This window comes from Aquimarina brevivitae (assembly GCF_004216895.1).
Classification (GTDB): domain Bacteria; phylum Bacteroidota; class Bacteroidia; order Flavobacteriales; family Flavobacteriaceae; genus Aquimarina; species Aquimarina brevivitae.
In genome coordinates, this window is sequence record NZ_SGXE01000001.1 from 115,344 (window position 1) to 576,716 (window position 461,373).

390 protein-coding genes, 3 tRNA genes and 1 pseudogene (2 of these 394 running past the window's edge) are annotated in these 461,373 nt (G+C 36.1%); 181 read left to right on the forward strand and 213 right to left on the reverse strand.

The features are described 5' to 3' along the window. The 3 genes from EV197_RS00480 to EV197_RS00490 form a co-directional block, all read left to right on the forward strand. Nucleotides 1-22, forward strand: the final stretch of a protein-coding gene (locus EV197_RS00480; protein WP_130284772.1) for an efflux RND transporter permease subunit. It extends 2,390 nt beyond the left edge of the window; the window shows 22 of its 2,412 coding nt (coding positions 2,391-2,412); its start codon lies beyond the left edge, outside the window; the stop codon is at nucleotides 20-22. Nucleotides 23-606: 584 nt separating this feature from the next. Further along, nucleotides 607-2,049, forward strand: coding sequence for an asparagine--tRNA ligase (gene asnS / locus EV197_RS00485; protein ID WP_130284773.1), 1,443 nt, complete (start codon nucleotides 607-609; stop codon nucleotides 2,047-2,049). A 69-nt stretch (nucleotides 2,050-2,118) separates the two neighbouring features. Continuing rightward, complete coding sequence (locus EV197_RS00490) at nucleotides 2,119-4,668, forward strand: DUF3857 domain-containing protein (RefSeq protein WP_130284774.1); 2,550 nt, start codon at nucleotides 2,119-2,121, stop codon at nucleotides 4,666-4,668. Here EV197_RS00490 and EV197_RS00495 read toward each other — a convergent pair. The 4 genes from EV197_RS00495 to EV197_RS00510 form a co-directional block, all read right to left on the reverse strand. Beyond that, entirely contained in the window at nucleotides 4,665-5,168 is a 504-nt protein-coding gene (locus EV197_RS00495; RefSeq protein ID WP_130284775.1) for a hypothetical protein, read from the reverse strand. The genes EV197_RS00490 and EV197_RS00495 overlap by 4 nt on opposite strands. Nucleotides 5,169-5,229: 61 nt before the next feature. Continuing rightward, nucleotides 5,230-5,703 (reverse strand): ankyrin repeat domain-containing protein, encoded by a 474-nt coding sequence (locus tag EV197_RS00500; protein WP_130284776.1) that lies wholly within the window; start codon nucleotides 5,701-5,703, stop codon nucleotides 5,230-5,232. Between the two features lie 90 nt (nucleotides 5,704-5,793). Then, complete coding sequence (gene katG / locus EV197_RS00505) at nucleotides 5,794-8,049, reverse strand: catalase/peroxidase HPI (protein WP_130284777.1); 2,256 nt, start codon at nucleotides 8,047-8,049, stop codon at nucleotides 5,794-5,796. Between the two features lie 245 nt (nucleotides 8,050-8,294). Beyond that, nucleotides 8,295-9,056, reverse strand: coding sequence for a helix-turn-helix domain-containing protein (locus EV197_RS00510; protein ID WP_130284778.1), 762 nt, complete (start codon nucleotides 9,054-9,056; stop codon nucleotides 8,295-8,297). A 304-nt stretch (nucleotides 9,057-9,360) separates the two neighbouring features. Between EV197_RS00510 and EV197_RS00515 the strand changes: the two genes are divergently transcribed. From EV197_RS00515 to EV197_RS00605, 19 genes are all read left to right on the forward strand, one after another. Further along, complete coding sequence (locus tag EV197_RS00515) at nucleotides 9,361-9,756, forward strand: type III secretion system chaperone family protein (RefSeq protein ID WP_130284779.1); 396 nt, start codon at nucleotides 9,361-9,363, stop codon at nucleotides 9,754-9,756. Between the two features lie 5 nt (nucleotides 9,757-9,761). Then, entirely contained in the window at nucleotides 9,762-10,478 is a 717-nt protein-coding gene (locus tag EV197_RS00520) for a PspA/IM30 family protein (RefSeq protein ID WP_130284780.1), read from the forward strand. 46 nt (nucleotides 10,479-10,524) lie between these two features. Further along, nucleotides 10,525-10,923, forward strand: coding sequence for a glycine-rich domain-containing protein (locus EV197_RS00525; protein WP_130284781.1), 399 nt, complete (start codon nucleotides 10,525-10,527; stop codon nucleotides 10,921-10,923). 9 nt (nucleotides 10,924-10,932) lie between these two features. Next, the gene (locus tag EV197_RS00530) at nucleotides 10,933-11,976 is read left to right on the forward strand and encodes a hypothetical protein (protein WP_130284782.1); all 1,044 of its coding nucleotides are present in this window, start codon (nucleotides 10,933-10,935) and stop codon (nucleotides 11,974-11,976) included. Nucleotides 11,977-12,002: 26 nt separating this feature from the next. Then, on the forward strand, nucleotides 12,003-12,707 hold the full coding sequence (locus tag EV197_RS00535; RefSeq protein WP_130284783.1) for an OB-fold-containig protein: 705 nt from the start codon (nucleotides 12,003-12,005) through the stop codon (nucleotides 12,705-12,707). A 105-nt stretch (nucleotides 12,708-12,812) separates the two neighbouring features. Then, a complete protein-coding gene (locus tag EV197_RS00540) occupies nucleotides 12,813-14,792 on the forward strand; it encodes a flotillin family protein (protein ID WP_242610669.1) in 1,980 nt (659 codons plus the stop codon). A gap of 128 nt (nucleotides 14,793-14,920) precedes the next feature. After that, nucleotides 14,921-15,181 carry a hypothetical protein gene (locus tag EV197_RS00545; RefSeq protein ID WP_130284785.1) on the forward strand — a complete coding sequence of 87 codons (261 nt, stop codon included), beginning with the start codon at nucleotides 14,921-14,923 and terminating at the stop codon, nucleotides 15,179-15,181. A gap of 4 nt (nucleotides 15,182-15,185) precedes the next feature. Beyond that, nucleotides 15,186-15,452 carry a hypothetical protein gene (locus EV197_RS00550; protein WP_130284786.1) on the forward strand — a complete coding sequence of 89 codons (267 nt, stop codon included), beginning with the start codon at nucleotides 15,186-15,188 and terminating at the stop codon, nucleotides 15,450-15,452. A gap of 159 nt (nucleotides 15,453-15,611) precedes the next feature. Beyond that, nucleotides 15,612-20,567: a DNA repair ATPase gene (locus EV197_RS00555; RefSeq protein ID WP_130284787.1), complete on the forward strand. Its 4,956-nt coding sequence runs from the start codon at nucleotides 15,612-15,614 to the stop codon at nucleotides 20,565-20,567. A 226-nt stretch (nucleotides 20,568-20,793) separates the two neighbouring features. Next, entirely contained in the window at nucleotides 20,794-21,300 is a 507-nt protein-coding gene (locus tag EV197_RS00560; RefSeq protein ID WP_130284788.1) for a MarR family winged helix-turn-helix transcriptional regulator, read from the forward strand. Beyond that, a complete protein-coding gene (locus EV197_RS00565; RefSeq protein ID WP_130284789.1) occupies nucleotides 21,287-21,754 on the forward strand; it encodes a GNAT family N-acetyltransferase in 468 nt (155 codons plus the stop codon). Before EV197_RS00560 ends, EV197_RS00565 begins: the two co-directional genes overlap by 14 nt. A 395-nt stretch (nucleotides 21,755-22,149) precedes the next feature. Beyond that, complete coding sequence (locus EV197_RS00570; protein ID WP_130284790.1) at nucleotides 22,150-22,473, forward strand: hypothetical protein; 324 nt, start codon at nucleotides 22,150-22,152, stop codon at nucleotides 22,471-22,473. A 65-nt stretch (nucleotides 22,474-22,538) separates the two neighbouring features. Beyond that, complete coding sequence (locus tag EV197_RS00575) at nucleotides 22,539-23,093, forward strand: hypothetical protein (RefSeq protein WP_130284791.1); 555 nt, start codon at nucleotides 22,539-22,541, stop codon at nucleotides 23,091-23,093. A 213-nt stretch (nucleotides 23,094-23,306) separates the two neighbouring features. Further along, nucleotides 23,307-23,672: an endonuclease domain-containing protein gene (locus EV197_RS00580; RefSeq protein ID WP_278041749.1), complete on the forward strand. Its 366-nt coding sequence runs from the start codon at nucleotides 23,307-23,309 to the stop codon at nucleotides 23,670-23,672. Between the two features lie 512 nt (nucleotides 23,673-24,184). Then, nucleotides 24,185-24,895, forward strand: a complete 711-nt coding sequence (locus EV197_RS00585; RefSeq protein ID WP_130284793.1) for a hypothetical protein — start codon at nucleotides 24,185-24,187, stop codon at nucleotides 24,893-24,895. Between the two features lie 627 nt (nucleotides 24,896-25,522). Then, nucleotides 25,523-26,323: a sensor histidine kinase gene (locus tag EV197_RS00590; protein ID WP_130284794.1), complete on the forward strand. Its 801-nt coding sequence runs from the start codon at nucleotides 25,523-25,525 to the stop codon at nucleotides 26,321-26,323. A gap of 146 nt (nucleotides 26,324-26,469) precedes the next feature. Beyond that, on the forward strand, nucleotides 26,470-27,111 hold the full coding sequence (locus tag EV197_RS00595) for a response regulator transcription factor (RefSeq protein ID WP_130284795.1): 642 nt from the start codon (nucleotides 26,470-26,472) through the stop codon (nucleotides 27,109-27,111). Nucleotides 27,112-27,300: 189 nt separating this feature from the next. Continuing rightward, nucleotides 27,301-28,764: an RNA polymerase factor sigma-54 gene (gene rpoN / locus EV197_RS00600; protein ID WP_130284796.1), complete on the forward strand. Its 1,464-nt coding sequence runs from the start codon at nucleotides 27,301-27,303 to the stop codon at nucleotides 28,762-28,764. Further along, nucleotides 28,764-29,369, forward strand: coding sequence for a hypothetical protein (locus EV197_RS00605; protein WP_130284797.1), 606 nt, complete (start codon nucleotides 28,764-28,766; stop codon nucleotides 29,367-29,369). The genes rpoN and EV197_RS00605 overlap by 1 nt, the downstream gene beginning before the upstream one ends. Here the strand turns inward: EV197_RS00605 and EV197_RS00610 are convergent. The 10 genes from EV197_RS00610 to EV197_RS00655 all read right to left on the reverse strand — a co-directional run bounded on the left by EV197_RS00610 (nucleotide 29,364) and on the right by EV197_RS00655 (nucleotide 36,379). Continuing rightward, complete coding sequence (locus tag EV197_RS00610) at nucleotides 29,364-30,080, reverse strand: porin family protein (RefSeq protein ID WP_242610670.1); 717 nt, start codon at nucleotides 30,078-30,080, stop codon at nucleotides 29,364-29,366. The two genes, EV197_RS00605 and EV197_RS00610, sit on opposite strands and share 6 nt — an antisense overlap. A 170-nt stretch (nucleotides 30,081-30,250) precedes the next feature. Beyond that, entirely contained in the window at nucleotides 30,251-30,733 is a 483-nt protein-coding gene (locus tag EV197_RS00615; protein ID WP_130284798.1) for an ExbD/TolR family protein, read from the reverse strand. Between the two features lie 23 nt (nucleotides 30,734-30,756). Further along, nucleotides 30,757-31,365 (reverse strand): ExbD/TolR family protein, encoded by a 609-nt coding sequence (locus EV197_RS00620; RefSeq protein ID WP_130284799.1) that lies wholly within the window; start codon nucleotides 31,363-31,365, stop codon nucleotides 30,757-30,759. Between the two features lies 1 nt (nucleotide 31,366). Continuing rightward, on the reverse strand, nucleotides 31,367-31,840 hold the full coding sequence (locus tag EV197_RS00625) for a hypothetical protein (protein ID WP_207224183.1): 474 nt from the start codon (nucleotides 31,838-31,840) through the stop codon (nucleotides 31,367-31,369). A 103-nt stretch (nucleotides 31,841-31,943) separates the two neighbouring features. After that, nucleotides 31,944-32,747, reverse strand: coding sequence for a MotA/TolQ/ExbB proton channel family protein (locus EV197_RS00630; RefSeq protein ID WP_130284800.1), 804 nt, complete (start codon nucleotides 32,745-32,747; stop codon nucleotides 31,944-31,946). Between the two features lie 199 nt (nucleotides 32,748-32,946). Beyond that, nucleotides 32,947-33,034 (reverse strand) — tRNA-Ser (locus EV197_RS00635). Nucleotides 33,035-33,096: 62 nt separating this feature from the next. Then, on the reverse strand, nucleotides 33,097-34,134 hold the full coding sequence (locus tag EV197_RS00640; protein ID WP_130284801.1) for an asparaginase: 1,038 nt from the start codon (nucleotides 34,132-34,134) through the stop codon (nucleotides 33,097-33,099). 50 nt (nucleotides 34,135-34,184) lie between these two features. After that, nucleotides 34,185-34,973: a TatD family hydrolase gene (locus EV197_RS00645; protein WP_130284802.1), complete on the reverse strand. Its 789-nt coding sequence runs from the start codon at nucleotides 34,971-34,973 to the stop codon at nucleotides 34,185-34,187. Between the two features lie 84 nt (nucleotides 34,974-35,057). Continuing rightward, entirely contained in the window at nucleotides 35,058-35,795 is a 738-nt protein-coding gene (locus EV197_RS00650; protein WP_130284803.1) for a tetratricopeptide repeat protein, read from the reverse strand. Continuing rightward, nucleotides 35,792-36,379 carry an RNA polymerase sigma factor gene (locus tag EV197_RS00655; protein WP_130284804.1) on the reverse strand — a complete coding sequence of 196 codons (588 nt, stop codon included), beginning with the start codon at nucleotides 36,377-36,379 and terminating at the stop codon, nucleotides 35,792-35,794. Before EV197_RS00655 ends, EV197_RS00650 begins: the two co-directional genes overlap by 4 nt. A 103-nt stretch (nucleotides 36,380-36,482) precedes the next feature. Here EV197_RS00655 and EV197_RS00660 point away from each other — a divergent pair, with 103 nt between their 5' ends. The 12 genes from EV197_RS00660 to EV197_RS00715 all read left to right on the forward strand — a co-directional run bounded on the left by EV197_RS00660 (nucleotide 36,483) and on the right by EV197_RS00715 (nucleotide 56,842). Next, nucleotides 36,483-37,520: a hypothetical protein gene (locus tag EV197_RS00660; protein ID WP_130284805.1), complete on the forward strand. Its 1,038-nt coding sequence runs from the start codon at nucleotides 36,483-36,485 to the stop codon at nucleotides 37,518-37,520. Between the two features lie 143 nt (nucleotides 37,521-37,663). Continuing rightward, nucleotides 37,664-38,893 carry a serine hydrolase domain-containing protein gene (locus EV197_RS00665; RefSeq protein WP_130284806.1) on the forward strand — a complete coding sequence of 410 codons (1,230 nt, stop codon included), beginning with the start codon at nucleotides 37,664-37,666 and terminating at the stop codon, nucleotides 38,891-38,893. Nucleotides 38,894-38,989: 96 nt separating this feature from the next. Then, on the forward strand, nucleotides 38,990-40,972 hold the full coding sequence (locus EV197_RS00670; RefSeq protein WP_242610671.1) for a PKD domain-containing protein: 1,983 nt from the start codon (nucleotides 38,990-38,992) through the stop codon (nucleotides 40,970-40,972). Next, entirely contained in the window at nucleotides 40,953-43,559 is a 2,607-nt protein-coding gene (locus EV197_RS00675) for a CHAT domain-containing protein (RefSeq protein WP_130284807.1), read from the forward strand. Before EV197_RS00670 ends, EV197_RS00675 begins: the two co-directional genes overlap by 20 nt. Continuing rightward, nucleotides 43,560-43,997 carry a retropepsin-like aspartic protease gene (locus tag EV197_RS00680; protein WP_130284808.1) on the forward strand — a complete coding sequence of 146 codons (438 nt, stop codon included), beginning with the start codon at nucleotides 43,560-43,562 and terminating at the stop codon, nucleotides 43,995-43,997. Between the two features lie 124 nt (nucleotides 43,998-44,121). Continuing rightward, nucleotides 44,122-44,694 carry a hypothetical protein gene (locus tag EV197_RS00685; protein WP_130284809.1) on the forward strand — a complete coding sequence of 191 codons (573 nt, stop codon included), beginning with the start codon at nucleotides 44,122-44,124 and terminating at the stop codon, nucleotides 44,692-44,694. A 45-nt stretch (nucleotides 44,695-44,739) separates the two neighbouring features. Then, nucleotides 44,740-45,744 (forward strand): methionyl-tRNA formyltransferase, encoded by a 1,005-nt coding sequence (locus EV197_RS00690; protein WP_278042536.1) that lies wholly within the window; start codon nucleotides 44,740-44,742, stop codon nucleotides 45,742-45,744. 17 nt (nucleotides 45,745-45,761) lie between these two features. Then, nucleotides 45,762-46,316: a phage tail protein gene (locus EV197_RS00695; protein WP_130284811.1), complete on the forward strand. Its 555-nt coding sequence runs from the start codon at nucleotides 45,762-45,764 to the stop codon at nucleotides 46,314-46,316. A gap of 18 nt (nucleotides 46,317-46,334) precedes the next feature. After that, the gene (locus EV197_RS00700; RefSeq protein WP_130284812.1) at nucleotides 46,335-46,889 is read left to right on the forward strand and encodes a phage tail protein; all 555 of its coding nucleotides are present in this window, start codon (nucleotides 46,335-46,337) and stop codon (nucleotides 46,887-46,889) included. A 53-nt stretch (nucleotides 46,890-46,942) separates the two neighbouring features. Next, nucleotides 46,943-48,001, forward strand: a complete 1,059-nt coding sequence (locus EV197_RS00705; RefSeq protein WP_130284813.1) for an SAM-dependent methyltransferase — start codon at nucleotides 46,943-46,945, stop codon at nucleotides 47,999-48,001. After that, complete coding sequence (locus EV197_RS00710; RefSeq protein WP_165388967.1) at nucleotides 47,982-51,659, forward strand: beta strand repeat-containing protein; 3,678 nt, start codon at nucleotides 47,982-47,984, stop codon at nucleotides 51,657-51,659. Before EV197_RS00705 ends, EV197_RS00710 begins: the two co-directional genes overlap by 20 nt. A 221-nt stretch (nucleotides 51,660-51,880) precedes the next feature. Next, nucleotides 51,881-56,842, forward strand: a complete 4,962-nt coding sequence (locus EV197_RS00715) for a T9SS type A sorting domain-containing protein (protein ID WP_130284815.1) — start codon at nucleotides 51,881-51,883, stop codon at nucleotides 56,840-56,842. 270 nt (nucleotides 56,843-57,112) lie between these two features. On the opposite strand, the gene EV197_RS00720 is transcribed toward EV197_RS00715, so the two are convergent. Next, the gene (locus EV197_RS00720; RefSeq protein ID WP_130284816.1) at nucleotides 57,113-58,366 is read right to left on the reverse strand and encodes an ABC transporter permease; all 1,254 of its coding nucleotides are present in this window, start codon (nucleotides 58,364-58,366) and stop codon (nucleotides 57,113-57,115) included. 139 nt (nucleotides 58,367-58,505) lie between these two features. Between EV197_RS00720 and purH the strand changes: the two genes are divergently transcribed. The 6 genes from purH (at nucleotide 58,506) to rodA (ending at nucleotide 65,650) form a co-directional block, all read left to right on the forward strand. After that, nucleotides 58,506-60,038, forward strand: coding sequence for a bifunctional phosphoribosylaminoimidazolecarboxamide formyltransferase/IMP cyclohydrolase (gene purH, locus EV197_RS00725; protein ID WP_130284817.1), 1,533 nt, complete (start codon nucleotides 58,506-58,508; stop codon nucleotides 60,036-60,038). A 41-nt stretch (nucleotides 60,039-60,079) separates the two neighbouring features. Beyond that, a complete protein-coding gene (locus EV197_RS00730; protein ID WP_130284818.1) occupies nucleotides 60,080-61,108 on the forward strand; it encodes a rod shape-determining protein in 1,029 nt (342 codons plus the stop codon). Between the two features lie 93 nt (nucleotides 61,109-61,201). Continuing rightward, on the forward strand, nucleotides 61,202-62,029 hold the full coding sequence (gene mreC, locus EV197_RS00735; protein ID WP_130284819.1) for a rod shape-determining protein MreC: 828 nt from the start codon (nucleotides 61,202-61,204) through the stop codon (nucleotides 62,027-62,029). Beyond that, nucleotides 62,019-62,525, forward strand: coding sequence for a rod shape-determining protein MreD (mreD, locus tag EV197_RS00740; protein ID WP_130284820.1), 507 nt, complete (start codon nucleotides 62,019-62,021; stop codon nucleotides 62,523-62,525). Before mreC ends, mreD begins: the two co-directional genes overlap by 11 nt. Next, the gene (gene mrdA / locus EV197_RS00745; protein ID WP_130284821.1) at nucleotides 62,522-64,393 is read left to right on the forward strand and encodes a penicillin-binding protein 2; all 1,872 of its coding nucleotides are present in this window, start codon (nucleotides 62,522-62,524) and stop codon (nucleotides 64,391-64,393) included. The genes mreD and mrdA overlap by 4 nt, the downstream gene beginning before the upstream one ends. Beyond that, nucleotides 64,394-65,650: a rod shape-determining protein RodA gene (rodA, locus tag EV197_RS00750; protein ID WP_130284822.1), complete on the forward strand. Its 1,257-nt coding sequence runs from the start codon at nucleotides 64,394-64,396 to the stop codon at nucleotides 65,648-65,650. A 2-nt stretch (nucleotides 65,651-65,652) separates the two neighbouring features. Here the strand turns inward: rodA and EV197_RS00755 are convergent, their stop codons facing one another. Continuing rightward, on the reverse strand, nucleotides 65,653-66,447 hold the full coding sequence (locus EV197_RS00755) for a DNA/RNA non-specific endonuclease (RefSeq protein WP_130284823.1): 795 nt from the start codon (nucleotides 66,445-66,447) through the stop codon (nucleotides 65,653-65,655). Between the two features lie 197 nt (nucleotides 66,448-66,644). Between EV197_RS00755 and EV197_RS00760 the strand changes: the two genes are divergently transcribed. Further along, nucleotides 66,645-68,243 (forward strand): vitamin K epoxide reductase family protein, encoded by a 1,599-nt coding sequence (locus EV197_RS00760; RefSeq protein WP_130284824.1) that lies wholly within the window; start codon nucleotides 66,645-66,647, stop codon nucleotides 68,241-68,243. A gap of 91 nt (nucleotides 68,244-68,334) precedes the next feature. On the opposite strand, the gene EV197_RS00765 is transcribed toward EV197_RS00760, so the two are convergent. The 4 genes from EV197_RS00765 to EV197_RS00780 form a co-directional block, all read right to left on the reverse strand. After that, nucleotides 68,335-70,782: a TonB-dependent receptor plug domain-containing protein gene (locus EV197_RS00765; RefSeq protein ID WP_130284825.1), complete on the reverse strand. Its 2,448-nt coding sequence runs from the start codon at nucleotides 70,780-70,782 to the stop codon at nucleotides 68,335-68,337. Between the two features lie 91 nt (nucleotides 70,783-70,873). Beyond that, the gene (locus EV197_RS00770) at nucleotides 70,874-71,353 is read right to left on the reverse strand and encodes a hypothetical protein (protein ID WP_130284826.1); all 480 of its coding nucleotides are present in this window, start codon (nucleotides 71,351-71,353) and stop codon (nucleotides 70,874-70,876) included. A gap of 218 nt (nucleotides 71,354-71,571) precedes the next feature. Next, complete coding sequence (locus EV197_RS00775; RefSeq protein ID WP_130284827.1) at nucleotides 71,572-72,690, reverse strand: ABC transporter permease; 1,119 nt, start codon at nucleotides 72,688-72,690, stop codon at nucleotides 71,572-71,574. Between the two features lie 13 nt (nucleotides 72,691-72,703). Further along, nucleotides 72,704-74,842 (reverse strand): carboxy terminal-processing peptidase, encoded by a 2,139-nt coding sequence (locus EV197_RS00780; protein WP_130284828.1) that lies wholly within the window; start codon nucleotides 74,840-74,842, stop codon nucleotides 72,704-72,706. Between the two features lie 254 nt (nucleotides 74,843-75,096). On the opposite strand from EV197_RS00780, the gene surE reads away from it, so the two are divergent. The 6 genes from surE (at nucleotide 75,097) to EV197_RS00810 (ending at nucleotide 80,951) form a co-directional block, all read left to right on the forward strand. Beyond that, nucleotides 75,097-75,879: a 5'/3'-nucleotidase SurE gene (surE, locus tag EV197_RS00785; RefSeq protein WP_130284829.1), complete on the forward strand. Its 783-nt coding sequence runs from the start codon at nucleotides 75,097-75,099 to the stop codon at nucleotides 75,877-75,879. Next, a complete protein-coding gene (locus tag EV197_RS00790) occupies nucleotides 75,872-76,168 on the forward strand; it encodes a hypothetical protein (RefSeq protein ID WP_130284830.1) in 297 nt (98 codons plus the stop codon). Before surE ends, EV197_RS00790 begins: the two co-directional genes overlap by 8 nt. A 12-nt stretch (nucleotides 76,169-76,180) precedes the next feature. Beyond that, on the forward strand, nucleotides 76,181-77,293 hold the full coding sequence (lpxB, locus tag EV197_RS00795; protein WP_130284831.1) for a lipid-A-disaccharide synthase: 1,113 nt from the start codon (nucleotides 76,181-76,183) through the stop codon (nucleotides 77,291-77,293). Nucleotides 77,294-77,311: 18 nt separating this feature from the next. Beyond that, nucleotides 77,312-77,812 (forward strand): C40 family peptidase, encoded by a 501-nt coding sequence (locus EV197_RS00800; RefSeq protein ID WP_130284832.1) that lies wholly within the window; start codon nucleotides 77,312-77,314, stop codon nucleotides 77,810-77,812. Then, nucleotides 77,809-79,866, forward strand: a complete 2,058-nt coding sequence (locus EV197_RS00805; RefSeq protein ID WP_130284833.1) for a ComEC/Rec2 family competence protein — start codon at nucleotides 77,809-77,811, stop codon at nucleotides 79,864-79,866. The genes EV197_RS00800 and EV197_RS00805 overlap by 4 nt, the downstream gene beginning before the upstream one ends. Before the next feature lie 230 nt (nucleotides 79,867-80,096). Next, nucleotides 80,097-80,951, forward strand: a complete 855-nt coding sequence (locus EV197_RS00810) for a M57 family metalloprotease (protein WP_130284834.1) — start codon at nucleotides 80,097-80,099, stop codon at nucleotides 80,949-80,951. 66 nt (nucleotides 80,952-81,017) lie between these two features. Here EV197_RS00810 and EV197_RS00815 read toward each other — a convergent pair whose 3' ends face one another. From EV197_RS00815 to EV197_RS00835, 5 genes are all read right to left on the reverse strand, one after another. Next, nucleotides 81,018-82,337, reverse strand: a complete 1,320-nt coding sequence (locus EV197_RS00815; RefSeq protein WP_130284835.1) for a serine hydrolase domain-containing protein — start codon at nucleotides 82,335-82,337, stop codon at nucleotides 81,018-81,020. 240 nt (nucleotides 82,338-82,577) lie between these two features. Then, on the reverse strand, nucleotides 82,578-83,123 hold the full coding sequence (locus tag EV197_RS00820; RefSeq protein ID WP_130284836.1) for a thioredoxin family protein: 546 nt from the start codon (nucleotides 83,121-83,123) through the stop codon (nucleotides 82,578-82,580). 89 nt (nucleotides 83,124-83,212) lie between these two features. Continuing rightward, nucleotides 83,213-84,799: a peptide MFS transporter gene (locus EV197_RS00825; RefSeq protein ID WP_130284837.1), complete on the reverse strand. Its 1,587-nt coding sequence runs from the start codon at nucleotides 84,797-84,799 to the stop codon at nucleotides 83,213-83,215. Between the two features lie 11 nt (nucleotides 84,800-84,810). Next, entirely contained in the window at nucleotides 84,811-86,385 is a 1,575-nt protein-coding gene (locus tag EV197_RS00830) for a peptide MFS transporter (RefSeq protein WP_130284838.1), read from the reverse strand. A gap of 23 nt (nucleotides 86,386-86,408) precedes the next feature. Continuing rightward, nucleotides 86,409-88,577 (reverse strand): S9 family peptidase, encoded by a 2,169-nt coding sequence (locus tag EV197_RS00835; RefSeq protein ID WP_130284839.1) that lies wholly within the window; start codon nucleotides 88,575-88,577, stop codon nucleotides 86,409-86,411. Nucleotides 88,578-88,824: 247 nt separating this feature from the next. Between EV197_RS00835 and EV197_RS00840 the strand changes: the two genes are divergently transcribed. After that, nucleotides 88,825-90,141, forward strand: a complete 1,317-nt coding sequence (locus tag EV197_RS00840; RefSeq protein ID WP_130284840.1) for a hydroxymethylglutaryl-CoA reductase, degradative — start codon at nucleotides 88,825-88,827, stop codon at nucleotides 90,139-90,141. Nucleotides 90,142-90,334: 193 nt separating this feature from the next. Continuing rightward, nucleotides 90,335-91,264 (forward strand): GYDIA family GHMP kinase, encoded by a 930-nt coding sequence (locus tag EV197_RS00845; RefSeq protein WP_130284841.1) that lies wholly within the window; start codon nucleotides 90,335-90,337, stop codon nucleotides 91,262-91,264. Between the two features lie 56 nt (nucleotides 91,265-91,320). Here EV197_RS00845 and odhB read toward each other — a convergent pair whose 3' ends face one another. The 3 genes from odhB to EV197_RS00860 form a co-directional block, all read right to left on the reverse strand. Further along, nucleotides 91,321-92,610: a 2-oxoglutarate dehydrogenase complex dihydrolipoyllysine-residue succinyltransferase gene (odhB, locus tag EV197_RS00850; protein WP_130284842.1), complete on the reverse strand. Its 1,290-nt coding sequence runs from the start codon at nucleotides 92,608-92,610 to the stop codon at nucleotides 91,321-91,323. Between the two features lie 66 nt (nucleotides 92,611-92,676). Then, nucleotides 92,677-95,454, reverse strand: a complete 2,778-nt coding sequence (locus EV197_RS00855; RefSeq protein WP_130284843.1) for a 2-oxoglutarate dehydrogenase E1 component — start codon at nucleotides 95,452-95,454, stop codon at nucleotides 92,677-92,679. A gap of 186 nt (nucleotides 95,455-95,640) precedes the next feature. Next, the gene (locus EV197_RS00860) at nucleotides 95,641-95,988 is read right to left on the reverse strand and encodes a hypothetical protein (protein WP_130284844.1); all 348 of its coding nucleotides are present in this window, start codon (nucleotides 95,986-95,988) and stop codon (nucleotides 95,641-95,643) included. Nucleotides 95,989-96,159: 171 nt separating this feature from the next. Here EV197_RS00860 and EV197_RS00865 point away from each other — a divergent pair, with 171 nt between their 5' ends. Further along, nucleotides 96,160-96,528 carry a hypothetical protein gene (locus EV197_RS00865; protein WP_130284845.1) on the forward strand — a complete coding sequence of 123 codons (369 nt, stop codon included), beginning with the start codon at nucleotides 96,160-96,162 and terminating at the stop codon, nucleotides 96,526-96,528. 79 nt (nucleotides 96,529-96,607) lie between these two features. Here EV197_RS00865 and EV197_RS00870 read toward each other — a convergent pair whose 3' ends face one another. Beyond that, the gene (locus tag EV197_RS00870) at nucleotides 96,608-97,582 is read right to left on the reverse strand and encodes a polyprenyl synthetase family protein (protein WP_130284846.1); all 975 of its coding nucleotides are present in this window, start codon (nucleotides 97,580-97,582) and stop codon (nucleotides 96,608-96,610) included. A gap of 223 nt (nucleotides 97,583-97,805) precedes the next feature. Between EV197_RS00870 and EV197_RS00875 the strand changes: the two genes are divergently transcribed. The 10 genes from EV197_RS00875 to EV197_RS00920 all read left to right on the forward strand — a co-directional run bounded on the left by EV197_RS00875 (nucleotide 97,806) and on the right by EV197_RS00920 (nucleotide 128,431). Continuing rightward, on the forward strand, nucleotides 97,806-98,402 hold the full coding sequence (locus tag EV197_RS00875) for a TetR/AcrR family transcriptional regulator (protein ID WP_130284847.1): 597 nt from the start codon (nucleotides 97,806-97,808) through the stop codon (nucleotides 98,400-98,402). A 6-nt stretch (nucleotides 98,403-98,408) separates the two neighbouring features. Then, nucleotides 98,409-99,782 (forward strand): TolC family protein, encoded by a 1,374-nt coding sequence (locus EV197_RS00880; RefSeq protein WP_130284848.1) that lies wholly within the window; start codon nucleotides 98,409-98,411, stop codon nucleotides 99,780-99,782. A 31-nt stretch (nucleotides 99,783-99,813) separates the two neighbouring features. Then, nucleotides 99,814-100,977 carry an efflux RND transporter periplasmic adaptor subunit gene (locus EV197_RS00885; RefSeq protein WP_130284849.1) on the forward strand — a complete coding sequence of 388 codons (1,164 nt, stop codon included), beginning with the start codon at nucleotides 99,814-99,816 and terminating at the stop codon, nucleotides 100,975-100,977. A 17-nt stretch (nucleotides 100,978-100,994) separates the two neighbouring features. Further along, nucleotides 100,995-104,489: an efflux RND transporter permease subunit gene (locus tag EV197_RS00890; protein WP_130284850.1), complete on the forward strand. Its 3,495-nt coding sequence runs from the start codon at nucleotides 100,995-100,997 to the stop codon at nucleotides 104,487-104,489. Between the two features lie 159 nt (nucleotides 104,490-104,648). Then, on the forward strand, nucleotides 104,649-107,126 hold the full coding sequence (locus EV197_RS00895; RefSeq protein WP_130284851.1) for a hypothetical protein: 2,478 nt from the start codon (nucleotides 104,649-104,651) through the stop codon (nucleotides 107,124-107,126). A 31-nt stretch (nucleotides 107,127-107,157) separates the two neighbouring features. Next, the gene (locus tag EV197_RS00900) at nucleotides 107,158-112,965 is read left to right on the forward strand and encodes a DNA/RNA non-specific endonuclease (protein ID WP_130284852.1); all 5,808 of its coding nucleotides are present in this window, start codon (nucleotides 107,158-107,160) and stop codon (nucleotides 112,963-112,965) included. Nucleotides 112,966-112,977: 12 nt separating this feature from the next. Beyond that, nucleotides 112,978-113,694: a hypothetical protein gene (locus EV197_RS00905; protein ID WP_130284853.1), complete on the forward strand. Its 717-nt coding sequence runs from the start codon at nucleotides 112,978-112,980 to the stop codon at nucleotides 113,692-113,694. A gap of 33 nt (nucleotides 113,695-113,727) precedes the next feature. Further along, nucleotides 113,728-118,518, forward strand: coding sequence for a hypothetical protein (locus tag EV197_RS00910; protein ID WP_130284854.1), 4,791 nt, complete (start codon nucleotides 113,728-113,730; stop codon nucleotides 118,516-118,518). Nucleotides 118,519-118,560: 42 nt separating this feature from the next. Further along, nucleotides 118,561-120,867, forward strand: coding sequence for a fibronectin type III domain-containing protein (locus tag EV197_RS00915; protein WP_130284855.1), 2,307 nt, complete (start codon nucleotides 118,561-118,563; stop codon nucleotides 120,865-120,867). A 1-nt stretch (nucleotide 120,868) separates the two neighbouring features. After that, the gene (locus EV197_RS00920; protein ID WP_130284856.1) at nucleotides 120,869-128,431 is read left to right on the forward strand and encodes a T9SS type A sorting domain-containing protein; all 7,563 of its coding nucleotides are present in this window, start codon (nucleotides 120,869-120,871) and stop codon (nucleotides 128,429-128,431) included. 59 nt (nucleotides 128,432-128,490) lie between these two features. Here EV197_RS00920 and EV197_RS00925 read toward each other — a convergent pair whose 3' ends face one another. Continuing rightward, on the reverse strand, nucleotides 128,491-129,822 hold the full coding sequence (locus EV197_RS00925) for a RagB/SusD family nutrient uptake outer membrane protein (RefSeq protein WP_130284857.1): 1,332 nt from the start codon (nucleotides 129,820-129,822) through the stop codon (nucleotides 128,491-128,493). 14 nt (nucleotides 129,823-129,836) lie between these two features. Next, nucleotides 129,837-132,770, reverse strand: coding sequence for a SusC/RagA family TonB-linked outer membrane protein (locus EV197_RS00930; RefSeq protein WP_130284858.1), 2,934 nt, complete (start codon nucleotides 132,768-132,770; stop codon nucleotides 129,837-129,839). A gap of 247 nt (nucleotides 132,771-133,017) precedes the next feature. Between EV197_RS00930 and aspS the strand changes: the two genes are divergently transcribed. From aspS to EV197_RS00950, 4 genes are all read left to right on the forward strand, one after another. Beyond that, nucleotides 133,018-134,766 carry an aspartate--tRNA ligase gene (gene aspS, locus EV197_RS00935; RefSeq protein ID WP_130284859.1) on the forward strand — a complete coding sequence of 583 codons (1,749 nt, stop codon included), beginning with the start codon at nucleotides 133,018-133,020 and terminating at the stop codon, nucleotides 134,764-134,766. A gap of 63 nt (nucleotides 134,767-134,829) precedes the next feature. Continuing rightward, the gene (locus EV197_RS00940) at nucleotides 134,830-136,614 is read left to right on the forward strand and encodes a chloride channel protein (RefSeq protein ID WP_130284860.1); all 1,785 of its coding nucleotides are present in this window, start codon (nucleotides 134,830-134,832) and stop codon (nucleotides 136,612-136,614) included. Between the two features lie 15 nt (nucleotides 136,615-136,629). Next, on the forward strand, nucleotides 136,630-136,887 hold the full coding sequence (locus EV197_RS00945; protein ID WP_130284861.1) for a hypothetical protein: 258 nt from the start codon (nucleotides 136,630-136,632) through the stop codon (nucleotides 136,885-136,887). Between the two features lie 96 nt (nucleotides 136,888-136,983). Continuing rightward, complete coding sequence (locus tag EV197_RS00950) at nucleotides 136,984-137,181, forward strand: cold-shock protein (protein WP_130284862.1); 198 nt, start codon at nucleotides 136,984-136,986, stop codon at nucleotides 137,179-137,181. A gap of 45 nt (nucleotides 137,182-137,226) precedes the next feature. On the opposite strand, the gene EV197_RS00955 is transcribed toward EV197_RS00950, so the two are convergent. Further along, nucleotides 137,227-138,009, reverse strand: a complete 783-nt coding sequence (locus EV197_RS00955; RefSeq protein ID WP_130284863.1) for a carboxypeptidase-like regulatory domain-containing protein — start codon at nucleotides 138,007-138,009, stop codon at nucleotides 137,227-137,229. Nucleotides 138,010-138,078: 69 nt separating this feature from the next. Next, on the reverse strand, nucleotides 138,079-138,528 hold the full coding sequence (locus tag EV197_RS00960; protein WP_130284864.1) for a nucleoside deaminase: 450 nt from the start codon (nucleotides 138,526-138,528) through the stop codon (nucleotides 138,079-138,081). An 83-nt stretch (nucleotides 138,529-138,611) separates the two neighbouring features. Between EV197_RS00960 and EV197_RS00965 the strand changes: the two genes are divergently transcribed. Next, nucleotides 138,612-140,378, forward strand: coding sequence for a 1-deoxy-D-xylulose-5-phosphate synthase (locus EV197_RS00965; protein ID WP_130284865.1), 1,767 nt, complete (start codon nucleotides 138,612-138,614; stop codon nucleotides 140,376-140,378). A 51-nt stretch (nucleotides 140,379-140,429) separates the two neighbouring features. Here the strand turns inward: EV197_RS00965 and EV197_RS00970 are convergent, their stop codons facing one another. From EV197_RS00970 to EV197_RS00985, 4 genes are all read right to left on the reverse strand, one after another. After that, a complete protein-coding gene (locus EV197_RS00970; RefSeq protein WP_130284866.1) occupies nucleotides 140,430-143,051 on the reverse strand; it encodes a T9SS-dependent M36 family metallopeptidase in 2,622 nt (873 codons plus the stop codon). A gap of 147 nt (nucleotides 143,052-143,198) precedes the next feature. After that, the gene (locus EV197_RS00975) at nucleotides 143,199-144,539 is read right to left on the reverse strand and encodes a deoxyguanosinetriphosphate triphosphohydrolase (RefSeq protein ID WP_130286167.1); all 1,341 of its coding nucleotides are present in this window, start codon (nucleotides 144,537-144,539) and stop codon (nucleotides 143,199-143,201) included. A 79-nt stretch (nucleotides 144,540-144,618) separates the two neighbouring features. Then, nucleotides 144,619-147,081, reverse strand: a complete 2,463-nt coding sequence (locus EV197_RS00980; protein ID WP_130284867.1) for a ribonucleoside-diphosphate reductase subunit alpha — start codon at nucleotides 147,079-147,081, stop codon at nucleotides 144,619-144,621. Between the two features lie 295 nt (nucleotides 147,082-147,376). Continuing rightward, nucleotides 147,377-148,354: a ribonucleotide-diphosphate reductase subunit beta gene (locus EV197_RS00985; RefSeq protein ID WP_130284868.1), complete on the reverse strand. Its 978-nt coding sequence runs from the start codon at nucleotides 148,352-148,354 to the stop codon at nucleotides 147,377-147,379. Between the two features lie 513 nt (nucleotides 148,355-148,867). Here EV197_RS00985 and EV197_RS00990 point away from each other — a divergent pair. Continuing rightward, nucleotides 148,868-149,410: an RNA polymerase sigma factor gene (locus tag EV197_RS00990; RefSeq protein ID WP_130284869.1), complete on the forward strand. Its 543-nt coding sequence runs from the start codon at nucleotides 148,868-148,870 to the stop codon at nucleotides 149,408-149,410. A gap of 2 nt (nucleotides 149,411-149,412) precedes the next feature. Continuing rightward, on the forward strand, nucleotides 149,413-150,150 hold the full coding sequence (locus EV197_RS00995) for a tetratricopeptide repeat protein (RefSeq protein ID WP_130284870.1): 738 nt from the start codon (nucleotides 149,413-149,415) through the stop codon (nucleotides 150,148-150,150). Here EV197_RS00995 and EV197_RS01000 read toward each other — a convergent pair. The 3 genes from EV197_RS01000 to EV197_RS01010 all read right to left on the reverse strand — a co-directional run bounded on the left by EV197_RS01000 (nucleotide 150,147) and on the right by EV197_RS01010 (nucleotide 154,362). Next, nucleotides 150,147-153,032: a CHAT domain-containing protein gene (locus EV197_RS01000; protein ID WP_130284871.1), complete on the reverse strand. Its 2,886-nt coding sequence runs from the start codon at nucleotides 153,030-153,032 to the stop codon at nucleotides 150,147-150,149. The genes EV197_RS00995 and EV197_RS01000 overlap by 4 nt on opposite strands. A gap of 57 nt (nucleotides 153,033-153,089) precedes the next feature. Next, nucleotides 153,090-153,719, reverse strand: coding sequence for a hypothetical protein (locus EV197_RS01005; RefSeq protein WP_130284872.1), 630 nt, complete (start codon nucleotides 153,717-153,719; stop codon nucleotides 153,090-153,092). A gap of 70 nt (nucleotides 153,720-153,789) precedes the next feature. Beyond that, nucleotides 153,790-154,362 carry a DUF3109 family protein gene (locus EV197_RS01010; protein ID WP_130284873.1) on the reverse strand — a complete coding sequence of 191 codons (573 nt, stop codon included), beginning with the start codon at nucleotides 154,360-154,362 and terminating at the stop codon, nucleotides 153,790-153,792. A gap of 122 nt (nucleotides 154,363-154,484) precedes the next feature. On the opposite strand from EV197_RS01010, the gene EV197_RS01015 reads away from it, so the two are divergent. Both EV197_RS01015 and EV197_RS01020 read left to right on the forward strand, forming a co-directional pair. Then, a complete protein-coding gene (locus EV197_RS01015) occupies nucleotides 154,485-155,057 on the forward strand; it encodes a MarC family protein (RefSeq protein ID WP_130284874.1) in 573 nt (190 codons plus the stop codon). Between the two features lie 24 nt (nucleotides 155,058-155,081). After that, nucleotides 155,082-155,294, forward strand: a complete 213-nt coding sequence (locus tag EV197_RS01020; protein ID WP_130284875.1) for a hypothetical protein — start codon at nucleotides 155,082-155,084, stop codon at nucleotides 155,292-155,294. Between the two features lie 311 nt (nucleotides 155,295-155,605). Here the strand turns inward: EV197_RS01020 and EV197_RS01025 are convergent, their stop codons facing one another. The 4 genes from EV197_RS01025 to EV197_RS01040 form a co-directional block, all read right to left on the reverse strand. Beyond that, nucleotides 155,606-157,198, reverse strand: coding sequence for a S41 family peptidase (locus EV197_RS01025; protein WP_130284876.1), 1,593 nt, complete (start codon nucleotides 157,196-157,198; stop codon nucleotides 155,606-155,608). After that, nucleotides 157,198-157,629: a deoxycytidylate deaminase gene (locus EV197_RS01030; protein WP_130284877.1), complete on the reverse strand. Its 432-nt coding sequence runs from the start codon at nucleotides 157,627-157,629 to the stop codon at nucleotides 157,198-157,200. The genes EV197_RS01025 and EV197_RS01030 overlap by 1 nt, the downstream gene beginning before the upstream one ends. A gap of 82 nt (nucleotides 157,630-157,711) precedes the next feature. Continuing rightward, nucleotides 157,712-158,293 carry a HupE/UreJ family protein gene (locus tag EV197_RS01035; protein ID WP_130284878.1) on the reverse strand — a complete coding sequence of 194 codons (582 nt, stop codon included), beginning with the start codon at nucleotides 158,291-158,293 and terminating at the stop codon, nucleotides 157,712-157,714. A 345-nt stretch (nucleotides 158,294-158,638) separates the two neighbouring features. Then, a tRNA-Leu gene (locus EV197_RS01040) sits at nucleotides 158,639-158,720 on the reverse strand. A gap of 155 nt (nucleotides 158,721-158,875) precedes the next feature. Here EV197_RS01040 and EV197_RS01045 point away from each other — a divergent pair. The 5 genes from EV197_RS01045 to EV197_RS01065 all read left to right on the forward strand — a co-directional run bounded on the left by EV197_RS01045 (nucleotide 158,876) and on the right by EV197_RS01065 (nucleotide 163,597). After that, nucleotides 158,876-159,817, forward strand: coding sequence for a ribose-phosphate pyrophosphokinase (locus EV197_RS01045; RefSeq protein ID WP_130284879.1), 942 nt, complete (start codon nucleotides 158,876-158,878; stop codon nucleotides 159,815-159,817). Between the two features lie 26 nt (nucleotides 159,818-159,843). Further along, the gene (locus EV197_RS01050; RefSeq protein WP_130284880.1) at nucleotides 159,844-160,482 is read left to right on the forward strand and encodes a 50S ribosomal protein L25/general stress protein Ctc; all 639 of its coding nucleotides are present in this window, start codon (nucleotides 159,844-159,846) and stop codon (nucleotides 160,480-160,482) included. Nucleotides 160,483-160,624: 142 nt separating this feature from the next. After that, complete coding sequence (gene pth / locus EV197_RS01055; RefSeq protein WP_130284881.1) at nucleotides 160,625-161,251, forward strand: aminoacyl-tRNA hydrolase; 627 nt, start codon at nucleotides 160,625-160,627, stop codon at nucleotides 161,249-161,251. A gap of 97 nt (nucleotides 161,252-161,348) precedes the next feature. Next, a complete protein-coding gene (locus tag EV197_RS01060) occupies nucleotides 161,349-162,281 on the forward strand; it encodes a bifunctional riboflavin kinase/FAD synthetase (RefSeq protein WP_130284882.1) in 933 nt (310 codons plus the stop codon). Further along, nucleotides 162,278-163,597: an HTTM domain-containing protein gene (locus tag EV197_RS01065; RefSeq protein ID WP_130284883.1), complete on the forward strand. Its 1,320-nt coding sequence runs from the start codon at nucleotides 162,278-162,280 to the stop codon at nucleotides 163,595-163,597. The genes EV197_RS01060 and EV197_RS01065 overlap by 4 nt, the downstream gene beginning before the upstream one ends. A 72-nt stretch (nucleotides 163,598-163,669) precedes the next feature. Here EV197_RS01065 and EV197_RS01070 read toward each other — a convergent pair whose 3' ends face one another. Then, nucleotides 163,670-163,906 carry a hypothetical protein gene (locus EV197_RS01070; protein WP_130284884.1) on the reverse strand — a complete coding sequence of 79 codons (237 nt, stop codon included), beginning with the start codon at nucleotides 163,904-163,906 and terminating at the stop codon, nucleotides 163,670-163,672. A 313-nt stretch (nucleotides 163,907-164,219) separates the two neighbouring features. Between EV197_RS01070 and EV197_RS01075 the strand changes: the two genes are divergently transcribed. The 3 genes from EV197_RS01075 (at nucleotide 164,220) to EV197_RS01085 (ending at nucleotide 168,721) form a co-directional block, all read left to right on the forward strand. Further along, a complete protein-coding gene (locus tag EV197_RS01075) occupies nucleotides 164,220-165,365 on the forward strand; it encodes an AraC family transcriptional regulator (protein WP_130284885.1) in 1,146 nt (381 codons plus the stop codon). A gap of 237 nt (nucleotides 165,366-165,602) precedes the next feature. Beyond that, nucleotides 165,603-166,874, forward strand: coding sequence for a serine--tRNA ligase (gene serS, locus EV197_RS01080; RefSeq protein ID WP_130284886.1), 1,272 nt, complete (start codon nucleotides 165,603-165,605; stop codon nucleotides 166,872-166,874). 59 nt (nucleotides 166,875-166,933) lie between these two features. Beyond that, the gene (locus tag EV197_RS01085) at nucleotides 166,934-168,721 is read left to right on the forward strand and encodes a tetratricopeptide repeat protein (protein ID WP_130284887.1); all 1,788 of its coding nucleotides are present in this window, start codon (nucleotides 166,934-166,936) and stop codon (nucleotides 168,719-168,721) included. Between the two features lie 107 nt (nucleotides 168,722-168,828). Here EV197_RS01085 and EV197_RS01090 read toward each other — a convergent pair whose 3' ends face one another. Continuing rightward, the gene (locus tag EV197_RS01090; RefSeq protein ID WP_130284888.1) at nucleotides 168,829-170,034 is read right to left on the reverse strand and encodes a sensor histidine kinase; all 1,206 of its coding nucleotides are present in this window, start codon (nucleotides 170,032-170,034) and stop codon (nucleotides 168,829-168,831) included. A gap of 409 nt (nucleotides 170,035-170,443) precedes the next feature. Here EV197_RS01090 and EV197_RS01095 point away from each other — a divergent pair, with 409 nt between their 5' ends. The 4 genes from EV197_RS01095 to mgtE all read left to right on the forward strand — a co-directional run bounded on the left by EV197_RS01095 (nucleotide 170,444) and on the right by mgtE (nucleotide 173,693). Beyond that, the gene (locus EV197_RS01095) at nucleotides 170,444-171,004 is read left to right on the forward strand and encodes a WD40 repeat domain-containing protein (protein WP_165388968.1); all 561 of its coding nucleotides are present in this window, start codon (nucleotides 170,444-170,446) and stop codon (nucleotides 171,002-171,004) included. Between the two features lie 66 nt (nucleotides 171,005-171,070). Then, complete coding sequence (locus tag EV197_RS01100; protein WP_130284890.1) at nucleotides 171,071-171,382, forward strand: DUF4286 family protein; 312 nt, start codon at nucleotides 171,071-171,073, stop codon at nucleotides 171,380-171,382. 8 nt (nucleotides 171,383-171,390) lie between these two features. Next, nucleotides 171,391-172,242, forward strand: coding sequence for a 16S rRNA (adenine(1518)-N(6)/adenine(1519)-N(6))-dimethyltransferase RsmA (gene rsmA, locus EV197_RS01105; protein ID WP_130284891.1), 852 nt, complete (start codon nucleotides 171,391-171,393; stop codon nucleotides 172,240-172,242). A 95-nt stretch (nucleotides 172,243-172,337) separates the two neighbouring features. Then, nucleotides 172,338-173,693, forward strand: a complete 1,356-nt coding sequence (gene mgtE / locus EV197_RS01110; RefSeq protein WP_130284892.1) for a magnesium transporter — start codon at nucleotides 172,338-172,340, stop codon at nucleotides 173,691-173,693. Between the two features lie 50 nt (nucleotides 173,694-173,743). Here mgtE and EV197_RS01115 read toward each other — a convergent pair whose 3' ends face one another. Together EV197_RS01115 and EV197_RS01120 are read right to left on the reverse strand one after the other, a co-directional pair. Then, nucleotides 173,744-173,938: a hypothetical protein gene (locus EV197_RS01115; RefSeq protein WP_130284893.1), complete on the reverse strand. Its 195-nt coding sequence runs from the start codon at nucleotides 173,936-173,938 to the stop codon at nucleotides 173,744-173,746. Nucleotides 173,939-174,213: 275 nt separating this feature from the next. Beyond that, nucleotides 174,214-174,405, reverse strand: a complete 192-nt coding sequence (locus EV197_RS01120) for a hypothetical protein (RefSeq protein ID WP_130284894.1) — start codon at nucleotides 174,403-174,405, stop codon at nucleotides 174,214-174,216. Nucleotides 174,406-174,527: 122 nt separating this feature from the next. Here EV197_RS01120 and EV197_RS01125 point away from each other — a divergent pair, with 122 nt between their 5' ends. After that, a complete protein-coding gene (locus tag EV197_RS01125; RefSeq protein ID WP_130284895.1) occupies nucleotides 174,528-174,923 on the forward strand; it encodes an acyl-CoA thioesterase in 396 nt (131 codons plus the stop codon). Nucleotides 174,924-175,028: 105 nt separating this feature from the next. Here EV197_RS01125 and EV197_RS01130 read toward each other — a convergent pair whose 3' ends face one another. The 3 genes from EV197_RS01130 to EV197_RS01140 form a co-directional block, all read right to left on the reverse strand. After that, the gene (locus EV197_RS01130) at nucleotides 175,029-175,463 is read right to left on the reverse strand and encodes a hypothetical protein (protein WP_130284896.1); all 435 of its coding nucleotides are present in this window, start codon (nucleotides 175,461-175,463) and stop codon (nucleotides 175,029-175,031) included. Nucleotides 175,464-175,703: 240 nt separating this feature from the next. After that, the gene (locus EV197_RS01135; protein WP_130284897.1) at nucleotides 175,704-176,405 is read right to left on the reverse strand and encodes a glycoside hydrolase family 25 protein; all 702 of its coding nucleotides are present in this window, start codon (nucleotides 176,403-176,405) and stop codon (nucleotides 175,704-175,706) included. An 18-nt stretch (nucleotides 176,406-176,423) separates the two neighbouring features. After that, entirely contained in the window at nucleotides 176,424-177,329 is a 906-nt protein-coding gene (locus tag EV197_RS01140) for a hypothetical protein (protein ID WP_130284898.1), read from the reverse strand. A 142-nt stretch (nucleotides 177,330-177,471) separates the two neighbouring features. On the opposite strand from EV197_RS01140, the gene EV197_RS01145 reads away from it, so the two are divergent. Then, the gene (locus EV197_RS01145; protein ID WP_130284899.1) at nucleotides 177,472-178,413 is read left to right on the forward strand and encodes a 2-hydroxyacid dehydrogenase; all 942 of its coding nucleotides are present in this window, start codon (nucleotides 177,472-177,474) and stop codon (nucleotides 178,411-178,413) included. 95 nt (nucleotides 178,414-178,508) lie between these two features. On the opposite strand, the gene EV197_RS01150 is transcribed toward EV197_RS01145, so the two are convergent. After that, entirely contained in the window at nucleotides 178,509-180,572 is a 2,064-nt protein-coding gene (locus tag EV197_RS01150; RefSeq protein WP_130284900.1) for a T9SS type A sorting domain-containing protein, read from the reverse strand. A 343-nt stretch (nucleotides 180,573-180,915) separates the two neighbouring features. Here EV197_RS01150 and EV197_RS01155 point away from each other — a divergent pair, with 343 nt between their 5' ends. Together EV197_RS01155 and EV197_RS01160 are read left to right on the forward strand one after the other, a co-directional pair. Beyond that, nucleotides 180,916-181,371 (forward strand): DUF1801 domain-containing protein, encoded by a 456-nt coding sequence (locus tag EV197_RS01155; RefSeq protein ID WP_130284901.1) that lies wholly within the window; start codon nucleotides 180,916-180,918, stop codon nucleotides 181,369-181,371. Nucleotides 181,372-181,394: 23 nt separating this feature from the next. Further along, nucleotides 181,395-181,772, forward strand: a complete 378-nt coding sequence (locus EV197_RS01160; protein WP_130284902.1) for a VOC family protein — start codon at nucleotides 181,395-181,397, stop codon at nucleotides 181,770-181,772. A 90-nt stretch (nucleotides 181,773-181,862) separates the two neighbouring features. Here the strand turns inward: EV197_RS01160 and EV197_RS01165 are convergent, their stop codons facing one another. After that, nucleotides 181,863-182,246 carry a DUF805 domain-containing protein gene (locus tag EV197_RS01165; protein WP_130284903.1) on the reverse strand — a complete coding sequence of 128 codons (384 nt, stop codon included), beginning with the start codon at nucleotides 182,244-182,246 and terminating at the stop codon, nucleotides 181,863-181,865. A 244-nt stretch (nucleotides 182,247-182,490) separates the two neighbouring features. Here EV197_RS01165 and EV197_RS01170 point away from each other — a divergent pair, with 244 nt between their 5' ends. From EV197_RS01170 to EV197_RS01195, 6 genes are all read left to right on the forward strand, one after another. Continuing rightward, nucleotides 182,491-182,826: an NINE protein gene (locus EV197_RS01170; protein WP_130284904.1), complete on the forward strand. Its 336-nt coding sequence runs from the start codon at nucleotides 182,491-182,493 to the stop codon at nucleotides 182,824-182,826. An 88-nt stretch (nucleotides 182,827-182,914) separates the two neighbouring features. Then, complete coding sequence (locus tag EV197_RS01175) at nucleotides 182,915-184,354, forward strand: pyridoxal phosphate-dependent decarboxylase family protein (protein ID WP_130284905.1); 1,440 nt, start codon at nucleotides 182,915-182,917, stop codon at nucleotides 184,352-184,354. Between the two features lie 4 nt (nucleotides 184,355-184,358). Continuing rightward, a complete protein-coding gene (locus EV197_RS01180) occupies nucleotides 184,359-184,685 on the forward strand; it encodes an ArsR/SmtB family transcription factor (RefSeq protein WP_130284906.1) in 327 nt (108 codons plus the stop codon). Nucleotides 184,686-184,698: 13 nt separating this feature from the next. Further along, a complete protein-coding gene (locus EV197_RS01185) occupies nucleotides 184,699-185,187 on the forward strand; it encodes a DUF6428 family protein (protein ID WP_130284907.1) in 489 nt (162 codons plus the stop codon). Nucleotides 185,188-185,202: 15 nt separating this feature from the next. Then, nucleotides 185,203-185,700, forward strand: coding sequence for a GNAT family N-acetyltransferase (locus EV197_RS01190; protein WP_130284908.1), 498 nt, complete (start codon nucleotides 185,203-185,205; stop codon nucleotides 185,698-185,700). Nucleotides 185,701-185,717: 17 nt separating this feature from the next. Continuing rightward, on the forward strand, nucleotides 185,718-186,128 hold the full coding sequence (locus EV197_RS01195) for an arsenate reductase ArsC (RefSeq protein WP_130284909.1): 411 nt from the start codon (nucleotides 185,718-185,720) through the stop codon (nucleotides 186,126-186,128). Between the two features lie 13 nt (nucleotides 186,129-186,141). Here the strand turns inward: EV197_RS01195 and EV197_RS01200 are convergent, their stop codons facing one another. From EV197_RS01200 to EV197_RS01210, 3 genes are read right to left on the reverse strand one after another with little or no spacing between them, the layout of a single operon-like run. Beyond that, a complete protein-coding gene (locus EV197_RS01200) occupies nucleotides 186,142-187,950 on the reverse strand; it encodes a GNAT family N-acyltransferase (RefSeq protein ID WP_130284910.1) in 1,809 nt (602 codons plus the stop codon). Nucleotides 187,951-187,993: 43 nt separating this feature from the next. Continuing rightward, the gene (locus EV197_RS01205; RefSeq protein ID WP_130284911.1) at nucleotides 187,994-189,253 is read right to left on the reverse strand and encodes an aspartate kinase; all 1,260 of its coding nucleotides are present in this window, start codon (nucleotides 189,251-189,253) and stop codon (nucleotides 187,994-187,996) included. Then, nucleotides 189,254-189,736, reverse strand: coding sequence for a GNAT family N-acetyltransferase (locus tag EV197_RS01210; RefSeq protein WP_130284912.1), 483 nt, complete (start codon nucleotides 189,734-189,736; stop codon nucleotides 189,254-189,256). A gap of 174 nt (nucleotides 189,737-189,910) precedes the next feature. On the opposite strand from EV197_RS01210, the gene fbp reads away from it, so the two are divergent. Further along, nucleotides 189,911-190,915 (forward strand): class 1 fructose-bisphosphatase, encoded by a 1,005-nt coding sequence (gene fbp / locus EV197_RS01215; protein ID WP_130284913.1) that lies wholly within the window; start codon nucleotides 189,911-189,913, stop codon nucleotides 190,913-190,915. A gap of 99 nt (nucleotides 190,916-191,014) precedes the next feature. Here fbp and EV197_RS01220 read toward each other — a convergent pair whose 3' ends face one another. Beyond that, nucleotides 191,015-191,446, reverse strand: a complete 432-nt coding sequence (locus EV197_RS01220) for a tellurite resistance TerB family protein (RefSeq protein ID WP_130284914.1) — start codon at nucleotides 191,444-191,446, stop codon at nucleotides 191,015-191,017. Nucleotides 191,447-191,704: 258 nt separating this feature from the next. Here EV197_RS01220 and EV197_RS01225 point away from each other — a divergent pair, with 258 nt between their 5' ends. The 6 genes from EV197_RS01225 to EV197_RS01250 all read left to right on the forward strand — a co-directional run bounded on the left by EV197_RS01225 (nucleotide 191,705) and on the right by EV197_RS01250 (nucleotide 199,512). Then, nucleotides 191,705-192,733 carry a ligase-associated DNA damage response exonuclease gene (locus tag EV197_RS01225; RefSeq protein WP_130284915.1) on the forward strand — a complete coding sequence of 343 codons (1,029 nt, stop codon included), beginning with the start codon at nucleotides 191,705-191,707 and terminating at the stop codon, nucleotides 192,731-192,733. Beyond that, on the forward strand, nucleotides 192,730-194,328 hold the full coding sequence (locus EV197_RS01230; RefSeq protein ID WP_130284916.1) for an ATP-dependent DNA ligase: 1,599 nt from the start codon (nucleotides 192,730-192,732) through the stop codon (nucleotides 194,326-194,328). Before EV197_RS01225 ends, EV197_RS01230 begins: the two co-directional genes overlap by 4 nt. Nucleotides 194,329-194,347: 19 nt before the next feature. Further along, entirely contained in the window at nucleotides 194,348-196,810 is a 2,463-nt protein-coding gene (locus EV197_RS01235) for a ligase-associated DNA damage response DEXH box helicase (protein WP_130284917.1), read from the forward strand. A gap of 23 nt (nucleotides 196,811-196,833) precedes the next feature. Beyond that, nucleotides 196,834-197,469 (forward strand): ligase-associated DNA damage response endonuclease PdeM, encoded by a 636-nt coding sequence (gene pdeM, locus EV197_RS01240; RefSeq protein ID WP_130284918.1) that lies wholly within the window; start codon nucleotides 196,834-196,836, stop codon nucleotides 197,467-197,469. 28 nt (nucleotides 197,470-197,497) lie between these two features. Continuing rightward, nucleotides 197,498-198,643 (forward strand): aminotransferase class V-fold PLP-dependent enzyme, encoded by a 1,146-nt coding sequence (locus EV197_RS01245; protein WP_130284919.1) that lies wholly within the window; start codon nucleotides 197,498-197,500, stop codon nucleotides 198,641-198,643. Nucleotides 198,644-198,720: 77 nt separating this feature from the next. Further along, the gene (locus tag EV197_RS01250; RefSeq protein WP_130284920.1) at nucleotides 198,721-199,512 is read left to right on the forward strand and encodes a tryptophan-rich sensory protein; all 792 of its coding nucleotides are present in this window, start codon (nucleotides 198,721-198,723) and stop codon (nucleotides 199,510-199,512) included. Here the strand turns inward: EV197_RS01250 and EV197_RS01255 are convergent. Next, on the reverse strand, nucleotides 199,509-200,852 hold the full coding sequence (locus EV197_RS01255; RefSeq protein WP_130284921.1) for a dihydrolipoyl dehydrogenase family protein: 1,344 nt from the start codon (nucleotides 200,850-200,852) through the stop codon (nucleotides 199,509-199,511). The two genes, EV197_RS01250 and EV197_RS01255, sit on opposite strands and share 4 nt — an antisense overlap. Nucleotides 200,853-200,999: 147 nt before the next feature. Between EV197_RS01255 and mfd the strand changes: the two genes are divergently transcribed. The 4 genes from mfd (at nucleotide 201,000) to EV197_RS01275 (ending at nucleotide 206,968) form a co-directional block, all read left to right on the forward strand. Next, nucleotides 201,000-204,359 (forward strand): transcription-repair coupling factor, encoded by a 3,360-nt coding sequence (gene mfd / locus EV197_RS01260; RefSeq protein ID WP_130284922.1) that lies wholly within the window; start codon nucleotides 201,000-201,002, stop codon nucleotides 204,357-204,359. 193 nt (nucleotides 204,360-204,552) lie between these two features. Continuing rightward, nucleotides 204,553-204,846: a hypothetical protein gene (locus EV197_RS01265; protein WP_130284923.1), complete on the forward strand. Its 294-nt coding sequence runs from the start codon at nucleotides 204,553-204,555 to the stop codon at nucleotides 204,844-204,846. 216 nt (nucleotides 204,847-205,062) lie between these two features. Then, on the forward strand, nucleotides 205,063-205,974 hold the full coding sequence (locus EV197_RS01270; protein ID WP_165388970.1) for a helix-turn-helix domain-containing protein: 912 nt from the start codon (nucleotides 205,063-205,065) through the stop codon (nucleotides 205,972-205,974). 91 nt (nucleotides 205,975-206,065) lie between these two features. Beyond that, nucleotides 206,066-206,968, forward strand: a complete 903-nt coding sequence (locus EV197_RS01275) for a DUF2268 domain-containing putative Zn-dependent protease (protein ID WP_130284925.1) — start codon at nucleotides 206,066-206,068, stop codon at nucleotides 206,966-206,968. 36 nt (nucleotides 206,969-207,004) lie between these two features. Here EV197_RS01275 and EV197_RS01280 read toward each other — a convergent pair whose 3' ends face one another. Genes EV197_RS01280 through EV197_RS01290 form a run of 3 tightly spaced genes read right to left on the reverse strand, consistent with a single transcriptional unit; the run spans nucleotide 207,005 to nucleotide 209,178 of the window. After that, entirely contained in the window at nucleotides 207,005-207,907 is a 903-nt protein-coding gene (locus tag EV197_RS01280; protein ID WP_130284926.1) for an aldo/keto reductase, read from the reverse strand. Between the two features lie 15 nt (nucleotides 207,908-207,922). After that, complete coding sequence (locus EV197_RS01285; protein ID WP_130284927.1) at nucleotides 207,923-208,282, reverse strand: YraN family protein; 360 nt, start codon at nucleotides 208,280-208,282, stop codon at nucleotides 207,923-207,925. A 2-nt stretch (nucleotides 208,283-208,284) separates the two neighbouring features. After that, nucleotides 208,285-209,178, reverse strand: a complete 894-nt coding sequence (locus EV197_RS01290) for a S66 peptidase family protein (protein WP_130284928.1) — start codon at nucleotides 209,176-209,178, stop codon at nucleotides 208,285-208,287. 103 nt (nucleotides 209,179-209,281) lie between these two features. On the opposite strand from EV197_RS01290, the gene EV197_RS01295 reads away from it, so the two are divergent. The 6 genes from EV197_RS01295 to EV197_RS01320 all read left to right on the forward strand — a co-directional run bounded on the left by EV197_RS01295 (nucleotide 209,282) and on the right by EV197_RS01320 (nucleotide 216,599). After that, nucleotides 209,282-210,811, forward strand: a complete 1,530-nt coding sequence (locus tag EV197_RS01295) for a DUF1800 domain-containing protein (protein WP_130284929.1) — start codon at nucleotides 209,282-209,284, stop codon at nucleotides 210,809-210,811. Between the two features lie 8 nt (nucleotides 210,812-210,819). Further along, nucleotides 210,820-212,433 carry a DUF1501 domain-containing protein gene (locus EV197_RS01300; RefSeq protein WP_130284930.1) on the forward strand — a complete coding sequence of 538 codons (1,614 nt, stop codon included), beginning with the start codon at nucleotides 210,820-210,822 and terminating at the stop codon, nucleotides 212,431-212,433. Between the two features lie 94 nt (nucleotides 212,434-212,527). Then, nucleotides 212,528-214,594, forward strand: a complete 2,067-nt coding sequence (metG, locus tag EV197_RS01305; protein ID WP_130284931.1) for a methionine--tRNA ligase — start codon at nucleotides 212,528-212,530, stop codon at nucleotides 214,592-214,594. Beyond that, nucleotides 214,595-215,497, forward strand: a complete 903-nt coding sequence (locus tag EV197_RS01310) for a histone deacetylase family protein (protein ID WP_130284932.1) — start codon at nucleotides 214,595-214,597, stop codon at nucleotides 215,495-215,497. It begins immediately after the preceding gene. Nucleotides 215,498-215,563: 66 nt separating this feature from the next. Then, a complete protein-coding gene (locus tag EV197_RS01315; protein WP_130284933.1) occupies nucleotides 215,564-215,911 on the forward strand; it encodes a hypothetical protein in 348 nt (115 codons plus the stop codon). 4 nt (nucleotides 215,912-215,915) lie between these two features. Beyond that, entirely contained in the window at nucleotides 215,916-216,599 is a 684-nt protein-coding gene (locus EV197_RS01320) for a hypothetical protein (protein WP_130284934.1), read from the forward strand. On the opposite strand, the gene EV197_RS01325 is transcribed toward EV197_RS01320, so the two are convergent. Beyond that, the gene (locus EV197_RS01325; RefSeq protein ID WP_130284935.1) at nucleotides 216,594-217,064 is read right to left on the reverse strand and encodes a CBS domain-containing protein; all 471 of its coding nucleotides are present in this window, start codon (nucleotides 217,062-217,064) and stop codon (nucleotides 216,594-216,596) included. The two genes, EV197_RS01320 and EV197_RS01325, sit on opposite strands and share 6 nt — an antisense overlap. A gap of 162 nt (nucleotides 217,065-217,226) precedes the next feature. On the opposite strand from EV197_RS01325, the gene EV197_RS01330 reads away from it, so the two are divergent. The 3 genes from EV197_RS01330 (at nucleotide 217,227) to EV197_RS01340 (ending at nucleotide 221,382) form a co-directional block, all read left to right on the forward strand. Then, a complete protein-coding gene (locus tag EV197_RS01330) occupies nucleotides 217,227-219,608 on the forward strand; it encodes a M28 family peptidase (protein WP_130284936.1) in 2,382 nt (793 codons plus the stop codon). After that, entirely contained in the window at nucleotides 219,601-220,419 is an 819-nt protein-coding gene (locus tag EV197_RS01335; protein ID WP_130284937.1) for an NAD(P)-binding domain-containing protein, read from the forward strand. Before EV197_RS01330 ends, EV197_RS01335 begins: the two co-directional genes overlap by 8 nt. 213 nt (nucleotides 220,420-220,632) lie before the next feature. Beyond that, complete coding sequence (locus tag EV197_RS01340) at nucleotides 220,633-221,382, forward strand: hypothetical protein (RefSeq protein WP_130284938.1); 750 nt, start codon at nucleotides 220,633-220,635, stop codon at nucleotides 221,380-221,382. Nucleotides 221,383-221,461: 79 nt separating this feature from the next. Here the strand turns inward: EV197_RS01340 and EV197_RS01345 are convergent, their stop codons facing one another. The 3 genes from EV197_RS01345 to EV197_RS01355 form a co-directional block, all read right to left on the reverse strand. After that, nucleotides 221,462-222,208 (reverse strand): succinate dehydrogenase/fumarate reductase iron-sulfur subunit, encoded by a 747-nt coding sequence (locus EV197_RS01345; RefSeq protein ID WP_130284939.1) that lies wholly within the window; start codon nucleotides 222,206-222,208, stop codon nucleotides 221,462-221,464. Nucleotides 222,209-222,274: 66 nt separating this feature from the next. Continuing rightward, the gene (locus tag EV197_RS01350; RefSeq protein WP_130284940.1) at nucleotides 222,275-224,290 is read right to left on the reverse strand and encodes a fumarate reductase/succinate dehydrogenase flavoprotein subunit; all 2,016 of its coding nucleotides are present in this window, start codon (nucleotides 224,288-224,290) and stop codon (nucleotides 222,275-222,277) included. Between the two features lie 12 nt (nucleotides 224,291-224,302). Then, nucleotides 224,303-224,968, reverse strand: a complete 666-nt coding sequence (locus EV197_RS01355; protein WP_130284941.1) for a succinate dehydrogenase cytochrome b subunit — start codon at nucleotides 224,966-224,968, stop codon at nucleotides 224,303-224,305. 205 nt (nucleotides 224,969-225,173) lie between these two features. Here EV197_RS01355 and EV197_RS01360 point away from each other — a divergent pair, with 205 nt between their 5' ends. Next, nucleotides 225,174-226,319: a methionine aminotransferase gene (locus EV197_RS01360; protein ID WP_130284942.1), complete on the forward strand. Its 1,146-nt coding sequence runs from the start codon at nucleotides 225,174-225,176 to the stop codon at nucleotides 226,317-226,319. Between the two features lie 2 nt (nucleotides 226,320-226,321). Here the strand turns inward: EV197_RS01360 and dinB are convergent, their stop codons facing one another. Beyond that, entirely contained in the window at nucleotides 226,322-227,431 is a 1,110-nt protein-coding gene (dinB, locus tag EV197_RS01365) for a DNA polymerase IV (RefSeq protein ID WP_130284943.1), read from the reverse strand. Nucleotides 227,432-227,498: 67 nt separating this feature from the next. Between dinB and EV197_RS01370 the strand changes: the two genes are divergently transcribed. The 4 genes from EV197_RS01370 to EV197_RS01385 all read left to right on the forward strand — a co-directional run bounded on the left by EV197_RS01370 (nucleotide 227,499) and on the right by EV197_RS01385 (nucleotide 229,754). Beyond that, nucleotides 227,499-228,158, forward strand: coding sequence for a Rossmann-fold NAD(P)-binding domain-containing protein (locus tag EV197_RS01370; protein WP_130284944.1), 660 nt, complete (start codon nucleotides 227,499-227,501; stop codon nucleotides 228,156-228,158). 58 nt (nucleotides 228,159-228,216) lie between these two features. After that, nucleotides 228,217-228,696: a hypothetical protein gene (locus EV197_RS01375; RefSeq protein WP_207224185.1), complete on the forward strand. Its 480-nt coding sequence runs from the start codon at nucleotides 228,217-228,219 to the stop codon at nucleotides 228,694-228,696. 6 nt (nucleotides 228,697-228,702) lie between these two features. Next, nucleotides 228,703-229,170: a CYTH domain-containing protein gene (locus EV197_RS01380; RefSeq protein WP_130284946.1), complete on the forward strand. Its 468-nt coding sequence runs from the start codon at nucleotides 228,703-228,705 to the stop codon at nucleotides 229,168-229,170. Nucleotides 229,171-229,250: 80 nt separating this feature from the next. Further along, nucleotides 229,251-229,754 (forward strand): YciI family protein, encoded by a 504-nt coding sequence (locus EV197_RS01385; RefSeq protein WP_130284947.1) that lies wholly within the window; start codon nucleotides 229,251-229,253, stop codon nucleotides 229,752-229,754. Nucleotides 229,755-229,763: 9 nt separating this feature from the next. On the opposite strand, the gene pbpC is transcribed toward EV197_RS01385, so the two are convergent. Continuing rightward, nucleotides 229,764-232,121 (reverse strand): penicillin-binding protein 1C, encoded by a 2,358-nt coding sequence (gene pbpC / locus EV197_RS01390; protein WP_130284948.1) that lies wholly within the window; start codon nucleotides 232,119-232,121, stop codon nucleotides 229,764-229,766. Nucleotides 232,122-232,376: 255 nt separating this feature from the next. Here pbpC and EV197_RS01395 point away from each other — a divergent pair, with 255 nt between their 5' ends. Further along, entirely contained in the window at nucleotides 232,377-234,608 is a 2,232-nt protein-coding gene (locus EV197_RS01395) for a response regulator (protein WP_130284949.1), read from the forward strand. On the opposite strand, the gene EV197_RS01400 is transcribed toward EV197_RS01395, so the two are convergent. The 4 genes from EV197_RS01400 to EV197_RS01415 all read right to left on the reverse strand — a co-directional run bounded on the left by EV197_RS01400 (nucleotide 234,609) and on the right by EV197_RS01415 (nucleotide 243,078). Beyond that, nucleotides 234,609-235,526 carry a bifunctional metallophosphatase/5'-nucleotidase gene (locus EV197_RS01400; RefSeq protein WP_130284950.1) on the reverse strand — a complete coding sequence of 306 codons (918 nt, stop codon included), beginning with the start codon at nucleotides 235,524-235,526 and terminating at the stop codon, nucleotides 234,609-234,611. It abuts the gene before it with no gap. Further along, nucleotides 235,516-236,283: a 5'-nucleotidase C-terminal domain-containing protein gene (locus tag EV197_RS01405; protein WP_242610672.1), complete on the reverse strand. Its 768-nt coding sequence runs from the start codon at nucleotides 236,281-236,283 to the stop codon at nucleotides 235,516-235,518. Before EV197_RS01405 ends, EV197_RS01400 begins: the two co-directional genes overlap by 11 nt. Before the next feature lie 59 nt (nucleotides 236,284-236,342). Next, a complete protein-coding gene (locus EV197_RS01410; RefSeq protein WP_130284951.1) occupies nucleotides 236,343-241,877 on the reverse strand; it encodes an alpha-2-macroglobulin family protein in 5,535 nt (1,844 codons plus the stop codon). Between the two features lie 124 nt (nucleotides 241,878-242,001). Next, nucleotides 242,002-243,078, reverse strand: coding sequence for an isoaspartyl peptidase/L-asparaginase family protein (locus EV197_RS01415; protein ID WP_130284952.1), 1,077 nt, complete (start codon nucleotides 243,076-243,078; stop codon nucleotides 242,002-242,004). Nucleotides 243,079-243,341: 263 nt separating this feature from the next. Here EV197_RS01415 and EV197_RS01420 point away from each other — a divergent pair, with 263 nt between their 5' ends. Continuing rightward, nucleotides 243,342-244,415, forward strand: coding sequence for a PA0069 family radical SAM protein (locus EV197_RS01420; protein ID WP_130284953.1), 1,074 nt, complete (start codon nucleotides 243,342-243,344; stop codon nucleotides 244,413-244,415). A 325-nt stretch (nucleotides 244,416-244,740) separates the two neighbouring features. Here EV197_RS01420 and EV197_RS01425 read toward each other — a convergent pair whose 3' ends face one another. The 4 genes from EV197_RS01425 to EV197_RS01440 all read right to left on the reverse strand — a co-directional run bounded on the left by EV197_RS01425 (nucleotide 244,741) and on the right by EV197_RS01440 (nucleotide 247,755). Continuing rightward, nucleotides 244,741-245,394, reverse strand: a complete 654-nt coding sequence (locus EV197_RS01425; protein WP_130284954.1) for an HD domain-containing protein — start codon at nucleotides 245,392-245,394, stop codon at nucleotides 244,741-244,743. Between the two features lie 6 nt (nucleotides 245,395-245,400). Next, nucleotides 245,401-246,396 carry an acyl-ACP desaturase gene (locus EV197_RS01430; protein ID WP_130284955.1) on the reverse strand — a complete coding sequence of 332 codons (996 nt, stop codon included), beginning with the start codon at nucleotides 246,394-246,396 and terminating at the stop codon, nucleotides 245,401-245,403. 3 nt (nucleotides 246,397-246,399) lie between these two features. After that, nucleotides 246,400-247,140, reverse strand: coding sequence for a lysophospholipid acyltransferase family protein (locus EV197_RS01435; RefSeq protein WP_130284956.1), 741 nt, complete (start codon nucleotides 247,138-247,140; stop codon nucleotides 246,400-246,402). 204 nt (nucleotides 247,141-247,344) lie between these two features. Then, nucleotides 247,345-247,755 (reverse strand): BrxA/BrxB family bacilliredoxin, encoded by a 411-nt coding sequence (locus EV197_RS01440; RefSeq protein WP_130284957.1) that lies wholly within the window; start codon nucleotides 247,753-247,755, stop codon nucleotides 247,345-247,347. 207 nt (nucleotides 247,756-247,962) lie between these two features. Here EV197_RS01440 and EV197_RS01445 point away from each other — a divergent pair, with 207 nt between their 5' ends. After that, nucleotides 247,963-248,697 carry a tellurite resistance TerB family protein gene (locus EV197_RS01445; protein ID WP_130284958.1) on the forward strand — a complete coding sequence of 245 codons (735 nt, stop codon included), beginning with the start codon at nucleotides 247,963-247,965 and terminating at the stop codon, nucleotides 248,695-248,697. A 20-nt stretch (nucleotides 248,698-248,717) separates the two neighbouring features. On the opposite strand, the gene EV197_RS01450 is transcribed toward EV197_RS01445, so the two are convergent. From EV197_RS01450 to crtD, 3 genes are read right to left on the reverse strand one after another with little or no spacing between them, the layout of a single operon-like run. Further along, the gene (locus tag EV197_RS01450; protein ID WP_130284959.1) at nucleotides 248,718-249,884 is read right to left on the reverse strand and encodes a lycopene cyclase family protein; all 1,167 of its coding nucleotides are present in this window, start codon (nucleotides 249,882-249,884) and stop codon (nucleotides 248,718-248,720) included. Beyond that, on the reverse strand, nucleotides 249,881-250,507 hold the full coding sequence (locus EV197_RS01455) for a carotenoid biosynthesis protein (RefSeq protein WP_165388971.1): 627 nt from the start codon (nucleotides 250,505-250,507) through the stop codon (nucleotides 249,881-249,883). Before EV197_RS01455 ends, EV197_RS01450 begins: the two co-directional genes overlap by 4 nt. Nucleotides 250,508-250,518: 11 nt before the next feature. After that, nucleotides 250,519-251,988, reverse strand: a complete 1,470-nt coding sequence (gene crtD, locus EV197_RS01460) for a 1-hydroxycarotenoid 3,4-desaturase CrtD (RefSeq protein WP_130284961.1) — start codon at nucleotides 251,986-251,988, stop codon at nucleotides 250,519-250,521. A gap of 98 nt (nucleotides 251,989-252,086) precedes the next feature. Between crtD and EV197_RS01465 the strand changes: the two genes are divergently transcribed. Beyond that, complete coding sequence (locus tag EV197_RS01465; RefSeq protein ID WP_130284962.1) at nucleotides 252,087-252,506, forward strand: hypothetical protein; 420 nt, start codon at nucleotides 252,087-252,089, stop codon at nucleotides 252,504-252,506. A 184-nt stretch (nucleotides 252,507-252,690) separates the two neighbouring features. Here the strand turns inward: EV197_RS01465 and feoB are convergent, their stop codons facing one another. The 3 genes from feoB to EV197_RS01480 all read right to left on the reverse strand — a co-directional run bounded on the left by feoB (nucleotide 252,691) and on the right by EV197_RS01480 (nucleotide 255,849). After that, a complete protein-coding gene (feoB, locus tag EV197_RS01470) occupies nucleotides 252,691-254,787 on the reverse strand; it encodes a ferrous iron transport protein B (RefSeq protein ID WP_130284963.1) in 2,097 nt (698 codons plus the stop codon). A 9-nt stretch (nucleotides 254,788-254,796) separates the two neighbouring features. Then, complete coding sequence (locus EV197_RS01475; RefSeq protein ID WP_130284964.1) at nucleotides 254,797-255,030, reverse strand: FeoA family protein; 234 nt, start codon at nucleotides 255,028-255,030, stop codon at nucleotides 254,797-254,799. A 147-nt stretch (nucleotides 255,031-255,177) separates the two neighbouring features. Next, nucleotides 255,178-255,849, reverse strand: a complete 672-nt coding sequence (locus EV197_RS01480) for an SCO family protein (protein WP_130284965.1) — start codon at nucleotides 255,847-255,849, stop codon at nucleotides 255,178-255,180. Between the two features lie 160 nt (nucleotides 255,850-256,009). Here EV197_RS01480 and rseP point away from each other — a divergent pair, with 160 nt between their 5' ends. The 3 genes from rseP (at nucleotide 256,010) to EV197_RS01495 (ending at nucleotide 259,096) form a co-directional block, all read left to right on the forward strand. Then, nucleotides 256,010-257,332 (forward strand): RIP metalloprotease RseP, encoded by a 1,323-nt coding sequence (gene rseP, locus EV197_RS01485; RefSeq protein WP_130284966.1) that lies wholly within the window; start codon nucleotides 256,010-256,012, stop codon nucleotides 257,330-257,332. Between the two features lie 92 nt (nucleotides 257,333-257,424). Then, nucleotides 257,425-257,498 (forward strand) — tRNA-Asn (locus EV197_RS01490). Between the two features lie 317 nt (nucleotides 257,499-257,815). Continuing rightward, nucleotides 257,816-259,096 carry a YaiO family outer membrane beta-barrel protein gene (locus EV197_RS01495; protein WP_130284967.1) on the forward strand — a complete coding sequence of 427 codons (1,281 nt, stop codon included), beginning with the start codon at nucleotides 257,816-257,818 and terminating at the stop codon, nucleotides 259,094-259,096. Between the two features lie 8 nt (nucleotides 259,097-259,104). Here EV197_RS01495 and EV197_RS01500 read toward each other — a convergent pair whose 3' ends face one another. Genes EV197_RS01500 through EV197_RS01510 form a run of 3 tightly spaced genes read right to left on the reverse strand, consistent with a single transcriptional unit; the run spans nucleotide 259,105 to nucleotide 261,782 of the window. Continuing rightward, on the reverse strand, nucleotides 259,105-260,526 hold the full coding sequence (locus tag EV197_RS01500; protein WP_130284968.1) for a glycosyltransferase family 2 protein: 1,422 nt from the start codon (nucleotides 260,524-260,526) through the stop codon (nucleotides 259,105-259,107). Between the two features lie 6 nt (nucleotides 260,527-260,532). Continuing rightward, nucleotides 260,533-261,426, reverse strand: coding sequence for a hypothetical protein (locus EV197_RS01505; RefSeq protein ID WP_130284969.1), 894 nt, complete (start codon nucleotides 261,424-261,426; stop codon nucleotides 260,533-260,535). After that, a complete protein-coding gene (locus tag EV197_RS01510; RefSeq protein ID WP_130284970.1) occupies nucleotides 261,426-261,782 on the reverse strand; it encodes a response regulator in 357 nt (118 codons plus the stop codon). Before EV197_RS01510 ends, EV197_RS01505 begins: the two co-directional genes overlap by 1 nt. A 180-nt stretch (nucleotides 261,783-261,962) precedes the next feature. Here EV197_RS01510 and EV197_RS01515 point away from each other — a divergent pair, with 180 nt between their 5' ends. Beyond that, on the forward strand, nucleotides 261,963-263,348 hold the full coding sequence (locus EV197_RS01515; RefSeq protein WP_130284971.1) for a hypothetical protein: 1,386 nt from the start codon (nucleotides 261,963-261,965) through the stop codon (nucleotides 263,346-263,348). 60 nt (nucleotides 263,349-263,408) lie between these two features. Here EV197_RS01515 and EV197_RS01520 read toward each other — a convergent pair whose 3' ends face one another. Next, entirely contained in the window at nucleotides 263,409-265,055 is a 1,647-nt protein-coding gene (locus EV197_RS01520) for a solute:sodium symporter family transporter (RefSeq protein ID WP_130284972.1), read from the reverse strand. 290 nt (nucleotides 265,056-265,345) lie between these two features. On the opposite strand from EV197_RS01520, the gene EV197_RS01525 reads away from it, so the two are divergent. Together EV197_RS01525 and EV197_RS01530 are read left to right on the forward strand one after the other, a co-directional pair. After that, nucleotides 265,346-265,912 carry a hypothetical protein gene (locus EV197_RS01525; protein WP_130284973.1) on the forward strand — a complete coding sequence of 189 codons (567 nt, stop codon included), beginning with the start codon at nucleotides 265,346-265,348 and terminating at the stop codon, nucleotides 265,910-265,912. Continuing rightward, nucleotides 265,902-266,411 (forward strand): nuclear transport factor 2 family protein, encoded by a 510-nt coding sequence (locus EV197_RS01530; protein WP_130284974.1) that lies wholly within the window; start codon nucleotides 265,902-265,904, stop codon nucleotides 266,409-266,411. The genes EV197_RS01525 and EV197_RS01530 overlap by 11 nt, the downstream gene beginning before the upstream one ends. Before the next feature lie 5 nt (nucleotides 266,412-266,416). Here EV197_RS01530 and EV197_RS01535 read toward each other — a convergent pair whose 3' ends face one another. The 7 genes from EV197_RS01535 to EV197_RS01565 form a co-directional block, all read right to left on the reverse strand. Continuing rightward, the gene (locus EV197_RS01535; RefSeq protein WP_130284975.1) at nucleotides 266,417-268,825 is read right to left on the reverse strand and encodes a TonB-dependent receptor; all 2,409 of its coding nucleotides are present in this window, start codon (nucleotides 268,823-268,825) and stop codon (nucleotides 266,417-266,419) included. A gap of 5 nt (nucleotides 268,826-268,830) precedes the next feature. Further along, nucleotides 268,831-269,550, reverse strand: coding sequence for a DNA repair protein RecO (gene recO, locus EV197_RS01540; RefSeq protein ID WP_130284976.1), 720 nt, complete (start codon nucleotides 269,548-269,550; stop codon nucleotides 268,831-268,833). Then, nucleotides 269,550-271,829 (reverse strand): type IX secretion system anionic LPS delivery protein PorZ, encoded by a 2,280-nt coding sequence (gene porZ, locus EV197_RS01545; protein WP_130284977.1) that lies wholly within the window; start codon nucleotides 271,827-271,829, stop codon nucleotides 269,550-269,552. Before porZ ends, recO begins: the two co-directional genes overlap by 1 nt. A gap of 31 nt (nucleotides 271,830-271,860) precedes the next feature. Then, nucleotides 271,861-272,355 carry a tetratricopeptide repeat protein gene (locus EV197_RS01550; protein ID WP_130284978.1) on the reverse strand — a complete coding sequence of 165 codons (495 nt, stop codon included), beginning with the start codon at nucleotides 272,353-272,355 and terminating at the stop codon, nucleotides 271,861-271,863. A gap of 22 nt (nucleotides 272,356-272,377) precedes the next feature. Then, nucleotides 272,378-272,908, reverse strand: a complete 531-nt coding sequence (locus tag EV197_RS01555) for a DUF4136 domain-containing protein (RefSeq protein ID WP_130284979.1) — start codon at nucleotides 272,906-272,908, stop codon at nucleotides 272,378-272,380. Between the two features lie 141 nt (nucleotides 272,909-273,049). Further along, entirely contained in the window at nucleotides 273,050-274,393 is a 1,344-nt protein-coding gene (gene gdhA / locus EV197_RS01560; RefSeq protein WP_130284980.1) for an NADP-specific glutamate dehydrogenase, read from the reverse strand. A 101-nt stretch (nucleotides 274,394-274,494) separates the two neighbouring features. Beyond that, nucleotides 274,495-275,634 carry a trans-sulfuration enzyme family protein gene (locus tag EV197_RS01565; RefSeq protein ID WP_130284981.1) on the reverse strand — a complete coding sequence of 380 codons (1,140 nt, stop codon included), beginning with the start codon at nucleotides 275,632-275,634 and terminating at the stop codon, nucleotides 274,495-274,497. 95 nt (nucleotides 275,635-275,729) lie between these two features. On the opposite strand from EV197_RS01565, the gene EV197_RS01570 reads away from it, so the two are divergent. Continuing rightward, complete coding sequence (locus EV197_RS01570) at nucleotides 275,730-276,506, forward strand: DUF3298 and DUF4163 domain-containing protein (RefSeq protein ID WP_130284982.1); 777 nt, start codon at nucleotides 275,730-275,732, stop codon at nucleotides 276,504-276,506. On the opposite strand, the gene EV197_RS01575 is transcribed toward EV197_RS01570, so the two are convergent. Beyond that, nucleotides 276,501-276,956, reverse strand: coding sequence for a DinB family protein (locus tag EV197_RS01575; protein WP_130284983.1), 456 nt, complete (start codon nucleotides 276,954-276,956; stop codon nucleotides 276,501-276,503). The two genes, EV197_RS01570 and EV197_RS01575, sit on opposite strands and share 6 nt — an antisense overlap. Before the next feature lie 91 nt (nucleotides 276,957-277,047). On the opposite strand from EV197_RS01575, the gene EV197_RS01580 reads away from it, so the two are divergent. Beyond that, entirely contained in the window at nucleotides 277,048-277,401 is a 354-nt protein-coding gene (locus tag EV197_RS01580; protein WP_130284984.1) for an arsenate reductase family protein, read from the forward strand. Continuing rightward, on the forward strand, nucleotides 277,394-278,287 hold the full coding sequence (locus EV197_RS01585; RefSeq protein WP_130284985.1) for a DMT family transporter: 894 nt from the start codon (nucleotides 277,394-277,396) through the stop codon (nucleotides 278,285-278,287). Before EV197_RS01580 ends, EV197_RS01585 begins: the two co-directional genes overlap by 8 nt. On the opposite strand, the gene EV197_RS01590 is transcribed toward EV197_RS01585, so the two are convergent. After that, nucleotides 278,280-278,756, reverse strand: a complete 477-nt coding sequence (locus tag EV197_RS01590) for an acyl-CoA thioesterase (RefSeq protein WP_130284986.1) — start codon at nucleotides 278,754-278,756, stop codon at nucleotides 278,280-278,282. The two genes, EV197_RS01585 and EV197_RS01590, sit on opposite strands and share 8 nt — an antisense overlap. A gap of 120 nt (nucleotides 278,757-278,876) precedes the next feature. On the opposite strand from EV197_RS01590, the gene EV197_RS01595 reads away from it, so the two are divergent. From EV197_RS01595 to EV197_RS01615, 5 genes are all read left to right on the forward strand, one after another. Beyond that, a complete protein-coding gene (locus tag EV197_RS01595; protein WP_130284987.1) occupies nucleotides 278,877-279,848 on the forward strand; it encodes a YheT family hydrolase in 972 nt (323 codons plus the stop codon). 164 nt (nucleotides 279,849-280,012) lie between these two features. Next, on the forward strand, nucleotides 280,013-283,852 hold the full coding sequence (locus EV197_RS01600; RefSeq protein WP_130284988.1) for a S8 family serine peptidase: 3,840 nt from the start codon (nucleotides 280,013-280,015) through the stop codon (nucleotides 283,850-283,852). A gap of 205 nt (nucleotides 283,853-284,057) precedes the next feature. Next, the gene (locus tag EV197_RS01605) at nucleotides 284,058-284,675 is read left to right on the forward strand and encodes a hypothetical protein (protein WP_130284989.1); all 618 of its coding nucleotides are present in this window, start codon (nucleotides 284,058-284,060) and stop codon (nucleotides 284,673-284,675) included. Between the two features lie 386 nt (nucleotides 284,676-285,061). Further along, on the forward strand, nucleotides 285,062-285,283 hold the full coding sequence (locus EV197_RS17155; RefSeq protein ID WP_242610674.1) for a hypothetical protein: 222 nt from the start codon (nucleotides 285,062-285,064) through the stop codon (nucleotides 285,281-285,283). A gap of 110 nt (nucleotides 285,284-285,393) precedes the next feature. Beyond that, complete coding sequence (locus EV197_RS01615; protein ID WP_130284990.1) at nucleotides 285,394-285,861, forward strand: hypothetical protein; 468 nt, start codon at nucleotides 285,394-285,396, stop codon at nucleotides 285,859-285,861. A gap of 62 nt (nucleotides 285,862-285,923) precedes the next feature. On the opposite strand, the pseudogene EV197_RS01620 reads toward EV197_RS01615, so the two are convergent. The 10 genes and pseudogenes from EV197_RS01620 to hemB all read right to left on the reverse strand — a co-directional run. Beyond that, nucleotides 285,924-286,055, reverse strand: a pseudogene (locus tag EV197_RS01620) (3'-5' exonuclease); the annotation flags it as partial. Between the two features lie 13 nt (nucleotides 286,056-286,068). Further along, complete coding sequence (locus EV197_RS01625) at nucleotides 286,069-288,033, reverse strand: hypothetical protein (protein WP_130284991.1); 1,965 nt, start codon at nucleotides 288,031-288,033, stop codon at nucleotides 286,069-286,071. A gap of 64 nt (nucleotides 288,034-288,097) precedes the next feature. Continuing rightward, on the reverse strand, nucleotides 288,098-288,811 hold the full coding sequence (locus EV197_RS01630; RefSeq protein WP_130284992.1) for a 3'-5' exonuclease: 714 nt from the start codon (nucleotides 288,809-288,811) through the stop codon (nucleotides 288,098-288,100). Further along, the gene (locus EV197_RS01635; protein ID WP_130284993.1) at nucleotides 288,801-289,961 is read right to left on the reverse strand and encodes a serine hydrolase domain-containing protein; all 1,161 of its coding nucleotides are present in this window, start codon (nucleotides 289,959-289,961) and stop codon (nucleotides 288,801-288,803) included. The genes EV197_RS01630 and EV197_RS01635 overlap by 11 nt, the downstream gene beginning before the upstream one ends. Before the next feature lie 66 nt (nucleotides 289,962-290,027). Next, nucleotides 290,028-290,513 carry a methylated-DNA--[protein]-cysteine S-methyltransferase gene (locus tag EV197_RS01640; RefSeq protein WP_130284994.1) on the reverse strand — a complete coding sequence of 162 codons (486 nt, stop codon included), beginning with the start codon at nucleotides 290,511-290,513 and terminating at the stop codon, nucleotides 290,028-290,030. Continuing rightward, nucleotides 290,510-291,595 (reverse strand): CNNM domain-containing protein, encoded by a 1,086-nt coding sequence (locus tag EV197_RS01645; RefSeq protein WP_130284995.1) that lies wholly within the window; start codon nucleotides 291,593-291,595, stop codon nucleotides 290,510-290,512. The genes EV197_RS01640 and EV197_RS01645 overlap by 4 nt, the downstream gene beginning before the upstream one ends. A gap of 84 nt (nucleotides 291,596-291,679) precedes the next feature. After that, nucleotides 291,680-292,201, reverse strand: a complete 522-nt coding sequence (locus EV197_RS01650; RefSeq protein WP_130284996.1) for a DinB family protein — start codon at nucleotides 292,199-292,201, stop codon at nucleotides 291,680-291,682. A 5-nt stretch (nucleotides 292,202-292,206) separates the two neighbouring features. Beyond that, nucleotides 292,207-292,599 carry a c-type cytochrome gene (locus EV197_RS01655; RefSeq protein WP_130284997.1) on the reverse strand — a complete coding sequence of 131 codons (393 nt, stop codon included), beginning with the start codon at nucleotides 292,597-292,599 and terminating at the stop codon, nucleotides 292,207-292,209. Nucleotide 292,600: 1 nt separating this feature from the next. After that, nucleotides 292,601-292,987, reverse strand: coding sequence for a TerB family tellurite resistance protein (locus EV197_RS01660; RefSeq protein ID WP_130284998.1), 387 nt, complete (start codon nucleotides 292,985-292,987; stop codon nucleotides 292,601-292,603). Between the two features lie 22 nt (nucleotides 292,988-293,009). Then, nucleotides 293,010-293,984: a porphobilinogen synthase gene (hemB, locus tag EV197_RS01665; RefSeq protein ID WP_130284999.1), complete on the reverse strand. Its 975-nt coding sequence runs from the start codon at nucleotides 293,982-293,984 to the stop codon at nucleotides 293,010-293,012. Between the two features lie 640 nt (nucleotides 293,985-294,624). Here hemB and EV197_RS01670 point away from each other — a divergent pair. Then, nucleotides 294,625-295,506 carry an ABC transporter ATP-binding protein gene (locus EV197_RS01670; protein ID WP_130285000.1) on the forward strand — a complete coding sequence of 294 codons (882 nt, stop codon included), beginning with the start codon at nucleotides 294,625-294,627 and terminating at the stop codon, nucleotides 295,504-295,506. Continuing rightward, the gene (locus tag EV197_RS01675) at nucleotides 295,503-299,102 is read left to right on the forward strand and encodes an ABC transporter permease/M1 family aminopeptidase (protein WP_130285001.1); all 3,600 of its coding nucleotides are present in this window, start codon (nucleotides 295,503-295,505) and stop codon (nucleotides 299,100-299,102) included. Before EV197_RS01670 ends, EV197_RS01675 begins: the two co-directional genes overlap by 4 nt. Before the next feature lie 795 nt (nucleotides 299,103-299,897). On the opposite strand, the gene EV197_RS01680 is transcribed toward EV197_RS01675, so the two are convergent. The 11 genes from EV197_RS01680 to EV197_RS01730 form a co-directional block, all read right to left on the reverse strand. Further along, complete coding sequence (locus EV197_RS01680) at nucleotides 299,898-300,488, reverse strand: helix-turn-helix domain-containing protein (RefSeq protein ID WP_130285002.1); 591 nt, start codon at nucleotides 300,486-300,488, stop codon at nucleotides 299,898-299,900. A gap of 120 nt (nucleotides 300,489-300,608) precedes the next feature. Continuing rightward, nucleotides 300,609-302,054, reverse strand: coding sequence for a redoxin family protein (locus tag EV197_RS01685; protein WP_165388973.1), 1,446 nt, complete (start codon nucleotides 302,052-302,054; stop codon nucleotides 300,609-300,611). A gap of 105 nt (nucleotides 302,055-302,159) precedes the next feature. Further along, nucleotides 302,160-302,561 (reverse strand): hypothetical protein, encoded by a 402-nt coding sequence (locus tag EV197_RS01690; protein WP_130285004.1) that lies wholly within the window; start codon nucleotides 302,559-302,561, stop codon nucleotides 302,160-302,162. A gap of 80 nt (nucleotides 302,562-302,641) precedes the next feature. Next, nucleotides 302,642-303,121: a hypothetical protein gene (locus EV197_RS01695; RefSeq protein ID WP_130285005.1), complete on the reverse strand. Its 480-nt coding sequence runs from the start codon at nucleotides 303,119-303,121 to the stop codon at nucleotides 302,642-302,644. 208 nt (nucleotides 303,122-303,329) lie between these two features. After that, nucleotides 303,330-305,525 (reverse strand): peptidase domain-containing ABC transporter, encoded by a 2,196-nt coding sequence (locus EV197_RS01700; protein ID WP_130285006.1) that lies wholly within the window; start codon nucleotides 305,523-305,525, stop codon nucleotides 303,330-303,332. Nucleotides 305,526-305,537: 12 nt separating this feature from the next. Then, nucleotides 305,538-306,056, reverse strand: coding sequence for a TlpA family protein disulfide reductase (locus EV197_RS01705; RefSeq protein WP_130285007.1), 519 nt, complete (start codon nucleotides 306,054-306,056; stop codon nucleotides 305,538-305,540). Nucleotides 306,057-306,261: 205 nt separating this feature from the next. After that, nucleotides 306,262-306,885, reverse strand: a complete 624-nt coding sequence (locus tag EV197_RS01710) for a hypothetical protein (protein ID WP_130285008.1) — start codon at nucleotides 306,883-306,885, stop codon at nucleotides 306,262-306,264. A gap of 5 nt (nucleotides 306,886-306,890) precedes the next feature. After that, a complete protein-coding gene (locus EV197_RS01715) occupies nucleotides 306,891-307,574 on the reverse strand; it encodes an ABC transporter ATP-binding protein (protein ID WP_130285009.1) in 684 nt (227 codons plus the stop codon). 570 nt (nucleotides 307,575-308,144) lie between these two features. After that, the gene (locus tag EV197_RS01720) at nucleotides 308,145-308,828 is read right to left on the reverse strand and encodes a hypothetical protein (RefSeq protein WP_130285010.1); all 684 of its coding nucleotides are present in this window, start codon (nucleotides 308,826-308,828) and stop codon (nucleotides 308,145-308,147) included. A 52-nt stretch (nucleotides 308,829-308,880) separates the two neighbouring features. Further along, the gene (locus EV197_RS01725) at nucleotides 308,881-309,093 is read right to left on the reverse strand and encodes a Blp family class II bacteriocin (RefSeq protein ID WP_130285011.1); all 213 of its coding nucleotides are present in this window, start codon (nucleotides 309,091-309,093) and stop codon (nucleotides 308,881-308,883) included. Nucleotides 309,094-309,238: 145 nt separating this feature from the next. After that, nucleotides 309,239-309,796 (reverse strand): RNA polymerase sigma factor, encoded by a 558-nt coding sequence (locus EV197_RS01730; protein ID WP_130285012.1) that lies wholly within the window; start codon nucleotides 309,794-309,796, stop codon nucleotides 309,239-309,241. A gap of 635 nt (nucleotides 309,797-310,431) precedes the next feature. On the opposite strand from EV197_RS01730, the gene EV197_RS01735 reads away from it, so the two are divergent. The 9 genes from EV197_RS01735 (at nucleotide 310,432) to EV197_RS01770 (ending at nucleotide 322,856) form a co-directional block, all read left to right on the forward strand. Next, nucleotides 310,432-312,168 carry a helix-turn-helix domain-containing protein gene (locus EV197_RS01735; RefSeq protein ID WP_130285013.1) on the forward strand — a complete coding sequence of 579 codons (1,737 nt, stop codon included), beginning with the start codon at nucleotides 310,432-310,434 and terminating at the stop codon, nucleotides 312,166-312,168. Nucleotides 312,169-312,279: 111 nt separating this feature from the next. Continuing rightward, entirely contained in the window at nucleotides 312,280-312,453 is a 174-nt protein-coding gene (locus EV197_RS16960) for a class I lanthipeptide (protein ID WP_165388974.1), read from the forward strand. A 41-nt stretch (nucleotides 312,454-312,494) separates the two neighbouring features. Continuing rightward, nucleotides 312,495-314,615: a prolyl oligopeptidase family serine peptidase gene (locus EV197_RS01740; RefSeq protein WP_130285014.1), complete on the forward strand. Its 2,121-nt coding sequence runs from the start codon at nucleotides 312,495-312,497 to the stop codon at nucleotides 314,613-314,615. After that, nucleotides 314,615-315,595: a DinB family protein gene (locus EV197_RS01745; RefSeq protein WP_130285015.1), complete on the forward strand. Its 981-nt coding sequence runs from the start codon at nucleotides 314,615-314,617 to the stop codon at nucleotides 315,593-315,595. Before EV197_RS01740 ends, EV197_RS01745 begins: the two co-directional genes overlap by 1 nt. Before the next feature lie 69 nt (nucleotides 315,596-315,664). Continuing rightward, nucleotides 315,665-317,809, forward strand: a complete 2,145-nt coding sequence (locus EV197_RS01750) for a S8 family serine peptidase (protein ID WP_130285016.1) — start codon at nucleotides 315,665-315,667, stop codon at nucleotides 317,807-317,809. Nucleotides 317,810-317,974: 165 nt separating this feature from the next. Then, nucleotides 317,975-319,471, forward strand: coding sequence for a peptidase associated/transthyretin-like domain-containing protein (locus EV197_RS01755; protein WP_130285017.1), 1,497 nt, complete (start codon nucleotides 317,975-317,977; stop codon nucleotides 319,469-319,471). Nucleotides 319,472-319,930: 459 nt separating this feature from the next. Continuing rightward, nucleotides 319,931-321,556: a carboxypeptidase-like regulatory domain-containing protein gene (locus tag EV197_RS01760; RefSeq protein WP_130285018.1), complete on the forward strand. Its 1,626-nt coding sequence runs from the start codon at nucleotides 319,931-319,933 to the stop codon at nucleotides 321,554-321,556. A gap of 236 nt (nucleotides 321,557-321,792) precedes the next feature. After that, complete coding sequence (locus EV197_RS01765; protein WP_242610675.1) at nucleotides 321,793-322,293, forward strand: glycosyl-4,4'-diaponeurosporenoate acyltransferase CrtO family protein; 501 nt, start codon at nucleotides 321,793-321,795, stop codon at nucleotides 322,291-322,293. Nucleotides 322,294-322,394: 101 nt separating this feature from the next. Then, entirely contained in the window at nucleotides 322,395-322,856 is a 462-nt protein-coding gene (locus EV197_RS01770; protein ID WP_130285019.1) for an HAD domain-containing protein, read from the forward strand. Between the two features lie 96 nt (nucleotides 322,857-322,952). Here EV197_RS01770 and EV197_RS01775 read toward each other — a convergent pair whose 3' ends face one another. The 9 genes from EV197_RS01775 to hemA all read right to left on the reverse strand — a co-directional run bounded on the left by EV197_RS01775 (nucleotide 322,953) and on the right by hemA (nucleotide 330,260). Further along, a complete protein-coding gene (locus EV197_RS01775; RefSeq protein WP_130285020.1) occupies nucleotides 322,953-323,291 on the reverse strand; it encodes a hypothetical protein in 339 nt (112 codons plus the stop codon). 109 nt (nucleotides 323,292-323,400) lie between these two features. Next, nucleotides 323,401-324,024 carry a hypothetical protein gene (locus EV197_RS01780; protein ID WP_130285021.1) on the reverse strand — a complete coding sequence of 208 codons (624 nt, stop codon included), beginning with the start codon at nucleotides 324,022-324,024 and terminating at the stop codon, nucleotides 323,401-323,403. A gap of 75 nt (nucleotides 324,025-324,099) precedes the next feature. Next, nucleotides 324,100-325,008, reverse strand: coding sequence for an oxygen-dependent coproporphyrinogen oxidase (hemF, locus tag EV197_RS01785; RefSeq protein WP_130286170.1), 909 nt, complete (start codon nucleotides 325,006-325,008; stop codon nucleotides 324,100-324,102). A gap of 8 nt (nucleotides 325,009-325,016) precedes the next feature. Continuing rightward, nucleotides 325,017-325,802: an EI24 domain-containing protein gene (locus EV197_RS01790; RefSeq protein WP_130285022.1), complete on the reverse strand. Its 786-nt coding sequence runs from the start codon at nucleotides 325,800-325,802 to the stop codon at nucleotides 325,017-325,019. 99 nt (nucleotides 325,803-325,901) lie between these two features. Beyond that, on the reverse strand, nucleotides 325,902-326,387 hold the full coding sequence (locus EV197_RS01795; protein ID WP_130285023.1) for a DUF6973 domain-containing protein: 486 nt from the start codon (nucleotides 326,385-326,387) through the stop codon (nucleotides 325,902-325,904). After that, nucleotides 326,387-327,412: a uroporphyrinogen decarboxylase gene (gene hemE, locus EV197_RS01800; protein ID WP_130285024.1), complete on the reverse strand. Its 1,026-nt coding sequence runs from the start codon at nucleotides 327,410-327,412 to the stop codon at nucleotides 326,387-326,389. Before hemE ends, EV197_RS01795 begins: the two co-directional genes overlap by 1 nt. Before the next feature lie 15 nt (nucleotides 327,413-327,427). After that, nucleotides 327,428-328,093 (reverse strand): uroporphyrinogen-III synthase, encoded by a 666-nt coding sequence (locus tag EV197_RS01805; RefSeq protein ID WP_130285025.1) that lies wholly within the window; start codon nucleotides 328,091-328,093, stop codon nucleotides 327,428-327,430. A gap of 1 nt (nucleotide 328,094) precedes the next feature. After that, nucleotides 328,095-329,006, reverse strand: coding sequence for a hydroxymethylbilane synthase (gene hemC, locus EV197_RS01810; RefSeq protein WP_130285026.1), 912 nt, complete (start codon nucleotides 329,004-329,006; stop codon nucleotides 328,095-328,097). Between the two features lie 3 nt (nucleotides 329,007-329,009). Beyond that, nucleotides 329,010-330,260: a glutamyl-tRNA reductase gene (gene hemA, locus EV197_RS01815; protein WP_130285027.1), complete on the reverse strand. Its 1,251-nt coding sequence runs from the start codon at nucleotides 330,258-330,260 to the stop codon at nucleotides 329,010-329,012. Between the two features lie 199 nt (nucleotides 330,261-330,459). On the opposite strand from hemA, the gene EV197_RS01820 reads away from it, so the two are divergent. Then, complete coding sequence (locus tag EV197_RS01820) at nucleotides 330,460-331,353, forward strand: helix-turn-helix transcriptional regulator (protein WP_130285028.1); 894 nt, start codon at nucleotides 330,460-330,462, stop codon at nucleotides 331,351-331,353. Between the two features lie 4 nt (nucleotides 331,354-331,357). Here the strand turns inward: EV197_RS01820 and EV197_RS16965 are convergent, their stop codons facing one another. Beyond that, nucleotides 331,358-331,531, reverse strand: coding sequence for a hypothetical protein (locus EV197_RS16965; protein WP_165388975.1), 174 nt, complete (start codon nucleotides 331,529-331,531; stop codon nucleotides 331,358-331,360). A 197-nt stretch (nucleotides 331,532-331,728) separates the two neighbouring features. Between EV197_RS16965 and hemH the strand changes: the two genes are divergently transcribed. From hemH to nadD, 7 genes are all read left to right on the forward strand, one after another. Further along, entirely contained in the window at nucleotides 331,729-332,772 is a 1,044-nt protein-coding gene (gene hemH, locus EV197_RS01825; protein ID WP_130285029.1) for a ferrochelatase, read from the forward strand. 7 nt (nucleotides 332,773-332,779) lie between these two features. After that, nucleotides 332,780-334,165 carry an MATE family efflux transporter gene (locus tag EV197_RS01830; protein ID WP_130285030.1) on the forward strand — a complete coding sequence of 462 codons (1,386 nt, stop codon included), beginning with the start codon at nucleotides 332,780-332,782 and terminating at the stop codon, nucleotides 334,163-334,165. A gap of 134 nt (nucleotides 334,166-334,299) precedes the next feature. Continuing rightward, nucleotides 334,300-337,407: a VPS10 domain-containing protein gene (locus tag EV197_RS01835; RefSeq protein WP_130285031.1), complete on the forward strand. Its 3,108-nt coding sequence runs from the start codon at nucleotides 334,300-334,302 to the stop codon at nucleotides 337,405-337,407. A 10-nt stretch (nucleotides 337,408-337,417) separates the two neighbouring features. Next, a complete protein-coding gene (locus EV197_RS01840) occupies nucleotides 337,418-337,960 on the forward strand; it encodes a CopD family protein (protein ID WP_130285032.1) in 543 nt (180 codons plus the stop codon). An 81-nt stretch (nucleotides 337,961-338,041) separates the two neighbouring features. Beyond that, complete coding sequence (locus EV197_RS01845; RefSeq protein WP_130285033.1) at nucleotides 338,042-338,899, forward strand: YicC/YloC family endoribonuclease; 858 nt, start codon at nucleotides 338,042-338,044, stop codon at nucleotides 338,897-338,899. After that, the gene (gmk, locus tag EV197_RS01850) at nucleotides 338,899-339,486 is read left to right on the forward strand and encodes a guanylate kinase (protein WP_130285034.1); all 588 of its coding nucleotides are present in this window, start codon (nucleotides 338,899-338,901) and stop codon (nucleotides 339,484-339,486) included. The genes EV197_RS01845 and gmk overlap by 1 nt, the downstream gene beginning before the upstream one ends. Before the next feature lie 42 nt (nucleotides 339,487-339,528). Further along, nucleotides 339,529-340,110: a nicotinate (nicotinamide) nucleotide adenylyltransferase gene (gene nadD, locus EV197_RS01855; RefSeq protein WP_130285035.1), complete on the forward strand. Its 582-nt coding sequence runs from the start codon at nucleotides 339,529-339,531 to the stop codon at nucleotides 340,108-340,110. 34 nt (nucleotides 340,111-340,144) lie between these two features. Here nadD and EV197_RS01860 read toward each other — a convergent pair whose 3' ends face one another. Further along, entirely contained in the window at nucleotides 340,145-340,924 is a 780-nt protein-coding gene (locus tag EV197_RS01860) for an enoyl-CoA hydratase/isomerase family protein (protein WP_130285036.1), read from the reverse strand. Nucleotides 340,925-340,933: 9 nt separating this feature from the next. After that, nucleotides 340,934-342,436 carry a sensor histidine kinase gene (locus EV197_RS01865; protein ID WP_130285037.1) on the reverse strand — a complete coding sequence of 501 codons (1,503 nt, stop codon included), beginning with the start codon at nucleotides 342,434-342,436 and terminating at the stop codon, nucleotides 340,934-340,936. 102 nt (nucleotides 342,437-342,538) lie between these two features. Here EV197_RS01865 and EV197_RS01870 point away from each other — a divergent pair, with 102 nt between their 5' ends. After that, the gene (locus EV197_RS01870; RefSeq protein ID WP_130285038.1) at nucleotides 342,539-344,233 is read left to right on the forward strand and encodes an ABC transporter ATP-binding protein; all 1,695 of its coding nucleotides are present in this window, start codon (nucleotides 342,539-342,541) and stop codon (nucleotides 344,231-344,233) included. A gap of 563 nt (nucleotides 344,234-344,796) precedes the next feature. Here the strand turns inward: EV197_RS01870 and EV197_RS01875 are convergent. The 6 genes from EV197_RS01875 to trhO form a co-directional block, all read right to left on the reverse strand. Continuing rightward, nucleotides 344,797-345,450 carry a CoA transferase subunit B gene (locus tag EV197_RS01875; RefSeq protein ID WP_130285039.1) on the reverse strand — a complete coding sequence of 218 codons (654 nt, stop codon included), beginning with the start codon at nucleotides 345,448-345,450 and terminating at the stop codon, nucleotides 344,797-344,799. Between the two features lie 35 nt (nucleotides 345,451-345,485). After that, nucleotides 345,486-346,184, reverse strand: a complete 699-nt coding sequence (locus tag EV197_RS01880) for a CoA transferase subunit A (protein ID WP_130285040.1) — start codon at nucleotides 346,182-346,184, stop codon at nucleotides 345,486-345,488. Between the two features lie 101 nt (nucleotides 346,185-346,285). Further along, nucleotides 346,286-348,616: a penicillin-binding protein 1A gene (locus EV197_RS01885; protein WP_130285041.1), complete on the reverse strand. Its 2,331-nt coding sequence runs from the start codon at nucleotides 348,614-348,616 to the stop codon at nucleotides 346,286-346,288. Next, nucleotides 348,616-349,113 (reverse strand): gliding motility lipoprotein GldH, encoded by a 498-nt coding sequence (locus EV197_RS01890; RefSeq protein ID WP_130285042.1) that lies wholly within the window; start codon nucleotides 349,111-349,113, stop codon nucleotides 348,616-348,618. Before EV197_RS01890 ends, EV197_RS01885 begins: the two co-directional genes overlap by 1 nt. After that, nucleotides 349,100-350,362 (reverse strand): PSP1 domain-containing protein, encoded by a 1,263-nt coding sequence (locus tag EV197_RS01895; RefSeq protein WP_130285043.1) that lies wholly within the window; start codon nucleotides 350,360-350,362, stop codon nucleotides 349,100-349,102. Before EV197_RS01895 ends, EV197_RS01890 begins: the two co-directional genes overlap by 14 nt. 137 nt (nucleotides 350,363-350,499) lie before the next feature. Beyond that, the gene (gene trhO / locus EV197_RS01900) at nucleotides 350,500-351,531 is read right to left on the reverse strand and encodes an oxygen-dependent tRNA uridine(34) hydroxylase TrhO (RefSeq protein ID WP_130285044.1); all 1,032 of its coding nucleotides are present in this window, start codon (nucleotides 351,529-351,531) and stop codon (nucleotides 350,500-350,502) included. 503 nt (nucleotides 351,532-352,034) lie between these two features. On the opposite strand from trhO, the gene recA reads away from it, so the two are divergent. From recA to EV197_RS01920, 4 genes are all read left to right on the forward strand, one after another. After that, nucleotides 352,035-353,042: a recombinase RecA gene (gene recA / locus EV197_RS01905; RefSeq protein ID WP_130285045.1), complete on the forward strand. Its 1,008-nt coding sequence runs from the start codon at nucleotides 352,035-352,037 to the stop codon at nucleotides 353,040-353,042. 134 nt (nucleotides 353,043-353,176) lie between these two features. Further along, nucleotides 353,177-353,599 (forward strand): hypothetical protein, encoded by a 423-nt coding sequence (locus tag EV197_RS01910; RefSeq protein WP_130285046.1) that lies wholly within the window; start codon nucleotides 353,177-353,179, stop codon nucleotides 353,597-353,599. Between the two features lie 20 nt (nucleotides 353,600-353,619). Continuing rightward, on the forward strand, nucleotides 353,620-354,171 hold the full coding sequence (locus EV197_RS01915; RefSeq protein WP_130285047.1) for an RNA polymerase sigma factor: 552 nt from the start codon (nucleotides 353,620-353,622) through the stop codon (nucleotides 354,169-354,171). Next, complete coding sequence (locus EV197_RS01920) at nucleotides 354,168-355,622, forward strand: outer membrane beta-barrel protein (protein ID WP_130285048.1); 1,455 nt, start codon at nucleotides 354,168-354,170, stop codon at nucleotides 355,620-355,622. The genes EV197_RS01915 and EV197_RS01920 overlap by 4 nt, the downstream gene beginning before the upstream one ends. Nucleotides 355,623-355,626: 4 nt before the next feature. Here the strand turns inward: EV197_RS01920 and EV197_RS01925 are convergent, their stop codons facing one another. Further along, nucleotides 355,627-356,370: a lysophospholipid acyltransferase family protein gene (locus EV197_RS01925; protein WP_130285049.1), complete on the reverse strand. Its 744-nt coding sequence runs from the start codon at nucleotides 356,368-356,370 to the stop codon at nucleotides 355,627-355,629. A 134-nt stretch (nucleotides 356,371-356,504) separates the two neighbouring features. Here EV197_RS01925 and trpS point away from each other — a divergent pair, with 134 nt between their 5' ends. Further along, nucleotides 356,505-357,473 (forward strand): tryptophan--tRNA ligase, encoded by a 969-nt coding sequence (gene trpS, locus EV197_RS01930; protein ID WP_130285050.1) that lies wholly within the window; start codon nucleotides 356,505-356,507, stop codon nucleotides 357,471-357,473. 39 nt (nucleotides 357,474-357,512) lie between these two features. Here the strand turns inward: trpS and EV197_RS01935 are convergent, their stop codons facing one another. The 10 genes from EV197_RS01935 to EV197_RS01980 all read right to left on the reverse strand — a co-directional run bounded on the left by EV197_RS01935 (nucleotide 357,513) and on the right by EV197_RS01980 (nucleotide 368,006). Beyond that, entirely contained in the window at nucleotides 357,513-358,952 is a 1,440-nt protein-coding gene (locus EV197_RS01935; protein ID WP_130285051.1) for an aKG-HExxH-type peptide beta-hydroxylase, read from the reverse strand. Next, on the reverse strand, nucleotides 358,942-359,775 hold the full coding sequence (locus tag EV197_RS01940; RefSeq protein WP_130285052.1) for a hypothetical protein: 834 nt from the start codon (nucleotides 359,773-359,775) through the stop codon (nucleotides 358,942-358,944). The genes EV197_RS01935 and EV197_RS01940 overlap by 11 nt, the downstream gene beginning before the upstream one ends. Then, complete coding sequence (locus tag EV197_RS01945; protein WP_130285053.1) at nucleotides 359,756-360,955, reverse strand: radical SAM protein; 1,200 nt, start codon at nucleotides 360,953-360,955, stop codon at nucleotides 359,756-359,758. The genes EV197_RS01940 and EV197_RS01945 overlap by 20 nt, the downstream gene beginning before the upstream one ends. A gap of 18 nt (nucleotides 360,956-360,973) precedes the next feature. Then, entirely contained in the window at nucleotides 360,974-363,667 is a 2,694-nt protein-coding gene (locus EV197_RS01950) for a hypothetical protein (protein WP_130285054.1), read from the reverse strand. Between the two features lie 195 nt (nucleotides 363,668-363,862). Next, a complete protein-coding gene (locus EV197_RS01955; RefSeq protein ID WP_130285055.1) occupies nucleotides 363,863-364,486 on the reverse strand; it encodes a hypothetical protein in 624 nt (207 codons plus the stop codon). Nucleotides 364,487-364,585: 99 nt separating this feature from the next. After that, the gene (locus EV197_RS01960; protein ID WP_130285056.1) at nucleotides 364,586-365,293 is read right to left on the reverse strand and encodes a hypothetical protein; all 708 of its coding nucleotides are present in this window, start codon (nucleotides 365,291-365,293) and stop codon (nucleotides 364,586-364,588) included. A 121-nt stretch (nucleotides 365,294-365,414) separates the two neighbouring features. Then, nucleotides 365,415-365,810, reverse strand: coding sequence for a hypothetical protein (locus tag EV197_RS01965; RefSeq protein WP_130285057.1), 396 nt, complete (start codon nucleotides 365,808-365,810; stop codon nucleotides 365,415-365,417). 20 nt (nucleotides 365,811-365,830) lie between these two features. Then, a complete protein-coding gene (pheS, locus tag EV197_RS01970; RefSeq protein ID WP_130285058.1) occupies nucleotides 365,831-366,850 on the reverse strand; it encodes a phenylalanine--tRNA ligase subunit alpha in 1,020 nt (339 codons plus the stop codon). Nucleotides 366,851-366,910: 60 nt separating this feature from the next. Further along, entirely contained in the window at nucleotides 366,911-367,615 is a 705-nt protein-coding gene (locus EV197_RS01975; RefSeq protein WP_130285059.1) for a hypothetical protein, read from the reverse strand. A gap of 34 nt (nucleotides 367,616-367,649) precedes the next feature. Further along, on the reverse strand, nucleotides 367,650-368,006 hold the full coding sequence (locus EV197_RS01980) for a hypothetical protein (RefSeq protein ID WP_130285060.1): 357 nt from the start codon (nucleotides 368,004-368,006) through the stop codon (nucleotides 367,650-367,652). Between the two features lie 447 nt (nucleotides 368,007-368,453). On the opposite strand from EV197_RS01980, the gene EV197_RS01985 reads away from it, so the two are divergent. The 4 genes from EV197_RS01985 (at nucleotide 368,454) to EV197_RS02000 (ending at nucleotide 372,465) form a co-directional block, all read left to right on the forward strand. Beyond that, complete coding sequence (locus EV197_RS01985) at nucleotides 368,454-369,818, forward strand: hypothetical protein (protein ID WP_130285061.1); 1,365 nt, start codon at nucleotides 368,454-368,456, stop codon at nucleotides 369,816-369,818. Between the two features lie 48 nt (nucleotides 369,819-369,866). Then, nucleotides 369,867-370,949, forward strand: a complete 1,083-nt coding sequence (locus EV197_RS01990; RefSeq protein ID WP_130285062.1) for a glycosyl hydrolase family 18 protein — start codon at nucleotides 369,867-369,869, stop codon at nucleotides 370,947-370,949. A gap of 105 nt (nucleotides 370,950-371,054) precedes the next feature. Continuing rightward, a complete protein-coding gene (locus EV197_RS01995; protein WP_165388976.1) occupies nucleotides 371,055-371,855 on the forward strand; it encodes a DUF4349 domain-containing protein in 801 nt (266 codons plus the stop codon). An 88-nt stretch (nucleotides 371,856-371,943) separates the two neighbouring features. Next, on the forward strand, nucleotides 371,944-372,465 hold the full coding sequence (locus EV197_RS02000) for a CvpA family protein (RefSeq protein WP_130285064.1): 522 nt from the start codon (nucleotides 371,944-371,946) through the stop codon (nucleotides 372,463-372,465). A 15-nt stretch (nucleotides 372,466-372,480) separates the two neighbouring features. Here the strand turns inward: EV197_RS02000 and EV197_RS02005 are convergent, their stop codons facing one another. The 12 genes from EV197_RS02005 to EV197_RS02060 form a co-directional block, all read right to left on the reverse strand. Continuing rightward, nucleotides 372,481-374,325, reverse strand: coding sequence for a SulP family inorganic anion transporter (locus EV197_RS02005; RefSeq protein WP_130286171.1), 1,845 nt, complete (start codon nucleotides 374,323-374,325; stop codon nucleotides 372,481-372,483). A gap of 129 nt (nucleotides 374,326-374,454) precedes the next feature. After that, entirely contained in the window at nucleotides 374,455-375,084 is a 630-nt protein-coding gene (locus tag EV197_RS02010; protein ID WP_130285065.1) for a carbonic anhydrase family protein, read from the reverse strand. A gap of 52 nt (nucleotides 375,085-375,136) precedes the next feature. Next, nucleotides 375,137-376,732, reverse strand: coding sequence for a SulP family inorganic anion transporter (locus tag EV197_RS02015; RefSeq protein ID WP_130285066.1), 1,596 nt, complete (start codon nucleotides 376,730-376,732; stop codon nucleotides 375,137-375,139). Nucleotides 376,733-376,842: 110 nt separating this feature from the next. Next, nucleotides 376,843-377,214: a hypothetical protein gene (locus EV197_RS02020; protein WP_130285067.1), complete on the reverse strand. Its 372-nt coding sequence runs from the start codon at nucleotides 377,212-377,214 to the stop codon at nucleotides 376,843-376,845. Nucleotides 377,215-377,249: 35 nt separating this feature from the next. Further along, nucleotides 377,250-377,999 (reverse strand): SH3 domain-containing protein, encoded by a 750-nt coding sequence (locus EV197_RS02025; protein ID WP_130285068.1) that lies wholly within the window; start codon nucleotides 377,997-377,999, stop codon nucleotides 377,250-377,252. 11 nt (nucleotides 378,000-378,010) lie between these two features. Next, a complete protein-coding gene (locus EV197_RS02030; RefSeq protein WP_130285069.1) occupies nucleotides 378,011-379,780 on the reverse strand; it encodes a BatD family protein in 1,770 nt (589 codons plus the stop codon). 33 nt (nucleotides 379,781-379,813) lie between these two features. Continuing rightward, entirely contained in the window at nucleotides 379,814-380,692 is an 879-nt protein-coding gene (locus tag EV197_RS02035) for a tetratricopeptide repeat protein (protein ID WP_130285070.1), read from the reverse strand. Between the two features lie 5 nt (nucleotides 380,693-380,697). Further along, nucleotides 380,698-381,732 (reverse strand): vWA domain-containing protein, encoded by a 1,035-nt coding sequence (locus tag EV197_RS02040; RefSeq protein ID WP_130285071.1) that lies wholly within the window; start codon nucleotides 381,730-381,732, stop codon nucleotides 380,698-380,700. A 59-nt stretch (nucleotides 381,733-381,791) separates the two neighbouring features. Continuing rightward, nucleotides 381,792-382,796, reverse strand: a complete 1,005-nt coding sequence (locus tag EV197_RS02045; protein ID WP_130285072.1) for a vWA domain-containing protein — start codon at nucleotides 382,794-382,796, stop codon at nucleotides 381,792-381,794. Between the two features lie 3 nt (nucleotides 382,797-382,799). Beyond that, entirely contained in the window at nucleotides 382,800-384,461 is a 1,662-nt protein-coding gene (locus EV197_RS02050; protein WP_130285073.1) for a cytochrome c-type biogenesis protein, read from the reverse strand. Between the two features lie 15 nt (nucleotides 384,462-384,476). Continuing rightward, the gene (locus tag EV197_RS02055; protein WP_130285074.1) at nucleotides 384,477-385,343 is read right to left on the reverse strand and encodes a DUF58 domain-containing protein; all 867 of its coding nucleotides are present in this window, start codon (nucleotides 385,341-385,343) and stop codon (nucleotides 384,477-384,479) included. 75 nt (nucleotides 385,344-385,418) lie between these two features. Next, complete coding sequence (locus EV197_RS02060) at nucleotides 385,419-386,420, reverse strand: AAA family ATPase (RefSeq protein ID WP_130285075.1); 1,002 nt, start codon at nucleotides 386,418-386,420, stop codon at nucleotides 385,419-385,421. Nucleotides 386,421-386,829: 409 nt separating this feature from the next. Between EV197_RS02060 and EV197_RS02065 the strand changes: the two genes are divergently transcribed. From EV197_RS02065 to EV197_RS02100, 9 genes are all read left to right on the forward strand, one after another. Further along, entirely contained in the window at nucleotides 386,830-387,582 is a 753-nt protein-coding gene (locus tag EV197_RS02065) for an SDR family NAD(P)-dependent oxidoreductase (RefSeq protein WP_130285076.1), read from the forward strand. Between the two features lie 71 nt (nucleotides 387,583-387,653). Beyond that, nucleotides 387,654-388,790 (forward strand): ATP-binding protein, encoded by a 1,137-nt coding sequence (locus tag EV197_RS02070; protein WP_130285077.1) that lies wholly within the window; start codon nucleotides 387,654-387,656, stop codon nucleotides 388,788-388,790. Between the two features lie 2 nt (nucleotides 388,791-388,792). Further along, complete coding sequence (locus EV197_RS02075; protein WP_130285078.1) at nucleotides 388,793-389,524, forward strand: metallophosphoesterase family protein; 732 nt, start codon at nucleotides 388,793-388,795, stop codon at nucleotides 389,522-389,524. Between the two features lie 63 nt (nucleotides 389,525-389,587). After that, a complete protein-coding gene (locus tag EV197_RS02080; RefSeq protein ID WP_130285079.1) occupies nucleotides 389,588-390,808 on the forward strand; it encodes a hypothetical protein in 1,221 nt (406 codons plus the stop codon). A gap of 50 nt (nucleotides 390,809-390,858) precedes the next feature. Next, on the forward strand, nucleotides 390,859-391,455 hold the full coding sequence (locus EV197_RS02085; protein ID WP_130285080.1) for a collagen-like protein: 597 nt from the start codon (nucleotides 390,859-390,861) through the stop codon (nucleotides 391,453-391,455). A gap of 120 nt (nucleotides 391,456-391,575) precedes the next feature. Beyond that, nucleotides 391,576-392,712: an SPFH domain-containing protein gene (locus EV197_RS02090; protein ID WP_130285081.1), complete on the forward strand. Its 1,137-nt coding sequence runs from the start codon at nucleotides 391,576-391,578 to the stop codon at nucleotides 392,710-392,712. A gap of 84 nt (nucleotides 392,713-392,796) precedes the next feature. Further along, entirely contained in the window at nucleotides 392,797-393,903 is a 1,107-nt protein-coding gene (locus EV197_RS02095) for a TFIIB-type zinc ribbon-containing protein (protein ID WP_130285082.1), read from the forward strand. Nucleotides 393,904-393,947: 44 nt separating this feature from the next. Then, nucleotides 393,948-394,478, forward strand: coding sequence for a hypothetical protein (locus EV197_RS16970; RefSeq protein WP_165388977.1), 531 nt, complete (start codon nucleotides 393,948-393,950; stop codon nucleotides 394,476-394,478). Further along, nucleotides 394,462-394,905: a T9SS type A sorting domain-containing protein gene (locus EV197_RS02100; protein ID WP_165388978.1), complete on the forward strand. Its 444-nt coding sequence runs from the start codon at nucleotides 394,462-394,464 to the stop codon at nucleotides 394,903-394,905. The genes EV197_RS16970 and EV197_RS02100 overlap by 17 nt, the downstream gene beginning before the upstream one ends. 3 nt (nucleotides 394,906-394,908) lie before the next feature. Here EV197_RS02100 and EV197_RS02105 read toward each other — a convergent pair whose 3' ends face one another. The 5 genes from EV197_RS02105 to EV197_RS02125 form a co-directional block, all read right to left on the reverse strand. Continuing rightward, a complete protein-coding gene (locus EV197_RS02105; protein WP_130285084.1) occupies nucleotides 394,909-395,298 on the reverse strand; it encodes a peptidase associated/transthyretin-like domain-containing protein in 390 nt (129 codons plus the stop codon). A 101-nt stretch (nucleotides 395,299-395,399) separates the two neighbouring features. Further along, nucleotides 395,400-396,953, reverse strand: coding sequence for an L-piperidine-6-carboxylate dehydrogenase (gene amaB, locus EV197_RS02110; protein ID WP_130285085.1), 1,554 nt, complete (start codon nucleotides 396,951-396,953; stop codon nucleotides 395,400-395,402). 157 nt (nucleotides 396,954-397,110) lie between these two features. Beyond that, nucleotides 397,111-397,653 carry a 3-hydroxyanthranilate 3,4-dioxygenase gene (locus EV197_RS02115; RefSeq protein ID WP_130285086.1) on the reverse strand — a complete coding sequence of 181 codons (543 nt, stop codon included), beginning with the start codon at nucleotides 397,651-397,653 and terminating at the stop codon, nucleotides 397,111-397,113. A gap of 139 nt (nucleotides 397,654-397,792) precedes the next feature. Beyond that, on the reverse strand, nucleotides 397,793-398,005 hold the full coding sequence (locus tag EV197_RS02120) for a hypothetical protein (RefSeq protein WP_130285087.1): 213 nt from the start codon (nucleotides 398,003-398,005) through the stop codon (nucleotides 397,793-397,795). 171 nt (nucleotides 398,006-398,176) lie between these two features. After that, nucleotides 398,177-399,097 carry a nicotinic acid mononucleotide adenyltransferase gene (locus tag EV197_RS02125; RefSeq protein WP_130285088.1) on the reverse strand — a complete coding sequence of 307 codons (921 nt, stop codon included), beginning with the start codon at nucleotides 399,095-399,097 and terminating at the stop codon, nucleotides 398,177-398,179. Between the two features lie 124 nt (nucleotides 399,098-399,221). Between EV197_RS02125 and EV197_RS02130 the strand changes: the two genes are divergently transcribed. From EV197_RS02130 to EV197_RS02150, 5 genes are read left to right on the forward strand one after another with little or no spacing between them, the layout of a single operon-like run. Then, nucleotides 399,222-400,217 (forward strand): NAD(P)H-dependent glycerol-3-phosphate dehydrogenase, encoded by a 996-nt coding sequence (locus EV197_RS02130; RefSeq protein ID WP_130285089.1) that lies wholly within the window; start codon nucleotides 399,222-399,224, stop codon nucleotides 400,215-400,217. 37 nt (nucleotides 400,218-400,254) lie between these two features. After that, nucleotides 400,255-400,719, forward strand: coding sequence for a nuclear transport factor 2 family protein (locus EV197_RS02135; RefSeq protein ID WP_130285090.1), 465 nt, complete (start codon nucleotides 400,255-400,257; stop codon nucleotides 400,717-400,719). Between the two features lie 3 nt (nucleotides 400,720-400,722). Then, complete coding sequence (locus EV197_RS02140; RefSeq protein ID WP_130285091.1) at nucleotides 400,723-401,568, forward strand: sulfurtransferase; 846 nt, start codon at nucleotides 400,723-400,725, stop codon at nucleotides 401,566-401,568. Between the two features lie 25 nt (nucleotides 401,569-401,593). After that, complete coding sequence (locus EV197_RS02145) at nucleotides 401,594-402,691, forward strand: glycoside hydrolase family 3 N-terminal domain-containing protein (RefSeq protein WP_130285092.1); 1,098 nt, start codon at nucleotides 401,594-401,596, stop codon at nucleotides 402,689-402,691. A 37-nt stretch (nucleotides 402,692-402,728) separates the two neighbouring features. Further along, entirely contained in the window at nucleotides 402,729-403,451 is a 723-nt protein-coding gene (locus EV197_RS02150; protein ID WP_165388979.1) for an SGNH/GDSL hydrolase family protein, read from the forward strand. Here EV197_RS02150 and dprA read toward each other — a convergent pair. Next, nucleotides 403,448-404,551, reverse strand: coding sequence for a DNA-processing protein DprA (gene dprA / locus EV197_RS02155; protein ID WP_130285094.1), 1,104 nt, complete (start codon nucleotides 404,549-404,551; stop codon nucleotides 403,448-403,450). The two genes, EV197_RS02150 and dprA, sit on opposite strands and share 4 nt — an antisense overlap. Nucleotides 404,552-404,706: 155 nt before the next feature. On the opposite strand from dprA, the gene EV197_RS02160 reads away from it, so the two are divergent. Next, complete coding sequence (locus tag EV197_RS02160; protein WP_130285095.1) at nucleotides 404,707-405,711, forward strand: HU domain-containing protein; 1,005 nt, start codon at nucleotides 404,707-404,709, stop codon at nucleotides 405,709-405,711. A gap of 176 nt (nucleotides 405,712-405,887) precedes the next feature. Next, entirely contained in the window at nucleotides 405,888-406,397 is a 510-nt protein-coding gene (locus EV197_RS02165; protein WP_130285096.1) for an acyl-CoA thioesterase, read from the forward strand. Nucleotides 406,398-406,403: 6 nt separating this feature from the next. Here EV197_RS02165 and EV197_RS02170 read toward each other — a convergent pair whose 3' ends face one another. The 20 genes from EV197_RS02170 to EV197_RS02260 all read right to left on the reverse strand — a co-directional run bounded on the left by EV197_RS02170 (nucleotide 406,404) and on the right by EV197_RS02260 (nucleotide 425,472). Beyond that, the gene (locus EV197_RS02170; protein ID WP_130285097.1) at nucleotides 406,404-407,177 is read right to left on the reverse strand and encodes a sulfite exporter TauE/SafE family protein; all 774 of its coding nucleotides are present in this window, start codon (nucleotides 407,175-407,177) and stop codon (nucleotides 406,404-406,406) included. Between the two features lie 4 nt (nucleotides 407,178-407,181). After that, complete coding sequence (locus EV197_RS02175; RefSeq protein WP_130285098.1) at nucleotides 407,182-408,408, reverse strand: murein hydrolase activator EnvC family protein; 1,227 nt, start codon at nucleotides 408,406-408,408, stop codon at nucleotides 407,182-407,184. Further along, on the reverse strand, nucleotides 408,405-409,181 hold the full coding sequence (lolB1, locus tag EV197_RS02180) for a lipoprotein insertase outer membrane protein LolB1 (RefSeq protein WP_130285099.1): 777 nt from the start codon (nucleotides 409,179-409,181) through the stop codon (nucleotides 408,405-408,407). The genes EV197_RS02175 and lolB1 overlap by 4 nt, the downstream gene beginning before the upstream one ends. A gap of 4 nt (nucleotides 409,182-409,185) precedes the next feature. Then, nucleotides 409,186-410,574 (reverse strand): tetratricopeptide repeat protein, encoded by a 1,389-nt coding sequence (locus EV197_RS02185; protein WP_130285100.1) that lies wholly within the window; start codon nucleotides 410,572-410,574, stop codon nucleotides 409,186-409,188. Nucleotides 410,575-410,597: 23 nt separating this feature from the next. Continuing rightward, the gene (locus EV197_RS02190) at nucleotides 410,598-411,614 is read right to left on the reverse strand and encodes a sugar nucleotidyltransferase (protein ID WP_130285101.1); all 1,017 of its coding nucleotides are present in this window, start codon (nucleotides 411,612-411,614) and stop codon (nucleotides 410,598-410,600) included. A gap of 30 nt (nucleotides 411,615-411,644) precedes the next feature. After that, the gene (gene dut, locus EV197_RS02195; RefSeq protein WP_130285102.1) at nucleotides 411,645-412,079 is read right to left on the reverse strand and encodes a dUTP diphosphatase; all 435 of its coding nucleotides are present in this window, start codon (nucleotides 412,077-412,079) and stop codon (nucleotides 411,645-411,647) included. A 22-nt stretch (nucleotides 412,080-412,101) separates the two neighbouring features. Continuing rightward, entirely contained in the window at nucleotides 412,102-413,553 is a 1,452-nt protein-coding gene (locus EV197_RS02200) for a lipopolysaccharide biosynthesis protein (RefSeq protein WP_130285103.1), read from the reverse strand. 32 nt (nucleotides 413,554-413,585) lie between these two features. After that, on the reverse strand, nucleotides 413,586-414,083 hold the full coding sequence (locus tag EV197_RS02205) for a hypothetical protein (RefSeq protein WP_130285104.1): 498 nt from the start codon (nucleotides 414,081-414,083) through the stop codon (nucleotides 413,586-413,588). Nucleotides 414,084-414,237: 154 nt separating this feature from the next. Next, a complete protein-coding gene (gene atpG / locus EV197_RS02210; protein ID WP_130285105.1) occupies nucleotides 414,238-415,098 on the reverse strand; it encodes an ATP synthase F1 subunit gamma in 861 nt (286 codons plus the stop codon). Between the two features lie 136 nt (nucleotides 415,099-415,234). Continuing rightward, nucleotides 415,235-416,818: a F0F1 ATP synthase subunit alpha gene (gene atpA / locus EV197_RS02215; RefSeq protein ID WP_130285106.1), complete on the reverse strand. Its 1,584-nt coding sequence runs from the start codon at nucleotides 416,816-416,818 to the stop codon at nucleotides 415,235-415,237. A 52-nt stretch (nucleotides 416,819-416,870) separates the two neighbouring features. Continuing rightward, a complete protein-coding gene (gene atpH, locus EV197_RS02220; RefSeq protein ID WP_130285107.1) occupies nucleotides 416,871-417,398 on the reverse strand; it encodes an ATP synthase F1 subunit delta in 528 nt (175 codons plus the stop codon). An 8-nt stretch (nucleotides 417,399-417,406) separates the two neighbouring features. Continuing rightward, nucleotides 417,407-417,907, reverse strand: coding sequence for a F0F1 ATP synthase subunit B (locus EV197_RS02225; RefSeq protein ID WP_130285108.1), 501 nt, complete (start codon nucleotides 417,905-417,907; stop codon nucleotides 417,407-417,409). A gap of 85 nt (nucleotides 417,908-417,992) precedes the next feature. Then, a complete protein-coding gene (atpE, locus tag EV197_RS02230) occupies nucleotides 417,993-418,184 on the reverse strand; it encodes an ATP synthase F0 subunit C (RefSeq protein WP_053970734.1) in 192 nt (63 codons plus the stop codon). A 33-nt stretch (nucleotides 418,185-418,217) separates the two neighbouring features. Beyond that, nucleotides 418,218-419,297 carry a F0F1 ATP synthase subunit A gene (atpB, locus tag EV197_RS02235; RefSeq protein ID WP_130285109.1) on the reverse strand — a complete coding sequence of 360 codons (1,080 nt, stop codon included), beginning with the start codon at nucleotides 419,295-419,297 and terminating at the stop codon, nucleotides 418,218-418,220. A 117-nt stretch (nucleotides 419,298-419,414) separates the two neighbouring features. After that, on the reverse strand, nucleotides 419,415-419,798 hold the full coding sequence (locus EV197_RS17275) for a DUF6168 family protein (protein ID WP_423190644.1): 384 nt from the start codon (nucleotides 419,796-419,798) through the stop codon (nucleotides 419,415-419,417). Between the two features lie 21 nt (nucleotides 419,799-419,819). Then, on the reverse strand, nucleotides 419,820-420,053 hold the full coding sequence (locus EV197_RS02240; RefSeq protein ID WP_130285110.1) for an AtpZ/AtpI family protein: 234 nt from the start codon (nucleotides 420,051-420,053) through the stop codon (nucleotides 419,820-419,822). Next, the gene (locus tag EV197_RS02245) at nucleotides 420,013-420,441 is read right to left on the reverse strand and encodes a bactofilin family protein (protein ID WP_130285111.1); all 429 of its coding nucleotides are present in this window, start codon (nucleotides 420,439-420,441) and stop codon (nucleotides 420,013-420,015) included. The genes EV197_RS02240 and EV197_RS02245 overlap by 41 nt, the downstream gene beginning before the upstream one ends. A 29-nt stretch (nucleotides 420,442-420,470) precedes the next feature. Then, nucleotides 420,471-423,089, reverse strand: a complete 2,619-nt coding sequence (porW, locus tag EV197_RS02250; protein ID WP_242610676.1) for a type IX secretion system periplasmic lipoprotein PorW/SprE — start codon at nucleotides 423,087-423,089, stop codon at nucleotides 420,471-420,473. A 207-nt stretch (nucleotides 423,090-423,296) separates the two neighbouring features. Next, entirely contained in the window at nucleotides 423,297-423,992 is a 696-nt protein-coding gene (locus EV197_RS02255; RefSeq protein ID WP_130285112.1) for an ABC transporter ATP-binding protein, read from the reverse strand. Nucleotides 423,993-423,996: 4 nt separating this feature from the next. Next, nucleotides 423,997-425,472, reverse strand: coding sequence for a DUF5687 family protein (locus EV197_RS02260; RefSeq protein WP_130285113.1), 1,476 nt, complete (start codon nucleotides 425,470-425,472; stop codon nucleotides 423,997-423,999). A 241-nt stretch (nucleotides 425,473-425,713) separates the two neighbouring features. On the opposite strand from EV197_RS02260, the gene EV197_RS02265 reads away from it, so the two are divergent. Then, entirely contained in the window at nucleotides 425,714-426,766 is a 1,053-nt protein-coding gene (locus tag EV197_RS02265; protein ID WP_130285114.1) for a ferredoxin--NADP reductase, read from the forward strand. 133 nt (nucleotides 426,767-426,899) lie between these two features. Here EV197_RS02265 and EV197_RS02270 read toward each other — a convergent pair whose 3' ends face one another. The 6 genes from EV197_RS02270 to EV197_RS02295 all read right to left on the reverse strand — a co-directional run bounded on the left by EV197_RS02270 (nucleotide 426,900) and on the right by EV197_RS02295 (nucleotide 432,076). Then, a complete protein-coding gene (locus EV197_RS02270) occupies nucleotides 426,900-427,670 on the reverse strand; it encodes a GLPGLI family protein (RefSeq protein WP_130285115.1) in 771 nt (256 codons plus the stop codon). A gap of 27 nt (nucleotides 427,671-427,697) precedes the next feature. Continuing rightward, nucleotides 427,698-428,753 carry a glycosyltransferase family 9 protein gene (locus EV197_RS02275; RefSeq protein ID WP_130285116.1) on the reverse strand — a complete coding sequence of 352 codons (1,056 nt, stop codon included), beginning with the start codon at nucleotides 428,751-428,753 and terminating at the stop codon, nucleotides 427,698-427,700. Nucleotides 428,754-428,896: 143 nt separating this feature from the next. Then, nucleotides 428,897-429,505: a DUF4254 domain-containing protein gene (locus EV197_RS02280; protein ID WP_130285117.1), complete on the reverse strand. Its 609-nt coding sequence runs from the start codon at nucleotides 429,503-429,505 to the stop codon at nucleotides 428,897-428,899. Between the two features lie 7 nt (nucleotides 429,506-429,512). Beyond that, nucleotides 429,513-430,508, reverse strand: coding sequence for a DNA adenine methylase (locus EV197_RS02285; protein ID WP_130285118.1), 996 nt, complete (start codon nucleotides 430,506-430,508; stop codon nucleotides 429,513-429,515). Between the two features lie 6 nt (nucleotides 430,509-430,514). Next, complete coding sequence (locus EV197_RS02290) at nucleotides 430,515-431,153, reverse strand: hypothetical protein (protein ID WP_130285119.1); 639 nt, start codon at nucleotides 431,151-431,153, stop codon at nucleotides 430,515-430,517. A gap of 2 nt (nucleotides 431,154-431,155) precedes the next feature. Next, nucleotides 431,156-432,076, reverse strand: coding sequence for a DUF6427 family protein (locus tag EV197_RS02295; protein WP_278041936.1), 921 nt, complete (start codon nucleotides 432,074-432,076; stop codon nucleotides 431,156-431,158). A 102-nt stretch (nucleotides 432,077-432,178) separates the two neighbouring features. On the opposite strand from EV197_RS02295, the gene EV197_RS02300 reads away from it, so the two are divergent. Next, entirely contained in the window at nucleotides 432,179-432,409 is a 231-nt protein-coding gene (locus tag EV197_RS02300) for a DUF6341 family protein (protein ID WP_130285121.1), read from the forward strand. Nucleotides 432,410-432,466: 57 nt separating this feature from the next. Here EV197_RS02300 and purD read toward each other — a convergent pair whose 3' ends face one another. From purD to EV197_RS02425, 25 genes are all read right to left on the reverse strand, one after another. Further along, complete coding sequence (gene purD, locus EV197_RS02305) at nucleotides 432,467-433,738, reverse strand: phosphoribosylamine--glycine ligase (RefSeq protein ID WP_130285122.1); 1,272 nt, start codon at nucleotides 433,736-433,738, stop codon at nucleotides 432,467-432,469. 89 nt (nucleotides 433,739-433,827) lie between these two features. Further along, nucleotides 433,828-434,922 (reverse strand): O-antigen ligase family protein, encoded by a 1,095-nt coding sequence (locus tag EV197_RS02310; protein WP_165388980.1) that lies wholly within the window; start codon nucleotides 434,920-434,922, stop codon nucleotides 433,828-433,830. 281 nt (nucleotides 434,923-435,203) lie between these two features. Next, on the reverse strand, nucleotides 435,204-436,556 hold the full coding sequence (locus tag EV197_RS02315; RefSeq protein WP_130285124.1) for an exopolysaccharide biosynthesis polyprenyl glycosylphosphotransferase: 1,353 nt from the start codon (nucleotides 436,554-436,556) through the stop codon (nucleotides 435,204-435,206). Next, nucleotides 436,557-437,543, reverse strand: a complete 987-nt coding sequence (locus EV197_RS02320) for a UDP-glucuronic acid decarboxylase family protein (protein WP_130285125.1) — start codon at nucleotides 437,541-437,543, stop codon at nucleotides 436,557-436,559. Nucleotides 437,544-437,545: 2 nt separating this feature from the next. Further along, complete coding sequence (locus tag EV197_RS02325) at nucleotides 437,546-438,859, reverse strand: UDP-glucose dehydrogenase family protein (protein WP_130285126.1); 1,314 nt, start codon at nucleotides 438,857-438,859, stop codon at nucleotides 437,546-437,548. Nucleotides 438,860-438,892: 33 nt separating this feature from the next. After that, complete coding sequence (locus tag EV197_RS02330) at nucleotides 438,893-440,236, reverse strand: undecaprenyl-phosphate glucose phosphotransferase (protein WP_130285127.1); 1,344 nt, start codon at nucleotides 440,234-440,236, stop codon at nucleotides 438,893-438,895. A gap of 64 nt (nucleotides 440,237-440,300) precedes the next feature. Continuing rightward, the gene (locus tag EV197_RS02335; RefSeq protein WP_130285128.1) at nucleotides 440,301-441,458 is read right to left on the reverse strand and encodes a glycosyltransferase family 4 protein; all 1,158 of its coding nucleotides are present in this window, start codon (nucleotides 441,456-441,458) and stop codon (nucleotides 440,301-440,303) included. Nucleotides 441,459-441,532: 74 nt separating this feature from the next. Then, complete coding sequence (locus tag EV197_RS02340) at nucleotides 441,533-442,783, reverse strand: O-antigen ligase family protein (protein ID WP_130285129.1); 1,251 nt, start codon at nucleotides 442,781-442,783, stop codon at nucleotides 441,533-441,535. Further along, on the reverse strand, nucleotides 442,780-443,865 hold the full coding sequence (locus tag EV197_RS02345; protein WP_130285130.1) for a glycosyltransferase family 4 protein: 1,086 nt from the start codon (nucleotides 443,863-443,865) through the stop codon (nucleotides 442,780-442,782). Before EV197_RS02345 ends, EV197_RS02340 begins: the two co-directional genes overlap by 4 nt. After that, nucleotides 443,831-445,090, reverse strand: coding sequence for an O-antigen ligase family protein (locus EV197_RS02350; RefSeq protein WP_130285131.1), 1,260 nt, complete (start codon nucleotides 445,088-445,090; stop codon nucleotides 443,831-443,833). The genes EV197_RS02345 and EV197_RS02350 overlap by 35 nt, the downstream gene beginning before the upstream one ends. Before the next feature lie 3 nt (nucleotides 445,091-445,093). Further along, entirely contained in the window at nucleotides 445,094-446,113 is a 1,020-nt protein-coding gene (locus tag EV197_RS02355) for a glycosyltransferase family protein (protein ID WP_130285132.1), read from the reverse strand. A gap of 8 nt (nucleotides 446,114-446,121) precedes the next feature. Continuing rightward, the gene (locus EV197_RS02360; RefSeq protein WP_130285133.1) at nucleotides 446,122-447,153 is read right to left on the reverse strand and encodes a hypothetical protein; all 1,032 of its coding nucleotides are present in this window, start codon (nucleotides 447,151-447,153) and stop codon (nucleotides 446,122-446,124) included. Then, entirely contained in the window at nucleotides 447,137-448,258 is a 1,122-nt protein-coding gene (gene glf / locus EV197_RS02365; protein WP_130285134.1) for a UDP-galactopyranose mutase, read from the reverse strand. Before glf ends, EV197_RS02360 begins: the two co-directional genes overlap by 17 nt. Continuing rightward, nucleotides 448,243-449,505: a flippase gene (locus tag EV197_RS02370; protein WP_165388981.1), complete on the reverse strand. Its 1,263-nt coding sequence runs from the start codon at nucleotides 449,503-449,505 to the stop codon at nucleotides 448,243-448,245. The genes glf and EV197_RS02370 overlap by 16 nt, the downstream gene beginning before the upstream one ends. A gap of 150 nt (nucleotides 449,506-449,655) precedes the next feature. Continuing rightward, nucleotides 449,656-450,717, reverse strand: a complete 1,062-nt coding sequence (locus EV197_RS02375) for an MraY family glycosyltransferase (protein WP_130285136.1) — start codon at nucleotides 450,715-450,717, stop codon at nucleotides 449,656-449,658. Nucleotides 450,718-450,885: 168 nt separating this feature from the next. After that, nucleotides 450,886-452,118 carry a glycosyltransferase family 4 protein gene (locus tag EV197_RS02380; protein ID WP_242610677.1) on the reverse strand — a complete coding sequence of 411 codons (1,233 nt, stop codon included), beginning with the start codon at nucleotides 452,116-452,118 and terminating at the stop codon, nucleotides 450,886-450,888. Next, nucleotides 452,084-453,661 carry an alginate lyase family protein gene (locus tag EV197_RS02385; protein ID WP_130285138.1) on the reverse strand — a complete coding sequence of 526 codons (1,578 nt, stop codon included), beginning with the start codon at nucleotides 453,659-453,661 and terminating at the stop codon, nucleotides 452,084-452,086. The genes EV197_RS02380 and EV197_RS02385 overlap by 35 nt, the downstream gene beginning before the upstream one ends. Then, complete coding sequence (locus EV197_RS02390; protein WP_130285139.1) at nucleotides 453,658-454,905, reverse strand: O-antigen ligase family protein; 1,248 nt, start codon at nucleotides 454,903-454,905, stop codon at nucleotides 453,658-453,660. The genes EV197_RS02385 and EV197_RS02390 overlap by 4 nt, the downstream gene beginning before the upstream one ends. Before the next feature lie 4 nt (nucleotides 454,906-454,909). Continuing rightward, nucleotides 454,910-457,027 (reverse strand): bi-domain-containing oxidoreductase, encoded by a 2,118-nt coding sequence (locus EV197_RS02395; RefSeq protein ID WP_130285140.1) that lies wholly within the window; start codon nucleotides 457,025-457,027, stop codon nucleotides 454,910-454,912. Between the two features lie 78 nt (nucleotides 457,028-457,105). Continuing rightward, a complete protein-coding gene (locus EV197_RS02400; protein ID WP_130285141.1) occupies nucleotides 457,106-457,870 on the reverse strand; it encodes an AglZ/HisF2 family acetamidino modification protein in 765 nt (254 codons plus the stop codon). A 3-nt stretch (nucleotides 457,871-457,873) separates the two neighbouring features. Further along, entirely contained in the window at nucleotides 457,874-458,488 is a 615-nt protein-coding gene (gene hisH, locus EV197_RS02405; protein ID WP_130285142.1) for an imidazole glycerol phosphate synthase subunit HisH, read from the reverse strand. Next, nucleotides 458,485-459,621, reverse strand: a complete 1,137-nt coding sequence (locus tag EV197_RS02410) for an N-acetyl sugar amidotransferase (protein ID WP_130285143.1) — start codon at nucleotides 459,619-459,621, stop codon at nucleotides 458,485-458,487. The genes hisH and EV197_RS02410 overlap by 4 nt, the downstream gene beginning before the upstream one ends. A gap of 2 nt (nucleotides 459,622-459,623) precedes the next feature. After that, complete coding sequence (locus tag EV197_RS02415; protein ID WP_130285144.1) at nucleotides 459,624-460,694, reverse strand: glycosyltransferase; 1,071 nt, start codon at nucleotides 460,692-460,694, stop codon at nucleotides 459,624-459,626. Further along, entirely contained in the window at nucleotides 460,691-461,329 is a 639-nt protein-coding gene (locus EV197_RS17280; protein WP_130285145.1) for a CatB-related O-acetyltransferase, read from the reverse strand. Before EV197_RS17280 ends, EV197_RS02415 begins: the two co-directional genes overlap by 4 nt. A 12-nt stretch (nucleotides 461,330-461,341) precedes the next feature. Next, nucleotides 461,342-461,373, reverse strand: the final stretch of a protein-coding gene (locus tag EV197_RS02425; protein WP_207224188.1) for an EpsG family protein. The gene runs 1,000 nt beyond the window's last position; only the last 32 of its 1,032 coding nucleotides appear in the window; its start codon lies beyond the right edge, outside the window; the stop codon is at nucleotides 461,342-461,344.

The following is a 461,373-nucleotide window of genomic DNA, read 5'->3' on the forward strand; positions in this document are numbered from 1 at the left end:
AGACAGCAAAAAAAAACAGTAATGCATTAAATGAAAAAGCCCCGAAAAAACTTCCGGGACTTCTGTAAGATAGATTACCCCAAAACCTATCGAACTAAACTTAACGTAAACACAATCGTCATAATTGCATATGCAAGATAAGAAGGGTCCTTTGATTAAAAAATAGCTTCAAGGGGGGAAAAATACCCTAATTTAAAATGTATAAAAATTTTAACAATTCAATCAATCGTATAAAAATTTTTGTTTCATATAATTAATTGATTTACAATATTTTAATTTCAATTACATTGCTCAACAATACGGTTTTTGTTGCATTATGCTAGTAAATTTTAACAACTATAATTACCCAATTTTGCACTTTTTATGGTAAAAACATAGGATATGAATATATGTTGCCACATCAAAGTTGTGGTTTTTTTAATGCAATAAATCCAAAAAATGACAGGTAGAAACTACAATTTTGAAAACCTATATTAGGTGACAATAATATTTACAATTATCTTTGCCAACTAAATTTTATACTTCTTACGCAATTCATCGATAAGAGGTATAGTGCTAAAATGAATTTTTCTGATTTTTAAACCTTAAGTAAAAAGTCAAACACATATGAAACATAGTAAAGTAGTAGATGTTCTTAAAAGCGATAAACTATTACAACCCGTAACCGTAAAAGGATGGGTCAGATCATTTAGAAACGATAGATTCATAGCATTAAATGATGGCTCTACGATTCATAATATTCAATGTGTTTTAGAAGATAATGCAATCGACAACAAAGTACAAGAAAAAATAACGGTAGGTGCAGCTGTAGCCATTACCGGTACTTTGGTAGAAAGTCAGGGAAAAGGACAAAAAGTAGAGATACAGATTACTGAGCTAAAAGTGGTGGGAGAATCTAACCCCGAAGAGCTTAAGTTAACCATATTATCACCTAAGCGACATTCTTTAGAAAAATTAAGAGAGCAAGCACATCTAAGAGTAAGAACGAATACCTTTGGGGCTATTATGAGGGTTCGCTCTAAACTTTCTTTCGTAATCCACGAATATTTTCAAAAAAACAACTTTTACTATGTGCATACACCAGTGATCACCAAGAGCGACGCTGAAGGCGCAGGAGAAGCTTTTAAAGTAACTAATTTCGACCTTACTAATGTACCAAAAGATGAGACTGGAGCTGTTAACTTCAAAGAAGATTTTTTTGGAGCAGAAACTAACTTAACTGTATCTGGGCAATTAGAAGCCGAAACCTATGCCATGGGATTGGGTAGCGTATATACATTTGGACCCACATTTAGAGCTGAAAACTCGAATACCTCAAGACACCTTGCTGAATTTTGGATGGTAGAACCAGAGGTTGCTTTCTGTGATCTTGATGGCAATATGGATCTGGCCGAAGACTTTATCAAGTATGTGATTCAATATGCCTTAGATAATTGCGCAGATGATTTAGAGTTCCTAGAAAATCGATTGGTACAGGAGGATAAGCAAAAACCACAGGCAGAGCGTTCGGAGATGCTATTGAGAGACAAACTTAAATTTGTGCTCGAAAATAACTTCAAAAGAGTAAGCTACACGGAAGCGATTGAAATTCTGAAGAACTCCAAACCAAATAAGAAAAAGAAATTCAAATACATAATTGAAGAATGGGGAGCTGACTTGCAAAGTGAGCACGAGCGATTTTTAGTAGAAAAGCATTTTAAATCCCCGGTGATTTTATTCGATTATCCTGCTAAAATCAAAGCCTTCTACATGAGGTTAAACGAAGATGGAAACACAGTACGGGCTATGGATATTCTATTTCCTGGTATTGGTGAAATCGTAGGAGGTTCTCAGCGTGAAGAACGACTAGAAGTCCTCAAAGAAAAAATGGCTGCTTTGGATATCCCTGAAGAAGAACTTTGGTGGTACTTGGACACACGTCGCTTCGGTACCTGCACACATAGTGGATTTGGATTAGGTTTTGAAAGGCTAGTATTATTTGTTACGGGTATGAGCAATATACGTGATGTTATTCCATATCCAAGAACACCTTTAAATGCTGAGTTTTAGCAAGCTAAACTATAATAATTTCTTTTGAAAGAGCCCCAACTTTCTTTCAGAGGTATAAAAATCAATAAAATGAACAAATTTATACTTCTTTCATTTTTCGTACTATCCTGCTATTATATATCCGGACAGGAAAAAAATATTTCAATAGGACCCCAGCCCAATTGGATTGAATCTGTAGAGAATTCAAAATCTACAATTACGAATATTGATAATATAGGCAGTGGATGTTACTATCGATTACTTGACTTTCAATCAAATATTGAAAAACAAAGCTTCTTCTCTCATTATACTGTTGAGATTTTAAATCACGAAGGTATTCAACAGGTATCTGATATTAATATTGATTTTGACCCTTCTTTTCAAGATATAACCTTTCATAAGATTAATATCATAAGGAATGGTGAATCAATTAACAAACTATCAGAAAGCGATATCAAAACCGTTCAAAGAGAAACCAATATGGAAAGGTTTCTATATGACGGTACGGTAACAGCATTTATAAATCTAACCGATGTTAGAAAAGGAGATATTATTGATTATTCTTTTACAATTAAAGGCTTAAATCCTGTATACGAGAATAAATATCATACTAAAATTTATTTTCAATATGGAATACCTATTGATAAACTTTTTTCTAAACTCATCACATCCAACACAAGGAAACTTAACCTTAAGTATTTTAATGACGCTCCAAAAGCTGATATCCAAGAGCTTAACGATACAAGAATATACAAATGGGAACTACATAAGTTAGAAGCATTAATTTACGACACCAATACACCTTCTTGGTATGACCCCTCACCAAATGTATCCATATCAGAATTCGATAGTTGGAGCCAAGTCGCAAATCAATATTCCAAACACTATCGTATTAGTGATAATAACAGAAATAAGTTAGAAAAGAAGGTAAAAAAACTTTTCAAAAATGTACCAAAAGACTCACTTTTATCTAAGATAAGAACCTTTATTCAAGACGACATCAGATATCTGGGTTTTGAAGGAGGACTTAATTCTCATATACCCACGACACCTAATAATGTTCTTGATCAAAGATATGGCGATTGTAAAGCGAAATCCTTCTTACTAGCAGAGACTTTAAAGATATTTAATATTGAAGCTTATCCTATATTGGTACACTCCTACAACGGAAAAAACATCAAAGAAGAGCTTCCATCACCAAATGCATTTAACCACTGTATTGTTCACGTTGTAAAAGACAACTCAGAGTATTTTATTGATCCTACAATTAGTCATCAGGGCGGAAGTATAGAAAACTTACATACTCCTGACTATAAAATAGGCCTTTTGCTGAATCATGAGAAAAGAGACTTAATTTCAATTAAATACAAAACAAATAACAAAACTCGCATATTAGAAGAATATGATATAGATGAAATAGGAGGCTCAGCGTACCTTTTCATTACCACAAAATACTCTGGTGCGGGCGCTGATAATCAAAGAGAATTATTTGCTCAAAGAGACAAAAATAAAATTGCGAAAGATTACCTTAATTTTTATAGTGCACTGTATCCTAGTATAAAGGAATTTTCCAAAATCGAGTTTATTGATGATAGAATTCACAGAAATGAAGTAACCATTAAGGAAGCCTATTTCATCGACTCTTTATGGACAAAATCACCAGAAGATCCAAAGATATTATATAGCGAATTTTATCCTTTAAATCTAGAATCCTACACTAACCTTAGTAAGTCACCGCAAAGGACTATGCCATATTACGTTAGCTATCCTGTTGATCTTGAACATAAAATTGTAGTTAATTTACCAGAGGATTGGAATATCTCACCAGAACATTCTACCATTGAAGGAGAAAGTTTTAGGTATACTTACGATGTGGATTATTCCTATCGGAAAATTAACCTTACGCACTCTTATAAAACTTTTCAAAGTTATATACCATCAAACTTAGCGGCTAGTTTTATTGCTAAACATGAAAAAATTCAAAACGAACTATCATATCTACTTACTTATAACACCAATTATATTGGTGACAATACTGGTATAAGTTGGATATTACTATTGATTGGTATAATTTCTATAGGCCTTTTTACATTTTTTGGTATAAAAATTTATACTTCCTACAACAAAGAATCTCAAAACCCAAGAGAAGAAAGCTTAAAAATTGGAGGATGGCTTATATTAATTGCCATTGGTATTACGATTACTCCTATTCGATCAATAATTGCTATGTATACTGAATTTGATAACTTTTTTAGTGCCGCTACTTGGGCTTACATCAGTCAAGAGCATAGTAGTTTAACTGAGCTCTCTTATTCTTTGCTAATTATTCTCGAAATAATCTACAATGCTGCTTTCCTTGTATATTCAATTTTAATTGCCATTCTGTTTTACCAAAGAAGAACGATTTTACCACAGCTTATAATTATATATTACGTAGTTACTTTTGCATTTACAGTTTTAGATACCGTTGTAGCCTTTAGTCTTAATGATACACTTTATTCTGAAACAGATAAAATCGAAGCATATAAGGATATAGCTAGGTCTCTATTCGTTATGGTGATATGGGTACCATATTTCTTAGTATCAAAAAGGGTAAAATCAACGTTTACAGAAAATTATAGTGGTGTTAGGTTGTTCTAATTATAATGACTTTTTTTTAAAATTTCGGCAATTAGATTTTGAATGAGGTCTTTATCCTTTGCCTTTGTAATATTGGATCTCGCTTTTTCGATTTTTTCTAAGTGCGGTAATTGATTTTTATGGCTCAAGCTCGTATACACCTTCTCAAAATATTCGTTTAGAATTGGTACAAGGTAAATGCTATCCGCATTCTTTTGTTGTAAATAAAGAAACTTTTTAACATACCCTAAAAATAATTGAGGGTACTGGGAAAATGAGGATAAAGCTTCTTCAAAACATTTGAATACTTCATCTTCATTTGTATTACTCCTGAACCTTAATTTTGAACTATCTAAAGAATTTATGGTGTAAATTAATAAAGTGTCTTTAATAAATTTGCTGCAGTCCTTAAAGCTATAATAATACACTTCCATACCCATATTAGAGTTCACAACCAATACTTCAGTACCAATACTTTCTCTTAAAAAAGTTTCAAAATCATCTGCTTTTGATGCGGACATCAATAGCTGACGCTTTAAACGAACAGATCTAACGTTTACCGATTTTATATAAGTATAAGCTTCAGGTTCCACTTGATATTATTCTAAATTCATCTAAATCTATCCCTTGCTGTAAAGCATAGGTCTTTGCCGAATTTCCTTCATTATCCGCGATACTAGGATCAGCGCCTTGCTCCATCAAAATTTTTATCATTTCTGGTTGATTAAATCGAATTGCATAGATCAAAGCAGTTGCACCTGCCTTATTTTGATGATTTACATTCGCTCCTTTTGCAATTAATAAGGATGCTATTTCGGTATATCCTTTAAAACTTACCCCTAATAAAGCGGTATTGCCCATAGCATCCACGGCATCAACTGAAGGATTAAAAGATAATAGAAATTGTACAACCTCCAAGTGACCATAATAGGATGCCAGTAACAATGGAGTTGAGCCACGTTCATCTACAGTGTTCACTAATGATTCGTTAGCCGTTACTAATTGCTGTATGCTGTCTAATTTATTATGCCTTATGGCATCAAATAGTAAACTCATAAAATATACTGATTTAATTTTAGTAAAGCACAGGACTACTATGAAAGTAGTGACCTGTGCCTTGTATCTACATTTTTATTCACTATTTGATTACATATCAAATCGATCCAGATGCATAACTTTAGCCCAAGCTTTAGCAAAATCGTGCACAAATTTTTCTTCTCCGTCTTGGCAACCATAAACCTCAGCAATTGCTCTTAGTTCAGAGTTAGATCCGAAAATTAAATCTACACGTGTCCCTGTCCATTTTAGATTTCCAGTTTTGCGATCTCGGCCTTCAAAAATGTCTTCCTTATCTGAAACCGCCTTCCAGGTAGTATTCAAGTCCAAGAGATTTTTAAAAAAGTCATTACTAAGAGTGTTCTTTTTCGTGGTAAAGACACCGTGAGAAGAACCATCGGTATTGGCACCTAACATTCGCATACCTCCAACCAAGACTGTCATTTCCGGTGCGGTTAGGGCTAACAAATGTGCTTTATCTAATAACAGCTCCTCAGCAGATACTTGATAATCCTCTTTAATATAATTTCTAAACCCATCAGCTCTTGGTTCCAAGGGCTCAAAAGATTCAATATCTGTCAATTCCTGCGTAGTATCTACTCTACCTGCGGTAAAGGGCACTATTATATCATAACCTGCATTTTTTGCCGCCTTTTCTACAGCCACATTACCTGCCAATACAATAAGATCTGCCAGCGACACTTGTTTATTACCGGATTGGCTATCATTAAATTCTTTTTGGATTTTTTCTAAAATTCCTAATGTCTGCTGTAATTGTTTTGGGTTATTAACTTCCCAATCCTTTTGCGGAGCTAAACGAATTCGGGCACCATTAGCACCGCCTCGCTTATCCGAATTTCTAAAGGATGAAGCTGCTCCCCAAGCAATAGAAACTAATTCAGAAATGGTAGCTTCAGATTCAGCAATTTTAGCTTCTAAACTTGCAATATCCGAGGCATCGATAGGGTCATAATCTACTTTTGGTAAGGGATCTTGCCATATCAATTCCTCCTTGGGCACGTCAGCACCTAAGTAGCGTGCTATCGGACCCATATCTCTATGCGTTAACTTATACCACGCTCTAGCAAACGCATCCGCAAACTTATCCGGGTTTTCATAAAAGTCCCTAGAAATCTTCTCGTACGCAGGATCCATTTTTAGCGATAGATCTGTTGTTAACATAAAAGGAGCATGCTTTTTATTTGGATCATGTGCATCTGGAATTAAACCCTCTCCTGCTCCATTTTTAGGTCTCCACTGATGTGCACCAGCCGGACTTTTAGTTAATTCCCAATCATATTTGAATAAATTTTCAAAGTAATTATTACTCCACTTGGTGGGTGTAGTCGTCCAGGCACCCTCTAATCCGCTGGTAATAGTATATTGTGCATTCCCGGTACCAAAAGAGTTTTTCCATCCCATGCTTTGTTCTTCGATACCCGCTCCGGCAGGTTCTCGATCTATATATTCATCTGGATTTGCAGCACCGTGTGTTTTTCCAAAAGTATGTCCTCCTGCAATTAGTGCCACAGTTTCTTCGTCATTCATGGCCATCCTACCAAAGGTTTCGCGTATATCGTGTGCAGCGGCAATAGGATCTGGATTTCCATTAGGTCCTTCTGGGTTTACATATATCAGTCCCATTTGAACAGCGGCTAAGGGATTTTCTAATTCACGATCACCTTCATACCGCTTATCGCCAAGCCACTCCGTTTCGGGACCCCAATAAATATCCTCTTCTGGCTGCCAGATATCTTCTCTACCCCCTGCAAAACCAAAAGTCTTAAAACCCATAGACTCCAATGCAACATTACCAGCTAAGATCATTAAATCCGCCCATGAGATCTTCTTACCATATTTTTGTTTAATTGGCCAAAGCAATAACCGAGCTTTATCTAAATTGGCATTATCTGGCCAACTATTAAGCGGTGCAAATCGCTGAGTACCAGATCCAGCACCACCCCTACCATCCGCTATTCTATAGGTACCTGCACTGTGCCAGGCCATTCGAATAAAAAAGGGTCCATAATGACCATAGTCTGCAGGCCACCAGTCTTGAGAATCAGTCATCAGCTGAGTTAAATCCTTTTTGACAGCTTTTAGATCCAAAGACTTAAATTCTTTTGCGTAATCAAAATCCTTGTCCATCGGGTCTACTAAAGAAGAATTTTGTCGTAGAATGTTTAATTTTAATTGATTGGGCCACCAATCCCGATTATTGGCACCACCACCAGCTACGTTTTTTAAGGATCCATTTAAGAAAGGACACATAGCTTCACTTTGATTCACATTATAAATAGTACTATGACCTTGTGAAGTATTAGCTGAACCGTTAGAATTTTCCATAGTAAAAAGAGTTTGTTTATTTTAAATAACCCAAATATAAAATAAGAATAGACTATGTTGTCAATACACTTCATAGTTAATATCTATAACGATATTTCAACCTCTTATTTGCAGTTGTTAATTTTTGAGTTATTAATTTACAAATTCTATATGAATTACTATAAAAAGTTACTGTTTTTTCAATTTTTGCTCAATGCCTATAAAAATATGATAATGATAATTTAGACTCTCTAAATTTTTAAATACTATCCTAACTTCTTCTTCATCTTTAACAATTCCTGCTCAATCATTAATAATTTATCTTCCATGATATCTGTAAAATCAGGAATTCGCCTACAAAACACATAGCGAACTCTCCACAATTCCTTGATCGACTGTATTTCAAACTCTTCGTCGGCAATACTTTTGTGATCTGCTCGTAGCACTGCCATTTTATTATTAGTAACATATAAGCGTCGAAATAGCAATTGATCATTAACTAAGGCAAATACTAAGGTGCCATTGTTGAGTTTTTTAATAATGTCATTGGGTACATACTCACCTACAACAATATCTTTAGGATAAAAACCCTTATCGTGCGAAGTCATTTCGAGATTAGAAATTGTATATGCTCTAAACTTTTTATCAGGATTCAGTGGCAATTGAATGGTAGGTAATTCATTGATAAAAGTCTCTTTATTATAATTAGAAATGTAATCCTGTAATGTTACTTCCGTAATACAAGGTATGTAAGGAAAACGTTCTCTCTTTATTTCATCTACGTTGGTAGTAAGATCCCCTTTAAACTTCAATAATTGATTTACGGTTAATTCACTAGTAAGTAGATCATCTATTTTAATGCTAAAATAATTAGCTATTTTAATTATGGTTTCAATTTTCGGCTCACTCCTTCCTTCCTCATAGGCCCCTAGAGTTCCGCGTTTCAAGTCAAAAAGTTCAGCAAATGCCTGTTGACTTAAACTCTTTATACTTCTTATTTTTTTAATATTCTTTCCAAAAAATGACATATTTTGCTAATTTAATTTGCAATAATCTAAAATTATTGTATATTTGCTCTAACAATATTAGCTAATATCTTTTAAAGCTGCTAATTTTAATAGAAAAAAATTAATATTTCACACAATTCTAATTTTTACTAAAAATTTTAGCACAATGTTTAACTTTTAAAAACTAAACTCATGATAATCGCCATTTACTATATCGCTAATTTAACTGTTGAGATCGTAGAAAAATTAGTAGAGTTTTTGTAATATTGACTTCTCTCCAAAACCGCTAGAAATCAATTTATAAAACCAATCAAAACAACCAAAGATGCAGGATCATTTCAAACAGGTTAAAACATACCTTTTGGAACTTAATTACAACATCACCCACGAAAATAAAAACGAGGGAATCTTAGTAATAAGTAAGGAAAGTGAAGGTATAAACAATATGATATTAGGAGTAGCGCCTCCCATCTTAATTATGGAACAACACATTTTCAATATTAAAAGCAATACTGAATTTGTATACAAAAGCTTACTTCAAAAAAATAGAGATATCGTTCACGGAGCTTTTGTACTGGATGAATCAGGAACTAAAGTAATTTTTAGAGATACACTACAAGTAGAAAATCTGGATCTCAACGAAATAGAAGGCTCATTAAATTCATTAGGACTATTACTTAGCGAATATTCTGAGCAAATCATAAACTTTTCAAAACACTAAACACTATGAACTTTTTTAGAAGACTATTTAAGATAGGTGAAGCAGAAGCACACTCTGCGATTGACAAAATTGAAGATCCTATCAAAATGACGGAACAAGGAATACGAGATATGAAACAAGATCTTGATAAAAGCTTAGAGGCATTGGCTCAGGTAAAAGCCCTGGCAATTAGAGCCCGTAACGATAAAGAAGAATACGAAGCTAAAGCACAAGACTATGAGCAAAAGGCAATGTTAATTCTTAAAAAAGCCCAATCTGGCAATATGGATACTGCAGAAGCGGATCGTTTAGCCAAAGAAGCTTTGATTAAAAAAGAGGAAGCCCAACAGCACGTTACTCGTACGGTTGAAGAGTCTGAAAAATTTGACAAGTCAGTAGCTCAATTAGAAAAGAATGTACAAGAAATAAAGCAAAATATTTCTAAATGGGAAAACGAACTCAAAACTTTAAAAGCGAGAGTAAAAGTTTCTAACGCAACTAAAAATCTAAACAAGCAAATGGCAGAAATTGATAGCTCCAGTACCGTTTCTATGTTAGAACGCATGAAGGACAAAGTCAATCAAGAGGAAGCGCTTGCCGAAGCTTATGGTGACATTGCTAACGCCTCTAAATCTATTGATGAAGAATTGGACAAAGCAATTGATGTTACCGAAGCAAGTGCAGATGATGATTTGGCTAAACTTAAAGCGAAATTAGGAATGGACAACAAAGATAATAACTAGGTTTCCTGATTTTTCAGGAAACCTTATCAAAGGCCTAACCCTTATAATGGATAAGACAGCGCTTATAGTAGACTCCATACCTCTATTTAAAGAAAAGCTAGATCCTATTTGTAGCAAATATCAAGTTGGTCATCAAGAGCTGATTAAAGAACTAGTTCGCTTTCTAGACTTAATTCATATTTCAAAGTCTAAACTTAGCCCATCCCTAATTGTGGATTTAGCTTGGCACGAACTAATCCTTTTTACACGATTTTATACCAAGTTTTGTACCGAACACTACGGCCGATATATACATCACACCCCTAGTAAGAACACAAAACCAGGAATTTTTAACAAAACAATTCAATTTTATATCCAGCAATTTGGGCAACCAAACCCTTTAATTTGGGGAAAACAAGCTAAAGAAGAATGGGAGCTTTCCAATTGTGGATCATGCCTAAACTAGCCAATCAATATGTATTTTGAAGGAATTATAACAATTGATCCTGCTGAATTAACCAAAATAGTACCCGTAAAACCTACTAAAGCCTTCAGAAAGTTTTTACATAGTATGACCTTTGGAGCCGTTAGTGACAAACAAGAACGGGAAACATTTACAGCTGTTTCAATTTTACAACAAATCAACGCAAGCTTCAAACAACTGGGAGTTAATAATATTATTAAAATTTCTCATGATGACATTGACTTCTACCACGATAAAGAAGGTAAAAAAAATGACCTCAAGCTAGCGCTTGATAAATATGAGATCGAAGTAAATGATGCGATGTCTGTTCACTTTTCACAATTACACCTTGTATTAGAACACCAGGATGAAAGCTTTAAGTACCTGATTGATGTTTCCATTAATAGAGAACATAAAGTGGGTATTTATCCCATAGAGATTCATGTATCCGGATTTCTAAAGGATTTTTCAACAGAAAATCCAAAGGAACAAATAGAAGCAATAATAGCTGATCAAGAAACATTTCTCAGCTATAAAAACTTAAAAAAAGAACTATTCAGAAGCTATCTCTATAAAATCAAATACGAGCTCCAAAAACAAATTAAGATAGATGACATCGAAGTGTTTTTGAAAACGAAACAAATTATCACTTCTAAAAAAGTCGTGGATAAAAAAGAATACAAGTCTCAGTATAGTGGAGGTGGTGCTTATGGAAGGTATTATGGATTTGATGATTATGTATTTTATACACTCATATGGTCTGATATAATGCACGAGCACCATTGCACTATTCAGGAAACACATTTTGAGAATGAGCTAAATGAGCCTTTAGGATATGCAGATCAAATCTCATCTGATGATGGTATTTTTAAAACTGATGCAAATCAAGAAACCATAAAAAACACACTTGCTGAAGACCCTTTGAGCGTAAATGAACCTGCACAAGAAGAATCTTCAAGCTGGTTTGATTTTGGAGATTGGGGATCTGATGACAGCTGGTCAAGCTGCTCTTCTTGTTCCTCTTGCTCTAGCTGCTCATCCTGCGGAGGAGATTAAAATAGTAAAACTAAAAAACTAAAACCTTGGAAGAACTTATAGACATAGCGTTTTCACCGGTAAATGCATTTTTTTCAATCGTATGCTTGTTTCTACTGCTATATTGGGTTTTAACCATCTTTACTGGTTTTGATCTAGATTTTTTCGATGTTGACTTTGATGCTTCAGCGGATTTTGATTTAGACGTAGACGTAGATGGTGATATCGATAATTATAATCCGGACGTTGACTTACCTAGAAAAGATATTCAAACAGAAGGCGCAACTGAAGGTGTTGGAGTTCAAATACTAAGGTATTTTAATTTTGACGAATTACCACTGATGTTTATGATCACCATTATATTCTTCTCTATGTGGTTTATTTCGGTAAATATTACACATTATCTTGGTTTGGCTGAAAACTGGATTGGTTTTGTGCTCTTGATTCCTAACCTTATAGTAAGTCTTTTTATTGCCAAAATTGTGACCAAGCCATTAGCACGAATATATCGACATATAAATCATAAAGGGGAAGAAGAAATTGACTTTTTAGGAAGAAGATGTCTTGTAAAATCACCTGTATCTGGTTCCAAAATTGGACAAGTCGAAGTTACTGTAAAGGGAGATCCTATTTTAGTGTACGCTAAAGGATTCAAAGGTGCAGAAATCCAATCTGGTGAGGAAGCCATAATTGTCAATGAATCAAAGGATAAAAAATATTACCTAATAGAAAAGTTTAATACCATTTCATAACATAATAACTAAATACATCATAATACAATGCTAGAAAAATCATCAATAATACTCATAGCTGCTATAGTAATTGTAGGCTTTGGGTTACTAGTCTGGATAATTTCAATGTATAAGAAAATTATTCAGGGTAAAGTTTTAGTAAGAACAGGTATGGGAGGAACAAAAGTTTTTTTCAATGCCGGATTAGTGGTCCCTGTACTTCACAAAATGGAAATAATGGATATTTCTGTAAAGAAGTTAGAAATAGAGAGAACAGGAATTAATGGTTTGATTTGTAAAGACAATATTCGTGCTGATATTAAAGTTGCCTTCTTTGTAAGGGTAAATAAATCTACGGCCGATATTATCAATGTTGCACAAACCATAGGATGCGAAAGAGCCTCTGAAATTGATGTCTTAAGAAATTTATTTGATGCCAAATTTTCTGAAGCGCTTAAAACAGTAGGTAAAAAATTCGAATTCGTAGAATTATACGAAGCTCGGAGGGAATTTAGAGAAGAAATTATCGACATCATAGGTACAGATTTAAATGGTTATGTTCTAGATGATTGCGCCATTGATGATCTAGAGCAAACTTCACTAAGTGTATTGAAACCAGATAACATTCTGGATTCCGAAGGTATCAAAAAAATTACCGAGTTAACTGCGGCTCAGAACGTAAAGTCTAACTTTATAAAAAGGGATGAAGAAAAGACCATCCGTAAACAAGATGTTGAAGCTAGAGAAGCCATATTAGAACTGGATAAGCAATTAGCGGAAAAAGAAGAACAACAAAAACGTGAGATTGCAAACATCAAATCACGTGAGGAGGCTGAAACGCTTAAAGTATCTGAAGAGGAACGTCTTAAATCCGAAACCGCACGTATTGCTACAGAAGAAAAAGTAAAGGTTGCTGAAGAAAATATGCAACGCCAGATTATTGTCGCCTTAAAGAATAAACAAAGAACCGAAGCCGTAGAGACCGAAAGAGTAGAAAAAGACAGAATGCTAGAGGCTACGGAGCGCGAAAGAATTGTAACCCTGGCACAGATCGAAAAGGAGAAAGTCGTTGAAGTAGAGAAGAAAAACATTCAAGATGTAATCCGCGATCGTGTGATGCTAGAGAAAGGTGTGGTTCAGGAGCAAGAAAATATGAAAGACATCGAAGCTTTTAAAACAGCGGATCGTGAAAAGCAGGTTAAGATTACCATTGCAGAAGCTGATGCTCAAGAAGCTTTAATCAAAACCACGAAAGCTGCTGAAGCACAGAAAGAAGCCGCGAAGCAGAAAGCAGAAGAAATTAATATTGAAGCGCAGGCACGTAAAGAAGCCAGTGAAAAAGAGGCCGAAGCCCGCAAAACGCTGGCAGAAGCACAAGCGAAAGAAGAGGCAACACTGGGTATGTCCGAGGCACAAGTGATGCACGCTAAAGCAGACGCCAGAGAACGCGAGGGACTAGTGGAAGCTAACGTTATCGAGAAAAAAGCCAAAGCCGAAGCTGCAGGTATTGAAGCAAAAGCAGAAGCAAAACGTCAGGATGGTATGGCAGAAGCACAAGTGATCAAAGAAAAGGCCCTTGCGGATGCTGCTGGTATCGAAGAAAAGGCTGAAGCGATGAAGAAACTTGATGGTGTTGGTAAAGAACACGAAGAGTTCAAGTTAAAGCTTGATAAGGAATTACAAGTTGATCTTGCACATATCAATGTCCAAAAAGAAATCGCTGATGCACAGGCTGCCGTAATTGGTGAAGCACTTAAAGCGGCTAATATTGATATTGTTGGTGGTGAAACTATGTTCTTCGAACAGATTATGGGGCAAATTACAAGAGCTAAAGGCTTCGATAGATTGGTACAACATTCAGAGAATATTCAGGATGTAAAGGATGCTATCCTAGGTAGTGAAGACGTACAAGGCAACCTATTACAAAAAGTAAAAGAGTTTGCTACAAAGTACGGCATATCATCAGAAGATATTAAAAATCTAACCATCGCTAATCTTTTAGTTGAGCTTAAGCAAAAAACAAGCGACCCGGAGGAGAATAACTTGTTTACCAATCTCTTCAATCTGGCGAAAGGATTAGGATTATCTGATAAAAAGTTGAAATAACGCAACGTCTGATATGCCGTTTTGATATAAATCATATGAATATCACAACAACATTTTTAAACCCATAAGAGTCTTCCCATCCGGGGAGACTCAGGATGGGAATTGTTTAACTTTAAATAGGTTTAATTATGAGTATTGCAGCAATGATTGCTTCAATCAAGTTTAATGATAGAAGAAACAAAAGGGAAGCTTTCAGCCATATAAGTGGAAGCTTAGACAATGAAAGTCCGGGAATAAAAGTTGAACCGGTTACTGATGAAGTTTTACAAGAAATAAGAGAAAAATTAAAAAAGCAAAACCGAATTTTAAGCATTAAAATGACAATAGCGATTGCTATAAGTCTTGCTTTAACCATTGCTTTACTCTTTTATTTTACTTCTAAATTTTAATGCGATGAGCGCAGGAGGAGGATCGGGACATAATTTGAGCAATCTTTTACGAAACAGTAGAAGGCAAAAAAGAGAAGCCTATGATGGATGGAGAGCGAGTGATAAAGAGAGTCAGGGCATTAAAAAAGAACCTGTTTCTGATGAGCTATTACAAGAAATACGACATAAACTAAGAAAGCAGCGAAGTACTCTATTTTTAAAAAGACTTGTTGCTTGCATTATTATTTTTTGTGCTTTTATAACATTTATAGGGTATATAAGTATGAGTTAAAAAATTCTTTTAAGCGCTCTAAAATTGTAAAAATAGACAAGAAATTGATAATAGTTGGTTGTCACACTGAGCTTGTCGAAGTGTAATAACTCAATAAAAAGTAAAGTTTTTGTTTGTGCTTCAACAAGCGCAACCAAACAACAAAATAGCATTAATAGTATGCAAGAAGATAAAACGACCCAACATACACAACAACTAGACGGTGGTACCTACGAGATCATTCAAAACCGTTTGGATAAACAAAAAAATGAACTTTTAGAGCGGCTTGCGCAGCTCAATGCAGCTCGTCAAGAAGTTTTTGGTAGTGTAGAAACCAAACTAATCGCTAATAATCGTATCAACACCGAGAATAATTGTATTGCGCGCGATATTGTAACGATTGGTCAGTATTGTATTTTTGGGTATAATGTTCATTTTGGTTTACGCACTGAGATTACACTTGCAGATGTATTTAGTATTTACACCTACAAAGAAGATCATTTTTCTACCGAGCCTTTAGAATTAATTCAGGATAACGTATTTATAAATGATTTTACCAATCTCTATAAGTACTACCGAAATACCATTTTTTCTAAATTTGCGATTGTGGGTAACTACCTGCATATGGTTTTTCAGCTTAGCGATAGTGTTTCTGACATTAAAACCTTTAAGTGGTTAATTAATGAGGGAAAACTGACCTATGTAGATAACAGAAGTGAACACGAGTTTAAATTTCCTAAACAACACGAGTTTAACTGGACAGAAGTTGGCAGAGACATGCATCGATATGGAACGCACCCTCATATATCCATTAAAGACAAGGTATTTGTAGAGACTGTTGGTGGAGATCTCACTATTAAAATTGAAGACAATACTGAAGATGGTAAGGGAATATATAACGAGGCCGTAGAACACGTCGATCAAACCCTAGATGATGGTCAGTATCGTTTTGCTGACCTGGGTAACCTTATCGCTTTAGAGATTAAACCCTTTCAAGAAAAACCACAATATTTTATCTATAATCACAAGATACAAGAGGTAAAAAAGATTCCTGCGATCAAAGATGCCTGTGTATTATTACCCGACGAACAGGGAGTCATTTATCCTAATGGATACTATTTACAGTCTGGAGAATTCAAGTTATTTGAAAATAGTGTTACTAATGTAAAATTTCAGGATAAAATAAGTTCACCCAACGGCGAAGATTTTCTTTACGTCTTTTATCAAAATGAAAAAGGGCTGTATGTGTTGATGTCTTATAATGTAATTGAACAAGAGGTAAAAACGCCCATTATCTGCAATGGATTTACCATTTTAGAGCAGGGTGAGCTATGTTATTTTAAAACTGAAGACGAGCAAACCAAACACCATGTCATTCAGATATGGCAAACGCCTTTTATGAAAGGAAATGTAATGCCCTCTGAGCATACGGACACTTTACTATACAAAATAGGCAATAAAGATATTGTAAAAGCCATGGCAGAATGCCAGGCTTTAATTACCCTGCTTAACAAAGAGGACAGTTACGATGGGCTGTATGATGATATTGCCAAATCCTCTAATGATATTATTGATAGTTACTATTGGATTAGAGAAGAAGCCACCTTTCGCCTGAATGTACCTTTATCCGAAATCAATAATGCAGCTAATGCAGCCATAGACGAGTTCGAAAAGGTTGTGCAATTACGGCGAACTGCGACTGCAATAACCAAAGAAACTCAAGATAAGGCCGATGCAATCTTTGGGAAAATTAAAAGTAGTTCGTTTCGCTCTATCGATGATTTTGTAAACGTACTTGCTCAATTAAGAACATTGAGAGGCGAAGTCATAGCGCTAAACGATATCCGATATGTAGAAAAGATATTTATTGAAAAGCTAGAAAATGAAATAGCAGAACAAACTGAAAAAATTTCACAACGCTGTGTACAATTTCTACTAGATGACAAAGCCCTTCTGCCCTATCACGATCGAATCAAAGAAAAAGAAGACGCTTTAGCGAAAATCAATAAGGTTATAGACGCCAAGAAATTAGAAGCGGAGGTAAACCAAATTGCTACTGATCTGGAAATGTTGATCGATATCGTTTCTAATCTTCAAATTGAAGACACCTCTCATTCCACCAAGATTATTGATAATATATCGCTAATTTTTGCTACCATCAATCAGCTTAAGGCGGGGATTAAAAACAAAATAAAATCACTTGGTAGTAAAGAAGCCACTGCCGAATTCGCTGCCCAGCTCAAATTGGTAGACCAAAGTATTATCAACTACTTAGATATTGCCAATACTCCTGAAAAAACAGATGAGTTATTAAATAAAGTTTCCGTTCAGCTCGAAGATTTGGAAGGACGCTTTGCAGATTTTGAAGAGTTTATTACTCAGATCATCGAAAAGCGCGAAGAAGTATACAATGCCTTCGAAGCACGAAAAAATAGCCTGATTGAGGAGCGCAATAAAAAAGCGGTTGCCCTAGAGAATGCTGCCAAGCGAATTGTAAAAGGAGTAGCAAAAAAAGCAATGGGACTAGATTCTGTCGTTGAAATTAATGGTTATTTTGCTTCAGATTTAATGATCAATAAACTTCGGGATATCATCAACCAACTGCAAAATCTTGATGATGCCGGTAAAGCTGAAGCGATTGAGACCGCTTTGAAAGTTGCTAAAGAAGATGCTACCCGTAAGCTTAAAGACAAACAAGACCTCTATGAAGATGGAGAAAACATCATCAAGCTAGGCAATCACAAATTTGGAGTTAACAAACAACCTCTTGATTTAACTATTGTTTATAAAGATGAAGGCTTAGCGTATCATCTTACAGGAACAGATTTTTATCAGCAAATCGAAAATGAAATTCTGTTACAATCTAAAAAGTATTGGAACCAGGAACTCGTTTCTGAAAATCAAGACGTGTATCGTTCTGCCTATCTGGCCTATAAGATATTTCTGCTTCATCTCACGGATGCTGTCAAAGCGCAATCAAATAAAAAGAACACTAAAGAATTCGACAGGCTCAGTCTGACAAGTATGAACGATGAGGAGCTTTTGGAATTAGTAAGATCCGAAAGCAGTAAAAACTATGCAGAAGGATATATCAAAGGGGTTCACGATATAGACGCTGCAAAAATCCTCAAGGTACTGGTTACTAAACATAACGATCTCGGCCTGTTGCAATATGATCCAAACATCAGAGCCTTTGCACAGTATTATTGGTTCAGTCTTTCAGCAGAAAAACAAGAATACTGGAACACCAAAATCAAAGAATCAGGTGATGTTTTAGCCATGTTTCCAAAGAGTAAGGCCTATTTGTCATTGCTTTCTGGTTTAACAAAAAGCATCCATCAATCCGTATCAGAGGTGCTAAACGAAGTGGATGATTTCAATGTCGAAAATGGAGATGCCATAGCGTATTATTTATTTAAGGAATTACAATCTGATGCTACCTTCAGTCATAGCCAAACCGCTCATGAAATTTATGAAGCTTTACTTTCGGCATTAAAAAAGAAAAATATACTTGCTAAACTTAAAACCTCTTTAGGTTTAGATCAAAAGAAACGAACCAATGGAGCCGTAAACTGGAATGATAAAATAAATCTTGCTAAACAGTGGGTTAGCTCTTTTATTAACTCTAATTATGCTAGTTACGAAACCTATATCAACGAGGTAGTTTGCCTTTTACTGTTCAGCGACACCTCTGCCATAGATATCATTCACGTAAATCCTTCAGAAACCATTACAGGATTAAAAGGAAGCCATTACACCATCGAAGAAGGAACGTTTCAGTTTAATTATCATAATTTTGTAACTACGGTTTCCGAATTTACTAAAAAAGAAGTGCCTGCTTATGAAGCGTATAGAGAAGCGAAGCACCAGGTTACTGAAGAATTAAAAGAACAACTAAAGCTCGAAGAGTTTAAACCCAAAGTACTTTCCTCTTTTGTGAGAAACAAATTAATTGATCAGGTATATTTACCCTTGATTGGTGATAATATGGCTAAACAATTAGGTAGTGTAGGTGATAATAAACGTACTGATCGTATGGGTATGTTATTGCTAATTTCACCTCCAGGGTATGGTAAAACGACCTTGATGGAATATATGGCCAATCGCTTAGGGTTAGTGTTTATGAAGATCAATGGCCCTGCCATTGGGCACCAGGTAACTTCGGTAGATCCTATGGCAGCAAACAATGCCGCATCCAGAGAAGAGCTTAAAAAGCTGAATCTTGCTTTAGAAATGGGTAACAATGTAATGCTCTACCTGGATGACATCCAACATTGTAATCCAGAGTTTTTACAAAAGTTCATTTCACTAGCTGATGGTACCAGAAAAATAGAAGGAGTATACAATGGTAAACCAAAAACTTATGACCTGCGCAGTAAGCGATTCTGTGTGATTATGGCGGGTAACCCCTATACCGAAAGCGGTGATAAATTTCAGATCCCTGATATGTTAGCTAACCGGGCAGATATCTATAACCTTGGAGATATCATTGGGGATACCGCAGATTTATTTAAGCTCAGCCTTATTGAAAATGCGATGACTTCTAATCCTGTTTTACATCAATTAAGTAGTAAATATTTTGAAGATGTATATAAACTCATCAAAATTGCAGAATCTGGCACGCAGGATGGTATCGAACTAAAAGGAAATCATACCAAGCAAGAAATTCAGGATTATGTAGCTGTATTAGAAAAGGTATTGACCATAAGAAACACCGTACTAAAGGTTAACGAAACCTATATACAATCTGCGGCAATGGAAGACGCCTATCGTGTAGAACCTTCATTTAAATTACAAGGATCGTATAGAGATATGAGTAAGTTGGTAGCAAAGGTAGTGCCTATTATGAACGAAAAAGAATTACAAACACTACTCCTATCCCATTATGAAAACGAATCGCAAACGCTTACCAGTTCCGCAGAGGCGAATTTGTTAAAGTACAAAGAACTTGCAGGCACCATTTCTGCCGAAGAAAAAGAACGATGGGCCGCTATTAAAGAAACCTTTGTGAAAAATAATAAGCTAAAAGGCTTTGGGGACAAAAACGAAATGGCACAGGTACTCGCACAAATGATGCAATTTAGCGAACATCTTGCTGGTATTCAATCGGTGTTGAAGAAGGGGTTGGAGAAATGATAGTCTTACATTTTTAGTGTTTGTAAACATAAATAATAAAAAATAATAGACCCTAACGTACCTTGGGATAATAAATCAGGCAATTCAATCGGCACTTGTCATTCTCGGAAAGGCAGGAATTGAAATAACGAATAATTACAAAATTAATCAACGTTAAAAAACTCAGTTCAATTTTTAAAATCTAAGGGTTTTTGATATATTTACATAAGCACTTATATAAATACTTATGCAAGATGCCTTACTAACCTATGGAGAATTAGGTCTGGGATCTCGGTTAAAAAGACTGAGTGATCTTATGATGCGCGAAATACATGTCGTATATGACACTTGCAATATTGAGTTTGACCCTTACCTCTTTCCGGTGTTTAATATAATTATAGAGCATCAACAGGTAACTACTACTACCATACAAGAAGCTTTACAATACACGCAACCCGCAATTACACAAGCCATTAAAAAACTTTCAAGTAAAAAATTGATTAGCCATAAAGTTGATAAGCAAGATAAACGCAAAAAGCTATTTCAGCTCACCAAAAAGGGCATTGCACTACACCATGAGCTCATACCGTTATGGCAAATTATTGATCAGCAAGTGAAGTGGCTAACTGAGGGTTCCGCGAATAGCCTAACGAGTCACCTAAACTTTTTTGAAAATCAACTTCAAAAAAAGTCACTAAGCAATCGGATTTTAGAGGAGTATAGTAAACTAAAAAAGCAAAATGAAAACAATTGAAATCATCCCTTTTACATCCCATTATGCAAAAGATTTTGCGCGTTTAAATGTGGAGTGGTTAGAAAAATATTTTGTGGTAGAGCCGCATGATGAAGATCTTCTGCAACGATGTGAGGAAACTATTATCAACAAAGGAGGCTATATTTTCTTTGCAAAAGTCGATAATACGATTGCAGGTACATTCTCCCTCATCAAAAGCAGTGATGGTATTTATGAATTGGGTAAAATGGCAGTATCTCCGGAGTTTCAAGGTCAAAATATTGGGCAGCAACTGTTAGTATATTGTATTGAGCTGGCTAAAAAAAACCGCTGGAAAAAAATTATACTTTACTCCAATAGAAAGCTCGAAAATGCCATTTACATATATAAAAAATACGGTTTTGTAGAAATCCCCCTCGAAGCCAACCCTCCCTATCAACGTGGTAATATTAAAATGGAATTGGCAATAGATTAAAGCACCTTTTATATTTTAGTTCGAGTTTTACAACCAACAAAAAACCTCTTTATATCTCACCTCCAGGGGAGACTTGATTCCTTTCCCTTGAGGGAAGGGTTAGAAATGGGTGTCAACATTGCTTATCTAACTCCTAATAAACCAAACTACGAGAACCATTATAAAACAAGTCGTAAAAACACCCCTCTAAATCTCCCCTCCAGGGGAGACTTGATTCCCTTCCCTTGAGGGAAGGGCCAGGGATGGGTGCTTTCAAAACCCTACAAAACTTCTTACAAATGTTAAAGTCAAAAAAATAGGGTAACAAAACCACGATTTAAGACACATGCTATAAAGTATACAAGCATAACTTTGCTTTACTTTAATAACACAATTAAATCTTAAACTTTCAGTACATGAAAAAAAACACATTTTTAAAACTCGGATTTGGGGTTTTACTTTCTGCTTCAATAGTAAGTTGCGAAAACGAAACCTCCAATGAACAAGAACTAAACAGCCAGTTAATACCTGAAAAAATTATTTCTTTAGACAAGGCTATAGCAGAGTATAATAATTTTTATCATACTCGTATTGCCCCTTTTGAAGGCAAAGCCAATACAAACCAAACAAGAGCAGTTTGGTTTGATATGAAGTCTCTAGAAAGTCACTTAAATAAAATAAATGTTGTAGCTAACCAAAACAATATAGCTGTTACAGGTATTAGTATATCCTTACTGTAGATGAAAATAACAAAAGAGATATAGTGTTAGCTCCGTTAGCTAAACATCCTGAAACAAATGCTAATATGCCTTTTTCTATTGATAATAACACAGTAGTTTTTATAGATAATAACGCATTTGATGCATATAGCAACTTAAGAAAATACAGTACATTAACTGATAAAACACAGAGCTTATTATTAGGAAAAAATGGTACTGTTTCTCTTGCCAGTATAATCAAAAACTACAATAATTATTACGATACATACGTACAACCGTTAAATAACAAAGTTAAAAACGATACTCGCTTTTGCTTTTATGAAGGCGATACCTTTAAAAAATATCTTAATTACATACAGAAACAGGCAAAAGAAAACAAAGCGGATCTTAATGGGGTAAATATTGTTTTTGGTGTTTATGACAATGATCCTGCACTGGGAGAGTATGCTAATCATCAAACGTTATTCTTTAGTCCTTCTGTGATTAATGGTAAATCTGTTTTTTCATTATCACAGCAAGATAATTTCTCATTTAATTTTGAAACAGATATCATTGAATTTTTACCTACAAAGTCTGATAATTTAGTGTCAAGTTCATTGTCCAATGAACTTTCAGGAACTCCTCCATTTGGAATTGAATAATAACTAAAAATTAGCTTATCAAAGTTCGACTTAAACAGTCGGACTTTTTTTATTGAAACATCCCTCTATATCTCCCCTCAAGGGGAGACTTTTTTCCCTTCCCTTGAGGGAAGGGCCAGGGATGGATGTTTTTCTGTCCTAAACTTTTTACATGAAAAGAGGTTTATGTAAGCAAAATTTCTTTTTCCTATCTTTCAAATTCAATATATAAGCGTGGCATTACAAAACATACTTCCATATACAACTGAAGCAAGGGAAAGAGCTAAAACTTTAAGAAAAAACATGACCCAATCTGAAAAATTATTTTGGGACAACGTAAGAAAGAATCAACTCGGCACTAAGTTTTATAGACAATTCCCTATTCTGGATTATGTAGTTGACTTTTACGTAAAGGAGATTGGACTTGCCATTGAAATCGATGGAGAGTATCACAACAGTCAGTTTTTAGAGGATAGTAAACGTCAGGAGAGGATAGAAAAACTAGGAGTTCAATTTCTTAGATTTAGTAACAATCAAATAAATAATGATCTGCCCAATGTAATCCAGGAGATTACAGAAACTATAAGCGAACTTCAATGAATTTTATTAGATGATATACCTAAAAGAGAAGGTTTTCTGTAGATTACAAATGAAGCACTATAGATAAACACCCCTCTAAATCTCACCTCAAGAGGAGACTTGATTCCCTTCCCTTGAGCGAAGGGCTAGGGATGGGTGTCAACATTGCTTATCTAACTCCTTATAAACCAAACTTAAAGAAACATTACAAAACAAGTCGTAAAAACACCTCTCTAAATCTCCCCTCCAAGGGAGAATTGACTCCCTTCCCTTGAGGGAAGGGCCAGGGATGGGTGTCATTTAAACACATAAATCCAGAGTTATTTCCCCCTTTTCTTAAAAAGGGGTTTTCCCCCCTTGAATTCCTTCTCCAACAATCGTTATTTTACACTAATCTTACAGGTAGCCTTGTTATCACAAGGTGTTACCTATGTATAAGATAACAAAACTGAGTCAATTTTTTTTAATACTGCGGAATAACACTATTTTTAGAGGTATAAATCATCTAAACTAACAAACACTTAAAACAAAAAATGAAAAAACTAACTAACCTATTCACATTAATCGTCTTTATTTTTGGAGCTACCCTTTTAGGTTCGTGTGACAATTTACAAACCGGTGACCAAAGCGCCCAACTAGCAGACTACAAGAAAAAAATTGAGGAATATGAAAAAACCATTGCTAGTTTAAAAGAACGACTTGAATCCGAGCAAGGCAGTAAACCGGATAATATTATAACCTCTCGTTTTGCCAAAAACCTTTATGATAATTACACCACAAGAGCGGAGTGGATAAGCGAAACCGTTGGTGCCGATGGAGATGGTGAACGTTTTATGGCTACTAGATCGTTATACTATGACCTTAATGAATTATATAACTACTTAGCCTATGTTCGCAAACAATCTAGCGAAGCTAAGGTAAGACCATCGGGCGTACGCTTTTACTTTGGGATCTATCCTGAGGATTATGTTAGAGACCGATCGAAAAATTACGCTAAGCGCACTACCTTTTTTATAGCTCCAACCGTAGCACGAAAGATGAATGATAAAGTCGTGCACTTAGGGTATACTCTAGATAATGATTTTAACGTACAACTGTTATCAGAAACTATAGGAGTAGATCAATTCGGTAAAGCAAGAATGCAAAAAGGAAGCTTGTTTAATTTCAACCTGTTTCAGGAGTTGGATGAAAAAAACAGTTTAATTGCTAATGAAATGGGAAGTTCACCTCCGATAGGAAAATAACTCTGAATAGCTTTTGGGAATTTTACGATATATCGGATTATTATTTGAGCTTCTAGCTCTAATCACAGCGGTAATTTATTTCTATAAATATAAGAACACTGCATTAAGGTACTTTTTGCTCTTATTAGCTTATATATTCTTAAACGACTCGCTAGGTATGTTTGTAAGAGAATATATAACTGATTACAATGCAGTACTATATAATAGCTATTATGTAATTAATTTCTCTTTCTGGTTTTTACTTTATAGATATTACCTGAAAATTACATTCAACAAAAAAATTGTTTTGAGCTTTTTTTTGATTTACATAATTTCTTTTATTATAAATGGCTTCTTCGAAAACTATCTTATCGATTATCAAAGACTACCATATATTATTGCTGCATTATTTTTAATAATTACAATTGTTATTTACTTCATAGAAGTATTAAATTCTCAAAAAGTATTACATACAAAAAACAATCTTTTATTTTGGATAAGTGTGGGTTTACTAATCTATTATGTTGGTAATCTCCCTTTCAGAATACTCAGAAATTATTATATACAGTTAGCAGATGCTACAATATTATTCTTGGTAAATTTTGTGTTAACAGTAGTACTTAATTCTTGTTTTATAATTGGATTTATATGGAGCAACAAGAAACAGCAATTTTAATCGCAAGTATTGTACTTGTGGTAATTATAATTTTATTGATTTTTTTGTTTTTGATTTTTCAAAAACGAAAGAACAGCTTGTTGCTTCAACAGCGCGAAGCAAAACGAGAATTTGAGCGAGCCATTGCGCAAACACAAATAGAAATACGAGAGGAAACCCTGCGCAACATCAGCTGGGAGTTGCACGATAATATCGGTCAACTCCTAACACTGGCAAAAATACAGATTGGTATTGCGCAGGGTCAACCCGAAAAACTACAAGAAGTTACAGACACCATAACCAAGAGCTTAACGGAATTGCGATCGTTATCAAAACTGATCAATCCTGATGCGATTAAAAGCCTATCGCTTAGCGAAGCCATCCGACTCGAGATTGAACGCTTTAATCGACTGCAATTCATTGAAGCGTCTATGACCGGTAATAGTGAGGTGCGTAAGCTAGATAGCCAGGAAGAAATCGTATTGTTTAGGATTTTACAAGAATTTTTTACCAACACTATCAAGCATTCTAAAGCAACCAAATTAACCGTACATACTACTTTTACCAAAGATAAAATAGAAATCAAAGCAGAAGATAATGGCGTTGGCTTTGATATTACCAATACCAAAACCAAACAAGGTATTGGACTGTGTAATATTCAAAACAGAGGCAAACTGATAGGTGCAGAAATTGGCTTACATTCTGAAATTGGTAAAGGAACCTCTATCAAATTGGTATATTTTTACAAACAAAAACCAGAAACAAGCCCTAAGCTTAGCATTATTGAAACTTAGCATTTTTTATAAACGTTGAACTGTTTTACTTGATATTAATAAGGAAAGCGATACACTAAAGCACTAAACCAATAACTCAGCGATGTGTTATGATCCAATAGACTAACTATAAAAACCGATCATAATCATCTTCATCAAAACACACAATCATGAATTACTCCGTAGTCATAGTAGAAGATCACATCTTATTATCCCAGGCATTATCTGGGTTAGTAGATGGTTTCGAAAAGTTTAAAGTTCTTTACATCTGTAAAAATGGAAAAGAATTGCTAACGCGATTTAAAGATCCTAAAAATATACCAGACATCGTACTTATGGATATCAATATGCCCATTATGAATGGCTTAGAAACCACGGCAGTACTCAAAGAAGAGTATCCTGATGTAAAGGTGCTGGCTCTATCTGTAGAAGAAGATGAAAAAACAATACTCAAAATGCTCAGAGCCGGTGCTAAAGGCTATCTACTAAAAGACACCGAAAAAAGTATCCTTGAAAATGCCCTTGTTGAAGTACAGGAAACCGGATTCTATCATACAAAAAACGTAACCAACCTTTTACTGGGATCTCTTAATCCTAAAGAAGAAAATAAAGTTGCGCTGAAGGAACGCGAATTGGAATTCATCAAACACGCGTGTACAGAAAAAACCTATAAAGAAATTGCTAGTGATATGTGCCTAAGTCCAAAAACCATTGAAGGTTATCGAGATTCTATTTTTGAAAAGCTAAATCTCAAAAACAGAACAGGCTTGGTGATATATGCGATTAAAAATAAAATTTTTGTGCCCTAGATAAATGATATAAATGACAATGAAAAGTAAGTTTGGCGCGTTTATTGCTTTAGGCAGGTTTATTAGCTGTAACTTTTAAGAAAAAGTTAAGACTAATAAATAACCAATTGTCAATAAACTAACCATCTATGCGCTTATAAGTACTTTGTTTTTACTTATTTTTGTAGATGTAGGAATATCATCACATTTATGTTAAAGCAACAACTTAATTTTAAACTTTCTCAAAAATTATCCCCTCAGCAGATTCAGTTAATGAAACTGATTCAGTTACCTACACAGGCTTTTGAACAAAAACTGAAGCAAGAGTTAGAGGAAAATCCAGCATTAGACAGCGGTAAAGATCAAACAGACGAATACGACTATGAGGATCCCTATGCCAATGACCAAAATGATGATGACTATGGGTCGGAAACGATAGAAACTGAAATTAATGTAGACGAATACCTTAGCGACGACGAGATACCAAGTTATCGCCTAAGTACAAACAACTATAGCGCTGACGATGATGAAAAAAGTGTACCTTATGCTTCTGGTACCACCTTTCATCAGCATTTGGTGGAGCAGTTAAATACGTATAGACTAGATGAAGAGCGAAGAGCAATTGCTGAATTCTTAGTGGGTAGTATTGACGAGAGTGGCTATATAAGGCGAAATGTTGCCGATATCTTAGATGATTTGGCATTTACACAAAATGTATACACTACCGAAGACAAGATCGAAGAGGTTTTCAAAATAGTCCATCAATTAGACCCTGCTGGCGTAGGCGCCAGAGATTTAAAAGAGTGCTTGTTAATTCAGCTAGAGCGCAAGGATAAAACGATTGCTATCAAATTGGCCACTGATATGATCAGAAACGCCTTTGATCACTTTAGTAAAAAACATTACGACAAACTGTTGTCCAAATTTGATATTGAAGAAGAACAACTCAAAGAAGCGATTGAAGAAATAGAGCATCTTAATCCCAAACCTGGTGGGTCTTATTCGGGTAATACACGTATAGTAGAACACGTAGTTCCAGATTTTACGATTCGAATCGTTGACGGAGAATTAGAATTATCACTCAATGGTAGAAACGCTCCAGAATTACACGTATCTAAAGAGTATAATAATATGCTCCAGGCGTATAAAGCAAGCAAAGAAAAATCTAAATCTCAAAAAGATGCAGTACTTTTCATCAAGCAAAAATTAGATGCCGCAAAATGGTTTATTGAAGCAGTAAGGCAACGACAACAGACTTTATTTGTTACCATGAGCGCTATTATGCACTATCAAAAGGAATATTTCTTAACGGGAGATGAAAGAAACCTAAAACCAATGATCCTTAAGGATATTGCTGATGAGATTGAGATGGATGTTAGTACGGTATCAAGAGTAGCCAATAGTAAATATGTAGACACTCCCTATGGGACAAAGCTCATAAAAGATTTCTTTTCAGAATCGATGACTAACACCGAAGGCGAAGAGGTATCCACCCGAGAAATCAAAAAAATTCTTGAAATCACTATCGGCGAAGAGGATAAGAAAAAACCGCTAACGGATGAAAAGTTAGCCAAAATTTTAAAAGAAAAAGGATACCCAATAGCGAGGAGAACCGTAGCCAAATACAGGGAGCAATTGGACCTACCCGTAGCACGATTAAGAAAAAAGATTTAATGAATTTCTTTCTAAAAAGCTTTTCATACCTATTACACCCTATTTTAATGCCTTTATTAGGTGCTATTATCTATTTTGCAGCTGCACCTAGGTTTATTCCTGATGAGATCATTAGCGCTAAAATATTTGGCCTAGTAGTGATTACCATCTTTACCCCAATTGTATTATATTTTTTTCTAAAAAGTTCAGGTGCCATTTCATCTCCGCATTTAGAAGAAGTAAAACAACGTAAAATTCCATTATTACTACAATCCATACTGCTCATTGTAGTTATTAAATTAATTATTGATATCTATCATTATCCTGAATTATATTACTTCTTTCTAGGAGCCTTATTTTCTTCTTTAAGTGCCATTTTTGTAATCTTTTTTAACATCAAAGCCAGTCTACACATGGTTGGAATTTCTGCAGTTACCATGTTTACGGTTGCCTTGAGTATTCATTTCAGTATTAACCTTACTGCACTCATCGCCATACTTATGGTGGCTAATGGTCTTGTCGCTACATCTAGGCTACATATGAAAGCACATACCAATCTCGAGTTAATCTTAGGAATTCTTATTGGTATCTTACCCCAATTAACCCTAATAAACTTATGGTTATAAAATATAAAATAAGAGACCTATCTTAAATGCATTGAGCCCAACAGCTTCACCACTTTCTAAGGTAGCATTATCATTAAATAAAGGATTGATCCCATAATGAAAATAGAAATTTACAGTATTCCATCCCAATGATAAGGTAAGGGACATACGGAGTCGCTCTAATTCATCCAGCTGCGTTTGCTTAATGGTATTAGAGCCATCTACAAATACTGAATTAAAATAATAGATATAACCTAGCTTAAACCCAGTATAAATTCGATAAAAGCGATGATCCTGAGGCGTTGATGTTCTCCATCGTAACTCTAAAGGAGCTTCAATAATATGCGTATAAAAACGATTACGATCATATGCTACACCTCTTAAATTACTAAATATACTTTCCTCAGTTCCTTCGCGCTCGCCGATAAATAGATTTTGTCCATAGGAATTAAAAGAATATCCTATTCCTAAACCAATAGCAACATTGCGTCTTTTGTTAATCGGCATATCTCTTATAAAACCGATATGTAAACCACCACTTAGTCCAGACTGGTCAATACCAGAAGGCTTATTAAGCAATAAATTAAAAGTGAAACCGAAATAAAACTGATCCTCTCTATATAAGGAATCGGCACTTTTAATAAACAAAGAATCAGAGACTCTTCTTTCTTGTCCACAAAGTGAACTTAATGAAAGTATACAAAGTAGTATGCATATAAATCTAAGCATCATATCTAAGGGTAAAGAATTTGCCCAAGCACAAATAATGTATGTTTATTCTTTTAATAAAAGTAAGTATTAAAATATAATTATAAGTTAGTAACTTTTTATTCATAGGCACATAAAAAAAGTCATTCACAAGATCTATGAATGACTTTTTTTTATAGATTAAAGAAAAGAACTTACTTTAAATTATCGGCTGCATCACCAATTCTGGTGGTATAGTTAATTTTTAAAGCCTGTACTTCTCTTAATTCTTTCTTGATATCTCCTACGAGTCCCATGTTTGTTTCACCGTCTACTTTAAGCGCAGTAATCAAAAATGGAATTTCCTCTTCTCTTTTAGATGCACGCTCAGCAAGAACGAATGGAGCAATCTCCTCAATCTCAGCAAATTTATCATTCAACTGAATTCTTGCTTGTGTACCTGCACTACTTTTATATCGAGAACTTGGTTTACCAGCATAGATATACATTACTAGATTCTTTTTATCTAGTTTTTCTACTTGATTTGCTACCGGTAATTTATTTTCGATCATCAGCGTATTTTCTCGCATTACCGTAGCCACCATAAAGAAAAATAACAACATAAAAACGATATCTGGTAAAGAAGCGGTAGATATAGCTGGTAAATCCCCACTTTTTTTCTTTTTAAACTTTGACATAATCTTACTTTTTATGTTATAAATTATTTCTTAGGTTCTGCTTCAGACAGCTTTTCAGGATATAATTCCTGAATTCTTTTAATCTGATCCTTTAATTTCTCCTTATTACCAGGATAGTTAACGTCATTAAGATCTTTCTCCATCTGAATGAAGGTCTTATTATATAACTGCATTGCTACTCGATTACGCAATTCATTATATGCCGCAACTAATTCATTTTGTACGGCAATATACGTAGCATATGAAGTCTCTCTATTATTTCTTAGAGAAATAACTGCCTTAGTTGGATTATCGGAAGAAGCTGGATCTTTAGCTCCTTGACAATAGTTGCAAGCGTCATCTCCTTTACCTCCACCGTTATCCAGAAAGGCAACTGCCGCAGCTCTAAGTTCACTTAATTCCATTGGCGCTTCTTCTACCAATAAATCATTGTTTTTATTCACTTCGACAACGAATATATTTTTCTCTTTAAGAATCGGTGGTTTCTCCTGTTCATCTACAGGAGGCGGAAGTTTACGGCTAATACCGCTATCCGTCTCAATTGTAGTTGTAACCAGGAAAAATATTAGAAGAAGAAACGCAATATCTGCCATAGATCCCGCATTAACTTCTGGTGCTGCTCTTCTTGCCATATTATTTACCTATTAATTTTCTTATTCCGGATAAAAACATCATTCCTACTGCTATCGCAGCTAAGAAATAAAACGCGTATAATCCTGCACCGACCATTTTAGATCCACCTGCAGACAATACTTCTCCGTCTTTCATTGGTGTTTCAACACCATCCGCTAGGACATATCCTATACCTACTACGATTAAAAAAGCAACAATTCCAATTAGGGTATTCTTTAACCCTCCAGGATTTTTTGCTAACGTAGAAAATACAGATACTAAAGTTGCTATAATTACTAAAATAAATATAGCCCAAGTTAGGAAGTAAAGAGGGCTAACAGCCGGCTCTACTAACTCTAAAGGTAAGTCTCTCGCGTCAGTTACGCCATTCTCAGCTTCAAGATTACCTATAGTGTTGCTCATTACAAACCAAAGAACACCACCTAGTATACCAACAGCAAGAACTACGTATGTTAATATTTTTGAGATTTTCATGTATGTTTAATTTAAAATCGAAACTTAAGTTTCCAGTTAATAATTATCAATTTGTAAACTAACTATACCTATTTAATCATAAGATATAGAGAACAAAGTATAATTATTTTCTGTTTTTGTATGCTACTAACATATCGATTAATGTTATAGAAGCATCCTCCATATCATTAACGATTCTATCAATCTTCGCTACGATGTAGTTGTAAAAGATTTGTAAGATAATAGCAACGATAAGTCCAAATACCGTTGTAAGAAGTGCTACTTTAATACCTCCTGCAACTAGTGATGGCTGCATATCTCCTGCTGCTTCAATTTTATCAAATGCTTGAATCATACCTATTACCGTACCCATAAACCCAAGCATCGGAGCAAGAGCAATAAATAAAGATACCCAAGATACATTCTTCTCTAATTGACCCATTTGAACACCTCCGTAAGCAACAACAGCTTTTTCGGCAGCGTCAATGCTTTCATCAGCACGGTCAAGACCTTGATAATAAATAGATGCCACAGGTCCTTTTGTATTTCTACAAACTTCCTTAGCTGCTTCAACTCCTCCACTATTCAAAGCATCCTCAACATTTTGCTGAAGTTTCTTTGTGTTTGTAGTAGAAAGGTTCAAAAAGATAATTCTTTCGATTGCTATCGCAAGTCCTAGAATTAAACATAAAAGTACAATCCCCATGAACCCAGGTCCACCTTCAATAAAACGCTTTTTTAATTCTTGATGAAATGATAAATCATCAGTTGCGTCTTCTGCTGCAGCATCTTGCACTGCGGTTGTAGTTAAGGGAGCAATTGCTAATTGCACATTAGTCGATAATACCTGAGCAGGTGCAGTAGCTGCTTGTACGTTTCCAAAAGCCATTACTGCTGCGATTGCCAGAATAGAAAATAGTCTTTTCATTGCGCTGATTCTTAATTTTAATTAGTTAAAGTGTTAAAGATAAAAAAATATTATAAAATCCATAAAAATTTAATAATAATGCAGAAAGAAAGAGTAACACTTCCACTCCTTTCCACATGTAAAAACAGAAAGCAAAATGTTTTAGCGTTTAAAGTTTTTTTCCAAAAACACTACTAAATTGAAACACTTTCTTTACTCGCAGAGAGGAAGGGATTCGAACCCTCGATACGCTTTTGACGTATACACACTTTCCAGGCGTGCGCCTTCGACCACTCGGCCACCTCTCTAGTTTCCCTAAAAATGGTTGGGCAAATAACAAAAAAAATATAAGCTACTAAAATTTGAGGCGTTAATTTTCTGACATTTCACCCCTAATTGGGGACTCAAAGATCGTTTTAAACACTTTTATGGGTAATTTTTCCCCTAACAAGTACATTAATTTGGTGACTGCAGCCTCAGTGGTAATATCCTTTCCGGAAATCACTCCTGCTCTTTTTAACGCTACGCTAGTGCTATATTTACCCATTTCTACACTCCCAGCGGCGCACTGTGTTACATTCACGACTGGTATTTTTTTAGCTTGTAGTTCTTTTAGAATATCCAAAAACCATTTTTTAGTCGAAGTATTACCTGCTCCATAGGTTTCTAAGATTACGCCTTGTAATTCCGTCGCTGATACCATGGCCTTCACTATTGCTTCATTAATACCTGGAAAAAGTTTAATTACAATAATATTATTATCAAAATGGGTATGGTATACCATCCTCTTTCTTCGGTTCACATTGCGCAACGCCATCTTGTTTACCTTTAAATGAACCCCAGATTCCACTAATGGTGGATAATTAAAGGATTTAAATGCCTGAAAATGCTCTGCATTTATCTTGGTAGTTCGGTTGGCTCTTAATAGCTTATATTCAAAATACAAACCTACTTCCGTGATGACAGCCTTTCCTTTTTCTTGAAGCGCAGCTATCTGTACTGCAGTGATTAAATTTTCTTTGGCGTCTGTCCTTAAATCTCCAATAGGGAGTTGAGAACCGGTAAATATGATGGGCTTGTTTAAATTTTCAAACATAAAACTAATCGCAGAAGCGGTATAAGACATCGTATCGCTACCATGCAAGACCACAAATCCATCATAATCCTCATAATGATCATTAATGATATCCCCTAACTCTACCCATCTGTCGACATCCATATCCGAAGAATCAATGGGCTGCTTAAAACTTTTGGTATCAATAGTACAGTCTAGCTGTTTTAACTCAGGAATATTTTGTAATAATTCTTTAAAATTAAAAGCAACTAAAGCCCCTGTTTCAAAATCTTTAATCATACCGATAGTACCACCGGTATAAATCAATAATATAGAAGGAGAAGAAGTATTCATATGATTAGTTGTTATGAATCACTTTATTAGTACTCGTTACACTGAAATAATTACCTACCAAAGACATCAATAGAGTTCTGCGTTGTTATTGCCGCGATTTCTTCCTGTTGAAGCCCATAGATTTCAGCTAGCTTTTTAACCACATTAGTAAGGTATAGGCTTTCATTTCGCTTTCCTCGATAAGGTACAGGAGCTAAATACGGTGCATCCGTTTCTAAAACAATATTCTTCAGATCAATCTGATCTAAAAATTGATTTATCTTACCATTCTTAAAGGTGGCCACTCCACCAATACCTAATTTCATATTGAAATCAATAGCTTTATGAGCTTGTTCTAAATTACCGGTAAAACAGTGGAATATCCCAAATAATTTCTCGTCATTTTCCTGTTCTAAAATCTCAAAGATTTCGTCAAAAGCCTCCCGACAATGGATTGCTATAGGCAATTCATATTGCTTCGCCATTTGTATTTGTCGTACAAAGGCATCTTGCTGTTGTTTTAAGAAGGACTTATCCCAATACAAATCTATGCCGATTTCTCCTACTGCGTAAAACTTCTTAGAAGTAGAGATTTGTTGTCGTTTTTCCAATTCTTCAGCTACGTGGGCGAGCTCCTCTTCATAGTTTTCTTTCACATGAGTTGGATGCAATCCCATCATTAAAAAAACATGGGCTGGATATTGCTCCTCAATAGCATACATGGCATTGGTATAACTAGAGTCAATAGCAGGGACAAAAAAACGTTGAACTCCAGCATCCAAAGCTCTTTTCATCATTTCATCACGATCCTCATCAAATGCTTCGCTATATAAATGTGTATGGGTATCCGTTAAATTCATCAGGCAAAAGTACTAAAGAATTTTTACCAAACCCACTCTTATCGGTTTCGAAACAGATCCTATCTTATAATAAAGTAAAACCCATTACAATTCATCTAACAATTGTTGCGCCTGTTCATAATCTTCTGCTTCTTTTGGAATAGCTTGTAATACAGCTTTACACGCTTCAAACTTCTTTTGTTTCAAAAGATTTAAGGCTTCAAACCACATTGCACGGTATTTAAAGATAGAACTGCCGTTTTTTAATTCCATGAAAATGTCTGAAGCTTCATTATACTTGTTTTGCTCTAACAAACTTAGTCCATAATAGAATTGCAACTCTGAATTAGCTTTGTCTGTGTGTAACAACGTACTCAATAGGATTTCTGCTGCTTTATAATTTTGTTGATTGAAAGCCTGTTCTGCTTCTTTTATTGTTCCTTGTTCGGCACTTCTTTGCGTAAGACTTAACTGAGGTATTGCAGCAAAATCTGCATAGGACGGATTGGTTGGGTAAAAGAAATAAGTTCCTAGTAATATTGCCACACAAGCCGCTGCAGCATAAGCCCAATTAGGCAATTTAATAACTTTAGTTTTGTGCTCTTGCTTGTTGGTTTTAAAATAGGTATCACTTACCCGATCTAAGGTGTTTTTTAATTCCTGTTCTTCTGTTGAGGTATTAAATGTGGCATCAAGGTAATCGTGCAATGCCGTGTATGTATCAAACTCTTCTTTAAGTTCGGCATCAGACATCAATAAGTCTGAAAACTTTTGACGCTCCTCTTGCGATAAGATGTCATTGCAATACGAATCAAACAGTAAATATTTCTCTTCCGGGGTCATAGCATTTTCTTTATGTATTCAAATCTAGGAGAGCTTCTAACCAATTCTGTTAGTTTGCCTATGCATAAGGATTTCTTTTTACGAACATATCCATAAGATTGTCCTAATTGCTTGGCTACTTCTTCCATAGATTTAACAGTAAACGTTAATTTTAATAGTTCTTTACAGGCGTTCCCTAATTGATCAAACATGGCTTTAAAAAGATCATTTTTAGCTTCAAAAAGTGCTGTTTCTTCCATCAGGTCTAAACTTCCATCATCTTTAGATACAACCTCTTCATTAATTGTTACCCCTTTATTGGAGGTTTTGTGGATTTGATTTATCCACTTGCGTTTACATAAAAGAAAAAAATAAGCATCAAAAGGACACGTTAACCCAAAACCTTTTTCCTTTGCCTGTTTATAGATTACAACTAACACTTCTTGAATAATGTCCTGAGCTCGGGCTTCATCCCCACTATTCTTTTTAATATACCCTATCACCTTTGGCGCAAACTTTTCGTAAATCTCAGTAATGAGTCGAGTGTCATTGTGTACGAGCGCGTCAATATATTTTTGATCTGAATGAAGATCCTTTTGTTTCATAAATACGGCATTATTGCATCTAATTTAAAAAAAGTTTGAGAGCAAAGGGTAACAAAAAAGCAATTGGTCTGATATAAGGGTGTAAATGAAAAATTTAAACACAATGAAAACAAAAATTGAAACACATGTAATTTTGAATAAAAGTAGAATTACTACCGCTAAAATCTTAAGTAACATTTTTATGACCCTGTTAATCGTCTTACTAGTAAGCTGTAAATCCGATGATGATACGCAGCCATTTGAAGAGTCATTTGACGGAGAAGCGTTACAACAAGCTATACAAGAGGCTAGAGCTGAAAACGTGCAAAGTTTTGCGATCACAGCAGAAACAGGTGGTGAAGTTCAAGGAGAAGAAGGTACCATATTAAGTTTTGGCCCGAATGCTTTTGAAGATCAAAATGGTAACCCTGTCACCGGATCGGTAACTATAGAACTCCTAGAAGTATATGACAAATCAAAAATGGTACTTGCTAAATTGCCTACTAACGGTAAAAGACCTGATGGTACCGTAGAAACCTTAAAATCCGGAGGAGAATTTTTCATCAATGCTACACAAGCTGGTGAAAATTTGACCCTTGCAACCAATTTTATGCTCTTTGCGCCTGCAGCTGAATTTGATGAAGGTATGCAATTATTTAATGGAGTAGCAAATGACTGCCCAGAACCTGATGTAGCCTGTGATGTTGTTTGGGAAGAAGAAGAACAAGGCGGGCTAGAACCTATGCAGCGCGAGGGTCCTGACGGTCAGGGCGTATCTGGTTATGGTGGATTTCTAAGTAATTTTGGTTGGACAAACATCGATAGATGGTTTAGTGATCCAAGACCTAAAACTACACTTTATGTTAATGTGCCAGAAGGTTTTGATGACACCAATTGTAATGTATACGTATCTTATGACGGAGAACCAACTGCATTAGCTTTATTAGATATCTACAACACCGAAACCGAATTATTCTCGGAACATTATGGTCAAATACCGATTGGGTTAGAGGTGCACATCATTTTTGTTTCTATTCAGGATGATCAATATGTATATGCAATTCAACCCACTACTATCGAGGAAGATCATACTGAAGTTATCACAGAAACTTCTACAGCAACCGAAGCCGAGTTGGTCGCATTAATTAATGACCTTCCTTAATCTAAGTTATTACCAAAGCCGTTCACAGCTACTAATTTTTAAATCCGGAAAATTTTTTCCGGATTTTTTTGTCTTCTAGGGTAACAACTTATGATGTGTTATGATATAAGAGTGTATTACAAAAACTTAATTCATTTTCAAACATGTCAACAAAAGCAAAAAATAGTACATCACCGAACAATAGTAGGTCTGTACAACATCTAATTTCTAGAATTTTAGTAAGCGGTATAATCGTTTTAAGTATCCTAGGTTGTGAACAAGACAATGCTATAACCGATTTACAAACGAACACTCCGATTTTTGACCTTGATCTTTTTGAACAAAACATCATTGACTATATCAATGCTGGAGGGGACACACCCGTTGGTTGGGCATACACCATTAGTAAAGACGGTAACTTATCGAGATCAAATGCGTTTGGTAAAGCAAGAACAGCAGCAGATGGAACTTTAAATTTTACACCACAAAAGGAAATCAATGTTGCCAGCGTATCTAAATTTTATACCGCTATTGCAGCTATGCAATTACTTGAAGCCAACAATTTGACTATAGAGGATAAAATTAATACCTGGCTGCCTGATACATGGGTCAAGGGTCCTGGTGTGTCTGAGTTAACTTTTAAAGACCTACTGAAACACGAATCGGGTTTGCAAAGCACTAATACCAATTTTGATACCACACTGGGGTATGAAGGCTTGCAAAATTGTATACAAACCGGAGTTGTCAACTCAACTACCAGAAATTACCTCAACGTTAATTTTGCATTGTTTAGGGTATTGATCCCATCCTTGTGGAGTAATCTCGAAGGAAGTCCTGCTATTGATATTGAAAATGATGCCAACACTCAGTTTATGTATTTGCTTTATATGCAGCAACATGTCTTTGATCCACTATCGTTACCATTAGTCGGGTGTGTCCCAGAAGATAGAGAAACCGCTACACTATATTATAATGTTAATAACCCAAACAATGGGGGTAATGGTCAATATTATGGCAGCTGGAATAACAAATCTGGTGGTGGAGGCTATTTTATGACAACAATGGAGATGGCCAAAGTGAATGCTTATTTTGAACACACCGAAGTATTAGTTTCTAATGAACAAAAAGCTATTATGAAACTACATCGGTTGGGTATGGATACTGCAGATCCTATTGATGAAATCCACGGTAATTATTATAGTAAAGCGGGCAGTATTGGAACTTCAAATGACCCTACAACCTCGCAAGGTGTACAAACACAAATCGTTATGTTTCCTTTCAACGGAATTGATTGCGTAGTAGTTATGAATTCACAAGGGGTTACCTTGCAAGGTACCATCAGTCTTCGGCAAATGATTTACAATGCCTACAATAATGCTTGGGTACAACCCTAATGACCTACTAATAGGATAAAGCTTTCCGAAGGAAATTGCTGCGGAAAGCTTTATTTGTAAACAAATATTTATATTTAAAGTATTCAAACACAATTCATGAGGGGCAGATTCATTTACATAGCGCTAGTAATTTTTTTTACAAAATCTATTTTTGGTCAGGATATGGAAAGGGATTCCATCCCCAGAATTGCACCGATAAGCTATGATATTGAAGGCAATCGAGTCCGATTTAACGCTACCATGCCTGCACTTCATCAAATCGCAGGTGCACCAAAAGCTTTTTACACCTATTATTGGGAATTTGGAGATGGTGATTACAGCCAAAAAGAAAAACCAGAACATCAATATACACAGCCTGGGAATTATACGGCTCAACTTTGGGCCACCAATAATTATGACAACGGACCTCCACCAGCTAGCAGACCCGTTTCAGTAAAGGTGTCAAGTACCATAGATGAAGCCTCGCTAGACACCTCATCATTATTTGAAGAAGATGAACATTTAATGATTAAAACGAATAGGGACCCAGTGCCTAATCAAGAATTAGTGTTAATTACCGCTTACAAGAATACCCAAAATTATGTAAGTAACGGTAAACTATATTTATTTTATAATGATACTAAGTTTAAAGATAACAACTTTACACTTGAAGATACTAGAATGTATCATGGAGAGAAAATAGTTCCCTTAGAAAATTTAGCAATTCAATTAGAGCCAAACCATACAAATAGTTATTTAGCCAGCACTACGGAAACGTCGAATACTATACGAAATCTTATTCTTCAGGATAGTACCAAAAGAACAAATCTACCCTTGACCTTAGAAGATTCGAAGGCACAATATCGAAATTATCAGGTGGTTGAATTTTATGATATGCAACCGGGAGAAGAACGGAATATCTTTAGAACTTTAAAAACGACCCCTGAAATGCTTAAAGATACCAGTGCGATCGTTACCCTGAGGAGTATTTATGTGCCCGATGATAATTATGATAATCATACCGTAAAAGAAACGGAGATGGAGATTGTAACCTCTCACGATCCCAATAAAATGTCATCCAACGGATGGCTTATGAATTATAGGCTTGTACGGTTTAAACGTTTAAAATTTAAAATTCGGTTTCAGAACAACGGAGAAGGACCCGCAAATACGATACGATTAGAAACGGATGTCCCTGAAATGTTTGATAAATCTACCTTAAATATTGAAGGTATCTATCCAGATTGCCCCATTTGCCCAAAAAACAAAGAAGTAAATTATAGCTGTTTGGATACTGTACTTCAAAAAGATAAAATAATTTTTAAGTTTAACAGGATTTACCTACCCGGAAGCCAACAAAAAAATGTAGCAGAAATCGACTCTACAAAAGGGTTTGTAAAGTACTCCCTAAAGTTTGGTGAGAATTTTCACAAAAAGAAAACCAAAAGCAGAACAGCCATCTATTTTGATAAAAACGAACCGATTATCACCAATTATGCAGTGACTCGCTTTATGCCAGGTATCTCTATTGGAGCTAAAGCCGGGTATAGTTGGTCCCCTGATCTTGATAATTCGCGCGAATATTTTGTGGGCACTACCCTATCCCCTTTTAAATCCTATCGAGCCTATTATCAGGCAGAACTTATGGCATCATTAGCTAATTACGACCAAACCCGTAGGTACGAAGAGCGTACCATTAATGCAGATGGTTCAGAAAATATAGTGCGATTTACGGAATCCAATAGTTATACTACCACTACATTATATGCTGTTCCTGGATCTATACGGTATAACGTTTCGAATTATTTTGCCATAGGTAGCGGCATACAGGCAAAAATTGATTTGACCAGCAAAAATGAACAACAAACCATTGGAGAAGGGTTCTTTCTGGATGTTGATGGGCAGCTGAATCCTAATCCAGACCTCAACCAATCCAGCAGTGCCACGATAGAAGAAAGTTTTATTAATTTTCAAACCGGGGTTTTTGTTGGTTTCAATGTGGGTACAATAAGAATTGGACCAAGTTTTGGAGCCCGATACATTCACTATTTTGATTCGCCGCATTCACAAATTCAACTGTATGGGATTTGGAAATTTTAAGGTATCGCTGTGGGCGTTACTTATTATGATTTGCGTCCACTATGGAAGTAGTAAAGCCGCTCAAATTGAAAAAAAATCTGCAACTCTCCTCTATCAATCCCTTGATAAATTTTTGGCAAACCCCAATCCTGATGCACTATCAAATTTAACCAGCTTTACTTATGATCTCCAAAAGCAGTTAAACACCAAAGATGATCACTTGGCCTGGGTAATAACACTGTGTAATCTCGCCTATTACCATAATCAATATCAGCATAAAAACACAGCAATTTCACTATATGAAACCGCCTGGGCAGCCTTTAACTCGCATCAACTTACGAATTACGACCTTATTGCTAACTGCCTACAACCCTTGGGAAATCTGTACATACAAACTGGGGACTTGCCCAAAGCGGAAACCACAATACTATCGTATTTACATTCAGCTCAAGAAAAACAAAATAATAGCGCTATCATCGCGGGTATCACCAACTTATCGATAGTTTATCATCAAAAAAAGCAATATGAAAAGGCTATTCGTATTATACAAGAAGGGCTGAAGATAGCACCAAATAACACTTCGCTACTTATCAATTTAGCCTCTAATGAACTAAGCTTGAAAAATTATTCAAATGCAAAAAATATAGCAGAAAAGGTGATTGAATTAGACGCTTCAAAAGTTAAAGCCTACACCATAATGGCTGCGGTATATTTATCGCAGGATGTCCATGATAAAGCTATTGAATATTTAAAAAAGGCCAAAGCCAAGATGCTTAATACTACGTTTCTTCCTAGGGAACTTGCAATGATTGAACTAGAATTTGTGGATATTTTACTTCAAAAGAACGACTATGCGTTAGCAAACTCCAGACTAAAAGAAGTTTATTCGATTTTACTAGGCACCTATGACTATAACCAGAATTTACCAGATGACGATGTATTACTTGCCGACAGAGTCCTATTAAATGCATTGGATGCTCAGGGAGCAATTTATACAGCACTCCGACAAAATAACGCTGCACTACTTGCATACGAAAAGGCTTTTAAGGTGCACGATTTAATCAACCAACACTATTTGCTTCAGGATAGTCAGCTTTTGTCACATGGGCAGAATAGAATTCGCACAGAAAACTACATAGCAATTGCCTATGAACTATACCAATCCACTTCCGACAAAAAATATATCGACAAGGCTTTTTGGGCAGTGGAGCGTACGAAGTCGCCAATAGTTACCAAATCGCTATATGATAAAAAACGCTTACTACAAATAGAAAATGACTCCTTAGTGATTAGGTACAAGACATTACAAAACTCGCTTGCCGTACTTTCTGTAAAACTTTTTAAAGAGAAATCTAAAGGAAATGCGGCTCGTGTAGCTATAATTCAAAACCTATTAGATGAGCGTCAAAAAACAAGTATAGCGCTCAAAAAAACTTATGCATTACTAGAACAAAAGTATCCCGAACTAAATGCAAAACAACCAATTGCTACAGTTGAAGAAATACAACAAGAAGTACAGAAGTTACAAACAACCTTGCTGGAATATTTTTATGGAACCAGCCACATCTATTTGTTTACCATATCTTCAAACAATATTATTTTTGAAAAAGTTGCCGAAGTGACGGCAGCGGAACTAATCATCAAAAGCTATATTTCATTCTTTAATACAACCGATAGGATAAACAATGACATCAGCGCTTTTACAAAAGCCGCCTATGAATTATATACCGTGCTTAACCTTCCTAAGCAAACAGAAAAATTGTTAATTATCCCCGATGATATTTTATATTTTGTTCCATTTGAAGCCTTACTGACTCAAAAAACAAATACACTTCAATATTCAAAAATGCCTTTTTTACTACGGTCAACAATGCTCAGCTATGAAATCTCGGCAAGTAAATATGTTGATCAAAGAAAGGGTGTTCTTCAAAAACCATCAGTTTTAGGTGTCTTTCCAGTTTTTAAAGGCAGTAGTAATGAACTGTCGTATTCTGAGTTAGAGCAAAAAGCAATTCAGCAACAATTAGATGGAATGTTTTTAAACCAAAAGGAAGCTACATTTTCTACTTTTAAAGAGCACGCCAATACTTATACTATTTTACATCTTTCCACCCATGCCACTGCAGGTTCATATCAAGAGCCAGCAAATATCTCTTTTTTTGATCAAGATATTCCCATTGATAGATTATATGGTATGAACCTAAGGGCAAATCTAGTAGTTTTAAGTGCTTGCGAAACCGGAATTGGCAAAAGAGTTAAAGGAGAAGGACCGCTTAGTGTAGGACGCGCTTTTCAATATGCTGGTATTGAAAACGTATTGTTTTCTTTATGGAAAGTAAATGATGAATCTACCTACACTCTGATGGATTACTTTTATGAGCATTTTACCGACCACGGAAAACCAGACCTGGCATTACATCAAGCCAAGCTTGACTATATTAACGATTCAACTATCTTAAACCAAAAGAAATCACCCTATCATTGGGCTTCCTTTGTATATTATGGAAAGCAGCAGAAAATAATTGAAACAACTAATTTTCTCCATTATATCTTTATAACTTTACTATTACTAATTATCTTGGGCATTATTAGTAAACTTCGTACCTAAATGATTTCACTACGCCAGTATTTATCCAAAAAAGGATACGCTCCAATCAAATTAAACTATACGATTACCAATCATTTTGAGATAGAAGCTTCTATCAATGGAGTAACCGGAAGATTTATTGTAGATACCGGAGCCTCTAACTCTTGCTTAGATTTTGAAGCGATTTCGAAATTTAAACTAATAGCAGAAGATAGTGAAGTAAAAGCCGCTGGTGCTGGATCCAATGACATGCTTACGCAATTATCCCAAAAGAACAGCATTACCATAGGAAAATGGTCCAAAAAAAATATTCCTCTAATTCTTTTTGATTTAACCCATGTTAATAGTGCCTTAATACAACATAACGCTACCCCAGTTGATGGTATCATAGGTGCAGATGTCTTACAAACAGGAAAAGCTGTTATTGATTACGAATACAGTAATCTTTACTTAAAATAACTTCCAATTGAACGTTCTAATTTGATTACTGGTTGAATTATTAATATTTTTTTAACTATCTTTAAGAAGTCCTAGTGATAAGGACAACAGTGGAAATCAATTACTAAAATAACTCAACCTAATCATGAACAGAAGAATTTTTATTCATTCTGGCGCGTTAACTATGTTTGGATGCGCTATTAGTCCAACTTTTGCTTTTAGCAAGAACAGTACTATAAATTTTGCACCAAATTTAGAAGACAGTTTGCCACTATTAAGTTACTGTAGCAAAAATGATTTATTACAACTACCAGAGAATTATCAAAAAGAACTACAAGTTTTTATAAAACAAACTAATCGAAAGCTGATTACAGACCAAGTATATAAATTAAATCAATATTATCATTTTATACCAACTAAAAATACAGGAATAGATTTTAAAGGTAAAATTGAGCTAATTCTTGCGACTTCAGAACAAGGCCAACATCAATTTATACTTTTACAAAGTGAAATTACCAATACGTTTGGAGAATTTATCACTAACCTAAAAGAGAACAAAAAATCGAATAGGGTTAATATCAATATCAAAAATATTATTACCCCAAAAAAACTAATCAAAACAAAGCAACAAAAGGACTCCTTTTCATTTCTTAATAAAGAATCTAAACAGGTTACCTTTAAGATTAAGAACGGGAAAGGGTATACAATACTTTCATAAACAGGTACTAATACCTATTTAGCATTGGGGGCTAGATTACTAGTATTGTATAGTCTTTTACTTTTAAAAACACACAAAAATAATCACACTATGAAAATCATCTTAATAGGAAGCGACCCTAGCAGTCTATTAGTTTTCAACCATCTTTCTGAAAAAGGATATCTTGTAGGTGTTTGCACTGAAAGTGAAGAGTTTAAAAACAACTATTTCAGCACTATTGAAACTGTTGACTCCTTTGCCCTAAACCGATCTAATATTCAAAGTGATTTTCCAAATTGGCTTCAAACAAAAAACCCTGATCTTATATTAGTATGTGGTTTAGGATTAAAACTTACAAAGGATATACTCTCCATTCCTAAATTGGGATGCTTTAATATTCATTTTGGCAAACTTCCAGAAAACAGGGGTCCTGATCCACTATTTTGGTCAATTAAAAATGGCGATCCCGAAACCGCAATAAGTATTCATCAGATGGATGCTGGTTGGGATACTGGTAAAATAGTAATCTCACAGACCATACCAATCATACTTGGAGAAACTGCGGGAATGTTAAACTCTAAAATGAGTTATCAACTTCCTGACTTAATGGATAAGATGTTGAGTAAAGTAAAAAATGAATTAACGTCAGTAGAACAATCCACAAAAGGAAAAATTCAGTACAACAAACGCCCTATTGAACAGGATATCACTATCGATTGGGAAAATCAAAATGCTGATGACATTGAGCGCTTAATTAATGCGTGTAATCCTAAATATGGTGGAGCAACTACCTACTATCAAGGTGCTAAAATTAAAATTTTAGAAGTCTCGCCTGTTGAGAATCAAACTCCCTTATTCGGAAGAACTCCGGGAGAAATCGTACACGCTCATCCACAAGAAGGGTTGTTCATTTGCTGCAGATATGGCCAATTATTGCGGCTCAATGTAATAAGTACAGATGCAGGAATACTATCCGGAACGAAATATGTAAACCTAGGCCTTAAGCCTGGTCAATTATTTACAACTACTAATTCAGTACAACAAAAATCAACAATTGATAACAATTATTAACACTTAAATATTATAATATGGAAGGATACATTGGAGAAGTCCGCATGTTTGGCGGAAATTTTGCCCCAAGAGCTTGGGCATTTTGTGAAGGGCAATTGCTGCCAATTTCAAATAATACTGCACTTTTTTCCATCATAGGCACCGTCTATGGAGGAGATGGTAGAACTACATTTGCACTTCCGGACTTAAGAGGTTGTGTGCCAATTGGTCCAGGAAGAGGACCAGGATTAAGCGATAGAATAATAGGCCAACGTGGTGGAAGCGAAGAAAACACCCTTAACGTAACCCAAATCCCATCTCACAATCATGCAGCTGTTACTAATGTGAGTTCTGCCGAAGCCTCTCAAAGTGCGGCAACACAAGGGTCCTCTATTGGTACGCCAGGAGCCCTGGATGGTCGATCTTTCTCACCAACATTAGGATTTAACACATCAACTCCTGATGTTTCTTTGAATGCACAATCGATCACGGTAGGAAACACAGGGGGAAATTTACCTGTGGAAAATATGCAACCGTGGTTATCTTGTTACTACATCATATGTCTACAAGGAATTTTCCCATCTAGAAATTAACAATAAAAAAACACTAATATGGAAGGAACCATAGCAGAAATCAGAATGTTTGCAGGCAACTTTGCACCCAGAAATTGGGCGTTTTGTAACGGAAGTCTAATTGCCATTTCGCAAAATCAAGCTTTATTTTCAATCTTAGGAACTACCTATGGTGGAGATGGAAGAACGACATTTGCACTCCCTGATCTTAGAGGACGAGTTCCTATAGGGCCAGGTCGAGGACCAGGCTTAACGGAAAGGCGATTAGGAGAACGGTCGGGTACTGAAACCAATATCTTAAACATTACTCAATTACCCTCGCACACACATAGCGTAACGATGAATGTAAGCTCTGGAGATGCAACACAAAGTGCAGCAACTAATGGAGCTTCAATAGCAACTCCAGGAGCATTAGACGGCAGGTCTTTTTCACCTACCTTAGGATATAATACCAGTACACCAGATATTGGATTAAATCAACAATCGGCTACTATTGGAAATACTGGTGGAAACCAGTCCGTAAACAACATGCAGCCCTGGCTTGGTATACATTTTATCATTTGCCAGTTTGGGACTTTTCCCTCAAGAAACTAAATTTTTTATAAATGAAGAGATGAATACATCATCTCTTCATTTTAGTTTAAACTATGAATCATACTGTTCAGGAATTAAAAAACATTACCAGGAAACTACTTGATACTCCAATGGAATCAGGTCAGGAAACTGTGCGCGATTTAAGTCACTTTTTTCAATTATTTCTGACTCAAGAAAACAGCTATGAAGAAATTATAGTCGATCACGGAAAAGCACTTTCAACAGCTCAAGCTGCAAGTTGCGTCTTGGATTATAAGAGAACTATTCAATTCATCAAAGGGATTTATCTCGCTATTTTAGATAAAAAAGAGAAATTACCAGAAGAAACTATTTCGATCCTTTATGCAGGATCAGGACCATTCGGAACTTTGCTAGTACCATTATTGCCTTTATTTGATCCTGAAGAACTCTCCGTTACATTTATAGATATAAATCAAGGCTCGGTTAATACGTTAAAGCAAGTCATCCAAAAATTGGATTTAGAAAACTACGTTAATAATATATTACTTGAAGATGCGATAAACTACCAACCACCTAAAGATGAATTGCCAGATATCATTATATCTGAGACTATGGCTTATGCACTGACTACAGAGCCTCAGGTTGCTATAATGAATAGTTTAGCACCGCTATTAAAAACAGAAGGGGTTCTTATCCCTGAAGCAATCGAACTAGCATTAGATTATACGTCTTACGCAAAGGAACCCATTCTTAGCGTTTGTAATAATGAGTACACTATAAAAAATACCGGATCCAGGTATTTCCTTAAAAATAAGTCAAAAATCATTTATAAAATAGATAAGAATACTCCAAAGGATATAGAAAAATCATTGCGTTTTGAGACCGATTGGTTTAAAAGACCCGACTCAATTGAAGAAGCACCAGATATTTGTATTTACACCTTTGTACAAATCTATAAAAACATCTGTTTGAACCAGGCAGATTCCTTGATTACTAACCCCTATTGTGTTGGATCCCTATACAATATTGAAAAAGGTGCTAAATTCAAATTAAAGTACTGCACCCAACCGGTACCTAAATGGAATTTGGCTACACTCAAATATGAAGAACACTTCACAAAAAATCAAAATCATGAAACAGCCAACCTATAAATTATTAATCCTAAGCATTTCCTTGATTTTAGGATTATACACTGCTCAGGCACAATTCACAGAAACCTTTGAGTCGTTAGGAAACAACATTACTAGTTTTACAAGTAATGGTCAACCTTTTGAAACTACTGGAGGTTTCAGAACCCAAACTAGTTTTTCAGGCACTGGTGCCAGTGGCTCTGACGTGTACTTAGATAATGATTCCAATACAGGTACAGGTACCATATATTCCATAAAAACTTCTGATGCAGCGAACTTTACTATCAAAGATGTTGACATTTTTTTATCCGAGGATAATGCCAATACAGTAGGAGGCAATGGCGGAATTATAATAAGAGGAAAGCAAGGTGGTGGAACAATATTTACAATTACAAAAACTACTGGTATTCCAACTGACTTTAGCACTGATAATGGCTTTTTTAATGTAGACTTTACTATAGAAGGTGGTTCCGATAACAGCTTAACAAACATAGATGAAGTAGAATTTGAACTCACCGGAAACTTTAATTATATCGCTGTAGATGAGTTTACCTTTGGCCCAGAAGAAACTGTTACAGATACGAGCCCACCTTCTGTGCTAACCATTGTGAGAAATGGTACTCCTCCAACCACCGCAGATGCTGTAGATTTTATAGTAACCTTTAATGAAAATGCCAATAATGTTACGACTGATGATTTTTCCATTGATCTTACAGGATCAGCTTCGGGCTCAATAACAGGAATTACTGGAACAGGTACAACGTATACGATAAGCACTTCTGGTATTAGTGGAGAAGGTACACTAAGTATTGATCTTAATGCTGGGACAGATATCGAAGATGATTTAGGCAATTCAGGTCCTGCTGCGTTTACTAACGGTGAAAACCACGTGGTCTCTGCGTGCTTTTTAGAATCATTCGAAGATTTTAACACAAACGACAATACTTTTGGTAGTAATGGTATTCCTTTTACAACTTCAGGAGGTTTAGCTATTGAAACTGTTGCAGGCGCTGGTGCCAGTAATTCTGATAAATATTTGGACAATGACGGAACAGGTGCCGGAACTTATGCTATAGCCTCAACGGGAGGCGAACTATTTACCATGAAAACGCTGGATATATATTTATCCTCAATTGCCGCAGGAACAACACCTACAAACGACGGTACATTAACCATCAATGGAAAGGTTACAGGTAGTACAGTATACACAATTAGCAAAAACACAGACTTCCCTAGTTCGATAGCCAACGGGGACAATGGGTTTTTCAATATCAATTTTGCTACGGATGGTGCGGCAGATTACACCACAACCAATGTAGATGAAATTGAGATCATTATTGGCGGTTCTTTTGTATATGTAGCAATAGATCATTTTGAATTTTGTGAAGAAGGCACGGCAGATACATTTCCACCAGAAGTTCTTAGTATTGAAGTGATAGGAAATCCTTCCTCGATAGCAGATGCAGTAGATTTTTTAGTAACCTTTAATGAAAATGTGAATAATGTTACTACTGATGATTTTAGTTTAGATACTTCAGGCACTACGGGTAATATCACAAGCCTCACAGGAACAGGAAACTCATATACTATTTCTGTTGAAAACATATCCGGTCAAGGAACAATTAGTATAGACCTTAATGCTTCCACTGATATAACTGACGGTTTAGGCAATGGTGGGCCTGCTGCTTTTACAGCGGGTGAAAATCATATTGTATCCGAATGCTTTATCGAAAATTATGAGTCTTTTTCGCCAGGAGCAACTACCTTTACAAGTAATGGTGTTCCTTTCACCTTAACCAACGGTCTCGATGTATTCAGTCAAAGCGGTGCTGGGACTAATGGGTCTGATATCTTTTTAGACAATGAAGGTGCAGGCACGGGAACATATGCTATTGCCACGACAGACAATTCTGTTTTCAACCCTAATACAATGTATATATATGTCTCCTCCATAGCTGCAGGTGGTTCTCCTACTGATGATGGTACTTTGACCATAAGAGGAAAGTTTAATGGTAGTGTAGTATATTCCATCGATCTAAACTCTGGGAACACCTCATTCCCTACTTCAGTTGGAGAAGGAAATAACGGGTTTTTCTTAATAGATTTTGCCACCTCAGGAGCATCTGATTATACCGATATAAATATTGATGAAATTGAAATTGAAATTTTTTCAAGTTTTGTATATGTAGCTGTAGATAGTTTTGAATTTTGTCAGGATGATACGGCTCCTACAGGGTATACAGTTGCTATCGATCAAAGCCCAATAAATAGTTCCAATGTGGGTACCGCAAGTTTTACCTTTACCAGTGCTGAAGTTGGAGCAACCTTTGACTATACCTTTAGTAGTAGTGGTGGTGGATCTAATGTTACCGGTTCTGGAACTATAGCCACAGCAACAGATCAGATCACCGGTATTGACCTTAGTGGTTTAGGCGATGGAATTATTACACTAAGTGTTACCTTAACCGATACGGCTAGCAATACCGGAAGCCCAGCTACAGATACGACAACTAAAGATACCACAGCTCCAGCTGGATATACCGTAAGCATAGATCAAAGCCCAATAAATAGTTCCAATGTTGGTGCCGCAAGTTTTACCTTTACCAGTGCTGAAGTTGGAGCAACCTTTGACTATACATTTAGTAGTAGTGGTGGTGGATCTAATGTTACCGGTTCCGGAACTATAGCCACAGCAACAGATCAGATCACCGGTATTGACCTTAGTGGTTTAGGCGATGGAATTATTACGCTAAGTGTTACCTTAACCGATACGGCTAGCAATACCGGAAGCCCAGCTACGGATACGGCAACTAAAGATACCACAGCTCCAGCTGGATATACCGTAAGCATAGATCAAAGCCCAATAAATAGTTCCAATGTGGGTGTCGCAAGTTTTACCTTTGCCAGTGCAGAAGTAGGTGCAACGTATGATTATACCTTTAGTAGTAGTGGTGGTGGATCTAATGTTACCGGTTCCGGAACTATAGCCACAGCAACAGATCAGATCACCGGTATTGACCTTAATGGTTTGGGCGACGGAACCATTACACTTAGCGTTACCTTAACCGATACAGTAGGAAATGAAGGAAATGCGGCTACGGACACTGAAACTAAAGACACCACACTGCCCTCAGTTACCATAAATTCTACTGAACCCTCACCAACGGACAATACAGCGATTGAAGTAACTGTAGTTTTTTCAGAAATCGTAACAGGTTTCGAATTATCAGATTTAGTGATAACCAATGGAGGTGCTACTAATTTAACAGGCAGTGGAAGCTCTTATTCCTTTACATTAATTCCAAGTTCAGTGGGTACAGTAAGCGTAGCTATAAATGCTGATGTCGCTACAGATACCGCTGGTAATGGAAATACATCCGCTGCTCAATTCAGTATAGAGTTTGATCCGGATTTAGGAATTGAAGACGAATTACTGGCAGAAGGGTTACGGATATACCCAAATCCTACCTCAGGGGTTTTAAATATTACTGTAGCTAATAATATAAATCTGCAGTTATTTGAAATATTTGACCTAACCGGTAAAAAGGTGTTTGAAATGAAAACTACAACGATTAATGAAGTTTATGAACTTGAAATTTCTAACTTGACAAGCGGTATTTATCTGCTAAAAGTAAATGCTACGAATGCTACAGCGGTTCAACAGATAGTAATTCGTTAACAACTCAAAAAACCATAATCCTTTTAAAAGCCGAAGTTTAAGGAATAGACTTCGGCTTTATTTGTGTATCAAATTTAGGTAATTCTACGTATTGTTGTGATTCACAAACATAACTAATTTGCAACGCTTTGGTTATGTCTTTTTAGAAAAGAGTTAACAACTTAATCTATTAAAATTCATAAAATTAAAATATCTTAGAAGAGATTTAAACCCAATAACTTATGAAAAAACACTACGTAGTAAACCTTTCAATGCTCATTTTAATCTGCTATTTGAGCAGTTGGCAACCCTTATTAGCTCAAACTACCGAGGTTTTTGAAGATGAAACTCCTGGAACGACTAGTTTTACAGACAACGGTCAGAGTTTTAGTATAATTTCAACAGATGGTTATGATATAGAAGAATTTACCAATGGTGGTTATAATGGAACCAATACTGATAACAGGTTTATAGATAATTCTGATGCTCCGGGAAACGTTAATGACAACGACGGAACATCGTTTTCTATTACTTCGGCTTCTGGTTTTACTGTTAAAGATTTATATTTATTTGTTGCGGATCCAACCGGTACCGGCTTCAACAATCCAAGTACAGGCTCTCTAACAGTGACTGGAAATTTAAGTGGTAGTCAGGTATATACCTTCACATTAAATTCAGGTTTTTCGGATGTTACCATTTTTGATCCTGATAATGGATTCACGTTTATCGATTTTTCTAGCCAAGGATCTGACTACTCAAACACCACAATTGATGAGCTTATATTTACGGGGACTAATGAAATAGAATATCTGGCTTTAGATGCGTTTAGATGGGATGTTGCTGCCACCAACAATGCCCCTGTAATTGGCGGTACAGTTGCCGGTCAAATTGTGAATGATAATGCGACGATTGCACCTTTCTCCGCTGTCACCATTACCGATGCTGACGGAGATAACGTATCTGCGACCATCACCTTAGATGATAATGCCAAGGGTGCTCTATCCGGAACAGGACTTTCAGGAACAGGACCTTACACGATTGCCAGCACTACACCAAGCAACTTACAAAGTTTACTCCGTGCTTTATCTTATAACCCTACAGATAATAGAGCTGCGACATCAGAAACAACTACTTTTACTGTAGTAGTTAATGATGGTACGGTTGACACCACTGATAACACCACAACAGTAATTTCAAATGCGGTGGCACCCGTAATATCCAATGTAATCGTACCGGCTAACGCAACCTATGCAACGGGACAAACGCTGGCTTTTACGGTAAATTTTAACGAGAATATTATTACCACAACAACGGGTGGCACGCCACAACTGGCGATCACTATTGGAGGAACTACTAGACAAGCTACGTATACAAGCGGCATTAATAATTCCGCTGTTTTTCAATATGTAGTGCAAGCTGGGGATCTTGATACGGATGGAATTGTTGTAGGTAGCTTAAGTGCTAATGGAGGTACTATTCAGGACTCAGGAGGTGCTAATGCAAATTTAACCTTAAATAATGTAGGGAGCACTTCAGCCGTATTAGTGGATGGAGTTGCCCCGACAGTAACTAGCATTTCTAGACAAAATCCTACCACCACACCTACCAATGCTGATGCGCTAACCTGGGGTGTTACTTTTAGTGAAGCTGTAGTTAATGTAGATACTAATGACTTTTCCGTTTCAGGTACAACCGCATCGATTACTAACGTTACCAACCTAGGTGGTAATATCTATGCCGTTACCGCATCAGGAGGAGATCTAGCTGCGGTCAATGGAACCGTTACCTTAAGCTTTGCCGGTGGACAAAATATAACGGATAGTCCAGGGAATGCCTTAACAAATACCACTCCAATAGGAACTAATAATAATTCGTATACACTTGACAATGCTGCTCCATCAGGTTATACGGTAACAATAGATCAATCACCAATTAACACTAGTAATGAAACTGCAACTAGTTTTACGTTTGCTGGTGCAGAAGTAGGGGTAACCTATAACTATACGTTTAGTAGTTCTGGCGGGGGAACCAATGTTACCGGATCAGGAACTGTTGCTACAGCTACCGATCAAATCACGGGCATCGACCTAAGTGGTTTAGGTGATGGAACCATTACACTTAACGTAACCCTAACAGATTCAGTAGGAAATACAGGAAGTGCAGCTACAGATACGGAAACAAAAGACACCACTGCTCCATCAGGATATACGGTAACTATTGATCAATCTCCAATTAACACGAGTAATGAAACTGCAACTAGTTTTACGTTTGCTGGTGCAGAAGTAGGGGCAACCTATAACTATACGTTTAGTAGTTCCGGAGGTGGAACCAATGTTACCGGATCAGGAACTGTTGCTACAGCTACCGATCAAATCACGGGCATCGACCTAAGTGGTTTAGGTGATGGAACCATTACACTTAGTGTAACCCTAACAGATTCAGTAGGAAATACAGGAAGTGCAGCTACAGATACGGAAACAAAAGACACCACTGCTCCATCAGGATATACGGTAACTATTGATCAATCTCCAATTAACACGAGTAATGAAACTGCAACTAGTTTTACGTTTGCTGGTGCAGAAGTAGGGGCAACTTATAACTATACTTTAAGTAGTTCTGGTGGAGGAACCAATGTAACCGGATCAGGTACTATTGCTACAGCTACAGATCAAATCACGGGCATTGACTTAAGCGGTTTAGCCGACGGAACAATTACACTTAGTGTTTCCCTAACCGATACAGCAGGAAACGAAGGAAACCCAGCAACAGACACTGAAACTAAAGATACTACTGCTCCATCAGGATATACGGTAGCCATTGATCAATCGCCAATTAACACGAGTAATGAAACTGCAACTAGTTTTACGTTTGCTGGTGCAGAAGTAGGGGCAACCTATAACTATACTTTAAGTAGTTCTGGAGGTGGAACCAATGTAACCGGATCAGGTACTATTGCTACAGCTACAGATCAAATTACAGGTATCGACCTTAGCGGTTTAGCCGACGGAACAATTACACTTAGTGTTTCCCTAACCGATACAGCAGGAAACGAAGGAAACCCAGCAACAGACACTGAAACTAAAGATACTACTGCTCCATCAGGATATACGGTAGCTATTGATCAATCGCCAATTAACACGAGTAATGAAACTGCAACTAGTTTTACGTTTGCTGGTGCAGAAGTAGGGGCAACCTATAACTATACTTTAAGTAGTTCCGGAGGTGGAACCAATGTAACCGGATCAGGTACTATTGCTGCAGCTACAGATCATATTACAGGTATCGACCTTAGTGGTTTAGCCGACGGAACGATTACACTTAGTGTAACTCTAACCGATACAGCAGGAAACGAAGGAAACCCAGCAACAGACACTGAAACTAAAGATACTACTGCTCCATCAGGATATACGGTAGCTATTGATCAATCACCAATTAACACGAGTAATGAAACTGCAACCAGTTTTACGTTTGCTGGTGCAGAAGTAGGGGCAACCTATAACTATACTTTAAGTAGTTCCGGAGGTGGAACCAATGTTACCGGATCAGGTACTGTTGCCACCGCTACCGACCAAATTACAGGTATCGACCTGAGTGGTTTAGCCGACGGAACAATTACACTTAATGTGATCCTAACGGATACCGCCAACAACACAGGTAGTGCTGCGACCGATACAGAAACTAAGGAAACAGTAGCACCAAGAATATCCAGTATAACACGCAGCAATCCTACAAGCTCCTTAACCAATAGTGATGCGCTACAATGGACCATAACATTTAACGAAGCCGTAACTGATATCGATCAGTTTGATTTTTTATCGTTAGAGTTAGGATCCTATACGGTTACTGCTACTCAGGTGAATTCAACGACCTATAATGTTACCTTTAGTGGTGGTGATGTAGTCAATTTTAACGGAACGGTATCTTTAGCTTTTGCTTCAGATATGGGTGGTAATATTGATATTTTTGATACTTCCGGTAATAGATTAGTAAACACAACTCCAACTGGAACTAATGAGGATAGTTTTGAGCTTGATAACACTGCTCCTTCTGGGTATACCGTAACCATAGATCAATCCGCTATTGTCTCTAGTAATGAAAGTGCTATTAGTTTTACGTTTGCTAGTGCAGAAGTAGGTGCAACCTATAACTATACCTTTAGTAGTGATGGCGGGGGAACCAATGTAACCGGATCAGGTACTATTGCCACCGCTACCGATCAAATTACAGGTATCGACCTTAGTGGTTTAGCCGACGGAACGATTACACTGAGCGCAACCTTAACAGACCCTGCCAATAATACTGGTAGTGCTGCGACCGATAGCATTACAAAAGATACAACAGCCCCATCTGGCTATACTGTGGCTTGGGATGATAACTTAATTAATTCAACCGAGGCTACTTCCACTAGTTTTACGGTTGCTAATGCAGAGATTGGAGCAGATCTTACCTATGTAGTTAGTAGTTCTGGTGATGGCAATACGGCAACCATAAACAACAACCTAAGTATCTCTTCAACAACCGAAGTAGTTACTTTAGACATAAGTGCTTTAGTTGATGGAATATTAACAGTAGAAGTTTTTATAACTGATTCTGCTGGAAATAACGGATCTACAGTGACAGATAACGCTGCAACCTTAGATCAAACGGCTCCTACGGTATCCATAAACTCCACAGAACCTTCACCCACAGATAACACAGCTATAGCTGTAACTGTTACTTTTTCTGAAGATGTAACTGGATTTGAATTGGCTGATTTGACTATATCCAATGGAACTGCTTCCAATTTAGCAGGAACAGGTTTAAACTATACCTTTACGCTAAATCCAACAGCTGCTGGTACGGTAAGCGTAGATATTAACGCAGACAGTGCTACAGATGATGCCGGAAACGGAAACACCGCTGCTAGTCAGTTTACGATCGAATTTGATCCAGCTCTTAGTGTTGAAGACGAATTACTAGCAGAAGGATTAAAGTTATATCCAAACCCGAATAACACTGGATTGCTATTCGTATCTGCAGATAGTTCTTTGGAGCTAACCCGTGTAGCCATATTTGATCTTACTGGTAAGCTTGTTTTAGAGCAACCTTTAGATAGTACCAATAGCTTAGAAGAAGTTCAAATATCAAATCTAGAAGCCGGAGTATATATGATTGAAATAAAATCACTAAAAGGTTCAACAGTAAAAAGAATTGTAATACAGTAACTAAGTACAATTCAAGTATAACAAAAGGACGAGATAAAATCTCGTCCTTTTTTATGGAATCAAATTCCAGTATTTGTACGTATTTCATTTATAACAGCTTAGGTGTACATTTAAAAAACTAAACTAATACCTGTTGCCAATGTGCCCTAAAAAGATTAATAGAATAAAATGTTTTATCAATACCGTCCCTTATGCAGTGGGATGCATTATCATTATCCTCTTAGCAATGAATATATACCTACTCTGCAAGTTAATTTAAAAGATATAAGCTTACATACCTGTACGTATCGCTTCTACTGGATCTAATTTTGATGCCATCCAAGCAGGAATTATACCCGCAATTAAACCAATTATTGTAGAGAAAAACATACCCCAAAACATATTCGAAGAAGATAATATGAATTCAAAATCACCGGTTAATTGAGAAGCTCCTTTAGATATTAACCAAACGAATAATAAGCCTATAAGCCCTCCTATTACAGCAAGAATAATTGCTTCAAATAAAAACTGTAATAAAATAAACTTTTTCTTAGCTCCTAAGGCTTTTTGAATTCCGATTAAATTGGTTCGCTCTTTTACACTAACAAACATAATATTTGCAATACCAAATCCACCAACCAATAATGAAAATGCTCCAATAGCAGCACCTATAGCAGACATTGTACTAGCTATACTGTCGATAGCATCCGTAAATCCTTGAAGCTGATTGACAAAAAAGTTATCAACTTCATCAGGTTTAAGACCGCGTAGTGTTCTGAATTTCTGTTTCAGTTCAGCAATAAACTTAGCATTATCAACATCATCTACTGGCTTAATGATTATTCCAGGCAGCGAAGCTTTATTATTATCCCCAAAAATTCTTCTTGCCATATTCACAGGGATAAAAACCGCGGTGTCTTTTGAATCACCAAACAAACCAGAGCCTTCCTTTTTCAAAACGCCTATCACAGTAAATTTTTGACCATATAATCGCAATCGTTGTCCAATAGGATCTTGTTGTCCATAAAGACTATTTGCAATTTCATCTCCAATAACAATAACCGGGGTACCCGCTACAGACTCTTGTTCATTAAAGAAACGACCTTTTACTACTTGCAACTCTTCTACATCATAGTAATCATCTGTTACAGGATTAACATTAACATTGCTTACCGTATTTTCACCTCCCTTTACACTTTCGGGACCTACAAATAGAATAAAACTCATAGCTTCTACCCCATTTAAGGACTTGTTGATATTCTGAAATTCATCATAGGTCACGTCAGGAAACTGCTCACGTTTCCATCTTGGTACCTGGGTAGGGCCAAAGGAACGTCTTGTTAAATAAATTGTACTATTGTCCAAAGAGCTTAAACTTCCTTTAATCTCTTTTTCTAAAGAATCAACCGCAGCCAAAACTCCTATTATTGAAAAAATCCCAATGGTTACCCCAAGTAATGAAAGAAAAGTCCTTAACTTATTGTTCCTTAAGGCATTAACCGCAAATGCAAAACTTTCTTTGAGGACTCTTAAATAGATGAGCATAGCTATATTTTTGAATCATTTAAAGATAGGACGTTTCCCTTTGATTTTTGTTACAAAATATCTAAAACAATTCATTATAATTCGTTGTCTAATTGCATACTAAATTGCTACTTTTGCGTTTTATCAACTAAATTTTCTCATGAGCAACACAAAAACCGCATCTTCAGCGTTAATTTCTGTTTTTAACAAGGAAGGGTTAGCCCCAATCGTCAAAAAATTAGATGAATTAGGAATTACCATTTACTCCACAGGTGGAACTGAAAAATTCATTAAAGATTTAGGAATCGATGTTATCCCCGTAGAGGACATTACCTCTTACCCGTCCATCCTGGGTGGAAGAGTAAAAACCCTGCACCCTAAAGTATTTGGAGGTATTCTTAATCGGCAGGAGAACGAAAGTGATGTTGCAGAATTAGCAAAGTATGAAATTCCGCAGATTGATATCGTTATCGTCGATCTTTATCCATTTGAAAAAACCGTGGCCTCTGGAGCTTCTGAGCAGGATATAATTGAAAAAATTGACATTGGTGGTATTTCTTTGATTAGAGCTGCTGCTAAGAACTTCGCTGATGTTACCTGTGTAGCTTCCGTAAATGATTACTCCGAGTTCTTAGACGTAATTACTAAAGGCAAAGGAAGCATTTCATTAGCCGACCGCAAAAGATTTGCAGCAAAAGCTTTTAATGTGTCTTCTCATTATGATACTGCTATTTTCAATTATTTTAACAGCGATCAAGAGATTCCCGCTTTAAAAATAAGTGAAACCGAAGGCAAAGTATTACGCTATGGAGAAAACCCTCATCAAAAAGGCTTCTTCTTTGGTGATTTTGATGCCATGTTCGATAAATTACACGGTAAGGAATTATCTTACAACAATCTCCTTGATGTGGATGCTGCCGTAAACCTGATGAATGAATTCAAGGCAGAAGCACCAACCTTTGCTATTTTAAAACATAATAATGCCTGCGGACTAGCGCAACGAGACACTATACTACAAGCCTACATTGATGCCTTGGCTGGGGATCCCGTTTCTGCTTTTGGAGGAATCTTAATAAGTAATACTGAAATTGATGAGGCTACCGCAGAAGAAATTCACAAATTATTTTGCGAAGTCGTAATTGCTCCTTCATTTAGCACTAGTGCGTTAGAAATCTTGAAAGGAAAGAAAAATAGAATTTTATTAATTCAAAAAGATATCGCGCTTCCAAAAACCCAAGTGCGAACGTGTCTAAACGGTAGCTTAGTGCAAGACAAAGACTTGAAAACAGATAGCGCGGCAGACCTTACAATAGTAACCAAAGTTGCTCCAACGGATGCTCAAATTGAAGATCTATTATTTGCTTCTAAAATCTGTAAGCATACCAAATCTAACACCATTGTATTTACCAAAAATAAACAACTATTAGCCAGTGGAACGGGTCAAACATCTAGGGTAGATGCATTGAAACAATCTGTTGATAAAGCGAAGGCTTTTAAGTTTGACTTGCAAGGTGCTGTAATGGCCAGTGATGCGTTTTTCCCATTTCCAGATTGCGTAGAACTCGCTGACAAAGCGGGTATCAAAGCCGTGATTCAACCGGGAGGTTCTATTAAAGATCAGTTGAGCATTGATTATTGCGATGAAAATGGTTTATCCATGGTTATGACAGGAACACGTCATTTTAAACATTAATTTTATTACATTTACCAAACTGTAACTTTTTAACATCTTTTATGGGATTTTTTGACTTCTTTACCGAAGAAATTGCAATTGATTTGGGTACAGCAAATACCCTAATTATCCATCAAGACAAAGTGGTGGTAGATAGCCCTTCTATTGTAGCCAGGGATATTTTGACCAATAAAATTATTGCTGCAGGAAAAGAAGCTGCGATGATGCAGGGAAAAACCCACGAAAATATCAAAACCATTAGGCCCTTAAAAGATGGTGTAATTGCAGACTTTGATGCGAGTGAAAAAATGATAAGTATGTTTATCAAAGACATACCTGCATTGAAGAAAAAACTTTTTACGCCTGCCCTGCGCATGGTAATTTGTATCCCCTCTGGTATCACTGAAGTTGAAATGCGTGCTGTAAGAGAAAGTGCAGAAAGAGTAAATGGAAAAGAAGTATACTTAATCCACGAACCGATGGCAGCGGCCATCGGTATCGGGGTAGATATAATGCAACCCAAAGGAAATATGATTGTTGACATAGGTGGAGGTACTACCGAGATTGCTGTTATTGCCCTTGGTGGTATCGTATGTGATAAGTCCGTAAAAATTGCGGGAGATGTATTTACTAACGATATTATTTATTATATGAGAACCCAGCATAACCTATATGTTGGGGAACGAACTGCTGAAAAAATCAAAATTCAAATTGGATCAGCTACAGAAGACTTAGAAATTCCTCCAGAGGAGATGAATGTTCAAGGTCGTGATTTGCTCACCGGTAAACCAAAGCAAGTACAGATCTCCTATAGAGAGATGGCGAAAGCATTAGACAAATCTATTTTGAGAATTGAAGATGCTGTTATGGAAACTTTATCGCAAACTCCGCCTGAGCTTGCCGCTGATATCTATAACACAGGTATATATCTTGCTGGTGGAGGCTCTATGCTTAGAGGACTAGATAAAAGATTATCACAAAAAACAGATCTTCCTGTATATATTGCAGAGGATCCTCTTAGAGCAGTAGTTAGAGGTACCGGAATAACTTTAAAAAATATTCCACGCTATAGAAGTGTACTGATTAAGTAAATTTCTCAGACTTTTAAATACCTTAAACTGCATATTATCGTTAAACTATTTTTAAAACTTAGTGTAGAGAATTTCAAAAAATAATAAAAAAGAATGCAGCAGATCATTAACTTTTTAATTAGGAATAAAAATTCCCTATTATATCTGCTACTCCTATTTTTATCTCTATTCTTCACCGTTCAATCGCATACCTATCATAAAAGTAAGTTTATTACTTCTACCAATTTTTTTATTGGTGGACTATACAATTGGCAACAAGGAGTTACCCAATATTTTGATCTAAAATCCGAAAACGAAAAACTTCTAGAAGAAAATAAAAAATTAAGAAATAGAATTTCATCATTACAAGTCCAAGATTCTTTAACTTCGTACATTGATTCTACTTCATTTGCCACGCCTTATCTGTATATCAAAGCTAATGTATACCGAAATGACTACAGTAAATTGGATAATTATATCTTACTTAACAAAGGAAGTAAGGATAGTATTCAGCCAGATATGGGTGTCATCACTGATAAAGGGATTGTAGGTATCGTTGAATCCGTTTCTAATAATTACAGCAGCGTCATTTCTATCCTTAACAGCAATTCGAGCATCAATGCTGGACTCAAAAAATCCAATCAGTATGGCTCATTAGTGTGGAATGGAAAAAATCCCAATGTAGTACAATTAGAAACCGTACCACGACAGGCATTATTGAAAATAGGCGATACAATTATTACCAATGGAAGGTCTACCATTTTTCCGAAAGGAATTGGTATTGGAACCATTTTAGATTATAAATTAGATCGAAGTCAAAACTACTATACCATTGATGTAAAGTTATTTAATGATATGACTGACCTTGGTTATGTATATACGATTCAAAGTAATCGCAAGGAAGAAATACAAGAATTAGTAAAAACACAAAATGAACAATAGTACCACGTTACATATTGCCCGTTTTTTGCTTTTAGTAGTGGTTCAAATCACAGTATTGAATCAAATTAATTTTTTGGGATTTTTAAATCCTTACCTCTATATCATCTTTATTTTATTAGCCCCTATTAATATCAATAGAAGTCTTTTTTTGGTAGTAAGTTTTCTTTTAGGACTAATCATTGATATGTCTGGTGATTCAGGAGGAATCCATGCTGCAGCCTGTGTGACCATAGCGTATATACGTCCCGTCATTTTAAGGTCTTCATTTGGTTTGAGTTACGAATTCCAAACAGTTAAATTAGGTAATGTAAGTTTTGGTGAGCGTTTGGTGTACGTAACATTAATGGTTTTAATACATCACTTAATACTTTTTTCATTAGAAATTTTTAACTTCTCTCATATACTTTTAATTGCGAAAAAAACGTTATTTTCTAGTGTGTTTACATTAGTAGTAACCATGCTTGTATTGGTATTATTTAGAAGGAGAGATTCATGAGAAAGTTACTTTTATACCTTATCATATTATCAACTGGATTTATTTTTGTTTTTAGACTTTTTTATCTTCAGGTGTATGATACGTCTTATGCGACCTTATCTGAAGATAATGCGATCAAAGTGATTTATGATTATCCGCAACGTGGAGATATTTACGATCGTAACGGCAAGTTAATGGTCACCAATCAACCGTCTTATGATGTAATGGTGATCCCCAGGGAATTGAAACCCTTTGACACCATAGAGTTTTGTAAGCTATTAAATATTGAAAAACAAAAGCTCGTCAAAAACCTTAAAAAAGCTTGGGCGTATTCTCCAAGAGTTCCTTCGGTTATAATTCCACAACTTACCAAAAATGAATACGCCTATTTACAAGAAAAAATGAGAAAGTTTAATGGTTTCTTTATTCAAAAGCGATCATTGAGAAACTATCATACGGACAATGCTGCCAACGTACTTGGTTATATAGGCGAAGTGAATAATGCCCAAATAAAAAAAGACCCTTACTATTTATCCGGCGATTTAATAGGTATAGATGGTGTAGAGAAACAATACGAAAACATCCTTAGAGGTGAAAAAGGAGTAAAAAGAATTCAAAAAGACCGATTCAATAGAGACATTGGTCCTTATAAAGGGGGACGCTATGATACTTTACCAGTCAACGGAAAAGACTTAACAATTACCTTAGATGCTGAGCTGCAAGCCTATGGTCAAAAACTTATGGCGAATAAAAGAGGAGGTATTGTAGCAATTGAACCATCTACCGGTGAGATCTTAGCTTTAGTTACCGCTCCGACTTATAAGCCAGAGTTGCTTGTTGGTCGAAAACGTTCTCCAAATTTTACCAAACTGTATTATGATACTATTGCAAAACCTCTTTTTGATCGTGGATTACAAGGAGAATACCCTCCTGGATCTCCTTTTAAAACAATAAATGCATTAATCGGGTTGCAAGAAAATGTAGTTAATACCGAAGAACGAATTTATTGTCGATTAGGATATTATTACGGAAGCAAAGGTCAAAAACTAGGCTGCCACTCCCACCCTACTCCGCTAAATATGATTCCTGGCATTGCACATTCGTGTAACGCTTATTTTGCAACGGTTTATCGCAGAGCGATAGAAAAGTATGACACTCCGCAAGAAGGTATTGATAATTGGCGAAGACATGTTACCAGTTTTGGTCTTGGCAATTATCTCGGTAATGATTTACCGGTTGGTAAAAAAGGAAATATACCAGATGCCGAAGATTATAACAGAGCCTATGAATATCCAACCTATAAGTGGTATGCAACAGCAACTATTTCTAATGCCATCGGTCAAGGAGAAGTATTAGCAACTCCCATCCAATTAGCCAATATGACAGCGGCAATTGCTAATAAAGGGTTTTATTTTACTCCTCATATATTGAAAGCTATTGATGGACAACCAATAAAAGAAGAGCAGTTTACAATACCCAAGCAGACCACTATAGATCGAGAACATTTTGACCCTGTCATTGAGGGAATGCATCAGGTTTATGTAATGGGTACCGCCTCGCATCTTAAATCTCCGGGTATCAATATTTGTGGAAAAACCGGAACTGCAGAAAACTTCACCAAAATAGATGGAAAGAAAGTACAACTTACGGATCACTCTGTTTTTATTGCCTTTGCTCCCAAAGAAAACCCACAAATAGCGCTTTGCGTATTTGTTGAAAACGGTTATTATGGAGCACGTTATGCTGGTAGAATGGCAACTTTAATGATTGAAAAACATATCAAAGGAGAAATCACCAGAAAAGATTTAGAAAATTGGGTATTATCGCATAGTTTAGAAGAGGAGTATGCAAAGCCCCTTAGTGGAAAACCATTTAAAATAAATCAATAAATGCCAAAATCTACGCTAGCGTCCATAGACTGGTTAACTGTTTTACTTTTTTTGCTTCTCGTAGGTTTTGGATGGATGAATATCTACTCTGCATCTCTAGAGGAAAGTAATTCATTTTCGATTTTCGACTTTACACAGGTGTACTCTCGCCAGGCTTTATTTATCTTACTAAGCGTGGCATTAATTGTTATTACACAGGCTATAGAGGCAAAATTTTATGAACGATTTGCCGGGTTGATCTATATCATTTCTCTATTATCACTTTTAGGTTTATTTGTTTTTGGAAAAACTATATCCGGAGCAACATCCTGGTATAGTTTCGGTTCTTTCAGCCTTCAGCCCTCTGAGTTTGCTAAAGTCGCAACGTCTTTAGCTTTAGCGAAGTTTTTAAGCGAAATGCAGACTAATATCGGCCTATTAAAAGATCAGGCCAAAGCATTTTTAATTATTGCTTTACCTGCGCTATTCATCATACCTCAACCAGATCCAGGTAGTGCGTTGGTATATGCGGCATTTTTCTTTCCCTTATATAGAGAAGGACTAGCCGCCATTTACCTGATCATTCTTTTTGCAGCTGCATTCTTATTTATCGCTACCTTAATTTTCAACCCCATAATTGTTATAACCACCATAGCTATTGTTATGATAGTTATCTTATTCAAAAAAAGAAAGCAAAAGCCCAAAATTAGATATTATTTACTCTCTCTAATTTTTGTAGCTGGATTTTGTTATTCTGTGAATTATATCTTTAATAATGTCTTTGAACAACGACATCGTGATCGTTTTAATATAGTACTGGGCAAAGAAGTAGATACCAAAGGAATTGGATACAATACCAATCAGAGCGAAATAGCTATCGGTAGTGGCGGCTGGACAGGCAAAGGCTGGAAAGAAGGTACGCAGACTAAAGGTGGTTTTGTGCCTGAACAACATACTGATTACATTTTTAGTACGGTTGGAGAAGAATGGGGATTTCTGGGAGCTTCTTTAATTGTAATTCTCTTTATTCTTCTATTGCTGCGCATTTTACAACTAGCAGAACGACAAAAAACCATTTTTAGTCGCGTCTACGGGTATAGTGTTGCAGGTATATTATTCACGCATTTTGCCATAAATATAGGAATGGTAACAGGGCTTTTACCTACTATTGGAATACCATTACCTTTTTTTAGTTACGGAGGTTCTGGGTTATGGGGCTTTACCCTCTTATTATTTATTTTTATTAAACTTGATGCCAATCGTGTTAATGAATGGTAAGGTTATAAATTCCAAAAATCTAACGTAATCGTAGATTCTAATTTCTCCTGTTTTTTACTGTCTAACTGTTTAAAAAAATCAATCCCCGTATGTGCTTCTATTGCATCAATATTTGTGATGTATTGATTTAAATCGTTTCCAAAATTTTCTTGTGGAATTAAAAATGCTATCGCTTTGTAATCTTGCTTTGGGTAAAAGATAATTTTAAAAAAATAGTGTGGCACCGAAACCCTTTCATACCCAATGCGATCTAAATCTGGCGAGAGTACCCCACCTGTGATAATAAGCAACGAATCTTTCTGCATGGCTAACTTTCGTACCTGATGTTCTAGCTGATTCCATATACCGCCATTAAATTGTGCAGATTGTGGAGTAATATTAGAGGTGTAAAATGTATCCTCATAAGCCTCTTTATCAAATTTCATATCCCCTGCCGGGCACAGATGCCCTCTTTGATAACCTGAATTCTTATAATTTCGCCAATCGGCAGAACCTGACATCACAAAAGGATCCCTTTCAAAATAAGGTCTTTTTCTAGAGGAATCAGTAAGCTTATTTTTTGCTAAATAATACATAACCCACTCCGCTTGTTCGTGTTCTTCTCTGTAAGAAAATGAAAAATGACGCCGATGTATGACTACATCACGAGTGGAACTCGGTAAATACGTCATAAAATTTTCTTTTAATACTGCAGTATCGGTTTGTGTATAATTGTAAAAATCAATTGCCTTTTCTGCATAGTAAAATATAATGACCGACAAGATCATAAGTACAGTATAGATAACTTTTTGTTTCATTGCTACAATTACAAATTATGGTTTACCCCTTTTAATTTGAAGCCAATACCTTATTGGTTATTTTAGCTAAAATAGTATTTTTAGCCTGCTAACATTGAGGCAGTGATAGTCAAATACTAAACGATCCTTAAGGATAAAAGTATGCATTTGCTTCAATACACACACAAATTAAATAATTACTTTAAAAGGCGCTTTACATGAAGGACAATATTGAAAAAATCATTCACTCCACTTTATTAAAAAATAACATAAAAGAGTATCCCAAAAAAGATTTAGGGCTTCAATTAGAAATACACCCTAACTTTCCAAGTTTTCAATCCATAACAGATACCTTAGATTATTTTAATATTGACAATATCGCTGTAGAGGTGCCAAAAGAGGCATTAGCGCAGCTACCTGAGCACTTTATATCTCTAGTAAGAAACGGGGACTATGAAGAAATTGCCGCTATAACGAAGAAAAATGGCGTTATTGAAGTAGCTCATTCTGATCTAAAGCAAAAAAAATTCAGTTTTGAAGAATTTACTGCTATTTGGGAACCAAAGGTGATCGCAGTAGAAAAAAATGAAAACGCTACGCAGTTGAAATTTTCTAAAGCACCCTTGCAATTGGTATTTGCTATTGTTACAGTCCTAGGCATTGGATACTTATTACTACAAAAGAGTTGGTCCATAGAAAATTTACTTTTCTTTCTAATTGCTGCTGGTGGAACTATACTAAGTGTTTTTGCAGTACGAGAAAGCTTAGGATTTCAATCTCAGAAGCTACATCAATTTTGTACCTCAGTTGGCAAATCGGATTGTAGCGAGGTGATCAATAGTGACAGAGGTAAGATTTTTAAAGACGTATCCCTTGCTGATAGTGGTATTTTGTTTTTTGGGTCATTAGTTGCCTTTATCACACTGTATTCTTTTACAGATAGTATTATAGTACCTGTATTGGCAGGCGTTCCTATCGTACTATATTCTTTGTATTCTCAAGCTTTTGTTCTAAAAAAGTGGTGTGCTGTATGTATCGGTATGGCAACGCTATTTATTGCATTGGCAGGTTTATCTTATACATATTTTCCATTAAACATCAAGATAAATGAATTAATAACCTTTGCTTTCTTATTCTCAGTGCTTGCTATCACCTATTTTTTTATAAAAAATAAAATAGTAGCTACGAAAGAACTTAAGTCAAATAATGTAAAACTCAACCAATTTAAAAGAGACGAACAACTATTTAACCACTTACTAAGTCTATCAGAGACTATAAAAGATACGCAAACTTTTGAGCACGAAATCATATTGGGTAACCCTAATGCTGGGTTTAAGTTAATAAGTTCTACCAATCCAATGTGTGGGTTTTGTAAAGATGCTTTTGAGGCGTATAGACGTGTATATCGCACTTTATCTGATAACTTGCAAATTGTAATACGTTTAAAAGTTAATGCTGATGATTTGGAGAACAATGCTACGATAATAAGCCTTATCTTATTAGAAATATATAATAGTCAAGGACAGGAAGCCTTTATCGAAGCCTATACAGCTTGGTTTGAAGATCGAACTTTTGCAAACTGGATTAAAAAATACGATACTGTTGCTTATAAAAACTCTCCATATATTGAAGTGTTAAAAAAACAATCCAAATGGGCTGAAGATAACCATTTAATGTACACCCCTGCAACGGTAATTAATGGTTCTTTATATCCAAAGAAGTATAGTTATGATGAATTTTTCCATTTTGTAAATATTATGGTAGAAGATTATCAGGAAAAATTCAACCAGGCACCTATGGTTGCAGAAGCGCAATAGAAAATTATAAGACTTCATTTCGTATATGCTAAAAACTAAAAAGGCTGTCTAAATTGAACTTAGACAGCCTTTTTTATTTACTAATAGGTAATTACAATGTCATACTTGCCACTGATGTATATTCATTTATGGCATTAAGATCTAAAATTTTAATTTCCTTAGTTTCATTCGGCATACCATAATTAGTATAAATAGTACACTTTATTAAACTTGGTATTGAAGAGCCTGTATTCGTTTCGCGCACCGCGTTTAAATTTTTTAGATTAATTAACCAACTTCCCTTTTTGGCATTTTCAATGTAGAACTCCTTAGTCTGATAACCTTCTTTTTCAGAATTAATAGAGGTCTCAGGATTAGAAGTTGAAGAATAAGCCCATTTAAAGTATTTGTCTTCTGGATTCACAAATTGCACTTCAAATTGATTTAAAGGATTATTCCATTCTATCAATATTCTACTATCGAGATCCATGGCTTTACTATAGTAAGAAAGATGCAGATCCCTATAATCAACATTAACTTTTTGTACAGTAACCAAATGTTTCATCTCGGTAACTGCAATCTCGTGCACATCTTTACTAAAAACAACTCCAGGAATTTTATTATCCAAGATCAACTTATACAATGAAAAAGCCTTTTTATAATGTTTATTAGCAAAATAACTCTGCGCCAAATCAACATACGTCTGTGCTCTTGTTGGTTCTAATTGCCCTATACGGTTATATAGTTTAAGTGATTTATCATTTAATTGGTCCCTTTCATAGATAAAAGCTAATGCTCTAAGTCCTTTAGGATTATTCCACATAACGCTTTCTGCTGTATGTAAAACTTGAACAGCGTAGTCCTTATCTCTGGCATCAAAAAAATCATAGGCACTCAAGAAAAAATTAAGGTTATCATAATTCTTATCTATATTCATCGCATAAATTGCTCTTGCTTCTTCCAGGGTTTGATCCGCCTTAAATGGATAACTTTTGAATGTAAAGTCATAATCATATTGCTGAGCGGTGTCCTCATAAACGTTTCCTTTTACAATAAGGTTATTTTTTACCTTATTTCGTTTGGCAAATTCCCAATTACGTTTTGCATTTATCGTTGTTACATATATGATTCCATTTCGTCCATAACTACCATACATCACATTACCAGCAGCACTTGGCACAACAGTAATACTCTCAATGATATCAGGATTAATAAAATTCGTATCTCCTGTAAAGACTACTCCATCAAGCACTACCGTTCTAAAATTAGATAACGTAATGCTTGAAGACCCTCGAACTGTAGGAAACCTTCCTCTAATTAATTGACCAAGTGTAACTGCAAATTTATTCAGTTCATTTCTTCTTCTATGAATTGCTCTAAACCCTAATGTTTCTGGATGCCGAGGACCAAATAAAGTCATCACCATTCTTTCATCACTTGGATCTTTTGTTTCGTCAGCTTGGAGAATTACTTCCTCTAAAATATCATACTTTGGCTCAAGCTTCACCTTTAGGTCTTCTGATTTTACTATAACGGTTTTAGTATGGTTTACTATGGAATTAAATTCGATTATATCTCCTAGTTCCGCTTGTACCACAAAAGAGCCATCTGCTCTGGTGTGGGTGTATCCCTTTTTACCTTTGACGTGTACTTCAACTCCTTGTACCGGTTTACCCAAAGAACTGACTTCACCTCTTACCATTGGTTCGCTGGTTTTTACTTCAGCATCCATGCTTTCCGCTGATCTTAATACATCAAGCTGTATTGCTAACGGTTGAAATGGTACTTCACTCCAGTCGTCTTGACTTGCATATTTTATAAAAGAAGTTCCGATTTGATCTGAAACAGCCAACACCACTTGTTTATTCCCATCAATAAATTCAATACCTACCACAAAATCCTGAGCAAAACTAATATCATTCGATGCTAAATCAATTACTTGTTCTTCTCTTGAAGGATCTGTTGTATACATAATTGACTCCGCTATTTTATCTTCAGGTAATCCCATGGAATTAATTCCATAAAAATTAAGTCTAAGCTTAACCTTCTCTTTTGATTTACTCAGCTCAAAAAATCGAAGTTTGTTCACTTTTATTTCTCCTTCATTGATCTTAACCAACGAAGCAACTTCGTATCCCTTTTTTACTTCTACATTAATGGTAGTAGCAAATTTGCCTCTTTGGTGACCTAAGGTATGTGCTTGAAAATTATCCGCTGTACTTAGTTCTTTTCCTTCAGCATTTCTCGGTGTTAAATACAATACTTTGGTTTTTTCAAAAACCTTTTCCAAATCCTTTCTTGGAAGTCTTAATGGGTAATATCCATCTGCTGTGATCTGTAATATATCTGAATCCTCAATTCTTTTTTCAAAAAAACTGAGTTCAAAAAATCCGGTTTCATTAGTTACCGTTCCTAATCCTCTATTTTCAAATCCTACATTAGCATAGCTAATTGGCTGCCTGGTTATTCGATCCACTGCGATCGAACTTAAATTAACTATTGTCTGGGCTGGTAAACTAACAACCCATAGTAATAAAATTATTATAATTGATTTTTTCATCTTCTAAATTTATAAGTTAGTATAATCGATTGAGCAATAATAGCCTTGGGTTTTAAGGCTATAATTATTTTCGCTTCTATTAAAATGACTACTAACCTATCCTAGGGACCTTATCTGTTGGTTTAATATAAATTTTATTAAAATTTGCTAAATCCCAATGTTTATGAAGTTTATTTTGTGGTGCAATATCTAAGCTTATATAAAATTGATAGGGTTCCTTTTCAGGCTCTTCTTCATCCTTTTCTATGGAATGTAAGAAAATAGGGGATTCATTCGAAAATCCAGTAAATAGATTACTGCTAGTTTGCTTGTCATTAACGTGATTTAGAAATGAAAAAAAATGTTGACAAGATCCGTTACGCTTTTTTATTCTATTCTTCAGAAAAATGAAAACGGTATTAGTTCTGGATTCTGGTAACAATACCATTCCCCAATGAACAGAAACAAAAGATAGATACAATACATCCTGGTGAAATCCCTCTTCCTTAGTACTTAATGTCGATGCGTTATCTGTATGTGCAATAGCACTACATGAAAATAAAAACATTATTGCTAAAAGTAAGTTTTTCATATCCCCAGGTTAATCTTTCTAGAACCAGGAATCACCAAAAGTATTTGCATTCAATAGGTGTATTAACTTTGGTGATCTCCTAAATGATCTATAAAATAAGCAACAATAATAATACCAAAAAAATTAGCACTTCATAGAACCATTCTTAAAGATAAGACTTAACTTTTTTATTTTAAGAGGATTAGGTTGTTAATTTAATCAAAAAAATGCCTATTTGATTAGCTTTTTACATCAAGGGCATCTCTTAATGCATTACCAATAAGCATAAAAGCAAGAACTAAACTCATTATAGCCAGGCCTGGAATTATAGCCAGATAGGCTTTGCCTAAAACAATATATGCATAATGATCCTTTATCATGGCGCCCCAACTGGGTGTTGGAGGCTGAGCACCGATACCTAGAAAGCTCAATCCACTTTCTATTAATATTGCAGCCGCAAAATTAGCCGCGGAGATAACAATTACAGGAGCTAAACTGTTGGGTAATACGTGCCTGGTAAGAATTCTAAAATGGGAATATCCTAAAGCCTTAGCTGCTGTAACATATTGTTGCTCCTTTATCCCCAGTACCTGGCCTCTAACAACTCTAGCAACCTCTACCCACATGGTTAATCCTACTGCAACAAAAACTTGCCAAAACCCTTTATTTAGCGCTACCGTAATTGCGATAACCATCAACAAGGTAGGTATAGACCAAGTTACATTTATCAGCCACATGATGATTTTATCAGCTAAGCCCCCAAAATAACCTGCAATAGCTCCAAGGGAAATTCCTAAAAGTAAAGATATCAAAACAGCAATAAAACCGATAGAAATTGAGACTCGAATACCAACTAGCATTCTACTTAATAAATCCCTACCGTATTTATCGGTACCTAACATAAAATGGCGATCATCGATATAGTTGTTTTCAATCTCCTTTTTAGATATATCACCATAAACAGCCAAATTAATTTTTCGAGATAGTTCTGGCAATTCACCTTCTGTATAGGGAGTAATAACAATGTCAGAATCCGTAAATTGATAAGTTGCAATGGGTATTTCTGTAGCAGTATTTTTAACACCAAAGAATAACTGCTGCCACCAAGATTGCTCTTGAACAATCGTAGTGGAAGGAACGGTTAGCATTTTAACCTCAAAACCAGGAGCTTTAGAATGAATAGAAATATGCATCTGATTTGCATTCTGAGAGTTATCTGGAGCTATCAGATAAGCAAAAATCCCTACTAAACAACTTATACTAATAAACCAAAAACTTAAAACGCCCCAGAGATTTTTTTTAAATCTCCGGAGCGCTTGATTTGTTAAAGAATTGGATTTCAATTCATAATGCTCCATTCAACTATTCAATCTAGTTTTTTACTGATAAGGAACTTTTCGTTCTTTTTTTAATATTATTGATTTTCAAATCTTCAAGAACACTCAAGGCCTCTTCTACGTACACATCCTTACTTAGCTCTTGGTGCCATCTATTACGTTTTTCTTGTAAAACGGAATCCTTAACCATCATAGATTTTTCATAAGGTAAAGACTCAAAGGTTAAATCTGTAGTATAATCTTCGATGGCATCAAAACGCTTGGCTTGCTGCTCATTTTGCATTATACTCTTTTTATATTTATCATAATTCAAAGAAAAGATATCTATCTGACGTTTTTCTCTAACCCATTTAGCATTTTCTTCAATTAATTTTAATTGCTCATTAGTTGACATTCTGGTGTTACTATTAGAGATGGTTTGATCAAAATCAATATAACCATCCCAAGGTGTGTAATCCGCAGCTGCGATTTTATCCCAAGGTAATGGATTCTCTTGATCCTTTTCTCCAATATCAATATAGCTATAACGATCCGGAACTACTACATCACTCTTCACACCTTCTAACTGGGTAGAACCGCCATTTACTCTATAAAACTTTTGAGTGGTTAGTTTCAGTGCTCCTAAGTCTCCAAAATCATTACTTCGCATCCAACGGTTTAGGTCCATTACATTTTGCACTGTTCCTTTACCATAAGTTTGCTTGCTACCTATAATGATAGCACGTTTGTAGTCCTGCATAGCAGCTGCTAAAATTTCTGAAGCGGAAGCAGATAATTCGTTTACCAAAATTACCAATGGTCCGTCCCACAGAATATTACGATCTCTATCGCTTAGCACTTCAGCAGACTCACCTTTAGTTTTCACCTGTACGATTGGGCCTTTTTCAATAAAAAGACCAGCTATATCTACTACAGTTTGTAAAGAACCACCGCCATTATCTCGGAGATCAATTACTAACCCTTGCATATCCTGCTCTTTTAAGCGAATAATTTCTTGCTTTACATCTTTTGCTGCATTTCTCTGATTGTAGTCTTGCATATTAAAGTAAAACTTAGGTAAATTGATAAACCCATAGTTTTTACCATTTTTCTTAACTAAAGAAGATTTAGCATAAGTTTCTTCTAATTCTACTACGTCTCTTACTATCTCAATATTTTCAATAGTACCATCAACCTTTTTTACAGTAAGCGTAACTTTGGTTCCTTTTGGACCTTTGATTAAGCTAACTGCATCATCCAGTCGCATACCCACAATACTTACAGGCTCATTTTCGTCCTCTTGCTTAACTTTCATTATTAAGTCCCCTACTTCAACCTTATTTCCTCTCCAAGCAGGACCTCCTGAGATGATTTCAACAATCTTTACATTGTCGTTTTTCTTTTGTAGTCTAGCTCCTATACCTTCTAGCTTGCCTGACATCGCGATATCAAATCTATCTTTGTCTTGTGGTGCAAAATAATAGGTGTGTGGATCAAACTCTTCAACAATTGAATTAATGTATATGGAGAACCAATCTTTTCTCTCTAGATCATCAGCAAATTCAAAATATTCCTTTAGTGAGGTTTTTGTTAAGCCTCTTGCTTCTTTTTCTATTTCTTCTACGCTCTTAGCTTTATAATTTTCATTAGCAGCAATAGAGTCTGCTTGCTCTTCCATCTTATCATAGTAGCTCGATAAGGCATTGAATTTAAGCTGTAATCTCCAACGATCTGTCATCTCTTCTTTGTCTTTTGCATATGGAAGAGACTCATAATCTGTATTAATTACTTCATCTTTATCAAAATCAAAAGGCTGCTCTAATATCTCTTGGTATAAAGATTTAGCCTCAGTCATTCTTTTCTGTAATCTTTGGTACGTTAAATTGAAAAAGGTAATATCCTTTTCTCGTATTTGATCATCGATCTCTTTTTTATATTTCTCAAATTCAGCGATATCGCTTGCATAAAAATATCTTTTTAGAGGATCTAATGCATCAATATAATCATCATAAACTTCCTTGGAAAAATTGTCATTAATTTCTTTTGCATCGTAATGACCTTTACTCAGCACATAGCTGATCAGATCAATAAGTAGTTTATCCTTATCGGGGTCGTTTTCAACGTTAGTTGTAAAACTACATGAAGCAGCCGAAACAATCACGGTAAGCATCAAAACCAAAAAACTCTTTTTCATACGCTTAATAAATTTAGGGATTCAGGCAAAATACATTAAAAATCGTGCCAATAAGAGGTAATAATACTAAATTTTTCTTAAAAGAACTAATATTAACAATCAGACTATTGAGGCCAGTCTAAACTTTAACGAAATGGTCTTAAATTGCTGTTATGCAATAGCTTGATCTATTGCAAACAAGCTTCAAATGCAAAAGGACTATATTCTATTCATTTTAAGCTTAAAACTTGTATTTTTACCACTAAATCCTTTGTATGGAACAAGAAAAACCTTTAATATTAGTGACCAATGACGACGGTATAACTGCGCCTGGCATTCGAGCACTCATCAAATTAATGACTACCATAGGCGAAGTATATGTAGTGGCTCCGGATAGCCCTCAAAGTGGAATGGGGCACGCGATTACTGTAAATAATACCTTATATTGTGATAAGGTAGTCATCGAAAAAGACGCTCCACAACAAGAATATAGCTGCTCAGGTACTCCGGTAGATTGTGTCAAATTGGCTACTAGAGAAATACTGCCAAAAAAGCCGGATTTATGTGTTAGTGGAATAAATCACGGATCAAACTCTGCCATAAATGTAATTTATTCGGGTACGATGAGTGCAGCAGTCGAAGCAGGAATTGAAGGCATACCCGCAATCGGTTTTTCATTATTAGATTATGCTATGGATGCCAATTTTGTACCCGGTGAGTCGTTTATTAAAAAAATTGTAGAAAATGTATTACAAAATGGATTGCCCAAAGGAGTTGTACTTAATGTTAATATTCCAAAATTGAAAAAAGATGAAATAAAGGGGATTAAAATTTGTCGACAAGCAAACGCGCATTGGTTTGAAGAATTTGACAAACGAACCAACCCAATGGGTAGAGAGTATTATTGGCTATCCGGCAAGTTTATCAACGAAGACAAGGGAGAGGATACAGACGAGTGGGCCTTAAAAAATGGATTTATTTCTGTGGTACCTACCCATTTTGATCTCACAGCACATCACTTTATTCAAGAATTAAATAATTGGTCATTACATGATTAAAAAGAATATATTTTTAGGATTAGTATTTGGAATAATTGCAAATAGTATTGGTTTTATGCTATGTGTATTCATTTTTGGTTCATTGTCAAATAAAGTAAGCTCATTTTCAGAAACAATAAGTGCATCGTTGCAGAATGATACCTTTGGTAATTTAATTATCCTTGGAGCCATATTGAATTTGTTTTTGTTTTTCTTCTTTTTGAAGAAAAATCAACCTTATCATGCACGTGGCGTGCTTCTTGCTACTATAATTGCAGCACTTTGTATCGCAATCAGTAAATTTATATAATTACCATTATCGATGAAATACTATCTCATTGCAGGAGAAGCTTCAGGTGACCTACACGGTTCCAACCTTATGAAATCCATCCTTAAACAAGATCCTAACGCGGAGTTTAGGTTTTGGGGCGGTGATCTTATGCAAGCTGTTGGAGGTACTATGGTGAAGCATTATAGAGAACTCGCTTTTATGGGATTTGTAGAGGTCCTGCTAAATCTTTTTACCATTCTGAAAAATCTAAAAAATTGTAAAAAAGATATCCTTACTTTTCAACCTGACGTTATCATATTTATAGACTATCCCGGCTTTAATCTTAGAATAGCGAGTTGGGCCAAAAAAGAGGGATTCAAAACGCATTATTATATCTCACCACAAATATGGGCCTGGAAAGAAGGAAGAATAAAAAATATTAAACAATCTATTGATGCGATGTATGTGATACTTCCTTTTGAAAAGAAATTCTACGAAGAAAAGCATAATTTTCCAGTTCATTTTGTCGGTCACCCACTTATTGATGCCATAGCGGATCATGAGCAAATATTACCCAAATCCTTTAGAACCAAAAATGGATTGGACGAAAGGCCTATCATCGCTGTTTTACCCGGAAGTAGAAAGCAAGAAATTACCAAGATGCTTTCCATAATGCTCAGTATTGTAGAGCAATTCAAGGATTACCAATTCGTAATTGCTGGTGCACCCAGCCAGGATGCGGAGTTTTATAAACCCTTCATTGGATATAAAAATGTGCATCTGGTGATGAATCAAACGTATGATTTATTAAGCTTAAGTAATGCCGCGATTGTAACCTCTGGTACAGCTACATTAGAAACCGCCTTATTTAAAGTGCCAGAAGTGGTTTGTTATAAAGGTAGCGCCATATCATATCAGATCGCTAAACGCGTTATTAATCTAGAGTACATTTCACTTGTCAATCTAATTATGGATAAACCTGTAGTTAAAGAATTGATTCAGGATGATTTTAATCCGGCTTCCTTACAAAATGAGCTAACGATAATTCTGGATGACTACAAGCGTGCCGTAATGTTTTTAGACTATTATGATTTGGAAAAAAAATTAGGTGGTCGAGGCGCTAGTGATACAACAGCAAAGCTCATAGTTGAAGCTATAACGTGATTTTTAAATTTACCCAAAATGAAAAAAATACTATTTTTATTTATGCTAAGCCTTCTATTTATAGGGTGTGGCGGTTCAAAAAAAAGTGTAGCAGCTACTAATAGTCCGATTATTAGTAAAAAGAAAAGCAAAACACCAAAAAAAGTAAAAAGCATAATTGATTACGCCAAAACATTTCAAGGAACACAGTATAAGTATGGTGGCACTACCAAAAGAGGCATGGATTGCTCAGGCTTGATATACACCTCTTTTAAGAAAGAGGCTGTAGTGTTACCCAGAACCTCTAGAGCTATGGCTACGCAAGGTAAAGCTGTTCCACTAAAAAAAGCAACAATAGGCGATTTACTATTTTTTAAAACCAATAAAAATAAAAATGTGATTAATCATGTGGGGTTAGTGGTACAAACAGATGATGGAATACAATTTATTCACGCTTCTACATCCAGAGGGGTGATCATTTCTAACCTGGACGAAAAATATTGGAACAACTGCTTCGTTGGGGCACGTAGAATATTATGAACACTAATACCCTACAACATACTCCCTTTGTATTGATTACAATATTTACCATGATTGGAGTATTACTAGGGTATTATGAACTTGTCCCTGTCACTGTCCTCTTTTTTCTATTAGGTGTTGCTGTACTTTTACTAATTACTAACCTTTTACTATTACAGAAACATCAAAAAACGGGGGTTTTAGCCTTGGTATCTATTATCCTGTTTTTTACTTGTTTTGGTAGCCTTTTAGTGTATTTCAACGCTCCAAAAAACAATCCAAATCATTATACCAATCATCTCGAAACACAACATTACGAACAAGAGCCATCACTTACCTTCGAAATAAAAGAACGATTAAAACCTACCTCAACTTATAACCGTTATATAGCTCAAATAGTTGCTGTAGATACTATCCCTACTCAAGGTAAATTACTCGTAAAAGTTAAGAAATCGGACTCCCTGGAAGTACCTAAAATAGGCACTGTTTATTTTAGTAAAAGTAATGTATTGCCAATAGAGAAACCATTAAACCCAGATCAGTTTGATTATGCCCTTTATCTTAAAAACAAAGAGATTTATCATCAAATTGCAATGAATGCTAATAATAGTATTACAATAAGACGTAATACTGGTATTTTATCCCTAACCGATGATATTAGGAGTTTAATTAATAAACGGATCGAAGCCTATGATTTTACACCTAATCAATTGAGTATTATCAATGCGCTATTATTGGGTCAACGACAGGATATCAACAAAGAACTCAACTCCAATTATCAAAAAGCAGGTCTAATCCATATTCTTGCGGTATCTGGTTTACACGTTGGATTACTATATGGCATATTATTACTGTTGTTGAACCCTTTAATTCATTTTAAAAAGGGTAAAACTTTTAAGCTCATTATAATAATCGGAGTGTTATGGTGTTTTGCAGGACTCACAGGCTTTTCACCTTCGGTACTAAGAGCAGTTACCATGTTTTCAATTCTTGGAATTACTACTGCATTTAATGGTACGAAGTCTATTTTGAATGCCGTTTTCATTTCTGCTTTTTTGATACTGCTTTTTCAACCTTTGATTATTTTTGATGTAGGTTTTCAGCTTAGTTATTGTGCGGTGATAGCAATTGTAAGTATACAACCTTTGTTACAATCGCTGTACAAACCACGGTTCATTATTAATAAAAAATTGTGGTCGATACTTACGGTAACACTGGCGGCACAATTGGGTATTTTACCACTTAGCCTTTATTATTTTCATCAATTTCCAATATTATTTTTTATTACTAACCTGTTAATTCTTCCATTTTTAGGTACCGTTGTTGCCTTCGGTATTTTAGTTATTATTTTAGCCTTATTTGATCTTTTACCTGCGATACTAGTAACACTTTTCGGGTATCTTATTGATATGATAAACTGGGTGGCTGCTACAGTGGCTAGTTATGACACTTTCACTATTACAGAGATTCCTTTTGACAAATGGATGTTGGTTTCTGCTGTTGTATTGCTCTTTGCAACGTATCGTCTTATGAAGAAGAATTCCCTTAATAGAAAATTAAGCGTGGTGACTTTTCTGAGCTTATTTTCAATTTCATGCGTATACAAGGTATATACAAACAATAACCATTCAGAGTTGATTGTCTATAATCAATACAAAAACAGTATCGTTGCTGTAAAGGATAAACAGCAATTACATATCTATCATAGGGATAGCCTATCTGTTACACAACGCGATTTTCTACTTAAAGGCTATGTAACCAATCGGGGCATATTGTCTACCAAGTTTAAAAAACTGAGTAACGTTTATAAAATCCAAAATAAAACGATTGCCGTAATAGATAGCAGTTTCGTAGATGCTTTAATCCCTTTGGATACAGATATTATTCTATTATCTAACTCTCCACAGGTTAATCTGAATAGAGTATTGACCCGTATCAAACCATCCATTGTCATTGCAGATGCAAGTAACTATTCAAGTTATATCCAACGCTGGACTAACAGTTGTAGCGCATTTAAGGTTTCGTTTTATGATACAAGAACGAATGGTGCTTTTAGAATGAAATTAACCCCATAAACACTCGATTATATATCTGAATATAAGTTATTTAACCTTTGCTTTTCAGGTAAAAGCCCCTTTACTGATCACTATTCAGTCTGTACATTTGTATACAGTTAGAAAAACTCTCGCATTTACTTATCCCCACTTAATTTAGATAGTACATCAAAGAATTACAAGACCCTACCTCGCTTGTTTGAATATACTATTGAAGTAACTAAAACATAAATCTTTAAACCATTATTATTATGAAAAAAGTTCAGTTTTTAGCCTTAAGTGCTATAATCGTGGGTTCGTTATTCTCTTGTCAGAAAAACGAAATATCAGAACCTACCTTAGAAGAAGTTCAATTGAAACCTAGTAAAGAACAACTAGAAAAACTTGACAAAATTGGAGTAAATACCGATGACGTACTTATTAAAGAAGTACCACTACCAGATGGAAGTACCGAAAGACATATTGTTTCGGGTGATATTTCTTTACCAATAGACAAACTAAATGAATACAAGGAGATGCCCACAGGCGATGATCTAAGCAAACAATACCGCTCAGATTATCTGGTCGCACCTCCGTATAGAAATATTAGAGTATTGGGATGGACCGGTGGATCGTATGCTTTAACGCCTAAAATGAGAACAGCGTTATCCTGGGCCATAGCTAATTATAATGCCTTACCTAATACACTAAATTTTACGTTGACCTTTGGCACCAATCAAACCAACGCAGATATGGTAGTTTACAAAGTTACAGGACCAGCTGGTGGGTCCGCTGGGTTTCCGACCTCTAGTGGTCGACCCAATCGATATATAAGAATTAATTCTGGTTTGGATAGTGCTACCTATAGTTATAATGTTGTGGAACATGTAATGGGACACGAAATTGGCCATAGTGTAGGGTTTAGACATCAGGATTGGTATAACAGATGGAGTTGTGGTTACACAGGGCCTTTCCCTGCAGAACCTTCTGTAAATCCTGCAGCGATTTGGATCCCTGGAACACCTTGGTCGCCTTATGCAGATTCCTTGATGCTCTCTTGTTTTAACACCTCAGAGGATGGAGAATTTACACAATCGGATAAGGATGCTTTAAATATCTTATATTAAAAAGTACAAAGTCCGGGTACTTCAACCCGGACTTTACTTATTTTATTTTATTCAATAAATGAAAACTTACAGTAACGTAGTTTGTTTATTTAGCTTCTTATTATTAGTTACAATAGACTCCTCTAAATACTCATCCTTTTGGCTTTGGCTTTTTATAGCCTTAATTATTCCTCTAATATCAGGTATCACCGTTCTTGCCAATGTAGTAGGTGTATTGAACAATACCGTTATGCCAAGATCTTCTTCAGGATATACAGCGATTTCACTGCGATAACTGTTTACGTGTCCTCCGTGATGGATGATATTTTTTAGTGCTCCAGATACTTCATCCTTAAAAGTATGATGCCTCCATCCCAGCGCATAATGTGAAGAAACATAACCTGGCCATCTTTGATAATAATTACGTCTACCACCAACCTGCACTCGTGGTTTAAAAACTTCCTCTAGACCCATTGGGCTAATTACATCAGGTTTATAGCCTAATAACATTTTCATATACTTACCCATATCTTCTGCACTGGCATTTACGCCACCTGCAGCGATAGCATTGTAATATTTTTTATTAATTTTTAAAGGTCTCCAACTACCATACATTCTTCTATGGGGTAACGCAATATTTTCATTATTAACAAAATCTTCGTAAGTAGTTGAAGCGGTCAGCATACCTAATGGCTTAAAGATGTCATTAGCAATAATAGAGGTATATGGCTTATTGGTAGATTTTTCTATAAGAGAGCCGCTTAATGCGAATACTGCATTTTGGTAATTGTACAGTTCACCTGGTTTGTTCAAGGTTTTAATAACCGAAAATCGCGCAGCTATTTCTTCTAAGGACAACCCGTCTTCAACTAAGTTTGTATAACTATGATAGGGCAAACCAGTAGTATGAGATAATACCTTTTCTAAGGTAATTTCATTGGTAAATCTTTTATTGGCCAATCTAAACTCTGGTACATAATCAATTATTTTATCATCCCAGTTTAGCAAACCTTTTTCTACCTGTATACCCGATAATATTCCGGCGAAACCTTTAGAAACTGAACCAATTCTAAAAACTGTTTTCCGATTAACGCGATCCTGTTCTTTAGTATTTCGCATACCGAATCCATCTGCATAAATAATTGAGTCACACTGCACAATAGCTACAGAGGCACCCACAATTAATTTTTGATCAATGGCTTTTTGAAAATAGGCGTTGAGCGAATCCCTAAGCTTCATTTGAAACCAATCAGGAATATTAAATTTAGTAGGTTGATACTTTTTATCCTTCGCTGCTAAGGAAGTATGGAGATCATTTTGTATATCCGGCTGATCTGCAGATGCAAACGAAAAAAGCACAGCGATCAACAACATAGATAGGGCGGCTATGATTGTCAATTTCTTCATAAGTAGTGTGGATTCTTCACTTCATTAGGGTTTAGAATCCTGGGTATAAGATTTGAGTTTATATGTTATTATGTTAATTCTGAAACAATTAACGCGAAGATAAAAATTTATAAGAAAAAACCTAACGTAAAATGGTATTTTTTTTGACAGATTGTGTTGTTCGTCGTAATTACATACCTTTTAAACGATAAAAAGCCTTTTGAATAGTCAAAAGGCTTTTTATACTTAAACTGTTTTACTTTAATTCGAAAACGTGGCGACAAATGATTTTTCATACGCCTGCCAAGCTTCTGCTGACGTCAGTGTTTTATAATCATCCTTTTTTACCATTTTAAGGTAAAGCTCCAATTGTTGCGGAGTTTTAAAACCCACCACCGGAGCAATCAGTTTACCGTTTTCATCAAAAAATACGATACTTGGATAACCTGTTATTTTTAATGCGTTAGCAAAAAAGTGTTGACTATTACGTTTACCTTTTTTACTAGCATCATAATTAGGATTTGTATACGTAAAATTGTTATAGGTAATGTCCTCATTACCTTCGGCATTAAACTTAACTGCATAAAAATGTTGGTTAACGTAGTTTACTACATCTTTATTATGAAAAGTTCTTTTATCCAATAATTTACAAGGACCACACCAATCGGTATACACATCCATAAAAATCTTTTTAGGCTCTTTTTCCTGAGCCGCTAACGCTTCATTCATCGTCATCCATTTGATTTCTTGCTGAGCCTGGGCAAAGGCCGTAACAAGAAACACAAATACAATAAGTAGGTTTCTCATGTGTTCACAATTTAATTTATTCTTGAAATGGCATACACTACCATTTTTATTACGTTTTTTTAGCAACAAAAATTGTTCCTAATTCATTCTTAATGAATGCCTCCCATCCATTTTCTAAGCAAAGGTACTAAAACTAATAAAAGTAATGCTGCACCTCCAACCACGGCAACACCCCAAATTAAATAGGTGTTCGTATAAATATCTAAAGTGACACTGGCTGCCGTATTCTCATCAACTTTTTCGCTAGTGGTTAAAGTACCAATCAAACCAGCCATTTTATTTGCTAATGCAATGGACAAAAACCAAGCGCCCATTACAAAACCAACTACTTTAGCAGGTGATAATTTAGTAACCATGGATAATCCTACCGGAGAAAGAGAAAGCTCACCAGTAGTGTGTAATAAATACATAATGGCTAAAAACGCTATAGGTACTAAGCCATCGTCAGATGCAAAAAACTTAGCGCCAATTACAATAACAGCAAAACCTAAAGCCAACTGAGTCAATCCTAAAACAAATTTCATTGGTGTACTAGGCTCCTTTTTTGCCTTATTTAAGCGAAGCCATATCCACGAAAACAAGGGAGCAAATAACATTATAAATAAAGGATTCAAACTTTGAAAAATAGATGCTGGTATTTCAGTTCCACCTACCAAACGATCTACATTTTTATCCGTAAAAATAGTAAGACTTCCACCAGCTTGTTCAAACAAAGCCCAGAAAACAGCATGAAAAAAGAATAAAACCACAACTACTAACAGTTTTCTTCCCTCTACTTTATCTTTATTATTTAAAGAAACAAAAATTAAATATCCTATGATAACCAAAGAAGTTACAATTAAAATAGCAGACATTACCTCATCCAAGTCCAAGAAAAAGGCACAAACTGGTATAGCTAAAAGAGATATGATATAAATACCTATTTCTGGCTTGAAACCTAGAAATTTTTTATTTCCTTCTAAAACCTCTTTAGGAGGTAAACCTTTACCTTCAAAACCTGATCCTTTTGAAAATAAGTAGAAAACGATTAATCCTACAACCATTCCAATTCCCGCTAGACCAAAACCATAATGCCAGTTGATTTGCTGACCAACATAACCACAAGTCAAGGTCGATAAAAAGGCTCCGATATTTACTCCCATATAGAATATAGAAAAAGCACCATCCTTTCTTGGATCATCCATTTCATAAAAAGTCCCTAAAAAAGAACTTATATTAGGTTTAAAGAAGCCATTACCTACAATGATGAACGCAAGAGCAGTAAAAAAGAATATCAAATTACCTTCTAAACCTTCTATACCTTGTAATGCTAATATAAAATGGCCTAAAGCCATTAAAAAACCACCCCAGATAATGGTTTTTTTAAATCCAAGAAGTTTGTCAGCTACCAAGCCGCCAAGCACCGGAAACAAATACACCATTGCCGTATAAGAACCGTAAATACCGTAAGCCTTTGCTTCTGCTACATTTTGTGCTAGATCAATAAACAAAACCTTAGCCATGTAGAGGGTTAGTAAAGCCCTCATTCCATAATAGGAAAATCGCTCCCACATTTCAGCAAAGAAAAGCACAAATAAGGCTCTTGGATGGGTGTTTTTATTGGTGAAAATGATGAATGGCACCCATAGTAATACAAAGATCCATCCAACAATCATGATCCACATTGTAATATCCATAGCTACAATTATTAATTAGGTTTATCTGCTAATTCAAATCCTTCAGTTTCTTCATTATAGTCTGTTGGCTTTAAATCCTCAGCTTTATGCGTTAAACGCTTTAAAGGTTTTAGAAGTAAAATCACTAAAATTCCAAAAATCACACAAAAGATCGTGATACCAGAAAATATGGTTAGTTCTCCTGCCTCTGAAGCAGACTCACCAATTAGTCCTGCTACTTTATTACCTAAGCCTGTGGCAGCAAAATAGACGCCCATCATTAGTGCTCCATAACGCATAGGCGCAAGTTTGGTTATAAAAGATAACGCTACTGGCGAAGCACATAACTCTCCTACCGTATGGAAAAGATATGCTAATACTAACCAATACATAGCTGACTCTCCTAGTTCTTCATACTGCATAGAAGCAAATACCATAAATACAAAGCCTAATCCCATGATGATAACACCGTTGGCCATTTTAAACAGCGAAGAAGCTTCTTTTCCTCTATGTTTCCACCATAACCAAAAATTAGCTACCGGAACAGCAAATAATATGATATAAAAAGGGTTGAAGAATTGAAAAACTGCTGCTGGAATTTCATACCCAAGCAACATTCTATCTGTTCTATTTTTTGCATATAAATTCATTAACCCACCGGCTTGCTCAAAAGCTCCCCAAAAAACAATAACAATTATAAATGAAAGTAGTAATACAATATATCTATCTTTTTCAACCTTTGATTTTAGATCTCTGTAGATTGTAATCATCATACCAACCACTAAAGACAAAAACAGGAAAAAAAGAATATAAGCTATTTTTTGACTGTCTATATAGATATACGCGACAGCTGAAGAAAGTATCGCTAATGCAATTGTAACCGATAATGGTACAGTAGAAGAAAATTGTTCTTTAAAAATTTGGCCTATAGATACATTATCATCTTTATCGGTTCCTATAGATTTCATCGGTTGGTTACCTACATGAACGATATATTTTTGACCTAACATATATACCGCCTGACCTAATACCATACCAATAGCTGCTAAACCAAATCCTGCGTGCCATCCATACTCGTCAGCTACTACGGCTACTACTAAACTAGCCAAAGCTGCTCCAACGTTGATACCTATATAAAAAATAGAAAACCCTTTGTCTCTTCGTTCATCACCTTGCTTGTATAAACCTCCTACTAGTGTTGAGATGTTTGGCTTCAATAAACCAACTCCAGAAATAATTAATCCCAACCCGGTATAAAATGCCCACATTTCTTCTATAGAAAGAATACCGTGACCAGCTACTAATAGTAGGCCTCCTATCATTACAGATCTTTTTTGTCCTAAAATCTTATCCGCTATAATTCCTCCTGGAATTGACGCTACATACACCAGCATGGTATACCAACCGTATAATGAAAGCGCTTCACCATCTAGCCAGCCCAATCCAGGATTATCTCCTCTGGTTTTAGCTGTTAAATAAAGAACTAAGATTCCTCGCATCCCATAATAAGAGAATCGTTCCCACATCTCGGTAAAGAAAAGTATATACAATCCCACAGGATGTCCAAAAAGCTCCTTTTGATGAGCTGCTTTAACCGTATTTGCCATTATGTTATATTAAATTGATTTGTTTATAAATTTTCTTTGATGAAGTTGGTCATTTTGGTATACAGGTGCAGTCTGGTAAAGCCGCCATAGATACCGTGGTTTTTATCTGGGTAAATTGCCCAATCAAATTGTTTATTGGCCTGGACTAATGCCTCAACCAAACGCATGGTATTTTGTACGTGTACATTATCATCGGCACTTCCGTGCACTAATAAATACTCACCTTTAAGTCCATCCACAAAATTGATTGGCGAATTTTTATCATAACCCGCTGCATTTTCTTGTGGAGTCTTTAAGTAACGTTCGGTATAAATAGTATCATAAAATCTCCAACTAGTTACCGGCGCCACGGCAATTGCCATTTTGAAGGTATCCGGCCCCTTAAATAAACAGTTGCTAGACATAAATCCTCCATAACTCCATCCCCATATTCCGATACGAGAGGCATCTATATGTGGTAAAGCACCCAATTTTTTCGCGGCGGCTATTTGATCCTGCACCTCAAGATTACCTAAGTCATTTTGTGTTGATTTTTTGAACTTGGCTCCTTTAAAACCAGTTCCCCTACCATCTACACAGGCAACAATATAGCCTTGATCGGCCAGCATCATATACCAATAATCATTAGCGCTGTTCCAAGCGTTCTTTACCGATTGCGATCCTGGACCACTATATTGATACATAAAAAGAGGGTATTTCTTGGATGGATCAAAATCTTTTGGTTTAATCGTCCACATATTTAAGGTTTCTCCATTGATATCAATCGTAGAAAACTCCTTTTTAATAAACTTATAGCCTGCTAACTTATCCTGTAATTCTTTATTGTTTTTAATCTCGCGCACCAACTCGCCATTTGATCCTTTATGAAGTGTAAACAAATAAGGAGTTTCTACATTAGAAAATGTATTTATATAATAGGTAAAGTCAGCACTAAATTCTGCATCATTGCTTCCCTCCTTTTGACTTAATCGTTTTTTATTACTCCCATCTAAGGAAATTGCATAGACATCTCTATTAATACTTCCATTTTCTACACTTTGGTAGTAAACGGTTTTACTTTTTGGATCAAAACCGTAATATGCAGTAACTTCCCAAGGTCCTTTGGTAACTTGATTGATCAATTTACCGTCTTCCGCATAATGATAGATATGATTAAATCCATCCTTTTCACTCGTCCAGATAAAACTATTGTCTTCTAAAAATGTAAGGTTATCCGTGATGTCTATATAAGCTTCATCTGTTTCGTTCATAACTACCTTTGGCGCCTTTGTACCGGCGTCAACAAAGATTAGATCGAGATTATTTTGATGCCTATTCATTACCTGTACACTAAGGATATTTGGCTTCTCTGTCCACTTAATTCGAGGAATATAGAAATCCTTATAATCACCTAGTTTTATTTCATCCAAAGCCATTGCTTTGATATCTGCAATATGCAGCGATACTACTGCATTCTTCTCACCCGCCTTTGGGTATTTAAATACATCTTGTTGTGGGTATAATTCATTAGCGTAGACATCCATAGAAAACTCAGGCACTTCGCGCTCATCAAAACGGATAAATGCAATTTTATCACTGCTTTTATTCCAGTCAAATGCGCGAACAAAGCTAAATTCCTCTTCGTACACCCAGTCGGTCAATCCATTGATGATGGCATTTTTCTTACCGTCGTTAGTTAATTGAATCTCTTTCCCGGTGGTGAAGTCTAACGTATAAATATCATTATCTAGCACATATGCTACCTTATTACCATCTGGCGATAGTAATGGTGATTGTATTTTCTTATCATGAAGCTTAAAAATAGATTGAGAAGGTACGTCGTATATATAGTATATTCCTCGGCTAGATCGCCTGTAAATCTGCTCCATTTCTGTAGCAATCAATATTCTTCTTTCATCTTTACTAAAAGTATACCCTTGAAAACTATCGAGCTCATCAATGAATGAAGTACTCAAAATCACCTTGGATTTTTGACCAGAAGCGTAATCATATACCTGAATTACGGTATTACCAGTAGGATCTCTTTCTAAAACCGAATACTGTGTTCCGTTATTTAAGGGATGTAATGACTGAAGACCTTCTGTTCGAAAAGCCCCACCCCATATCTCTTGTAAAGAAAAAGATTTATTCTGTCCAATACCGGAAACCCCAATAAATAAAAGGATTCCAAGAAATAACTTTGTGATCTTCATAGGTAAATTTTAATTTTTGATAACGCCAAGAATACTAAAAAATCTGCGAAAAATACAACAATTGCTGTTAAATACAATAAATCTGAAGCACGTGTAGGCTGAATTTTTAAGATTTTATTAAATATTTTATAAAGTCATTGGATGCAAAAACTATGAGTTGCGTATCAAAAACTAATCCAATTATCAGAAACCGCTAAAAAACAAAACAGAATAGTATCTTTGAAGCGTTTTTTTAATATATAAACCAATGGCTCCAACAATATCTGGATTTTCAAAACTTTCTAAAGACGATAAAATAAAATGGCTGGCAGCGCATCATTTTAACGATGAAGTACAAGCGATAGCTACTTTAAAAAAGTATTGGAATTCGGATGAACAACTGCAGCAACTCCACGATGAGTTTACGGAGAACACAATATCTAATTATTACCTGCCTTTTTCCGTGGCACCGAATTTTTTAATCAATGGAGAGCGTTATACCATTCCTATGACCATAGAAGAAAGTAGTGTTGTAGCTGCAGCTAGTAAAGCTGCTAAATTTTGGTTAACACGTGGCGGTTTTAAAGCCGAAGTATTAGCCACAACCAAAGTCGGCCAGGTTCACTTTATGTATCAAGGCGAAGCTACAGTTTTATCCGAGTTTTTTCAGGATATAAAGCCCACGCTATTAGCATCGGTTAAAGAATTAACTGCCAAAATGGAAAAACGCGGAGGTGGAATTAGGGACATTCAACTGGTCAATAAATCGAATGATTTAGCCCATTACTATCAATTGCATTGCACCTTTGAGACTGTGGATGCCATGGGCGCCAATTTTATCAACTCTTGCCTCGAAAAGTTTGCAGAGACCTTATTGGCGTGTGCAGAAACATCACCCAAAGATATTATCAAGCTACAGGATTTTGAAATTGTAATGAGTATTTTATCTAATTATGTGCCTGATTGTGTTGTTAGCGCATCTGTTAGTTGTCCAATTAGCGATTTTCCAAATACCCCCCAGCTATCTGCAAAACAGTATGCAGAAAAATTTGTGAGAGCCGTTCATATCGCTCAAATAGAACCCTATAGGGCGGTTACCCATAACAAAGGTATTATGAATGGGGTTGATGCAGTGGTTTTGGCTACAGGTAATGACTTTAGAGCCATAGAAGCGGGTGCTCACGCTTATGCGGCTAAAGAAGGAAGTTACAAGAGCCTTACCAAGGCAACTATTGAAAATGATCAATTTACTTTTAGTATTAAAATCCCATTAGCACTTGGAACTGTTGGCGGTCTAACTAACCTACATCCACTAGTAAAATTTGCATTACAACTACTGGGTAATCCTAATGCAAAACAATTGATGAAAATTGTTGCCGTAGCAGGTTTGGCTCAAAATTTCGCGGCGATCAACTCCTTAATCACAACAGGCATACAACAAGGCCATATGAAAATGCACTTAATGAACATCTTGAATCAGTTCAATGCTTCTGAAAATGAAAAGAACGAAGCAGTTTCGTTTTTTAAAAACAATACGGTTTCCTATAGTGCAGTGGAACAATTGCTTGAAAAGTTAAGATCATAGTATTCAAAATCATATTAATTTCATATTCAGATCAGTAATTCAATTAGTACGTTTAAAGTATTCAATTAATTATTTCATTAAAATCAAAATTACTATTTTGCAGCTCATCATAATTTGGTCCTTTGGAATTAGATGGATCTTGTTATGTTCATAAACCATCAACACAAACCCAACTAACACCGCTAAACATAGGATGAAGGAGTCTTTCTACAGCCACGGAAAATTATTGTTAACCGCAGAGTATTTAGTATTAGATGGTGCCAAAGCACTAGCACTACCTACCCAAAAAGGCCAATGGCTGACTGTAGAAGAACACCAAGAAGAAGGTATATTATGGACTAGCTTCGATGAAAATAACAATGTATGGTATAAGGATGAATTTTATCTCAATGATGGAACTGTTACTGTTAAACCAAACGATCAAAGAACCGAAGAATACCAAAAATTATCAGAAACCTTAACCACTATCCTTAATTGTGCAAAAGAACTTAACCCCAAGTTTTTAGCAAAAAATAAAGGAGTTTGGATTAAAACCAAATTGGAATTCAATCGCAATTGGGGCCTAGGATCTTCTTCTACTTTAATCAATAATATTGCACAGTGGGCAGTGATAGATGGTTTTAAATTGCTAGATGCTTGTTTTGGTGGAAGTGGTTATGATATCGCTTGTGCACAGCACGATTCGCCTTTAATATATAAGAGAGGTGGTAAACCTAATGTGCAAGAAGTAACATTTAACCCACCATTTAAAGAACAATTATTTTTTGTTCATCTGAATCAAAAACAGGATAGTAAAGAATCCATTAAGCATTACCAGTCTTTGCCTCTCAAAGAATTTGATACCGCAGAAACTTCAGTCAATCAGATCACTGAAGGTATACTTCAATGTGATAAACTCGAAGATTTTAGAGCATTAATTGATCAACACGAAGCTATAATCTCAAAAATCATCAAAACACCTACAGTAAAATCTAAATTATTTAGTGACTATCCGGGTAGTATAAAAAGCTTAGGCGGATGGGGTGGTGATTTTGTTTTAGCCACAGGCACAGCTCAAGACATGGAATATTTTAAAGCTAAGGGCTACCATACCATACTCGCTTATGAGGATATGGTGCTTTAGAAAAAAAGCCTCTGAATAAATTCAAGAGGCTTTCTAATCGCGGATTAAAAACTTTTTTATAATTCTAAGGCTTTCTTCACCTTATTATCCATCAATAATTCTTCTGGATTTTCTAGCGCTTCTTTTACAGCTACTAAGAACCCAACTGATTCCTTACCGTCAATAATTCTATGGTCATAAGATAAGGCCACATACATTATTGGAGCAACAATAATATTACCGTCCTTTACAATAGGTCTTTCTACAATATTATGCATACCTAAGATGGCACTCTGTGGAGGGTTTATAATTGGAGTAGAAAGCATACTACCGAATACTCCTCCATTAGTAATGGTAAAAGTACCACCGGTCATTTCATCAACAGTAATCTGTCCATCTCTAGCTCTGGTCGCTAAACGTTTAACCTCAGACTCCACTCCTCTAAAACTTAAATTTTCAGCATTTCTGATCACAGGTACCATTAGTCCTTTAGGTCCAGATACTGCAATACTAATATCTTGAAAATCGTATGAGATCATTTCCTTACCATCAATCATGGAATTTACAGCTGGATACATTTGTAATGCACGCACACACGCCAAAGTAAAGAATGACATAAAGCCTAATCCAACACCGTGCTTACTCTTAAACTCTTCTTTATATTGATTTCGTAAATCAAAAATAGGCTGCATGTTTACTTCGTTAAAAGTAGTCAGCATTGCCGTTTCATTCTTTACGGACACCAATCTTTCGGCTACCTTTCTGCGCAACATAGAGAGTTTCTTACGCTCTTCACCTCTACTACCTGGCCCAGGAGTTCCCATAGACGGTTTAGCATCTAAGGCATCTGCCTTAGTTATTCTACCATCTTTTCCGGTACCTTTAACTTGTGATGCATCAATATCTCGCTCCGCTAAAATCTTTTTAGCTGCCGGAGATGCAGATCCTGTTGCATAGGTATCCTGTTTTTGTGCTGGTGTTGTCGGCTTAGAAGGAGTCTCTGTTTTGGCAGCTGCTTTAGGGCTATCTGCAGATTGATCTTTTTGATCTCGTTGTTTATCAACATCCATAGCCGCATTTCCTTTACCGCCTTCGTCTCCTTCATTATCGGCATTACCATCTGGTGCTGGGGCATCGGTGTCAATTAAGCATACCACCTGTCCTACCTCAACGGTATCGCCCTCTTCCGCTTTAAGGGTAATGATTCCGCTAGCTTCCGCAGGAAGCTCTAAGGTTGCTTTATCACTATCAACTTCAGCGATTGCCTGATCTTTAGTTACATAATCTCCGTCTTCAACAAGCCATTGTGCTATTTCTACTTCGGTTATTGATTCTCCCGGAGAAGGGACTTTCATTTCTAAAGCCATAATCTTGAATTTATCTTTTTGATATCATCCCGTTTACCGGGAAAAACTAATTCTTATGTTGGTTAACTATCTTCTTTGGTTATTTTTTGACTTATCAAACACATAGTCAATTACTTCTTGATGTCTGCGTTTTGATCGTGTAGCACTACCTGCAGCAGGAGCCCCATAAGGTCTTCTACTCGCAAACCTAAAGGTAGTGGCTTTATCATAATGCATCAGTATATGACTCAGTGCCCCCATGTTTCTAGGTTCTTCTTGTGCCCAAACGATTTCCTCTGCCTTATTATACTTTTTGATTAATTTATCCATTTCCTTTGTGGGTAATGGAAATAACTGCTCTAAACGAACTAAAGCAACATCCTTTCTATCATTATTTTCTTTCTCCTCGAGTAAGTCGTAATAGAATTTACCGGTACAGAACACTAATGATTTTACTTCTTTCGCTTTGGCAGAAGGGTCATCAATTACCGTTTTGAAACTACCGTCTGTAAATTCTTCAATTTTAGAAACCACCTTAGGGTGTCTTAATAAACTCTTAGGCGTAAACACAATTAAAGGCTTTCTAAAATTCGCTTTTTGCTGTCTTCGTAATAAATGGAAAAGGTTAGCTGGTGTAGTTACATCCGCTACATACATATTATCCTTAGCACATAATTGAAGGTACCGTTCCATTCTTGCAGAAGAATGTTCTGCACCTTGACCTTCATAACCGTGAGGAAGCAACATCACAATTCCATTTTGCAATTTCCATTTATCCTCAGCTGAAGAAATATACTGATCAATCATAATCTGTGCTCCATTACTAAAATCTCCAAACTGTGCTTCCCAGATGGTTAAGGTATTTGGACTTGCCATCGCATATCCATAATCAAAACCTAGCACCCCATATTCAGAGAGTAAGGAGTTATAAATGTAAAAGTCACCTTGATCTTTGCTTAAATTATTAAGCAACATAATTTCTTCTTCGCTATCTTCAACTTTGATCACAGCATGTCGATGCGAAAAAGTTCCTCTTTCTACATCTTGTCCGCTCATCCTTACGTCAAAGCCTTCGCTTAATAAAGAGCCATATGCTAACAACTCTCCCATGGCCCAATCTAAACTGTCACTCTCGAAATACATTTTATGACGTTGCTCAATTAGCCGTTCTATTTTTCGTAAAAACTTCTTATTATCTGGCAACTTAGTAATCACCTTGGCAATCTCCGTAAGTTTATCTTTATCAAAAGAAGTGTCTACGGTATCCATCATTTCATCCTCCTGAACTCTACTGAACCCAGACCATTCATCCTGCATAAATGGCGTAATCACTGTTTTTTCAACCTTACGTGAGTCTTCCAACTCTTCTTCGAGCACCTCTTTATACTCTTTCTCTAATTTAGAAACAAAATCCTCATCAATGACACCTTCTTCAATAAGTTTAGCAGCATAAATATCTCTAGGATTCTGATGTTTGGCAATAGCTTTATATAATTTTGGCTGAGTAAAACGTGGTTCATCTCCTTCATTGTGTCCATATTTACGATACCCTAAAAGATCAATAAACACATCTCGTTTGAACTCCATTCTAAACTCTAGCGCAAAATTCATAGCATGCACCACAGCTTCAGCATCATCTGCATTAACGTGTAAAACTGGTGATAAGGTTACTTTACCCACATCGGTACAATAGGTTGAAGATCTTGCATCCAAATAGTTAGTTGTAAAACCGATTTGATTATTTACTACAATATGGATTGTTCCTCCTGTTTTGTACCCATCAAGCTGAGCCATCTGTATAATCTCATAGACTAAACCTTGTCCCGCTATTGCAGCGTCTCCGTGTACGACAATAGGTAATACACAAGAAGAATCTTCTTTATAATGACGATCTTGCTTCGCTCTTGTAATCCCTTCTACAACTGCACCTACCGTTTCTAAATGCGAAGGATTTGGCGCAATATTCATATTAATGGCTTTACCATTATCAGTTTTTCGCTTTGCGGTCCATCCCAAATGATATTTTACATCACCATCAAAAATGGCTTCTTCATAGTCCTTACCATCAAACTCACTAAAAATATCCTTCGGACTTTTTCCAAAAATATTCGTTAAGGTATTTAAACGACCACGGTGCGCCATACCCATAACAAATTCCTGAACCCCCATTTCGGCTGCTTTTTCTACTAACGCATCTAAAGCCGGAATTAAAGATTCTCCCCCTTCTAATGAAAAACGCTTTTGACCCACATATTTGGTATGTAAAAACGTTTCAAAAGATACCGCCTGATTTAGCTTCTTAAGAATATGTTTCTTTTCCTCATTAGAAAACTTGGTGCGGTTGGTATTAAAGTTTACTCTATTTTGAATCCACTCTCGTTGTTGTGGATTTCGGATATACATATACTCAATACCAATAGCATCACAATAAATTTTTTCTAAATGAACGATGATATTGCTAAGTGTATTGGGACCAATACCTATAATTTCTCCTGCATTGAAGGTAGTATTCAAATCACCCTGACTTAAACCAAAGTTTTCTAACGCAAGTGTAGGCGTATATTTTCTTCGCTCTCTTACTGGATTAGTTTTGGTAAAAAGATGCCCACGTGTTCTGTAGGCGTCAATCAAGGTAATCACCTGAAATTCCTTCTGCATATTTTGAGGAACCGCTACCTTATCTCCAGATTCTTTTTCTACATAGACAGTTTCAACACCTTCTTCAGCACTTTCAACTCCAAAGTCAAATCCTTGAAAAAAGGCTCGCCAGCTAGGTTCTACGCTATCGGGGTTTTGTAAATATTGATCGTATAATTCTGCAAAAAATGCGGTATGAGCCGCATTCAAAAATGAATATTTATCCATAAGTAAGTATTCGAGTGTCTTTATTCATGACAAAACGCCACAAAAATACAATATTTACAATTTATTGGCTATGCTATACGTGAGATTTCTTAATGTTTTTGTTAGAATTTTAACAATCTGACTATTTAGGTAACAGCTTCGTTAAAAAAATGAAGGTATACGTATTGGTTTCCTTATGATCTTAGGCTATAAATTCTCACGATACTGCACTTTTTGATATTCTCTTTTTAGAATTAAATACAACAAATGATCAACTTCAAGCACGGCTTGTTGATTAGTGATTTGTCGAATTGAAAACTCTGAGACATCAACCACGTACAAAAATGTATAGAGTACATCTGTATGATCTTCAACCAGTCTTGTTAAAATCTGACGCAATTCAGTTATTAGCGTAGCTCTTTCCAACAATTCATTAGAACAAACTACTCCTGCTCTTTCCAGATCTTTTTGGAGTTGTGCAATCACTTTATCCAACAATTTAGCTTGAATACTATTGTTTACCAAGGCTATTGATTTTTGTAATGCTTCAGACACGTTGCTATGGTATTACCTTTACTTTAAGTTGAAAATACAAAAGAAAATAGGTTAAGAGAACACAAATTATGTTTTTCATCTATAAGAAGTAACCAATCGTCTAAAAATCAAGCAACAACAATTGATATTTAAGCAAATACCATATTTTTGATACTGTAAAACCCTAAATTTATGATGAAAAAATACGTATTTATTCTGGCTGCTGGAATAGCACTTGCTTCATGTTCTAGCAAAAAACAAGCAACAGCTTCAACTTTTGATCCTAATAACAATCCGTATTACGTTAAAAAAGGAAAGTCAAAAGAAGTTACTGATCCAATTATAAAACAAAGAATAGTTGCTATTATTGAAGAGCAACTTAATATTTCTACTTCTTCTATCGCTATCTCTCCGATTACATTAACGTCCAACGGTTACCAATGGAAATTTATGAATGTAAAAAATGGAAAAAGTTTTGTAGGATCTACCGATGTAAAATTTGAATCTGTAACCATCGAAAAGATCAACAGAAATAAAGATACTCAAGTTACCGATTTTTAATACAAAAATACATTAAGCAATAGGTAACAGCTGTAATTTTTTACTGGAAAATCGCTTGTTTTAGTGCTTTTGCCAGAAACTATACACTTCTGTTCATCAACATTTCACCAAACTGCTGTAGCATCTCCTTTTTCTCTTTAGAAACTTGAAGTGATGATAGGGTTTCAAAGGCTAGTTTGGTGTATTTTTCTATTGCTGCCCGTGTAGCTGTTTTAGATTGTGTACTTTCATATAATCCCTTAACCATTTCTACCTTTTCTTCTGCATTAACTTCTTCTAGAGAAAATAATCCTTCCAATTGTTTACGCTCATCCGGCGTACCTTGTTCAAGCGCTTTCAGATATAGAAATGTCTTTTTGTTTTCTATAATATCGCCGCCGACTTGTTTGCCAAAGGTCTCTGGATCCCCAAACGCATCTAAATAATCATCCTGTAGTTGAAAAGCAATTCCCAGTAACCTGCCAAAGTCGTAAATTCTGTGCTGATCCTCTGTACTTGCATTGGCCACAATAGCCCCCATTTGTAGTGCTGCACCCACTAAAACCGCAGTTTTATACTCAATCATTTTTAAGTATTCCTCTATTGTTACATCATCTCGCTCTTCAAAATCTACGTCATATTGCTGTCCTTCACATACCTCTATCGCCGTTTTGGTGAATAATTGAGTGAGCGACTTATACATGGAGCCATCATAATTTTCGAACAATTGATAGGCATTAATAAGCATGGCATCGCCAGAAAGAATTCCGGTATTGATATCCCACTTTTTATGCACTGTTTCTTTACCTCTTCGCAAAGGGGCCTCATCCATAATATCATCGTGTATTAATGAAAAATTATGGAAGACCTCCACAGCCAAAGCTGCATCCAACGCCTTGGTATACGGCACATCAAAAACCTCAGTTGCCATCAAAACCAATACAGGTCTTAATCGTTTTCCACCTAATTGAAGAATGTACTCAATAGGCTCATATAAGTTTCTTGGTTCTTTTTGAATATTCTTTTGATCAAGATAGGCCAAAAAATGAGCCTGGTAGTCAGTAATTGCGTGCACTTTGTTAATTTTTTGTGCTAAAATACTACAAATATTTAAAGGACAAGCATAATAAAAATAGCTTATAAAAAGTGCTAAAAACACCTCCAATATCCATATTTAGTAAACCATCAGTAGTATTAGCGTAATGTAAATTGATGTTAAAAAAAAGTAAAACTTTGGAAACTTTTAATGTTTTTAAAGTTTCCTGCTTTACATTTGCCTGAAATTTATTTCCCCAAAAATGAAAGATAAAATTATAGAGACTGCTAAAGATATGTTTCTTAACCTTGGGTTTAAGAGTGTTACCATGGATGATCTCGCCTCAGAAATGGGGATATCTAAGAAAACCATTTACACGCACTTTAAAAACAAGACCAAACTTGTAGAAGCTACCACAGAGCATTTGTTCTGCACGATTTGTAATGGAATCGATGGCATACTAGATGAAAAACATGAACCCATAGCGGAATTATTTGCTATAAAGTCTTTTGTAATGCGAAACCTTAAAGATGAAAAGACCTCGCCACAATATCAGCTTCAAAAATACTACCCTAAGATACACACTACGCTAAAAGCAAAGCAATTTGAGGTGATGCAAGAATGTGTGATCGAAAATTTAAACCGTGGTATTGCAACTGGGGTATTCAGAGACACTATCGACGTAGAATTTGTATCACGCTTATATTTTACTGCAATTGCAGGAATTAAAGATCAAACCATGTTTCCATCTGATATGTTCCCCATGCCTACACTTATGGAAAACTATTTGGAATATCACATCCGAGGAATTGCAACACAAAAAGGAATAGAAATTTTAAACAACTTGATTAAAGAATAATAGACTATGAGAAACCCTATGTGGTCAATTTTAATTGGCCTACTTGTCACTAGCTTACTGCAAGCTCAGGATTCTCCTGCAAAAGCAACCTATAGCTTTTCTTTAGAAGAAGCCATAACATATGCTTTAGAAAACAGTTACGAAGCTATTAATGCCCGTAGAGATGTTGCCAAAGCATTGAAACGAAAGTGGGAAACCACAGCAGATGGATTACCGCAAATCAATGGAGCCTTAGACTATACGAATCAGTTAAAACAACCGGTTACTCCTTTACCCGGAGAAGTTGCCGGTGGAGAACCAGGAACGTTTGTCCCAGTAGTATTTGCTCCCCAACAGCAAATGCAATTAACGGCTACCCTATCACAACTTATCTTTGATGGATCTTACCTGGTTGGGCTCGAAGCGGCCAAGAGTTTTTTACAATATACTGATGATGTGGAGGAAAAAACACGCCTTGATGTCCGCCGAGGGGTCATCAATGCTTACGGAAGCGTTTTAGTTGCTCAGGAATTAGTTAGTATTCTAACGGAGAATAAAAACACCTTAGACAAAAACTATCAAGAAACGAAGTTAATTTTTGAAAATGGACTAGCGGAAGAAGAAGACGTAGAACAATTACAAATTACCCTTCTGCAAATCACCAATCAATTAGAAAATGCGCAGCGACAAGCCAAAATAGCCCTACAAATGTTTAACCTAACAGTGGGCATTGAAGTAGGTGCAGAAACTGTATTAACTGATGATCTGGATCAATTAACTATGCAGAATCTGGATAAATCAGTCACAACCAAACCATTTGTTTTAGAAAACAATGTGAATTATCGATTAGCTGAGTTGCTTACAGAACAAAGACGTTTAGAAATGAAATTGGAAAAAAGTAGAGCATTACCCAGTATTTCTGCATTTATAAACTACGGAACGACCGCTTTTAATAATGATTTTGTGTTTCTAGAAAGTGAAACACGTTGGTTTCAATCCTCCGTTTTAGGAGCATCATTAAAAGTACCCATCTTTAGTTCGCTTCGCCGTAGTGCTCGAACACAACAAGCCAAAATAGCCCTGGAACAATCGCGAACTGAGCTGCGTAAAGCAGAAGAACAAATTCAGTTACAGTATGATAAGGCAAGTAGTGATTTCAAACAAGCCATTGATAATTATGAAGCTGCCAAGAAAAATTTAGCACTAGCAGAACGAATCGAAAACAAAAATCAAATCAAATATACAGAAGGCTTGGCGTCCAGCTTTGACCTGCGACAGGCTCAACTACAATTGTATTCGTCTCAACAGCAAGTTTTACAAGCAAAACTGAGCATTATCAATAATAAAGCAGCTCTGGAAACCATATTGAACCTACCAGATGTTTCACCAACGGATAAATAACGTACTAGAATTAAAAAATTAGAACAAAACAATGAAAAGAATCGTATATATACTTGTTGCAATAGCCTTCACCGTAAGCTGTGGAAACAACGAATTTAAATCGGTAGACAAAGCACTAGAAAAAGGAGATCTTGAAGCCATTCGCGCTCAGCGCAAAGAAATTGCTGCCAAACAACAAGCCTTAAAAGAACAACTTAAAAGGATTGATGACTTTATCGCCTCTAAGGATACCCTAAAAAAGCGTCCTTTGGTAACGACTATAGTAGCCAATGACACGCTTTTTACCCACTACCTAGAATTACAAGGAAGCGTAGAAACGAAACAAAATATAGTCCTACATCCAGAAATGCCAGGAACATTAACTAGAGTCTTTGTTAAAGAGGGTGATAAAGTAGCTAAAGGTCAAACCTTAGCCAAGATTGATGATGGGGGTCTTAGTCAACAATTGGCGCAAGCCGAAGTACAAACAGAATTAGCCAAAACGACCTTTGAGCGTCAAAAACGCCTATGGGAACAGAAAATTGGTTCTGAAATTCAATACTTACAAGCTAAAACTGCCTTCGAAGCGCAACAGAATGTAGTGGCTCAACTAAAAAGTCAACTAGCTAAAACGGTTGTTAGCGCCCCTTTTGCCGGAGTGATTGATAATGTTTTTTCTGAACAAGGAAGCGTAGTGACCAATATGGATCAAATCGTGCGAATTGTCAATTTGGATAATATGTATATCGAAACCGAAGTGCCTGAAAAATACATTCCTAATATTACCAAAGGTAAAGATGTAGAAGTGTACTTTCCGGTGTTGAATGAAACGGTAACCACAAAGATCAGACAAGTGGGTAATTACATTAACCCTAACAATAGATCCTTCACCGTAGAATTTGGAATCCCTAGCAAAGATGGTAGTATCAAACCGAATCTTACGGCCAAGGTAAAGATCAATGACTATACTAAAGAAAATGCAATCTTAATTCCGCAAAGTATCATCTCCGAAAATGCTGATGGCGAGCAATATGTGTATGTCACCAAAAGTAAAAAAGGAGATAGTACCGCAGTTGCACAACGTGTAATTATCCAAACCGGTAAAACCCAGGGTGACTATATAGAAATCCTACAAGGGCTAGCCAATGGCGATGAAATCATTAGCGAAGGTGCCCGTAGTGTACAGAACAATCAAGAAGTAAAAATAATCAACTAATTCGTAACGATTTTAGGATGAAAAAGAATCAAAAAAATGTAGATAAGGAGTTTCGATTGTCCTCTTGGGCCATCGACAATCCTACTACTATATATGTAATGATCGGAATCTTCTTGGTCCTGGGCTTGATCGCTTATTTTTCTATGCCCAGAGAGAATTTTCCGGAGATCAACGAAACCAAAATTTATGTCAGTGTTCCGTATCCCGGTAATACCGCAGAAGATGTAGAGCGACTTATTATTGACCCTTTAGAAGATGAGCTGAAAAATCTGAATAATGTCGTGGAAATCACTTCCACCTCTCAGGAAAACTACGGAATCATCATCGTAGAGTTTGACGATAAGCTTGCCGTTGCCGAAGCCAAACAAAAAGTTAAGGACGAAGTAGATTCTGAAAAAGCTTCTCCTGACTGGCCGATATCCGAAGGCGCCAAAGTAGAACCTGATATTTTTGACCTCAGCATATCCGAGGAAACTCCTATCATGAATATCAACATCAAAGGTGATTATCCGGTAGAAAAACTAAAAGAATATGCCGAATACCTACAGGATGAAATCGAGGACCTGGACGAAATTAAAAAAGCGGACATCCGTGGGGCGCAAGACAAAGAGGTAGAAATTGCCGTAGATATTTATAAAATGATGGCAGCTACCGTAAGTTTTGATGATGTCATTAACGCCATCCGTGGCGGTAATGTAACCATGTCTGCCGGTAACCTAATCACCAGCGGACAGCGCAGAACCTTACGCATATTAGGCGAAATACAGAACCCTTACCAACTTGAAAATTTTGTGGTAAAATCACAAAACGGTGCGGTGTATCTCAAAGATATTGCCAGCATAAGTTTTGAAGAGGAGGATAAAACCACTTATGCCCGAGAATTTGGAGAAAGTGTGGTGATGCTTGATGTAAAAAAACGCTCCGGTAAAAATATGATCGAAGCGGTCGAAAAGATTAACAAAATTCTTGAAGACGCTCAAAAAGATGTCTTACCTAGCAATTTAGAAATCACGGTAGCCAATGACCAATCTGCAAAGACCGAAAATCAGGTAAGCGATCTGGTGAATAATATCATTTTTGGTATTATCCTGGTAGTCGGCGTACTGATGTTCTTTTTAGGGTTTAGAAATGCACTCTTCGTAGGATTTGCAATCCCTATGTCCATGTTTATGTCTTTTATGATCCTATCCGCTTTAGGCTATACCATGAATACCATGATCCTTTTTGCCTTAATTATGGGACTGGGAATGCTAGTGGATAACGGTATTGTGGTGGTCGAAAATGTATACCGCTTAATGGAAGAAGAAGGCATGTCCAGGATTGAAGCGGCTAAAAAAGGTATTGGAGAAATTGCTTTCCCTATTATCATTTCTACAGCCACTACGGTTGCTGCTTTTATTCCCCTAGGAATGTGGCCTGGAGTTATGGGAGAGTTTATGATTTACTTCCCCATCACACTATCCGTGGTACTGGGATCCTCACTCTTTGTTGCGATCTTCATCAACTCTATGTTGGTATCTCAATTTATGGAGGTTGGCGAACGAAAACTCACCCGCAAGCAATTGATTCGTTTGTCCTTAATCTTAGGCGGGATTGGACTTCCGATCCTCATATTTGGTGGTGAAGTAAGAGCTTTAGGCTCCTTAATGTTGGTTACTGCATTAATGTTTTGGTTATATCGCTATGTATTAAAAGGAGCAGCGAATTATTTTCAGCGAAACATACTAACCTGGCTCGAAAATAAATATCATACCTTTTTGAGCTACGCCCTTAAAGGATGGAGACCTTATACTTTCTCCATAGGAACCTTAATATTGTTATTTGTTGTTTTTGGTTTATTTGGTGCCTCCATTGGTAGTCAGCGAACTAAAGTAGAATTCTTTCCAGATAATAAACCGAATCAAATTGTGGTGTATATCGAATATCCACAGGGAACCGACATCGATAAAACCAACAAGATTACCAAAGAAATTGAGCAAAGGGTTTATGATGTGATCAATGCGGATATGTATACGGATGATGGTTACAACTTTTTGGTAGAATCTGCCGTATCCCAGGTAGGCGAAGGAGCCGGTAACCCACAAACGGATGGAGGTAGCGCGGCAGAAATGCCACATAAAGCCAAGATCACCGCAACAATGCGCGAGTATAAGTATCGTAGAGGCAAAGATTCTGAAGTATTGCGAAGCAAAGTGCAGGAAGCCTTAAAAGGCATCTATCCAGGAGTTGCGATTTCCGTAGAAAAAGATCCCGTTGGACCACCTGCAGGATATCCTATCAATATTGAAATTGAAGGTCCGGATTATGATCAACTGATCAATATTGCTGAGGATATGCGTGTTTTTATCAATCAAAAAAACATCGCAGGAATTGAAGAGTTAAAGATTGATGTCAATAAAGGAAAACCGTCTATGCTTATATCCGTTGATCGTGAAAAAGCGGGTGAATTGGGCGTATCAGCAGGGCAAGTAGGTAACCAGTTACGACGCTCCATTTTTGGAGAAAAAACCGGAATATACAAGCAAGATGGTGAAGATTATGATATGTATGTTCGTTTTAATGAAGATATTCGTTACAATACCAGTGCTTTATTTAACCAAAACATCACCTTTAGGGACCCTGCAACGGGTAGAATTAAAGAAATACCCGTTTCTGCAGTAGCTTCTCAGAAGAACACCTCCTCTTTTAGTGCAATTAAACACAAAGATGGCAAACGAGTGGTTACAGTATACTCTGGATTACAACCTGGCTATACCGATGCTGGTGCCATTGTATCTCAGATACAAACCGAAATGCAGGCTTTTGACGAATTACCCAAAGGCGTTAAAATTGATTATACCGGTCAGATTGAAGAACAAAATAAGCAAATGTCGTTCTTAATGGGTGCCTTTTTCTCAGGTCTTGGACTGATTATGTTAATCCTTATTTTCCAGTTTAGTTCGATATCCAAGCCAACTATTATTATGCTGGCCATATTTCTGAGCTTTATTGGTGTGTTTGGTGGTATTTTAATTACCGGAGCTTCCTTTGTGATTATGATGACGATGATGGGTATCATTTCGTTAGCCGGTATTGTAGTAAATAATGGGGTGGTACTACTCGATTATACCCAATTATTGATTGATCGAAGAAAAGCGGAGCTGGATTTGGATGATAACCAAATGTTATCAAATGAAGAAGTATTGAAATTAGTAGTTAAAGGAGGTAAAGCCAGGTTGCGACCGGTATTACTAACCGCAATTACCACGGTACTGGGGTTAATCCCATTAGCCATAGGTTTCAACTTAGATTTCTTTTCCCTGTTTTCGGAATTCGATCCTAAGATCTATTTAGGTGGGGACAACGTTATCTTTTGGGGACCGCTGGCCTGGGCTGTAATTTATGGATTGATCATCGCTACCTTCTTAACCTTGATCATTGTACCTTGTTTGTTCTTTATTGTTAATAGAGTTAAAGTACGATTTACCAAAAAAGAAATTGTAGAACGACCAGAAGCTGTAGCAACAGCTTAGATTACAGAAATAATTAAAATAATAAAACCTCGCAATAGCGGGGTTTTACTTTTTACAATCATACCATAAATTAACGACTGTTAAAATCCTGAATACTACTAATTTCACCTTGCATTTTGTTAAAAAAATACTAAATTCGCCATCCCAAAATAAGCGGCATTGAAAGTAAAATTACTCTTAACCTTTTTTTTACTGACTAGTATTGCATTTGGTCAAAACCTGGATCAAATAGGTAAAACCCCCTTGGTTAAGGTAAATGGTGGCATTTCCGCAAATACGATATATTACAATGGCTCGGCCAATAGAGATCCTTTTACTTATTTTGTAAACGGTAACCTTAATTTTAACATTAGTGGGATTTATAATATCCCGCTATCTTTTTCATATACCAATCAAGACTTTTCATACAATACCCCATTTAAGATCAATCGTCTCAGCATTCATCCTTCTTATAAGTGGGTGGCTACGCATATCGGTGATGTGGCGATGACATTTTCGCCTTACACGGTTAATGGACATCAGTTTACGGGTTTCGGAACAGATCTTACGCCAAACGGCCCTTGGAAACTAAGTGCATTTTACGGACGCCTTCTAAGAGCTACAGAATACAATGCTGAAGTTCCTGAAGCGATACCCGCCTATAGAAGAATGGGATATGGACTCAAAGCGGGATATGAGTTCAACCAATGGAATCTTGGCCTTACGGTATTTAAAGCTAAGGATGAAATCAATTCGCTGAACAATCCAATACCTTCAGAAATCAATATTGATCCCAAAGAAAACTTGGTAGTAAGCCTTGAATCTTCGGTTAATGTATTCAAAAACTTAACCTTCAACCTCGAAGTTGCGCGCAGTGCAGTAACCGAAAATATTGAAGATGAGCGCGAAGCGCAGGATGCTGTATTCGGACTGCTGATTGACGAAAAAGCCTCTACAGACTACTACACCGCTATGAACGCCAACTTTACCTACACCTATGGCCGTGGAAGTGTTGGTGTAGGGTATGAACGTATCGATCCAGAGTATCGCACATTTGGTGCCTACTTTTTTAATAATGACCTTGAAAATATAACAGTTAATGCCGCTCAGGAATTATTCAATGGTCGTGTTAATTTAGCAATTAATGCCGGATTGCAGCGAGATGATCTTAGAGACGAGAAAGAATCCCAATCTACCCGAATTGTCTCGGCTGCCAATGCCACGATAAAGGCTTCAGACCGATTGAACATTGCGGCTTCCTATTCTAACTTTCAATCCTATACCAATATCAGAACTGCTTTTGACGTGATCAATCAAGTAGATCCTTTAGAAAATTTAGATACCTTAGATTTTAGACAGGTGTCCCAAAATGCCTCTTTGAACCTTGGGTATTTGCTATCGCAAAGCAAAACAAAACAACAAAACATTGGGTTTAACCTTACTTACCAAACCACCAAAGACGAACAAGGAACAGCCGAAGCTACCAACAATACCACTAACTTTTACAATACAGCCGCCAACTACGCCCTGACCTTCCCTGAAAGAAGCTTATCATTAAACGCTGCTGTTAATGCTGCCTTCAATAAAGTCGAAGAAAATGATGCCTTAACCTATGGCCCTACTGTAGGTGTAAACAAGCAGTTTTTTGATAAAAAGCTACGCACAGGCATCTCTGCTTCCTACAATGAAAGTCTGGTCAATGGCACCTCTCAGGGTAATGTGATGAACTTTAGGGCTTCATCAGGATATATCTATAAAGAGAAGCACAATTTTAATCTAAACGCTCTGGCACTTTTTAGAAACAGTACCACTACTAAGGCCAATGATTTTACACTGACTTTTGGATATACCTACTCTTTTGATGTTAAAAAACCTGATCTGCGCTTCTTAAAGCGAAGAACCGATGAAAATGATGAAATAGGTCAAGCGAATGCACCGAAAGACAGCTTACAAAAACTAGAAATAGAGTTAGGTAAAACCAAGCAAAACTATTATCGCTTCCGATATCGGGGTACCGTCTATGAAGGTAATACCTCTTTGGTGATCAATCAAATTGAAGCACAATCGTATGACGATTACCTAAAAAACAAAGAGGCCTTTGGTCAACAACGCTTAGAAGAGCAATTGGCAACTCTTAAAACCAAAGCTGCTCAAGATGATGATTTTAGAAATGAAGCCATTGACTATTTAGATGCAGTCTATGCCAGAAAAGATTTCGTACGGGTTTATAAAGAAAGTTTAACGAGCACCTTACAAAAATTACGTCAGGAACTGCAGGGCAAAGAACAGCAGATGAAAGAAAAGTATGCACTAGCTAAAGCAGACAAAGAAAGCCATCCACTGCATAAACTATCTGTAGAAGAACGTAAGAATGCGGATGAACAGCAGCAGTTCGACTATATGAAACTGACGACCATCGAAAAAGTAGATGCCGAACGATTAGAATCGTATCTCTTTACCCGATTTGAGATTGAAAAGATATTTGCAGGAAACGGCCTCACGGATCGTTTAAAAAATCTAGAACAATTTACCGATCAGTATCAAGAGCTGGCGTTCGATCGCTATCAAAAAGATAAAAATTTAGAAAAAATTAACATATATTTAGAGGAACAAATCATCAGCTATTATGACAACTTATATAAAGAGACTATAGATTAATACCTGCTGATTGAATGCCCCCAAATCGATTATGAAACGAATATTACTTTTACTACTCCTTTGTATACAAACGGTAAGTGCTCAGAACTTTCCGATACGGGTTACGGCTCAGGCACTACCACCCTATCCTACTGCTATTTCTGGGTATGCCAACGCTAACGTGATCAATAGTCCGCTTCGGGTGCAATTAGTGCTGAGTGACATCACCGCCTCTAGTCGAGAAGTTCGGCTACGAATCGCTATCGAGGGTAATGGAATTTCAGCGACCAGTGCAGCAGTCGTTGTGGGCGCACCCACATTGATCCTTGATGGTGGGGTTCCACTGAACCTTACCCTAGCGGATCTAGCTCCGTATTATGAATTTCAAAACCTACAAGGTATTTCGCCTGTTCAATATAACAGCGCGCTACCAGATGGAACGTATCGTTTCTGTTTTGAAGTATTTGATGCGTTTAATGGCAATCGCCTATCCACGCAGCAGTGTGCAACGATCTTTTTAGTAAACAACCAACCTCCTTTTTTAAATAAGCCAGACAATCAATCGAGCATAACAGAACAAAACCCAACCAACATTATATTTCAGTGGACTCCTAGACAGGTCAACGTGCCTAATGTGAACTATGAATTCAGTTTGGTTGAAGTTTGGGATAAATACATTGATCCACAGGCTATTTTCTTGGCGTCACCGCCACTTTATCAAGAGACTACCATCAACACTTCTTTAGTATACGGGCCGCTACAACCGTTATTGATGCCCGGTAAGCGCTATGCTTGGCGAATCCGAGCCTTTGCCAATAACAATGGTGAGGAAGTTTCTGTCTTTAACAACAACGGTAATAGTGAAATCTTTTGGTTTGATTATCTGGGCAATTGCAATCAACCCTCCGGCATTACCGTAAAGGATGTTACCCGTACCCAGGCGACCATCAGCTGGACAAGTCAGCCAGATCATCTGGATTATACCGTCCATTACCGCGAGCAAGGTAGCGAGCGCTGGTACCAAAAAACAACGCCCAGAGATTATATTACTATCGACGAGTTCAAAGAAAATACCGTCTACGAATACAAGGTTGTAGGGCATTGTACCAAGGAGAGTTATAGCGAATCGCCAGTGGACAGTTTTAGAACCTTAACGGAGGAGCTAGAAGAATACACCGCCTGTGGCATACAACCCGATCCGGTAGACTTATCAAATCAAGAATTACTTGCTGAGGTATTCGTAAATGATGTATTTACTGCTGGCGACTTTCCGATATATATAAAAGAACTTTCCTCCCCTCTTGGGGGAGGTGCCGTAGGCGGAGGGGGCATTACAGGCGAAGGCTATATCAGTACCCCCTGGTTAGCCACAGTACGCATCCCCGTAAAGTTTGAAAATATCAAAGTTAATACAGATATGAAGCTGGTGGACGGCTTCGTAGTAACCACATATGATCCTAACTGGGGCAGTATTGTCGATGCCGATGAGATTATTGAGGTTGTCGTTGGGGATGACGGAGATATCGATGTGATCAATGTGGATAATGACATTGTTGATATTGAGGTTAACGATGACGGTACCATAACAATTATAACAGCAGATGGTCAGGAAATTATTCAACCTGGTGGTGAAGACGTAATCTACGTGGACAATACGGGAGAAACCTGGCAGGTAGGCGAAGATGGCACCGTTACCCAAGGTCAACAAGCAGAAGGTGGCCCGGCGAATTCCGGGAACACCAATGGTGTGGGATCCGGAGGAGTTAATGAAATAACCGCAACCGGCGTACGTGTCGACTTTATAAAATCTGGATACTATGCAGTGGATACCTATCCGCAAAATGCCGGGGGTAGTATTGCCAATAATTACGAAAGTATTCCTGTAACAGGGGGTGGTACCTACTACCCTATCTATAAAGCGGTGTCTAACTTACCGGAGCATCCCTCAGACCTCTTAACGGCTCAGGCAACCTTTAACGACAGCGATATTACTAAAGAGGATATCATCTTTAAAACCAAAGAAGGGGTCAACGTACCTGCCAACTGGAATGGTAACACGGCGACTTTATCCATCAGAAAAGCATTTGAATTTGGTAAAGAAGAGATCATTGCTGCGGTAAAGCCAAAAGATTCTACCTCGAAGTTTGATGTAGCCGGTAACGCCTATCTATGGCATTTAGCCTCACAAGAAGTTACCGACATCAATGTAACCCTTGTGCCTGTTAATGGGGCATCCGTACCTAATGATGTCGCCAATCGTATTAATGAAATTTACAATCCGGCCGGGATTAAGTTTAACGTCGAAACTGGGCCTCGTCTCAACATACCTGAAAACGTTTGGGACATAGCTGAATTAAACCAAAAGCTAGATATTGGAGATAGCAAAACGCTACAACATTATACTACAGAAGAAAAGGCTATCATTGATTATTATAAAACCAATGCCACAGTAGATAGCCAGATGTATTACCTCTTTGTTACCGATATGCCGGTGACTAAGGATGGAGTATCCGGCTTTATGCCGTTAAAGCGGCAGTATGGGTTTGTCTTTGATCAAAGTGATGTAGGTAGAACCGCAGCTCACGAGCTAGGTCACGGGGTATTTGGCTTAGAGCATCCGTTTACAGAGTACAATACCACCTCTGGTGCTACAGATCTGTTAATGGATTATGGTAATGGGGTCACCTTTAATCATATGGAGTGGGAAAAGATGCACGCTCCAGGTATCCAAATTTATTGGTTCCAGGGCGATGAGGATGGGGAAAATATAGGTTTCAATATTTCTCAACTTAATGGATTGGAGAATGAAGCGGGCGAAACATTTACTTTCATTTCTCCAAGTGGTGAGCTTATAGTTATTCCGAAAGCGAATTTAAAGCATGTAGTATTTAAAGATGGTTTACGTAGTGATTTCTCTGAATTTGATGTTGTTCAAGGGACATTACTAGGCTTTGGTATTGAAGAAGAAAAAGATTTTGTAGTTAACTATAATTACAATTTTGATGAAGATAAGTATCGAAAAGAATCAGAAGAAGGCGAGTACACAATGCCCTCAAATATCAATAATTATCTCTCAAGTGCTATAATGATGTACTCTTGTTCTGACGGTTTCTATTTATCAAAATTTAGTGTTGAAAACATTAAACCTTATGACCAAATAATAGACCCTATTAAGGATGTTATCAAATTTCCGATTAAAATGAAGAGTAACAACACTCAACATTATGCTGAGACGCAAAGAAACATTTTGGATAGTAAATTTTTCAATATGAATCCTTTGCCGTCTAGTAACAAATATGACATTGCTGTAGACCCAGATTTTTTCACTGTTCTTGAGTCAGAGATGATTCAAAGATTCGGTGGTTGTAATAATTATGCTCATTTTTCTATTCTTAGATTAATATCATTAGCGGCTTTTCAAAATGAGCTATTTGAGGAGTTTGAGATAAAGCTAACTACACATTCCTTAGGTTCAAAATATGAAGATATTTATATTAGACTTCAAGAAATGGAGGATTCTTCTGATGCTCTTTTATTCTTTAAATTATATGCAGATTCTTTCAGATTATATTTGGATGAATACAGGCAATATCAGAGCGATTTACTTAATAACTTGAGCGTTAATACACCTAAAACAGATCTTGATGCAATTTTAGTTGGATTTAATGTTACTGATTTCAACACATTAGAATACGAAAAACGATTAACTATTCTTAGGGCATATGCCAGAAATATTAAAGTTACTGCAACTAACCCAAGAGAAGACTGGATTCTTGATTTAGCGGATGATGCCATAGCTCAAAGAGAAACAGCTATAAGGTTATTAATAACGTCAATGCCAGACGATGACAAGAAAAATTTCCTATCCGACTTAATAAAAGCTTATCCTGAAAACCCAGATAGCCCCAATTTGCTCTTCTCCCTTTTATATATTTTTGATGGTCAAAATTATATAGATATTTCAACCGCAATTACTATATGGTTAATTGAAAACAAAGAACTTTTAGAAACAGTCCCATTAGCCAGAACTATTGATGATAAGCAGTTACTTTTTTCTCCAGGACTTTTCAATAATTATGGTAATGTCGAATGGTTGAGAGAGGACGGAAAAATTGTCTTAGGTAATTTTCCAATATGGTATACAACTAATGGAAACACCGTTTCCGATGAAACAATTGAGTTTGTCTATGACCCATATGAAGTTGTTAATATTTTTATCCACGATGACTATAATTTTCAAAATCAAATGTCATTTACCGAGGGGACTTCTGTTCAGCTTCCTGCTATTACCTTGTTCATGCTTTTTAATAAAGTTAGCAATGAAAGTGCTGAACAAGGCGCAATGTTTGCTTTAGATGTAGCTTTATTTGCCATTGGGGTTGGAGAAATCAAGACTGCATTAACCGTGCTAAACAATACAGAAAGAATTGTAAGAACTTCGATAGCAATTTCAGACATGGTTTTGGGTGTCGCTGACGCTTCAATTAATCGAGTTTGGTTTAATGAAATAAACAATAGTGGACCAGAAGGTCAACAGTTCCTCAAAGACTGGAACAGTCTCATGATGTATTATGGGTTTGCGAGATTGAGTTATGAATTAACCGATTTAGCCGTAAAACTATATGGTAATTTAAAAACAAACAAAGGTGTTTTAGGTTTAAACGACGAACAAGTAGAAGCTTTCCAAAGCCAAATAAAAGCCAAGTCTGGTTTGGATCCTAATAGCCCCCTTGTAGATGAGTATCTAAGAGGGGCATCCTTCTCTGATGATATACTACCTCTAGGCGATGATTTATCTAGAGTTTCATCATGGATAGAAAAGAGTGATAATTATATTGATGTTGTAATTCATTCAAACGATAGTAATACATTTTCAATTTTAATTGATGGTACTGAATATGAGCTTACAACTCAAAAATTAGCTACTCATTTAAAGGGGATGGATAGTAATAAAACTATACGTTTATTGAGTTGTAATAATACAGAAAGTGCCATTGAGATATCGCAAATAATAGAACGTGATATAATTGGCTCTTCTGGTGAAATGAAAATATATGATAATGGTTTAATAGAAACACAACAATGGTATAAAGTTGATCCTAATGGTAATATTGATGATTTGTTCGATATCTCATCTAGTTTATCAAGAACAGATAATTATGTTGTATTAAGGGCAAGAAAATATGGGGATGGAGTTATTGATTTATTAACAAGAACTTTAGGAAGTAAGTTTGATGACTTTATGGAGAGTCTAAATAAAATACCAAGTACTTGGACTATAGAAAACAGAGGCGGTATTTTAAAATTAGTCGATGGAAGTGGCAAAGAATGGGTAGAAATTACAGCAGCAAAGGTTAAAGCTATTGCTGGAGATGCTGGAAATGGTTGGAACAAGTTATTAAACATAGATCCGCCATTAATGAAAAACTATGCTTATGATGTGGATAATGGTAAATATATATACAACACTGACAATTTAGGCAGGGTTGAAACAGCGTCAATAAAAGACTTAGATATTAACCCAAGGGCAAGGAAAGAAGATTATCAACAGCACACAAAAAAAGTAAAGGACGGAAAACCTGATGATGATGGAGGCCATATATTTAGAAATCAATGGGGTGGTCCAAGCGAACAAATAAACTATTTTTCTCAAAATGCATATCAAAATCGCACTGGAGAATGGTATCAGATGGAAAAGAGTATAACAGAACTAAAGCAAGCAAATCCAAATTCCAAGATTGATGTTGACATGCAATTTATTTTTGAAGGAAATTCAAAACGCCCTAAGGAAATAAGAGTAATAGTTACTAAAGATGGAGTTCCTGCACTAGATGGACCATTCTTAATTGAGAACCCATAAACAAATTGCCATATGGATAAAAATGTTAATAAAAAGTTCCTAGAAATCCTCAAGGAGAAAAAATGGGATAGGGCCATTTTTAAAACAGAATATACTTCTAATGGTTCTTCTAGACCCAAAATAATCATTGAATCTGAGGGAAAAGAAGAGTTTTTTGGCGGTTTTGAGATTTTCGATTTAGCAGACTTAGTTAATGAAAAGTATAAATCAGTAATTAGTGATTCTTTAAAACGCTTTAATAGAGTTGAAATAAAACTTTTTCCTGATGGAAATCAAATAGAGAAATTCTGGTGGGATGACAAAAAGGAGATAGAAAATAAATTAAACAGCGCCAATGTATTTTATCAATGGATTAATGAAACCATGATGAATCGAATTTTTGATTATGAAAGAGACAACAATCTCCTGAATCCTGTTTACGACGAAGACGGCGATTTTGATTATCATGAATCTTCTTGGGATAATGGGGTATTTGAATTCAAAATACTATCTGACCAAATTAATCATTTAATAACCCTAATAAAAGATGGGAATTCCAGAATCCTAAATATGCCTCTACCAGAATATATAGAGAAAGCAATTTTAGAGCATCATGAAATAACAAACAATGAGCTAAAAAAGGAATGGGATCCTTGGAATATTTTAATTATAAAATCTCCTCATAACGATATACCATATAGTGACTGGAAACAATATGTAACATATAAGCTTGATGACTCTTTATTATAATCGATAGAACCTGGATACTCAACATAAAATACCATGAAAAACCACTACCTACTTATACTTACCCTTTTCCTATCCCTGCTTAGTTTTGCAGCTACGGATACGGAGAAGGATAAAAAAGCTACAGCTAAGGAAACGGCGACTGCTCCGATAGCACCACCGGTGGCGATTAGCCGTTCTTTTGCCAGTCTGGATACTAAGATTGAAAAAGACCTAAAGCAATTGGTCAACAAAGCAAGGCAGCAGGATTTTAAAGCAGATGAGTTGTATACCCGTTTTGGGATGAATCCCACACAAGACAGTCTGCGTGGTAAAGCCCAAGAAGTCATCCTGGAATTGGAACGCGAAAATAAATTCTTAGAAAGTCTTACAGGGTATCTTACCGGAGACACTCCGATTACCTTACCTATTGGTATTAAAAAAGAGATAGGTAGTACGCAGTTTATCATGGGGGTAAGTCAGATTAAGCTAGGTAAAGAATATTCTGAGTTAGAGATTTTTGTGCGCCTTAAATTACCGCAAATTGACGAAACCGGAAAACAAAGAGAATTATTCTTTGGGGCCAGTAGGGTAAAACTGTCCCATAAGGGCGGATTGTTTGGAGATGCAGATTTGGTATTGCTAGGCGATGTGCCAATCCCGTTTCAGGGTAAAGAGGTGTTGATGATCCTTAAAGGGGGTTTTGATCTGGATACCGGAGATTTAGATAAAAAAACCTATGTAACCATTGATTGTGATGGGTTTAAAGAATTAGGACTTGCGGTTGATGTTGAGTTTTCAAGAAACAAACTTTTACCGGTTAAAGCAGATAACACGATTGATAATTCTACCATTCCTAATACAAATATTCCTGTAAAAGTAACCACCAGTTTTCAGGTCACCGCCTCAGACTGGAATGATATTTTAGTAGAGGTTAGCTTACCACGATTTCAGGTACCCAAGCTTAAGAAGACCATTTTTGAGCTGAACACCGCCATTTTTGATTTTAGCGATATCCGTAATTCGCCAAATATGGAATGGCCCTCTCCGGATTATCAGCAAACGTATTTGATCGAAGGCGAAGAGGATTTATGGCGCGGCGTGTATGTAGAATCCTTAACTGTGGTGCTCCCAGAAGAATTTTCAAAAAAAGGGAGTAATGAACGCATCACCTTTGGTGCCGAAAAAATGTTGATCGACAACAATGGGGTCTCGGGTACATTTAAAGGCGAAAATATTTTACCCATCAATCAGGGCACCGCAGATGGATGGCAGTTTTCTGTGGATCGGTTTGAAGTGTCATTCATAGCAGGTAACCTGACAAGCGCTGGTTTTGGGGGTGCACTGGTACTACCGATCACTACAGAAACAGTTTCTGCCATACAAACGGAGACGTATCTGGATGAAGAAGGTAACGAACAAACACGTTTAGTGCCACAAGAGGGTATCACGGCTCCAAAAGTTTTGGTATATAATGCCTTGATCGACCCCGTCAATGATGAATATGTCCTCAATGCCAGTCCGGCTGATGCCATCGCCTTTGATATCTTCAAAGCGAAGGCTACGCTAACCGAAAATAGCTTTGTAGAATTCCGGGTATCCGAGGGTAAGTTTAGACCCAAAGCCATGCTGCACGGCAATATGGCCATCAAAGGCTCTAATGATGGGTCCAATTCGACAACTGCCACCGCAGATTTTGAAGGGATTACGTTTGAAAATTTTCAGCTGCAAACGGTGAGTCCAATTATACAGATTGGCAGGGCAGACTATACGGGTGATGTTAAAGTGGCCAACTTTCCGGCTACCATATCTAATATCGGCATCCGCGCACAGGATAATGTGGCTGCCTTAGATTTTACACTGGCTATAAATTTGATGGACAGCGGTGGTTTTTCCGGAGAAACGAGCTTATCAATAGAAGGCGAACTTAACAATGGCGAAGGTTACGAAAAATGGAAGTTTAAACGGATCAAACTGCGCCGTGTGGAAATCGCCGCAGATATTGGTTTTCAGATCGAAGGCTATGTAGAATTTAGAGAAGACGATCCGGTCTACGGAGATGGATTTGCCGGAGCGGTCAAAGCCACTTTTAAAGGTGGTATCGCCGTAAACCTAAGCGCTACCTTTGGTAAAACCGATTTTAGGTATTGGTATGTTGACGGTATGGTCGAAGGTCTGGATATTGCTGTTCCAACAGGTTTATCCATAACCGGATTTGGAGGAGGTGCCTATTATCGTATGAAAAAAGAAGGCTTTAGCTCCAATTTAGATAACGGAGCTTCAGGGGCTAACTATGTACCTGATCGCGATACCAATTTAGGTGTCAAGGCTATGATGCTGTTTTCTGTCACCGGTGGACAATCCATGGTTAATGGTGGATTTGGTTTTGAAATGGCCTTTAATGGTAGTGGGGGTATCAACCGCGTGAGTTTATATGGCGAAGGTCATATGATGCAGGAACCCGAATGGACGGATGCTAGTGATGAAATTTCAGCAAATTTTCAGGGTATCGTAGAAAAAGAGGCCCAGATGTCCCCTGCTGTACAAAATCAATTAAAAGAAACCAATTTGATAGAAGCGTCAAAAGCAATCTATCCGGCTACCATGCAAGGCCAAAAAGGACTAAATGCTTATGTGGCTATTGAATTTGACTTTGTCAAAGATACCTTCCACGGTACTTTTGAATTATATATAGACATCTTAGGAGGACTATTCAAAGGTGTAGGCGATGGAGGTCGTGCCGGATGGGCCGTGGTACATTTTGGTCCGGGAGAGTGGTATATCCATGTGGGGACGCCTACGGATCCCATTGGGCTAAAAATGGGTATCGGTAGTATTGCCATACAATCTGAGAGTTACTTTATGATGGGAGACTATATGCCGCCCTCTCCCCCTCCTCCTGCTCAAGTAGCAGATATTTTAGGACTGGACCTTCGAGAATTAGATTATATGCGTGATGAAAATGCGCTTAAAGGCGGACGCGGATTGGCTTTTGGATCGCATTTTAAATTTGATACCGGGGATATGACCTTTTTAGTGTTCTACGCACGATTCCAGGCGGGTTTTGGGTTTGATATTATGGTCAAAGACTATGGAGATACCATCTGTAGAGGCAGCGGTCAGATCGGTGTCAATGGATGGTATGCCAATGGACAGGCCTATGTGTACCTACAAGGAAAGCTAGGTATCCGTATTAAAATCTTCGGCAAACGAAAAAACATTCCAATCATTGAGGCAGGTGCAGCAGCATTGGTACAAGCTAAACTGCCAAATCCCGTATGGCTAAGAGGTTATTTAGGCGGTTCCTATAATCTGTTAGGAGGATTGATTAAAGGTAGATTTAGATTTGAATTACAGTTTGGTGAAGAATGCGACGTCATCAGCGGAGGGTCACCAATTGGAGGCCTTAAAATTATAGCGGATATCAAACCTAGAGATAACACCACAGATATAGATGTATTTGCGGTGCCTCAAGTAGCTTTTAATATGCAGGTAGGAGAAGTAATTCGCCTCGAAGATGATAACGGGAATGTTAAAAATTACCGCTTTCATTTAGATGAATTTTACCTTAAAGATGATACCGGCCAAAATATCCCCGGCGAAATTTCTTGGAATAGCAGTAATGATGTGTTAAGTTATACATCTTCAGAAATATTACCTCCTCAAAAAACACTGAAGTTATACGTTTCCGTGACTTTTGAAGAAAAAGTAAACGGTATTTGGGCCGCTATTAAAGAAGACGGTGAAGCTGTTAAAGAAATAGAAGAACGCACCTTTACCACAGGCACAGCCCCAGATTATATTCCTGAGACGAATATTGCCTATTGCTATCCGGTCATTGATCAACAGTATTTCTTTCCGAAAGAGTATCAAAATGCGTATATAAAGCTAAAAAGAGGACAGTCCTATTTATTTAATCTGGAAGAAGGCTGGTCACAAAAGGCATTTTTCGCAGACGACTTTGATATGGCAGTTGAGTCTTCTTTATCCTATAACGCTGGTGAAAAGAAAGTAACTATTCCGTTGCCAGTACTTAGCAATAACCAAGATTACAAGATACAGTTACTAACCCTCCCACCAGGTGCAGCAGTTAGTACCACCAGTGCATCCTACGCTGCTACGGATCTAGGGGATGGAGAAAACACCATCGAAATGAAATCGGTAAGTATTGAAGGGTTAACGACCAATCCAGAAACTATAGAAATGCTTATGTACGACTTTGCAACTAGTACGCATAACACGTTTAAAGAAAAAATGGAGAACAAGCGCTTGACCGCTCCTTTGCGAGAGATTATTTATGCAGATGTGCACAAGCTCAAAGCGGTGGTGGGACAAAGTGAAGCTTTCGACATACCCGAACTACTGGGTACGGAATACACAGCAGGTACACCGTTGATTGCAGTAGAAGCAACGCTACAAGATAATTACTATACAAACGAAATTTATCCATTGATTTATAAAAATTATCCATTGAAACCGCAGTTTACAGTAGATAGAAATGTTAGTGAGCTGGGCATACCACCAAAACGAGGTATGGATCAATTAACCTGGTACCAAACCTATCTCGAAGTGAACCCTGAGAGCGCTTATCTAAAAGAACGCTTGCCACACACCTATAATTTACCGATCTATTATAAATCAGATTTTATAGATATACAGTACAAGGTGGTTAATGCATATTTAAATAATCCTGAGGCATACCAAAACGAAATTGCACAGTACAATTACATAATCAATGGAGTATTTCCGTATATCAAATCTGGTGATTATAAGGCCAAATATACGTATCAGCTACCTGGAGGTATAACAGGTACTAGTGCTACATTTAACTATGTGAATCCTGATTAGACTAGGTAATAAGATATAATTGAGGAAATGAAAGCTACAATTGTGAAAAATATAATATTAAATATTAAGAAAAAAAATTCCCTCCTAAGGTGGATAGAGATCAGGGGTATCGCATTTAAAATTATTGATATCATTTTTATGCATAATACCCCTCCAACCTCCCCTGAAGGGGAGGCTTCTAACCCCTTCCTTCGAAGGAAGGGGTTGGGGATGGATGTTTTACAAGCAATTCTATACTTTAAATTTTTTAAATACAACTGCCTTAGACCAAGGGGGTGTAGTAATCTCAAATCAATTGTACTTTTAGTGCTAATTCTATCTTTTTATTCAAAAGCAGGTAACGCACAGTCTACAGAAGAACTCCCAGAGATCAAAGTAATTGCCCGAGCGCAGGAAGATCAAATTCTATTGCGTTGGTCACTAAACACACCCATCTCCTGGAAAAAAGGTAATCGCTACGGGTACACCTTGGAGCGCTATACCATTTCCAGAGATCGACAAACCTTAGCACAACCCGAAAAAGTCATTATAGGCCAACGCTTTATGCCGGCTCCTATGATGGAATGGGAAATGTTGGCTGAAGAAAGTGATCAGGGAGCTATCATGGCTCAAGCACTATGGGGAGAAAGTTTTGTTGTGGAAGGTGGTGGTGGTTTGGCTTCCGTTATCAATAGAGCGGAAGAACAACAACAACGTTTTGCCTTTGCTTTATATGCGGCAGATCAAAATTTTCACATTGCCCAAAAGGCTGGCTTAGGGTATGTGGATACGACTGTACAACCGAATGAAAAATATTTGTATAAAGTAGTCGCCAACATTCCTGAAACCGAACTCAAAACCAAGGAAGGAGGGGTCTATATCGGAATTATGGATTATGAACCCTTACCCGAACCTGTTGACTTTGTTGGTGTATTTCAGGATCAAAGTACCTTGTTAAGCTGGAATTCTAAAATTCTAAAAAACACTTACAATGCCTATAGTATCGAACGCTCAGAAGATGGCAGCAATTTCAGAAAGCTAAGTAGTGTTCCCTATGCGACCCTAACCCGAGCACAAGAAAAAGAAGCTGCAAGGACTTTATACATCGATTCCATTGCCAATAGTCAAAATTATTATTACAGAATTAAAGGGATCACCTCTTTTGGGGAAACTGGACCTGCTTCAGCAATAGTAACCGGAACAGGCAAATCGGTATTGAAATATGTACCACATTTGATTTCTAAAAAACTGTTATCCCAAGATGAAGTGGAATTGATTTGGGAATTCCCAGAACAGGGCACGCCAGAAATTACAGGGTTTAGCTTAAAGCGAGCCAACACTGCCCAAGGAGTTTATATGCCGGTGGTAACTAACATCCCTCCTACCGCCAGAAGGATACGATATGACAAATTACGCGCTTCGAATTATTTTAAAATCACGGCAATAGGTAAAGAAAATAACCAACGTGATTCCTTTTCGATGTTGGTACAACCGATAGATTCTATTCCGCCGAAACAACCAGAAGGTTTAACAGGAACTGTGGATAGTACTGGTGTGGTACAATTGCAATGGACACCGAATACCGAAGAGGATATTCAGGGGTATCGTATTTATCGTGGTAATCGCAAAAATGAAGAATACTCACAGTTAACCGAAGCTCCCTATACCCAAACCAAATTTACCGATACGGTGCCTATTGCCAATATGGGTAGTAAAGTATACTATCAACTCATTGCCGTAGACAGAAGGTATAATATGTCCAAGCCTTCTGCAATTTTAGAACTCACCAAACCGGATGTGGTACCCCCAACAATGCCAGTGTTTACCTCCTATGCTATAGTAAAGGGTCATGTGCAACTAGAGTGGGCCAATAGTTCAAGTGTTGATGTGGAAGGACATTATATATATCGCAAAGGAGAAAAAGATGCCAATTGGAATTTGGTACATCAAAGTCCAAAATCAAAAAACAGCAGCTATACCGACAAAAATGTAGAAGCAGGAAACTATTACAACTATACCGTCATTGCCAGAGATGAAAGCGGATTAGAGTCAGCACCCGCACCGCCAGTATCGGTTATTATTCCAAAGAGTGGTTTACGAGAAGGGGTTAAAGGATTTTATGCCAATGTGAATCAATATGAAAAAACCATTGTTTTGAGCTGGCGTTTTAAAGGCATTGATATTTCAGGATTTGAATTGTACAGAGCGGTGGATGATAAACCGTCTACCTTGTACAAAGTACTACCGCCCCAAACCCAACTATTTACCGACACCAAACTCACCATTAATACAACCTACAAATATATCATCAGAGTAGTGTATAACGACGGAAGCTATTCTGAGTATAGTAGTACTAAAGTAACCTATTGATATGAAGAAGAGAATTGTTTTAACTTTAATAATATTTTCAATTTGTAGCTTAATTATAAAAGCTCAGGTTAGATATAAAGTAGAATATGATATGACTATAGAAGTCACTCAAGGAGGAACAACTTTTGCCACTGCAGATTGGTACTTGAGACTTCAAACTCCTTCAAACATTAGTGCTACTGTTTTAGCTACTTCTACTCCCAATGGAATCCCTAGAAATTATACGAAAGATGAAGTTTTTCTTCTTCCTGAAAGAGCTGATAATTTAGAAAGTTTTATAGGTCAGGACTTTTACCCTAGTGGTTCTGGGTGTAACAATCAGGGAACTTATAATATTAATTTTGACACCTATAACTGTTTTCCCTATGAGCAGCTTTCATTTACCTGTTTTAGATTTGTTGATACCCCAAGGTTTCGCCTATATGAGTTAGAATCAGTTAAGTCCATAAACAATTATTCTACTACTAATAATTTAATACCAGTTTGTGAAGGTAAAAAAGTTAGAATGAGTAGTAATTGTGTAATTGATCCTTTTTACGCTCTAGAATATGACTTAGATGGAGATCTAATTTACGAAGGGACTTTGCTTTCTTACGGCCAACATCCCTATGAAACTCAAATTAACCTGTCTGATTTTCCCGGTTTAGTATTAGGACAAAATTTTAGGATTAGATATCGACATACCAATAATGCCAGCAACAATGAATATTCTGAGGCATTAACATACAGGTTTATCAATTGTTCTCCTGGTCTTGATGCCAATCCTCCACAAACTATTGAAACTAAATGTTTTGATAGTAATGATGGTAGTTTTATACTGGACTTTGACAGACCTCTTGATAGTGGAGAAACACTTTCTCCTGAACTATGGAAATTAGAAGCTGGAAATCAGTGGATACAGCAAACCGATGATAATGGTATTTTTCCAATATTACCAAATGATCTCAATAGTGAAGATCAATATCCATGGCCTTATGATTTATCACCTGGACAGTATCGCATAAGATATCAATCTTTCTTTGAGGGCTCTCAAGTCGGTTCTGAGGCGCCATTTTATTTCTTCGAAATCAATGCTCCTGTCCCCGTTGAGTTTACCGTTTCTAAAAACGATATCTCCTGTGCTTCGGGTCAGGGTACCAGTAACAATGGAAGCATTACCATAAATGCTGCAGGAGGTACCGGGTCGTATCAATATCATATTAATAGCGGTAGTTGGACTTCCTTTTCTGGCAACCCTACTACCTTATCCCGAGGTGCAGGTACATATACCATAGAAGTTCGAGACACCAATTTCTGTCAAGGCACATCTTCAGGCAACACAAGCGTTGCTATAGATATTACACAACCATCCCCAATCGTTATTTCAGGGACCACACAGGACGCTACCTTTGGTCCAGGGAATAATGGAAGTATAAACATCACTGCTTCAGGTGGAAATACAGGAGGCTATACCTATAATTGGACAGGGCCTTCTTCCTATACATCTACAAATCAAGATATAAACGGACTAGCACCAGGTAGTTATACTGTTACGGTAACGGATACAAAAGGATGCTCCGTTTCCAGAAGTTTTACGGTAGGGCGCTATGAGTTTACCGCGGTTAATGTAGCTAATCTCAGTTGTGGTAACAATACAACCACTGATGATGATGGAAGTATTTCAGCCAGAGTACAGGGTGGAACTGCCAATTACCGCTATGACTTGTTAAAAAGAAATACTTCCAATACATACGTCTCTACCGGAGATGCACTGACCTTAGCAAATGGCCAAACCTATACCGTCAATAATTTATCGGTGGGATTGTATCGCATCAGTGTTACAGATAATGGAGGTAGCGGTAGCACCATAATTACAGACAGAACCATAACGGCTCCAGCGGTATTTGATTTTTCAACGGTGGGTACAGATGTGAGCTGTAATGGAGGTAATAATGGTAGTATCGCATTAACTATTGCTGGAGGTACTGCTCCGTATACCACCTCCTGGACAGGACCCAATAGTTTTACATCAACTAGTGAAGATCTTAGCGAGCTCTCTGCCGGAGCATATACCCTTACACTAACCGATAGTCGAGGATGTACTCCTGTCAGTACTTCTTCTACTGTAGTTATTAACGAACCTCCAACACCTGTGAGTATTACTGTCCTTAGCTTTTTTAGCCCCTCTGCCGGTAATACTAATGGTAGTATTAGCGTGGAAGCACAGGGAGGTACAGGATCTTATTCATACTCCTGGAACACCGGACAAAATACCGCAGCCATATCAGGGCTTGCTGATGGTACCTATACGGTAACCGCAACCGATAGCCAGGGATGTACCGCTACTGAATCCATAACGCTTCAGGAACTCTCGGTAACTGTCTCTGTAAGTCCGGGTGAAGAGGTCCGTTGTAATCAAGACCTTGGAGGCCTTACAGCAAATGCAGTAGGTGGGGATGGACAGTATACTTATGCCTGGTATAATCAAAATGATCCCGCTACTATAATTGGCAATAACGCTACCATTATTGGGCTATCCGATGGTGTATATTATGTAACCCTACGAGATACTAACGGAACAGGAAATACAGTCACCTCTGCAACCTTTACCATTGCTTCGCCTCCATTGTTGAGTATCAGCAATGTCACAACTACCAATATAAATTGTTTTGGGGGTAATGACGGAACCATCGTTATTAATGCTACAGGTGGTAGCGGAACTCTGTCCTATTCTATTAATAACGGAGCTTCTTATCAAACTAATAATGCATTCAATGGCCTTGGAGAGGCTACCTATCAAATTGTTGTTAGCGATGCTAATGGGTGTACTACTAATATGCAATCAGAAACGATCACAGGACCTACTACTGCTATTGAAATTACAGGAATAACCAGTGACGTCACTATCTTTGGTCAAAATACTGGTGCTGTAGATATCACTGTTAGTGGAGGCAACGGAGGATATACCTATAGCTGGTCTGGACCTAATGGGTTTACGGCTACTACTGAAGATATAAGCAATATCCCTGCAGGTACCTATACCCTAACGGTACAGGATGGTGGTTATGGTAGTACAACGGATAATACCGGATGTACGCTTAGCCGTTCCTTTACTATTACAGAACCTGATCTTTTAACGGTTACATTGGATTATGAAACCGCTGCTACGGATTTAAAATGTAACGGTGATGACAATGCTAGACTGCTGGCTACCGTTACAGGTGGAACTACTCCCTACACTTATCAATGGTTTAAAAAAGATGAAACCGATGTTTTTGTAGCGCTGAGTGATACCTCTCAGCTACTTATCGGAGCCGATGCCGGTGAATATCGTGTCGATATTACCGATACCGCTGGGGCTACCGCCTCCGCACTCTTTGAAGTGGTGCAACCGGATCCATTAGCCATCTCTTTTACTCAAACAAATATCAACTGTTTTGGAGAAGCTACAGGAGCTATTGACATAACCATAACCGGGGGAACTGCGCCTTACACCTACCTATGGTCTAACGGATCAACTACTGAAGATATTAGTGGACTGGTTGAAGATAATTACAGCGTTACCATCACCGATGCTAATGATTGTACCCTAACCTCTGATCCTATTGAACTGACACAACCTTTTGAATCTATATCCATAGCTGATAGTATAATTACCAACCTTAGTGGTTTTGAAACAGCCAATGGCGCAATAGCCATCACTGCTGCTGGAGGTACGCCTCCATATACCTACCAATGGCGAGTAGTAGGTGATCCTACGGTAATTGGTACAACTGCCAGCATCAATAACTTACAAGCAGGTTTCTATGAACTTACCATCATTGATGACAATGGATGTAGCTACATAGATAGCTTTGAGGTCACTCAACCTGAGTTATTGGAAATAACCAACATACAACAAGACACTACGATTCTTTGTTATGGAGACCAAACTATAACCTTAAGCGGAACTGCAACCGGTGGAGTGCCACCTTATACTTATCAATGGATTAATACCAATGATACTACTACCACACTTTCTACGACAATTACGGTTTCTAATTTAGGTAGTGGCACGTACACATTTACCGTTTCAGATGTTAATGGAAATGAAGCTTCTAGTAATTATACCATTGCAGAGCCACCCTTGCTACAAGCCTCGTTTTTGTCTTCTGATGTTTCGTGCAATGCGGGTGATGATGGTAGTATTGACGTAACGGTTAGTGGTGGAGTAGCTCCGTATTCATTTTTCTGGAGTAATGGTGCTAATACAGAAGATGTATTTGGACTTTCTGCTGGAACCTACGATCTAACCATTAGAGATGGCAATCTGTGCCAAACTAATCTTACAATTAACATCACAGAACCAGCAGCTCAGTTAAGTATTGCTTCAGCTTCTATTATCGATGCTACTGGCAATGGACTCACCAATGGTAGTATAACCGTAAATGCCGAAGGAGGCACCCCTCCATACAGCTATGCTTGGACAAATGACGCTAACATTCCTATAGGCACCAATATGAATACGCTAAATAATATTGGTGCAGGAGAGTACTTCTTAACGCTTCTGGATACTAATGGTTGTGGACTTGGACCTCTTGCATATGTAATAGATCAACCGGATCCTCTGTTCGTAACAATCACTGAAAGCTCTATTCTTTGTTTCGGTGAAAATGGTGAACTCACTGCTAATGCACTGGGTGGTGTTTCCCCATATACCTATAGATGGTTTGATTCCGAAAATAACCTAATTAGCGATACCAATACTAGCGGAGCTATACCTACAGGAATATACCGGGTAGAAGTGATGGATACAAATAACAATCAAACCGACGCAAACAATATCAACCTTATTCAACCAAATCTCTTAGAGATTACCAACATCAATGTAATTGATGTTGGATGTTTTAACGGTACAGATGGTAGTATTGAAGTTACCGTAGTTGGAGGTACTGGTAATTATACCTATCAATGGAGTATCTTGGGAGCTACCACAAATACAATTTCTGGAATAACCGCAGGTGACTATGAGGTTACGGTTACTGATGAAAATAATTGCTCAGTGACCAGCGATACCATAACGGTACTACAACCTGACACTTATGAAATCAACAATGTCGCTATTGTACGTCCTTCAGCAACAGGTGCTACGGATGGTTCTATAGCCATTTCTATCTTAGGCGGCATTTCTCCATATACCTATCAGTGGACAGATGATACCGGTACCATAGTAAGCTTAGAGTCAAATAGCAATACCCAAACAAGCACATTGACCAATCAGCCAGAAGGAGCTTATAGTATTGAAGTAACAGATGCCGAAGGATGCATCATTAATGATACCTATAACCTTGCCAATCCAGGTGAATTATTAGTAGGCATTACCCAAACTCAACAAATTAGTTGTTTTGGAGGTAGCGATGGAATTTTAGAAGTCATTACTACAGGTGGAGTAGGTGGAAATACCTATCAATGGTTTGATGCAGCCACAGATATACAAATAGGAAATACTAACACTTTAAATGGAATTACGGTAGGCTCCTATTATATCATAGTAAGTAATGCTGAGGGAATCTCTGAACGCAGTGCAGTATTCACAGTAACTCAACCACTCCCAATTACTGGAGATCTTGCTGGTTATGATCCAAATTGTTTTGGAGAAACCAATGGAAGTATTATCATTAGCGCTTCAGGAGGTAGTGGAAACTACTTCTATCGATACCGATTGAGCAATGAATCATACAGCAACTGGATTCCTTTTAGTAATGGATCTACAACACAAATTACTAATCTAACTGATGGATTATATCAGGTGCAATTACAAGACACTAATGGATGCTTCTATGAAAATAATGGAAATATAGGTATTTTAGCTTTACAATTGAACCAGCCTGATCCATTGATTATAAGTTCCTCCGAAGTAAATAATCCCACAGGGTTTGAACTAACAAATGGAAGTATAATAACATCGGTAACAGGAGGAACACCACCCTATACGTATCAGTGGTCGGATAGTAATGGAAGTTTAAATGAAACCTCCGCAACCTTATCAGACATAGGCGAAGGAACCTATACCTTAGTGATTACAGATGCGCAGGCTTGTGAGATTTCGCAATCCTTTACTATAGATCAACCTGAAGAACTATTGATAACCATTAATGAAGTGAATATTGTTCTTTGTAATGCAGATACTAATGGAAGCCTTAGAGCAACTGCAACGGGTGGAATTGGAGCCTATTCCTTTTTATGGTATCAACAAGGAAATACGAACAGCATAGGAAACAGTGCTCTGCTCAATGGTGTAGGAACAGGTATCTATTATGTAATTGCTACCGATGCCAATGGCAACACAGTACAAAGTGATCCCTATACCATTACAGAGCCTGAAGCACTTACATTACAACTCACTGCGGATTACCAGCGTTGTGGAGATGGCAGCGACTGGAGTATTACCAGCCAGGTAAGCGGAGGTACTCCACCCTACATCTACCTCTGGGCAGCTGGGTATGGAACGAATCCTGAACTCACGGATGTGCCACCGGGGATTTATATTCTTACGGTACAAGACAGAAGAGGGTGTAGTATACAGCGCTCTGTTACGGCTACACCACCTGAGGCCCTACAGCTAACCGCCACCACTACGGACCCTACTTGTTATCAGGGTAATGATGGAACTATTGACATTACCCCTGTTGGAGGAACACCTCCATATACCTACAGCTGGAGCAATGGACAAAACAGCCAGTATGCATCCGGACTTGAGGCAGGAATACATACCGTAGAAATTATCGATAGCCGTGGGTGTTTGACCCTTTGGCAATATGAACTCTTTGATCCTGAACAGTTGATCATCAATCTGGGAGAAGATATCATCCTGTGTAAAGACCAATCGACAACCCTCAATGCAACCATTAACGATCCATTAGCAACTTATCAGTGGCAAAGTGATCAAGGATTTATGGCAACTACTCCAGAAGTTACACTAGCTGAGTCTGGTAATTATAGCGTTTGGGTAACTACTGCCTTAGGCTGTATCAGTAGTGACACCATAGAAGTTACAGTACTCGATACTGAAATCGGAGCCGAGTTCCTGGTATCTTCGGACTTGTTTATAGGAGAGCCTTTTGTGATCGTAGATGTCAGTAATCCACTACCTGATCTGATTCAATGGAATATACCTAATGGGCTAACCGTCATCACTTCTGATCCAGGGTACGCTGAACTGGTCACCGAAACTCCAGGTGACTACCAAATTGAAATGACTGCGAGTGTTGGGGCTTGTACCAAAACGTATACTAAAATCATTACCGTTAGAGAACCTGCCTTTGATAGAGAAGATCAACGTAAAGAAGGGCTCTTGGAGTTTTTAACCTATCCAAACCCTAATCAAGGGAACTTTACCGTCAATCTTGAATTTAATGAACCTACCAACATTGATCTCAAATTGTTTAGCCTGGCCAACAATGCCATGCTCAACAATGTAAGCAGAAATGATAGTCATAGTTACGAAATACCATTTGCTATGCAAGGAACACTACCTTCAGGAATTTACTTCCTAATGCTACAAACTCCTCAAAAAAGCTATGTCAGAAAAATTGTAGTAGAGTAGTTCTATGATACATAAAAACCCCGCATTCTGCGGGGTTTATTATATACAAAAGATTGTAATTATTGCACTTCTGCTAAAGGCAATGGAAGCACATTAAATATTTGATCTCCAGTTCTGTCTATTGGCAAAGTGTTTGATAATCCGTATCGTCTTAAATCAAACATTCTGTGATTTTCACACCATAAAGAATAACGTCTTTGTCTCAACATCTCTGTTGTTAAATCCGCTGCTGTTTGTGGACCCGCATAGTCTGCTAATCCTGCTGCATTACGAATTACATTCAAAGCATCCTCAGCATCCTGAAGATTATTAGCTAAAATACTTGCCTCCGCATACACCAAAATTAATTCTTCGTTTCGAATAATATCGATTGGCGAAACGTTAGAAGCATATAATCTAGTTTCGTGAGTTCCATTTAACCCATCCTGGGTACTTGGATCTGGTCTTACCGCTGCTTTTTCATCTACTCTAGTATCACCCGGTTCTGCATCATTGATCCAGCTGTTGTGTACAATAATTTGATCACCGTTATTCGGTTCGGCAGCAGATGTAGATGGAATTCTAAACACTGGATTTGCCTGATCACCTCCGCTTAAGCTAAAGACATGCTTTGGACCAACTTCTAAATCAACGCCTAATCCAAAATATGAATCTGTTAAATCCGTCAGTGCTCCGTTACCATCCCCAGCATATACCGCTGCTACAGCAGAAACGGCTCTATTAAATTCTCTAAAGTCGCTAGGCGTATCAAAACCTGTAAAACCACTACTTAATGCAAATAGAAATGTCGCACCTGCATTAGCAAGATTTGTATCCGCTTCGTCCAACATTAACCTAACTTCGCTTAAAGCATCAGCAAAATTTAAAACAGGTCCTAAATTATCTGGATCAGCCACATCTACTCTTGCTTGTCCATACGATTTTAAAATCTGTATCAATTCATAAGCAATCAATGTTTTTGCATAGCCTATATAACCGTTTCTTTCTTCATCAGTAATCGCATCTGTATTTGTAGCTGCTTGGATCAATAAATTCGCATTTTTGATAGATCGGTAGCTACCATTCCATTGTGCTGTACTGTAAAAAGAGTTATTATCTAAAGATATACCGTCTTTACCTAACAAGTCTCCTGTATTTCTGGGATCGGCATCAAACAAGTATAATTCTCTTGCCATCGTTCCACTAGATGTGGTTTCGATACCAATACCATTTCTTAAGGTAGCTTCAACGGCTACTGCTAAACCATTCAATTGGTCTCTGCTCGCCCCTGTTTCCACTCCTTCTACACTAGGGCCATTAGGGTCTACAGACTCGTCAAAATTACAAGCTGTAAAAAACAGTATTGAAAGGCATAATCCCGTTCTTACTGTATTTTTTAATATATTTTTCATAATCAAATTCATTATTAAAAGTTAACATTTAAATGGAAATAAAATTGGCTCGAACTCGGGAAAGGAGTAACCTCAATTCCACTTGAAAGTCCAGCACCTCCATTTACAGAAACTTCGGGATCATAACTCGAGTAATCCGTAATGGTAAAAATATTTCTACCTGAAAAACCAAGTCTCACCCCTTGAACATTATCCCCAAAAAGGCTTTTTACAACTTTGTTTTCAAAATTGTAGTAGATCGCTGCCTCTCTAAGTCTTACGTAACCCGCTGGCTCCACAAAACGAGCAGCATTAGCAGGAGAGGTTCTTCTCGCTTGTCCTTCTGGAGTTTCTAAATCAGGAGTAGTTCTTCCTAAATCTGTTAAGAATTTTGACAAGTTTAAGTTTTCTCCCCCTTCTTTCCATTGCAATAAAAAGGAAATATCAAGTTGTTTAAATAGCGTTAATTGATTGTTAAAGGCCATTTGAAAATCTGGCTCCACATTACCAACCTGAGTCAACACTCCATCAATATTACCCACTAACTGTGTTACCGGTTGTCCTTCTTCTATGAAAAAAGTTCCCAAACCAGTTCCAAATCCTGCTCCAGGTTGTGCAAATGCTGGTACATCTAGTCGAGTAATTTCTGATACGTTTTTATAGAACTGAACTCCTGTGTTCCAAAACACATTATCGGTTCTAATAACGTCAGCTCTTAAGGCTAATTCCACACCTTGGTTTGTCAAATCAGCTAAGTTCGTAGTTTCTGTAGTAAATCCAGAAGAAGCTGGTAATTGACGTGTTAAAATCAAATCATCTACAGATCTGTTATAATAGGTAGCTTCAAAAGAAACTCTATTTTGTAAAAAGCTGATATCAAAACCGGTTTCAAATTCCTTAGAGGTTTCTGGCTTAATATCTGGATCTCCTCTTAGACCGGCTACTGATGCTCCACCATTACCGCCTATGTTGGTTGCTCCTAAACTGGTAAAAGTAGCACCAAAAGTTGCTGGGCTACCGGTTTCACCATAGGCCGCTCTTAATTTGAATTGATTAATCGCTTCTATATTCCAAAAATCAAAGTTGTTTAAATTAAGGGCCAAAGAAGCTTTAGGGAACCCATAAAATTCATTAGGATCTCCGTTTCTTGTAGATTTATCCAAACGATAACCTACAGTAGCGATTACCTGGTCTTTATAATTACCTTCGACCTGCCCAAAATATCCAAAGTCTTTTTCTTTTGCTAAGAATTGATTTATAGTTTGGTTTACTGACTGATCAACGTTCGTTTGTCCAGGTAACAAATCTGCACCCTGACTGTTTACGAAATTCCGCTCAATATCAATATAAGTAATACCCGCCTGGGTGGTAAAATTTAAATCACCACTAAGGGCAGTATGATCCCAAACTCCAATGGCTTGAGTATTGAATTGGGTAATATTGTTTTTACCAACAGCAATAAAACCTTCCTGTCCTCCTACTTGAGCTTGATGGGTTTCAGGTACATATACAAAAGTTTCATTGGCTACATAATCCAAACCTCCACTGACTAAGAAACGAACACTGTTTCGATCATCAGTAAATAGTTTAGTATTTAATTTAAATCCTTGAAGAAATCTATTCGTTGAATCTTCATTTCTAGCCTGATCTCTTACAAAAATAGGGTTACCAGGATAGTTAGGGTTATTAGGATAATTACCATTTTCGTCTGGAAATAAGTTATACCACGGACGTGTAAACGCTAGCGTATATCCATAACTTAAACCTCCTTCGTTTTCGTTACCGGTAAAACTTCTACTATTATTACTTCGAACAAAGTTGGAGTTAATAGAGAAATCAAATACATCAGAAATTTTGTGATCAATATTAGCTCTTATCGATAAACGATCAAATCCAGTATTTTTTATAATACCTTCTTCATCTCTGTAAGATCCCCCAACATAGAATTTGGTTTTATCATTACCCCCTGAGGTACTTAATCTGGTTTCTGTGATCAACGCAGTTTCTCCGTATATTGCATCTTCATAATCAATTAAACCGCCGCCATTAACCGCAGCTTCATATCTAGCTCGTTCGGCAGCGCCAAAAGCAGCTTCAACAGATTCAGCCGTCCACGGTCTCAATCCTAATGGATTCATGATAAATGCAATTCCTGTATCTTGACTAAAGTTAATTTTTGTTTTTCCACCTTTACCTCTCTTGGTAGTAATAATAACCACCCCGGCATTTGCACGCTGTCCATAAATCGCCGCAGCAGAAGCACCTTTAAGGATTTCAATATTTTCAATATCATTCGGATCTAAATCGGCCAATCTATTGGAAGAGTTTTCTTCATTACCTCTATTGGCTCCTGATGCAGCTCTTAATCCTGTTGGTATTTCATCATTGTTATAGTACACCCCATCTACAATAAATAAGGGTTGGTTATTACCATTGATCGAAGATACCCCTCTTAAACGCAGGGCGAATCCTCCTCCTGGCGCACCAGATGAAGATACAATATTTACCCCTGGAACTTTACCATACAGTGCTCCATCAACAGTGGGTTGACCGGTCGTCCCCACTAATTCCTCTGAAGATACCGTGGCTACAGCATTTGCTAAGTTTTCTCTCTTAATCGAACTTGCTAATCCCGTAACTACCACTTCTTCTAAGGCTTCCATAGATTCACTTACCGTGATCGTAATATCACCTGCTTTCTCAACAGTCACAGTCTTGCCTGCAAAGCCCAGTGCAGTCACTTTTAAATTTACGGGAAGACTACTAACAGTAATACTGAAGTTTCCATCCATATCCGAAGATGTACCATTTCTGGTGCCTTCTTCAATAACATTAACAAAAGGTGCCGGCTCTCCAGTACCTTCAATCACCACTTTACCGGTGATGGTTTCCTGTGCGAATAGAAGCACAGGCATAAAAATTAAAACTAGCAAGAACCTAACCCTGCTAATGTGAGTTCGTTTTTTCATAATGATTTGTTTAAAGGTTGGTTAAAACTATTAAAAGAAATTCAAAAAATAATGTTAAACTAACATTTGTTTGTAATGATTACGGTAAAACCGTAAATTTTTCCTATTTAAATTACTATTTCATTACATATTTAACAATTCTATGATTTTTGAGTATTAAATAACAAATGTGATTTCATTTTGAGCAGAATCAAATCATATTTACGGTAAAACTTCTTACTTTTGCAGCCTTAAAACGTTACAACTTATGTACAGAAGTCACTCTTGTGGAGAATTGCGAAGCTCAGCGATCAATACCGAAGTTACCTTAGCCGGATGGGTACAAAAAACCAGAGATAAGGGATTTATGCTCTGGGTGGATCTAAGAGACCGTTATGGGGTAACCCAATTGATATTTGATGAAGAAAGGACCTCTAAAGATTTAGTTGAAAAAGCAAGAACCTTAGGAAGAGAGTTTGTGATTCAAGTAAAGGGAACTGTAATAGAGCGCGAATCTAAAAACCCAAATATCCCAACTGGAGAAATTGAAATATTAGTCACCGAACTCACTGTTCTAAATACAGCACTTGTACCTCCTTTTACCATTGAAAATGAAACCGATGGTGGTGAGGACTTACGTATGAAATACCGTTATCTGGATATTCGACGCAATCCAGTAAAGCAAAATCTTATTTTTAGACATCAAGTTACTATAGCAGTTCGTAATTACCTTTCGGATCAAGGTTTTATTGAAATAGAAACACCTTATTTAATTAAATCTACGCCTGAAGGTGCTAGAGACTTCTTGGTGCCCTCTCGCATGAATGAAGGGCAGTTCTATGCGCTTCCGCAATCCCCACAAACCTTCAAACAATTGTTGATGGTTGGGGGCATGGATAAGTATTTTCAGATTGTGAAATGTTTTAGAGATGAAGATCTAAGAGCAGATCGACAACCGGAATTTACGCAAATTGATTGCGAAATGGCTTTTGTAGAGCAAGAAGATATTCTTGATGCTTTTGAAGGACTAACCAAGCACTTACTACATAAAATCAAGGGAGTAACGGTTGATAAGTTTCCGAGATTGACCTATGACGAAGCGATGAAAAGGTTTGGTAATGACAAGCCAGACATTCGATTCGGGATGGAGTTTGGCGAACTAAATACGGTAACCCAACACAAGGATTTCAAAGTTTTTAATGAGGCTGAATTGGTAGTGGGTATCGCCGTACCTGGTGGAGCATCCTACACTCGTAAGGAAATTGATAAATTAATTGACTGGGTAAAGCGTCCGCAAATCGGAGCATTAGGTATGGTCTATGTGAAATGCAATGAAGATGGTAGTTTTAAATCTTCTGTAGACAAATTTTATGATCAGGAAGATTTAGCACAATGGGCGGAACTGACTGGTGCTAAAGCAGGTGATCTCATCTGTGTTTTATCCGGAAAAGCCAACAAAGTAAGAGCACAATTGAGTGCATTACGTATGGAATTGGCAGAACGATTAGGATTACGAAAAAAAGATGAATTTGCACCGCTATGGGTGGTAGATTTTCCGTTACTAGAATGGGATGAAGAAACAGAGCGCTATCACGCTATGCACCACCCCTTTACTTCTCCTAAACCTGAAGACATTAAATTATTAGACACAGATCCAGGTAAAGTACGTGCTAACGCTTATGACTTGGTACTTAATGGTAACGAAATCGGAGGTGGTTCAATAAGAATACACGATAAAGCAACACAGTCTTTAATGTTTGATCATTTAGGATTTACCAAAGAAGAGGCTAAAGCGCAATTTGGATTTTTAATGGATGCCTTTCAATATGGAGCACCCCCACACGGTGGAATTGCCTTTGGACTAGATCGACTGGTAGCAATTCTGGGAGGTCAAGAAACCATTCGCGATTTTATTGCATTTCCTAAAAACAACAGTGGACGAGATGTAATGATTGATGCCCCAGCCACTATTGATGAGGAGCAACTGAAAGAGCTGCATATAAAATTAAATTTATAATACGAATCCCGCTGCAGAGCGGGATTTTTTAGTATTTTTAAAAGACTTCAACCTATACGCGCTATGTCGGGAACCTCAAGAAAAACTTGGCTTTATAAAGTTCTTAAATGGAGATACCGCAATATTTCTGAAAAAAACTTTATCCTCATCTTAAGTATTCTTATTGGTTTTATTGCCGGGTTGGTTTCTTTGGTATTAAAAAACATAACCCATCTTATTCAGCGATTGGTACAGGGAGATATCATTAGCTGGCAAAACACCTTGTATTTCATTACTCCTGTAGTCGGTCTTTTGATCGTTTATCTTTTTAATAAATACATTGTTAAAAAAGAAATCAAGTCAGCTATCCCCTTAATTTTGTATGCGCTCTCCAAAAAAGGAGCAGTTATTAAATCCATTCACGGTTATTTACCGCTTATTTTAGCCCCGATTACTGTAGGTTTCGGAGGATCTGTGGGGTTACTAGGACCCGCGATAAGTTCAGGTTCGGCATTTAGCTCTTCTATAAGTACGCTTTTTCACGTCAGCCGTAAAACCAGAGTGCTTCTTATCGGATGCGCTTCAGCCGGCGCCATCTCTGCGGTGTTTAAGTCCCCCTTAGCAGGTTTAGTTTTTGCCGTTGAAGTTTTTAGCTTGGATCTTACCTTTGCGTCACTGCTTCCACTGCTTTTTGCTTCGGTTTCCTCAATTGTCACCTCCTATTTTTTTATCGGAGACGAGGTGCTTTTCAGGTTTGAAGTGTTGGAGAAGTTTAGTATTCAAGATATTCCCTTTTTTATCATTTTGGGTATAGGAACTGCTTTTGCTTCCATCTATTTTACCAAAATGTACTTTTGGATTCTTAAACTTTTTGAGCGATTTGAAAAAAAAATATATCGTTTATTAGTGGCTGGTATGACCATAGGAGTTATGCTCTACTTTATTCCTCCTCTGTATGGTGAAGGTTTAGGCTTTATCAATGATTTATTGCACGGCGATTATATGAAGGCCATAGGAAAGACCCCATTTCAAAACATTGAGTCTAACATCTGGATAATAATTGGTTTGCTTGCAGGTATAACCATATTTAAGGCAATTGCCATGACGGCAACTTTTGCTGCTGGTGGTTATGGAGGAATTTTTATCCCCACTATGGTAATGGGAAGTGCGCTAGGTAATGTAGTATCAAAAATCATAAATAATATCGGACTGGGCTTTCAGGTGTCTGAATCCAATTTTACCTTACTGGGAATGGCTGGGCTAATATCTGGTGTGCTACATGCCCCACTTACTTCTATCTTTTTAATAGCTGAGATCACTACGAGTTATGAACTTTTTGTTCCGTTAATGATCACCACAGCAATTTCATTTATTATCTCCAAAAATAAAGTCGATTACACCATTTACACCCGAGAGTTGGCAGAGCAAGGTAATTTATTGACCCATGATAAAGATCAAACCGTTCTTACTTTGCTTAATCTTAAAGATTGTATAGAAACGAATTTTATTACCGTAAATCCAGACTATACCCTGAAACAATTATTGAGTGAGGCGGTTGCCAAATCCAACCGAAATCTTTTTCCGGTAGTGAATAAAAGAGGTATGCTAATTGGGATAGTATCTTTAGATGATATTAGAGATATTATGTTTGACATTACGAAATATCATACCGTTATGGTAGAAGACTTGATGAGTCCTGTCGCATATAAGATCATTGAAGAAGAAGATGATGCGAAATCTGCTATGAAGAAGTTTCAAGATAGCAGCGCCTGGAATCTCCCGGTAGTACGGAGAAATAAATACATTGGATTCATCTCAAAGTCAAAACTTTTAACTTCATATCGAAGACAACTCATTAAATTTGCATAACAAAGAATAGTTGACATGAAATATGTAATTCGCATCCTTTTTATTGGTATCCTTATTATGATTGCCACGGGCTATTATTACAAAAACACCAATGATCATCTCACCGGTGATCGCTGGGTAGGCATCGGAATATTAGTGGCTGCCTTTGTGCTAATGCCTTTATTTATAATTCATCGCTGGAAAGGTAAAAGAGTTGAAGATTACATGCTGACCAAAGATAATTTGAAAAAAATGATGGATTATGATAAAGAAGAAAAAGAAAAAAAAGAATAGGATTTTTTTTAAGTTTTGGCATTTAAACTATTAAACCTGAAGAATAAAACTTACCTTTAGTATTCAATTATTTTTTATTTATATTTTTTAAGTACCATGGAAGGAACAGTAAAATTCTTTAATGAATCAAAAGGTTACGGATTTATTACCAACGACGAAACAGGGAAGGACATTTTTGTCCACGCCTCTGGTCTTAACGGAGAAGCCTTAAATGAAGGTGACAAAGTAGAATACCAAGAAGAAGAAGGAAGAAAGGGAATAATCGCAGCTCAGGTGCGTGTAATTCACTACTAATGATATATGTTATTCTAGAAAAGAGCTGTCCATAGACAGCTCTTTTTAGTTGGTCTCCATTCTATTTTTATATTGCAAACTTTGATTGATCAAGTAGTCCAATACTGCTAATTCATCCTGAGTAGTAATAGCTACAGCAGTCTCTGGACGCTCTTTTAGGTAGGAAATGAAATTATGATATTCTTTCTCGGGCAATAATCCTATGTTATTAAATACTTGTATTGTAAGGATTTCTGCTACATTTTTTTTAATAGTAACAGTATTCTTTTTTTTCTTGAACAATTTCCCTGTTAACCTAAAAAGCATGGAAAAGTCTATACTCATTGTAGCACCACCAATATGATCCCGTAATGCATTATTTTTAATCGTAGAGATCCTATCTTTCTCGTCCATATGTAGCGGCAATCCCATCACATCTTTTGCTTTATAAATTGGTAATTTATCTTCAAAGGTGGGAATCTGTTCTAGATCTGCGGTTAGTGATCCGGATAATGCATGTTGCCGTAAATTCACGGTTTCCAATTCGTTTATTACATCTTCAAGATAAAAAACTAGTTCTTTACAGGTAGATATATCTATAGTGCTTACTGCATATTCTTTAACCTTAAATTGTATGGACGACACAACCAAAGTATCATTCTCATTTACCTTGATCATAAACTGACCCTTTGCATCTGTTACGACACCTTTACCGGTGGTTGCGTTTAAAACGTGAATACCCTCTAAACATTCAGTTTGAAACATCACTTTACCTTTGAGTAGTTGATTACTTTGTGAATAACCAAAAAGCGGTAGAATCAATAGTATAAGATAAGACCTTAGTCGCATTAAAATCTTTAGATTTACTTCCAAAGACGTTACCCAATTCTAAAAGTTGCTAATTTTTAAGGTAACAGCTTAATTAAGATTTCTCTTTTCTATAAAAAAGCGTTTTAAAATCTCGGAACACTCTTCCGCCAAGATCCCACCAACCATTTTTGTTTTTGGATGAAGTTTGGTGCCCAGAGTAATACAACCACGTTGTTCATCTCTAGCCCCGTATACTATTTTACCAATTTGACTCCAGAACAGTGCACCACCACACATTTGACAAGGTTCTAACGTGACATAGAGTGTACATTCATTAAGATATTTACCACCTAAAAAATTTGCTGCAGCTGTTATGGCTTGCATTTCTGCGTGCGCCGTTACATCATTCAGCATTTCAGTTAGGTTATGTGTCCGGGCTATAACTTTATTTTGAACAGTAATAATTGCACCTACCGGGACTTCTCCCTTATCATAGGCAGACTGTGCTTCTTGCAAAGCCTTTTTCATAAAATAAATATCATCAAAAGGTTGAATCATTTTTTTAAGTAAAGCTAAAAAATATTTTAATTACCAGACAACATCTTTAACCTTCTACGCTAACAAAATAGTACATTTGTGAGATGCAGGGCAAGTTACTAAAAAACATAAATGATCCATCTGATCTTAGAAAGCTATCCGTTGAGCAACTCAAGGATTTAGCACAGGAGTTAAGGGATTTTATAATTACCATTGTGGCAACCAAAGAAGGCCATCTGGGTGCAAGCTTAGGAGTTATTGAACTTACTATAGCCTTGCATTATGTTTTTAATACCCCAGATGATTTATTGGTTTGGGATGTAGGCCACCAGGCATACCCGCATAAAATCTTAACGGGAAGAAAGGACAATTTTCACACCAACCGGCAATTAGATGGCATTAGCGGATTTCCTAAAAGAAGCGAAAGTGTTTATGATACTTTTGGAGTAGGCCACTCCTCTACATCAATTTCTGCTATGTTAGGAATGGCAATTGCTTCACAATTAAATGGTGAGGAATACAAACAACACATTGCTGTGATTGGGGATGCATCGATTGCCAGCGGAATGGCTTTTGAGGGGTTAAATCACGCAGGGGTAACAGATACCAATATGCTTATTGTATTAAATGACAATGCTATCGGTATTGATCCCAGCGTAGGTGCACTTAAAAATTACCTCACTAAGGCTAAAATTGGCCAAAAACCCAAAAGTGATAATATTATTGAAGCACTCAACTTTAAATACTATGGCCCCATAGATGGCCACGATCTGCCGACCTTGTTAAAAACATTAAACCAATTAAAGTCTGTATCAGGACCTAAACTATTACATATCATAACCACTAAGGGGAAAGGGCTGAAACAAGCAGAAGAGAATCAGGTAACCTACCATGCACCTGGTAAATTTGATGCCACAACCGGAGATTTAGTTCAGCAATCGGCAACTGAATTGCCACCAAAATTTCAGGACGTATTTGGTTTAACCTTAGTAGAACTTGCGCAAAGTAACCCCAAAATTGTTGGGATAACTCCAGCTATGCCTACCGGAAGTTCTCTTAAGTATATGATGGAAGCCTTTCCTGATCGTGCCATCGATGTTGGAATTGCGGAACAACATGCAGTTACTTTAGCAGCTGGTATGGCAACGCAAGGACTAATTCCGTTTTGTGCGATATATTCTACATTTTTACAACGTGCATATGATCAAGTTATTCATGATGTTGCCCTACAAAACTTACCAGTGATTTTTTGTATTGACAGAGCTGGATTGGTAGGACAGGATGGAGCTACGCATCACGGTGTATTTGATATAACCTACTTAATTTGTATCCCTAACTTAATGATTTGTGCGCCTAAAGATGAAATTGAATTAAGAAACCTATTATATACCGCTTCCTTAGGCTTAGATCAACCTATTGCTATTCGATATCCAAGAGGAAGAGGCCATATCTTAGAATGGAAAAAGCCTTTTAATACAATACCCTTAGGTAAAGGACAGTTACTTCGTAAAGGACAGTCCATTGCTGTTTTGTCTACAGGAACAATAGCGCATAATGTCAATGAAGCTATAAACGCCATTGCTAAACCCATAAGTCATTACCACTTTGGATTCATAAAACCATTAGATGAACAGTTACTTGCTACTATTTTGAACGAGTACCACACTATTATTACCGTTGAGGATGGTGCAATAAAAGGCGGTTTTGGGTCCTCTATTATTGCATACGCCAACCAAAAACAAAAAGCAGCCGAAATAATCACTCTAGGCATACCAGATCAGTTTATGCATCATGGTAGTATAAAAGAACTTCAAGAACTTGCCGGTATCTCTACCAATCAGATCATCAACATCTTGAGTAAAATAAAATAGGGAGCACTTTATGTGCTCCCTATCCTATATTTAAAAAAGAATAATCTGTATCTACTTCACAAGTATTTTACTTGTAGTGATTGCAGAACCATCCTTTGCTTCTATACGCAATAAATATAATCCTGATCTTAAGTTTGTGTGTACCTGATAAGAAGATTCTAGACTAACTTCTTTATCATATACTACTCTACCGTTCATATCGAAAATTGCAATTTTACTATCTCCAATATTTTCTGATACTCTTATATTAAATATTCCGTTTGATGGATTTGGATCAATACTAAATACTCCAGCATTAAAATCATCAACACCTAAGGTTGCACAATCCAATTCGCTTGCCGGTGGTAGGTCAAATGCTTCTGTTTGGTCACTTCTATTATTAGTTGAGCCCTCATCAGCGCTATATCCAACACCTCGTCTAGCGAAAACATCCCAAATAACACATTTATTAGCATCACTGTTAGCCGTTAATTCTGCAGCAGCTAAGATTCCATCTCTACCACTTACAAAACCTGGTGCACAAGATTGTAATTTCAACCCATCAATTACTAATTGCATCGCTAAATTGTTACCTCCTGTGCCATTATAGATATCAGGATCAAAACCATCTCTTTCTATAAAAGCCCATGTCATATCCCATAAAATAGCAGCCCAAATCGACCCAATACCGTGTGGTTGAGAAAAATTAGCAGCATCCGCAACATCCGCATAAGTAACAGGGTTAATATTCATATCGGTACTGTAAGGAAAAGGTCTAATTCCACCTCCTGTAGTTGGTTGACCAACAGCAAAAGTTCCAATTCCTCTAGCATCAGCGCCTGTATCGCCTGGTTCAATGGTCATCATTAAAGCAAACCAATCTGACCATCCCTCACCCATTTGTTCAGAATTTTGTAGGCATCCAGAAGCTGCAGGTCCTCCTGCTAAACGATTTGAAATACCGTGACCATATTCGTGAATCACAATTCCATTATCAAAAGAACCATCTTCAGCAAAGATATTCAACCCTGCATCAGAAAGGGTTACATTCACTGTATTCACTGCCATTTCAGCAATAATTGCTTCTCCATCCGCTTGATTTATACTTACCGCAGGAATCGAAATAAGTTCATTTGAACCTCCCATAGTAATATCTCCTTCGACATTGTTAACCACCAATACGGCTACTGCACCAGCTTGTTGGCATCTTGCAACTTTATCCGTAAAATTACATTCTCCTCTTCTTACAACTGCGATTTTACCATTGAGTTCTGTAGCATTTGTTAAAGCTGAGCAAATATCGTTAGGATCTGGCGTAGCATTATCATCCACTGCCAATACTAAGTCAGCAGTTATACCATCTGGGAGTGCAGGCGCAGAAACATTACCTGGACTAAAATTATTATCAACGGTAGCATATCCGCTAGCTAAATTAGCGTTGTTATTAATTTTAAAAACTTCTGCCTCGGGATCAGGCTGTGGATTCCAAAGAAACATCTGCATTCTTGGGTTAGCTCCATCCGGTGGCGTTCCAAAATTAGCATTATTAATTCCAGAGCCGTCTATGGCATCTGCAATCACTTCGTCGCCTTCATTTCCGCCTCTACCATAATTATTTACCTGGAAGTTACCGGATTCCTCATCAAAACCATATTGATACCAAACATCGTGAATCACGTTATTGGCATAAAACAAGTTTGTAATAGACGCATCTTGATAGGAAGCAACCGTACCTGCCGGATCAAAAGCAAAATCAAAAACTAAACTAGCTCCACCGTCAGGAGAATAACCAGGCTGATTGTTTCCATCATAATCTTCAGAAGCCAATACATTATTACCACGTGTAGTCGTAAATTCAGCACCAGCTACACCATCAGTATCGTGCCATCCAAAAGGAGAAGCAGTTGCATCTTCTTGTCCTGTAATCATTTGTCGATCCCCGTGATTTGGACTTTCCACAAAAGGTATTGGAAATGCATTATATACTGGATTGTTGATCATATTAGCTGTTGTCGTAGTTTTTTGTAATATCGAAAAAGCTCGAGTACTCGCTTTTTTGGTATGTTCATGAGAGTCAAAAGCACAATGAACGATCCAATCATTTTGGCTCTGTAACGATCCATCCTTAGCTCCTATTCTTACACTGAACCAATTTTGACCGTTTTTTGTATGAATACTTAAATCCCAACATAACACCAATTTGTCTTCCTTAACCTCATATACCAACTGTACTGGTATTTCATCTAAGGAAATATTGCTTTTAGAAAGTAAAAAAACACTTTCGTCTGAAGCTTTTTTACCTATCATTTTCATATTTACTGGACGATCCAAGTTTAGGTTTTGAGCTGCAGATACGACTGCTTCTTCAGGAGACAATACCGGTGTTAAGATGTTTACTTTAGCGTCTACATCATTTACGTAAACTCCCTGAAAAGAAACTACTTCACCATTTCTTAATGCAAAACTCCCGATTGCGTTTCGAATTGGAATACCATTATGCTGTTGTACTACATAAAGGTTATCCACATTCATACTTTTAGAAAAGGAACGAGATTGAACTTTAAGGTCAGCTACATCGCTGGCATTATAACCTTGTTCTACTAAGTAGTCTTTGACCACTTCAATCTCAGAGGACTGAGAAAACAAATTTATAGCAAAACCAAATGCTATAAGGGTAACATAAAATTTTTTCATAGCTTAGAATGAAATTGAGTTTGTTAATTTTGTTTAAGCATTTGATACCAAAATATGACTATTGCTAACAATTCCTTAAACAATATGAGTTTTTACCTAACAAAAATACACATAAGTTAATAAAATCCAATTTTTGACTTGTATATTTCAAATCTGCAACCCTCTAATTTTCTGATATTTCAATAACGCATTTCCATCCGTTAAACTAGCTACATATTTACAAATACTAATAAGTCTTGTGTACACGTCAACATTTTGATAATCAAAAGCATCTTTTTCTGATCGTAGAATTAATTTATCATAGTTAGTGCTGTGGTGGTGAAAGTTTTCTGTAGCCGAGACAAAAGTATCCAAAAGCGTCCCTAAAATCTTATACCCTGCAATTTCTTTTTCGGTAACTTCCTTGCTTTGGTATATGTTTTTAATACTTAGCGCTATGATATCTTCTATCTGCGCTTTATATCGACTTTTATCTATGAGCGCCTGATCAAATTTCCCTAATAGTATGTCCTCTTCATAATCAATGAAAATACTAGCTGCTTCAGTTATTAATGTATTTATCGCCAAAGCTCTGAGATAACTCAGTCGATCCGCTGTGGTGGTAAGGCTATTATATTTTGTAGTCGTAATACTTTCTTTAACAAGGCTAATTAAATATTCCAATGCATACTCCTCATCAATTAATCCCAAATTTATACCATCTTCAAAATCAATGATGGTATAGCAAATATCATCAGCCGCTTCTACTAAAAAAGTCAATGGGTGCCGTGCGTAAGTGATTTCATTTTCAAAAGTAGATGGGATAAGCCCGACCTCTTTTGCAATATCTTCAAAATAGTGTTTTTCACTCTGAAAGTAACCAAACTTTTTATGGGCTATATGCTTAGTAGGTTTTTTAGGCAAGGATTCTTTTGGGTACTTCATAAAAGCAGCCAAGGTTGCATACGACAAGCGTAATCCACCATCCATACCAGGTTTAGGCGTGGTCATAATTTTAAACCCATTGGCATTACCCTCAAAATCAATAAGATCCTGATATTGTTTTGGCGTTAACTGCTCTTTAAATCGTTGTCCATTCCCTGTCTTAAAATACTCTCCTATGGCTTTTTCTCCACTATGACCAAAAGGTGGATTACCAATATCATGAGCTAATGCTGCAGCAGCAACTATAGCCCCAAAATCATTAAAGTGATAACCATGGATGGTACTCAGATGCGGGTGCCGCTCTATAATTCGCTTGCCCACCATACGGCCTAAAGAGCGACCTACTACGGATACCTCTAAGCTGTGTGTAAGACGGGTGTGTACAAAACTCGTCTTAGATAAGGGAATTACTTGTGTCTTATCCTGAAGGCTTCTAAAGTCCGAAGAAAAAATAATACGATCATAATCGACTTCAAAGCCTAATCGGGTATCATCTTGCTCTTTGCGTAATCGTTTGTTTGTATCTCCGTATCGTTTTAAGGATAGGAGTTGCTCCCAGTTCATCATTTGTTATAAATAAGAAGTCAAAAATATAAAAAGGGAAGCATTTCTGCTTCCCTTTTTGCCCTATATAAACCGGATCTTAAGACCCGCACATTAAACAATCGTCACCTTCGCCTTCCTTAGATTGCGCGATTAACGCTCTAAGTTCTTCTGGGGTGAGAGAGGTATTTTCTGCAGCTACCGGTTCTTGTTTTGGCTGAGGCTTGGAAGACTGTGCTTCCATAACCTGTGCAGCTGCTACAGCAACCTTTTCTGCTTCAGGCTGTTCTTTTTTATCATTTTTCAGCGTAAACTTAATCGCGTCTACAGCTGATTTGGTTCGTAGGTAATACATACCCGTTTTGAGGCCACTCTTCCAAGCATAGAAATGCATAGACGTTAGTTTAGCCATGGTAGCCCCTTCCATAAATAAGTTTAAGGACTGGGACTGATCAATGAAGTACCCTCTGTGTCTTGCCATATCGATAATATCCTTCATACTTAATTCCCAAACGGTTTTGTAAAGCTCTTTTAGCTCCTGTGGTATGATATCGATATTTTGTACCGATCCGTTAGCACGCATAATAGCATCTTTAAGATCATCGTTCCATAACCCAAGTTTAACTAAGTCCTCTAGCAAGTGTTTGTTCACTACAATGAACTCACCAGATAGCACACGTCTGGTATAAATATTACTTGTATAGGGTTCAAAGGCCTCATTATTTCCTAAAATTTGAGAAGTAGAAGCTGTAGGCATTGGAGCTACTAATAACGAATTACGTACTCCGTGTTTTGCTACCTGCTTACGCAGCTTCGCCCAATCCCATCTTCCGCTAAGCTCTTCATCTTTAATCCCCCAAAGATTATGTTGAAACTCTCCATTAGATATCGGAGACCCTTCATACGATTGGTATGGACCATCAGCTTTGGCTTCTTCCATAGAAGCTGTTACGGCCGCGTAGTATAAGGTTTCAAAAATATCCTGGTTTAGCTTCTTTGCTTCGTCACTGGTAAACGGCATGCGTAGCATTATAAACGTATCTGCTAACCCTTGCACTCCTAGTCCAACAGGGCGATGACGCATATTGGAGTTTTCTGCTTCTTTAACCGGATAATAGTTTCGATCGATAACACGATTTAAGTTCTTGGTTACCCTTTTGGTAATTTTGAAAAGCTCTTTATGATCGAACTCCCCATTTTTCACAAACATAGGTAGCGCAATGGAAGCCAAATTACAAACCGCAACTTCGTCAGGGCTTGTATACTCTAAAATCTCGGTACATAAATTTGAAGATCGAATCGTACCTAGATTCTTTTGATTTGATTTTCTGTTTGCTGCATCTTTATAAAGCATATAAGGAGTTCCAGTTTCTATCTGAGATTCCAGAATTTTCTCCCATAATTCTCTTGCTTTAATCTTTCTTCGTCCTCTCCCTTCAGCTTCATACTGAAGATATCGTTCTTCAAATGCTTCACTATGTAAATCACATAAATCCGGACATTCGTTAGGACACATTAATGTCCACTCTGCATCGTCCTGTACACGCTTCATAAATAAATCAGAGATCCACATCGCATAAAATAAATCTCTGGCTCTCATTTCCTCTTTACCGTGATTTTTCTTTAGCTCAAGAAAATCAAAGATATCCGCGTGCCAAGGCTCCATATAAATAGCAAAAGATCCCTTACGCTTTCCTCCTCCCTGATCTACGTACCTCGCTGTGTCATTAAATACTCTTAGCATAGGTACAATACCGTTAGAAGTACCATTGGTACCAGCAATATACGATCCTGTTGCGCGTATATTATGTATAGATAATCCTATACCACCAGCAGATTGCGAAATCTTAGCAGTTTGTTTTAGCGTATCATAAATACCATCAATACTATCATCCTTCATAGTCAACAAGAAACAAGATGACATCTGTGGCTTTGGAGTACCTGAATTAAATAAGGTAGGCGTAGCGTGTGTAAAATACTTTTTAGACATCAACTCATAGGTCTCTATAGCAGCGTCTAAATCATCAAGGTGTATACCTAGCGAAACACGCATCAACATATGCTGCGGACGCTCAGCTATTTTACCATTGATTTTTAAAAGATAAGAGCGTTCTAAGGTTTTAAAACCAAAATAGTCGTATCCAAAATCTCTATTGTATATAATTGTGGAATCCAATTTATCCTTGTGCTCCATCACCACATCATAGACCTCATCAGAGATCAGCGGTGCTTTTTTATTGGTTCTAGGATTAACGTATTCATACAGGTCTGTTATCACCTCAGAGAACGTCTTTTTCGTATTTTTATGTAAGTTAGAAACAGAGATACGCGCAGCCAATTTAGCATAATCTGGATGCGTAATGGTCATGGTAGCTGCAATTTCTGCAGCTAAATTATCAAGTTCGCTAGTGGTTACCCCGTCATATAACCCTTCAATTACTCGCATCGCTACTTTTACTGGATCTACTAATGGGTTTAACCCATAGCACAATTTTCTTACCCTTGCGGTAATCTTGTCGAACATAATGGGTTCCTTACGCCCATCTCTTTTAATTACATACATACGCTTTTTGTTTTTTCTTGCACTTCCAAAATGAATTGAAAGTATGATTCATGTTGTTAACTTATAATTCCCCAAAGTCTATTAGACCATTCCACTTTAATCTCTTTCTAAAAAAGAAAGGAAACCCTGCTTCTTTACAAAAACATTAAAGAAGTGTAATCAAAAAAGGGACTCTGTTTTATTTATTTGGTTCTAAGAACCGAATTGGTTGGAGCTAATACGCAAATCAAATAGAAGATCTAATTTCTACTAGCTCAGTGGTTTCTGCGGTTACAAAAAAAAGTCAAACCTTCTTTTAGAAATCCGCGTCGAAACTAATTTTATTATCATCGGTATCCTTATTAAGCACACCTGCTTTTTGATATTCTGAAACTCTTTTTTCAAAAAAGTTTGTTTTTCCTTGTAAGGAAATCATATCCATAAAATCAAATGGATTAGCGGTTCCATATTCCTTTTCGCAATCTAATTCTACCAATAATCTGTCTGTTACAAATTCTAGGTACTGCGTCATTAAATTGGCGTTCATACCAATGAGACTTACTGGTAGCGATTCCGTAATAAACTCTCTTTCTATAGTAAGCGCATCAATGATGATTTCTCTAATACGCTCTTTTGGTACTTTATTAACCAAGTGTTTGTTATGCAAATGCACAGCAAAATCACAGTGTACACCTTCATCTCTTGAAATCAATTCATTTGAGAAAGTCAGTCCAGGCATTAAGCCTCGTTTCTTTAACCAAAAAATGGAACAGAAAGCTCCAGAGAAGAAGATTCCCTCAACTGCTGCAAATGCAATTAAGCGCTCAGCAAAAGAATCAGATTCAATCCATTTTAGCGCCCAATCTGCTTTTTTCTTAATTGCAGGAAAGTTTTCAATAGCTTTAAAAAGTGTATCCTTTTCTTTTTCGTCTTTAACGTAAGTGTCTATCAATAAAGAATAGGTCTCAGAGTGGATATTCTCCATCATTATTTGAAACCCATAGAAAAATTTAGCCTCACTATACTGTACTTCATTTACAAAATTCTCAGCCAAGTTTTCATTTACAATTCCATCAGATGCCGCAAAAAATGCAAGAATATGTTTGATAAAGTAGCGCTCATCATCATTCAATTTGTTATTCCAATCTGTAATATCCTGGTGCAAATCAATTTCCTCAGCTGTCCAAAAACTAGCTTCCGACTTTTTATACCACTCCCAAATGTCGTGGTGTTTTATTGGAAAAATAACAAATCTATCTTTATTCTCTTGTAATATTGGCTCTACTAAACTCATTCTTCCTTTTTTTACTGATTTTTTCTTTTTTTAGCGTCTAACAAAGATCAAAAAATGCAGAGGAAATTCTGAGTAAACTTACCAAACGTTTTCAACAAAGTTTTCAACACGGCGAAAAAGTTCGTTGCTTAACGGAGAAACTAAAAATAAAACTAAATGTCTCATTTACAGATTTTTAAAAATAATTGAGAAAGCACTAGACTACAACCAAATAACTGTTAGAAACCCTGCTATAGCTTGAATCAACGTCATAAATCAAGTCTTATAACTGGTAAAAATTAAACCCTAAAATATTATGGTTAAACCGTATATATGTTTAGCGATAAAAACTCCTAAAAATCAAGAATTAGGACACTACCGATAGTATTTTTTTAGCGTATTCGTATATCAGATATCAAACCAATGCTATTGAATATTTTTAAAAAGCGTAACTTTATACAGCAAAAAAATTAAACGTAAGGTAAATAGGTTACTGGCAATTCCTAAAAACTTTGCATAGTATTATAGGTGTATATGAAAGAAGAGCTTTTTATTTTAAAAAGAGGTAACCATTTGGCACTTTCTAAGCTATATGAAGATTACAGGAGTTACTTTATGCAATTTGCCAAAAAATTCAATCTAGATCCAGATACCTTAGCAGACATCTATCAAGATTCCTTCATCGCCTTACGAGAACACGCGCTAAAAGGAAATCTAGACCATCTTAAAAGCGCTATAAAAACCTATCTTACCAGCATTGGGAAATACATGATTTATGAACGATTAAAAACTTCTAAGTCTAAAATTGCTTATGAGAACATAGCTCCTAAACAGGACGAATCTGTCGAATATAAACTCCTGGAGGAGGATGAACTTAGTAGTGAGCAAGTTGCGCTTCGGGTCCATTTTAAAAAATTAGGAAAAAGATGCCAGGAAATGTTAACCTTGTTCTACTACAGAGGACTAACGATTGAAGAGATCACAGACAGCCTTGGCTACGAAAACAAAAACGTTGTCAAAAGCCAAAAATCAAGATGTCTCAAATCTTTGAAAGATTTAATTAAAAACCCTCTTTAATTATGGATAAAGAACAGTTACTTGACAAATATGTCAGAGGCACAATTACCGAAGAGGAGCAAATTTTATTGGATGAATTAATCCAAATTAATGCCAACCTTAAAGAAGAAATTGAATTTCGTACTGCGGTCCGTGATGTTGCAGGTCTAGAAGATCGGACTCAGCTCAAATCGGTATTGCAAGCTACAGAACAAAAACTTATTGGTCATCAAACCAAAGTAATTCCTATTTACAAAAAACGATCATTTTGGGCTGCAGCTGCATCATTATTAATTCTATTTGGAGTTAGTCTCTATATGCTACTTAATCCTTTTGCTGTTGATCCAGAAGCGTTATACGCAGCAAATTTTGAACCTTATAAAAATGTTGTCTACCCAATGGTACGCAGTGAGCAACAGTTGAGTGATGAAAAAAAGGCTTTTTCAGCGTATGAAAACGAAAATTACACAGATGCCTTACAACAGTTTGAAACCCTTTATCAAAACACCTCAGCACCTTATCTCTTATTATATCAGGCAAATTGCCATATGGCTTTAAGTGATACTAAAAAAGCTATTCCACTACTTGAAAAATTTATTACTTTGGATAGCCCACTTCTTATCAGAGGTAAATGGTATCTAGCACTTGCCTACCTAAAGGAAAATAACAAAGCGAAGTCCTCAGTCTTATTGACCGAAATCGTTGCAGATGGAAGTTATAAAAAAACTACGGCAACTAAGTTATTGGAAGCCATAGATTAAGCCTTTTTTCGCCTAATTATCATAAAACCAATCACTATCATGGCTACTAGAACAAAAACACCAAGCCACCAATAATAGGGCTGTTTTATTGGCGCCATATCCCCCGAAATGACAAATCCAGCCCAATAATAAGGATGCTTTAAGAGTTGATCGTCTGTATTTTTCAAATAGGTCAACTTAGCATTACGCAGGGCTTCATCTTTAGCCTGACCTTGACTCAAGTTATCATAAAAATATTCCATTAGCTGAGTAGTAGACTCATCGTTTACTTTCCACAAGCTGGTCACCAATGCTTGTACTCCGGCATAATCGAAACCTCTTGCAAGACTTAACATGCCTTCTCCTTTTTGAAATTTACCAATACCCGTTTCGCAAGCGCTTAGAGTTACCAATGAAGCATTTAATTCTTTTGCATAAAGGTCTTTAACATATAAAAAATTGATACTGTCCGGATGTTTATCAGAAGATAACGCTAAGTAACTATAATCAGGATATTCATCATTGGCAGAGGCGTGCGTAGCAAAATGTAATAAACCATATGCTGATGCGTGTTGGTTGAAATTAGTAAGAGAAGCTTTTCTTCCTACTAAAGGCTTCGTATCGAAATGAGCACTAATTTTTTCTACTTCGATTCCGTTATACTTTAAAGGTGCAAACTGAGATCGGTCTCCAAATTGCTCTATTGTAGTTTGCACCGTAAAGTCTGGTGCAAAAGCCAATAGATCACCGGTTACAACATTATCATTTTTTTTACGTTCTGCTAACAGGGTAGCAGAATTAGCATATGACACCTGATAATCTTCCAGCAAGTATCGTCCTCCATCAGCGGTGGCTGTTAAGGCGTCAAAGGGTAAATAACTCAGTATATCATCTGCAACTATAATTAAATTTGTAGCGTCTAAGCCTTTTAGCGCTGGCAAAACTAAAGCTTCATAAATGGCATAAGATTTAGGTGAGCCTGATTCTTTTTTGCTAAAATCAAAATGAGAAATCTCATTATAAAACTCATTTATTTCTCTTTTCAAGGCATTAGAAAAATTAAACCTGTAGAGTCTTTTTTTATTTTTTTGTACTACTACTAAAAAAATTGATTTGTCCGTTACAAAATAATTCAGCAAAGCAACGTCACCTTCTAAGTCTTTACTTAATTTTTCGAGAGATGTAACCTCACTTTTATACTTTAAATTGTAATACCGAGGATAGGTGCTTTCTATGCTTTTGATAAAATCGTAATACGCACTTCTGACCTGAAATAGTTCTTCCTTTAGACTTTGATTATCGGAAGCTATAAATATTCGCTTTTCAAGAAGGTTAATAGAGGTTCGGTATTGTCTTTCTTGATTTATCACCTTTTCAGGCACACCACCATAAGAATACGCATAAGAATTTCTTGTTGCTTCAAGTAATAATATTGCTTTACTTTTTTCTATAAAATAAAAGGCGTGTGATAGGTATACTTCGTCCTTTGAAAGTTTATAGAGCTCATAACTGATTTGTACCGCATTTTGCAACCCTGGATACATTTGTGAGATTAAAAACTCTTTATCAACTCTAGTTTCATATTCTGGTATTAAAGCATCTAATGTTTCTGTTAATAGCAAAGAGGTACGCAGCGCTGCAGTTAGATACTCCTTTTCATTGCTTATTTCATATTGTTTGACTAAAGCATTCGTCTTATCATTTAGCACTTTAATCAATATTAATTTTGAAGTAACCTCTTGTACTTTTGGATTATCCGTATACTCCAAACTAATAGTACTTTCTGTTAATTGAGCAAATGCCTTTTGGTATAAATTTAACGCCTGTAAAGGCTGATTTTTTAATACTTCCAAATTTCCCAGTTTACTGAAAATTTCAGCAACATCCGCGTGATTTTTAAAACCAAAATACTTTTGATATTGCCCTAATGCTTTTTTATAATAATGTTCGGCTTTATCATAGGCTTTTCGTTTTAACCAGATGTCTCCTGCCAGCATATTAATTTGTTTATCAAAAGGATCTTCATCGGTTACTATAGTTTTGCTTTCCTTTATATAAGACATCGCCTTTTCAAGGCTATCTTGTTGGATATAGTTTTCTATTACTATTTTATAAGTAGACTTGAGAGAGTTCTTGAACTTAGGATCTGACAATGCTAATTTCTGATAATGCGCTAAAGAATTTTTGGCAAGTTTATTAGCCTGGTTATAGTCTCCCTTTTCAACCAGAATTTTTGAAAGTTTATTATTAATCCCTTTTAATTGATTTTCCCAATTCTGATATTTATACTCGGTAAGCTCAATTTTGGTCTGAGTATAGTATTGTTCTGCAAGAGCCAATTTATTTTGTTTTTTTGCAATTTCTCCAAGAAATTCTAATGTACTCAGCCGTGTAGCCGCATCAAAATAAGTCAATGAATCTTTAGGGGTATTAGTTAATTCAAGTACTTCGTAAAAATATTCTTTAGATTGCGCAAGATTATTAGTTTTAAAATAATAGTTACCCTTGGTTGAAACCAAAAACTTGTAATATGCAGGACCATTGGTCAAGGTATCGAAACCTGGATCTTTGGTGATAAGTGAATCCATTCGATTCAAATCTCGATAAGCACTTTTTAAGTCATAAAAGTAATTATCCGATATGATCAGCTGATTTAAAATACCTAGCTGGCTGTTAAGATCATTTATACTACTTGCCAATTCATAAAACCGATTCGCATAATAGGTTGTGCTATCCAGATTGGTATAGAAAAATGGAGAAGCATGCTCTAAGATAGCCTCCATTTCTTCTTCTACATCTTCATTATTTTTACTTGCAAAAACCTCATTACTTTTATTCTCTTGACTGTAACTACTGTAAGCTAGTGCTATATAAACGAATAGAAAAAGAACATAATTTTGCATAAAAAAGCCTTTACAATGTCGTAAAGGCTAAAATAATAATTTTATAATCAAGTTTTTTTATCTAAAACTTACAAGCGTTTCATAAGATCTATCTTCTCCTCCTATTTGTTTTTGGACTTGAACTATAGCTCTATCTGGCAGTTGTCCTAAATCAATCTCTAATGGTAAAGCGATCAAGTCCTCTCGGATATCACTTTGTGCTGACGTTTGAAACTGATAGAGCACCGCATCGGTTTGTATATCGATAATTTGAGCTGAAAAATTTTCAACCACATCTGAAATTAGCAATTGTTGCAAGGCCTCTAAGCCAATAGGACAGTCTGCGGGTGGCAAGTCTGCACATGGTGGTGGAGGTGGGATTGGCCCTATTCCAAAGGAAACAAGTTCGCTTTGCACTAAATTTAAACGTGCCTGGACTATTTCTTGTTCAGCCAAATTTTCTTCTAACTGTTGTTGATTGTCTTGATTATCAGGATCTTGTTCTAACTGACTCCTTAATGCAATTTCTTCCTCGATCAGCGCAAGTAATCTGGTATTAAATGTGTGCTTTTCTAGCTGAAGGTCAAATACGATTTCTCCATTTTCTACTCCTTCCACCACTAAAATGTCAGCATCATCAGAATTGTCGCAAGAAGAAGTAATCACAAGTACTAGTAAAGCTGTAGCAATTAATTTAAGTGTTTTCATGTTACGTCTATTGGTTTTGATACTTAGTTAGGGTTTGATATATAAAGTAAACGTTTTAAAAACAAAAAACTTATTTTTTCTTTATATTTTCTGCCACATCTTCCAAATCCTTGTACCATTGTTCCCCAAATTTTCGAATCAATGCCTCCTTTACAAATTTATAAATCGGAACTTGCAATTCTTTACCTAGGCTACACGCATCGTCACAAATCTCCCATCGATGATAATTTACCGCAGAAAACTCAGAGTATTCCTGAACTCTTACTGGGTACAAATGACAAGAAATAGGCTTTTTAAAAGATATATCTCCTTGATTGTAAGCCTCTTCTATCCCACAAAGCGCTGTGTTTTTATCATCATAAATCACGTAAGCACAGTCCGCTCCATTGATTAAGGGAGTTTCCAAGTCGCCTAAATCGGTCTCTATTGAGGTACCCTCGTTTTCGATAACCTCTATACCTTCTTTTCTTAAATAAGGCTTCACTTTTGGATATATCTCTTTTAATAATTTAGTCTCTTCGGGGTCAAGTGGAGCACCAGCCTCTCCATCCACACAGCAGGCTCCCTTGCAAGCAGAAAGATTACAAACAAAATCTTTCTTGATAACTTCTTCTGATATAATGGTCTTTCCTAATTGAAACATGCTGCGAATATACAGCAATTGGCAGTTTTTAACCAGTAGAACTTTACAATTTATTCATCTATTTGCCCTACATTTACACCTTAATTAAGCTTACATTTGCGGCAATTTTATAAATTTTAGATATGAATTTTGATCTGAAAGAAGTGTTAACTGCAAGTATGATTCTATTTGCAGTTATTGATATCATTGGAAGCATTCCTATTATCATTGATTTAAGAAAAAAAGTAGGACACATTCAGAGCGAAAAAGCATCCATAGTAGCCGCAATACTGATGATCGTTTTTCTGTTTGTAGGAAAAGAGATCTTAAACCTTATTGGAATTGATGTAAATTCGTTTGCGGTTGCAGGTTCATTTATTCTATTTTTTATTGCTTTAGAGATGATATTGGGTGTGCAACTATATAGGGATGACGCACCGGAAACTGCAGCTGTAGTACCTTTAGCCTTTCCGCTAATTGCTGGTGCAGGTACGATGACTTCACTTTTATCCTTGCGTGCAGAGTATCATACGATTAATATTATTATTGCAATCGTGATCAATATTATATTTGTATATGTGGTGTTAAAGTCATCAGGTAAAATAGAACGTGTACTGGGTAAACAAGGTATTAATGTGATCCGAAAGATATTTGGGGTTATCTTGTTAGCCATAGCTGTAAAGTTGTTTACCACAAATATCCAAGGACTTTTTTAATCGTTTTAATGAAGATAAATTTATATGAAATATTTTATTTACGCCTTATTACTAATCGCCATATCTTTAATTGTATATAATGCTACATTGATAGATTTTGGAGCTCCCTTTATTGGCGACAGTAAAACGGCAGTGATTGGCGTACTTGCCTCTTTATGTGTAGTGATTTTATTAATAATTCTTTTGATTTCTAAGGCAATAGCCCTAAAAGATAAGCAACGCAAAAAGAACTCCTAGTTACTTAGAAGTAAATAATCATTGCAATAATAACAGGCGGAATCGATATTACCATTAATATCATAAAAAGGTTGTGCATTTTTCTAAAAAACAAAGCTCTTTTTAAGGACTTGCGAAGTAGGTCGTTTTCAGTTTGTTTAATATATGCCTGTATAAGATCCTCAGAAACATAAGAAGAGTCTATAGATATTTCATTGTCTAAAAATATCGATGCACTATTGTCCAGCAATCTAAATACAACCCCAATAATAAATAGAAAAATCGGAGCGCAAATCACTAGTATAATAAGATAGTCTTCCACAAAAATTGTTTTAATAAACTGTTTTCCTTTTGGATAGAGAAATAACTTTCTTTATCATTTTATCGTCTTGATTGAGGATTTTTTCAAATAAGTCAGTGCCATAGAGCTGTTGTGCCATAGCAGCTTTCAGAAATTTTCTTAATTGTTCTTCATAATTGGTCAATTCAACTTCTATATTCCGTCGTTGAAGATATGTCATAAAACCATCAACCAATTCCGTATTTACCTCAAAGGTAGTGACAAATTCATTCTTAGGCAATGCATTATAATACCCTCTTTTCTTGTCGAGTTCTTCAAATACATAACGCCCCATGACTCCTGATCGCAATAAATAGCTCAAGGTTTCTCCCACTCTTGTGGTATCTTTACTAACGAATACATCTGGTATTATACCCCCTCCTCCATACACTACTTTACCGCCGGGAGTTTTAAACTTTAACGAATCCGCTACTTGTATACTATCAGCGCTTTGCAGTTCTCCATTTTTGTATCGTTGTAAGTACTCATTAAAATAGGCTTCATTACCATTCTCATAGGGCTTTTGGATCGACCTACCGGTAGGGGTATAATACCTTGAAATAGTTAATCGTACCGCACTCCCATCCCCAAGTGCCATTTCGCGCTGTACCAATCCTTTTCCATAAGATCTTCTTCCTACTATCATACCGCGATCATTATCCTGGATGGCACCAGCAAAGATTTCACTTGCTGAAGCAGAGTTTTCATTTTGTAACACATAGATATCGCCTTGTTCAAAAATACCGGCTTTGGTAGCAAAATTATTTTCTATAGCTCCTTTTTTATTCTTGGTAAACATCATAAGGGTGTCATCTGCCAAAAATTCATCCGCCATCTTTAGCGCCGGTGCGATAAATCCACCACCATTATCTCTTAAGTCTAGAACTATAGCCGTTGCCCCTTCTTTTTTCAAGGCTTTTAGCGCTTTTTTAAATTCCTTGTAGGTGGTTTCTGCAAACCTATTGACTTTTATATACCCGATATTCTCAGCGATCATATAAGCAGCATCAACACTTTGCAAAGGCACTCTTCCTCTTCTTACTTTAACATCAAAAACACCAGTACCTCTTCGATAAACCTTCAACTTTACAACACTATTATCTACCCCTTTAAGTTTATCCGCCAGTCTATTTGTAGTTAAGTCCGCTCCAAAAAGTGTATCTGTATCGGCCATTAGTATACGATCACCCGGTAGTAATCCGGATTTTTCACTGGGACCGCCTTTGATCGTATTTATTACGGCTATCGTATCTCTGTATTGATAATAACTCACCCCAATACCTATAAAATCGCCTTGCATGCTCTCGGTAATGCCCTCTAACTCTTCTGGGGGTATATAAACGGAATGGGGATCAAGATTTTCTAGAATACGATTTACGGTTACCTCTACGATACTATCCGTATTAATTTCGTCTACATATTCATAATCAATATAATCAATTAAGCGATTTAGCTTTTCTTTCTTTGCATTATATGAAAATAATTTAGCAGAAGGATTACTAAAATTTAATTTACTGCCAAGATAAATTCCTGCACCAACCGCGACACCTAACAACAAAGGCAAGTATTTTTTTGAATATCCCATTAATCATCTAATTCTGTAATCTGCTCTATTTGCACACCAGCCTTTTCTAAAAATTGCAATCCCGAATTATCTTTATAATCATCCTTATAGACAATTCTTGTAATTCCGGTTTGGTGAATCAATTTACTACACTCCTTACAAGGAGACAATGTGATATAAAGTGTTGCGCCTTTACACGATTGTGTAGAGGAAGCTACTTTAGAAATAGCATTTGCCTCAGCGTGTAGCACATACCATTTTGTATATCCTTCATCATCTTCACATGGATTTTCGAAGCCCGTAGGAGTACCATTATACCCATCTGAAATAATCATGCGATCTTTTACAATTACAGCTCCTACTTGTTTTCTATGGCAATGAGATAATTTTCCCCACTCTCTTGCAATACGAAGATAAGCCTTGTCGTATTTAAGCTGTTTTTGTTTTGACATAGTGCAACAACCTTATATATCTTTAAAATACGAAGATATTGCTACAATGTTTCAAATACAACTTGATTTCTGTAAATAATTATCAAATCCAATTATCGACTAGCATCGGAATAGTCATTCCTATTACTATAGAAGACACTACCAAGATCCAATCTCTCTTTGAAAATCGAAAAATACTTTGTGCAATAAAGCTGATAATTAATAAGAGTAAAACTACTACGATCTGAGCGATTTCAATACCCAAGGCAAACTCTAATAAGGGTAGTATTTTAGCATTACTAGAACTACTTATCGCTTTGAAATAACTAGAAAACCCAAAACCGTGTATCAACCCAAAAAAAACAGTAGCGCCATACAAAACACCAATTTTTCCACTTCTATTCGATTGCTTAGCGGTAAACAAATTAAAGAGTGCTGTAAGTAAAATCGTAACAGGTATTAAAAACTCAATCCATTTGTAATTGACTGCTACTACATTATAGGCCGCAAGAAATAAGGACAAGGTATGGCCTAAAGTAAACAGGGTTATTAAGAGCAGTAAACGTTTCCAACTATCAAAAGTATACACAACCGATAGTACGACTAAAAAAAGGATATGATCATATGCTTTCCAGTCTAAAACGTGAAACAATCCTAATTTTAAATACAGCCAAAATTCAGACATCTTGCTTGGTTTAGGGTTAGCGCTAAAAATACAATTTAAAAACTTAATGCAAAAATTGAAATCTATGTATGATAGCAAACTACAGTCACTTCTTCGAGCTACTTCACGAATAGATCTTTATCCTTTTAATAAGCAGTTAATTCAACCAAAATTATTAAAATTTCTAAAATTCAGGTTTCATTTATTTCTCCTCAACATAAACGAAAAAACTGACAATAAATTGCGAGGTTGTTGTTCCTTGGGTGGCCCCGAAACCTTGAGGGAATACACACTCAATTATCAAATCTATACTATATTGAAAAACATAACGCATAAAAAAACCTCGCACTGATTGCGAGGTTGTTGTACCTTGGGTGGGAATCGAACCCACACTCCCGAAAGAACTGGATTTTGAATCCAGCGCGTCTACCAATTCCGCCACCAAGGCTTAACTTTTGAATTGGTTGGCAAAATTAAAAAAATAATTAGTTATTACGCCTTAAAAAACTAAAAAATCAAACTGTTAGTCAAAATAAAATTTATAAATTTGCACCTTGTTTTTCAAAACAACATTTAAACTTTTACAACACAACAATTTACCCGATGTCTAAAGCACTCACAGAAGCTAAATTTTTTACTTGCACACAAAGTAGAGATCTTGCAGAAAAAATTGTAAAATCATATGGTGCTAAGTTAGGAAATGTAATTACCTCAACCTATAGCGATGGGGAATTTCAACCTTCCTTTGAGGAGTCTGTTAGAGGGTCTCGAGTTTTTATTATAGGATCGACACATCCTAGCTCAGACCACCTTATGGAAATGCTGTTGATGTTAGATGCTGCCAAACGTGCCTCTGCAAGACATATTACTGCTGTAATGCCTTATTATGGTTGGGCAAGACAGGATCGTAAAGACAAGCCTAGAGTTCCGATTGCAGCGAAGCTAGTAGCAAAAATGTTAGAAACTGCAGGTGCAACCCGTATTATAACTATGGATTTACATGCAGATCAAATTCAAGGATTCTTCGAAAAGCCCGTTGATCATTTATTTGCTTCAACAGTGTTTTTACCGTACTTACAATCCTTAAATTTAGAAGATTTAACCATAGCCTCACCTGATATGGGAGGGTCGAAGAGAGCGTATGCATACTCTAAAGCCTTATCTAGTGATGTGGTAATTTGTTACAAGCAACGAGCTAAAGCTAATGTTATTTCTCACATGGAACTTATTGGAGATGTCACTGGTAAAAATGTGGTATTGGTCGATGATATGGTAGATACCGCTGGCACCCTGACTAAAGCTGCAGACTTAATGATGGAACGTGGAGCTAAAAGCGTGAGAGCCATCTGTACACACCCTATTTTATCTGGGGATGCGTACCAAAAATTAGAAAAATCAAAGCTTCAAGAATTAATCGTTACCGACTCTATTCCACTGAAGCAAGAAAGTAATAAAATTAGAGTGGTATCCTGTGCAGATCTTTTTGCAGATGTAATGCGAAGAGTGCAGTACAATGAATCGATCAGCTCTAAGTTTATCATGTAATTATAATTAATATTTAAATTTTAAAAATGAAATCATTAACAATCAATGCATCTCAAAGAGAAAGCGTAGGCAAGAAAGCAACAAAGGCCTTACGTAATGCTGGACAGGTACCTTGTGTTATTTACGGTGGAGACACTGTTACGCACTTTACTGCCCCAGAAATTGCGTTCAACGAATTAGTGTATACCCCAAACGTACATACCGTGGTAATAGCGTTGGATAATGGTACTAAGATAAATGCAATCCTTCAGGATATTCAGTTCCACCCAGTGACTGATAAGATCTTACATATCGACTTTATCGAAATATTTGATGATAAACCTATTACTATGGAAATTCCTTTCCACGCTACTGGTAACTCTAGGGGAGTTAAAAATGGTGGTGTTTTAAGGTACAACCTAAGACGTATTAAGGTTAAAGGATTAGCTTCTAAATTACCAGATTTTATTGAAGGTGATATTACGCACTTAAAAATCGGTAATAAATTATATGTAACTGATGTAGCAAGTGAAGATTACACTATTCTTCACCCAGACAACACTGTAATTTGTATGGTTAAAACTTCTCGTAATGTTATCGCTGATGATGAAGACGAAGAAGAAGAGACCGAAGCAGCAGAAGGAGAAGAAACAGCTGCACCAGCTGAAGATTCTAGCGCGGAATAACTATATCTCTAATAGAATTAAAAAGCATCTTGGTTTTATTCAAGATGCTTTTTTTATTTTTGAAGCAAATTTTAAGTTGATGATAGCCAAAACTTAACCATAGCTTTGTTGAGTATACACAAATAACACCTACGCATAACTAATGCTTACTTTCTTCAATAAAATATTCTCCAAAAGAACGAAAGAAACACCAGAACAACGGATGAAAAAATTCTTAATCGTAGGTCTCGGTAATATTGGGCCTAAATATGAAAATACCCGCCATAATATAGGATTCAAAGTATTAGACCAGTTCGCTCAAGAAGAAGAGCTGACTTTTGAAACTAAAAAACTGGGAGATTTAACCACTCATAAGCATAAAGGAAGAACCTTAATTTTATTAAAACCCAATACCTTTATGAATTTAAGTGGAAAAGCAGTTCGATATTGGATGGAAAAAGAAAAAATCCTTTTGGAAAATATTTTGATTATTACAGATGATATCAACATTCCGTTTGGTACCATACGATTAAAAGCGAAAGGAAGTGCTGGAGGACACAATGGCCTTAAAGATATTGAATCACAGCTAAATACTACAAAATATAGCCGATTTAGATTTGGGGTAGGATCCGAATTTAATAAAGGGCGACAAGTAGATTATGTACTTGGCGAATGGAATGAAGAGGAAGAAACAGCCCTCAAAGAAAGGCTTAAGAAGAGTACAGCACTTATTAGGTCTTTCGCTACGGCTGGATTGTCTAATACTATGAATACCTTTAACGGAAAATAGTAGATCAATTCATCACTTTTAGTTAATTTTATAATTAGAAAATCATTATCCTCATTTCTAAAGTTGTAGAAATATATAGGACACTAAACATATTTTTTTGAAACGTTTCAGCAACGCAAACAAATACAAAAGTGAGCTGCCCGCCGTGGTTACCATCGGTACATTCGATGGAGTTCATATAGGACATAAAAAGATCATAGAACGATTAGTGGCCACTGCCAAACAAAACGATTTAGAATCCGTATTACTTACCTTTTTCCCTCACCCCAGAATGGTGTTACAACACGACACCGATATTAAGCTGATCAACACGATTGATGAACGGGCTAAGATCTTGGAAGAAACTGGGTTAAACAGTTTGGTAATCCATCCTTTTACTAGAGAATTCTCTAGGATGACTGCTGGCGAATATGTACAGCAAATGTTAATCAAGTGCCTCAATGTACGACATGTTATTATTGGCTATGATCATCGTTTTGGTCGTAATCGAAATTCTAATATTATTGATTTAGCTTCTTATGGAATGCAAAATCATTTTACGGTAGAAGAGATTTCGAAACAAGACATCGATGATGTTGCTGTTAGTTCTACTAAGATTAGAGAAGCACTATTAGCGGGCGATATATCATTAGCCAATAAATATCTTGGCTATGAGTTTATGCTTACCGGTAGAGTCGTAAAAGGTAAAGCACTGGGCAGAAAACTAAGTTACCCCACAGCTAACTTACATATTGAAGAATCTTATAAGCTTATCCCAAAAAATGGTGTATACATTGTAAAATCTACCATAGATGGAAAAATTCATTTTGGGATGATGAATATTGGAACTAATCCAACCGTTGAAGGAACATCTCAAACCATTGAAACTCATTTTTTTGATGCTCAATTCAATCTTTATGACAAAAAAATTCAAATTGATTTGCTGAAGAGAATACGAGATGAAAAAAAATTCGATTCCTTAGAAGAACTTCAAGAGGCCATGCAAAAAGATGAAGATTACTCCAGAGATTATATAAACTCCTTAGTATGATAAACAAATGGCTATTTACAAGGATTGATAATAGCGCTTTATTAATCTTTAGGGTGTTTTTTGGATTTTTGATTGCAGCCGAAGCCATTGGTGCAATATTTACAGGATGGGTAAGACGAACTTTAGTAGCGCCTGATTTTACCTTCAATTTTATCGGTTTTGAGTTTTTACAACCTTTACCAGGTAATGGAATGTATTATTACTTTGCCGTTATGGGGCTATTTGGACTTCTGGTGATGGTCGGCTATAAATATCGTTGGAGTATGCTTGGCTATACTTTATTATGGGCTGGGGCCTACTTTATGCAAAAATCATCCTACAATAATCATTATTATTTACTCTTCCTGTTATGTATACTAATGACCATCCTACCTGCAGCGGCTAATTTTTCGCTTGATGCTAAACTAAGCCCAAATCAAAAAAGAAACTGGATGCCCAGATGGTGTCTTTTAATTATTATTATACAACTATGGATTGTGTATACGTATGCCTCTGTAGCCAAATGGTATCCTGACTGGTTAAGTTATGATGTACCTAAAAATTTGATGATGGCTAGAGCAAATTATCCAATTATTGGAGGTATTCTCCAAGAACATTGGGTTCATGTTTGTATTGCGTGGTTTGGAATTTTATTTGATTTATTGATCATACCCGCCCTACTCTGGCGAAAAACAAGGTTTGTTGCTTTTGTAATCAGTATCTTTTTTCATTTATTCAACTCCATAGTATTCCAAATTGGAATATTTCCCTATTTGTCGCTTGCCTTTACAGTATTTTTTTTTAGTCGAGAAAAGATTCATCATATTTTTATGAAGCATAAGCCGTTTTATGATAAAAACGAAATTGTAATACCAAGTTACAAAAAGCCTTTATTAGTTGCACTTACAATCTGGTTTTGTCTTCAGATCATTCTTCCGTTAAGGCATTGGTTTATTCCCGGAGATGTATTGTGGACAGAAGAAGGACATCGTCTTAGTTGGCGCATGATGCTTAGGGGAAGATCTGGAATTACTAATTTCTACATTGTAGACAAGAACGATCCATCCGATCGAAGAACAATTGTAAACAAACTAAAATATGTTACCCAAAAGCAGGTGAATTCTCTAAATACAAAACCTGACTTTATGTGGCAATTTGCACAACGCTTACATAAAATTTATGAAGCCGAAGGAAAAGATATTGCCGTGTATGTAAAGAGCCGCGTCTCGGTCAATGGCAAAAAACGAAAAGTCCTCATCGATCCTGATGTGGATCTGGCTTCAGTACCATGGAATCACTTTAAAACTAATCCTTGGGTAATTAAGTATACGGAATAACTTCAAAAATAAACAAGAGTTCTGAATCTCAAACAGAACTCTTGAATTACATCAATTGTATAATTTAAAAGGCTAAGGGACACAAACATCTCCTTGGCAGGTTCCGCTTGTTGGAATCCAGCCTCTCCCATCATTTGCCAAAACATTTACCATACAAGCAGCACCTTGAACACAAGGACATCCCGGTCTTATTTGACCCTCATACAAATCGCAGTACGGATCATATGTTGTAAGCTTTGCTCCTCCCATAATATTTTTTTGTTCTGCCCTGGTTAACTTTTTACCCAAATTTAATAAAGATTGTTTCATGAAAATGAATTTAATATAATGATTAAGCCCTTGAACATTTAATGACACTCAAGGTTTGTGTCACGCATTTATTTATATATGAGATCTTTGAATAATGCAGTTTGCTTATGCTAATTAAAAAGAAAGTCTCCTGATTTACGCCCCAAAAGAAGATGTGGCACCTTTTTATAAAAGAAATTATAATCTTTTTGATCAAACAAAATCAAATTAGCTTACGAAACACTATATTTTTTAATAATTAATTTCATCAATGATTAAAAAATAAAGAAATTGCAACCATCAATTTTCACACGAATAATCACTGCTTTTATTAATGGATTTCATTCTACATTTTGGAATACTTGCCAATGCGTTATTGCTTTATATTTTATGGAAAAATGGATTAAAAGAGATTCACTTTAGGATTCTATTTGTTATATTTTTATGGATATTACTGACTCAGATTTCTTTTTTTGGTTTCATAAACGAATTTGAAATTATTTTTTACTCAGCATTTTTATTTCAGGATACTATCCCTATCAGTATCGGTCCGTTTTTATATTTATATATCAAAGCGATTTTCTTTCCCAACAATAATATCGTAAAAGAGAATTATAAACATTTTATCATCCCAATACTATATTTACTTTTTGCCAGTATTCCTAAATTGGTTAGCCTGATCCAAAAACCTGATACTTTTGGACATCTTCGTGAAGGTTTAGAAAACCTTTGGGCACTAAGTAATATTTATACATTGATTTATACAATTATAGCATTACGGATCCTAGCAAAATCTAAAAAATTGGTGCAGCAATATTATGCTGACATAAACGCAAATGATTTAAATTGGTTACAAAAATTTTTATACTGTACCATATTTATCTTTGGTATTGACATAAGTATTACGATCTATGAAGTGGTATTTGGAGACATTAGCTCCGCTATTGGAATTATAGCGTTTTTTGTTGTTTTTTTGATTGTTTACTTAGCTTATCACGGTATATCACAAACCAAAGTACTTTTACCAGAATTTTTATTTCAAAAAGAAGAAATCTTATATAAAGAGGCAATAGCTCATAAAGAAACTAGTAACCCCCAAACCAAAGTACTATATAATTCAGAGGAAATGGATTTGTTAAAGTTGGCGTTAGAAAAATTAATCCTAGAAGATAAATGGTATTTAATACCAGAGTTATCATTAAAATCGCTATCTGAAGAACTTAATATCCCTGACAAAAAAATATCCTATTTATTAAATCAACATATGAACGTTAGTTTCTATGACTATATTAATTCACTGCGAGTACAAGAGGTGAAGCGAAAAATGCTAGACCCATTTTACACACAATATACGTTGTTGGCTATCGCTCTGGAATGCGGTTTTAATTCTAAAACTAGCTTTAATAGAACATTTCAAAGATTTGAAGGTATTACACCATCCAAATACAGAAGACGAAACTTAAATAAGCAACTGTCTTAAGTAAATTTAAATCTGTAAAATAGAAGATTCGAAAAGCGAGTATCCATCATAATCTGTTTACTTTAAAAATAGAACAAAAAATCAAGGTCTTAAAAGCAACTATTTAATTAAATTTGTTTCCTCATTGCGATAGGGATAGTAGCGGCATCCTTTTTTAGGATTACCTTAGGTCAATTGATAAGACGAATCCTTAAAAAGATATAGCGGATAGCCCGGTTATCGCCCAAAAAAAGAATCATGTTAGTAGTACAGAATATAATAGCACATAAAGAGGCATATACCAAGGCACTGGCTAAACGGAATTTTGATGCACAACCTGTTTTTGAAAAGGTGATTGCATTAGACGAAAACCGTAGAGCAACGCAAGCTGAATTGGACAATACATTAGCCGAATCCAATAAGTTTTCGAAAGAAATTGGCGCACTTTTTAAAAATGGTGAAGTTCAAAAAGCAAATCTACTTAAAGAAAAAACAGCCAAGTTAAAAGAGACTTCGAAAGAACTATCTGCTCGATTAACAAGCTTGCAAGAGGAGTTAAGTGAATTACTGTATACCATCCCTAATATTCCGCACGAATCCGTACCGAATGGGCAAAGTGATGAGGACAATGAAGAAGTTTTTAAAGAAGGAGAGATCCCAAGATTAGACGGAGATGCTTTACCACACTGGGAGTTGGCTAAAAAATACGATATTATCGACTTTGAACTAGGTGTTAAAATAACCGGTGCTGGTTTTCCTGTTTACAAAGGTAAAGGTGCAAGATTACAGCGGGCTTTAATTAGTTATTTCTTAGATAAAAATGCAGAAGCTGGTTATAAAGAATATCAAGTGCCGCATCTTGTCAACGAAACATCTGGCTATGGCACCGGTCAATTGCCGGATAAAGAAGGACAAATGTACCACGTAACCGGTGATGATTTATATCTTATCCCAACAGCGGAAGTTCCTGTAACTAACTTATTTAGAGATGATCTGTTAACAGGAGATGAACTCCCAATATGCTGCACAGGATACACACCTTGTTTTAGAAGAGAAGCAGGCTCCTATGGAGCGCATGTAAGAGGTTTAAACCGTCTACACCAATTCGACAAAGTAGAAATAGTCCGTATTGAGAAGCAAGAAAATTCTTATAAGGCCCTTGATGGCATGGTGGAGCACGTCAAAGATATCTTGCGAGAATTAAAATTACCTTATCGAATTCTTAGACTATGTGGTGGAGATATTGGTTTTACTTCTGCCTTGACTTATGATTTTGAAGTATTCTCAACTGCTCAGGATCGTTGGTTAGAGATTAGTTCAGTTTCTAATTTTGAATCCTATCAAGCCAACCGGCTTAAGTTACGATACAAAGATGCAAATGGAAAAAAGCAACTGGCTCACACCCTAAACGGTAGTTCATTAGCCTTACCTAGAGTATTAGCTGGTATTCTTGAAAATTATCAAACCCCAAAAGGCATCAAAATTCCTGATGTATTAGTTCCATATTGTGGGTTTGACTTTATAGATTAAGAATATCCTTAACACATCACTAAAGCGCATTTTGCTATATTTACAAAAAAACCTGCATTATGCGCTTTGGCTTTTTATATATTTTCTTACTACTGTGCTCGCTATCGTTCAGTCAATCGGAGCAATTGGCCAAAAACTATATTGAACAGGGTCAGTATGAAAAGGCCTTAACAATCTATAAGCGCTTATACGAGCGTAATCCTAATCGAATGAATTATATTCTAGGATTAGTGGAGGCACACCAGGAATTAGAACAATTTAATGAGGCTGAAAAAATCCTTAGATCCAAAATTGATAACAACAGCACTAATGCTCAGCTTATTGTAGAACTTGGTCACCATTACGAACTTCAGGGTCAGCAAGAACAAGCACAAACTTATTATCAAAGAGCCCTGGAAACCTATGACAATTTTAATTATAATCAGGCATTTTCATTAGCCCAAACTTTTGAAAAATATAATTTACTGGATGAAGCCGCTATTGTCTACGAAAAAGGGATGATGAATAACCCAGGATCTAATTTCCACTTACAATTAGCCAAGATTTATGGAGAACAAGGAAAGCTCGAAAAAATGTTCAATAGCTACATTGCCCTGGTACTACTTCAGCCAAACTATGTCAATGTAATTCAAAGAAACTTTAGCCAATATATAACAGAAGATCCTTTGAATGAAGCGAACATTATCTTTAGAAAGCTATTGATCAAAAAACTTCAACAAAATCCTGATGTAATCTTCAATAAAATGCTAAGCTGGTTATTTATACAGCAAAAAGATTTCAAAAAAGCATTTATACAAGAAAAAGCGATTTATAAAAGGCAAAATGAAGGTGTGCAAAGTATTATTGATCTTGCCCGAATTGCCATTTCTGAAAGAGATATTAAGTCCGCAACAGAAATCTTAGATTATATTCTTAGCACCGATGCTAATGAAGATATTAAACTGACGGCACATAAAATTATTCTGAAGGCTAAAGTAGATCAAGCTGAGAAAAAGGATTACGAGGAAATAAATAAACAATATTTAAACGTTTTTGAAAACTACGGCAAATCAAGAGAAACTATAAGTCTTCAAGTTGATTATGCACATTTTTTAGCCTTTAATCAAGATAAAAAGAAAGAAGGAATTGCCTTCCTTAAAGACCTGATTGATCGTGAACCACTATCCCGTTTTCAAATCTCCAGGGTAAAAATGGAAATCGCAGACATTTTAGTGTTGGATCAAAAGTTTAATGAAGCATTGATATATTACACTCAGGTGCAAAATGCATTAAAAAATAATTTCTTAGCTCAAGACGCGCGATTTAAAGTGGCCAAAACAAGTTATTACAAAGGCGATTTTGAATGGGCCCAGATTCAGCTCGATGTTTTGAAATCTTCCACTTCTCAGCTGATTGCCAATGACGCCATGGAATTAAGTCTGATCATCAGCGATAATTCCTTTGAAGATTCTACCCAGACCGCACTTAAGATTTTTGCAAAAGCTGATTTATTAGCCTATCAAAATAAAAATCAAGAAGCTATTGCAATGTATGAGCGTATTCTTACGGATCATAAGGGAGAAAAAATAGAAGATGAAGCCTTTTTGCGACAAGCAAAACTCTATGAAAAAGAACAACTATTCGACAAGGCAAAGGTAAATTACCTTAAAATTATTGAGTTTTATAACACCGATATTCTCGTAGACGATGCGTATTACTGGCTTGCAGAATTGTATGCCAACGAATTAGGAGAACCTGAAAAGGCTAAAGAGTTTTATGAAAAAATCATCTTTAATCATGCCGATAGTATTTATTTTGTCGAAGCTCGAAAAAAATATAGGGCACTCCGCGGGGATGCAATCAATTGAAATATTTGAATTATATCCTCACCTTACTCTCTTAACTAAAGCATCAAAGGCTTTATTGCTCTAACAAAGAAGAATTAAAATCAGGCACGAAATATAGACCCGTAGCCTTATTCACTTTTCTTAACGGTAAAAGTAAAGGTTGTACCTATTCCCATTTCCGAGTCAAAAGAAATAACACCTCCCATTTTTTCAAGTATTTTTTCAACAATTGATAACCCTAAACCAGTTCCTCTGTTACCAAATGAATCCTCAGACGCCAATACTTCAAAAGGTTTAAATATTTTATCCTTATAAACCGGATCAATCCCAGGGCCATTATCTTTAACATAAAATTCGTACACATCATCCTGCTCTGTCAGCCCAATAACAATTATCGTTTCAGGTTTGTCACAGTACTTAATAGCATTGGTAACCAGATTCTGCAACACTAACAGGGTACCTGTAGCATTTAGTGTTATGCTTTTTACCTCAGTATCCAAGATTATAGAACAATTAGTATCAGGAATGATCGTAGTCTTCAATTTTGCCAGTAATTCATCCGGAAGTATTTTTGATTTATCAGCTACAGACAGTTTATCGACCTTTGAGAACTCCAAAATCTCATCGATCAACTTTGTTAGGCGCTCTGAAGACTCTTTAACCATATTAAGCAAATCATTTACACTAAAGCCATCGATTGATTCTTTTCTAATGAGTATATCGATGATTTTTTTTATATTATTTAAAGGAGTTTTTAAGTCGTGTGCGGCAAAATAAGCAAACCTTTCTGTTTCTTCGTTTTTTCTCTTTAATTGTGTAGTTTTCTCTTTTAATTCGTGATTTGCTTTTCGTAATTCTATTAATTTCATCACCTGGCTCGATAAGGTCTTTAATGCACTTATTTGTTGTTCTGTTAGTTCTTTAGGACTATCATCTAACACGCACAACGTGCCCAAAGGGAATCCATTTTTCGAAACCAACGGAACACCTGCATAAAAAATTATATTAGGTTTACTAGTTACAAATGGATTATCAAAAAACCGTTTATCTTCTCGTGTATCCGGGATAATTAAAATATCATTAGGTCGTTCAATCGCATGACCACAAAAAGATAATTCCTTTGGAGTTTCAGAAGTCTCCATACCTACTTTAGATTTAAACCATTGTCTTTTGTCATCTAATAGACTTACTAATGAAATTTTGGTACCCACAATTTCAGATGCCAATTTTGTTAGATTATCAAATTCTTCCTCTATTTCAGTTTCCATAATCATGTAGGATTCCAATTCCTTTAGTCGCTCTTTTTCATTGTGGGGATCTTGTGGTGCAATCATAGTTTTTAAGATAAAATTTTTACGTATAGTTTTTGATCCTATAGCGCAGCATTAATATACAAATTGTAAGTATGATAAGTTGTAAAAAAATACTATTTATTGGGTCAGGGATTATTCTATATAATTTGATCTATCAGTAAAGAAGCTAACCTATTTCACAGATATTTTGGTCTCTGTTTAGCGCTAAATACATAATCATATCAATTAGAATCCTTTATTAGGCGGATAATTCACCTTAAGGAAACCTCTTAACCTAATTAATTATTTTACACTAACAATCTTGTTTTCAAGATTATTTTAATAAAAATTTAGTATAGCTCCACGGCTTATGGTATGGTGATTGAGTTCTAAAAAGAATCATTAGAAACACACTATTATGAAAGGCTTCTCCTGTTACTCATTACTTGTTATGGTAACGCTTACCACTTTTTCCTTTGCTCAAGACACGATCCGAACCTATAAGACCAAAATGAGAAATGATATCCCTAATGGCGTATCATTTTCAAATAATGGAAAGTATATCGCCACTGGGGTTTTTGGAGCCGTTAGGATATGGGATACTGAAACCGGTAGTCACAAAGATTATAAAACGAAGCATAGGAATGAAACCCCTAAATTTGTGAAGTTTTCTCCTGATGACAATTATATCACAGCCGGAGTTTTTGGAGCTGTACGTGTTTGGAAGGTCAGCACTGGAGATTTTAGAGATTATAAAATTAATATTAGAAATATAACTCCTAATTTTTCATGTTTTTCTCCCGATGGAAAGTATGTCGCTGCTGGAGTAAATGGAGCAGTACGTGTATGGAATCTTAAATCAGGTGTTTTCCTGGATTACCCAACACGCTATAGAAATAGAACACCTAATTTTGTTGAGTTCTCCAAAAACGGTCAGTATATCGCAGCAGGAATTTTTGGAGAAGTACGAGTGTGGAAACTTTATTATCCAACACAGGCCAAAGCAGAATAAAACGTAAGCTACGTTAGCTAAATCCCTAATGCTTACCTACCTTTGTGGTTCATTTATCAAGTTACGATGTTTATATATAACGTTACTATTAATATTGAAGAATCTGCTCACGACGAGTGGTTAGAATGGATGACCAAAGAACATATCCCCGATATGCTGTCCACTGGCAAATTCTTAAAAGCCCTAATGACTAAAGTACTGGTTGAAGAAGAAATGGGCGGTATCACCTACTCTATACAATACACTACAGATAGTAAAACAACGCTAGAGCAGTATTATAAAGAAAATGCGGATGAGCTTCGTTCTAAGTCAGAACGATTTGCAGGTAAGTTCGTAGCATTTAGAACAGAGCTTCAGATCATTACTGAACAGCAATAGGTATTAGCATGAAGCGGAAAAGAAAATCATCTTATACTAAAGAAAGTCGTAAAGGAAGTTCCAAAGGTATTCAGGCAAAAAAGCATCTGGGTCAGCATTTTCTTAAGGATGAAAATGTAGCGAAAAAAATTGGTGATACCTTAACCCTGAATGGCTATAAAAATGTCATCGAAATTGGACCAGGAACAGGCGTTTTAACCAAATATATCTTACAAAAGGAGGTACACCTTATCGCTATGGACCTAGACAGTGAGTCTATCGAATACCTTCAAAATGATTTCAAAACAGAACATACCTTTAATAGAGACTCGTCGCTTACTTTTACCATCATTGAAGGTGATTTCTTAAAAGTTAACTTATCAGATCTTTTTGATAAGGAGCCGGTAGCCATAACTGGTAATTTTCCCTATAACATTTCCTCTCAGATCATTTTTAAAACCATTGAAAACCGGGATCGAATACCAGAATTTACAGGAATGTTTCAAAAAGAAGTTGCACAGCGTATCTGCGAACAACCGGGTAGTAAAATGTATGGAATCCTATCCGTACTAACTCAGGCATTTTATCATGCCGAGTATTTATTTTCGGTTCCTCCAGGCGTATTTAGTCCTCCTCCAAAAGTAGATAGTGGTGTTTTGAGACTGATTAGAAAAGAAAACTATAGCCTGCCCTGTGATGAAAAACAGTTCTTTAGGGTGGTTAAAATGGCATTTGGTCAACGTAGAAAAACATTGCGCAACAGCCTAAAAGGTTTTGGGATAAGTGATGAAATGAAGGCTTCAGAATTGTTTGCGCTTAGACCAGAGCAGCTCGATGTCAATCAATTTATTGCACTCACCAACCTCCTTAGCAAGACCTAAAATATAATAATAGATTTACCCTAAATATTGACTGCTGTGGATTTCTTTGGCTATCTTTGTGTTCATTAAGACAAGTATCCAAACAAAATCTGCCTATGGCTTTTGAAGTAACTGAAGAACTTTTAGAAAATGTTAAATCCCTGATTGAACAGGAAAACAACCAAGAGCTCAAAAGGTTACTAAATGATTATCACTTTGCCGATATTGCTGAAATCACTTCAGAACTAGAGCTTACAGAGGCGACTTATCTTATCAAAATCTTAAATAGTGAAAAAACCTCTGAGGCCCTTATGGAGCTCGAGGATGATTTAAGAGAACGCATTTTAGAAAATCTTTCTGCCAAAGAAATCGCCGGAGAGTTAGAAGAAATGGATACTGATGATGCCGCTGATGTTATCGCAGAGTTATCCGATGAATTGGCTGAAAGTGTAATTTCTGCAATTGAAGATCCAGAACACGCCGGAAATATAGTAGAGCTGCTCTCTTATGGAGAAACCTCTGCCGGTGGATTAATGGCCAAAGAGTTGGTGAAAGTTAAAGAAACCTGGACGGTCGCAGGCTGCGTCAGAGAAATGCGTAGGCAAGCCAAAAATGTGACCAGAGTGCACTCGATATATGTAGTAGATAAAAAAGGAGTTCTGATCGGTAGGTTATCACTTAAAGATTTATTAACCGCGGATGCCAAATCACATATCAGCGATATTTTTATTCCTAAAGTAGATTATGTCAACGTAGAAACGGAAGGAGAAGAAGTGGCGCGAATCATGCAAAAATATGATCTCGAAGCTATACCTGTAATTGATAAAAATGGAATACTCGTTGGGCGGATTACTATTGATGATATTGTTGATTTTATTAAAGAAGAAGCCGAAAAGGATTATCAGATGGCTGCAGGTATCTCTCAGGATGTGGAAGCCGATGATAATGTTTGGCAGCTCACCAGAGCACGCCTGCCTTGGCTAGTATTGGGGCTTTTTGGTGGTTTAGGCAGTGTCTTTATTATGGAAGGCTATGAAGAGATAATGACAGAGCCCAATTATAAAAGTTTATTTTTCTATACTCCGCTTATTGCTGCCATGGCAGGTAATGTAGGAGTACAATCTTCCGCTATCATTGTGCAAGGTTTGGCTAATAATGCTGTAAAAGGAAGTTTACTGAATCGCTTGATTAAAGAAGTTGGACTTAGCTTAATAAACGGATCAGCGCTAGCGATTTTAATCATCATATTTGGTTTTGCTATGGGTTATGAGCTTAATTTCAGTTTTACCATTGCCATAGCATTGATGAGTGTAATTATTGTTGCAGCATTGATAGGCACTTTTGTTCCAATCATTCTTGACAAACGAGGTATCGATCCTGCTATCGCCACAGGACCTTTTATTACAACTAGTAATGATATTTTTGGTATTTTTCTATTCTTTTATATCGCCAAAGTTATTTTAGGGATATAAAAAAACAAGCCTAAAAATAGGCTTGTTCAACTTAAAATTTTTACCAAACTTTAAATGGCTTCATCGCAAGTATAAATCTGTGGACAAGCAGTAAAATAGTAGCAATAGAATGGCCCAGTAACAGAACCACTACAGCTACAACCGCAAAGAGATAGGTCTACTCCACACCCCTCACCTTTAACGGTGCTCTGACTTTTTTTTGATAATACGGTAACTCCTTTAATGTTTAATAAATTGGTTTTCATTGTGTGATATATTTAATGTTTGAGTAGCCAAATTTATAAAAAGATTGTCCCTGGTAAATACCTCTTTTTGCAATTTAAAATACATTTTACATTACCTTAAAAATTTAATAATTAGCCTTATTAAAACTACCACTAACACAGAAGTTTATGCTCTTGAATATCTTGAAGTTTTAAAAAATATTGTGATTCATTTATATTGCTAGTTCTATTTCTGAGATATAAAAAAACAAGCCAGTATTGACTTGTTTTTCTCCCCTACTTCATCGAGCGTTTAACTAAAATGTTTCTTGGCACGTATATACTTGTGGACAAGCGATATACCAGCTACAATAAATAGGTCCGGTAACAGATCCACTGCAGCTACAGTCACATAGGGATATATCCACGCCCTTTTGACCTTTAACCATTTTTTGAGTTTTCTTAGATAAAACAGTTACTCCTTGAATGTTCAATAGATTAGATTTCATTGTGTAAATTGTATTTAGGTTTAAATTCCTAAAGCGAATCACTTTAGTTCAATTTTGGTAAATTTAAAGCACTTAAATTCCACAAAACTGACAATTATTCTGATATTTATACTTTTTCATCTATGAAATCAACTCCCTTTACAGACACAATACGCGTTACCGTCTCTCATTTAGATGACATGAAACATGTGAATAATGTGGTCTATTTACAATGGGTTCAGGACATTGCAAAAAAACATTGGGAATCTAAAACGTCTGAAAATACCAGATCGACTTACGTATGGGTAGTATTAAATCACTACATTGAGTATCACTATCCCGCAGTTTACAATGATGAATTATTAATGGAAACCTGGATTGAAAACCATAAAGGTGCTAAAAGCGAAAGGCACACTAAAATCACCTTAGCAAAAACCGGACAGCTAATTTTAACCGCAAAAACTACCTGGTGTTTATTGGAAAAGAAAAGGCTTAAGCCCGTACGCATTACGGAAGAAATTAGCAATCTATTTTCATAGCTATGAGACATTAAACTTTCATGAAGTATAAAAATTATTGGACATAAAAAAAGATGCGTATTCGAATATGCATCTTTCTTTGATTTTAAATATTTTACCTACCGACTAATTATTACAATCCTTCATTACGTCATAATAACGTCTGTACTCTACTATAGTTACAATACTATCTTCTTCTCTCAGAGTGAAAGAATTCCACTTAATTGCATTTTCCTTAGAAACTACTTTTTTGGAATATCCTTGATATACAATTTCTAAAAATGACTCATCCGTCAGTTTACTAGGATCAACGAATATTTCGAATTTTCCTTTTTTATCGGTTGAAGTACTGATACATTTTTCATCATTAACGATTAACTTAACAGCGGCATAACTAATTTTTTCTCTCTTCTTATTAATTACCGTACCTCCGATAACAATATCTTCTTCAAATGAGAAGTCTTCTCCTTCTGTTATTACATCCGTATTAGAGGAGTTCTCTTGGGTTTTACAACTTAATACTAGGATTCCTGCAAGTAATAATAAAGCTATTTTTTTCATATACTAAATTTGGGTATTTCAATTACGTTTAACATAGTATTTCGTTACAAAAAAATACTACTTTTTTCCTGATCGAAAGGTACAAAAAATATTAGTTCTCTATTGTTTAAAGCCAAAAACTAATATTATCTTATTTTTTTAACGTTATTGCAGAAATTTTAATTAAATACGGTCAAAAAATCACTCAGTTATAAAAAGAACCGCAATATACTAGTATAAATAATACATCTTTTATAACCGTTACGGTCGATGGGTTAAATCTTTTAAAGAATATGTTTCATTGACAATATCATGGTCAACCTGTCCGTGTGCGCCGGTAATGGTGCCTTTCTCAGAACGTTGCCATATTGCCCATCCTTTTTGTTTCCAGGTTTTTGGTGTTCTTGGATTTTTAACTCCATACTCTGCTAACCATAAATGATATTTAGCAAACTTTGGATGGTCCAAATATTTATTCGCAAAGGGATTATTTGTATATATGATAGGTCTTGCTCCTAATTTTTCTTCTACGATCGTCAACCATTTGATCACATCTTCTTGAAATTGAGCTATAGATACTGATCCTTTCATACCCCCCATTTCTAGATCAAGCATAGGTAACATCTGTCCCTCTTCAAGATCCTGAATTGTTTTTATGTAATGCTCGGCTTGCAAAGCAGGATTTTCATTGGATATATAAAAATGATAGGATCCGTGCTTTAAGTCTGCCAGCTTGGTGTTTTTTTGATTTTCTTTAAATTTAGGATCTACAAAATGGGTGCCTTGAGTAGCCTTAGCGTAGGCAAAAGAAATATTATGATTTTTAATGGTTTTCCAGTCTACTTCACCCTGAAAGTGAGATACATCAATACCTAATATTGGTCCTTGTTCTGGTTTATAGGTGTCTTTACAGGAAGGCGTAACTATACTGAGGAGTAAGCATAAAATGACTAGGTTTTTCATAGATTTATTTATTAAGGGTTACAATATGCTGTCTACAATATCATTTAACGAAAATTGCAAGACATTTTTAAGCACTAGATTCATAATATAAAAATAAAGCAACGGAAGTAGCAGGTACAGTAATGCAATCGCCGTTATGAGATTGACAAGATGAACGAGCAGGCTTTCCGTATCTATTGTTACAATCTCCTCAGCTAACTTTACCTCTTCTTTAACCTTAGCACCAGCATCCTCTACCGTATCCAAGACTGCATCCTCAGCTTTTTTAAAAAAACTAATATGGTCTTTTCCTTTTTTTTCTGCAGCGGCCAACTGCTTAGCCTTGCGTTTATCTTGCTTATCTTTCAATTCTTGTTCCTTCTTGGTAAAATCAAGTTTAATTTCAGATAACTTTTGATGAAGGTCTACTCCTAAATTCAATTTAGTCACTGTAGCCGTTTTATGAATCAGATTAACATAGATCGATAAGCCAGGATTGATTAACAAACAAATCATCAGCAACTTAAACGCTGTTTTTTTGTGCTTTTCAAAAAATAAGCCTACTATTAACACTAAGGCTAGTATTTTAAAAAACATCATATTGGACAGTTTCAAAAGCAGCACTTGTAATTTTACCAAAATATGAGCGATGGTAAGGTAGTTAGAAACTTTTGTCAAATCCTTTTCAACATCTGTAGCATACCCATCTACTACTGGAATGTTTAACGAAGCTACATAGCTCAGCCCCTTATTAATTACGGTTATAAAATCAGAGCTTTCTGATATTCTTCCGGACACCTTAGTTAAAAAATCAGTAGCCTGCTGATGAAAATAGCCGTAAAAGGACAAGGCTATTAACCCAACTGTAATGAGTATTATGACTATCTTTGATCGGTGAAGATACCAGGGCTTTACAGCCTCTGATTTTGTTGAGTTCTGTTCCAAGAGTTAGGTTTTAATTAAGTAACACCTAAAAATAGTGAAAATGCTGGACAGTAAACAACGTAAAAACACCTGAAATTAAGGTAATCTAAAATAAAGTCAAAAGACACCTATATTTAAGTTGCTTTTTAATCACAAAAATTAAATGAAAATTCTACACCTTGATAGTAATCATCCCTTACTTGTAGCTCAGCTAGCTACTTTAGGGTTTCAAAACACTGAAGATTTTACTTCTCCAAAAGAAGAGATTGAAAAATTCATCGCTCAGTATGATGGACTGATTGTTCGCAGTAGATTTCCTATTGATGCTGCTTTTTTAGGCAAGGCTAAAAAGTTGAAATTTATCGGACGTGTAGGCGCAGGATTAGAGAATATAGATACGGACATCGCAGAACAGCTAGGAATTAAGCTATTCAATGCCCCAGAAGGTAACCGCAACGCAGTAGGTGAACACGCACTGGGAATGATCCTTTCGCTCTTCAATAAACTGAACGCCGCAAACAGTAGTGTTCGAAGCGGTAAATGGCAACGAGAAGCACATCGCGGAATTGAATTAGATGGCAGAACAGTTGGTATTATTGGCTATGGAAATATGGGCAAGGCTTTCGCTAAAAAACTACGAGGATTTGATGTAGAGGTTATCTGTTATGACATAAAGCAAAATGTAGAAAACGCGGACGCCAAGCAGGTTTCATTGCACGAACTATTTGAAAAAACGGAAATACTAAGCTTACATACGCCACAAACACCTGCAACAATAGGTATGATCAATACCGAATTTATCAATCAATTTAAAAAATCATTTTGGCTTATTAATACGGCTCGTGGAAAAAGTGTGGTGACAGCAGATTTGGTAAGTGCGCTAAAAAATGGTAAGATTTTAGGTGCAGGATTAGATGTACTCGAATACGAAAAAACATCTTTTGAAGATCTATTTCAAACCAAAGAAGAGATCCCCAAATCTTTTGCCGAACTCTTAAGCTTGCCTAATGTCTTACTCAGTCCGCATGTAGCAGGATGGACCATTGAATCTAAAGAAAAATTAGCACAAACCATTGTGGATAAAATAAAAAATGAGTTTTGTTAAGCTAGCGTAAGAGAACTAAAAACATAATTTTAAAATAAGAAAAGAGCCCTTCAAAAAAGAAGAGCTCTTTAATTTTCCCTTTTAAATTCCTTGTTTTATTTTTTGATCAATTTTTTAGTAATCATTTCATTGCCTGACTGGATCTTCAAGAAATAAACACCCTCAGTCTGTGAAGTGATATCAATTTCAACTTTATTTAAAACATCACCGCTATATTTTTTATCATATACTAATGCTCCATTTACAGCATATAATTGAATGGAAACTTCCTTAACGCGTTGATTCAAATCAAGTGTAAATAAACCATTTCCTGGATTTGGATACACGCTTACACTAAGTTTTGTTAGGTTGCTTTCACCCAGGGGTTCTTTTGCATTTTGAATTTCCTCAGAAACCATATCCTGACTTCGAACAAAACAAGTAAAAGTGGCTCTTGCGTTAGTAATAGTAGCATTAGGAGTATATAAACTTACATCTGCCATTAGAGACGTAAAAGGGTTGGTATTGCTGCTATAAATAACAACACCATTTTTCTTATAATAAATTTTGCTTCCTTTACGTTCCACACGGATTTTATCACCAACCTTATAGGTACCTCCATTTGCCTTGAAAACACCGCTTTCATAAATTTTAATGTTACCTCCTGTCATAAGGTAAAAATTATATTGTATAGAGTTCCAGGTTGCATCCGGATTAGTTTGCGATAATCCAAACATACGGTAAGTATTAGTTTCTGAGGCTGTCATTTCGATCCATCCATCCTTACCAGAAGGTAACTTACCTGTAGAAGCGGCCCCAGCATTCCACCAAGAGGTTGTATTTGTTTTCTTAAGTGAATTGCCATTGACTTGTAACCCTACTACATCCCTCCAGCAGATTGGGTAGCTATTCGTAGTTGTTTTGGGCTGAATTCTAAAGGATCTTCCACCGGGATCTCCTGTAACATTAGCTTCTGGATAGGTAGCAACGTGCTTAATCTTAGTTTTTACATCCCACTGAAGAATTACAGTACCATCAAGTCTTTTGAGTCGATACCTATCCACTAAAACATAATGTACCGCCCTCAGGGTTTCTGGAACCTCAAAAGTAGTGGATATACTTTCTTCTTTTTCATAGGTTTCTTCAAGCGAAGTAATTGTCTTTTCAGACAACTCAAAAGCTGAAGAAAGACTCCTCGTTGACTTTAAAGAAATTGGTGTTTTCGGAATATTCGCTGAGATTTCTTGTCCTGAAGTGAAGGCTACATTAATTTTTCTAAAAATCTCTGTTACTTTACTTTGCTTAACCCCTGCTTTAACCTTAATAGTCCTGGTTATTGTTTCACCAGGCCTGTAGATCTGATCTGGTTGAGTTTGAGTATCCCCTACCGCTTGAGGCAGCTGATAAAACTGTGTTCTTTCAATTTTATAATAAGGACTACGCTGTACCTGAATATTAGGCGGAAAGCCCGCGTCGTTTTTTACCAATGCATAAGGAATTAAAGTTTCAGAAATAAAGGTTTCTTGTGTTTCTAGAGCCACTGGATTATAAAAACCTGTTGGGTTTGGAGGTTTAGGTGTTTGCGTAGTTCTGGCATATCGGAGACTACTAATTCGATTTGGAATGCTAGTTCGATTTGTCAATCTAAATTGTTGATTACTCCCTCCGTGAGCATTATAAAAATAGAGATTATCTTTATGTTGATCAGGATGATTAAATGGATCTCTATTCCTAGAGCTACCCGTTCTGTCCATTAACTTGCCAATATATGCTGGACTTGCAATTTCGAAGTAATCACTAGGTCTTGAATTTAATGAAAAGACTTGATTATCTCCTCCATGAAAACTAGGATAACAATATAAGTTTTTGCTATGATGAACATCCAGTACTTTACCATTATGTTTGGAAGCAATGATATGATCCCTGCTAATTTCCACGTTGCCCTGCTTTACCTTAATATAGGTAGGCATCACTACCCATTGTTGGTTATTACCACCATGATGGTTCGCTACATAAACATTACCATCGTACTGGCCAAGCTCCTGATCTAGAACACGACCAACATCTTTAACAGTGATTCTTTGGTAGTACTTGTAGAAATCTCCCAGATTATATTGCGCCTGGATAGCATAAAATGTGTTCATCAAAAAGAGCACGCTTAAGAGTAAAATTCGATTCATTTTTTTAAGGTTTTAAGAGTAATTGATTATTTAGTTATTAATTTTATTAGAGAATAAGTAAGAGCATTAATGATTATCCTTACGGTTACCATTGATCATAATAGCATTTAGCTCTCTATTTTAATTTTTGGTAAATTTATACAGGTAGATATGGTCAAGATTGACATATACACTGTCATTTGAACCTAATACTAAGATGAATTTATAAGGGCTTATTTCGGTAATCAACACTTAAAATATTGATATTGTAAGTCTTAATAATAGCATACACTGCTATAAGCATAAAGATCATTTAAAAAACAATTTAATTTAAAAATCAATCACCATTTAACAACCAATTTTCATGCAATCCAATGCTGCAACCCCTGACGAGTATATAACACAGATTCCTGTAGAACGGCAAGCAATTATGCAACAATTGAGAGCTGTTATTAAAAATAATTTGCCGGAAGGTTTTGAAGAAACTATGAATTATGGAATGATTGGCTATGTAGTTCCCCATTCTATATATCCTTCAGGATATCATTGTAACCCAGAACTTCCACTACCCTTTATTAATATAGCTTCGCAAAAAAATTATATAGCTGTTTATCATAGTGGTATTTATGCAGATCCAATACTCATGGAGTGGTTTGTTGCGGAATATCCTAAATATGTAACTACCAAACTCGATATAGGTAAAAGTTGTATACGGTTTAAAAAACCAGAACAAATTCCGCTACAACTTATTGGAGAATTAGCTACTAAAATGACACCCAACCAATGGATTGAAATGTATGAAGCTGTTATAAAAAAATAAACATCTTAATTAATGGATATAAAATGGAAAAACGTGTAACTGGTTTTGGAGGTATCTTTTTTAAATCGAAAGACCCCAAACAAATTAAAGCATGGTATGGTAAACATCTAGGCCTGCCTGTAAATGAATATGGATGTACATTTCAATGGAAAGATAAAGAAGAAGGTAAAGATGGTAGTACCCAATGGAGTCCATTTAAGGAAGACACCACCTATTTCGCACCCAGTGAAAAAGAGTTCATGATGAACTTTAGGGTTGAAAATCTTGAAAAACTCATAGCGGTTCTCAAAGAAGAAGGGGTAATTATCGTCGGAGAAATTGAATCTTACGAATATGGTAAATTTGGATGGATACTCGATCCCGAAGGTAACAAGATCGAATTATGGGAACCGGCAAGATAATTTTTTGATATCTAAGGCTATAAAGATAAGCGTTTATACGGTCCTTATCGAGGCATAAACGCTTATCAAATAGATGTTTTTAATTCTTTTTTAATTTTGGAGTTTTGGATCAGGACCATAAGTATTTTCTCCCATATTACCTTCCGTAGCCATCAAGACTAATAGCCAAATACCTCCTATAAATGGTATAAGCACAACAAAATACATCCAACCGCTATTTCCTGTATCATGTAGCCTTCTTACAGCCACTGCTATCCCAGGAATAAACATAGCCAAAGCATATAGAAAATATACTATCATAAAAATCATGCCGATCTCTGGCATATCCATTGCCGAAAATACTCCAAACAGTATGAATAGCGCGATATAAATCAAAAAGTTGAACAACAAAAAGTACCAATACTCAGACCGTCGAGCACGTCCTTCAAAATTTGCGTAGTTGTCTCTAACAACTTTCAAGTAATATTCTAACATAGTTATCAAAATTTTCACAAATTTAATAAAATTTTTAACTTTTATTTAAGAAGGGTTTCCCCGCTGTAAAACCAATGGTATAGCCATAAACATTGAAACACCCCAGTAAATTAAAGTGAGTAGCTAGCCTTATTAAAATCGAAAGAAATAGTAAACAATTGGGACTTTTTTGATCAAGCAAACAAAACGTAATCATATTTTTTTTGTAATTTTCATCAATCAATAGTAAACAAATCAAATAACTATGAGTGAAGACAAAAACAATTTGGAAGATGATATTAAAAAAGGCGCTGAAGAAGTAAAGGAAACTGCAAAAGAGTTTTCCAATAACGCTAAAGAAACCATTGAGTCTAATGAAAATAAGAAACTGTTAGCAGGTATTTTGGGAATACTTCTTGGAGGCTTCGGAGTCCATAAATTTATTCTTGGCTATACAAAGGAAGGTATTTTCCATATCCTGTTATCTTTGCTCTGTGGCCTTGGAGGAATTATCGGATTGATTGAAGGTATTATTTACCTTACCAAATCAGATGAAGAGTTTTATCAAACGTATCAAGTAGGTCAAAAACCATGGTTCTAAATAAGATTAAAAAAAGGTTAAGATTCTCTTCTTAACCTTTTTTAATAGTATTTATTATCGTAATATTGCAATATTATAATATTTAATTATGTCAGTTTTACAACAAGCATACAACCCAAATACACTTGCCAAGAAAGGTAGTCAGCTTATTCAATTACTTACCAATCATCTTAAAGATTCACAGCTTGAAGCTCAAAAGAAAACCATAAACTGGAAAAACCCTGAAGAACAACTTGCTTTTTGGCAACAACAATCCCAATCAAATCAAGAGGCTACTGATATTTTCAAAACTATATTGTCAAACTCCATAAACCTTCATAATCCAAAATATATGGGGCATCAGGTCGCCCCTACCTTACCCTTGGCAGCACTAGCGGGTCTATTAAGCGCTTACTTAAATAATGGGATGGCGGTATACGAAATGGGTGCAACTGCCTCTGCCTTAGAAAAGTTAATTATGCAGCAAATATGTGCTCAAATTGGTTATGATGCTTCATCAGATGGCTTTATAACCTCCGGTGGTACATTAGCTAATTTAACCGCATTATTGGCGGCAAGAAGACAAATTCTAAAAGATGACGTTTGGGAACAAGGTAGCGACAAAGCGCTAGCAGTAATGGTTTCTGAAGAAGCCCATTACTGCATTGATAGAGCCGCTAGGATTATGGGACTTGGTACCAAAGGAATCATTAAAATACCAGTGGACAGTGAATATAGAATGCAGACAGAGCTATTGGAAGAAAAATACATTCAGGCTACCAATCAAGGACTCACCGTAATCGCTGTAATTGGAAGTGCTCCTACCACATCTACAGGTATTTATGATAATCTTGAAGCAATAGCTGATTTCTGTGAGTTACATAAACTATGGTTTCACGTAGATGGGGCTCATGGTGGTGCGGTGATTTATAGTAAGAAGTATAAAAATCTAGTAAAAGGCGTTAACAGAGCTGACTCTGTAGTGATTGATGGGCATAAAATGATGATGATGCCATCCATTATGACCTTCTTAGCGTTTAAAAATAAAGTACATTCCTATCAAACCTTTAACCAAAAAGCGCAGTACTTATGGGAAAGTTCCGAGGATGAAGAATGGTATAATTATGCAAAAAGAACTTTTGAATGTACAAAAAGTATGATGAGCATCCAGTTCTATATCGTCCAACAAACCTATGGTGATACCATATTTGAAGAATACGTTGATACCTTATACGACTTGGGTAAAACATTTTATCAATTGGTAGAAGAACAGGATAATCTTGAAAACTTTCTTAGACCTGATGCCAACATCGTTTGCTTTAGGTACACGCATAAAAATTTATCGCAAGAACAGCATAATCAAATCAACCTAAAAATCCGAAGAGCTATTCTTGAAGAAGGAAGGTTTTATATCGTTCAAACCTTACTAAATGCCGATAATTACCTTCGAGTTACCCTAATGAACCCCTTTACTTCTGTAAAAGAGATTAAGGAGTTACTAGAAATTATTGAGACTCTGGGGAACTCGTTTATAACCCAAAACACATAGAGCTATGGGAATCACTAAAAGCCAAATATTTACATCTCGTCAAAACGAGCTTGCCCAATTATTTAAGATATTAGGGCATCCTGCCAGAATCGCAATTTTACAATATATCAGTAAACAAGATAGCTGTATCTGTAATGACCTGGTAGAAGAAATAGGGCTGGCCCAGGCCACTATATCACAGCACCTTAAAGAACTTAAAACCATTGGTTTGCTGAAAGGCGAAATCGAAGGAAAAAAAATGTGCTATTGCCTTGATGTAGATCAATGGAATAGCATTCAAAAAGAATTAAATACCTTTTTTAATACCACCAAAATTAATTGTTGCTCCTAAAAAATATAAGAAAATGAAAACATCAGAATTTTTAAATGTATTACAAGAACACCAAAGTAAATCTCTTTTATTTGAATATGCCCCTGGAATGTTGGTAGGTGCTAATTATCACATAACAGAAGTAAAACACATAAATGTAGACGCTGTAGATTGTGGTGCTGGAACAGACTCCTGGAATGAAACGGTTATTCAACTATGGGAAAGTCCTCAAGAATTAGGAAAAACAGACTATATGAGCGCATACAAAGCGCTAGGTATCCTCAATAAAGTGGGACAAAAGAAAGCTTATGACCTCAATGCCGTTGTGCGAATCGAATATGGCAATAAAGTATTTCACACCGCTCAACTTCACGTTACTGATTACGAATTAAAAGGTTCTAATTTGATTCTTAAATTAGCTATTAACCCCACAGATTGTAAAGCAAAAGAAGCTTGCGGTGTTGTGGAAGAAACGACCACAGCAACTGCAACATCGTGTGCTCCTGGTAATGGATGCTGTTAATGTAGCTTAACTGGTATGATACCGAAGATACGAATAGAAACCTTCAGTAAACAAGACTGGACGGCTATTGCCGATATTTACCAAAAGGGAATTGATACTGGTATCGCTACTTTTGAAACTATAGCACCAAATTGGTCCAATTGGGATGCAACGCATTTTCAACATTGCAGATTTAAAGCTGTAACAGATGATAAGATCATTGGTTGGGCTGCATTATCTCCTGTTTCTAAGCGGTATGTATATCACGGGGTTGCTGAAGTTAGCGTTTATGTAGACCCCGAACAACATAGCCAAGGGATTGGTACCTGGCTGTTAACCCGACTTATAGCCCAAAGTGAGATTGAGGGCATATGGACCTTACAATCCAGTATTTTTACTGAAAATACGAGTAGCATTATGCTTCATAAAAAATTAGGATTTAGAGAAATTGGCTATCGAGAAAAAGTAGGTCAACGAAATGGTAAGTGGTACGATAATATTTTAATGGAAAAAAGAAATAAGAACATAATTTAACCAATCAAAACAATAGGATGAACATTTTAGTTTTATGCACAGGTAATTCCTGCAGAAGCCAAATGGCACACGGTTACTTAAATCATTTTGCAGGTGATAAAGCAAAAATTTATAGTGCCGGAGTAGAAACGCATGGTGTAAACCCAAAAGCAATAGCCATTATGCAAGAAGATGGTATTGACATCTCCAACCATACTTCTAACAATCTTGAAGAATATCTCGATATCTCATTTGACTATATCATTACCGTCTGTGATAATGCCAATGAGCGCTGTCCATTTTTTCCTGGCAAGGCAGAACGTTTACATTACAATTTCTTTGATCCCTCTAAGGTTGAAGGCAGTGAAGAAGAAATACACGCAGCGTTTACTAAAACTAGAAATCAAATAAAGGAATATTGCAAAGACTTCGTAGCTAAGCTATACTAAAAAAACGGGGGCATTATTGATCCCCGTTTTTAAAATATTTTTGCTCTAATTCCGCTTGAAACTCTTCCATTACTGGTTTTACGGTAGATTCTGGTAAATCTGCAATTCTGATATACATCAAACCGTCTACTGCATTATTAAAAAGTGGATCTACATTAAAAGCCACTACCTTGGCATTTTGCTTAATGTATTTTTTGATCAGCACAGGTATACGAAGACTTCCTGGCTCTACCTCATCGATAATCTTATCAAATTTATTGAGGTCACTCTTGCTCTCATCAAAAACAAAGTCTTTATCAGCATCTTTGAGTTTTACCTTAAAGTCCTTCTTAGGTCGTACATATTGGGCTACATAAGGATCGTAATAATGTGACTTCATAAATTCAATCATCAGGGATTTTGAGAAATTACTGAACTTATTACTAATACTAACCCCTCCAATCAAATACTTATGCTCCGGGAAACGTAGTGTACAATGTACAATACCTTTCCACAATAAAAATAGTGGCATTGGTCGCTGCTGATATTCTTTGATAATAAACGCTCTACCCATCTCAATGGACTCGCTCATCATTTTATGCAGCTCCGGCTCAAATCGAAACAAATCTTGCAAGTAAAATCCGTTAATGCCGTATCGACTATAAATTTGAGATCCCATACCCATACGATAGGCTCCAGCTAATTTATTAGCTTCATTATCCCATAAAAACATGTGGTGATAATAATCATCAAAACTATCTAAATCAGTTGCATTATTGGTCCCTTCTCCAATTTCTCTAAAGGTAATCTCACGTAACCTACCTATTTCATTAACTATAGTGGGGATATGCTTCCTCTTGGCTAAGAACACCTCATAGTTTTTACTAATCAGTAATCTCTTATCATATTCTCGACAAAATTCTAATTCGGATTCTATTAATGCCAAATTTCCAACACCTGCAATACGCTTAGGTGCTTTAGGTAGCTTTAAATTATGTGGTAGGGATTCTCGCAAACTTTTTTTAGCATAAGGGTTTGCGAGCATATATGTCTTTTTTCTTAAAAAATTAGTGAAATCTTCCAAGTCCTTATATTCTTCCTGATCATTAACAGAGATCGGATTCCCTATTCTTACTTTTATAGTTCTGTTATTTTGCGTAAATAATTCACTAGGTAATTTAGCCGTTCTTAAAGTATCACTAATTGAAGCCAATTGGTAAAACCATCTACTATTTCGTGCATGAAAATATATAGGAATTACGGGCACCTTTGCCTTTTTTACCAATCGCATAGCACCAGGCTCCCACGATTTATCGATATATGTATTGCCCTCTCGCTTCGTAGAAACCTCCCCAGCCGGAAAAATACCTAAAGGCTTACCTTCTTTAAGATGCTCTAATGCTTGTTTTACCCCTTGATAACTCGACTGCACTTCCTTTCGGTTTTCAAAAGGGTTTACTGGCATTACATAAGGTTTTAGCGGAACTAGCCTGTGCAATAAGAAATTAGCGATTATCTTATAATCTGTTCTATGCTCTAACATTAATTTTAAAAGTAACACCCCATCAAGCCCGCCTAATGGATGATTAGATAACGTAATAAAAGCGCCATCTTTGGGTAAACGTCTAAGATCTTCAGCAGGTATTTCAAATTTAACACCAAAATCATTAAGTACACCATTCACAAATTCAAGCCCTTCTAAGTGGCTTACTTTATCGTAATAGCGATTTACTTTTGAGAGTCGGGTAGCTTTAATTATGATCCAACCAATGAAGCTTCCTAAAAAACCAAGCTTATCTAAATTTAGCCCCTTGGCTACCTGTTTTGATGTTATTATGGGCATTATAGTTCTTTGTGCTATCTGCAAATATAGGAAAATTGTTTTTTTACACTTGGTTGTTCCTTGCTACAATCTGACAAGTCTCTCTTGTAACCTGTTTAAGCAATACTTCTTTTCCTTTTTCCAACTGCTTTATAGCTTGTTCGTTAAAGTGCCTGACAGTATATAAATCAACACCAATATTATAAGACACTTTAAATTTAGATTTTAGTAAAGGCACAATTTTATCGAAATGTGCAAATCGATCATCAATACAGACCGAAAAACTGATAGCAGAGTTTTGTATGAGGTCTACCTTAATCTGATACTGATGAAAAATTGAAAAAATTTCACTTATCGTATCTTCGACGATAAAGGAAAAGTTTAATGAAGATAACGAAAGTAATATTTGATTCTTTTTAATAATAAAGCAAGGAACATAAGGATCAAGAGCCTGCCCTTTCTTTACAGAAGTTCCTTTCTCTTCTGGATATTGAAATGATTTGACATATAAAGGTATTTCTTTTCGCTGTAAAGGCTGAATGGTTTTTGGATGAATTACAGATGCTCCGTAAAAAGCCATTTCTATAGCTTCATTATATGAAATCTGCGCAAGTAAGGTTGTATTATGAAAAACTCTTGGATCCGCATTCAATACACCAGGTACATCCTTCCATATACTAACACTCTCAGCGTTTAAGCAATAAGCAAATATACCAGCAGAATAATCACTCCCTTCTCTTCCTAAAGTTGTCGTAAAGTTATTCGCCTCTGAAGCAATAAAACCTTGTGTTATTAGTAAATTATTTTTGGGCAACCCTTTTTTAATAGTGATGCTGGTGAGTTCCCAATTCACTTTAGCATCTCGATATACGTTGTCAGTTTTTATAAAATCACGTGCATCAATAAGTACATTATCTAACCCGTTATTTTTTAAGTAGCAACTTACAATGGTTGTAGACAATAGCTCTCCATAGCTTACAATTTGATCATAAACAAAATCGTATTGCGTTGATTTATTCCGCCTTAATGTTGCTTTAAGTTCATCAAATAATAGGTCAATTTTTTCAAATACTGAGTCGCCTTTTATAAAAACAGCTTCAGCTATATCAATGTGGTATCTCTTTAAATCCTCAATGGCTAATTCTAATGCAGAACTACCTGCCATATAGTGCGCTACAATAGCTTCTAAAGCGTTGGTACTTTTACCCATTGCGGATATCACCACAAGTAAAGGTGTGTCTTTATATTCGGAAAGTATATGAAGTACATTTTTTACCCCCGCAGCATCTTTTACTGAAGCCCCTCCAAACTTAAATACTTTCATCTATACATACTTAGTAACAAATTCAGCTAAACCTTCTTCATCCATTTGAACAACTCTCCAATCCTCTAAAACGTGGGCTCCAGTATTTTCGTAGAACGCAACGGCATTGGTATTCCAATCCAATACATTCCACTCCACACGTTTAACCCCTTTTTCCTTGGCGTACTCCATAACCTTTTTATACAAGGCCATTCCAATACCTGTTCCTCTATGTGATTCACTTACGATAAGGTCTTCAAGATGTATGGTTCTTCCTTTCCAGGTTGAAAAGCGATAGTAAACCAAGGCTATTCCCACAATATGCTTATCTAATTCTGCTACAAAACAGGTAAAGATTGGAGTATCTCCAAATCCTTCCCTTTCAAGGTCCTCCACGGTAACTTCTACCGCATCTGGCTCTTTTTCAAACTCAGCAAGTTCTTGTATTAAGTCTAGTACTTGTGGCATATCTGCCTTGGTAGCCTTTCGAATTATATAACTCATCGTATAATAAATTTTATCAAAACTAAACATTTCGATTAACAACCTGAACCTCCAAAACCAGAAAGTTCATACGGAAGACTTGCTTTGTCCTTGATGGAATCGAAATTTTTTGATTCAATTCAAACGTTATAGTTCATAAAAAATAATACTTTTGCACTCGTAAAACATCGCATTATGACCAAAAAAAACCAAACCTTAGGTGAATTTATTATTGAAAATCAAACTGATTTTCCATATGCAAGTGGAGAGCTTTCTAGGCTCATCAACTCCATCAGATTAGCCGCTAAGATGGTTAATCACGAGGTGAATAAAGCAGGTTTGGTAGATATAACGGGTGCTGCCGGGGATACCAACATTCAAGGTGAAGACCAGCAGAAACTAGATGTGTTTGCGAATGAAACCTTTATCAAAACGCTTACCAATAGAGAGATCGTATGTGGGATTGCATCTGAAGAAAATGATGATTTTATTACCATCGAAGGGCAAAAAAATGATCATAAAAATAAGTACGTCGTATTAATTGATCCACTTGATGGGAGTTCAAATATTGATGTTAACGTTTCGGTTGGTACTATCTTTTCTGTGTATCGAAGAATCACTCCAGTAGGTACACCTGTCACCATTGAGGACTTTCTACAGCCAGGTAATTTACAGGTTGCAGCAGGTTATATCATTTATGGAACTTCGACTATGCTGGTATACACCACAGGGCATGGAGTTAATGGTTTTACTCTTAACCCAGCTCTAGGAACCTATTACCTTTCGCATCCTAACATGAAGTTTCCAGAAAATGGAAAAATCTACTCGGTTAATGAAGGTAACTATGTACATTTTCCGCAGGGAATTAAGAATTATATAAAGTATTGCCAGGAAGAAAAAGAAGATCGCCCATACACCTCTAGATATATAGGTTCATTAGTCAGTGATATTCATCGCAATATGATTAAAGGCGGTATTTATATTTATCCAGGTATATCTAATTATCCTAATGGAAAATTAAGATTATTATACGAATGTAATCCGATGGCATTCCTAGCAGAACAAGCAGGAGGTAAAGCCAGTGATGGATTTCAACGTATTATGGATATAAAACCTACTGAACTTCATCAAAGAATCCCTTTCGTTTGCGGAAGCAAACAAATGGTTGAGAAAGTGGAAGAGTTTATGAAAAAGGGATAGGATATACTTCTTCAATTCTGCAAAGGTTATTAAATGATGCATAAAAAAAACAAAAGCTACCAAAAAGGTAGCTTTTATGAATTTTATATATAAGGTAAATTACCTGTTCATATGCTTTATCTCCTCTGCAAATGTATCACCATCAACACCTTGATCTACTAAGCTTAGTGCTTTATCAACCACGTATTTTACATTTTCTGTACTAAAGCCAAGGCCTACACACAGTTTTTCCAAAAGTGCCACTTGATTTTCTCCTTTGATGTGGTCCGCATAAACCATACGCGCTAAATCGAATAAACGCTCTAAACGTTGATCATAACTAGTTGGCGGATTCACAGGGTGAGAAGCATAATCTTTAAGTATCTCTTTATAATCATTTTCAGAAATATCCAGATTACGTGCTAAACGGTCCAAGAAGGCTTTCTCTTCATCCGTAATTACGCCATCACTCATCGCAACTCTTACGATAGCAGCAAAGTGGTCTTGATTTCTTTTTTGAAATCCACTATCAAATAAATCAGATATTGACATGTGCTTTTTGTTTAATTTGGCGCAAATATAACTAAACTCTAAACCTTTTAAAATTTAAAATGTGTGTTTTTTAACCTTCCTCTAAGAGACCTGTAATGAGTTGTTGTGCAAGACGAATCGAAAACACTAAAGAGGTCTCAAAATTATGCCATTAATCAAGATAAAACAGTTATTAATGTTTTCAAAAATAGACTTTAAGCAAAAATCAAATTAGTAACTTACTTTTTGATCAAAAATATGTCAAAACAGTCCCATTTTATGGCAAAGAAACCCTTATTGCAATTTACATCTAAAGGCATTTACTGTCCACCAGCTAAGGTGTACTTAGATCCCTGGAAACCTGTTGACAAAGCCATAATTACCCACGGACACGCAGACCACAGCCGTTGGGGTCACAAACAGTACATTACTCACCATACCAATGTACCGATAATAAAACATCGACTTGGGGATATTACAGTAAGCGGCAAGGCTTATGGAGAAACGTTTCTCATTAATAATGTAAAATTTAGCTTGCACCCTGCTGGTCATATCGTGGGTAGTTCACAAATCCGTGTAGAACACCAGGGAGAAGTTTGGGTGTTTACCGGAGATTATAAATTAGAAGATGATGGACTCTCTGTACCCTACGAACCGGTGAAATGCAACGGATTTATTACGGAATGTACCTTTGGATTACCTGCATTTTCGTGGGTTCCACAACAGCAAGTTTTTGATGATATTAATCAATGGTGGAGCACTAACCAGGCAGAAGGTAAAACCTCAGTGCTTTTTGGTTATAGCCTGGGCAAAGCGCAACGCTTAGTTAAACATTTGGACACCGATATAGGAAAAATATATACGCACGCGGCAGTTGAAAATATGAACGAAGTGATTCGACCTCTTGCAGACCTACCGGCTACAACACGAATCACTAAAGACACTACAAAAAAAGAGTTATTAGGCAATATCGTAATAGCTCCTCCAAGTACGCACGGAAGCCCCTGGATCAAAAAAATGGTGCCTTATGTTACAGGGTCCGCCAGTGGCTGGATGGCGTTTAGAGGTGCTCGCAGAAGAAGAGCTATCGACAAAGGTTTTGTGTTATCTGATCATTGCGATTGGCACGCGTTGCTAAAAGCTATCGAAGCAACCGAAGCGACAACCATTATTAGCACACATGGCTATACTGAAATATTCACTAAGTATTTACAAGAGCTCGGGTATGATGCCCGAACTGAAAAAACACAATACGAGGGGGAACTTTCTGAATTGGAACAAAAAAAAGAAAGTGAGGTGACCGAATGAAGCGCTTTGCAACCCTTATCAAGCAACTAGATAGTACCAATAAAACCAATGCTAAGGTAGATGCATTAGCCGAGTATTTTAAAGTAGCTCCAGCTAAAGATAAAGTATGGACCATTGCTATATTATCCCATAGACGACCTCCTAGGCCTGTAAATACTACACTACTGCGAACCTGGGCTTCAGAATTGGCTAATATTCCACTTTGGCTATTTGAGGAATCCTATCATATTGTAGGTGATCTGGCAGAAACGATAGCCTTAATCATACCAAACTCAACCACCAATTCTGAAAAAAGTTTAACCACATTTTTAGAAGAAATTATTGCATTAAAGCAAAAACCAGAAGCGGAAAAAAAGGCCTATTTATTTCAAAATTGGACCAAGCTAAATTACTACGAAAGATTTGTTTTTAGCAAACTCATAACAGGTAGTTTTCGCATAGGAGTTAGCCAAAAATTAATGACCAAAGCTTTAGCCAAAGCCACAGGTATAGATCAAGACATCTTAGCATACAAACTCATGGGTAATTGGAATCCTAATGAGATTTCATTCAATGACCTGGTATTAGAAGAAAAAGCATCGGATTATATCTCTAAACCTTACCCCTTTTATCTTGCCTATGCGCTAGAAGATAAAATTGAAGCACTAGGCGATGTAAAAGATTGGTATGCGGAGCATAAATGGGATGGTATCCGAGCTCAGGTTATTGTTAGAGATAGGGAGCTATTTGTCTGGAGTCGTGGTGAGGAATTGGTAACTGACAAATACCCTGAATTTGAAGTGTTCACTGAGTTAATTCCTGATGGTACGGTACTGGATGGAGAAATCCTACCCTTTCCAAAGGGTCAAATCGGAACCTTCAATGATTTACAAACCAGGATTGGTAGAAAAACAGTATCAAAAGCGCTCTTGAAGAAAACACCGGTAATACTAAAAGCTTATGATATTTTAGAATGGCAGGGAAAAGATCAAAGAACAAAACCCTATAGCGATCGCAGAAAAAAACTAGAAGAATTATATCAACAAGTACAACAATCGGGTGATAATCCCTTACACCTGTCACAAAAAATGACTTTTAACAATTGGCAAGAAGTAGCCGAGGAACGCAGTAAATCCAGAGCACTACATTCCGAAGGGTTAATGCTCAAAAGAAAAGATTCTCCTTATTTAGTAGGAAGAAAGAAAGGTGATTGGTGGAAGTGGAAGGTAGATCCACTAACTATAGATGCTGTATTGACCTATGCTATGCGCGGTCATGGTAGACGTTCAAACCTATTTACCGATTATACCTTTGGCTTATGGAATGATGATAAAAGTGAATTGGTCACGTTTGCGAAGGCGTATTCTGGTCTTACGGATGCAGAATTTAGACAAGTCGATCGCTTTATAAAAGCGAATACAGTAGAGCGTTTTGGACCCGTACGCAGTGTGACGCCTGAATTAGTTTTTGAAATTGCTTTTGAAGGTATTGCGCATTCTAAAAGACATAAAAGTGGTGTCGCTACCCGATTTCCAAGAATTTTGCGCTGGAGAAAAGACAAAAAAATTGAAGACGCCAACAGCCTTGAAGAGCTAAAAAATCTTATCCCTGGTTAAACCTCAACGCATTCTTTATATGACAAAAAAAGAACTTTTTGAAATCGCATTGCACTGGTTTGATCAACAAGGTTGGAAAGCCTTTCCGTTTCAAAAGCAAACCTGGGAGGCTTTTATGAAGGGAAAAAACGGATTACTCAATGCACCTACAGGAAGCGGAAAAACCTATGCACTATGGGTGCCTGTAGTATTGAATTACATCAAAAACAATCCGGATTATAAAACAAAACATAAAAAAGGGCTAAAAGCAATCTGGATTACTCCGCTACGAGCACTATCGCAAGAAATTAAGCAAGCTGCCGAGCGTTTTGCTGATGATCTAGGTACTCAAATGACTGTTGGCATACGAACAGGAGATACCGATCAAAAAGAGCGAGCAAAGCAGAAAAGAAATATGCCAGATCTACTGATCACTACCCCTGAAAGTCTTCAGCTTTTGTTGGCCTCTAAAGGATATGATAAGACTTTTAAAAATTGTGAAGCTATCATCATTGATGAATGGCACGAGCTATTAGGAACCAAAAGAGGCGTGCAAATCGAATTAGCACTATCTCGATTAAAATCAATAAACTCCTCAATTAGAATTTGGGGAATTTCGGCTACAATAGGGAATTTAGAACAGGCACAACAAGTGTTGTTAGGACCCGAAAGTAAATCTTTTGTCAATTCAACCCTTATCAAAGCAAACCTCAACAAAAAAATTAAGGTTGAAAGTATTATTCCCAAAGAAATGGAAACCTTCCCCTGGAGAGGACATTTGGGGATTCACCTCTTAGATGAAGTTATACCTATTATCAAAAAAAGCAAAACGACCCTGCTTTTTACCAATACCAGAAGCCAATGCGAAATCTGGTTTCAGAAAATATTAGCCCAATACCCAGAATTTGCTGGTGAAATTGCCATGCATCACGGTAGCATCAATAAAGAAACCAGGCTTTGGGTAGAACAAGCGATTCGAAACGAAAGTCTTACTGCAGTGGTTTGTACCTCCAGTCTTGACCTGGGAGTTGACTTTGCCCCCGTAGAAACAATTATCCAAATTGGTGGCCCAAAAGGAGTTGCCCGATTTTTACAACGTGCTGGTAGAAGCGGTCATCAACCCGGCAAAACCAGTGTGATTTACTTTTTGCCAACACATGCTATTGAATTAGTCGAGGCCTCAGCTTTGCAAGAAGCGGTTAAAGAAAATACCGTGGAAGATCGCATTCCTTATCTCAATAGCTTTGATGTGTTAATTCAGTACCTCACTACTCTGGCAGTTTCAGATGGATTTCATCCTGAAGAAATTTTTCCGGAAATCAAAAGTACATTTTGTTACCAGGCCCTTACTGATGACCAATGGAACTGGATTCTAGGATTTATCACAGTAGGAAGTCAAAGCCTTCAAAACTATGATGAATACAAAAAGGTTGAAATACTAGATGATGGGCTTTTTAAAATTAACAATAGAGGAACCGCGATGCGACATCGACTTCAAATTGGCACCATTGTTAGTGATGCCGTACTTACTGTAAAATATCTCAAAGGTGGATACATTGGCAGCATTGAAGAATGGTTTATTTCTAAATTAAAACCTGGGGACGTATTTACTTTTGCCGGAAGAAATTTAGAATTAGTGCGTATCAAAGAAATGAAAGTATTGGTTAGAAAATCAACTAAAAAAACATCAAAAGTACCCAGTTGGATGGGCGGAAGATTAACCCTTACTTCGCAAATGTCAGCACTGCTTAGGCAAGAATTGTATAAAGCCTCAGCCAACCAAGCATCTTCAAACGAGTTAAAAGCACTATCGCATATCTTTAAAGAACAACAAAAGGAAAGTATTATTCCAGCAGAGGAACAATTTCTAATTGAAACCTTTAAAACTCGTGAAGGATACCACGCTATATTTTATCCTTTTGAAGGACGTTTTGTACACGAGGCTTTAGGCAGTCTCATTGCTTATCGCATCAGTTTACTATCTCCTATTTCATTTTCTATAGCATTTAACGATTATGGATTTGAACTCCTTTCGGATCAAGAAATAGATATGCAGGCTGTACTTGACAATAATCTTTTTACCATGCAAGACTTACACCAGGATCTCCAAAAAAGTTTGAATGCCACCGAAATGGCGCGTAGGAAATTTAGGGATATTGCCGTAATCTCAGGTATGGTATTTACGGGTTACCCCAATAAATTACTTAAAAGCAAACATCTTCAATCGAGTTCTCAACTGTTATTTAATGTGTTTAGAGATTTTGAAGCAGATAATTTGTTGTATCAGCAAGCATTCATTGAAACCTTTGAACATCAGCTTGAAGAAGGGCGACTAGCGGAAGCCTTACTAAGAATCGAAGGACAAACCATCATTTGGAAATCTTGTAGCAAACCCACTCCCTTTTCTTTTCCGATTATTACAGATCGATTGCGCGAAAAGTTATCTAGCGAAAAACTCGAAGATCGTATCAAAAAGATGATAACTTTGTTAACCAAAAAGTAGCGCTAGGAATAAGTACCATAAAAATGACCCAAACCATCTGCATAAAAGATCAAACCTTCCTATTGCATCCATTCGGAGTTATGTATTGGAAAGAAAAAGCGATGTTGCTCATCGCAGATGTTCATCTCGGTAAGATATCACACTTTAGAAAACACGGTAGTGCAATACCAGCAGCAGCCATATTTAAAAATTTTGAGCAATTAGATGAGGTGATAGCCTTTTTTCAACCTCAAAAGGTCTGCTTTTTAGGAGATCTTTTTCATAGTTACAAAAACACAGAATGGCAATTTTTTGAAGCTTGGATAGCCAAACAAGAATCTGATATACTTTTACTTATAGGAAATCATGATATAATTGATGAACGCAAGTATCAAGATCTTGGAATTAAAACCGGAACAGAACTAACTATAGATTCTATTTTATTAACGCATCACCCCGAAGAGCGTGCTGGTTTTTTTAATTTTTGCGGTCACATCCATCCCGGAGTACAGTTACAAGGATTAGGTAAACAACGTTTAAAACTGCCGTGCTTTTTTCAGAAACCGAATCAATTGATTCTTCCCGCGTTTGGAGTCTTTACCGGTATTTATGTACTTGAACCCGAAGAAGAAGATAAAGTATATGCAATTACTTCAAAAGAAGTAATAATAGTTTCTTAATTTCACTTCAGATGAAAATCTTGTAGTTATGAAATGTCAAAAACACCTTTTTACCTTATCCGAAGACATCACTTACCTCAATGGTGCCTATATGTCTCCCCAATTAAAATCCGTTTCTGAAATTGGGATCACTAACTTGCTTAAAAAAGAGGATCCTAGTAGTACTCCTCCACAAGATTTCTTTAGCAGTCGGGTAACATTAAAAAAGCGCTTTGCACAACTCATCGGTGCATCAGATTATACCAATACTGCGATAATTCCTTCAGTTTCTTACGGAATTGCAAATGCTGCTACTAATATCAAGCTGCAGAAAGGTGATGAAATTATTTTGGTAGAAGAGCAGTTTCCTAGCAATTATTATAGCTGGAAAAGGATTGCTGATCAAAAAGAGGCAAAAATTACCCTAATCAAGCCTCCCAAAAACTTTAGAGAACGAGGTAAGATCTGGAATGAAAGCATATTAGCGGCTATTAATAGCAAAACCGCGTGCATTGCTATGGCACAAGTCCACTGGGCAGACGGAACACTATTTGACCTCAAAGCAATTCGAGAAAAATCCTTACAGTTTGGTGCTAAATTAATCATTGATGCGACCCAAAGTTTAGGCGCCTATCCATTTTCCATTCAAGATATACCTGTTGATGCAGTAATTTGTGGGGGTTACAAGTGGCTATTGGGCCCTTATTCACTTGGTATGGCATATTATAATGACTCTTTCAATGATGGCATTCCTATTGAAGAAAACTGGATGAACCGAATGCATAGCGAAGATTTCTCAAGTCTTACACGTTATGAGAGTAATTACCAGGATAAAGCGAGTCGCTATTCTGTTGGCGAATCCAGCAACTTTATACTAACTCCAATGCTTACTCGTGCTATTGAACAATTAATCGAATGGCAACCTGCTCAGATTCAAAAGTACGCTGCTACCATAACTACGAATTGTATCGAAAGCTTGCAAGAAGCGGGTTATCTCATTGAAGATGATAAGTACCGAGCTTCACACCTTTTTGGTATATATCTTACCGAAAATCATGATATGAATACCATCAAAAGAAAACTGGCCGAGCACAAAATATATGTATCCTATCGTGGAGAAGCTATTCGCGTTTCAGCGCATATTTATAATGAGGAAAAAGATCTTGAGTTACTTAGTAATTTACTAACCGAATAATGTTTTACTTTTTTTAACTTTATACGGATTCAACACTATTTTCACATTATCTTAAAACTCTAAAAACCCTTCACATAATGAAAAAAAGACTCGCAATTCTCAATTTACTGTCAGTAATTTACCTCATAGCTATCAACTACATCGCGGAAGCTGTACGTTTTAACGATACCAATGTAGCCGCTTTAAGCAGAAAATATGATAATTTATTCACCCCGTCTAGTTATGCGTTTGCTATTTGGCTATTAATTTTTACCGGACTTATTGCCTATTCAATTAATCAGATAAGAACAGCTTATAACTCTCCAGAAAAAGGTGATTATATTGAAAAAACTTCGTATTGGTTTGTATTGGCCAATGTATTTACCGGCAGTTGGGTAGTTGTATTTGTATATGAATATACCGCAGCCTCAGTATTAGTGATGCTTGGAATTTTATTTTGTTTACTCAAAATAATCATCAATACAAACATCAACCATGGTGCGTCACCTAAATATCTATTTACTCTGAAGAAATGGCCCATCAGTTTGTATGCAGGATGGATTTCCGTAGCTTCAATCGCAAATATTTCTGTATATCTTACCAAAATAGAATGGAAAGGATTTGGACTATCTGAGGTCAGCTGGACACTAATCATACTTGCCATAGCAGTAGTACTCAATTTATTTATGATTCTGAATCGGAATATGAGAGTATTCGGGTCAGTTGGAGTTTGGGCATTAATAGCAATATATGTACGGCACCAGGGAGATTACAACAGCATTGCATATATGGCATTAGGAGGAGCCATATTACTCGCAGTAACCATCATTGGGCAGTTTTTACTCAAAAAATCTTATCATACTACTTCAAAAGAGCAGATCCTCAGTTAAAACATATAGGTTACATCACTGCCCCAGGTAGGGTAAGCGAATAGTATATCCTTGAGTGCTGTTGTAGTCATTTTTTGATGTACTACAACAGCAAATACATTAATTACTTCTGCTGCTTGTGGTCCAATAAGGTGCACGCCGAGAATTTGATCGTTTGCCGTATTCACGATAGTCTTATACGCATAAATGGACTCGTTTATGCGCTTTGCATTAAAAAAAGTAGAAGCATCGTTATAATTAACAGAAATGTTGGTGTATTGTGCTCTGGCTTCTTCTTCTAACAAACCTAACTTTGCCAAGTTGGGTAAGGTAAAAGTAATAGAAGGAAATACAGGAAAAATAGCTTTTTGCTGATTACCATTTAGGATATTATGAGCTACGATGCTACCTTCTCTTCCTGAAAAAGGAGTCAGTGGAGCCCCACGTTCCGCAACATCTCCGCAGGCATACACTCTAGGATTTGTTATACTTTGCAAATGTTCATTGACGCTAACTCCTTTATCAGTAAACGCTACACTTCCTCTATACAAGTCCAGTAGGTCAATGGCTGGTACTCTACCAGTGGTATTAAAAACAACATCTGTTATAATTTCTTTTTTATTTCCTTCGGTTTGATAGTAGACCTTTTTTTGGTTCTCATATTTTTCTATCGCCGTTACTTCGGCATTAACAATTAGCTTCACACCTAAGTGATTAGTCGCCTTAACTAGTTGTTGCACCATATCTGAATCAAAATTTTTTAAGGGCCGGTCACCGGATTGTAAAATAGTAACCTCAACTCCTAATCGTGCAGCAATATGGGCAAACTCCATCCCAATATAACCCGCCCCAATAAATAACATTCTTTTGGGTAATTTATTTAAGGCTAAAAAATCATCACTGACCAGTGTGTGTTCAGCACCTTTGATCTCTAAAGATCTTGGCTTTAAACCTGTAGCAATTACGATATGTTTGGCTTTAATTTTCTCTTCGCCTACTTGAAGCGTAGATTTATCTATAAATTGAGGAGACTCATAAAACAACTTGACACCTAAATCTTTTAATTTTTCTACTGTGTTTTCAGAAACAGGGTTAGTGAAGCTATTTTTAAAATCCTTAATTTGATGCCAGTTAACTTCAGGAATGTTCGTTATACCTTTTTGCAAAAGTTGTTTAGACCTTTGTAGTATTTCGGTAAAGCCCAGAATCACTTTTTTAGGGTCACATCCGCGATTGGCACAGGTTCCACCATAAGCCCTATTGTCTGTTATAGCCACAGTTTTTCCGGATTTTACACAGGATTCTGCCACGGTCTGCCCTGCAATACCACTGCCTATTACAAATACATCAAATTCAGTCATGTTAAGATCTCAAATCGTTTTCACCCTTAAAATAAACAGGAAACTGAGAGTTAATTAGCCCATTTACTAATATTTAGCACTTATTCACTTTTTTTTGGGTACGATAACTGTTCTAATGATACTATATTTGCATCAAAATTGTATCTCGTGAGTACATCCCTTATCTCGCAGCTCTATGCACAGTCTCTGCAACTGCAGAAACTGAAAGCTGCTATTGCACAAAATCAAGCCAATATTCACCTACAAGGACTAGTTGGTTCCTCTTTATCCTTTGTGATTGAAAATGCCTTTAAATCAGTAGAAGCTCCTATTCTATGTATTTTTAATGATAAAGAAGAAGCAGCCTATCACCTAAATGACTTAGAGCAATTACTTGGTGACAAAAATGTACTCTTTTATCCGGGGAGTTATCGCCGACCTTATCAGATAGAAGAAACCGACAATGCGAATGTATTGCTCAGGGCTGAAGTACTCAACAGAATTAACTCACGAAAAAAACCTGCCTTAATTGTTACCTATCCGGATGCGCTTTTTGAAAAAGTAGTAACCCGAAAAGAATTAGAAAAAAATACGCTAAAAATCAACCGCGGTGATACACTTTCGCTAGACTTTGTCAACGAAGTTTTATTTGAATATCAATTCAAAAGAGTAGATTTTGTTACTGAACCAGGTGAATTTTCGGTTCGCGGGGGTATCGTTGATGTGTTTTCTTTTAGTAATGATAATCCGTATCGAATTGAATTTTTTGGAGAGGAGGTTGATAGCATTCGAACGTTTGATGTAGAGACACAGCTTTCTACTGATCAAGTAAAAAAGATTATGATTATCCCCAATGTAGAAAACAAAACGCTTCAGGAAACCAGAGAAAGTTTTTTAAAATATATCGCAGCCAAGACTGTAGTGTTTGTACAAGATATTGACCTATTAAGCTCGCAGATTGATAAAAACACCGAAAAAGCAGAAGAAGCCTTTAAAACCTTGTCCAAGGACATTAAACACAGTGCTCCCGAAGAATTGTTTTGTACTTCAACCCTATTAAAAAAACAACTCCTTGAGTTTACCTTAGTAGAAATCGGAAGACGACCGATGACTAAGGCTGATTATACGGTAGTGTTTGACACCAAACCGCAACCCTCATTTAATAAACAATTTGATCTACTGATCCAAAACCTTAATGAAAATCACAGTGATGGCTATAAAAACTACATCTTCTGTGTAAGTGAGCAACAAGCCAAACGATTCCATGATATTTTTGATGATGCAGATCTGGATGTGAAGCAATATGAGACGATTGTGTTTTCAGCATTTCAGGGATTTATTGATCATAAATCAAGAGTAGTGTGTTATACGGATCATCAAATTTTTGAACGCTACCATAAATTCAGTCTCAAAAACGGCTATGCTAAAAAACAAGCCATTACACTCAAAGAACTTACCAACCTAGAGGTAGGTGATTATGTAACTCATATTGATCACGGTATTGGTAAGTTTGGTGGCCTTCAAAAAATAGAAGTTGAAGGAAAAAAGCAGGAAGCAATCAAATTAATTTATGGCGAACGTGACGTCCTTTACCTAAGCATCCATTCATTACACAAAATTTCAAAATACAATGGCAAGGACGGTAAAGCCCCTCAAATTTATAAGTTGGGGTCCAAAGCCTGGAAAAACTTAAAGCAAAAAACAAAGAAGCGGGTAAAAGAAATTGCTTTCAACCTCATTCAATTGTATGCCAAAAGAAAATTACAGAAAGGTTTTCAATATGCGCCAGACAGTTATTTGCAGCACGAGCTCGAAGCCTCTTTTATCTATGAAGACACTCCCGATCAAAGTAGCGCTACTGCAGCCGTAAAAGAAGATATGGAAAGTAAACGACCTATGGATCGATTGATCTGTGGTGATGTTGGTTTTGGTAAAACCGAAGTGGCTATCCGAGCTGCCTTTAAAGCGGTAGATAATGGAAAGCAAGTAGCGGTGTTAGTACCTACTACGATTTTAGCGTTTCAGCATGCTAAAACCTTTAGAGAACGACTAAAGGATTTTCCGGTAACAGTAGACTACCTTAACCGGTTTAGAACGGCAAAGCAAAAAAGAGAAACCCTTGAAAATTTAGCACAGGGAAAAGTCGATATCATTATTGGCACCCATCAATTGGTTAACAAAAATGTACAATTTAAAGATTTAGGGTTACTGGTCATTGACGAAGAACAGAAGTTTGGAGTTGCAGTAAAGGACAAATTAAAAACCATAAAAGAAAATGTCGATACCCTAACTCTAACCGCCACTCCAATACCCAGGACGTTACAGTTTAGTTTAATGGCTGCTAGGGATTTATCAACGATAACTACTCCACCCCCTAACCGATATCCTATAGAAACACAGGTAGTGCGATTTAATGAAGAGGTAATTAGAGATGCTGTAAGCTACGAAATTCAACGCGGAGGTCAGGTATTTTTTATTCATAATAGAATAGAAAATATCAAAGAAGTAGCTGGTATGATTCAACGTGTGGTACCTGATGCCAAAATAGGAATAGGACACGGTCAAATGGAAGGTAAAAAGTTAGAGACATTAATGCTATCCTTTATGAATGGCGAATTTGATGTTTTGGTTTCCACCACCATTGTAGAAAGTGGCCTGGATGTTCCTAATGCCAATACGATATTTATCAACAACGCCAATAACTTTGGCGTTTCGGACCTGCACCAAATGCGAGGTCGGGTTGGTAGAAGTAATAAAAAAGCATTCTGTTATTTTATTACACCGGAGTACTCAGCGATGACTGAAGATGCACGTAAACGAATCACAGCATTAGAACAGTTTTCTGAATTAGGAAGTGGATTCAATATCGCCATGAAAGATTTAGAAATTCGAGGAGCTGGTGATTTATTGGGGGGTGAACAAAGTGGATTTATTAATGAAATTGGGTTTGACACCTATCAAAAAATTCTAAACGAAGCTATCGATGAACTTAAAGAAGTAGAGTTTAAAGAACTTTATGCCGATGAAAACAAGGATAAAGTTTATCTCAAAGACACTCAGATCGACACTGATTTTGAGCTTTTATTTCCGGATCACTATATCAATAATATTTCGGAGCGTTTAAACCTATATACGGAATTAAATAACATCAAGTCCGAAAATGAACTGCAGGCCTATGAACAACGACTCATTGACCGATTTGGAGAACTCCCTGAGCCTGCTGTTGATTTACTAAACTCTGTTAGGATTAAATGGATCGCTACCTCCATTGGATTAGAAAAAGTGGTAATGAAACACAACAAAATGGTGGGCTACTTTATCAGTGATCAGCAATCCGACTTTTACCAAAGCCCAACGTTTACCAAAGTGTTACAGTATGTACAAACACATGCTTCAAGCGTAAAAATGAAAGAAAAACAAACCCGAAATGGGCTACGTTTATTACTTACTTTTGAAAAAATAAACTCCATTGATAAAGCATTACAAGTTTTACAACCTTTGAAAACCACAACTCAACATTCCGAATAACGATAAAATACTTGTAATTAATTAGTTATAAAATAATTACACTAGATTTTAAAGTACATAAAAACCGTAAAAATAATATAGATTATCGGTAAAAAGCATATTTTACAGGATAAAGTGTGTTAATTTATTCTTAATGTATCTAATTTATGCTTCTTTTATTCCTATTTTTAAATAACGATAGCTATTAACCAAGATGCATAAAGAAAGATATAGTTTTCTCCTCAACTCAAAAAAAACCACAAGGATGCGAAGCCGTCGTTCTGCATATCCGAAACTTTATGTACTTAATTATGCTAAAATTAAAGATCAATTTCGACAAGAAGTAAATAATTATCGCAACCACCCAGAACTTATTAATATCGAAGAATTCGCAATGAACTATTCCTTAGGGTATCATATCTGTCATAATATTGAAGACTTTATCAGTAAGGAATGTATGTTTTTGGAAGTAAAAAAATACCTGGAAGGAATTCATTTTTTTGCTTAATCCTCATTTACCTCTATTTTTATACTATTATCTGATTTAATTGGCTAACTTCCTAAGTCTTTATTTCATCTAGATATTTACTATATTTCGCAATAATTATATTTAAAGTACTTTGTTCTTACCCCTTATAAACGTTGGTTTGTCGGGTTAATGACGGGTCAAAGTCAAGCGGAATCATTTGAGATATTTAAGCCATCCCTTAATATTGCATCAGAAATGAAAGAGAAAACGAATACTGATAAACAAACAACAGTAAGTAGTCCGCTTTCTAAAAATGCAAGTATTATGAAACAGCCAGAATTAGGTCTTAAAATTTCTGAACTTCGAAAATCGAAAGGTTATACGCAAGAGGAGCTTGTTGAAAAATGCAACATAAGTGTACGTACCATTCAACGTATTGAAGCCGGTGAGGTTACCCCGAGAAGTTATACCATCAAAACTATACTCTCCGCCTTGGATTATAATTTAAAAGACATTAAATCCGAAAGCAATACCATTACTGACGAATTTAAACGATTCTTTCACTTAGAGATAGATGACTCAAAAGAGGCTGGTCATCTTATACAACAATTGAACTTCGCCTGGATTAGTGGTATTATTTATTTTATGCTCGGTTTTGGTGAAATCGCTGTAGATTATGCACGTTACGAAAATAACGAAATGGTTGTAAGCACAGTGTTTTATATTGTTCTTAAACTATTGGTCTTAGTCTCTTTAGTATTATTTACCAGAGGATTTGTACTTACTGGTAAACTATTCAATAATTATCTGCTTAGAATTACAGCTTTCATATTCATATTCATAGGATGTGTTTTTTACTGTTATGATATACTATCTTTATTTACCGGGACTTTTGAGTACCAATTTGTTTTAGGAGCGCAAGCCATAACCTATGGAATAATTGGCTTACTCTTTGGAATAGGCATCTTAAGACTACAAAAAATCTTAGGCACTATAGCCCTGGTGACCGGCATCTTTGAGATCATTAGTTACGGATTTATGATTACGGTCTTGCTTGCTATTGTAGGTCTCTTTTTCCTTACACCTACTATCATTTTAGAAATTATTCTTCTTTATAAAGTAAGCCAAATGATCAAAGCCAAATATAAAGAACTGACCACTCCGTAATCTCTTTCATAAATTTTAATTCCCTTACTGCTATCAAGCTTCTAAACTTGATAGCCCAAACAACTATTGTCTAATTTTAAAACAAATTATTATGAAAAAAGTAGCTCTATTTACATTGCTTCTATGCACTACTGCAACCCATTTATTTTCACAAAACAAAGTCGATGTCATTTTTTTAACGGATCACTATGAAGCCTATCTACAAAAAGCTAATAGCTCTGCAGACCAACAAGAGTTGTACACTTCAACCGTACAGCTACCGATTTATAGCACCTATTTTAAAACCAGTCAATACGCACCCTTTGTCTTCGAGGAACTAGCAAGCGAAACAGTGAATAATGAAAAACTTACCAGTCAAGTGAAACAGATCAAATCCAATAAAGCCAAGATACAGGAATTGATAGAAAAAAGTTTTGAAAAGTGTACTACTAGTATTCCTCTTGATCAACTATCGATATATGTAATCCCTCCTAAAAGTGAACTGAATTTTATGTCCGATACAATGAGTGGTGTATTTGGCTTAACTGCAGGAGAAAATGCGATATTGCTCTCCATCGACCCAACGATCAATGGCTGGGAAAAAATGCTGAGTTATGCGGTTGCACACGAGTATTACCACGCCTACTGGACCAAACAAAATTATCATAAAATAACCGGATGGAATATATTGGATTTTATGTGTTTTGAAGGTAGAGCAGACTATTTTGCCAAACAATTATTTCCGAAGGTAAGAACTCCCTGGACCGAAACCTTATCTAAACAAGAAGAAAAAGAACTTTGGGAATCACTTTTGCCTGAACTTACCAATCAAGATTTTGAATTTTTGCTGCAGGTAATGTTTGGCTCCGACAACTATCCTAAGTGGGGTGGATATGCACTCGGTTATACCATTACCAACAACGCATTGCAAAAAGAAAACACGTTAAGCATTAGCGAATGGACTACTAAACAGCCTATAGAACTTTTAGCGCTTACCGATTTTCAAACGGATTAAAAGTAAGCAAAAGATTAGGCAGAATTAGTTTTCTGCCTAATTTCTAAAATTTTTATAGATACGTTGAGGAAAATGTTGTTTTAACAAAGCATATTGATTGATATCGATTACTTCTAGTTTTCCATAATTGGCTAGTTCTTCGACCTGAATCCCAGTACTAGCACCAACCACTGCTGTGCTTATAGCTTTATGTTTTAAAACATAATCAATAGCCGTGTGAGAGCGCGGTTTGTTTTCCACAGTAGCATTTCGTAACGTGTCTGTATATTTTACTACTTCTTCTTTGGTATGCTCCAAATACGCACTCGGCTCTTTACCAGCTAACAGACCTTTTGCAAGAGTACCTCTGGTCAACACACCGATGTTATGATTTAGTAATAGCTGAAGGCATTCTTCTTCAGGTCTACGGTCTAACAAGCTGTACTGCATCATCACTGATGCTATATTGGATTTAGCTACAAACGTTTTAATTACATTTGGTCTAATAGACGATATTCCATAATATCGTATTTTACCTTGTTCTTTTAAGAGTTCGAAAGCTTCGATAGTTTCGTCAATAGGGTCTTCTATCGTTCCGCCATGTAGTTGATACAAATCAATATAATCCGTTTGTAATCGCTTCAGGCTTTGGTCTACTGCTTTTAAAATATACTCCTTTTTAGGGTTCCAAAGCCAATCTGAACCATCTGGTTTCCATTGATTACCCACCTTAGTAGCGATGATAATATCCTTGCGACAATGTTTTAGACTTTTCCCAAGAATTTCCTCATTTTTACCCTTGTCGTAAAGATCTGCAGTATCAAAAAAATTAATCCCACCATCCAATGCTGTATGAATAATTGAAGTAGCAAGCGTTGGGTCTGAAACAGGAAGTGACATGCATCCTAGAGACACCGCGCTTACGTTCAGTTTAGAGTTTCCTAAATAACGATAATACATAAGTATAAAATACGATTAAAAATGATAAAATGCGTCTTCGATATGTTCAATTCTCCGGCCCAACTTATTCTCGATAATGGCTACAATATCAAAACGTAACTCTAAATCCAAATCATTCTCGGTAATGTAGTAATCCATGGCCGCAACCAAATGTTGTATTTGTTTGGGCTTTACAAAGTCTTGTGGGTTTCCAAATTCAGGAGTGCTTCTGGTTTTGACTTCGGCTGCTACCAAGATTTCATTTTTTGTGGCGATAATATCCACTTCTGCCTTTCGGTATCTATAGTTCTTTTCGAGTATTGTATACCCTTTTTCTTCTAGCAACGCAATTGCTAGTTTCTCTCCTTTTTTGCCTAATTCGTTATGCTGTGCCATACCTAAAGGTAGTTAAGGGTTACGGTTTCACCAACTTGCACAGCCACTTCAGTTCCAAAAAGTAAGGTTTGATTATTCTTTACATGCCCAAAAGGACAATTAAAGGCCACCGGAAAATTATAATCTGAAACTATTTCCGCTATGATTTGCAAAGCATCTTTGCCAAAAGGTACTGTATTATCGTGCATTTTTGTCATTCCCCCGATTAATAAACCCGCTATATTTTCAAAAAAAGCATTACGTTTTAAATTTTGAGCCATTCGATCTACGTGGTATAAATATTCATCCAGGTCTTCAATACAAATGATTTTATTTGTGGTTTCGATGGCCGATGCTGATCCACAAAGTGAATATAACATGGATAGATTACCACCTATTAATTCTCCTTGCATATGTCCTTGCCTATTTCCAGTATATCCCTTAAAAACAAGCTTTTTTGGTGTCCCAAAAATTGAATTTTTAAACCCTTCAATCGCAGAGGGTAAACACTTATGCAAGTCGATGGGCATTGGAGCATGCATAGTAGCTACACCTAAGTTATGAATATGCGTATGCAAAACGGTAATATCAGAATATCCTATAATCCATTTGGGTTGTTGTTTAAACTTTGAAAAATCGATCTCGTCAATTACTCGCACTGTTCCGTAGCCTCCTCTGGCACACCAAACCGCTGCTATTTCATCATTGTCAATCATTGATTGAAAATCAGCCGATCGTTCATTATCTGTACCCGCAAATTGATGATATTCCTTATCAATAGTCTTGCCTAATATAGGTACTAGACCCCAAGATGCGATTAGCTTCAAGGAAGCTTTAATTTCTTTACTACTCACCTTGCGAGCCGTTGAAACAATACCAATTTTGTCTCCTTTTGTTAAAAAAGTAGGTTTTAACATTTAAAATCTGTTTTTAGTATACTAAGTAACAAATACTTTCGTTTTAATATATTATATTAGGAAGAATTTGTCCCTTAAATTTTGCTTTAAATCTAAATAACCTATGTCGCCAGATACTACTTCTTGTAATTTAGCATCCTTAGACGTTTACGTACCCACGCCAGAAAATCCCTGGAATGTCACTCGAATACATCATTTATACCGCAGGGTTGGTTTTGGAGCCTCCAAAGCTCAGGTCTTAGATGCCCTCGCCCAAAATAATCCAGAAGCACTGGTAGATTCTTTAGTAGATGAAGCCTTGGCCTTGGCGCCAACCGTGCCTCCTATTTGGTCTACCTGGAATCGCGATGATTTCGAAGCTGCTGAGGACGCCAATGAAGCTAACGATACCAGATATTATAAACTGCAAGGTAAATTGCAGATGACTACAGATATGCTTCAAAATAACTTGAGGGATCGATTAACCTTATTTTGGAGTAACCATTTTGTAACAGAAGACGATACTTATCGAAGTCCGGCCTATCAGGCACAATATTATAATTTATTACAATTACACGCCATCGGCAATTTCAGAGATTTTGTGTATGACATTGGGATTTGTAATGCGATGTTAGAATATCTCAATGGCGATGAGAATGTAAGGGATAGACCTAATGAAAACTATGCGCGTGAGTTATATGAATTATTTACGTTAGGCGTAGACAACGGATATACCGAAGAAGATATTAGAGAAACTGCGAAGGCGTTAACCGGATATGTAGATACGAATGATATCCCCTGGGGGGATATTTTATTCAATGCCAATCAATTTAGTAATGATACCAAAACCATATTTGGTCAAAGCGGTAACTGGGGCTATGATGATGTAATTAACATCTTATTTCAAGAGCGTACCAATCAAATCGCAACCTTTATTTGTGCTAAATTGTATACTTATTTTGTAAGTACCACTTGTAACGAAGACATTGTTGCACAGATGGCGCAAACTTTTATCGCTAATAACTTTGAACTTGCACCGGTGTTACGACAAGTATTTAAAAGTCAGCACTTTTTTGACATGGAAGCCATTGGATCCATCATAAAAAGTCCGTTGGACTTAACACTATGCTTTTATAATGAATTAGGATTCTCCTTGCCTGCGGACTTTGATACTATAGATTTTTTAAGAGATGCGAGTAGAACTTTAGGGCAAGATGTATTAAACCCGATCGACGTTGAAGGATGGCAAGGCGACGAGGATTGGATAAGCCCGGATTACCTTATTGGCAGATGGGAAGTTGCTCGTTTTTTTATCACAAGAGCTTGGGCTGAAAATCAACCGCAATTCAGAGATTTTGTAGTAGGACTACCTATAGGTACTGCTGCAGATGGGGTATTAGATGTTTCACTAAGTGGAGCCGATGTTGATATTGCCGTTAGAGCTTTAATCAACTACTTTTTCCCAAGAGGAATCGAAGATCAAATTTTATTTGATGAAATTTCAGGTGTTTTTAGGGATATCTTTCCTCCGACCTATTACGAACCTGATGCAACAGATCCAAATATCTGGCGATTGAGCTATAATGAAGTAGCAGATCAGTTTGTTGCGCTTCTTGATTTTATTATAGATATCCCCGAATTTCAACTTAAATAAGAATTACCATGTGTCAACATAACCACCATCAATATACTAAATCCGCTGCATCTTGTAATACTGAAGATCACAAAAAATGGAACAGAAGATCTTTCTTGCAGGCCCTCGGTCTTGTAGGAGGCGGATCTATGATGCTAGCGAATACCTCGCTTTCAGTATCTAAGCCTTCCCCTTTATCAGCTGCGTTAAGTCAGTCAGAGAATGACAACATTTTAGTCATTGTTCGATTACAAGGAGGTAACGACGGTTTTAACACCATTATTCCAGTATATGATTATGATATCTATGCTAATGCGCGTCCATTGATTAGAATACCTCCTAGTGAATTTATCAATCTCGAAAGAGATCAGTTTGCCATGCCAAAACCGATGAACAAATTAGAATCGGTTTGGGGCGAAGGTCAAATGAAAGTTGTACATGGGGTAGGCTATGAAGATTCTTCATTGTCGCATTTTACTGGATCTGATATTTGGGCACATACCAATTTGGTAGAAGAGGAAAGATCTGGCTTTATGGGGAGATATTTTCAGGAAATTTATCCAGATTATATCTTCAATCCACCGCCAAGCCCACCTTCAATCCAAATAGGAAGTATAGGAAACTTAATTTTTAGAGGACCAGAGAATGATTTTTCCTTTGCCGTTTCTAACCCAAGACGTTTAGAGCAAATTATTGAAAACGAGCGTTTTTATAACACTTCAGAATTAGGTGATTGTACCTATGAAGATCGACTAAGACACCTTAGAGAAGTTACCAACACTACCTTTACCTATGCTGAAACCATTAGTGCAGCTTATGAGCGCTCTACAGATTTTGGTGGCTATCTCGATGATAGCATGGGACGACAGTTTAATATCATTTCTAGATTGATTAAAGGTAACCTAGGTACCAAGGTTTTTCTAGTGACGTTAGGAGGTTTTGACACCCATAACGATCAGATAAGAAGACATCAAGGGTTGCTTAATTCGTTCTCCGAAGGAATAAGTAATTTTTACAAAGACCTTGCTGCTGCTGGATGGGATGACAAAGTCTTAACGATGACGATATCAGAGTTTGGACGTCGTTTTAGAGAAAATGGATCTTTAGGTACCGATCACGGAACTGCTGCTCCTATCATGTTTTTTGGAACTGGATTAAACGGTAGCGGATTTGTAGGAGAACACCCAGATTTATCAAACCTTAGTAGAGGAGGAAACGTATATAACACTACGGATTTTAGACAGGTGTATGCTACGGTGATGAAAGATTGGCTCTGTATCGATCAAAGCACCGTGGGCCGTGCATTGTTAGGTGCCGAGTTTGAATCCTTAGATTTAGGATTTAACTGTTCTGGTACAAATCCAAATATCCCTAATGATGGCGAAGGTTTAACTCATATTGTAACATATAGTGATAGTCAAACCTATATCAACATATTCAATCCACAAACTACGCACGTAGATATTGCTTTGTATAATGTTGTAGGCCAAAAGGTAGCTACGCTTCGAAACGAGATGTTATTAGAAGGACAATACGTAATTAATGTTAAAGAAGCAGCTCAAACTCGATTGAGTACTGGTCCATACGTATACCAAATCCAAACCGGTAATGGAAATTACAGCAAATCGATAATCATTTCATAACCTATTTAGATAGGATTTTATAGAATAATTAAACCCTCACCTTGTATAACTTGGTGGGGGTTTCTTACCTTTGTGCCTTATTTTAAAATTACTTATGAGCACACAAGGAAGATATACGATCACAGCAGCTTTACCTTATACCAATGGACCTATCCATATCGGACATTTAGCCGGTGTTTATGTACCGGCAGATATCTATGCTCGATATTTAAGGCTAACAGGTAACGACGTGGCCTTCATCTGCGGAAGCGATGAGCACGGTGCTGCCATACCCATGCGTGCGCGTAAAGAAGGTGTGACTCCTCAAGTAATCATCGATAAATACCATACGATGATTAAAAAATCTTTCGAAGATTTTGGGATTACGTTTGACAATTACTCCCGTACTTCCGCCAAAATCCATCATCAAACCGCCTCTGAGTTTTTTAAAAAATTATACGATGATGGTAAGTTTATTGAAGAAACAGCAGAACAACTCTACGATCCTGAAGCCAAGCAGTTTTTAGCAGATCGTTTTGTTACAGGGACTTGTCCTAAATGCGGACACGAAGAAGCCTATGGTGATCAGTGCGAAAAATGTGGGAGTTCCCTAAATGCAACAGATTTAATAAATCCAAAATCAACAATTTCTGGAGCAGAACCAATACTCAAAGAAACCAAACACTGGTATCTACCTCTTGATCAATACGAAGACTTTTTAAACGAATGGGTCATTAAAGGGCATAAAAAAGATTGGAAGCCTAATGTATACGGGCAAATAAAATCCTGGATTGATGAAGGCCTACGTGCAAGAGCAGTCACTCGCGATTTGGATTGGGGAATCCCAGTTCCTGTTGAAGGTGCAGAGGGAAAAGTACTCTATGTGTGGTTTGATGCACCCATAGGTTATATTTCTTCTACTAAAGAATGGGCAGAAAGAGAAGGAAAAGCATGGGAACCGTATTGGAAGGATAAGGATACCAAACTAATCCACTTTATCGGTAAAGATAATATCGTTTTTCACTGTATTATATTTCCGAGTATGCTCAAAGCTGAGGGTAGCTATGTCTTACCAGAAAATGTACCCGCTAATGAATTTTTAAATCTCGAAGGTAATAAACTGTCTACCTCAAAAAACTGGGCGGTTTGGTTACACGAATATTTGGAAGAGTTTCCGGATAAACAAGATGTTTTACGTTATGTGTTAACGGCCAATGCACCGGAAACAAAAGATAACGATTTTACCTGGAAAGATTTTCAGGCAAGAAACAATAACGAATTGGTTGCCATATTTGGTAATTTCATCAATCGCGTTGCGGTGCTGACGCATAAATACTATGACGGAATCATTCCAGCACCTGGAGCTCTAAACGAAGTAGATAAAAAAACACTGAAAGAGCTCAGCGCTTATCCAGCAGTTATTGCAAGCTCTATTGAGCGCTACCGTTTTAGAGAAGCCAGTCAAGAATTGATGAATGTTGCCCGCTTAGGTAACAAGTATCTAGCAGATGAAGAACCTTGGAAATTGATCAAAACCGATGAAACACGCACCAAAACAGTAATGTATGTTGCACTACAGATTGCATCTGCCTTAGCCGTCTTATCTGAGCCTTTCTTACCGTTTACAAGTAGTAAGTTAAATTCTATTTTGGGCCATTCAGAGCTTGAAACTGAATTCTCCTGGAACGATATTGCTGTGAAAGAGACCTTGCTACCTGCTGGTCACCAGATACATCAAAGTAAACTTTTATTTTCAAAAATTGAAGACACCGAAATACAAAAACAATTGGACAAGTTAGAAGCCACCAAAAAAGCAAATGAAGCTGAGAAAGCATCAGTAGAACCGCAAAAAGAGGAAGCTACATTTGAAGATTTTACCAAAATGGATCTGCGTGTAGGAACCATTATTGAAGCCGAAAAAATGCCCAAAGCAGAAAAGCTATTGGTTCTTAAAGTGGATACCGGCATTGACACGCGCACCATTGTATCGGGTATTGCAGAACATTTTGCGCCAGAGGCTATTATCGGCAAAAAAGTAACCGTATTGGTTAATTTAGCTCCACGAAAGCTTAGAGGTGTAGCAAGTGAAGGGATGATCCTCATGACCGAAACCCCAGAAGGGAAACTAGTATTTGTAAACCCGGATGAGGATGGTGTTCAACCTGGAACTATCATTAGCTAGATGCTCAAAATAGCATACCATCCTATTTATAAACACCCATTACCCGAAGGGCATCGTTTTCCTATGGAAAAATACGAGTTGTTACCCAAACAGCTCTTACATGAAGGCACTTGCACTGAAGATAACTTCTTTACCCCTACTTTCCCAAGTGACAAGGATATTCTTGCTGTGCACGACAGCGATTATTATAAACAACTTACATCGCTATCCTTAGACAAAAAAGCCATCCGTAAAATTGGCTTTCCGTTATCCGAAGAACTGATCAAAAGAGAAGTGATTATTGCTGATGGTACGATAAAAGCTTCTAGAGACGCGTTGAATCACGGCATTGCTATGAACATTGCTGGTGGCACACACCACGCCTATACCGATCGGGGTGAGGCTTTTTGCTTGCTCAACGATCAAGCTATAGGCGCAAGCTATTTGCTTAGAAATGGTTTAGCCAACAAAATTCTTATTGTGGATCTCGATGTCCATCAGGGTAATGGAACAGCTGAAATTTTTACAAATAACAATCAGGTGTTTACCTTTTCCATGCACGGAGCCAAAAATTATCCGTTTAAAAAAGAAAAATCAGACTTGGATATTGAACTCCCCAATGGAACGAAAGATGAAGCTTATCTCAACCAATTAAAAACCATTTTGCCTAAACTAATTAAGGAACAAAAGCCAGATTTTATATACTACTTATGCGGAGTAGATATTTTGGAAACAGACAAATTAGGAAAATTGTCTTGCAGCATTCAAGGATGCAAAGAGCGCGATCGATTTGTGTTACAAACCTGTAAAGACTTAGAGTTACCGGTAATGTGTTCTATGGGTGGTGGGTATTCTGCTGAAATTAAAATCATCATCGATGCCCACGCTAATACCTTTAGAGTAGCTCAGGAAATTTTCTTTTAAAAAACAAGTAGTCATTTGTAATTGGATTTTATTGTATCTTTCCTTCTGATACTTTTCAATAACAGTATGGAAAAAAAGTGTTTGGAATGTGACCAAAAAATAATTGGCCGAGCGGATAAGAAATTTTGTAGTGACTACTGCAGAAATGCCTATAACAATAATCTCAACCGCGATTCCAAAAATCTGGTTCGAAACATCAATAATAAACTTAGAAAGAATTATCGCATCTTAGAAACGCTTAATCCCGGAGATAAAACCACTACTACCCGATCGAAACTATTAGCTAAAGATTTCAATTTCGAGTATTTCACCAGTATTTACACTACCAAAACAGGAAACACCTACTATTTCGTTTACGATCAGGGCTATTTAGCCTTAGAAAATGATTTTTTTGCCTTAGTAAAAAGAAAATAATACTATGTTAGAATACCCTATATTAATCTTTATGCTGTTTGCTTTATTTGTTGCAACCATAATTTTGCTCATCAACTACTTTAGTACCAAAAACCGCATCCGAAGAAAACTGAAAAAAATAAAGCCTACTGCGATACTATCCTGTAAAGAAAATCAGTATGTGAAAATTATAGGCAAGGCTCACAATCTAAAACCTGCGCTGATTTCACCACTGAGTAAAAAACCTTGTGTATATTATCAAGTAGAGGTAGAGCGCAGACGTAGTTCTGGTGATAGTAATACCTGGCATACCATCATCAAAGATGAACAATTCATTGATTTTAGTATTGATTCCAAAGGTCAAAAAGCCATCGTTGCTGCTAAAGTTCCTGAAAACGCTAAGAAAGTCTATTTGACTAAAGACTTCAAAAAAAGTTCTGGTACATTTAATGATGCTCCTGATTATATCGAAAACTATTTAAAGACTTTCGAAAAAAGTAGCCAGGGTTTCCTCGGTTTGAATCACGACATGAGATATAGGGAGGGAATTATAGAAATTGGTGAAGAAATAGCAGTTTTAGGCATTGCAAAATTTAGGGAGTCCGAATATAATTTAGATCATTATTCTTCTACTGACCTATTTATATCCGGAGACCCGGAAAGAAAATTATTTATCACTGATGACCAAAAGACTGTACAACAATTATAGATCACGCCAGTATTGACTGTTTAATTTTAACGCAGCCTTCATTACATCCTTTTGACTGATTTGACCTACTAATTTACCGTCTTCTAAAATCGGAAATCTTCTTCTTTTAGTTTCTAAAAATTTGTTAGCCGCATCAAAGATATTGAGGTTGCCGTCAATAGTTTCTACATTTCTTACCATGAATTTCTCAACTGTTGCATCCTGTATTGGCATATTATAATACCTACTTTCATTGAGCTGTTTAATACAGTCTCCTTCAGAAATAATACCTAACAACTCTTGATTCTCTCCTACCACAGGTCCACCAGAAATTTTATGCTTTACTAAGCTTTCAATAACTTCCATTACAGATTGGTGTGGTTTAAAAGTGATAAGCTTTCTGCTCATATAATCGGACACCTTTATAGGTGCTTCGTGCTCCTTTTTAGTCTTTGATCGTGCACCTTGAAAACTGATAATACCCATATGCTTAGTGATTTAGTGAATCTTAAATATAGTAATTAAATAGCATTTAATCAACTGTAGTGTAGCCTTTAGTTTATCTAAAAACTTATTTTCTTATCTTTAAATCATAAAACAAACTTTACCTACACACACTATTTACTATAAAAGCTAACTACTTCAACCATGAAAAAGATACTATCTTCAATTTCCTTCATTCTCATAATTTTAGCCATTTGGTACACACATAACAGTACAACTCCAAATGCTTCAATTTCCGATCAGGTTGAAGCCTCAGCATTCTCCACAGAAAGAGCCCTTCGGCACGTGAAAAACATAGCGCAAGAGGCACACTATTTAGGGAGTCCCAATCATACTACCGTTAAAAATTACTTAGTACAAGAACTGAACAAATTAAACTTATCCCCTAGCATTCAAGAAGGGTTTGCGATTTCTGATGCAGGGACATTAAGTAAACCTCAGAATATTGTTGCCAAAATAGAAGGCACTGACAGTAGTAAATCATTACTCCTTTTATCTCATTATGATAGTAACCCTCACTCCTCTCTTGGAGCTAGTGATGCAGGAAGCGGTGTAGCCACTATTTTGGAAGGAGTCAGCGCTTATCTAAATACTGGCAAAAAGCCTAAAAATGACATTATTATCTGTTTTACTGATGCAGAAGAATTAGGCTTAAATGGGGCTGATCTTTTTGTTTCACAGCATCCCTGGGCCAAAGACATAGGTCTTGTCCTCAATTTTGAAGCCCGTGGGAGTGGTGGTCCCTCCTATATGCTCATGGAAACCAATGGTAAAAATGGAAATATGATCAAGGAGTTTATGAATGCAAACCCAGAATATCCTGTATCTAATTCTTTAGCCTATAGTATTTACAAACTACTTCCTAATGATACGGACCTCACCATATTTAGAGAAAAGGGAAATATTGACGGTTTTAATTTTGCGTTTATTGATGATCATTTTGACTATCATACCGCAAATGACACCTGGCAAAACTTAGATCTTAATACCTTGAAACATCAAGGCAGCTATTTAATGCCGTTATTGGATTACTTTGCAAAGGCAGATCTTAGTAACCTTAAATCAAATAAAGACTTTCTTTACTTTAATGCTCCTGTTATGGGTATGGTAAGCTACCCATTTGACTGGATATATCCGTCAGTCGGTATAGGGCTACTACTCTTTATTCTTTTGCTGATTTATGCTGCTAAAAAAAAGCGAATAGTTGCAGCAGAAGTAGGTAGTGGGTTTTTAGCTTTTATCATTTCATTAGGTTTATCTGGAGCGCTTAGTTATGCACTATGGAAATTGGTGTTGATTCTTTATCCAGGATGTAATGATATACTACACGGATTCCCCTATAATGGCTATTATTTAATTGCAGTAGCGGTATTACTTGCTGTTGCTGTATTTTTTAAAGTCTATAGCTTATTTGATAACACCAAAGAAACTCCGAGCTTAATGGTTGCCCCGCTAACATTTTGGTTGCTCATTTGCGGAGCAATTTCAGTGTATTTGCCCGGAGGAGCCTATTTGATCATTCCAGTAGTATTAGCATTAGTTTGTTTTTTGATTATGATCAATCAAAAAAAGCCGCTTCCGATATTAATGCTTCTTATTAGCTTACCTGCAATCTTTATTCTAACACCTTTCATTACTTCGTTTCCTGTGGCGTTAGGATTAAAAATTTTGTTTGCTTCAGCAGTGCTCACCGTGCTTTTAGCTGCATTGCTTCTACCGGTTGTAGGGTATTACGAAAAAAAAGGGTGGATAGGGAATCTGGCATTTTTTGCGGTACTTATATTTTTTGGCATTGCACATCTCAATGCAGACTTTACCGAAGAACGTCCTAAACCTAATAGTTTGGTGTATTATTATGATCAGGATCAACAAAAAGCGTATTGGGCTACTTACGACCATAAGTTAGATGATTACACCAAGAATTATATTGATCGGCTTAAGAATGTTGCAGATAATTTCAATACTGAAACCATAACAAGTAAATATAACAACAGTTTTACTTATGTAACTCCAACCGATAGTAAACCAATTTCCACCGCTAGGATAGAAGCTACTTATGATACCTTAATTGGTGACATTAGATATATGGATATCTGTATCACTCCACAGCGAAGCCTAAACCGTATGGATCTATACTTGGCCAAAAGCACTAATTTTAAAAAATTAATAGCCAATGGTGTAGTACCTAGCGATGTGATAACTAAACAAGGTAAAAAGTATAATGCATTTACCCATAGGTGGAATGACAGATTGTTGACCTACCATCTGCGACCTAATGAATCCTTGGAATTACGTTTACAACTCCATAAAGATTCCTTGGCAAATATGGTGCTCTATGAAGCCTCTTACGACCTACTCAACAACCCATTATTCACCGTTGCGGAACGTAAAAATTATATGATGCCCAAACCCTTTGTGGTTAACGATGCAGTAATGACCAAAAAAACTATAGATTTGAATACGGTTCCCCACATCAAAGATCTTATTTCTTCTAACCCAGAAAATAGTGTAACAGATAATGAGTAAAACAATTAGTATTTTGGGTATCGGATGGCTTGGCTTTCCGCTGGCCCTGGATCTGATAGCGAAAGGATATCAAGTAAAAGGAAGTACAACTTCTTTAATGAAAATCAGAAAGCTCAAACAAAAAGGAATACAACCTTATCATATTATTGTAAAAGAAAATGGTATCGCTGGCGAAATAAAAGAGTTTTTAGAAGAATCGGAGGTACTGATTATAAACATCCCGCCAGGTTTGCGTGGCAATCCTGACATTAATTTTGTAGCTAAAATCAAGAATCTGATAGCACCTATTAATAAATCTACAGTTAAACAGCTGCTTTTTGTCAGTTCTACTTCTGTTTTTGAGGATCTAGAAGACTTTCCTATTATCAATGATACAACTACGCCATTAGCTTCCAAAAATGCAGGAAAACAGCTTATACAGGCTGAGTCACTTTTAACGGATACTAAAAGCTTTCAGACAACTATACTTCGATTTGGAGGATTATTTGGTCCTAATCGCCACCCGGCTACGATGCTATCTGGTAAAACCGATTTAAAAAACCCTAAAGCTCCGGTGAATTTGATACATCAGCAGGATTGTATTGGTGTGATCAACGCTATACTAAACAAAGACATTTGGGGTGAAACTTTTAATGCTGCCTACCCTGATCATCCCGAGAAAGAAACATATTACACCAAGATTTGTGAGCAAATGGGGTTACCAATACCTCAATACGATTACGAGACCGTTTCAAAAGGAAAAATCATTAGTGCAGCTCTACTTATGGAAGCCTTAGAATTTGAGTTTAAATTCAACTTATATTCTATTTAACTATCTCTTTTTTCATAAAATATTAAAGTTCCCAATTTGCATATTTTGATTAGCACGACTTTTTGAGAGGTAAAATCAATGACTTATTTTCACTGAAAACAGTGTAGTATTAATTTTAATATTCGACTTGTTTTGTATTAGATACAAATTAAAAACTCTAATATAAAACCTAACTTTATGAAAAAAGTACTTACTACCCTTTGGATTGTTACTATGCTTGTATTATTTGATTCTTGTTCAACAGAAGACGGTCCAACATCAATTGAAACAGAAATAATGCCAATGGAGCTGTCCGAAATATATACCCCAAACGGTATAGTCGGTTCATCTAGTCTAAATAAAAACTCTAATCCTAATATCACCAAGGTATGGAATACGACAGACTATGGTGAATCCCGTTTTTTATTAGATGAAACAAATGTAAAGACTATCAGAGAGAGAGATGTCTTAAATAATGAAATTTTCACTTTTAGATTTTTGAGAGAAGGGCCTAATTTTATCTATGGCATAGATGACTCCAGGGAACTTTACATAGCTCTTCCTATTTGGAACGCTGGTAAAAATGCCCACGCCTATTTTAGAGAACCAGGAAGTTCTTGGGTACAATGGCGAATTTTTAAGTATTCAAGTTGTATCAACGACACTACCAAACCAACAATTGCATCAAACCCTGATGCTCCCCTATGGTATGAACAATACCGAAGAGATGGGTTTATAAACTTTAGCAATATGATACTTTGCCTAGGTGAAGAAAACCCTAAGCTTTTAGACTATATTCCTGCTACTCGAGCATACTTAAATATTACTGATAATTGCGACCAAGATTTAACATTTATTCAAACTCCAGCTCCTGGAACTATAATCACTCAATCACAACATCTAACTGGTCAAATTAGGGTGATTGATGATAATAGTAATGAATTAATTGTAAGGTTTTATGATTACATAAGATTATGTAATTGATAAAATAGAACACATTTCTTATAAAAAATCCAGACCTGAAACAGATCTGGATTTTTTTTATAAGTTTTTGAAAAGTTTCTTACCCTTTCAAACTAGCGCTCAAATATTCTCTATTCATACGAGCGATATTTTCTAAAGAAATACCTTTTGGACATTCGATCTCACAAGCACCAGTATTGGTACAGTTACCGAAACCTTCATCATCCATTTGTTTTACCATAGCTAATACACGGTCAGTAGCTTCTACCTGACCTTGAGGTAATAATGCATATTGCGAAACTTTGGCAGAGGTAAATAGCATTGCTGATGCGTTTTTACAAGCTGCTACACAAGCTCCACAACCAATACAAGTTGCTGCAGCAAAAGCGTCATCCGCATTTTCCTTTTCAATCGGTATCGCATTAGCATCAATAGTATTACCAGAGGTATTTACAGAAACATAACCCCCAGCTTGTTGTATTCTATCAAATGCACTTCTGTCAACCATAAGGTCTTTGATTACAGGAAATGCTTTCGCTCTAAACGGTTCTATAAAAATAGTATCTCCATCATTGAACATACGCATGTGCAACTGACAAGTGGTTACCAAACGGTCAGGACCGTGCGGTTCCCCATTAATCTGTAAGGAGCAAGATCCACAAATCCCTTCTCTACAATCGTGATCAAAAACCACAGGTTCTTCACCCTTGTTGATCAATTGCTCATTCAACACGTCTAGCATTTCTAAAAATGACATATCACCCTCTATCCCTGAAATAGGATAGTCCACCATCTTTCCTTCTGAGTTGGCATCTTTTTGACGCCATATTTTTAATGTAAGATTCATATTCTTTTAGTTTTTAGTAATTAGTATTGTGAGTTGTGAGTTTAGCACTCCTAAGCAATACTGCTACTATTTATAACTACGTGTTTTTACTTCAATATTTTCGTAATTCAACTCTTCCTTATGCAATACTGCATCCTTAGGTTCGCCTTTGTACTCCCAAGCGGAAACATACATATAGTTTTCATCGTCTCTCAAGGCTTCTCCTTTTTGTTCACCTTCTTGTTCTACAGACTCTTCTCTAAAGTGTCCTCCACAAGATTCGTTACGATCTAGAGCATCCTTAGCAAACAACTCTCCTAATTCTAAGAAATCTGCTACTCGACCAGCCTTTTCTAATTCAGAGTTCACACCTTCAGCGGTTCCAGGAACTTTTACATTTTCCCAAAAATCTTTGCGTAATGCTGCTATTTCCTCGATAGCTTCTTTTAATTCTTTTTCATTACGAGACATCCCACATTTGTTCCACATGATTTTACCAAGCTTCTTGTGGTAATAATCAACAGAATGTTTACCAGAACCGTTTAATAATTTTTCTAAACGCTCTTTTACATCTTTTTCTGCCTGATCAAACTCTGGAGAATCTGTTGGAATTTTTCCTGTTCTAATATCTTGAGATAGGTAGTCTCCTATGGTATACGGTAATACGAAATATCCATCGGCTAACCCTTGCATTAAAGCAGAGGCACCTAAACGGTTCGCTCCGTGATCAGAGAAATTAGCCTCTCCTGCAGCATAACAACCAGGAACGGTGGTCTGTAAATTATAATCTACCCATAAACCGCCCATTGTATAATGCACTGCTGGGTAAATCATCATCGGTGTTTTGTATGGATTCTGATCTACAATCTTTTCATACATCTGGAAAAGGTTTCCATATTTGGCTTCGATGATTTCTTCTCCTAGTTTTGTTATTTCCTCTTTTGAAGGATTTGCGATACCAGAAGTATATGCTTTTTCTTTTCCATAGCGTTCAATAGCAGAAGCAAAATCTAAATACACTGCCTCCCCTGTTTTATTCACTCCAAAACCAGCGTCACATCTTTCTTTTGCTGCTCTAGAAGCCACATCACGTGGTACAAGGTTACCAAAAGCAGGGTAACGACGCTCTAGATAGTAATCTCTTTCGTCTTCGCTAAGCTCAGTTGGTTTTAATTTACCAGCACGTATTGCTTCTGCATCTTCTTTTTTCTTTGGTACCCAAATTCTTCCATCGTTACGTAACGACTCGGACATCAAGGTCAACTTAGACTGATGATCTCCTGAGACTGGTATACACGTAGGGTGAATTTGAGTAAAGCAAGGATTTGCAAAGAAAGCACCTCTTCTGTGAGCTCTCCAAGCAGCCATTACATTACTACCCATAGCGTTGGTACTTAAATAAAATACGTTACCATATCCCCCGGTTGCTAATACCACTGCGTGAGCAGAATGACGTTCGATTTCGCCAGTAACCAAGTTACGCGCAATAATACCTCTTGCTTTACCGTCAACCAATACTAGGTCTAACATTTCGTGTCGGTTATGAGGCACGATTTTACCACGGTTGATCTGACGGTTCATTGCAGAATATGCACCAAGTAATAATTGCTGTCCTGTTTGACCTTTTGCATAGAAAGTTCGCGATACTAATACTCCACCAAACGAGCGGTTATCTAACAATCCACCGTATTCTCTTGCAAAAGGAACTCCCTGAGCAACACATTGGTCGATGATGTTACCTGAAACCTCAGCTAAGCGATATACGTTGGCCTCTCGAGAACGGTAATCTCCTCCTTTGATGGTGTCATAAAACAGACGATAATCGGAGTCACCATCTCCTTGATAGTTTTTAGAAGCGTTTATCCCTCCCTGTGCCGCAATAGAATGCGCTCTTCGTGGAGAGTCTTGGTAACAAAATGTTTTAACGTTGTATCCTAATTCAGCTAATGTTGCCGCAGCACTACCACCCGCTAAACCTGTTCCTACAACAATGATATCTATATTTCTCTTGTTAGCTGGGTTAACAAGATTGATTGAATTTTTATGTTTTGTCCACTTTTCTGCCAGTGGGCCTTCTGGTATTTTAGAATCTAATATTGACATATGTAGTGGTTTTTAATGATTATGATTAAAGTGAAGCACCAATGCAATGATGATAAACCCTAAAGGAATTACCACTGCAAAAGCTTTTGCAAATTTGGTTGCTGCCACTGAGTATTTATTATTGAATCCTACGGACTGGAAAGATGAAGCAAATCCATGCCACAAGTGTAAGGCAAGAAAAACAAACGATACTACATATAATCCCACTCGAACAGGACTCACAAATTTTTCTACCAATTCAGGATAGTAGCGTGTTGCATCCTCTGGAGCAAACTCTACGTATTTATGCACCATTTCTGGGATCCAAAAGTCATAAAAATGAAGTCCCAAAAAAGCTAAAATAACCAAGCCAGAAAAAATCATATTTCTAGACATCCAAGAAGAATTTGATCCTCCGTTATATTTAGCGTATTTTACAGCTCTAGCATTTCGATTTCTGATCTCTAACACAAATCCCATTACAAAATGGAAAACCACCCCAAATATTAAAATGGGTTGTAATACAAATTGTACCAAAGGATTAGTCCCCATAAAATGAGATAACTCATTAAAGGTTTCTGGACTAAAAATGGAAGTAAAATTGATACTAAAGTGTTGTAATAAGAAGAAAACTAAGAAAAGTCCCGAAAGTGCCATCGCTACCTTTCTAGCTATTGAAGATTTTATCAATCCACTCATTATTTTAAATGTTTAAATTTTTTGAGAAACAAAAGTAAGGTTCAAAGGCCTTTTTAACAACAATTATCAACGGTTTGTACGGTATTTATAATGAATTTAAAATAGAAGTTTCTTTTTGTTTAAGTTTATACACGAAATCGATTGCGAAACACCTTGAAAATTAAACAAAGCTTAATCAGTTTTAACTACTGAAAATCAAAATTTTATGTTAACACTTACTTCAAAATTACCCAATACCAAAACAACCATATTTACTGTGATGAGTAAACTTGCCCAGGAGCACCAGGCTATTAATTTATCTCAAGGGTTTCCTGGTTTTGAAGTAGATCCTCAACTGATTGAATTGGTAAACCAGGCTATGAAAAAGGGATATAATCAATATGCCCCAATGCCTGGATTGCCGTCCTTGCGAGAAGTTCTTGCAGAAAAAGTGGAACGCTTGTATCAGAAAACCTATCATCCTGAATCTGAAATCACTATAACCGCTGGAGCGACACAAGCCATTTTTACAGCTATTGCAGCTACCATAAGACCAGGAGATGAAGTCATTGTTTTTAAACCGGCTTATGATTGCTACGAACCCAGCATAGAAGTTTTTGGTGGTAAAGTAGTACCCATTCAACTCAAAGCTCCTGAATTTTTACCGGATTGGGATGAAATTTCAGCTAAGATTACATCTAAAACTAAAATGATCATAATCAATAGCCCACATAATCCAAGTGGTACAGTTTGGACAAAAGAAGATATGGTACAGCTTGAAAAGCTGTTAAAAAACACTGACATCCTATTACTAAGTGACGAAGTGTATGAGCATATTATTTTTGACGGCAAAAAACATCATAGCGCAAGTCGATTTGCAGGGTTGGCAGAACGCGCCTTTATTACAGCTTCCTTTGGTAAAACTTTTCATGCTACAGGATGGAAAACGGGATACTGCCTGGCGCCCGCAACACTGATGAAAGAATTTAGAAAAGTACATCAATTTAATGTGTTTTGCAGTAACCATCCTATCCAAGCAGCACTGGCAGAATATTTACTAAAGCCGGAGCATTATGAGACATTACCAAACTTTTACCAGCAAAAGCGAGATTTATTTTTGTCATTACTCAACGGTTCCAAATTTACCTTTACGCCTTCCTCTGGTACATATTTTCAATTATTGGATTATTCTAAAATAACGGACGAAGATGATGTAGCATTTGCCGAGCGATTGACCACAGCCCATAAAATAGCCTCCATCCCTACTTCGGTATTTAATCTTAATCAGCAGGACAATAAGCTATTGCGATTTTGTTTTGCTAAGACCGATGATACTCTGAAAAAAGCAGCTGAGATTTTACAAGCCATTTAAGTTTAAAATTCGAACTTTAGTTGCACCACCTGAAACTCATTAGCTTCCTTAACCTTTTTTGAAGCTTCTTTGCCAGTATTTAAGTTGGAGAGGGACAATCCCAGTAAGCGTACCGAATTTTTCATCTTTTCTTGATACAAAAGCTCTTTAGCCGTTTCCAATAGAATATCAGCATCACTGATATAATAGGGCAAGGTTTTACTACGAGTTTGGAGAGTAAAATCACTATACTTAATTTTTAAGGTAACGGTTCTCCCAGCTACTTTACTTTTTTTTAACCGTCTTTGTAACTCTTCCGCAATATTCTGCAAGCGTTCGAGCATATAAATTTCGGACGCTACATTTTCGCTAAAGGTACGTTCGGCTCCTAATGATTTACGCTCTCGATTCGGCTTTACTTCGCTGAGATGAATTCCTCTAACGATGCGATAGTAATGTGCACCGGATTTACCAAAATATTCCGTAAGAAACGCTTCAGATTTGCCCTTTAAATCTTTACCGGTATAAATCCCCATTTCGTACATTTTGGCCTGGGTAACCTTACCCACCCCATAGAATTTTTTTACATCCAAATTTTCTAGAAACGCTTCTACATCTTCAGGATTAACGGTTTTTTGTCCATTGGGTTTGTTATAATCACTAGCTACCTTGGCGATAAATTTATTGATCGAAATTCCCGCAGAAGCGGTCAGCCCTACCTCCTCAAAAATACGTTGTCGAATTTCCTTCGCGATAAGCGTAGCACTGGGATTTCCCTTTTTGTTTTCCGTAACATCCAAATAGGCTTCATCCAGTGATAAGGGCTCCACCAAATCTGTATAGTCCAAAAAAATCTTTCGGATTTTAGCAGAAATTTCCTTGTATCGATCAAATCTTGGTTTTACAAAAATCAGTTCGGGACACAATTTTTGAGCAGTATATCCCGGCATCGCTGAACGCACTCCATACTTTCGTGCCTCATAACTCGCAGCACTCACCACGCCCCGTTTAGAGCCACCGCCTACGGCCAATGGTTTTCCTTTAAGATCGGGATTATCTAACTGCTCTACGGACGCATAAAAAGCATCCATATCTACGTGAATAATTTTTCTATGTGGTTTTGAGATTTCCAAAAGAAACGCTAATTACTTGCAAATTTATAGCTTCTTTACATACCTTGTATCAACAAACCTAATTATTATGCCAAAAACAGCCATAGTACTCGGAGCAACCGGTCTTACTGGTGGAGTTTTATTGGATAAACTACTACAAGATGACCGCTATGATAAGATAAAATTGTTTTCAAGATCTTCTGTTGGGATCGAAAATCCCAAAATCGAAGAGCATTTAATCGATGTCCTACGGCTAAGAGATTATGGTGATCTTTTTACAGGAGATGACGTATTTTGTTGCGTGGGTACCACCAAATCAAAATCACCCGATAAGGAAACCTATCACGCTATTGATTATGGCATCCCAGTAAGTGCAGCCCGATTATGCAAAACCAATGCGATACCTACCTTGCTTATCATTTCTGCATTAGGAGCCAATCCTGAAAGTACTATTTTTTATAACCGTACGAAAGGTGAAATGGAAAAGGCGGTTTTAGAATTTGAAATTAAAAACACGTATATTCTACAACCTGCGCTTATTGATAGTAAACGACAAGAGCGAAGAATTGGTGAGTTTCTGTTCATCCAATTGATGCGATTGATTAATCCCGTTTTGGTCGGAAGATTAAAAAAATACAGGTCTATTGAACCTGAAACCATAACAGATGCTTTGGTCTGGCTAGCTAATAACGAATATCCAACCCAACGAATACCATCAGACCAAATAAAAGAATTAGTTCATGTATAGAACCCTATTAGTTTCATTTCTTATTGTAAATATGGGTTTAAGTTACTCTTGTAATAAATTGAAAAAAAATCCCGAAACAGAGAAAGGAAAAGAAACTACTTCAGTACCTCAAGTCAAAGCCGAAATAGCAGTTGAAAAAACCAAAGATTATATAGTTGAAGACTCTATACTAAAAAACTATACGCATATTTACACGGCTTATGATTTTGAAACATCAGATTCTTATAATCAAATGCTTGCGTTAAATTGGCTACACCAAGACACCATCGCATACTATTTAGAATATTATAATCAATTATGTGAGGGGTATTATACCGGAAATGTTATTATAAATAAAAGTCAAACAAAACATGCAATAACTAATAATGATAGTTTATCCCTTGCTGTACTGGAATATCTTGAACAAAAAGAAAGTGAACTAGTAGTGGTCATTCAGTTTTTAGATCAAAACAAGGATTCCGTTGCTGCCGGGGTATTTGCTAGTGAATATGCTGTAGAATGTTCACCTTATGAATTTATAATGCATAAAATTCAATAAAATGCTATGATCGAAATTGAACGTAAATTTTTGGTGACCTCAGATGCTTTTATTGCCGAAGCCAACCAATCGTACCCAATTAAGCAAGGTTTTTTAAATACCGATCCAGGGCGTACAGTTCGAATTCGGATTAAAGGAACAAAGGCATTTATAACGGTTAAAGGAAAAGGAAATACCAGTGGCACCACTCGGTTTGAGTGGGAAAAACCAATAGAGATTGTTGAAGCCGAATCGTTGCTTTTATTATGCGAACCGGGTACGATAGAAAAAGTACGATACGAAATAGCTATAGCCAACCACATTTTTGAAGTTGATGTTTTTAAAGGAGACAATATTGGACTTATACTGGCCGAAATAGAGTTGACCAATGAAAATGAGACCTTCCATAAACCAAATTGGTTAGGACAGGAAGTAACCGGAGATCCTAAGTACTACAACTCACAATTGGCGCGTCATCCATTTTTAAAATGGTAATAGTACCTAACTCATTACATATAATTCCAAAATAATATAAAATTTAGTACCTTACTAATTCCTAACTATACGTAAAGATTATGCGAATTTTATTCATATGTATCCTTCTTGTTACTATTGCCTGCAATGAACACCCAAAAGATCATCCTGAACCTATAAAAACTATTGCCGAAGAAGAAATAGATAATACCAAAACATCTATCCAGGCGCTTAAAGACACCCTTACTAAGAAAGGTTATGAAACCTTTGACTATATCGATGAAAAAACGGGTGATACGATTATCATGCAACAATATTTCATTGCATTTTTAAAAAGAGGTCCAGAACGATCTCAATCCAAAGAAGAAGCTGATAGCCTTCAAAAGTTACACTTGGAACACTTAAGTAAAATGTACGAAGCAGGCTTTGCTGATATTTCAGGACCTTTCGGAGATGATGGCGACATTAGAGGAATAACGATTTATAATGTACCCACTTACCAAATGGCAGATAGCTTGGCAAACTTGGATCCCTCTGTACAAGCAGGTAGACTTGTTATTGAAATACATCCGTGGTGGGCTGCTAAAGGATTTCCACTACGCTAATTCTTATCTTTATTCTCGCACCTCGAGTTTTGTCTTTATTTCATTGCCGTAATCATCTAAGGCTGTAATTATATGCATACCCGGCGCTGGCTGAATCGCTAATTCGTGATACTCTTTAGTTACGCCCAGATAATTTTCGTCTACATACCAATATACGTGTAGTGTAGGATTAGTATGTGCAATTTTAAGCACCACTTCACTTTTTTGACCATCAAAATCCTTTGGGAGATATACGATACTATTATTTTTAGGAAATATAAAGTCCATTCTATTTTCATTGCCTTGCATACAATTGGACTTAAAGGGTGGTAGTGGTTGATAATCTGCCTGGCTATTTTTATAGAAATACGCCTCTAATGGTGGCAAAACAAACCAACTTTTTTGGATCATATTACTCACGCTTTCACAAGAGGAATTTACGCGATACTGCCCATCACGGGTCAAGTGTACCAATTTATGATTGACACAAGGCATTTTATCGTATTTAGACCGCACTACTAACTGAGAGGTTACTGGGCAATAGTTTCCTGCAATGGCTCCACTTTTTTGGCACAACTCACGTGTCATTAAATCATCATACGGTGTGGCAAACCATTCACTTTTGGGCAACAGATTAAATACATCAAACAATAAGGGAGCTGCTGCATTAAGCCCAGTCAGTTCTGGCCTGCCTTCTCCATCCGCATTACCTAACCAAACACCAACTACATAGTTTTTATCTATTCCAATAGCCCAGGCATCTCTATTCCCAAAACTAGTTCCGGTTTTCCAGGCTATTTGCCGAGCTGAGTCATAAAATTTCCAGGCTTCGTCTTCTTGCGGTCGATTGACTTCTTTCATCGCTTGAAAAGTAAGCCATATACTACCTGCTCCATACACCATTTTTTCTCTTTTCAGATCCCCAAACTTCACTTCCTCATTAGCCAAGAGGGATGGTTCGATAAATTCATTTTGATAATATTCACTTGAGGTTTCATTAAAATGTGTCAATGTACCTGCCAATCCCGCGTAGGTTTTACAGAGGTCCCAAAGACTTCCTTCGGCTCCACCTACAATTAAAGAAAGTCCATAATGAGATGCACTAAACTTTAAATCTTTTATCTTAAATGCCCTCAACTCATCTCTAAATCGTTCTAAACCATATTGTTGTAATAAGCGTACCGCAGGGATATTAAGGGATCGAGCCAAAGCCCTATTTGCCGGAACCGCACCGCTATAACTTTCGTCAAAATTCTGAGGATTGTATCCTGCTATCACAGTAGGCACATCAGCTACCAGTTCCTGAGGTAACAGCTCTCCTTTATCCATCATTGCCGCATATAATAATGGTTTTAGAGTACTTCCTGTACTTCTGGCCGCCTGTATGACGTCTACATCTTTTTGATGCGCATTATCCGTAGGAGCATTACCCACATAGCTAATGACTTTTCTTTGCTTAACATCCAAAACTAGCACCGCGAGATTGTGTACTTCATTTTGCTTCTGCAATGCATAGTGTTGGTTTACCAGAACATTGACTTGTTGTTGCAATCGATATTTAATTGAGGTTTGCACACGCTTTCCCCGATGCGATTTGTTTATATATTGCAATGCATGTGGCGCTATTTGTGGTAAATCATAAGGTTTTGCTGGTAAGTCCTCTTCTAGGGCTAAAGTATACGTTAGTTTATCAATTGTACCTTGCTGAAAAAGTAGGTGCAATAATCGGTTGCGTTTTTGGCGTAATAGTTCTTTATTTTTACCTGGATAAATTAATGCTGGTGCATTAGGTAAAACCGCAAGAGTGGCACTTTCTGCCCAGGAAAGCTGATAAGGAGGCAAGCTAAAATACCGCCAGGAAGCCATATCTAAGCCAACTACATTTCCGCCAAAGGGTGCATATGAAGCATAGAGTGCTAATATCTCTTCTTTAGAATAACGCAATTCTAATCTGGTCGCTAAAATCAATTCTTTAAGTTTTTCAACATAAGTTCTTTCTTGATTCTTTCGAGATAGGCGGATTACCTGTTGCGTTATCGTACTGCCGCCTCGTACTACTTTTCCAGCTTCTAAATTATCGACCAAAGCCTTACTTATAGTTACGGGATTGAAACCAGGGTGACGATAAAACTGTTGATCTTCAAAAGCTAATATACACGCCTTAAATTTATGTGGAACACTGTCTGATTTTGGAAACCGCCATTGTCCATCTTCTGCAATTTGTGCACCTAACAAATGACCCTCAGCACTATCAAGTACCGTGGCGGTGGGTTCATCGAATAATATATTTGGGAGTGAAAAATAATACCATATCAATACACCCGTAGTAATTAATAGCGGTAATTTCTTTTGATTTAAGTAATTGATAATTTTTTTCACCAGATGCATTAAAAATAAATGTGCGGTTGTAATATAATTGAAAAATTAGAAGTGCTCAATTTCCAAACTACTAAAAGGCTATCAACTGGAAGAACTTTTTATGAATTTCATCGTATAAGTTCTTAAATTTTAGTAACTTCAGATACTCTTAAACCTTATAAAAGTTACTTGTATCTTTTATTAAAACCATACCCCTACCTACTACCATTTTATCATTTTTACACCTAAAAAAAACGGCTTTCATAGTATTTCAAATTTAGAGAATTGAATAAAGTAATTTTATTTTTTGTAGCATTTTGTATAAGTATCCCTTCAATTTCTAGTGAGATTGTTGCTGAAACTCAAATAGACAGTTTAGATTATCTTCTAAGCACGTCTGAGCAACTTAGAACCCAAAATAAAATGCTAGAGGCCTTAGAATTTGCATTTAAAGGGGTTACTTATGCCCATAAAATTGAAAATGAGCACTATCTCTCCTATGCTTACTTTATGATTGGTACCATTCAATATGAAATCTTGGATTACAAAAATGCCAAATCAAATTTAAAGAAAGCTTTAGCCTATAGCGAAAAAACGGAAGATCAGAAGTATTTACCTTACATCTTACAAGCCTTGGGTAATCTCTGCTATGAAGATGATGATGGTTATGAGGAAGCCCTCACCTATTATCTAAGAGGATTACAACTAGCGGAGGGTAATGTACCTGATCAAAACTTATTGATACCGCTGTATAATGTGATTTGGACTTTTATGGACTTAGGTAGATATCCAGAGTCTTATCCGTATCTCGAACAAGCTGAACGAATCAATACCACCATTGCCGATAGCCTTAAACCAGATTTCAGCACTATTCACCTCTTACAAGCAAGAAAATACACCTACGAGAGTAATTATACAAAAGCAAAAGCACATTTTGACAGCTCCTACACTGCTCTTAATACTCAAGAAAAAAACTGGATCAGAGGGAAAAGTTATTATTACAAATATAGCGCTGAACTATTTGAAAAAATGAGGGATTATCCAAAAGCATTGGCCGCGCAAAAACAATTTTACGCTAACGAAGTCAAGGTTTTTGAAAATGCCCGCTTAAAAAATGAAGAAATTACCAACATACGCACCAAATTAGACCGTTATGAACAAGAATTACTTGCTTCAAGCCGGGAAAAGGAATTACTACAAGACCTGCAGAGAAATAATTTAATTATCATTTACATTTCATTTCTTGTTTTAATCCTCCTAATCATTGTGATTTTCTTTTATTATCGCAGCTATAAATCCAAGAAAGAATCTAATAAAATTCTAGAGTCTAGAAATATGTTATTAGAAGAAGCAAAGGCAAAAGAAGAAAAGCTCAGTAAAGTAAAATCTCAATTTATTTCTACTATTACCCACGAATTACGCACGCCTTTGTATGGAATCATCGGAATATCCTCTTTACTATCAGAAACAAAAAAACAGTCCAATGAAGACGAAAAACTAGTGAGTTCCTTAAAATTTTCGGCAGAATACCTGTTAGATCTGGTAAACAAAGTACTGAAAATCAGTAAGGTTGATTCCGAAAAACCAGAGAAAATGGTGGTCACCCCAACTCCTACAAATCTCCACGCTCTTTGTCAAAATATTATCAAATCCTTTGAGTACCAGGCAGAAGCTAAGAACAATACCTTGGTTTTAGACTTTGATGAAACCATACCCAGCCCTTTAGAAATTGACACCCTTAGATTTTCTGAAATTCTAATTAATCTAATAGGTAATGGCATCAAGTTTACTACAGGAGGAACGATAACCCTAAGAGTACGCATAGAAGAGTTATTACCATCCGAAGTAACGCTTCGTTTTGAAGTGGAAGATACAGGAATTGGTATCCCAGAAGATCAAAAGGAAAGTATTTTTGAAGAATTTACTCAAATTGGAAATCCATACGACAATAAGCAAGGTACAGGCCTAGGCTTATCTATTGTTAAGAATCTTTTGCTTATCATGGATAGCGAAATTGAGTGTAAAAGTACTTTCGAAGAAGGTTCCGTATTTTTCTTTAGTCTAGCCTTGCAAATTTCTAATTCATCAGATGACACTCCCAGCGAATCCAAAAAACTACCGATGGAAGAGGTACTTTCTGCCAAAATCTTAGTGGCTGAAGATAATAAGATTAACCAGTTGGTGACCAAAAATTTATTGACCAGTATCAACTGTACATCAACAATCGTTGAAAATGGAATTGAAGCTATCCAGGCTTTACAAAATGAAGAATTTGATCTGATTTTGATGGATCTTAACATGCCTGTGCTCGATGGATTGAAAGCTACACAAAAAATCCGTCAGTTTAATTCCCATATTCCTATAATAGCCTTAACCGCAGCAGAGATTGAAGAGGTAGAAAAAGATTGTAAAAAAGCAGGTTTTGATGATTTAATCAACAAACCCTTGACTAAGATAGATCTCAATGCCGCTATTCGTAGAAACCTGAAACCAAATAAAGCGAAGTCAATCTCTTAATTAAACGGGTATAGCCTTTCCATTTACGGTTTGTTTTTCTCCCTTATCATTTAAATAAAAATCAATTTGCCCCATATAAACTCCACTCTTACCACATTGATTGATAAAAACGTCTTCACCTTCCTTATTTTTTACAATCTCAGGTTTTGGTAGAAGCGAATGGGTATGCCCACCAATTATTAAATCAATACCTTTTGATTTTTGTGCAATTACACGATCACTTACCTTATTTGAATCGCGGTAATTGTATCCAATATGGGACAAACAAATAACAATATGACATTGCTCTAATTCTTTTAAAACCCTAACCATCTCCTCAGCGATCTCGATAGGATCTAGATACGTAGTTTCTTTATATAGTGATTTATTTACTAATCCCTCGAGTTCGATTCCTAATCCAAATACTCCAATCTTTACACCATCTTTAGCAATAACTTTATAGGGTTTAACATAACCATCCAGCGCGGTATTGGTAAAATCATAATTGGCCGAAATAAACTGAAAATCGGCATTAGGCATTTGAGCCAACAAACCCTCAATACCATTATCAAAATCGTGATTACCTAGCGTTGCTATATCATAGCCCAGTTTTGACATTAGTTTAAACTCTAATTCGCCTCCGTAGTAATTAAAATACGGTGTGCCCTGAAAAATATCTCCAGCATCCAAGAGCAGTGTATTCGGGTTCTCCAATCGTATTTTTTCAATCAATGTGGCTCTACGTGCAAAACCCCCAAGACCAGGATACTTATAATGATGTTGTGGCAATGGATCTATTTGACTATGTACATCATTAGTATGCAAAATGGTAATTTTCTTAGTTTCTGATCTGGTACATGATAATAAACCCGCACCAGATACCGCTGCCAAGGCTCCTGCAGAAACTACTTGTTGTATAAATGTCCTTCTATTCTGCATAACGCATTCTATTATCTAATTCAACCTTTAGCGTATCAACTTTCTTAAAATAATCGATTAAAGCATTTCGTAATTTGTAGTCGGTTTTATAAAGGGCTACAGGATTGCTAAAAAACTTCATATTATCCCCTCCCTGTTGTAAGTAGTCGGTGGTTAGTACCAGATAAGTTTTTGACGAATCCAATTCCTTTCCTCCAACATTCACTTCGACCACCGATTTCTTTTTCTTATCCAGTTGCAACCTAATATTGGCAACCGGATGAGCAGATTTAGCCTGGAATAGGTATTTAAGCATTTCTTTTATTTGCATATAATTTAAAGCAACAACTACCAATTCGTTTTCAAAGGGCATTAATTCAAAAGCATTACGAGCGGTTACTCCACCTTTGAGAATTGGGGCTCGCATCCCTCCTTTGTTCAGTAAAACAAAATCTATTTTTTTCTGATTTCTTTTTTCAAAATAAGGTTGCGCTTGCTCCAACGCTATATCAGCCATCAAATTTCCTAGAGAGCTCTCTAACTCGCCATCACTTTTTACAAAATTCTTGGGGGCATAGCATAACACAGAATCTAAGGTTTTATTAAGATGCAATCGATACGGCTTAATAAATTCATCGATAGTTGTATCTTCTACAATTGTGCTATCTATCGGGTGCGATAGGCTTTCCACTTGTGTAATCTTCAAGACATTATCTTTACAGCCAAGAAGTACTGTGAACATCAGCAATGCACTTAGTATTTTACCATAATTCATCATCTGCCAATTTTATTTTGCAATGGTAAATAATTTATATCAAAAGCGTAGCCCAAAGCAATTTATTTAACAACCTCTACCCAGGATCCTTTAGTCCTTACTATATATTCATTATCATACATTGCTTCGCATTGCACGCCAGGTAAATAATAGCGACCAAGGTAAGAAGCGTTTAATAATAAGGTTACGGTTTTGCTTTCTTTAGCTTTTAAATCAAAGTAAAAGAATACCCGATCATCCCTAATATCAGTATGGGTAACTTGGTTGGCTTTAAAAGAACCAAAGTCGGTAAATCGTGTATTTACCACCTCCCATCCTGAGGGAAATATTTCGCTCAGCGCAATGTCATTAATTTTATTTGTTGATGTATTGGTAATTGTAACCTCTGCTACAAAATCAGTACCCTGTCGTAACTGCGACACATCAATAATTTTACCATCTCTTGATTTAAAATCTACAATTGCTCTTAAATTACGCTGTAAAACCTTTTCTTCTCCTACGGGCAAAATACCCGCTTGAGCTAATTGAACAAAGATGGTATTATCTCCATTGTTCTTTAGCATCAAATTATTGGATTGCTGGATGGATAAGTCACCAGATGTTGCAAAGGTTTTTGGCGTTTTTGCTGTTTTATTTTTACTATTAAGAGTATACCTAACATCAACGCCTTTTCCACCTATATAATCTGCAAATTTGGCCATAGCAATTAAGGCATACGCTGTGGTCTGCGTACTATACCAGTTTTTAGAAGACAAGTCATTAGCTATGTCTTTGGCCAACTGCTGTGCTTTTGCTTTTTCATCTAAAATTATAAGTGTTTCTAAAGCCATTGCTTTATTACGCGTTGTTGAACCATAAGTGTAGTAGTAGTTAGCTCTTGGCGTAAAATTAAGCACTGAAGCATCTAATAATTGCTTAGCAGCACTTTTTTGCCCAGCCACGGCATAAGCAGCAGCTAATCGCAACTTCGCTTCATTACTTAGGTCAGCGGTTTCTCGTAATCTATTCATTGAAGAAAGATCTGGAGCGTCAGCTAATGCCAAGGTATACAAACGATAGGCTTGTGCTAGATCATTACCACCGCTTCTCCAACGCTTAGCCATTTGTTGTTGATAGGAGATCCAGGCACTTTTAAATCCAATCGGAAGCACATACCCCTCTTTGTTGGCTGCTATTAAAAAGTGGCCTGCGTAGGTTGTGCCCCAATCACTTGAGGTACTATAACCCGGCCAGTAAGACATTCCTCCACTTGGTTGAATAAATCGCTTTAACCCAGCAATAGCTCTTTCTATATTATACTGAATCTTTTGATTACGCTCAGAAGAAAGTGAAAATAAATCATCCAAAAACAATTGTGGAAATGCAGCAGAGGTAGTTTGCTCTACACAACCATGTGGATAACGAATCAGATAATCCAATCGACTCTCAAAATTCATAGGAGGCAAAGAAGAAAACTCAATAGTTAGGTTATTGGACCCTTTAACCCCAAAAGCTTCAAAATCAATTTGCTGTTCACTATTAGGCTCTAAAATAATAGAAGAAACTTCTGTAGTTATTGGATTTGGATTAACACTATTTATGGGTACGGTATAAGATGCCTTTTCACCATTCCCCGAAGCTACCACTTCGATTTCGGTTGTAGTCACTCCATCGAGTATTTCTATTTCAAAATACAACATTTTCTCATCGGGTTGATCAAATGTAATAGTTTGGGAAGCCTCTCCTTTAATCGTAAAACCTTTGTTAGGTCTTAGCGTCACGTTTACATTTTTCACTTTATTCTCCATGGCAAAAACAGTAACCGGAACGGTTACTTTCTCACCCGGTGTTATCTTTCTCGGCACTGACGATAATACCATTAAAGGCTTGCGCACCGGGGTGGATTTTTCAGCACTGCCATACGCAGCTTGATCTGCATTGGAGGCAACAACCATAGTTCGTACTGCTCCAACATACTTAGGGATATCTATTTTATGAGTTCTGACTTCACCCTTTTTAAGTTCAAAAGGCCCTTTAAACACCACCATAGGTTTGAATCGATTTGCCTTCTTAGCTTTACTGCCTCCTGCCTCAGCGTCTCCACCAATCGCAAAGATTTGATTAATGCTTCCGCCATATGCTCCGATAACATCATCGTAAACATCCCAGGTTTTTACTCCTAGGGCTTCTCTGGCATAAAAAGTATCCCACGGATTAGGCGTGCCAAATCGTGTTAAGTCCAACAGTCCTTCATCTACAATAGCCAAGGAATAGGTCATTGCGTTTCCAGCGGCTTCACCTACTTTGATGGTAACTGATTCTTCAGGTTTCAAGACATCTGGCATAGTGATTTTGGGTTGCACCCGTGTTTTAGGATTTTCTACAGCAATTGGCATTACGCCATAGAGTCGGATAGGTAAATCATTGCGGGTAGACGCATGCGGCTGCAATAACGTAATATGGATATATACATTGGGTGTATATAATTCTTTAATATCCAGATTAAACTTGGTTTCTTTATCCTGAGTCATTACCCATTGCGAATGCAAGACTTCGGTTCCGTTTTCTACAGTTACCAAAGCTCTTCCCTCTTTGCTGGATGGAAAGGTAATCAGTGCTTGCTCTCCAACGGTGTATTCTTTTTTATCCGTTGAAAAAAGTAACATAGTAGCAGCCGAAGGGTCATTTTTTCTTGATTTGCCTGCCCATCCTGGCCAGTCAATATAAATAGTTTTACCGGTAGCATGACCTCCATTAGGATCTTCCACTCTCACCAAATACCTGCCCCATTCTGGATATTTTAATTCAAAGTCAAAACTTGCCTTGCCATCTGGGCCCGTAGAAACAGTAGTGTTGTATACATTATCTCGATATGAGCTTCTGTTATATTGCGATAAATTATCAGCTGATGTATCCCACCACCATCGCCAGTTTACTTTATAAATATAAACCTTAAGATTTTTTGTTGCTTTAGGGTTGCCGTTTTCGTCTACAGAAACGACTTCGAACTTATGTTTGGTGTCTGTTAATAACATTCCCCTTGCCTTATCTCCTTTGGGAGCATTAAGTCCGATATAGGTATCATATGGGGAATAGGTTTTAGTGATTACATCTGTGCTAAAATCTCCTCCATTTTCATAGACCTTAGTGATTAGCGCAGTATTGATCATACCAGCAGCAGCATTGCTTAGTTTTGGACTTAGTATAAATGTTGCCTTACCCTCTGCCGACAGTTGTCCATCAAACACTTGTTGTTCTTCGGTTCTAAAGGTGCGGGATGGATCATCAAATGTATATCCCGGAAACTGATCAAAAGTGGTCCTAGTTGGTGTGAAACGGGCATTAATATCTGCTTTTAAATTTCTGGCAACCGCCCCGTGAAGCCAGGTAACCTCCAGCATTCCTCTATTCGTCTTATTATTACCTAAGATATCCTGATCAAAACTCGTTTTTATTTTTAAGCGATTAGGCTTTATCGTTTCTATTTTAAGCGATTTGGTAAACGAGGCCCCTCCTACATTTACTTTGGCTTGCCAATTACCAGTAGGTGCATCATCCTCCGTGGATACTGTAAAGGTATAAAGGTTATTTAACCCATTTATTTTTGTTTCTTGATAAACCGGTTTGCCATAAGGGTCTCTTAATTCAAATTTTACAGGATGACCTTTTGGTAGCTTATTGGCTTTATCATTTAACATAAAGGAAAGAAAAAGTGTGTCACCAGGTCTCCAAACTCCTCGTTCTCCATAGATAAAACCTTTTATCCCTTTTTGCAGTCGAACTCCTGAAACATCAAACTTACTTACAGATAAAGAGTTACCATCATCCAACTTAACATAGGTTTGTTGTTTTCCAACAGAGGCGATAGCAAAATAGGCTGGGTCTGTAGCATCAAATCCTGTGATCCCTTCTGCATCTGTGGTTGCAGTTCCTATTTCTTGTTGTTGATAATTGTAAAAAGTAACTTTTGCATTGGGTATAGGATTGGTAGAGATGATATCATTAACCGCAACCATATAGGCATTATTAATTCCTTTTTTAACCGTGACTCCAATGTTCGAAGCCAATACATTCGCAGCTACCTTTTTGTTTCGGTAAAAAGAATGATCACAGGGATTGTTTCGTTCTCTCCAATCGTAATCATAATCGTAATAGTCATTGTAATAGTAGTCTGCATTATCCCAATAACTAGTTTCTGCAATGGCCTGATCATAATTCTCTACTAATTCGCTAACCGGAGTATCATCTACCGTTTGTCCAGGACATTTATACAAGGAATAACTTTTAGCGAAGCTTAACTCAATTCTATAAATTGCCCCTGGATCTGGATCAATTAAGGTTTTTAAATCAATGGCAAAGGTGTTCCACTTACTTAAATTGAGGGAGGCGTTTTCACTTAAATTAATCAATTTACTTGCTATGGGTCTTGCTACAGATTTTAGATTTCGGCTACCTTCAAGGTTATTATTTTGTAGAAACTGTAGTACATTGTCCTTAAATACTTTAACCACTTGGACCTCAACCGCCTTCAGGTTTATAGCTTCAAAATTAAACTTCAGGTTATCCGAAGTCGGCAATATTACCCCACTCTGAACGAGTCGAATTTCTGGTTTGGGTTGTTGGAAAGATACGTTTTCAGTATACGTATTTTTTAGTCGATAATCGTAGGTGCTTTGTATACCCTGAAAAACCATTACAGCAAGGGTTCCTTTGAGCTCTTCTTTAGGATAAACTTTTAACACATTTCCGTTGACGGTAAATTTTAAATCCTTAGCATTTGCAATAGTGACTAATCCATCAAAGTTTTGATTTTTCTTAAGCGGATCCGAAAAATTGATTTCTACATATTGATTTTCGAGGTTCGAAACAGCTACATTGAGAACCGTAAAATTATTTTTACCAGGAATAAACAAAGTGTTTTCTCCTTTAGTATCGATATTGAAAGCTTCTCCAGACCATTCTACCAACACTTCTGAATTATCCTCATAGCGTTGAATACTGTCAATTCTAAAATTAAATTGACGTGCCATCCCCTTTACGGTACTGAAGTTAATGTTGATGTTTTTCCCTTTTTGCGTTGCCTTAATCAAATGCTGCGCAACTTCAGCTTTCATCTTATCACTAGTACTAATAACACCATCTACATATTGCCAATCTTTATTATACGATTGCAGATTGTCCGTTATCACGTTAAACTGTTGCTTTAGGGTTTTTATGGTAAAGACGAATTCTTCTTCCAAATCCTCGTCAAGATCTTTTACAACATCCTCAAGATTAAGACTAAAGGTATAGGCAGTGTCTTCTTCAAAAGGTTCTTGCGGTTGAAAGGCTATAGTCCTATTGTTAACCGCAATTACGTTTCCTTTTACTGCTGGAGAAACTTTAAGAATATCACTAGGTAATTTTTGATTATCATCCCAACCTTGAACCGGTGTTTGCAATACAACATAAACCTCATCATATACCGATATAGTACCACTGGAAACATCAGCGATATACTCCTGATATTTTTTAAACTCAGAAGCGTTTTCAGCTGCAATTTCTTTATCAGATTTGTCTTTACAGCTTATGACAATAACAAAAAGTAATACTACCTGGAAAAGATGGGATAGTCGCATAGAGAATGGTTTTTTATGAGTTATAAAAATACTATAAATTTTTAGTTCATCTACATTATAGATAAAACCCTTCCTAAACACGCTTTATAACCCGCTAAAAAATAAAGAAATTATTGGGTTAGATTTACTCTTGTTCTTTATAGATACCTATGTTTAGCTCTCCTGCTGCATTCATGGATGCTCGATACATGCCCGGCGTATTAAATTCCATAGCCACATTACCTTGGTGATCAATAGCAATAACCCCTCCTGTTCCTCCAAGTTCAGTTAATTTTTTTTGAATCACTTCTGTCGTAGCCCCCTTCAAAGGAATCCCTTTATATTCCATCATTGCAGCTACATCATAGGCTACTAGTCCTCTTATAAAATACTCACCCCATCCAGTACTGGATACTGCACAAGTAGCATTATTAGCATACGTCCCTGCACCAATAAGCGGTGCATCTCCAATTCGGTTCCATTTTTTATTGGTCATACCACCGGTGGAAGTACCAGCTGCCAAATTACCCTGTTGGTCTAATGCTACACAACCCACAGTACCATATTTCGAGTTTTTAATGATAGGGTCATAAAAAGAAACCGGCATTTGTGTGGTGTCTATAGCTTCTTTTTCCTTAATCCGTTGTAAGGCATCAAAGCGGTCTTGCGTAAAAAAATATTCAGGTTGTACCTGTTCTACTCCTCTTTGAGCAGCAAATTGTTCCGCACCTTTACCAGCAAGCAATACGTGGGGAGAATTTATCATTACCTCATTAGCCAGGTTTATTGGATTCTTTACTGTGGTAACACCAGCTACAGCACCTGCATTTAATGTCTTACCATCCATAATTGAAGCATCTAGTTCGTTAGTCCCCTCACTAGTAAAAACAGCTCCTTTACCTGCATTAAACAAAGGAGAATCTTCTAAAATATTTATTGTCTTTTGAACTGCTTCTAAACTTGTCCCTCCATTTTTTAGTATGGTGTGCCCTGTAGTTATCGCCTCTTTCAATTTGGCTTTGTAGGCTTGCTCCTTTTCTGGAGTCATATTTTCTTTGAGGATTGTGCCAGCTCCTCCATGGATAACCAAACCAAATGTTGGTTCGCTTGATCTAGTGTTTTCTACTGCAGCTGTTTCCTGTTGCTGTGATATTTTATCTGACTCTTGTTTACAAGAATAACTGAATAGCGTAAGCGTAATGATTAAAAAAAGACTTCTCATAAGATATGATTTGTTGTTTTAAGATTTTAAAGGTCAAGTCTACTGACTACTCTATATGTTTACAAAAAAGAAGTTTAAAAATACCATTTTTAATTCAGTATCGATATGCTTTAAAAATTAATTAACCTTAAACTCTCAAAGCTCAATACAATTAAATTATGGAATTTTTCCATACTAATTTGGAATTTTTCCTATATAAACATTTATATTTGAATTGAATTAAACGTCTATAGTTTGTCAGAAGACAATAATCCCTATACCAAATGCAAAATGATGATCCCATAAAAGGAAGAGGAGCACAAATCCATATCGCTAATAAGTTTGAGCAATACCGTAATGTAACAGATAGTGATTTCTTAAATCATACCCTACTAGAAGATGGAAAACTTACAAATACTAAAACAAGATTAATAGATACCTATCCAAAAACTATTGTAAATAGAGTTGATAGTCCAGATGTGGGTATGAATTATTCTTTAAATCCATATCAAGGCTGTGAACATGGTTGCGTGTATTGTTATGCTCGAAACTCACACGAATATTGGGGATATGATGCTGGTTTGGATTTTGAAAGTACAATTTTGGTCAAAAGAAATGCGCCAGACTTATTGGAAAAAAAATTGCAAAGTAAAAGGTGGATTGCACAACCCATTGTCTTATCCGGAAATACCGATTGTTACCAGCCCATAGAAAAGGACTTAGGTCTAACCAGAAAGTTACTTTCTCTTTTTTTAAAATATAAACACCCTGTAGGAATCATCACTAAAAACGCCCTTATTCAGCGTGATCTTGATATCCTTTCAGATTTAGCAAAAGACAACCTCATACGTGTAATTATCTCCATTACTTCCTTATCCGAAGAAACCAGACGACTATTAGAACCCAGAACTGCATCCGTTCAAAAAAAATTACAAACCATTGAAGTGCTCACAGCGTATCAAATACCTGTAAGCATTATGATGGCACCTATCATTCCCTCTTTAAACAGTCACGAAATACTAGCACTAGCTAAAGAGACCTCAATAAGGGGAGCTCATTCAATTGGTTATACAATGGTGCGATTAAACGGTGCAATAGGAACGATCTTTACGGATTGGCTTCAACGAACTATGCCAGATAAAAAAGAAAGGATTTTGAATCAAATTAAACAATGCCACGGTGGGCAACTTAACAATAGTAACTATGGTCAACGTATGAAAGGAAGTGGTGAATTGGCTGATCAAATCGCTCAATTATTTGGAGTAGCACGCAAAAAGTATTTTTCTAAGAACAAAACAACTCAATTGAATTGTGAGCTCCACAAATTTCATAAAGACAATCAATACAAACTATTCTGAGACCTGGAGGTTTAGGTTATTAACGAACACCACTAAACATCGTCAAAGTACTTGACAAACCATTGTTTGTCAAAAGAATAACTACTATAAAAAACTAATTTATTCCTAAATTTTAGCTACTTGTCTTGTATATCTCTATTAAAAATAAGTACTTAGCATTACAAGTCAAGATAAATGATTACCATAGCAAAAATAATTTTAGAATTAATCATTCGTTACATTACACTGGCCGTAGATACGGTTGCAAACTTATTTGTTTAGTTAATTAAAGCTGTTCATTTTAAGTGTACTATTATCCGCATAGGCGTAACGCCTTTAAGAATGCTTATGGTTTGCCTTCCCATTCTTTGTAGAACTGTGCTAAAAAGGATTCCATAAACAGGTGCCGTTCTTCAGCAATTGCCTTTGCAGTATCCGTATTCATTTTATCTTTGAGCAACAGTAATTTTTCGTAAAAATGATTGATTGTTGGCGCTTTTGAGCGCTTGTACTCTTCTTTAGACATCGATAAATTTGGTGGAATTTGTGGGTCATACAAAGGCCTATTTTTAAACCCACCATAGTTAAAACAACGGGCAATACCAATAGCTCCTATCGCATCTAATCGATCTGCATCTTGCACTACCTGTAATTCTTTGGATGTAAATGAAGTGGTAAAGTTGCCTCCCTTAAAAGAAACGTTTTCAATAATTCTTACTACATGATCTACAATGGAATGGTGTACGCCTATTTTGGTTAAAAAATCCTTGGCCATCGCAGGACCAACAGATTCATCACCATCATTAAATTTAGCATCAGCAATATCGTGTAGTAGCGCAGCTAATGCTACCACCAGTGGATCTACTTTTTCTTTACTAGCAATCACAAGCGCATTTTTATATACGCGTTCCGTATGAAACCAATCGTGACCTCCTTCAGCATCTTTAAGCGTTTTTTTTACAAAAGCAATCGTTACTTCAATGAAGTCCGAATTTTTCATAAACTTCTATTTTATTAAAGCAGGTTCCACCCATTTAAATTGAAATACATCCTTAGGTATTACTAAACGTTCATTGATTCGCTGCATTCTTGCAGGTAACTTCATTACAAAATCTCTTGCTTTTTCTGCTTCATCGTTTAGATCTGTTAACTTATCAATATTCCATTTATCAATAAGCTTTTTCATGATATCTATGTAGTCTTGAGAAGTATACACCCCTAAGCGCTGTGCTGCATAAGAAAATTCTTCAAAAGCAGACCCTATACTTTGACCAGATTCTCTCAAAAAATGTGCTGGCATAACAATTTTCTTTTTCATCATATCGCTAAATGCAATCATCATTTGACTAGGGTCAACCTCAAAAATACTACGCACAAACTCGCTATAGGCATTATAATGACGCATTTCATCCCCTGAAATAATTTTACACATTTTAGCTAAAGATTTATTAGAATACTCTCTAGCCAACTTGGCAACGCGATTATGCGAAATATACGTTGCTAACTCCTGAAAACTAGTATATACAAAGTTCTTATAAGGGTCCTGATCTGTACCAATATCAAAACCATCGGCTATCAAGTGTTGAGTTGTTCGTTCAATCTCCTTCATATTTACTCTACCAGATAGGTAAAGGTATTTATTGAGCACATCTCCATGTCTGTTTTCTTCTCCTGTCCAGTAGCGGGTCCATCGAGACCAGGCGTTGCCACCTTCTTGCTGATTGATTCCTTCCACATCCATCAACCACGACTCATATGTTGGCAGGGCTTCTTCTGTTATGGTATCTCCAACCAAAACTACCCAAAAGTCATAGGGTAACTCTTTAGCAAGTTCTCGGAGTTCTTTAACCTCTTCAAAAAAAGTTTCTTCATTTTGAGAGTCCGGTAAAAAATCTGTAGGCTGCCAAATTTTGTCTACAGGAATGAGGAACTCCTCTATATAATCATCCACCTTTTTTTCTAGTAAGGTCATTACTTCTAATCGAATATTATCTAAAGCCATAACTTATTTTTTTATAATGTTCTGTGTGATTTTTTGTTGTATGTTTTCTATCAAATGATCTGGTGACAATTCACTTACCGCTATAGGTTCTTCAATCGTTAGGGTTAAATGTATGCCAATACCCATCGGAAAATTACCATAACGCAATAGTTTCCAGCTATTATTTATAGCCACCGGTACCACCACCGCATCAGGTATATGTTTAAAAAGTACCTTGAGCCCTGTGCCCGCAAAATTTTTAGGCTGACCGTTTCTGCTTCGGGTACCTTCAGGAAAAATAACAGCCGCATACTTATGCTCTTTAACGTAATTGGAAAACCTAATCAACTCTGGTATGGATTGCTTTGGGTTTTTGCGATCAATCAAGGCATTACCTCCGTGCCTAAGATTAAATGAAATACTTGGAATGCCTTTTCCTAATTCTATTTTTGATATAAATTTAGGGTAATGCTTTCGAAGTGCCCAGGTAATTAACGGAATATCAAACATACTTTGATGATTCGATACAATAATTAAAGGTTTTCCTTGAGGAATAACAAATTTTTTGCGAAAACTTATATAGACTCCCAAAAGGCTAAGACTCCCTAAAATGGATAGATTTAAATAATTTACCACGGTGTTATGGGCTGATCGACCTCCTAATTGTAAGGCAAGCCATTGCAAAGGGTGAAAGACTACCAGAATTAGACCAAATACCAGATAAAATAGAATACTAAATGGATATGAAATGAGTTTTTTAAGCACCTTTATTTGATTTGTGAAATTTTACTTTTCTCAACTAAAAAAGAAGCTGCAAGGTCTTACAATATTTTAAGTTAACCAATGCAAATTCGGATAAATTACTATGCAAGAATAGTATCCGTAAAAATGATGAGCATTCGTACATTTTCAAGTAAGCACTGACATAAAAAAAGCCGCCAAAAAGGCGGCTTATCTATACTAAATTACTTAACAGTGATCGTTATAAGCATCTTTCAGGTTTTCTGCAATCATTTCCGCAGGTCTTCCCTCAATATGGTGTCTTTCTAACATATGTACTAATTCACCGTCCTTAAATAAGGCCATAGAAGGAGAAGAAGGTGGAAATGGCACCATGTAAGATCTCGCCTTATCTGTTGCTTCTCTATCTACCCCAGCAAAAACAGTCACTAGGTTATCTGGCCTTTTCTCATTATCTAAGGAGTACTTAGCACCTGGTCTAGCATTTGCTGCAGCACATCCGCAAACAGAGTTTACTACAACTAGGGTAGTTCCCTTTTTAGTTATTGCTTGATCAACTTCTTCTTCTGTATGTAATTCTTGAAAACCTATACTAGTCAGATCCTCTCTCATAGGTTTTACCAATTCTGCTGGATACATATTTTCTTTATTTTTCGTGTTACAATTTTTGATAAAGATACGAATATCATACCATTATACGAGGCTTACTAATTTTGTCTGTTAAAAATGGAAAACCTGACAATTTTTCTAGTTTAGTAACAAATATTGTATTAAATCTACTTATACAAAGGTGACACTACTTATTTTTTTTATAACTAGTATCTTTGCCGCTTAATTGATTGATTTATGATAAAATGGTTCGCCGCCATAGTTGGGTATTCTTTTTTTAGGTTTCCAGGAGCACTTTTGGGATTTATCGTAGGTAGTTTGATAGACTCCGTAACAAGCGGTAAATCCAAAACAATAAAACAAACCTTTGCGACAAAACAACAAGTAACTCCCCGAGATTTTGAGTTAAATCTACTATCCCTTTCCTCAATTGTGATAAAAGCGGATGGCCACATTAACCAAACAGAATTAGACTATGTGCGGCAGTATTTTGTAAATGCCTATGGTAAGGACCGGGCCAATGCAACTTTTAGAACTTTTAATGAAATTATAAAAAACAGACAAGTCAATGCAGCTAGGATATGTATGGTCATCAATCAACATACACGTTATGCAACCAGATTACAGATTCTACACTTTTTATTTGGGATTGCTAATGCCGATGGTCAGGTAAGTACTGCTGAAGCTAACGAGATAGAACGCATCGCAGGATTTTTAAGAATTAATTTCAAAGATTTTGAAAGTATTAAAGCGATGTTCTTTAGAACAGGAGACCACTATTATAAAATATTAGAAATTGAAAAATCGGCTTCCGACGCTGAGATAAAAAAAGCCTATAGAACAATGGCAAAAAAGTATCATCCAGATAAACTTCAACAAATGGATGACGCTTATAAAAAAGGTGCTGAAGAAAAATTTAGAGCCGTACAAGAAGCTTACGAGCAAATCCGAAAAGAAAGGGGTTTTTCGTAATTAGTTGAGTCAAAAAAATTCTATTTTTTAGCAGTAACTAATTCACTCCATACTCTTTTGAAAAAAAGCTTGGTAAATGTAAACGTTGGCATACTGCTCATAATCTTTAGTTCTTCTATAAAGCTAGTCTCTTCATCTAAAAATCTAAAAATCAAAGAAGAATGATTTTTTTCGAACATCCGAGAAAACACCATACCCCCCTTGCTATTATTAGCATACAAATAGTCTAAGAATAATAAGTCATAAAACCAGAATCTGTTTTTTGAAACAAATTTACGCAGTGGCTTTTCTGATTTGATAAAAGGAATCAGTTGTGATGTTTTCTTAATTGTATTCCTAAAGGTATACCCCGTACTTGCCTTAGTCCATCCCCCTGCGGTGCCAATATGTAAAATATTGTCACTGTTATTTTTCCAAAATTTATAGCAAGACATCGGTATACAACCCCCTTCTTTTCTTACAATTTCATAATCCTCAATTCCCAGTTGAGCTAAATATGCTTTTATACCCTCTTCATACTCTTCTTTACTTAATAGCTCCTTTGAAAAAAGTGTGTATTCTATGAGTGCCATATCTTTTGCAAATGGCAAAACATAAATAAAGCGCGTGTTACCGCTTTGGGGTATCGAAAAATCCATAAAAGTAGCAACGGAGTCATCGAATTGAGGGGATGAAGTTTTTACAAACCACCCTATGAAATGTTGTTGTAATAAGGGGTATCGTTTACTACTATTAAACTCTTGATCAAATGGAATACTATTAATTACCTTAGTTGCTTTGTACTTTTCTTTATTGGTGATTACTTCTACAAAACTTCCTTGATCTTGTATATCTTCTACTCGTTCATATTGTTGAGTAATTTGAGGAGATGACTTAATTACAGCGAGCGTCTTTTCATAAAAATCTAAGCTAGAAATATGCTTATAAGAAAATGGTCTTATGTCAAACCGTTTATCGAGCTGATCGCTTTTAAAATTTATGTAGTCCCAGTTTTTACTTACGATATCCTCAAAAGGTCCACTCTTGGAATCCCAAAAGCACCAGGTTCTGTCATCTTTATCTTTTTCTTGAGAATCTAGTAATAAGATTTTCTTGTCCTCAAAAAAGCGGTCACCGATCATTCGATACGCCAACATAAGCCCTGCAGCACCGCTTCCTGATATGATATAATCGAAATTTTTAATCATAAGTATAAAAATGAAGCAAAAAATAATGCTATAGCCATAAAAATATGAAGTGCTAATGCAAAGTTAAACTGTCGCTGCAACTTCTGATAAACCAAATGGATGCCTATCGCTACAATAAACCAACCTATATAGTTCTGTATAGGAACAACACCGTTTTTGAATTCCCAAAAATCGAATCTAGGCGCTGAGATTTCGATTATTAGATCAAGAAAAACCATCATTATAGCAGCAATGATCGCACAACTAATCCATCCTGGGCAAATTCTTTTAGCAATAGCAGCGGAACAGTATACTAAAATCGCCCAATTAACCCCTATAAGTATGGGAACGCCTAAAACCTTATACCCCAGATTAGCACCGTAGGCATATTCTCCAAAAATTAAACCATAGTTTACACCCAGAAATTCGACAAAAATACCCACTAAGAATGGTAATAAAAGATTGATCGCGGTTTTGGACCATGCTGTGGCATTCCAAAGAATTAAAAAAAGATATACTAAAAGATGCAAAGCTGTCAACGACAGAAATTGGGTTTCAAAGCCAGTAGCAATACCGATAACTCCAGATATGGTAAACAACCAAACTGTTATAATGGAAATTCTTAATTTTTTATCTGAACGCATATATTTTCCGATTATGATTGGACTAGATCTGAGACAATTTTTGCGGATAATAAACATAGTGGGATGCCTCCCCCAGGATGTACACTACCACCACAAAAATATAAATCATCAATGGTTGAAGAAAAATTAGGGTGTCTTAAAAATGCCGCAAATTTGTCATTACTAGACGCCCCATATAAAGAGCCCTGATAAGATTTTGTTTTACGCTCTATCTTACGTGGATCTAATAACTCCTCAACTTCAATTAGTGGCGCTATATCCGTATTTAAGATCTTAGATATTTTAGTGATAATATTTTTGCGCGATTGTTCAATAATTTGATCCCAATCCTGACCGGTATTACCGGGCACGTTTATCATTACAAACCAATTTTCGCAACCCTTAGGAGCGTCATTCTCTTCATATTTTGAGGTAATGTTGATGTAAACGGTTGGATCATCGTCTACAGTATTGTCCTTAAAAATAGCATCGAACTCCTTCTTATAGTTCGCTGAAAAAAAGATATTATGCAAATCAAGAGATTCAAAGGTCTTCTTTATACCCCAATAAAAGATTAGAGCTGAGCTCGATCTTGCCTGATTCAATACTTTGTCGGGTTGTTTTTGATCAGCTAGTAATTTCTTATAAGTAGGTACAATGTCCATATTAGAAACAACAACATCAGCATCTACCTCCTTTGAGCCAATTGCAACACCTGTTGCTTTGCCATTCGTTATTAAAATACGATCAACTACAGTATTAAAATTGAATCTAACCCCAAGCGTTTTGGCCAATTCATAAATTGATTGGGTTATGCTATACATCCCTCCTTTTGGCAAAAACATACCAAAATACTGCTCTAAATGTGGTATCATAGACATAATACCTGGTGTTTTGTAAGGCGAAGATCCATTATACGTAGCAAAACGATTGAAAAGTTGAATCAAATTTGGGTCGGAAAATGATTTTCTGTTCACCGCATCCAAGGTGGAATTGATATCCAAACTACCAATATTAAGTATAGCCTTAATGGTATCAGCGGATAGATACGTTGACGCTTTGTGCAGGGATTTTTCTAAAAAAAGTGATGCCGTAAGGTTATATTTTCTTTTGGACTTATTGAAATAATCAAGAATATCTTGTGCCTTTACATCAAAGGATTTTTCAGCAGCTTTGGCAAACAATTCTTGATCCGCATAGGCGGTAAATCGCGTACCGTCTTCATAAAAATATTGGCAAACAATTTCCTTTTTGTCATAGGCAAAAAAGGAACTTATATCAACATCTGCAACAGTAAACAACTCTTCCACAAATTGTGGCATTGTAAATAGTGAAGGGCCAGCATCAAAACGATACTCCCCGATTCTAATTTCTGATAATTTACCTCCTGGATAACTGTTAGCCTCAAATACTTCGACAGCGTAACCTAATTTTGTTAATCGCACAGCTGTAGCCAACCCTGCAATACCTGCTCCAATAATGACTGCTTTTTTACGTTCCATATGCGGGTTAAAGATAAGTTTAAAATTTTGAGCTGCTCCTATTTTGATTAAGTTTGGTATGGTTTTTTATATATCTTTAACAAACAAAATATTGTCTTATGATTAGGTTACTCGTTTTCGTTTTATTTACGGTTGGCGTTACATATGCTCAAGATACTAGTACTGATGATGTAGTACCTGCACCTAAAATAATCACCAAACTACCTTTAGGCCAAAAAGTTACCCTGGGCCAAAAAAGCATACAATTTATTGATGTGCTTGAGGATTCTCGATGTCCTACTGGAGTAGAATGTATTTGGGAAGGACAGGCAAAAGCAAAAATTAAGATTTTTGAAAACGATGAATTGCTTGAGGAAAAAATGCTAGTCTTCGGTGTAAAGAGTATTAATCCTGAGCGCACTTCTGAAGTCTGTAAAGACGGGAAACATACAGTTGTAGCCTATTCGCTTTCCCCATATCCTGAGGCTTCATCACCGATATCCAAGGCTAATTATACTTTGGACATTATCATAAAATAGTGCTTACTGAATTTAGATCAGTGGCAACCACAATCGTCTTTACCACAAAGAGTAGTGTCATCACCTGATTTCACAATGGACTTCCAAAAAAACTTTTTGAATATATAGCCGATCGCTAAAATAAAAGCCACAAGTACTAATATATGTTGAAATACGTATTCCATAACGCGCTTTATACAAAATATTATTGTAGCAATTGATATGCTAGCAGAGCTGCCAGATATGCAATCGCCGTCATAAAAGATAACTGAATTAATGGCCATTTCCAACCATTTGTTTCTCTTTTTACAATAGCTATGGTACTCATACATTGCATTGCAAATGCATAAAATAGTAATAGGGAAACACCTGTAGCCAAATTAAAAAGTCGACCCCCGGTGACCGGATTAAGCTCCGCGGCCATTCTATTTTTTATCGTTTCTTCATCATCGTTTCCTACACTATATATTGTAGCCAAGGTACCTACGAATACTTCTCTTGCTGCAAAAGAGCTGATAATTCCTATACCAATCTTCCAGTCATAGCCCAAAGGAGCTACCACAGGTTCAATTGCTTTACCAGCATAACCTATAAAAGAATATTCCAATTTAGTGGAAGTGATCTTTCGATCTAACTCTTGTTCGCTAAGATTTGGGTATTCAGCTTTAACAAGTTCTTCTGCGTTATCGAATTTATCATTTGGTCCAAAACTGGCCAACACCCACAGGATGATAGAAATGGCTAAAATAATTTTTCCTGCACCAAAAATAAAGGCTTTCGTTTTTTCGATAACGTTTATAGCTACATTCTTAAACATTGGTACTTTATACCCTGGCATTTCTATAACGAAATAGGTTTTACTTTTAATTTTTAAAGATTTATTGAGTAGCCACGCTGTAGCTACCGCTGCTCCAAAACCAATAAAATATAAGATCATCAAAGCGATACTCTGATAACTTAGAATCCACCCTACCTTTTTATCGGGTATAATGAGTGAAATGATAATAAGATATACAGGCAATCGCGCAGAACAAGTAGTAAAGGGCACCACCAGGATGGTAATTAGTCGTTCTTTCCAGTTTTCAATGTTTCTGGTCGCCATCACCGCAGGTATAGCGCACGCAGTACCAGATACTAACGGCACCACACTTTTACCACTCAATCCAAAGCGACGCATTACCCGATCCATCAAGAAAACTACTCTACTCATATAGCCGCTTTCTTCGAGTATTGAAATAAAGAGAAACAAAAAGGCAATCTGGGGTATAAAGATGACAATACCTCCTAAGCCAGGGATGATCCCTTCGGTAATTAAATCCATAAACGGGCCAGCAGGAAGTATTCCTTTTAGAGATTCACTGATCCATACAAAGGCTTCATCAATCATATCCATAGGATATGAAGACCAATCGTATATCGCCTGAAAGATGAGTAATAGAATAGTAAAAAAGATAAAATAACCCCAAAATCGATGCGTAAGTATTCTGTCTAGTCGCTCTCGCATTCCGGTAGCTGCACGCTGATCGACAGTAACTGTTTTTGTAAGGGTTTCGTTGATAAACTTATACCGCTTTATCGTCTCTTGCTGTTGCATTCGCTTCAGCTGACTTTCAGATTTTAATTTAAAATCTGGAGTTTCTTCTATACCTCGCTTATCGAATTTTCTGAAGTTAACATCCTGTGTAATCACTAACCACAATTTATATAGTGAGTGATTCGGAAATGCTTTTTGTAAGCTTTCAAAATAATCTGGAGCAAAAGTCAATGCATCTACACAAGGCGTTTTAGAAAGAGAAGCATAGGAAGAAATCAGTTCTTTCAATTCAGGAATTCCCTGATTTTTTCGGGCGCTAACCAATACTATTTTGGTGTGCAATAGTTTTTCTAAGGCTTCTACGTCGATAGAAATACCTTTGCGTTCCATGCGATCTGCCATATTTATCACCAAAATGGTAGGTATATGCAGATCCTTTATTTGTGTAAAAAGTAAAAGATTTCGTTTTAGATTTTCAACATCACTAACGACAACCGCAACATCAGGAAAATCTTTGTCGTTTTTATTTAAGAGTAATTCAATAACTACATTTTCATCAAGGGAAGAAGCATTAAGACTATAAGTACCTGGTAAATCCAATATATGTGCCTTAACTCCTCGGGAAAGCTTGCAAATTCCTTCCTTTTTTTCGACAGTTATACCAGGATAATTACCGACTTGCTGATTTAGTCCGGTAAGCAAATTGAACACTGATGTTTTTCCGGTATTAGGATTACCAATTAGAGAAACTTTAATTTGCTTAGACATACAGAGGGTTTACGGATGCAGAATTTGAACTTCGATCTGGGCAGCGGTTTCCTTACGAATAGCCAAGTGACTGCCATTGATATTTAGATACATTGGACATTGAAAAGGTGCTGTTTGTACAATCTGTACTTCGTTACCTGGCAAACAACCCATTTCTAATAACTTCAGCGGTATGACATCAGAAGTAATGTCTTTTATCTTTGCCTTTTCTCCTCTTTTTAAATCTGCGATTGTAATTTTCAAATCCTTATTTAGATTAATTTAAAACTAGACAAAAGTAAGGTAAAAAAAATCATCTCAAAAACATCGCTCCTAAAAATAATACTAAGGTTCTGCTAATTAACAAAACATAACACCCTATTTCTGATCAGCACCCGTCGATTAAATAAGTTATAATGTTTTTAAGAGCTCAATATCGTCCATAAGCTGCTCAATGTCTTCAGGATTCGTACCGTCATAAAATCCTCTGATTTGATTTTTTGTATCCACCAATACAAAATTCTCCGTATGTATCATATCATAAGGTCCTCCATCCCCATCAGATTTTGCGACGAGATACGATTTTCTGGCCAGTTCATAAATTTGTTTTTTATCCCCAGTGACTAAATTCCAGCGTTGATCATCTACTCCTTTTTGGATTGCGTAGGCTTTTAAACGTTCTGGTGTATCTATAGTTGGTGTTACACTGTGAGAAATTAAATAGACCGTAGTATCGTTTTGCTTGTCTAATCGTTCTTGTATTTGTACCATATGATCCGTCATAATGGGGCAAATGGTTTGGCAGGTCGTAAAAAAGAAATCCGCTACGTAAATCTTATTTTGGTAATCTTTTTGGGTAATCGTTTTTCCATTTTGATTAACCAATTCAAAATCTTTAATCTTATGATATTTTCTAACGTGCTGCACCGTACTATCTACTAGTTCCAAATTTACCATATCAGGTTCATAAATTGGTAAGGTCGGATTTGGTTTCAATATGCTATACATTATGGATACAATAACCACCGATAACACCAACATTACCACCGCCAGAAACTTGTATTTCGCAAAAAATTTAAGCATTTGAGTATATGAATTATAGCTGCTGCAAAAATACAAGTATAGCTTTTTATATCCCATATTGATTTAAAAAAATACTAAATCCCAGTATATGAGCAATGATTTCTTTTATAAACTGGTCTAAAAGATTACTTTTGCGTGATTTAATTTTGAAGAAAAACCTATGAGTCCATTTTTGGTAAAGGCACTACAATTATTATTAAGCTTATCGCTCCTAATCGTATTACACGAATTGGGACATTTTATACCCGCAAAATTATTTAAAACGCGCGTAGAGAAATTCTTTCTCTTTTTTGATGTAAAGTTTGCGTTATTTAAAAAGAAAATTGGTGAAACGGTCTATGGTATCGGTTGGCTGCCTCTGGGAGGATATGTTAAAATCTCCGGAATGATAGATGAGAGTATGGACAAAGAGCAAATGGCTGCTCCACCACAGCCGTGGGAATTTAGATCCAAACCAGCCTGGCAGCGTTTAATTATTATGCTTGGCGGTGTAACGGTAAATATTATCGTTGGCTTTGTCATTTATATGGCCATAGTATTTACTTGGGGTACTGTTCAAATTGGTGCAGAAGATATGCCCGATGGATTTTATGTAGATCAGTCTTTTAAGAAATATGGATTTGAAAATGGAGATCGAATTCTAAAGGTTAATGACAAAGAACTTGAAAATGCTACCGATATCAATAAACACTTATTTCTTAGGGATATCAATACTGTAACTGTTCTCCATCAAAATGGTAATAAAGAAAAGCTTACTATACCCGAAAACATTGGAACCATAATGTTTGAGTCTGGCGTATTACAACCGCTATACCCAATTACACAACCAGTCATTGATAGTGTAGTTGCGGACACACCTGCTGCACAATCAGGAATAACTAAAGGCGATAAAATACTAGCCGTTAACGGAGCTTCCATATCTTATTGGAATGAATTTCAACGTTTAAAAGCGCAAGACACAACTAATGCTGCTTTATCCTTAAAAATACTGCGTGATGGAGAAGAGAAACTCATCAACGTACAACCTGATGAAGAAGGAATTATCGGAGTATACCCTATAACTAGCTATACCGTACAGCGCATAGAATACTCTCTTGGAGAAAGTATCAGTAAAGGTATTGACTACGGTTACTGGACACTACACGATTATGTTGCTCAATTTAAATACGTATTTACCAAAAAAGGAGCGCAACAAGTAGGTGGTTTTGCTGCCATCGGTAATCTTTTTCCAGAAACCTGGAACTGGGCAGCGTTTTGGGGAACTACCGCATTTATTTCAATCATTTTAGCATTCATGAACATATTGCCCATCCCCGCTTTAGACGGAGGTCATGTCATGTTTTTATTATATGAGATTATTGCAGGACGTAAACCTAATGATAAGTTTATGGAATACGCACAATTAGTAGGATTTGTAATCCTTATTGCCTTATTATTATTCGCCAACGGAAATGATATTTATAGAGCGATTACTGGAAGCTAAAAAAAATTAAAAAACCTTTTGGCTATTTAAAAAAGTAATCTATATTTGCACTCGCAAAACGAGAAAAACACTTCTTTTTTGCAGACATAAATTCCTCCTTAGCTCAGTTGGTTAGAGCATTTGACTGTTAATCAAAGGGTCCTTGGTTCGAGCCCAAGAGGGGGAGCTTAAAAGAAAAAACGTCATCTGAAAAGATGGCGTTTTTTGTTTTTGCCTCTTTTGGGCGAGAAGTTTATCCTGAGCACAGTCGAAGGGAGCCCAAGAGGGGGAGCAAAATAAAGCCTTAACTTAAAGAAGTTGAGGCTTTTTTGTTTTAATTCATATTTTTACCACTCTCTTCCAACTTCTAGTGTTCTTGGTTTTCTGTTAGTCTATAAAATGTTTCTCAAAATCATACCTAGGTATTGGATTAAATCCTATTTTTAAGTGTAAAATAGCACGTATTATCAAACAGTGTACTACTTTAAAAACATAAACCTTTTTATGGAACAGCGATCTAAACAGGCTAAAGCAATAGTATTTTATTTTTCATTAGTACTTTTTGTAGTTTTTCCGGATCACACCCTGCATGCTCAACTTACCCAAGATACAGATGTGCTTTTTAAGGAAGCATTATCCTTATCAAAAAGTGGAAATCTAGAAGAGGCCTTGGAAAAAACAAATACGATAATAAGTCTTGCTCCTGAGTATACTGAAGCTCGATTATTAAGGGTCCGCCTTTTACATCGCTCTAACCAAAACAATACCTTGGCAACAACGGATATTGTAACCTTATTGAGTTCGGCCGAAGCTAATTTGCGTCCAGAGATTAAAAACTTAGCGATACAGCATATCAACCACCTTGAAAATGTTGAGGAATTATCTAATTATAAAAAAGAAATAGAGCCCTATTATGAAAAAGATGTAGCGCTTTATTTACAATTTACGGAGCGATATATTCAATTAAAAGAAACACAAGCGGCTAAAGAATCCTTACAGCAGGTTATTGGAAAAATAGGGTTTTCTGATCAAGAAAATTATAGATTACAGCAATTGATCAAAGCGCTTTATACCAACAAAATATCCGCTAATCACGAGGTAATTTCATTTCTTAATGACTACCCTGTGCAACAGTCGTGGAACACCACAAGTTTGGAGTATCAAAAAACCATAGGGTTGACAGCTGTTATTGCCCGTGCTACATATAGTGATCGTTTTTTTACTGATGGAATGTTGTACCAATTAGAGGCTTACCCTGTTTTTACAGATCGTATCTATGCTTTTGCTGAAGTGAGTTATTCTGATGCTGATTTCTTTCAAAATTATGGCGTTAGCTTGTCCGGGTATTTTGGAATCGGGAAAGGTTACGAATTAGAGACTGGTTTTCGGTATTTGGACTTTGATACGGATGACTTTTTCTCTGTTACCATAGGACTTACTAAATATGTGGGAAGATTTTATATAAACACCCGATCCTTCTTAGGACCTAAGATAGATGACAATTTTATTCAAAATTATCAACTCAATCTAAGATACTACCTCAACAACCCTGAAGACTATATTTTTGGTCGAGTTGGAACCGGAATATCACCTGATGACTCCTCACGATTTACGCAAGTAAACGCCAATCCTGACTTGGTAGCCTGGTATGGGACCTTAGGTATTTATAAAACCTTTAGAAAAATTGCAGGTACCTTTAGTGTAAGCTATTTGAATGAAGATCTGACTGGCGGCCGCACGGGGAATCAACTTTCTGGTAATCTTGGACTAAGTTATCGTTTTTAGCACTGCTGCTATTTTGATGTAAATCCTTTTCTGGTCATATTACCCCAAGAAGATTTGATTTTAAATATCTTTTTGAAGTAGCCTTTTATTTCTGCAAATACCATAATAGGGTGATTGATAAAAGGCTCAACATAGGCGGCTATCAACAGTTGTATCAAAATTTTAGGCTTTGCATAATGTCTAAAACTAATGGTGTACAATAAAATTGAGATGGTTGAAAAAATACAGCCAATTAGATAAACCGCAATAAATAAGTATATCGCAAAAGGAAGGTTGATCCAGCCCAGGCTAATATATATCACCAGAATGATTAAACCCAAAAACTCCACAATAGGAGCACACAACTCAAAAAATATCCAATACGGAAAAAACACCAAGCCCATACTGCGATATTTAGGGTTAAAGAACAAGTATCTATGCTTTTTCATAGTCTCCCATAAACCTCTAGCCCACCGGTCGCGTTGCACCGCATAAATCTTAGCGGTTGAAGGCGCTTCTGTCCAGCATAAGGTCTCAGGGATATACACCACATCGTAAGGTATCTTTTGGCGCTCCATATGAGCTCGTAGTCGAATACAAAGTTCCAGATCCTCCCCTACTGTATTTTTATCAAGCCCTCCTACTTCTAAAACCCGCTTAGTAGGATAAAGTCCAAACGCGCCAGAAACTAATAACAATCCATCAATTTGCGTCCAAGCCATCCTACCTAATAAAAAGGATCGTATATATTCTACCACCTGTATCCTGGCAATGATACTTTTAGGTAAACGCAACTCACTTAAAGTTCCATTTTTGATTTTAGAATCATTAGCAATACCGATAGCACCACCACAGGCAATAACTTCTTTATCTAATTGCTCTAAATAAGGTCGTACCATTTTGAGTAAGGCATCTTGCTCAATAATGCAATCGGCATCAGTACAGAGGATTAATTTTGTTTTTGCGTAAGAAATACCTGTATTTATGGCATCTGCACGGCCACCATTTACTTTATCAATAACGGTAAGATTACTATACTTTGGATTTTGGCTTTTATAAATACCAACAACCTCCTTGCAATCAATGTTTTCATTTCCTTTATATAAAGGCACAGTAGATAACTCAAAATCATCTATTAACTGTTGTAGGGAATCATCTTTGCTACCGTCATTAACAATAATTAATTCATAATACGGGTATTGAATAGAAAGTAAAGAACGAACGTTGGTAACAATAGTTTTTCCTTCATTATAAGCTGGTGCAATTAAACTTATGCTGGGCAAGTCGATAGCTTTTTTAATGTCCTTTACATTAAGGAAACCTACTCTTTTTTTGTTCTTTCGAATCGCTAAAATCGCTAAGAGGATAAACGAAAAGTACCACATAAACAATGCTATCCCATACACAAGAAAAAAGTAATCCCACCAATTATGACCTATTTGATTCAACATAGTTTACTAATTATTAGCCTGTAATAAGGGTGTAAGTTTTTGATCCAAGACTACGTTATTTGCACGCAACTTGTAAGCTTGATAATGTTGACCTAACAACTTTAAGTCGTCTTCATCAAAGGAAAGCTCATCTAAGAGCTCTAATGCCATATTAGCGACATATTTGTGCTCTGAAAATAGTTCCTGGATAGCATACCAGTTATAGTTTTGCACATGAAATCTTCTGATTATTCGCAGACATAATTCCCGTGATGATGGGCTTTCTGCCTGTATTGCTTTCTTAAAAAAAGTATCATCAAATTTAGGATAATATTGATGTAGCTTTTCAACAATTCGTATTTGTTGCCATAAGGAAATTGGAAATTTTACATAAGGTAAAATTCGCAAACTCTTCCATCCCAAAAAACGCACTAATGCTATCTGAGCTTCTCTACGAACCAAAATATGTTTATGACTATTAAGCTTAGCAATTAAATCAAGATTTTGGTCAATATCCAATTCATAAGATATCCAAATGGCTCTCGATTTCTTATACCAGTTGTTACTTTTAATATCTGCCTTTAGCTCCTTAGCCACCGTAACGTCTGTGGCAAACAAAAAAGACCAGGTATCACGATCCGTGATAAAAAAGTCCTTGATATTAATAATGATATTAGCTACATCACGCAAGTCCCTACTCTTTTTAATATAGCCCTGTAGCCAATGCGGAACCACAAACTTTGAAATTGGTAGGGATTTAGTATAGTTAATAGATACATACTGAATTACCTGCTCCTTTAATTGCTTTTTGCGTTTTACACGATATCTCCTTCTTAAAAGGCTATAACCAATAGATAACCATAACCCTCCCAAAATTAAGAGTAGCAAAAAAATAAGTTGAATAAGCTGTTGCTCTAGCATTAAACGTATTTAAAAATTTTATCCTTTAAGGTTCTGATATCTACAGGTAGTGTGATGTACTCTTCAATACCCAATTGCTCAATGTCATCCTTAACATTTTGATGTTCCATTTGTGTTACCACAATCAACTTAGCCTCTGGCAATTTTTGATGTAAAAAATCGATGTACTCATTGGTGAAAATACCGTCAACAGACAATTCGGTGACTACTAACTGATAATTGTTTGCTGCAATCAGTTGCTCAACCTCATCAAAGGTGGTAGCAATAGTACAATCTTTGCCTGAAGCTTCGACAAAGTTTTTAAGCACATTGGCTATGATATCTTCTAATACAATTAATACCGTACTACTATTCATTATTAATTTCTCCTCTAGTAAATATAAAATACTTTTAGCATTCTAAATATATCAAGTCCATAGTTTTTTAATTTTAATCAGGAAAAACTTTTCACTGAAACCAAGAAACTTTAAGATCTAAGAATAAACTATCAAGCTTTCATCTAAAAGGTCTATTTTAGCTGAAAAACATAGGATGCTATGATAAAGAAAAATGAAGAGCTTTTTTATTTAATCAAATCGCTTAACAAAAGTGAAAAACGATACTTTAAGGTACCCCATCAAACTAATCCCAGTGCAGAATATTTAATTTTGTTTGCTGCGATAGACGCACAAGAAAGCTATGATGAAAATGCGATAAAAGCTGAGTTTAAAGACAAAACCTTTGTGAATCAACTTACTACTATTAAAAATTACCTGAAACAAAAAATAATGCAGTCCTTAAGAGATTTCCATGCTAAGATATCTGTGGAAGCTGAATTGATTGACATTATAAGAAATGTAGAAATATTATATCATAAAGGGTTGTACAGCATTTGTTTAAGCGAGTTAAAACGTGCCGAAAAAAAAGCCATACGTACGGAAAATAACAAACTATTATTTCATATTCTAAGCTGGAAGTTAACTATACTTAAAAGCCTACCTAATATTGACCAGAAAACCCTACGCAACCTTGTTAACCAACAAAAACAAGTCTTAAAAACTATAAAAGACTACGTTGATTTGACTGCGGCGCATCTTCTTCCCAATGAAACCACCAAACCTCATAATAAAACATCTTCCTTGCTCAACAAAACTCTTAAAACCTCCCACAAATACCAACAACTAATTGCTCAAAATGCCATCGATAAAGCCAAGAAATTACTGGAAGATGTACTTAAAGACTGGGAGGATAATACCTTGATGTTAGAAGAGTCTTTCACCACTTATTTTTCAATTGCCAACGATTATATTGATTTATTGGTGAAGCAAAAACAGTTTAGAGAAGGCCTCGTACAAATCCTAAAGCTTAAGCAAAAGGCAACTCAATATGAGGAACAATCAGCAGCATTTATCAATGAAAAACTGAGATTATTCACTGCGGAGTTAGAAATACGCAGACACTTAAAAGATTTACATACTACAAACGAAACGGTCCGAGAAATTAAGGCCTTTATGCAGGCAAATACCGCATTGGTTTCATTGAACTATAAATTGTCGCTGACGCTTCAATTTGCAAGTATTTACTTGACCAAAAAGAATTATGAAAATGTCTTAAGTTGTATTGATCTAATCTTGCGAGAAGATGTCAAAAAACAATTTAAAGAATTGCTATTACCAAGCTTATGGTTACAATTACTAGCCTACTACGAATTAGGAAAAAACAATTTGATAAAACCGCTAATCCCACAAATTAAAAAAGAAATTAAAAAGCAAAAAAACATAGCTCCCTATGAAGATGTTCTTTTTAAATTTATTAGGTCTACAGCACCGCTTTCTTCAGCAGAAAAAAAGCCTTTATTCATTACGCTAAAAGAGGAACTGCAAAATGTGCTGCATTCAAAATCCATACCTTATGATATTGAACAATGGATCAACTCCAAGTAACCGAATAAATAGTTGGTTGACGGATTTATGATTACAACAATCTAAAGTCGCTATCGCCTTTTAAGAGAAGTAAATATATACTCCTATTACTATAATACATATTAGTATTCCTACGATGTTGACATATTTCCAAGGTTTGATATCGACCTCTTTAGTATATTCCTGTACGTAGGGAGTTTCTCTTGGTTTAATTTTTCCTATAAATAGCATAATCAGCACATTAAACAAAAACAAAATTGCCATGACATGAAGGAAGTGTGGATAAGCATTAGCTTTCACCAATGCAAGTTCAGCCACATCTACGATACCATTATCCGCAGCTTTTTCCAATGCGCTATTAGTTAAGTGAGGCCGTACTATAAATTCACTTATACAATACAGTACTGAACCAGAAATCAATCCAATTTTTGCCGCTATAGCCGGCACATATTTGGTTAAGTATCCAACAACAATAATGGTTAAAATCGGAATACTATAAATCCCATTCACTTGTTGTAAATAGTTAAATATACTTTCAGTATTAGCTAATAATGGAGCTAAAAACATGGAAGCTATAGCAAGTATTATCCCAAAAAGTTTCCCATATTTAACGACTGTTCTTTCATCGGCCGTTTTGTTAATATGTTCTTTGTAAATATCAATACCAAAAAGGGTTACTGAACTATTCAAGACACTGTTGAAAGAGGAAAGAATTGCTCCAAATAATACCGCAGCAAAAAACCCAAGTAATGAGGGAGGTAGGACTTCTCTAACAAGCATCGGATATGCATCTACAGAATTATCGAGATTTCCTTCAAACATATGATAGGCAATAATACCTGGTAAAACCACAATAATTGGACCCAATATTTTTATAAAAGACCCCAAAAGCAATCCTTTTTGACCTTCTTTTAAATTTTTAGCTGCTAATGCTCGCTGAATAATCTGTTGATTAGTTCCCCAATAGAACAATTGTACCAACATCATACCTGTGAAAATCGTTGTAAAAGGAACTTCTGAAGTACTGCTTCCGATAGAATTAAACTTTTCCGGGTTTTCTGTGATAAGTATATCCAGTCCATCCATCATACTCCCATCCCCTATAGCCATTAAACCAAATACGGGAATAAATAAACCACCAATTAACAGCCCTATAGCATTAACCGTATCGGATACTGCCACTGCTTTTAATCCTCCAAAAACGGCATAAATAGACCCTATAACTCCAATAAACCATACACAGATCCATAAAGCCTGTACATCAGATACTCCAAGAAGTTCAGGGATATTGAACATACCACTAACGGCGGTGGATCCGGTATAAAGAATTATTGGCAACAGCACAACCACATAACCGGTTAAAAATAATGCTGAAGTAAGCGTTTTTGTGCTTTTATCGAATCGTTTAGACAAAAACTGGGGAATGGTTGTTAATCCTCCTTTAAGATACCGTGGTAATAAAAACACAGCTGTTATTACCATTGCTAATGCAGCTAAAGTCTCCCAGGCCATAACCACTAATCCATCGATATAGGAACTACCATTTAGACCCACTATTTGTTCGGTCGACAAATTGGTCAGCAATAAAGAGGCTGCAATTACTCCAGCAGTTAAACTCCTACCCCCTAAAAAATACCCATCAGAAGTGTTCTCATCTGTTTTTAAAGTGGCTATATATGAAATAACTCCAACCAATAGCGTGAAGCCTAAGAAAGAAATAATACCCATTGCATCGATTTTAAAAAATAAATATAGCGTATTTAAAATTAAAACTACAAGTTAGCGCAGCAAGCTTCAATACATTTATTTTACTAAACCTCTAGTTTTCAATAGCCAATCGTTTTGTGTAGGGTGATACAGCGTTTTAAGACACCCTAATGTTGAGTTTATGTATAGGTCAATACCATTTTTATTTACCATAAATAGAAGCGTCCATAATTAAAGTAAAGCATAGTTATTGCAAAGCTTTTTGAATTGAAGTAATAATTAAAGTATTTTTGAGTCCTTATTTATAAAAAATGAAGTCATTTCTTTTTCTGATTAGTTCACTACTCCTACTGGTTTCTTGTAAACAGGAACAACAGCAATCTACTAATACGGCTCTGCAGACCATTAAGCCATTAGACAGCTTATCCAAAAAAACAGCTGGCACTAAATTAAAAACACTCTCCCCTGAGTCCAAGAAAAAAGTCGGATCCTTTGATGACTATCAAAGTTTTGAAGATTTGATGATTACTCTAGAAAGTGCGAACCCATATTATATTCAAAAATATGCTGATAGTATTGATATCTTAATTTCTACCGTCCGCGAAAATTTGTCTGAAGATCTAAAAACAAAACCCATTGAGGCACGTTTAAAACTACTTGTCACCGAATCAGGGCTATTAAAAGATATTGCTAAAGAAAACAAACCGAAGGCAACCGAATTATTAAAAGCAAATACTAAACTTATCCTTGCTTATAATAGTCTAGCCATTCAACTCAATGAACTAACACTTGCTATCCCAGAGGATATTGAGAAAGAATTACTAAGAACAACCAAGAACTTAAGAGATTCCACGCAAATTTTAAAAGATGAAAATTAAACTTACACTTACTTCCTTACTCTTTTTTTTGGGATTGGCCTCTACGGTCTTCGCACAAGATGAAAGCCAACAAAAGGTAAATTCTGTATTAGAACAATGGCATAAAGCCGCGGCAGATGCAAATTTTGATGCATACTTTGGGCTAATGACCCCTAATTCTATATTTATTGGTACAGACGCTACTGAAAATTGGACTTATCCTGAGTTTAAGGCATTTGCAAAGCCCTACTTTGACAACGGAAAAGCCTGGAGCTTTACTACTCTTGAGCGTAATATCTTTATCAACAATGCTAAGGATATGGCTTGGTTTGACGAGCTATTACATACGCAAATGGGTATTTGCAGAGGTAGCGGTGTTCTTGTGCTGCAGGACAATGCCTGGAAAATCCAGCATTATGTCTTATCTATAGCTATACCCAATGCTAACGTAAGTGAAATTACCAAACTTAAAAAAGAGTTTGACAATAACCTCATTCAAAAGCTAAGTCAAAATCAATAAAAGTATTAGAGGGTATATTTTAGTGCCAGAATAAAGTTTCTACCGGCAGCTGCAATACCTGAAGAATACGCTCGATAGCGTTGATCTGTAATATTTTCAATCGAAAATGTCGCTTCCATATGTTCATTAAACTGGTATTGAGATCTTAAGTTTAGCGTATACCAGGATGGTGAATAGGGATTGCCATTTTCATCCTTAGCATATAAAAAAGCATTATTTTGCTGAGAGGGTGCTAATTCGTCAAAGTCAAACTGACCGTTGTAAACCGAAAATGCATCAATTTTTAAGCGCTGTGTGGTGTAGGTCAAATGCGTTGCACCAAATTGTGGAGCTACGTGTCTTGACGGTGCAACAGATCCATCATCTAACTCCTCTTCTCCGCCCACAAAAGTATATTGAGAAGTGAAATCAAAATGTTCTGCAAAATGGTACTTTATCCCAGCTTCAAATCCGTAAACTGTAGCATTAGCGGCGTTTTGTATCGCTTGTACATTACTTAACTCCCCTTGATAATCAATTTCCGTTTCGCCATTAAGATCAAAATCCCTTCTTACCAAGGCATTATTCAGAAAGGTAAAGTATGTCGCCAAATCAACAGAAAGATTATCTGCAAAATTTAATCGCAATCCCAATTCACCATTATATGAATACTCCGGTCGTAAATTTGGATTAGGCACTACTACTGAACCTGGTTCTGAATCAAAAATTTTCCCCACATCATCTACATTGGGTGCTCTAAAAGCAGTAGAAAAATTCAATTTCCACTGCAGTTTTTCATTAGGTAGCCAACTAAATCCAGCTGTTCCTGTAAGTGCGTCAGTATCTATCTTAGTTTCTTCAAAAGGAAAATCATAAAATTGAGTATCAAATTCGGCATTGAGAATAATTCGGTTATAGCGTAACCCACCTTGAAAACGAAGTTGGTCACTGAACTTGTGTTTTAAGCTTGCATACGCTGCGAAGGACTGCCAACTTGATCCATCTGGATAACGCGAAGGAGCAGCTTGTACATCACCAGTGTTTATATTCAATGTAGAGCCTTCAGAAAATACGTTGTTTAAAATATACTCTAAACCATAGTACAAAGAAATCCGTTCGCTGAACTTTTTTTCAAAATCAAAATTTAGCGTATAGGCGTCTACTTGCTCTTGAGTCCGTTCTAAAAAATCACTTCCGAAATTACGATCATTTCTACTTTCTTCAAAATATTGATAGGCTCCGGTTACCTTTAATTGATTGTACAAAATACTTCTGGATTTATGATACACTTGTAAGTTACCCATAAACCAGCGTTGCGGGCCATAATACCATTCTGACGAACGTAAATTGCCATTGCGTCTTCTGATTAATCGATCGTATCTCGGGTAATCCGAAGTAGTTGAATAGAGCAGTCCTAAGTTCATATCCCAATTTTCATTAGGTACATAGTCAATTTTTTGTAAAAAATTGATTTGCTCATACCCGGTAAACCGTTGTTTTTCGGGGTCATTATTCTGAACAACAACGTCTTCGCCATTGATTTGTTCCACATATTCCGGTCGTAAGTAATCGTCTGGTCCGTGGCTACCCATTTTTAAATCATCAAAATCGGTATAGCTAACACTAGTTAAAAAGGCCCATTTTTCTAGTCCATAATTAAAATCGATATGACCTGTTTTCTCATTACTTGCACTTGCATATCTTGTAGTTACAGATCCCTTTAAGTAGGCTTTATCATTAAGACCAAATGAGGGCTGCTTGGTATAAAAATTCATTACCCCACCCACTGCATCACTACCATATACCACCGAACCGGGGCCTAAAATAACTTCTGTTCGTTCTATAGCAAAAGGATCTATAGCAATCACATTTTGGATATTTCCTCCCCTAAAAATAGCCGTGTTCATTCGTACACCATCCACCGCAATCAACAATCGATTGGTGGAAAATCCGCGAATCATAGGGCTTCCTCCTCCTAACTGACTTTTCTGCACAAAAACCTGTCCACTATTCTGCAATAAATCCGCAGATGTTTGTGGCGTATTAAACGCTATCTCTTCAGAACCAATACTCACTATCTTTTGTGAGATATCTTTTTGTTCTTGTTTCCATTTTGAAACGGAAATAATTACCTCGGATAAGGCGTTTTCGTCATTTTCCAAAAAGACTTTGTAATTGAGTTTTTTCAGTTTAGACTTACGTATCCAAAAGGTTTTGTGAGCCACATAAGAAAAGTAAATGAGTGCATTTGGATTAAATTTAGTAAGGTCAGCCTTTCCATCAAAATCAGTTATCGTACTTACGGATTTGATTTCATTATATATAGCCACATCAGGCAACGGATCACCGGTAGCCTTGTCATAGACGGTTACAGTCTGTGCTGTGGCCCAATTACTGAAAATGGTAATGATAGCTGTTATAAAAAGTACTCGCATGTACGTTATTTAAATAATTCGTTAAGGACTGACAACGATTTTGGCTTTGTAAAGCCGTGCAAATGTAATTCATAATATATTAGCAACAAATCTAAAAGGGAAGCCCTTATTTTCTTGGTTAATTTAGTATCAGAACATTCCTCAAAAGTCGTGCCCAAAAACTGCTTAAAAAATTGAACGGATTCGCCGGTATAGCACAGCTTATCCGTTGGATGCTCCTCGAAACAACCTTCTTGTAGATTAAAATAGGAGGCTTCAATAGTTGAAGTATCTGGATAAAAACCTAAATATTGAGATAACTTTATTAAAAAAGCAATATGAAAATTAGCAATTGCCTCTTGATTATCCAACCATCGAAATGAAGTTGCTAAAAAATCATATAAAGCAGTATTGGTCTCTTCCTCTTTAATCGCATTTTTGAGGATATCTGCTAAAAAAAAGACCATTGCGTTTTTGACAAAATCGACCTGTAGTGATTTATAGGGATATAATATCTTAGCTTCTCGTAACCTTTCTAATGTTCCTTTATCTTTATGTACGGCTTCAATTTCTAACAAAGATAAGGGTTGAAACAACGAAGATTTCAGCTTTCCTTTTTTGGATTTAAGAATTCCGCGAAGTAAATAAGACCGCAAACCACTGCTTTTGGTATACAGTTTAACGATAAGGTCAGCCTCACTATATTTTAACGATTGCAACACAATCGCTTCTGTTTTGATTAGCATTAACGTACGATCAATAGTTTGGTTACAGTAGTTTCGGTAGCGTCAGCAGCTGTAATTAAAATCAAATAAACTCCAGAAGCTACCTTATGCTTACCAAAGGCTCGGGTATCCCACTGAATGCTACCGCCTTGACTTACTTCTTCATAGACTAAATTACCCTCAATATCGGTAATCTTTACATTGGCCCGACTGGTTAACCCACGGATCGTAACTCGACCTGTATACCCAGGTCTCACAGGATTAGGAAAAGCAACTACTTCATTTAAGCTTTCTGTTGGTCCGGTAGCGGTTCCCTTATACTCCAATAGACCATTTTCGGTGGCGAAATATACTGCTCCATTAGAATCGTCTATCGTTACGTCCAACACATTATTGGAAGGCAAAGGGGAATTACTTTTGGTAAAATGTTGTAAAGTTTCTTGTCCATCGGCAGAAAGGTAAAATACCCCTGAAAAACTAGTAGCTACCCACTTGTTATTCGCTCCATCCACCTCTATGTCTGTTATAAATTGATCAAAAAGTAGTTCTTGTGGCACCCCCTCATTATCTAATATGATAATCTGTTGTGCTTGCGGATTAGGGTCATCAAAAGCACGAGAGATATTAAAAACAACACGTATGCCCTGGCTAGTACCCACCCATAATTGATTATTCTGATCAATTTCTAAGGTTTGTACATTATTGCTTGGTAGATTAGCACCTTCTGCTTCACCTGAGATTCTAATTAACCTACCGTCTCTTTCGCGATACCCTACGATTCCATTAATGTAAGTACCTAAAAAAACATTGCCAGCTCTATCCAATTCGATTTCACTGAATCCAAGGTCTCGTTCCGTATCTGGGATTACGGCATTAAGATTCACATTAACCGTTTGCGCTGTTTCTGGATCAAAAAGTTTTAAGCCATTATTAACCCGAGCATTGGTAATCCATAGATCTCCATCATTCTTAAAAGCCGCACCGTTGAGACGCACCACCTGATCTCCTGGCACTAGCGTTTCAAATCCACTGTTGGTAGTATTATACAATTGAACTGCTTCATTATTCTGAATTTGTAATAACCCATCTTGAAAACTACTGATAAATACTTCTTCTGGATCCTCTGGATTTATGGTGATATAACTTAGGGAAGTTGCGCCCAAAACTTGTTCTTTAGGAATATTTATCCATTGATCTTGCTGTAAACGACTGATACCCCTTTGTTGTAAAGGGAAAGGATTATAAGAGCCACTATAGGCACCATATACCACCCAAAGGTTATCATTTTGGGCCTCCACCACAAATGGATCATTGTTTAAAGGTCCTGAAGGACTCAATGACTGGCTTGTAGTAGTATCTGATATCGCAACTTGAAGCAAACCAGATTCTTGTGTCCCTAAATACCAATTGCCCTCAACTACTATAGCAACATTCATTGCAAACGATAAACTTGCCGAACTTGAAATCGTGTTATTTTGAAGAAAATTAGAGGAATATGTCGAAGCGTTTACGGCAGAAGTTACCTGCAATTCATCATCAATAATTTTAATAGCCGATATTGGCGTAGCATTATTAATCACCGTATTGAGCCCATTACCATCCCAGGTTCTTATCAGCGTTTCATTCTCCCATACCACGATTTGATCATCTAATGCATATACTCCGTTAAGTGCACCTGGACTAAGCATGTTCCAGGCGGTAAAATCAACTAAATTAGGACTATTGACATCTGCCGAAAGTAGTCCCTCGGTAGAAGAAGAAACAAAGATTTGATTATTACTTACGGTTACTCCGGTAATATTAATTTGAGATCCTCCAGGACCAATAAAAAAGGTATCTCCAAACTCAATATTTGATAAATTAAACTCCACAACACCAAAGCCTGTTGCAATAAACAGTACATCCTGGTATTCATAAAATTGATTAATACTTTTTCTAGTTGGAGCTATGGTTGGCTTATTGAGAATATCCACAAATGTGCTAACGGCTCCGTTATCAAACACCACCTGAATCGTACCTGTCGTATAACCAAGGACTAAAACTTCATAAGAAGTACTGTAATAAATTGATGAGATCTTATCCCCAGAAAGCCCCTGCACTGAGGTTATGGTTTGGGATGTACCCGTTGAAACATCATAGATAAAAACTGAGTTATCTGCTATAGCGTGTATTGTGTTATCGGTATAAAAAACATCGTTGATAGTAAAATAAGAGTAGTGAGCTGTCCATTGATTCTCAAAATTCTGTGCAAAAATTGAAAGTGGAAATAGTACTAGAATAATAATTTTAAGCAAACGCATATATCAAGTATGTAAACGGCTAAATTACTAATTATAAAAGTTCTTTTTTCATTTTACAACGTTCTATTGAGTCTTTTGCTCTGGTTACCATGTTTTTATCCAAGGTTTTTAAGGCTGCCTTTTTGTAATACGCGATAGCTTCTTCCATATTGCCTTGCTGCTCATACATAATGGCGTATTCATTAAAAATGGTAGCTTTGGTAATACCAGGTATCTGTAATGCAGTATCTAATAGCTCCTTCAATTCATCCCACTTTTGAAGTGTAGACAACAGCACCGCATAATTATAATAGACACTAGGATACATAGGACTTTTTTCTAAACACAATTTATACAAGGTCTCCCCTTTTTCGAACTCTTTGAACTTAACCTCATATAAATATCCTAAATGATTATATGCTTTTCCAAAATTAGGATCGATATCAATTATTTTTTCTAGGGTATTGGTAGCAGCATCATAATGCCCTTGCCTAATATCTTCATTAGCGTGATGAAGCATTTCTTCTAATTTTGTAAGATGATCCATGGCCTTTTATTTTTTAATGTAGCTATTCATTCCTTGTTGGAGGGTATTTCTTAAAGATCTTTAAAAGCAGGCGCTCAAAAATTTGCTTTTTAGTATTTGGAGAAGCACCCTGATTAAACTTTTGCTCGGCAATGGCTTGCCATTTCAAATCATTCTCTTTTGCATCTACCAAGTCAACAGTCAATTCTAGATAAGTTACTGGCCCTCCTATTGGAATCGCGCCGCCGACCCCTACATTAACAGCGCCACCACCGCTACCAACACCTACACCGATGCTATTGTTTGATGCTCTCTTAAAAGTAGCCGTATTAAAATTGATATAAACATCCGGGTTTTCAGAAAACTCGAAGCCCTTGGCCTGCAAAACACTTTTGGTAAGCTCCAGTAGGCGCTCTTCATCCAATTCACTTAGGCCCGTAGCAAGATCAGGATAAAATCCAAAAGTCTGGTATTTGGTAAAATCCTGTGTATCATCGTAATCATAAACCACTCTGGTGGACCCACAAGACACAAACAATACCGTTAGAAAAAGTAAATTGATATATTTTAACATAAAGCTTCGTATTAGATATCGATACTATAAAAATAAACAACTTATTGCATTCTTCGTCATCCTTATTCCCCAAGACATAAAAAAAGCCATTAGCTTTTCATCGCTAACGGCTTTTGTTTTAATTTTGGTATCGTCTTGATATTATACTACTCCTTGAGCTAACATCGCATCAGCTACCTTAACAAAACCAGCAATATTGGCTCCTTTAACATAGTTAACGTAACCATTTTCTTCTTTTCCGTACTCCACACATTTTTCGTGGATATCCTTCATGATTTGCTGTAATTTGTTATCCACCTCATCTCTCGTCCAATAGTATCTCAGCGAGTTTTGTGTCATTTCTAGACCAGAGGTTGCTACCCCACCTGCATTAGATGCTTTACCTGGGGCAAAGAAAATTTCTGCTTCATGAAAAGCTGTTATAGCTTCAGGAGTACAAGGCATATTTGCTCCTTCACTCACACAGATACAACCATTATCAATCAATGCTTTGGCATCATCACCATGCAATTCATTTTGTGTTGCACACGGCAAAGCGATATCACATTTTTCATGCCAAGGTGTTTTGCCTTCGTGAAACACTGCGGAAGGATATTTATCCGCATATTCACTAATGCGTCCTCTTTTTTCATTCTTAAGATGCATCACAAATTTCAGTTTGTCTGCATCAATACCATCTTTATCGTAGATATAGCCTGAAGAATCCGACAAGGTAACCACTTTAGCACCTAGATGAATTGCTTTTTCCGTAGCATATTGTGCTACATTTCCTGCTCCAGATACCGCCACAATTTTACCTTCAAAAGAATCTCCTTTAGTCTCTAACATACTTTGTGCAAAATATACGGTACCATAACCTGTTGCTTCTGGTCTTATTAAAGATCCACCCCAGGATAAACCTTTACCCGTTAGCACTCCGGTAAACTCATTACGGATCTTTCTGTACATACCAAAAAGGAACCCTATTTCGCGTGCTCCTACACCAATATCTCCTGCAGGTACATCCGTGTTAGATCCAATGTGTCTGAACAATTCACTCATAAAATTATGACAGAATCGCATAATTTCAGCATCAGACTTTCCTTTAGGATCAAAATCAGAACCTCCCTTACCACCGCCCATTGGCAATGTAGTTAAGCTATTTTTAAAGACTTGCTCAAACGCAAGAAATTTAAGTATACTGATATTAACACTAGGGTGAAAACGCAAACCTCCTTTGTAAGGCCCAATAGCAGAATTCATTTGTATACGATACCCTCTATTAACGTGAATCTCTCCATTATCATCAACCCAAGATACTCTAAACATTATCGCACGTTCTGGCTCAACCATTCTTAGCAAAATATTTTTGCCGTTATAAATTTCGTGTTGAGCGATATAGGGTAGTACTGTTTCGGCAACTTCTTGTACCGCTTGTAAAAACTCAGGCTCATGGGCGTTGCGAGCTTTTACTTCTTCCATGAATGCATCAATTTTTTCTTGCATACGTATATAGGATTAAAATATTCTTAATTATTTGTTTAATCTTAAGGCCAAAGATATGATATTCTTAAAATATTGTGTCTATATTTTTAAATATAATAATATTAACCTATTGCATTTTTTAAGTCTTCAATCAAGTCCGTTACATCCTCAATGCCTACACTCAATCGTATCAATGAATCCGTAACACCGATTTTTTGTCGTTCTTCATACGGAATTGATGCATGCGTCATAGTAGCCGGATGTCCGGCAAGACTCTCTACACCTCCTAGTGATTCTGCCAGGGTAAATACCTTTAATTTTTCTAATATACTGACTGCACTGGCTGAAGTATCCTGCTTAGTCGAAAAAGAAATCATCCCACCATAACCATTCATCTGCTCTTTTGCGATATGATGATTAGGATGGTCTATAAATCCCGGCCAATACACTTTAGCAACTTTGGCGTTTGATTTTAAATAGTTAGCGACTGCTTCCCCATTTTCACAATGACGTTGCATACGTACGTGCAATGTTTTTATGCCTCTTAGTACCAAAAAGCAATCTTGAGGACCACAAATAGCCCCTGAAGCATTTTGAATAAAATACAACCTATCCGCCAAAGATTTTTCCTTTACTACCAAAGCTCCTAAAACAACATCACTATGACCACCCAAATATTTGGTAGCGCTATGCATTACAATATCTGCACCTAAATCAAGGGGCTGTTGTAAATATGGCGTTGCAAACGTATTATCCACCGCTAACCATACTTTATTTTTTTTTGCAATTTTTGATAAAGCTTGGATATCAATGATATTCATCATTGGATTGGTAGGGGTCTCTGCCCAAATCAAAGCCGTATTATCATTGATAAATTGCTCAATTTGATGCACATTTTCCATGCCTACAAAATGAAATTTAATTCCAAAATCTTCAAAGATCCTGGTAAATAACCGGTACGTACCTCCGTATAGATCATTAGTAGAAATCACTTCATCCCCTGGTTTCAATAGTTTCATCACTGCATCAATCGCTGCCAGTCCAGAACCAAAGGCTAATCCATAGCTTCCATTTTCTATACTAGCCAAAGCGTTTTCGAGCGCACTCCTGGTAGGGTTATGCGAACGACTATATTCAAATCCCTGGTGTTGTCCGGGACTGGATTGCGCATACGTGGTAGTTTGATATATAGGAGGCATTACCGCTCCATATGCAGGATCGAGTTGTTGCCCGCCGTGAATTGTTTTGGTATTAAATTTCATCAATAGTTGTGTGAGACTCCTAGATTATAATAGCTAAAGCTAACAAAAATAAAATTTAATTCCGTCTAATCACATTGGTTTACTACCTTTAGTAGATGATTAACAATAATATGATCCCAAAGCCCTTACCACTAGCCATAGCAGTGATCCTTCTTTTAATCAGTTGTCAAAGAAAGGAAGCGTTAACTTTTGAAGAGCAAAGACTTGGTACAAGTATACTACCGGTATGCAAAGAAACAACCTGCGCTAATATTTCGATAAAAATGATACATGCTATAGGGAAATCATCTACAGCAAGTATGATTAATAATTTTATGGAACACAAAATATGTAATGTATTATCGGTTGGACTCCAAGAGCAGCAACCCACAATCGAAAATGCTATAAAGACTTTCAACGATTTTTATTTAGAACAAAAAGGAATCTATGCTACAGAAAGCGCACCCTACGAAGCTGAACTTACTCAAGAAATCACCTTTAACTCTACAAACCTTATTAGTACTGCTATAGATTACTATACCTATACCGGTGGTGCTCACGGGTATGGCGGTGTTCTGTTTATAAATTTTAATCCACAAACCGGCGAACACTTAACACACACAACTTTATTAAAAGATAAGAAAGCCTTCAGTGCATATGCCGAACAGATTTTTCGATCAAAATTTAATATCCCAGAAACGGCATCGATTAATAGCACCGGTTTTTTCTTCGAAGAAGATCGTTTTGCGCTACCCGAAAATATTGGTATTACCAAAGAGGAGGTGGTTTTATATTACAACACCTACGAAATTAGCTCTTACGCAGATGGACCTGTAGCCTTAAAATTACCGAAAAAAGAGGTTTCTGCTTTTTTTAAGTATGATATCTTATAGCCCTTTTTTTAAAGCTAAGCAATATCCGATATGAATGCCTTCGTGAAAATTATTAAAATGTAGGGCATCATCAATACTTTTTAAAACAAAGCCAGTACTGGTTGGGTATTCATTAAATGTGGTAAAAAGACCAGACGCTAAATCCTTTTCAGTTTGATCTATCGTACGTATCAGGAGTTCTTTAATTGTTTTGACTTCATCTTGGTGCACTGGTGCTTCGGCTTTTGTTCCTTTTTGATATTTAGCTACTAATTCCTCAGATACTAACATCGCATTACCGCTCAGTTTATACATCAATAGCTGTTGGGTAACCACCGTATGGGCAATATTCCATATTAAGTTATTAGAAAAACCTTCGGGTATCTTGTTGAGTTGGTCTAAGGTATGCTGTTCTAAAATTTTAGTAAGTAATTGTCTATTGACGCGCGTAATATGTAAAGGATGCTGCATTGGAATCTTAATTTTTAGCCAAAAATATGAGTTTTACGTCTCAAAACGATTTCCTTTGCATCAATTTAACGATCCAAAAAGAATTTTTATAGTGAAAAAAGTATTTTATCTATCTACCTGTGACACCTGTAAGCGAATACTTAATGAACTAGAATTGCCCGCTGATTTTGAGCTTCAGGACATAAAAACTACCGCAATAACCCCCTCGCAGCTTGAAGCCATGAAAGTACTTGCCGGAAGTTATGAGGCGCTGTTTAGCAAAAGAGCCCGACTGTATAAGGAGCGCGGATTAAAAGATAAAAATTTATCAGAACAAGATATTAAGGAACTGATCCTAGAACATTATACGTTTTTAAAAAGACCAGTACTTATTGCTGATGAAGAGATTTTTATCGGCAATAGCAAAAAGGTAGTCGCTGCCGCTAAATCATATATTCATGGATAAAAGAACGGTTGCCTTATTAGCAGCCTTTGGGGCAAGTCTCATCTATGCGATCAATCATACGCTAGCAAAGGGAGTTATGCCTACTTATATCCAACCTTTTGGTTTTATTTTTCTAAGGGTATCCGGTGCAGCTCTACTGTTTTGGATAGCAGCAGCGTTTGGACCTCAACAAAAGATTGAAAAATCAGATTGGCCAAGAATACTGGCCTGTGCTTTATTTGGTATGGTCATCAATATGCTGATGTTCTTTAAAGGCCTGGAACTTTCTACGCCTATTAATAGTTCAGTGATGATTACCGTATCTCCGATCTTGGTGTTTATTCTCTCTGCCATTTTCATAAGCGAAAAGATTACCCTTCTTCGAACAATTGGTATTGCTTTAGGTTTTTCCGGGGCAATTGGTCTTATTTTATTTGGTGAAGAAAACCGACAAGATGCGCCTAATATTCCACTTGGTAATGTTTTATTTATCGTTAACGCTACCTCATATGCTATTTACTTGGTTATCGTAAAACCGTTAACTGCCAAATATCACGCTATTACATTAATGAAATGGTTCTTCCTAATTGGCGTTATTATCAATTTTCCAATAACCATTGGTGAATTTAGCGCTGTGGAGTGGACAGCACTACCCACGCATGTGATTTGGAAAATGGCCTATGTTGTTATTGGAACCACATTTTTGACCTATTTACTTAATGTTTTTGCGCTCAAAACACTAAAAGCCTCAACTATTGGAGCTTTTATTTATCTACAACCTTTTTTAGCTATTCTATTTGCAATAGCTATGGGTGCCGACACCCTAAGCGTTACCAAAGTAGTCTCTGCAGTATTGGTATTTATTGGTGTGTATTTAGTTACCAGGCCTCCGAAAAAGACTACCTAAGGTTTTTGGGGCGTTTTGCAAACTTGCGGGTATCTTCTTTGGTTAACACTTTAAAATCTTCAGGTTTTGGTACTCGATCCAGCAAACCATAAAATTCTTCTGGTAATCCAATTAATTTTCGAGTTTTTAGATCCATCCAAGCTCCCATCATTTCGCTATGTGCAAAATTATTTCCTTTATGATCGTAGAAATGATGTTGAAATTCAAAAAACATTCCGTCCTTACTTAACCCACTTAATTCCAGTGAAACCTGAACCGGTCTACCTGCAAATACTTCTTTGAAATAATAGATATGTTCATAAAAAACAATGGGACCTATATTATGTGTGCCCAGCATTTTTTGATCAAATCCATTTTCAGTTAAAAAAGACATACGCGTATGTGCTGCAAATTCCACATAAGCCTTATTGGCAAGATGACGGTTAGCATCAATATCATTCCATCGTATTTCAAAATCCTTGATATACATATTCATTACAATTATAGGGTCAAAAATACAAAAGCTTAGCCTCCTCCTTATACTAAAAAGCCGTTAAATCTGTTTTGATGTTAGTTATATGTTCTTTATTTTCAACCCAAATTTACCCGAATGCCAATCCTTAACTCAACCTACACTCCCCCTCGATGGCTTAGAAATGGTCATATCGCTACCTTATACACTCATTTTTTTAGAAAGGTAACAGAAGTTTCATATGAACGAGAACGATTAGAATTGTCCGATGGCGATTTTATTGACTTGGATTGGAGTTATACCAAAAATACCGAGAAAAAAGGAATTGTTTTAATCATACACGGACTCGAAGGAAATTCGCAGCGCCCTTACATGTTAGGAATGGTGGACTCCTGTACTAAAAACGGTTTTGATGCTGTTGCCATGAATTTGAGAGCTTGTAGTGGTAGTCCTAATCGTTTGTATGCTTCCTATTATGGGGGATCCACAGCCGATGTACAAAAAGTACTCCAACATATCAGCAAAAAATCTTATGAACGCATTAATCTTGTTGGCTTTAGTTTAGGAGGAAATATCTTACTAAAATTTCTAGGAGAAAAGTATCCAGAAGTCAGTCTAATTAACTCATCAGCAGCGTTTTCTGCTCCTATTGACCTTTATGATAGTGTATTAGAAATTAGTAAAACAAAGAATTATCTTTATGCCAAAAGATTTGTAAACCATCTCAAAGTAAAACTACATCAAAAGAGCTTAAAATTTCCTGAGCATATTACAAAGGATCAAATTAATAAATGCGTTTCCCTTATCGATATCGATAATCTATATACCAGTAAAGCTCACGGATTTACTGATGCTATGGAGTATTACAGTCAATGTAGTGCAAAAAATAATCTGTTGAATATTACAACTCCTACGCTACTTATAAATGCTATTGATGATCCTTTTTTAGGTACTGCTTGTTATCCCAAAGCAGCTGCTGCCACTAATAAAAACTTCTTTTTGGAAATACCAAAATACGGTGGACATGTGGGGTTTATGCAAAAAACGGCACAATCCTATTTAGAAAAAAGAGCTCTTGAATTTTTTAACACCTCATTTAGTGACAACTAAGCCTTATTGATCTATGTGTTAAGTTAACGTTAAGGTTTTACATGGGACTTTTCTTACATTTCATCGAAAACATTTTTTCCTCTCGCATTATTTTCTGAGTTTTGAGTGGTTTCTTATGAATTATGTAAGGAATTACTCATAACACTAACTCAAACACAATAAAAATGACAAATCATTACAATGCCTTCATTCGGGGGAATAAGGCTAGTTTTGCTAAGGTTTATCAACTACCCCTTAGCATTCTTTCCCTACTGTTTTTGTTTTCCTTTGGTGCCTTTGCCCAAAGCCCAGCTCAAAAACAGCAGATTATCCAAAAAACAAACGTAACTAAGCTTTCTCAATTTCAGGCTGAAATTGCCAAACAAGTAGCCTCAGAAAAGCAGGCTGCATTAGCTGCTGCGCAGCGTAATGGTTGGCAAGTAAAAATGAACAATGCCGACGGTAGCTTTTCTGAATTACAAAAAGTAGTAACCGACGAAAACGGAAATGAAGTTCCTGTGTATTACACTACTTTTAACGTAGCAGCTGCACGTTCTACCAGAGCCAATCACCTTAATGCAGGTGGATCATTAGGATTAAACCTTGATGGGCAGAACATGGTTGCCTATGTATGGGATGGTGGACACGCCCGGGTAACGCATCAAGAATATGATGGTGCCGGTGGTAACAACCGTGTTACTGTTGAAGATGCTGCCAGTGAAGGTGGTACGCAATTAAACTTCCACGCCGCACACGTTACCGGAACTATCACGGCATCTGGTGTGCAAGCTAATGCTAAAGGTATGGCGCCACAATCTAGAGTACGTGGTTATATGTGGAATGATGACGTGGCTGAGGCAACTGCCGCAGCTGCCAACGGTATGTTATTGTCTAACCACTCTTATGGATACCGAAGTGACTTAGTACCAGATCAATATTTTGGTGCATACATTGATGTATCGCGCAGCTGGGATGAATTGATGTATAATGCTCCATACTACCTTATGGTTGTTGCAGCCGGTAACGATGGAAATGCAAACAGCTATAATGGAGCGCCACTAGATGGCAATTCATCTTATGATAAACTTACTGGACATTCAACTTCTAAAAACAACCTTGTAGTCGCTAATGCACAAGATGCTAACGTAAGTAGTGACGGATCGCTTAACAGTGTATCCATTAACAGTTCTAGTAGTGAAGGTCCAACTGATGACTATAGAATTAAGCCTGATATTACAGGTAACGGCACAAGTGTTTATTCTACCTACGCTAGTAGTGATACTGCTTATAATAGCATTACAGGTACGTCTATGGCATCTCCTAATGTAACGGGTACGTTATTACTATTACAACAACATTACGACAATATCAATGGTAGCTTTATGAAAGCTGCTACTTTAAAAGGGTTAGCATTGCATACAGCCGATGATGCTGGATCTAATGGTCCTGATGCTGTATTCGGTTGGGGATTACTAAACGCAAAAGCAGCAGCTGAAGCAATTTCCTCAAATACTACAGGAGAGTCTAAAATTGAAGAATTAACACTTACTAGCGGACAAACCTATTCTGTAACTGTAGATGCTGATGGCGTTAACCCATTAATGGCTTCTATATCCTGGACAGATGCTCCAGGCGCAGCTGTAACTGCAACCAACTCTAATACGCCTGTATTGGTTAATGATTTAGATATCAGAGTTACCAAAAATTCAACCACGTATCAGCCATACCGATTAACGGGTGTGACCACCAATGGTACTGGCGACAACACTGTGGATCCCTATGAGCGTATTGATGTTGCAGGTGCTTCAGGTACGTATACCATTACGGTTACACATAAAGGATCATTAACAGGAGGTAGCCAGGATTTCTCTTTGATTGTTACAGGACTTACAGGTACACCTGTAGTTTGTAACGCGACTACACCTACTGGAGTTAATACCTCTAATGTAACCTATAACAGTGCATCTGTAAGCTGGACAGCGGTACCCGCAGCTACCTATGATGTAAGATACAGAGCCGCTGGGACTACTAGCTGGACTACTGTTGCCGCGACCGGTACTTCAGTCGAGTTAACAGGACTTACCGAACTAACTTCTTATGAGGTACAAGTACGTAGCAAGTGTGACGATGGAACAACATCTTCTTACAGTAGCTCTGCTACTTTTACTACACCAGAATTCCAATTGGTATACTGTGACTCCAATGGTCAGAGTGTAGCGGATGAATACATCAGTAACGTAACCCTGGAATCTATAAATAACAATTCTGGTGCAGGATCAGGTGGGTATACTGACTTTACTGGTATTTCTACTGATCTAGCAAAAGACGGAACATACACGATCAGTGTTAGCCCAACTTGGACTGGCCAAACGTATAGCGAAGGTTATAGTGCTTGGATTGATTACAATCAAGATGGTGATTTTGCCGATGCTGGTGAACAAGTTTGGACACAGGCAGCTACACAAAACACTACAGTAAGTGGATCATTTACCATCCCAACAACTGCTTTAGATGGTGCAACAAGAATGCGTGTTTCTATGAAGTACAATGGAGTACCTACACCTTGTGAAGCTTTCCAATATGGTGAAGTTGAAGATTATACGATCGTTATTGGAGGTACACCTCCTGATACGCAAGCACCAACAGCTCCAGGATCTTTAACCGCTGCTGATATCACACAAACAACAGTTTCACTTTCCTGGAATGCGTCTTCAGATAATGTAGGTGTAACCGGATACGATGTATACCGAAGTAATACTGTAATCGCTACAGTAACAGGAACATCTTATGAAGTAACCGGATTAACTGCCGATACTGCGTATAGCTTTAGAATAAAAGCAAAAGACGAGGCAGGTAATGAATCTGCGTTTAGTAATACTACTAACGTGACTACGCTTGGTGATGATCCAGCAGGATGTAGTACTGGTATTAGCACTTTCCCATATGCAGAAGGCTTTGAAGGTAATATCGGTGCTTGGTCTCAATCTACGGCTGACGATCTAAATTGGACCGTAGATGCAGGTGGAACACCATCTAACGGAACAGGACCTTCTTCCGCAGTTGAAGGAAGTGACTATATCTTTGTAGAAGCTTCTGGAAATGGAACTGGATATCCAAACAAACAAGCGATCATTACATCACCTTGTTTTGACTTAAGCGGATTGTCTACTCCTAATTTCTCTTTCTCCTACCATATGTACGGAGCATCAGATATGGGTAGTATTGCGCTTGAAGCAAGTACTGACGAAGGCGCTAGCTGGACAAGTATTTGGAGTGAAACCGGAAATCAAGGAAATGCCTGGTTAGACGCATCTGTAAATCTTTCTGCTTACGCAGGTGGAGGCGTACAATTACGTTTCAACAGAATTACAGGTGGTACCTGGCAAGCGGATGTTGCCATTGATAATGTTAGCTTGACTAACGAAGTAGTTTTACCGTGTACAGATGTAACTCTAAGCATAACTTTAGATAATTACCCAGAAGAAACTAGCTGGCAAATTAGAAATAGCAGCAATCAGGTTGTTGCTTCAGGTGGAACATATGGTTCGCAGCCAGATGGTTCTACGGTAACGGTTACCGAGTGTCTTGATGCAGGTACGTATACCTTTATTATCAACGATAGTTATGGCGACGGAATCTGCTGTTCTTATGGTAATGGATCTTATGCCTTAACATCAGCAGGTACAACATTAGCATCCGGAGGAGCGTTTGGTAGTTCAGAAACTACAACCTTCACTATTGGTAGTGGTACGAATGCAGCTTTCTTTGAGTCTATGGAAACTACTGAACCGATAACCATCGGAATGTATCCAAATCCATTAGAAGGTAATAAAATCTTGAATGTAACTTCTACTAAAGAAGATCTTACCTATATGGTCAGAGATATGTTAGGAAGAACCATAAGTCAAGGTAAAGTAACCAACAGACAAATTGATATGAATCAGCTACAAGCTGGTGTATATATGGTAACGCTTGATGCCAACAGCAAAAAGCCATATACCGAAAAAGTAGTAGTGAAGCAATAAGCTTTATACACAATGATAAACAAAAACCTCTTGATAGTAATCAAGAGGTTTTTTTATAGTATAAGATGGCTTGGATGATTCTACATAATCGGATAACTATGACTTAAGGTGAAGATTACCATAAATAATTGTAGTTTTGTTATTGAACCTATACTACAGGATTCATCGTTAGTTGCTATGTTTTTAGCATTAAAAACCAATTGTTATGAAATTAAATATCATCCTATTCTTTGCAATTATGGCAGCCTATGCCGCACCAGTCTTCAGCCAGGATGAAGGAAAAGCAAGTCAACAAAATGAGCAGGTCAACACCGCTCTAAAAGCCCAATTTAGTAAAGACGTAACAGCCTATTTTAAGGCTTTTAACAACAGAGATTGGCAAGCGGTTACGGATATGATTTATCCTAAACTATTTGATTTGGTAACCAAAGAACAACTGACTGCAACACTAGATCAAATGGAGACGATGGGAATGAATATGACTATTGACATTATCGCCATTGATAACATATCGGCTGCTGTTCAACAAAAAGGCTCCACCTATTATCGGGTATACTACGATGGAAAAATTACGATACAATTGAGTGGTGATATGTTATCATCAAAAGATCAGCTCCAGCAAAATTTTGAATCTCTCTATGGAGCAAGTAATGTTAGCTATGACGATGGTACCACTACCTTTAAAATTATGGCCAATAATTCGGTTATAGCCATTAAAAAAGAAAAACAAAAAGATTGGAAATATATTGAATTCAATCAACAGCAGGAAGCATTACTAAGAGAGCTATTAACTGAAGAGGTGTTTGCTAAACTTATAGACTAGCTTACTACAAACCTACAGTAGATTGAAGGCTAGCAAAACATACCTAAATGGTAAATCTATTTTTATGGTTTCGCTATTAGTGATAGTGTCAACCCTTCTTATAGTATATCTAACTGGATTAGCATCGCAACGAACAATTTTCACTAATGCCTACCTTTGCTTAACGATAATAGGTAGCGTACTTTTTGTTTTTATGACCTACGGTTTATACCGGGGTATTGGATTAAAAGATAATTTTCTGGAGTATAAGGATTTTTAAAACTGGTGATTATATACCTTCCTCAGGCGAGTTACCGAATTGGGAACTACCTAGCATTGACACCGAAGATGGTATAAGTGGAATTTTACTTTCGATAGTATTGTGGATTCTGATATCGCTCCTTTTTTTGGCGCTTTTGGTATTCTTAGAAGCTGCTTTTTGGATCACACTGTTTGTAATTCTGGGTATGCTGTATTGGGTATTTTTTAGAGCGTTGAAACTGGTGTTTTCAAAATCACCTATTACCAAAGCAAGGTTCTGGACCGCTGCAACTTACGCTTTTGGGTACACTACCTTATATCTAGGTTGGTTATATGGATTAATTTACCTTGTCGATTGGTTTCGATAACGTTTTAAAAATTTGATCGCTAAACCTTTATCGTAAATACCTTTTTTAAATTCACTATTATCACTCAAAATTTCTTAACTTATTAGCTCATAATAGTTTATAAAGATGCCATGAGATTAAATCAGACCAATATACAGCGACCTATTTATGGTATGATTCTAGGTGTATTACTGTTTAGTTTTTCTTCCTGCCAAGGTTACGATGACCAAACTTCTTTCGATCCATCAATTAACAAAGAAAAGCTAGATTCAATTTTGGAAGAACTTAAGTCAGTTGGTGATGATAATCGTAAAGTAACCAGTTTTAACCTTAAACATATCAATCAACAAAACTATAAAGACTTTGTGGCAATAAGTCCTCATCAGAGAAAGGTACATCAATTCAACAGACCCTCTCTGGATTTAAGCTCCAATCAATTTACGCTAATAGGGATAATTGACAGTCAACCAACATCTTTTGGTTCTTGCCCAGTTAATTTAGATTGCGTACATAAGGCCTTGCAGTTGTATGAAAAACAGCTAAGTCATACCCGATTTCTAGATTTTAAAATTACGTATATACCATCTAACTTAAAGTAAAGATATACTATATTAATCTAGTTTACTTCCAATTAAACCGACACCACCTCATCCTCAGCTAATTATTCTTCCTGGCGAAGACGCAACATTATTTGTGATACCGCCACAGTATCCTTTTCGCAATAGGTAATAATGCGATCGATATCCTCCTCTTCATAATACATATCCCGAACCTTGCTACCATCTATGTCATTTATTGATTTTATATCACCTGTTATATGGATATTCGTTGATCCAATGAAATCCACGATTTGTCAATAAAAAATCTTCTTTATCCAATCGCCTAGTTTCTCCTGAGATGGTATCATTCTTATAAATATAATGAAAATCTAAACTTTTCCCTTCATTAGCATACTTAAGGTCGAAGAAATCGACCGCATTCCCAGAGGGAAAAAATCGAATATTTCGTTGAATAGTATCAACTTCTACTTTATAATAATTCTCTTCTCGATTGATTTTTTGAATCCTTACCCTATTAGCTCTTTCAAAGGTTAAGTTCTTCCATAATTTATCACTTTTGTAATTGGTAATTGTATCCCCATTAATTACATAATTAGTAACCTCATAAACACCATACAGTGGTGGTTTCGGTGCTAGTGTACCATATAATGTTCTGGACTTTAAAACAGAGTAAAAACCATAACCCAAAGCATAGACTAATACTAAACCTTTAAAAATTTTCAATCCAATTCGCATTGGTTTCCCAAATTTCGGCATTTGGATAAGAGTCAACTTTTGGACAGGACTATGTGTAACAAAAAAAGACATTACTTTTTTAAAATCCCTTGCCAGTAAAAACAAAGTCATTAATACAAGGTGAGTTGACAAAATTTTCACTGGAACATCATAAAAGTAATTAACAGCCATAACATTCATTGCAGTCATTAATGTGATAATAGCTCCAAGAGTCATTGTTCGTCTGAACAATAATAGTCCTGCTAAAACCTCAGCGATTCCCATAAATAGGTTATATCCTTCTGAAAAGCCTAAAAATGTCCAAGCTAAACCCATCGGTGATGATTCTCCATATGATTGCATCAATCTATCAAAACGGGGTGCTGCGAACTGTAATTGAATAACCTTGACCAATCCATAACTTATGAGCATTAATCCTACATAATAGCGTATAGCAGTGGTTAATACGTAATACAAATTCTTATAACTAGTACGTTTTTTGTCTATTATCGACCATACTATAGTTCCTAGAATCGCTATGGTAAAAACAACAAAAATTACCATATAATCATAGGTGGTATCACCACTACCATTAGGTCCTGTTTTTATTTGATAGGGAACGCGGATAAGACTTTCTCCAAACCAAATAGCAAGCTTTTGCATCACTTTATCCGAAAACTGAGAAATTAATTGAAATAAAGGATAAGCACCATTATTTTGAAATATAATAAATAATAAAAAATAGATAAACGAAAATCTAAAGCCTATACGACTTAGTAACGACCAATTTTTATTTTCCGTTGAAGAAAAATAGGTAATTAATACGAATACTATTATAAGTAAGTAAACAGTTCCAATAAAGTATCCGATGTATGGTAAAGCTGCCTCAGAGCTTCCGATATTACTGGATATCCCCTTTCCTTCAATCAAAACAGCATAATTACCTTCAACACTGTCCTCGGTAGTACTAAATTTAAATTCGCGGACTAAATTAATTTCACCCTTCTTTATTCCGGGATTCCAAGCTGGAATGATATTGTTAACGATTTCATCCTCAAAACTTGGATTTTCTATGGTAACTTGATCAAATTTTCCATTATCATCTTCGATAAAAACCTCAAACTTATCAAAGTAAAATTTTCCATTCCTAGTACAAATCCCGCCGAAAACCAATCGTTCTGATTTTTGGTCTATAGTGCCCTCCAAAGTATACTCAGCCCACTCATTGGATTTAATGGGTCTTTTACTCATATTATCGAAAAAACCTCTACCTTGATTGGGTTTGTTATCCACTCTAGCCCAAACGCCAGCCCATGCATTATCATCTTCAGTAATTAATTTCACATAGGCCACCACCTTAAACCTTTTTAAAGTGTCAGTGGCTACAGTAACAGATTGGGAAAAAGATGTCCAGTCTCTAGAAAATTCTTTAATTTTTTGACTGTAAGTATATAAACTAATGAATATTGTGAAAAGTAAAACTAATATTTTCTTCATGGTTGTCGGTAAGGTAAAATTAAAAGACTTTAAGTTTATAGGGGTGTTACATATCAAATAGAAATTAAACCGACACCACCTCATCCTCAGCTAATAATTCTTCCTGACGAAGGCGCAACATAATTTGTGCTACCGCTACAGTATCCTTTTCGCAATAGGTAATAATGCGATCGATTTCCTCCTCTTCATAATACACATCCCGAACCTGGCTACCGTCTATATCATCTTTTGGCGATGGAATTCCTAAAATATTGGTCAGCAACTTTAAAGACGTATAATGTTTATAATCCCCAAATTTCCACAGGTCTAAGGTGTCTAAATGCGGCACTTCCCAGGGCTTTTTCCCAAATAAATTCAGTTTATAAGGTAATGTTATCCCGTGTATGAGCATACGCCTGGCGATATAGGGAAAATCAAACTCTTTGCCGTTATGTGCACACAGCAAATTTCGGGCTTGATTAAAATGAGTCTCTAAGAGATTTTTAAAATCTAACAATAACTTCTTTTCTTCACCATAAAATGAGGTTACTCTAAAGTTACGATCTCCCATTGGGTTGACAAAGTAGCCTACGGAGATGCATACTATTTTACCAAACTCTGCCCAGATTCCGGCGCGATGATAAAACTCCTCAGGAGAAAATTCTTCTTTACGTTGGTACTTCGTTTTATCTGCCCATAATTGTTGCATTTCTTTAGATAACGCATCAAAGCTTTGATGTTCTGGCACAGTTTCTATATCCAAGAAAAGGATGTGCTCTAAATTTAGTTTATGAAGCATCGGCCAGCATTTTATAGGCTTCTTCGATATAGATAAAGAAGTCTTCGGTGAAGGATTCACCAGGCACGAATTGTCCTCGCTGGTGCCCCAATCGTACAATGATCAAATCATCTTCAGGTATACAGATGACATACTGCCCTAGTATACCCCGCATGGCAAAGATATCTTTACCCATATGATCTGATAACCAAAATCCATATCCATACATATCATCCTCTGGAAAACGAGGTTGGGTTGCTTTCCTTATAAAATCTTCTGGCAGAATTTGCTTACCATCATACTCCCCCATATTTTTAAACAACAATCCAAATTTTGCAAAATCTCGTGCATTACTAGCAATACAGCAATAGGCTTTTTCCATACCAGAGTCTTCACTATCTAATTGCCATAAAGCATTCTCTTGCATCCCTAAGGGCTTCCAAAAACTTTCGCTTAGGTATTTGGTTAAGGTTTTGCCTGTAGCTTTTTCAATAACCATCCCCAATAATTGGGTATTACCACTCAGGTACTTAAATCGTTCCCCTGGCTGACTCACTACTTCGAGATCCAGCATTACATCCCGTAAGTCTGTATCGTAGTATGCTTTTGCCGTTATAGAAAATGGACTCTTATAACTCTCATCCCAATTGAGACCTGATGCCATAGAGGACAAATCGCCTACGGTCATCTTGGCCGCTAAGCCTTCAGAAAATTTTGGAATAAAATCCCCAACGGGCTGGTCTAAACTTTTAATATATCCCTCCATTATGGCTTTACCCAACAAAGCAGTAATGACGCTTTTGGCCATAGAAAAGGAATTGGTTTTTGAAGAGGTACCATATCCTTCCACATAGTTTTCATACCATACGCTATCATTTTTGATAATCATAAAAGCAACCGTACCTAATTCTTCATTAATCTCATTCAAACGAGGAGTCGATGCCACTTCATTATATTGTGGATGATTAGGAATCACATAAGGGTCATTTCCTTTTTCAATGACACGATTATCAAAATATTCTTTATCATCAATAAAGGCAGTTGTATGCCCGGTCATGTAGACGACCCTGACCCCTTTGAGGATATATTCGTAATCCAAAATATACAATACTACAATACAAGACACCAAAAGGATTAAGATGCCTTTTAAAAAACGCTTTAGGAATTTCATACTAAAATTAGTCTATGTTATTAACGAAGGGTATCGGGTCACTAAAATAGTAAAAAATGCTTCAGCTTAAAATAAGGATTGCTGTTTTACAGGACTTTCATGTTCTAATAACCATTTTTTGCGCCATAAACCACCAGCATATCCGGTTAATGAACCATCGCTACCGATTACCCTATGACAGGGAATCAATATACCTAATGGATTTTTACCGTTAGCAGAGGCCGCTGCGCGAATACATTTCGGATCGCCTAATTGTTTTGCTATATCTAAATAGGTTGTGGTAGCACCATAAGGAATGGTTAAGAGTTGCTCCCAAACCCGTTGCTGAAAATCTGTTCCTTGGGGTTGTAATACAAGGTCGAATTGGGTGCGTGTACCTTCAAAATATTCTTGCAATTGACTCACCACGTTTTGGATACCTTCAGGAATTGGTTGGGTAAGTAACGCATCGGCTACGGTATCTAATATCGTAACTTCTTCAACGCCTTTGGCGTTACCAACAATCTTTATAATTCCTAATGGTGTTTTGGTATATGCAGTTTCTACGGTCATTCTTTATCAGAATCGTCTATAATCCCTAAACGTTTGGCTCTGGTTTCCCAATTTTTACGAGCCAAGTGTTGCATATCCGTTTCAGCATCACTTTCATCAACGATTTCTAAACCTAATAGCGTTTCTATGACATCTTCCATAGAAACAATACCACTGATGGTACCGTATTCGTCTACGACTAAAGCTACGTGGTTTTTACTTTCTACCAATTGATTAAAGAGCTCCGGGATAGGTAAATTTCTGTTGGTAAATAAGATAGGACGTTTTAACTCGGCAAGGGTCTTGCTTCCATTTTGATTCGCCATTTCTTTAAACACCTCATCCTTAAGAACCATCCCAGTAATATTATCGGTCTTATCTTTAAAAATAGGAATTCGTGAAAAACGTAAATTTTGATTATCTGTAAAGAAAGCTTCCACCGTGGTTTCTTCATTGGCAATTTTCATAACCGTTCTGGGGGTCATTACATCTTTGGTGAAGACCTCCTTAAAGGTCAATAAGTTTTTAATCACTTTGGATTCTGATTCTTCAAATAATCCTTCTTCGTGAGCAATATCGGCCATAGCCGAAAAATCCTCTCTACTTAATACCGATCCGTGATGCCCTTTGCCGCCAATTATTTTTGTTGTTAGCTGTAATAACCATAAAATACCTGTGTATTTTAACGGGGCAATCATAATTGTCAAGGATTTTGCTGTAAAATTCGCCAGGTTTTTCCAATAGGTAGCACCGATAGTTTTAGGTATGATTTCGGATACTACTAAAATCAAAAAGGTCATGATCGCCGATACGATACCAACCAGATTAATCCCCATCACTTCAAACTTGTAGGGTAACTTTTCTGCCTGAACTCCTACTAAGATAGCACCTACGGTATGCGCAATCGTGTTTAAGGTGAGAATAGCAATTAATGGCTTGTCTACGTCTTTTTTTAAGGCTTCTAAGGTAAAAGCATACGCTTTTTCTTCATTCTTTTTGACATTGATAAAAGTGGGGGTAATACTTAGTAACACCGCCTCCAATATGGAACACATAAAAGAGAAAAAAATTGAAACAACTGCAAATAGAATCAAAAGCCCCATACCATACATTAATTTAGATCACGAAGGTAAAGAATCATACCCTTAATTTAAAACATTTCTTTTTGACAGCCCATTAGTCCCCTGCTACCAACCTACATATTTTGGTGGCTGTACGCCTTTTAACCTTAGGTAGATCATAAGTTGACCTCTATGATGCGTTACGTGATCCTGTAATAAGTTTAGTATTTGCAACTTAGACTTGGGCCCCGCAAAAAAATCAACGGTATCCGAGAAAGATTCGCTTTTTGTCAATTGCACGTAACGATAAACCCTATCAAAAGCTTCCTCCAAAGCTTTGAGGATTTCTTCTTTGGTATCTGGTCGAAATTCTATTACGGCTTTTCTATCAAAAGTCTCTTCAGAAAAATAGGTGGTTCCCAACCAAAGCATATTGCTTCGGATATGCAATAATTGTGTTGTAAAGTCCATGACTTCTTCCGTGGGTTTGAACGAAAACTGTTCGGCTGGCATACGTTCTGCAACCGCTAACAAATACGTTTTAGAATTGGTCCATTTCTCCAAAAAAGCCGATTTACTATCTGCTTTTTGTCCATAGCTGGTCATGGAAACTACAAAAAGCAATAGGTAAGCGCATATCCTGTTCATAAGGCTTACTCAACGACACTATACATGTAAGCCTCTAAGGCTTCAAGTTCCTTATCGCTAAAAGTTTTGAGCAATGCAAAGTTAGTTTTCATTACGGTATAGGTTTCTGGATCTACAATGGGATCCGCTTCTTGCTTTAAAAAAGCAACAATATCGCCATTCTGTTCATTGTAGATTTTCATCATGGCCTGCACCGAGGGTCCTATTGATTTCTTATCTAATTTATGGCAGGTATAGCATTTCCCTTTGCCATTAAACAATTTTTTACCCAATTCTGAAGCAGATAGTTCCGTACTTTTTCCACCTATGGTTACGGATTGTTCGTCACTTTTCTTTTCTTGAGATTTGCACGATAATAACAGGCCGATCACCCCTATTAACAGTATGTACTTTTGCATATTATTGTAACTTTTGTTGAATGTTATCGATATCATTTTGAAAGCGAACCAGTAAATCTTTAGAAAAGCTCGTAATACGCTTTTGTTCATCCGCTGATACGCCATCACTGGCTTCTGCCAATTTTTCTAAGGCAAAGATCATAAATTCATATTCCTCATTAGGACCGTGATCAGCAAAGACCTCAATAACCTTGCGATATAATAGTTCTATATCATTATTCTTATCCTGCTCATACAAAAAAGACCATTGAATTTCTTTAGCCTTAGGGTGTCCTTTTAAAATTTCATCCAGTTTTTCTAGCTCTTCTTTTTGGATAACCCCGTCGCTCATTGCTATAACGTACAGTAATTCCCCAAAACTTTGATACACTCTATCTTCACTTGCCATAAAATAATTGCTATTTAATTATCTAAGATAGAAGTTTTACGACCTCTTTTGCAAAATATGTAGCAATTATATTGGCACCGGCTCTTTTTATAGCGGTTACCTGCTCTAGCATCACTGCATCATGATCCAACCATCCTTTTTCTGCAGCTGCTTTAAGCATCGCATACTCACCACTTACCTGATAAACCGCAATAGGTACTTCGACAGTATTCTTTAGATCTCTAACAATATCCAGATAACACAAACCAGGTTTAACCATAACAATATCTGCACCTTCTTCGATATCCATAACGGTTTCCTTAATCGCTTCCTCGCGATTGGCAGGGTCCATTTGATACGTCTTTTTGTCGCCAAATCCAGGAGCTGAATCTAAGGCATCTCTAAACGGTCCATAAAAGGCTGATGCATACTTAGCACTGTAACTCATGATACCGGTATTGACGAATTGCTCTTTTTCTAATAAATCTCTGATGGCCAGTATACGCCCATCCATCATATCACTAGGGGCTACAAAATCAGCACCTGCCCTAGCGTGACTAACCGCCATTTTGGCTAAAACCGATGTAGTTGCATCATTAACGATATACCCATCTTCTACTATTCCATCGTGGCCATAAGAAGAATATGGATCCAGGGCAACATCTGTCATCACTAACATATCGGGTACAGCATCTTTTACTGTTTTTATGGCACGCTGCATCAACCCATCAGCATTGAGGGCTTCCGTTCCTTTGTTATCCTTCAGGTTATCGGGTACTTTGACAAATAACAGTACAGATTTTAGACCCATCGCCCATAAGGATTTTACTTCATTATGCAATAGGTCCAAACTATAGCGATAATATCCCGGCATAGAAGCAATTTCTTCTTGAATACCTTTTCCTTCTACGACAAACAAAGGCACTAAAAAATCAGCCGGACTGATTGTCGTTTCTCGTACCAAAGAGCGTATAGCTTCTGAGTTTCTTAGTCTTCTGTTTCTTCTAAGTAAATGCATAAGCAATAAATCTGTTTTTTTTATGTTGCAAAGATAAGTTATTATTTGTCGAAGTTTTTTGTTCGGCGATGTAACCAATTCTTGGTTTATTTTATTCTTTTTTGCATCGCCCAAAAAAGAAACAAAAAACGCTAGTCTTAACCAATGACCACTGAAAATATCATTCACTCCATTATGTAAAATAAAGCTTTATCACAGTGTTCAATCCTAGGTACTCTAAAACTTATGTATAATTAAAATTATACTTATTAACTCTTGACAATTTTACACTCCCATTCCGTTCATATCATTTTCTACGTAGTCATTGCTTAGGACTTAAAAAGCACGCAACTAAATAGCTGTTACATCTAAAGAACTTTATGGTATAGCTTAACTAACCTGATAATCGTAGTTTTTACCAATAGTTTTGCATTAATCAGTAATTTTCTACTTCGTTTCTATGATCGAGTTAGGGATAGTAGTGAAAATCCCGCAAGCTGATAGTTCAGCTGAGGAATTGTAGCGAATAGCCCGACCCCGAGCCGATCGTTATCAGGATCGGGGTAACGCCCAATAGAAGTGATTTCAAAAAGCATTACGCTCTTTTTGTAACAAATCATTGCACTTACAGACTTATCTAAAAAATCATAACCTCAACGCTATGCTTACAATCCAAAACCTGAATAAAACCTATCCTAATGGCACTCAGGCTTTAAATAATGTGAACCTCAGTATTAATAAAGGAATGTTTGGTCTACTAGGACCAAATGGTGCCGGTAAATCCACCTTAATGCGTACCATTGCTACCTTGCAACTTGCTGATACGGGCAGTATAACATTTGATGGTATTGATGTATTTCAACAACCGGAAGAACTACGCAAAGTATTGGGTTACCTGCCACAGGATTTTGGAGTGTATCCTAAAGTTACCGCAGCACTTATGCTCAATCATATTGCTAAGGTAAAAGGTATAGCGAATAAAACCGAACGAAAACACTATGTGGCCGAGTTACTCAACAAGGTAAATCTCTACAAATTCCGAAATCGTAATCTGGGTGATTTTTCCGGAGGTATGCGACAGCGTTTTGGAATTGCTCAGGCTTTACTAGGAAATCCCAAGCTAATCATTGTAGATGAACCAACTGCTGGACTGGATCCCCTGGAACGTAACCGTTTTCATAACCTGTTGAGCGAATTGGGTGAAAATGCTGTAGTGATTTTGAGTACACACATCGTGGATGATGTAACGAATTTGTGTCAAAATATGGCGATTTTTAACGAAGGCCAGGTACTGGCAGAAGGAAACCCACAGGAGCTATCCGCGAGATTAAATCAAAAAGTATTTAAAAAACATATCCAAAAAGACGCTTTGGAATTGTATGAAAAGGAACATACCGTACTCTCTAGTTACTTACGCGGTGGTGAATTATACATCAATGTCTATAGTGAAACCAATCTGGGAGCTGATTTTGAGCCGGTACACAATAATTTAGAAGACTTTTACTTTTACACCATAAACAAAAAAGAGGAGGTTGCGCTATGATGGAGTTATTTTTGTTTGAATTACAGTACCGCGTTCGTAGACCGGTAACCTGGATATATGCGGCTTTAGGACTTATTGCTGCAGCTTTGATTGCCGTATTTGAGCAATCTGCTACTGCTCAATTTACTAACAGTCCTAATAATATTGTCGGTGTCATTGGACCCATTTCTGTAATTGCCATCTTTTTTTATGCCGCGATTATGGGAGTACCGATCTATCGCGATCAGGATCATAAAACGGCACAAACGTATTTCACCTTCCCTATTCCGCAGCAATCTTACGTATTAGGACGTTTCTTGGGTAGTTTTGCAATTGTTACTTTAATCAATATTTTTATTGTACTAGGCGCGATAGTTGGTTTTAGCATTGGTGCAGTGCTTGACCGGCCCGATTATGGTACGTATACCGCATTTAACCTTAGCAGCTATCTATTGCCTTTTCTCTTTTTGCTAGAGATAAATGCATTCTTAATCGGCTCGCTTTTCTTTTGTTTGATGGCATTTTTTAAAAAGATGCCGATCATCTATCTTGGCGGAATTTGCTTGTTTTTATTGTATAGCATTTCTGGCAATTTATTATCCGATATAGATTACCAATGGTTGAGTGTATATCTGGATCCTTTTGGCGGAAGAGCGTTTTCTTTTGTGAAAAAATACTGGTCCATTAATGAACTCAATACACAACAATTACCAATTTATGGTCAATTTTTACTCAATCGAATCCTATGGCTAGGCGTTGGATTGGTTTTCTTTTTGATTACCGTTATCCGCTTTGATTATAAAAAGTTTTTGGTGACTGGCAAAAAGAAATCCAAAACCAATACGGATCCTTACAAGTCCACTGGCGTGACCACGGTGACCCAAGATTTTAGTAAACAAAACCGTAGGAAAAAGCTATGGTCCTTAGCTAAGATTGAAGTAGTATCTATCGTTAAAGATCCTATCTTTTTAATTCTATTAATCATCGGCGTGTTGGTTGCGCTATTTACGGTGTTTAAAGCGAATGAAACCTACGGAACGCCCAACCTACCATTGACGCGATATGTGGTTACTTATGTTACCGGAGCACTATCGCTATTTTCGGTCATTATCCTGGTGATCTATGCGGGTGAAGCCGTACATCGAACACGAGCTAATAAAACCTTTGTATTTTATGACGCCTTACCGATAAGCAATTTTAGCCTGTACTTTTCTAAAATTGTGTCTTTAGTAACTGTTGCGATTATTTTAGCGCTGGTCAATATTTTTATTGGCGTAGTATATCAAGTTGTCCAAGGTTATTTTGACATAGACCTCGGTACTTATTTGATCTATAACTTTGTATTGGTACTACCTGGATTTATCACGGTAATCCTACTCAGCTTTTTTGTACACGTTTTAGTCAACAATAAATTTCTTGGTCATTTTATTGTCATTTTACTGTACCTGGGGTTACCCCTAGGCGTTACTTTAATCTTTCAAACGACCAATCCTTTATTTATGTTGGGGGGTACAATACCCTTCTTTTTAAGTGACCTTAATGGATTTGGGCATTATTTAAGCGGTATTAGCTGGCTGAATTTATATTGGATATTACTACCATTAGTATTAGTGGTAATAGGGCAACTTTTTTGGACCAGAGGTTTTTATAGCTCTGCTAAAGAACGACTCCTTATTGCTAAACAAAGAATAAGTCCAAAAAACGTACTGGCTTTGTTAGTAGTAACCATATCTTTTATTGGCGTTGCAGGGTACAGTTACTATAACCTTATGGTAGTCAATACCATTAAACCTGGTGATGTGGTTAATGAACTAAGTGCTAAAGAAGAAATAAAATATGATCGCTTTATCGATAAGCCACATCCTAAAGTAACTGCATTGAAAGCCTATATTGATGTGTTTCCTAAAGATAGATATATTCAGGCTAAAGGAGAGTCCACCATAACCAATACCTATAACACGGCTATTGATACCTTGATGTTGAATGTACAATATCCCGGAGAACATACTTCAATTAAAAATGTTATCTACAACGGTAAAAAACTAGAAGTTAGCGTAGCAGACACCCTACATCGTGTTTATTTGTATACATTACCAGAAGCTTTGCAACCTGAAGCTACCGCAGCTTTGACCATTGAAGTACAAGCAGAAACCAAAGGGTTTGCGAACCGTTTAGAAACAGAAGTTTTGCATAATGGAACCTTTTTTAACCATACTATTTTTCCAAGTTTCCATTATGAGCGTAGTCTATTTGATAATGGTATCCGCAAAAAATATGAGCTAGAAGAACTAGATTTCCTTTACCCGTCAAGATCAGATTCTAGCGCACTAAAGAAAAATTTATTCAACGAAGATGCGGACTACATTGATTTTGAAGCGGTGGTCAGTACCAGTAAAGATCAAATCGCTTTAGCACCCGGAAAACTAGTTAATTCCTGGGAGAAAGAAGATAGGGCTTATTATCAATATGACCTGGAGTCCAAAACCGATTTGTTTTTTAATGTAGTTGCTGCCGATTATGAGATTGAAAAATCTTCCTGGATCGCACCCAGTGGCAAAGAAGTAAGCATTGAAGTATATTATCACCCAGAGCACGGCAAAAATATCCATCATATGATTGAAGGGGTGCGCGTGGCATTGGAGTATTGCTCCAAAAACTTCTATGAATACCCTAACTCCGTGATTCGTATTGTGGAATTTCCGGCGTTTTCGACTTTTGCTCAGTCGTTTGTCACTACGATCCCCTACTCCGAAGATTTTGGATTTGCAGCTAACTTTGATAAGGCAGAGGATTTTAACTATGCCTTTAGGGTCACTACTCACGAGGTGGCTCACCAATGGTGGGGGCATATCGTAACGCCCAGTAAAACCTCTGGGGCCAATATCATTTCTGAAACCCTGGCAGAGTATGCGTCCTTAATGACTATGAAACAGGAGTATGGCGAAAATGGGATAAAAAACTTTTTGAAATATTCGCTAGACAACTATCTGCGTAGTCGCGCGTTTAGCTTTAAACCAGAGCGATCCCTACTTAATGTAGAAACTGGGCAGCATATCTGGTACCGCAAAGGGTCTATGGTGGTATATGACATACAAGACCTGATCGGAGAAGCTACGATGAATACGGCTTTACGCAACTTTTTGATGGAATACAAGAACTTTGAAAAAGGAGTGTATCCTACTTCAGAAAATTTATACGATGCTATCTATAAAGTCACGCCCGACTCTTTGAAGTATGTGGTAGAAGATGGGTTTACCAAAATTGTATTGTATGAAAACCGCGTTACTGCGGCTAAAACGAAGCAATTGGATAACGGTACCTACGAAACTACATTTACGGTCAATAGTAAAAAAATCTATTATGACGATACCGGAAAAGAGAAACGCACGGACGAAGAAAAAAATCTGATTGAGATTGGACTTTTTGGAGAAGATATCACCGATAAGGAAGAGGTACCGCTAAAAAACCCTTATTATCTGCAACGCAAATGGCTAGCACCGGGGGAGACTACCTTTACGATCATTACGGACCAAAAACCCGTTAAAGCAGGTATCGACCCGTATAATAAACTGATCGATCGTAACTCTGATGATAATTTATTGGTTGTGGAAGAGTAGGGTTTAAGTTTGTAGTTTTTAGTTAGTGATTTCTTGTTACGCGTTTCTGATTGGCTAGTTATAGTGACGAACGGCTTGGATAGTAGGACGTAATAACGAGATCATTTTAAATGAGCTGATTCGATTATTAGTGTTTTAATACTATAGCTTAGTCGATAGGCTCAATTTGATAGAATTAATGTACTTTGTGCACGATACATTCATTTCTTTTGCTTGTCCATCCCTAGACTTCGGGAGAAAGGAATCAAACTGCTCGCCGTACTTAGTACTAAGGCAGGCGTGAGAAAACAACCCTTTTTCATAAACTTCTTATTCTTTTTTGCATTGCCCAAAAAAGAACCAAAAAACGCTAGTCTTAAGAAATTTCTACTGAAAATATCGTTCACTACACTATGCAAAATGAAGCCTCTCCACATTATTTGATCTGGTATTTTATTATTACTATCATCTATAGGTACATACATACTATACCATACGAATTTTGCATTACCGTTTCGTTCACTTCATTTTCTACGTAGTTATTTCTTAGGACGTTTTCTCACTTTGATCTTTCACATTCTACATAACTAACGTACTCAAATCCCACTTAATACTTTGTACTCTGTACATAATACTAAATACTATGGACTCCATAACTCATAACTACTCCAATACTCACTAACTCACACGCTCTAGATAACTGCATTTTATGTTGCTGCTATTTCTTTTACATCCCTCCGTCCCCTTCAAAGGGGGAATAGAAAAGATGAGCCCTGGATTCTTTATCAAGTGTGGAATAACATCACAATTTTAGATTTATCGCAATAGTGGAATGGCTGGATACCAAACACGCTTTTGTTTATAAACTCGGATAGCGTTGATCACTGAAAACAAAATATTGACAACCAACAACACCAAAGCAATAGAAAGCAATGAAATCTGGCCGAGTGGATTGAAAAAACTAAGATCTACACGGATCACTCTTAGCACCGCAAGTATGGAAAAGATATAGAACAAAAATAAAAATCCCGTCCAGGTGATTTGAAAGTTTAGAATCTTTTTACCATAGCGATCTACCCCTTCAATTTTATGTCTTTTAGTGATCCATAAGACTAAGGGAACAATAATACCTAATAACGGAAAGATCAAAAATGATAATGGTGATAAGGCCAACAGCAGCAAAAACCCGTTATCCTTTGCTAAGGACCAATCCAATAATTCATCCGGTGAGGTCTTAAGTGCTTTTGAAATTTTTTGAAGGGTATCGCCTCTAGGCACGGATTCCCCATTCTCTATACGCTGAATCGTCCGTAGTCCTAAGTTAGTTTCATTAGCCAAACTTTCTTGAGAATACCCATGTCGTACTCTTAGTTCCTTAATTCGATTCGCCAGATTATCCTGTTTCATGTGTTATAGATTTTTATATTCCCTACAAAACTATATCCATTCATCTAGACTACTATCGTCGAGATTACGTCAAAGCTACGTCAAACGTGACTTGAACCATATTTATGGAATACTAAGCAACTAATCAGACTTTAACGTTTTTTCTAAACGTTCAATTTGTGAGGGTCTTGGAGCATTTTTAGCAATTATGTTACCGTTTTCGTCAATTAGTAAATATTGAGGTATTGAATAACCACCTTTCATTAAGGAATATTTGTCAGAAAAATCCTTGATGAATTTATTATTTGCCAAATAATGAAATCCTTTCAGATCAAAATATTTAATAGTTTCTAACCACTTTTTTTGCTGTTTTGCATTATCGAAAGAAATATATAACTTCTTGTAATTATATTGTTCAAGTAACTTTTTAGATTTAGGAATACTCTCAAATTCTCGTACACAAGGCCCACACCAAGTTGCCCAGACATCTATATACAATTTTTGACCTTTAAATTTTTCAAGTAATTCAGGAAGTGTGTTGAATTCTTCCTCCAATATACGAACGTTATCTGACAAAGGAGATTCGGCTCTTTCATAAAATATAACTATTTTCTGTATTTCTGGTAATATATATTTTGAATAGTTACTCTTAGGATAGTCATCTTGAAAATCCTTGAACAAGCCAATCAAACTCTTTTCAAACTTTTGCTGAGAACTTTCTTTCATAAGATAATTAGCTATAGCCTTTTCTCTAAAATCTTCTTGTAGACCATTTTTAATAATTTCTATATTGCGTTTATGCAATTTATCCTCTTCCCATAATTTTTGTAAACTATCATACGTAATCTTACCAGAAGCTAGTTGTTCTGACTTTTGCGTATAGATTAAATAATTTTCAACATAAGTATTCCAGTATAAAGGAAGTGGTTTTGTGTTGATTGGATATTCCCTGAAAATTGAATCTATACTCGATCTTACGTAATGAGTTTTTAATACGCCTTTAGCGCTTTTAGCGTTTAATACTGATACATATAAATTAGCATAATCATAATCAATATCCCTTCTTATATTCACATAATAAGATTCACTGACCTCTTCTAGCTCAAATAAGCTATCTAAATACTTTATTTCTTTGTTTTTAAATCTGTTTACCTTATTTCTAATATCAATTAAGCTTGAATCTTTTTCAAAGAAATACTCATATTCATAATTAGTAGGTCTTTTGAGTCTAGCAAAAAACTTATTTCCGGAAATGTTTTCTCCTTCAAATTTAAATTCTTTCCCATCCGTCAAAATCTTATACGATTTGCCCGGTTCTATAAGTAATGGTATCCATAGCTGATCGATAACCAACCTCACAAATTCAGGTTTATCAAGTAGTACAGTCTTAGAAAAATTGCCTTTTGTACCTAAAATGGTATCCTTTTTATTATCCCAAAGAATTATTCCATCAATAGGTCTTATAAGTACAGCCTCATTTAAGTTTTCACTAGCTGTAGAAATTTCAATAGTTGTAGTTTTCTCAGGTGGATTACATGCTGTTAATAATAAAACTAATACTAAAAAGAAATATTTATTTTTTGACATAAACATATAGATTAGAAAAAAATATATAATAAAGATAACTTTATTATAATTCACCTATTGCTGAGTAAAGTCAACTCTTATGGCAATTTTAGTCAAGACCTTAGCTTATCCTTTACTACTTTTCTTGACATAGGAGATGAGATCAGATCGTAGTTTTTTAAATTTTTCGACCATCTCATCTTTGGGATGTGTAATCGCCCTACTCACTTCGATTTTGGTTGGCCCCTGGGTTCCTTCAATTTGAGCGGAATGCCCCTCAGGATAGGTAGAACTAATCGTTACAGCTATAGTTACTGTAGCGCCCGGTACTGCAAATTCATTCAGTTGAGTGATATCCATGGCTTCAAAATCCTCCAATCGCTCAAGTTTGAAGTCAATAGTTTCTTTAAACGACTCTTTGACAGAGGTTGTTAAGTTAACCCTGTGGTTAGCGGTTGATGTAGTCTCTTGAGCGGTGCTCATAAAGGCGAATAAGCATAAGGCCCAAAGTACTATTAGTTTTTTCATAAGTGTTGATTTGTTGATTGTTATACGAATTAATAAATGTACCGAATATCTATTTACATATTGCGAGAATATAAGCAAAATTAGCGAACCTTTACTAGCAAAAAGCAATTGGTAACTGGATCCTTCCCCGTTGGTTGATACTGTTCTAAAAAGGATTTTACCGCGGATTCTTCGGAGGTGTTTTCCTGGTTTTCGAGAAGATTTTTTCGCGTAAGTTTTAGCAGTTCTAAGGGAGCATATTTGGTTTTAAAATAATAGATGTCAATCCCAAATACTCGCATTAGTGCTCGTTTTTGTTCCTTATAAATCTGCAACCAATTATTAGAAGTTAAAAACTCATAAAAGTTACCACTGGGTAGTATAGTAAAATGAAAGAAGTCGATTTCTCTATCCGATCCCAGATTGACGGCAATAGCTTGTTTAAGTTGCGCTTTGTGTAAAGGGGAAGGCAGGTAATATAACATCATCTCTATTTTATGAAGTAAATCAAAAATATCAAGGTTATGCATGCCTTCAAAATTCTCACTGACTTTTAAGAGTAGTTGATGTTCGTTTTTCACCTGTTTATGTTTACTATTTTGGCTATAAGTCTTACAAACAAAGCGATAATTAATTAGATATTTCCTATTTCAAATTTATAATTTTGCATCCATTTCACTAATCTCAATCCACATTCCTACCGTTTAGGATTAACTTGCTGCTTCCTTTATCTCTCAGCTAAAAGGATCAAATCTAATAACAGTCCTTCTAAGTAAAACGTGCCAGGTTTTATGTTGAAATAAGTGATGGAATATGACATTCCATCTCCTTCCAGAAATCACTGTAAAAATTTGAGGTCTCCATTAACGCTTGATGCGTACCGTTATATTTAGTCCTGCCCTCTTCTATCACATAAATACGGTCTGCAATTTTAGGTAAGGAGTGTAATCGATGTGATATAAAAACGATACCAACCTTGTCTTTAAGGCTTTGGAGTAATTCCATAGAATACTGTTCTGTTCGTCTATCCATCGCAGAGGTGTATTCATCGAGTATTAGTAGCTGTGGCCTTTTGTATAATGCTCTGGCTAAGGCTATAATTTGTTTTTGTCCTCCTGATAAATTGATACCTTCTTCACCAAGTATAGTAGCATAACCCTGAGGGAAACTTTGGATATATTGATGAAAACCAAATTCCTGACAAAATTTTACTACACTATCAGGGGTATCCTCTGCTCCCAAAACAATATTATCTAAAACTGTACTATTAAATAAGTTAATATCCTGTTCTATCACCCCAATGGTATCTCTCCAATTAATTAGGGCAACATCTTTCAATGTTATGCTTTGATTGATCCGTACTTTTCCTTCTTCAGGTGTATAAAACTTCTGCAAGATTTGGCCTATTGTACTTTTACCACTTCCGCTTTCTCCTACCAGTGCTATGAGTTCTCCTTTACAGACCTTAAAACTGATATTTTTTAATAATGGTTTTCTCCCCGGAAATCGAAAACTAAGCTCTTCAACTGAAAGTTCTTTGAATTCTTTTAACTTTTCAGTACCAGCCTCTTCTTTTTGCATAGCTGCAAACTCATACATCCTGTCAAAAGCAACTTTGGCTTCATTGATGGGTATAGCTATTAACGCTAAACCAGCTACAGAAGGTAATAGTGAGCCTGCTATCCCTAAAATTGCCATAAGTTCTCCTAGTTGTAAAGCATCATTATAAACTTGTAGAGCTGTAAAAGACAAAATCCCAACCATAAATAAGACACTAAAAACTCCGGATATTAGTGATAGCCTGACATTAATTTTACCCAAGTTAAACACTTCATTCTGGTACCTTCCATAGATTAAATTATTGATACGTTTAAACAGCGTTTGTTTATTGTTGTTTTTTATCGTTCCTATACCATTCATAGTAGCAATATAATTGCTTTGACTATGGGCACGAGTCTGCATTACCTCCTTTTGTGCTTTAATTATTCTGGAATTAAACCGATACACCAAAAAGAAATAAGAGGGCAAGCTTACTGTGGCAATAAGACCTGTTTCCCAGGAGTAATAATATAAGAAACCCAATGAAACCAGTGATACTAATAAATTAATTACAAACGTGTTGGATACCGTCTGTATGACTTCTTGTATGCGTTGTGTATCATTAAGACGCGATACTAGTTCACCTATTTTTCTGGTATCAAAAAAAGGCTTGGGAAGTCTTAATAGTGAATCATAAAAATTATCAATAATCCTGTTATTAAAATCTTTACTTTGTCGAACAAGGAAATAAGCCCTTAAGCTGGTAAAACCAGCCCTAACCAATAGTAGAAAGGCAACCAATACTATACCTGTAAGTAATTTATTAAAATCCTTTGATGGTAAAATCTCATCGATCAACTTTTGAGAAAATACTGCCATTACCATTCCAAGTCCTGCAATAGCTAATCCTAATAGAATACTAAAACCTAATAAATTATAATCCTGTCTTAAGAGCGCTAAAAACCAAACCTTTTTATCCAGTTTGGTTTGTTTCTCTTTTACAAAATCTTCGTTTGGGGTTAATGTTAAGCAGGTTTTGGATTTCCAAATACTTTCAAGTTCATTAGTACTGTAATAAGAAACACCTTTTGCAGGATCGCCAACGATAAAACCTTTATCCGTATGACCATAACAAATTATATAATGTTGTAACCTGTCTTCAATCGTTACATGCAGAATTACAGGTGCTCCGTGATCAATTAGTGCCTGTATATCTGCTTCACAACCTTCTGCTGTAAACCCTAATTGATTTGCGGATTGAAACAATCCGAGAAGTGTTGTACCTTGTTTAGTTGTTCCGCTTAATTCTCTGAGTTTTTCAAGCGTATTGCTTCCTTCATAAAAATTAATGAGGGACAACAGACAAGCCACTCCACAATCACTCTGATCTTGTTGAAGCACAAAGGTTTTTTGAAGTTGTTTTAGATGTAATGGTTTTAGTTTCATCTGACTGTGATTTTATAGATTCAACATTTCAATGATGCTTTCTGCCCTCAACTGACCTTTATGTTTAGCAATTAGTTTTTTATCCTTATCATATATTAAAAGGTAAGGAATTGAAGTAGCGTCGAAACGATTGGCAAAATCATCTCGTGTATCAGATAATAAAATAATGTTATCATAATTGTTGAGTTTATATGTTTTAGAAAATTGTTGAATAGCTTCTTTAGTTTCATAAGAAACAAAAACAAGCTGTACATTTTTAAAAGCATCTATATGCTGCTCTATAGATTGTGCTTCGTGCTGACAATAGTCACAACCACTGTTAAAATAAATCAGAACAGTGGGCTGATCAGTATCAAGATTATTTTGGGTAAAAGTTTTGCCTTCAAGAGTCTCAAAGGAAAAATCCGGTATTGTTTTTAGGGCGGCTTCGACTTCTTGTTTATACTGCATCTTAGCATATACCTGATATCCTAAAAAGCATAGAAGCCATAGCCCTAAAACAACCACTGTTGTTTTAAGATATAATTTCATCTGTTTATGTTTATAGATTTTTAATGTTCAGATGGTATTCGCCAATACTCACCTAGGCCAGTATTAAGAATTGTTATGGCTCATTTCATCCGTAAATTTTTGGTTTTTAAAAGACTTCTTGAAACCTAATGTGGAAAATGATTAATCTGTAGCGATTGATAATACTTTATTCTAAGTCTTGTAATACCATACATTTGTCATCAACTCAGCTCATATTTAGGGTAAAAAACATCACAGCTACTACCCATATCAATAATGCAGAACCATAGCTACTGGCTACAATTTTTAATGCCTTATCTGTGGTGCTTTGGATTTCCTTACTTAATAACCAGGCTAAAATGATCCAATATGCTAATTCAAAAAGATTCAGCGTTTGAAAAGGATACACAAACCAGGGCTGTAATTCCTGATAGCCTATGACATTGAGTGCTGATAATGGATAAAAGCTTTGTACATCTTCTAAAGTATAGCCATCTTGGAATACAAACCATAATAATTTGACCAATCCAAAGAGTACAAAAACAAACTCCGCTTTCGTTACGATTGTAAATAGTCGCTTATATGTGATTTTCTTTTCGAAAAAGAATATTCCCATATAAAGTACTGCGGTAATTACAGCTATTTTTAGTAATAAAATCAAGGGTAGTAAAACATATCCTAACCATTGCCATTTTTGGCTGGAATCCATTATTTCAACAACTTGTTCTTGGGTAAGTTTATCTGATAAGCTATTGAATACCAAAGTATTCATGTCCATACTGAGATTAAAAAAAAGCGTAAGTATGGATGTAATCAGTACTAAAACTGGAAAATAATATATTGATTTCATAAATTTTAAATTTGTTTCTTTAAGAAGTCCGAAATTGAATCCTCTTGCATTCCTGCGAAAAAAGTAGAATCATAAGTTCTATCTATTTTACCATCTTTTAAAATCGATAGCTTATCCATTATTGAGGATAAAAAATCCGTTCGATGTGTACTTAATATTACAGTACATCCATTATTTGATTGCTCTTTTATAATATCTAAGGTTTGGTCTAAAGAATTCAGATCTAATCCTGCGAAAGGCTCATCTAGAACTAATAATTCTGGTTGATGTATAACTGATGCCGTTAGGTTTAACTTAGCTTTCGTTCCTTTAGACAAATCTTCAATTAAAGTATTACATTCATCACCAAAAGCTAGTTTTTTAAAAAAGTAATCTATCTTCTTTACGTACAAGTCTTTATCAATTTTTTTCAATTCGCAAACTAATCTTAAATACTCCTTTGCTGTTAATTTATTGATAAGCATATGATTTCCTAAAACGATTCCCAACCTATTTTTATCTATATTTTGAAACTCGATTTTGCCTAAATCTTGCTTTATTAAACCACAAACACAATTCAATAGGGTGGATTTACCCGCACCATTTTTGCCATAAATAACGTGAATTGAACTTTTTTCAATATTCAAATTAACACCCTTTAAAACTTGACTGTTTTTAAATCTTTTATGTAGGCTACTTATTTTTATCATAATCTAAAATAATCGGACAATTTAATTTTTTTTATAAATAGAAGGCTAAACAATATGCTTGAGATAAAAATTAATAAAAATATTAACATAGGTTTTGAAAATAGATTCAAGTAATGAGCAATAACGGATGATAGGATTGAAGGAATGATTATTGAAATAATTTTCGTCCATTTTCTGGTTTCCAACGTATCTCGTAATATTAAAAATACTATATCGCCGAGTATAAAGAAAAAGAATAAGTAAGTATTAAAAATTAATAGACTTTTATCTAATTTTTGTGTAACAATTACGCTTGAAAACATATAAATAATATTACTCTCTACGATAGTTCTTAATCTATTGACAAAAAGCAACCTACCGAAAAACTCGCTAGTATTTAAGCTTATGAATAATCTCTCTTCTTTTCTATTCCAGAACGAATAAATAAACCTTTCTGGGATTAGCAATATTAAAAAAGGTAAAAGCAGATTTACACCTGAGTAAATGACTAATACAAATATCATAGACATCAACAAATACTCTAACAATAAGTTATGTCGTAATTCCTTAATTATTATCAACTTAAGTAACTCAATCATTTTTAGATATTTTAATAAAAGAGAAGTTATAGTAATGATTAAAAAATAATGGTAGACTTATACTATGAATCAATAATATAATTAGAAGTATTTTCATAGAATTTCTACTTAAAAAATCTAATAAAACATAACTCTCATCAACAGTAAATGCAGTGGTATCAATTGCGCCGGAGCAAAAGAAGATTAGAAAAGCCATATAAAAAAATATTAAAACTTTATTGCGCTTTTTATATGTCAGATCTTTATAGGCCATTTCAGTAATGAAAAAGCTCAACAAAATATGTAACACTATAGTAATAACAGATAATACAGCCTCCTCGTTAGTAGAAAAAATAATTAATGAGATAATGAATGGAATACTAAGAATAAGTTTTAGAATAAAATCAGACAATACATTAATACCTATACTTAATTTTTTATTTCCAAAAATGGAGTGTAAAAAGCATGAATCTAACCAGCTCTTTTGTTCAATACTATGGGAATTAACAATACTGAGCACAAAAAAACAAAGCATCAATATCGAGCTAGAATAATTTTTAAAACCATAAATAAAAAATGCAGCGAGTACATATGTCGTCAAAACTACTAACCAAGACTTTACCCTATAGCTTTCAAAATCATTTCTAAAGAATAATTTCAGTTTAGTTGCCATTATTAATTTCAAACTCTTCATCATAATTTATGAATTTGGTAGACCTCAAACCAATATTCAAGGCCTACCATTTGTATTATTCCATGTTACTAGTCACTACACAAGCAACCAATCCTGAAAGAGCTCCTACTAGCCAGCCACCAGCAGCACCTGGCAAAGCTCCAACTCCACCCGCCAATGCGCCGGTAATTGCACCACCAACTGCACCTTTAACGCCAGCAGAAACTGTTTCTTCAACACAATCTCCACCTTGTATACTTTCCATTTTGTTAATTTCTAAAGTTTTCATAAAAATAAATTTTAATTTGATAACACCTACTCTTTTAAGGCTTTTCGGTTTCCGCCTACATTGCGCAATGATTATTATTGTTATTAGTTGTATGTTGTTGGTAGTAAGTACTACCTATTTTATTTTCAATCCAAAAACTCTATGCTCAAGCACATAACTCCGCATAGCGGGGATCATGTTGCATCAGCTCTACCAGCTTCTTTTTGGTATCAAACTTCTTTTTGCGAACACTTCCCTCGCTTGCTCCTAAGCGTTCTGCTATCGCTCGGGTAGAACAACCCGCAAAAAACAGCTTCCAGATCTGTTGCGAAGCACTGTTGAGCTGCTCAAAATACTGCTGAAACAATTGCACTTTAGCCTCATCCTCTAGCTGCTGCATCACAGCAAGCTGTGCTTCGCTGCTTTCGATTTCGCTCAGCTCACAGTACACCAATTTTTGTTGACGCAGGCGATTACGCCATAGATTTTTACTAACCCCATAAAAATATCCGTGTATAGAAGTTTGAATGTGCAGCTCATTGCGTTTTAGCTTTTGGTATAGCAACAGCAACGCTTCTTGAAAAATATCTTCCGCATCTTCAATAGTGCCACGATGCAGTAACACATACCTGCGTACGGCAGCAAAATTGTGCTGATAAAAAGCATCAAGGATGCGTTCATCTCCCGTTAGTATGCCGTTGATCATATGGTCTTGTGTTTGCATGAGTATTAGGTTTTGTGTTTAAAAATGAGCATAGCTATCCAGGCATAGTGTTGCTACACTTATGTAACTTATTGATTTATATAATTTTGTGATTTATTTGCTGGGGTTCTATCGCAGATCCTCTTCCACTACCTTTTTGTATATCCTTTTACTCATCACATAGAGCTTATATACAAAATAGAGCACTCCCATAAAAAATAGGACATTTAGTAGTTGCCAAAGTAAAACAGGAAAGGAGAAATCTAGATATGTCATTTTATACTTTCTTTTGATTTGTATACAACACCTTAGCCTTTATACTACTCCCTTTCGGGGGAGCTGTCCTAAACAGTGTTCGGGATTGAGGGGCTAATGCCATTGTATATTAAAATTTATGATTATTTGATCTCCAAAAAACCTAATCGATTACTGTGCACTTGTGGTTTTGGATTGGGTCAAAGATAGGGGGAGGGGAATGTGGAAAACAAGGAGTTGTCTTGTCGATTTATGAATTGTACACTATCATTTTATAAATTGATAAAATAAGGATTTGATTTAACAATCTGATAAACAAGGATTTTATTTTGATTCTCTATGAACAATAATATATTTGTATCTCATTAAAAAAAAGACAAAAAACCTATAAAAAAAGGATCTTGATAAAAAATATTCAATTCAGTTATATAATACCATTGGTATTTTTCTTCTTACCGTTATTAAAAACATATTCATATAGCAAAACATTATTTATACAAAGCTTATATAATCAAGATTCAATATTAAATTTAGATTATAACAAGATAGAAAGCTTATACAAAAAAGATTTTGCTAATAAAGAAGTTGCTCAATATCTAGCTAAATGTTATTTAAGCAAAGCACAAATCGATAATGCTAAATACAAAATTGCAAAAGGATATTATCTTATTTCTAAAATTTCAAATAATACCGATCGTTTAAAATACTTAGATAGTTTAATAGAAATGACTAAAGGTGATATTCATTACATTTATCCAGGATTAGGTTATTTAAATAAAGGAAGAGTCTATTTCAGATTAGGAGAAAATTCCAATGCATTAAAGAATTATTTAATTGCTTTGGATTATGCTGAAAAAAGAAATAATACTTCTCAAATTTTTGCAATTAACCATAATATTGGCCTACTCAAAAATAGTTCTGGGGATATCGATGGTTCGATAAAACTATTTAAAAACAATTTAAAGTTTATAAAAAAAACAGACACCTTTAAAAATAAATACTCCTATTTGGTAAACACACTCTTTGCTCTTTCTAATTCTTATCATAATGCTGAGCTACCCGATTCAGCCAGAACATATGTTAATTATGGATTAAGAGAAAGTATAAAAATAGATGATCAGGAGACATATAGTACTTTTTTGATACTAAGCGGCATTAATAGCTACATGTCAAAAAATTACAATAAAGCATTAGATACTTTATTTAAAATAAAAAAAAGACTTCAAGACAGCTTACTGTATGATGAAGCTGACGCTATCTACACCAATCTTCAAATTGCAAAGATATACTTCAAACTAAATAAGAAAGAAAAAGCCTATAATTATTTGTCAACCTTAGACACTTTAATTGATGAAACAAATTATTCAAAAGAGAGAAGACCAGCTCTTGAATTATTGATTGAATATTATAAATATAAAAATGATGTCGAAAATCAATTAAAAACTGTAACTAAACTTCTTCATTTAGATAGTATTACAAACATAAAAAATGAGAATTTAAAATCAGATTTAGTAAAGAAATATGATACTGCTAAACTTTTAAAAGAAAGAGATACAATCATAAAATCCTTAAGAATAGAAAAGAGTGCATCCAAGTTTATAATCCTAACTATTTCAATCATTTTAATCATTTTAACTTTCTTTGTTTATAACTACTATAAAAAAAAGAAACTGTATGAAAGACGATTTAACTTACTAATAGAAGAAAATAGCATTAAAAATCAGAAAGAAGAAAATCATAATAAGATTGTTAATAAAGAAGAGATTGATTTACACGAAGATGTTATATCTGATCTATTAGAAAAATTAGAAACTTTTGAAAATAAAAATTTATTCTTGGATCGCTCAATCAAACTGAATTCCTTAGCTGAGCGTTTCTCAACAAATTCCGCCTATTTATCAAAGATAATTAACCATTATAAAAACAAGAATTTTGCAAATTACATAAATGACTTAAGAGTTGATTATTGTATTACAAGATTAAAGTCAGATAAGAAATTTAGATTATATGCAATTAAATATATCGCTGAAGAAAGTGGATTTAGTAGTGTTCAATCGTTTTCTAGGGCTTTTCAGAAAAAAACTGGAATTAATCCATCTTACTTTATAAAAAACATTCAAAACCAGAAAGTTGAATAGTAACCAAACCCCTTCAATTTATAAATTGAAACATTTAAAAAATTAAAATATTTTGAATTAAAAAGGTTTAAAGTATTTTTGAACAAATATCAAAAAACAAATTTCTTAATTATGAAAAACAAAAAGCTTTCATTAAAAAAACAAACAATTTCTAAACTAACAAATTCACAAAAAAAACAGATCAATGGAGGAGGAGAATCAACCATATTATGTGTAACAACATTAGATCCTAATCTTTCCGTAGTTGGAACGATGTCAGATTTTGATACAGCTCCTACAGTTTAAAAACAACCAGCTTTTTTATAAGCTGGTTTAAATTTTCCAATATGCAAAATAGCCTAATCTTTTTTCTTTTAATTGTTTCGTTTAATTGTAATTCCCAAAATATTAATGATACTCTAAAATTATCTGATTTGGAGGATAGGTATGAGTATTTAGAGAACCTAAGCGACAGCGCAAATATTTCTTGGATTAAGAATCAAAATGAAATTAGTTCACAGAATTTAAACCGCATTAATAATAGAAATCGATTAATTAATCTACAGGAAAACTTCGGTGGAACATCAGGCGATAAAATTATTGATGTAACAATAACTCAAGAAAAAAGTTTTTTCTATTTAAAAAGGAAAACTAACGAAGATTATTACAAAATCTATTATCGTAAAAATATTGAAAGTGATGATGAGGTGTTATTTGATCCAAAAGTTATAAACGAAAATTATTACGTTAACTATTACAAACCTAGCTGGGACTTTTCAAAAATTGTTATTGGTTTAGCTGAGAAAGGTAAAGAGGTCTCAGAAATCAGATTTTATAATATTAAAGATAAGAAATTATCGAATGACATTCTTTACAACGCTGTTCCAAGTTACGGTGGTATATATTGGTTACAGGACAACTCTGGCGTAACTTATCTTCAAATAACCAACCCAGAAGCCAAAGATATTTTTATAAATACTGAGGTGATGATTTATAGGTTTAATGATGAACCAAAAGTTTTATTTTCAAAAAATAAAAATTCTTCATTAGAATTTAAACCAGAAGATATACCAGTAGTAATGATTAATGGTGAAGAAGATAAATTAATATTAGCTGCCAAGGCAGGCGCAAGTATTTACCACGATTATTATTATGTTGAATCTAAAACATTTAATGATTCAACTAATAGTTGGAAGCCGTTATTTAAAAAAGAGGATAAAGTGATGTCATATGATCAAACAGGAGATTATATGATATTTCTAACTTCAAAAAATGCATCAAATTTTAAAATCTGTAAAGTAGATCTTAAAAATCCAGATTTAGACAAATCTTCCGTACTGGTGGATGAAATTCCCAATGAAGTAATAAAATCATTTAAGATAACGAACAAAGGGATTGTTTTTACAACCGTTAAAAATGGAGTAGAAGCAAAATTGTTTATTAGGAAAAATAATGGCCAAATAAGTCAAATTGAAACACCAATTCCTGCGGGAAAGATTAAATTGAAATCATTAGGAAAGGATTCTGATTATTTAGAAGTAACTATAGAAGGCTGGCTCAATACTAGTAAAAGGTTTGTATATAATTTCAATACAGAAATGTTTGCAGAGGCAAATCTAGTATCAAAAGAAATAGATACTTTTGTTAATGACCTTAGAGTAGAAGAAATCGAAATTACCGCACATGATGGAGCAAAAGTTCCTTTATCCCTAATTTATAATAAAAATATTGTAAAAAACAGAGATAATAGAGTCTTTATGGTTGCATATGGTTCATATGGAGCAACTATTTCGCCAACTTTTAGCGATAAAGTTATGACTTGGGTACATGAAGGAGGAATATATGCAATAGCACATGTACGAGGTGGAGGTGCAAAAGGTGATATGTGGTATAAGGGTGGTTATAAAGAAACAAAACCTAACACTTGGAAAGATCTAATTGCTTGCACTGAATATTTAATAGAGGAAAAATATACTGCTTCTAATAAAGTAGCAATAAATGGAGCAAGTGCAGGAGCAATAGCAATTGGACGTGCAATGACGGAGCGCCCAGACCTCTTTGCTGCTTCGATAATAAATGTTGGATTTCTTAATACAATAAAATTGGAGACTGATTCTAATGGTGCTAATAACACCAAAGAATTTGGTACGATTAAAAACCAAGATGAATTTAAGTGGCTTTTGGAAATGGATTCTTTTCACCATTTAGAAGAAAACATAAAATATCCTGGAACATTGCTTACTGCGGGCTTAAATGATAAAAGAGTTCCTGCTTGGGATTCTTTAAAGTTTTATGCAAAATTAAAAAACTATAATTCTTCAGATAACCCTATTTTATTAAAAGTTGATTTTGGAACAGGACATGGAAACGCTAATTCCAAGAATAAAAGAATACTAAACAATACAGATGTACTAGCATTTGCCTTATGGCAAACTGGACACCCGGATTACCAGATAATTAATAATTAATGTCCTCTAATTGGTATTCATTTTTTCAAAAATTACAAGTTGATTTTAAAGGAGAGTTCACTCTTGGTGCAAAAATATCAACTAGTAATATTAAACCTGGATCTTTTGCATCCATTTGGATTAGAGTTGAAAATAAAGCAGGTAAAGTTGTCTTGTTTAAAAATCCAAAAGAAAAGGGAGTTGTATCAAATACTTGGAAATACATTGAACTAGAAGGGATAGTTAATGACCCTTCAGACATTATTTACATAGGTGGATTTTGTCAAGGGTATGGGGTTTTTAGATTTACGGATTTTAATGTTTCCATAAAAAACTATAATTTATCTAACTCTTCTTTTGAAATTGGATCAATTCAATCAAAAAAAATTGTCGGATGGCAAGAGGGCACTAAAGAAAATAGAAGTGATGAATTTTTTGAATCATATTCTTTCGGTGTAGAAGAATTCAATAATAGAATGTGCCTTCAAATAATTGGAAAAAATTCAAACAATCTTGAAAATTACACTCCATTTGTTCGAAATCTAATTGAATCTTTTGAAAGATCAGACCAGCAATTATATTCGGCAATCAAAAATTTAGAGGTTAGTGATCTAGATTTTATTGATGAAAATATAAAAAATAATATTTCAAGCCTCTTAATTCATATAGCAGCTGTAGAAGCATACTATTTGAATTATACTTTTGGCCAGAATAGCTTTAAGCTTTTTAACGAAAATACTTTTAAAAAAGCATTTTATCTTGATGAAAAAAGTTATCAATTTTTTAAAGGTAATAATTTAAATTATTATTTGAAAATTCATAAACAGGTCAGAAAAAGAACTTTACTACTATTTAAATCGATAAGTGATAAATGGTTATTAACAAAGAGTTTAGATTCTAATACAAATTTGCATCACTGGATGCACGTATTAGAACATCAATCCTATCACCTAGGCCAAATAGTATTAATAAAGAAAAAGTTAGATTATACCAAATCTTAGTGTTTACAAATAAATATTATCGTAACTAAACTCAATTTTACTATACTATCTATCAAACGACTAACTATAATGAAGCCACATCTGATCAGGGTTGTATTCATATTTTTCATATTCACTTCATCCATTCTCAATGCACAAAAAACTACTTTAGCCAAGCACTGGATACCTTTTTTACAAAAAATTGAAATTGACGTTGATAAACCTACCGCATTCAAATTTACGGGCTGGGTTAAAGTTGAAAGGCACAAACAAGATTCCACCACCGAAGCCAGGCTATGGGCAAGAGTAGATAATAAAGATGAACAACCTGGATTTTTTGACAACATGAAAAACAGGCCAATTACCAACGACAAATGGCAGAAATATGAAATTAAGGGGACGTTACTTCCTAATGCGAGCAGCCTTACCATAGGTGGTATGGCATACTATAACGGTATGTTTTTCTTTGATAATTTTCAGTTGTTTTTAAAAGACAATGATGGTTTTTATTACCCTGTACCACTAAAGAATGCAGATTTTGAGCACTCAGAACTTTTAAAAGATTGGAAAAGCAGTCTGATCGCCAATAATTCTAAACTTATCAAAAACTTTACGTTTAGTATAGCGACCGATGCACAATCCGGAAGGCAGTCCTTAAAAATTATTGGTAAAAATATCACCAGACCACTACCTGAGGAAAAACTAAAATCTTGGTATCAAAAAGACTATGCAGAGGATACTATCCCAGGGATCAGCCTGGACAAAGCCTATCGCGAGGTGATCAAGACTAGAAAAGGGCAAGAGGTTATTGTAGCGGTTTTAGACACCAAGCTCGATATTCACCACGAAGATCTCAAAGATCAAATATGGATCAATACAGATGAAATCCCCGATAATGGTATTGACGACGATAACAATGGGTATGTGGATGATATAAACGGTTGGGATTTTTTAAGTAATACCAAAGGAGAATTTGTAAAATATCAATATGTAGAAAGCACCCGAATTGTTAAGGCCTACGATTCTATTTTCAAGGACAAAGCAGCCAATGAAATTCCTAGTGATTTGATGGACAAATACGAACTATATACGAAGGCATATACCGCCTGGAAAAAGGAAGTAGACCCAGAAGCTGAAGTAAAAATTCATAATATGAAGCTTTGGAAAGATAAGGTAAACAAAGGTGAAAGAGTATTAGATAGTATATATCCCAAAATGAGCTACACTTCAAAAGAATTGGATAGTTTGATTGTTTCTTATAAGGATAATTTAGCAATTCAGCCTAAGCTAAAAGACTACAAAGAAGCCTGGCAAAATAATTTGACGCAGGAGGCTTTAGATGAAATGATAAATAGCTTACATACCAAACAAAAAATAATACTAAACCTGGCACATAATGAACGAGCTATACCAGGTGATGATGTTACTAATATCAATGATCGCTATTACGGCAGTCCTATTGTATATGGTGATGTACCTTATCAACACGCAACTTTTGTATCTGGAGTTATGGGAGCTACCCGATCCAATAGTATAGGAATAAACGGTTTTTCTGTCCATATAAAGTTAATGCCAGTTGTTATGGTAGCCTCTGGTGATGAACACGATAAAGATGTAGCGTTGGCTATTAGGTATGCGGTGGATAATGGGGCTAAAGTAATCAATATGAGTTGGGGCAAAAATTTATCCTTAAACCAACAATGGGTCAATGAGGCCTTACAATATGCGGCAGATAAAGATGTGCTTCTAGTTACTGCTGCGGGTAATGAAGATACCAATATCGATAAATATGACTACTATCTAAACGATCACGAAGAGGGAAAAGAGATTGTAGATAATTTAATCGTGGTTGGTGCTAGTACTTGGGACAAGGAAAATCTTAAAGCACAATTTTCTAACTATGGCATTAATAACGTTGATGTATTCGCTCCTGGTGTGGATGTTTTTACGACCACTTATAGTAAAAATCAATATGGTTTTGGATATGGAACCTCAGTATCCTCACCACTTGTAGCAGGTCTCGCAGGGTTGCTGAGAGCATATTACCCTAAATTGTCCGCGAAACAAGTAAAGCAAATTATATTGGCATCGGGTACTCATTACGACACAACTATATTGATGGCCTCAGAAAATGGAGAAGTGTATCAAGTTCCCTTCTCTAAACTATCCAAATCCGGTAAGGTAGTGAATGCCTATAACGCCTTTTTAATGGCTGAAAAACTTTCTAAAAACTAAATACTCCAAAAATTAAAGTACACCCCCCCTATCCCGAAAAGATTGGGGTTTTTTAGGGTTTGTTGTAACATCATGGGGTGTATTACGTCTTCAATAGGTAAGTCTTAGGCAACCTTTGGTAAGCTATTTGCGTCTATACCAATAATACCATAAAAATCATTGTTAATGAAATCACTATATACCACCCTGCTATTGCTACTAAGTTATTCCGTAACGCTCACCGCTCAGGTAAAAAGCTATCAGGTACTGGATAAAAAAACCAACGAACCCCTACCCTATGCTACCGTTGAATTTGCAGCAAATCAAGGCGTCATTACTAACGAAGAAGGCGTTTTTAGTTATGATCCTGCAACTATAGCTACCGCAAAGGACTCGATCTATATCAGTGCTATGGGCTATGAACGCATTGGTGTATGGATTGATGATGTTACCGAAGACATCATCTACGTATCTCCAAAAGCCATTGAACTCAGCAGTGTGTATGTATCCAACAAAAACCTATCGGCAGAAGATATCATCGAATTGGTAGCAGATAACCTGGAGAACAATTATGCAGATGACTACCTCAGCAGAACTCTTTTCTTTCGCCAGGCAGATTACAACGACCTTACCAAAATGAATATTGCCTTTGAAAAATCCACTATTGAGGAACTCAATAAAAAATTCATCGATAGTGTAGTGGGTATTATCCCCAGAAAATCCTCCTACTTCAGAGAAGTGCTGGGTACACTACACGGCAATGCGTCCGAGCAAAAATTCAGTATCATCAAAGGCGCTGAATTATATGATAAAAGCAACGATGGCTCTATGGATGCGCTATCGGAAAAGCTCGAAAGTATCTTAAAGAAAAATGTAAAACCCAACTCCTACCTTAAAATCAAATCGGGTTGGTTTTTGGGCACCAAAGTGCAGATGGATTCCATTTTTGAAAATAATGAAGAGGCCGCTGCCGTAAAAGAAGAAGTAGATAAACCCAAAGAAAATCAGTTTTTAGACAATCGCAAGTCGGTGCTTAAGGACTTGCTAAACAGCAATCTGGTCGATGAGGATGCCACACTTAATGTGATCCATAAATCAGGTCGCTATGCGTTTACCCTACAAGGGCATACTCTGATTAATGAACAGGTCGTCTATGTAATCGATTTTGAGCCCAAGCGAGGCGAGGATTTTAAAGGTCAACTCTATATCAATACCGAAGATTATGCCGTGGTACGTGTGGATTATCAAAATGTCAAAAACCTAAAACGTGTCAAGTTATTTGGTTTTAGCTATACAGACAATAGGTACAGCGGTAAAACGATCTTTGCAAAAGGCCCTAATGGTAAATATGCCATCCAATTTATGGAAAAAATCAGGGGAGCGCGTTTTGGGGTAGATCGTCCACTAAAAATTATTGAAAAAAATAAATTCGTCAGCGGCCGCAGAAAGCAAAATGAATTATCCCTGGGGATTGATGTTGGGGCAGCTTCTAAAACTAAGTATGAAGTTGTTGTTTTTGACACCCAACCGCTAAGTGCAGATCAATATACGGCAACAACCGAAGATAAGACGATAACACCCAAATATATGGAACAGTATGATCCCTCCTATTGGCAAGGGCATACCATAATTGAACCCAATACGGCCATCAAAGAATTTACAGTTTTAGAAAATGGGTGGTAGTTGGTTAGTAGTTGAGTACTTTAGTTTTGGAGGATATGAGTCCTTGAGTACACGATTATCTGAGCGATTAGAACATTGAAGTTATGGGTTGTGAGTTTAGAGTTATAGATACCGAATTCAGAAGAGTTTAATTTTTTAATTATCCTGTATACCTCAGTGAATAAATGTCCCAAGAAATAGCTACGTAGAAAATGAAGTGAACGGAACGGTCAAGTAAAATTCGTAAGAAGAAGTACGTATCTACCTATCGATGATATAAATGATAAACTACCAGATTAAATAATGCAATGAGGTTTCATTTTACAAAGTGCAGTAAACGAGATTTTCAGTAGACATTTCTTAAGACTAGACTTTTTTGGTTCTTTTTTGGGCAATGCAAAAAAGAATAAAAGGAGAAGTACATATATAAAAGTATTCGAATGATTGAGCAAGTGAGTAATTATTACATCGAATGATTTTTTGTTTCACAAAAAATTGTATCGAGATGCAATTGGTATTTCTAAGCAACTAACCAGAAACAACAAACTACAAACCATCTACTTATCTATTTCATCATTGCAGGGGATTGCGTATATTGTAGGGATATTTACCGGATTAAAGTGTTATATGCCCCCTGGACATCTTTTACTTACGTTATGTTTTACCTGCACCGTTACACTGCTAAGTGGACAAACGATCAACTCGCGCGTGGTAGATCAAAACACCAACGAACCCGTTCCCTATGCTACTATAATACTATCCGAAGATCAGGGGATTATTGCTAATGAAGAAGGAAAGTTCAGTTTTGTACTCACAGAACTCAAAACTACTACCGACTCCATCTATATTTCTTCTATGGGCTACGAAAAACTGGCTATTGCTCTAAAGCAACCGATTGACAGCATCCTGTATATAGCTCCCAAAGAAATTGAACTTAAAGGCATTTATCTATCCAACAAAAAATTAGATATCGATGAAATTATGGATCGGGTCGAAGAAGGATTAGCGACACATTATGATTTTGAACTGTCCAGAAAGAAACTCTTTTTTCGACAAACGAATAAGAACAATATCGACCGACTGCAGCTAAAGTTTAAGGAATCCACCATCGAAGAACTTAACAAGGCTCTTATCGATAGTATCGGAAACTCTATTCCTAAGCGTTCCACCTTTTATTTAGAAGCCTTGTGCAACTTTTATGGCAATACGGAGCAACAACGATTACAAATTATCAAAGGGGCGCGCTTGTACAATAAAAACAACGTGAGCTCTGTGCAAAGTTTGGTTAAGAAATTAGAAGTCATTTTTAAAGAAAACATCAAACCCGATTCCTATATCAAAGTAAAGTCCGGTTGGTTTAGCCAAAAGGTAGAGGTAGATTCTATCCTTAATGCCAATAAAGGATCCGAGCACCAACAAAATCTATTTTTTAAAACCCGAAAAACCAATCTTAGCCGCCTATTTGCAGAGCTTATTATTCAAGAAGATAGCAAACTCGATGTGATCGACCGTTCGGGTAAATATGAGTTTAGCGTACAGGATTATACCTCTATCGATGACGATGCCGCCTACGTAATTCATTTTGAGCCGAAGCGAGGTGCAGATTTTAAGGGTACCCTATACGTTAATATGGAAGATTTTGCCATTATGCGCGTAGACTATCAAAACGTAAAGCCCTTAAAAAATGTAGGGCTGTTTGGATTTAGTTACAACGAAAATGTATACAAAGGCAAAACCATTTTTACCAAAAGCAAAACAGGCAAATACTACCCGCGTTATATCGAAAAGATCACCGGTAAAGTGGTTGGCGTTGACCGCCCACTAAAAGTCATCGAAAAAAACAAAAATGTCAAAGGAAGACGCAAGCAAAACGAACTGTTGATGGACATCGATGTGGTCAACAGTATTGTCACCAAGAATGAGGTCGTTATTTTTGAATATGAAACCATCAGTGAAAGCACTTATCTTGGGGTTATCGAAAACAAAAACACTAAAGTCAATTACCTGGCAAAATACGATCCCGCCTACTGGAGCGGATATAATATCATAGAGCCTAATCAAGCTATCCGAAGCTATACCGCGAATCAAGAAGAGCTCAGTAATTAGCCGTGTTAGCGTTGGTAACTTTTGGGCGTTACCACTATCCCGATTAGCATCGGGCCGCGGTCGGGCTATACGCTACAATTCCTCAGCTGATGGTTCAGCTTGCGGGATTTTCGCTACTATCCCTAACGCAGTATAGTAGTCTACAGAAAAAAAATACGATCAATAACCATACAATCAAAAAATAATGTAACATTGTCTACTATGCTTACGAGTTCGTTAAGAGTACCATTAAATCAATGAATAACATGCTTACCAAACACATCATTTCAGGATTCCTATTTGGGTTGTCGGTATCCCTGATTTCCTGGACAGTAGGATTGATTCTCAACAGTATACTTGCTAAGCGTAGGTATTACCAAAAGCTGTCTCACCTTAACTTTATAACAAGTTCTAAACTAAATCGTAGGATCGGGCTACGCTATTTTAAATGGGTGGTAAAAAACACCCCTTTTAAATATTTTAATACACAGCTCAAATTGGGACCCAAAAACAAAGACCTACGCCAAATTAGATATCAGATGACACTTGCCGAAACCAGTCATTTAATCGGGTTTATCCTCGTAATGCTTGTTGCAGTTTACTATAGTATAACCAAAGGCTTGGTATTTGGTAGTTTTGTAATGCTGGCTAACATACTCATGAATTTATATCCTAGCTTATTACAACAACAAAATAAAAGAAGGATTGATCAGCTAATAAGAAAGCTGAATAATGTAAACAGAGATACAGTCAGGTAATCCATAGAAACTACAAAACTTAAAGTTTATCAGCACAAGAACAAATAAATGCATCGAGAGTTGATAAAGCATTAATTCATAAATTGTAAAAAAATCAAGCAGTGAATAAGACAACACTTATCTTGGATTTGGATGGAGTATTGATTACAAATCCCATTTGGAAACCTGATGAAATTGATTCAGATGGATACTCTAAATTCAATAGTGACTGTGTTGAAAATTTAAACACTCTTTTAGCAATGGCTAGTTTTGAAATGTGGCTAAGCTCTACAAGGAGAACGGTAAAGAGTTTAGATGATTTCAATAGGATTTTTAAACACCGAAATATTAAACAAGAGATCAACGGTTTTCTACCAAAATATCCGGAACTTAATTCAAGAAAAGAGGAAATAGTTCAGTTTTTGGATCAATTTAAAATATCAGATTTCTTAATTATTGATGATGATAAATCATTAAACGGACTAGAACTACTAATCAAAGAAAAGTTAGTGCTAACAGAGTTTATGAAAGGGTTTAATCGTGACAAGCTTGAAGAAGCAAAAACTACATTAGCAAGCAAATAACTAAAGCCAAGCTTACTCCAACTTCAATGTCTTAAGCAAAGCTGTAAAGTAGTAATCCTCCTGATCCGGAATAATGATGGTTTTATAAGCCGTATTCTAAATCATGTAATACGAATGGTTTTCTGTGGATAGCGAAGCGTTGTGTACGCGTACCAACTCCTGAATAAAATTATTAATAAGCAACACTTCGTTGTAAGAAATTTCTCTGCGTATGGTCGGACCGTCACTTTGGTACACCAAATAATCCACTCTAAAACTTAGCGATTTCTTTTCGCCGTGTAAAGGTACAAACGCAAAGGTGAAATCCTTAGAAGCAAATATTTTATTGATGTTTTGTGAAGTCGGCTCTACTTGTTTCGCACAACTGCCGATCAGTAGTAAGAGAGGTAACCCTAATACGAGTAAGAAATATCTTTGAGTATACGTGCTGCACATGATATACTAAGATAAAAAAATAAGTTGGACCACTGTCTACACCTTTCAATGCCCGACGTAATCCAACTTATCCAAATATAAATAAATGTAAGTTTGTTGCTTGGTTTGCTTAGTTTAAGAAACGCTTTAAATTTTCTTCAAAATCCACACCGTTTACATTACTTACTAATAAGGCCATTCCGCCTGTCTTAGAAGCTACAGTATATTCTGTTTGAAATCTGCGCTCCTTTTTGTGTGCTTTTACGTATTTTAATTTCACCACTTTAGCTTCGTTGGTAAAGAAATACCTTCCGTGGATTCTTTTATAACGTACTTCTTGCTTGTTAGACTCATCCTTTAACTCGTTATTTAACTTGGCAACATACTTTGCAGCTAAATAATCATCAAAAACGATGAAGTTAGTAGCATATACAAATACATGATTCGCTACATTATTCTTATCAGCAAAAACTTCGAATTCAGTTTCTTTAGCTTCAATTTCTTGAAGTTGATCTAAAGCAATACCTCTAAATTTAGAATCTTTTGGCAATGCGTTTAATCGATTTTTAAACTCTTCAACAGAAACTAATTCATAGTTACTAGATAGTACAATTTTGTTGTTCTTAAAAACAATTTTATTGTTTTTAGATTTTGAAATTTCCGCGCTAGTAGTGGAAGATTTCTCTCCAAATCCAGGGATTTCGCAGCTCGATAATAAGGCTGCAGCAGTTAATAATAGTAGAATTTTCTTCATAAGGGCATAGGTGTTAAATTTGGGTTAAGATTTTAATTGTAGCCCCTTAAAATCAATGCAATATACTAATTAATTTTAATAATCCAACCATTCAACGATATTTTTAAGCACTTTAACTAATTTTTCTTCTTCTGATCCCGTTTCAGGATGATGATCATATACCCATTGAACCCTTGGTGGCAGGCTCATGAGGATACTTTCTATCCTCCCATTTGTCTTTAACCCAAAAAGTGTCCCTTTATCGTGTACTAAGTTGAATTCTACATATCTACCACGACGAATTTCTTGCCAATCGCGTTCTTTTTGACCGTATTCCAAGTTCTTTCGCCTTTCAACAATAGGCACATAGGCTTCTAAAAAACTATCCCCTACCTCCGAAACAAAATTAAACCAATCGCTCATGGCCATCTGTTCATTTTTCTTACAATAGTCAAAAAATAAACCTCCTATGCCACGTGCTTCCCCTCTATGGGCATTATAAAAGTAGCTATCACACTTTTTCTTGTACTCGGTATAAAATTCAGGGTGGTGTTTATCACAGGCTTGTTTACATACCTGGTGAAAGTGTTTTGCGTCTTCTTCAAAAAGATAATAGGGTGTAAGGTCTTGTCCTCCTCCAAACCATTGATCTACGATATTGCCCTGTTTATCATACATTTCAAAATAGCGCCAGTTGGCGTGTACCGTTGGAACCATAGGACTCTTAGGGTGTAATACTAATGATAAGCCACAGGCAAAAAAATCTACATCTCCTACCGTAAAATAATTTTGCATCGCTTTCGGCAACGGACCATGTACTGCTGAGATGTTCACCCCTCCTTTTTCAAAAACCTTTCCATTTTCAATCACCCGGGTTCTACCACCGCCACCTTCTTCACGTTTCCATATATCTTCTTTAAAACGGGCTTCCCCATCTATAGCTTCGAGTTTAGCCGTTATCGTATCCTGTAATTCCTGAATGTAAGCGTAAAATCTATCTTTAATAGGTTCCATTAAGCAATTGCTTTTGTTTCATTATTGGGTTGCGCCTCTTGTAACTTTCCTTCCCGTTGTAATAATTTAACGGTTTCCGTTGAGGCCGCTACTACAGCTATAGGTAAAGTAATTATAAGTCCTAGTACGGGTATAAAAAGCATCAGTATAAAAATAATACCATTACCAATAGCTACCCCTTTATGTTTACGTACAAACTGAACACTTTCTTTATATTTAAAAAAGCGTTCCATAGTGTAATCCATATTTCCAAAACCTACATAATATGCCTGAATCACAAAAATAAGGATGGTCGCTACAATCCCAATAACCGGGATAAAGCTCAAAAATATGAGCGGAATGACGAACAATAGTTCTTTTAGCAAGTTTCTGCCGTTGATTCTAATGCCACGGATCAATAGTTTCCCAAAAGAGCTGTGTTCACTTTTAGGTGCTTTAGTACCCAGGATGTGCGCTTCCACTTTTTCAGACACCGGACTCATAAAAGGTGCAGATAAAGCCAATACGATATGTTTGTAGAGCACTAAGCCGATGGCGATAATAAACAAACCTGCAATCCAGTTACTAATAACTAAAAAGGTCTCTGATCCCCAATCCCACATCCAAATCTTGGCGATATACGCGCCTAAATTATCTGAGAACACATACGCCATGCTGAAAAAGAAAATACCTGTCAAAAGACTGATTAAAATAGGAATACCAAAATATTTCCACAATTTAAGCTTGGATAACAATCCAAAAGCACCAAAATAGGCCTTGATGCCTTTACCTATATTTTTAAACATAACGTTTTCAATTTATAAGTTATTTGTTGATAAGTCGCAGATTTCTTGAAATGTTTCATTTCCAAATAATCAATCTTTTAATTTATTCATTTAGGTCAATTACTCAATACAAATCAATTGGTTAGGATACTTCTTTATATCCTGTTGTTTTGAAATTAAAACTGCCTCAGCCACTTGTGAGCGTATAAGCTCCATTATTGCTGCTGTAGAATTTTCAGGATTCATTAAAAAGAGTTCTCTACCTATTCTATTATTATGCAAATCCATAGCTTTTTCTATTGCATTGTTTGGGGATAGTTCCTCATGCAAATCTGTAAATTGCTTTACCCAACTAGCAGCAGCTTCCGCATTACCAGTAATTGCATAAGCATGGCGTGCTATTAAAGCATTCCACAAGGCATGGCGAAATGCATTAGCAGGTCCATGTCCGTGGTGTACCTTATCATATAACCGATCACAGATCGCAATAGTCTCTTTGGTAGCCCTAAAGGTTGGATAGATCTTAAGAGGATGACGAATGAAAAGCAATGCTAATCTTCTTAATTCTTTAAAAGCCAATCCCTTTATGACTCGCCAAATATTCACTAGCCTCGGTATTCCTTAACGGTATCCACAAACGCTTTAGCGTGATCCACCGGAATATTAGGTAATATCCCATGTCCTAAATTAGCTACATAGCTATCCTTACCAAAATCAGTAATCATCTGATTAACCATTTTTTTGATTTCTGGGATAGGCGATAGCAGTCTCGAGGGATCAAAATTACCCTGAAGCGTTATGTTACCACCAGTAAGGTATCTTGCATTTTTTGCAGAACAAGTCCAATCAACCCCAAGCGCAGCAGCTCCTGATTTCGCCATATCCTGTAAGGCAAACCAACAACCTTTTCCAAAAACAATCACCTCAGTTTCATCTTTTAAGGCATCAATAATCTGTTGAATGTATTTCCAGGAAAACTCCTTATAATCTACAGGAGATAACATACCGCCCCAGCTATCAAACACCTGTACAGCATTTACACCAGTAGCAACCTTAGCTTTTAAATAAGCAATGGTAGTATCGGTAATCTTTTGAAGTAATTGATGTGCTGCCTCAGGTTGAGAAAAGCAAAACCCTTTGGCCAAATCAAAATTCTTTGACCCTTGTCCTTGTACGGCATAGCATAAAATCGTCCAGGGCGAACCTGCAAATCCAATAAGCGGCACACGATTGTCTAACATTTCTTTGGTGAGCGTTATCGCATCCATCACATAACCTAATTCTTCTTGTATATTAGGTACTACTACCTGATCGACATCTTTTTGCGATCGTATCGGATTAGGCAACCAGGGCCCTACCCCAGGCTTCATCTCCACTTCAATGTTCATCGCTTGCGGAATAACCAAAATATCACTAAACAATATCGCTGCATCAGGGCCAATAATATCTATAGGCTGTACCGTTATTTCGGCAGCCAGTTCCGGAGTACGACAACGGGTAAAAAAATCATATTTTTCCTTTAAGGCCATAAATTCCGGAAGGTATCTTCCTGCCTGACGCATCATCCAAACAGGTGGTCGTTCTACCGTTTCACCTCGTAATGCTTTAAGAAACAAATCGTTCTTTATCATACTTTTATACTTTGTCTATAATTCGTTTTTAAAATACTTGCTTACCTGCACAATCACATTCTCAATAGTCGGTTTTTTTGCAATTATTACATGGTCAGTATACCATTGCGCATCAGCTGCGGTCGTTGGACCTATACAAAAGGCTCTGGATGCTTCAACATAGTTGCTGGCAACATAACTTTTAACTCCAGAGGGACTAAAAAAAAGGACACCATCGAATTGCCGTTCAAAACTTTTTAAATTCGCTAGCGTTTTATACACCACTGTTTCTGTAATTGAAATGTTGTGTTCCTGTAATATATGTGGTAACTCATCTCTCCGTATGTTTCCACAAAAAAAATGAAAAGCCTGATCCGCATAGTGTTCGATAATACCTTTTGCCAATTCCGAAGCACTGTCCGCAACGAGCTGTACCTGAAAACCTAATTCTTCTAAGGCTAACCTTGTTTTTTCGCCCACACAATAGCAATGTTGAATCCTCAGCTTAGCAGAAGCTACCGCTTTGACAGCATTTTTGCTTGTAAATATCGCATTCGTGATTAATTCACCATCATACGTAAACGCTACAGCTGAGGTATGAATACTATTATATTCTACATAGGCCACACCCGCATTGAGCAACAGCTCTTTTTGAGATGGTGACAATAATTTAGTGGATAATATGGTAGGCGTATTCTTCAAATCAAGCCAGCTTTTCTTTGATCTCCTTCATTAATGCGGCGCCTCCATTATGAAGTATGTCTTTTGCACAATGTGCTCCAAATCCTTGACGTTTAGCTAAGGAAATGGTTTGAGTAACTTCAATTTTATGGCTTCCATCTAGCGAAAACAAAGCACCTTCGAAATGCAACTGATCCTCTTTAATGGTTGCAAGTGCACCAATAGGCGCGGTACAACCTCCTTCTAAAGTTCTAAGAAATTCGCGTTCAATATGAACACATTGTTGTGTTGGTTCGTGATTTAAATGTGCTAAGGTTTCTTTACAAAAATCATCTTCTTGCTTTACCACCACTAACATCGCTCCCTGCGCTGGAGCAGGAATCATCCAATCTAAATCTATGCAATGTTCTGGTTTTAAATTAATGCGTTCTAATCCAGCAGCTGCGAAAATTGCTCCATTCCAGGGGTTGTCTTCTAATTTTTGCATCCTGGTATTGACATTTCCTCTAAGGTCAACCACCGTATGATTAGGATAACGGTGCAACCACTGGGCTTGTCTTCGTAAACTACCGGTAGCAATAGTACCTGCTTGTTGTAAAAAGTCCAGCCCTTTATGTACCAATACATCCTTAACATTTGCTCGCTTTAGTACAGCACCTTCTATAATACCGTGTGGCAATTGCGTGGGTACGTCTTTCATAGAATGAACTGCAATATCAATATCGCCCTTTAGCATCGCTACATCTAAGGTTTTAGTAAAAATACCTGTGATTCCCAATTCGTATAAGGGTTTATCCAGTACCAGGTCCCCAGTGGATTTCACAGGTACCAGTTGCGTAGCATACCCAAGCGCTTCCAATTGATCTTTTACGGTGTTGGCTTGCCATAAGGCAAGTTCACTATCTCTGGTTCCGATTCGGATTTCTTTGGTCAAGAATTATTTATTTTGAAGTTGAAACACTTTGCGAATCAATTCGATACTCTCATCCGAGGTACTATTGTCTTCTCTTAAATGATTGGCAAAATGATTGGTTATTTTTTGAATGATCCTATCGCCTAATAGCTCCGCTTGCTTTTCATCAAAACCACTGTATTTTTTACGTTGATGATTAATTTCAGAGTCTTTTAAATATGCTAATTTCTTCTTTAAGGCTCTTATGGTTGGTGCAAATTTTCGAGTTTCTAACCAACTATTAAAGTCTAACTTAATTTCTTCAATTATTTCCTCTGCTTGCGGTATGTATTGCTTTCTACGCTGCAAGGTATCATCCGTCATTTTGGAAAGATAATCGAGATGTACCAAGGATACGTTAGGTAACTCACTAACATCGTCTGCAACGTTTTTTGGTATAGATAAATCGAGGATCAGTAATGGTTTATTGGTATAAATTAACTGTTTGGAAATAGTCGGCTTTTGTGCACCTGTGGCTACAATTAAAATATCAGTGTTTTTAATCTCAGCTTGTATATTGGCATAATCCTTAACCACCAGATTAAATTTACCAGCTACCTTTTCTGCTTTTTGTTTAGTTCTATTAATCAGTACGATATGATCGTTCTGTGTATGTTTTATTAAATTTTCGCAGGTATTTCTTCCAATCTTACCGGTACCAAACAACAAAATATTTTTGTCCGAAATGTTTTCGACATTCTTTAATATGTACTGTACAGAAGCAAAGGATACAGAGGTAGCCCCCGATGAAATTTCTGTTTCGTTCTTGATACGTTTGCTTGCTTGTATCACTGCATTAATCAACCGCTCTAAAAAAGGATTCGTAAGGTCATATTTTTTAGACAATTTGAAACTTCGTTTTAGCTGACTAATAATTTCAAAATCTCCCAAAATTTGGCTGTCTAATCCAGTCCCGACGCGAAACATGTGATTAACCGCTTGATTATTCTTATGCACATACGCCACTTTCTCAAATTCTTCCACGGTTCCATGGGTATGCTCACATAATAACTTAATCAGCTGAAAGGGATGCTGTGCAAACCCATGCAATTCCGTACGGTTACAGGTAGAAGTTACCAATAGACCTTCTATGCCCTCTTGTGAGGCTTGTAGCAAAATAGCTTCGCAGGCTTCATCACTGACACTAAAGTGACCTCTGATTTCTGCATCAGCTTTTTTATAGCTAAGACCTATGGTATAAAAATGTGTTCCTTTTGCTTGTAGATGAGGCTCCATCCAATACTTTAAAATTTTCCAAAACAAAAATATTCTTCTTAATTGATAAAAAATAACGCCAAAAGGTTTTAAAGTGTCGGCATATGATAATACTTTCTTAAAATAGCGAAATAATGCGAAAAAGCCCTATTTTTGTATAGGTAGCAACGATTAATTTTGTAGTATTTTAGAATTATTCTAAATAAAAAAGAAACAGTAGATGGAAATTGAATTAAAAAATAACGCTCCGGGATTATTAGAAGAAACCAAAATTGAAGAAGGGTTTCATATTCTGAAGTTTAGTAATGAAAGTAATGAAGTTCAACGAGTTATCCGCGACATAGACAGTAGTTATATTCAATTTCACTTTTGTATTAAAGGGGCAGCAACTTTTAATTTTAACAATGGAAGTTACGCCATCAATCTAGATGAAGAAAACTCCTTACTGTTATACAATCCACAGCGTGATTTACCGATGAATTTAGAACTACAAAAAGACTCTTGGTTGATCACCATATTGGTTTCTATTAAAAAATTTCATTCCCTATTTTCTAGAGAAGCAGATTACATACCATTTCTAAGTACTGAAAATAAGGGTAAAAAATACTATTCAGACGGTAGCATTAGTCCGTCCATGGCAGTAGTGCTGAACCAATTGATGAACTTTAGCCTACACCCATCTATTAAACTACTGTATTTTAAGGGAAAAGTATACGAACTGATCAGCTTATATTTTAACAGACCCGAAGACGCCGATGTGGAACAATGCCCGTTTTTAGTGGACGAAGAAAACGTATTGAAAATCAAAAAGGCTAAAGAAATTATCATCAACCGTATGGCAGAACCGCCAACATTACAGGAATTGGCTAACGAAATCGGATTACCACTAACGAAATTAAAAGATGGGTTCAAACAAATTTATGGAGAACCGGTCTATACTTTTTTATTTGATTATAAAATGGAAGTTGCACGGCAGCTACTAGCCACAGGGAACTTAAATGTAAATGAGGTTGGATTAAAGGTAGGCTATAGTACCGCAAGTCATTTCATTGCTGCGTTTCGAAAAAAGTTTGGCACCACCCCAAAGAAGTATGTTATGAGTTTGCACTCATAATACTTTATTTAGAAGAAGAAGGTATACCTACCCCTTTTTGCAAAGATACTATAGAATCGTACATGCCTTTGTCATCTTCGGATACATCGCCTACCACATGTACATATTCAAATTGCTCTAAGAGTTCTAAAATAAAAGGGAGTTTTTCATTCTCCACGTCTAAGATAATTCGTTTCATTTCAATTGCTTTTTGATAGACTAAAAATACAAAAATAATTTTGGTTCTGTCACTGCCTAATTGGATTTAACGCATAGCTATTCTCCCTTGGTAATTTCACTAAAGTTACTTTTACCAATCGATCAATAAGAAAGTCTTATCATTTTTTTATCATTCTACCTTGATATACTTTGTATTTTTGCTCAAAATTATACAACATGGGTAAAGGAGTTTTACTGGTTAATTTAGGCTCACCGGATAGCACAGATCCAAAGGATGTAAAAACCTATTTAGATGAGTTTTTAATGGACCCCAGGGTTATTGATGTCCCTTATTGGGCAAGAACTTTGCTAGTTCGTGGAATTATTTTGAATACAAGACCTAAAAAATCGGCTGAAGCTTATCAAAAAATATGGTGGGAAGAAGGCTCACCACTCATTGTCCTCTCCGAACGCTTACGCGATAAGGTACAAGAAAAAAGTACGTTACCGATCGGCTTGGCTATGCGCTATGGTTCAATGAGTATTAAAAAAGGACTGCAAGAGTTAGTGGCCAAAGGGGTTGATGACGTATTATTGGTTCCTCTGTATCCACAATTTGCTATGGCAACTACGGAAACCATTTTGGTCCTGGCAGAAGAGTTACAAACCAAATATTTTCCTGGTCTCAAATTAAGTTCACTTCCTCCATTTTATAACAACCCCGACTATATAAATGTTCTTGCTCAAAGTATAAAAGAACAACTAGATACCATCGATTACGAGCAGCTCTTGTTTTCATACCACGGCGTACCCGAGCGGCATATTAAAAAGAGTGATGTGACTAAATCGCATTGCAAAATAGATGGCAGCTGTTGTAAAACGCCTTCGCCAGCACATCAATATTGCTATCGTCATCAATGTTTTGAAACCACACGTTTAGTCGCTGAAAAACTTCAACTCAAAGAAGGTACATATTTCACTTCCTTTCAATCTCGATTAGGGTTTGACCCATGGCTTAAACCGTATACAGATAGAACTATAGAACGTATGGGTAAACAAGGTATTCAAAAAATGGCTATTGTAACTCCGGCTTTTGTATCAGACTGTCTCGAAACCTTAGAGGAAATAGCTATGGAAGGTGAAGAAATTTTTCACGAAGTAGGTGGTAAAGATTTTACCACTATTCCTTGTTTAAACGACCGAGAAGACTGGGCAAGCTTGTTATCAAATTGGATCGAGAATTGGGTAGCTCACAAAGACCCATTAGTAGTAGAGGCATAATAACTTTATGGCAAAGGTATCATCAGAAGCACTAGGACAAGAATCAATAGGTAAATTACTTATCAAGCAAGCAGTTCCGGCCTCTATTGGTATTTTGGTAATGTCATTGAACGTGTTGATTGATTCTATTTTTGTAGGTAACTGGATAGGATCAATTGCAATTGCCGCTATAAATGTCGTTTTACCTGTATCGTTTTTTATTGCGGCTTTAGGCATGTCTATTGGTATCGGAGGATCGAGTATTATTTCTAGGGCTTTAGGTGCTAACCAAAAGGAAAAAGCTCTGCATACCTTTGGAAACCAAATAACGCTAACCTTTATTTGCACAGTTTCGTTAGTGGTATTAGGACTCATTTTTGTCGACGATATCATTCCCCGATTTGGTGGTAAAGGAGACATCTTTGATCCTGCCAAAATATATTACGTTATCGTACTCTATGGTGTACCCATACTTGGTTTTGCTATGATGGGAAATACCGTAATCAGGGCAGAGGGAAAACCTAAAACTGCTATGATTGCCATGATCATTCCTACGATAAGCAATCTAGTCATGGATTACATATTTATCAACATCTTAGATATGGGAATGTACGGTGCTGCCTGGGCAACGACCGGTTCTTATTTAGCCTGCTTCCTATACATCTTTTGGTTTTTCTCCTCAAAAAAATCGGAACTCACCATTCGATTTCACCATCTTGGACTTCAAAAAGAAATTGTACGCGAAATTGCTTCTTTAGGTGGAGTAACCTTAGCACGTCAAGCCGTAGTTAGTATCACCTATTTGCTAATGAACAATATTTTATATGACATTGGCCAGGAAGGATTGGTTGCGGTATATGCCATTATAGGAAGAATGCTAATGTTTGCACTCTTTCCTGTATTTGGTGTTACGCAAGGCTTCTTACCTATAGCTGGGTATAATTACGGTGCTCATAAATATCCCAGAGTCCGAAAATCTATCAATACAGCAATATTGTATGCCTCTGTAATGGCAAGCGTCGTTTTTATAGGATTAATGATTTTTCCAGCAGAAATTGCTTCTCTATTTATCAGTAACGATCCGTCTATGAGCGCCAAGGAACTGGAGCTCAACAACTTTGTGCTAACTAATGCTGCAACTCCTATGCGACTGGTATTTTTAGCTACTCCAATCATAGCGCTTCAGCTTATTGGAGCTGCCTATTTTCAGGCGATTGGAAAGGCAATACCTGCCCTCTTACTTACGCTATCCAGACAGGGTTTTTTCTTTATACCTTTAGTACTAATTTTACCGCATTTCTTTGGAGAACTTGGTGTATGGTTATCGTTTCCGGTAGCAGATATTTTAGCGACTATAGTAACCGCTTATTTTTTAAATAAAGAAATACGTAAAGAACTAATCACTACTTCATAGATAATTGTGCTTATCGAATTTTGGTTAAAAAAAAGTAAAATTCTTTTTCAATCCTCAATTATTCATCACTTTAGTAGACTTACGAATATAGAAGAATTCTTATTTTTTGGATAACAACTCAAAACGCAACTCATATGCAATCTAAGCTTACAACCCTTATTTTAGTTTTTGTACTCATACTTGGAGGTATACATTCCTCCGTTTCGCAAAACCTTGATGAAAAAATATATGACGCCCTTGAGTACCGACTCATCGGTCCTTTTCGTGGAGGTCGAAGTGCCGCTGTAACAGGAGTTCCGGGCAAGCCTAATCTGTTTTATTTTGGTGCTACCGGAGGAGGAGTTTGGAAAACCACTGATGGCGGTCGTACCTGGGAGAATATTTCTGATGGTTTTTTTGGTGGCTCTATCGGATCTATTGCCATTGCCAAGAGTGATCCCAATGTCATTTATGTAGGTGGTGGTGAAAAAACCTTGCGAGGTAATGTTTCCTCTGGGTACGGCGTATGGAAGAGTGTCGATGCTGGGAAAACCTGGACCGCTTCAGGATTACCTAAAAGTAGACACATTCCTCGCATCAGCATCCATCCAGATAATCCAGATATCGTATACGCCGCAGTATTGGGAAACATCTATAAACCAACCGAAAATCGAGGCGTATACAAAAGTATAGATGGTGGTAAAAATTGGAAAAAGGTGCTTTTTGCAAATGAAAATGCAGGAGCTGTTGATTTTACCTTGGACCCTAATAATCCGAGGATTATGTACGCTTCTACCTGGAATGCCAGGAGAACACCATATAGCCTGAGTTCTGGAGGAGAAGGATCGGCCCTGTGGAAAAGTACAGATAGTGGTGAAAGCTGGAAAGAAATTTCAACAAACAAAGGGTTTCCTAAGGATACCCTGGGAATCATTGGAGTTACCGTATCGCCTGCCAATAGCGAAAGAGTTTGGGCTATCGTGGAGAATAAAGATAAAGGAGGTGTCTACCGAAGTGAAGATGGAGGAGCAACTTGGAACCTATTAAATAGTGATAGAAGCCTACGGCAAAGAGCTTGGTATTATACCCGTATTTATGCGGACCCTAAAGATGAGGATATTGTTTATGTGGTCAACGTTTCCTATCACAAAAGTAAAGATGGAGGAAGAAATTTTAGCAGCTATCGCGCCCCTCATGGAGATCACCACGACCTATGGATTGCACCCGAAGATCCGGATCGCATGATTATCGGTGATGATGGTGGTGCGCAAATAACGTATGACGGTGGAGAAACCTGGAGTACCTATCACAACCAGCCTACCTCACAGTTTTATCGCGTTACCACGGATAATAGTTTTCCATATCGAATCTATGCCGCACAACAAGATAATTCTACGATTCGCATCGACCATAGAACTACAGGTTGGAGCATTACAGAAGATGACTGGGAACCTACTGCCGGTGGCGAATCTGCGCATATCGCTGTAGACCCAGAGAATAATGATATTGTTTATGGAGGAAGCTATGATGGCTTTTTAACGCGAGTGAATCACGAAAAAGAAACCGTCCGTTCTATCAGCGTTTGGCCGGATAATCCGATGGGGCACGGAGCAGAAGATATGAAATACCGTTTTCAGTGGAATTTTCCGATAATGTTTTCAGAGCATAACCCAAATCGGTTGTACACATTTTCTAACCACGTACATGTTACTGAAAACGAAGGTCAAAGTTGGGAGGTCATCAGTCCGGATTTAACCCGCAATGATCCTAGCAAACTAAAATCATCCGGAGGTCCTATCACACAGGATAATACTTCCGTAGAATACTATTGTACGATATTCGCCGCTGCAGAAAGCCCGTTGAAAGAAGGATTGCTTTGGGTAGGTAGTGATGACGGACTAGTACACGTTAGTAAAGATGGCGGAAAGAATTGGGAAAATGTAACGCCAAAAGGTATGCCAGATTGGATGATGATTAATAGTATCGATCCAAGTCATTTTGACGAGGGTACTTGCTATATCGCCGGTACTAAATATAAATCTGGTGATTTTTCACCTTACTTATACAAAACGACCGATTATGGTAAAAACTGGACAAAAATTACTGATGGAATAGCTGCAGAGCATTTTACCAGAGTGGTAAGAGAAGATCCTAACAAAAAAGGACTCTTATACGCAGGTACCGAAACCGGAATGTACATTTCCTTTAACGATGGTAAAAATTGGAAACCTTTTCAATTGAATCTTCCAATTGTACCTATTACAGATTTAGCGTTAAAAGACAATAATCTCATTGTAGCCACACAAGGAAGAAGTTTATGGGTCATCGATGATTTAACCGTATTGCATCAATTACAAGAAAATGCTGCGAAGGATATGTTATTTAAGCCAAAACCTACCTATCGTATGGCAGGTGGAAGCGTTAAAGATTCTAAAACCAGCGGTACTAATCATCCGGCAGGAGTAATGACCTATTTTTATCTGAATACCTATGATACCAAAAAAGATACCATAACACTTACCTACTTAACTTCGACTAATGACACTATTAAATCTTATAGTACTGCTGCAAAGGAGGAAAAAGACAAATTAAAAGACATTGAAGAAGGTAGCAATCTATTTTTATGGAATATGCGTGGTGATGGCGCGGAAGAATTAAAAGGCATGATCCTATGGTGGGCTAATCTTAATGCTCCCAAAGCTGTACCTGGAACTTATCAGGTAAGCCTAAGTAAGAATGGCAATGAAATAGATAAGCAATCTTTTGTAATAAAAGCAGACCCAAGAAGTGAAGCTACACAGGCCGATATGCAGCAACAGTTTGACTTTATAACTGATGTCAATAAGACCGTGGATAAAGCGCATAAATCCATCAAAAAAATACGCAAGATTAATGAGCAACTCGAAGCCTTCGAAAAGCAATACAAGGACAATGAAAAAACCAAAGAATTAGTTGAAAAGGCAAAAGAATTGCAAAAGCAATTTTCAGCAATAGAAAAAGCACTCTATCAAACCAAAAACAGAAGTAATCAGGATCCACTAAACTTTCCGATAAAGTTGACCAATAAATTAGGGCATCTTAATTCTTTAGTAGGTATGGGAGATTTTGGTCCGACTGCTCAGGATATAGCGGTTAAAAATGAGCTTACACAAAAGATCAATGCACAATTGGACACCTTTGATCAATTAATTTCTGATGAAATTAAAGCTTTTAATGACGCATTTAATACCTTGCAACTTAATTATCTTTTGGTAGAAGAATAAAAAAGTAAGCATGTACGATTACATAAAATCCCTGCATCTCATCTTTGTAATAACTTGGTTTGCAGGGCTTTTTTATATCCCCAGGTTGTTTGTGTATCAAATCGAGGCGGCGACAAAACCATCACCTGAAAAAGAGATTTTAGGAAAACAATTGAAGCTCATGGCCAAACGGCTTTGGTATATCATTACCTGGCCTTCTGCTATCCTTGCAACTCTATTTGCGGTTTGGTTATTAGTTTTACAGCCAGGGTGGTTACAGCAAGCTTGGATGCAGGTCAAATTAGGGTTCATCGTTTTGCTGTTTTTGTATCACCTAAAATCCCATCAAATCTTTAAGCAGTTACAAAACGACATTTATAAATGGAGTTCTAATCAAATGCGCATCTGGAATGAAGGGTCTACCATTATTCTTTTTTCGGTCATCTTTTTAGTGATCGTCAAAGATGCTGTCAACTGGATTTATGGAACCCTTGCCATTGTTCTACTTGCTGTTTTACTTATGCTGGGCATCAAATTATATAAAAGAATTCGTGATAAAAACCCTGAGGCTTGAGGGTAAGGGGTAAGTTGTATGGGCGCGCCTTAGCTAACTTCTTACTTTTCCTTATCTTCGTGGCTGATAAGCACTACTTGTATGATTAAATCGATGACCGGTTTTGGGAAATGTATTTTACAACTCCCCTCAAAAAAAATTACTATTGAAGTAAAATCACTGAATAGTAAAAATCTAGATATCAACGCCAGAATACCTTCTCAGTACAGAGAAAAAGAATTGCAAATGCGAAATGCGATTGCCAATGCACTACAACGAGGCAAGGTTGATCTTAGCCTTTATGTAGAAGTTACTGGCGAAGAAAATTCTACTCAAATCAATCAAGAAATTGTTAAGGATTATATCCGTCAATTAGAAGCCATACATCCAACCGACAAAACAGAATTATTGAAAATGGCTGTTCGCATGCCAGATTCTCTTAAAACGGTACGCGACGAGATAGACGAAGAAGAATTTATAGCTATAACAGATACACTGACTAAAGCTTTAGAGGAAATCAACGACTATCGAAGCGACGAAGGCAAAGCCTTAGAAGAAGACTTTTTATTACGCATCAATAATATCAAACAGTTATTAGACAATGTAATAGAAATTGATCCTGAACGTATTGCCGCAGTGCGTGAACGCCTGGAGAAAGCCGTAGCAGATCTGAAAGAAGAGGTCGATAAAAATCGTTTTGAACAAGAGCTTATTTATTACCTCGAAAAATATGATATCACCGAGGAAAAAGTGCGATTGTCCAATCACTTGAGCTACTTTATTGAGAGCACTAAATCTGAAGACTCCAACGGAAAAAAACTAGGCTTTATAAGTCAGGAAATTGGTCGGGAGATCAATACCATTGGTAGCAAGGCGAACTACGCCCCAATGCAACAATTGGTAGTACAAATGAAAGATGAACTCGAAAAGATCAAAGAACAACTGCTAAACGTATTATAATGCATCAAGGTAAATTAATCGTACTTTCTGCACCATCAGGTAGTGGCAAAACCACCCTAGTACGGTATTTGTTAAATTGCGAAGAATTGAATTTAGGATTCTCCATATCCGCTGCGTCCAGAGAGCCAAGAGCAGGAGAAATACACGGAACAGATTATTATTTTTTATCCCTAAGAGAGTTTAAGGATAAAATAAAAGCGGATGAGTTTTTAGAGTGGGAAGAAGTGTATCGTGATAATTTTTATGGTACGCTAAAAACAGAGGTGCAACGCCTATGGGATAATGGTAAGCACGTCATCTTTGATATTGATGTGGTTGGCGGTTTAGATATAAAGCGTATTTATCCTGAAAGGACTTTAGCCATTTTTGTGAAGCCACCGAGCATTGATGAGCTTAAAATTCGTTTGAAAAAGCGCAAAACCGAATCTGAAGATAAAATCAACATGCGGGTAGCCAAAGCTTCTACCGAACTGGCTACCGCACCACAGTTTGATGCGATTGTAACCAATGACGATTTGGAAAAAGCAAAACAAGAAGTCTATCAATTGGTTAAAAAGTTTTTGGATACCTCCAGTAGTGCTACATAAAAAAGTGATACATACCTTTACGCTAAAGAACACCATTACTGTATGAAAAAAATAGGTTTATACTTTGGTACCTTTAATCCCATACATATTGGGCATCTGGCCATAGCCAATCATATGGCCGAATTTTCAGATCTTGAAGAAATTTGGATGATAGTTACACCCCATAATCCTTTTAAGAATAAAAGCTCTTTACTGGATAATCATCACCGTTATGAAATGGTTTATCGAGCTACTGCCACATACGGCAAGCTTACACCCAGTGATATTGAATTTAAATTACCACAACCGAATTACACAGTCAATACGCTAATACACCTACAAGAAAAGTATCCAGAGTATCATTTTAACCTTATTATGGGCGAAGACAATCTAAAAAGCTTCCATAAATGGAAGAACTATGAAGTCATTTTAGAAAATCACGAATTGTTTGTGTACCCTAGAATTTCGAAAGACACTGTGGAAAACGAATTTTTACATCACGCTAAAATTCATAGAATTGATGCTCCGGTTATGGAAATCTCCTCTACATTTATACGGCAATCTATTGCCGATCAAAAAAACATAAGACCGCTATTGCCTGAAGCAGTTTGGCAATATATTGATGAAATGAATTTCTATAAATAAAAAAGCCTGGATCTCTCCAGGCTTTTTATATAAATTATTTCCCAGGAAAGTTGGGAGGTCTCTTTTCTAAGAATGCGGTAGTTCCCTCTTTAAAGTCTTCAGTACCGAAACAATTACCAAATTGGGCAATTTCTACTTTAAAACCATCTACGCTTTCATCATATGCTGCATTAACCGCTTTGATCGCTCCTGCGATCGCCACACTGGAGTTTCTCATTATTTTAGAAGCTAACTTTTCTGTAAATACTATTAATTCTTCAAGACTAACTACGTGATTCACTAATCCATATTGTAATGCTTGTTTAGCATCCACCATACCAGCCGTCATAATCATTTCCATAGCGCGACCCTTACCCACTAATTGCGGTAAGCGTTGGGTTCCTCCATATCCTGGTATAACACCAAGCGATACTTCGGGTAATCCCATTTTTGCGTTTTCGCTAGCCACTCTAAAATGAGCTGCCATAGCCAATTCTAATCCACCACCTAAGGCAAATCCATTTACCGCTGCAATCACTGGAGTTGACAAATTAGCTACAAAATCAAATAGAAGCTCCTGCCCTTTAGCCGCCAGGCTACCTCCTTCTTCCACAGAGAAATCAGCAAACTCACTGATATCAGCACCAGCCACAAAAGCTTTTTCTCCGGTACCGGTAATTATTATCACCTTGGTATTTTTATCTTCATCCGCGCTTTTAAATGCTTGATGTAATTCTTGTATGGTTTCTCTATTAAGGGCATTTAATTTTGAGGGACGATTGATCGTAATCGTAGTAATTCCCTCTTTAGTTGATGATGTTATGTTGTTATACATAGTAAAAGATTAATTATGATTGTTTTGTGTTGTCGACTCTTGAAATTCTCTTGGAAACTTTACTTTAAAAACAGTGCCCTTTCCTTCGCGAGAGGTAAAGGTAATATTTCCATTATAGGTTTCCACAATATTCTTTACCATTCCTAATCCTAACCCCATTCCACTACTTTTGGTCGTAAATTTAGGTTCAAATATTTTCTTACTGTTTTCTTCAGAAATACCAATCCCATTATCCGCCACAGTAATAATTACCTCTTGATTTTCGGTAAATACATCAACAACTATTTTTGGATCTCTGTCTTTAGGTATCGCTTGTATGGCATTTTTGACTAGATTGGTCACTACACGGATCAGCTGTGTTCGGTCCAATTTAGCAATAATACCTTCCTTTTCTTCAGGAGAAACAATATAAACTTCATTAAAAATATCCAACGCCATACGTACAATCTTCACCACATCCAGGGTTTCATTCTTTTGAGCTGGCATTTGTGCAAAGGTAGAAAAAGCAGATGCTATTGAACTCATAGTGTCTATTTGCTGTATTAAGGTATTACTATACTCCTGTACCTTTTGAGTTATGTTGGGATCTGTTGGGTCAAATTTTCTATGAAAACTTTGCACGGTTAAACGCATTGGGGTCAGTGGGTTTTTAATCTCATGGGCTACTTGTTTGGCCATCTCGCGCCAGGCGGCTTCTCGTTCATTCCTGGCTAACAAGGCCGCACTTTCCTCTAATTCATCGATCATACTATTATAGGCAGTAACTAATGAAGAAATCTCTTCACTGGTTTCGCCAATCTCTATTCGCTTATTATTTTTATCCAACCGGGTTTGATCAATAGTATCTGATATCGTCTTTAATGATCTGGTAATATATCGCGATAAAAGATACGCCAAAGCGATAGCGATCATAAGCATAAATAAATAGACCTGACCTAATCTTTTTAAGAATTCGTAGAGTTCGCGTTGAATAAAATCATCATTTTCAATATATGGGATGTTGAGTATGGCCAAAGGTTTGGCTTTATTATCCGTGATATAGGCATAAGAAGACAAAAACTCCTCTCCATCACGTTCTGTTTTGATCAAAAAGCGCTTATCCACGATTACATCTAAGGTGTCTAATAGCTTTTGATCTAATCCTTTTTCATTTTTCACAAAGGTAGGATCTGATTTAAGCAATGGCTTTCCTTCTAAACTATAAATATTTATGGGTAAAGAATGCTCCTCAGCGATTTGATAAATTCTACCTTCTTGATCATTTCGGTAACTTTCTCTAAAGATTAGCACAATATTATCTTTGGTAACAGGATATGTTGTACTTCGTAGTACATTATCAATAGCCACCTTGATCCGTTCTTCCTTTCGCTGTAAGCGATCTTTATGATACTCTTCAGACTCTTCCTTATACTGATAAATGGTCACCGTAGCAATAAGAATAGAAGCCAACATAACCAATACGGTCATGGAGATAAATATTCTTGTACTTAGTGAAAGCTTAGATAAGTTCATAGTCTTATTTGAGGGTAAAGATAACAAATATCAAACCAAAAAAATTTTTCTAAAATTATTGAAAAACGAGCTAATTGGCTAACTTTACACGAGTTTACACCTATGGAAGAGACAACGCTACTTCAGATAAAAAATCTTAATCTTTCATTTACCACTAATGAATTTAATAAACAGGTGTTATTTGATGTTAACCTATCACTTAAAGCCAACAGTATACTGGGTGTAGTTGGCGAATCTGGAAGTGGTAAGTCGGTCACTGCCTTATCCATTTTAAAGCTCTTTCCTCAAAAAATAACCGAAGTCAGTAGCGGAACTATCGTTTATAGAGAACAGAATTTACTGGATTTACCCCCTAAATCCTTACAAAGCATTCGAGGAAATGAAATTTCTATGATCTTTCAAGAACCTATGAGCTCCTTAAATCCTTCTATGCGGTGTGGCAAACAGGTGGAAGAAATTATACGATTACATCAAAAAATTAGTGCTAAAGCTGCCAAGACCGAAGTGCTTTCCCTCTTTGAAAAAGTAAAATTACCGGATGTAAGCCGCGCATACTCCTCATATCCTCATCAATTAAGCGGTGGCCAAAAACAAAGGGTAATGATTGCGATGGCAATTGCCTGTAGACCTAAAATATTAATAGCTGATGAACCCACAACAGCTCTTGATGTAACCGTACAAAAAGAAATCATTAAGTTATTACAAGGATTGCAGCGTGAATATCAAATGAGTATTATTTTTATTTCTCACGATTTATCGCTGGTATCTGAAATTGCCGATGAAGTCGCCGTTATGTATCAAGGTCGTGTTGTAGAATACAGTACAGTCTCTCAAATTTTTCACCATCCAAAACAATCCTACACCCAAGCTTTATTAAAGGCAAAGCCATCAATGCTTAATAGACCTAGACGACTACCGACCATTAAACAGTTGCTAGCAAATAAAGAGCAGAAATCTAACATCATAACACCCGAAGAACGAAAAGAAAAGCATAAAACACTTTATAGTAAACCTCCTTTATTGGAAGTGAAAAATTTAGAAAAGACCTTTTTTACTACCCGTGGATTTATGAAAAAGAAAGGCTTCAAAGCAGTGGATGATGTAAGTTTTAACTTATACGAAGGAGAAACTTTAGGGTTAGTGGGGGAATCCGGTTGTGGGAAATCCACCTTAGGAAATCTGATTTTAAATCTTGAAACAGCGGATCGCGGAGCGGTATATTACAAAGGTCAGGATATTACCAATTTATCCAATGCGGCATTTAGATCGTTTCGAAAAGATATCCAGCTCATTTTTCAAGATCCTTTTGCATCCCTTAATCCCAGATTATCTGTTGGACAAGCCATTCTTGAACCGATGCAAGCACATCGTATGTATGCCTCCCAGCAAGAACGCAAGGATAAAGTGATTGAATTACTAGAAGCAGTGGGGCTAAGTGCTGAGCATTACAATCGATATCCGCATGAATTTAGTGGTGGTCAACGACAACGTATTGGGATTGCCAGAACTATTGCCTTAGCACCTAAATTAATTATCTGCGATGAATCAGTAAGTGCATTGGATATTTCTGTACAAGCACAGGTATTGAACTTATTAAACGATTTAAAAGAAGAGTATGGTTTTACCTACCTTTTCATTTCGCATGACCTTAGCGTGGTGAAATATATGTCTGACCAATTATTAGTAATGAGCGAAGGAAAGATCGTAGAAAAAGGTGAGGCAGATGAAGTCTATGCAAACCCAAAAAATCCGTATACACAAAAACTTATCCAAGCCATACCAAAAGGCATTATATAAGATCAAAAGACAACTTAAAGATGACATAAAAAAAACCTGTTAAACTTCAATACAGGTTAACAGGTTTCGTTCATCACGACTTGGGGGAAGTGTGATTGATTAACAACAAAAAATCACATCAACAAAAATACTTTTTTAGCTAAGTACATGCAATTAGAAATCAATTCCATAGTGGGTTTTACGGATTTCTGAATACGATTTATACGTTTTTTCATAATAGGGCAATAAAAGGGGTTAAAAAATTATAATTCTTGTCAACTATTCCGATTAAGTAAGTGGATTCTTAAACGGAGCACTAAAATGCAAAAAATATCTCAATTTCACGTTTAAATACTCAATAAATCGATGAAAAACACAAAATTTTAACATTTATTAGATTAAGTCCTGATTTTAGGCTTAAAGTAATACTCTAACGTCGAATAAATAAACTATACTTTGTAGTTTTTTTCCTACTTATAAGCCTTAAATCTTATACTTATTAACTAAACGTAGTATTTTATAATTTAGTATTCGTCCTGACTAAAAAAGAATTCGTAAGTGAGCTCTAAGTAAGTGAGGTAATCTTACAATTCCATTTCTGGAATCGTACCTTCAACAATTAGGGTTCCTGCTGTTGCCTTTTTGATATCTTCCACACTTACTCCTGGGGCTCGTTCTATTAATTTAAATCCCTTATCCGTTACTTCAATTACCGCCATATTAGTAACAATCTTTTTGACACATTTTACACCCGTCAATGGCAGTGTACATGATTTAAGTAATTTAGACTCGCCTGCTCTATTGGTATGCATCATAGCTACGATAATATTCTCTGCACTAGCCACCAAATCCATAGCACCTCCCATTCCTTTTACCATTTTACCTGGGATTTTCCAATTGGCAATGTCTCCATTTTCCGCTACTTCCATAGCGCCCAAAATGGTTAAATCTACGTGTTTACCGCGTATCATACTAAAACTCATCGCTGAATCAAAAAATGAAGCTCCTGGCAGCGTTGTAATGGTTTGTTTACCGGCGTTGATGATATCTGCATCCTCTTCACCTTCAAAAGGAAATGGCCCCATACCTAATACCCCATTTTCACTTTGAAACTCTACCTGAATATGATCGGGAATGTAATTCGCCACCAAGGTAGGAATACCAATACCTAAATTTACGAAGTACCCATCTTCTAATTCTTTCGCAATGCGTTTAGCGATTCCGTTCTTATCTAACATGTTATTTTGTCTTTTTTTGGTAACTGACCGTTTGCTTACTTTTTTCTTACTGTACGTTGTTCAATTCGTTTTTCATAGTTTTTGCCTTGAAAAATACGTTGTACAAATATCCCAGGAATATGGATTTGATTAGGGTCTAATTCTCCTGCAGGGACTAATTCCTCCACTTCGGCAACGGTAATCTTTGCAGCACCACACATACAAGGATTAAAATTTCGTGCCGTCCCCTTAAATATAAGATTTCCGGCTTCATCACCTTTCCACGCCTTAACAAAGGCAAAATCAGCTTCAAAGGCTTTTTCTAAGATATACATCTTACCGTTAAATTCTCTTGATTCTTTACCTTCTCCAACCTCTGTACCGTATCCGGCGGGTGTATAGAAGGCAGGAAAGCCAGCTTGTGCAGCTCTGCAACGTTCAGCTAATGTACCTTGTGGTATTAACTCCACGTCAAGTTCTCCACTTAACATTTGACGCTCAAACTCTTCGTTTTCACCAACATAAGAAGACACCATCTTCTTAATTTGTTTTTTTTGAAGTAATAGTCCAAGCCCAAAATCATCGACACCAGCATTATTGGATATACAGGTCAACCCTTTTACATTTTGGCGTACTAATTCTGCTATTGCATTTTCTGGAATACCACAAAGCCCAAATCCTCCAAGCATAAGGGTCATATTATCGGCAACACCTTGGAGTGCGTCGGAGACACCTTTTACCGTTTTAGTGATCATAGTTGTTTTAATTTTAGCACTTAAAAGTACTAAAAAAAGAATAGTCTACAGAAGCAACTTGAAGAAGTTTGTATACGCTATGTTATGAAGTTACCTTACTATTAAAAACCAAATTCTTCATCTACATCGATATTCTCTTCGGTAGTTTTTTTGTATTCCTCACAATCGATTTGAATGGTTAAATTTTCCGGTACCGGAAACGCTTCTTTAGAAACATCTAACGCTTTATCAGCATAGCATTTTTTCATATACAAGGCCCAGATTGGCAAAGCCATAGTAGCTCCCTGTCCGTATTGTGTAGATGAAAAATGTGTAGCTCGTTCTTCGCCACCAACCCATACCCCGGTACACAAGTTAGGGACGATCCCCATGAACCAGCCATCACTTTGATTTTGTGTAGTTCCGGTTTTACCGGCAATTGGGTTTTCAAATAAATAAGGATATCCGGTAATTACATTTTTGAAATCATAACGATCCCTCGGACCTGTACGTAGTCGTACTCCTGATCCTGACTGTGTTACCCCTTCCATTAAATTGATAGTGACAAAAGCTGCTTCTTTACTAATCACATCTCGTGTCTCTGGTACAAATTGATAGAGTATGGTTCCATTACTATCTTGTATGCTTGTAATAGTTACAGGCTTAGTATAGATACCTTGGTTAGCAAACGTACTATACGCGCCTACCATCTCGGATAATTTTAAATCAACAGATCCCAAGGCTATAGAAGCTACTGGCTGTATATCCGATTCAATTCCAGATTTCCTGGCCAATCTTATTATGGTTTCTGGCCCAATACGATCCATTAATCGCGCAGATACTGTATTTACGGATTGTGCTAATGCATCTTTTAAACTAAGGTAACCTGCATACTCCCCATCACTGTTTTTTGGCGTCCAATCTTCAGTTACCCCATGTTTACCTGCTGGTATGGTTACCTGTGCTACTGGTAAGGTATCACAAGGAGATAACTTAAGCTGATCAATCGCGGTGGCATACACAAAGGGTTTAAAAGTAGAACCCACTTGTCGAGCGCCCTGGTTAACCTGATCGTACTTAAAATACTTATAATCTACTCCTCCTACCCAAGCTTTAATATAACCCGTTTGAGGTTCCATAGACATTAAACCCGAACGTAAATACGCTTTGTGATACAAAATGGAGTCTCTAGGTGTCATAATGGTATCCTTATATCCATCCCAAGAGAATACTTTCATTTCTGTTTTCTTGGTAAACGTATCAAATATCTCAGGATCTGACATCCCTTGTTGTTTTAATACATAATACCGATCCGAGTTTTTCATTCCTCGCATGATGATCCGTTCGCGTTCTTCGCTAGATATATCTCTAAATGGAGAGGTTTTATTGGTTTTTTCTTGTTTTAAAAATTCCTTCTGTAGATTAGCCATATGCTCACGTACAGCTTCTTCAGCATACTTTTGCATACGCGAGTCGATACTTACATTGATCCTCAGACCATCTCTATAGATATCGAAATACATATCATTTCCTTCCTCATCTTTGCCCTTCGGATGGGCTTTGGCCCAATCACTTACCCAATCTCTTACATATTGCCTAAAATAAGTGGCAATACCGTCATCATGGTCTTCTGGATTGTAGTCTAATTTTAATGGAATTGCCTGAAGACTATCCTTTTCCTTTTCACTGAGGTATCCATATTTAGCCATCTGGGCTAATACAGTATTTCGTCTGGTTTCCACCAACTCAGGTCGTCTTCTAGGGTTATATAAGGAAGAATTTTTAAGCATACCCACTAATGTGGCAGCTTCTTCAATCTTTAACTGCTTCGGATTAGCTCTATTGAAATAAATTCTAGAGGCTGAACCAATACCAATAGCTTGATTCAAAAAATCATACTTGTTCAAATACATAGCAATGATCTCTTGCTTAGTATATTGTCTTTCTAATCGCGTGGCTATCACCCATTCCTGTACCTTTTGTAGGTATCTTTCCCATCGATTTTGAGATCCCCCTGTAAATAATTGTTTTGCTAATTGCTGAGTAATTGTACTAGCCCCACCTCTTGACCCCAAAAACAATATTGCCCTTAACGTACCCCTGGCATCAATACCAGAATGTTCATAATAGCGGGCATCCTCGGTAGCAATCAATGCTTCTACAACATGATCTGGCAAATCTTCAAAAAGTACTGGTGTTCTATTTTCTCTAAAAAATGTTCCTATTTGTTTACCGTCAGCAGAAATGATTTGGGTAGCCAGATCATTTTGTGGATTCTCTAATTCCTCAAAAGTGGGCATTTCTCCAAATACTCCCCAACTCGCCAATAGAAAAATAAAAACTACTGCTACAATACCGGTAGCAAATAGTATCCAAAACCATTTGATATATGTAAAAACGTTGAAAGATTTTTTGTCTTTATTTTTTGTAGGTGTTGTTGATTTTTTTGCCATTATTCGTTGGGTTTACTCGCATTTTCAATTCTAAAACCGATGTCTGTAATTCCTTCCAAGGAATTAACACCGAGTACCTCTCCATTATTACGCATCGCATGTTGAATGGTAACTTTGTAAGTGCCTTGCTCTACAAAACGCACTTTTTCCTTATACCAGAGTTTGTTTTCTTTGAGGTCAGAAAATCCGGTTCCAAGCCATTCTCCATTGGGGGCAGCCATTTCATATTCTAAGGTATCCGTAACGATTTTACCATTAGGAAATTCCATGGCGCTAATTAAAAATAGATTGCTGTAGGGATAATTATTATTGTTTCGAATATTGATAAATAAATTATAGGTAGCAGTGGAGTCCAATTGTGGTAATTTAAATTCAACTACTTCACTCTTCTCCCAGCTTTGCGAAACCGTTTTATAGGAATCATAAACGCTATTACGATCACAAGACTGAAACACCAAAAAAGTACACAATGCTATTCCTAACTTACTTTTTATCATTCTTACGCTGCGGAGGTTTTTGTTTATTTCCTTTATTATTTTGTTTTTTTCGCCTTCTCTGATTGCCCGAAGATTGTTGATTTTTGGTGTCTTTTGGCTTAGCCGTTGTAGGCTTTCTTTTATTTCGACTTTTTCTTCGTTTTTTATTGCGTTTGGTTTTTGTATCAAAACGTGTAAGACTGTCTTGACCTACAACGTTTTCAAAATCCACTTTAGTATCTTCAATTAATTCTGAAGCGTACTCCTCTAAACTGGCAACAGTTTGATTGTTCTGATTAGCCTCAATGATTTCATTGGCATATTCTACGGATATTTTATGCCAGTGCATCCACTCTCCTTCATATGCGTACCAGAGCAATCCTTTAAAAATATCTATTTTTTGACAAACCGCAATTCCTTTTTCGGTCTTTAGCTTTATGTCGGTTTTGGGAAACTCCTTTAGGGCATCGATATAAGCATCTAATTCGTAATTAAGGCAGCATTTAAGCTTTCCGCACTGCCCTGCGAGTTTTTGTGGGTTAAGAGATAGTTGCTGATATCGTGCAGCACTGGTATTAACCGATCTAAAATCTGTAAGCCAAGTTGAACAGCATAATTCTCTACCGCAAGAGCCAATACCCCCTAATCGTGCGGCTTCTTGTCGAAAACCAACTTGGCGCATTTCAATTCGGATATTGAACTCCTGTGCATAATCTTTAATCAGTTGTCTAAAGTCTACACGCTCCTCAGCAGTGTAATAAAAAGTAGCTTTGGAACCATCGCCCTGAAACTCAATATCAGAAATCTTCATTTGTAATTGCAGACGGATCGCAATTTCTCTGGCACGCACTTTCATTGCTTCCTCTCGATCTCGCGATTTTTGCCAGATATCAATATCTTTTTGAGAGGCTTTTCGATATACTTTTTTAACCTCTTCACTATCTACATCAACCTTCTTCTTTTTCATTTGTATTCTTACCAATTCTCCGGTAAGAGATACAATACCTACATCATGACCTGGTGAGGCTTCAGTAGCCACCACATCCCCTATACTTAATGACAAGTTTTCGGTATTTTTGAAAAAGGCTTTTCTTCCATTTTTGAATCTAACTTCTACACACGCAAATGGCGCAACACCTCCTGGTAGAGACATATTGGATAACCAATCAAATACAGTGAGCTTATTACAGCCATCCGTACCACAAGTTCCATTATTTTTGCACCCTTTTGGTTGTCCGTCTTTTCCGGAAGAACAACTACTACAGCCCATACATCATTTTATATTGAGATTTACTCGTTTACTAAAAACGGAAAATACAGTTCTACATTTACTACTTACGCAGTATCCTAATGGTTAAATATACTATGAAATTCTAATACTCCATAGGATATTTACGGTTTTCAATTTTATTTTTTGTAGATCAGTGCTTCTGATCTTCCTTTTTTGAAAATCTTATTACTATTTTGTTTTCCTCTGCGCAATGCTTTTTGTTCTTCATAAGGTAATCTATTGATGGTAACACACTCGTCCGAACAACAGTTTTCCATCTTTTGAGCACACTCCTCACATTGAATAAATAGCAGGTGGCAGGCTTCATTAGCACAATTGACATGGGTATCACAAGGCTTACCGCATTGATGGCAGTTGGAGATCACTTCTTCACCTATTTTCTCTGCCCTTCTATGGTCAAAAACAAAATTTTTACCTAAAAATTTATTTTCTAATTTACACTCTTCAACTTGGCGTGCATATTCAATAATACCACCTTCCAATTGATATACGTTCTTGAACCCTTTGTGCTTGTAATAAGCACTAGCTTTTTCACATCGAATACCACCAGTACAATACATTACCAGTTTTTTGTCTTCTTTATGCGGCTTTAGGTCTTCTTCAATAATGTCCAAAGAATCTCTAAAGGTATCCACGTCTGGTGTGATTGCATTTTTAAAATGGCCGATTTCACTCTCATAGTGATTACGCATGTCAACTAAGATCGTATTAGGATCTTCAATTAGTTCATTAAAGGTTGCTGCATCTACGTGGACTCCCTTATTGGTTACATCAAAGGTCTCATCATTTAAGCCATCGGCTAAAATCTTGTCTCTAACCTTAATTTTTAATTTCAAAAACGATTTATCGTCTTGTTCACGAGCTATATTAAGACGTACTCCTTCTAAAAAAGTAATACTATCTAAATGGGTTTTGAACTTGTTAAAATTTGGAGCTGGTACTGAAAGTTGTGCATTAATACCTTCTCTAGCAACATAAATTCTACCCAGAACGTCCAATTCGCTCCAATGAATAAATAAATGATCTCTGAAAATTTGAGGGTTTCCTACGTGTGCATATTGATAAAAAGAAAGCGTTAGCCGTTCTAGTCCGGCCTCCTCAATTAATGCTTCCCTTTCTTTTGCACTTAATTTGTTGTACAGTTGCATGCTATACCTTCGTTTTAAGTTAAAAGAAATAAAATTAAGCTGCAAAACTACTAATACCTGCTGAATGTGGCAAGATTTACCGACGCGTAGTTGCATAAAAAAATGCTGTGGTAGTTTTACCACAGCATTTTTTGGCCAATTCGTTACTAATATTTTAATTTATTCAATATCTAAAATATTCTTAACGAAGCTAGCCACCTTCAACAATACAGCTACTTACATATGTACCTGCATACGAATCCGGGTTGTTTGATATGACTCTTTTAAGAAACTTCATATATCTCCCTTCTTCATTTTTGTTCTGATTGCTTTCCCTTTAGATGTAGTACATTCAAAAAGGTTGCGTACTGATCTTCCTTTTTATGGTAAAAGTCAACAAATAAATTCTTTGCAGAATTTATTTGTTGTTAATAATCAATTGAAAAACGAGCTAGTAACTCTAAAAAAGAAACACTACTTTAGCAAACATTATTTACGATATATCAACAAAGATTTAAAGAAAAATGAGTTCGGAAAAAGATGCAAAATTAAAGGCACTTAAGCTAACCCTAGATAAATTAGACAAAGCCTATGGTAAAGGTACTGTGATGAAAATGGGTGACAGTGCTGTACAAGAAGTTGATGTGATATCTACAGGTTCTCTAGGGTTAGATTTGGCACTTGGTGTAGGTGGCTATCCAAGAGGGCGAGTGATAGAAATATTTGGGCCAGAATCCTCTGGTAAAACGACCTTAACCTTACACGCAATAGCGGAAGCACAGAAAGCTGGTGGTATTGCAGCATTTATTGATGCAGAACATGCTTTTGATCGTTTTTATGCTAAAAAGCTAGGGGTTAATATTGATGACTTAATTATATCGCAGCCAGATCACGGAGAGCAGGCTTTAGAAATTGCCGATAACCTAATTCGATCTGGTGCAATAGATATCATAGTGATTGACTCGGTAGCTGCGCTAACACCAAAAAGTGAAATTGAAGGTGAAATGGGAGATTCTAAAATGGGGTTACACGCTCGATTAATGTCTCAAGCACTAAGAAAACTAACGAGTTCCATAAGCAAAACTAATTGTACGGTTATCTTTATCAACCAGTTAAGAGAAAAAATTGGTGTAATGTTTGGTAACCCAGAGACTACCACTGGAGGTAACGCGTTGAAATTTTATGCTTCTGTTCGATTGGATATTAGACGATCTGCACAAATTAAAGATAGCAATAGCGAGGTGCAAGGGAATAAGACTCGAGTTAAGGTTGTTAAAAATAAAGTAGCTCCGCCATTTAGAACTGCAGAGTTTGATATTATGTATGGCGAAGGGGTTTCTAAAACTGGAGAGATTATTGATATTGGTGTGAACTATGAAATAGTTAAGAAAAGTGGTTCTTGGTTTAGCTATGAAGACACCAAACTAGGTCAGGGGCGTGATGCCGTTAAAAATCTCCTTAATGACAATCCTGAGTTAATGGAAGAACTTGAAGGTAAAATAAAAGAAGCGATTAAAATCGTTACAGAATAAAACGAATTTAATTACCATTTAAAAAATCCTGTCCTTTGACAGGATTTTTTTATACCTTAAACGCAACCTTAACGCTTTTGATTCATCTAATCTATAGAAGATTATATGTTTTAAACTAAATTTTGATTTGATCCATGAAAAGAACCACCTTTCTATTGCTTTTGTTTGTGATGTTAGGAGTGTCTTCTTGCTTCGATGATGATGCTGATGGGACTCGTTTTTATTATGAGTTAATACCAATAGAAGCGGTAGATATCCCTAATCAATTTGTCAGTGGAGAAACCTATACCATAACTACCTCGTATTACAGGCCTTCGACCTGTCATAGCTTTTCTGGCTATGATTATAACAGGATCGGCAATGAACGAACAGTATCAGTAGTTAATGTAGTTGTTGACCGAATGAATTGCGAGGATATAGAGCCTACGCGTTTTACGGAAGCCTCATTTGATTTTTTTGTTGGTGATGAAAGCGCATACGTCTTCAGATTTTGGAATGGAAGAAATGATGAAGGTGAAAATGAATTTATTACGATAGAAGTACCCGTAATCCAATAGCACATCTAAAAATATACTGAGTGAGTTTAAAAAGACTCATAAAAAAATGCAAAAAGCAAGACATTAAAGCGCAAGAACAATTGTACCGACTGTTTGCAGGTAAACTATTTTCGCTTTGCCTTAAATATTGTACTAATTATAGCGCTGCTGAGGATACCTTACAGGACTCCTTTATCACTATTTTTGCCAAAATTGATCAGTATAAAGGAAAGGGATCTTTTGAAGGGTGGCTTAAACGAATTACAATTAATACGGCGCTTCAAAAGTATCGAAAACAAAAAGTTTTTGATATTGTTGATGAAGACCTCATCATCGATACCGAAGTAGCCGTGGAAGAAGATGAAATTAGTTTGAACTACTTATTACAGCTGATCCAAGAACTTCCGGATAGATATCGATTGGTATTCAACCTGTATGTTCTTGACGAATATTCGCACAAGGAGATTGCTAAAATGTTAAACATATCGGTAGGAACTTCAAAATCGAATCTTGCTAGAGCACGACATATTTTAAAAGAAAAAATAGAAACAAAACAACATAGTTATTTTACTACAATTAAGGTGGAAGGATGAATAACAACAAAAATTTAGATAGACTTTTTCAGGAAAAATTCAGGGATTTTGAAGTTATGCCAGATGAATCTGTATGGAAAAGAATTAAGGCCCATCAACAAAAGAAAAAAAGAGGTTTTTTAGTCCTACCGCTATGGTATAAAGTAGCAGGAGTTGCCGCTGCTTTAGCGATAGTATTCACGCTATTTTATACAAATTTTAAAGAAGAAAGTACTCCGAGCTTAGTGGATACTCCGAAAGAAGAAGTCCCAAACGATATTTCTAACAAAAATAATACGAGAATAACATCTGATACTAAAACAAAACCAGAAGCTAGGCCAAAAACTACTGGAGGAACTGAAACAACAACTTCTAATGGCAAAACCATTAACCGTAATGACAATGCGACTGCCCAAACTTCGTCGTTATCTACGCCTGATAACATAAGCAAAAACCATACTAAATCCACTTACGCTGCAAACAAGACAAACGAAAATAACTTCACAGAAAGTGGAGCAACAGGTACCAAAAACAGTTTAGCTGCTACTCCTGCAGTTGATCAACAAATTAAGCAAGACAATGAAGATGCTACTACTGGAAATACTTCAAGCAGTTTAGCCAGTACGACACCCCTAGTAAAAAAGGATGAGGAGGCAGCAGCAAACGCATCAACACTTGATGACAAAAAATCCATTTTTGATGCGATCAAAGAAAATAAATCCAAACCAACCGAAAAGGTAGCTAATCGCGATAAAAAATGGAATGTTTCACCCATTCTGGCTCCTGTTTATTATGATCATGAAGGAAACGGATCTTCGGTTGATTCTCGCTTTTCTGACAATGGTAAAGCAGGACAACTTAATCTGAGTTATGGGGTTCAACTAGCTTACCAATTAAGCGATAAGCTAAGTGTAAGAACTGGTTTAAGCAAGGTAGATCTAAGTTATAATACCAAAGATGTAGGTTTTAGCCCGACGATTTCCGGCCAAAATCTAAAAAACGTAGATTATAATGCCAACGCCAATGCCATCTATATCACAGATCTGGATCCCAGTGGAAGTACTTCATTGGCAAGTGATATAAATAGTGAAGTCGTTAGCGTAAAACAGAATGAAGGACTATTAAATCATAGATTTAATTACCTGGAAGTACCTTTAGAATTAAAATATGCCCTGTTGGATAATAAAATAGGGCTAAATATGATAGGTGGGATTAGTACACTTTTTCTACAAGGAAATGAGCTATCAATACTTTCTGGTGACTTCGTAACACCTGTAGGACGAATTAATAACCTAAACGAAGTTAGCTTTAGCGGTAATCTTGGAGTAGGTTTAGACTATAAGCTAACCGATTCGTTCTTAATCAATGTTGAACCCATATTTAAATATCAGTTCAATGCGATTGATGACAATGAAGGTAACTTTAGACCTTACTATTTTGGGTTGTATACAGGAGTAAGTTTTAAATTTTAACCGCTTAGCGCTCCAAATCCTTTTGTAAACTGTTTAAAATAATTGCTCTGGTTTTTTCTTTGAGAGATCTTTTGTCATTTTGCGTAAGACCCACAGTGGGTATTTCTTTGTGAATCAGCGCCCGCATTTTTCCGGGACTGCAGGTAAAAAATTGATACGAAAACCGTTTTTTGTTATCGTAAAACGTCAAAGGTAAAATTGGAATTTGATGATCAATAGCTAATCGGAATGCTCCATCTTTGAACTCATCCAAAACCAGTTCCAAATCATCCGGCACTCCACCTTCAGGAAAAATACATATGCTAGTACCTCCTTGCAATCGAGCGTGAGCCCTATCAAAAACCTCTTTTCTACTTCTTTGACTGTTACGATCCACCAATATACACGTCCTTTTGTAGAAAAATCCAAAAATAGGAATCTTTGCCAGTTCTTTTTTACCTACAAATACAAATGGATGATCTACACAGTGCAGCATGAGCATTATATCTGTCATCGAAGTATGATTAGCAACCACCATATAACTTTTTCCTGGTAATACCTCTTCATTCGATTTAACTTTGGGTATAAAGCCCATTCCGTATAACACAATTCTGGCCCAAACCCTGGCTAGTGTAAAGAACTGAGGATACCATTTTTCGGTAGAAGAAAGTATCAATAGTATAGGAAATAATACAATGATAGGGATTGCCACCAATAGGTAGAACCATATGCGATACAGTATAATAAGAATGCCTCGTAATATGAACATAGGCTCAAAAATACACAATTGCTTTGACCTATGTGAACAAAAAAGTACCTTTGCGCTCGTAAAATGAACAACAAGTGTCAGTATGTCTTTGTTGTGAATATGACAAGTCAATAAAACTCATTTAAAAGCCTATTATGTCTCGAATTTTGACCGGTGTGCAAAGTACAGGAACTCCGCATTTAGGGAATCTTCTTGGTGCCATTATCCCAGCTATAGAAATGGCTAATCAACCTGATAATGAATCGTTTTTGTTTATTGCTGATATGCATTCCTTAACTCAGATTAAAGATGCTGCTACTCTACGCGATAACACCTACTCCACTGCTGCTACCTGGTTAGCTTTTGGACTAGACATTGATAAAACTGTTTTTTATCGACAGAGTGATATTCCACAGGTTACGGAATTGTCCTGGTATCTAAGTTGCTACTTTCCGTATCAACGATTGACATTGGCCCATTCTTTTAAAGATAAGGCGGACCGTCTAGAAGATGTAAATGCAGGATTGTTTACCTACCCTATGCTTATGGCTGCAGACATCCTGTTATATGATGCAGAGATCGTACCGGTAGGAAAAGATCAATTGCAGCATCTTGAAATGACCAGAGATGTTGCCTCTAGGATTCATAATCAAGTTGGAGAACTATTTGTTTTACCTGAAGCTCAGGTACAGCAAGATACTATGTATGTTCCCGGTACCGATGGCGCAAAAATGAGTAAGTCCAAAGGTAATATCATTAACCTATTTTTACCGGACAAAAAGCTTCGTAAGCAAATAATGACCATACAAACAGATAGCACTCCGCTCGAAGAACCTAAAGATCCAGATACTTGTAATGTTTTTGCTTTGTATAAACTAATCGCTACTCCTTCGCAAACTGCAGCAATGCGTGCTAATTATGAAGGAGGTAATTATGGGTATGGACACGCTAAACAAGCTTTATATGAGCTGATCATCGAAAAGTATGCCATCCAACGTGAAAAATATAATTACTATATGCAAAACCTCAATGAAGTAGATGAAGCACTTGCCGTAGGGGCCAAAAAAGCTTCAGACATTGCCAACGCGGTGTTGCAGCGAGTTCGCGAAAAGATGGGGTATTAGGTAGTACCCCAAAGTTAACATAGAAGTTCTTAGTATTCATTATGCAATAGTTTGTATAAGTTCTTGTAAAGCTTCTGTTTCAATCCTAGTTGAATCATAGGTAAAGTTTGACAAAGTGCGATAGGATGGATGATATAATTGTTGATACAATTCAGCTCTTGATCGTTGAGAGTCCTCTTGTTGTAGAAACGATACTGCAGATTCAATAGGTAAATTAGGTCTTGCATAAATCACTTTTGCCCCTAAATCTCTATAAAATTGCAAAAGACGATTTAAAAACGATGAATTAGTAAAGAAACTATGCTCTGCGCTTAAACAAAGGATTTTATCTGATTGTTCTGTAAGTAAAAAATGATGGAGTTGAAGTTGCATAAATTCAATTTCTTCAAGATCTAAAACCCCAGTATTCATCCAATTTTGTAGCATTTCCTGAGTTGAAAATTTAGTGCTATTCCTAAAAATCTTTGCCACCTCTTCAGAACCGTATAATGCTATTTGCTTCTTTTGTATCACCGCAGACTTAGACCAAATTTCCAAACATACTTCTTTACTGTATACAATGTCTTTTTGACCGTGTTTTGCCAATGAGGAAGCCAACTGGTATTTCTCAGGGCTATCTGGACCTATAATCACTATGGGGTTATTTTTTTTCTGTTGTATTTCCTTTTTACAAATGTTTAGACAGCTATTGATCTCATCCAAAGCCCAAGGAATAAAGCTGTTTACAAACGCTTTACCTTGATCCGTAAGTTTTGCATTTTTGGAAATGATTTCAATACCCTTTTTAAGACGAAGTGCATTGTGAAGCATTAAACTTAATAGCGTGTTTTTTAGATTTGGTTTTTGCTGGTATAAAATGCGATCTAGTTTAAGCACGTGTGTAAATGCATAAACGCCATGAAAAAGTGCAGCCATGGGTCTGGGAATATCTAACCGAATCGGACTATCAAAAAGCTCTTCATCACCATTTATAAACAAGGGTAACTTAGATTCAAAATGTTGGCCTAAACAAAACAATTTATTATGCGCCATCTCGTGCACCAAGGCCTGAGCTAACAACAAGGGGTTATGTACGGTTGCCCAGATTGCTCCCAATGTATTTTTAGGCTGATGACTGTTTGACCCTGCATAATCTTCGGAGTCTACAACCCCCTTAATTAAAACCGGATTAAATGCTGTAATCAATGCTCCTATTTGGTGATAGGCTTCTGGCCAAAGCTTCAGTAGTTCTTCTGCCTTTTTTATGCTAGGATGATCGAATGGAGCGTGTTGAAACTCTTCTAAAAAAGATGCGGGCCAATCAAAATGACGCAATGCCGTGGTTCCAAAAATGGTAGGTTCACCTGCAGTAGCAGCTGCCGTTTTAACAAATGAGGTATCTTGACTATAGTGTAAAAATAAATTTGTATCACTACTATCTGGCTGCATTACAGCCATTTTTTCCCAATCTTGTAATCGAATTGCTGTATTAACTTCCATGTTGTAAACCTGCTTTAAATGATTTAGAGTCTGAGACCCTTAGAAATGATTTTTTGCGATACGGGAATCTCTTCCCTGATGCTCCTTCTATCGGATAAGAGGATCCATCTAGCTGCACAGTATATGCGATGGGTGTAGCATCTGTATCATAAGCCAGCTTAACTACCGGGGTTCTCAGTTCGCAAATCCCATGCATTACAGACCATTCCACTGGCCAGCTGTAGATTTCTTGTAACCAATTCAATTCTTCTACAAAACCATAGCTTTCCATATTTTCGAACAAAAGATCAATTTGTTTCCTTTGGTTTGAACAATCCAGACAACATCGATGCTGTGGACCTACCGTGACGATCAATTTTTGAAAAAAAACACTACTATCACTAGTCTCAGGTAGTTTTATCAGTTCCTCTTCCTGGACTATCCCATGCGTTGTTAAGGCTGCCTGCCAAATTTGTTCTTTTTGAGAATGTTGCCTAGCTCTACGGGTAGCTACAATACAACAACTACTGTTTTCGCTGGTAACACTTAATTGATGGGTCAACCTTATTTCGTAAAATACCGGCCCTGTTTCGGTTTTTTTACCTAAAAAGACAACTTCAAGGTCAATTGGTAGTTCCTTAATCCGATCAAGTATTTTAAAATACATAGCGCCTTCTACTATCAGGATAAATGACCTGCACTTACTATCCGTAATCATACGTATTGTAGTATCGATAATCGCATTATCTACTTTAACAAAGCGAGTAGCCCATACGTTCTCTGCGGCATCACTTACCCAGGCTATCGTTTTAAACCCAGGAATATTATACGCTAGCTGTTGCATGAGATTGTTGTTTTTGTTGAAGAGCTACTTTAGTAAGTAGCATTTTTATCGATGGATTTATTCCATTACTCCACCCTTCGACAAGTTTAGCCTCTATAAAAGAACGGATAGGATGTGTTGATAAAGGTGTTTTACCCTCGGCTACCATTTGATCTTCCGTGATTTGAAATAGCGATTTCCAAACTTTGCAGTGTTCGGTTCTATTACGCCAGTCTCCTACTAAAGAAGTGCCGGGGCAATGCCCTTTGCACATGGCAAAGAAGCGACAGCCTTTACAGCCTCCATTTTCTTGTGGAGTATTATATAAGGCTAGGTAACGCGCATAAGTGGGTAAGCCTGATTTTACAAAATCGATACCTTCTTTATTGGTCCTACCACAGTTACTGCGTTGTCCATTACCTTCAACTCCACGAACAGCAGAGGTGGTATAAGGATCACACCCCGTCCAAACACAACTTACCCCGTGATCATCAGCACTCATTAAGTTTCTAATCTCTCTAAAAATGTCAAATTTTAGCTGATGAAGTTCATCTTCTAACTGATGAAAAAATAGCAAGGTGTCGATATTTTGTTGCTCACTTAAATGATATACCGCTCTAATACTTTCGCTTTCTACTTCCATAAGATGTAATCTAGCCGATCGCACTCCCATTCTATCTAATTGCTTGATCCACTCCCCCATTTGATGACGCTTTTCTGCAGTACCCACATTACCTCTGTGGAGTGTGATGATAATAGAAGGTTGTAACCCTTCATCGCACAATTTAGTAATGGCATCCTCAGATTGTTGCGTCATTTTTCGAGTACGCTCTAATGAACCTGCCCATCGTACGTCATTCAGCGCTTTAGGCCCATCAATAGATACACCAACACTAACTTTATATTTCTTAAATAATGCAATATGTGCCTGTGTAATAAGTGATCCATTGGTCTGTATGGAATTTTGTCCAAATTGCTGCAGCCCCCAGGCCCATAATTTCTCAAGATCTTCTATAGGCACCATGAGCGCTTCTCCACCAAAAAGAGTAAAGTCCTTCCCTTCTTGTAGAATTGCCTTCTTCATTTTTTCTATGTCATAAGGTTTCTGGGTTGAATCCTCCACATCTCTTTGCGGATGCTGATAACAATACTGACAGGCGATATTACATTTGACCCCTAATGGTCTTACTTCTACTCCCATGTGTTCTTAATTTTGAGATTAAATACCTTTATCGACATGGGTTCCGGCATCCTCGTGCTTATCGGCATGGATACCGATATGCAATATATCTCCGTGTATCCCTACATTAACTCCACCGTGAACCGTAGCATTAAGGTGAGCGTGCAAGCTGATATCTGAATTCAGGACCATATTACTATTCACCCCTACATTGCCACTTACTCCTAAATCACCACCTACAAATGCTGCATCTAAATGTTCAGAAACGTTTATTGGAGGCGAGGTAGCATCCGCATGCGCTGCTGGTGGCATCATCATATCAAAATGCTGACTGGGATCAATATCAATAAGCGTTACATTAAAAGCCGGTGTGGATACGCTTTTACTAACATCTAGATCCGCATGCTCGCTAAAATGATGTCCACCTACGATAGGTAGATCCGCGTGCTTATCTGCATGCACATTGACCAAATGTCCTAAGTCCGCGTGGAAGCTCTCTGAAGGTATACCAGGAGCAATTTTTATAGGAAAATCTACAGTACCATCCACATGATAACTATCTGGTAATTTTGCCAGCGCCTCAAATAGTTGTGGAATTGAGGTTTTATATACGTGGTATAATACATTGACCACAAAGGCTCCTCCACTAATGAGTCCTTTACCTAAAACACTAATATAATTGGTCACATCGGCAAAGTAACTTGCAAAGATAGATGTAGCTTCTGCTACAATTTTTTGTTCGATATGCTGTGCAAGGTTACCTAAGTCTCTAAGATTAGTACCTACATCAAATTTAAACCCAAATTTTTCGCCATTAAAATCAAAACTGGCATCTACCAAAGCTGACAATGCTCCATTGATAAACGATACCGATAAAGTACCGGTCATAGTATCGTTAATAGTAATAGTTCCTAAATTTATTCCACCTATTGTTATTGAAGGTTTTGCATTTATTCCTATGGAAAGACTACTATCAAAAGACATCTTGGTACCCCCGTCCTTAAACTTTACATCTATCTTATCTTCCAAAAATCCAAGATTTGACTGCACGTGAATATCTAAAGCAGTGGGTGATACAGAAGCATCAACCACTTCTTCCATCCCTAAAATTTCAGCATCTACACTAACATCAAAGGACTCAACTGTAGTATCAAAATCAAAATAGGCACCTCCTGCTTTTACATCGTGTCCAGCCTGTCCCTTACCTGTTAAGGATATAGAACCATCTAATAGATTAATGGGGTCAATGCTCGCCTGCCCTTTTATACCCGTACCTTGGTTAATCATTAATGCCGAATAGGTATGGAATCCCCAAAAATCAATAGCCGCGTTATACCCTATACCCACCTGGCATTGTGTGCCATCTGGTAATTGCTGTGCCTTATCACACCAGTAAAACATAAGATCTTCAAAACTGAATTCACTTAGTGCCTTTGGCAAGGTTATGCCGCTATCAATTACTGAATTAAAAATTACCGGAAGACTCAGGTTTTTAGTTTCACAATACAGCAATGACGGATTAGGAAGATCGTCCGTAAATTCCATGGTAATGGCAAACTTTTCATCGAGTTTAGTTTTAGCCTGTCCTAAAAGGAATGCTCCTTCTAAGGTAATACCTGCACCTGTTTCAACACCAAAAGAGACATCCAATCCAACACCAACGTCTTCTAAGGTGACACCATAAAAGTCAAATGGATATATGATTTCTGTATCGCTATTTAGTGTGGCTTGTATGGTGCCTGTTCCATCAGAATAGGTAAATGAAATAGCTCCGGTAACCTGAATTTCATTTACATCTGGTTTTGCAGGAATTTTTATTGGTAACTCCAAGGTACCTTGTAAACTAATAGACGGTGTCGAGGTTATATCCATTTCGATCCCTGATAATTGAATCTTGGAATAGCCAGGTAAACCAAAAGATTTTTCGATAGCTGCCTTGACTTCAAAACTAGTTTTCGTCAAGTCGATACTGATTTGTAAAGGAATGTTTTGTAAGCTTTTTGACATTTCATTAGTCAACACTTGCAGTGGCGTTTTACCTGCATTGGCTTGTAATGCTAATGTGGAAACAAATTCTACTCCGTCGACTACTCCAGTAATTCCAACAATTTTGAGTTTATCATCCTTAAAATCTGAAATGACAATAGCAGAATCTGAAAATTGCAGATCATTAAATACAGTTAGTGTACTATCAATTTTTGATAGATTAAAGGCTTGCGAAACTCCAATTCCTAAAGCTGCGCCCCATGTACCCGAATTATTTTTTACAAATAGCTCTACTTCTCCCCAACTTGTTTTGGCGTCAAGATCTAAAGAATACTTCTTATCTGTTGTATTAAAGTTTGTATTAAAGCTTATACTAGTCACAGAAAGCCCAGACAAATTAGCAGGTAAGGTGAAGGTTTTAGTTAAGAAATGCTTTACCATCGTATTTACGGTGGATAAATCCTTTGAAGAAGCTCCTAAACTCCACGTAATACTGCCGTCACTTTCTTCAGTAAATCCCCAACTCGCGGTGAGGTGAACGCCGAATAAAATAAAATTACCAGTCAACGTTACTTTAGATCCCGAACAAGCAACCGTAGCATTGCTAAAGGTTAGTTTATCCGTTTTTAATACGTTTTTGATAAAGTCATCTACGGTTACAGCTGTAACTAAGCTATTAGGAAAAGTAATGGCACCTTTACCGGTGGCATTTTTTAATTCCGAGCACAAGGTTGCTATATTGCTCATAAGATTTTGATTTGTGTGAATGATTGGTTTTAAGGTTGAAAAAGAGGCAATTAAAAATAGCTACTTGTTTCATTTCACTAATTTCGGGTAAACTAGTTGATATAAAAAAGGGTATTTATACGTATTTTTTACGGTGATGCCACAACACAAAAAATCCCTCAACCGAGGGATTCTACCAACCATTTTATAAGGTGCTTATCTTTCAAAGCCTTTTTCTACCGCCAGTATTGCGTTAAAGGTTCCATTTTCTTCATTGGCAATAACAGGATATCTACCTGGCTGTACCACATTGCCGTGTAACCCCAATTCTCTAGACGTTTCTGCATCCAGTATCATCGCTTCTTCTAGCACTAGAGTATTCCCTTTAAAAAAGCCTTCTTGCTGATAGAACTGTAATCCTGCGACGGCTTCGTTCAATGCAAAAGGAACCGCCTGTTCTTCTGGATTAATTTTTAACTCTAACTTATCTCTAAATGATAGAAATTCTCTTGGATTGATTTTTTCATAAATAATCCAGGGATCCAAAATATCTATCCAACAAGGAATTATATAACAAGGATCAAAGATGATATCTGGTATGCAGATTCGATAAATCTGACAGATACTCGGAAAACCAGAATAACATCTTCCACTTATTTTTAATCCTCTCTTTACATAATAATAACATATTCCGCCATGAATTTTGGCTAATGTACTTTCAAGATCAACGATCTCTTCATCTATAGATTGTACTTGTTGTTGTTCATCGATTGTTTCTTTATCACAAGCGCTTAACAGGCATAGCGTTACTAACGCTACTATTAAAAATGAATTTTTCATAATAATTAGGTTTTAAGATTAAAAAAATCCCCTAGGACCAGCGGTTGGTTTGCTGGTCTTAGGGGAGTATATTGTTTAGGATACTTCTTAGCGTGGGTATTATCCTTTACTTAGTCTGATTATAATGTTAAAAGTACCTTCTTTTTTATTATAAATCACGGGGTATTTACCTGATTTTATGAGGTTTAAACCTGTATTTAGCATTTTTGACATCTCCGGATCTAGTTTAATGTTATTTTTTAACTTAAAATAAATATTGGGTTGCGGGTTTGGTTCTCCACTGACGTAATCAAGATTATATGAAACTGCCATATCTTTAATTGCAGGATGCTCCTTGTACGTCTGCAATACAAGTAGATTTTCAGTTAATCGAATAGGTACCATTTGTTCTTTAGGATTAAGATCTATTGGATACCTGTCTTTAAATGAGACCAGGTATTCTGGTTTTAAGAACTTCAATACTTCCCAGGGATCTTGAATGTTCCAATCACAAGGTATGATCTTACACGGATTTACTAAGATTAATGGAGGCTCTATTTGTATAAATGGATTGGGTAGACAATCCATAATTACACAATTATTCAGCGGATCGTATTGACAAGTTGCCCTTCCGGATACCGGGTGGGTAACTTTCTTGGCATATAACTGTAAGGTAAATCTGCAGAATTCTCCAGAGGGTCCTTTAGCTTCTATTTGCTGTTCTACAGCAGTTTGGTTTTCTTCAACTTCTATTATAGACTCTTCTGTACAAGAATAACATAAAAGTATTAGCAAAGTGATACAAGTGATTGATTGTGTTGTTTTCATAATACATAGTATTTAGATTAAAAAATGAGTGTAGTGCTAAACGATGCACTAATGACTAAACATCTTAGCCACCGTACTCATTAGTGTAGCTATGTATTAAAAAGTAAACCTAGGAAATCATTTACTTTACCAAAACACCTCTCTGATCTAAGACCGGTAATTCTTGCATGGCATTTTCGTTAATGCTATGCTTTCTGAAGATGTATTTTTTATCATACAATTTACCCTCTGCAAAGAAGGTTACCGTAAATTCATTGGTAAAGGCTAGTAGCTCTTCTTGAATAACTTCAATTTTAGCAGCAGATTTTGCGGCAACCGTTCCAAGCCCATGGCGAAGAAGAGACGTTTTTCTATCCCCTTGATAGCCTTTGGTAACGACAAGTACACCTTCAATAGGTATTTCTTTATCGTTAATCAAATAAGCATTCCAATCTTGGGATAAAAACTCAGCATTCCATTCGTGCACTACCGCCACGTATACATCTTTGACAACCGGTATTTCTATATCTTTTTTCAAAAGAATGTGATCAGTATTGATTAAAAAGCAGACTTAAACTGTTCTAAAAAGCGTAAATCATTTTCGCTAAGCATTCTGATATCTGAGATGCCATATTGCAGTAAAGCAATGCGATCAATTCCCATACCAAAGGCAAAACCACTGTACTCTTCTGGGTCAATTCCACAGTTTTTTAGCACGTTAGGATCAACCATTCCGCAACCCATAATCTCCAACCAACCGGTACCTTTGGTCATCCTATAATCAGTTTCGGTCTCTAGGCCCCAATATACATCCACCTCAGCACTAGGCTCTGTAAAGGGAAAGTAAGAAGGTCGTAATCGTATTTTTGACTTACCAAACATCTCGGTAGTAAAATATTGTAAGGTCTGTTTGAGGTCTGCAAAGGAAACGCCTTTATCAATATACAATCCTTCCACCTGATGAAAGAAACAATGTGATCTGGCAGAAATCGCTTCATTTCTGTATACACGACCTGGTGATATGGTTCTGATCGGAGGCTTTTTATTCTCCATATAGCGCACCTGTACCGAAGAGGTATGTGTACGTAATAATATATCCGGATCGGTTTGAATAAAAAACGTATCCTGCATATCTCGTGCCGGGTGATATTCTGGTAGGTTTAATGCTGTAAAGTTATGCCAATCATCTTCGATCTCTGGACCTTCACTTACGTTAAATCCAATACGCGAAAAGATATCTACAATTTTATTTTTAACCAGCGAGATTGGGTGTCGAGCTCCGATTTCAATAGGCTCCCCAGGGCGGGTTAAATCCCCATAAATTCCCTTCTCTTCTTCTTGAGATTCTATTTCGTCCTTAAGCTCTTTTACTTTTTGCTCTGCAGCATTTTTTAAGGCATTGATAGCTTGCCCAAATTCTTTTTTCTGATCATTGGCAATATTCTTAAACTCGGCGAAGAAATCATTAATTAAACCTTTCTTTCCTGAAAATTTAATTCTAAAAGCTTCAATTTCTTCTTTAGATTTTGCTTTAAAATCCTCTACTTCGGCAATGTATTCTTTAATCTTATCAATCATTTTGATTCGCTTAATGGAAGGGCAAATTTAGGGTAAATTACCGTATTACGAAAAGCTTTTTCAGTTCTTATCAAGCGGTTTTCGCTTCAAATTATCCAAATAGATATATTGCATTAAACAAAATACGGCTAAGCCACCGAACAGATGCCATAACCAATGGGTGCCCATATAAAATAATTCGAGGTCAGTAATTTTATCGACTGACCGAAATAAAATGGCTACCCCAAAGATTACAAAAGCAGCCACCACCCATTTCAAATTTTTTCCTTTAGTGTATACTAAATACGTAACAATAGGGACTAAAACGGTCAACGCAGTGACCACATAGCCTATGGAAATTCTTAACCCTTTAGGAAAAGGTAGGTTACGTATAGCAAAAGAAATCGATAGTATTAATCCTATGGCTAACAATCTCTTCCACCAGATTGGTGTTAATTTGGTAATAAAATAAATTACTACCGCAGCACATAATAGCATGATAGGCACCCAATCCAGATACAGCCAAAATTGATGACTTCGGGTACCGTGATAGGTCATCCCACCAACCAGACTAATCAACATTACCGGTAAGCATAGAGCGATAAAAGTATGATCCTTTAGCTCTTTGTATAGTTTAATTGAAAAATAGAGTATAATACCCAAAAAAAATAGATTACTAAAGGTGTTGAAAGGTTCAACAGGTAATCTACCCATATCCGTCTCTTTATAGATCGGCCCGGAATCATTGGGAGCAACAAGATCATTTATCAAAAAAATTACCTTCATTGTTGTGTTTGAACTAAAGAAATGATATTACAAACTATTCTATAAATTGCGCTTCGAGGAAATAATTAACGATAGCTTCTTTCATTAAGACCGACTGCTCCCCTGCTTTAAGATTTGGTAGTTGCTCTTTTATTTTATAATGTGGCCAGCCTTGTTCATCAATATAATCAAACTCGTAGTATCCATAGGGCTCCAAAAGTCTACAAATGGCAATATGCATCAAATCCAGCTTTTCATCTTTTTTAAAACGACGATGAATTTGTCCTAACTCCTGAACGCCGATTAAGTAAATAACACCATCAAGATCTAAATCCTCACCTTCGGCAAACTGATGTGATAATTTGCTGATCAAATTTTGCCATCGCTCTTTTAACTTTTCATCCCTTGCCATAGCTTTTTTTTGACAAAGATAGTGGAGACACCTTATATCTCAGCATAATTTTTAAATTCTCTACCTAAACCGTCAAAATATGTGTATTAGGATACACAACTGTGTAAATTTTACACAACATGTATTTTTAGTTTATTATTAATATTTTGATTTTGAATTGTTTAAATAACGGCACATGTATTGGATCGACTTAAAGAGCAGCAAATGATTGCTATACCATCGTAAACATTATATTAGCCAAGTTAACACCAACCATCAACTAACTCAACTATAACTAAACTTGGATAAACGAGGTTCATAGAACCTCGTTTTTTTATATCTATATATCCAGATTTCTATTATCTTAGTGTAATTGGATACATCGATTCCCAGATCTGCAATATTCATCTAACCAAAATGTAACTCGCTTACTAGCTTGATAGGCTGTGTTTCTATTAAAATTCAAAAATGAAAAATCAGATCTTGTTCTTTTTCAAATTATGTATAGGTGTAGTTGCTTATTCTCAAGTAAACAATCCAGTTTGTATGGAAAACCTATCCCTCTTTACGCAACACGCAAAAGTGAAAAACTACGAAGCGGCATTTACACCTTGGCGACAAGTCCGAACTACCTGCCCAGATATACATATCGCCACTTACGTCTATGGTGAACGAATTCTACAGCACAAAATAAAAACGTCGGGTGGTTCATTGAAAAAAAATTACATTACAGAGTTGGTTGGGCTTTATAATGATGCCAACAAATATTTCCCTAAGAAATACACCTTAGCTAGCACTGCCACAGATAAGGCAATTCTTCTTTATGATAATAGCAGCGCTGATACACAATCAATTTATAAAATTTTAGACCAGGCCTTTAAAAAAGATCTAGCCGGTTTTAATAATCCAAAAGGACTTTATCTCTATATAGCTTCAGCGATAGATTTATATCGCAACCGGCAAAAGAGTTTACAAGAGATTTTGGATATCTATGATCAGGTTATGGATAAAATCGATCATGAGAAACAAAAGCAACTAACCATTATTGATCCTTTACTTTCCAAAGAACAAAACGGGATACTCAATCGAAGAGAGCAACGAGATTTAAAGCAGGCAAGAGCGAAGAAATCAAACTATAATAAGGTTGAAGCGTCAATGGAAGGTAAGTTGGGTAGTATAGCAGACTGTAACAAGCTTATGCAATTATACAGTCAAAACCTTGAATCCAAAAAGAATGATCCCGAGTGGTTAGTCCGTGCAGCGACTTGGCTTTATAAAAAAGAATGCACAAATACCGCACTATTTGATCAAGTAGTAATGCCATTGCAGTATTATCCACCTACCGCTAACAGTGTTTTTTATTTAGGCCTACTCTACCATAAAAAAAACAACCCTACTAATGCATTAAATTATTATCAAAAAGCGATTAGAGACGCTAATAATAATTATGATAGAGCACAAATTGCATTAGCTATCGCCAATCAATATAAAAATCTAAATCAGTTAGAGAATTCAAGAAATTTTGCTCAGATAGCACTTAGTTATCAGCCTTCATTAGGTAAGGCTTACTTATTAATCGCCAATTTATATGCTCGTAGTGCCAATGCTTGTGGTGATTCCACTTTTGCAAAAAGAGCAGTATACTGGTTAGCTTCAAAAACTGCAGCCTTGGCAAAACAAGTAGATCCAGGTCTTCAAAATGAAGCCATCAAGGCAAGTCGCTCCTATAGCAGCAGAGCACCATCAAAAGAAGAGGTTACACAATCTGGAATGACCGGTAAAACTATTCATTTTAGTTGCTGGATTAATGGCAGTATTCGTGTTCCGGATTAATATGAAATTTCAAAAAAATCATAGTAAAAACTCCTTAACAAAGCTTCTATGCGTTTACTTAAATTACTACTCATTCTACTAGCAATTGGCATCGTTTCTTGTAAAAAAAAAGACAGTAAAGATATAAAGGTTACTACGACACCTCATCATAAAAAAGTAATCGGCTTTCACCCCTATCAAAATGAAGGCCTGCATCAACGGTATGATTACGATCAATTATCTGCTTTAGCATATACCTCGGTTGCTCTTGATCCAGCGAGCGGAGAACTATTAGCGCTAAACAATTGGGAGAAAACCACCACAATTGACTCTATGCTCTCCAAAGGCGGCAAGGTATATATAACTATTCAGTTGCGTCATCTTAGTGAAGCAAAAGAATCACTTTCACCCTCAGCTTTATTAAAAAATAAAACAATAATGACTAAAAGCATTACTAATATTCAGTATTTATTAGACCTCCGCAAGGCTGATGGAGTTGTTTTTGATCTTGATAACCTCGACACAAATGATTCAGCTGGTTTTACGAAGTATATGATTTCTTTGGCTTGCCAATTAAAGCCTGATCAAGAGTTGTTAATTATACTACCCGCTGTACAACCAAATTACCTGGATATCTACAGTTTAAATCAATATGTAGACTCTTTTATTTTATCTGAAAAGGGATATTGGGATACAGAAAATAATACCGTCGGACCTGTCGCACCAATACGAAGCAAAAAAAACAGTATCCGCTCCTCAGTAAAAAACTATTTGGCATTGGGGGTACCTAAAGAAAAACTAATACTATCCGTACCCTACTATGGCAGTTTATGGAAGATAACTCAAAAGACTGATAGTACACAAGCTGCTACATTTTTGAAGTACTTGACGTATAAAAATATTAAGAATGCTTACCCACAAAAGGTAAAATATGATTCGTTAGCAAAAAGTGCGTATATTGAGATGGTTGTTGATGGAAGTCAACTACAACTATGGTTTGACAATCCACAAACCTTAGCAGCAAAATATGATTTTGTAAATCAGAATGATCTGGGCGGGGTGGCTTTATCCTATCTAGGCCATGATGACGGATATGCTGAACTGTGGAATCTACTCGATGAAAAGTTTAATCAACAAACAGCTTCTAAGTAAATCTATGTTCAAAATATATTGATTATTGAAAACCAAGTCTGGAACAGAATTTGTAACAACTTATTTTTAAAACAGTTATCTATGCATCGCTTTAATTTTTTTATTATGAAGTATTTATCAATAGTAGTATTTTTATTCGTTACATTAAGCTGTGGTAACAATACGCCTGAAAGCTATACAGAAGAATATCCCATAGAACAAGCTTTTGAAACCGCTTATGAAAATGATGTGGAATCCACTGCAAAAGAAGCGGTCAGTCGAAAATTAATCAAAGAAGGGACTATTGCGTTTGAAACCCAAAGTATTCCTGAAACACGAAAGCAGGTTCTTGCTGCCATAAAGAAATATAATGCTTACATTTCTTCAGATCAAGAATATAACTACACCGATCGAAAAAGCAATGCACTAGTTATTAGAGTACCTGCAGCAGATTTTGACAATTTATTGAACTCCGCTACGGCTGGAGTTTCTCAATTTGATACTAAGGAAATAAAAGTTAAGGATGTTACCGAAGAATTTTTGGACGTAGAGACTCGGATTGCTAATAAAAAGAAGCTGGAGACCCGCTATTTAGAGTTATTAACCAAAGCCAATAGTGTGACGGAAATGTTAGAGGTTGAAAAACAAATAGGGGAGTTACGCGCGGATATTGAAGCTATGGAAGGCAGGTTAAACTATCTTAAAAATAAAGTCTCCTTTGCTACAATACACTTAACATTTTACAAAACATTAGCAACAGAAACCGCCTTTGGTAGTAAATTTAAAAATGGTTTTAAAAACGGCTGGGAAAATTTTATATGGTTTTTTGTAGTGCTTACCAATATCTGGCCTTTCATTCTCATCCTGATTTTACTACTAGTTGGTCTGAGATGGTATTTAAAACGAAAGAAAAAGGAGAAAAAATAGTTTGAATTAGCAACTAGACTAGGAACACACCTAATAGATGGTTTTGGCTACCATCTATTTCTTATATTTGATCCTCAATACAGTGTCAATGAATTATCTTGATATTATTTTAGGCATCCTTTTACTCTGGGGATTAATTCGAGGTTTAATGAAAGGCTTATTTGTTTCTTTAGCTTCTTTGATTGCCTTGATCGCAGGGGTTTATATCGCAATACATTTTTCGTATGTGGTGGGAGACTACTTAAAACAATACGTAGATTGGCAAGAAAATGCGGTAAAACTATCCGCATTTGCTATCACATTCATTTTAGTTGTAGTACTCATCTCTTTATTAGGAAGGATTTTAACCAAGATTGCAGATTATGCTGCTTTGGGTATCCTCAATAAACTATTAGGTGCTGTATTTGGATTGCTAAAGTTTGCTTTTATTGCTAGCGTTATCCTCATGTTTGTAGATGCTATTAACGAAAAAATCACCTTTATAGAAGAAGAGACGAAAGCGAACTCCATTCTTTATCAACCCGTACGCAAACTTGCTCCTATGATACTGCCGACAATTTTAAAAGAAGTACCTAAGCATACGGAAACTACCACAACAAAGGAAGCTTGATTTGGATAGGTAATTTTACCTTTCCACAATCGCGGCAACACAACTTTTAAAATCATCAAATAACAAATCCTCTGGTATTAAATCGGGAATAATATCTATTTTTCGCATGAGATAGTCTGGCTGCTCCTGCAATCCAATAATACTAACCTGTTTTCCATTAGTTGTTAAGTCAAATATTATATCCTCTAAGGCATATACACCGGTCTGATCAATATAGGGTACTAAATCCATTCGAATGATAATCACCGAAGCTGTATCTGGTATTTGTTTAGCCATTTCATGTAACTCACTAGTGAACCCAAAAAATACAGGTCCATGAAGATGTTTAATGAATAGCTTTTTTCTTAGTGCGTCATCGATGTTCAGCTCATCGCTCCAGGCTTCCTCCTCCTCTGGCTTTGTGGCTAACAGCCCTTTAAAGGAGTCTACTCTGGATAAACTGGCCGTAACTTCTCCCATTTTTTTCATAAAAATCAAGGAAGCTAATACCAAACCTATACCAACAGCGTATACCAGGTTCCAAAAAATAGAAAGTACCATGACCAATAACATAATCACTACTTCGAATTTTGGCATTTTTGGGATGGCTTTCAATCCTTTGTAATCCATTACTCCGATACCCACGGTTATTAATATCCCCGCCAAAACTGCAGCAGGAATTTGCGACGCTACTTCTCCCAAGGCAAGTAATACAACTAACAAGAGTATCCCTGCAATCATACCCGAAAGTTTGGATTTACCACCGGCGTTAATATTAACCACTGTTCGAATTGTCGCACCAGCACCAGGGATCCCACCAAAAAATGCAGCAATGCTATTCCCTATTCCCTGCCCTATTAATTCTCTATTAGGATTATGCTTTGTTTTCGTCATATTATCCGCGATCACCGAAGTCAGTAGTGAGTCTATGGCACCTAAAAAAGAAAGCGATAAAGCCGTAAGGATATATGGTGAAATCGAGCTCCAAGAAAAATTGGTAAATATGGCAAAGTTGATCTCAGGAAAACCCGATGGAATTTCTTGAATGGGTCTATAGTCTAATCCAAAACCATACGCAACACCGGAGACGGCTAATAAGGCAACTAAAGTACTAGGTACTGCTGTGGTAATACGCTTAAAACCAAAAATAATTAGTATCGTAACTAAACTAAGAATCAGTTCTAGATAGTTTATTTTTTGTATTGCTCTTGGCATACTGTTTATTGCACCAATCACCCCCGAAGACTCCGACGCTGCGAGTGCCTTTGCCTCTTCTTCAATATCCTTTTCATCTAAACTCCCTACTTCATCAATGGTAGCACTGAAATTAGTTAAGGTAAGTGTACCCTCCTCTACATCTTCTTGTATGGTCTTTTCTAACAAGTTCTGCTTCGCAGGTTCCACAAGTGTTGCTATGAACTCACTATCTTCTTTTGGGTAATACCCAATTGCCGGTAAGATTTGTGTTATTAAAATCATTAAACCAATAGCCGTCATAAAACCTGAAATCACAGGATATGGAATGTACTTGATATATTTTCCTAAACCTGCAGCTCCTAACCCAATCTGAAATACCCCGGCTAAAAGAAAAATAGTTAATATAGCTGGTAAAGCAGCTTCTACATCTCCATTGTAAGTAGCAATCAGCCCCGAAATTACTACCATACTCACAGCAGTCATCGGTGCCGTAGGGCCTGATATTTGGGTACTGGTACCACCAAATAGTGCGGCAAAAAACCCAATAAAAATGGCACCGTACAGCCCTGCACTAGGTCCAAGACCTGAGGAAACCCCAAATGCTAATGCTAATGGCAATGCAACAATTCCTGCGGTTAATCCACCAAAGGCATCGCCCTTAATGTTAGAAAACAAGCTTTTCATCATGATGTATATTTTCAAGTTAGGTTCCTTCTAAAATAAAAAGTCTTTTTAATAATGTCCTATGATTTTGTACTAAAAAAAACCGATGTAAAAATTACACCGGTTATTTTTCATATCATAATTGCTTCACTATTCAAAAAATGTAACGTTACCATTACTGATATCATACATCCCCCCTACAATTTTGATTTCTTTATTTTCTTCCATCTCCTGAAGAATCGGACTTTGTCTTCGGATATTTTCTATAGCAAATAAAACATTTTTAGTTGCTACATTATCCACGAAGTCCAAATTTTTAGAGTTTCGTAGGCTCTCATCTTTGGGTTCCTCTACAGCTTTTACCGCAGGCTTTATCTTACTTAGCATAGTGGTAAGATTACCTAACTTGGCATCATCACAAGCACCTTTAATAGCACCACAACTGGTATGGCCTAACACCACAATCAATTTGGTTCCTGCTAATTTACAAGCAAACTCCATACTACCTAAGATATCTTCATTGATGAAATTACCTGCGATCCGAACACTAAAAATATCTCCTAAGCCCTGATCAAAAACTAATTCTGCCGATACTCTAGAGTCAATACAACTCAATATCGTAGCAAATGGAAATTGCCCATCTCTGGTTTCGTTGACTTGCTCCAACAAATTTCGATTTGCTTTAAGATTATTCTGAAATCGTTCATTTCCTTCCTGTAAAAACTGTAATGCTTTATCAGGAGTCATAGTCGATTGTGTCTCTTTAGTATGTGCTTTCATTTTATTTTACTTTGCGTGTCAAACCTAATTCGTTCTGATCAATTAGGTTGTGTTAAACTGGTTTTACTTTTTTTGGATTTAGGTTAAAGAAATCAATATAGCTTTCAGGGTTTTCTACTGTCCCCCGTTGTGAAATCAATTTTATAGTTATATCTCTATTTTTAGCCTTTTGCGAAAAGTCTTCTAATATTTCTATAATATCATTATCCAAATATGTTGTTTTGGATACATCTAAGGTAAGATATGTCCCTTCAGATAATCTATCTAGTTCTTTTAAAATAGCCCCTTTGTTAAAAAACGTTACTTCTTCTGCTAACGTCATTTTTATTATATCCATTCCATTATCAGTTTCTTCTATATGTAAAAAATGAGAATTCTGGTAGCTTTTAATTAAGATCACAACGATACCTACACCTAATCCTAAAGAAATACCGATCAAAAGATCCGTAAATACTATTCCTACAACGGTAACCATAAAAGGAACAAATTGTTTCCAACCTAACAAGTACATTTTCTTAAACAATGCCGGCTTCGCCAATTTATAACCCACCAAAAATAAAATGGCAGCTAGTACTGATAGAGGAATCTTGTTTAATAAAGTTGGAATGATAATAATTGAAATTAAGAGAAAAAATCCATGAACAATAGCCGATACTTTTGTCTTACCACCGGATTGTATGTTCGCAGAACTACGAACAATAACCTGTGTAATAGGTAGTCCTCCTATAAACCCAGAGATTACATTTCCTGCTCCCTGAGCTAAAAGCTCTCTATTAGTTGGTGTTACACGTTTATCCGGATCCAATTTATCAGTAGCTTCAACACACAATAACGTTTCTAAACTTGCTACCAAGGCTATAGTAAACGCCGTTATCCAAATTTCGGGATTTCCTATCACTGAAAAGTTAGGAAAGCTAAATTGAGCAATAAAGGAATCTACATCTTCTGGTACAGGAACACTTACTAGATGCTCCTTGGAAATAGCAAATAATTGTGTGTCTTTGGTTAATACATAAAAAACAATACCGACCACCACAGCAACCAATGGCCCTTGAATTAACTGAAAAATTTTAGCCTTTTTAGTCAAAACTCGATCCCATAAGATTAATATGGCCATACCGATGATCGCAATTATAGTAGCACCTGGACTGATAGCGTTAATAGCATTTAAAATCTCTGAAAAAGTATTCTCACCGTCAACCTGAAAAAATGCCCAATCTCCTTCTGGATCTGCATCATATCCAAAAAAGTGAGGGATTTGTTTTAGAATAATGATAATTCCTATCCCTGTCAACATTCCCTTTATCACTGAAGAAGGAAAATAATAACCAATGATTCCGGCACGTAACACACCAAAAAGAATCTGAATAGCTCCTCCAAGGACTACTGCCACAAGAAAGTTTTCAAAACCTCCTAAGGTTCCAATTGCGGTAAAAACAATTGCCGCTAAACCTGCAGCGGGTCCACTAACCCCAATTTGAGAGCCACTCAATGCTCCAACAACAATACCCCCAATAATCCCAGCAATTAAGCCCGAAAATAGTGGAGCGCCACTAGCTAATGCAATACCTAAACATAAAGGTAATGCAACGAAAAAAACTACTATACTAGCTGGTATGTCGTTTTTTAAATATTTGATATAATTCATGATATGAAAAAGAATTTTAGTAATTGGAAATGTTAGGTACATCTACAACTACTTTTTATATTACTAAATTGAGGTGAAACTACATATAATGGCGTAACCCATTATATTTACTAAACTATACTGCCTTCAGGAGGAGGAGTAGCAAATTCGAGATATACTGAAGTGTTTGTTAAGCTATTGTAGGAAAATTGGTGCGTTTTAACGGTATCACTATCATCTGCAGCCTTTGTACCGTATTGAAAAAATTTATCCTTATCCTTAGTATCTTCTTTTTCAGAACTTTCTTTTTCTACCGGTTCTGAATTTTCTTCTGTACCATCTATTATAAACGCAACTTCTTCATTACTATAAAATGAAATCAGGTTCACTCCATAGTTAACAATTGTTAAGGCTATGCCAATGACAATTAAAAATTTTGCTATGTGTTTTTTGTTTATCAACGGTTTTATTTGGTCTACCAAAGATAATAGTATTACTTTCAAAAACCGTTAAATCCGTTTTAAATTTTAAAATTTTCTTAAAGTTCTTTTATATCCGCAGATGGAATCCAACCAATTTTACCGTCAGCCAATTTTATTTTCTTCCAATTATTTACCGTATCCGTTACTTGAAGCTTAGTCCCCTCGTGCAATTGAAAAATAGCTTCACTCCTTAAATTAGGCTCACTTTTCACATTAGCTTCTTGTGTAAAGACAATTGCAAACTTGTTGTTTTTTTGATAAGTATATTGTTGATAGGCAAAAATAACAGCGATTAATGCCACCCCAAGAAACACCCAGGAACCAATAAAAAACAATCGCTTTTTTACAGAACTGGCGGCTATAAAATAAAGCAAGAACAGCACAACAAAGAAGATTACTCCGCTAACAGAAACCCAAGCCCATCCATCAATACTAAAAATTGAGGTAACTTTATCTATACTCTTAGCAATAAAACCTTGCGGCATTACTTCTATTTTGTCGATAGTAGAATTTTTAGCAAAAGCTAAATTGTTCTGTATATCCTCATCATCAGGAGCTAATTGCAAAGCCTTTTCATAATAATAAATACTGGGTCCAATATTACTTTGCTTGTAATACGCATTCGCCAAATTATAATATAGCGCTGCAGATTCCTTACCAGAATCTAATATCGTTTTATAAGTAGCAATAGCTTGTTGATATTGCTCTTGATTATATAGTTGATTTGCTTTTTGAAATCTATCTTCCTCTTGTGCGCTGATTGTTGTGCTAACCAAAAAAAGGATTAAAATTAGTAAATGTCTCATCATGTCTTTTTTTATAGTTGTCTGTCTAATGATGAAATGACTCTCGATGCCTTGCTATAGTCTTGTTCCATTGCTGAATTTGATGAAGGCGTATACCTTGCAAATTCACAACTCTCCAATAAACTAATGAATTCTATGCTTATCGCATCGTCTACCTCTTTGTCTTTGAGCAACCTGCTTATTCGATCCTTACTCATTTCACTAGTTTGAATATGAAGCTTTGCTTTTAAGTAATTGTGTAATGCACGCTCCATAGCAATATAAAACTCCTTTTGGTTACCTAAATTCTTTTTCGCTTCTGATAAATATTTTCTAGCCAGTTTATCTGCCTTACGAATACGATTTCCACGTACATCATTTCGTCTTTCTTCTCTTTTCTTTCCAAAAAACAGAAATAAAGGTATCGCTAATAAGGGTGTAGTTACGGCAAGCCAATATGCTGTCGACCCAAAAAATTTATCAGCACCCTTAGGCTCCAGGTTAGCCTCCAACTTTAAAAATCTAAATTGATTCCCTAGCTGGGTAACTACTTGCTTATTGACAGAAGCATTACTATTTGTATTTGTTATAGAAGTAGAGCGATCCGGTCCTGTTTTTACATCAATAATAACCTCATCGGAAGTAATGGTTTTATAAGTCTCCGTTTTAAGGTCGAAATAAGAAAAAGAAATGGATGGTATTGGATATTTACCTTTAGCTTGTGGAACTAAAGTATAGGTGTCCGAAATTGACCCTGCCATACCCGTTAAGTTAGTTCTCACCATTTCATTATGTTCAGGTTCATATTGTTCGATTCCACTAGGAACACTTAATGAAGGTAGGTCGAAGAGTTTTAGATTACCATTACCGCTAACCACTACTTTTGCCTCCAAAGATTCGGTTGCATCCAGCTCTGTTTTGTTGGTTTTTACCTGAAAATCAAAAGAGCCCACAGCTCCATTAAAATCTGCCGGCTTACCGTTTTGTGGTAAAGGTTTCACATTAATGGTTTTATTACCTGCTGCCACACGTTTGTTGACGGTAGAGTACAATCTTCCACCAAAAATATCACGTCGATTCGTAGGTACATCAACCGCTATGCTCAGTGTCAACGGTTCAATATCTAACTTTCCTGTTTTTTGTGGATACAACACTGTTTTTCGTAATACCACATATCGATAAGGCTCTCCATCGTATTCGCCGTTTTCGATTTTTAATTGTTTCATGTCAATTGCCTGACTCCAAAAATCACTGTATTTGGGACTGTCGAGCTCTTTCCAATTGCTTACACTTATTCGTGGACTTACATAAAGCTTATACACCACAGTGATAGCTTCATTAATGTAGGGATTTGTTTTAGAAATTTCTGCAACGAGGTGCAGGTTTTCACTCGCGGTTAGGTCCGCATCATTACCATCCTTTGGTTTATCTACGGCTGCAGTTACCTCTACATTAACCGGAGTTGTTTTATACGTATTTCCATCTATTTCAATGGTGGCTTGCCCAATAGTGAACTTTCCTCTTTTATTTGGAGCTAAAAAGTAACTAAATGTTTTAGAGTACGATCGTTTACCATTGATCCAAGAATTACTGATGGACTGGTTGGGGCCCCCGACAACCGTAAAACCGCTAAAACTTGGTGGCCTAAAATTGTCTCCATCTTGATTCATTTCAAAATCTACTCTAAGTCGTTCATTTACACCAAGTTTTTCTTTACTTACCTTAGCTTCAAAGGTAACCTGAGCTATACCGATCTGCCCGGCTAGCCATAGGATTGTAAGTAAAATTAACCTCAACTTCATTTTAGTCTTTTTATTCGTTTATCGTGGTAGAAATTACCAATCTTTATCTGTTTTTACTTTAGCACCTTTCACTTTTTCTGCATTGATCTTATCCTGGACTTTCTTTTCTTCGTTGCTCATTGCTTCTAACAAGTTTTTTACTTGCTGTGGAGATAACTGACCAGGAACCGGCTTAGGTTGCTGCTGCTCCTTTTTATCCCCTTCTCCATCCTTCTGATCTTTGTTTTGATCATCCTTTCGCTTACCCTCTTCATTTTTATCCTTATCCCCTTGCTCCTTTTTATCCTCATCACCTTCTTTGCCCTTATCGTCCTGGTCGCCTTCCTTGTCTTTTTTATCTTCCTTATTGTCGCCTTCTTTCTGGTCCTTATTGTCCTGATTCTTATTTTCGTCCTCGTTTTGATCCTTATTTTGTTGATCTTTATCTTTATTTTGGTCGTTTTGCTGTTGTTGTTTTTCCAGCATTTTCTTAGCTAATGCTAAATTATATCGGGTTTGATCATCTGTAGGATCATTACGTAAGGCATTTTTATAAGCTTCTATAGCTTCTTTATATTTTTTCTGCTCCATATAGGTATTACCCTGGTTATGAAAAGCCTTATGTTTTGCTTCTTTGGAGGTAGCAACTTTAGTAGACTCTGTATAGCGATTTAAGGCTTCATCATATTTCTCAGAATTGTAATAAGCATTAGCCAAATTATATTTAGCAACGGTACTTTCTGGATTCTTTGCTATAGCTTTGCGATATTCTCCTTCAGCTTTTGGAAAATTATTGTTTTCTACCAATAATTCGTTTCCATTCGCAATGTATGCTGTTGCTTCTTTTGCAGCTTTTTTCAATGCTTTATCCTCCTGTGCATTTACTAATGAACAGCAACAAATTATGATGATGTAGAACAGCTTCTTTTTCATTTTATTTATTCTTCATTAAATAAATTCAACTTTTTTAACCACGATGTTCTTCGTTCCAAGAAGAAAATATCTAAAAATAGTAACCCTAATCCCATCCCCAAAAACCACTGAAACTGATCCTTAAAATCAGCAAACTGCTTGGCTTCAAACTCTTTTTTATCCATATTTTGCAGTATTTCAGTGACTTGCGTAACCACTTTATCTGTACTTCTACCATCAATGTATGTGCCATTTGCTTCTTCTGCAATTTCCTGCAAAATTGTCGGGTTTAGTTTGGTGATCACTGTCTCTCCCTGACTATTTTTCTTGTATTGTTGTACAATACCATTTTGCTTGATCGGTATGGGACCTCCTTTTGCAGATCCTACACCGATGGTGTAAATTTTTATACCTTGAGCTGCCGCTTCTTCTGCAATACTGCCTGTGTTACCCTGATGATCTTCTCCATCACTAATAATAAATAGCACTCTGTTAGTTTGCTCCTCATCGTCATAATATGTTTTTGCCAATTCGATGGCTTCATTTATTGCGGTACCTTGAGAGGAAATCATATCTGTGTTCATAGATTGAAGAAACATCTTACCAGATCCATAATCCGTAGTTATCGGTAACTGTGGAAAAGCACTACCTGCATAGCCTATAATTCCAATACGGTCACTTGCTAAATTATTAATGATCTGTGTAACTAATTGTTTAGCTTTTTCTAATCGGCTCGGTGCAATATCTTCTGCAAGCATACTTTTGGATACATCGATAGCAAAAACAATATCAACTCCTTCTCTTTTTACCGTTTCGAGCTTAGTACCAATTTTAGGATTCACTAATGCAACTACCAAACTGGCAAGCGCCAGGCTTACCACGATGATTTTTAAAATAGATTTAAAAGTGGACCTATTAGGACTTAATCGCTTTAGTAATTCTTGATCAGCAAACTTTTTTTGAGCCGATTTTTTCCAAATCAACATGGCGATAAATAGCACCAACAAAAAAGGTATGCTTAATAACAACCAGAAATATATTTTCTCTTCAAGTAAATACATAGTGCCTTCTTTCTTATTTAGTTGCGAAATAGGTGAAACTCCTATTTGCCATTGGTGTTTTAAATAAAACTACGAAATAATGTATAGCGCAATAAAAACTCCACAAACAATAACAGCCCTGCTAGGAGTACTAGTGGTCGAAATTTTTCTTCATAGTTATAAAACTTAAACTCTTCTACATCTGTCTTTTCCAGCTTATCTATCTCTTCATAAATTTGTTCTAATTTTTTATTGTTGGTCGCTCTAAAGTATTTTCCACCGGTTACTTTGGCAATTTCCTTTAGCAATTCTTCATCAATTTCTACCTGCACCCTACCGTATTGAAAGGATCCGTTGGGCAGAATTGCCACCGGTGCTAAGGCCATTCCATTAGTACCCAAACCAATGGTGTAGGTTTTAATGCCATATTCAACGGCTAGCTCAGAGGCTATTTTAGGATCAATAAAACCAGCATTATTAGACCCGTCGGTTAACAGAATGATTACTTTACTTTTTGCTTTGCTATCCTTTAATCTATTTACCGATGTAGCTAAACCCATCCCTATAGCTGTACCATTTTCTAAAATATTATCATACCTCACTTCTTTTAACGAGGATAATACAATTGCTTTATCACTGGTTATTGGGGTTTTAGTAAAACTTTCTCCTGCATAGACAACCAACCCTATTCGATCATTAGGTCTACCTCCGATAAACTCCGCTGCCACATCCTTTAGAGCTTCTAGCCGATTTGGTCGTAAATCCTTAGCTAACATACTAGCAGAAACATCTATGGCCATAACAATATCTATACCCCTGGTCGTTTTTGTCTTAGTAGAGATATCAACGGTTCGTGGTCTTGCTAGTGCAGTAATGATTAAGCTTAATACGATCAATCGTAATACAAATAAAACAGGCCTCAGTTTAGCAAGGATACTTGGGGTTGCTTTAAATCCTTTTATCGAAGATATTTTAAGTGTTGCTTGCTGTTTATTTCTTTGCCATATATACCAGGCCACTGCTACAGGTAGTATAAGTAACAACCAAAAGAATTCAGGATTTTCAAATGTAAACTTGTCAAACATGATTTATTCGTTGTTTCTTAATTCCACTGAATTTATAATTCGATTTACTAAGTCCTCAGCATACCTATCCTCTTCATCAAAAGTGATGGTAATTTGCTGAAAACCGCCTTGTTCTGCAAAATTGAGGATCACATATTCATTTTTTTGCGTCTCTTGAGTAGTGCTATTTTTAATTTGAAAATTACCAAAGACCTTTATCCCCTTAGCGCCTCCTAAGGTTTCAAATTCTTCATTTTTTACAGTAATATTCTTAGCACCCTTACTTTCTAAGTAACCCACGGTACCTTCTACTGCTTTTTCTAAGTCAACGTCATTTTGCTGTTTATAACTTACTGTAGAAACCGTTACAAAAAAGTTGCCTAAGATACTTCCATAAACAAAGCTTTCGTTACCCTTAAGCACTTGCTTTTGTTCCTCAGTCATTTTGTAATCATTGCGAATTAACACCTTTGGTGTGGAAATACTTACAGGTGGCGTACCATAGCTACTGGTTATCCATTCTGATTCAACCAATTCCTTGGTTGGGTGACCCAAAATGTTATCCTTTACCACATCATACCCCTTTACAGCTATAAATATGACCAAGGTTATTAAAAAGGCTCCAAAAAATGCAAAAAACCCAATTAGTATTCTCTTGGTTCGACGTTTCTCCTGAAGCGTTTTTCTAAACTCCTCATCTGCCAATAATTCTTCTTCGGTAGGTTCTGGTATGGCTTCTTTCGTTTTAGTGATCACCTCTTCAATGGTCTTTCTATCTTTTTTAGCACTTAAGATATCCGGTCTGGATTTCGCAAATTTTACGAGGTCAGCAGTTTTTAATACCTGTTTTAATTCTTCAATAGTTGCTTTGTCCAACTTAAGCGAACCTGTTTTAATTTCCTGATCCAAGCGTTGAATAAGCTCATCTGTGGTGCTTTCCATAGCATGATCATAAACTTCTTCATCAATATACTTCCGAGCTGTGTCACTTAATTGCGAATAATATTCCTTATGCGAATCTTGCTCTAGCAATTGCGAGCTATCTATGCGTTGTAAAGAGAGCATAGCCCGCTCATAGGCCGGTAAATCTTCCTCTTTTTTATTCTTTATCTGCTTTCTTTTCAACAGGATAAAGACAATAGCTGCTGCAATTAATAGTGGAATACCAATCCATAACAACCATTTCATCCAATCAATGGACAAGGGTGGGTCAACTTCTACCAAAGGTTTTATCGCATACATTTTTTGTTTGGTAGTATCCACTACTACATTACGTACCTCAACATTTAAGGAGTCTGTATAAAAAACTTTGTCAGCAATTAGTATTTTTTGTCTGGGTATGGTGTAGGATCCTGAATCAAATTGTGTCAATGCATACTCTTTGGTAAGAATATGTTTAGCCTCATTTTTTAGCGTATCTGTATTAAAAGTTTCGAGAACCTCTAGCGGTTGAAAGGTTTGCCCTTCAGGAAAAACGACCAATTCCGACGCATCTGCTTCGACCTGCATAGTATATCGTATCTCCTGCCCAATAAGTATAGAAGTTGAATCTATAGTAGCTTTGACCTGTGCTGTAGTCACGGTCAATGGTGCCAATAAAAGAAAACTAAATAGTAATAGCATAAAACTACCTATTCTTGGTAGTTTTAGCTGTATACCTTTATTTCGTACCTCGTACTTTATCATACTAACCATTCAATTTTATCCTCTTGCCTTAAAATAACCAAGTAATTTCTTAACGTAACTTTCATCTACTCTACTGCTCAACGCACCCGATCTACTTCTGGTAAAACTTTCCTTGAAATAATTTACACGCTCTTGATAATATTCACTGTATTTAGTTCTTACCTTTTTAGAAGCAGTATTTACCAACATATGCTCACCCGTTTCTTCATCTTCCATAGCCACAATCCCTAGATTGGGTATTGCTTCTTCTCTTTGGTCATATACCCTTATCCCGGTTACGTCGTGTTTGTTACCTACAATTTTAAGCGTATGCTGATACGCATCGGTGATAAAATCGGAGAGAATAAAAACAATGGCCTTTTTTTTCATTACATTGGATAAGAACTTAAGTGCTTCTGTGATATCGGTTTTTTTACTTTGCGGTTCAAACTCCAAAAGTTCTCTAATAATTCTCAATACGTGTGATCTTCCCTTTTTTGGAGGGATATACAGTTCTATTTGATCCGTAAAAAGAATAAGGCCAATCTTATCATTATTTTGAGTAGCAGAAAACGCTAATGTAGCTGCAATTTCTGTAAGTATTTCTTTTTTAAATTGCTGCTGTGTACCAAAAAATTGGGATCCAGAAACATCAACCATAAGCATCATGGTCAATTCTCTTTCTTCTTCAAACACCTTAACGTATGGTTCGTTATATCTCGCAGTGACGTTCCAATCAATGTTTCGTACATCATCACCAAACTGATACTGTCGCACCTCACTAAAGGTCATTCCTCTTCCTTTAAAAGTAGAGTGATATTCGCCCCCAAAGATATGATCACTGAGGCGTCTTGTCTTTATCTCTATTTTGCGAACCTTCTTTAATAAGTCTTTAGTATCCATCAACAGGGTTTACGATTTGTATTTCAGCTATCACTAAATAACTTTTATCAAATACTGTACTTCAAAACAGAAATCCTATGGAACTTCTACTTCGTTGATTATTTTATTAATAATATCAACTGAAGATATATTTTCAGCTTCCGCTTCATAAGTGATTCCAATTCTATGGCGCAATACATCGTGTACTATCGCTCTAACATCTTCGGGAATTACATATCCTCTTCGTTTAATAAAGGCGTAACATTTAGCTGCTGTGGCTAAATTGATACTACCCCTAGGTGATGCACCGAAACTGATAAGCGGTTTGATTTCCTCTAAACCAAATTTTTCTGGATAACGTGTTGCAAAAACAATATCAAGGATATACTTTTCTATCTTTTCATCCATATACACTTCTCTAACCGCTTGCTGAGCTGTTAGAATTTGTTCTAAAGACACGACTGGATTTACTTTTTCAAAAGATCCTTTAAGGTTAGCCCTAATAATAAGCTGTTCTTCTTCTTGTTTCGGATAGTCGATCACCGTTTTAAGCATAAAACGATCGACCTGAGCTTCTGGTAATGGATACGTACCCTCTTGCTCAACTGGGTTTTGTGTAGCCATTACTAAGAAAGGCTTATCAAGTATAAAAGTCTCATCCCCAATGGTTACCTGTTTCTCTTGCATCGCCTCTAATAAAGCACTTTGTACTTTTGCAGGCGCCCGGTTAATCTCATCTGCTAAAACGAAGTTGGCAAAAATAGGCCCTTTCTTAATCGAAAAATCGTTTTCTTTAATATTGTAGATTAATGTACCGATAACGTCCGCAGGCAAAAGATCTGGTGTAAACTGTATTCTGCTAAAACTTCCGTGAACTGCCTTAGAAAGCGTGTTGATCGCTAAAGTCTTAGCTAAACCTGGCACCCCTTCTAATAAAATGTGGCCCTGCCCCAGAAGCCCAATAAGCAATCGCTCCACCATGTGTTTTTGACCTACGATTACCTTATTCATTTCGAGCTTAAGAATATCCACAAATGCTGATTCTTGCTCTATTTTCTGGTTGATTGAAGCAATATCTACCGTATTATTCTCTTCCATCGATTTTATTTTTTAGTGGCGTGAATTTACTATTACTTAACTTGCAATGCAAATTGTTAAAATTATTTTCTACATCCTGTTAATTCTTGGTTAAATCTAATGTAACCAATCGGCTAAAACCCTCAATTTTACTGTATATTTAGAAAAAAGTTTTACAAAAAGGCATAGCCAAAATTATCGCATTCAGCGATAATCGTAACAAAGACGATGCAGATAATAAGATGTTGCAACGTGGCGAAGAAAGACAAAAAATGTATTTGTTTCTAATTACAATCTTTCTGCATTTCTTCTGACTTCATATTAAACCTTTAAAAATAGATCTGTATAAAGGAATAATGATTGGCGAACTTGGCTTACCTATTTTCAAAACTAGTTAAACATTTTAAAACAAAACAACGAATTACTATTTATGAAAACAGCATTAATTACTGGGGCTACAAGTGGAATTGGTAAAGCGACCGCTATTGCATTTGCCGATCAAGGAATTGATTTAATACTTTGTGGGAGAAGAGAAGAACGACTTGAAGAATTAAAAAAACAACTCCATACCAAAGTAAAGGTTCACACCCTTAATTTTGATGTAAGACAACAACAAGATGTATTTTCAAAAATTGATACGCTTCCCGAAGCCTTTAAAGATATAGACATTTTGATCAATAACGCTGGTAATGCCCATGGTTTGGACCCTATAGAATTAGGTAGTGTTGACGATTGGGATGCCATGATCGATATCAATGTCAAAGGTTTATTGTATGTTTCTAAAGCGGTTATACCCGGAATGACTAAAAGACGCAATGGGCATATTATTAATATCGGCTCCATAGCTGGTAAAGAAGTGTACCCAAACGGAAATGTGTATTGTGCTAGCAAGCACGCTGTTGATGCTATAAATAAAGGAATGTTGATTGATCTTAATCCATATGGTATTAAAGTCAGTGCTATTAACCCTGGTCTGGTCGCAACTGAATTTAGCGAAGTACGTTTTAAAGGAGATGAAAATAGAGCAAAGTCCGTTTATCAAGGCTATGATCCTTTAAAAGCAGAGGATATTGCAGATATCATTGCATTCGTTATCAGTAGACCCTATCATGTAAATATCGCTGATCTTATCGTATTACCTACTGCTCAGGCTAATAGCACTATTGTACGAAAAAACCTATAAGTTTTAAGTAGAATTCGAATGTCTGAAAATATTTTGATTATCTTGAGTAGTACGTAGAGCCCAATCAAACTATGATTAATAAACGTTTACTTATAAAAAACTTACTTGCCCATAATGACGAAAATAGTTTTTATGATAAGAAACGAATTTTAAATTTTGAAGATCGAGAAGGAAAAGGAAAGTTTTTGAAACATGTATGTGCACTAGCCAATTCCAATCCCAAGAACAACTCCTATATTGTCGTTGGTGTAGAAGATACTGATAATAGTATAGTAGGTGTGGATTTTTTTGATGATAGCAAAATTCAAAATTTAGTCAATGCATACTTATCTAACCCACCGAGAGTATCTTATGAGAACATTCCCTTTCCACATCTATCAGAAGATAAAGTCGTAGGTTTAATTACAATTAGATCCCAAAGCGGAAAATTATGCTCCTTGCGCAAAAACATATGGAAATATTATGGCGGGAGTGTGTTTTTTAGAGAGGGTAGTATCAGTATGCCAAAAGCCTTTGATATTGAAATCAAAGATTTAAACTCTGAAATTGTTACTGCCATAGAAAATCACGCCCAAAACAATATTAAGTTGACTTTAGACGGTGTTTTTGATTTTATGAATTTCCGAAAAGACTACAATCCAACCTACAAAGTTTTTAAGGAATATTTTGTGGTCTGCTGGGCAGGTAAAGAAAAGAAAGTGGATAATGAAATATATTACTCCAGGGTCGATATCGCATTAATAAATGAACAGGTTAAACTCTTTTACTCAGAACTTGATGAAGTAAGTATCACCATTACCGATGAAAGCTTTACAATACTAGAATATGTCCACTTAGGATTACAAAACACCTATAAATATTATCCTTTAGAAAAAGTAGTGATCACCTTTAATGATAATGGCAGCTATGACATCGATAGCGAATTGTTATTTGAGCCGCCTCAATTTGATAAAAAAACCTTATTTCATTTATACAATAGCAATAATGCTTTAGTAGAAAAATTAAAAAACAATATTGGTTTAACCAAAAACGATCATAAAGATCTACTCAATTTACCGGCTACCTACCTGATTTGCTATTTCAATAATTTTAATGAAGCTAAAGACAAATTGGAAGAAGCTAAGCCTTATCTAAAAGGCTATAGTGAAGAAGTCTACGCACTCTATAAAGAAACAACAAGAATACTTAGAAAAGTAAGATATAGTTAATTATGAACAACAGAACATTTGTAATAGGAGATATTCATGGAGGACTAAACGCACTACAACAGCTACTCGGTAGTATTGATCTTAAAAAAACTGACCAACTGATTTTTTTAGGTGATTATGTTGATGGATGGAGTGATAGTCCAGGAGTAATATCATATCTCATTGACTTAAAAGAAAAATATGACTGCATATTTATAAGAGGAAACCATGATGCACTTTGTCATAACTGGCTTATCCAAGACACCTATAATCCTGAATGGATTCAGCATGGTGGGCAAGTTACCATGGACGCTTATGCTGATTTATCTAAAGATGAAATAAACGCACACATTTATTTTTTTGAAAAACTGACCAATTATCATATAGATGATCAAAATCGCCTTTACTTGCACGCAGGGTTTACCAATCTCCACGGGCCTCAAAGAGAATATTTCGAATCTTTATTCTATTGGGATAGAACACTTTGGGAAACAGCCTTGGCCGTAGACCCAACACTTACCAAAGAGGATCCTAAATTTCCTAAAAGACTGCAATTGTTCTCTGAAATTTATATTGGTCATACCCCAGTTACCCGAATTGAAAAGACAACACCTGTAAATGCAGCTTGTGTTTGGAATATAGATACAGGCGCTGCTTTCAAAGGTCCCTTAACCGCATTAGAGGTAAACAGCAAAAAATATTGGCAAAGTGACCCAGTCTACACGCTTTATCCAGAAGAAAATGGAAGAAATTAGGATGCAAATGTTTACCTAACTGTAGCTGCATACACCAAGTATAAACCGAAAAGCTTTTATAAGATGAAAACCATAAAGTTTATACTAGTTGTACTACTCATTCAACTCATTATTTCATGTTCAAATGATGATCAGGGAGTACGCGGAACCAACGTGCTAACTACCTTTGATTTTACAGCCGTTGATCCCAATCAAATTCCAGATGTAATTTTTGCCAATGATCAAAACGGAAATCTAATCGCTGAGTTAAGTCTGGGTGGAGTTCCTGATGTTTATCAACTAACCAGTGATGAACTGTATCTAGCTGGTAATTTTACCTTAAGTCTATTTAATGAAAGCTCATCTGGAACCGAAAAAAGTTTGTCTACTTTTTATCAAGTACCTGTTGGTCAAACCCTACAAATACCAGAAAGTAATTATCAATATGATGGAGAGCTTAAATTAAATTTTGATCTTAGTGGCACAACTAACCATCAAGTGAATGTATATGGACTAAGAAGACAGTTTATAGATCAATCCGACGATGGAGCGGGTCAATTTAGCTATACCTTTGCTTATAATGAAGAGGCTTCAGCCAATAGACTATTCATTAAATTACGTTACACTGAGATCGGCGGAATGACTAGGTATGCCCATCTATGGGTTAATGATTACACTTCATCCAACGAATATTTTTATACAATACCAGATTTCGCCGAAACGCTACTGAATCGCCCTACCTTAAACGATGAAGCAGATGATTATAGTGGATTTGACCTTTATGGTGTTCTGAATGGATTTAATTGCAACTTGTATGATCCCGTTACTCGCGATTTCTATACAGTAACCGAAGGTTTTGATAACTATCTAATTCGATACTACGGAGGTTATACGGATGATTATACCCATCAAAAGCGTATTGTTACCAATACATTTCCTGAAAATATCACTACAATCCGTCCAAACTGGGATATGAACTACAGTTTTGTAAACAATGCTTTAGCCATTGAAGTTAATGGTCAATTTTCTTTACTAACACTACGAACGAGTTACGAAAATACGCCTAATGATATCAACTGGGATCTCTATGCTCCGCCGGTTTCAGGTACGTATAACTTGCCAGAATTGCCCTCAAGTTTGTCTGCTGACTATCAAAATCACTTTAATTCCGGCAATCCATTTGATCAAGATTATGCACCCATGTCTCATTTTACAGCATATCCAAATTACAATAATTTAATCATTAATTATTTGAGCAACCGTACGGAGCATGATGGAGATGAACGACTTATCAAATATTTTTAATCAGTATCTTACAACAAGAAATCAAACTAATAACTCAAAACTAACAAAAAATGAAAACACTAAAAGTAATCACAAAACTAGTTATGAAATCGATTTTAATTCTAGTCCTTTGCATAGGAACTACGGCCTGTGAAGGACCTGAAGGACCACAGGGAGAAATAGGGCTTCAAGGACCTCAGGGAGAACAGGGACCACAAGGTGATCAAGGGCCAGCCGGGGAAGACGGTAATGCCGAGGTGATCTATAGCAACTGGATTCCCGCTGATTTTCAGGGAACATCAACTTCAATAAAATTTATGGACATTGACTTTCCACCAGAATTACCTAGCGCTAGTAGTATCAAAAACACCCATGTCATCTTAGTTTATTTTACGGGATTCGGGGATGGTAATGTCTATTTATTACCGGTATTAAATTTTAGAAATGCTCAATTTACCTATGGATTTGGAAGTGGAAGTGCCGCTGTAGAAGACATTTTAATCAGAGCACAAGCATTAAGCGGTGATCTAAACGAGTTTCAAATTGATCCTGCAAGGGGTAATCAATTTAGATATGTAATCATACCTCCAAATGTACAGGCTGGTCGACAAGCTTTAGATTATTCAGATTATGAAGCTGTAAAAGCAGCTTTTGATCTCAAAGACTAAAATAAATAGTGTATGCCTTTAAAGACCTTTGATACCAATCAAAGGTTTTTTTTTACAGATAATTAATTTTAGCTAGCTATTTTGTAGCTTTAGAACGCAAAAAAATAAATCAACGGAATTATGGGAATATTTGACGAAATAAAGAAAAAGCTTAGTCACGAATTTATTGATATTATTGAATGGCTTGACTATTCAGATGATACTATCGTTCATCGTTTTGAGCGTTATCAAAATGAGATCAAAAACGGAGCTAAATTGATTGTTAGAGAAGGGCAAACCGCAGTTTTTATTAACGAAGGTCAATTAGCTGATGTTTTTAAACCCGGAACCTATACCTTAGATACACAAAACCTACCTATACTATCCACTTTAAAAGGATGGAAATACGGTTTCAATAGCCCATTTAAAGCCGAGGTTTATTTTGTGAACACTCACCTTTTTACTGATGAAAAATGGGGCACCAAGAACCCCATTACATTAAGTGATGATCGGTTTGGATTAGTTGAAATAAGAGCTTTTGGTACGTATGCCTTTAAAATTAGTGATCCTGGAAAGTTTATTATTGATATTGTAGGTACAGATGGTAATTTTACCAATTTTGAAATTAATGAACACCTTAAAAGTTTAATCTCTACCCGATTTACAGATACCGTTGGTGAAGCTAATCTTCCTATTGAACTATACGCAGCAAATACGACTGAGCTTTCGGAGACTTGTCAAGAGGTAATGCAACCAGAGTTTCAGTCTGTTGGAATTTCATTAGAAAAGTTCTTTATAGAAAATGTTTCTATGCCCGAGGAGCTTAAGAAAGAAATATTTGAATATAGTAGAATCGACAAATTAGATTTAGATAAACTGACTAAATTTAAAACTGCCAAAGCTATTGAAGCTGCTGCTGCAAACGAAGGCGGTACTGCCGGAGCAGGTATGGGTATGGGTATGGGATTTGTCCTTGCTCAACAAATGGGTGGTATGATGAACCAAGGCGGAACCACGCAACAGCAACCTATGCAACAGCAAAACACTCCAGTGCCTCCACCAATGCCAGTACAGGTACAATATTATTATGCACATAATGGGCAACAAACTGGTCCAGTATCCTTTGATCAATTAAAAGCGCTTTTTGCTAGCAGAACGATCAATAAAGAAACACTGGTTTGGAAGCAAGGAATGGGTAATTGGACTGCTTTACAAGAGGTAGAAGAGCTAAAATCATTTTTAGGCGGAAGTACACCTCCTCCATTACCAGGTAATTAATAAAATTTAAAGTTTACACCTACAAACCACAGGTACTTCTTTTTTGAAGCTGCCTGGGTTTTACTTATGTATTGCATTTAGCGAATGGATAACGAAAAAAAACAATCCTTTTCTGAAAAAAAAAGAAGTTGTATCAACTGTGGTGCCGAGTTAACCTACGAGCCCGGTACTACAGAAATTACTTGTGATTATTGTGGTCATCAAGAAAAAATAACTACTTCAAAGGATGGCCTGGAAGAATTAGAGCTACAGCCCTATTTAGAAAAACTGGGTGCTCACTTTCATTCTGAAGAGATTAGTATGATTCAATGTAAAAATTGCGGTGCTAATCAACACATTGAAGAAAATTATAAGTCCTTGCATTGCGTCTACTGTACTATGCCACTGTTAGTTGAGGATATACATAAAGAAGAGTGGATCTTGCCAGGTGCTGTATTACCCTTTCAATTAGATCAAAAAAAATCACATCAGATCTTTAGCAAATGGGTCAAAGGGTTATGGTTCGCTCCTAATAATCTAAAAAAAGCTGCATTACACCCTGAGTATACAAAAGGGTTATATTTACCCTATTGGACATTCGATGCGCAATTGTTTGCCCATTACTCCGGTGAGCGAGGGGATTATTATTATGTCACTGTACCCTATACCACTACCGTAAATGGTAAAACGGTTACCAGAACGCGAACAGAACGACGTACCCGATGGACTCCTGCCAGCGGTCAAATTAGCGGTTTTGTTGATGACACCTTAATCAAAGCCTCAAACCAAAGAAAAAATCCAATACCTCATAAAATAACCAACTGGAATCTGGAGAAGTTACAACCCTTCCATTCTGATTTTTTAGCCGGGTTTGTAACCGAAAAGTATACCATACCTTTACAAGATGGTCACTTATCTTCTCAACAAGAAGCCAGGAAAATAGCCACGGTTTGGGCTAAGCGCGACATTGGTGGCGACACACAGCGGGTACATCAGTTGGATATGAAGCTTACTGAAGAAACCTTTAAGCACATTTTGTTGCCCGTTTTTATCAGCTCTTATAAATATGACGGTAAGACGTATAATTTCTTTGTTAACGGCCAAACGGGTTCCATTTATGGTAAAAGACCGTATTCATTTTGGAAAATATTTTTCCTAGTATTATGCATACTTATTATTGTAGGGATCCTATTTTTCTTCTTTAATAAGTAATTTAAAGATTGGTTTATCGTTTTACTCAATAAACAGTACATCTAATGAAAGATAGCTGCCTGATTTTTTTTGTATTTATTTTTAGTAACGTCTTTGCTCAAAATGAAAATTTGAGTGATGAGTTTAATACCTCAAATCTAGATGCAACCTGGAGTTTATTTCAAGAAGAGTATTTTGAAACTCCCGTACCAGTTACATCAGGTCGCATGCAAATGGTATTGGATGATGCGCTGTGTAATGAAACATGTGTATGGTGGCAAGACTCCAGCGCAGGATTTATATATAAAACCCTTACCGGTGATTTTGATGTAGCTACTGCAGTTTATGCTAAACAACGTACCAACCCAAATGAAGATGTAGACCGCTGGACACAATTAGCTGGCTTGATGGCTAGGGATCCTGCTTCTACCACCACAGGTAGTGAGAATTATGTTTTTAATGTGGCCGGAATACGTTTTGATACTCCCTCAGTCGAGCTCAAGTCTACAACAGACAACAGTAGTACTATTAGAGCATACACCGATAATAGGAACTGCTGCAGAAGTACGGATAGTGCGTATGGGAGCTACTTTTGAGCTCTATTCGAGAGCTATAGGAGCTGAATCCTGGATGTATAGGTATGAATTTAGCAGACCTGATTTACCAGCAACGCTGCAAGTTGGGCTTATCGCTTATATTTATGAAGCTTACCCTGGTAATTTAAACGCACAATTTGACTGGATTCGATTTGATAACGAAGTATTAAGCACTTCAGATTTCAACCAACCCGTAACAGCTTTGTACGCTTATCCTAATCCTTTTAAAGACATCATACATTTGAAAAGCCAAACGGCAATTGATGAAGTCCAAGTTTTTGACCTATCTGGTCAGAAGTTAAAAACAATCTCGGCTAAACAACAATCGATTTCTCAGTTATCTCTTAAAGAACTATCTGCTGGCATCTATTTTCTAAGAATTTTTGCTCAAGACCAACAAGAACTTATTGAAGTCATTAAGCAATAAACCTTATAATTGCTCAATGGTAATGCTTCGTCGTTCGGTTATTACGTGACAAATATCTTCTTGTACTTCAATCGGTAGATTTGATTGATAGGTGGCATATCCATCTTTAGTAATGGTAATTGTATAATACCCAACGCGTTCGTAGGCACCAACAAAATCAGTCGATCCCGTAACATTTTCAAGAGTTTCCTGATAGTCTCCATCCGTGGCAATCACAGTAACTTGATCTATGATAGCCTCGCCACTATCAGCATCTATAACGGTTATGGCTAAGCCTGGTCTAATCTCTTCCGTACATAATACCGGGTCTGCTGTAGTTTCGTCATCCATTTCGCAAGCCCATAAGCTTACAATAGCGACACACATAAAAAATATAAATACTCTCGACGTCATTTTTACGGTTATTTCCTACTAGATGTACAATGATAAAAAAGGTTGCGCAAAAAAAAGCACCCAAATGGGTGCTTTTTATGGTTTCTATACTAAATTCTTTATTATAAATCGAATTTAATTCCCTGAGCTAAAGGAAGCTCAGTTGTATAATTAATCGTATTGGTTTGACGTCTCATATATACTTTCCAAGCGTCCGATCCAGATTCTCTTCCTCCTCCGGTATCTTTTTCACCACCAAAGGCACCACCTATTTCTGCTCCGGATGTACCAATGTTTACATTAGCAATACCACAGTCAGAACCTTCGTGAGATAAGAAACGTTCTGCTTCTCTAAGGTTATTAGTCATAATTGCAGAAGAAAGTCCTTGATTAACACCATTCTGAATTTCTAACGCATTTTCAACATCACCGCTATATTTTAATAAGTATAATACCGGTGCAAAGGTTTCGTGTTGTACAATTTCATAAGAATTGTCTGCTTCCGCAATAGCAGGTTTTACATAGCAACCACTTTCATATCCTTCACCTTCTAAAACACCACCTTCTACGACAAGATTACCACCTTCTTCAACTACTTTTTCTAAAGCGTGTTGGTAGGCTTTTACAGCATCCTTATCAATTAGTGGTCCTACGTGATTGTTTTCGTCCAATGGATTCCCTATATGTAATTGCTTGTAGGCATCTACGATTGCATTTTTAACCTTATCGTACATCGATTCGTGTATAATTAATCGACGCGTAGAGGTACAACGTTGACCAGCAGTACCAACAGCGCCAAATACAGCACCGATTACTGTCATTTTTAAGTCCGCATCAGGAGTAACGATGATGGCGTTGTTTCCTCCTAATTCTAGTAATGACTTTCCAAGACGTTCTCCTACAGTAGCTGCAACGATTTTACCCATTCTGGTAGATCCTGTAGCAGATACTAAAGGAACTCTTTTATCTTTGGTCATCATCTCACCTACCTTGTAATCTCCGTTAATCAAACAAGAAATTCCCTCTGGAAGGTTATTTTTTCTAAACACCTCAGCAGTGATCTTTTGACAAGCCACTCCTGTTAATGGTGTTTTTTCACTTGGTTTCCATACGCAAACATCTCCACAAACCCAAGCTAATGCAGTGTTCCAAGACCATACTGCCACAGGGAAATTGAATGCAGAAATAATTCCTACAATTCCAAGTGGGTGGTACTGCTCATACATTCTATGACCTGGTCGTTCCGAGTGCATGGTAAGTCCGTGTAATTGTCTGGATAATCCAACAGCAAAGTCACAGATGTCAATCATCTCCTGTACCTCTCCAAGACCTTCTTGATATGATTTACCCATCTCATAAGAAACTAATTTTCCTAATGGTTCTTTCAATCTTCTTAGCTCATCTGCCAACTGTCTTACTATCTCTCCTCGTTGCGGGGCTGGCATTACTCTCCAAGTTTTGAAAGCACTGCTTGCTGCGTCTATTACTTTTTCGTACTCCTCTTTAGTAGTGGTTGTAACTTTTGCAATTAACTCACCATCAACCGGAGAGTACGATGCTATTTCCCCACCAGTACCAAAGCTCTGGCTACCTGTAGAAGTTCCATGATTAGTTTGAGAAACACCTAACTGTTCTAGTGCTTCTTTTATTCCAAAATCTGCTATTGCTGTTGCCATTATGAATAGTAATTTTTAATTTGTTGCAAAGATACAGTCTTTTGAGGATTTTTTAAATTTTGATTCTTTTTATTCCTTCTTTTGATCAATTTAGCAATCAAAATCCAGTTAAAAAATCAAATTTTTACTATTAAGAGATTTTAGCAACTAACTTGATTTAATCGTTTTCGGAAACAAATCGCGGATCAGTAGGCATCACTTCCCCACATTTGTCACAAGTTCGAAGTGATTTGCTGCCATAAAAGTGTTTGAAGTGGGCTAAAAAATCTTTTTCAATATCCTGAAGTTCAAAATACACTTCGTATAACTTATGATTACAGTTGTCACAAAACCATAGTAATCCATCTTTAGCATTTTCATTTACCCGCTTACGCTCTACGACCAAACCTATAGAACCCTCGTGGCGAACTGGCGAGTGCGGTACTTTAGCAGGATGCAAATACATGTCTCCAGGGCCAAGTTTCATGGTTTTTTTTTCACCTTCCTCCTGCACGTGCACTTCGACATGGCCCTCAAGTTGATAAAAAAGTTCTTCGGTTTCATTATAATGATAATCCTTACGGGCATTAGGACCTGCAACAATCATCACAATATAATCACCAGACTCTTTATACAAATTTTTATTCCCTACCGGTGGTTTTAAAATAGCTCTGTTTTCTTCAATCCATTTGCTAAGATTAAACGGTTTTTGAATCGCCATACTAGTATTTAATTGATCTGAGCTATAAAAGTAAGGATTTACCTTTATATGGTGTTTAGTATTAGGAGAATCTTAAAAGATTTTAGGATGTATTTAAGGTGAAGTATAAAAAAGCGAACCGAAGTTCGCTTCTTAAATTTTAACAACCCGTATCACGGTATTCTGTAGCTCCATCCTCTGGACAAGGTAGATCGCAAGACTGCGTAATAAAAACTGGATACGAACGACCTGCAGGTGTAAATACACAACTACAGCAATCTCCAAATGGAGGTAAAAAACCACCATTTAATAACTTTTGATCTGATTTACTTAGTAATTTGATACTGTTAATTTTTAAAACATTTTTAAGCATAATATATAAAGTTGATTTATGAATCACCTAAAATAATAAAATATCTTTTCTTTTTTTCTTCATATATAACTTATCGAACAAATAAAAGAAATCGCCCCGAAGAGACTAGCTCCTGGAACGATTTCTCACTAAATAACCAACCAAAATTTTAGTGCTCAGCACTATGCTGTTTTATACTTTTTTGTGCTTTAAAAAATCACTTTTTCGAATTCTTTTTGTTTGATTCTGTTGCTCACCATTACTGTTTTTAAATTGTAAATATCCCCTACCTACAAATCGATATACAGTACCTGACGATGGGTGAAATAATTCTATCTTTCCATCATTAATAACGGTAAGTTCAAAGAATTCATTGCCCAAGTAATCATAATCCAATGTTAAGGTTTTACTATAAAAATCATTAGGTATGTCATTTACTTCATAATACCCCGTATAGTCATAGTAGATCGTATTAATTGGAGTGCCATTGGGATCTTGAGAACTTCTAAAATTATCTCCGGATCCATAGTATAAAAATTGAAGATAATTTTCATTATCAAACTCATTTATTGCTCCATAGTTACTGGTGTAGACTTTTTCCCAAGCCTCATACTCTTGTAGAAAATAATGGATATTTTCATAAAACACTAAGTCATAATCAAAGGTGTTTCTTTGGTAACCCTCTAAGAAATAAGTGGTATTGGTAGACCTATGATATAATCGTATTTCATTTGGCCCTGCCTGAAAAACTTCGAAACGATAAAAACCATCTAAATCATGACTAATATCTAATTCCATAGCAAAAGTGTCATAAAAACCAACATCCAATCCAAACCCATTTCCATTAGCACCCATGCCAACCAAATTATTATTCGCAAAAAAAGTTCCGTTTCTAAAGGATAGGGTAAATGCCTTATCCATAAAAGGAATAGCACCATTACCTATAGTTCGATGAATATCTAAATACCAAATTTCATAGGTAGCTAATAATTGGTTTAGAGTAACTCGTGGTTCGTCCACTACGATTTCATCTTGAATAACCACATCAGCAACACAAGAACTCATTACTATAGCGCCGAATAGTATAACCGAAAATAATTTTAACGTTTTCATAAGCGTTGTTTTTGAGTTTACAAGTAGAAACCAAAAGATGTGCCAAAAATATATATAGTTGTAATTCAGGATTTTACAATTTGATAAGGATTTTACCTATTTTTGAATTTCAAAACCTTTTCACATGAAGAAAAAGCCAAAGTTTGCCGTCATCGGTGGAGGAAGCTGGGCAACTGCCATTGTTAAGATGTTATCCGAAAATTTAGAAGAAATTTGTTGGTATATGCGCAGCGTATATGCGGTGGAGCACATCAAAAGACAAGAACATAACCCTAATTATCTTAGCTCGGTAGAATTTGATGTCTCGCAATTAAAATTAACGACCGACATCAATGAAGCAGTAAACTATGCGGATTATCTCATATTTGCTGTGCCTTCTGCCTTTATGAGTTCTGAGCTCGAAAAACTTACTGCTTCTTTGGAAGATAAAGTTATATTTTCTGCAATTAAAGGAATTATACCCGAAACCGGTCGAATCGTTGGCGAACACTTTAATGAAGCCTATAATATTCCACTCGAAAATATTGGGGTAATTACAGGGCCTTGCCACGCGGAAGAAGTGGCATTAGAGCGTTTATCGTATCTGACTATAGCCTGTGATGATGAAGAAAAGGCAAAAATAGTTGCCGAAAATCTAAGTAGCGAGTACATTAAGTGTAAAACTAGTGATGATATCATTGGTACAGAATACGCAGCAGTATTAAAAAACATTTATGCCGTTGCTGCTGGTATTGCTCACGGTCTCGGCTATGGGGACAATTTTCAGAGTGTATTGATGAGTAATGCCATCCGAGAGATGAAACGTTTTATAAAACACGTACACAAAATGAAACGAAATATCAATGATTCCGCCTATTTAGGAGACTTATTGGTAACTGGGTATTCTATATTCTCAAGAAATAGGATGTTTGGTAATATGATTGGTAAAGGCTATACGGTTAAAAGTGCTCAGATGGAGATGAATATGGTTGCCGAGGGTTATTATGCCGCCAAAACTGCATATGAAATTGAGGCCGTAAAAAAAGCTAAAAAACCAATAATTGATGCTGTACATAGCATTTTATACGACAACAAAAATCCGAAAAAAGTATTTAAGAAATTAGCCGAAAAACTTGACTAAATATCCGTATCTTACAATAAAACATAAAAAATAGACCATGGAAGAGGTCATTAAAAACTTTTATACCGGCTTAAGTGAGCGTGATGCAGAAAAAATGGTGTCCTACTATCACAAAGATATCGTTTTTGAAGATCCGGTTTTCGGTAAATTAGAAGGCGAAGATGCCGTAAAGATGTGGCATTGGTTGTGTCTAAATGGTAAAGATCTGAAAATTAAGTTTTCAGATATTAGAATCGATAACGACAAAGGTACTGCTAAGTGGGAAGCCCGATACTCCTATGGTAAACGAAAGCGTCCTATTTTTAATAAAGTTTCAGCAGAATTTGAATTTAAGGATGGTAAAATCATAAAACATACCGATAATTTTTCACTAAAAAACTGGGCTACACAAGCCATCGGATGGAAAGGTAAAGTTATTGGGGGCACTGAATATTTCAAGAAAAAGCTACAATTTAGATCTAAAAAGTTGTTAGAAAATTTTGAGATTGCAGAAAATGCTTAGCTTATGAAAAAACCTGCTTTTCCACTTGTTTCTGCAACTTGGTTGCGTGATAATCTTCAAGATCCTAAGTTAGTGCTTTTGGATGCAACTATAAAAAAAGCAACAGCTACTAATGCTTCAAATGCTGATGTCAGCTATATACCCAATACGCGATTTTTTGACTTAAAGGGTGATTTTTCTAATCCAGAAACCACATTACCCAATATGCTACCCACACCCAATGCATTTGAAGATGCTTGTAGAAAATTAGGTATTCAGCAGGATAGCCATATCGTCATTTATGACCGATTAGGAATTTACAGCAGCCCAAGAGTATGGTGGATGTTTAACGTTATGGGGTTTGAGCACGTTGCTATCTTAGATGGAGGCTTGCCCAGCTGGGTAGAACAAGGATATCCTACAGAACATTCCTTTACGCCACTATCCAAAATTACAGAAGGTGATTTTAAAGCCAACTATCAGCCCAACTTCGTAGTAACCAAAGAACAAGTACTTAGTGTAATGCACAATAAAGATGTGCTTATACTTGATGCTCGATCGGCAGGAAGATTTAAAGGAACAGAACCAGAGCCCAGAACTGATTTAAAGGGGGGACACATACCCAATTCCGTAAGTTTACCGTATACCGAAGTACTAAACCAAGGTAAAATGAAATCGGAAGCCGAACTACAAAACATATTCTCCAGATTTGATCTAGAGAAAAAGCAACTTATCTTTACTTGCGGTTCCGGGATAACCGCTTGCATTATTCTTTTAGCAGCGACTATAGCTGGTTATACCAAATTATCCGTTTATGATGGCTCCTGGAGTGAATGGGGACTACTAGGGGATATGCCTATAGAATGTTAATGCCAATACATAATCCAATAGCAAGATGCGATTTACCTTTATTTTTCTGTTACTCAGTTGTATTCAATTTGTTGTAGCGCAACATCAAAATCACTATAAACTATCCAATTTTTATAGCGATGATGCTCAACTAGCAAAAACAGTAGATTCTATCTATGCTAAGTTAACAGAAAAGCAACGGATTGCTCAAATGATCATTAGCTGCGGTGGGGAGTTAGGAAAATCTAATGCTATCATAACTCAATTGGTAAAGGATGAAATCATAGGTGGCGTCGTTTTTCTCAAAGGTGTCAAGAAAGAACATAAAGCAGCCATTGCTAACCTCAACACGATTACTAAAACCGAAAAAAATATTCCGTTGCTTTTTAGTATGGATGCAGAACCCAGTTTACTTACTGGGCGAATCCAGGGAATGCCGGATGTAGGTCAAACCATTGACATCAAAAATTTTACACAATCCGATTCTATTGTTAGTATCATTAATACTGAATTAAAAGACATAGGCGTACACCATAATTATGCTCCCGTACTTGATGTGAGCTCAGAGAATGAAGCCATTAAATCTCGTAGTTATGGTCGGGACAAAGACTCCGTAATACGATTAGCCAATCGATTTATAAAATGTAGTCAAGCGGACGGAATTATAGCCACAGCTAAACACTTTCCGGGTCACGGTTTGGTTCAAGGAGACACTCATAAACAAAGTGTATATATTGATGGCCCTTTACAAGAGGTGAATAATTATTACCCCGTAATCGAGCAAGGTGTGTTAAGTATTATGGTCGCTCATATTACCGTTAAAAATAATGAAACATTCAGTACAAATGGATTGCCTGCTAGCTGTTCGCGAAGGATAGTGACCGATTTGCTAAAAGATGGTATGTGCTTCGAAGGACTTGTCATCTCAGATGCCTTAAACATCATGAAAGCAGTAACCATATTAGAGAATGCGCCTTTATTAGCATCCAAAGCCGGGTGTGATCTAATCCTGATGCCACAGGATGAACGCGCTACATTACAAACCATACAGCGAGAACTTCAAAAAGATGAAGCATACAAGAAACAAATTGAACAATCCGTTAAAAAAATATTGAGATTGAAAGTTTGTGCAGGTATTATTTAAGAAATGAAAGATGCAAACCTATATTAAACTAAATCATATGCAGATTCATAAGCCACTTATCTTTATACTTCTTATAATTAACTCTTTTTCTTCTAAATTATCTGCACAACACACAGAGCATAATGAAGATATCATTGCCAAAACTCCAAATCAGAATTCTAATAGAATACTATCTTTTTTAGCTCTTGGCGACTCGTATACCATTGGTCAAGGAGTACAGCAGAAATATAGTTGGCCTTATCAGCTTAAAGATACACTTAGCACATTGTCAGTTGCTATCGATACGCTGACAGTTATAGCGCAAACCGGTTGGACCACAAACGATTTGAAAAATGCTTTATTACAAAAATCTCCAGTACCGCATGACTTTGTTTCCTTATTAATTGGAGTAAATAATCAGTATCAAAAGAAACCTTTTACCCAATTCAAAAAAGAATTTGATGACCTGTTAAAACAAGCTATTACTCTGGCGGGTGGCAGCAAAAATGTGATCATAATTTCCATACCAGATTACGGGGTTACGCCTTTTGGTTCCGATAATAGTTTAAAAATCGGTAGAGCAATAGATAAATACAACAGTTATATAAAACAAAAAGCAAAAGTTGAAGAAGTTTCTTTTGTAGATATTACAAACGTCTCCAGATCACTGGGAGACGCGGAATATGCTTTGGCTGAGGACAAATTACATCCAAGCAATATTCAATACCGTAAATGGGTGGAGCTAATAGTTCCGGTTTTATTAAGTAAGTTAAATCATTAAGCTAGTTCAAACATTTTACCGGGTAAGGGTTTGATCACACCTTTGAGCTCCATGTTCAGTAATATTGAAGCGGTTTTAAAGCTTGGAAACTTACAGTCTAAGGCGATTACATCCAACAGGGTTTTACCTGAAGTTTGTAAATAATTATAAATCACTTTTTCCTCTAGATCCAATTCAACGAAAAGCTGTTTTTGCACCACTGGCTTTTCTTTTTCCTCGAGTTCCCAATTCAGCATATAAATCAAATCTGCAGCACTGGTCAGCATATGCGCTTTTTGGGTTTTGATGAGCATATTACAGCCTTTACTTAAGGTATCTGTAGTTCTGCCTGGTACCGCAAACACATCTCTATTGTACGAATTGGCCAATTCTGCAGTTACTAAAGAACCTCCTTTTTCAGCACTTTCGATAACAATAGTGGCTTCGCTCAACCCTGCGATTATCCGATTGCGCCCTAGAAAATTTTTTCTATCAAATGGATCCGTACTCCAAAAATCTGTAAAAAAGCCACCATATTCTTCTAGCTGAGCTACATACTTTTTATGAGCTTTTGGATAGATTTGATTGAATCCGTGAGCCAAGCAGCCAATAGTTTGTAATTTATGTTTCATAGCCGCCTTATGTGCGGTTATATCTACACCATAAGCAAAGCCAGATACTATAGTGGGCTGCAAAGGAACGAGCGTTTCAATGAGCTCTTCGCAAAATTGAACACCATAGCTGGTAACCTGTCGAGTGCCTACTATACTTATGATACGCTGGTTTTTTAAGTTGAAATTGCCCCTACTAAATAAGACCACGGGTCCATCAATACAATGTTTTAATTTATCAGGATAATCAGGCTCATCATAGACATCAACATGTATAGCATTACTCTCGATAAAACCCAACTCCTCTTCTGCAGCTTTTAGATATTCAGTATTATGTATGTCCTTCACTTTGGCAGCACCAATACCGTCAATTTTTAGCAACTTGCCCTTAGGCTCTCTCAAAACTGCAGACGCAGTACCTACCTCGCGTATTAATTTTTTTATGGAGCTATCGCCAAGATTAGGCACTTTTTTAAGTGCAAGTAGCGCAAGCAATTTATCCCTATCCATTTTTGTCTAAAAAAATTGAATCTATAATTCGTTATAACACAGTACAAGAAACGAAAAAAAAGGCAACTGTTGATAAAAATGAATACGCTTAGACCATTTCACGATCTTTTTTGTTAATTTTGATATTACGATTTTAAATTTTTGATGTAAAGGGGATGAACAATACTGCGCAATATATAAGCGATCTACTGTACCGATATGAATGTGTGATTATACCTGGTTTTGGAGCCTTTTTAACTAGGCGACAACCGGCTACAATTATTTCGGAAACCAATTCCTTTTACCCACCTAAAAAATTAATTTCTTTTAACAGTCAATTACAAAACAATGATGGCTTATTAGCCAATCATATTGCCTCTGTTGAGCATATTTCTTACACCGATGCGGTAGCCAAGGTGCAACGTTTTGTGCTGTACTTACAAAACACCATACAATCTGGTGCTCGGTTACAGCTGGATGGTATTGGAGCTTTTTATACTTCTACCGAAAATACGTTACAGTTTGAACCGATTGCAGAAAACTCTTATTTAACTGAGGCTTTTGGAATGTCTTCTTTTAATTCGCCAAAGATCAAAAGAGAAGTGTACAAAGAAACTGTTGAAGAAATCGAAGATAAAACCCCAGTATCTTTTACGCCTGAGAAACGAAAAGAACCTTGGACGATACGCTATGCCGGGGCTGCGGCTATAGTATTTTTGATTGGAATAGGTGGTGCCATAGGCTATCAATTGTACAAAGGCGATGTAGAGTCTCATAACTATATGGTACGACAAGATGCCGCCAAGGATATTGATAAACGGATACAAGAAGCGACTTTTGAAATTTCAAACCCTTTACCAACCATTAATTTAGCTTTAGGTAAGGCGGATAGCAATACACCTGAAGTGGTGAAGGAAGAAAAAGAAGCTGCTACAGTTTCCACATCGAGCCCTGGAAAATATCACATCATTGCGGGTGCTTTTAGAATAAAAGCTAACGCCAATAAAAAAGTAAAACAACTTCAACAAAAAGGTTTCACCCATAGTAAAGTTATTGGAGTTAATAAATATGGCTTGCATCAAGTAGTGTACACCAGTTTTGTAGATCGTATCAGTGCTATTGAGGCTTTAAAAACCATTAAAAGCAACGAAGATCGAAGAGCCTGGATGTATGTTGAGTAATTCCATACACTAACTTTTCTTTATTATTTAACTTCATTTGCTACATTTTCACTAAAAGTACTTTAAAAACATCCTACTTTTCATACTTTTTCTAGGCTGATAGTGATCAGAATGGTAAAAGTAGGCGAAGACGTATATAATTTGTTCTAGCTCCGTATCTTTGCAAAAAAACTAATATGGAAGCTCGTACCCCTTCGGAATCAAGAACTGTAATGACCGATTTGGTGTTACCAGGAGAAACCAATCCTCTGAACAATCTTTTTGGAGGTGAATTACTAGCGCGTATGGATAGAGCCGCTGGTATCACCGCAGGTCGACACTCGCGCAGGATTGTGGTAACTGCATCTGTAAATCACGTAGCCTTTGGTAAAGCTATTCCGTTGGGCAGCGTAGTTACTGTAGAAGCTAAAGTATCTAGAGCTTTTAATTCTTCTATGGAAGTAGTCTTGGATGTATATACAGAAGATCGCCAAAGTGGTCACCAAACCAAAGTAAATGAAGCCATTTATACCTTTGTGGCGGTGGATGAAACGGGTGCTCCTGTAAAAGTGCCAGAGATAAAGCCTGAAACTGAATTAGAGCAACAACGCTATGATGCTGCACTGCGTAGAAAACAATTAAGTTTGGTATTAGCTGGCAAAATGAAACCGCACGATGCTACAGAGCTGAAAGCTTTATTTGTATAATATTTCTTATATAAATCCTAAGCCTAATGCCAAAGAAATTGCAATCAGCATAATGGCTACGGTGATTTGCAAAAACCTCAAGGTTACCTTCTTCAACAATAGGTTTCCAAGATAAGCCCCGGCAATAGCGGCCGTAGTGGCACAAATGATCAACACCAGATTTTGCTGAATACCAGAAGTTTCAATCCGGGTGGCATAAACACCTAATCTAGTAAAATCCACAAATGTGGATATCACTACAGCGGTTCCGATAAATACTTCTTTGGACAATCCTGCTTTAATTAAAAAAGCCGTTCTCAACGCACCTTGATTACCAGATAGACCTCCAAAAAATCCACTTAAAAAACCCCCTATTGGTAATTTATCTTTATCAAACTGAAGACGATTCAATTTTGGTATTAAATCTATTGCAGCAAATAGAATCAACAAGATAGAGATGACAAATTTAACCGGATAAACCATAAAATGCCTCGAAAATAGTTCATATTCAAATAAAGGCTTGCTATCTGGTATACTAACTAGTACATAGGCGCCAATTAGAGCTGCTATAACGGCCGGAATACCAAATCGCAACAACACGCCTTTGTTTGCATAGTTACCTACTAAAAATAGCTTAAAAACATTATTAAAGAAATGTACAATGCCTGTTAGCGCAATAGCAATCTCAGTAGGAAAAAAAATCATCATTACTGGAGTAAGAATGGTGCCCAACCCAAAACCTGAAAAAAAGGTAAGTATCGCTACCAAAAAAGCTACGATGGATATGATGAGCACTTCCATGACATCACATTTTATACACCCATTGCTGAGGGTTTAACTTTTTAGCATTCTGAAAGATAAGAAACTTCATCACCGCTCTACCAGTCTTCGGATTAGTACGTACCTGTCCTATAGTTTCTTTAGTGCTTACCCGCTGTCCTTCCTTGACGGAAATTCGCTCCAAGTTATAGTAGGTCGTAATATAATTACCGTGTCGAACCTGAACCAAGCGACTAGCGCCTTTGAGCTTTTGGATTGCAATTACCTCCCCTTCAAAAATGGCTCTTGCTTTTTCGCCCGGCATCGTCTCTATTTCTACACCGCTACTATTAATTTGTATATTGGGTAAAGTAGGATGTGGTTGCCGTCCAAACTTACGTGTAAGACGACCTGTACCCACCGGCCAAGGTAGTTTCCCTTTATTATTGGTGAAGCCTTTGGCTAAATTCTCTTCCTCAGGAGTCATTGCAAAGGTAACCGCACTTCCTTTTTTGTCACTTGGTTTACCAGCCTTTTTATTAGCCTTAGCAATCGCTTCTCTAATTAATTTTTCAATTTCTTTTTCAATCGCATCAGCCTGTGCTTGTTTTTCTTTAATCTGCTTGGTGTATAAGCTCTGCTTTTGACGAATTGAAGCCATCAGCGTTTGTTGCTCAATCTTTTCTGATCTTAATTTTTCCTGTTCTTCCTGATTTTCTTGAACCAAGCGTTGTTTTTCTTTCTTTTGTATCGCTAAACCCTGGTTTAAAGATTGCAGTGCGGCGGTTTTGCGTTCTATATCATCGGCCTGCTCTTTGCGAAACTCATTATATTGTTTCATATACTGTAATCGCTTATAGGCTTGGGCAAAATTCTTGGAAGAAAGCAAAAACATAATTCGGCTTTGGCTGGATTTACTTTTGTATGATTTTTTAATCATTTTAGCATAATCCTCCTTCAATTCTTTCAACTCTTTGCGATTGGATTGGATCTTTTTAAGATTGTTATCTATCTCTCTACTCAGTAAATTTGCTTGTTGATTGGTGATCTTAATTAAGTTCTCTCTGGTGCTTATCTGAGCATTTATAGCCTCTATTTCATCGAGTAAGGAGCGTTCTTTTTGTTTAGTATTAGCCCTAAGCGCTTTCATTTGCTCAATTTCTTGTCGCAAACGCTGGCGTTCTTCTTCTAACTCCTGTTGCTTTGCCGATTGAGCAAAACACGAATAACTCGTTACTAAAAGCGCTATAATAAAAAGTCTAACTGTCTTCATTTTATTGTTAACTCCTCGTATCCTGATGGAATATTATAAGGAAAGCTGATCTCTGGATTGAAATCAACTACCCTATATTCTATAGTTATCAAAGTACGCTCCTCAGCTTGATCTGCTTTGATATATATTTCTTTAGGAAAATACTGATTACCCACCTTTTGATAGGTCGGATACTTTATCTGCAACGTTCGGTTTTCTTTAGGTTGACTAATTCCCTGAAGGGCCATTTTAAAACTTGCGGGTTGTACCAATAATAGGCGATCAAAATGAGCTAATTCTTTTTTAGGTTGTAACTTATAATTTTCGTTTTGTACAGATGCCTTAAATTTTTCACCCCTTAGATCAAACATCGACTGCCCCAAAAGCATTTGTTGTACCTTATAAAAATCCAGATCCGTTCCTAACCACTCTTCAATCATTTTGAAGCTTCCATCAAAATAAGTGTTATTTATCTTTTCATAATAGGTCACTTTATCCGGAGTCAACATCGCTTTAGCCACTGTTATTCCAAGTACTTTGGCGCTTATCCAAATGACTTCATCTTTCTTCATACGTAGCGAAACCGTTGGGCTGACCGATTTTTTTCCATCATCGTAGGTCACCTTTAACCGCGCATTAATTGTATTAAAATTAAATGAACGATTATAATGGTTGGAAATAATTTTATCAGAATTCATGGCATCAATTGCTCCTGCTTTATCCACATTGCTACTTTTGCAACCACTAAGCACGGTTACAAACAAAAGGAGTATTACGATTAATTTTTTAGTCATTGACTTACGATTTATTTTCTAATTCTGATGCTTTTTCTTTATAACGTGTGGCTTTGGGCTCATCACCTAGTTGCTTATAAGCCAATCCTATTTGTCGGTAAAAATCGGCTTCCATCTTCTCATCTTCGATAATATAGTCCATTCCTGTTAACAAAATATCCAATCCCTCCTGGCTTTTATTAAGATTGATCAAGGCTACCCCTTGTGCTAAATAAAAAATAGGTTGAGCAGGGTATATCTCAATAGCAAGCTCGCTGCCTACCCTGGCCTTTTCATAGCGCTTAAGATCAATTTGTAAAAGTACAATACGCTTCAACAATTCATAATCCGTAGAAGCTCCTTTAAGGCTTCTTTCATAAAAGTTTAGCGCCAAAGCCTTTTCGTCCTTAGCGAAATAGAAATTACCTAGCTCCATAAAAACTTTATCCGCGCTATCATCTTGCTGCAGTAAGGTAATTACCTGTGTTAATTTATCCTCGTATTGTGGGTTAGCGTTTATATAGTCTAAAAAATCTTTGATCACCTTGTATTTGGAAGCCTCATCAATAACACCACTCTTTAGCGTTGTATTCATAGAGGTCATTGCTTTATCAATGTCGTTATCATCCAAGTAAAATTTATACAAAGCCATATGTACCAATTCTGAATCTGGTTTTTCGTCGACCAATCTTTTGGCTACCTCAAAGGCCTTCTCCTTTTGATCATCTTGACTATAGATGTAGATAAGATTAAGGTAATTTTGTTCTACTTTGGGGTTTTCCGCTATTTTGTCTTCTAAGCGTTGAATTTGACTATTCGGGTTGGTCAGCTTCAGGGTGATCCGCTTTCGCAATTCTTGACGATAACTATCTGTACCCAGTTCTTCGGTTAACTCATCCAACACACGTATCGCATCATCGTATCGTTCTTCGAGGTAATATAAATTAGCCAATTGTTCCTTAAACATAGGATCGAAAGTTGATAACTTTTCGACAACACTTACTGATTCTGAATACTTTTGCTGTTTAAAATATACTTCAAACATAAGTTCCAAAACATATTTATTATCTGGGCGTTGCTCCAATACTTTCCCAAAATTTTCTTCAGCTGCTGGGTATCTTTCGAGTTCTAGATAGTTCTTCCCTAACTCTAAATACAAAATTACAGGTTCGGGATCAATTTTAATACATCGCTGTAGGGCTTCGATAGCTCGTTCATAATTAGTGATGGCTTTTTGTTTTAATGCCTCAAAGAAATACTCTTGAAACTCATCACTAACATTGCCTAGATCATCTTCTACCGGTTGATTCCAAGTGGGTTCCAATTGTTTAATTTGCGCATAACCAGTGTTCGATACAGATAAGAATATCGTTACTAGTACTATAACCCTAAAACATCTTGAAACCTTCATCATCTAAAACTATAAATTACTATATATTATTCTAACACAGAATAATCACCTATACTTACAGCAGTATATTTACCATCATAAACTACATGATTTCCTATCATTGCGTTACTTAAGTCTGCGTTTTTTATCACACTATGTTCTTGTATTAAGCTTTCTTTAATAGTACTATCTTCGATAGTGGTATTACTTCCTACTGAAACATTAGGTCCTACTGTGGTGTTTTTTAACACTACATTTTCACCAATAAAGCACGGAGCAATGATATTAGCATTCTCCAATCGTACGGAATCTGACACCAGTTCTTCTTGGTCTTGTGCTAAGAAACCTAACATCCTGGTATTCGTTTCTACCGTTACTTGTTTATTTCCACAATCCATCCATTCATCTACTTTACCTGGTACAAAAACCTTACCCTTTTTCATCATACGCTTAATACCGTCATTAATCTGGTACTCTCCACCGTGAATGATATTATTATCTAGCACATACTGAAGCTCTTCTTTTAAAACTCCAACATCTTTAAAATAATAAATTCCAATTACCGCAAGATCAGAAACGTATTCCTTTGGTTTTTCAACCAATTCAACAATCTGGTTTTCTTTATTCAATTTTACTACACCATAAGCTTCGGGTTGATCCACTTGTTTTACCCAAATTACCGAATCTGCTTCTTTATCCAAATTAAAATCAGCTCTAATCAAGGTATCTGCATAGGCTATCACAGCAGGGCCTGATAACGACTCTTTAGCACTCATTATGGCGTGCCCGGTTCCTAAAGGTTTATCCTGTCGGTAAATTGATGCTTTAGCCCCTAATTCTTCCGCTAATGCTGTTAAACTTGTAACTACATCATCCCCAAAGAAAGCTGGATCTCCCAATATGAAAGCAATTTCCTCTATTGGTTCTCCTAATACTTTTGCAATATCCGTCACCAATCGATGTACAATTGGTTTACCTGCAACAGGAATTAAAGGCTTAGGTACTGTAAGCGTGTGAGGCCGTAATCGAGATCCTCTCCCTGCCATGGGTACGATGATTTTCATATCTATATGATTAACTTATTATACTTTTTATTATTGCACACCGGTGCTTCCAAAGCCACCAGCTCCTCTTTCAGTTTCTGACAAAGTGTTTACTTCTTCCCACACAGCTCTTTCGTGCTTTGCTATGACAAGCTGAGCAATACGCTCTCCATTATTAATGACAAAATCTTCATTAGAAAGATTGACCAAAATAACTCCTACCTCTCCTCTATAATCCGCGTCTATGGTCCCTGGAGCATTAAGTACTGTGATTCCTTTTTTTGCCGCCAGTCCACTTCGAGGTCTTACCTGCGCTTCAAAACCTATTGGTAGCTCTATAAAAAGTCCAGTTTTTACAATGGTTCGCTCTAATGGTTTTAGCGTTATCGGTGTTTCGAGATTTGCTCGTAAGTCCATGCCTGCTGAGGCAATAGTCTCATATTCCGGTAAGCTATGGGCAGATGTATTAACGATCTTTATATGCATATGTTGGGATTCTTTTTACTTTTTATTTCTTCAACAATTGTTTTACTTCCCTTTTCTCTGTAATAAACAAAATTACTAAAAACACCAGTAACAAGGGGATGGAAATCCAATAATTACCATTGGCTACATAAAATGATACTGCCGAAAATGCTATTGCTGTGATCAGGTAAAAACTTATTTTTTTTAGGTCATATGGTATCGGATAATATTTCTTTCCGTAGTACCAAGATACCATCATCATCGTACTGTACGCAGCCAGGGTTGCAATGGCTGAACCTAAGTAGCTATAGTAAGGAATTAGCAAAAAGTTTAATCCTAAGGTGACTATTGCCCCGAAGACGGAAATATATGCGCCAAATTTGGTGCGATCGGTGATTTTATACCATACTGATAAATTATGGTATATCCCCAAGCATAAATTGGCTAATAAAATAATAGGAACAATAGTCATTGCCTCCCAATACGCTTGGTCACGAATAAGTAGAAATTTCAAAAGGTCAGAAAAAACAATAACTCCTAATAGAATTAGTGAACCTAAAGCTACAAAGTATTTAGTTATTAAAGCATACATATTTAATGCACCTTTTCGCTCTGCGAACTTAAAGAAAAAGGGCTCTATACCTAATCGAAAAGCAGTAGCAAAAAGCGTCATAAACAATGCTAATTTGTAACAGGCAGAATATACTCCGACTATATGATCTGCTTTTCCTTCAGGTAGTAAGAAATCTAAAATAATTCTGTCAAAAGTTTCATTGATGGAAAATGCAATCCCTGAAACTAATACCGGGAACGCATATCGCATCATTCTTTTCCATAATTGACTATCAAATTTTAGCTTCAAATTAAAATAAAAAGTGATTAGCAATAGCAAAGTAACGGCACTTGCCACTAAGTTAGATATGAAAATATAGCTTATCTCGAAGTTATCTTTGCATATATAGTCAAAAACTGAAGGCTTTGCTGTAAGTTGAATTAAGAATAGTAAAAAGAATATGTTGAGTCCAAAATTGACTATTACATTTATAATTTTTATAGCGGCATAACGAATGGGGCGTTCCTTAGCTCTTAAATAAGCAAAAGGTATAATTACCAAAGCATCGAGCAGTATTATCCAGATGACTAGCGTTATATATTTTATATCAATACCAGTAAGATCCGCTATCTGCTGTTTGGTAGACAGGGCTATAGCAAAAAATAAAAATGATGATAGCGTCAACGAAATTGCAGAGGTATGTACAACAGATTCTTTGTCAGATTCCTTGTTAAAAAACCTAAAAAAAGCAGTTTCCATACCATAGGCTAGTATGACATTAAATAAAACGAAATATGAAAAAATTATCGAAACCTCACCATATTCTTCTGTTGGCAATTGGTCTGTATAAAGGGGTACCAGTAAAAAAGACAACATTCTGGGTAATACTGTTGCCAGCCCATAAATAAAGGTTTGCTTAAATAGTTTTTGAAAAACTGCCAAATTCTCTTTTTCTTAAAGGCCTAAAATACGTTTTATTGCTTGATTTGCATAGGATAGGCTTCCATCTTCTTTTCCTGAAGCTTCTGAATCTTAAAAAAACCTTGTTTATCACCTTTACTATAAGCTATAACACATTCTTGTGCTGCTAGGTCAAAAGGGATTTTTTCTGTCTGTGGTAGGGTATTTTTATGTTCTTTTTGCGGATCATCACTCATTATGATATCCCTCTCTGTTTTTAGATTTTCATATTTGCCTGTAAATACATTTTCGTTCACCTTCTTTTGAAGCATAATTTTATGTCCGTCAAAGTAGGCATATTGAAGTTGAATGTCTTGCTTGCCCTCTGCTACAGGTAAGTATAAGGTAAATCCCGTTCCACCACCTTTTATACCCGACATCCATTTTTGGTAGTAAGCTTCACTCAGTAATACCGGCTGAATATCATCAATCTTTTGGCTGCTCGCACATTGAATCATTGTAAAAGCCATACAAAACAGTATCCCAGTTATCACTATTCTTTTGGATCTCATAAATTGATTATTAATTATGGTTAACACTTCAATAGTTATACCAAGATAACAAACTCCAGCTATACCTTTCCTTATTTACGCTAAAATTTAATGCAACAAAAAAGCCTCACATCTGTGAGGCTCTGGTATTGTATGTTTATAAAACCATACGTTTTTATCCGTTTAAGGCTTCTGCACCACCAACGATTTCAAGAATTTCATTAGTAATTGCAGCCTGTCTTGCTTTGTTGTACGATAGTTTAAGTGAGTCTCTTAATTCTTTAGCGTTATCTGTCGCCTTATGCATCGCAGTCATACGCGCCCCATGCTCAGAGGCAAAAGAATCTCTAATGGCTTTGTACAATTGCGTTTTTAAAGACTTAGGGATTAATTCTTCTACAATTTCTTGCTTCTCTGGCTCAAAAATGTAATCTAAATTAACCTTTTTCTCACCTTCTACTGGCAAGATTGGTAAAAACTGTTCTGTAGTTACAATCTGCGAAGCTGCGTTTTTAAATTGATTGTATACCAATACTATTTTATCATAATCACCAGCTGTAAATCTTTTCATCAAATCCTCTGCAATTTCAGCAACATTAGCAAATGATAAGTCGTCAAAAACATCATCCCTATTCACTACGATGGTCTGTGTTTTAGAAATAACATCATTCACTTTTTTACCGATGGTCACAAAATCAACCTGTTTACCAGCATATTCCGTTTGATAAAGCGCTCTACACGCTTTAATTATATTGGTGTTAAAAGCTCCTGCTAAACCTCTATTTGAAGCAATAGCAACAACTAAAACCTTATTTACTTCTCTTTGTTCGGCATAAACACTTGCATTATCTCCCTCTAAAGAAGCACTTAGGCTTTGTAATAGTTCCGTAAGCTTATCGGCATAAGGTCGCATTGCTGTAATAGCCATCTGAGCTTTATTCAACTTAGCAGCAGATACCATTTTCATAGCACTGGTTATCTGCATTGTCGAAGAAACAGATGTAATCCTATTACGTAACTCTTTTAAGTTTGCCATTTTTTATAAGTTATGAATTATAAGTGATGTGCTATACGCTTTTAAAAACCTATTGTCATCACAAGTATTCAAAATAATCTTTAGAAACCTTCAACTGATTTTTGCCGAAAAAGGCAAAAATCAGTCCAGTAGCTTCTTAGTTATTTTTGTACTTAGCAGCGATTTCTTTAGTAGCATTAACTAAAACGTCTGTTACCTCATCTGTTAGCTTTCCAGCTTTTAAAGTATCAAGCGTATCTCTATACTTAGCGTTTAAGTACTGTATATAATCTCTTTCGAATTCTTTTACTTTTTCTACAGGAACATCACGTAATAAATTCTTTGAACCTGCGTAGATAATTGCAATCTGATCTTCAACAGTGTACGGATCGTTTTGCGCTTGCTTCAGGATTTCCACGTTACGCTTACCTTTTTCAATTACATTTAAGGTAGCTGCATCCAGGTCAGATCCGAACTTAGCAAAAGCTTCTAATTCACGGAACTGTGCTTGATCCAGTTTTAAGGTACCTGCTACTTTTTTCATTGACTTGATCTGAGCAGATCCACCTACACGTGATACAGAAATACCTACGTTAATTGCAGGTCTTACACCTGAGTTAAATAGGTCAGACGTTAAGAATATCTGTCCATCCGTAATCGAAATTACGTTGGTTGGAATATATGCAGATACGTCACCAGCTTGTGTTTCAATAATCGGTAATGCCGTTAATGAACCACCACCTTTTACTTTATCCTTAAGTGAGTCTGGTAAGTCGTTCATGTCCTTAGCGATCGTATCATCATTGATAACCTTAGCCGAACGCTCTAACAATCTAGAGTGTAAGTAGAAAACGTCTCCAGGATACGCCTCACGTCCTGGTGGACGACGTAATAACAAAGATACCTCACGATACGCCACTGCTTGCTTTGATAAATCATCATAGATGATCAAGGCTGGCCTACCTGTATCACGGAAATATTCTCCGATTGCAGCTCCAGCAAATGGTGCATATACCTGCATTGGTGCAGGATCCGAAGCGTTTGCAGCTACTATAGTAGTATACGCTAATGCTCCTTTATCTTCTAATACCTTAGCGATAGCGGCAACGGTTGAAGCCTTTTGCCCTACAGCTACATAGATACAATATACCGGCTCACCAGCATCATAAAACTCTTTTTGATTAAGGATGGTATCGATACAAACCGTTGTTTTACCAGTTTGACGGTCACCAATAACAAGCTCACGCTGTCCTCTACCAATCGGCACCATTGCGTCAATCGACTTAATACCTGTTTGTAGCGGTTCCGTTACTGGTTGACGAAAAATTACCCCAGGAGCTTTACGCTCTAATGGCATTTCAAAAGTTTCTCCTTCAATCGCTCCTTTTCCATCGATAGGATTTCCTAGTGTATCTACTACTCGTCCTACAATTCCTTCTCCTACATTAATAGACGCGATGCGCTGAGTTCTCTTTACGGTTACTCCTTCTTTTACTTCAGTAGAAGGACCTAAAAGTACTACCCCAACATTATCTTCTTCAAGGTTAAGAACGATTCCTTCTAAACCAGAATCAAATTGTACTAATTCTCCGTATTGAGCATTAGACAATCCGTATACACGTGCGATACCATCACCTACTTGTAATACTGTACCCACTTCCTCTAAAGAAGCTGTCGCTTCAAAACCGGATAATTGTTGTTTTAATATTGCTGAAACTTCAGCAGGATTCACTTCTGCCATTTTATAGTAATTTAAACGGGCGTTATTACCCCTATTTAATTATTAGTTTAATTTAATTTTTTAATTCTCTTCTTAAAGTAGTTAACATATGTTCAACACTTGCATTATACTGCAAATCACCTACTCTAAGAATAAAACCACCGATAATGCTTTCGTCTACAATATTCGTTACCGCAGCTTCATTACCTGTTAATTCCTTTACCTTTTGTAACACCTTTTCTTTTAATGCTCCATCCAAAGGAACCGCAGTTGTTACCGTAGCCAACTTCGTATTGTTTATATCGTTATATAGTTTACTATACTCTTCGGCTACACTACCTAACTGGTTAATTCTTTTATTGTCAATTAAGGTAGCAAAGGCTCCTTCCGTTATGGTGTGTGCTCCTTTAAATATTTCCTTTAAACAACTCAGTTTCACTTCGTTTTTAACTAAAGGACTTGATAACACCACTCTTAAATCCTTGGAACTGGTAACGGTATCCGCTATAGTAACCATATCTTTTTGAATGTCTGCAGTGACATTTTTGTCCTGAGCTAAACTTAAAATTGCTTTGGCGTATCTTACTGCTGCTCTACCCATGGCTCTTATTAATTTATCGTAACATCTCCAAGCATCGTCTCTACTAACTGCATTTGCTTGTCCTTGCTTGATAATTCATTTCTTACTACTTTCTCTGCAATCTCTACAGATAATTCTGCTACCTGATTCTTTAATTCCGCTAAAGCAGCTTTCTTTTCATTTTCGATACTTGCATTGGCTTGGGCAACGATTTTATCAGCTTCTGCCTGTGCTTCAGATTTTGCTTCGGCGATCATAGCATCTTTCATCTGCCTAGCTTCCTTAAGCATTGTGTCTCTTTCTGCTCTTGCCTCGTTAATAATTCTTTCGTTGTCTGCTTGTAAGTTTTGCATCTCCTTACGTGCTGCTTCTGCAGACTCTAAAGCGCTTTTAATACCTTCTTCGCGATCACTTACTGCTTTTAAAATAGGCTTCCAAGCGTATTTTTTCAACAATAATACTAATCCGATAAATATTACTGCCTGCCAAAAAAACAGACCAAACGAAAAATCATTAATTAACTTCTCCATTGTAAATAATTATATTCTTTCTTGTTTAATTTCAAAAATGTGAAACAATAGCTGCAGCCAACCGCTACAGCTATTTGTTTTGTAATTAAGCTGCAAATAAAGCAGCAAATCCAATACCTTCAATAAGTGCTGCTGCGATAAGCATAGCAGTTTGGATTTTTCCAGAAGCCTCAGGCTGACGAGCGATTGCTTCCATAGCTTGTCCACCAATTCTACCAATACCTAATCCGGCACCAATAACGATTAAACCAGCTCCTACAATGTTTGGAATAGTCATAACTATATAATTAAAAAATTAAACAAATTATCTTTAATGATGCGCTTCTTCATTTGCCATACCGAAGTATAACGCAGAAAGCATCGTAAATATATACGCTTGTAATGCCGCTACTAACAGCTCTAAAATTGCTAATGCAAAAGCTAACCCAAATGATAATGGGCTACCAATCCAAGATTTAAATAAAACCACCATACCGATGATACTCATTAATACTACGTGACCAGCAGTCATGTTGGCATATAGACGAATCATTAGTGAAAATGGTTTGATAAACACTCCTAATAATTCGATTGGAGCTAACACTATTTTCATAAACGTAGGCACTCCTGGCATCCAAAAAATATGACCCCAGTAGTTTTTATTCGCTGTAAAATTAGTTATCAAAAAAGTTAATAAGGCTAATCCAAAAGTTACTGCAATATTTCCTGTAACGTTAACCCCTAGTGGCGTCATTCCTAATAAATTCAATAACCATACAAAGAAGAATACCGTTAACAAAAAGCTCATATACTTTTTGTATTTCTTTTCACCGATATTTGGTATAGCAATCTCGTCTCTAACAAAAATTACTAACGGTTCTAAAAATCTTCCGAACCCTTTAGGGATTGCCCCGTTCTTTTTGTAAGATTTAGCTAAGCCTCTAAACATTAAAAACAATAACAACCCTGCCAATAGCATAGTGATTACGTTTTTGGTAATTGAAAAATCTAAAGGTTTATCATTGGTAGGATGATGCCCCTCTTGGTCCATAGTTATGGTACCTTCAGCATCCGTTTTGTATATTTTACCGTGGTATAGCTTATAATAGTTTCCATCTACCTCAGCAACAGTTTCGCCGTGGTGAAATTTAGAAGAAGAAAACACCTTTAACCCATCATCCCAAAGGATTACTGGTAATGGAAAACCTACGTGAGTTCCTGCCTCTCCATCCGACCATAACGTAAAATCATAGGAGTCCAGAAGGTGATGGTCGATATACGCTTTAATCTCCTCTTTGGTATCTACTGCACCACCGTTATTACCTTTTTCAGCATCTTTTGCAAACAGACTTAACGATGTAAAAATCAGAGCAAAAGTCAATAAAAATCTAGCAACACTTAGTTTTTGCATTCCGGGTTTAATTTCGGTTCTTAAATTTCGGTGCAAATGTACATATAAAAGTTAGATTTTAAACATTTTTTAATAAATATCTTATTTATGCATAATAGTTAAATAAAAAACTGAAAATCAATATTTTAGATTATTTAGAAGTCTGGATAAGAAGTATATCTCTAATACTAAGCAGATTACATAGGCAATGAAAAATTCTAAAAAGTTCGCTTTATCTATTGCAAAACCTAACCACTTACTAATTCCGAAAAAAATTGCCAGTTTTAGCGTACTACTTCCCAGAAAAATAAAACCTAAATAGTCCTTGAATTTTACACTCAAAAAAATAATTAAAAGCCCCGTAATGAGGGTAAATATTCCATTAAATAGATACGAAAAATGAACGAGTGAAAATCCAGTTTTTAAGGCCGTATGATGTAGTTGCGATTGGTGTACACCGTAAGCAATGCCTAGCGCCACAAAAAGTGAAAGTATGAATTGTATAGCAAGCCTAGACTGCATAAATTAGCACAGAGGGGTGGTTTAAGATTTGTTAATTCGTTCTAGTTGTTTAATTACAATATACAAAGAAGCTACTACCCCAAAAATAACCAGACCCATAGTGAACCATTTTCTTTCGTATTGAAAATATTCGTCTAATTTTTTTCCGGCGTAGGCACAGACAAATATGGTTGCTCCCATCTGAAAAGCGATTCCAGATAGTGCAGCATATTTTTTAAGCGGATTTCCCTTGTCCTTGCGGTTGTTTTTGTCCATCCTGTTTGCTTATTGTTTTAATACTTCCTTTCATTTGACAAGAAGCATTAAAGGTAGCTCCTGGTTCTACAGCTAATTTACCTGCAGAAACCTCACCTTCAATATGTGCAGTGGGTTTCAAAGATAAGGTGCCTGATACTACAAGAGTACCTGAAAATTTACCTTCAAAATCCGCATCAGAACACTCTAACGAACCCTGGATAAATCCTGTTGAACCTACCACTACCTTACCCGTAGTTTTAAAGGTACCTTCTACCGTTCCTTCTACTCTAAAACCTCCTTCGGAAACAATGTCTCCAACGATTTTAGTTCCTTCAGAAATTCTATTCTGATTTCTTGAAAAATCTGAGGGGCCTTGATCTCTTCCTTTTTTATTATCTGAAAACATATGATTAATGATTAGGGTATGTTAAGTTATTACTTCGTTTCTTGTTGATTATAATCGTATTGATCTAAGTTCTTATGGATCTGTACAATCCTATAATTGGGAGATGCCATTACAACGTAGGGTTTTTTAACCGCTGGATAATATTTCTTTTTCCTATTGTAATTGCGTATATCTACTCCTCTGGTATCTTCAACCTGACCCATTTCTAATAGCTCGGCTAAGCCCTGTGCGCCTAAACGATCTCGCCTGGTATGCACCACCACAAATTGTTGATCTATGGTGTAGGCGTCAACAGAAACCTTCATATCATCATACCGAAGCTCCTGTAACACCTCTTCGATTCGTTGTTTAAGTGCAATCGCCTCATTATTTTGAGATGCGTCAAAGGCATATATAATTTTGTTGTTCAATTCGGTATCCCCTTGTTTGGTAAATTGATCACTTTTAATTTGTGGAATGGTTGTTTCAATGATCAATTGCGCCTTTTTACCTTCAGGGCTTTGTGGATAATTCAGCGCTACATAATTCAACGCTTTTTCGTAGGGTTCAAAACCTCTAAATCTACCAATAGCTTGTGCTTTCAACAACTCAAATTTTGGTATAAATGCTTCGCCTTCGAACTTATTGATCATAGCATTACTCTCGGCAATCACCTTGGCAAAATTCTGATTTTTAAATTCAGCATATAAACTATTGTAAATCGCCTCTGGGCTATCTTCGTCTTCAATCTCTTTATCTGGATTTAATAGCACCTTTGCATATCGACTATCCAAATGGTTGTTAATGATATTGGCTTTCATAGTAGCCGCTTTCTCTTCTTTACCCTGCAGCTGGTATATCTTGAATAAATTGTATTTTGAAGGAACTACTAATTTTTCTTCGGGATTACTCTCTAATAAATTTTCTAATTTATCAATAGCTAAATCGTACTCCTGAAACTTTTCCTTATAAATAATACCCAATTGATAGTAGGCAAAGTTTCGTTCTGTTTGCAGACTGTCAATTACTTTTGGGTCTCCTGGCACTTGTGCGATGTAGGTTAACGGGTCGAATGTGGGATCCGAATCTATAGAATATAATTGCTCCTTTATATTTTCATCCGTAGCTACTGCTTTTGGATCCGTTTTAGCAGCTATTCTCCAGTTATCTTGTAGTTCTCGGTTACCATACAAACGCTTAAAAGTACTTTTACCAAAAGCCACGGTGGTGGGGTTGTAAAAATAAAAGGTGCCACCACTTTTTGGTCCGCCTGCCGGATTTGCTGCACCTGGTTGTTGAAACTGTCGTTCTGGAGGAAGATTCTGCCTAAAATCAGCAGCTTCTTCTGCTTCCTTTTCTTTAATCGCAATAGCTTTAAGGCTATCCGCATATTGTTTAAAATACGTTAATCGCTCATCATCACTCATCGCAACCACTCTTAGAATACTGTCATTCTTACGAGCAATGCCGTCATAAAGGATGACATCGTCTAAATTATCTCGTTTTCGTTTTAGTACTCTAAATTTCTTGGAGTTTTCATTCAATCTTTCCAGCGTACTATCATAATACGCACCTGCAATTGCATATTCCTTAGCATCAAAACTAAAATTACCCAGGTTGATGTAGTTTTTGGACTCCAATATTCTGTCCTGCAGTTTTGTTCTCAGGGATTTATTATAATAGGCCACAGCACCTTCAATGGAATCGGTATTTTTAAAGTACTCGGCTTTTTGGTAATAAATGATATCTAAAAACGGACGATTTTCTCTATTCTCTTCAAGGTCTGTTAATAATTCCAAAAACTCCTCTTTATTGCCGAGTTCGTAATTGAAATTTCTGGCTCGTGCGGCGTGCGCATTAATCAAATATCTACGGGGTGTTTTTCGATTAAGATCAATTACCTGCTTATACGCATAATTAGCGCTGTCTTTATACCCCAATTTATCTAGTAACTGCCCTTTTATAAAATAGTACCGCCCTTTTTCTTCGTTATTTTTGGTATGAATAGCCGATTTAGTGATATAGGTAATAGCAGAATCCACTTCCTTCAAATTAATGTAGGCTTGTGCAATCATTGACAAGGCATCTGCATAATCCTGATCATTGAGGTACTCGAACTTAATCATTCTTTTAAGATCCTCAATCGCCTTTTCATTATTATCTAGGCGGGCGTTGGTTTTTGCCTTCCATACTTTTGCCTGATTTATAGAATTACTCGTTGGGTATTTATAGAGAATGTAGTTAAACGCTTCGAGCGCCGGAACAAATCGCTGCTCAAAATATCGGGCTTTACCTAAGAGCATAAAGGCTTCATCCATTTTGGGATTACGCTCTCTATTATCAATCAGCATGCTGTGTTTTTGAATCGCTTTAACTGATTTTTCCTCGGCTTTATCAAAGTTTTGATTGAGCACTTCGTTAGGTAAACGAACGTCTTCGCTAACGATCATACGCTCCACCGGAAGCACTTCCCAGAAGTTATCTCTATAATTTTGGATTAGTTCTTGTCTTCCTTGCGTAAAAGCATTTCGACCGTTATAAAGGGTATTGTTTTTGGTAGTAACATCATGCCAGGCTCTATTGACCCATTTGTCCTTTTTGCGAGAACAACTAAGACCAATTCCGAATAGCAAAAAAGCGAGTAAAAGATATGCTAATCTTATTTTCAAAATAAACTTCGTTTTTAGTACTTCAGATAACTAAAAATAACTGTTTTTAGTGTATGGTGTGTAGTAAAAATACTGTGTGAAATGTAAAAATACATTTCTTTATTAAAATAATAAGAAAATCACCTGCTTTTCTATTGCAAAATGGTAAAATTAGTAAGCTTTTAAGAATAGCTGTTATCGTAGTACAATATAGATTTGTACTAATGGCTACTTATTAAAATGAGCTTCAAGCTCCTGCATGGTCGCTTCTGAAGTCATTAAATCCTTAACGACCTCCCCTTTTTCCAACACCACGATGCGTTTACATACCTCAGTAACGTGTACTAAATCGTGACTAGACACCAAAACGGTTACGTTTGGATCTTCCACCATTTCTTTGATGATCTTCTTCAATCGAATTTGTGTAGTTGGATCCAAATTGGCAAAAGGTTCATCAAGTATCACCACTTTAGGCTTGCCAATAAGCGCGGCCACAATCCCTACTTTCTTTTGGTTACCTTTAGAAAGATCTCGCAAATACTTTTTTTGACCTAAAATTTCTCCGTGGAAAAAATCTTGAAACTGCCCTAACAATGCATCAACATCGGCTTTGTTTTGACCTCTAAGTTCACCGATAAAATAAAAATACTCTTCGGCGGTCAAATAACCGATCAAAAAGGTTTCGTCTATAAAAGCCGAGGTATAGGTCTTCCATTCCTCACTTTGATCAACCTGAACACCATTATTTTCAATATGGCCTGTAGAGGCCTTGATCAAATCTAATAAACAGCTAAACAATGTTGTTTTACCTGCCCCATTGTTACCTACCAAACCAAAACTGCTTCCGCTTGGGATTTCTAAATCATCTATTTTAAGTACGGTGTTTCCAGAATAGGTTTTGGTTAAATTATGTATCGTTATCATCCTCTTACTTTTTTTGTTTATACGCTGCAAGCGTTTTATACTTTTCTGTTTTGTAAATTTTTTCAATTAAATCAAACACCCTATCCTTAAACGCAAACCCTATAACTCCTGCGATACCCACCAAAGCATAGCCAGCATATGGGCTATAGGCATAATGACCAATAGCATAGAGAATCATAGGCAAAGCCATTTTCGGTAACGATAGCAACAAAGTTTTGACATTAAAAGCTTGTTTGTCACCAAACGCCTTTTTATTGCTAGTCAGATCGATTGGTGTTTTAACGTAGGCACCAGCCCATAGCACCACGTGAGAATTTACACCGATGTTATAGACCGCGGCCACCAATATGGCTACATACACATCCCAACCAAAATACAAGTATCCTGAGGCTAGTATGGTCGAAACCACAGTAGCTATTACCATCAACCACCATTTTGAAGACAGATATTCTTTATACCGAATGTTTTGACTCATCATCAGTGGATAATAAGCACTATCCCAACTGGGCACAAACTGTCCAAAACTCAGTAAGAACCCTCCGGTAACAAAGATGGCAGCAAATATGCGCCAAACCGGACCGTCATACACTTCAACCGCACCCGTAAAAAACAATAAGCCATAAAATAAAAACATACAACTCACCAGAACTGTGGTACGTGCTCTTTTATTTCGCTTAATTAGCTTAATATCGTTTTTGAGAAAAACAGCAGTTTTACCAAATCGATTTAACCAATCCAGGTTTTCTGTCTTTATGGATTTAGACTTACTGCTAAGTCCCGCATCCAGATACAAGTCGTTATAGAAAGAAGTATAGGCCAGCTTTATCAAAATCAATAAAATAACAACAGGTATCAATACTGCCCACGAAGTAGTAAATAAAAAATCAAATACTGGAGCCGTATAAAGTGTAATGTCAAAATATCCAAAATATTGTAATCCACCCGTTACCGCAAGTATACTGCCTATAATGATGACTAAGTTGTCTTTCTTATTGAGTAAAATATTCAAAAAATTATTGGTATACAACAAGGCTACGATACTTAAAAGCCACAATAGCGTATTGGTAACTGGTTTACCTCCATCTGCTATTAATAAGACCGACAATGGAATAAAGAAAAATGCGTGTATGATATTAAAAAAAGAAAATACCGTTTTAAAAAATGCAAACGAAACTATTTTGCCTTTTTTAAAAGGCAAAATAAGTAAGGGTTTTATATCGATGACAGGCATCTTTTGCAATGCGTAGCGAAACAATAAATCTGCGAATATCCAATACACTAAAAACTGATTGGCAACAGTTAAGGGATCCTGTGCCAATTCTTTCTTAATATAAAAATAAGCACCAAAGCCTCCCCCCAGCATTACAACTATAAAATAAAGCGCAGCTAATCCCATTAGTATCTTCATCCATAAACTTGAAGATAATGAAGCCGAACGCCAAAACGATTTCCATTGTAATCTAAAAAAATGTTTTACCATACCCTTTCGTTTATCTACTTAGTAAGCAAAAACCGTAAATTGTTACAAAAATATGTTAGGAAGTGCCACAAAGCATCAGAATTATTGGAATACCAAGTTTATTAAAATTTCAAATATAAAGCTCTATTACTGATAAAATTCAAACCAGCTTATTGATTTTAGCTTTTCACAATTATTAAAATAATCTGAAAAATTAGCTAAGGAAGAACGGTTTCTTATTTTTGCAAACAAAATTCATCTCATGGCAGATTTTCATAACCTCACCATACACGAAATAACAAGACAGACACCTAGTGCTGTTACGATTAGCTTTGCCATACCAGCAGAGCTTAAAGAAAAGTTCACCTTTACACCAGGTCAATATATCACTTTACAACCCAAGGTAAATGGTGAAGCGATCCGTAGAGCTTACTCTATATGCTCTACGCCGACTGAAGACCTTTTGACCGTAGCTGTGAAAGAGGTGAAAGACGGAACCTTTTCTGTAATCGCTAATAATACACTAAAAGCTGGTGATGTCTTAGAAGTTCACCCACCCGAAGGTACTTTTTTATTGCCGACAAATCCGTCTTCGACTAAAACCTATTGTGCCTTTGCCGCCGGTAGTGGAATTACACCGATTATGAGTATGATCAAAACCACTATGGAGCAAGAAAAACATAGTAGGTTTGTCTTAGTTTACGGGAATCAGTCCCTTTCTGAGACCATATTTGCTAAAGAGCTATTAAGTTTACAAGCTCAGTATCCTGATCGCTTATTTACCGAGTTCTTCTATAGTAGGTCCAGAGAAGAAGGTGCGCGTTTTGGTCGTATCGAAAAATCTACAGTAAATTATATCGTAAAAAATAAGTTTAAGGAGGAGCAGTTTGAAAATTTCTACCTGTGTGGACCAGAAGAAATGATAAATACGGTAAAGGAAACTTTATTGGAAAATGGTATTAGTAACGATAACATTCATTTTGAGTTATTTACCAGCAGTACTGAAACTACGGAAATGGATGCTTCGCTTGAAGGGAAAACCGAAATTACGGTAATCGTTGATGATGAGGAATATTCTTTTGTAATGGATCAGAAAAAAACCATACTAGATGCTTCTTTAGACAAGGACATCGACGCACCGTATTCTTGTCAAGGTGGAATTTGTAGCTCTTGTATCTGTAGAGTTACCGAAGGAACAGCAGTGATGGAAAAAAATAGCATTCTAACCGATGGCGAGATTGCTGAAGGCCTAACACTGGCTTGCCAGGCACACCCAACCTCAGCAACAATTAAAATTGATTTTGATGATGTGTAGCTTTTAACGTTTGTAGGCTACATGTGTCTAATTATCAAAGAATCAACTTTATTATACGCTAAATATTAATATTGAATAAAGAAGAAATGCTAGCTTTTCATTTATTGACACCTACCTTAAAGTGATTGTAATTTTATCGTCGTAAAATATCTATTAAGTTAGAGTTTTGTTGGTATTTCATATACTCTTGATGGGTTACAGTTTTACCTTCAATTGGCTTATTAATTTCTTCATTTTCTGGTTTTAAATTTATGCTATCGAATGCATATTTAAAAGCTCCGATATTCATTTCTAATACTAAGCCAGGTAGTCCATAAAACGCTTCAGGTCCATACTGATAAGGTAACTCTGGTGTGAACCAGACGGTTATCTTTTCCTCCATTATTTCTTTCGATCTAAAGTCAACAGCTTTTCGAACGGTCCTGGCTTTGAAGCATTTGAATTTACCAATCATTTTTGATTCTTCTAAAATGCTCCATTTTAGCGTATCCAGGCTACTTTCTATCAAAAAAAGTTTACCTGCATATTCATTTCGCCAAGATACTTTTTTGTTATTATGGTTAACATAAAAAATTTCTTCCTTCTTGGACTTTCTGGTTGGATTTCTTCTTTCAGACTGTAGGGTTAATTCATCATTCATATAAAAAATAGATTCTTTATCTGAAAATACCAACTTAAACTCAACCGGTTTATTCCTGGACTTCATATTCTGATATATTCTTGCGGTAGCGCCAGCGACATAGTTTCCTAATGAATCCTTTTCTTCATATTTTGGTAATATTTTAAACTCATTTATTCCTTTATAATAAATTACCCCTTTTATATCGTCTTGTCCGTATGTGTATAATGGATATGAGACAACTATAAACAATAACATTACAATTTTTAAATTCAACGTTTTCATAACTTCTTTTATTTAAAGGTAGCACCACTAAATATTTTGCAATTTATCCACGATCAACTCAGGCGGTATAGTAGTCATCACATTTTCATATCCCGGTGGAAATTTGTTACCATAAATCGAGGTTGGGATCTTATCGTATGTTACTAAATCCGGTAAAATAGCATTTTCATTGGGTTGACCAAAGGGCATAAACCCAGCATACGGATGCGTCACGCCCCAAAGTGTAATCACGGGTATTCCAAACATAGCGGCTAAGTGGGCATTACCACTATCCATAGACAACATGACATCCAAATTGCCAATAAGTTGCAGTTCTTCTTCAAAAGACAGTCGACCGACAATGGAAGTAACCGATTTATATTTGGAGGCTATATTGTTTAGCAGGTCCTTTTCTTGCTTTCCGCCGCCAAACAAAAAAATATCGTAGGTACCAAGTGCATCCAATTGCTCTATCACCTGAATCATTAAATCCAGCGGATAGCTTTTGCTTTGGTATTGGGCTAAGGGTGCTATACCTAACCATTTGCGCTGCGATGTACCTATTAGTTCATTAATCTTTGGTGTTAATGGAAGTTTTTTAGGAAACTGATGTGTGGTCAAATCAATTGCTAACCCTAATTTGGCAAATACATCCGCATACCGCTGATGCGTTGATTTGAGTTGTTTAAAATCTTTATTATCCGCTCGGGTCAATGCTTTTTTCTCGGCTCTGCCTTTGTCGATTTGTTCTACCTGAACACCTGTGAATTTAAAAAATGTTTTGAGAACATTAGATCGCAACACATTGTGCAGATCAGCTACGGCATTGATTTGTAGTTTTTTTAATTCTTTGTATAATCTTCTTAACCCCAGTACCCCCTTATGTCTACCATCAACATCAGCAACGTAAACTTCAACATTATCCAATGATGAAAAGATGGGTTTAAAAAATGCTCTGGTGAGTACTGTAATCTTTAGGTTAGGGTATGTAGCCACTAAAGTACGCAGCACCGGTACTGTCATTGCCACATCACCCATTGCCGATAATCTAATGACCAGTATATGGGCATCATTTGCAATTGGAGTACGAGCGGTAGCTGCCATAATAAAAAGGTAATTTGTTATCGATTTGTAAAACCCGCGTTAGGGGTAGAGCGGATACCCCGCCAACCCATATATGGGTGCGGCGTATGAGCGATGACCCGACCCCTATACCGATCCTAATCCGTATAGGGGTAACGCCCTTATTATTTTTCGCCTCGTAGTACAGGATTAAGTTCATCGTCGTTATACATTTTCATCTGTTTATAGACTTTCATGTATTTATCACCATTCGCTATATCATCGAGTAGTGTTTCGATCGCCTTGGATAGGTCCACTTGTTGTTCTAATAATACATTCAGCTTGTTTTGGCAAGCTGCCTTGTGCGTATCCGTAGCGTCTTCTCTTATCGTTTCCTCGCGCATGTGATACACTTTAAGCGCTAAAATTGATAACCTGTCAATACCCCAAGCTGGACTTTCGGTATTTAAAGTAGCCTCTGGTTTTGGCACTACGTCTTTAAATTTTTCCAAGAAATAACTATCGATATACTCTACCGTATCGGTACGGTCTTGATTAGAGGCATCAATCTTACGTTTTAGTTCTAATGCCGCTACTGGATCGATATCCGGGTCTCTAATGATATCCTCGTAATGCCATTGTACGGTGTCAATCCAGCATTTGCGATACAACAAATGCTCTATGGTTTGTGTTTTGCTGTCATAAGGATTAGAAAACTCCTGATCCACACTATCAATAACGTGGTACAGTTCAATCACCTCCTTGAAAATTTTATTTGCTTTATCCGTGAACATGCTTTTATTATTTTTCTAAAATGTGTAAATATTCTTTAGTTACTGTGGCTTTATGATTACGATTTTCAGTCTTATCTGCTTTAAATCTTTGATACGCTGTGGTACTTAAATCATACTTGCCATATTTTTTTAAAATCCTTTTAATTTCTTCGGCACTCATCAAGCCTTCGTTATTATAACTCAAAAAAATGTAGTCAAACTTAGCTTCTTTGATTAGGTTTTCAAAAGAAGCAGCTACCTCTCCTTTTTTACAATATGTTGATCTGTTATAGGATCGTAAACCTGTTTTGCCAGCTGGTACAAAGGTATCATATTTTGCGATAGTATTTAGCATATGATAGTTAGCTCCATATTGCCTGGCATTATAGGGTGGATCTAAGTATAAAATGTCTCCTTCAATGTTTTTAATAAGGGTATTACTATCCTGATTATATACCTTATGTGCGTTTTGAGTGATCTCAAAGTTAGCGGGTTGAAGTTCCAATGATTTTTGCGCCGTTTTTTTCAGATTTTTTAAAAATGCGCCATACACTGAAGCTGTATTGGCCACTTTATCGGCACTCTCCAATAAAGATGCCAATAAGAAATAGTACATAGAGTCATCTATAGTATTTGATTGGTGCCACGTCTCTATTTGTGCTCTGATGGCATCTATTTTTTTGCCATTATCATCACTAAAATACTGTCGATTGGAACCGCTTCCTTTGCAATAATTACTAAAGATAAAGCCCGCTCTTCCCTCCAATTGATTTAATTGATCAATATACTGCTGGGCATTGAGCTCCTTATGATTTTCAATGTAGTTTTTGTTAAGTATATAGCTGTAGTATTCTAGATCATTGGCAATTATCGTCTTTGCTTCTGGTTTAAAAGTTCTACCCACAATTCCAGTTCCTGCGAACAAGTCACAAAAAACCTTATCCGACAGGTCTTCTCCTACTGTTTGATGTACAGTCGACGCAATAAAAGTTGATAATTTATATTTAGAACCAATATAGTTCACTTAGGGTTATTTTATAGCCCAAATCAATCCTGCATAGGTAACCTTATGCGGTTGCAACTGGAGCTTTGTTAATTTGGCGTCGTCAAATTTAGTAACATATGTGGAAATAATGTCTTTTAACCAGCTAATTTCTGATTTTAGTTTCCAGTGCTCGCCATTGTTGGCGTATACCACAATAAAAAGCCGATTATCGAAATGCCTGCGCTGCTGGTTACTTTGATGTGTATACAACCATTGTATTAAATCTTTTGGATTATTCTTAGCATAATTTAAACTATGCTTGTACCGATTTGGAAATCTGGTGGTTTTATGATCAAATTTTATTCCTTGTAGGGCAAAATCCACTAATCGGTCTTTTCTATTTTTCTGAGGTACTACCTGAGGTAATTCTGAAAAAATAAACTCCACTGCTACAGCACTCCAGAAGTTGTACCAACGATTTATCGTATAATAAAAAAACTCTTTTTTATCCAATTGATTATCGGATACCCCTTTAGCAATTTGGGGAATCAGAGCATCCCAATATTTTGTTTGGTAAATGAAATTGCTATACGAGTCCCAGAGATCATTTTGTTTTCGATACCAAACATACTTATAGGCAAGCCTTTTTTTAAGTTCTATTTCGATATCGGTAAGGCAAAGCATTTTTAAAATAACAATAAAAGAAAAGGCAAAATGAATAGTACCCAGATATTAATTTCTTTGACTATGTCGTTAAGGTCTGTTTCAAAATAGGTAGTGGATATCAACGCTAATGGACAAACCAAAAAATAAAGCTCTGAAATTTCTCTTTTTGCCGACAGCACCACGACACATATTCCGATTATTAACTGAGCTATAATTAAACGTAATACTGATTTGACCAAGGCTGGCTTACGTCGAAACCTAGCCATATACACAAACAAAAAGAAAACCCCACTTATCATCAGTACACCAACGCTAAATATACTCCGTGGATTTTGGTAACCCGAAAAGTCAATAGATAATTGTGTGATGTACTCATTATGCGGAATTAAGGTATCCTGAAATAGCAGATACAAACAGGTAGTGAGAATGTAAACGGTAGCAAAACCAACGATGGGAATGATCCAATGCCGATAATTTCTTCGAGCAAAAAAAGCAATCGCCAAATAGATTAACGCAAAAAATAAAATACTCCAAAAATAGGTAAAGGTCGCCAAAGCTATTAATATGGAGGCATCGAAGATTTTACTTTTCGTTCTTTTTTCATTTCTCAGGCTTAATAAGCTTCGTAACGCTAACATAATGAATAAATTCGCAAGTAAAACATCCACAGCTATTAAACCGGTAGGTATCGTGGCGCTAAAAAATGCGAATAAAAAAAGGGCGTAACTATTGGGCCGTGTCAGTTCATTACGCTGTAAGACATTAAATAATACCAAGGGTGTGGCCAAATACACTAATAGACCAGCTATAGATAGTAAAATACTTGTATTTTGGAAGTTGGCATTGGCCAGGTAATGTGCCATAGTGTATACCAAAATCATATAGAGACCAATAAAAACAAAGTTTATGGGTTTGGATTTATTAAAAAAGCTTGATAACACTACTATTTTTTATATTTTTGTCGTTAGAAATGAATTAAAACGAAATTAACAAAAAGTTTTGTGTTAACTAACTGAAACTTTTGATTATATAATAAAACTGATATGAAAGAATTTTTTGAGTCAATAGAATCTCTTTTTGTGGATGTATTGTTTGCTCCACTTGACTATTTAAGAGCATTAGAGCTAGAGAGCTGGAGTGCAGCTAATATTATTAACTGGCTGTTTATGTTAATTGGTTTTGCTGCTTTCTTTTATTGGATGAAAGAACTTAAGAAGTTTAATGATAATAATGAAGAAGACAGAGATCCAACGGCTCATTCATTCTTGAACTAATTGAAGAAGTAATTCTTAAAAAAAATGCCCTAACGAATTAGGGCATTTTTTTATTGATTAAAGATCAAATCCAAGATCTTTTCTGTAGTACATTCCCTCAAAATCTAGTTGCTCTACATTTTGATAGGATTTATGTAATGCATCTTTGAAGTTATCGCTAAAAGAAGTGATAGCAATCACCCTACCACCATTAGTCAATACCTTATCATTTTTTAAAGTAGTCCCTGCGTGAAAAACTAAGGAATCTTTAATGGCTTCGATGCCTTTTATTTCCTTCCCTTTTTCGTAAGCTTCTGGATATCCCCCGGATACTACCATAACCGTAGCAGCAGCTCTTTCATCAATGTCTATAGTTACTTTATCTAAGTTTTGTGAATCTAATTGCTTAAAAAGCGTCACCAAATCTGTTTTAATTCTAGGAAGCACCACTTCTGTTTCAGGATCCCCCATACGTACATTGTACTCAATTACCATTGGGTCATTACCCACTTTAATTAATCCTATAAAAATGAATCCTTTGTATTCAATATTTTCCTTGGCTAAGCCAGCAACGGTTGGTTTTACGATTCGCTCCTCTATCTTTTCCATAAAAGAAGCATCCGCGAATGGAACCGGTGAAATAGCACCCATTCCTCCTGTGTTTAAACCTGTATCGCCTTCTCCAATACGTTTATAATCCTTTGCTGTTGGTAGTATTTTATAATTTTTTCCATCGGTTAGTACAAATACACTTAACTCTATACCATCCAGAAATTCTTCAATGACCACCTTCGCACTTGCTTCGCCGAACTTTTTGTTGGTTAACATATCCTCTAAGGCTTCCTGCGCTTTTGTAAGGTCATTAATAATAAGGACCCCTTTACCAGCTGCTAATCCATCAGCTTTTAATACATATGGTGGAGTAAGCGTTTTTAGAAAATCCTTTCCCGCCCCCAATGATTCTGCGGTGAAGCTTTGGTATGCTGCCGTTGGAATGTCGTATAAAGACATAAACTCTTTAGCACGTTCTTTACTGCCTTCTAAAAGTGCACCCTTTTTTGAAGGTCCTATCACATTGATGTGTGCTAAAGTTTCATCCTGTTTAAAGAAATCATAAATACCGTTGACCAAAGGATCCTCTGGACCGACCACCACCATTTCAATAGCGTGCTCAAGTACTAAGGCTTTGATGGCTTCAAAATCGTTTACAGATACCGCTACATTTGTTGCGATCTGAGCTGTGCCCGCATTACCTGGTGCAACAAATAATTGATTGCAAAATTCACTTGATTTTAGTTTATGAGCAAATGTATGTTCTCTTCCTCCGGATCCTAAGATTAAAATATTCATAGACTTTAGTGTTGCTTTAATTAGAGGCTTCAAAAATACTTTTTTCGCTTCGGTAATGCTAATATGATGGACTAAAAGTACGGGGTGGCTTATTGATTTCTTATGATTCTGCTTCCAAGAATGCTTCTTTCCTTAAGTAATAAAGGAATGATAATGGACAGAAAAACAATACCATTAAAACGAACCAGCATAGACTCGAAAAAAATAGATATCGTAAGCACTAAAAATACCACAAACTCATTTCGACTGCGCTGCATTCGGATACTTAAATAAATAAAAATTGCTACCAATACACCAAACCCTATAATACCCGTTTGCAAATAAGTTTGTAAAAATTGGTTATGCGCATTGTATCTATTTTGATAGTTTTTTAAATAATTAAGGTCTTTATACTTATCTATAAGTTTTTGTTGGGCGTCACCCACGCCATAACCAATAAAAGGAGACTCCTCCATTAATTGCCAAGCTGCATGCCAGGTTAATAGTCTGGTGTTTTCTATTGAAGTACTGCGAGAAACAGTTTGTACACTATTCTTTTTGCTATTATTTAAAATTCTTGCATTACCTAAAAATATAATGGATCCTAAAATCATCATCATAACAATCAAGTATCTTTTACCCTTATCCTTAATGTTTATGGCTAACATTAGACACATAATAAAAAGAATCAAATAAGCTGCTCTGGAAGCTAATAAGAAAAGATAAGTAAACAGGATAAATAGAATAATTGACTGTGTTTTTGTGGTCAACTTATTTTTGAGATAGTAACTTAATACTAATAATATATACAGTGATATATAATTAGGGTTTACCAGTGCAGAAAAGTCCGATTCTAAAAGATAGGTACCTCCAAGTTTTAAAGCATACAAGAGAGAAGAAATAGTTTCCTCGAAATCATTATTTAAAACTAACTGTTCTTTTACTGTTTCATATATCTGATAACCTCCAATGCTTATATTGATACCAAATGAAATCAACAATCCCGCTAATAAAAAGTCAAATAGCCGTTTTACGGTAGCAGCATCCTCTTTGACAAACAAAAAAATAATTGGAAAAAATAACAAAGAGATTGAACGAACTATCAATTCAACTCCTTCATTTATATTCTGGGTATATAAAAGACTGGCGCATAGAATCAAAAAATAAATAGGAAACAACAGCAATACTCTGTTTTCCTTTTTCATGGTTATTTTTTGTCGTAGTACATGTACCACACCCAGTACCATGGCGATAATAAAAAACGGGGTTGGTAAATTAATCCCAAGAGGTAAACACAAAAAAGCTATAAACAAGCTATTCCAAAAAATAAAGAGCACTGGGTCTTTTTTATCCCAATAGAAAAAACCTAAGATCTTTGATATTTTATTTTGTATAAGAATCAAATAAAAGCAATTATTCAATTATTGAAGTAGAAATCTGTAATCAAAGCTATGATAAAATTAGTACATAAACCATAGTTAACGATTTAATATGCTTTTTCTTGTCCTCTGATTAGATTAATGAAGGTTTCGAATATAATTTTGAGATCTAATAACAACGACCAATTTTCAATATAAAAGATATCATATTTTACTCTATTAATGATGTCTTCTTTATTTATAATCTCTCCTCTGTACCCTTTTATCTGAGCAAGGCCGGTTAATCCCGGCTTAACGGCGTGTCTAAAGATAAAATTATACTTATCAATTCGTTTGGCATATTCTTCAGTATATCTTGGCATATGAGGTCTTGGACCCACTACGGACATATCACCTAACAACACATTAAAAAATTGTGGTAACTCATCGATACTGGTTTTTCGCAAAAATCGACCAATTTTAGTCACCCGTTTATCATTTTTTTGTACCTGATCCTCATGTTCTGATGAATGGTACCTTAAAGATCTAATTTTATAACACGTAAACTCTTTGTAATTAATTCCGTTTCTTCTGTGCTTATATAGAAAAGGGCCGGAAGATTCCATTTTGACCAATATATATAATACAGGAATTAACCATGAAAGCACCAATACAATTACCAAAATGGAGAAAATAATGTCAAAAATCCGTTTGACCATTCTATTTATTGATTTGTTCAATGAAACTTCAGGTATGGAAAGAACAGGCAAATACTCGTAAAAATCTGTGTGTAATCTTTTAGAATAAATTCTCTTTTCGTTAGGAATAAATTTAAGTCCACAGCGTTTTTTATTACAAAACTTCATCACTTGATTTACCTCATCGTCATTGAGATCTTCAATCGAACAATAAATCTCATCAACCTCTCTGGCATTCATAAAGACAAATAGCTCTTCTAATGTATCTAACTTACTTTTATTGAATTCCTTAATAACCCTATACCCTAAATCTTTTCGCTTATTAAAAAATTGCATTAATTGTTTGGTGCTGGCATGGCTTCCTACCACAACAATCCTTCTATTATTACCCCCAAGCTTATAACGATATTGTTTTAAAGCATAATAGATTATAATTTTAACAGCTCCTATGATACTTATCAAAACAGTTAGAAATAGTACTATTGTATCAAGCGCAAACTCAGTTATTCTTAGAACTCCAAAATAAGCAAATAACAAAGCCGAAAAATAAAAAGCTTGTTTTGTTAATAAGGAAAAGAGTCTTACAATTTTTGTAAACCGGTATACTTCATAAAAGTCTGTGATATAAGCGCTAATTAGCCAAGCCAGGCCAATGAAAATAAAAAACGAATATCCAAGAATTGGTTGAAAGAAAATACGGGCTAAAATTAATAAAATCGAAAGATCCGAAATGACCAGTAATGGTCTTATTAAAAACGAATATCTTCCTCTCTTTATTAACATCTATACTTGTGAATACGATGAAAAGTCTTTGTGTTCCCTTTTATTCAATTCTTCTTTGGTAAACGTTTTAAAAAAATCTAAGGTCTTTTGCATTCCCTCAGCTCTACTTACTTTAGGCTCCCAATCTAAAATTTCTTTAGCTCTGGTGATATCTGGTTGTCTTTGCAGTGGGTCATTTTTAGGCAACGGTTTATAAATGACTTTTTGTTTGGTTCCGGTTAGTGCAATAATCTCATCGGCAAATTGTTTTATACTTATCTCATCAGGATTTCCGAGATTAACAGGGTAATTATAATCACTAAAAAGCAATTTATAAATACCCTCTATCAAATCATCCACATAACAGAAAGAACGCGTTTGAGAACCATCTCCGAACACCGTTAAATCCTCGCCCCGCAAGGACTGTCCAATAAATGCCGGTACTACACGCCCATCATTTAAGCGCATACGGGGACCATAGGTATTGAATATCCTAACAATCCGGGTTTCTAATCCATGATAGGTATGATAAGCCATTGTAATGGACTCCTGGAAACGTTTGGCCTCATCATATACGCCTCTAGGACCGATGGTATTAACGTTACCAAAATAATCCTCATTTTGCGGATGTACTAAAGGGTCTCCATATACCTCGCTAGTAGAAGCGACCAAAATTCGAGCTCGTTTTTCCTTTGCTAAACCTAAGAGGTTATGTGTACCCAATGAACCTACTTTAAGGGTTTGAATCGGAATTTTCAAATAATCAATTGGGCTCGCCGGAGAAGCAAAATGCAAAATGTAATCCAATTCTCCGGGTACATACACAAACTTGCTTACATCGTGATTGTAAAATTCAAAGTTTTTAAGCTTAAAAAGATGTGCGATATTATTTAAATCACCTGTAATTAAATTATCCATGGCGATCACATGAAAATCTTCATTTATAAAGCGATCGCATAAATGAGATCCCAAAAAACCAGCGGCGCCTGTGATTAAAATCTTCTTCATTATTAAGCTATTATATCTTTTCTTCCGATAGAAAAATAGGAAAAACCTTCCTTTTCTACATCACTAGTGTCATATAAATTTCTTCCATCGAATAGTACCGGAGTATTTAGCGCCTCTTTAATTCTGCTGAAATCCGGCGTTCTAAAAATGCTCCACTCTGTACATATTACCAAAGCATCTGCTTCTTGTAAAGCATCGTACATCGATTTTACTAATGTGATTTGATCACCATACTGTTTGGTAACATTGTCCATTGCCTCTGGATCAAAAGCCTGGATTTGTGCACCTGATTTTAATAATTCCTCAATTATATCCAAGGCCGGTGCTTCTCTGATATCATCAGTTTCTGGTTTGAATGCCAGTCCCCAAATTGCAAAAGTTTTTCCTTTTAAATTATGGCTAAAAAATGAATTAATCTTTGGTAATAATGCTTTCTTCTGACGACTATTTACATTGATAACGGCATCCAATATTTTAAACTCGTAATTTTCTTCACTACCGGATTTATGCAGTGCCTTTACATCTTTAGGAAAACATGAGCCTCCGTAACCAATTCCTGGAAACAAAAACCGTTTACCAATACGAGAATCTGTTCCCATTCCAATCCTTACCTTGTCTACATCTGCACCAACCTTTTCGCAATAGTTTGCTATTTCATTCATAAAAGTAATCTTGGTTGCCAAAAATGCATTAGCCGCATATTTAGTTAATTCAGCAGATTTTTCATCCATTATTAAAATAGGATTACCCGAACGCACAAATGGTTTGTACAACTTTTCCATTAATGCTGTAGCTCTTGTTGATGAAGAACCAATAATAATGCGCTCTGGTTTCAAAAAATCATCCACAGCAAAACCTTCCCTTAAAAACTCCGGATTGGAAACAACATCAAAATCACAATTGGCATGTAATCCTATTACTTGACGAACTTTTTCTGCAGTTCCTACAGGTACGGTACTTTTATCCACTATTACTTTATACTCCTTAATAGTTTTACCGATCTGCTCTGCCACCCCAAGCACATAAGATAAATCTGCTGATCCATCCTCGCCTTCTGGGGTAGGTAATGCTAAGAAAATAATAGCTCCGTGTGCTAAGCCTTCTTCCAATGAAGTAGTGAACGTTAGCCGTTTTGCTTCTATATTTCTTTCAAATAATACATCCAAATGAGGTTCGTAGATCGGTACTTCACCTGAGCGCATCCGATTAACCTTATCCTCATCAATATCCACACAAACCACCTCATTACCGGTCTCAGCTAAACAAGTTCCTGTAACCAAACCTACATAACCTGTACCTATTACTGAAATTTTCATCTTTCTTTATTCTTAAATTAATTCAAAACTAAACTAATATGCTTTTTCCTCTCCCTTTAGCACATTTAGTATAGTTTTGAAAATTATATTTATATCCCATAATAGGGACCAGTTTTCTACATAAAAAATATCATATCGAACTCGATTAAACATATCCGAATCTTTAGCAATATTGCCTCTATATCCACTAACCTGTGCTAAACCCGTTATTCCCGGCTTCACATTATGTCTCATCATAAAACGTTTAATCTTTCCCTTATAATCATCTGTATGACTCATTAAAAGAGGGCGAGGCCCAACAACTGACATTTGTCCAAATAATACATTAAAAAATTGAGGCAATTCATCTATGCTCGTTCTTCTTATGAATTTACCAATCCTTGTTATCCTTGCATCATTCTTGCTAGCCTGTTTTTTATCCGCTTCCTTGTTAATGGACATAGATCTAAATTTATAACATAAAAAAAGTTTAAAATCCAATCCATATCTATGTTGCTTAAAGAAGACAGGTCCCTTACTTTCTAACTTTATAAGTAATGCCAATAAAGGAGTCAACCAAGATAGCACCAAAACAATTACCAATAAAGAAAAGGTAATATCAAAAACTCGTTTGGTAAGGTACTTTAGCGGATCGTCTAAGGGTACAGGAGCAAGAGAAATGACCGGTGTTAAATTGTAATAATCAAGCTTCAGGTTTTTAGAAAACAATTCCTTATCATCTGCAATAAATCGGATGGTCTTTCGGTTTGCCTGACAAAATTCTGTTAGTTTTTTAATCTGGTTATTGCTTAATTCCTTAATAGAACAGTAGATTTCATCAATATTATTATCGAGTATAAACTGTTGGGCATCCTCAATTGTCCCTTTGGTTTTAGGTGCTATTTGTTCACCAAAAAACCCTTTAAACTGATAACCATATTCAGGTGAATTATTAAAAAAATAAGCTAAGCGTTTTGTTGCTTCATTTACACCAATAATAACGGTGTAGACATTATTACTACCGGTTATGATTCGATATCGCTTAAAAATTTCAAAAAGTATAACCCGCCAAAAGGTGATAATAATGAGTAAAAACAGAAAAAAACGTAATATATCAGAAGCAGAAATGAAATTTTCCTGAATATAGAAGTATGAAAAAACGAGTAAACACATCAACAATGTTTGTTTGAAGAACAGTGAGATTACCTTTACAATCTTAGTAAATCGATACACTGAATAGACTGAAATAGTAATTGAAAGAATAACCCAAAATATAATTATAGCCAAAATATCGACCCATTGGCTTGATAAAAAAAGAATAGTTAATAAGGATACAATCAACAAATCTATACCGTATAGTAAAGGTCTGATGAATCTTGAATATCCTGTATATTTCATACCTGTTCTTCTCTTATCCAATTATCTTGCAAATCTAACTAAATATGAATGTATTCTCTTAGTGTTATTCTCCTTTTTTCCAGGCTAAATATACTTCCTCCACCGTTTCTTTAAACTCTTCTTGAAATCGTTGTCTACTAAAAATCTGAGCATGATTATTAATGAATTGCGGATTGAATCGGCTTTCGTTCTTTTCAAAAAAATGTACTGCTTCTATTAAAGATTCTTTAGTTTGGTGTTTATAAAAAACGCCTGTTTTATCGACAAAATTGTCTTGATCAACTTCAACACCATTGACAGTTTCAACTATTCCTCCCTTTTTATAGGCTATTACAGGTATCCCACAAGCTTGTGCCTCTATTGGTGCTATCCCAAAATCCTCGTCAGCAGCAAAAACAAACGCCCTTGCCTTTTTTAAAATTTCTTTTTTCTCCGCACCATCCATAAATCCTTTTAGTTCTATCGTCGCCCCTCCCAATCGCTTCAATTTTTTATATTCAGGTCCGTCTCCAATAACGATAAGTCGCTTGTTTAATTTCTTAAAAGCTTCAACGATAAGATCAATTTTCTTATAGGGAACTAATGAAGAGCATGTAACAAAATAATCTTCCTTTTGATCAGAAATACTAAATTCCTCGACGGCAACTGGAGGATAGATTACTTTAGCTTCTTTATTATATATTTTTTTTATGCGTTTGGCCACATATTGAGAATTTGCGATATAATAATCCGGCCTGTTTGCTGTAGATACATCCCAAAGTCTAAGTTTATGTAAAAAATATTTAGCCATAAGGCCTTTCAATCCCCTAGTAAGCCCACTTTCTTTTATATATTGATGGTACAGATCCCAAGCATAGCGAACAGGTGAATGTACATAGCTAATATGGAGTTGATCCGCCCTGGTTAAGACCCCTTTCGCCACACAGGAAGAAGAAGAAATGATTAACTCATGTTTACTGAGATCAAATTGTTCTATTGCTAAAGGGAAAAACGGTAAATAATTTCTGTACTTTTTTTTACCAAAGGGTAACTTTTCAATAAAAGAGGTGTTCGGGGTCTTGCCTTTAAAAACCAGTTTACATTCTGCGTCACTCATGGTATTTACCAGCGTAAAATGCTCAAAGTCATTCCAAATGGCTGTTATTGCTTCTACGCAGCGTTCGCCTCCTCTATATTGAGTATACCAATCATGTATTAATGCTTTATCAAGTGAGCTTAACATATACAACTAGTGCCTATTACAATTAAAGGGTAAAAATACCTTGTTTTTAACATTAAATCCCAATTATCGCAGAATTATTGGTCTGAATTTGAAGATTTACGGTTGGTCAACAGTAAAATGGCGTTAAAAAAACTAAAGAAAAGTATACCGTCATGTCTGTTTAATATATTCTCAAAGGAAAAGCATAATACGCAAAGTATAAGAAACGGAAGGTAAAGTAGCGTAGCCTCTTTTGACCAAATTATCCAACTAAGGATAGCAAATAAGAATAGCATCAACCCAACAATACCGTTTGATAGTATCAATTGCAAATATTGACTGTGCGCATTAAAACTAAATCTAGTAAACAAATCCGTATGTTTAAATTCTGTATCATAACATTGCTGCAACTGTAAATTATCTTGACCAATGCCATACCCCAAAAAGGGTCTTTCTTTTATATTTTGTAATGCACAATAATAAATAACACTTCTTATATTTTCATTAGAAATTAATGGGTTGGTTACTTCATACTTACCTGCTGGAATAGCCTTCTCATGATCCCCAAGCTCATTAATTTTTGCAATTATTTTATCCTTTACTAAAAACCCCGCTACTAAAAACGCCCCTATCCCAAAAGTAACAATCATTGTATGAGACAACTTTAAACTTCGAAGAATTAGGTAAAGCGTTGCCAAGATTGTAGCGAACAATGGCATTCTTGCCTCAAGCATGCGTTGCCAATACATTAAAAATGCAATGGTTATCAATAGTATTACAATGTTCTTTAAACTTTTAGCTGATTTGAAACCAAGCCAGCAGAGCGCTATGACTGCCATACCTATCCACATGGATAAATACGTACCATGAACCTTAGTATGTAGTTCTATTTTATCACGAACCTCCCAAAAACTTAATTGAAGCACATAGAGGTCGTTCCAGTAATAAAGATGTAAATATGTTAGAAATAACAAAAGCGCTGCTATATACAACTTAAGGATAATCTGTAGCTTCTTAGTATCTAAAAGACCAAAATTCAAATTAGCAAAGGCCAGTAATAAGATGGGTAATGACCTGGTTATATATTTAAATGCAAGGCTATACTCTTTTACATAACACAGTCCTATCAGATAAATCAATACTAAAGAACTAAGTGAAATCAGTTTTTTCGTTTTAACACTGTTCCAACGCTTTCTTCCATCTACTCCAAAATAAATAGCGCTTATTACACCTATTATAATCACTAAAGCACTTTGAATTCCTCTAGGAAGAACTGGAAAAGTTGCTAAAGCGCATAGCAAATAATAGAAAAATCGATCGTAATATTTAGTAAACCAAGCTATCAAAATATATCCTTTACTAATGAAACGTGCTGTAATGCTGAAGTTTTCCAGCTAAAATTTTGTATTTGACTATATCCTTTCGCAATGAGCTCATTTTGTACCTCTTCATTACTTAATACACCTTCGATCTTATCCTTTAAATCCGTAGCGTTTGAAGGGTCAAAATATAAAACTGCCTCTCCCCCAACTTCGGGTAAACTCGTACTGTTTGAACTTATTACCGGTATTCCACAAGCCATAGCTTCGAGTAATGGTAATCCAAAACCTTCGTACAAAGACGGAAACACAAATAAATTAGCCGTTTTATAAATTGATGGTACCGTATCATCAGCAACTTGACCCGTAAAAATAACCTTATCCTGCAAATGATGCTTCGAAATAAATTCAAATATGGTTGGGTCTCCGGTTATAAAACCATCCTTTCGACCTAAAATAACAATCCTATATAGACTTTTAATTTCATCATTTAATTGCACGTAAGCTTTAAGTAACGTGATTAAATTTTTATGTGGTTTTATATTTCCGACAAACAAAATGTATTTTTCAGGAAGCGTATCTATTTTACGTTTATCGGAGTTCTTGGCAAAATCTTGATGTATACCACCAGGAATTACTACAATTTTATTTGGAGCTATGTTGAAGTGTTTTAAAATTTCTAGTTTAGAAAAATTGGATACCGTAATAATTTTTTTGCTTTTACATATGGCATTATAGTAAAGTAGTTTAGCCCATTTTCGTTTTAAAAGTGAAAAATAATGCGGGTTAGCCAGATGGTTGATATCATGAATGGTTACTATTTTTATTTTTGCGTTAACCGGAAATAATGGAGCATTAAAATGTGGAGACCAGAACACATCGCATTTTGGCACTTTAACCGGAAACAACAACTGCTCAGTAATGGAATATACTTTTGCCTTAAAGGAAATCACGTCTACTTTTTGACTCCATTCAAAAGTCGAAATAATATCAGGGTCTCCAAGTACGACAACATCCTCAATATGGTCCAACAGTAACGGAAAGATATTCTTGATATAGGTTCCTATACCCGAATTATGAATTAATCTCAGATCTACTACTAGCTTCATCCCTATGTGTGTTCGCCAATACAAGCGCTAATAAAACCCAAGGATACATAAAATGGATTTGAACCCCAAATAAAAATAAAACAATGAATCCAATTAGTAATTCTGGACTTCCTTTATTGCCTCTTACCTTTATAAAAACTACACCCATAATGCTAAAAAAACCCAATAGACCAACTAAACCATTATCTACCAAGATATCTACAATTCCTCCAAAACCGTGTGCATCCAGATTTCTAATCGGCTTAGGCGGTAGTGGGAAAAAGCCTCTATATTCTTTATTATTTCTAAGTAAAGGATAGTTTCCTGTACCGATACCAAACACAGGTTTCTCCTGCACCATTTTAGGAAAAATAAAGAGTCCTGATATTCGACCCATAACCAAGTTGGGGTCTTTTGGTCGCTCTTTGACAGCTAATTGCACTCGGTCCAGTTCTTTCACATACATGCTGCTTATGTTAATGAACAGATAGATCAACCCTGCTCCTATAAGAACTAATATAGGTAATAGCAAGGGCTTTAATTTAGCTTTTAGGTAACTGAAGTTTTCAATTACGATCCAAACCAGGCAGCATAAAATACCAGCTTTGGACTTGGCCATAAAGGCAATGACCATAAAAAGCATAATTTGATAAACAATTCGTTTTTGGGTTTTCTTTACCAAAGTAATTGCGATAAAAACAAAACTGAGCATTAATCCATACGGCCCTCCTTCTACAAAATACCCTCGTAATCGGGTATCCCAGCCATACACCAATCTCGTATTATCCATTGGAATTAGATTCAATGCAACTGCTAAATAGATAATAGCAAAGACTACGGTTATGATAATATTCAGGTCAATGAATTTTTCAAAGAAGAAATCAAATTTTTGCTTTTGTTTTAAATGCCTAAAAAACAATATTGCTAGGTTACATAACACCAAACAGCTTACAATTTCTAAAAACCTACCTAATGTGATCCAATAGGGTCTTTTAAGAAGTGATGGTTGAAGATATATAAAATCCAACTTGGAGGTTGTCCATAAAGAAATCAATGCAGTTAACGTAAAGAAGATGAGCAAGTACACTACATATTTATTCAGTTTACCCAAAAACACCAAAGGAGCTAATCCTAAAAGCATCAATTCTGATACTTTTACAACCCCTATCTTGAGATCTGTAAACTGTACGCAAAACGTTATAAACAACAGCACTAATGTGTACAATATGGTGTTTTTCTTTTCCAAATGCTAGGTTGTAAATACGATTTTAATGATTTTTGGTATGCGACTCAGCTGACCTGCAATTATTCTTTTACCTATCGTGACTGTCAATATAAAAAGTTGTACTGCCCACAATCGTCCTGGATGATATGTTTTAGTGTATTTTATTCGATTGGTTAAAGATAACAAATCAATAAAAACTGACTTCTTTTTCTTTGTACCCGTCAAGGTGGCCATTCCATGTTTATGAAACACTCCTGGGATAGGTAAAATCTTAGTACCTCCTCCAACTCGCTTTGCTCTAGCTACCCAATCTAATTCTTCAAAAAATAAAAAATAAGATTCATTCATGGGCCCTACGTTTTTTAAAAAGGCAGTTGAACAAATAAGAGAAGCGCCTATTGGATAATCATAGTTCTGTTGACGGAATACCTCTTTGTTATCTAAATAAGACACTGGTAATCCTTGACCAACATGCGAAGTTAAACCGGTCCATTTATTAAATTTCCCAGCAATCGCCTGTATGGTTTCGGGTTGGTAATACTCTAGTAACGGAGTGCCAAAAAGCGTGGTGCTCAAAGACCTTTTATTTGCGATGAGTTCTTCTTTTATACGCATAATTACCTGTGGTGCAATCACCGTATCATTGTTTACTAACCAGATTAAATCATCGTTTGACCCATATGTTATCAAATATCGCAATGCAATATTATTCGCCGCGGCGAAGCCTTTATTCTCCTTTGCTTTTATAAAAATGAATTGATTGTTGTACCTAGTGATAGCTAATTCTTCTTCAGTAATAGCGCTAAAATCGATTGGCTCTGCGTGCACTGGTAGTACACGATCAGGATAGTTAGTTTCAATACTTGTTCTTTGATCCTTAGAAGCCCATCGTAGAAGACGATCAAAATCATCGTTCCCCTCGCTATTATCGACTAGCAATAACTGATAATCTTGATCCGTAGCGTTAAGCAAAGACTCCAAACACTCCACGGTATCTTCATAGCCATTATGGTTTACAACAACAATATTTAATTTAGAACCCAACAGTTTTCCTATAGATTTATCTCAAAAATGGTTTTAATATCTTTTACAAATTGAGTTTCCTCTTGCATAATGCGCATTCGATATTCTTTAAAATCTTCAATTGCCCGATCATAATTTAAAAAGCAGTTTTCAATTGTGTTTGTAAAACTTTCTATTTGCTCCACCGGATTTTCAAACTTATACTTTTCCGGTATAAATACATCCTTTTTAAAATTAGCTGAGCCCCTCTTCCCCGTTATTACACAACATCCACATATGGCCGCTTCTCTAGGAAAACGATCCTTACCAGGATGATTCCCAAAATCCACATATACTTTGCTACTTATTAATAGCTCTTTCACCTCTTGTGGTGACAAATTTATTAACGGAGTCCATTCGACATTTGGCAATAAATCCATCAACTTAGCTGTGATATCGTAGCCCTTTTTTGGGTTATATAATATAACATCTTTACGTCGATCATCGGTATTTAATTCATCTGTTGACGCCAAAAAAGTTGAGTTTAAAAAATCCGATACATACCCAATTTGATCCTTGTCAACACCCTTGTTTTTTAAAAAATCAACCGCGTAGTAGGATTGCGCCAAATGATATACTTCATCATTACCGCTTGGAAAATTATAGGGTTTATTAAGAAAAAAAAATTGTTTGACTTTATACTTCTTTTCTTGTTGTTTTATAAAGAAATTATCTACACTTAGCCACCAAATGACCCTACGCATTTTCTTAAACATATAAACCACACCTGAATGTGTTTCTGGGGTAATGATTACGTTATCCCTATCATCTTCAATCGCATACAAATCAGTATGGTTCGTATTGTATTTTTGATATAAAGGATGAATCGGGTCTGAAAACGTGCGCAAAGCCGAAATGGACTTTGATCTAGTAAATGTTTTTTCATCTAAATAAACCATCTGGGCAGCAACGCCTAATAAGTTTAATTTATGAACTAATTGATGTAATAATTCAGGACCTCCAGTAGCCACTTTAGCTGGACATACCACATATACCTTGGAGTTCTTAGTCAACCCTATCATATTGCTCTAATCTTTTTATTTTAGTCCACGCAGAGGCTATGACTTGATGCATATCATAGTATTTATATTCTGCTAAACGGCCGCCAAAAATAACATTTGATTCATCATCCGCTAATTGTTTATATTGGTTATAAATTTTACTGTTCTTTTGATCATTAACAGGATAGTAAGGTTCAGTGCCTGGTTTCCATTCTTGTGAGTATTCTTTGGTTATTACGGTTTTAGGTTGTTTTCCGAATTCAAAGTGTTTGTGTTCTATAATTCTTGTATAAGGGGTGTCTGTATCCGTATAATTTATCACAGCATTGCCTTGATAATTTTGTTGATTTAGAATGCTTTGTTCAAACTTCAAACTCCTATACTCCAAATTGCCAAAACGATAGCCGAAATACTCATCTATCTTACCCGTATAAATTATACGATCTGCCAAGGAATCCCACTGCTGTTTATCTTTAAAATAGTCCACATTCAGTTTTATCTCTATCTCTTCAAGTAAGCCTTCTATCAATTTATTGTAACCTCCGATAGGTATCCCTTGATATTTATCGTCAAAATAATTGTTATTAAAAGTAAACCTAACAGGAAGTCTTTTGATAATAAAAGCAGGCAAGTCTTTTGGATTTCTGCCCCATTGTTTTTCGGTATAGCCTTTAATCAATTTTTCATAAATATCCGTACCTACCATAGAAAGCGCCTGCTCTTCGAGGTTTTCCGGATTCTTGATATTAAGATTGTTGATTTGTTGCGATATAATTTCTTTTGCTTTATCAGGTGTTTTTACTCCCCATAATTGATAAAAGGTATTCATATTAAAGGGAAGATTGTACAATTCTCCCTTATAATTGGCTATGGGTGCATTTGTATACCGATTAAACTCGACGAAAGAGTTTACGTAATCCCAAATTTTTTTATCGTTAGTATGGAAAATATGTGCCCCATATTTATGAACATTAATATCTTCTACAGCTTCACAATACACATTGCCTCCTTGATGGTATCTTTTATCAATAACCATACAAGTTTTACCTCTTTTATTCAGTTCGTATGCACATACGGAACCAAACAAACCTGATCCAACAATAAGGTAATCTACCTTTTTTGCCATAAATTATGCTTTCTACATAGATAATATAACAACAAAGTAACAAATATTTCTGTTGCAACTGTAGCATAGGTAATATTAGTTATGGTGAACTTTAGAAAAAACCATATTGCCATTATAAGTATAAAATAAAATATACCAGATGCCACTATACCTTTACTAAATGTTTTATTAAAACCAAATGGAATTAGTAATTGTACACCAAATACATTACTCATCGCTGTAACTGGTATTGTAAAGAGTAAAATTCTAAGTATTTCCGTTCCTTTCGTAAGCTCATTGCCGCCCAGTATCACTACCATAAACTCAGCAATAATAAAAGCACTACAAAATATCAGTACGTTGACCCCTAGTGAGATCTTATACATTTTTTTGATGAATAAAATGTTCTTTTCACGGTTTATTTTGGGGAAAATGGTTTGTGTAATTAAAGATTGAGGTATTTTTAATACGGAAACTATCTTTTCTGCCAGATCATAAATCGCAACTTCTTTCATTCCTAGAAACAATCCTACAATAACTTTATTCGTAGCCAGATAGAGTTGAATGGAGATGTTAGAAATAAATATAGGGAGCGCAGCTTTAATCTCTTTGCGCATGGTACGTAATGAAGGAACTAATATATGTACCTGATGCCTTTTATTAATTATATAAAGTGCGACTGCTCCAGTAATCAGGGTCGTCACTCCCTGTATTATTGGAACCTTTAGATAATCATCAGGTTGTTTGATCAGAATGAAAATAGCAACAAGAAATATGAATTTTGCTGATAGTGTTACTATAGTGATATAGTGCATGCGTTCAATGCCCTGAAAATACCAAATGGGGAAAAGTACTTCATAAATGCACATCCATAAGGTTAGAATTAGCAACCATTGATATTCTTTTGCAGCAGGAATAAAAAATGTAGCAACCACTAGCAAGGCAGATAAAAAAAGACATAAGCTTACTTTTACCCAAAAAATACTACTAAAAATTTCCGACAACTTGTGTTTATGCTCTCGAAACAAGCTAACCGATCGAACACCCGAAATATTAAAGCCAAAATTGACAACAATTACCAAATAACTTACAATAGCTTGTGCAAAAATGACCTTACCAAACACCTCGGAACCTAACCTACGTATCAAATAGGGATAGGCTAATAGCGGTATAAGTAAGTTGCATATTTGTAAGACGGACAAATAAGAGAAATTAGAAACTATAACTTTGTTTCTTGCTAATAGTTTTCTAAGATTCTTAAGATTCACACAATTTATTTAAAAAATTTAATAGGCTTATATGTATGTCGTCTATAGGCTCTCAAAATATAAAATTTTCTACAAATGAATTTGACTTAAGACATTCATAGTATAACTATTTCATACCTTAAAAAAACATAGGGTAGTACGTAGAACAACTCAATCTACATTTTCCGACTTAGGTTTGTTCGGCTTTTTTTTAAAAACTCCATTTTTTAATCTATCTACTTTGCGTTTAAATAGTATTCTACGTTTGATATTAGAAAAACTATAATCAAACCTATAAAAAATATAGGCTAAAATAATTATTGTAGTGATAAGAAATAGAACTAAATAAAAATTATCAGAAGTGCTTCCTAAAATTACCATTAATACCACAAACAATAGATTAAATCCCCCGATAACAAAACTAGCTTGTTGATGAGATAAATTAAAACTATCAATGAGAATATGATGTGTGTGGTTTCTATCCGGTGAAAAAGGACTTTTCTTATTGGCTACTCTTATCGTAAAAACCCGAGCTGTATCAAATAATGGTACAATTAAAATACCTATAGCAATCAAAGGTGCATTCTCTAATAAAAACGGCAATTCATTGTAAGAATTAGGGGAAAGAGCCAAAAACTTAAGCGTAAGTGCACTAATCATAAAACCAACAATAAGGGATCCCGTATCCCCCATAAAAATTTTTCTTCTTGAAGAAAGATTGTAACTTAAAAAAGCAATTAAAGAACCATTAAGTGCCAGCGCAATTAAAACATAAAAATATTCTGCTGTTAAGTAAAAAATAGTAGTATAAATAACCAGAATAACAATGCCTACAATCGATGCTAATCCATCAATACCATCAATAAGATTGTATGCATTAATGATCGTAAGCATAATAAATGCACCTGCTACATAATATAAAAAAATTGGAATGTCATAAATACCAAGAAAACCGTTGAGAGATCCTATTTGAAAACTTTGGTGGCTTAATATAAATGATACTGCTGCTAATTGTGCAACCAACTTAGTAAGTGGTGACAATACAACTAGGTCATCCTTTAAACCAACTATAAATAAAATGGTTAGGCCTGGTATAAAATATATAGCTTCAGTAAAAGAACCATCTAAAATTTTAAGAAAAAATAGCGCAAATATTAAAGTATAAAAAAATGATACTCCACCAAGTGTTGGGGTTTTTTTTACATGAGAACTTCGCACATTAGGATTGTCCATTAAGTTCTTATATTCAACTAAACCTATAATCTTTGGTATAGTTAAATAAGTGAGAACATATGCTCCTATAAAAAATATTAAAAGGTAATATGGTGGCAAACTATCTGTCTAAATAATTATTTTTCAAAAGTAAGAAATTCTAAACTCGTTTTAGCGGATCTTTAAAAATTATGTTTTTATAAAGGTAAGCATGTTACTTGCAATTTTAGATCTATCAAAATCCTCTAAAATACTACTATACCCAGAACTATATGATTCTTTAGAAATTAAAATCTTTTCAATTTTGTCAAAGAAATCCTTTTCGTTTTCAGGCTCAAAGGCTTCTCCAACTTTATATTTATCAATAATCTCTTTTGCCTCCCCTTCAACACCTAATAATATGGGTTTATGCATACCACTTAACTCAAAAATTTTAGAAGGTATAACACTTCTAAAGGTATCCGATTTTTTAAGATTAACTAATGCAATATCCAATATGGAAATATAATCCACCACTTCTTTTTTTGGTACAGAAGGAAGCATTGTTACATTATTCAAATTTAATGATTCCTTTAGCTTAATTAGTTCTTCTCTTTTAGCCCCATCTCCTAAAAATAAAAAATGCAGATCCTTATTATTGATTTTTTTAAGACTTTTTAAAATGAAATCTAATCCATGAGCCATACCGTGAGTTCCTATATAACCAACAATTATTTTGTCTTGTAAATTTAATTTAGAAAGTAATTCGAAATTCTTTGGTATAGGTTGAAATAATGTACTGTTTATACCGTTTTTTATAACTTTTATTTTAGAAGGAAGAATATTATGTTGCTTTACTAAAATCTCTTTAAACGAATCAGTAACCACCACAATTTTGTATGCTTTTTTGTACATTCTTTTTTCCAAAAATTCAAAAAATCGAATTACTATCCCTCCTTTCATAGCTCCAACAGCTTTTATAGATTCTGGCCAAAGATCTCTTACTTCCATAATCCATTTTTTTCTTTTCCAAAAACCCAGCCATCTGCCTGAGATAGCACTAAAAAACTGAGGAGATGTGGCGATGATAATATCCGTTTTTATAAATAAGCCTACTAAGAAGGAAGATATCATAAAACTAAGATAATCTAGAATTCTTTTTACAAACCCTTCATTAGCTGAAATATATGTCCATACTCTTACTACTTTTATTCCATCGATTAATTCCTTTTGATATAATTTATTCTTATATCCGTTATAAACTTTCCCTTTAGGAAAATTTGGAGCACCAGTAATAACAGTGACATCAGCTCCTAAATTCACCCACTCCTTGCAGTGTTCATAGGTCCTTGTTGCAGGTGCATTTACTTCTGGTGGGAAATTATCTGTTATAAATAAGATATGCATTCTATAAATTAATTTGAGTAGAAAGATTGTTTTCAAACATAACTGCTATTTTTTTTGCCTTTCTTGTTCGATTGAAGCCTAAGCAATAGTCATAATCAGAAATCTCTATATTCAACGAATCTCCTTTGAATTGAATGTTAAAACTTCCTTTAGAAAAATTGACATTATTCCCTGATATTTTAAAATCACCTATCTCAGGGTGAATGTGCAAAAACGCTATTTTTTTACTTTTCTTTCCGTTTGGAATTTCATCAATAATTTCTATTTTGGAATCTTCTGTAATAAAAATTCTTTTATGTAAAAGGTTTAATTTTTTATATCCATTGTGAGTTGCCTCAATATAATTTTGTTTTTCTTTAAGTTGAACTATTTTAGATCTTCTGGCAACTCTAAAACCATCCCAAACCTCACTTTGCTCTTTATCATCTATTTTAACTGTATTATGACTAGCTGTTTGGCGTTGTTCTAGCCTTATGGCATTCTTTTCATATGTTGAAATTCCCGTATCTACTATAAAAGGTTTATTTTCTATATAAAGTTCAAAATTAAAGGTATCTGAATGCGCATGGCCAGGTTGATAACTTGGTCCTATATCACCTACATCTACAAATAACTCATAGTTTGACTTTCTTATCATTCTATAACCAGAATCACTTAACTTAACGCTATCTAATTGCAATCCTATTTTCTCAGCATATGTAAATAACTGTTTAGAACTGGGTGCTATATCATAAGTGCTATCATTGACCATAGGGATAGTACCATTTCTAAATGTTATTTCATTTAACCATCCAAGCATACTAATTGCTTTGACTTTAAGGTGCTCAACAAAGTCTTCTTTTTCTTTCCAACTGTTAAGGTTGATAAGATTTATACAATCCAATAAACGATGTAACAAAATTTGATGATACATTGGTGACAGTTCAAAATGTGCTCCATCTTCTAAGATTTGTTCTTTAAGTTCTTCTGTTAATATATTTTTTGCTTTTTTATAAAATCTTTCATCCTTAAAATAATAAGCCCCAAATAATAAAGAATATCCGTTTTCCAATAAATGATTTCCAAGTAGATGATACTCTAGATTGTTTGTTAGGATCTGATAATGATTATATAAAGTTTGATCAATGTGATGATCCGCTATTTTGTGTTTTGATAAAAACTTAATCCAATTAATCCCTCTTAACGATATAGGGTAAGGTTCTTTACCATCCTTTAAAATACTATCTTGACTAAGATAGTTTTGGATCAAAACTAATCCTTGTTCCTTTGTAATATTTTCTTGATTTAAAAAATCAAAGTAATTTAAGTTGTATGTCCAAAGTTTACCGTACTTTTTAAAGTTCCAATCAATTTGATTATCAAACAGATATGATTTGTTCAGAAAAATAAATGTGTTTTTATCCTTAAAAGTACTTGGATAGAGAAAAAAATCTTTCCATTCTAAAATTTCAACTTTCTTCGGTAAAGCGTTAGTATATGTTTTTTTAAAGAATTTGCCTCTAACTTTATAGAAAAGCTGATAATAAATTTGCTTTAATTTTAGGTGTTTTACTGTTTCAAATAATATTAAAATATTCACAAAGTTTCAGGTTTTTTTGTCTCTTGTATTAGCAAACCAATCATAAAAAGAGAAGGAAGAATTCCAGCTTGTCTACTAAGAAATGGCTCTATCAAACAAATTAAAAATATGAAAGCTATATAGAAAAGAAGAACTTCAGATTTTTTCTTATATGCAATATAAAAAAGAGCTATAAAGATGGATAAGAAAAGAATAAATCCAATTATTCCTGAGCCAATATATGCTTTTAAAAATTCATTATGAGGGTCAAATACTCCTCTTTCTATAAGATAATTATAATTATACTTTAGGAGTTTGTCCTTTATCTTATCGTCAATATCTCCAACACCATAACCAAAAAAAGGAGCTTCTTGAATTAGCTCTAAAGAACATCGTGAATATTGAAAACGTTCCACTAAGCTCCCATTTGTTTGCTCCTCTATTTTCTCAATTTGTTGAATGGATTGGTTAAATCTAATATAAGAGAGATAAAATCCAAGACCCATAACTAAAATAAAGCTTGTTAAAATTACAGTTCTTTTTTTGCCTTTATTATTTTTAAAAGCTATGAAAGTTATATATGTCAAAATAATCAATAGAAGAATAATAGCAATTTTAGACTGTATTAAAAAAATTACCACAATAAATATAATACCAAATACATATTTTAAAAATTTATGTGATATAGCATTACTGAAAAAGAACAGAAAAAGTAAACTTGTTAAAACAGAAAAAGAAAAATATAACCTATGTACGCCAAATGAAATAAAATTGGCACCACTATGGTAAGTGAAGTATCGGAAGGTATAAAAATTTATACCTTCATTTATTGTCTTATTTATAAAGTACATTTTTTTATCAATGAAAAAATATACTAGATTGCCAAAACAAAAAATACAAATCAAAAAATTACTTATAATAAATATTTTGATTAATCTTTCCTTAGGCCATTTCTTGTACAAAAGAAAAATCAAAGGAGCAATTATAAAAAAAGCTCGATGTTCGATACTCTTTAATCCCCTAGATATGTCTTCAGACCAAAAAAGAGATGTAATTTGCCAGATCAGGAATAAAACAATGAATACATAATAATGTTTATATAACTTTACATTTTCTAGAAAATTTATTCTCTTGAATTGCATTACACCAAGCACCACCATTAATCCTATTAATGGTGATAGCATATTACGGTCTAATGGTAAAAGAAAAACGAACGCCCCTGTTACCAGCAGTATTGCTTTATCTAGATATTTTTTATAGCCCATTCAATTAATTAATTACTACCCATTCTTGATTTTTTAAAGAATCAATAGCAGCAAAAGAAGCCTTCGTTGTATTTACAATCTCTTCAAAAGGAATTATTGGATTATTCCCTCGTATCTGTTGTAAAATAAGTTCATCAAACTGATTATAATGTCCCTTATCCTGTTTTGAGGAGGAGTTACCGCCTTTGAATCCATAAGCTTTTAACTTTCTCCAATTGTCCATAATCAAAGTACGTTCTTGGGAATATACCTCCACTCTTTCTTTAGAATATGCCTTGCTTCCGTTTGCAAAATAATTAATGACGGCATTACTCCCATTCTCATATTTTAATAAAATACTAGCATTATCTGTATTCTCTTCCGGGTTTTTACCCATTGCATTCATACATATAGCCTTTACCTTACTACCAGCAAAATATGTACAAAGATCAATATAGTGACAGGCTTCACCAATGATTCTTCCTCCTCCCACTTCCATATCATGAACCCACACATCTTCTGGAATAAAGCCAGCATTCATTGTAGCAATAATATTAATTGGTGTATTATCGTTTCCTAAGAGCTTTTTCATTTTTTTTGCCAGTGGAGCAAAACGACGATTAAAGCCTACAGAAATAGTGACATTTTGATTATTATATTCCTCGATTATAGCATCCAATTCAGAATTTGTTAAGGCTAAAGGTTTTTCAACAAAAACACTCTTACCTGCTTTTAAGGTTTCCAAAACCATCGGGGCATGCATATTATGCTTCGTAGTAACAAATACCAAGTCGACCTCATCATCCTTTAATATCTCTTTATAATCAGATGTTGATTTTGCAATATCATAACGCTTAGCCATAATAGTTGAGGTAAGTCCACCAGAGCTAGCAATAAATTTTATATCGGCACCAATTTTTCTAAGATTTGGTAAAATAGTTGAGCTAGTAAAATTACCCGAGCCAATTATTCCAATGACACCCTTCTTATTGGTAAAAGACTTTTTTGAAATCTTAACTGATGATCTGGGAGGTTCTGTTTCATTATATTCTAGAATAGAAGCAATAGATTTTGAGTTTTTCATGTCTCCATAAATCTTCTGATATTCTCCTAATGGGATTTTTTCCGTGATTAGAGGTTTTACATCTAGTGTGCCTCTAGAAATAGCATTTAATATTGCTTCAAAATTTCTTTTTTCTGTCCATCGCACGTATCCTATTGGATAATCATTTCCTTTCTGCTCATATTCTTCGTCATATCTTCCTGGGCCATATGAGCAAGAAACCTGAAATGAAATTTCTTTTTCATAAAAATCTGCTCTACTTATGTCCAGTCCAATTACGCCAACAAGAACTATACGACCTCTTTTCCTACACATATTTGCAGATTGAGAAATGATTTCGTTACTCTTGTTAGATGCAGTTATGATTATACCGTCTGCTCCTACACCATTTGTATATATCTCTACAAATTTAATCTGATCTGTACCTTCAGCAGGGTTTATCGCAGTTATACCTTTTTCCTTGGCAATTTTTATTTTTTCATCGTCATAATCGAAACCAATGACATTACACCCATTAGCTAAAAGTAACTCCGCCGTTACCAAGCCTATTAGACCTAATCCTACCACGACTATAGTTTCTCCAAAAGTTGGATTCAATAATCGAATACCTTGTAATCCTATAGATCCAATTACTGTAAAAGCTGCTTCTTCGTATGAAACATTGTCTGGTATTTTGGCCACCAAATTTTTTGGTATGTTTACATACTCTGCATGATTACCATTTGATGCTACTCGATCTCCTACTTTGAATTCAGCAACTCCTTTACCAATAGCTACTACTTCTCCAACATTACAGTACCCAAGTGGTAAAGGTTGATTCAATTTATTAAAAACGGCATCCATAGTTGGTTTAAGACCGTCTGTTTTAACCTTATCAAGTACCATCTTAACTTTATCCGGTTGTTGTCTTGCCTTTTGAATAAAATTTGCCTTTCCAAATTCAACCAACATTCTTTCAGTTCCTAATGAAACTAAAGTTTTATGTGTCCTTATTAAAACGTGGCCTGATTTTATAGTTGGGACTGGGACCTCTTCTAAAATAGTTTCTCCATTTTTGAGATCTTGTATGATTTGTTTCATTTGGTTAATTTTTCATTTTTATAATAAATAAAAACTTTTGTGAATTACACATAGGATTATTGATAAAATCATATTAGATCAATTTAATAACTCTTTAATCTCTTTACGATTAGGGTAGTTAATTAATACAGCTTTATACTTTCCTTTAAATACAAATATACTACCAGCTGCAACTCCTATCACTTTATGCTTTTTAATCATTTCTCTAATATGATTTAAACTTCCTGCACCTCCTAAAACAGTCATAGGAATATTAATACAAGACCTTACCACATCTATTAACTTATGATCATAACCCTTCATCATACCATCATTATCGATGGAGTTAATTACAATTTCTCCCACTCCCAATTTCTCAAACTTCATTGCCAATTCTTTTGGGTCTTTTCCAGTTGCTTTGGTTCCATTGTGTGTATATACTTGGTATTTACCAAAAAGTCCTTTTTTTTTGACATCCAAAACAGCAATAACGCTTTGCACACCGACAGCTGCGGCAATATCGGCAATCAAATCCGGATTATTAATAATTGATGAGCTAAGTGCAACTTTTTCAGCTCCTAAATGAATAATTTGTTTAGCATCTTCAACAGTTTTTACTCCACCACCATAACAAAGAGGCATTCTAGACTCATTTGCTAAATTCTGTATCATTTTAAAATCAGGTTTACGATTTTCTTTAGTTGCATCTATATCCAACACCATTAGCTCGTCAACTTCTTTTTCATTAAAAATTTTAACTGCATTTATAGGGTCTCCAACATACTTGGAGTCCTTAAACTGTACAGTTTTTACCAGCCCTTTATTTCTAACCAAAAGACAAGGTATAATTCGTGATCTTAACATAAATTATAGGTTAGCAAAATTTTTAAACAATTGAATACCATTACTATGACTTTTTTCAGGATGAAATTGCATGCCAAAGACATTATTGTTATTTACTGCAGAAGAAAATTCATTTCCATAATAAGTACTTGCTAATCTGTTTTCCAAAGATTCACAAGAAAAATAATACGTATGTAGAAAATAAAACCCGTGATCGAAGTCAATATTCTCGAATATCCTGTGCGGTTTTGTAGGCTTTATCGAATTCCATCCTAAATGCGGTAAATAAGGTTTTTCATCAAATAAATCAATATCAAATTTTTTTACCACCCCATTAATATAACCTAACCCTTTTAACTCACCTTCTTCGCTGTTTTTGGCTAAAATCTGCATTCCAACGCAAATACCCATTGTTGGTACTTTCTCCTCCAAAACTAATCTATCCAATTCCTTTTGAAATCCTGATTTAAGCAATTGATCCATCGTTTCATCAAATGCTCCTACACCTGGTAGAATTAGCTTGGTTGCACCTTTCAATTCTTCTGGAGTATTAGCGACATAACATTCTACATTTAACTGTTTGTAAATATTTAATATAGCCTGTATATTACCAGATCCATAATTAACTATTTTGATCATCTCTTACCTCCTCTTTCTAAACCAATAATTCTCATCATTTTAGCTCCAATATTATAAATGTTCTCTTGAGATTTATAATCTTTATATGTTTTATTAGGTGCATCCATATAGCTTTGTAACTCTTCAACAGATATTCCTAATTTGTTTGCTACGAACTCAAAATCCTGTTTGATTGTCTGCGGATCATAAGCAGGTTTTTTCAATTCATCTATTGCTTCATCTCTCGTCATTTGTCCGGTAAGAATTAAACTAGAAAACTGAACCTTTCTAGTATCAAATCCAAATTTTTTCGGCAACCAATATGCCTCATAAAACCTTGTAAAACGTGACTCGAAATGTTTCTGAGGGTATTTTTGATAACCAAATTTATCTACCAATAATTGCATAGCATCTTCTTTATGATACGGTATATAATCTAAAGGTCTAATTAATTTTATTCCCTTAAAATATGGTAAGTATACTTTATGCCATAAAATATTGGTTACAGGATAATCTTTTAATTTCCCTGTTCCATGTTTTTTATAAATATCTTTTAATTGAATAGAGTCTGACTGATAATACATCCATTCCAATGGATTTCTAACACATTCTGTAGAGTAATTACCTCCTGTGAGGATATATTTTATTTTATGCTTAGAGGCAAATTTATACATTGTTGCAAAAAATGCATGATCCTGTGGAACATCAACATGTGGAACACCAGATTTAAAAAAGGCTAATTGAAGATCCTTTATTTCCTCCCAATTAATAACCTCTGTATATAAGTCCAGGCCTAACCCATCTACTAAACGTTCTATGTTATTTACTGCAATTTGAGAATTCCATCCTGCATCTACATGAAAAACCAAAGGACGAAGACCATATATCTCTTTCATCGCATATAATAGATAAGAACTATCTATTCCTCCACTCATACCCATTAAACAATCAAAGTCTTTGCCCTCTCCTTCTTTTTTAATTTTGAAAATAATATCGTTTAATTCCCTTTCTCCTCTTTCGTCCGTATGCCAATTGGGTAAAATATCTTTATAATAGGTATTACAATGATCGCAAACTCCATGTTCATCAAACACGATTTTTGAATCCGTTGTATCCATGACACAATTCGTACATATTTGATATTCTCTGTTCATAATTATTCTTTATAATCTATATTACTTAGGTTTGTGTTTTCAATAGCATCCAAAAAGCCTTGATACATATTTTTCATTGTGCAAAATTCAGAATAATATTGAAATGCATTTTTTCCAAGATTTCTTGCATATTCAATATCCGTGCATAATTTGATCAAATAAAATTCTAAGGACTTTATTGAATCTTCACAAAATATACTGTTCACTTCATGTTTTATATTTGTTTTTTCGCCTCCGCTTATAGAATTGATTTTTGTCAAAAAAGGTACCCCGTAACCTAAACTTTGTAAAACAGACAAGCCAGATTGACCAAAGGAAACGGAAACAATAGCTTCCCTATAAAAACTTTCTAGCTCAGCAACATGTTCTAATCTTCCTGCAAAAAAAACTCTTTTCTCAATGTTATTTTCTACAACAATATTTTTTAACTTCTCTTTTTCAGAACCGTCTCCGATAAATATTAAATTTATATAATCTGGAATTTTACTCAAAATGTTCGAAAATGCTTTAATCAGTATATCGTTTTGTTTTCTCTGATTTAAGCTACCAACAAATAGAATCTTATTCTTTTTTTTATTTTCAAAAGATTTTATTGTATTACTTACGTCAAAAGTGTTATTTGCAACGTAAGTTTTTCTATCAGTAAGTCCCATATTAACAAAATCCTTTCTAGACTTTTGAGTATAGAATATATTTGCATCAGCCTTTTTTGACAAATAAAGTCTAGCTTTATTTGCAATTTTGCTATTGGTTAGCCAAGCTCCCCATAAAATTAATTTTGCATTCTTATTATGAGAATAAATAGAAATTATTGTATTAATCCATCTTAAGTCAAAAAGTAATATTATATAATCATAATTTTGCTTTTTGACTTCACTTAATATTCCTTTTTGAATAAAAAAAGGCCCTATTTCTTTTGAGGGAAATATTAACTCTGAATACTTATCTGTTTCTTCAACTGTTTTATTTCCAGAATGCAATACTACCAATTCATATTTTTCCGCTAAAAGGTTAAATAGAGGTTTTCTATAATGTAATATATAGTTATAACATAATAATATTTTCTTCTTCATAACTGTTTTTCCTTATTTAAGTCTTTGGAAAAGCGTTTGATAAATTCATCTGGGTTCTTAAAATGACTTGCAAAGTTAGTTAGATTTCTATCGTTTAATTCCCACCATTTTGAATTTAACAAATCAACGATCATCTTTTCTGGAAATCGTTTCTTAATTTGCCTAGCCGGGACACCGCCCATTATAGTATATGGGGGAACATCCTTTGTTACGACACTACCCATTCCTATAACAGCACCTGTTCCAATATTTACTCCTTGTTTTATTAAAGCATTTTGACCAATCCATACATCATGCCCTATTACAGTCTTTTTTACTGGCTCTCTATTATGCTCAGAAAATTTTGCTTTTACACTATCTCTTCCTTTATAAAATACTGGAGACATTGAAACCCAATGGTAAGGATGCATTCCCCCTCCAATAATTACACCATTTGCAATGGAACAAAAGGAACCTATTTCTGCACTTGTAATTTCACAATTATAACCACAAAAAGAATGTTTCCCCATTATAGTATTAACTATATTTGAACCTGCCTCCACCTTTGAAGTGGAATCTATCTTTGAGTTTCTAATAGCGCTTCCTTTTATTTTTTTTAAGGTTTTCGCCAATATATACCTTAATATATTTATCATATAATAAAAAATTTAAAATTGAAATGGAGAAGATAGGTTTTCTC

What these genes read in the sequence shown, in the direction of transcription:
- EV197_RS00950 (WP_130284862.1), top strand. Translation starts at nt 136,984, where the DNA reads ATGGAAGGAACAGTAAAATTCTTTAATGAATCAAAAGGTTACGGATTT.
- EV197_RS16970 (WP_165388977.1), top strand. Translation starts at nt 393,948, where the DNA reads ATGAAAGATAGCTGCCTGATTTTTTTTGTATTTATTTTTAGTAACGTC.
- rseP (WP_130284966.1), top strand. Translation starts at nt 256,010, where the DNA reads ATGAGTCCATTTTTGGTAAAGGCACTACAATTATTATTAAGCTTATCG.
- EV197_RS01675 (WP_130285001.1), top strand. Translation starts at nt 295,503, where the DNA reads ATGATGGAGTTATTTTTGTTTGAATTACAGTACCGCGTTCGTAGACCG.
- hemA (WP_130285027.1), bottom strand. Translation starts at nt 330,260, where the DNA reads ATGGAGCCTCATCTACAAGCAAAAGGAACACATTTTTATACCATAGGT.
- EV197_RS01625 (WP_130284991.1), bottom strand. Translation starts at nt 288,033, where the DNA reads ATGAAGAAAATATTAGTTTTACTTTTCACAATATTCATTAGTTTATAT.
- EV197_RS01180 (WP_130284906.1), top strand. Translation starts at nt 184,359, where the DNA reads ATGGGAATCACTAAAAGCCAAATATTTACATCTCGTCAAAACGAGCTT.
- EV197_RS02300 (WP_130285121.1), top strand. Translation starts at nt 432,179, where the DNA reads ATGAAAGAATTTTTTGAGTCAATAGAATCTCTTTTTGTGGATGTATTG.
- EV197_RS02205 (WP_130285104.1), bottom strand. Translation starts at nt 414,083, where the DNA reads ATGAGATCCAAAAGAATAGTGATAACTGGGATACTGTTTTGTATGGCT.
- EV197_RS02120 (WP_130285087.1), bottom strand. Translation starts at nt 398,005, where the DNA reads ATGCTTAAAAATGTTTTAAAAATTAACAGTATCAAATTACTAAGTAAA.
- EV197_RS01145 (WP_130284899.1), top strand. Translation starts at nt 177,472, where the DNA reads ATGAAAATTCTACACCTTGATAGTAATCATCCCTTACTTGTAGCTCAG.
- EV197_RS02165 (WP_130285096.1), top strand. Translation starts at nt 405,888, where the DNA reads ATGGAAGCTCGTACCCCTTCGGAATCAAGAACTGTAATGACCGATTTG.
- EV197_RS01035 (WP_130284878.1), bottom strand. Translation starts at nt 158,293, where the DNA reads ATGTCTGAATTTTGGCTGTATTTAAAATTAGGATTGTTTCACGTTTTA.
- atpB (WP_130285109.1), bottom strand. Translation starts at nt 419,297, where the DNA reads ATGCAAAAACTAAGTGTTGCTAGATTTTTATTGACTTTTGCTCTGATT.
- EV197_RS01455 (WP_165388971.1), bottom strand. Translation starts at nt 250,507, where the DNA reads ATGCGTTCAGATAAAAAATTAAGAATTTCCATTATAACAGTTTGGTTG.
- pbpC (WP_130284948.1), bottom strand. Translation starts at nt 232,121, where the DNA reads ATGCATCTGGTGAAAAAAATTATCAATTACTTAAATCAAAAGAAATTA.
- EV197_RS02005 (WP_130286171.1), bottom strand. Translation starts at nt 374,325, where the DNA reads ATGAAAAGCTTGTTTTCTAACATTAAGGGCGATGCCTTTGGTGGATTA.
- EV197_RS01650 (WP_130284996.1), bottom strand. Translation starts at nt 292,201, where the DNA reads ATGAACAGGATATGCGCTTACCTATTGCTTTTTGTAGTTTCCATGACC.
- EV197_RS01765 (WP_242610675.1), top strand. Translation starts at nt 321,793, where the DNA reads ATGAATAACATGCTTACCAAACACATCATTTCAGGATTCCTATTTGGG.
- EV197_RS02085 (WP_130285080.1), top strand. Translation starts at nt 390,859, where the DNA reads ATGAAAACACTAAAAGTAATCACAAAACTAGTTATGAAATCGATTTTA.
- EV197_RS00945 (WP_130284861.1), top strand. Translation starts at nt 136,630, where the DNA reads ATGAAATATGTAATTCGCATCCTTTTTATTGGTATCCTTATTATGATT.
- purD (WP_130285122.1), bottom strand. Translation starts at nt 433,738, where the DNA reads ATGAATATTTTAATCTTAGGATCCGGAGGAAGAGAACATACATTTGCT.
- EV197_RS00780 (WP_130284828.1), bottom strand. Translation starts at nt 74,842, where the DNA reads ATGAAAAAGAGTTTTTTGGTTTTGATGCTTACCGTGATTGTTTCGGCT.
- EV197_RS00885 (WP_130284849.1), top strand. Translation starts at nt 99,814, where the DNA reads ATGAAAAGAATCGTATATATACTTGTTGCAATAGCCTTCACCGTAAGC.
- rodA (WP_130284822.1), top strand. Translation starts at nt 64,394, where the DNA reads ATGCCAAAATCTACGCTAGCGTCCATAGACTGGTTAACTGTTTTACTT.
- EV197_RS00515 (WP_130284779.1), top strand. Translation starts at nt 9,361, where the DNA reads ATGCAGGATCATTTCAAACAGGTTAAAACATACCTTTTGGAACTTAAT.
- EV197_RS01120 (WP_130284894.1), bottom strand. Translation starts at nt 174,405, where the DNA reads ATGAAATCTAATCTATTGAACATTCAAGGAGTAACTGTTTTATCTAAG.
- metG (WP_130284931.1), top strand. Translation starts at nt 212,528, where the DNA reads ATGAGCACACAAGGAAGATATACGATCACAGCAGCTTTACCTTATACC.
- EV197_RS00655 (WP_130284804.1), bottom strand. Translation starts at nt 36,379, where the DNA reads ATGAAACAAAAGGATCTTCATTCAGATCAAAAATATATTGACGCGCTC.
- EV197_RS01100 (WP_130284890.1), top strand. Translation starts at nt 171,071, where the DNA reads ATGTTTATATATAACGTTACTATTAATATTGAAGAATCTGCTCACGAC.
- EV197_RS01865 (WP_130285037.1), bottom strand. Translation starts at nt 342,436, where the DNA reads ATGAACTTATCTAAGCTTTCACTAAGTACAAGAATATTTATCTCCATG.
- EV197_RS01955 (WP_130285055.1), bottom strand. Translation starts at nt 364,486, where the DNA reads ATGAAAAATTCATTTTTAATAGTAGCGTTAGTAACGCTATGCCTGTTA.
- EV197_RS01860 (WP_130285036.1), bottom strand. Translation starts at nt 340,924, where the DNA reads ATGTATAACAACATAACATCATCAACTAAAGAGGGAATTACTACGATT.
- EV197_RS02150 (WP_165388979.1), top strand. Translation starts at nt 402,729, where the DNA reads ATGCAGATTCATAAGCCACTTATCTTTATACTTCTTATAATTAACTCT.
- EV197_RS01505 (WP_130284969.1), bottom strand. Translation starts at nt 261,426, where the DNA reads ATGCTAGAGCAACAGCTTATTCAACTTATTTTTTTGCTACTCTTAATT.
- EV197_RS00685 (WP_130284809.1), top strand. Translation starts at nt 44,122, where the DNA reads ATGAACAGAAGAATTTTTATTCATTCTGGCGCGTTAACTATGTTTGGA.
- EV197_RS01090 (WP_130284888.1), bottom strand. Translation starts at nt 170,034, where the DNA reads ATGATTGCACCACAAGATCCCCACAATGAAAAAGAGCGACTAAAGGAA.
- hemH (WP_130285029.1), top strand. Translation starts at nt 331,729, where the DNA reads ATGGGTAAAGGAGTTTTACTGGTTAATTTAGGCTCACCGGATAGCACA.
- EV197_RS01295 (WP_130284929.1), top strand. Translation starts at nt 209,282, where the DNA reads ATGTCGCCAGATACTACTTCTTGTAATTTAGCATCCTTAGACGTTTAC.
- hisH (WP_130285142.1), bottom strand. Translation starts at nt 458,488, where the DNA reads ATGATCAAAATAGTTAATTATGGATCTGGTAATATACAGGCTATATTA.
- EV197_RS01020 (WP_130284875.1), top strand. Translation starts at nt 155,082, where the DNA reads ATGAAATATTTTATTTACGCCTTATTACTAATCGCCATATCTTTAATT.
- EV197_RS01115 (WP_130284893.1), bottom strand. Translation starts at nt 173,938, where the DNA reads ATGAAAACCAATTTATTAAACATTAAAGGAGTTACCGTATTATCAAAA.
- atpA (WP_130285106.1), bottom strand. Translation starts at nt 416,818, where the DNA reads ATGGCAGAAGTGAATCCTGCTGAAGTTTCAGCAATATTAAAACAACAA.
- EV197_RS17280 (WP_130285145.1), bottom strand. Translation starts at nt 461,329, where the DNA reads ATGATAAATATATTAAGGTATATATTGGCGAAAACCTTAAAAAAAATA.
- EV197_RS01715 (WP_130285009.1), bottom strand. Translation starts at nt 307,574, where the DNA reads ATGATAAAAATAAGTAGCCTACATAAAAGATTTAAAAACAGTCAAGTT.
- EV197_RS01655 (WP_130284997.1), bottom strand. Translation starts at nt 292,599, where the DNA reads ATGCAAAAGTACATACTGTTAATAGGGGTGATCGGCCTGTTATTATCG.
- EV197_RS01050 (WP_130284880.1), top strand. Translation starts at nt 159,844, where the DNA reads ATGAAATCATTAACAATCAATGCATCTCAAAGAGAAAGCGTAGGCAAG.
- EV197_RS01095 (WP_165388968.1), top strand. Translation starts at nt 170,444, where the DNA reads ATGGTAACGCTTACCACTTTTTCCTTTGCTCAAGACACGATCCGAACC.
- EV197_RS01015 (WP_130284874.1), top strand. Translation starts at nt 154,485, where the DNA reads ATGAATTTTGATCTGAAAGAAGTGTTAACTGCAAGTATGATTCTATTT.
- EV197_RS00975 (WP_130286167.1), bottom strand. Translation starts at nt 144,539, where the DNA reads ATGAACTGGGAGCAACTCCTATCCTTAAAACGATACGGAGATACAAAC.
- EV197_RS01320 (WP_130284934.1), top strand. Translation starts at nt 215,916, where the DNA reads ATGTTAGAATACCCTATATTAATCTTTATGCTGTTTGCTTTATTTGTT.
- EV197_RS00545 (WP_130284785.1), top strand. Translation starts at nt 14,921, where the DNA reads ATGAGTATTGCAGCAATGATTGCTTCAATCAAGTTTAATGATAGAAGA.
- EV197_RS00765 (WP_130284825.1), bottom strand. Translation starts at nt 70,782, where the DNA reads ATGAAAAAATCAATTATAATAATTTTATTACTATGGGTTGTTAGTTTA.
- EV197_RS01690 (WP_130285004.1), bottom strand. Translation starts at nt 302,561, where the DNA reads ATGAAAAAACTAATAGTACTTTGGGCCTTATGCTTATTCGCCTTTATG.
- EV197_RS01595 (WP_130284987.1), top strand. Translation starts at nt 278,877, where the DNA reads ATGCCAATCCTTAACTCAACCTACACTCCCCCTCGATGGCTTAGAAAT.
- EV197_RS00905 (WP_130284853.1), top strand. Translation starts at nt 112,978, where the DNA reads ATGGATAAAAATGTTAATAAAAAGTTCCTAGAAATCCTCAAGGAGAAA.
- EV197_RS16965 (WP_165388975.1), bottom strand. Translation starts at nt 331,531, where the DNA reads ATGAAACGAATTATCTTAGACGTGGAGAATGAAAAACTCCCTTTTATT.
- gdhA (WP_130284980.1), bottom strand. Translation starts at nt 274,393, where the DNA reads ATGCAAGAAAAAATTGATGCATTCATGGAAGAAGTAAAAGCTCGCAAC.
- EV197_RS01640 (WP_130284994.1), bottom strand. Translation starts at nt 290,513, where the DNA reads ATGACCGTAGAAACTGCATATACCAAAACACCATTAGGAATTATAAAG.
- EV197_RS01150 (WP_130284900.1), bottom strand. Translation starts at nt 180,572, where the DNA reads ATGAATCGAATTTTACTCTTAAGCGTGCTCTTTTTGATGAACACATTT.
- EV197_RS01660 (WP_130284998.1), bottom strand. Translation starts at nt 292,987, where the DNA reads ATGGCAAGTGAAGATAGAGTGTATCAAAGTTTTGGGGAATTACTGTAC.
- aspS (WP_130284859.1), top strand. Translation starts at nt 133,018, where the DNA reads ATGTACAGAAGTCACTCTTGTGGAGAATTGCGAAGCTCAGCGATCAAT.
- EV197_RS01565 (WP_130284981.1), bottom strand. Translation starts at nt 275,634, where the DNA reads ATGAAATTTAATACCAAAACAATTCACGGCGGGCAACAACTCGATCCT.
- EV197_RS01780 (WP_130285021.1), bottom strand. Translation starts at nt 324,024, where the DNA reads ATGAAGAAAATTCTACTATTATTAACTGCTGCAGCCTTATTATCGAGC.
- EV197_RS01590 (WP_130284986.1), bottom strand. Translation starts at nt 278,756, where the DNA reads ATGTATATCAAGGATTTTGAAATACGATGGAATGATATTGATGCTAAC.
- EV197_RS01190 (WP_130284908.1), top strand. Translation starts at nt 185,203, where the DNA reads ATGATACCGAAGATACGAATAGAAACCTTCAGTAAACAAGACTGGACG.
- EV197_RS01635 (WP_130284993.1), bottom strand. Translation starts at nt 289,961, where the DNA reads ATGAAATTCCTAAAGCGTTTTTTAAAAGGCATCTTAATCCTTTTGGTG.
- EV197_RS02245 (WP_130285111.1), bottom strand. Translation starts at nt 420,441, where the DNA reads ATGTTTTCAGATAATAAAAAAGGAAGAGATCAAGGCCCCTCAGATTTT.
- EV197_RS01310 (WP_130284932.1), top strand. Translation starts at nt 214,595, where the DNA reads ATGCTCAAAATAGCATACCATCCTATTTATAAACACCCATTACCCGAA.
- EV197_RS00815 (WP_130284835.1), bottom strand. Translation starts at nt 82,337, where the DNA reads ATGAAGAAATTGACAATCATAGCCGCCCTATCTATGTTGTTGATCGCT.
- EV197_RS01755 (WP_130285017.1), top strand. Translation starts at nt 317,975, where the DNA reads ATGAAATCACTATATACCACCCTGCTATTGCTACTAAGTTATTCCGTA.
- dut (WP_130285102.1), bottom strand. Translation starts at nt 412,079, where the DNA reads ATGCATATAAAGATCGTTAATACATCTGCCCATAGCTTACCGGAATAT.
- EV197_RS01315 (WP_130284933.1), top strand. Translation starts at nt 215,564, where the DNA reads ATGGAAAAAAAGTGTTTGGAATGTGACCAAAAAATAATTGGCCGAGCG.
- katG (WP_130284777.1), bottom strand. Translation starts at nt 8,049, where the DNA reads ATGGAAAATTCTAACGGTTCAGCTAATACTTCACAAGGTCATAGTACT.
- EV197_RS01885 (WP_130285041.1), bottom strand. Translation starts at nt 348,616, where the DNA reads ATGGCAAAAAAATCAACAACACCTACAAAAAATAAAGACAAAAAATCT.
- EV197_RS02310 (WP_165388980.1), bottom strand. Translation starts at nt 434,922, where the DNA reads ATGAAAAAGGAAAACAGAGTATTGCTGTTGTTTCCTATTTATTTTTTG.
- EV197_RS01895 (WP_130285043.1), bottom strand. Translation starts at nt 350,362, where the DNA reads ATGGGCTGTAGTAGTTGTTCTTCCGGAAAAGACGGACAACCAAAAGGG.
- EV197_RS01515 (WP_130284971.1), top strand. Translation starts at nt 261,963, where the DNA reads ATGATAAAGAAAAATGAAGAGCTTTTTTATTTAATCAAATCGCTTAAC.
- EV197_RS02400 (WP_130285141.1), bottom strand. Translation starts at nt 457,870, where the DNA reads ATGTTAAGATCACGAATTATACCTTGTCTTTTGGTTAGAAATAAAGGG.
- EV197_RS01450 (WP_130284959.1), bottom strand. Translation starts at nt 249,884, where the DNA reads ATGATTAAAAATTTCGATTATATCATATCAGGAAGCGGTGCTGCAGGG.
- EV197_RS16960 (WP_165388974.1), top strand. Translation starts at nt 312,280, where the DNA reads ATGAAAAACAAAAAGCTTTCATTAAAAAAACAAACAATTTCTAAACTA.
- EV197_RS00660 (WP_130284805.1), top strand. Translation starts at nt 36,483, where the DNA reads ATGAAAACAAAAATTGAAACACATGTAATTTTGAATAAAAGTAGAATT.
- EV197_RS01840 (WP_130285032.1), top strand. Translation starts at nt 337,418, where the DNA reads ATGTACGATTACATAAAATCCCTGCATCTCATCTTTGTAATAACTTGG.
- EV197_RS00810 (WP_130284834.1), top strand. Translation starts at nt 80,097, where the DNA reads ATGAAAAAAGTTCAGTTTTTAGCCTTAAGTGCTATAATCGTGGGTTCG.
- EV197_RS00930 (WP_130284858.1), bottom strand. Translation starts at nt 132,770, where the DNA reads ATGAAAAAACGAACTCACATTAGCAGGGTTAGGTTCTTGCTAGTTTTA.
- EV197_RS02140 (WP_130285091.1), top strand. Translation starts at nt 400,723, where the DNA reads ATGAAAAAACCTGCTTTTCCACTTGTTTCTGCAACTTGGTTGCGTGAT.
- EV197_RS02160 (WP_130285095.1), top strand. Translation starts at nt 404,707, where the DNA reads ATGAACAATACTGCGCAATATATAAGCGATCTACTGTACCGATATGAA.
- EV197_RS01585 (WP_130284985.1), top strand. Translation starts at nt 277,394, where the DNA reads ATGGATAAAAGAACGGTTGCCTTATTAGCAGCCTTTGGGGCAAGTCTC.
- mreC (WP_130284819.1), top strand. Translation starts at nt 61,202, where the DNA reads ATGCAGCAGATCATTAACTTTTTAATTAGGAATAAAAATTCCCTATTA.
- EV197_RS02270 (WP_130285115.1), bottom strand. Translation starts at nt 427,670, where the DNA reads ATGAAAACGTTGAATTTAAAAATTGTAATGTTATTGTTTATAGTTGTC.
- EV197_RS01445 (WP_130284958.1), top strand. Translation starts at nt 247,963, where the DNA reads ATGATAAAATGGTTCGCCGCCATAGTTGGGTATTCTTTTTTTAGGTTT.
- EV197_RS01925 (WP_130285049.1), bottom strand. Translation starts at nt 356,370, where the DNA reads ATGTTCATATTACGAGGCATTCTTATTATACTGTATCGCATATGGTTC.
- EV197_RS00525 (WP_130284781.1), top strand. Translation starts at nt 10,525, where the DNA reads ATGGATAAGACAGCGCTTATAGTAGACTCCATACCTCTATTTAAAGAA.
- EV197_RS02395 (WP_130285140.1), bottom strand. Translation starts at nt 457,027, where the DNA reads ATGAAACAAATCATACAAGATCTCAAAAATGGAGAAACTATTTTAGAA.
- EV197_RS01400 (WP_130284950.1), bottom strand. Translation starts at nt 235,526, where the DNA reads ATGCAGAATAGAAGGACATTTATACAACAAGTAGTTTCTGCAGGAGCC.
- EV197_RS02290 (WP_130285119.1), bottom strand. Translation starts at nt 431,153, where the DNA reads ATGCTTTGCCTTACCGATATCGAAATAGAACTTAAAAAAAGGCTTGCC.
- EV197_RS00855 (WP_130284843.1), bottom strand. Translation starts at nt 95,454, where the DNA reads ATGGATAAATATTCATTTTTGAATGCGGCTCATACCGCATTTTTTGCA.
- EV197_RS00970 (WP_130284866.1), bottom strand. Translation starts at nt 143,051, where the DNA reads ATGAAAAAATTTTATGTTACCCTTATAGCATTTGGTTTTGCTATAAAT.
- EV197_RS00960 (WP_130284864.1), bottom strand. Translation starts at nt 138,528, where the DNA reads ATGATTCAACCTTTTGATGATATTTATTTTATGAAAAAGGCTTTGCAA.
- serS (WP_130284886.1), top strand. Translation starts at nt 165,603, where the DNA reads ATGTTAGTAGTACAGAATATAATAGCACATAAAGAGGCATATACCAAG.
- EV197_RS00610 (WP_242610670.1), bottom strand. Translation starts at nt 30,080, where the DNA reads ATGATGCTTAGATTTATATGCATACTACTTTGTATACTTTCATTAAGT.
- EV197_RS00940 (WP_130284860.1), top strand. Translation starts at nt 134,830, where the DNA reads ATGTCGGGAACCTCAAGAAAAACTTGGCTTTATAAAGTTCTTAAATGG.
- EV197_RS00625 (WP_207224183.1), bottom strand. Translation starts at nt 31,840, where the DNA reads ATGAAAATCTCAAAAATATTAACATACGTAGTTCTTGCTGTTGGTATA.
- EV197_RS01065 (WP_130284883.1), top strand. Translation starts at nt 162,278, where the DNA reads ATGATAAACAAATGGCTATTTACAAGGATTGATAATAGCGCTTTATTA.
- EV197_RS02045 (WP_130285072.1), bottom strand. Translation starts at nt 382,796, where the DNA reads ATGTTTGACAAGTTTACATTTGAAAATCCTGAATTCTTTTGGTTGTTA.
- EV197_RS01135 (WP_130284897.1), bottom strand. Translation starts at nt 176,405, where the DNA reads ATGAAAAACCTAGTCATTTTATGCTTACTCCTCAGTATAGTTACGCCT.
- EV197_RS02315 (WP_130285124.1), bottom strand. Translation starts at nt 436,556, where the DNA reads ATGTTAATAAAGAGAGGAAGATATTCGTTTTTAATAAGACCATTACTG.
- EV197_RS01790 (WP_130285022.1), bottom strand. Translation starts at nt 325,802, where the DNA reads ATGTTTAAAAATATAGGTAAAGGCATCAAGGCCTATTTTGGTGCTTTT.
- EV197_RS01250 (WP_130284920.1), top strand. Translation starts at nt 198,721, where the DNA reads ATGAAAAAAAGACTCGCAATTCTCAATTTACTGTCAGTAATTTACCTC.
- EV197_RS01730 (WP_130285012.1), bottom strand. Translation starts at nt 309,796, where the DNA reads ATGCAAACACAAGACCATATGATCAACGGCATACTAACGGGAGATGAA.
- EV197_RS00790 (WP_130284830.1), top strand. Translation starts at nt 75,872, where the DNA reads ATGATTAAAAAGAATATATTTTTAGGATTAGTATTTGGAATAATTGCA.
- EV197_RS01160 (WP_130284902.1), top strand. Translation starts at nt 181,395, where the DNA reads ATGGAAAAACGTGTAACTGGTTTTGGAGGTATCTTTTTTAAATCGAAA.
- EV197_RS01325 (WP_130284935.1), bottom strand. Translation starts at nt 217,064, where the DNA reads ATGGGTATTATCAGTTTTCAAGGTGCACGATCAAAGACTAAAAAGGAG.
- mreD (WP_130284820.1), top strand. Translation starts at nt 62,019, where the DNA reads ATGAACAATAGTACCACGTTACATATTGCCCGTTTTTTGCTTTTAGTA.
- EV197_RS00875 (WP_130284847.1), top strand. Translation starts at nt 97,806, where the DNA reads ATGAAAGATAAAATTATAGAGACTGCTAAAGATATGTTTCTTAACCTT.
- EV197_RS01300 (WP_130284930.1), top strand. Translation starts at nt 210,820, where the DNA reads ATGTGTCAACATAACCACCATCAATATACTAAATCCGCTGCATCTTGT.
- EV197_RS01535 (WP_130284975.1), bottom strand. Translation starts at nt 268,825, where the DNA reads ATGCGAGTACTTTTTATAACAGCTATCATTACCATTTTCAGTAATTGG.
- EV197_RS00925 (WP_130284857.1), bottom strand. Translation starts at nt 129,822, where the DNA reads ATGAAAAATATATTAAAAAATACAGTAAGAACGGGATTATGCCTTTCA.
- EV197_RS02080 (WP_130285079.1), top strand. Translation starts at nt 389,588, where the DNA reads ATGAAAACCATAAAGTTTATACTAGTTGTACTACTCATTCAACTCATT.
- EV197_RS01570 (WP_130284982.1), top strand. Translation starts at nt 275,730, where the DNA reads ATGATTAACAATAATATGATCCCAAAGCCCTTACCACTAGCCATAGCA.
- EV197_RS00630 (WP_130284800.1), bottom strand. Translation starts at nt 32,747, where the DNA reads ATGAAAAGACTATTTTCTATTCTGGCAATCGCAGCAGTAATGGCTTTT.
- lolB1 (WP_130285099.1), bottom strand. Translation starts at nt 409,181, where the DNA reads ATGACTAAAAAATTAATCGTAATACTCCTTTTGTTTGTAACCGTGCTT.
- lpxB (WP_130284831.1), top strand. Translation starts at nt 76,181, where the DNA reads ATGAAATACTATCTCATTGCAGGAGAAGCTTCAGGTGACCTACACGGT.
- EV197_RS01370 (WP_130284944.1), top strand. Translation starts at nt 227,499, where the DNA reads ATGCCAAAAACAGCCATAGTACTCGGAGCAACCGGTCTTACTGGTGGA.
- EV197_RS01195 (WP_130284909.1), top strand. Translation starts at nt 185,718, where the DNA reads ATGAACATTTTAGTTTTATGCACAGGTAATTCCTGCAGAAGCCAAATG.
- EV197_RS01630 (WP_130284992.1), bottom strand. Translation starts at nt 288,811, where the DNA reads ATGCTTCATAAACTAAATTTAGAGCACATCCTTTTCTTGGATATAGAA.
- EV197_RS01465 (WP_130284962.1), top strand. Translation starts at nt 252,087, where the DNA reads ATGATTAGGTTACTCGTTTTCGTTTTATTTACGGTTGGCGTTACATAT.
- EV197_RS01555 (WP_130284979.1), bottom strand. Translation starts at nt 272,908, where the DNA reads ATGTTAAAATATATCAATTTACTTTTTCTAACGGTATTGTTTGTGTCT.
- EV197_RS00800 (WP_130284832.1), top strand. Translation starts at nt 77,312, where the DNA reads ATGAAAAAAATACTATTTTTATTTATGCTAAGCCTTCTATTTATAGGG.
- EV197_RS00555 (WP_130284787.1), top strand. Translation starts at nt 15,612, where the DNA reads ATGCAAGAAGATAAAACGACCCAACATACACAACAACTAGACGGTGGT.
- EV197_RS01875 (WP_130285039.1), bottom strand. Translation starts at nt 345,450, where the DNA reads ATGTTAGATAAGAACGGAATCGCTAAACGCATTGCGAAAGAATTAGAA.
- EV197_RS00730 (WP_130284818.1), top strand. Translation starts at nt 60,080, where the DNA reads ATGGGATTTTTTGACTTCTTTACCGAAGAAATTGCAATTGATTTGGGT.
- EV197_RS01200 (WP_130284910.1), bottom strand. Translation starts at nt 187,950, where the DNA reads ATGCCCATAATAACATCAAAACAGGTAGCCAAGGGGCTAAATTTAGAT.
- EV197_RS00770 (WP_130284826.1), bottom strand. Translation starts at nt 71,353, where the DNA reads ATGAAAAACTTACTTTTAGCAATAATGTTTTTATTTTCATGTAGTGCT.
- EV197_RS00615 (WP_130284798.1), bottom strand. Translation starts at nt 30,733, where the DNA reads ATGTCAAAGTTTAAAAAGAAAAAAAGTGGGGATTTACCAGCTATATCT.
- EV197_RS01415 (WP_130284952.1), bottom strand. Translation starts at nt 243,078, where the DNA reads ATGAGAAGTCTTTTTTTAATCATTACGCTTACGCTATTCAGTTATTCT.
- EV197_RS01290 (WP_130284928.1), bottom strand. Translation starts at nt 209,178, where the DNA reads ATGTTAAAACCTACTTTTTTAACAAAAGGAGACAAAATTGGTATTGTT.
- EV197_RS01380 (WP_130284946.1), top strand. Translation starts at nt 228,703, where the DNA reads ATGATCGAAATTGAACGTAAATTTTTGGTGACCTCAGATGCTTTTATT.
- EV197_RS02335 (WP_130285128.1), bottom strand. Translation starts at nt 441,458, where the DNA reads ATGTTAAGCTCACTTGATAAAGCATTAATACATGATTGGTATACTCAA.
- mgtE (WP_130284892.1), top strand. Translation starts at nt 172,338, where the DNA reads ATGGCTTTTGAAGTAACTGAAGAACTTTTAGAAAATGTTAAATCCCTG.
- EV197_RS00825 (WP_130284837.1), bottom strand. Translation starts at nt 84,799, where the DNA reads ATGGATATTACAATGTGGATCATGATTGTTGGATGGATCTTTGTATTA.
- EV197_RS01710 (WP_130285008.1), bottom strand. Translation starts at nt 306,885, where the DNA reads ATGAAATCAATATATTATTTTCCAGTTTTAGTACTGATTACATCCATA.
- pdeM (WP_130284918.1), top strand. Translation starts at nt 196,834, where the DNA reads ATGACCCAAACCATCTGCATAAAAGATCAAACCTTCCTATTGCATCCA.
- EV197_RS01330 (WP_130284936.1), top strand. Translation starts at nt 217,227, where the DNA reads ATGAAAAAGATACTATCTTCAATTTCCTTCATTCTCATAATTTTAGCC.
- EV197_RS02320 (WP_130285125.1), bottom strand. Translation starts at nt 437,543, where the DNA reads ATGAAGAAGATTTTAATCACAGGCGCCGCTGGTTTTTTGGGATCTCAT.
- EV197_RS01235 (WP_130284917.1), top strand. Translation starts at nt 194,348, where the DNA reads ATGACAAAAAAAGAACTTTTTGAAATCGCATTGCACTGGTTTGATCAA.
- mrdA (WP_130284821.1), top strand. Translation starts at nt 62,522, where the DNA reads ATGAGAAAGTTACTTTTATACCTTATCATATTATCAACTGGATTTATT.
- EV197_RS00640 (WP_130284801.1), bottom strand. Translation starts at nt 34,134, where the DNA reads ATGAATACTTCTTCTCCTTCTATATTATTGATTTATACCGGTGGTACT.
- EV197_RS17275 (WP_423190644.1), bottom strand. Translation starts at nt 419,798, where the DNA reads ATGCAGTCTAGGCTTGCTATACAATTCATACTTTCACTTTTTGTGGCG.
- rsmA (WP_130284891.1), top strand. Translation starts at nt 171,391, where the DNA reads ATGAAGCGGAAAAGAAAATCATCTTATACTAAAGAAAGTCGTAAAGGA.
- EV197_RS02000 (WP_130285064.1), top strand. Translation starts at nt 371,944, where the DNA reads ATGAATTATCTTGATATTATTTTAGGCATCCTTTTACTCTGGGGATTA.
- EV197_RS01265 (WP_130284923.1), top strand. Translation starts at nt 204,553, where the DNA reads ATGCATAAAGAAAGATATAGTTTTCTCCTCAACTCAAAAAAAACCACA.
- pheS (WP_130285058.1), bottom strand. Translation starts at nt 366,850, where the DNA reads ATGATTGATAAGATTAAAGAATACATTGCCGAAGTAGAGGATTTTAAA.
- gmk (WP_130285034.1), top strand. Translation starts at nt 338,899, where the DNA reads ATGCATCAAGGTAAATTAATCGTACTTTCTGCACCATCAGGTAGTGGC.
- EV197_RS01980 (WP_130285060.1), bottom strand. Translation starts at nt 368,006, where the DNA reads ATGGCAAGGGATGAAAAGTTAAAAGAGCGATGGCAAAATTTGATCAGC.
- EV197_RS01870 (WP_130285038.1), top strand. Translation starts at nt 342,539, where the DNA reads ATGGAAGAGACAACGCTACTTCAGATAAAAAATCTTAATCTTTCATTT.
- EV197_RS01725 (WP_130285011.1), bottom strand. Translation starts at nt 309,093, where the DNA reads ATGAAAACTTTAGAAATTAACAAAATGGAAAGTATACAAGGTGGAGAT.
- EV197_RS01995 (WP_165388976.1), top strand. Translation starts at nt 371,055, where the DNA reads ATGAAGTATTTATCAATAGTAGTATTTTTATTCGTTACATTAAGCTGT.
- EV197_RS02060 (WP_130285075.1), bottom strand. Translation starts at nt 386,420, where the DNA reads ATGGAAGAGAATAATACGGTAGATATTGCTTCAATCAACCAGAAAATA.
- EV197_RS00510 (WP_130284778.1), bottom strand. Translation starts at nt 9,056, where the DNA reads ATGTCATTTTTTGGAAAGAATATTAAAAAAATAAGAAGTATAAAGAGT.
- EV197_RS00575 (WP_130284791.1), top strand. Translation starts at nt 22,539, where the DNA reads ATGCCTTTTTCTATTGATAATAACACAGTAGTTTTTATAGATAATAAC.
- EV197_RS01835 (WP_130285031.1), top strand. Translation starts at nt 334,300, where the DNA reads ATGCAATCTAAGCTTACAACCCTTATTTTAGTTTTTGTACTCATACTT.
- EV197_RS01750 (WP_130285016.1), top strand. Translation starts at nt 315,665, where the DNA reads ATGAAGCCACATCTGATCAGGGTTGTATTCATATTTTTCATATTCACT.
- EV197_RS01530 (WP_130284974.1), top strand. Translation starts at nt 265,902, where the DNA reads ATGAAAATTAAACTTACACTTACTTCCTTACTCTTTTTTTTGGGATTG.
- EV197_RS01225 (WP_130284915.1), top strand. Translation starts at nt 191,705, where the DNA reads ATGGCAAAGAAACCCTTATTGCAATTTACATCTAAAGGCATTTACTGT.
- EV197_RS01685 (WP_165388973.1), bottom strand. Translation starts at nt 302,054, where the DNA reads ATGTCAAAAAATAAATATTTCTTTTTAGTATTAGTTTTATTATTAACA.
- EV197_RS01845 (WP_130285033.1), top strand. Translation starts at nt 338,042, where the DNA reads ATGATTAAATCGATGACCGGTTTTGGGAAATGTATTTTACAACTCCCC.
- EV197_RS01550 (WP_130284978.1), bottom strand. Translation starts at nt 272,355, where the DNA reads ATGGATCATCTTACAAAATTAGAAGAAATGCTTCATCACGCTAATGAA.
- EV197_RS01335 (WP_130284937.1), top strand. Translation starts at nt 219,601, where the DNA reads ATGAGTAAAACAATTAGTATTTTGGGTATCGGATGGCTTGGCTTTCCG.
- EV197_RS01720 (WP_130285010.1), bottom strand. Translation starts at nt 308,828, where the DNA reads ATGATGAAGAGTTTGAAATTAATAATGGCAACTAAACTGAAATTATTC.
- EV197_RS01030 (WP_130284877.1), bottom strand. Translation starts at nt 157,629, where the DNA reads ATGTCAAAACAAAAACAGCTTAAATACGACAAGGCTTATCTTCGTATT.
- EV197_RS00585 (WP_130284793.1), top strand. Translation starts at nt 24,185, where the DNA reads ATGAAAAAACTAACTAACCTATTCACATTAATCGTCTTTATTTTTGGA.
- EV197_RS00550 (WP_130284786.1), top strand. Translation starts at nt 15,186, where the DNA reads ATGAGCGCAGGAGGAGGATCGGGACATAATTTGAGCAATCTTTTACGA.
- EV197_RS02280 (WP_130285117.1), bottom strand. Translation starts at nt 429,505, where the DNA reads ATGTTCACGGATAAAGCAAATAAAATTTTCAAGGAGGTGATTGAACTG.
- EV197_RS01220 (WP_130284914.1), bottom strand. Translation starts at nt 191,446, where the DNA reads ATGTCAATATCTGATTTATTTGATAGTGGATTTCAAAAAAGAAATCAA.
- EV197_RS00720 (WP_130284816.1), bottom strand. Translation starts at nt 58,366, where the DNA reads ATGCTCATCTATTTAAGAGTCCTCAAAGAAAGTTTTGCATTTGCGGTT.
- EV197_RS01280 (WP_130284926.1), bottom strand. Translation starts at nt 207,907, where the DNA reads ATGTATTATCGTTATTTAGGAAACTCTAAACTGAACGTAAGCGCGGTG.
- EV197_RS00920 (WP_130284856.1), top strand. Translation starts at nt 120,869, where the DNA reads ATGAAGAAGAGAATTGTTTTAACTTTAATAATATTTTCAATTTGTAGC.
- EV197_RS00830 (WP_130284838.1), bottom strand. Translation starts at nt 86,385, where the DNA reads ATGGCAAATACGGTTAAAGCAGCTCATCAAAAGGAGCTTTTTGGACAT.
- EV197_RS00620 (WP_130284799.1), bottom strand. Translation starts at nt 31,365, where the DNA reads ATGGCAAGAAGAGCAGCACCAGAAGTTAATGCGGGATCTATGGCAGAT.
- EV197_RS02050 (WP_130285073.1), bottom strand. Translation starts at nt 384,461, where the DNA reads ATGATAAAGTACGAGGTACGAAATAAAGGTATACAGCTAAAACTACCA.
- EV197_RS01230 (WP_130284916.1), top strand. Translation starts at nt 192,730, where the DNA reads ATGAAGCGCTTTGCAACCCTTATCAAGCAACTAGATAGTACCAATAAA.
- EV197_RS01350 (WP_130284940.1), bottom strand. Translation starts at nt 224,290, where the DNA reads ATGTCAATATTAGATTCTAAAATACCAGAAGGCCCACTGGCAGAAAAG.
- EV197_RS00840 (WP_130284840.1), top strand. Translation starts at nt 88,825, where the DNA reads ATGGCTCCAACAATATCTGGATTTTCAAAACTTTCTAAAGACGATAAA.
- recO (WP_130284976.1), bottom strand. Translation starts at nt 269,550, where the DNA reads ATGCTAATCAAAACAGAAGCGATTGTGTTGCAATCGTTAAAATATAGT.
- trpS (WP_130285050.1), top strand. Translation starts at nt 356,505, where the DNA reads ATGTCTCGAATTTTGACCGGTGTGCAAAGTACAGGAACTCCGCATTTA.
- EV197_RS00645 (WP_130284802.1), bottom strand. Translation starts at nt 34,973, where the DNA reads ATGAATTTAACGGATACCCATACACATTTATATAGCGAAGCATTTGAT.
- EV197_RS01605 (WP_130284989.1), top strand. Translation starts at nt 284,058, where the DNA reads ATGAAATTAAATATCATCCTATTCTTTGCAATTATGGCAGCCTATGCC.
- EV197_RS00845 (WP_130284841.1), top strand. Translation starts at nt 90,335, where the DNA reads ATGAAGGAGTCTTTCTACAGCCACGGAAAATTATTGTTAACCGCAGAG.
- EV197_RS01425 (WP_130284954.1), bottom strand. Translation starts at nt 245,394, where the DNA reads ATGAAAAATTCGGACTTCATTGAAGTAACGATTGCTTTTGTAAAAAAA.
- EV197_RS01185 (WP_130284907.1), top strand. Translation starts at nt 184,699, where the DNA reads ATGAAAACATCAGAATTTTTAAATGTATTACAAGAACACCAAAGTAAA.
- EV197_RS00590 (WP_130284794.1), top strand. Translation starts at nt 25,523, where the DNA reads ATGGAGCAACAAGAAACAGCAATTTTAATCGCAAGTATTGTACTTGTG.
- EV197_RS01945 (WP_130285053.1), bottom strand. Translation starts at nt 360,955, where the DNA reads ATGGGAGTAGAAGTAAGACCATTAGGGGTCAAATGTAATATCGCCTGT.
- EV197_RS01165 (WP_130284903.1), bottom strand. Translation starts at nt 182,246, where the DNA reads ATGTTAGAATATTACTTGAAAGTTGTTAGAGACAACTACGCAAATTTT.
- EV197_RS02095 (WP_130285082.1), top strand. Translation starts at nt 392,797, where the DNA reads ATGGATAACGAAAAAAAACAATCCTTTTCTGAAAAAAAAAGAAGTTGT.
- EV197_RS01950 (WP_130285054.1), bottom strand. Translation starts at nt 363,667, where the DNA reads ATGAGCAATATAGCAACCTTGTGCTCGGAATTAAAAAATGCCACCGGT.
- EV197_RS02105 (WP_130285084.1), bottom strand. Translation starts at nt 395,298, where the DNA reads ATGACGTCGAGAGTATTTATATTTTTTATGTGTGTCGCTATTGTAAGC.
- EV197_RS01125 (WP_130284895.1), top strand. Translation starts at nt 174,528, where the DNA reads ATGAAATCAACTCCCTTTACAGACACAATACGCGTTACCGTCTCTCAT.
- EV197_RS01500 (WP_130284968.1), bottom strand. Translation starts at nt 260,526, where the DNA reads ATGTTGAATCAAATAGGTCATAATTGGTGGGATTACTTTTTTCTTGTG.
- EV197_RS00605 (WP_130284797.1), top strand. Translation starts at nt 28,764, where the DNA reads ATGAATTTCTTTCTAAAAAGCTTTTCATACCTATTACACCCTATTTTA.
- EV197_RS00865 (WP_130284845.1), top strand. Translation starts at nt 96,160, where the DNA reads ATGATGAAAAAATACGTATTTATTCTGGCTGCTGGAATAGCACTTGCT.
- EV197_RS01355 (WP_130284941.1), bottom strand. Translation starts at nt 224,968, where the DNA reads ATGAGTGGATTGATAAAATCTTCAATAGCTAGAAAGGTAGCGATGGCA.
- EV197_RS00710 (WP_165388967.1), top strand. Translation starts at nt 47,982, where the DNA reads ATGAAACAGCCAACCTATAAATTATTAATCCTAAGCATTTCCTTGATT.
- EV197_RS00760 (WP_130284824.1), top strand. Translation starts at nt 66,645, where the DNA reads ATGAAGGACAATATTGAAAAAATCATTCACTCCACTTTATTAAAAAAT.
- amaB (WP_130285085.1), bottom strand. Translation starts at nt 396,953, where the DNA reads ATGGCAACAGCAATAGCAGATTTTGGAATAAAAGAAGCACTAGAACAG.
- EV197_RS01600 (WP_130284988.1), top strand. Translation starts at nt 280,013, where the DNA reads ATGACAAATCATTACAATGCCTTCATTCGGGGGAATAAGGCTAGTTTT.
- EV197_RS01430 (WP_130284955.1), bottom strand. Translation starts at nt 246,396, where the DNA reads ATGGCTTTAGATAATATTCGATTAGAAGTAATGACCTTACTAGAAAAA.
- EV197_RS01880 (WP_130285040.1), bottom strand. Translation starts at nt 346,184, where the DNA reads ATGATCACTAAAACGGTAAAAGGTGTCTCCGACGCACTCCAAGGTGTT.
- EV197_RS02275 (WP_130285116.1), bottom strand. Translation starts at nt 428,753, where the DNA reads ATGGCAGCTACCGCTCGTACTCCAATTGCAAATGATGCCCATATACTG.
- EV197_RS01575 (WP_130284983.1), bottom strand. Translation starts at nt 276,956, where the DNA reads ATGCAGCATCCTTTACATATTACGCGCGTCAATAGACAATTACTTACT.
- EV197_RS02360 (WP_130285133.1), bottom strand. Translation starts at nt 447,153, where the DNA reads ATGATAGGGTTGACTAAGAACTCCAAGGTATATGTGGTATGTCCAGCT.
- odhB (WP_130284842.1), bottom strand. Translation starts at nt 92,610, where the DNA reads ATGGCTTTAGAAATGAAAGTCCCTTCTCCGGGAGAATCAATAACCGAA.
- EV197_RS02325 (WP_130285126.1), bottom strand. Translation starts at nt 438,859, where the DNA reads ATGAAAATTTCAGTAATAGGTACAGGTTATGTAGGTTTGGTTACAGGA.
- EV197_RS01510 (WP_130284970.1), bottom strand. Translation starts at nt 261,782, where the DNA reads ATGAATAGTAGTACGGTATTAATTGTATTAGAAGATATCATAGCCAAT.
- EV197_RS00955 (WP_130284863.1), bottom strand. Translation starts at nt 138,009, where the DNA reads ATGCGACTAAGGTCTTATCTTATACTATTGATTCTACCGCTTTTTGGT.
- EV197_RS01340 (WP_130284938.1), top strand. Translation starts at nt 220,633, where the DNA reads ATGCTTGTATTATTTGATTCTTGTTCAACAGAAGACGGTCCAACATCA.
- EV197_RS02035 (WP_130285070.1), bottom strand. Translation starts at nt 380,692, where the DNA reads ATGAAAAAGAAGCTGTTCTACATCATCATAATTTGTTGCTGTTCATTA.
- EV197_RS01270 (WP_165388970.1), top strand. Translation starts at nt 205,063, where the DNA reads ATGAAAGAGAAAACGAATACTGATAAACAAACAACAGTAAGTAGTCCG.
- fbp (WP_130284913.1), top strand. Translation starts at nt 189,911, where the DNA reads ATGACCAAAAAAAACCAAACCTTAGGTGAATTTATTATTGAAAATCAA.
- EV197_RS02130 (WP_130285089.1), top strand. Translation starts at nt 399,222, where the DNA reads ATGAAGAAAAAGCCAAAGTTTGCCGTCATCGGTGGAGGAAGCTGGGCA.
- nadD (WP_130285035.1), top strand. Translation starts at nt 339,529, where the DNA reads ATGAAAAAAATAGGTTTATACTTTGGTACCTTTAATCCCATACATATT.
- EV197_RS01345 (WP_130284939.1), bottom strand. Translation starts at nt 222,208, where the DNA reads ATGAATCTTACATTAAAAATATGGCGTCAAAAAGATGCCAACTCAGAA.
- EV197_RS00705 (WP_130284813.1), top strand. Translation starts at nt 46,943, where the DNA reads ATGAATCATACTGTTCAGGAATTAAAAAACATTACCAGGAAACTACTT.
- EV197_RS02170 (WP_130285097.1), bottom strand. Translation starts at nt 407,177, where the DNA reads ATGGAAGTGCTCATCATATCCATCGTAGCTTTTTTGGTAGCGATACTT.
- EV197_RS02145 (WP_130285092.1), top strand. Translation starts at nt 401,594, where the DNA reads ATGCGATTTACCTTTATTTTTCTGTTACTCAGTTGTATTCAATTTGTT.
- EV197_RS01025 (WP_130284876.1), bottom strand. Translation starts at nt 157,198, where the DNA reads ATGGGATATTCAAAAAAATACTTGCCTTTGTTGTTAGGTGTCGCGGTT.
- EV197_RS01000 (WP_130284871.1), bottom strand. Translation starts at nt 153,032, where the DNA reads ATGCAAAATTATGTTCTTTTTCTATTCGTTTATATAGCACTAGCTTAC.
- EV197_RS00900 (WP_130284852.1), top strand. Translation starts at nt 107,158, where the DNA reads ATGAAACGAATATTACTTTTACTACTCCTTTGTATACAAACGGTAAGT.
- crtD (WP_130284961.1), bottom strand. Translation starts at nt 251,988, where the DNA reads ATGGAACGTAAAAAAGCAGTCATTATTGGAGCAGGTATTGCAGGGTTG.
- EV197_RS02125 (WP_130285088.1), bottom strand. Translation starts at nt 399,097, where the DNA reads ATGAAAACGTTAAAATTATTTTCGGTTATACTATTCGGCGCTATAGTA.
- EV197_RS00540 (WP_242610669.1), top strand. Translation starts at nt 12,813, where the DNA reads ATGTATAAGAAAATTATTCAGGGTAAAGTTTTAGTAAGAACAGGTATG.
- EV197_RS00985 (WP_130284868.1), bottom strand. Translation starts at nt 148,354, where the DNA reads ATGAGTTTAGTAGAGCCAATATTACAAGAGAATAAAGATAGATTTGTT.
- EV197_RS02390 (WP_130285139.1), bottom strand. Translation starts at nt 454,905, where the DNA reads ATGGGCTATAAAAAATATCTAGATAAAGCAATACTGCTGGTAACAGGG.
- EV197_RS02100 (WP_165388978.1), top strand. Translation starts at nt 394,462, where the DNA reads ATGGGAGCTACTTTTGAGCTCTATTCGAGAGCTATAGGAGCTGAATCC.
- EV197_RS00995 (WP_130284870.1), top strand. Translation starts at nt 149,413, where the DNA reads ATGGATAAAGAACAGTTACTTGACAAATATGTCAGAGGCACAATTACC.
- EV197_RS02070 (WP_130285077.1), top strand. Translation starts at nt 387,654, where the DNA reads ATGATTAATAAACGTTTACTTATAAAAAACTTACTTGCCCATAATGAC.
- EV197_RS00965 (WP_130284865.1), top strand. Translation starts at nt 138,612, where the DNA reads ATGCAGGGCAAGTTACTAAAAAACATAAATGATCCATCTGATCTTAGA.
- EV197_RS01520 (WP_130284972.1), bottom strand. Translation starts at nt 265,055, where the DNA reads ATGGGTATTATTTCTTTCTTAGGCTTCACGCTATTGGTTGGAGTTATT.
- EV197_RS02015 (WP_130285066.1), bottom strand. Translation starts at nt 376,732, where the DNA reads ATGAATTATATCAAATATTTAAAAAACGACATACCAGCTAGTATAGTA.
- EV197_RS01890 (WP_130285042.1), bottom strand. Translation starts at nt 349,113, where the DNA reads ATGATAAAAAGTAAGTTAGGAATAGCATTGTGTACTTTTTTGGTGTTT.
- EV197_RS01645 (WP_130284995.1), bottom strand. Translation starts at nt 291,595, where the DNA reads ATGGGGCTTTTGATTCTATTTGCAGTTGTTTCAATTTTTTTCTCTTTT.
- EV197_RS01670 (WP_130285000.1), top strand. Translation starts at nt 294,625, where the DNA reads ATGCTTACAATCCAAAACCTGAATAAAACCTATCCTAATGGCACTCAG.
- EV197_RS01960 (WP_130285056.1), bottom strand. Translation starts at nt 365,293, where the DNA reads ATGAAAACAACACAATCAATCACTTGTATCACTTTGCTAATACTTTTA.
- EV197_RS01255 (WP_130284921.1), bottom strand. Translation starts at nt 200,852, where the DNA reads ATGACTGAATTTGATGTATTTGTAATAGGCAGTGGTATTGCAGGGCAG.
- EV197_RS02115 (WP_130285086.1), bottom strand. Translation starts at nt 397,653, where the DNA reads ATGGCGATTCAAAAACCGTTTAATCTTAGCAAATGGATTGAAGAAAAC.
- EV197_RS01175 (WP_130284905.1), top strand. Translation starts at nt 182,915, where the DNA reads ATGTCAGTTTTACAACAAGCATACAACCCAAATACACTTGCCAAGAAA.
- EV197_RS01985 (WP_130285061.1), top strand. Translation starts at nt 368,454, where the DNA reads ATGAAAAATCAGATCTTGTTCTTTTTCAAATTATGTATAGGTGTAGTT.
- EV197_RS01010 (WP_130284873.1), bottom strand. Translation starts at nt 154,362, where the DNA reads ATGTTTCAATTAGGAAAGACCATTATATCAGAAGAAGTTATCAAGAAA.
- EV197_RS02090 (WP_130285081.1), top strand. Translation starts at nt 391,576, where the DNA reads ATGGGAATATTTGACGAAATAAAGAAAAAGCTTAGTCACGAATTTATT.
- EV197_RS00805 (WP_130284833.1), top strand. Translation starts at nt 77,809, where the DNA reads ATGAACACTAATACCCTACAACATACTCCCTTTGTATTGATTACAATA.
- EV197_RS00560 (WP_130284788.1), top strand. Translation starts at nt 20,794, where the DNA reads ATGCAAGATGCCTTACTAACCTATGGAGAATTAGGTCTGGGATCTCGG.
- EV197_RS02185 (WP_130285100.1), bottom strand. Translation starts at nt 410,574, where the DNA reads ATGATGAAGGTTTCAAGATGTTTTAGGGTTATAGTACTAGTAACGATA.
- EV197_RS01245 (WP_130284919.1), top strand. Translation starts at nt 197,498, where the DNA reads ATGAAATGTCAAAAACACCTTTTTACCTTATCCGAAGACATCACTTAC.
- EV197_RS01830 (WP_130285030.1), top strand. Translation starts at nt 332,780, where the DNA reads ATGGCAAAGGTATCATCAGAAGCACTAGGACAAGAATCAATAGGTAAA.
- glf (WP_130285134.1), bottom strand. Translation starts at nt 448,258, where the DNA reads ATGGCAAAAAAGGTAGATTACCTTATTGTTGGATCAGGTTTGTTTGGT.
- hemE (WP_130285024.1), bottom strand. Translation starts at nt 327,412, where the DNA reads ATGATAAAGAACGATTTGTTTCTTAAAGCATTACGAGGTGAAACGGTA.
- EV197_RS02255 (WP_130285112.1), bottom strand. Translation starts at nt 423,992, where the DNA reads ATGATAACGATACATAATTTAACCAAAACCTATTCTGGAAACACCGTA.
- EV197_RS01410 (WP_130284951.1), bottom strand. Translation starts at nt 241,877, where the DNA reads ATGCGACTATCCCATCTTTTCCAGGTAGTATTACTTTTTGTTATTGTC.
- EV197_RS01920 (WP_130285048.1), top strand. Translation starts at nt 354,168, where the DNA reads ATGAATAACAACAAAAATTTAGATAGACTTTTTCAGGAAAAATTCAGG.
- EV197_RS02040 (WP_130285071.1), bottom strand. Translation starts at nt 381,732, where the DNA reads ATGTATTTACTTGAAGAGAAAATATATTTCTGGTTGTTATTAAGCATA.
- atpE (WP_053970734.1), bottom strand. Translation starts at nt 418,184, where the DNA reads ATGACTATTCCAAACATTGTAGGAGCTGGTTTAATCGTTATTGGTGCC.
- EV197_RS01990 (WP_130285062.1), top strand. Translation starts at nt 369,867, where the DNA reads ATGCGTTTACTTAAATTACTACTCATTCTACTAGCAATTGGCATCGTT.
- EV197_RS01170 (WP_130284904.1), top strand. Translation starts at nt 182,491, where the DNA reads ATGAGTGAAGACAAAAACAATTTGGAAGATGATATTAAAAAAGGCGCT.
- EV197_RS02065 (WP_130285076.1), top strand. Translation starts at nt 386,830, where the DNA reads ATGAAAACAGCATTAATTACTGGGGCTACAAGTGGAATTGGTAAAGCG.
- EV197_RS00680 (WP_130284808.1), top strand. Translation starts at nt 43,560, where the DNA reads ATGATTTCACTACGCCAGTATTTATCCAAAAAAGGATACGCTCCAATC.
- EV197_RS01935 (WP_130285051.1), bottom strand. Translation starts at nt 358,952, where the DNA reads ATGGAAGTTAATACAGCAATTCGATTACAAGATTGGGAAAAAATGGCT.
- EV197_RS02260 (WP_130285113.1), bottom strand. Translation starts at nt 425,472, where the DNA reads ATGGTAAAACATTTTTTTAGATTACAATGGAAATCGTTTTGGCGTTCG.
- EV197_RS01405 (WP_242610672.1), bottom strand. Translation starts at nt 236,283, where the DNA reads ATGATGAATTATGGTAAAATACTAAGTGCATTGCTGATGTTCACAGTA.
- EV197_RS01205 (WP_130284911.1), bottom strand. Translation starts at nt 189,253, where the DNA reads ATGAAAGTATTTAAGTTTGGAGGGGCTTCAGTAAAAGATGCTGCGGGG.
- EV197_RS02190 (WP_130285101.1), bottom strand. Translation starts at nt 411,614, where the DNA reads ATGAAAATCATCGTACCCATGGCAGGGAGAGGATCTCGATTACGGCCT.
- EV197_RS01285 (WP_130284927.1), bottom strand. Translation starts at nt 208,282, where the DNA reads ATGGCACAGCATAACGAATTAGGCAAAAAAGGAGAGAAACTAGCAATT.
- EV197_RS00500 (WP_130284776.1), bottom strand. Translation starts at nt 5,703, where the DNA reads ATGAGTTTACTATTTGATGCCATAAGGCATAATAAATTAGACAGCATA.
- EV197_RS01130 (WP_130284896.1), bottom strand. Translation starts at nt 175,463, where the DNA reads ATGAAAAAAATAGCTTTATTATTACTTGCAGGAATCCTAGTATTAAGT.
- surE (WP_130284829.1), top strand. Translation starts at nt 75,097, where the DNA reads ATGGAACAAGAAAAACCTTTAATATTAGTGACCAATGACGACGGTATA.
- pth (WP_130284881.1), top strand. Translation starts at nt 160,625, where the DNA reads ATGCTTACTTTCTTCAATAAAATATTCTCCAAAAGAACGAAAGAAACA.
- EV197_RS02075 (WP_130285078.1), top strand. Translation starts at nt 388,793, where the DNA reads ATGAACAACAGAACATTTGTAATAGGAGATATTCATGGAGGACTAAAC.
- EV197_RS00695 (WP_130284811.1), top strand. Translation starts at nt 45,762, where the DNA reads ATGGAAGGATACATTGGAGAAGTCCGCATGTTTGGCGGAAATTTTGCC.
- EV197_RS01525 (WP_130284973.1), top strand. Translation starts at nt 265,346, where the DNA reads ATGAAGTCATTTCTTTTTCTGATTAGTTCACTACTCCTACTGGTTTCT.
- EV197_RS01740 (WP_130285014.1), top strand. Translation starts at nt 312,495, where the DNA reads ATGCAAAATAGCCTAATCTTTTTTCTTTTAATTGTTTCGTTTAATTGT.
- EV197_RS00565 (WP_130284789.1), top strand. Translation starts at nt 21,287, where the DNA reads ATGAAAACAATTGAAATCATCCCTTTTACATCCCATTATGCAAAAGAT.
- EV197_RS02330 (WP_130285127.1), bottom strand. Translation starts at nt 440,236, where the DNA reads ATGAAATATACAGGATATTCAAGATTCATCAGACCTTTACTATACGGT.
- EV197_RS00665 (WP_130284806.1), top strand. Translation starts at nt 37,664, where the DNA reads ATGTCAACAAAAGCAAAAAATAGTACATCACCGAACAATAGTAGGTCT.
- EV197_RS00835 (WP_130284839.1), bottom strand. Translation starts at nt 88,577, where the DNA reads ATGAAGATCACAAAGTTATTTCTTGGAATCCTTTTATTTATTGGGGTT.
- EV197_RS00670 (WP_242610671.1), top strand. Translation starts at nt 38,990, where the DNA reads ATGAGGGGCAGATTCATTTACATAGCGCTAGTAATTTTTTTTACAAAA.
- EV197_RS00700 (WP_130284812.1), top strand. Translation starts at nt 46,335, where the DNA reads ATGGAAGGAACCATAGCAGAAATCAGAATGTTTGCAGGCAACTTTGCA.
- rpoN (WP_130284796.1), top strand. Translation starts at nt 27,301, where the DNA reads ATGTTAAAGCAACAACTTAATTTTAAACTTTCTCAAAAATTATCCCCT.
- EV197_RS01360 (WP_130284942.1), top strand. Translation starts at nt 225,174, where the DNA reads ATGTTAACACTTACTTCAAAATTACCCAATACCAAAACAACCATATTT.
- atpG (WP_130285105.1), bottom strand. Translation starts at nt 415,098, where the DNA reads ATGGCAAACTTAAAAGAGTTACGTAATAGGATTACATCTGTTTCTTCG.
- EV197_RS01440 (WP_130284957.1), bottom strand. Translation starts at nt 247,755, where the DNA reads ATGTATCCAGCAGAATTGGTAAAACCTATGAGAGAGGATCTGACTAGT.
- EV197_RS00650 (WP_130284803.1), bottom strand. Translation starts at nt 35,795, where the DNA reads ATGACCCCGGAAGAGAAATATTTACTGTTTGATTCGTATTGCAATGAC.
- EV197_RS02025 (WP_130285068.1), bottom strand. Translation starts at nt 377,999, where the DNA reads ATGAGACATTTACTAATTTTAATCCTTTTTTTGGTTAGCACAACAATC.
- EV197_RS02175 (WP_130285098.1), bottom strand. Translation starts at nt 408,408, where the DNA reads ATGAAGACAGTTAGACTTTTTATTATAGCGCTTTTAGTAACGAGTTAT.
- EV197_RS01005 (WP_130284872.1), bottom strand. Translation starts at nt 153,719, where the DNA reads ATGAAAACACTTAAATTAATTGCTACAGCTTTACTAGTACTTGTGATT.
- EV197_RS01975 (WP_130285059.1), bottom strand. Translation starts at nt 367,615, where the DNA reads ATGAAGGTAATTTTTTTGATAAATGATCTTGTTGCTCCCAATGATTCC.
- recA (WP_130285045.1), top strand. Translation starts at nt 352,035, where the DNA reads ATGAGTTCGGAAAAAGATGCAAAATTAAAGGCACTTAAGCTAACCCTA.
- EV197_RS00755 (WP_130284823.1), bottom strand. Translation starts at nt 66,447, where the DNA reads ATGAAACAAAAAGTTATCTATACTGTACTTATGATCTTGTCGGTCATT.
- EV197_RS02410 (WP_130285143.1), bottom strand. Translation starts at nt 459,621, where the DNA reads ATGAACAGAGAATATCAAATATGTACGAATTGTGTCATGGATACAACG.
- EV197_RS00675 (WP_130284807.1), top strand. Translation starts at nt 40,953, where the DNA reads ATGGGATTTGGAAATTTTAAGGTATCGCTGTGGGCGTTACTTATTATG.
- EV197_RS01085 (WP_130284887.1), top strand. Translation starts at nt 166,934, where the DNA reads ATGCGCTTTGGCTTTTTATATATTTTCTTACTACTGTGCTCGCTATCG.
- EV197_RS02240 (WP_130285110.1), bottom strand. Translation starts at nt 420,053, where the DNA reads ATGGACAAAAACAACCGCAAGGACAAGGGAAATCCGCTTAAAAAATAT.
- purH (WP_130284817.1), top strand. Translation starts at nt 58,506, where the DNA reads ATGAGCAACACAAAAACCGCATCTTCAGCGTTAATTTCTGTTTTTAAC.
- EV197_RS01745 (WP_130285015.1), top strand. Translation starts at nt 314,615, where the DNA reads ATGTCCTCTAATTGGTATTCATTTTTTCAAAAATTACAAGTTGATTTT.
- EV197_RS00980 (WP_130284867.1), bottom strand. Translation starts at nt 147,081, where the DNA reads ATGTATGTAATTAAAAGAGATGGGCGTAAGGAACCCATTATGTTCGAC.
- EV197_RS02030 (WP_130285069.1), bottom strand. Translation starts at nt 379,780, where the DNA reads ATGAAGTTGAGGTTAATTTTACTTACAATCCTATGGCTAGCCGGGCAG.
- atpH (WP_130285107.1), bottom strand. Translation starts at nt 417,398, where the DNA reads ATGGGTAGAGCAGCAGTAAGATACGCCAAAGCAATTTTAAGTTTAGCT.
- EV197_RS01275 (WP_130284925.1), top strand. Translation starts at nt 206,066, where the DNA reads ATGAAAAAAGTAGCTCTATTTACATTGCTTCTATGCACTACTGCAACC.
- EV197_RS01480 (WP_130284965.1), bottom strand. Translation starts at nt 255,849, where the DNA reads ATGCTTAAATTTTTTGCGAAATACAAGTTTCTGGCGGTGGTAATGTTG.
- EV197_RS01385 (WP_130284947.1), top strand. Translation starts at nt 229,251, where the DNA reads ATGCGAATTTTATTCATATGTATCCTTCTTGTTACTATTGCCTGCAAT.
- EV197_RS02225 (WP_130285108.1), bottom strand. Translation starts at nt 417,907, where the DNA reads ATGGAGAAGTTAATTAATGATTTTTCGTTTGGTCTGTTTTTTTGGCAG.
- EV197_RS02265 (WP_130285114.1), top strand. Translation starts at nt 425,714, where the DNA reads ATGGCAGATTTTCATAACCTCACCATACACGAAATAACAAGACAGACA.
- EV197_RS01495 (WP_130284967.1), top strand. Translation starts at nt 257,816, where the DNA reads ATGGAACAGCGATCTAAACAGGCTAAAGCAATAGTATTTTATTTTTCA.
- EV197_RS01070 (WP_130284884.1), bottom strand. Translation starts at nt 163,906, where the DNA reads ATGAAACAATCTTTATTAAATTTGGGTAAAAAGTTAACCAGGGCAGAA.
- EV197_RS02135 (WP_130285090.1), top strand. Translation starts at nt 400,255, where the DNA reads ATGGAAGAGGTCATTAAAAACTTTTATACCGGCTTAAGTGAGCGTGAT.
- EV197_RS02415 (WP_130285144.1), bottom strand. Translation starts at nt 460,694, where the DNA reads ATGAAGAAGAAAATATTATTATGTTATAACTATATATTACATTATAGA.
- EV197_RS00495 (WP_130284775.1), bottom strand. Translation starts at nt 5,168, where the DNA reads ATGTCCGCATCAAAAGCAGATGATTTTGAAACTTTTTTAAGAGAAAGT.
- EV197_RS01045 (WP_130284879.1), top strand. Translation starts at nt 158,876, where the DNA reads ATGTCTAAAGCACTCACAGAAGCTAAATTTTTTACTTGCACACAAAGT.
- EV197_RS00570 (WP_130284790.1), top strand. Translation starts at nt 22,150, where the DNA reads ATGAAAAAAAACACATTTTTAAAACTCGGATTTGGGGTTTTACTTTCT.
- EV197_RS01705 (WP_130285007.1), bottom strand. Translation starts at nt 306,056, where the DNA reads ATGAAATTATATCTTAAAACAACAGTGGTTGTTTTAGGGCTATGGCTT.
- porZ (WP_130284977.1), bottom strand. Translation starts at nt 271,829, where the DNA reads ATGCGTTTGCTTAAAATTATTATTCTAGTACTATTTCCACTTTCAATT.
- EV197_RS00775 (WP_130284827.1), bottom strand. Translation starts at nt 72,690, where the DNA reads ATGGAGCATTATGAATTGAAATCCAATTCTTTAACAAATCAAGCGCTC.
- EV197_RS01155 (WP_130284901.1), top strand. Translation starts at nt 180,916, where the DNA reads ATGCAATCCAATGCTGCAACCCCTGACGAGTATATAACACAGATTCCT.
- EV197_RS01700 (WP_130285006.1), bottom strand. Translation starts at nt 305,525, where the DNA reads ATGAAACTAAAACCATTACATCTAAAACAACTTCAAAAAACCTTTGTG.
- EV197_RS01615 (WP_130284990.1), top strand. Translation starts at nt 285,394, where the DNA reads ATGAGATTAAATCAGACCAATATACAGCGACCTATTTATGGTATGATT.
- EV197_RS02345 (WP_130285130.1), bottom strand. Translation starts at nt 443,865, where the DNA reads ATGAAGCTAGTAGTAGATCTGAGATTAATTCATAATTCGGGTATAGGA.
- EV197_RS01940 (WP_130285052.1), bottom strand. Translation starts at nt 359,775, where the DNA reads ATGCAACAGCTAGCGTATAATATTCCTGGGTTTAAAACGATAGCCTGG.
- EV197_RS01075 (WP_130284885.1), top strand. Translation starts at nt 164,220, where the DNA reads ATGGATTTCATTCTACATTTTGGAATACTTGCCAATGCGTTATTGCTT.
- feoB (WP_130284963.1), bottom strand. Translation starts at nt 254,787, where the DNA reads ATGTCTAAGCAAATTAAAGTTTCTCTAATTGGTAATCCTAATACCGGA.
- asnS (WP_130284773.1), top strand. Translation starts at nt 607, where the DNA reads ATGAAACATAGTAAAGTAGTAGATGTTCTTAAAAGCGATAAACTATTA.
- EV197_RS01775 (WP_130285020.1), bottom strand. Translation starts at nt 323,291, where the DNA reads ATGTGCAGCACGTATACTCAAAGATATTTCTTACTCGTATTAGGGTTA.
- EV197_RS01210 (WP_130284912.1), bottom strand. Translation starts at nt 189,736, where the DNA reads ATGAGTTATATAATTCGAAAGGCTACCAAGGCAGATATGCCACAAGTA.
- EV197_RS00530 (WP_130284782.1), top strand. Translation starts at nt 10,933, where the DNA reads ATGTATTTTGAAGGAATTATAACAATTGATCCTGCTGAATTAACCAAA.
- EV197_RS00890 (WP_130284850.1), top strand. Translation starts at nt 100,995, where the DNA reads ATGAAAAAGAATCAAAAAAATGTAGATAAGGAGTTTCGATTGTCCTCT.
- EV197_RS01910 (WP_130285046.1), top strand. Translation starts at nt 353,177, where the DNA reads ATGAAAAGAACCACCTTTCTATTGCTTTTGTTTGTGATGTTAGGAGTG.
- EV197_RS00715 (WP_130284815.1), top strand. Translation starts at nt 51,881, where the DNA reads ATGAAAAAACACTACGTAGTAAACCTTTCAATGCTCATTTTAATCTGC.
- EV197_RS02055 (WP_130285074.1), bottom strand. Translation starts at nt 385,343, where the DNA reads ATGGATACTAAAGACTTATTAAAGAAGGTTCGCAAAATAGAGATAAAG.
- EV197_RS00910 (WP_130284854.1), top strand. Translation starts at nt 113,728, where the DNA reads ATGAAAAACCACTACCTACTTATACTTACCCTTTTCCTATCCCTGCTT.
- EV197_RS02010 (WP_130285065.1), bottom strand. Translation starts at nt 375,084, where the DNA reads ATGAAAGCACATACTAAAGAGACACAATCGACTATGACTCCTGATAAA.
- hemB (WP_130284999.1), bottom strand. Translation starts at nt 293,984, where the DNA reads ATGCATTTACTTAGAAGAAACAGAAGACTAAGAAACTCAGAAGCTATA.
- EV197_RS00820 (WP_130284836.1), bottom strand. Translation starts at nt 83,123, where the DNA reads ATGAGAAACCTACTTATTGTATTTGTGTTTCTTGTTACGGCCTTTGCC.
- dprA (WP_130285094.1), bottom strand. Translation starts at nt 404,551, where the DNA reads ATGGATAGGGATAAATTGCTTGCGCTACTTGCACTTAAAAAAGTGCCT.
- EV197_RS00880 (WP_130284848.1), top strand. Translation starts at nt 98,409, where the DNA reads ATGAGAAACCCTATGTGGTCAATTTTAATTGGCCTACTTGTCACTAGC.
- EV197_RS00520 (WP_130284780.1), top strand. Translation starts at nt 9,762, where the DNA reads ATGAACTTTTTTAGAAGACTATTTAAGATAGGTGAAGCAGAAGCACAC.
- EV197_RS01420 (WP_130284953.1), top strand. Translation starts at nt 243,342, where the DNA reads ATGCAAAATGATGATCCCATAAAAGGAAGAGGAGCACAAATCCATATC.
- EV197_RS02375 (WP_130285136.1), bottom strand. Translation starts at nt 450,717, where the DNA reads ATGGACAATCCTAATGTGCGAAGTTCTCATGTAAAAAAAACCCCAACA.
- EV197_RS00990 (WP_130284869.1), top strand. Translation starts at nt 148,868, where the DNA reads ATGAAAGAAGAGCTTTTTATTTTAAAAAGAGGTAACCATTTGGCACTT.
- EV197_RS01820 (WP_130285028.1), top strand. Translation starts at nt 330,460, where the DNA reads ATGGAAATTGAATTAAAAAATAACGCTCCGGGATTATTAGAAGAAACC.
- trhO (WP_130285044.1), bottom strand. Translation starts at nt 351,531, where the DNA reads ATGCAACTGTACAACAAATTAAGTGCAAAAGAAAGGGAAGCATTAATT.
- EV197_RS01680 (WP_130285002.1), bottom strand. Translation starts at nt 300,488, where the DNA reads ATGAAACAGGATAATCTGGCGAATCGAATTAAGGAACTAAGAGTACGA.
- EV197_RS00490 (WP_130284774.1), top strand. Translation starts at nt 2,119, where the DNA reads ATGAACAAATTTATACTTCTTTCATTTTTCGTACTATCCTGCTATTAT.